This is a genomic window from Streptomyces sp. NBC_00414 (assembly GCF_036038375.1).
GTDB lineage: Bacteria > Actinomycetota > Actinomycetes > Streptomycetales > Streptomycetaceae > Streptomyces.
Map to the genome: position 1 here is coordinate 5,500,749 of NZ_CP107935.1, position 458,549 is coordinate 5,959,297.

404 protein-coding genes, 3 tRNA genes, 3 rRNA genes and 1 pseudogene (1 of these 411 only partly in view) are annotated in these 458,549 nt (G+C 70.6%); 233 read left to right on the forward strand and 178 right to left on the reverse strand.

Translation table 11 applies throughout. The annotated features are described in order from the left end of the window. Positions 1–229, forward strand: the final stretch of a protein-coding gene (locus tag OHS59_RS23865; RefSeq protein WP_328495442.1) for a hypothetical protein. Its footprint begins 2,102 nt before the window's first position; only the last 229 of its 2,331 coding nucleotides appear in the window; its start codon lies off the left edge, out of view; the stop codon is at positions 227–229. 153 nt (positions 230–382) lie between these two features. Here the strand turns inward: OHS59_RS23865 and OHS59_RS23870 are convergent. Then, positions 383–456, reverse strand: a tRNA-Gly gene (locus tag OHS59_RS23870). A gap of 618 nt (positions 457–1,074) precedes the next feature. On the opposite strand from OHS59_RS23870, the gene dcd reads away from it, so the two are divergent. Continuing rightward, entirely contained in the window at positions 1,075–1,650 is a 576-nt protein-coding gene (gene dcd, locus OHS59_RS23875) for a dCTP deaminase (protein ID WP_328495443.1), read from the forward strand. An 8-nt stretch (positions 1,651–1,658) separates the two neighbouring features. Beyond that, a complete protein-coding gene (locus OHS59_RS23880) occupies positions 1,659–2,156 on the forward strand; it encodes a phosphoribosyltransferase (protein ID WP_328499327.1) in 498 nt (165 codons plus the stop codon). Between the two features lie 18 nt (positions 2,157–2,174). On the opposite strand, the gene OHS59_RS23885 is transcribed toward OHS59_RS23880, so the two are convergent. Beyond that, entirely contained in the window at positions 2,175–3,047 is an 873-nt protein-coding gene (locus tag OHS59_RS23885) for an AraC family transcriptional regulator (RefSeq protein ID WP_328495444.1), read from the reverse strand. A 217-nt stretch (positions 3,048–3,264) separates the two neighbouring features. Here OHS59_RS23885 and OHS59_RS23890 point away from each other — a divergent pair, with 217 nt between their 5' ends. Both OHS59_RS23890 and OHS59_RS23895 read left to right on the forward strand, forming a co-directional pair. Next, positions 3,265–4,239: a hypothetical protein gene (locus OHS59_RS23890; protein ID WP_328495445.1), complete on the forward strand. Its 975-nt coding sequence runs from the start codon at positions 3,265–3,267 to the stop codon at positions 4,237–4,239. 16 nt (positions 4,240–4,255) lie between these two features. Further along, positions 4,256–5,017 carry a hypothetical protein gene (locus OHS59_RS23895; protein ID WP_328495446.1) on the forward strand — a complete coding sequence of 254 codons (762 nt, stop codon included), beginning with the start codon at positions 4,256–4,258 and terminating at the stop codon, positions 5,015–5,017. A gap of 38 nt (positions 5,018–5,055) precedes the next feature. Here the strand turns inward: OHS59_RS23895 and OHS59_RS23900 are convergent, their stop codons facing one another. From OHS59_RS23900 to OHS59_RS23970, 15 genes are all read right to left on the reverse strand, one after another. Continuing rightward, complete coding sequence (locus tag OHS59_RS23900; protein ID WP_328495447.1) at positions 5,056–6,192, reverse strand: sulfite oxidase; 1,137 nt, start codon at positions 6,190–6,192, stop codon at positions 5,056–5,058. Positions 6,193–6,331: 139 nt separating this feature from the next. Next, entirely contained in the window at positions 6,332–7,270 is a 939-nt protein-coding gene (locus OHS59_RS23905) for a YIP1 family protein (RefSeq protein WP_328495448.1), read from the reverse strand. Positions 7,271–7,410: 140 nt separating this feature from the next. Continuing rightward, complete coding sequence (locus tag OHS59_RS23910) at positions 7,411–8,868, reverse strand: FG-GAP and VCBS repeat-containing protein (RefSeq protein ID WP_328495449.1); 1,458 nt, start codon at positions 8,866–8,868, stop codon at positions 7,411–7,413. A 307-nt stretch (positions 8,869–9,175) separates the two neighbouring features. Beyond that, on the reverse strand, positions 9,176–10,627 hold the full coding sequence (locus tag OHS59_RS23915; RefSeq protein ID WP_328495450.1) for an FG-GAP and VCBS repeat-containing protein: 1,452 nt from the start codon (positions 10,625–10,627) through the stop codon (positions 9,176–9,178). A gap of 186 nt (positions 10,628–10,813) precedes the next feature. After that, positions 10,814–12,217 (reverse strand): FG-GAP-like repeat-containing protein, encoded by a 1,404-nt coding sequence (locus tag OHS59_RS23920; RefSeq protein WP_328495451.1) that lies wholly within the window; start codon positions 12,215–12,217, stop codon positions 10,814–10,816. Between the two features lie 151 nt (positions 12,218–12,368). Beyond that, positions 12,369–13,847: an FG-GAP and VCBS repeat-containing protein gene (locus OHS59_RS23925; RefSeq protein WP_328495452.1), complete on the reverse strand. Its 1,479-nt coding sequence runs from the start codon at positions 13,845–13,847 to the stop codon at positions 12,369–12,371. Continuing rightward, positions 13,847–15,154, reverse strand: a complete 1,308-nt coding sequence (locus OHS59_RS23930; protein ID WP_328499328.1) for an FG-GAP repeat domain-containing protein — start codon at positions 15,152–15,154, stop codon at positions 13,847–13,849. Before OHS59_RS23930 ends, OHS59_RS23925 begins: the two co-directional genes overlap by 1 nt. A gap of 116 nt (positions 15,155–15,270) precedes the next feature. Further along, positions 15,271–16,929 carry an NADase-type glycan-binding domain-containing protein gene (locus tag OHS59_RS23935; RefSeq protein WP_328495453.1) on the reverse strand — a complete coding sequence of 553 codons (1,659 nt, stop codon included), beginning with the start codon at positions 16,927–16,929 and terminating at the stop codon, positions 15,271–15,273. Further along, positions 16,926–17,483: a phage tail protein gene (locus tag OHS59_RS23940; RefSeq protein ID WP_328495454.1), complete on the reverse strand. Its 558-nt coding sequence runs from the start codon at positions 17,481–17,483 to the stop codon at positions 16,926–16,928. Before OHS59_RS23940 ends, OHS59_RS23935 begins: the two co-directional genes overlap by 4 nt. Beyond that, the gene (locus OHS59_RS23945; protein WP_328495455.1) at positions 17,480–19,438 is read right to left on the reverse strand and encodes a putative baseplate assembly protein; all 1,959 of its coding nucleotides are present in this window, start codon (positions 19,436–19,438) and stop codon (positions 17,480–17,482) included. The genes OHS59_RS23940 and OHS59_RS23945 overlap by 4 nt, the downstream gene beginning before the upstream one ends. Then, positions 19,438–19,884, reverse strand: a complete 447-nt coding sequence (locus tag OHS59_RS23950; RefSeq protein WP_248778471.1) for a GPW/gp25 family protein — start codon at positions 19,882–19,884, stop codon at positions 19,438–19,440. Before OHS59_RS23950 ends, OHS59_RS23945 begins: the two co-directional genes overlap by 1 nt. A 91-nt stretch (positions 19,885–19,975) precedes the next feature. Then, a complete protein-coding gene (locus tag OHS59_RS23955; protein ID WP_328495456.1) occupies positions 19,976–21,877 on the reverse strand; it encodes a VgrG-related protein in 1,902 nt (633 codons plus the stop codon). Then, entirely contained in the window at positions 21,877–22,599 is a 723-nt protein-coding gene (locus OHS59_RS23960; RefSeq protein WP_328495457.1) for a CIS tube protein, read from the reverse strand. Before OHS59_RS23960 ends, OHS59_RS23955 begins: the two co-directional genes overlap by 1 nt. Before the next feature lie 15 nt (positions 22,600–22,614). Continuing rightward, the gene (locus OHS59_RS23965; RefSeq protein WP_328495458.1) at positions 22,615–23,040 is read right to left on the reverse strand and encodes a phage tail protein; all 426 of its coding nucleotides are present in this window, start codon (positions 23,038–23,040) and stop codon (positions 22,615–22,617) included. A gap of 78 nt (positions 23,041–23,118) precedes the next feature. Next, positions 23,119–23,859, reverse strand: coding sequence for an extensin (locus tag OHS59_RS23970; protein WP_328495459.1), 741 nt, complete (start codon positions 23,857–23,859; stop codon positions 23,119–23,121). Positions 23,860–23,881: 22 nt separating this feature from the next. On the opposite strand from OHS59_RS23970, the gene OHS59_RS23975 reads away from it, so the two are divergent. Together OHS59_RS23975 and OHS59_RS23980 are read left to right on the forward strand one after the other, a co-directional pair. Further along, positions 23,882–24,145: a hypothetical protein gene (locus OHS59_RS23975; protein WP_328495460.1), complete on the forward strand. Its 264-nt coding sequence runs from the start codon at positions 23,882–23,884 to the stop codon at positions 24,143–24,145. 333 nt (positions 24,146–24,478) lie between these two features. Next, positions 24,479–26,950 carry a hypothetical protein gene (locus OHS59_RS23980; RefSeq protein ID WP_328495461.1) on the forward strand — a complete coding sequence of 824 codons (2,472 nt, stop codon included), beginning with the start codon at positions 24,479–24,481 and terminating at the stop codon, positions 26,948–26,950. On the opposite strand, the gene OHS59_RS23985 is transcribed toward OHS59_RS23980, so the two are convergent. From OHS59_RS23985 to OHS59_RS24000, 4 genes are all read right to left on the reverse strand, one after another. After that, positions 26,899–27,057 (reverse strand): DUF6760 family protein, encoded by a 159-nt coding sequence (locus OHS59_RS23985; protein ID WP_188114298.1) that lies wholly within the window; start codon positions 27,055–27,057, stop codon positions 26,899–26,901. The two genes, OHS59_RS23980 and OHS59_RS23985, sit on opposite strands and share 52 nt — an antisense overlap. Next, positions 27,054–27,563, reverse strand: a complete 510-nt coding sequence (locus OHS59_RS23990) for a hypothetical protein (protein ID WP_328495462.1) — start codon at positions 27,561–27,563, stop codon at positions 27,054–27,056. The genes OHS59_RS23985 and OHS59_RS23990 overlap by 4 nt, the downstream gene beginning before the upstream one ends. Further along, entirely contained in the window at positions 27,563–28,006 is a 444-nt protein-coding gene (locus OHS59_RS23995) for a phage tail protein (RefSeq protein ID WP_143640089.1), read from the reverse strand. The genes OHS59_RS23990 and OHS59_RS23995 overlap by 1 nt, the downstream gene beginning before the upstream one ends. A 77-nt stretch (positions 28,007–28,083) precedes the next feature. Then, entirely contained in the window at positions 28,084–29,673 is a 1,590-nt protein-coding gene (locus OHS59_RS24000; protein WP_328495463.1) for a phage tail sheath subtilisin-like domain-containing protein, read from the reverse strand. Positions 29,674–29,907: 234 nt separating this feature from the next. On the opposite strand from OHS59_RS24000, the gene OHS59_RS24005 reads away from it, so the two are divergent. From OHS59_RS24005 to OHS59_RS24015, 3 genes are all read left to right on the forward strand, one after another. After that, on the forward strand, positions 29,908–30,522 hold the full coding sequence (locus OHS59_RS24005; protein ID WP_328495464.1) for an eCIS core domain-containing protein: 615 nt from the start codon (positions 29,908–29,910) through the stop codon (positions 30,520–30,522). A 108-nt stretch (positions 30,523–30,630) separates the two neighbouring features. Beyond that, positions 30,631–32,055 (forward strand): RICIN domain-containing protein, encoded by a 1,425-nt coding sequence (locus OHS59_RS24010; RefSeq protein WP_328495465.1) that lies wholly within the window; start codon positions 30,631–30,633, stop codon positions 32,053–32,055. 89 nt (positions 32,056–32,144) lie between these two features. Beyond that, positions 32,145–33,581, forward strand: a complete 1,437-nt coding sequence (locus OHS59_RS24015) for a hydrolase (RefSeq protein ID WP_328495466.1) — start codon at positions 32,145–32,147, stop codon at positions 33,579–33,581. 270 nt (positions 33,582–33,851) lie between these two features. On the opposite strand, the gene OHS59_RS24020 is transcribed toward OHS59_RS24015, so the two are convergent. The 4 genes from OHS59_RS24020 to OHS59_RS24035 form a co-directional block, all read right to left on the reverse strand. Beyond that, positions 33,852–39,278, reverse strand: a complete 5,427-nt coding sequence (locus OHS59_RS24020; protein WP_328495467.1) for a hypothetical protein — start codon at positions 39,276–39,278, stop codon at positions 33,852–33,854. Between the two features lie 186 nt (positions 39,279–39,464). Continuing rightward, positions 39,465–41,525 (reverse strand): ATP-binding protein, encoded by a 2,061-nt coding sequence (locus OHS59_RS24025; protein ID WP_328499329.1) that lies wholly within the window; start codon positions 41,523–41,525, stop codon positions 39,465–39,467. Between the two features lie 26 nt (positions 41,526–41,551). Continuing rightward, the gene (locus tag OHS59_RS24030; protein ID WP_328495468.1) at positions 41,552–42,283 is read right to left on the reverse strand and encodes a DUF4255 domain-containing protein; all 732 of its coding nucleotides are present in this window, start codon (positions 42,281–42,283) and stop codon (positions 41,552–41,554) included. A 193-nt stretch (positions 42,284–42,476) separates the two neighbouring features. Continuing rightward, entirely contained in the window at positions 42,477–43,145 is a 669-nt protein-coding gene (locus OHS59_RS24035; RefSeq protein WP_328495469.1) for a helix-turn-helix transcriptional regulator, read from the reverse strand. Positions 43,146–43,387: 242 nt separating this feature from the next. Between OHS59_RS24035 and OHS59_RS24040 the strand changes: the two genes are divergently transcribed. After that, complete coding sequence (locus tag OHS59_RS24040) at positions 43,388–46,267, forward strand: AAA family ATPase (RefSeq protein ID WP_328495470.1); 2,880 nt, start codon at positions 43,388–43,390, stop codon at positions 46,265–46,267. Positions 46,268–46,337: 70 nt separating this feature from the next. On the opposite strand, the gene OHS59_RS24045 is transcribed toward OHS59_RS24040, so the two are convergent. Then, on the reverse strand, positions 46,338–48,626 hold the full coding sequence (locus OHS59_RS24045) for a (Fe-S)-binding protein (RefSeq protein WP_328495471.1): 2,289 nt from the start codon (positions 48,624–48,626) through the stop codon (positions 46,338–46,340). 668 nt (positions 48,627–49,294) lie between these two features. On the opposite strand from OHS59_RS24045, the gene dnaK reads away from it, so the two are divergent. From dnaK to OHS59_RS24065, 4 genes are all read left to right on the forward strand, one after another. Then, positions 49,295–51,160, forward strand: a complete 1,866-nt coding sequence (gene dnaK, locus OHS59_RS24050; protein ID WP_328495472.1) for a molecular chaperone DnaK — start codon at positions 49,295–49,297, stop codon at positions 51,158–51,160. After that, on the forward strand, positions 51,157–51,843 hold the full coding sequence (gene grpE / locus OHS59_RS24055) for a nucleotide exchange factor GrpE (RefSeq protein ID WP_328495473.1): 687 nt from the start codon (positions 51,157–51,159) through the stop codon (positions 51,841–51,843). Before dnaK ends, grpE begins: the two co-directional genes overlap by 4 nt. An 87-nt stretch (positions 51,844–51,930) precedes the next feature. Next, on the forward strand, positions 51,931–53,130 hold the full coding sequence (dnaJ, locus tag OHS59_RS24060) for a molecular chaperone DnaJ (protein ID WP_328495474.1): 1,200 nt from the start codon (positions 51,931–51,933) through the stop codon (positions 53,128–53,130). A gap of 7 nt (positions 53,131–53,137) precedes the next feature. Next, the gene (locus OHS59_RS24065) at positions 53,138–53,611 is read left to right on the forward strand and encodes a heat shock protein transcriptional repressor HspR (RefSeq protein ID WP_328495475.1); all 474 of its coding nucleotides are present in this window, start codon (positions 53,138–53,140) and stop codon (positions 53,609–53,611) included. An 83-nt stretch (positions 53,612–53,694) separates the two neighbouring features. Here the strand turns inward: OHS59_RS24065 and OHS59_RS24070 are convergent, their stop codons facing one another. The 4 genes from OHS59_RS24070 to OHS59_RS24085 are packed head-to-tail and all read right to left on the reverse strand — an operon-like array spanning position 53,695 to position 55,708. Then, positions 53,695–54,423, reverse strand: a complete 729-nt coding sequence (locus OHS59_RS24070) for a class I SAM-dependent methyltransferase (protein WP_328495476.1) — start codon at positions 54,421–54,423, stop codon at positions 53,695–53,697. Further along, complete coding sequence (locus OHS59_RS24075) at positions 54,416–54,631, reverse strand: DUF397 domain-containing protein (protein ID WP_328495477.1); 216 nt, start codon at positions 54,629–54,631, stop codon at positions 54,416–54,418. Before OHS59_RS24075 ends, OHS59_RS24070 begins: the two co-directional genes overlap by 8 nt. Then, entirely contained in the window at positions 54,624–54,818 is a 195-nt protein-coding gene (locus tag OHS59_RS24080) for a DUF397 domain-containing protein (protein WP_328495478.1), read from the reverse strand. The genes OHS59_RS24075 and OHS59_RS24080 overlap by 8 nt, the downstream gene beginning before the upstream one ends. A gap of 8 nt (positions 54,819–54,826) precedes the next feature. After that, positions 54,827–55,708 carry a helix-turn-helix domain-containing protein gene (locus OHS59_RS24085; protein ID WP_328495479.1) on the reverse strand — a complete coding sequence of 294 codons (882 nt, stop codon included), beginning with the start codon at positions 55,706–55,708 and terminating at the stop codon, positions 54,827–54,829. Between the two features lie 247 nt (positions 55,709–55,955). Here OHS59_RS24085 and OHS59_RS24090 point away from each other — a divergent pair, with 247 nt between their 5' ends. Together OHS59_RS24090 and OHS59_RS24095 are read left to right on the forward strand one after the other, a co-directional pair. Beyond that, entirely contained in the window at positions 55,956–56,387 is a 432-nt protein-coding gene (locus tag OHS59_RS24090) for an ATP-binding protein (protein WP_328495480.1), read from the forward strand. A gap of 78 nt (positions 56,388–56,465) precedes the next feature. Further along, a complete protein-coding gene (locus OHS59_RS24095; protein WP_328495481.1) occupies positions 56,466–57,098 on the forward strand; it encodes a Uma2 family endonuclease in 633 nt (210 codons plus the stop codon). Here OHS59_RS24095 and OHS59_RS24100 read toward each other — a convergent pair. Both OHS59_RS24100 and OHS59_RS24105 read right to left on the reverse strand, forming a co-directional pair. After that, positions 57,091–57,852 (reverse strand): bestrophin-like domain, encoded by a 762-nt coding sequence (locus OHS59_RS24100; RefSeq protein WP_443061486.1) that lies wholly within the window; start codon positions 57,850–57,852, stop codon positions 57,091–57,093. The two genes, OHS59_RS24095 and OHS59_RS24100, sit on opposite strands and share 8 nt — an antisense overlap. A gap of 98 nt (positions 57,853–57,950) precedes the next feature. Next, entirely contained in the window at positions 57,951–58,637 is a 687-nt protein-coding gene (locus OHS59_RS24105; protein WP_328495483.1) for a DUF2848 domain-containing protein, read from the reverse strand. A gap of 143 nt (positions 58,638–58,780) precedes the next feature. Between OHS59_RS24105 and OHS59_RS24110 the strand changes: the two genes are divergently transcribed. Genes OHS59_RS24110 through OHS59_RS24120 form a run of 3 tightly spaced genes read left to right on the forward strand, consistent with a single transcriptional unit; the run spans position 58,781 to position 61,342 of the window. Next, positions 58,781–60,139: an MFS transporter gene (locus tag OHS59_RS24110; protein WP_328495484.1), complete on the forward strand. Its 1,359-nt coding sequence runs from the start codon at positions 58,781–58,783 to the stop codon at positions 60,137–60,139. Between the two features lie 43 nt (positions 60,140–60,182). Further along, positions 60,183–60,986, forward strand: a complete 804-nt coding sequence (locus tag OHS59_RS24115) for a carbon-nitrogen hydrolase family protein (protein ID WP_328495485.1) — start codon at positions 60,183–60,185, stop codon at positions 60,984–60,986. Continuing rightward, positions 60,983–61,342: a cupin domain-containing protein gene (locus OHS59_RS24120; protein ID WP_328495486.1), complete on the forward strand. Its 360-nt coding sequence runs from the start codon at positions 60,983–60,985 to the stop codon at positions 61,340–61,342. Before OHS59_RS24115 ends, OHS59_RS24120 begins: the two co-directional genes overlap by 4 nt. Positions 61,343–61,366: 24 nt before the next feature. Here the strand turns inward: OHS59_RS24120 and OHS59_RS24125 are convergent, their stop codons facing one another. Genes OHS59_RS24125 through OHS59_RS24135 form a run of 3 tightly spaced genes read right to left on the reverse strand, consistent with a single transcriptional unit; the run spans position 61,367 to position 62,616 of the window. Beyond that, positions 61,367–62,014, reverse strand: coding sequence for a GntR family transcriptional regulator (locus tag OHS59_RS24125; RefSeq protein WP_443061487.1), 648 nt, complete (start codon positions 62,012–62,014; stop codon positions 61,367–61,369). A 37-nt stretch (positions 62,015–62,051) separates the two neighbouring features. Next, on the reverse strand, positions 62,052–62,306 hold the full coding sequence (locus OHS59_RS24130) for a hypothetical protein (protein ID WP_328495487.1): 255 nt from the start codon (positions 62,304–62,306) through the stop codon (positions 62,052–62,054). A gap of 34 nt (positions 62,307–62,340) precedes the next feature. Continuing rightward, positions 62,341–62,616, reverse strand: coding sequence for a hypothetical protein (locus OHS59_RS24135; RefSeq protein WP_328495488.1), 276 nt, complete (start codon positions 62,614–62,616; stop codon positions 62,341–62,343). Positions 62,617–63,007: 391 nt separating this feature from the next. On the opposite strand from OHS59_RS24135, the gene OHS59_RS24140 reads away from it, so the two are divergent. Beyond that, complete coding sequence (locus OHS59_RS24140) at positions 63,008–63,457, forward strand: helix-turn-helix domain-containing protein (RefSeq protein WP_328495489.1); 450 nt, start codon at positions 63,008–63,010, stop codon at positions 63,455–63,457. A 23-nt stretch (positions 63,458–63,480) separates the two neighbouring features. Beyond that, positions 63,481–63,825, forward strand: coding sequence for a hypothetical protein (locus OHS59_RS24145; RefSeq protein WP_328495490.1), 345 nt, complete (start codon positions 63,481–63,483; stop codon positions 63,823–63,825). 64 nt (positions 63,826–63,889) lie between these two features. Here the strand turns inward: OHS59_RS24145 and OHS59_RS24150 are convergent, their stop codons facing one another. Together OHS59_RS24150 and OHS59_RS24155 are read right to left on the reverse strand one after the other, a co-directional pair. After that, entirely contained in the window at positions 63,890–64,480 is a 591-nt protein-coding gene (locus tag OHS59_RS24150; RefSeq protein ID WP_328495491.1) for a dihydrofolate reductase family protein, read from the reverse strand. Between the two features lie 238 nt (positions 64,481–64,718). Then, entirely contained in the window at positions 64,719–65,150 is a 432-nt protein-coding gene (locus OHS59_RS24155) for a hypothetical protein (protein ID WP_328495492.1), read from the reverse strand. A 435-nt stretch (positions 65,151–65,585) separates the two neighbouring features. Here OHS59_RS24155 and OHS59_RS24160 point away from each other — a divergent pair, with 435 nt between their 5' ends. Both OHS59_RS24160 and OHS59_RS24165 read left to right on the forward strand, forming a co-directional pair. Beyond that, positions 65,586–66,641, forward strand: a complete 1,056-nt coding sequence (locus OHS59_RS24160; protein ID WP_328499331.1) for a substrate-binding domain-containing protein — start codon at positions 65,586–65,588, stop codon at positions 66,639–66,641. Positions 66,642–67,233: 592 nt separating this feature from the next. Then, the gene (locus tag OHS59_RS24165) at positions 67,234–68,271 is read left to right on the forward strand and encodes a helix-turn-helix transcriptional regulator (protein ID WP_328495493.1); all 1,038 of its coding nucleotides are present in this window, start codon (positions 67,234–67,236) and stop codon (positions 68,269–68,271) included. Here the strand turns inward: OHS59_RS24165 and OHS59_RS24170 are convergent. Together OHS59_RS24170 and OHS59_RS24175 are read right to left on the reverse strand one after the other, a co-directional pair. Beyond that, positions 68,231–69,220 carry a helix-turn-helix transcriptional regulator gene (locus tag OHS59_RS24170; protein WP_328495494.1) on the reverse strand — a complete coding sequence of 330 codons (990 nt, stop codon included), beginning with the start codon at positions 69,218–69,220 and terminating at the stop codon, positions 68,231–68,233. The genes OHS59_RS24165 and OHS59_RS24170 overlap by 41 nt on opposite strands. After that, positions 69,217–70,209, reverse strand: coding sequence for a helix-turn-helix transcriptional regulator (locus OHS59_RS24175; protein WP_328495495.1), 993 nt, complete (start codon positions 70,207–70,209; stop codon positions 69,217–69,219). The genes OHS59_RS24170 and OHS59_RS24175 overlap by 4 nt, the downstream gene beginning before the upstream one ends. A 197-nt stretch (positions 70,210–70,406) precedes the next feature. Between OHS59_RS24175 and OHS59_RS24180 the strand changes: the two genes are divergently transcribed. Together OHS59_RS24180 and OHS59_RS24185 are read left to right on the forward strand one after the other, a co-directional pair. Beyond that, positions 70,407–70,544, forward strand: coding sequence for a hypothetical protein (locus OHS59_RS24180; RefSeq protein WP_328495496.1), 138 nt, complete (start codon positions 70,407–70,409; stop codon positions 70,542–70,544). Between the two features lies 1 nt (position 70,545). Continuing rightward, the gene (locus tag OHS59_RS24185; RefSeq protein WP_328495497.1) at positions 70,546–70,881 is read left to right on the forward strand and encodes a hypothetical protein; all 336 of its coding nucleotides are present in this window, start codon (positions 70,546–70,548) and stop codon (positions 70,879–70,881) included. 157 nt (positions 70,882–71,038) lie between these two features. Here OHS59_RS24185 and OHS59_RS24190 read toward each other — a convergent pair whose 3' ends face one another. Beyond that, on the reverse strand, positions 71,039–71,452 hold the full coding sequence (locus OHS59_RS24190) for a pyridoxamine 5'-phosphate oxidase family protein (RefSeq protein ID WP_328495498.1): 414 nt from the start codon (positions 71,450–71,452) through the stop codon (positions 71,039–71,041). A gap of 240 nt (positions 71,453–71,692) precedes the next feature. Here OHS59_RS24190 and clpB point away from each other — a divergent pair, with 240 nt between their 5' ends. Both clpB and OHS59_RS24200 read left to right on the forward strand, forming a co-directional pair. Then, complete coding sequence (clpB, locus tag OHS59_RS24195) at positions 71,693–74,338, forward strand: ATP-dependent chaperone ClpB (protein WP_328495499.1); 2,646 nt, start codon at positions 71,693–71,695, stop codon at positions 74,336–74,338. A 90-nt stretch (positions 74,339–74,428) separates the two neighbouring features. Beyond that, positions 74,429–74,956, forward strand: a complete 528-nt coding sequence (locus OHS59_RS24200; protein ID WP_328495500.1) for a YbjN domain-containing protein — start codon at positions 74,429–74,431, stop codon at positions 74,954–74,956. Positions 74,957–74,974: 18 nt separating this feature from the next. On the opposite strand, the gene OHS59_RS24205 is transcribed toward OHS59_RS24200, so the two are convergent. From OHS59_RS24205 to OHS59_RS24225, 5 genes are all read right to left on the reverse strand, one after another. After that, on the reverse strand, positions 74,975–76,168 hold the full coding sequence (locus OHS59_RS24205; RefSeq protein WP_443061488.1) for a hypothetical protein: 1,194 nt from the start codon (positions 76,166–76,168) through the stop codon (positions 74,975–74,977). Between the two features lie 158 nt (positions 76,169–76,326). Then, on the reverse strand, positions 76,327–77,547 hold the full coding sequence (locus tag OHS59_RS24210) for a pyridoxal phosphate-dependent aminotransferase (protein ID WP_328495501.1): 1,221 nt from the start codon (positions 77,545–77,547) through the stop codon (positions 76,327–76,329). A gap of 75 nt (positions 77,548–77,622) precedes the next feature. Beyond that, positions 77,623–78,291, reverse strand: a complete 669-nt coding sequence (locus tag OHS59_RS24215) for an NADPH-dependent F420 reductase (RefSeq protein ID WP_443061489.1) — start codon at positions 78,289–78,291, stop codon at positions 77,623–77,625. Positions 78,292–78,364: 73 nt separating this feature from the next. Then, the gene (locus OHS59_RS24220) at positions 78,365–79,300 is read right to left on the reverse strand and encodes an SDR family oxidoreductase (protein WP_328495502.1); all 936 of its coding nucleotides are present in this window, start codon (positions 79,298–79,300) and stop codon (positions 78,365–78,367) included. Positions 79,301–79,353: 53 nt separating this feature from the next. Then, positions 79,354–79,986, reverse strand: a complete 633-nt coding sequence (locus OHS59_RS24225) for an NADPH-dependent F420 reductase (RefSeq protein ID WP_328495503.1) — start codon at positions 79,984–79,986, stop codon at positions 79,354–79,356. 233 nt (positions 79,987–80,219) lie between these two features. Between OHS59_RS24225 and OHS59_RS24230 the strand changes: the two genes are divergently transcribed. The 12 genes from OHS59_RS24230 (at position 80,220) to kynU (ending at position 92,476) form a co-directional block, all read left to right on the forward strand. Beyond that, on the forward strand, positions 80,220–81,119 hold the full coding sequence (locus OHS59_RS24230; RefSeq protein ID WP_328495504.1) for a LysR family transcriptional regulator: 900 nt from the start codon (positions 80,220–80,222) through the stop codon (positions 81,117–81,119). Between the two features lie 288 nt (positions 81,120–81,407). Continuing rightward, entirely contained in the window at positions 81,408–81,677 is a 270-nt protein-coding gene (locus OHS59_RS24235) for a hypothetical protein (RefSeq protein WP_328495505.1), read from the forward strand. Positions 81,678–82,054: 377 nt separating this feature from the next. Further along, a complete protein-coding gene (locus OHS59_RS24240) occupies positions 82,055–82,573 on the forward strand; it encodes a DUF2617 family protein (RefSeq protein ID WP_328495506.1) in 519 nt (172 codons plus the stop codon). A gap of 133 nt (positions 82,574–82,706) precedes the next feature. Beyond that, entirely contained in the window at positions 82,707–84,320 is a 1,614-nt protein-coding gene (locus tag OHS59_RS24245) for a polyamine aminopropyltransferase (protein WP_328495507.1), read from the forward strand. 101 nt (positions 84,321–84,421) lie between these two features. Next, the gene (locus OHS59_RS24250; protein ID WP_328495508.1) at positions 84,422–85,231 is read left to right on the forward strand and encodes an SRPBCC family protein; all 810 of its coding nucleotides are present in this window, start codon (positions 84,422–84,424) and stop codon (positions 85,229–85,231) included. Between the two features lie 249 nt (positions 85,232–85,480). Beyond that, positions 85,481–86,272, forward strand: coding sequence for an aldose epimerase family protein (locus tag OHS59_RS24255; RefSeq protein ID WP_328495509.1), 792 nt, complete (start codon positions 85,481–85,483; stop codon positions 86,270–86,272). Positions 86,273–86,282: 10 nt separating this feature from the next. Next, entirely contained in the window at positions 86,283–86,834 is a 552-nt protein-coding gene (gene pyrE, locus OHS59_RS24260; protein ID WP_328495510.1) for an orotate phosphoribosyltransferase, read from the forward strand. Between the two features lie 149 nt (positions 86,835–86,983). Continuing rightward, positions 86,984–88,006 carry a class II fructose-bisphosphate aldolase gene (gene fbaA / locus OHS59_RS24265; protein ID WP_328495511.1) on the forward strand — a complete coding sequence of 341 codons (1,023 nt, stop codon included), beginning with the start codon at positions 86,984–86,986 and terminating at the stop codon, positions 88,004–88,006. Positions 88,007–88,206: 200 nt separating this feature from the next. Beyond that, the gene (locus tag OHS59_RS24270; protein ID WP_328499334.1) at positions 88,207–89,664 is read left to right on the forward strand and encodes an MFS transporter; all 1,458 of its coding nucleotides are present in this window, start codon (positions 88,207–88,209) and stop codon (positions 89,662–89,664) included. A gap of 126 nt (positions 89,665–89,790) precedes the next feature. Next, on the forward strand, positions 89,791–90,204 hold the full coding sequence (locus tag OHS59_RS24275) for a DUF3151 domain-containing protein (RefSeq protein WP_328495512.1): 414 nt from the start codon (positions 89,791–89,793) through the stop codon (positions 90,202–90,204). A 180-nt stretch (positions 90,205–90,384) separates the two neighbouring features. Further along, positions 90,385–91,242 carry a tryptophan 2,3-dioxygenase family protein gene (locus OHS59_RS24280; protein ID WP_328495513.1) on the forward strand — a complete coding sequence of 286 codons (858 nt, stop codon included), beginning with the start codon at positions 90,385–90,387 and terminating at the stop codon, positions 91,240–91,242. Continuing rightward, positions 91,235–92,476 carry a kynureninase gene (kynU, locus tag OHS59_RS24285; RefSeq protein ID WP_328495514.1) on the forward strand — a complete coding sequence of 414 codons (1,242 nt, stop codon included), beginning with the start codon at positions 91,235–91,237 and terminating at the stop codon, positions 92,474–92,476. The genes OHS59_RS24280 and kynU overlap by 8 nt, the downstream gene beginning before the upstream one ends. 217 nt (positions 92,477–92,693) lie before the next feature. On the opposite strand, the gene OHS59_RS24290 is transcribed toward kynU, so the two are convergent. Then, positions 92,694–93,344, reverse strand: a complete 651-nt coding sequence (locus OHS59_RS24290) for a TetR/AcrR family transcriptional regulator (RefSeq protein WP_328495515.1) — start codon at positions 93,342–93,344, stop codon at positions 92,694–92,696. 305 nt (positions 93,345–93,649) lie between these two features. Here OHS59_RS24290 and OHS59_RS24295 point away from each other — a divergent pair, with 305 nt between their 5' ends. The 8 genes from OHS59_RS24295 to OHS59_RS24330 all read left to right on the forward strand — a co-directional run bounded on the left by OHS59_RS24295 (position 93,650) and on the right by OHS59_RS24330 (position 102,982). Beyond that, positions 93,650–94,516 carry an alpha/beta hydrolase gene (locus OHS59_RS24295; RefSeq protein WP_328495516.1) on the forward strand — a complete coding sequence of 289 codons (867 nt, stop codon included), beginning with the start codon at positions 93,650–93,652 and terminating at the stop codon, positions 94,514–94,516. A gap of 286 nt (positions 94,517–94,802) precedes the next feature. After that, on the forward strand, positions 94,803–95,825 hold the full coding sequence (locus OHS59_RS24300; protein ID WP_328495517.1) for an alpha/beta hydrolase: 1,023 nt from the start codon (positions 94,803–94,805) through the stop codon (positions 95,823–95,825). After that, a complete protein-coding gene (locus tag OHS59_RS24305) occupies positions 95,818–97,128 on the forward strand; it encodes an acyltransferase family protein (RefSeq protein WP_328495518.1) in 1,311 nt (436 codons plus the stop codon). Before OHS59_RS24300 ends, OHS59_RS24305 begins: the two co-directional genes overlap by 8 nt. Next, positions 97,121–98,650, forward strand: coding sequence for a sensor histidine kinase (locus OHS59_RS24310; protein WP_443061490.1), 1,530 nt, complete (start codon positions 97,121–97,123; stop codon positions 98,648–98,650). The genes OHS59_RS24305 and OHS59_RS24310 overlap by 8 nt, the downstream gene beginning before the upstream one ends. Beyond that, entirely contained in the window at positions 98,647–99,321 is a 675-nt protein-coding gene (locus OHS59_RS24315) for a response regulator transcription factor (protein WP_328495519.1), read from the forward strand. The genes OHS59_RS24310 and OHS59_RS24315 overlap by 4 nt, the downstream gene beginning before the upstream one ends. A gap of 139 nt (positions 99,322–99,460) precedes the next feature. Further along, the gene (locus OHS59_RS24320; protein WP_328495520.1) at positions 99,461–100,807 is read left to right on the forward strand and encodes a sensor histidine kinase; all 1,347 of its coding nucleotides are present in this window, start codon (positions 99,461–99,463) and stop codon (positions 100,805–100,807) included. Continuing rightward, positions 100,804–101,469, forward strand: a complete 666-nt coding sequence (locus tag OHS59_RS24325) for a response regulator transcription factor (RefSeq protein WP_328495521.1) — start codon at positions 100,804–100,806, stop codon at positions 101,467–101,469. Before OHS59_RS24320 ends, OHS59_RS24325 begins: the two co-directional genes overlap by 4 nt. 295 nt (positions 101,470–101,764) lie before the next feature. Beyond that, the gene (locus tag OHS59_RS24330) at positions 101,765–102,982 is read left to right on the forward strand and encodes a cytochrome P450 (protein WP_328495522.1); all 1,218 of its coding nucleotides are present in this window, start codon (positions 101,765–101,767) and stop codon (positions 102,980–102,982) included. Between the two features lie 122 nt (positions 102,983–103,104). On the opposite strand, the gene OHS59_RS24335 is transcribed toward OHS59_RS24330, so the two are convergent. Further along, positions 103,105–104,739, reverse strand: coding sequence for an ABC transporter permease (locus OHS59_RS24335; RefSeq protein ID WP_328495523.1), 1,635 nt, complete (start codon positions 104,737–104,739; stop codon positions 103,105–103,107). Beyond that, positions 104,736–105,656 carry an ABC transporter ATP-binding protein gene (locus OHS59_RS24340; protein ID WP_328495524.1) on the reverse strand — a complete coding sequence of 307 codons (921 nt, stop codon included), beginning with the start codon at positions 105,654–105,656 and terminating at the stop codon, positions 104,736–104,738. Before OHS59_RS24340 ends, OHS59_RS24335 begins: the two co-directional genes overlap by 4 nt. A 143-nt stretch (positions 105,657–105,799) precedes the next feature. Here OHS59_RS24340 and OHS59_RS24345 point away from each other — a divergent pair, with 143 nt between their 5' ends. Beyond that, entirely contained in the window at positions 105,800–106,324 is a 525-nt protein-coding gene (locus OHS59_RS24345) for a GbsR/MarR family transcriptional regulator (RefSeq protein WP_328495525.1), read from the forward strand. Between the two features lie 259 nt (positions 106,325–106,583). On the opposite strand, the gene OHS59_RS24350 is transcribed toward OHS59_RS24345, so the two are convergent. Further along, complete coding sequence (locus OHS59_RS24350; RefSeq protein WP_328495526.1) at positions 106,584–107,486, reverse strand: diacylglycerol kinase; 903 nt, start codon at positions 107,484–107,486, stop codon at positions 106,584–106,586. 190 nt (positions 107,487–107,676) lie between these two features. Here OHS59_RS24350 and OHS59_RS24355 point away from each other — a divergent pair, with 190 nt between their 5' ends. Beyond that, entirely contained in the window at positions 107,677–108,963 is a 1,287-nt protein-coding gene (locus OHS59_RS24355; protein ID WP_328495527.1) for an adenylosuccinate synthase, read from the forward strand. Positions 108,964–109,127: 164 nt separating this feature from the next. Here the strand turns inward: OHS59_RS24355 and OHS59_RS24360 are convergent, their stop codons facing one another. Next, entirely contained in the window at positions 109,128–109,652 is a 525-nt protein-coding gene (locus tag OHS59_RS24360) for a MarR family winged helix-turn-helix transcriptional regulator (protein WP_328495528.1), read from the reverse strand. 340 nt (positions 109,653–109,992) lie between these two features. On the opposite strand from OHS59_RS24360, the gene ribB reads away from it, so the two are divergent. From ribB to OHS59_RS24425, 13 genes are all read left to right on the forward strand, one after another. After that, positions 109,993–110,664: a 3,4-dihydroxy-2-butanone-4-phosphate synthase gene (gene ribB, locus OHS59_RS24365; RefSeq protein WP_443061491.1), complete on the forward strand. Its 672-nt coding sequence runs from the start codon at positions 109,993–109,995 to the stop codon at positions 110,662–110,664. Next, a complete protein-coding gene (locus OHS59_RS24370; RefSeq protein WP_328495529.1) occupies positions 110,661–111,929 on the forward strand; it encodes a 1-acyl-sn-glycerol-3-phosphate acyltransferase in 1,269 nt (422 codons plus the stop codon). The genes ribB and OHS59_RS24370 overlap by 4 nt, the downstream gene beginning before the upstream one ends. An 8-nt stretch (positions 111,930–111,937) precedes the next feature. Beyond that, positions 111,938–112,663 (forward strand): hypothetical protein, encoded by a 726-nt coding sequence (locus OHS59_RS24375; RefSeq protein ID WP_328495530.1) that lies wholly within the window; start codon positions 111,938–111,940, stop codon positions 112,661–112,663. Continuing rightward, positions 112,660–113,424, forward strand: a complete 765-nt coding sequence (locus OHS59_RS24380) for an SDR family oxidoreductase (RefSeq protein ID WP_328495531.1) — start codon at positions 112,660–112,662, stop codon at positions 113,422–113,424. Before OHS59_RS24375 ends, OHS59_RS24380 begins: the two co-directional genes overlap by 4 nt. Beyond that, on the forward strand, positions 113,424–113,867 hold the full coding sequence (locus OHS59_RS24385) for an SRPBCC family protein (protein ID WP_328495532.1): 444 nt from the start codon (positions 113,424–113,426) through the stop codon (positions 113,865–113,867). Before OHS59_RS24380 ends, OHS59_RS24385 begins: the two co-directional genes overlap by 1 nt. Before the next feature lies 1 nt (position 113,868). Next, complete coding sequence (locus tag OHS59_RS24390; protein ID WP_328495533.1) at positions 113,869–114,042, forward strand: hypothetical protein; 174 nt, start codon at positions 113,869–113,871, stop codon at positions 114,040–114,042. 210 nt (positions 114,043–114,252) lie between these two features. Then, positions 114,253–115,263, forward strand: coding sequence for a beta-ketoacyl-ACP synthase III (locus tag OHS59_RS24395; protein ID WP_328495534.1), 1,011 nt, complete (start codon positions 114,253–114,255; stop codon positions 115,261–115,263). 209 nt (positions 115,264–115,472) lie between these two features. Then, positions 115,473–115,697, forward strand: coding sequence for a hypothetical protein (locus OHS59_RS24400; protein ID WP_328495535.1), 225 nt, complete (start codon positions 115,473–115,475; stop codon positions 115,695–115,697). Positions 115,698–115,762: 65 nt separating this feature from the next. Next, positions 115,763–117,046 carry a beta-ketoacyl-[acyl-carrier-protein] synthase family protein gene (locus tag OHS59_RS24405; protein WP_328495536.1) on the forward strand — a complete coding sequence of 428 codons (1,284 nt, stop codon included), beginning with the start codon at positions 115,763–115,765 and terminating at the stop codon, positions 117,044–117,046. A gap of 812 nt (positions 117,047–117,858) precedes the next feature. Continuing rightward, positions 117,859–118,623: a hypothetical protein gene (locus OHS59_RS24410; RefSeq protein WP_328495537.1), complete on the forward strand. Its 765-nt coding sequence runs from the start codon at positions 117,859–117,861 to the stop codon at positions 118,621–118,623. 535 nt (positions 118,624–119,158) lie between these two features. Continuing rightward, positions 119,159–121,492 (forward strand): MMPL family transporter, encoded by a 2,334-nt coding sequence (locus OHS59_RS24415; RefSeq protein ID WP_328495538.1) that lies wholly within the window; start codon positions 119,159–119,161, stop codon positions 121,490–121,492. 139 nt (positions 121,493–121,631) lie between these two features. Continuing rightward, entirely contained in the window at positions 121,632–122,126 is a 495-nt protein-coding gene (locus tag OHS59_RS24420) for a DUF6197 family protein (RefSeq protein ID WP_328495539.1), read from the forward strand. A 62-nt stretch (positions 122,127–122,188) separates the two neighbouring features. Continuing rightward, entirely contained in the window at positions 122,189–122,479 is a 291-nt protein-coding gene (locus tag OHS59_RS24425; RefSeq protein ID WP_328495540.1) for a hypothetical protein, read from the forward strand. A gap of 19 nt (positions 122,480–122,498) precedes the next feature. Here the strand turns inward: OHS59_RS24425 and OHS59_RS24430 are convergent, their stop codons facing one another. From OHS59_RS24430 to OHS59_RS24440, 3 genes are all read right to left on the reverse strand, one after another. Further along, positions 122,499–123,149, reverse strand: a complete 651-nt coding sequence (locus OHS59_RS24430; RefSeq protein ID WP_328495541.1) for a hypothetical protein — start codon at positions 123,147–123,149, stop codon at positions 122,499–122,501. A gap of 173 nt (positions 123,150–123,322) precedes the next feature. Then, complete coding sequence (locus tag OHS59_RS24435) at positions 123,323–124,054, reverse strand: GntR family transcriptional regulator (RefSeq protein WP_328495542.1); 732 nt, start codon at positions 124,052–124,054, stop codon at positions 123,323–123,325. A 190-nt stretch (positions 124,055–124,244) separates the two neighbouring features. After that, the gene (locus OHS59_RS24440; protein ID WP_328495543.1) at positions 124,245–125,603 is read right to left on the reverse strand and encodes an aspartate aminotransferase family protein; all 1,359 of its coding nucleotides are present in this window, start codon (positions 125,601–125,603) and stop codon (positions 124,245–124,247) included. Between the two features lie 200 nt (positions 125,604–125,803). Between OHS59_RS24440 and OHS59_RS24445 the strand changes: the two genes are divergently transcribed. The 4 genes from OHS59_RS24445 (at position 125,804) to OHS59_RS24460 (ending at position 130,615) form a co-directional block, all read left to right on the forward strand. Then, positions 125,804–126,430: a type 1 glutamine amidotransferase family protein gene (locus OHS59_RS24445; protein ID WP_328495544.1), complete on the forward strand. Its 627-nt coding sequence runs from the start codon at positions 125,804–125,806 to the stop codon at positions 126,428–126,430. Continuing rightward, positions 126,427–126,996 (forward strand): MarR family winged helix-turn-helix transcriptional regulator, encoded by a 570-nt coding sequence (locus OHS59_RS24450; protein ID WP_328495545.1) that lies wholly within the window; start codon positions 126,427–126,429, stop codon positions 126,994–126,996. Before OHS59_RS24445 ends, OHS59_RS24450 begins: the two co-directional genes overlap by 4 nt. A gap of 78 nt (positions 126,997–127,074) precedes the next feature. Further along, a complete protein-coding gene (locus OHS59_RS24455) occupies positions 127,075–129,126 on the forward strand; it encodes a serine/threonine-protein kinase (RefSeq protein WP_328495546.1) in 2,052 nt (683 codons plus the stop codon). 64 nt (positions 129,127–129,190) lie between these two features. Beyond that, positions 129,191–130,615, forward strand: coding sequence for a M20/M25/M40 family metallo-hydrolase (locus tag OHS59_RS24460; protein ID WP_328495547.1), 1,425 nt, complete (start codon positions 129,191–129,193; stop codon positions 130,613–130,615). A 164-nt stretch (positions 130,616–130,779) separates the two neighbouring features. Here the strand turns inward: OHS59_RS24460 and OHS59_RS24465 are convergent, their stop codons facing one another. Beyond that, complete coding sequence (locus OHS59_RS24465; RefSeq protein WP_328495548.1) at positions 130,780–131,526, reverse strand: SLATT domain-containing protein; 747 nt, start codon at positions 131,524–131,526, stop codon at positions 130,780–130,782. Positions 131,527–131,837: 311 nt separating this feature from the next. Between OHS59_RS24465 and OHS59_RS24470 the strand changes: the two genes are divergently transcribed. The 7 genes from OHS59_RS24470 (at position 131,838) to OHS59_RS24500 (ending at position 139,095) form a co-directional block, all read left to right on the forward strand. After that, on the forward strand, positions 131,838–132,182 hold the full coding sequence (locus OHS59_RS24470; protein WP_189773117.1) for a YbaB/EbfC family nucleoid-associated protein: 345 nt from the start codon (positions 131,838–131,840) through the stop codon (positions 132,180–132,182). A 110-nt stretch (positions 132,183–132,292) separates the two neighbouring features. Continuing rightward, positions 132,293–132,892, forward strand: coding sequence for a recombination mediator RecR (gene recR, locus OHS59_RS24475; protein ID WP_189773119.1), 600 nt, complete (start codon positions 132,293–132,295; stop codon positions 132,890–132,892). A 74-nt stretch (positions 132,893–132,966) separates the two neighbouring features. After that, positions 132,967–133,632 carry a DUF5063 domain-containing protein gene (locus OHS59_RS24480; RefSeq protein WP_328495549.1) on the forward strand — a complete coding sequence of 222 codons (666 nt, stop codon included), beginning with the start codon at positions 132,967–132,969 and terminating at the stop codon, positions 133,630–133,632. 524 nt (positions 133,633–134,156) lie between these two features. After that, positions 134,157–135,431 carry an aspartate kinase gene (locus OHS59_RS24485; protein ID WP_328495550.1) on the forward strand — a complete coding sequence of 425 codons (1,275 nt, stop codon included), beginning with the start codon at positions 134,157–134,159 and terminating at the stop codon, positions 135,429–135,431. 28 nt (positions 135,432–135,459) lie between these two features. Beyond that, positions 135,460–136,509 (forward strand): aspartate-semialdehyde dehydrogenase, encoded by a 1,050-nt coding sequence (locus tag OHS59_RS24490; RefSeq protein ID WP_328495551.1) that lies wholly within the window; start codon positions 135,460–135,462, stop codon positions 136,507–136,509. A 394-nt stretch (positions 136,510–136,903) separates the two neighbouring features. Beyond that, positions 136,904–137,572 carry a SigE family RNA polymerase sigma factor gene (locus OHS59_RS24495; protein WP_328495552.1) on the forward strand — a complete coding sequence of 223 codons (669 nt, stop codon included), beginning with the start codon at positions 136,904–136,906 and terminating at the stop codon, positions 137,570–137,572. Then, positions 137,569–139,095, forward strand: coding sequence for a hypothetical protein (locus tag OHS59_RS24500; protein ID WP_328495553.1), 1,527 nt, complete (start codon positions 137,569–137,571; stop codon positions 139,093–139,095). The genes OHS59_RS24495 and OHS59_RS24500 overlap by 4 nt, the downstream gene beginning before the upstream one ends. A 46-nt stretch (positions 139,096–139,141) precedes the next feature. On the opposite strand, the gene OHS59_RS24505 is transcribed toward OHS59_RS24500, so the two are convergent. The 3 genes from OHS59_RS24505 to OHS59_RS24515 form a co-directional block, all read right to left on the reverse strand. After that, the gene (locus tag OHS59_RS24505) at positions 139,142–140,020 is read right to left on the reverse strand and encodes an SURF1 family protein (protein ID WP_328495554.1); all 879 of its coding nucleotides are present in this window, start codon (positions 140,018–140,020) and stop codon (positions 139,142–139,144) included. Between the two features lie 161 nt (positions 140,021–140,181). Further along, positions 140,182–142,026, reverse strand: a complete 1,845-nt coding sequence (locus tag OHS59_RS24510; RefSeq protein WP_328495555.1) for a S9 family peptidase — start codon at positions 142,024–142,026, stop codon at positions 140,182–140,184. 135 nt (positions 142,027–142,161) lie between these two features. Next, positions 142,162–144,240, reverse strand: coding sequence for a potassium channel family protein (locus OHS59_RS24515; RefSeq protein ID WP_328499336.1), 2,079 nt, complete (start codon positions 144,238–144,240; stop codon positions 142,162–142,164). A gap of 264 nt (positions 144,241–144,504) precedes the next feature. Here OHS59_RS24515 and OHS59_RS24520 point away from each other — a divergent pair, with 264 nt between their 5' ends. The 4 genes from OHS59_RS24520 to OHS59_RS24535 all read left to right on the forward strand — a co-directional run bounded on the left by OHS59_RS24520 (position 144,505) and on the right by OHS59_RS24535 (position 149,085). Next, on the forward strand, positions 144,505–145,551 hold the full coding sequence (locus OHS59_RS24520) for a permease (RefSeq protein WP_443061492.1): 1,047 nt from the start codon (positions 144,505–144,507) through the stop codon (positions 145,549–145,551). Next, entirely contained in the window at positions 145,548–146,351 is an 804-nt protein-coding gene (locus tag OHS59_RS24525; protein ID WP_328495556.1) for a TIGR03943 family putative permease subunit, read from the forward strand. Before OHS59_RS24520 ends, OHS59_RS24525 begins: the two co-directional genes overlap by 4 nt. 164 nt (positions 146,352–146,515) lie before the next feature. Then, positions 146,516–147,478, forward strand: coding sequence for an SMP-30/gluconolactonase/LRE family protein (locus OHS59_RS24530; RefSeq protein WP_328495557.1), 963 nt, complete (start codon positions 146,516–146,518; stop codon positions 147,476–147,478). Between the two features lie 392 nt (positions 147,479–147,870). After that, the gene (locus OHS59_RS24535) at positions 147,871–149,085 is read left to right on the forward strand and encodes a serine hydrolase domain-containing protein (protein WP_328495558.1); all 1,215 of its coding nucleotides are present in this window, start codon (positions 147,871–147,873) and stop codon (positions 149,083–149,085) included. Between the two features lie 201 nt (positions 149,086–149,286). Here OHS59_RS24535 and OHS59_RS24540 read toward each other — a convergent pair whose 3' ends face one another. The 5 genes from OHS59_RS24540 to OHS59_RS24560 all read right to left on the reverse strand — a co-directional run bounded on the left by OHS59_RS24540 (position 149,287) and on the right by OHS59_RS24560 (position 153,319). Continuing rightward, positions 149,287–149,781 (reverse strand): hypothetical protein, encoded by a 495-nt coding sequence (locus OHS59_RS24540; protein ID WP_328495559.1) that lies wholly within the window; start codon positions 149,779–149,781, stop codon positions 149,287–149,289. Positions 149,782–149,994: 213 nt separating this feature from the next. Then, the gene (locus OHS59_RS24545) at positions 149,995–150,492 is read right to left on the reverse strand and encodes a lactococcin 972 family bacteriocin (RefSeq protein WP_328495560.1); all 498 of its coding nucleotides are present in this window, start codon (positions 150,490–150,492) and stop codon (positions 149,995–149,997) included. A 789-nt stretch (positions 150,493–151,281) separates the two neighbouring features. After that, a tRNA-Pro gene (locus OHS59_RS24550) sits at positions 151,282–151,355 on the reverse strand. 52 nt (positions 151,356–151,407) lie between these two features. Further along, complete coding sequence (locus OHS59_RS24555; protein WP_328495561.1) at positions 151,408–152,214, reverse strand: Pr6Pr family membrane protein; 807 nt, start codon at positions 152,212–152,214, stop codon at positions 151,408–151,410. A gap of 166 nt (positions 152,215–152,380) precedes the next feature. Then, on the reverse strand, positions 152,381–153,319 hold the full coding sequence (locus OHS59_RS24560; protein WP_328495562.1) for a metallophosphoesterase: 939 nt from the start codon (positions 153,317–153,319) through the stop codon (positions 152,381–152,383). Positions 153,320–153,427: 108 nt separating this feature from the next. On the opposite strand from OHS59_RS24560, the gene OHS59_RS24565 reads away from it, so the two are divergent. After that, positions 153,428–153,892: a GatB/YqeY domain-containing protein gene (locus OHS59_RS24565; protein ID WP_328495563.1), complete on the forward strand. Its 465-nt coding sequence runs from the start codon at positions 153,428–153,430 to the stop codon at positions 153,890–153,892. Between the two features lie 215 nt (positions 153,893–154,107). On the opposite strand, the gene OHS59_RS24570 is transcribed toward OHS59_RS24565, so the two are convergent. Continuing rightward, positions 154,108–156,414 carry a transglycosylase domain-containing protein gene (locus tag OHS59_RS24570; RefSeq protein WP_328495564.1) on the reverse strand — a complete coding sequence of 769 codons (2,307 nt, stop codon included), beginning with the start codon at positions 156,412–156,414 and terminating at the stop codon, positions 154,108–154,110. 408 nt (positions 156,415–156,822) lie between these two features. Between OHS59_RS24570 and wblA the strand changes: the two genes are divergently transcribed. Beyond that, positions 156,823–157,161, forward strand: coding sequence for a transcriptional regulator WblA (gene wblA / locus OHS59_RS24575; protein ID WP_055515737.1), 339 nt, complete (start codon positions 156,823–156,825; stop codon positions 157,159–157,161). 234 nt (positions 157,162–157,395) lie between these two features. Here wblA and OHS59_RS24580 read toward each other — a convergent pair whose 3' ends face one another. Beyond that, positions 157,396–158,913 (reverse strand): ArsA family ATPase, encoded by a 1,518-nt coding sequence (locus OHS59_RS24580; protein WP_328495565.1) that lies wholly within the window; start codon positions 158,911–158,913, stop codon positions 157,396–157,398. Then, positions 158,910–159,887, reverse strand: coding sequence for an ArsA-related P-loop ATPase (locus OHS59_RS24585; RefSeq protein WP_328495566.1), 978 nt, complete (start codon positions 159,885–159,887; stop codon positions 158,910–158,912). Before OHS59_RS24585 ends, OHS59_RS24580 begins: the two co-directional genes overlap by 4 nt. Before the next feature lie 175 nt (positions 159,888–160,062). Between OHS59_RS24585 and OHS59_RS24590 the strand changes: the two genes are divergently transcribed. The 4 genes from OHS59_RS24590 (at position 160,063) to OHS59_RS24605 (ending at position 162,550) form a co-directional block, all read left to right on the forward strand. Beyond that, entirely contained in the window at positions 160,063–160,224 is a 162-nt protein-coding gene (locus OHS59_RS24590; RefSeq protein ID WP_107018142.1) for a DUF4177 domain-containing protein, read from the forward strand. Continuing rightward, positions 160,221–160,688, forward strand: a complete 468-nt coding sequence (locus OHS59_RS24595) for a RidA family protein (protein ID WP_328495567.1) — start codon at positions 160,221–160,223, stop codon at positions 160,686–160,688. The genes OHS59_RS24590 and OHS59_RS24595 overlap by 4 nt, the downstream gene beginning before the upstream one ends. A gap of 75 nt (positions 160,689–160,763) precedes the next feature. Continuing rightward, on the forward strand, positions 160,764–161,714 hold the full coding sequence (locus OHS59_RS24600) for an NUDIX hydrolase (RefSeq protein ID WP_328495568.1): 951 nt from the start codon (positions 160,764–160,766) through the stop codon (positions 161,712–161,714). Next, positions 161,711–162,550, forward strand: a complete 840-nt coding sequence (locus OHS59_RS24605) for an MBL fold metallo-hydrolase (protein ID WP_328495569.1) — start codon at positions 161,711–161,713, stop codon at positions 162,548–162,550. Before OHS59_RS24600 ends, OHS59_RS24605 begins: the two co-directional genes overlap by 4 nt. A 14-nt stretch (positions 162,551–162,564) precedes the next feature. On the opposite strand, the pseudogene OHS59_RS44605 reads toward OHS59_RS24605, so the two are convergent. The 3 genes and pseudogenes from OHS59_RS44605 to OHS59_RS24615 form a co-directional block, all read right to left on the reverse strand. Further along, positions 162,565–162,648, reverse strand: a pseudogene (locus tag OHS59_RS44605) (nucleotidyltransferase); the annotation flags it as partial. 171 nt (positions 162,649–162,819) lie between these two features. Beyond that, positions 162,820–163,872: a hypothetical protein gene (locus OHS59_RS24610; RefSeq protein WP_328495570.1), complete on the reverse strand. Its 1,053-nt coding sequence runs from the start codon at positions 163,870–163,872 to the stop codon at positions 162,820–162,822. Positions 163,873–164,035: 163 nt separating this feature from the next. Beyond that, entirely contained in the window at positions 164,036–164,710 is a 675-nt protein-coding gene (locus tag OHS59_RS24615) for a Crp/Fnr family transcriptional regulator (protein ID WP_016642758.1), read from the reverse strand. Positions 164,711–165,098: 388 nt separating this feature from the next. On the opposite strand from OHS59_RS24615, the gene nth reads away from it, so the two are divergent. The 3 genes from nth to OHS59_RS24630 all read left to right on the forward strand — a co-directional run bounded on the left by nth (position 165,099) and on the right by OHS59_RS24630 (position 168,522). Beyond that, the gene (gene nth / locus OHS59_RS24620) at positions 165,099–166,418 is read left to right on the forward strand and encodes an endonuclease III (RefSeq protein WP_328499338.1); all 1,320 of its coding nucleotides are present in this window, start codon (positions 165,099–165,101) and stop codon (positions 166,416–166,418) included. Between the two features lie 52 nt (positions 166,419–166,470). Further along, a complete protein-coding gene (locus OHS59_RS24625; RefSeq protein ID WP_328495571.1) occupies positions 166,471–167,196 on the forward strand; it encodes an NUDIX hydrolase in 726 nt (241 codons plus the stop codon). 126 nt (positions 167,197–167,322) lie between these two features. Further along, entirely contained in the window at positions 167,323–168,522 is a 1,200-nt protein-coding gene (locus OHS59_RS24630) for a MarP family serine protease (RefSeq protein ID WP_328499339.1), read from the forward strand. 87 nt (positions 168,523–168,609) lie between these two features. On the opposite strand, the gene OHS59_RS24635 is transcribed toward OHS59_RS24630, so the two are convergent. The 6 genes from OHS59_RS24635 to OHS59_RS24660 form a co-directional block, all read right to left on the reverse strand. Next, entirely contained in the window at positions 168,610–168,789 is a 180-nt protein-coding gene (locus OHS59_RS24635) for a hypothetical protein (RefSeq protein ID WP_328495572.1), read from the reverse strand. 143 nt (positions 168,790–168,932) lie between these two features. Beyond that, on the reverse strand, positions 168,933–169,898 hold the full coding sequence (locus tag OHS59_RS24640; protein ID WP_328495573.1) for an alpha/beta fold hydrolase: 966 nt from the start codon (positions 169,896–169,898) through the stop codon (positions 168,933–168,935). Beyond that, on the reverse strand, positions 169,895–170,395 hold the full coding sequence (locus tag OHS59_RS24645; RefSeq protein WP_328495574.1) for a phage holin family protein: 501 nt from the start codon (positions 170,393–170,395) through the stop codon (positions 169,895–169,897). The genes OHS59_RS24640 and OHS59_RS24645 overlap by 4 nt, the downstream gene beginning before the upstream one ends. Before the next feature lie 119 nt (positions 170,396–170,514). Next, on the reverse strand, positions 170,515–171,966 hold the full coding sequence (gene nhaA, locus OHS59_RS24650) for a Na+/H+ antiporter NhaA (RefSeq protein ID WP_443061493.1): 1,452 nt from the start codon (positions 171,964–171,966) through the stop codon (positions 170,515–170,517). Between the two features lie 219 nt (positions 171,967–172,185). Next, complete coding sequence (acs, locus tag OHS59_RS24655; RefSeq protein ID WP_328495575.1) at positions 172,186–174,141, reverse strand: acetate--CoA ligase; 1,956 nt, start codon at positions 174,139–174,141, stop codon at positions 172,186–172,188. 204 nt (positions 174,142–174,345) lie between these two features. Next, positions 174,346–176,733 (reverse strand): bifunctional SulP family inorganic anion transporter/carbonic anhydrase, encoded by a 2,388-nt coding sequence (locus tag OHS59_RS24660; RefSeq protein WP_328495576.1) that lies wholly within the window; start codon positions 176,731–176,733, stop codon positions 174,346–174,348. A gap of 271 nt (positions 176,734–177,004) precedes the next feature. Between OHS59_RS24660 and OHS59_RS24665 the strand changes: the two genes are divergently transcribed. Further along, positions 177,005–178,297 (forward strand): hypothetical protein, encoded by a 1,293-nt coding sequence (locus tag OHS59_RS24665; RefSeq protein ID WP_328495577.1) that lies wholly within the window; start codon positions 177,005–177,007, stop codon positions 178,295–178,297. A gap of 82 nt (positions 178,298–178,379) precedes the next feature. Here OHS59_RS24665 and OHS59_RS24670 read toward each other — a convergent pair whose 3' ends face one another. Further along, positions 178,380–179,366, reverse strand: a complete 987-nt coding sequence (locus tag OHS59_RS24670) for an ATP-binding protein (RefSeq protein WP_328495578.1) — start codon at positions 179,364–179,366, stop codon at positions 178,380–178,382. 95 nt (positions 179,367–179,461) lie between these two features. Here OHS59_RS24670 and OHS59_RS24675 point away from each other — a divergent pair, with 95 nt between their 5' ends. Next, positions 179,462–180,343, forward strand: a complete 882-nt coding sequence (locus OHS59_RS24675; protein ID WP_328495579.1) for an oxidoreductase — start codon at positions 179,462–179,464, stop codon at positions 180,341–180,343. Between the two features lie 410 nt (positions 180,344–180,753). Here OHS59_RS24675 and OHS59_RS24680 read toward each other — a convergent pair whose 3' ends face one another. Further along, positions 180,754–181,590 (reverse strand): HAD family hydrolase, encoded by an 837-nt coding sequence (locus OHS59_RS24680; protein ID WP_328495580.1) that lies wholly within the window; start codon positions 181,588–181,590, stop codon positions 180,754–180,756. Between the two features lie 559 nt (positions 181,591–182,149). On the opposite strand from OHS59_RS24680, the gene ssd reads away from it, so the two are divergent. The 7 genes from ssd (at position 182,150) to OHS59_RS24715 (ending at position 187,679) form a co-directional block, all read left to right on the forward strand. Next, positions 182,150–183,253, forward strand: coding sequence for a septum site-determining protein Ssd (ssd, locus tag OHS59_RS24685; RefSeq protein ID WP_328495581.1), 1,104 nt, complete (start codon positions 182,150–182,152; stop codon positions 183,251–183,253). A gap of 188 nt (positions 183,254–183,441) precedes the next feature. After that, complete coding sequence (locus OHS59_RS24690) at positions 183,442–184,713, forward strand: TadA family conjugal transfer-associated ATPase (protein WP_328499341.1); 1,272 nt, start codon at positions 183,442–183,444, stop codon at positions 184,711–184,713. Further along, positions 184,710–185,594 (forward strand): type II secretion system F family protein, encoded by an 885-nt coding sequence (locus OHS59_RS24695; RefSeq protein ID WP_328495582.1) that lies wholly within the window; start codon positions 184,710–184,712, stop codon positions 185,592–185,594. The genes OHS59_RS24690 and OHS59_RS24695 overlap by 4 nt, the downstream gene beginning before the upstream one ends. Then, the gene (locus OHS59_RS24700; RefSeq protein WP_328495583.1) at positions 185,591–186,442 is read left to right on the forward strand and encodes a type II secretion system F family protein; all 852 of its coding nucleotides are present in this window, start codon (positions 185,591–185,593) and stop codon (positions 186,440–186,442) included. Before OHS59_RS24695 ends, OHS59_RS24700 begins: the two co-directional genes overlap by 4 nt. A gap of 76 nt (positions 186,443–186,518) precedes the next feature. After that, positions 186,519–186,761: a DUF4244 domain-containing protein gene (locus OHS59_RS24705; RefSeq protein ID WP_328495584.1), complete on the forward strand. Its 243-nt coding sequence runs from the start codon at positions 186,519–186,521 to the stop codon at positions 186,759–186,761. After that, the gene (locus OHS59_RS24710; protein WP_328495585.1) at positions 186,748–187,152 is read left to right on the forward strand and encodes a TadE family type IV pilus minor pilin; all 405 of its coding nucleotides are present in this window, start codon (positions 186,748–186,750) and stop codon (positions 187,150–187,152) included. The genes OHS59_RS24705 and OHS59_RS24710 overlap by 14 nt, the downstream gene beginning before the upstream one ends. Positions 187,153–187,199: 47 nt before the next feature. After that, entirely contained in the window at positions 187,200–187,679 is a 480-nt protein-coding gene (locus tag OHS59_RS24715) for an Rv3654c family TadE-like protein (RefSeq protein ID WP_443061494.1), read from the forward strand. On the opposite strand, the gene OHS59_RS24720 is transcribed toward OHS59_RS24715, so the two are convergent. Next, the gene (locus OHS59_RS24720) at positions 187,676–190,198 is read right to left on the reverse strand and encodes a DEAD/DEAH box helicase (RefSeq protein ID WP_328495587.1); all 2,523 of its coding nucleotides are present in this window, start codon (positions 190,196–190,198) and stop codon (positions 187,676–187,678) included. The genes OHS59_RS24715 and OHS59_RS24720 overlap by 4 nt on opposite strands. A gap of 80 nt (positions 190,199–190,278) precedes the next feature. Between OHS59_RS24720 and bldG the strand changes: the two genes are divergently transcribed. The 12 genes from bldG to OHS59_RS24780 all read left to right on the forward strand — a co-directional run bounded on the left by bldG (position 190,279) and on the right by OHS59_RS24780 (position 210,272). After that, on the forward strand, positions 190,279–190,620 hold the full coding sequence (gene bldG / locus OHS59_RS24725; protein WP_003975386.1) for an anti-sigma factor antagonist BldG: 342 nt from the start codon (positions 190,279–190,281) through the stop codon (positions 190,618–190,620). Between the two features lie 152 nt (positions 190,621–190,772). After that, positions 190,773–191,216, forward strand: coding sequence for an ATP-binding protein (locus tag OHS59_RS24730; protein WP_328495588.1), 444 nt, complete (start codon positions 190,773–190,775; stop codon positions 191,214–191,216). 787 nt (positions 191,217–192,003) lie between these two features. Then, positions 192,004–194,409 carry a sodium-translocating pyrophosphatase gene (locus tag OHS59_RS24735; protein WP_328495589.1) on the forward strand — a complete coding sequence of 802 codons (2,406 nt, stop codon included), beginning with the start codon at positions 192,004–192,006 and terminating at the stop codon, positions 194,407–194,409. Between the two features lie 214 nt (positions 194,410–194,623). Then, on the forward strand, positions 194,624–195,217 hold the full coding sequence (locus OHS59_RS24740) for a small secreted protein (protein WP_328495590.1): 594 nt from the start codon (positions 194,624–194,626) through the stop codon (positions 195,215–195,217). Between the two features lie 264 nt (positions 195,218–195,481). Beyond that, positions 195,482–197,002 carry a DUF7059 domain-containing protein gene (locus OHS59_RS24745; protein ID WP_328495591.1) on the forward strand — a complete coding sequence of 507 codons (1,521 nt, stop codon included), beginning with the start codon at positions 195,482–195,484 and terminating at the stop codon, positions 197,000–197,002. A 322-nt stretch (positions 197,003–197,324) separates the two neighbouring features. Continuing rightward, positions 197,325–199,655 (forward strand): serine/threonine-protein kinase, encoded by a 2,331-nt coding sequence (locus tag OHS59_RS24750; RefSeq protein ID WP_328495592.1) that lies wholly within the window; start codon positions 197,325–197,327, stop codon positions 199,653–199,655. A gap of 222 nt (positions 199,656–199,877) precedes the next feature. Further along, on the forward strand, positions 199,878–200,075 hold the full coding sequence (locus OHS59_RS24755) for a hypothetical protein (protein ID WP_328495593.1): 198 nt from the start codon (positions 199,878–199,880) through the stop codon (positions 200,073–200,075). A 371-nt stretch (positions 200,076–200,446) separates the two neighbouring features. Further along, entirely contained in the window at positions 200,447–203,275 is a 2,829-nt protein-coding gene (gene topA / locus OHS59_RS24760) for a type I DNA topoisomerase (RefSeq protein WP_328495594.1), read from the forward strand. A gap of 221 nt (positions 203,276–203,496) precedes the next feature. Continuing rightward, complete coding sequence (gene tmk, locus OHS59_RS24765; RefSeq protein WP_328495595.1) at positions 203,497–206,949, forward strand: dTMP kinase; 3,453 nt, start codon at positions 203,497–203,499, stop codon at positions 206,947–206,949. A 117-nt stretch (positions 206,950–207,066) separates the two neighbouring features. Continuing rightward, the gene (locus OHS59_RS24770; protein WP_328495596.1) at positions 207,067–208,272 is read left to right on the forward strand and encodes a DNA polymerase III subunit delta'; all 1,206 of its coding nucleotides are present in this window, start codon (positions 207,067–207,069) and stop codon (positions 208,270–208,272) included. A gap of 179 nt (positions 208,273–208,451) precedes the next feature. Continuing rightward, positions 208,452–210,053 carry an alpha/beta hydrolase gene (locus OHS59_RS24775; protein WP_328495597.1) on the forward strand — a complete coding sequence of 534 codons (1,602 nt, stop codon included), beginning with the start codon at positions 208,452–208,454 and terminating at the stop codon, positions 210,051–210,053. 145 nt (positions 210,054–210,198) lie between these two features. Then, positions 210,199–210,272 (forward strand) — tRNA-Thr (locus OHS59_RS24780). 48 nt (positions 210,273–210,320) lie between these two features. Here the strand turns inward: OHS59_RS24780 and OHS59_RS24785 are convergent. From OHS59_RS24785 to OHS59_RS24850, 14 genes are all read right to left on the reverse strand, one after another. Then, a complete protein-coding gene (locus OHS59_RS24785; RefSeq protein WP_328495598.1) occupies positions 210,321–211,718 on the reverse strand; it encodes a tyrosine-type recombinase/integrase in 1,398 nt (465 codons plus the stop codon). A 60-nt stretch (positions 211,719–211,778) separates the two neighbouring features. Further along, positions 211,779–211,979, reverse strand: coding sequence for a helix-turn-helix domain-containing protein (locus OHS59_RS24790; protein WP_210881163.1), 201 nt, complete (start codon positions 211,977–211,979; stop codon positions 211,779–211,781). A 180-nt stretch (positions 211,980–212,159) separates the two neighbouring features. Further along, positions 212,160–213,311, reverse strand: coding sequence for a DUF3631 domain-containing protein (locus tag OHS59_RS24795; protein ID WP_328495599.1), 1,152 nt, complete (start codon positions 213,309–213,311; stop codon positions 212,160–212,162). A 346-nt stretch (positions 213,312–213,657) separates the two neighbouring features. Continuing rightward, positions 213,658–214,560, reverse strand: a complete 903-nt coding sequence (locus tag OHS59_RS24800) for a bifunctional DNA primase/polymerase (RefSeq protein ID WP_328495600.1) — start codon at positions 214,558–214,560, stop codon at positions 213,658–213,660. After that, the gene (locus OHS59_RS24805) at positions 214,557–215,297 is read right to left on the reverse strand and encodes a DNA methylase (protein ID WP_328495601.1); all 741 of its coding nucleotides are present in this window, start codon (positions 215,295–215,297) and stop codon (positions 214,557–214,559) included. The genes OHS59_RS24800 and OHS59_RS24805 overlap by 4 nt, the downstream gene beginning before the upstream one ends. A gap of 90 nt (positions 215,298–215,387) precedes the next feature. Beyond that, positions 215,388–215,699: a hypothetical protein gene (locus OHS59_RS24810; protein ID WP_265649407.1), complete on the reverse strand. Its 312-nt coding sequence runs from the start codon at positions 215,697–215,699 to the stop codon at positions 215,388–215,390. 170 nt (positions 215,700–215,869) lie between these two features. Beyond that, positions 215,870–217,954 (reverse strand): plasmid transfer protein TraB, encoded by a 2,085-nt coding sequence (gene traB / locus OHS59_RS24815; protein ID WP_328495602.1) that lies wholly within the window; start codon positions 217,952–217,954, stop codon positions 215,870–215,872. Positions 217,955–217,966: 12 nt separating this feature from the next. Further along, on the reverse strand, positions 217,967–218,581 hold the full coding sequence (gene traA, locus OHS59_RS24820) for a plasmid transfer protein TraA (protein ID WP_328495603.1): 615 nt from the start codon (positions 218,579–218,581) through the stop codon (positions 217,967–217,969). A 17-nt stretch (positions 218,582–218,598) separates the two neighbouring features. After that, entirely contained in the window at positions 218,599–219,063 is a 465-nt protein-coding gene (locus OHS59_RS24825; RefSeq protein ID WP_328495604.1) for a hypothetical protein, read from the reverse strand. A gap of 33 nt (positions 219,064–219,096) precedes the next feature. Next, positions 219,097–219,480, reverse strand: coding sequence for an RRQRL motif-containing zinc-binding protein (locus tag OHS59_RS24830; RefSeq protein WP_328495605.1), 384 nt, complete (start codon positions 219,478–219,480; stop codon positions 219,097–219,099). Between the two features lie 17 nt (positions 219,481–219,497). After that, complete coding sequence (locus OHS59_RS24835) at positions 219,498–220,388, reverse strand: DUF2637 domain-containing protein (RefSeq protein WP_328495606.1); 891 nt, start codon at positions 220,386–220,388, stop codon at positions 219,498–219,500. Continuing rightward, positions 220,385–220,714: a hypothetical protein gene (locus tag OHS59_RS24840; RefSeq protein ID WP_328495607.1), complete on the reverse strand. Its 330-nt coding sequence runs from the start codon at positions 220,712–220,714 to the stop codon at positions 220,385–220,387. Before OHS59_RS24840 ends, OHS59_RS24835 begins: the two co-directional genes overlap by 4 nt. Then, the gene (locus tag OHS59_RS24845; RefSeq protein WP_328495608.1) at positions 220,711–220,878 is read right to left on the reverse strand and encodes a hypothetical protein; all 168 of its coding nucleotides are present in this window, start codon (positions 220,876–220,878) and stop codon (positions 220,711–220,713) included. Before OHS59_RS24845 ends, OHS59_RS24840 begins: the two co-directional genes overlap by 4 nt. Then, entirely contained in the window at positions 220,875–221,138 is a 264-nt protein-coding gene (locus OHS59_RS24850) for a DUF6284 family protein (RefSeq protein WP_328495609.1), read from the reverse strand. Before OHS59_RS24850 ends, OHS59_RS24845 begins: the two co-directional genes overlap by 4 nt. 564 nt (positions 221,139–221,702) lie before the next feature. Between OHS59_RS24850 and OHS59_RS24855 the strand changes: the two genes are divergently transcribed. The 4 genes from OHS59_RS24855 to OHS59_RS24870 all read left to right on the forward strand — a co-directional run bounded on the left by OHS59_RS24855 (position 221,703) and on the right by OHS59_RS24870 (position 224,841). Continuing rightward, the gene (locus OHS59_RS24855) at positions 221,703–222,473 is read left to right on the forward strand and encodes a helix-turn-helix domain-containing protein (protein ID WP_328495610.1); all 771 of its coding nucleotides are present in this window, start codon (positions 221,703–221,705) and stop codon (positions 222,471–222,473) included. Continuing rightward, complete coding sequence (locus OHS59_RS24860; protein ID WP_328495611.1) at positions 222,470–222,943, forward strand: NUDIX hydrolase; 474 nt, start codon at positions 222,470–222,472, stop codon at positions 222,941–222,943. The genes OHS59_RS24855 and OHS59_RS24860 overlap by 4 nt, the downstream gene beginning before the upstream one ends. 44 nt (positions 222,944–222,987) lie before the next feature. After that, positions 222,988–223,743: a hypothetical protein gene (locus OHS59_RS24865; RefSeq protein ID WP_328495612.1), complete on the forward strand. Its 756-nt coding sequence runs from the start codon at positions 222,988–222,990 to the stop codon at positions 223,741–223,743. A gap of 228 nt (positions 223,744–223,971) precedes the next feature. Next, positions 223,972–224,841: a reverse transcriptase family protein gene (locus tag OHS59_RS24870; protein WP_328499342.1), complete on the forward strand. Its 870-nt coding sequence runs from the start codon at positions 223,972–223,974 to the stop codon at positions 224,839–224,841. Positions 224,842–224,915: 74 nt separating this feature from the next. Here OHS59_RS24870 and OHS59_RS24875 read toward each other — a convergent pair whose 3' ends face one another. Both OHS59_RS24875 and OHS59_RS24880 read right to left on the reverse strand, forming a co-directional pair. Further along, positions 224,916–225,470 carry an HD domain-containing protein gene (locus OHS59_RS24875; RefSeq protein WP_328495613.1) on the reverse strand — a complete coding sequence of 185 codons (555 nt, stop codon included), beginning with the start codon at positions 225,468–225,470 and terminating at the stop codon, positions 224,916–224,918. Positions 225,471–225,480: 10 nt separating this feature from the next. Continuing rightward, on the reverse strand, positions 225,481–225,927 hold the full coding sequence (locus OHS59_RS24880) for a GntR family transcriptional regulator (RefSeq protein ID WP_328495614.1): 447 nt from the start codon (positions 225,925–225,927) through the stop codon (positions 225,481–225,483). Positions 225,928–226,282: 355 nt separating this feature from the next. On the opposite strand from OHS59_RS24880, the gene OHS59_RS24885 reads away from it, so the two are divergent. Beyond that, on the forward strand, positions 226,283–226,894 hold the full coding sequence (locus OHS59_RS24885) for an AAA family ATPase (RefSeq protein ID WP_328495615.1): 612 nt from the start codon (positions 226,283–226,285) through the stop codon (positions 226,892–226,894). A 91-nt stretch (positions 226,895–226,985) separates the two neighbouring features. On the opposite strand, the gene OHS59_RS24890 is transcribed toward OHS59_RS24885, so the two are convergent. Together OHS59_RS24890 and OHS59_RS24895 are read right to left on the reverse strand one after the other, a co-directional pair. Continuing rightward, positions 226,986–228,188 (reverse strand): helix-turn-helix domain-containing protein, encoded by a 1,203-nt coding sequence (locus OHS59_RS24890; protein ID WP_328499343.1) that lies wholly within the window; start codon positions 228,186–228,188, stop codon positions 226,986–226,988. After that, complete coding sequence (locus OHS59_RS24895; protein WP_328495616.1) at positions 228,100–228,795, reverse strand: hypothetical protein; 696 nt, start codon at positions 228,793–228,795, stop codon at positions 228,100–228,102. Before OHS59_RS24895 ends, OHS59_RS24890 begins: the two co-directional genes overlap by 89 nt. 490 nt (positions 228,796–229,285) lie before the next feature. Between OHS59_RS24895 and OHS59_RS24900 the strand changes: the two genes are divergently transcribed. The 4 genes from OHS59_RS24900 to OHS59_RS24915 all read left to right on the forward strand — a co-directional run bounded on the left by OHS59_RS24900 (position 229,286) and on the right by OHS59_RS24915 (position 234,097). After that, positions 229,286–230,494 (forward strand): MrcB family domain-containing protein, encoded by a 1,209-nt coding sequence (locus tag OHS59_RS24900; RefSeq protein WP_328495617.1) that lies wholly within the window; start codon positions 229,286–229,288, stop codon positions 230,492–230,494. 113 nt (positions 230,495–230,607) lie between these two features. Beyond that, entirely contained in the window at positions 230,608–231,696 is a 1,089-nt protein-coding gene (locus OHS59_RS24905) for a DNA cytosine methyltransferase (protein WP_328495618.1), read from the forward strand. A 78-nt stretch (positions 231,697–231,774) separates the two neighbouring features. Beyond that, positions 231,775–233,025 carry a NaeI family type II restriction endonuclease gene (locus OHS59_RS24910; RefSeq protein WP_328495619.1) on the forward strand — a complete coding sequence of 417 codons (1,251 nt, stop codon included), beginning with the start codon at positions 231,775–231,777 and terminating at the stop codon, positions 233,023–233,025. A gap of 619 nt (positions 233,026–233,644) precedes the next feature. Then, positions 233,645–234,097, forward strand: a complete 453-nt coding sequence (locus tag OHS59_RS24915) for a histone deacetylase (protein WP_328495620.1) — start codon at positions 233,645–233,647, stop codon at positions 234,095–234,097. Between the two features lie 90 nt (positions 234,098–234,187). On the opposite strand, the gene OHS59_RS24920 is transcribed toward OHS59_RS24915, so the two are convergent. Next, a complete protein-coding gene (locus tag OHS59_RS24920; protein WP_328495621.1) occupies positions 234,188–235,135 on the reverse strand; it encodes a M56 family metallopeptidase in 948 nt (315 codons plus the stop codon). A gap of 390 nt (positions 235,136–235,525) precedes the next feature. Here OHS59_RS24920 and OHS59_RS24925 point away from each other — a divergent pair, with 390 nt between their 5' ends. Together OHS59_RS24925 and OHS59_RS24930 are read left to right on the forward strand one after the other, a co-directional pair. Beyond that, positions 235,526–236,422, forward strand: coding sequence for a glycosyltransferase family 2 protein (locus OHS59_RS24925; RefSeq protein WP_328495622.1), 897 nt, complete (start codon positions 235,526–235,528; stop codon positions 236,420–236,422). A gap of 426 nt (positions 236,423–236,848) precedes the next feature. Next, positions 236,849–240,250, forward strand: coding sequence for a BTAD domain-containing putative transcriptional regulator (locus OHS59_RS24930; protein ID WP_443061646.1), 3,402 nt, complete (start codon positions 236,849–236,851; stop codon positions 240,248–240,250). 105 nt (positions 240,251–240,355) lie between these two features. Here OHS59_RS24930 and OHS59_RS24935 read toward each other — a convergent pair whose 3' ends face one another. Together OHS59_RS24935 and OHS59_RS24940 are read right to left on the reverse strand one after the other, a co-directional pair. Beyond that, a complete protein-coding gene (locus tag OHS59_RS24935) occupies positions 240,356–242,089 on the reverse strand; it encodes a bifunctional 3'-5' exonuclease/DNA polymerase (RefSeq protein WP_328495623.1) in 1,734 nt (577 codons plus the stop codon). Positions 242,090–242,168: 79 nt separating this feature from the next. Then, positions 242,169–242,912 carry a Clp protease N-terminal domain-containing protein gene (locus tag OHS59_RS24940; RefSeq protein WP_328495624.1) on the reverse strand — a complete coding sequence of 248 codons (744 nt, stop codon included), beginning with the start codon at positions 242,910–242,912 and terminating at the stop codon, positions 242,169–242,171. 181 nt (positions 242,913–243,093) lie between these two features. Here OHS59_RS24940 and OHS59_RS24945 point away from each other — a divergent pair, with 181 nt between their 5' ends. After that, positions 243,094–244,266 carry a DUF2786 domain-containing protein gene (locus OHS59_RS24945; protein WP_328495625.1) on the forward strand — a complete coding sequence of 391 codons (1,173 nt, stop codon included), beginning with the start codon at positions 243,094–243,096 and terminating at the stop codon, positions 244,264–244,266. An 83-nt stretch (positions 244,267–244,349) separates the two neighbouring features. On the opposite strand, the gene OHS59_RS24950 is transcribed toward OHS59_RS24945, so the two are convergent. After that, the gene (locus OHS59_RS24950) at positions 244,350–244,904 is read right to left on the reverse strand and encodes a DUF4232 domain-containing protein (protein ID WP_328495626.1); all 555 of its coding nucleotides are present in this window, start codon (positions 244,902–244,904) and stop codon (positions 244,350–244,352) included. A gap of 204 nt (positions 244,905–245,108) precedes the next feature. On the opposite strand from OHS59_RS24950, the gene OHS59_RS24955 reads away from it, so the two are divergent. Next, on the forward strand, positions 245,109–247,367 hold the full coding sequence (locus OHS59_RS24955) for an FUSC family protein (RefSeq protein WP_328495627.1): 2,259 nt from the start codon (positions 245,109–245,111) through the stop codon (positions 247,365–247,367). On the opposite strand, the gene OHS59_RS24960 is transcribed toward OHS59_RS24955, so the two are convergent. The 3 genes from OHS59_RS24960 to rpmB all read right to left on the reverse strand — a co-directional run bounded on the left by OHS59_RS24960 (position 247,345) and on the right by rpmB (position 248,688). After that, on the reverse strand, positions 247,345–247,854 hold the full coding sequence (locus tag OHS59_RS24960) for a hypothetical protein (RefSeq protein WP_328495628.1): 510 nt from the start codon (positions 247,852–247,854) through the stop codon (positions 247,345–247,347). The genes OHS59_RS24955 and OHS59_RS24960 overlap by 23 nt on opposite strands. Before the next feature lie 292 nt (positions 247,855–248,146). Beyond that, positions 248,147–248,452: a 30S ribosomal protein S14 gene (rpsN, locus tag OHS59_RS24965; protein ID WP_328495629.1), complete on the reverse strand. Its 306-nt coding sequence runs from the start codon at positions 248,450–248,452 to the stop codon at positions 248,147–248,149. Then, the gene (rpmB, locus tag OHS59_RS24970) at positions 248,452–248,688 is read right to left on the reverse strand and encodes a 50S ribosomal protein L28 (RefSeq protein WP_328495630.1); all 237 of its coding nucleotides are present in this window, start codon (positions 248,686–248,688) and stop codon (positions 248,452–248,454) included. The genes rpsN and rpmB overlap by 1 nt, the downstream gene beginning before the upstream one ends. A gap of 76 nt (positions 248,689–248,764) precedes the next feature. On the opposite strand from rpmB, the gene rpmG reads away from it, so the two are divergent. The 5 genes from rpmG (at position 248,765) to OHS59_RS24995 (ending at position 251,335) form a co-directional block, all read left to right on the forward strand. Further along, a complete protein-coding gene (gene rpmG, locus OHS59_RS24975; RefSeq protein WP_328495631.1) occupies positions 248,765–248,929 on the forward strand; it encodes a 50S ribosomal protein L33 in 165 nt (54 codons plus the stop codon). 5 nt (positions 248,930–248,934) lie between these two features. Next, the gene (locus OHS59_RS24980) at positions 248,935–249,249 is read left to right on the forward strand and encodes a type B 50S ribosomal protein L31 (RefSeq protein WP_328495632.1); all 315 of its coding nucleotides are present in this window, start codon (positions 248,935–248,937) and stop codon (positions 249,247–249,249) included. Then, entirely contained in the window at positions 249,249–250,457 is a 1,209-nt protein-coding gene (locus OHS59_RS24985) for a GTP-binding protein (protein ID WP_328495633.1), read from the forward strand. Before OHS59_RS24980 ends, OHS59_RS24985 begins: the two co-directional genes overlap by 1 nt. A gap of 3 nt (positions 250,458–250,460) precedes the next feature. Continuing rightward, positions 250,461–250,727: a 30S ribosomal protein S18 gene (gene rpsR / locus OHS59_RS24990; protein ID WP_328495634.1), complete on the forward strand. Its 267-nt coding sequence runs from the start codon at positions 250,461–250,463 to the stop codon at positions 250,725–250,727. Between the two features lie 365 nt (positions 250,728–251,092). After that, positions 251,093–251,335 carry a DUF397 domain-containing protein gene (locus tag OHS59_RS24995; protein WP_328495635.1) on the forward strand — a complete coding sequence of 81 codons (243 nt, stop codon included), beginning with the start codon at positions 251,093–251,095 and terminating at the stop codon, positions 251,333–251,335. Positions 251,336–251,458: 123 nt separating this feature from the next. Here the strand turns inward: OHS59_RS24995 and OHS59_RS25000 are convergent, their stop codons facing one another. Further along, on the reverse strand, positions 251,459–251,956 hold the full coding sequence (locus tag OHS59_RS25000; RefSeq protein WP_328495636.1) for an ATP-binding protein: 498 nt from the start codon (positions 251,954–251,956) through the stop codon (positions 251,459–251,461). Between the two features lie 344 nt (positions 251,957–252,300). On the opposite strand from OHS59_RS25000, the gene OHS59_RS25005 reads away from it, so the two are divergent. The 5 genes from OHS59_RS25005 to OHS59_RS25025 all read left to right on the forward strand — a co-directional run bounded on the left by OHS59_RS25005 (position 252,301) and on the right by OHS59_RS25025 (position 257,352). Continuing rightward, on the forward strand, positions 252,301–253,125 hold the full coding sequence (locus OHS59_RS25005) for a helix-turn-helix domain-containing protein (RefSeq protein ID WP_328499345.1): 825 nt from the start codon (positions 252,301–252,303) through the stop codon (positions 253,123–253,125). Positions 253,126–253,207: 82 nt separating this feature from the next. Beyond that, positions 253,208–254,671, forward strand: coding sequence for an aldehyde dehydrogenase family protein (locus OHS59_RS25010; RefSeq protein WP_328495637.1), 1,464 nt, complete (start codon positions 253,208–253,210; stop codon positions 254,669–254,671). 216 nt (positions 254,672–254,887) lie between these two features. After that, complete coding sequence (locus tag OHS59_RS25015; RefSeq protein WP_328495638.1) at positions 254,888–255,529, forward strand: PadR family transcriptional regulator; 642 nt, start codon at positions 254,888–254,890, stop codon at positions 255,527–255,529. An 87-nt stretch (positions 255,530–255,616) separates the two neighbouring features. After that, entirely contained in the window at positions 255,617–256,594 is a 978-nt protein-coding gene (locus OHS59_RS25020) for an ATP-binding cassette domain-containing protein (RefSeq protein WP_328495639.1), read from the forward strand. Then, a complete protein-coding gene (locus tag OHS59_RS25025; protein ID WP_328495640.1) occupies positions 256,591–257,352 on the forward strand; it encodes an ABC transporter permease in 762 nt (253 codons plus the stop codon). Before OHS59_RS25020 ends, OHS59_RS25025 begins: the two co-directional genes overlap by 4 nt. A gap of 52 nt (positions 257,353–257,404) precedes the next feature. Here the strand turns inward: OHS59_RS25025 and OHS59_RS25030 are convergent, their stop codons facing one another. Then, positions 257,405–258,817 (reverse strand): glutamate decarboxylase, encoded by a 1,413-nt coding sequence (locus OHS59_RS25030; protein WP_328495641.1) that lies wholly within the window; start codon positions 258,815–258,817, stop codon positions 257,405–257,407. Between the two features lie 259 nt (positions 258,818–259,076). On the opposite strand from OHS59_RS25030, the gene OHS59_RS25035 reads away from it, so the two are divergent. Then, positions 259,077–259,835 carry a MerR family transcriptional regulator gene (locus tag OHS59_RS25035; protein ID WP_328495642.1) on the forward strand — a complete coding sequence of 253 codons (759 nt, stop codon included), beginning with the start codon at positions 259,077–259,079 and terminating at the stop codon, positions 259,833–259,835. A gap of 97 nt (positions 259,836–259,932) precedes the next feature. Here OHS59_RS25035 and OHS59_RS25040 read toward each other — a convergent pair whose 3' ends face one another. Continuing rightward, the gene (locus OHS59_RS25040; protein ID WP_189773216.1) at positions 259,933–260,298 is read right to left on the reverse strand and encodes a YbjQ family protein; all 366 of its coding nucleotides are present in this window, start codon (positions 260,296–260,298) and stop codon (positions 259,933–259,935) included. A gap of 141 nt (positions 260,299–260,439) precedes the next feature. On the opposite strand from OHS59_RS25040, the gene OHS59_RS25045 reads away from it, so the two are divergent. Further along, positions 260,440–261,462, forward strand: coding sequence for a DedA family protein (locus tag OHS59_RS25045; protein ID WP_328495643.1), 1,023 nt, complete (start codon positions 260,440–260,442; stop codon positions 261,460–261,462). Between the two features lie 112 nt (positions 261,463–261,574). Here OHS59_RS25045 and OHS59_RS25050 read toward each other — a convergent pair whose 3' ends face one another. Next, a complete protein-coding gene (locus tag OHS59_RS25050) occupies positions 261,575–263,230 on the reverse strand; it encodes a threonine/serine ThrE exporter family protein (protein ID WP_328495644.1) in 1,656 nt (551 codons plus the stop codon). Positions 263,231–263,336: 106 nt separating this feature from the next. Next, positions 263,337–263,828 (reverse strand): inorganic diphosphatase, encoded by a 492-nt coding sequence (locus OHS59_RS25055; protein ID WP_107018199.1) that lies wholly within the window; start codon positions 263,826–263,828, stop codon positions 263,337–263,339. Positions 263,829–263,907: 79 nt separating this feature from the next. Here OHS59_RS25055 and dacB point away from each other — a divergent pair, with 79 nt between their 5' ends. From dacB to folE, 6 genes are all read left to right on the forward strand, one after another. After that, positions 263,908–265,527, forward strand: coding sequence for a D-alanyl-D-alanine carboxypeptidase/D-alanyl-D-alanine endopeptidase (gene dacB, locus OHS59_RS25060; RefSeq protein WP_328495645.1), 1,620 nt, complete (start codon positions 263,908–263,910; stop codon positions 265,525–265,527). A gap of 178 nt (positions 265,528–265,705) precedes the next feature. Continuing rightward, entirely contained in the window at positions 265,706–266,830 is a 1,125-nt protein-coding gene (locus OHS59_RS25065; RefSeq protein WP_328495646.1) for a zinc-dependent metalloprotease, read from the forward strand. 172 nt (positions 266,831–267,002) lie between these two features. Continuing rightward, positions 267,003–268,043, forward strand: coding sequence for a tRNA lysidine(34) synthetase TilS (tilS, locus tag OHS59_RS25070; protein WP_328495647.1), 1,041 nt, complete (start codon positions 267,003–267,005; stop codon positions 268,041–268,043). A 106-nt stretch (positions 268,044–268,149) separates the two neighbouring features. Continuing rightward, positions 268,150–268,710 carry a hypoxanthine phosphoribosyltransferase gene (gene hpt, locus OHS59_RS25075; protein ID WP_189773346.1) on the forward strand — a complete coding sequence of 187 codons (561 nt, stop codon included), beginning with the start codon at positions 268,150–268,152 and terminating at the stop codon, positions 268,708–268,710. 212 nt (positions 268,711–268,922) lie between these two features. Next, positions 268,923–270,962 carry an ATP-dependent zinc metalloprotease FtsH gene (gene ftsH / locus OHS59_RS25080; protein ID WP_328495648.1) on the forward strand — a complete coding sequence of 680 codons (2,040 nt, stop codon included), beginning with the start codon at positions 268,923–268,925 and terminating at the stop codon, positions 270,960–270,962. Between the two features lie 143 nt (positions 270,963–271,105). After that, positions 271,106–271,711 carry a GTP cyclohydrolase I FolE gene (gene folE / locus OHS59_RS25085; protein ID WP_328495649.1) on the forward strand — a complete coding sequence of 202 codons (606 nt, stop codon included), beginning with the start codon at positions 271,106–271,108 and terminating at the stop codon, positions 271,709–271,711. A gap of 263 nt (positions 271,712–271,974) precedes the next feature. Here folE and OHS59_RS25090 read toward each other — a convergent pair whose 3' ends face one another. From OHS59_RS25090 to OHS59_RS25115, 6 genes are all read right to left on the reverse strand, one after another. After that, positions 271,975–272,457, reverse strand: a complete 483-nt coding sequence (locus OHS59_RS25090) for a DUF3180 domain-containing protein (protein WP_328495650.1) — start codon at positions 272,455–272,457, stop codon at positions 271,975–271,977. 37 nt (positions 272,458–272,494) lie between these two features. Beyond that, positions 272,495–273,103, reverse strand: coding sequence for a 2-amino-4-hydroxy-6-hydroxymethyldihydropteridine diphosphokinase (gene folK, locus OHS59_RS25095; RefSeq protein ID WP_328495651.1), 609 nt, complete (start codon positions 273,101–273,103; stop codon positions 272,495–272,497). Continuing rightward, positions 273,100–273,459 carry a dihydroneopterin aldolase gene (folB, locus tag OHS59_RS25100; protein WP_328495652.1) on the reverse strand — a complete coding sequence of 120 codons (360 nt, stop codon included), beginning with the start codon at positions 273,457–273,459 and terminating at the stop codon, positions 273,100–273,102. Before folB ends, folK begins: the two co-directional genes overlap by 4 nt. A gap of 172 nt (positions 273,460–273,631) precedes the next feature. Beyond that, positions 273,632–274,135 (reverse strand): nuclear transport factor 2 family protein, encoded by a 504-nt coding sequence (locus OHS59_RS25105; RefSeq protein WP_328495653.1) that lies wholly within the window; start codon positions 274,133–274,135, stop codon positions 273,632–273,634. Then, a complete protein-coding gene (folP, locus tag OHS59_RS25110) occupies positions 274,132–275,028 on the reverse strand; it encodes a dihydropteroate synthase (protein ID WP_328495654.1) in 897 nt (298 codons plus the stop codon). Before folP ends, OHS59_RS25105 begins: the two co-directional genes overlap by 4 nt. A 136-nt stretch (positions 275,029–275,164) precedes the next feature. After that, entirely contained in the window at positions 275,165–277,096 is a 1,932-nt protein-coding gene (locus tag OHS59_RS25115; RefSeq protein ID WP_328495655.1) for a phosphatidylglycerol lysyltransferase domain-containing protein, read from the reverse strand. Between the two features lie 203 nt (positions 277,097–277,299). Between OHS59_RS25115 and OHS59_RS25120 the strand changes: the two genes are divergently transcribed. Both OHS59_RS25120 and OHS59_RS25125 read left to right on the forward strand, forming a co-directional pair. Next, complete coding sequence (locus OHS59_RS25120) at positions 277,300–278,424, forward strand: alpha/beta hydrolase (RefSeq protein WP_328495656.1); 1,125 nt, start codon at positions 277,300–277,302, stop codon at positions 278,422–278,424. 561 nt (positions 278,425–278,985) lie between these two features. Beyond that, positions 278,986–280,815 carry a hypothetical protein gene (locus OHS59_RS25125; RefSeq protein ID WP_328495657.1) on the forward strand — a complete coding sequence of 610 codons (1,830 nt, stop codon included), beginning with the start codon at positions 278,986–278,988 and terminating at the stop codon, positions 280,813–280,815. A 94-nt stretch (positions 280,816–280,909) separates the two neighbouring features. Here the strand turns inward: OHS59_RS25125 and OHS59_RS25130 are convergent, their stop codons facing one another. Together OHS59_RS25130 and OHS59_RS25135 are read right to left on the reverse strand one after the other, a co-directional pair. Next, complete coding sequence (locus OHS59_RS25130; protein WP_328499346.1) at positions 280,910–282,235, reverse strand: PH domain-containing protein; 1,326 nt, start codon at positions 282,233–282,235, stop codon at positions 280,910–280,912. A 44-nt stretch (positions 282,236–282,279) separates the two neighbouring features. Beyond that, positions 282,280–282,831: a PH domain-containing protein gene (locus tag OHS59_RS25135; RefSeq protein ID WP_328495658.1), complete on the reverse strand. Its 552-nt coding sequence runs from the start codon at positions 282,829–282,831 to the stop codon at positions 282,280–282,282. Positions 282,832–282,862: 31 nt separating this feature from the next. Here OHS59_RS25135 and OHS59_RS25140 point away from each other — a divergent pair, with 31 nt between their 5' ends. After that, complete coding sequence (locus OHS59_RS25140; protein ID WP_328495659.1) at positions 282,863–284,014, forward strand: NADH-quinone oxidoreductase subunit D; 1,152 nt, start codon at positions 282,863–282,865, stop codon at positions 284,012–284,014. Positions 284,015–284,075: 61 nt separating this feature from the next. Here OHS59_RS25140 and OHS59_RS25145 read toward each other — a convergent pair whose 3' ends face one another. Next, positions 284,076–285,170 (reverse strand): SAM-dependent methyltransferase, encoded by a 1,095-nt coding sequence (locus tag OHS59_RS25145; protein WP_443061495.1) that lies wholly within the window; start codon positions 285,168–285,170, stop codon positions 284,076–284,078. A gap of 140 nt (positions 285,171–285,310) precedes the next feature. Here OHS59_RS25145 and OHS59_RS25150 point away from each other — a divergent pair, with 140 nt between their 5' ends. Both OHS59_RS25150 and OHS59_RS25155 read left to right on the forward strand, forming a co-directional pair. Continuing rightward, positions 285,311–286,519, forward strand: coding sequence for a sensor histidine kinase (locus tag OHS59_RS25150; RefSeq protein WP_328495660.1), 1,209 nt, complete (start codon positions 285,311–285,313; stop codon positions 286,517–286,519). A gap of 57 nt (positions 286,520–286,576) precedes the next feature. Further along, positions 286,577–287,248, forward strand: a complete 672-nt coding sequence (locus tag OHS59_RS25155; RefSeq protein ID WP_328495661.1) for a response regulator transcription factor — start codon at positions 286,577–286,579, stop codon at positions 287,246–287,248. A gap of 164 nt (positions 287,249–287,412) precedes the next feature. Here OHS59_RS25155 and OHS59_RS25160 read toward each other — a convergent pair whose 3' ends face one another. After that, on the reverse strand, positions 287,413–288,516 hold the full coding sequence (locus tag OHS59_RS25160; RefSeq protein ID WP_328495662.1) for a DUF5937 family protein: 1,104 nt from the start codon (positions 288,514–288,516) through the stop codon (positions 287,413–287,415). 259 nt (positions 288,517–288,775) lie between these two features. On the opposite strand from OHS59_RS25160, the gene OHS59_RS25165 reads away from it, so the two are divergent. Next, entirely contained in the window at positions 288,776–289,057 is a 282-nt protein-coding gene (locus tag OHS59_RS25165) for a hypothetical protein (protein WP_328495663.1), read from the forward strand. On the opposite strand, the gene OHS59_RS25170 is transcribed toward OHS59_RS25165, so the two are convergent. Then, complete coding sequence (locus OHS59_RS25170; protein ID WP_328495664.1) at positions 289,026–290,195, reverse strand: threonine aldolase family protein; 1,170 nt, start codon at positions 290,193–290,195, stop codon at positions 289,026–289,028. The two genes, OHS59_RS25165 and OHS59_RS25170, sit on opposite strands and share 32 nt — an antisense overlap. 195 nt (positions 290,196–290,390) lie before the next feature. Between OHS59_RS25170 and OHS59_RS25175 the strand changes: the two genes are divergently transcribed. The 10 genes from OHS59_RS25175 (at position 290,391) to OHS59_RS25220 (ending at position 299,009) form a co-directional block, all read left to right on the forward strand. Next, a complete protein-coding gene (locus tag OHS59_RS25175; RefSeq protein WP_328495665.1) occupies positions 290,391–291,401 on the forward strand; it encodes a Rossmann-like and DUF2520 domain-containing protein in 1,011 nt (336 codons plus the stop codon). 49 nt (positions 291,402–291,450) lie between these two features. Beyond that, a complete protein-coding gene (panC, locus tag OHS59_RS25180) occupies positions 291,451–292,443 on the forward strand; it encodes a pantoate--beta-alanine ligase (protein WP_328495666.1) in 993 nt (330 codons plus the stop codon). Beyond that, positions 292,440–294,254, forward strand: a complete 1,815-nt coding sequence (locus OHS59_RS25185; protein ID WP_328495667.1) for an L-aspartate oxidase — start codon at positions 292,440–292,442, stop codon at positions 294,252–294,254. Before panC ends, OHS59_RS25185 begins: the two co-directional genes overlap by 4 nt. Positions 294,255–294,259: 5 nt before the next feature. Continuing rightward, a complete protein-coding gene (gene nadC, locus OHS59_RS25190) occupies positions 294,260–295,267 on the forward strand; it encodes a carboxylating nicotinate-nucleotide diphosphorylase (RefSeq protein WP_328495668.1) in 1,008 nt (335 codons plus the stop codon). 2 nt (positions 295,268–295,269) lie between these two features. Then, on the forward strand, positions 295,270–296,067 hold the full coding sequence (locus OHS59_RS25195; protein ID WP_328495669.1) for a type III pantothenate kinase: 798 nt from the start codon (positions 295,270–295,272) through the stop codon (positions 296,065–296,067). A 405-nt stretch (positions 296,068–296,472) separates the two neighbouring features. Next, the gene (locus tag OHS59_RS25200; protein WP_328499348.1) at positions 296,473–297,069 is read left to right on the forward strand and encodes a hypothetical protein; all 597 of its coding nucleotides are present in this window, start codon (positions 296,473–296,475) and stop codon (positions 297,067–297,069) included. Positions 297,070–297,129: 60 nt separating this feature from the next. Beyond that, positions 297,130–297,309 (forward strand): hypothetical protein, encoded by a 180-nt coding sequence (locus tag OHS59_RS25205; RefSeq protein WP_328495670.1) that lies wholly within the window; start codon positions 297,130–297,132, stop codon positions 297,307–297,309. A 136-nt stretch (positions 297,310–297,445) separates the two neighbouring features. Beyond that, positions 297,446–297,874, forward strand: a complete 429-nt coding sequence (locus OHS59_RS25210; protein ID WP_328499349.1) for a BlaI/MecI/CopY family transcriptional regulator — start codon at positions 297,446–297,448, stop codon at positions 297,872–297,874. 9 nt (positions 297,875–297,883) lie between these two features. Then, a complete protein-coding gene (locus OHS59_RS25215) occupies positions 297,884–298,423 on the forward strand; it encodes an amino-acid N-acetyltransferase (RefSeq protein ID WP_328495671.1) in 540 nt (179 codons plus the stop codon). A 250-nt stretch (positions 298,424–298,673) separates the two neighbouring features. Further along, complete coding sequence (locus tag OHS59_RS25220; protein ID WP_030573823.1) at positions 298,674–299,009, forward strand: histone-like nucleoid-structuring protein Lsr2; 336 nt, start codon at positions 298,674–298,676, stop codon at positions 299,007–299,009. Here OHS59_RS25220 and OHS59_RS25225 read toward each other — a convergent pair. Beyond that, positions 298,988–299,641: an SCO3374 family protein gene (locus OHS59_RS25225; protein ID WP_328495672.1), complete on the reverse strand. Its 654-nt coding sequence runs from the start codon at positions 299,639–299,641 to the stop codon at positions 298,988–298,990. The two genes, OHS59_RS25220 and OHS59_RS25225, sit on opposite strands and share 22 nt — an antisense overlap. A 429-nt stretch (positions 299,642–300,070) precedes the next feature. On the opposite strand from OHS59_RS25225, the gene OHS59_RS25230 reads away from it, so the two are divergent. Further along, positions 300,071–302,599, forward strand: coding sequence for an ATP-dependent Clp protease ATP-binding subunit (locus tag OHS59_RS25230; RefSeq protein ID WP_267028510.1), 2,529 nt, complete (start codon positions 300,071–300,073; stop codon positions 302,597–302,599). A 129-nt stretch (positions 302,600–302,728) separates the two neighbouring features. Here OHS59_RS25230 and OHS59_RS25235 read toward each other — a convergent pair whose 3' ends face one another. Both OHS59_RS25235 and OHS59_RS25240 read right to left on the reverse strand, forming a co-directional pair. Beyond that, positions 302,729–303,352: an HAD family acid phosphatase gene (locus OHS59_RS25235; protein ID WP_328495673.1), complete on the reverse strand. Its 624-nt coding sequence runs from the start codon at positions 303,350–303,352 to the stop codon at positions 302,729–302,731. Between the two features lie 151 nt (positions 303,353–303,503). Beyond that, the gene (locus OHS59_RS25240) at positions 303,504–306,617 is read right to left on the reverse strand and encodes an NACHT domain-containing protein (protein WP_328495674.1); all 3,114 of its coding nucleotides are present in this window, start codon (positions 306,615–306,617) and stop codon (positions 303,504–303,506) included. Between the two features lie 161 nt (positions 306,618–306,778). Between OHS59_RS25240 and OHS59_RS25245 the strand changes: the two genes are divergently transcribed. Together OHS59_RS25245 and OHS59_RS25250 are read left to right on the forward strand one after the other, a co-directional pair. Beyond that, positions 306,779–308,320, forward strand: a complete 1,542-nt coding sequence (locus OHS59_RS25245) for a carboxylesterase/lipase family protein (protein WP_328495675.1) — start codon at positions 306,779–306,781, stop codon at positions 308,318–308,320. 445 nt (positions 308,321–308,765) lie between these two features. Further along, positions 308,766–309,452, forward strand: coding sequence for a M23 family metallopeptidase (locus OHS59_RS25250; protein ID WP_328495676.1), 687 nt, complete (start codon positions 308,766–308,768; stop codon positions 309,450–309,452). A gap of 55 nt (positions 309,453–309,507) precedes the next feature. On the opposite strand, the gene OHS59_RS25255 is transcribed toward OHS59_RS25250, so the two are convergent. Next, positions 309,508–310,092 (reverse strand): TetR/AcrR family transcriptional regulator, encoded by a 585-nt coding sequence (locus OHS59_RS25255; RefSeq protein ID WP_328495677.1) that lies wholly within the window; start codon positions 310,090–310,092, stop codon positions 309,508–309,510. 276 nt (positions 310,093–310,368) lie between these two features. On the opposite strand from OHS59_RS25255, the gene OHS59_RS25260 reads away from it, so the two are divergent. Continuing rightward, the gene (locus OHS59_RS25260) at positions 310,369–312,009 is read left to right on the forward strand and encodes an MDR family MFS transporter (RefSeq protein ID WP_328495678.1); all 1,641 of its coding nucleotides are present in this window, start codon (positions 310,369–310,371) and stop codon (positions 312,007–312,009) included. Between the two features lie 364 nt (positions 312,010–312,373). Here the strand turns inward: OHS59_RS25260 and cseC are convergent, their stop codons facing one another. The 5 genes from cseC to OHS59_RS25285 form a co-directional block, all read right to left on the reverse strand. After that, on the reverse strand, positions 312,374–313,672 hold the full coding sequence (gene cseC / locus OHS59_RS25265; protein WP_328499350.1) for a two-component system sensor histidine kinase CseC: 1,299 nt from the start codon (positions 313,670–313,672) through the stop codon (positions 312,374–312,376). A 192-nt stretch (positions 313,673–313,864) separates the two neighbouring features. After that, positions 313,865–314,596 carry a two-component system response regulator CseB gene (gene cseB / locus OHS59_RS25270; RefSeq protein ID WP_328495679.1) on the reverse strand — a complete coding sequence of 244 codons (732 nt, stop codon included), beginning with the start codon at positions 314,594–314,596 and terminating at the stop codon, positions 313,865–313,867. A 68-nt stretch (positions 314,597–314,664) separates the two neighbouring features. Next, entirely contained in the window at positions 314,665–315,321 is a 657-nt protein-coding gene (locus OHS59_RS25275; RefSeq protein ID WP_443061496.1) for a hypothetical protein, read from the reverse strand. Continuing rightward, positions 315,309–315,866: a SigE family RNA polymerase sigma factor gene (locus tag OHS59_RS25280; protein WP_328495681.1), complete on the reverse strand. Its 558-nt coding sequence runs from the start codon at positions 315,864–315,866 to the stop codon at positions 315,309–315,311. Before OHS59_RS25280 ends, OHS59_RS25275 begins: the two co-directional genes overlap by 13 nt. Before the next feature lie 257 nt (positions 315,867–316,123). Further along, positions 316,124–317,053, reverse strand: a complete 930-nt coding sequence (locus OHS59_RS25285; protein ID WP_328495682.1) for an A/G-specific adenine glycosylase — start codon at positions 317,051–317,053, stop codon at positions 316,124–316,126. 248 nt (positions 317,054–317,301) lie between these two features. On the opposite strand from OHS59_RS25285, the gene OHS59_RS25290 reads away from it, so the two are divergent. Further along, positions 317,302–318,138 carry a hypothetical protein gene (locus tag OHS59_RS25290; protein ID WP_328495683.1) on the forward strand — a complete coding sequence of 279 codons (837 nt, stop codon included), beginning with the start codon at positions 317,302–317,304 and terminating at the stop codon, positions 318,136–318,138. Positions 318,139–318,480: 342 nt separating this feature from the next. On the opposite strand, the gene disA is transcribed toward OHS59_RS25290, so the two are convergent. Continuing rightward, positions 318,481–319,605 (reverse strand): DNA integrity scanning diadenylate cyclase DisA, encoded by a 1,125-nt coding sequence (disA, locus tag OHS59_RS25295; RefSeq protein ID WP_107022362.1) that lies wholly within the window; start codon positions 319,603–319,605, stop codon positions 318,481–318,483. Positions 319,606–319,675: 70 nt separating this feature from the next. Further along, positions 319,676–321,085: a DNA repair protein RadA gene (gene radA / locus OHS59_RS25300; RefSeq protein ID WP_107022363.1), complete on the reverse strand. Its 1,410-nt coding sequence runs from the start codon at positions 321,083–321,085 to the stop codon at positions 319,676–319,678. A 230-nt stretch (positions 321,086–321,315) separates the two neighbouring features. Here radA and OHS59_RS25305 point away from each other — a divergent pair, with 230 nt between their 5' ends. Continuing rightward, positions 321,316–323,238, forward strand: a complete 1,923-nt coding sequence (locus OHS59_RS25305; RefSeq protein ID WP_443061497.1) for a BACON domain-containing protein — start codon at positions 321,316–321,318, stop codon at positions 323,236–323,238. A 103-nt stretch (positions 323,239–323,341) separates the two neighbouring features. Here OHS59_RS25305 and OHS59_RS25310 read toward each other — a convergent pair whose 3' ends face one another. Continuing rightward, entirely contained in the window at positions 323,342–324,256 is a 915-nt protein-coding gene (locus OHS59_RS25310; protein WP_328495685.1) for a hypothetical protein, read from the reverse strand. A gap of 71 nt (positions 324,257–324,327) precedes the next feature. Here OHS59_RS25310 and OHS59_RS25315 point away from each other — a divergent pair, with 71 nt between their 5' ends. From OHS59_RS25315 to ilvD, 4 genes are all read left to right on the forward strand, one after another. After that, on the forward strand, positions 324,328–325,260 hold the full coding sequence (locus OHS59_RS25315) for a Ppx/GppA phosphatase family protein (RefSeq protein ID WP_328495686.1): 933 nt from the start codon (positions 324,328–324,330) through the stop codon (positions 325,258–325,260). Positions 325,261–325,497: 237 nt separating this feature from the next. Continuing rightward, on the forward strand, positions 325,498–326,322 hold the full coding sequence (locus tag OHS59_RS25320) for a sugar phosphate isomerase/epimerase family protein (RefSeq protein ID WP_328495687.1): 825 nt from the start codon (positions 325,498–325,500) through the stop codon (positions 326,320–326,322). Next, on the forward strand, positions 326,319–326,933 hold the full coding sequence (locus tag OHS59_RS25325; RefSeq protein ID WP_328495688.1) for a TetR/AcrR family transcriptional regulator: 615 nt from the start codon (positions 326,319–326,321) through the stop codon (positions 326,931–326,933). Before OHS59_RS25320 ends, OHS59_RS25325 begins: the two co-directional genes overlap by 4 nt. Before the next feature lie 146 nt (positions 326,934–327,079). Continuing rightward, positions 327,080–328,933, forward strand: a complete 1,854-nt coding sequence (gene ilvD / locus OHS59_RS25330; protein WP_328495689.1) for a dihydroxy-acid dehydratase — start codon at positions 327,080–327,082, stop codon at positions 328,931–328,933. A 175-nt stretch (positions 328,934–329,108) separates the two neighbouring features. Here the strand turns inward: ilvD and OHS59_RS25335 are convergent, their stop codons facing one another. After that, entirely contained in the window at positions 329,109–331,448 is a 2,340-nt protein-coding gene (locus OHS59_RS25335; RefSeq protein ID WP_328495690.1) for a serine/threonine-protein kinase, read from the reverse strand. A 131-nt stretch (positions 331,449–331,579) separates the two neighbouring features. Between OHS59_RS25335 and OHS59_RS25340 the strand changes: the two genes are divergently transcribed. From OHS59_RS25340 to proC, 6 genes are all read left to right on the forward strand, one after another. Continuing rightward, complete coding sequence (locus OHS59_RS25340) at positions 331,580–331,948, forward strand: SH3 domain-containing protein (RefSeq protein ID WP_328495691.1); 369 nt, start codon at positions 331,580–331,582, stop codon at positions 331,946–331,948. Between the two features lie 66 nt (positions 331,949–332,014). Continuing rightward, the gene (locus OHS59_RS25345; RefSeq protein ID WP_328495692.1) at positions 332,015–332,479 is read left to right on the forward strand and encodes an EamA/RhaT family transporter; all 465 of its coding nucleotides are present in this window, start codon (positions 332,015–332,017) and stop codon (positions 332,477–332,479) included. 398 nt (positions 332,480–332,877) lie between these two features. After that, the gene (locus tag OHS59_RS25350) at positions 332,878–333,660 is read left to right on the forward strand and encodes a class I SAM-dependent methyltransferase (RefSeq protein WP_328495693.1); all 783 of its coding nucleotides are present in this window, start codon (positions 332,878–332,880) and stop codon (positions 333,658–333,660) included. 32 nt (positions 333,661–333,692) lie between these two features. Further along, entirely contained in the window at positions 333,693–334,511 is an 819-nt protein-coding gene (locus OHS59_RS25355; RefSeq protein ID WP_328495694.1) for an ABC transporter ATP-binding protein, read from the forward strand. Next, complete coding sequence (locus OHS59_RS25360; RefSeq protein ID WP_328495695.1) at positions 334,508–335,302, forward strand: ABC transporter permease; 795 nt, start codon at positions 334,508–334,510, stop codon at positions 335,300–335,302. Before OHS59_RS25355 ends, OHS59_RS25360 begins: the two co-directional genes overlap by 4 nt. Positions 335,303–335,394: 92 nt before the next feature. Further along, on the forward strand, positions 335,395–336,204 hold the full coding sequence (gene proC, locus OHS59_RS25365) for a pyrroline-5-carboxylate reductase (protein WP_328495696.1): 810 nt from the start codon (positions 335,395–335,397) through the stop codon (positions 336,202–336,204). 58 nt (positions 336,205–336,262) lie between these two features. Here proC and trpS read toward each other — a convergent pair whose 3' ends face one another. Continuing rightward, positions 336,263–337,261 (reverse strand): tryptophan--tRNA ligase, encoded by a 999-nt coding sequence (gene trpS, locus OHS59_RS25370; protein ID WP_328495697.1) that lies wholly within the window; start codon positions 337,259–337,261, stop codon positions 336,263–336,265. Positions 337,262–338,139: 878 nt separating this feature from the next. On the opposite strand from trpS, the gene OHS59_RS25375 reads away from it, so the two are divergent. From OHS59_RS25375 to OHS59_RS25425, 11 genes are all read left to right on the forward strand, one after another. Further along, a 16S ribosomal RNA gene (locus OHS59_RS25375) occupies positions 338,140–339,667 on the forward strand. 315 nt (positions 339,668–339,982) lie between these two features. Beyond that, positions 339,983–343,104, forward strand: a 23S ribosomal RNA gene (locus OHS59_RS25380). Positions 343,105–343,213: 109 nt separating this feature from the next. Beyond that, positions 343,214–343,330 (forward strand): 5S ribosomal RNA (rrf, locus tag OHS59_RS25385). The 16S, 23S and 5S rRNA genes sit together here, the layout of an rRNA operon. A gap of 84 nt (positions 343,331–343,414) precedes the next feature. Then, the gene (locus tag OHS59_RS25390; RefSeq protein WP_328495698.1) at positions 343,415–344,062 is read left to right on the forward strand and encodes an HAD family hydrolase; all 648 of its coding nucleotides are present in this window, start codon (positions 343,415–343,417) and stop codon (positions 344,060–344,062) included. Between the two features lie 67 nt (positions 344,063–344,129). Further along, positions 344,130–345,353: an MFS transporter gene (locus OHS59_RS25395; RefSeq protein ID WP_328495699.1), complete on the forward strand. Its 1,224-nt coding sequence runs from the start codon at positions 344,130–344,132 to the stop codon at positions 345,351–345,353. Then, positions 345,304–346,476, forward strand: a complete 1,173-nt coding sequence (locus OHS59_RS25400) for an acetoin utilization protein AcuC (RefSeq protein ID WP_328495700.1) — start codon at positions 345,304–345,306, stop codon at positions 346,474–346,476. The genes OHS59_RS25395 and OHS59_RS25400 overlap by 50 nt, the downstream gene beginning before the upstream one ends. 279 nt (positions 346,477–346,755) lie before the next feature. Next, entirely contained in the window at positions 346,756–347,571 is an 816-nt protein-coding gene (locus tag OHS59_RS25405; RefSeq protein ID WP_328499351.1) for a phosphatase, read from the forward strand. Between the two features lie 129 nt (positions 347,572–347,700). After that, complete coding sequence (locus OHS59_RS25410; protein WP_093781815.1) at positions 347,701–347,910, forward strand: helix-turn-helix domain-containing protein; 210 nt, start codon at positions 347,701–347,703, stop codon at positions 347,908–347,910. A 166-nt stretch (positions 347,911–348,076) separates the two neighbouring features. Continuing rightward, positions 348,077–348,175, forward strand: a complete 99-nt coding sequence (locus OHS59_RS25415) for a 30S ribosomal protein bS22 (RefSeq protein WP_003948845.1) — start codon at positions 348,077–348,079, stop codon at positions 348,173–348,175. A gap of 384 nt (positions 348,176–348,559) precedes the next feature. Then, entirely contained in the window at positions 348,560–349,621 is a 1,062-nt protein-coding gene (locus OHS59_RS25420) for an NAD-dependent epimerase/dehydratase family protein (RefSeq protein ID WP_328495701.1), read from the forward strand. A 25-nt stretch (positions 349,622–349,646) separates the two neighbouring features. Continuing rightward, positions 349,647–350,708, forward strand: coding sequence for a lysophospholipid acyltransferase family protein (locus OHS59_RS25425; RefSeq protein ID WP_328495702.1), 1,062 nt, complete (start codon positions 349,647–349,649; stop codon positions 350,706–350,708). Positions 350,709–350,799: 91 nt separating this feature from the next. Here the strand turns inward: OHS59_RS25425 and OHS59_RS25430 are convergent, their stop codons facing one another. From OHS59_RS25430 to OHS59_RS25440, 3 genes are all read right to left on the reverse strand, one after another. Continuing rightward, the gene (locus OHS59_RS25430) at positions 350,800–352,029 is read right to left on the reverse strand and encodes a DUF5667 domain-containing protein (RefSeq protein ID WP_328495703.1); all 1,230 of its coding nucleotides are present in this window, start codon (positions 352,027–352,029) and stop codon (positions 350,800–350,802) included. Positions 352,030–352,347: 318 nt separating this feature from the next. Then, on the reverse strand, positions 352,348–353,124 hold the full coding sequence (locus OHS59_RS25435) for an ECF subfamily RNA polymerase sigma factor, BldN family (RefSeq protein WP_189778786.1): 777 nt from the start codon (positions 353,122–353,124) through the stop codon (positions 352,348–352,350). A gap of 346 nt (positions 353,125–353,470) precedes the next feature. Further along, the gene (locus OHS59_RS25440; protein ID WP_328495704.1) at positions 353,471–354,403 is read right to left on the reverse strand and encodes an HAD family hydrolase; all 933 of its coding nucleotides are present in this window, start codon (positions 354,401–354,403) and stop codon (positions 353,471–353,473) included. Between the two features lie 297 nt (positions 354,404–354,700). On the opposite strand from OHS59_RS25440, the gene OHS59_RS25445 reads away from it, so the two are divergent. From OHS59_RS25445 to hemB, 6 genes are all read left to right on the forward strand, one after another. Continuing rightward, positions 354,701–354,973, forward strand: a complete 273-nt coding sequence (locus tag OHS59_RS25445; protein WP_328495705.1) for a glutaredoxin family protein — start codon at positions 354,701–354,703, stop codon at positions 354,971–354,973. A 328-nt stretch (positions 354,974–355,301) separates the two neighbouring features. Next, on the forward strand, positions 355,302–356,075 hold the full coding sequence (locus OHS59_RS25450) for a redox-sensing transcriptional repressor Rex (protein WP_107020825.1): 774 nt from the start codon (positions 355,302–355,304) through the stop codon (positions 356,073–356,075). Then, positions 356,072–357,982 (forward strand): glutamyl-tRNA reductase, encoded by a 1,911-nt coding sequence (locus OHS59_RS25455; protein WP_328495706.1) that lies wholly within the window; start codon positions 356,072–356,074, stop codon positions 357,980–357,982. The genes OHS59_RS25450 and OHS59_RS25455 overlap by 4 nt, the downstream gene beginning before the upstream one ends. Beyond that, entirely contained in the window at positions 357,979–358,938 is a 960-nt protein-coding gene (gene hemC, locus OHS59_RS25460; protein WP_328495707.1) for a hydroxymethylbilane synthase, read from the forward strand. The genes OHS59_RS25455 and hemC overlap by 4 nt, the downstream gene beginning before the upstream one ends. Continuing rightward, positions 358,935–360,623, forward strand: coding sequence for a bifunctional uroporphyrinogen-III C-methyltransferase/uroporphyrinogen-III synthase (locus OHS59_RS25465; RefSeq protein WP_328495708.1), 1,689 nt, complete (start codon positions 358,935–358,937; stop codon positions 360,621–360,623). The genes hemC and OHS59_RS25465 overlap by 4 nt, the downstream gene beginning before the upstream one ends. Positions 360,624–360,870: 247 nt before the next feature. Further along, positions 360,871–361,863: a porphobilinogen synthase gene (gene hemB / locus OHS59_RS25470; RefSeq protein ID WP_328495709.1), complete on the forward strand. Its 993-nt coding sequence runs from the start codon at positions 360,871–360,873 to the stop codon at positions 361,861–361,863. A 507-nt stretch (positions 361,864–362,370) separates the two neighbouring features. Here hemB and OHS59_RS25475 read toward each other — a convergent pair. After that, positions 362,371–363,057, reverse strand: coding sequence for a DUF4232 domain-containing protein (locus tag OHS59_RS25475; RefSeq protein WP_328495710.1), 687 nt, complete (start codon positions 363,055–363,057; stop codon positions 362,371–362,373). A gap of 216 nt (positions 363,058–363,273) precedes the next feature. Between OHS59_RS25475 and OHS59_RS25480 the strand changes: the two genes are divergently transcribed. Together OHS59_RS25480 and OHS59_RS25485 are read left to right on the forward strand one after the other, a co-directional pair. Further along, positions 363,274–364,638, forward strand: coding sequence for a helix-turn-helix domain-containing protein (locus OHS59_RS25480; protein ID WP_328495711.1), 1,365 nt, complete (start codon positions 363,274–363,276; stop codon positions 364,636–364,638). A 145-nt stretch (positions 364,639–364,783) separates the two neighbouring features. After that, a complete protein-coding gene (locus OHS59_RS25485) occupies positions 364,784–365,686 on the forward strand; it encodes an SAM-dependent methyltransferase (RefSeq protein ID WP_328495712.1) in 903 nt (300 codons plus the stop codon). Between the two features lie 43 nt (positions 365,687–365,729). On the opposite strand, the gene OHS59_RS25490 is transcribed toward OHS59_RS25485, so the two are convergent. The 3 genes from OHS59_RS25490 to argS form a co-directional block, all read right to left on the reverse strand. Further along, a complete protein-coding gene (locus OHS59_RS25490; protein ID WP_328495713.1) occupies positions 365,730–366,527 on the reverse strand; it encodes a DUF4253 domain-containing protein in 798 nt (265 codons plus the stop codon). A gap of 41 nt (positions 366,528–366,568) precedes the next feature. Beyond that, a complete protein-coding gene (locus tag OHS59_RS25495; protein ID WP_328495714.1) occupies positions 366,569–367,495 on the reverse strand; it encodes a phosphotransferase family protein in 927 nt (308 codons plus the stop codon). Positions 367,496–367,772: 277 nt separating this feature from the next. After that, on the reverse strand, positions 367,773–369,566 hold the full coding sequence (gene argS / locus OHS59_RS25500; protein ID WP_328495715.1) for an arginine--tRNA ligase: 1,794 nt from the start codon (positions 369,564–369,566) through the stop codon (positions 367,773–367,775). Positions 369,567–369,929: 363 nt separating this feature from the next. On the opposite strand from argS, the gene lysS reads away from it, so the two are divergent. Continuing rightward, complete coding sequence (gene lysS / locus OHS59_RS25505; protein WP_328495716.1) at positions 369,930–371,672, forward strand: lysine--tRNA ligase; 1,743 nt, start codon at positions 369,930–369,932, stop codon at positions 371,670–371,672. Positions 371,673–371,787: 115 nt separating this feature from the next. Here lysS and OHS59_RS25510 read toward each other — a convergent pair whose 3' ends face one another. From OHS59_RS25510 to OHS59_RS25520, 3 genes are all read right to left on the reverse strand, one after another. Beyond that, the gene (locus OHS59_RS25510; RefSeq protein ID WP_328495717.1) at positions 371,788–373,200 is read right to left on the reverse strand and encodes a DUF2637 domain-containing protein; all 1,413 of its coding nucleotides are present in this window, start codon (positions 373,198–373,200) and stop codon (positions 371,788–371,790) included. Between the two features lie 184 nt (positions 373,201–373,384). Next, complete coding sequence (locus OHS59_RS25515; protein ID WP_328495718.1) at positions 373,385–374,293, reverse strand: DUF3558 domain-containing protein; 909 nt, start codon at positions 374,291–374,293, stop codon at positions 373,385–373,387. Positions 374,294–374,441: 148 nt separating this feature from the next. Further along, complete coding sequence (locus OHS59_RS25520; RefSeq protein ID WP_328495719.1) at positions 374,442–375,341, reverse strand: DUF3558 domain-containing protein; 900 nt, start codon at positions 375,339–375,341, stop codon at positions 374,442–374,444. A gap of 206 nt (positions 375,342–375,547) precedes the next feature. Here OHS59_RS25520 and OHS59_RS25525 point away from each other — a divergent pair, with 206 nt between their 5' ends. Further along, a complete protein-coding gene (locus OHS59_RS25525) occupies positions 375,548–376,741 on the forward strand; it encodes an RtcB family protein (protein ID WP_328495720.1) in 1,194 nt (397 codons plus the stop codon). A 114-nt stretch (positions 376,742–376,855) separates the two neighbouring features. Here OHS59_RS25525 and OHS59_RS25530 read toward each other — a convergent pair whose 3' ends face one another. Beyond that, the gene (locus OHS59_RS25530) at positions 376,856–377,641 is read right to left on the reverse strand and encodes an SDR family oxidoreductase (protein ID WP_328495721.1); all 786 of its coding nucleotides are present in this window, start codon (positions 377,639–377,641) and stop codon (positions 376,856–376,858) included. Positions 377,642–377,869: 228 nt separating this feature from the next. On the opposite strand from OHS59_RS25530, the gene OHS59_RS25535 reads away from it, so the two are divergent. Next, on the forward strand, positions 377,870–378,364 hold the full coding sequence (locus tag OHS59_RS25535) for a hypothetical protein (protein ID WP_328495722.1): 495 nt from the start codon (positions 377,870–377,872) through the stop codon (positions 378,362–378,364). Positions 378,365–378,412: 48 nt separating this feature from the next. Here the strand turns inward: OHS59_RS25535 and OHS59_RS25540 are convergent, their stop codons facing one another. Further along, positions 378,413–378,808 (reverse strand): winged helix-turn-helix transcriptional regulator, encoded by a 396-nt coding sequence (locus tag OHS59_RS25540; protein ID WP_328495723.1) that lies wholly within the window; start codon positions 378,806–378,808, stop codon positions 378,413–378,415. A gap of 138 nt (positions 378,809–378,946) precedes the next feature. Between OHS59_RS25540 and OHS59_RS25545 the strand changes: the two genes are divergently transcribed. The 3 genes from OHS59_RS25545 to OHS59_RS25555 all read left to right on the forward strand — a co-directional run bounded on the left by OHS59_RS25545 (position 378,947) and on the right by OHS59_RS25555 (position 381,849). Continuing rightward, the gene (locus OHS59_RS25545) at positions 378,947–379,843 is read left to right on the forward strand and encodes an NADP-dependent oxidoreductase (RefSeq protein WP_328495724.1); all 897 of its coding nucleotides are present in this window, start codon (positions 378,947–378,949) and stop codon (positions 379,841–379,843) included. A 180-nt stretch (positions 379,844–380,023) separates the two neighbouring features. Next, complete coding sequence (locus OHS59_RS25550) at positions 380,024–381,130, forward strand: LLM class flavin-dependent oxidoreductase (protein WP_328495725.1); 1,107 nt, start codon at positions 380,024–380,026, stop codon at positions 381,128–381,130. After that, positions 381,127–381,849 (forward strand): CE1759 family FMN reductase, encoded by a 723-nt coding sequence (locus OHS59_RS25555; RefSeq protein WP_328495726.1) that lies wholly within the window; start codon positions 381,127–381,129, stop codon positions 381,847–381,849. Before OHS59_RS25550 ends, OHS59_RS25555 begins: the two co-directional genes overlap by 4 nt. A 467-nt stretch (positions 381,850–382,316) precedes the next feature. On the opposite strand, the gene OHS59_RS25560 is transcribed toward OHS59_RS25555, so the two are convergent. Beyond that, a complete protein-coding gene (locus OHS59_RS25560) occupies positions 382,317–383,633 on the reverse strand; it encodes a glycosyltransferase family 4 protein (protein ID WP_328495727.1) in 1,317 nt (438 codons plus the stop codon). A 274-nt stretch (positions 383,634–383,907) separates the two neighbouring features. On the opposite strand from OHS59_RS25560, the gene OHS59_RS25565 reads away from it, so the two are divergent. Together OHS59_RS25565 and OHS59_RS25570 are read left to right on the forward strand one after the other, a co-directional pair. Further along, a complete protein-coding gene (locus OHS59_RS25565; protein ID WP_328495728.1) occupies positions 383,908–384,633 on the forward strand; it encodes a response regulator transcription factor in 726 nt (241 codons plus the stop codon). Continuing rightward, on the forward strand, positions 384,634–386,103 hold the full coding sequence (locus OHS59_RS25570; RefSeq protein WP_443061498.1) for a HAMP domain-containing sensor histidine kinase: 1,470 nt from the start codon (positions 384,634–384,636) through the stop codon (positions 386,101–386,103). A gap of 45 nt (positions 386,104–386,148) precedes the next feature. Here the strand turns inward: OHS59_RS25570 and ppk2 are convergent, their stop codons facing one another. Continuing rightward, on the reverse strand, positions 386,149–387,042 hold the full coding sequence (ppk2, locus tag OHS59_RS25575; protein WP_328495729.1) for a polyphosphate kinase 2: 894 nt from the start codon (positions 387,040–387,042) through the stop codon (positions 386,149–386,151). Between the two features lie 353 nt (positions 387,043–387,395). Between ppk2 and OHS59_RS25580 the strand changes: the two genes are divergently transcribed. The 3 genes from OHS59_RS25580 to OHS59_RS25590 all read left to right on the forward strand — a co-directional run bounded on the left by OHS59_RS25580 (position 387,396) and on the right by OHS59_RS25590 (position 390,987). Continuing rightward, the gene (locus OHS59_RS25580; RefSeq protein WP_443061499.1) at positions 387,396–388,208 is read left to right on the forward strand and encodes an ABC transporter ATP-binding protein; all 813 of its coding nucleotides are present in this window, start codon (positions 387,396–387,398) and stop codon (positions 388,206–388,208) included. Between the two features lie 14 nt (positions 388,209–388,222). Next, positions 388,223–389,536 (forward strand): FtsX-like permease family protein, encoded by a 1,314-nt coding sequence (locus OHS59_RS25585; RefSeq protein WP_328499354.1) that lies wholly within the window; start codon positions 388,223–388,225, stop codon positions 389,534–389,536. 599 nt (positions 389,537–390,135) lie between these two features. Beyond that, a complete protein-coding gene (locus OHS59_RS25590) occupies positions 390,136–390,987 on the forward strand; it encodes a hypothetical protein (protein ID WP_328495730.1) in 852 nt (283 codons plus the stop codon). A gap of 186 nt (positions 390,988–391,173) precedes the next feature. On the opposite strand, the gene OHS59_RS25595 is transcribed toward OHS59_RS25590, so the two are convergent. Further along, on the reverse strand, positions 391,174–391,836 hold the full coding sequence (locus OHS59_RS25595; protein ID WP_199854965.1) for a hypothetical protein: 663 nt from the start codon (positions 391,834–391,836) through the stop codon (positions 391,174–391,176). A 139-nt stretch (positions 391,837–391,975) separates the two neighbouring features. Between OHS59_RS25595 and hemL the strand changes: the two genes are divergently transcribed. The 7 genes from hemL (at position 391,976) to ccsB (ending at position 400,101) form a co-directional block, all read left to right on the forward strand. Beyond that, the gene (gene hemL, locus OHS59_RS25600) at positions 391,976–393,295 is read left to right on the forward strand and encodes a glutamate-1-semialdehyde 2,1-aminomutase (protein ID WP_328495731.1); all 1,320 of its coding nucleotides are present in this window, start codon (positions 391,976–391,978) and stop codon (positions 393,293–393,295) included. Continuing rightward, positions 393,292–393,966: a histidine phosphatase family protein gene (locus OHS59_RS25605; RefSeq protein ID WP_328495732.1), complete on the forward strand. Its 675-nt coding sequence runs from the start codon at positions 393,292–393,294 to the stop codon at positions 393,964–393,966. The genes hemL and OHS59_RS25605 overlap by 4 nt, the downstream gene beginning before the upstream one ends. Before the next feature lie 323 nt (positions 393,967–394,289). Next, positions 394,290–395,603 (forward strand): hypothetical protein, encoded by a 1,314-nt coding sequence (locus tag OHS59_RS25610; RefSeq protein WP_328495733.1) that lies wholly within the window; start codon positions 394,290–394,292, stop codon positions 395,601–395,603. Positions 395,604–395,734: 131 nt separating this feature from the next. Beyond that, positions 395,735–396,358, forward strand: coding sequence for a TlpA family protein disulfide reductase (locus OHS59_RS25615; RefSeq protein WP_328495734.1), 624 nt, complete (start codon positions 395,735–395,737; stop codon positions 396,356–396,358). A 6-nt stretch (positions 396,359–396,364) separates the two neighbouring features. Further along, positions 396,365–397,132 (forward strand): cytochrome c biogenesis CcdA family protein, encoded by a 768-nt coding sequence (locus tag OHS59_RS25620; protein WP_328495735.1) that lies wholly within the window; start codon positions 396,365–396,367, stop codon positions 397,130–397,132. A 3-nt stretch (positions 397,133–397,135) separates the two neighbouring features. Then, a complete protein-coding gene (gene resB, locus OHS59_RS25625) occupies positions 397,136–398,983 on the forward strand; it encodes a cytochrome c biogenesis protein ResB (RefSeq protein WP_328495736.1) in 1,848 nt (615 codons plus the stop codon). Further along, positions 398,980–400,101, forward strand: a complete 1,122-nt coding sequence (gene ccsB, locus OHS59_RS25630; RefSeq protein ID WP_328495737.1) for a c-type cytochrome biogenesis protein CcsB — start codon at positions 398,980–398,982, stop codon at positions 400,099–400,101. The genes resB and ccsB overlap by 4 nt, the downstream gene beginning before the upstream one ends. Here ccsB and OHS59_RS25635 read toward each other — a convergent pair. From OHS59_RS25635 to OHS59_RS25650, 4 genes are all read right to left on the reverse strand, one after another. After that, entirely contained in the window at positions 400,098–402,296 is a 2,199-nt protein-coding gene (locus tag OHS59_RS25635; RefSeq protein WP_328495738.1) for a hypothetical protein, read from the reverse strand. The two genes, ccsB and OHS59_RS25635, sit on opposite strands and share 4 nt — an antisense overlap. Before the next feature lie 157 nt (positions 402,297–402,453). Then, positions 402,454–403,458, reverse strand: a complete 1,005-nt coding sequence (locus OHS59_RS25640; RefSeq protein ID WP_328495739.1) for an isopenicillin N synthase family dioxygenase — start codon at positions 403,456–403,458, stop codon at positions 402,454–402,456. Then, a complete protein-coding gene (locus OHS59_RS25645) occupies positions 403,442–403,918 on the reverse strand; it encodes a nucleoside deaminase (protein ID WP_328495740.1) in 477 nt (158 codons plus the stop codon). The genes OHS59_RS25640 and OHS59_RS25645 overlap by 17 nt, the downstream gene beginning before the upstream one ends. Positions 403,919–403,948: 30 nt before the next feature. After that, positions 403,949–404,446, reverse strand: coding sequence for a GNAT family N-acetyltransferase (locus OHS59_RS25650; RefSeq protein ID WP_328495741.1), 498 nt, complete (start codon positions 404,444–404,446; stop codon positions 403,949–403,951). 83 nt (positions 404,447–404,529) lie between these two features. Between OHS59_RS25650 and OHS59_RS25655 the strand changes: the two genes are divergently transcribed. Beyond that, positions 404,530–405,381: an alpha/beta fold hydrolase gene (locus OHS59_RS25655; protein ID WP_328495742.1), complete on the forward strand. Its 852-nt coding sequence runs from the start codon at positions 404,530–404,532 to the stop codon at positions 405,379–405,381. Positions 405,382–405,404: 23 nt separating this feature from the next. On the opposite strand, the gene OHS59_RS25660 is transcribed toward OHS59_RS25655, so the two are convergent. Both OHS59_RS25660 and OHS59_RS25665 read right to left on the reverse strand, forming a co-directional pair. Beyond that, a complete protein-coding gene (locus tag OHS59_RS25660) occupies positions 405,405–406,394 on the reverse strand; it encodes an aldo/keto reductase (protein WP_328495743.1) in 990 nt (329 codons plus the stop codon). 87 nt (positions 406,395–406,481) lie between these two features. After that, positions 406,482–407,570, reverse strand: coding sequence for a sensor histidine kinase (locus OHS59_RS25665; RefSeq protein WP_328499355.1), 1,089 nt, complete (start codon positions 407,568–407,570; stop codon positions 406,482–406,484). Between the two features lie 256 nt (positions 407,571–407,826). Between OHS59_RS25665 and OHS59_RS25670 the strand changes: the two genes are divergently transcribed. The 6 genes from OHS59_RS25670 to OHS59_RS25695 all read left to right on the forward strand — a co-directional run bounded on the left by OHS59_RS25670 (position 407,827) and on the right by OHS59_RS25695 (position 411,601). Next, complete coding sequence (locus OHS59_RS25670; protein WP_328495744.1) at positions 407,827–408,210, forward strand: sortase-dependent protein; 384 nt, start codon at positions 407,827–407,829, stop codon at positions 408,208–408,210. Continuing rightward, on the forward strand, positions 408,207–408,836 hold the full coding sequence (locus OHS59_RS25675; protein WP_328495745.1) for a class F sortase: 630 nt from the start codon (positions 408,207–408,209) through the stop codon (positions 408,834–408,836). Before OHS59_RS25670 ends, OHS59_RS25675 begins: the two co-directional genes overlap by 4 nt. Positions 408,837–409,110: 274 nt before the next feature. Further along, the gene (locus tag OHS59_RS25680) at positions 409,111–409,602 is read left to right on the forward strand and encodes an RNA polymerase sigma factor (protein WP_328495746.1); all 492 of its coding nucleotides are present in this window, start codon (positions 409,111–409,113) and stop codon (positions 409,600–409,602) included. Further along, entirely contained in the window at positions 409,586–410,092 is a 507-nt protein-coding gene (locus tag OHS59_RS25685; protein WP_328495747.1) for a hypothetical protein, read from the forward strand. Before OHS59_RS25680 ends, OHS59_RS25685 begins: the two co-directional genes overlap by 17 nt. A gap of 189 nt (positions 410,093–410,281) precedes the next feature. Continuing rightward, positions 410,282–410,539 carry a hypothetical protein gene (locus tag OHS59_RS25690; protein ID WP_328495748.1) on the forward strand — a complete coding sequence of 86 codons (258 nt, stop codon included), beginning with the start codon at positions 410,282–410,284 and terminating at the stop codon, positions 410,537–410,539. Between the two features lie 102 nt (positions 410,540–410,641). Further along, positions 410,642–411,601, forward strand: coding sequence for a DMT family transporter (locus OHS59_RS25695; protein WP_328495749.1), 960 nt, complete (start codon positions 410,642–410,644; stop codon positions 411,599–411,601). On the opposite strand, the gene OHS59_RS25700 is transcribed toward OHS59_RS25695, so the two are convergent. Together OHS59_RS25700 and OHS59_RS25705 are read right to left on the reverse strand one after the other, a co-directional pair. Then, entirely contained in the window at positions 411,552–412,454 is a 903-nt protein-coding gene (locus OHS59_RS25700) for a LysR family transcriptional regulator (protein WP_328495750.1), read from the reverse strand. The two genes, OHS59_RS25695 and OHS59_RS25700, sit on opposite strands and share 50 nt — an antisense overlap. 54 nt (positions 412,455–412,508) lie before the next feature. Continuing rightward, a complete protein-coding gene (locus OHS59_RS25705; protein WP_328495751.1) occupies positions 412,509–412,877 on the reverse strand; it encodes a PLD nuclease N-terminal domain-containing protein in 369 nt (122 codons plus the stop codon). Positions 412,878–412,976: 99 nt separating this feature from the next. Between OHS59_RS25705 and OHS59_RS25710 the strand changes: the two genes are divergently transcribed. Continuing rightward, positions 412,977–414,437 (forward strand): menaquinone biosynthesis decarboxylase, encoded by a 1,461-nt coding sequence (locus tag OHS59_RS25710; RefSeq protein WP_328495752.1) that lies wholly within the window; start codon positions 412,977–412,979, stop codon positions 414,435–414,437. Then, on the forward strand, positions 414,434–415,342 hold the full coding sequence (gene mqnP, locus OHS59_RS25715) for a menaquinone biosynthesis prenyltransferase MqnP (protein WP_328495753.1): 909 nt from the start codon (positions 414,434–414,436) through the stop codon (positions 415,340–415,342). Before OHS59_RS25710 ends, mqnP begins: the two co-directional genes overlap by 4 nt. Before the next feature lie 108 nt (positions 415,343–415,450). On the opposite strand, the gene OHS59_RS25720 is transcribed toward mqnP, so the two are convergent. Both OHS59_RS25720 and OHS59_RS25725 read right to left on the reverse strand, forming a co-directional pair. Next, a complete protein-coding gene (locus OHS59_RS25720; protein WP_328495754.1) occupies positions 415,451–415,930 on the reverse strand; it encodes a MarR family winged helix-turn-helix transcriptional regulator in 480 nt (159 codons plus the stop codon). 275 nt (positions 415,931–416,205) lie between these two features. Further along, complete coding sequence (locus tag OHS59_RS25725) at positions 416,206–417,120, reverse strand: NADP-dependent oxidoreductase (protein ID WP_328495755.1); 915 nt, start codon at positions 417,118–417,120, stop codon at positions 416,206–416,208. Between the two features lie 269 nt (positions 417,121–417,389). Here OHS59_RS25725 and OHS59_RS25730 point away from each other — a divergent pair, with 269 nt between their 5' ends. From OHS59_RS25730 to OHS59_RS25755, 6 genes are all read left to right on the forward strand, one after another. Continuing rightward, positions 417,390–418,064: a UbiX family flavin prenyltransferase gene (locus OHS59_RS25730; protein ID WP_328495756.1), complete on the forward strand. Its 675-nt coding sequence runs from the start codon at positions 417,390–417,392 to the stop codon at positions 418,062–418,064. A gap of 115 nt (positions 418,065–418,179) precedes the next feature. Then, on the forward strand, positions 418,180–418,635 hold the full coding sequence (locus OHS59_RS25735) for an Lrp/AsnC family transcriptional regulator (RefSeq protein WP_107020870.1): 456 nt from the start codon (positions 418,180–418,182) through the stop codon (positions 418,633–418,635). A gap of 85 nt (positions 418,636–418,720) precedes the next feature. Continuing rightward, positions 418,721–419,884, forward strand: a complete 1,164-nt coding sequence (gene mqnE, locus OHS59_RS25740; protein WP_328495757.1) for an aminofutalosine synthase MqnE — start codon at positions 418,721–418,723, stop codon at positions 419,882–419,884. A 169-nt stretch (positions 419,885–420,053) separates the two neighbouring features. Continuing rightward, complete coding sequence (locus tag OHS59_RS25745) at positions 420,054–420,587, forward strand: GNAT family N-acetyltransferase (protein WP_328495758.1); 534 nt, start codon at positions 420,054–420,056, stop codon at positions 420,585–420,587. 140 nt (positions 420,588–420,727) lie between these two features. Then, a complete protein-coding gene (locus OHS59_RS25750; protein WP_328495759.1) occupies positions 420,728–421,048 on the forward strand; it encodes a DUF4229 domain-containing protein in 321 nt (106 codons plus the stop codon). Between the two features lie 61 nt (positions 421,049–421,109). Next, positions 421,110–421,787: a TetR/AcrR family transcriptional regulator gene (locus tag OHS59_RS25755; RefSeq protein ID WP_328495760.1), complete on the forward strand. Its 678-nt coding sequence runs from the start codon at positions 421,110–421,112 to the stop codon at positions 421,785–421,787. Positions 421,788–421,824: 37 nt separating this feature from the next. Here OHS59_RS25755 and OHS59_RS25760 read toward each other — a convergent pair whose 3' ends face one another. Continuing rightward, positions 421,825–422,760, reverse strand: coding sequence for a MaoC/PaaZ C-terminal domain-containing protein (locus tag OHS59_RS25760; RefSeq protein ID WP_328495761.1), 936 nt, complete (start codon positions 422,758–422,760; stop codon positions 421,825–421,827). 290 nt (positions 422,761–423,050) lie between these two features. Continuing rightward, positions 423,051–424,385, reverse strand: coding sequence for a 3-oxoacyl-ACP reductase (locus tag OHS59_RS25765; protein ID WP_328495762.1), 1,335 nt, complete (start codon positions 424,383–424,385; stop codon positions 423,051–423,053). A 144-nt stretch (positions 424,386–424,529) separates the two neighbouring features. Here OHS59_RS25765 and OHS59_RS25770 point away from each other — a divergent pair, with 144 nt between their 5' ends. Both OHS59_RS25770 and OHS59_RS25775 read left to right on the forward strand, forming a co-directional pair. Then, complete coding sequence (locus OHS59_RS25770) at positions 424,530–425,897, forward strand: acetyl-CoA C-acetyltransferase (protein WP_328495763.1); 1,368 nt, start codon at positions 424,530–424,532, stop codon at positions 425,895–425,897. Positions 425,898–426,090: 193 nt separating this feature from the next. Continuing rightward, positions 426,091–428,007, forward strand: a complete 1,917-nt coding sequence (locus OHS59_RS25775) for an AMP-dependent synthetase/ligase (RefSeq protein ID WP_328495764.1) — start codon at positions 426,091–426,093, stop codon at positions 428,005–428,007. Positions 428,008–428,145: 138 nt separating this feature from the next. Here OHS59_RS25775 and OHS59_RS25780 read toward each other — a convergent pair whose 3' ends face one another. After that, positions 428,146–428,349: a cold-shock protein gene (locus OHS59_RS25780; protein WP_016645643.1), complete on the reverse strand. Its 204-nt coding sequence runs from the start codon at positions 428,347–428,349 to the stop codon at positions 428,146–428,148. A gap of 371 nt (positions 428,350–428,720) precedes the next feature. On the opposite strand from OHS59_RS25780, the gene OHS59_RS25785 reads away from it, so the two are divergent. Then, on the forward strand, positions 428,721–429,602 hold the full coding sequence (locus OHS59_RS25785) for a menaquinone biosynthetic enzyme MqnA/MqnD family protein (RefSeq protein ID WP_328495765.1): 882 nt from the start codon (positions 428,721–428,723) through the stop codon (positions 429,600–429,602). 143 nt (positions 429,603–429,745) lie between these two features. After that, positions 429,746–431,617 carry a serine/threonine-protein kinase gene (locus OHS59_RS25790; RefSeq protein ID WP_328495766.1) on the forward strand — a complete coding sequence of 624 codons (1,872 nt, stop codon included), beginning with the start codon at positions 429,746–429,748 and terminating at the stop codon, positions 431,615–431,617. 77 nt (positions 431,618–431,694) lie between these two features. On the opposite strand, the gene OHS59_RS25795 is transcribed toward OHS59_RS25790, so the two are convergent. Continuing rightward, a complete protein-coding gene (locus OHS59_RS25795) occupies positions 431,695–436,350 on the reverse strand; it encodes an FtsK/SpoIIIE domain-containing protein (RefSeq protein WP_328495767.1) in 4,656 nt (1,551 codons plus the stop codon). 272 nt (positions 436,351–436,622) lie between these two features. On the opposite strand from OHS59_RS25795, the gene OHS59_RS25800 reads away from it, so the two are divergent. After that, complete coding sequence (locus OHS59_RS25800; RefSeq protein WP_328495768.1) at positions 436,623–436,928, forward strand: WXG100 family type VII secretion target; 306 nt, start codon at positions 436,623–436,625, stop codon at positions 436,926–436,928. 98 nt (positions 436,929–437,026) lie between these two features. On the opposite strand, the gene OHS59_RS25805 is transcribed toward OHS59_RS25800, so the two are convergent. From OHS59_RS25805 to OHS59_RS25880, 16 genes are all read right to left on the reverse strand, one after another. Next, a complete protein-coding gene (locus OHS59_RS25805; RefSeq protein WP_328495769.1) occupies positions 437,027–437,626 on the reverse strand; it encodes a hypothetical protein in 600 nt (199 codons plus the stop codon). Then, entirely contained in the window at positions 437,623–438,264 is a 642-nt protein-coding gene (locus OHS59_RS25810) for a hypothetical protein (protein ID WP_328495770.1), read from the reverse strand. The genes OHS59_RS25805 and OHS59_RS25810 overlap by 4 nt, the downstream gene beginning before the upstream one ends. Next, complete coding sequence (locus OHS59_RS25815) at positions 438,257–438,649, reverse strand: hypothetical protein (RefSeq protein WP_328495771.1); 393 nt, start codon at positions 438,647–438,649, stop codon at positions 438,257–438,259. Before OHS59_RS25815 ends, OHS59_RS25810 begins: the two co-directional genes overlap by 8 nt. Positions 438,650–438,701: 52 nt before the next feature. After that, positions 438,702–440,057, reverse strand: coding sequence for a putative T7SS-secreted protein (locus OHS59_RS25820; RefSeq protein WP_328495772.1), 1,356 nt, complete (start codon positions 440,055–440,057; stop codon positions 438,702–438,704). 87 nt (positions 440,058–440,144) lie between these two features. After that, positions 440,145–440,453, reverse strand: a complete 309-nt coding sequence (locus OHS59_RS25825) for a hypothetical protein (protein ID WP_328495773.1) — start codon at positions 440,451–440,453, stop codon at positions 440,145–440,147. A 758-nt stretch (positions 440,454–441,211) separates the two neighbouring features. After that, positions 441,212–441,871 carry a hypothetical protein gene (locus OHS59_RS25830; RefSeq protein ID WP_328495774.1) on the reverse strand — a complete coding sequence of 220 codons (660 nt, stop codon included), beginning with the start codon at positions 441,869–441,871 and terminating at the stop codon, positions 441,212–441,214. Between the two features lie 37 nt (positions 441,872–441,908). Next, on the reverse strand, positions 441,909–442,517 hold the full coding sequence (locus OHS59_RS25835; protein ID WP_328495775.1) for a hypothetical protein: 609 nt from the start codon (positions 442,515–442,517) through the stop codon (positions 441,909–441,911). 112 nt (positions 442,518–442,629) lie between these two features. Further along, positions 442,630–443,292: a hypothetical protein gene (locus tag OHS59_RS25840; protein WP_328495776.1), complete on the reverse strand. Its 663-nt coding sequence runs from the start codon at positions 443,290–443,292 to the stop codon at positions 442,630–442,632. A gap of 78 nt (positions 443,293–443,370) precedes the next feature. Beyond that, complete coding sequence (locus tag OHS59_RS25845) at positions 443,371–444,183, reverse strand: hypothetical protein (protein WP_328495777.1); 813 nt, start codon at positions 444,181–444,183, stop codon at positions 443,371–443,373. Between the two features lie 77 nt (positions 444,184–444,260). Then, positions 444,261–444,923 carry a hypothetical protein gene (locus tag OHS59_RS25850; RefSeq protein ID WP_328495778.1) on the reverse strand — a complete coding sequence of 221 codons (663 nt, stop codon included), beginning with the start codon at positions 444,921–444,923 and terminating at the stop codon, positions 444,261–444,263. Positions 444,924–444,979: 56 nt separating this feature from the next. Further along, a complete protein-coding gene (locus OHS59_RS25855) occupies positions 444,980–446,194 on the reverse strand; it encodes an enoyl-CoA hydratase/isomerase family protein (protein WP_328495779.1) in 1,215 nt (404 codons plus the stop codon). Between the two features lie 2 nt (positions 446,195–446,196). Beyond that, complete coding sequence (locus OHS59_RS25860; RefSeq protein ID WP_328495780.1) at positions 446,197–446,496, reverse strand: hypothetical protein; 300 nt, start codon at positions 446,494–446,496, stop codon at positions 446,197–446,199. A 53-nt stretch (positions 446,497–446,549) separates the two neighbouring features. Next, a complete protein-coding gene (locus OHS59_RS25865) occupies positions 446,550–447,635 on the reverse strand; it encodes a hypothetical protein (protein ID WP_443061647.1) in 1,086 nt (361 codons plus the stop codon). Beyond that, a complete protein-coding gene (locus OHS59_RS25870; RefSeq protein WP_328495782.1) occupies positions 447,632–448,300 on the reverse strand; it encodes a hypothetical protein in 669 nt (222 codons plus the stop codon). The genes OHS59_RS25865 and OHS59_RS25870 overlap by 4 nt, the downstream gene beginning before the upstream one ends. Before the next feature lie 250 nt (positions 448,301–448,550). Beyond that, positions 448,551–448,925, reverse strand: coding sequence for a hypothetical protein (locus tag OHS59_RS25875; protein WP_328495783.1), 375 nt, complete (start codon positions 448,923–448,925; stop codon positions 448,551–448,553). After that, entirely contained in the window at positions 448,922–449,179 is a 258-nt protein-coding gene (locus OHS59_RS25880; RefSeq protein WP_328495784.1) for a hypothetical protein, read from the reverse strand. Before OHS59_RS25880 ends, OHS59_RS25875 begins: the two co-directional genes overlap by 4 nt. A 162-nt stretch (positions 449,180–449,341) precedes the next feature. Here OHS59_RS25880 and OHS59_RS25885 point away from each other — a divergent pair, with 162 nt between their 5' ends. Together OHS59_RS25885 and OHS59_RS25890 are read left to right on the forward strand one after the other, a co-directional pair. Continuing rightward, positions 449,342–449,623: a winged helix-turn-helix domain-containing protein gene (locus OHS59_RS25885; protein ID WP_328495785.1), complete on the forward strand. Its 282-nt coding sequence runs from the start codon at positions 449,342–449,344 to the stop codon at positions 449,621–449,623. A gap of 242 nt (positions 449,624–449,865) precedes the next feature. Continuing rightward, positions 449,866–451,212 (forward strand): metallophosphoesterase family protein, encoded by a 1,347-nt coding sequence (locus OHS59_RS25890; RefSeq protein ID WP_328495786.1) that lies wholly within the window; start codon positions 449,866–449,868, stop codon positions 451,210–451,212. A gap of 30 nt (positions 451,213–451,242) precedes the next feature. Here the strand turns inward: OHS59_RS25890 and OHS59_RS25895 are convergent, their stop codons facing one another. Next, entirely contained in the window at positions 451,243–452,229 is a 987-nt protein-coding gene (locus OHS59_RS25895; protein WP_328495787.1) for a hypothetical protein, read from the reverse strand. A gap of 203 nt (positions 452,230–452,432) precedes the next feature. On the opposite strand from OHS59_RS25895, the gene OHS59_RS25900 reads away from it, so the two are divergent. From OHS59_RS25900 to OHS59_RS25910, 3 genes are all read left to right on the forward strand, one after another. Next, positions 452,433–453,080: a hypothetical protein gene (locus OHS59_RS25900; protein WP_328499356.1), complete on the forward strand. Its 648-nt coding sequence runs from the start codon at positions 452,433–452,435 to the stop codon at positions 453,078–453,080. A 136-nt stretch (positions 453,081–453,216) separates the two neighbouring features. Then, positions 453,217–457,929 carry an RHS repeat-associated core domain-containing protein gene (locus OHS59_RS25905; RefSeq protein WP_328495788.1) on the forward strand — a complete coding sequence of 1,571 codons (4,713 nt, stop codon included), beginning with the start codon at positions 453,217–453,219 and terminating at the stop codon, positions 457,927–457,929. After that, on the forward strand, positions 457,917–458,441 hold the full coding sequence (locus tag OHS59_RS25910) for a hypothetical protein (RefSeq protein WP_328495789.1): 525 nt from the start codon (positions 457,917–457,919) through the stop codon (positions 458,439–458,441). Before OHS59_RS25905 ends, OHS59_RS25910 begins: the two co-directional genes overlap by 13 nt. Positions 458,442–458,549: the final 108 nt, after the last annotated feature.

Consider the following 458,549-nt stretch of genomic DNA (forward strand, 5'->3'; position numbering starts at 1 on the left):
CCTCAACGGGCACGCGGCCACTCTCGCCCAGCAAGCGAGTGCCCATCACCGAAGTGTCTTCACGTCAGTGCTGAAGCGGCTGCGGACCAAGGACGAACAGAAGGTGTTCTCCCGCCGATTCTGGATGGCAGAGCACACCACCGGTCTCCAGAGTGGCCGGACGAGCGGTGCGGCCCCGGTGGTACCACCCGCTCGACGAGGGCAGCACAGACGCGATGATGGACGATGACGATGCACTCCCGCCCCGGCGACAGGGGCTGAAGCCGGTACTTCTGGCAATCAGCTAGAGGTGCGACTACGCCTGGTGCGGTTGTGCTGCGGCATCTGCTGACCGGTCTGGACAACAAGCAAACCCCCTAGTCGATGACCTGGGGGTTTCACATGGAGCGGGTGACGAGAATCGAACTCGCACTCTCAGCTTGGGAAGCTGATGTTCTACCACTAAACTACACCCGCGTAAGACGCCGGATACGGGCTGTTCGTGCCGGTGTCGGAAACGCGAATTCACCATACCTCATGCCAGGCCCCCGGTGCTGAAGCCGTGGGGCCCGGGGGCGTTTCGGGGGTTGGACGGGGCTGCGGGCCGCGGGAGTTGGGGCGTACGGTGGAGGAGCTGGAGAGGGGTCGGGCGGGATCGGAGTGCCGCCTGCAGGCCCGTCCCTTTCATCCCGTAATGTGGCTTCCTCTTCAGTCAGACGCGGCTCTTGGGGAAGGGACTCTGAGGACTTGATGGAACGCAGCACCGTCGTCCGTTGTGCCGAGGGGCACATTTTCAGCACCGCATCGCTTCCGATGCAGCAGGCCGCTCGGCTCGGTCCCGGCCGGCTGATCCGTTGCCCCCGTTGCGCGCGGCTCCGCAGCGTCGTACCGGTGGAGTTGGAGAAGCGCTGACCGTCATCTGATCGGGATGCGCCGCACCACCGTCACCACTGTCACCACCTGTACCGAACGGCACCGATTACGCAGCAGACGGCCGGCCGGCCGGACAGTCGGCAGCCAGTAGTCCAGAGGCCCGCGGGCCCGCCACGATGACCGGATTGTGGCGGGCCCGCGGGCTCTGCGTATCCTCGGGGCGTGCTTCTCTCTGACAAGGACATCCGGGCCGAGATCGACGCCGGGCGTGTGCGGATCGACCCCTACGACGAATCCATGGTGCAGCCCTCAAGCATCGATGTGCGGCTCGACCGCTACTTCCGGGTGTTCGAGAACCACCGCTACCCCCACATCGACCCCTCCGTCGAGCAGGCGGATCTGACGCGGCTCGTCGAGCCCGAGGGTGACGAGCCGTTCATCCTGCACCCGGGGGAGTTCGTCCTCGCCAGTACGTACGAGGTCATCAGCCTGCCCGACGACCTCGCGTCCCGGCTTGAGGGCAAGAGTTCGCTCGGGCGGCTCGGGCTGGTCACCCACTCCACCGCCGGGTTCATCGACCCCGGGTTCTCCGGGCACGTGACCCTTGAGCTGTCCAACCTCGCGACCCTCCCCATCAAGCTCTGGCCGGGGATGAAGATCGGGCAGCTGTGCATGTTCCAGCTCAGCTCGCCGGCCGAGTTCCCGTACGGCAGCGACCGGTACGGGTCCCGCTACCAGGGGCAGCGCGGCCCGACCGCCTCCCGTTCCTTCCTCAACTTCCACCGGACCCAGGTGTGAGCGAGAGAGTGAGTGACGTGCGGGAGAACCTCAGTTACGAAGGCTTCGGGGTCGCGGTTCGTGAGCTTGCCCAGACCATCGCCGACGACGGGTACGAGCCCGACATCGTGCTCAGCATCGCCCGCGGTGGCGTCTTCGTGGCCGGCGGGCTCGCGTACGCCCTCGACTGCAAGAACATCCACCTCGTGAACGTCGAGTTCTACACGGGCGTCGGGACCACCCTCGACATGCCGGTCATGCTCGCGCCCGTCCCCGACACCATCGACTTCTCCGACAAGAAGGTGCTGATCACGGACGACGTGGCCGACACCGGCAAGACGCTGAAGCTCGTGCACGACTTCTGCGTCGACGCCGTCGCCGAGGTCCGCTCCGCCGTCATCTACGAGAAGTCCCAGTCCCTGGTGAAGTGCGAGTACGTGTGGAAGCGCACCGATGAGTGGATCAACTTCCCGTGGAGCGTCGAGAAGCCCGTCGTGAAGCGGGCCGGGCAAGTGCTGGACGCCTAGAAGCCCGACGCCGGTCGGTCAGGACGCCGTTCGTTCCACCGGTATCCACAGTTCCGCGTCCGCCTGTGCGGCGTCCGGGGTCAGGTGGGTGCGGAGGATCTCCGGGCCCGGCCTGCTCCGGTACGGGTTGGACGGGAACCACTGGGTGAACACGTCCCGCCACATGTGCTGGAGTGCCAGGGGGAACGGGCCCGAGCTTTCGAAGACCGCCCAGGTGCCTGGTGGGACCGGGAGGATGTCGAGGTCCTCCGGGGGTGTGGTCCCGGCTCCGGTCACCACCCCGTGGTAGTAGTCGAGTTGGGTTCCCTCCGCTCGGCTCGGGTCCAGGTTGTCGCTCACCCCCACGATTCCCGCCGGGTCCTGGTCGGACAGGGCGGTGATGCGCCGCAGCGTCTCCGGGGCGAGGCCCCGGATGAACCGCGCGATCTCCGGGTTCATGCCCTCGTGGACGAGCGGGACCCTGATCCGCTTGCCCACCACCTGGAATTTCTCCTTGTTCACGATGCGGTATCGCATGCTGCTGCTCCCTTCGACGGTCAGGCGGAAGGACAGCCGGGGCTGGGAGGTCAGGGCGGCTCCGGTCTGCCTGGCCTCGCCCGGGCCCACGCCGTGCATCGCACGGAACGCCCGCGCGAAGGCCTCCCCCGAGCCGTAGCCGTGACCCACCGCGATCTCCAGCAGCGTCCGCTCTCCGGCGAGTACCTCGGCGCCCGCGACCGTGAGTCGCCTGCGCCGGATGTACTCGGACAGCGGGAACCCCGCCAGCGCGGAGAACAGCCGGCGGAAGTGGTACTCCGACGTCACCGCGATCCGCGCCAGTTCGGCCACCTCGATCGGCTGATCGAGACGTGACTCGATGTGCTCCAGGGCCTCGTTCAGTCGCTCCAGCAACTCGGCCTCCTTCCTTTGCGTCCTTCACGTTAGGAACGTCGTGCCCTGCCCGACCCGACATTCCGTGCACGGTTCGGTCGGGTGGGCGTCGACCGCCGGGACCTTTATAGAAACGCTTGCGTTTCGCTTCGGGCTTCCGTAGTTTGGGTGTACGAAACCGTTTCGTATCGATCGGTCGCGGTCGCAGGTCGAAGGCTGAGAATTGGGAGGGGCTGTGATGACGGACTTCCTCGCCTCCCCGGTGTTCCTCGCCGTCGGCCTCTCCCTTGTCTCCGCTGTCTGTTACGCCACCGCCGCCGTCGTCCAGGAGCGGACCGCCGCCGGCACCACGAGTCTGCGTTCCACGCTCGCCCGCGGGGCCTGGTGGGGATCCGTCGCCCTCAACGGCGGCGGTGCGCTGCTGCACGTGGTGGCTCTGCGGTACGGGCCGCTGACCCTCGTGCAGCCGCTCGGCGCGCTGAGTCTGGTGGTGGCGGTGCCGCTCGGGTCGCTGGTCACCCGCCGCCGGACCTCCGGAACCCAGTGGCGCGGGACCGCCTTCACCCTCGTCGGGTTGACCGCGCTGCTCACCGCCACCGCGGCGGGCGGCGCGCCCGTCCACACCCTGGGGACGGGCGAGGTCGTTCTTGTCGCGCTCGCAGCCGCCGTCGTCGTCGCGGCGCTCGTCGGCTTCGGCTCGGGCCGTCGCTCCGTCACCCCGGGCGGCGGTCTGGCCTTCGCGGCGGCCTCGGGCATCGCCTCCGGGGCCGGTTCCACGCTGGCGCAGAAGCTCGCCGTCGGGCCCGCGCCGACCTGGAGCGTCGCGGCGGTGGCGGTGCTGACCGTGGGCTTCGCCACAGCGGGGGTGCTGCTCTCCCAGAAGGCGTACCGCAGCGGCCTCGGCGGGCCCCTCGCCATGCTCACCCTGGTCAATCCCGTCGCCGCGTCCGCCATCGGCGTCACCCTGCTCGGCGAGGGCGTCCGGTACGGCGGGTTCGGCGGGCTCGGCGGCCTCCTGGCCCTCGCCGGTGCCGCCGCCTCCGTACAGGGCGTGATCCTGCTCAGCCGGCCTGCCGTGGCCGTCGAACGGCACCGCGCACCCCGCACCATCTCGACCGACCGCAGCACTCTCGCTGACATCGGCAATCTGACCGATCTCAACAAGCTCACCAGTATCAACGACCTCACCGGCATGAGCCGGGCCACCCTCTGAAATGGAGAACACGACCATGACCACGACCATGACCTCCACCATGACCTCCACCATGACCATGTCCAGGCCCTTGCCCGCGGCCGTCACCGCTCTTCAGATTCCTGTACGGGCCACCGTGCGCGCCGCCGGACTCGTCGACGTGCCTGCCGTGGTGCGGCTGATCACGCAGGGTTCCGCCGGGCACTCGGAGCAGGCCCAGCGCGCCATGCGGCTGGTGCTGGCCCATCACGCCCTGGAGCAGGGCCAGGTGTGGGTGGCCGAGCGGGACGACGACGGCACCCTGCTGGCGGCCGCCATCTGGCTGCCGCCCGGAACCGGTACCGATCCCACCGGCCCGCACCTCAAGAGCGTGCTCTCCCGCGAACTCGACACCGGTCGATCCTTCACCGGTCGATTCGAAACCGGTCCATTCGGCACCGGTCGGTCCTTCACCGACCGTTCCGCCGGACTCACCGACTGCCTGCCGCAGCACCCGGTCCTGTCGACGGTGCTGGACGCGGCCGGGCCCGGTCGGCCGAGCCCGTCCTGGACGCTGGTCGCCGTCGGCGCTCCGGACGACACGGAGGCCTGGGACCGTGCGGTGGTCGCCGACCTGCTGGCCCCGGGGCTGCGTGCCGTCGACGACGACGGCGCCACCGCCGTCGCGCTCACGCTGTCCGCCCGGCACGGGGACCAGTTGCGGCCCTTCGGGTTCCGCGGGCCGCGCGAGGTGCGCGTCGCACCGGGCGCGAGCGTGTGGCTCACGACCCGGCACGCGCTGGGCGAGGCCGCCGCCTGACTACGCCTGCCTGTAGGCCTACAGGCCCGACCACAGGCCTACAGGCAGGCCACCGGGATCCGCTGGACCTCGTTGTTGGCGAACCCGCCGCGGTTCCACGGCTGGGTGAGGGGCTGGGCCGTGCCCTCGGCGTCCGTGGCGCGGGCCGTCAGGACGTGCCGTCCCGGCGTCGCCGTCCAGGGCGTGTGCCAGTGGCGCCAGGACCACGGACCGCCGTCCGGCGGGGCGAGTTCGGCGCTCTGCCACGTCGCGCCGTCGTCCGTGCTGACCTCGACCTTCGTGACCGGGGCGCGCCCCGACCAGGCCCGCCCCTCCAACCGCACGGGACCGGGGCGTACGACCCGGGTGCGGGACATGAAGTCCGGGAAGCCGGGCGGGATCATCAGCGCGCGCGGGGCGATACGGGTGACCGGGTCCCCGGGCTCGTCGGCGGACCGGCGGAAGCGGTACGCCACCGCCTGCTGGAAGCCGATGAAGGGGGTGTCGGTGAGTTCGATGTCGGTCAGCCACTTCACATGGGCCATGCCGTACCAGCCGGGGACGACCAGCCGGACCGGATACCCGTGCTGCGGCGGGAGCGGGGCGCCGTTCATCTCGTACGCCACCAGGACCTCGGGGTCGGCGGCGGTCGCGTCCGCGAGGGACAGGCTGCGTTGGTAGTCCTGCTCCACGCCGCGTTCCACACCGTGGTCGGCTCCCGTGAAGACCGCCTCGACGGCGTCCGGCTCCACTCCCGCCTCGGCGAGCAGCGTCCGCAGGGGTACGCCCGTCCAGTCCGCCGTGCCGACCGCCTCGACCAGCCAGGGCTGGCTCACGGGGCGTGGGGTGAGCCGGGCCCGGCCGTTGCCCGCGCACTCCATGGTCACGCGGTGGGTGACCGACGGGAGGGCGCGCAGGGCGGCCAGGTCCAGGGTCAGGGGCGTACGGACGCGGCCGTGGAGCCTGAGGGTCCAGGTGTCGGCGTCGGCGGCCGGGATGTCGTAGTGGACGAGGATGTAGTGCAGTCCGGGCGGGGTCACGTCGTAGCGCAGGGCTTCCAGCGGGAGGCCGTGGTTGCGGGCCGCGAGGACGAGTTCCTCGTGGCTGATCCCCTCGTCGGGGGCGGCCACGCGGCCGGGTGCGCTGACCGGAGCGGCGGCGGCATCGGTGGCGGCGGTGGCATCGGTGACATCCATGGCCCCCATGGTGCTCCCGTCGGCCGGTCCCGGCACCTGTCTGTTTCCGTGGGGCCGGAGCCGGAGCCGGGGCCCTGAACGGCTTGGAGGCCGGACCGCGAGCGGCCGGCCTCCAGTACGCGGGATGTGTGCGGGGCTTCTAGAACGTGCCCAGCTTGATGATCGACAGCAGTGCGATCAGCTGGATCGCGGACGCTCCCAGGGCCTTGGGCCACGGCAGGTCGTGCGACTTGCCGACCATCAGCGTGAACAGCGCGCCGGCCGCCACCCAGGTCGCCCAGCCGAGGATCCGCACGAACGGCGCGTCGCCGCTCGCGAACATCGCGACCACCAGGCGCGGCGCGTCGGTGAGCGACATGATCAGCATGGAGAGGCCGACCGTGGGCTGCCAGGCGCCGTCGCCGCCGAGCTGGCGGGCGAGGGTGTGGGTGACCACGCCCAGGATGAACGCGCTGAGCACGATCGCGACCGCCGTCACCAGGACGATGGGGACCGCGTTGGCGAGGGTGGCGTTTATGGCGTCCGCGCGGGCGCCGTCGAAGCCGAAGACGGCCAGCAGGCCGTAGAGGAACGTCACGATGAGGGCGGGGCCCCACATCGTGTAGTCGCGCATCTGCAGGAAGGTCTGGTTCGGGCGCATGACGACGCCGCTCAGCAGTTCCTTCCAGTGCAGGCGGGGGCCGACGGGCGGCGCGGCGGTGCTGCCCGCACGGTAGGTGTCGCCCTGGCTGTACGGGTCCTCGCCGACGGAGAACGCCGTCGTGTGGCCCGGCTGGTTGGCCGCGTACGGGTCATGGCCCTGCGGCTGGTGGCCCTGCGGGTGGCGACCCTGCGGGTGGTGGCCCGGGTCGCCGAAGTACTCCGGCTCACCGTGTCCGTTCCCCTGGGGCCACTGCTGCGGGCCGTTTCCGCCGCCGCCGTACTGGGGCTGCTGAGAGTTGGTCCCGGGCGCGGGGGGATAGCCGTACGACGGGCCGCCCTGTGGGGCCTGCTGTCCGTACGGCTGCTGCCGCTGTTGTTGCGGAGGCGCCTGCTGCGTGCGGTTGTCCCGGCCGCGTCCGATCCTGAATCCAGCCACGAATCGAACGTACCTGGTCCCGCAGAGTCACGTGCCGGGCCCGAGGGCTCGGGCCCGGCTTTGCGGCCGACCTGTGACATCCCCTAGGGGCTCTCCATGGGTTCGCCAAGGGTTCGTCACGGGGTCCGCCACCAATTTCGTCAGAGGCTGCTCAGGGTTTTGCCGTAGGTGAGGGCGCTCGTCGGGGCGGGCAGGGCCAGCCGGGCCGGGGTGAGGGCGTAGGAGCCGTCGACGCTCGCGTGCGGGAACACCCACAGGCCACCGGAGTTGACGTTCTCACCGGGGGAGCCGACCGTCAGGTCCGGTGTGCCGTCGTGATCGTGGTCGCCGGTCGCGACGGCGGCGCCGAAGGCGTCACCGGCCTCCGCGGCGCCCGGCACACGCGGGGTGTTCTGGTTGTACGCGACCGCGACGCTCTCGCCGAACTCGTCGACCAGGCCGTTCTTCGTGCCGAACAGTACGGTGGCCGCGCCCGCGCCGGCCTTGGTGCCGATCGCCTCGCCGGGGGCGCCCGCGACCAGGTCGTCGCGGCCGTCGCCGTTGAAGTCGGCGACGGCGAGGGCCGCCCCGAAGCGGTCCTCGGCCTCGGCGACACCCGGCACGCCGACCGTGTCCTGGTTGAGGGTCTGCTTGCGGTGGCCGAAGGAGCCGTCGGAGCCGGTGCCGTAGTGGATGTGCAGGCCGCCGCCCTTCGCGTACTCCTCCGGGCCGCACGGGTCGTCGATGTTCTCGTCGGCGATCTCGCGGCACTCGCCGAGGACCAGGTCGTCGTGGCCGTCGCCGTCGAAGTCGCCCGAGGCGAGCGCGGAGACACCGGAGTTGTCGGTGTTCCACACGTTGGCCAGGGCCTCCTCGGCCTTCTCCCACGCCCAGATCCGTACGTGGGACTGGGTGAACGGGTCGTTCGTCCAGTACCCCACCGCCAGGTCCGCCGCGCCGTCGCCGGTGAAGTCACCGGTGGTCAGGATCGGGGCCCGGCCGCCCATGGGGGCGCTCACGACAGTGGCGGCGAGACCGTCGGCGGTGCGCAGGACCACCTTGTCCTTGCCGCCGACCACGATGTCCCTGCTGCCGTCGCCGGTCAGGTCGGCCGCGGCGACCGACAGCCCGTACGCGGCCGAGGCGGCGGGGCCGGTGGTGACGTTGGAGCCGTGGCTCGGACCGCCCTTCGCGCCGCCCACCACGACGACCACGCCGGCGTCCGTGCCACGCCCGGTGATGTCCTCGCCGGGGGCGCCGGCGAGCAGTTCCGCGATGCCGTCGCCGTTGAGGTCCTCCAGGGCCACGGAGGCGCCGAAGCGGTCGCCCGCCTCCGGGGTGCCGGGCACCTCGGTGGTGGCCTGGGTGACGCGGATGCTGCCGTGGGCGCCCACGCCCTTCTTGCCGCCCCACACGACGTTGACGTACCCGGCTCTCGCCTTGCCGTTGACGGCGCCGTCCGGCACGCCGACGGCCAGGTCCGGGTAGCCGTCGCCGTTGAAGTCGCTGGTCGAGGGCGAGGGCCGGGGTACGGCTGCGGCCGTGGGGGCGAGGGTCATGGCCGAGGTCGCCGCCGCGGCGACGGTGGCGGCGAGGGCGGCGTACGTCCGTATGCGCACGGGGGCTCCAGGGGCTGAGGGTGGCTGGCCTCAAACGGGTGGCCGGATCAGGTGGTTCTGGTCGGTTCACCTGTGTGACACCTGGAGTAGGGGTGGGGTTGTGCGGGGGGCGGTGGTGATCTGCGGGCCGGTGGGGGCCGGTCACGCCCACGCGGCGGAGCCGCACATGTCACGGCCCCGCGCCCCTTGCGGGGCCGGTGCGCGCCGAGTTCGCACCGGAGCGTCCTGCTCCTCCGTGCGCGCGACGACCCCGGCGCCGTGGTGGAGGCCACGGTGCCGGGGTCGTCGCGCTCGTCCGCCGAGCGGGTCAGTCGGCGAAGTTGGCGCCCAGGACCGGGGTGCCGGTGGCGGAGATGCCGACCGTGGACGTGTAGATGCCGGCCGCGGCGGACAGGGAGCCGTCCGTGCCCGAACGCAGGGCGTACACCGCGCCGTTGTTGCCGTTCTCGCCCGAGGTCCCGATGATCACGTCGCCCCGGCCGTCACCGTCCAGGTCGTCCACGTGCACGTCGGACCCGAACCGGTCCGCCGCCTCGTTGGAGTTCGGCACGCCCGCGGTGTCCTGGTCGAGGAACTTCGCACCCGCGCCGGTGATGCCGGAACCGTCCGCGGCGCCGTACAGGACGGTCGCCGCGCCGGTGTCCACGACGCCCGCGAGGTCCTCGCCGGGCGAACTGACGACCAGGTCGAGGTGGCCGTCGCCGTTGACGTCCCCGAGGTCCAGCTCGGAGCCGAACTGGTCGCCGGTCTCGCCGCCGCCCGGGACGCCCGAGGTGTCCTGGTCGATGCTCTGCACATCGCCGCCGGCCGGACCGGAGGCGGAGCCGTGGCCGATCAGCGCGGCGCCGCCGAGCTGCGCGCCGGCGATGCCGTCGTCCCAGGCGAGCCCGAACACGATGTCGTCGTAGCCGTCCGCGTCCGTGTCGCCGACGTCCGTGATGATGCCCGCGGGCAGCTTCTGGTAGTCGGCGGACCTGACGCCGTCCGCCGAGCCCGGGTACCAGAAGTTGGCGTTGTAGCCGTCCTCGGTGTCGATCTCGTAGCCGTTGACGATCAGGTCCTCGACCCCGTCGCCGTTGGCGTCACCCGACTGCAGGAAACGGATGCCCCAGCCGTCACCGCTCTGCACGGCGGCCGAGAGGGTGTAGTGGCCGCCGGTCGCGCCGGCCCGGGTGAAGCCGCCCCGGAGGACGTCGACGGTCGCGGCCGTGTACGTGCCGAGGGCCAGGTCGTCCTTGCCGTCGCCGTCGAAGTCGGCGGCCTCCAGCACGCTGCCGAACCAGTCGTGCGAGGAGGCGCGGGGGTCCGCGACCGTCGTGCCGCCCTGGAGGCCCGCCGCGGAGCCCCACAGGATGGCGACGGTGCCGCCGTCGACGTCGCTGCCGACGTCCTCGCCCTGGGCGCCGACCGCCACGTCGTCGTAGCCGTCGCCGTCGAAGTCGCCGTACGCCGTGTCGGTGCCGAACCAGTCGTCCTTCTCCGCCGTACCGGGGACGCCCGGGCTCTCCTGGGTGATGGTGGCGTGCTCGCCACCGCCGTACAGGATCGTGAGGGCTCCGGCGGCGGCCTGGCCGTTCACGTACGCGCCGGTGGCGGAGACGGCGGCGTCCGCGAGCCCGTCGCCGTTGAAGTCGGCGTCCGCGGCGGTCACGGCGGCGGTGTCCGCGGCCGTGGCGGCGGTCGCCGCGAAGGTGAGGAGCCCACCCGTCAGGGCGGCGGCGGTCGCCGTCGCGAGGGTGAGTCGCAGGTGCTTGTGCATGCGGGATTCTCCTGCGGCAGGCAGGGGCGCCGGTGGGCGCCCGCAGTCAATGGGGTGCGTTCCGCCCGTGTCGGCCAGGAATTCACCTGGACTCCACGGGCAGTTGGCGATCACAAGACCCACAGCAACTGCGCATAGTTGTACGTGAGTTCGAGTTTCTTTCGGGGGCGGCCCTCAGGGGCGCGGCTACCGGAGAACGTCCCCGAACCGCAGCCCCGCTCCCCCCAGACCGAAGTCCGCTCCGTTGAACGACGTGACCGAAGACGTCGTGAGGCCGCCGGAGGCGCCCCGCAGCACCCACACGGCCCCGGCGTCCGCCGAGGACCCGATGTCCTCCCCGGACGCCCCGACGCCCAGGTCGGCCCGTCCGTCGCGATTGAAGTCCTTCAGGGAGACGGAGGACCCGAACCGGTCCGACGTCTCGGCGGCCCCCGGCACCCCCGCCGTGGCCTGGTGCCAGGACGCCCCGCCGTCGTCGAGTTCCCCCGACGCGCCCTTCAGGACGACCACGTTCCCGGTCCCGGCGACCGTGCCGACGGTCTCGCCCGGCACGCCGACCGCGACCTCCAGGTACCCGTCACCGGTCACGTCCCCGACGGCGACCGACGCGCCGAAGCGGTCACCCTCCTCGGGGGTGCCCGGCACGCCCGCGCTGCCCTGGTCGTACGTACGCCGCGGGTAGTCGTCCACGTCCGGACCGCGCACGCTGCCGGGCCACAAGTAGACCTCGCCGGCGTTGATCGAGTCGGGGGCGCCGACGACCAGGTCCTCGTAACCGTTCTTGTTGATGTCCGCGACGGCGACCGCGGCCTCGTCCACGGAGCCTGCCACCGAGCTCTGCAGCAGGTGCTGGTAGGAGCGGCCGATGTCGCCGGGGCCGCCCTTGACGTAACCGGCGTAGCCCTTGCCCGTGGCGCCCTTGCCGAACACCACGTAGTCGCTGCCCGAGGTGCCGGAGAAGTGGCCGCCCCGGACGCCGTCCAGGGTCACTCCGGCGGGCAGGAAGTCGACCTCCGGGGCGAAGGCCGTACCGGAGGGCACCCCGTCCGCGTACCACCAGAAGCGGTTGGCGGAGACGACCACGAGGTTTCCGGTGCCGTCGCCGTCGAGGTCCCGGAACGAGGCGCCCTCGCCGAAGCGCACGTCCTGCGCGGAGGGCGCGTTGAGCACCATGGCGCCGGTCGTGAAGCCGCCCGGGCCGCCCCACACGATGGACACCGAGCCGTCGGCCCTGTCGGTCACCTTCTCGCCGGGCGAGCCGACGAGAAGGTCCGCGAAGCCGTCCCCGTTCACGTCCCCGCTGGTCACGTTCTCGCCGAACTCGTCCTCGGGCTCCGTCACGCCGGGCACGCCCGCGGTGTTCTGGGTGACGGTCACGGAGCGGGACGGGGAGACACCCGAGGCGGATCCGAAGGCCACCGTCACGGCGTTCGCCCTCGGCGTCCCGACGGCCAGGTCGCGGTAGCCGTCGCCGTTGAAGTCGTCCGACAGCGTGGAGGCCGCCGCCGCGGGGCCTGCCAGGGGCAGCGTCAGCCCCGACACCGCGAGTGCGGCCACGGAGGCCGCGAGGGCCAGTTTCTTTGCGTGCACGGAGCACTCCCGAGTACGTGGATACGGAGATCGGACAGGGAGATCCTGTCTGTGACTCAGGGCTGTGGGCCGTGCGTCATGTCTGTGACTCGTGGGGCGTACGAAGGGTTGTGTGCCGGTGACCTCCGGGTGAACCGCCCTACGGCCCGGCTCACTTCAGGCGCAGCGGTACGCCCAGGTCGTCCGGTGTGAAGAGCTGGACCTGCTTCGCGTCGAAGCCGCCGTCCGTGCCCCACAGGACCAGGAAGGCGCCCTTGCGCTTCTCGTAGAGCGGGCCGAAGACGACGGCGTCGGCATGGCCGTCGCCGTTCACGTCGAGCAGCGGCGGCTGGTGGCCGAAGGCGTTCCAGTAGTGCGGGTTCGGGGTGCCGGGCAGGCCGTCGGTCGCGGCGTCGACGGTCTGCTCGCCGGCCGCGGACGGTACGCCCCCGGGGCCGCCGGGCAGCAGCGTGACCTTGCCGTCGTGGCGCCGGAAGTCCGGGGTGTTGACGACGACGTCCGGCTTCCCGTCGCCGTTCACGTCGCCGACGGCGGGCGAACTGCCGTAGTCGATACGCCGCTCGGCGCCGCCCTCGCCCTCGATCACGGACTTCTCGCGCCCGCCGCCCAGGCCCGACCGGTCGCCGTACAGGATGGTGAGCGCGCCGCCCTCGGCGGGCATGTCCGCCGGGGCGACCTCCAGTTGGGTGGGCAGGAGCAGGTCGTCGATACCGTCGCCGTCCGCGTCGCCGGTGGCCGGGGTGCGGGGGCCGTCGAAGGTGCCCACGGCCTCGCCGATGGCGGGCTCGCGCGCGGGGTCGCGGACGAGTCCGTCCCGGCCGCCCTCGTAGTAGCCGACCATGTGCAGGCCTTCGGGCGCGCTCTCGTCCTCCTCCGCGTCGAAGTCGTACGTGAACACCACCTCCGCCCTCCCGTCGGCGTCGAAGTCGCCGGTGGTGGCCGAGGAGGGCGCGGCGTACCCCTGCTGGTCCAGGTCCAGCGGGGTTTGACGCCTCGAGGTGCCCTTGCGGTCGAAGGGGCCGTGGAGGAGCAGCCCGTCGGGGCCCGGACCGGCCTCGTGGGCGTACCCCTTGCCGCCTTGGCCGCCGTCGAGCAGGTCGGTCGAGCCGTCGCCGTCGAAGTCGGCGGCGGCGAGCGGCCGGAAGCCCTGGGGCAGGGCGAGTTCGGTGGCGGGGCCCAGGCCGCGGGCGCCGCCGAAGAAGGCGAGGGTGCCCAGCCGGGTGTCGCCCCTGCCGCGGCCGACGACCAGGTCGGTGAAGCCGTCGCCGTCGAGGTCGGTGCGCAGCGCGGAGGTGAAGTACGCGGACTTCGTGCCGGGCGAGGTCTGTTCCGCGGTGGCCGGGACGAGGCCGTCGCGGGAGCCGTAGACCACGGTCAGGCTCTCCTCGGCCCGGGACCCGTCCTTGGACCGCGAGGTGACGACGGTCGCGAAGTCGTCGTAGCCGTCGCCGTTGAAGTCACCGGGGCGGGGGTGGTCGGAGGCCTTGCCGGCGCCGGGCCTCGTGTGGGTGGCGGCGGCGGGCCGGTCGGGGGAGCCACCGCATCCCGCGAGCAGGCAGCTGCCGCCGATGACGAGCAGTGCGACGGCTGCCACCGGGAGGGGCGGGCGGCCCCCGCGAGGGCGGCGCATCAGCTCTCCGCGCCGAGGAACTCCGAGGTGGAGAAGGTGAGTCCGGGCTTCCGCGCGATCAGGTCCTTCTTCGTGCCCGGGTACACGGCGATCGTGTCCTCGGTGTCGCCGCGGTAGGTGCGTACCACCAGGTCCGCGCGCTCGTCGCCGTCGAGGTCGGCCACCGTCAGGACCCTGGTGGTTCCCCCGGCGGGCGGCTGCACGGTCACCATGCCGGTCGTGGACAGTCCGCCCGCGCGGCCCTTGAGGATCCTCAACTGCGAACCGCTGGAGACGAGTTCGCTCACCCCGTCGCCGTCGAAGTCCCCGGAGTCCAGGACCGTGCCGGCGACGGCGAGTTCACCGCGCTGGGTGCCCGGGACCTCGTACCGCAGGGCCGTGCCGCGCAGGGTGCCGATCGCCGCGTCCAGTCCCTTGCCCTTGCCGAAGCGGCCGAAGGCGACGTCGATGCCCTTCGGGAGGGCGATCGCGGTACCGGCGGGTCCGGTCGGTCCGCCCGGGACGAGGGAGGAGGCGGAGGTGCCGGACCCCTCGGCCGTCCGCACGAGCAGGTCGTCGTAGCCGTCGCCGTCGACGTCCACGGCGGGCGCGACCGGGGCGTTGCCGGGCGAGGCGAGCGGCGCGCCGGCCGCCTTCGGGGCTCCCTTGCGGGTGAAGGGGCCGCGCAGATAGCTGAGGCGCCCGTCGGAGGCGTGCACGACGAGGTCGTCGGCCTTGTCGCCGTTGAAGTCGCCGCACACCGGCTGGTCGGGCCAGTCGTTGCCGAAACGTGCCTGCGCGGGGATCGCCAGCTTCACCGCCTTGCCGGACAGGCCCCGGGCCGAACCGAAGAGGATCTGCAGCGGGACCGGCGGCTGCCCCTGTCCGTCGTACGGCGGGTCGGTCGAGACGACGAGGTCGGTGAAACCGTCCTTGTCCAGGTCGCAGCTCGCCTCGGCGTCGAAGACGGCGGGCAGTCGGCCCTTGGTGGTGGCCGCGTGCTGCGCGGGGCTCAGCAGCTGCCGCGCGCCGGGGACGAGTCCGCGGGCGGACCCGTACACGATCCCGATGCCGGCGTCGTCCCCGTGCGTGTCCCGCTTCACGAGATCGTTGAGTACGAGGTCGCGGTGCCCGTCGCCGTTGAAGTCGCTGTCGGTCCTGCCGCCCTTGCCCAGCGGTACGGGGATCCGGGCGGGCGCCTTGGCGACCGTGAGGGGCTCGCGGCCGGCGGCGTCGGTCCCGCCCCCGCCGTCCGGCCCGCCGCAGCCCGCGAGCAGCAGGGCGCAGCCCGCCACGGCTCCCGCTGCACGTATCCCGCTCTTCCCCATGGTCACGTCAACCCCGACCGCATCGTGAGACAACAACCTGCACATGATGCGGTCGGGAGTGGTCGAAAGTCATCAGGGATGGCTGTTTTCAGCTCTTGCCGGTGCCGTGGCGCTCATCACGACCTGCTGGTGTTCGAGCGGCCGAAGAACTCGATCTCGGCGATGGACACCTGCTTCTTGGCGTCGGCGGCGTAGGCCGAGCGCAGGATGAACCGCACCGCGACCACCTCACCCACCCGGAACTTGCGGGCCTGGCCGCCGGCGCTCCGGTCGAGGGTGAGGAACCGGGTGCTCTTCTTTCCGTCGGCGGTGGTGATCTGCGCCTCGATGCGCTTCGGGAGGGCCGACTCCTGGAGGTGCTCCTGCTTGGCCGAGACGCCGGAGGTGAACACCACGTCCAGCAGCCGGGTCGGGGTGTCGAAGCGGGCCTCCACCCACTCGCCCTCACCGGCCTGCGAGACCCCCGGGCCCCACCAGGTGTTGCTGAGGCCGTCGAAGGCGAGCTGCGCGCTGTGCCCGGGGTACGAGCGGGACGCCCTGACACTGTCCGGGCCGACCGGGGCGCGTTTGGCGAAGTGGTCGCGGGTCGCGTCGATCCCGTCACCGATGTTGACGATGAGGGCGATGAGCAGGCCCAGTACGGCGGCGCCGACGACCCAGTTCATGATGCGCCCGAAGCCGCGGCGCAGGCGGGGGCGCTCGCCCGCCCACGGGGTGGGCGGGTTGCCGAAGTTCAGCAGGCGGCGCCACCAGGGCTGCCGGTCCGGCGGGCGCGGGCCGCCCTCCATCGGCATGGCGCACCGACCGCAGAAGTGCCGGTCGGGGCGGTTGGGGGTGGAGCACCAGGGGCACGGCGGACCGTCCTCCGGGCCGGACTCGGGGCCCGGGGCGCGGACCTGGGGGCGGCCTGCCACCGGGAGGCCCGGGAGCACGGGGGCGACGGCGGGGGTGACGGGTGCCCGGGGTTCGGGGTCGTTCACGGGGATGAGGAGGGACCTGGCCCGGTCGCCCGCGGTGTCGGCGGTGGAGGGGGGCGGGGCTCCGTGGCCGAGGGCCACCCTCGGCTCGGTGTCGGCGTCGTTGGAGTAGGAGCCGTCCGGTGTCGCCGTTCGGGGAGTGAGGGCGGCGAAGACGTCGGGGGCGGGGGCGGCGGCGGGGGCCGCGCTCGCGGGGGCCGCCGCCTGGTTCCGCTGCTCGGGTATGGAGGCGCCCGCACCGGGGCCCGAACCGTTGCCCGTGCCGGAGGTGTCGGCCGACGCGGAGGGGCCGGCCGGGGTGCTGCCGGAGCCCGCGGAGGCGCTGTCCGGCTGCCGGGTCCCGGAGCCCTGACCGGCGCCGGAGGCGGAGTCCGAGCCCTGCCCGGAGCCGGTGTCGCCGCCGTCGCGCCGGTGGGTCTCGTCCCCGCCGGTGGGGACGGCCGCCGAACCGACCGCCGTGGCCGGGGTGTCGTGGGCCGTGCGGGCCGTACCCGTACCGGCACCGGACACCGCGAACGCGTCCCAGCCCGGGTCGTTCCGCGGGTCGTTGCCCGGACTGCCGGCCGGACTGTTGCCCGAGCTGTTGCCCGGGTTGTCGTCGGTCCCGCGGCCGGTCGCGGAGTCCCGCGCCGGGGCGGCGGCTCCCGCGGCCACCGGGGCCGCGGCGTTACGGCCGGTGCCCCAGCCGAGTACCGCACCGCAGGAATCGCAGAAGGACTGGCCGGGCTCCGCGCGGGTGCCGCATTCGGCACAGCTCCGCGCCGGCTCCTGTCCCGTGCCGGAGTTCTGGCTGGTCATCTCTCGGGAGTCCTTTCGGCGGCGGTCACCTGGACCGTGTAGGGCATGTGGGCGGGACGGGCGGCTGCCACCAGGCTGTCGAGGCGGTGTTCGTCCGCCCGGGTCGGGTCGGGCAGCCGTAGAGCGACGTGCAGGCGGGGGCGGCGGTCGCCGGGGACCGGGCCGAGCGGCCGGGCGTCCCAGGAGGCGCCGCCGCTCTCGGTGATCTCCGGGGCCACGCCGAACACCAGGCGCACCGCCTCGGACAGGCCGCGGCTGGTGCCCCGTACCCGGTGGAGGAACGCGGCGGCGGCGACGGCGGCGCGCAGCCGGTCCTCCGGCTCGCTCCCGTCGGTCTCGGCGCCGACCCAGCCGGCCAGCCACCGGGTGAAGTCCACCGGTGCCAGGCTCGGCGTGAAGTAGGAGTCCAGGTTGTCGAGGACGGCGAGGATCGGCGCGAGCACGTCGTCGAGCCCGCCGACGAACCGCTGGGCCAGATCGTCGTCGGCGAACACGGCGGGCAGCGTCATGCCGATGGGCGCGGAGGATCCCAGCCCGTCGATGGACCCCCTCATGCGCGGTCCCCGATCACGCGGACCCGGTGGTCGAAGGAGAAGACCAGGGACGGGGCGGCGAGGTCGATGCGGTCGGTCGGGTCGCCGCGCTTGCCGGTCAGCGGGTCGGCCGGGTGGAGCTGGACCTCGTCGACCAGTTCGACACCGGGGACGCGCTGGAGGACGGCGAAGACCTCGCCGGACTGCACGGGCCGGCCGAAGGGCCAGCCCCGGCCGTCGGCGCCGCCGGTCAGCGGGTCGAGGTGCCGGTACAGGGCGTCGTGCGCCTGACGGCGCACCCGGTCCGTGTCCGTGCCGCGGAACGCGTGCACCGTGGCGACCACCGTGATGCCCTGGTAGAACGGCGGCCCCACGGCCAACCGGGTCCCGATCAGACGCCGTTCGTCGAGGTGGCGGGTGATGCGGCGCAACAGGCCGTCACCGGGGACGAGTTGCTCGAAACGCAGCCGGCCACCGGGGTCGGGCACGGCCTGCGGGACCACCAGCACCCGTACCGCGTACGCCCCGTGCTCGCCCTCGTCGCCCTCCAGACAGGTGATCCGGGCCGTGTCGGGCGCGGCCCGGCGGGCCAGCTCCTCGTAGTCGCGCAGGGTCACCGCCCGCTCCTGGGCGCGCAGCGTGATGGGCGCGCGGGTCTTCGCCTCCTCCACCGTCTCGCCGTCGACGCCGCCGCGCGCCGCCTCCCGGTTGACGACCTCGGAGACGTACGGGACGGAGGTGCGCAGCACCTGGACGGCGCCGCGGGCCACGTTCCCGGCCCGGCCGCCACCGGTGCGGTAGCGGCGGGCGCGGATGACGGCGCCCTTGGGGGCCACCGCCCCGTACTGGCGCAGGGTGCCGTCGGGTTCCCGTACCGCCGGGCCGAAGGCGATGTCGCCGGTCGCGGCGTCCAGGGTGATGTGCCGGTCGTGCGGGGTGGACGCGGCGAACGAGGGGACGACCTCCCAGTCGGTCCAGCCCTCGTGCTCGGCGGTCTGCAGCAGTACCGGAGGGGTGTCGCCCACCACGGGGAAGTGGGCCAGCCGCAGCCGCTGCCCGGGCAGTCCGCTGGACTCGCCGAGTGCCTCGTCGGTGATGGTCTCGGCGTGCACGGCCGTGGTGGTGCCGCCGAGGGTGAACGCGTCCACGGAGCGCACGGTCGGCGAGGTCGTGTAGAAGGGCTGGTCGGGCAGCGGCTCGGTGACCCGGCAGCGCAGCCAGCCGGCCTCCTGGCCGCCGGTGCGTGACAGGGTGTGCGCGCCGGGAACGTGCAGGACGACCTCGCCCGGCCGGTTCAGACCGCCGGTGCCGTCCCGGTCGATCTCGCAGACGACCCAGCCGTCCTCGGTCCACGCCTCCCACAGCAGCGGAGGCTGCCGCGGGTCCACGCCGACGCCGTCGACCCGGCTGTCCAGTTCCATCGCGACCGCGCAGTGCGGCACGGCGGCGCTGAGCCCGAGCAGCATGCAGTCACCGGGCCGGGGGGCCTCGGTGAAGCACATGACGTCCTTGCCCTCGGCGAGGTCGGCGGTCCTGTCGGCGAACGGCTCACCGGTGCGCTGCACCACCAGGTACCGCAACCCGCACGGTACGACGGTCAGTTCGTGCTCGGTGGCGAAGACCGCGGCCTCCTCGCTCTCGGTGCGCGTGGTGGCGACCTCGGTGCCCACCGGCAGCAGCACCGGCTCGTCCTGCGGCGCGGACAGCCAGAACGTGACGTCCGTCCGCGCGGCGGAGGGCGGGAAGAGGGTGATGCCCACCAGGTCCAGGAACGCCAGGTGGTTCTTGTCCGGCACCCGGTTGAGCCGGTAGACGATCTGGTCGGCCATGTGGGCGACCGTTTCCACGAGGGTGACGCCCGGGTCGGAGACGTTGTGGTCGGTCCACTCCGGGGCGCGCTGCTGGATGTAGCGCTTGGCGTCGTCGACGAACTGCTGGAAGCGGCGGTCGTCGAGGTTCGGGGAGGGCAGTGCCATCAGCGGTCGCTTTCAGGGGAGTCGCCCGCGCCGGGGGCGTCGGGCTCCTCGTGGGAGGGGATGACGTAGAACGGGAAGACGAGGCTGCGCGGGTTGTTGGTGCCGCGGATCGAGTAGCGGACGTCGATGAACAGGACGCCCTGCTCGGTGTCGGAGCCGGCGGTCACATCGACGTCGCTCACCTCGATGCGCGGCTCCCAGCGGTCGAGGCTCGTGTACACCTCGTGCTGGATACGGCCGGCGGTGGCCTCGTTGACCGGGGCGAACACCAGGTCGTGGATGGCGCAGCCGAACTCGGGGCGCATCGGCCGCTCGCCCGGCGCGGTGGCCAGCACGAGCCGGATGGCCTCCTCGATCTCGCGCTCCCCGCTGACCAGGGCGATGCCCCCGGTGGGGCCGATGCGCAGCGGGAACGCCCAGCCGGATCCGACGAACTGCTCGGCCATCAGGGGGCCACCCGCCTTCTCGTCCTCGTCGTCATGGTCGTCATGGTGGTCACGCTGGTCAGGGGCGTCGGGGTCGTCATGGTCCCGGCCGTCACCCGAACGGGTACTTGATCTTGTTGACCGTCAGCAGGCCCATGAGGTCGATGTTGATGGCCCGCATGCCGATCTGGCCGATGGTGGTGAACTGCATGGTGCCGCCCGCGGTCGCCGAGAGGGCACCGATCGCCTTGAGGTTGAGGGCACCCATCGCGTCCACGGTCACCGCGCCGCCGAGCGACTTGAGGCTGACGATCCCGCGGCCCTGGAGGGTGAGCGGCCCGCCGCTCTTGATGCTGATGCTGGTCCGGGCGCTCAGCGAGAGACTGGTACCCGCGTCGACGGACACCGAGGTACCGCCCGTGATGGCGACGGCGCCCTTGCTGTCCACGGTGATCTCGGTCTTGGTGCGGTCGAGGTTGATGATCAGCTTGTCGTTGCCGCTGGCCACCCGGACACCCTGTTTGCGGCCGCCGGTCTGCTGGCTGAGCAGGTCCACCCGGTTGCCGTCCCGGTCGGACAGGGTGTGCCGGATCGCCTTCTTCTTGACCGGGTCGTGCAGTTGCACGTCCTTCACGACGGTCGGCTTGTCGATGCCGTTGTAGAGGCCGCCGATGACGAAGGGGTGGTCGAGCGCCCCCCGGTCGAAGGCGACCAGCACCTCGTCGCCGACGTCCATCGGGAAGATTCCGCCGCCCGCCTTGCCGCCCAGCTGCACGGTCCGCGTCCAGTCGCTGACGTACGCGTCGTCCAGCCACGGGAACTGCAGCTTCACCCGGCCCTGCTTCAGCGGGTCCTGTACGTCCGTGACGAGCGCGTTGGCCACACTCGGCAGCCGGGGCGCCGACGCGCCGCCGCCGGACGTCAGCCCGAACAGGGAGCGCCACTGCCGGCCGCTCACGGTCACCAGCGTCTCGTAGTGACTGCCCGCGCCGAAGGTGTGCCGTACCGAGGTGACCGTGTACTTGCCCTCGAAGGGCACGCCGACGTCGCTGAGCGCGATGGCCACCCCTGGGCGCAGCACGGGATTGCCGTGCACCGTGACCTCCAGCTCGGCGAACGACGAGGTGATGTCGTCCGCGAGGGAGGCGGCGGCGAACTTCACCTCGGGCCGGCGGTCGTACGGGGTGTCGGTCTCGACGAGCTTGGCGGCCTTGAAGGCGTTGGCGGCCTTCTGCGGGGTGGTGCCGATGGAGAAGCCGGAGTAGGTGCCCGCCTTCGTCAGCTCGACGATCTTCTTCTTGGTCGGGATGTCCCAGCCGCGCGCCTCGACCTTGTCGACCTGGTCGGCGGCGGTGACGGCGGCCCGGCAGCGCAGTACGTCGACCCGGCCGCGCAGCACACGGGGGTTCGGGTCGTCGGGGGAGCTGACCGGGGGTGCCTTGGACGCCGGGTCCGGCTCGGCGAACTCGAACTTCCCCTTGGCGTCCAGCGACATCACCATCTCGTTCTCGTCGGCGAGCCGCGCGAGAAAGTCCCAGTCCGTCACATTGGACTGGCTGATGAACTCGTAGACCGTCTTGGTGGTCTGGATCTTCCCGATCGCGACGCCGTTCATCGCGGCCAGCTTGCGCGCGATGTCGGAGGCGGTCTGGTTGCGGTACGCGGCCACCCTGCGCACCCGCATCAGCCGGTGCCCCGGGTCGTAGCCGCGTACGACGCTGAACGTACCGGTGCCGTCGTAGTCGGTCTCCATGCCGGTGACCTCGCCGGTGATCAGCGGGTTTCCCGCGCCCTGGCCGTCGGCGACGGGGGCGATGACCACCTTGGAGCCGAACCGGATGTTCAGCTTGCCGAGCACTTCACGGTCCGGGTCCCGGAAGGTGAGCCGGAACTCGCCGGGCACCCCCGCGCCGAGGTCGGCCCAGCCGGCGACGAGCAGGTTGATGTAGTCGGGCGGGATCTTCTTGCCGTCGATGGTGACGTGGATGATGTTGGAGAAGGACGTCTTCGCCATCAGAAGCGCACCTCCTCGGCGGAGGGCAGGACCAGCTCGATGCCCGTGGGCAGGTGCGCGGGATTGTCGATCCCGTTGGACTCGGCGATCGCGCGCCAGGCGGACGCGTTGCCGTACTCGCGCCAGGCCAGCGACTGCAGGGAGTCGCCCGCGACGACCCGGTGCACCCGCTGCGCGGTGAGCGCGCCCGAGGTCGGGTTCTGGCCCTTGGTCTTGCTGGGGATCTCGTGCAGCGCCACCTGGCAGGTCGCCCGGATCGGCACACCCGTCGTGCCGAACAGCGAGTAGGTGACGTTCACGGACTCCACGTACGAGGTGAAGCGCGCCGTCGAGAACGAGCCCCACTGGAAGACCACCCAGGGCGGCGACGGCTGCTTCGCGGCGATGCTCTTGGCCGTCACCTCGCAGCAGTCGAGAAGGGACTCCACGTTCTTCAGCACGGCGTTGCTGGTCGGCTTCATGGACGAGTCCAGGAAGATCTCGACCGTCATCTGCCGCGGTTCGGGCCCCATGAACTCCGGGACCGTGCCGTCGCGTACGGCCGCGGCGGGCGTGGACTTCCACTGGGAGCGCCGGTTCAGCTGCAGCTGGGACGGGTTGAAGTCGAAGTTGAACGTCTTGATCAGACCGCCCGGGGTGGTGCTCGACCCGACGGGCGGCTCGTGGATGGCGATCGTGGCGCGTACGAGGCTCTTGCCCGCGCCCTTGCTTCCCTTGGCCATGGTGGTGTCCCGCCCTCAGTCCGTGAATCCGTGGTGAGTGATCTCCAGGACCTCGGTGGCCACGCTCGGGTTGGCCGGGTCCAGGGAGGGGCCCTGCCAGCTCACCGGCAGCACGTCGATCAGCCCCCAGTGCGCCACCTCGGAGCCGTCCGCGCGCAGCGCGGCGATCTGCGCGGTGGGCCGCTTGATGCCCGTGGCCACGGACGAGATCCAGGCCGCGACCTTGGAGGTGTCGGGGGTCAGCGGCCGGGTCAGCCGGATGTTGGAGAAGGTGACACGGGACGGAAGCTGCCAGACGAACCCGTTGTTGCCGCCCTCCTGGCGGTGCTCGATCTCCACCGCGGACGACAGTCCCTCACACCCGTTGAAGTAACCGAGGCTCTCGCCGTCGATGGTCAGGGTGAAGAAGATGGTGGAGCCCGGGTCGAGATCGCGGGGCATCGGGGGCGGCCTTTCTGCGGACGTCGGTCGTGCGGGGTGGTGCCGGATGGAGCCGGGGTGCGGGTGGTCGGCGGCCGCTTATCGACGTGGGTCGCGGAGCTTGCCGATCCGCTCCCGGTCGAGCCGCAGCTCGGTACGGATCAGCCGGGTGATCCGGCTGATCAACCGGTGCGTGAGCTCGTCGAGCTGGAAGTCGGTCAGGGAGCGGGGGTCGAACTGGCCCTTGGCGACCGCGGTGTACGCGGGCGGGGGCCCGCCCTGCTCGTACGGCGGCGGGTCGTCGGCCGAGCCCCCGGACGAACCGCGCGACGAACTGCCGCGGGCCGTGACGGCGGAGACGGCCGTCGTGGTCCTGGCGGACGTCGGCAGCAGACCACCGGGAGCCCGTTGTACGGGGACGGGAGCGGGGGGCGCCGACGCGGGGGCCGGTGCCGGGGCGGGAGCCGCGGCGGTGACGGCCCCGGGTGCCTGGGCCGTCCGGGGCGCGGCGACCGCCCGCTGCACAACTGGCGGAGCGGGGTAGGCACTCGGCTGCCTCAGCGGCTGCGCGGCCGGGGTCGTCCTGGCCGTCCCGGCGGCCGTGGCGGCACCGGGAGCGGACTGGGCGACCGCGAGGAGCGGCACGGCACGGCCGGCCGGAGCACCGGGAGCGACGGCCCGCTGTACGACCGGTCCGGCACCGGGCGATCCGGGCCGGCTGCTCCTGGCTGCCGGGCGGCGCAGCGGTACGGGGGCCGGGGGCGCCGGACGCCCACTCGCCGGGGGTGCCGTGGGCGTCAGGGCCGGCGCGAGGGCGCGGGCGGGTGTCAGGCCGCGCATCGGAGCGGTGACCGTAGGCGGAGTGGCCGACGCGGACGTGCTGATGGCCGAGCGCTGCACGGCGGGCGCGGGTCCGGACACCGGCTTCGGCGCCGGTGCCTGGGCTCGTGCCGGAGCCTGCGCCGACGCGGACGCCGGTGCCTGGAGGCTGCTCACGGCTCGGGTGCCCGCACCGGAGGGGGGCGCACTGGTCGGGACCACCGCGGAGGGGGCCGCCGTGGCGCGCTGTACGGAAAGGCCGTTGGAGGCGGGGGCCGACAGGGGTACGGCCGGCGGAAGACGGTGAGCGCGGGTCGCCGGTGCCGGTGCCGGTGCCGGTGTCGGGGTGGGCGCGGGGCTCGGGGACTGTGCCTGGTGGGCTGCCGCCGCGCGCTGCACGGAGGGCGGTACGGCAGAGCCCGAACTGCCCTGAGAGGTACGCCCGGAGAGGGGCTGCGCGTCCGCGGGAGGGGCGGAGAGGGGAGCACCGAGCAGGGGGCGCTGTCGAGGGGCGGGCGCGGCGGCCCGCTGGACCGGGACGCCCTGCGAGGGGGCGGCCGGGCTGCTGGTCGGCGGGGTCGGGGCCGAGGGCGGGGGCGTCGGGGAGGCGGCTGACACGTGCGGACGGTTCGCGGGGGCCGTGGCGCCCGCGGGGTTCGTGGGGGCCGTGGGCGCGGTCGGGCCGGTCGCCGGAGCCGAGGGGGCCGACGGGGTCGACGGCGGGGTGGCGGAGGAGGTGGGCAGTTGGGCCGCCGGGCCCGGGTGTGCGGATGTCGAGCGGGTGGCGGACGGGTTCCCCGAGGTCGGCGCACCGAGACCCATCCGCCTCACCCCACCGGAAGCACTCCGCTGCACGGGGTACGAACTCGGGGCGGACCGGGCGCGCGCGGGAGTCGGAGCGGGGGCGGCGGGAGGAGTCGCGGCGGGAGCTGTGGCAGGGGTGCCGGGGCTGCTCGGACTCGGCGTGGGAGCGGGCGAGTTCGCGGCCGCTGCCCTCTGGACTGCGGGCGCCGTGCCCGAAGGGGCGTTGCCCGCCGCGCCGGTTGCCGTGCCGGTGGAGCGAGTCACGGGGCCGCTGATGCCGTTGCCGCTGCCGCTGCCGGGGCCGGTCGTCGGGCGGACAGGTCCGGACGCCGGGCTCGACGGGCCGGTCGGGCTTGCCACAGGGGAGGCCGCCGAACTGCCCGAATCGGCCTGCGCACGCTGGACGTCGACCGCCGAGCCGCTGGAACGGGCAGCCGTGGCGCTGGAACCGGCGGAACCAGTCGAGCCTGCGGAAGCAGTCGAACCAGCGGAACCGGTGGAGCCGGTCGAACCGGCGGAAGCCCGCTGGACGCTCGGTGCCGAGTCGCCCGGTCCGGTCGCCGTGCCGCGCGGGCCGTTCGCCGTCCTGCCGGGACCGACCTCGGTCCCGGCAGGGGTGCTTGTGGGGCGGCTCGGTTCAGTGGGTGTCCCGGCGGAGGCCGTGGGCGTACGGCTGGAGTCGGTCGCCGCCCGTTGGACGTGGACCGCTGAGCTGCCGGGGGCGGCGCTCGGGCCGGCCTGCGTGCTGCCGGGGGTGGCCGCCGCCTTCTGTACGCGGACCGGCGCGTTGCCGGTGGCAGGCGGGGCCGGGGGAGCGGCGGCTGTGGCGGCAGGACCGGGTGCGCTCGTCCCGGCGCGTGCGGCGGTCGTGTCGCGGGGGCCGGCCGTCGACCGCTGGACGTCGGCCGCAGGCTCGGCGGGCCGCGTCGGCGTGGCGGCGGGAGCGGCAGGCGTGTCGGCCGTCGGGGCGGGTCCGGCCGTCGCCCTCTGGACCGAGGTGGGGCCGGTGGCCGTTCCGCTGGGGCGAGTCGCCGGGCTGCCGCTGCCGGACGGCGTCGGCCGGACGGGGCCGGGGGCCGCGGCGGTGGATCCGGTGGTGGCCGAACCGGAGGCCGAGTTCCCAGCCGGGGCAGGCGCGGACGTAGGGGCGGGCGCAGGTGTGGCCGCTGTATTGCCGTTGCCCGAACCGGCCCTCGACCGCTGCACGTTGAGCGCCGGACCGGTGGAACGGGTCACCGCGCTGCCGGGGCCGACCCCCGTACCGCCGGCCCCGGCAGCACGGCTGCTGGAGCCGGTCGCCGTACCGTCGCCGGACGCGGCCCTGACGGGACCGGCCGGAGCCGCGTCGCCCAGGCCGGTCGGGCCGGGGCTGCCCGCGCGGGCCGGTGTGCCGACCGGGCCGGGCGCCGGGGCCCGCTGGACATTGACCCCTGCCCCCGCGGAGGGCGCCCTCGTGGGCTCACCCCTCCCGGGAGCGGCGGAGCCCGACGGTGTCGGACCGGACACCGCAGGACTCGGCGCCGCGGGACCCGGCATCGGGGCGTCTGTCGGCGCGTCCGACAGGGCAGGGACCGTCGGTGCGGGGCCGGACAGCGCGGGGCCCGAAGAAGCCGGACCCTGCACCGCCGTGGCGGCCGGAGCCGTCCGGCGGGCCACCGGCAGAGCCCGCCGCTGTACTGCGGGCGTGGCGGGCGCCCTGGTCAGCGGAGTCTGCCGGTGGGGTCTGGGAGGTACCGGCGTCACCCGGGGGCCCGTCGGGCGGGACGCCGTGACGGGAAGGGCCGCGCGCTGTACCGGGATCGCGTCGCCGGGCGCCTGGGCCGGGGCGGTGGTCTCCGGAGCGTCGGCCGTCGCCACCGGCAGGACGCGCGAGGGCGGTTCGAGTCCGGGGACGGGCCCGGCCGACGTGGTGAGCGCGTTCCTGATCAGCCCGCCCGGCGCTCCGTCGAGGACGGCGTGGGACAGGGTTCCGGTGAGGGAGGGGTTCTGCCAGGTGCTCAGCCGCCCGCCGAAACCGGAGTCCGCGACACCGGTACGCCCGAGGGCGGCCCGCTGGATCGGCGGCAGCCCCGTCCAGCCGACCACCGCGGCCGGTCCGGTAGCCACAGCCGTCGCCGGGGCCGTACGCGCTCCCGCGGTCGTGGAACCGCCGTTCCCTGCGGCCGGGTTCGCCTCGGGAGCCGGGGTGGCCCCCGGCGCGGAACGTGCGGCGGACGACGCCGCACCACCCTTGAGTCGGTCGAAGAACCCCACCGATCAGCCCTCCGCCCCGCCCCTGGTCACCAGGGACGCGATCTGTTCCGTGTAGCGGCGGCGGTCCTGGTGTTCGAGATCCAGGATCGTCTCCAGGCTCCAGTGGAAGTGGTAGGCGACGTACGCGATCTCCTCGTGCAGCCGGTCGGTCGCGTACGTCACGATTCCCCCAGGCGGCTCCCGCCGAGTTCGACCTCGAAGGGCTCCGAGCAGTGCGGGCACTCCACGGCGGCGCGGGTGTGGCCCTCGGCGTTGACCTGCCGGTAGAAGTCCTGCAGGAACGCGAGGTCGGAGGCGAACATGTTCTCCACCACCCCGTCGTGCACCATCGCCACCGTGCCCAGGCGGGTGATGACCCGGCCCAGCAGGACCACCGACAGATAGGCGGGGTTCTCCTGGACACGGACGTCCCGCAGCGGGATCAACTCGTCCCGGGCGGTGGCGAGACGCATCACGCCGTCCCGGTGCACCGTGCCCGAGTCGTCGACGTAGCCGCGCGGGAGTTCGAAGGGGAATTCCGTGCGCAGCGGCTGGGCCACCGGCGCGGGCGCCGGGGCCGGAGCGGCGGCGGGCGCCGGAGCAGGGATCTGCTCCGGCGCCGCCACCGGCTCCGGCACCGGTGCGTCCACGACCGGGCCCGCGCCCGCCCTGGCAGCAGTACGGCGCATTACTCGATGACCAGTTCTTCGAAGACGATGGTCACGGTCTCGGTCAGCGCGGAGGCCTCGCCGGCCTTGAGCGCACTGGCGTCGATCTTGGAACACCAGGCGTTGCGCATGTTGTACCGCTTCACCGGGTTGTTCTGGTAATCCATCATGATGATGGAGGCGTTCTTGCGGGCCGTGCTCATCTGACCGGCGATCGAGTCGTTGATCCACGTCGTGAACGCCGGGGACTGGGTCATGCCGCGCACGACGGTGCACTGCCCGTCCTTCTGCACGCCGGGCATGAGACTGACCTCGGGCCTGCCCTGCGCCGAGTTCGACAGGTGCTTGATGACGTCCTGTTCGATGCTGAGGCCGTTGACCTCGGCGAGGTACTCGACCATCACGCCGTCGATCTGGAGACCGAAATTATGTGAAGTGAGAGCGTCACCCGGGCTGAGACTCATCTGTTCTCTGTCCTTCTGAGGGTTCTTGTCGGTGCCGTACGAGGAGGCGCGCGCTGGCTATGAGGGGCAGGCGGTGCCTACTCCTCCAGCTCGCCGCTGCCGCTGGAGAACTGCGCCAGGCGGAAGATCACGAACTCGGCGGGCTTGACGGGCGCGATGCCGATCTCGCAGATCACCCGTCCGAGGTCGACCGACTCCGGGGTGTTGGTCTCCTCGTCGCACTTGACGTAGAACGCCTCTTCCGGCCGCTGGCCGAAGAGCGCGCCGCTGCGCCACTCGTTGACGAGGAACGCCGAGACGTTGCGCCGGATCCGGGCCCACAGGTTGTGGTCGTTCGGCTCGAACACCACCCACTGGGTGCCGAGCAGGATCGACTCCTCCAGGTAGTTGAAGTACCGGCGCACGTTCAGGTAGCGCCAGGCCGGGTCCGAGGACATGGTGCGGGCGCCCCAGACGCGGATGCCGCGGCCCGGGAAGGCGCGGATGCAGTTGACGCCGATGGGGTTGAGCAGGTCCTGCTCGCCGCGGGTGATCTGCAGCTCCAGGTCCACCGCGCCGCGTACGACCTCGTTGGCGGGCGCCTTGTGCACACCGCGCTCGAAGTCGTTGCGGGCCCAGATGCCGGCGACGTGGCCGCTCGGCGGGGTCAGCCGGGACTGGCCGCTCGCCGGGTCGAAGACCTTGACCCAGGGGTAGTACAGGGCCGCGTACTTGGAGTCGTAACCCGCGGTCTCCTGACGCCAGACACGGATCTCACGGGCGTTCAGGCTGGGCGGCGGGTCGATGACGGCGACCCGGTCGCCCATCAGCTCGCAGTGCGCGATCAGACCGAGCTGGACCGCCTTCACGGCCTCCAGGTCGATCGCGCCGCGCTGGTAGGCGGCCATCAGGTCGGGGACCGCGACCATGGAGATCTCGTCGACGGCCTCCAGGCCGCCGAAGCCGGTGCGGTCGGCGGAGTCGCCGAGGTACTGGGCCGGGCCCGGGTGCGAGTCGTCCGACCCGGCGGGAACGGCGGGGGAGGTGGACGAGGCGGCCGAAGGGGCCACCAGGGCCACCGTCTGGTTCTCGGGGCGCGCCAGCTGCGCGGTGGGCGCCGCCTCCTGCACGGTGATGAGCTTGGAGCGCTCCTTCACCTGCGTGACGACGTAGTTGCGGCCGCCCTTCTTGGCGGTCACGTCGAAGGTCTCGACCGGCTTCTCGCCGTCCTTGACGATCAGCTTGAAGCGCTCGGCGGGGCCCTCGCCCTCGGGGTCGGCGACCTCGACGGTGAGCGAGCCGCCCGCGACGGCGGTCACGCTGAACGTGCCGAGCTGCTTCGGCTCGCCCGCGGTGAGCGCGGCCGGGGCCGAACCGCCCGCGACGGCGGCCGGGGCCGAGCCGTTCGCCGACGAGCCCTCTGCGCTGCCGCCGACACGTACGACGTACGCGGCGCTGCCACCGTTGTTGAAGAACCCGTACACGGAGTGCGCGAGGTAGAAACCGTCGGTGAAGGCACCGAAGGCCGCGACGTACTGGGACCAGTTGGTCACCAGCGTCGGCTCGTTCAGCGGGCCGTGCGGGGCGAGCCCGACGAAGGCCGCCACCGACGTGCCCACTCCCTCGATGGGACGCGAGCCGCTGGCCACCTCCTCGACGTATACGCCGGGTGACAGGTAGGACGGCATGCTCTGCGCTCCTCGGGGTACGAGACAGGTCTCCTCCGACCTTCACGCGCGCGGGCGTTCGTTGAAACGTCCTGCGGTACCTGATCGGGGGCAAATTCCCTGCCCACAAGGGCAGTCCGGTACGACCGGGTGCCCCTGGACCCACCGGGACTGCCCGTACGGCTGCCCTCGCCGCTCTCCCCGTGTCCGGCCCCGACCGGTACAGCTGAGAAATCAGCCGTGGAGGGGAAAGTCATGCGCGCGCAGGAGTCCCAGGCCGACAAGGCCGGTGGTGATCAGACACGGGCCCGCCCGACGACGAAGCGGAACACCACCGTGGACCGGATCCTGGCACTGCAGAGGGCCGCGGGCAATGCGGCGGTGACCCAGGAACTGCAGAGGCGGCAGCACCAGCACGGCGAGGGCTGCGGGCACAGCCCGGAGGTCCAGCGCTCGATGGTGGACCAGGTGATCAAGTCCCCGGGCACCCGGATGAACGGCGCGCTGCTCAAGGAGACGGCCGGCTGGTTCGGCGGCGAGGACTTCAGCCGCGTGAAGCTGCACACGGACACGGTCGCCCTGCAGTCCGCCAAGGCGATCGGCGCCCGGGCGTACACCGCAGGCGAGAACGTGGTCTGGGACGGCAAGGACAAGCCGACGCTCATCCACGAGCTGCAGCACGTCAAGGACCAGCGCAGGGGCGCCGTCCCCGGCACCGACAACGGCTCGGGCCTGAAGGTCTCCAGCAAGAACGACTGGGGCGAGAAGCGGGCGGACGCGATCGAGGCGCGGGCGAGGAGCGGGGCGCCCCCGGTGCAGCGCGCGGCCGGTACCGAGGGCGCGGCCGAGGGTGCGGCCGACACCGAGTAGGCACGCGCCGGCCCCGGGAGCCGACGGCCTCGGCTGTGGGCCTTTCGGGCAGCGCACCCTGCACTCGGGCCTCCTGCCCGGGGCCCGTCGGATCGCTAGCGTCCATATGTGAGCCTTTGGACTTCTCTGGAACCCGCCTCCGCGACCGTGGACCCGGGTGGCAGTACGACTGTGCGGCTGCGTCTGCGCAACACCGGTGACGTGGTGGACGAGTACCGCTTCGAGGCGGTCGGTCCACTGGCACCCTGGACCAGAGTGGAGCCGCAGGCACTGCGGCTGTACCCGGGGACGACAGGCTCGGTGGACCTGACCTTCGCCCCACCGAGGACGCCGGACGCGACGGCAGGGCCCAACCCGTACGCGGTGCGGATCACGCCGACCGAGCATCCGGAGGCGACCACCGTCCCGGAGGGCAATCTCACGATCACTCCGTTCACGGAGGTGCGGGCGGAGCTGGTGCCGCCGACGGTGAAGGGGCGTTTCCGGGGCCGTCCGAAGCTGGCCGTGGACAATCTGGGCAATACGAAGCTGACGGCATCGGTCAGCGGCAGCGACAACGGTGATCAGCTGTCGTACGACATCTACCCGTCCAACGTGCAGATCGAGCCCGGGCGGGCGGCGTTCGTGAAGACGACGCTGAAGCCGCGGCAGATCATCTGGTTCGGTTCGAAGGAGGACCGGCCCTACAACCTGGCGGTGCAGCGGTCGGGTGTGGAGCCATTGGACGTGCCGGGCACGTATGTCCAGAAGGGGTTCCTGCCGCGGTGGCTGGCGACCTTCCTCGGTGTGTTCATGGCTCTCGCGATCACCTTCGTGATGCTGTGGATCGCCTACAAGCCGCAAGTGCGCAGTGCCGCGACGGAGAAGCTCCAGGAAGCCGGCATCAGCACCCTGGCACCGTCGCCTTCACCGACCCCCGAGGCGCCGAAGGCACCGTCCGTCGAACCGGAGCCCAGCCAGTCCGTTCCGGGGGCGTCCGACGGTGATGGAGGAGGCGGCGGGGCCGCCCCGTCACCGACGAAGACCAAGCAGGCGCCCAAGAGCGTGGTCCCCGCGACCAACATCCTGCTGCGGAACCCGACCACCAAGATGTGCGCCGACCTCCCGGGCCGCGACAAGGGCAAGGCGACCGGCCGCGTACAGCAGGCCACCTGCACCCAGAAGACGGCGGAGGACAACCAGCTCTGGAACCTGGAGGTGCGCTATCCGAAGAGCGGCCCCGGCGGCAACGCCCTCTTCCTGATCCGCAACGTCAAGGACCAGCTCTGCATGGACCTGCCGAATGCCGGCGCTCAGCCCGTCCAGGTGGGGATATACGAGTCCCCGTGCGACGGCACGACGGCCGACAACGACCTGTGGTGGATCGACAAGCAGGAGAGCGGCGCCTACTGGATCCGCAACTTCGCCAGCAACAACAAGTGCCTGGACGTCGCCGGGTTCAGCACCGGCGGAGTCGACACGAACCTGACGCTCTACCACTGCTCCAACTCCGACGACCAGGAGTGGCTGGTCATCCACCCGTCTGAGGGCTGAGGGCCGGGGCAGGGGCGCCGCCTCTTCGGGCACGCATCCTGCCCCACGGCTTCCTGACTCGGTACCGGCGTTGCGTTTAACGTCCCAGAGTGAGCCTTTGGACTTCCTTGGAGCCCGCCTCCGCGACCGTGGACCCGGGTGGCAGTACGACTGTGCGGCTGCGTCTGCGCAACACCGGTGACGTGGTGGACGAGTACCGCTTCGAGGCGGTCGGTCCGCTGGCACCCTGGACGAGGGTCGAGCCGCAGACGCTGCGGCTGTATCCGGGTACGACGGGTTCGGTGGACCTGGCGTTCGCGCCTCCCCGGACGCCGGACGCGACGGCGGGTCCGAATCCGTACGCGGTGCGGATCACGCCGACCGAGCATCCGGAGGCGACCACTGTCCCGGAGGGCAATCTCACGATCACTCCGTTCACGGAGGTGCGGGCGGAGCTGGTGCCGCCGACGGTGAAGGGGCGTTTCCGGGGTCGTCCGAGGCTGGCCGTGGACAACCTGGGCAATACGAAGTTGACGGCGTCGGTCAGCGGCAGCGACAACGGGGATCAGCTGTCGTACGACATCTATCCGTCGAATGTGCAGATCGAGCCGGGGCGTGCGGCGTTCGTGAAGACGACGCTGAAGCCGCGGCAGATCATCTGGTTCGGTTCGAAGGAGGACCGGCCCTACAACCTGGCGGTGCAGCGGTCCGGTGTGGAGCCGCTGGACGTGGCGGGCACGTATGTCCAGAAGGGGTTCCTGCCGCGCTGGCTGGCGACCTTCCTCGGCGTGTTCATGGCTCTCGCGATCACCTTCGTGATGCTGTGGATCGCCTACAAGCCCCAGGTCCGCAGCGCGGCGACGGAGAAGCTCCAGGAAGCCGGCATCAGCACCCTGCCGCCCAGCCCCACGGCGTCGCCGCCCATGCCGAGCGCTCCCACCGCCGCCGCGACCACACCCCCGCCCGCCGCGGAGACGCAGGCCGCGGGCGGAGCGGCGGCCGGTGCGGGAGGCGGCGGCGGTTCCGAGGACAAGGAGACCAAGGCTCCGGAGCGGACCGCGGCGACCGCCGTCCAGGAACTGGCCGCGGAGGAGCCGGACAAGAAGCACATCTGCTACCGGGCCTTCGTGAAGGACAAGGGCTGGACGGAAGCCGTGTGCGACGGCGAGACGGCCGGCACCGTGGGGCAGGAGACGCCGCTCAAGAGCCTCAACATCGCCGTGTCGGGCACCAAGGGCACGGCGAGTGCGGCCTTCGTGTACGACCCCGACTCGACCAATGGCCGGGGGCACTACAACGCGCCGTGGTCGGGGGCCGCCGACGGCATCGACAACTACATCGGCAGCACCAAGAAGGACGCGCCGAATCTGCTGGGCTTCACGATCAATGTCGGCAACGGTGCGGGGGCCGTCTGCCAGAACGCGCACATTCGTAACGGGGCGTGGCTCGGGCTGGGGTGCGACAAGCCGGGTGAGGGTGAGGGGTTCATCTTCGGGGGGACGCTCGACAACGCGTTGTGGCTCGAAGCGGTCAAGTTCACCGTGTGAATCCACGCCCTTCAAGCGGGGCTGCGCCCCGGCCCCCGGCCTGTTTGTCGGGTGCGGGCCGGCGGGGGCTGATTGCGCAGTTCCCCGCGCCCCTGAAGGACAAAAGCAGGGGCGCAGCCCCGCTTCTGAGGGGCGCGGGGAACTGCGCGCTCAGCCCTCACTCGGCTGCGCCTGATGAACTGGGGCGCGGCTCCGTTCTTTTGAGGGGCGCGGGGAACTGCGCGAACGGCCCCACCGGCCCGCAGCCGGTGAACCGGGGCGCAGCCCAGTTCAGGGCGTGGCTGCCGCGTTGGACTTCTTCTCCGACAGGTGCCCCTGGGGGTCCCGCAGCTCGGACGCGTTCGCCGGATTCCGGAGAAGACGGCGAACCGCAGGCGCGGGCATCCGGATCACGACCGGACGGGGAAGCGTGAACTCCCTCACCCCAACGGACCGTTGCCCCCCGGGCCCACGCCCCACGACCCGCGCGACCACTCGCACATCCAACGTGAACTGCACAAGCACCGACTCCGACTTGGGCTTGTGCAAAGGCATCGACCCGGCGGCGTTCGCCGCCGTATCGGTCGCACTGCCGGAGCCGTCCGCGTTACCGAGAAGCTGATTCATCCGGAACTCGGTGGCGTTGAGCACGCCCGCCCCACCGATCCCCCGCGCGGACTTGCCGTGCTCGACCGACTGCTGGCCGTCCACCCCGGTCGGCCGGGGCGCGTCCAGCCCGCTCTGCGCCACCGTCTCGAAGGTCATCTTGTCGCCGACCCCCAGCACCCGGCCGCCCCGCAGCCGCGCGTGCAGTGAGGTGCGCAGGTCCTGGCCCCGGACCCCACTCGCGTGCACCGGCGGCAGATCCACTCCGGCGGAGGTCAGCAACGGCAGCGCCGAGATGAGCCACTCCGTGGAGACCGCCTCCCGCTGGACGTGGGCCGCGGCATCACCCTGCTTGCCGTAACGCTTGCTGCCGCCCGCCTCCCGTACGGTGTCGTCGATCAACTTCCGGATGGCCGGCGCCCCTTGGAAGCCGTTGACCTGGGCCTCCATCGGCAGGGCCACCCCGCCCTCGTGCCAGGGGCCCATCCGGTCGGCGCGGGCGTCCTCGCGGCCGGGCGCGGCCGTCCGCCCCTGCCGCGGCTGCTCCTGCGCCACGGGCCGCAACTCGTTCAGGGCCGTGAGGTCGTGCTGCAGGATGCGATGGGTGAGCTGCCGCCCGCTCAGCTGCGCCACGTCCAACCGGCCCTTGGCCGAATGCAGTTCGAGCGACGCCGTGATCGGTACGTTCATCCGCACCGAGCGCGCCGAGGCCTCGGCGACGGTCTTGACGCCGAGCTGGGCACGCCCGGTGGAGCCGGTCTTCTGCGCGCTGCTGTGCCCGAGCCCGAGCCCCGCGGCGCCGCCGACGTTCTTCAGCTGGCCGCCGCCGTTCTCGGGCTTCGCGGCCCCGGCGAAGACGGCCTCGACCCCGCGCGCGTCGCTCTTCTCCCGGCTGCCCGCCCGCTGCGCCACGGCCGAGGTGATGTACTCCAAGTCCCCGAGGCCGTCCGGCGCCGTCCCGGCATAGGTGCCCGGCCCGTCGCGGCTGACCTTGAACACCGCCCGGTACGGCGTACCGCGGCCGTCCAGCAGCTCCACGGTGACGCCGCCGTCCATCGCCCCGGACAGCAGCCCGGCGGCCCCGTCCCGGTCGAGCACCCGCAGCAGGCGCTGCACGTTGTCGTTGCGGTCCTTGAGCTGCTGCCGCGGCAGCAGGCGCTCGGCCAGGCTCTTGTCCCGGCGGCCGAGGCTTGCGCGGAGCTGTTCCAGGAGGGGCACGAAGTCGGGCAGGTCCTCGATCGCACCGAAGCCGAGGGGGAGTCCCTGGGCCAGCCGGGGCTGCGGGGCGGGGGCGCCGGTCTCCCGGCCGCCCTGCTCGTCGCGCCCGGTGTCGCCGCCCGCGACCGTGCCGGCCGCCTTGCTGCTTCCCGCCTTGCTGCTCTCCGCCGTGGTCGCCGCCTTCTTCGTCGTCTCCTTCGTCGTCTCCTTCGCGGTCTTCTCCGGCGCCTTCTCCGCCGTCTTCTCGCCCGGTACGCGCAGCTTCGACGCCCTCAGCTGGTCCGCGGTGAGCCACACGGCCGCCGCCCCCGGCAGCGTCCGCTCGGACTTCGCCACGTACGGGCCGCCGCCGGTGACCCCGACCTCGGCGACCATCCGGACCACCAGGTCGCAGTGGACCAGGTACAGGGACCGGGAGCGCGCGGTGTGCGCGTTGCGCTCGACCGTGCCGGCCAGCGTCGACGCCGTGGAGGAACCCTCGCTCAGGGTGCGGCCCGCCGAGACGCCCTCGCCGGCCCGCCAGTCGGCGCCGTGCTGCATGCCCACGACACCGGCCTGCACCGACGTGCTCGTGGTGTCGGACTCCTGCCCGGTGGCCTGGTGGCCGCCCAGGACGAAGCTCTCCGTACCGGGCCCCGTGGCCCGGTGCACGACCTTCGGGTTGGCCAGCGCGAACCGCGTACCCACCGCGCCGGTCAGCCCGGCCGTCCGGCGCGGGTACCGCAGGTTCTTCACGACCCAGCCCGAGGAGACGGCCTGCCGCAGGGCGGCCGTGACGGCCTGTGGACTGAACCGCTCCTCGATCGCGAGCCGCGGCGCGAGGCCCTCGGTGGCCAGGGCCTTGTCCTCGCGGAGCGTCCTGTTGCGGGCGGCGGCCCCGGCCAGCAGCTCGAACGCGAGGTCCCGGATCGGCTGCCCGTCGCCGAGGGTCTCCACCAGCGTCCAGTCCCGTACCCGCCGCGAGGCCATCGCCCGCGGTTCCATGCCCGCGAGGTCGCCGATGCCCTCGGCTGCGAACGTCCGCTGCGGCGGCCCGTGTCCGGCCGTCCGGGCCGCGACGGAGGCGTCCAGCCGCTGCTTCTCGTCGGTGTCCATCGTGAACCCGGCCGGGGTCAGCAGGCGTACGTCCTGGTCCTCCACGTCGACCGTGCCGATGTGCCTCGCCTCGGGCACGCCCCGGCCCGGCAGGCCCGGCGTCAGGGTGCGCTTGGCCTTGCGCTCGCGCGAGGTCATGGTGACGTCCACGTCGAGGTGCAGGGAACCGCTGAAGGCGGCGGCGTCCTCGGAGCCGTTGGTCAGGATGTCCGAGCGGGTCGTCGGGCCGCCCTGGCCGCGCCGCGCGCCGGTCTTCGTCCGGTCGGCCCGCACCGAGGCGTTCAGCGCGGAGGGGATGATCCGGAACTGGCCGAGCACCATGCCGCCGACCGACCGCGAACTGGAGCGCCCGCTCTGGGCGTTGCTGGTGACTCCGGCGTGGCTGCGCACGAGCCAGTCCTTGACGTCACCGGCGTACGTGGTGCTGTCGAGGCGGCCGGTGACCTTGATCTGCACATCGTGCGCGTGCATCCGGGACTTGCGCCGCATCCGTACGCGGATGCCGCTGGAGAGCAACTGGTCCTTGTTGACGGCCAGGTTGGTGTCCGACAGGACGGTCAGCAGCTCGCGGTAGTTGGTCCGCTGCGCCTCCGCCTCCTCGGGGCTGGTCCTCCCGGGCTCCCGTCCGGCGCCGAAGGCCGGCAGATAGCCGGCCAGCTGCGGGTCGGTGGCGAAGAGCCGCTGGACGCCGGAGAGCAGGGGGCCGGTGTCCAGCTGGCTGATCGCGACGCTCGACCCCATGGCCCCGAAGGGCAGATGGCGCTCGACGTCAGGCGCGGCCTCCTCGGACGTGACACCGGAGGCCGCCTCCTTCCCCTTGGCCTTTCCGGAGTCGGAGCCCTTCGCGGGAGCGGCCTTCGGCTTCTTGACCATCTCGTCCGCGGTCACGCCCGACGGCAGCGGCAGCCCGAGTGCCTGCGCCTCGTCGGACCGCAGGCTCAGCCACACGTCCATCGAGTGGGTGGCCGTCCGGTTGCCCATCCGCGCCTTCATCGCGGGCGAGAGCGGCCCGGTGCCCTCGACGGTGAGCATCACCGTGCCCCGGTAGAGCACCTTGTCGCCGCGGACCTCGGCGCCCTGGCGGCTGGACACCGTCTGCTCCGACACGGTGAAGCGCGCGCTCTTCGCCCCGAAGGTCGGCATGGCCGTGGCACGTACCGCCGCGGCGTTCGCCAGCACCCCGAACCCGATGGCGGGGCCCACCCCGAAGGTGCCGCCGCGGCCCTTGCCCGCGGTGTCCGTCACCGAGTGCTGCGCCTGCTGATGCGTACGCAGCTGGGTCCTGCCGATCTTCCACGCGGGCGTCATCGAGCCGATGGCGGCACGCATCCGGTACGTACCCACCGCGCTGCCGTCCTTGGCGGTCAGGTCCTCGCCGACGACCTCCTGGCGCAGCAGCCGGGGCATGTCCTCAAGGACGGTGGTGGTGGAGGTGGCCTCGTACAGGCGGGCGCGGCCCGGGGCGCCCGGCGAGGTCAGCGAGGGGTGCAGCACCGAACGGACCTTGTCGAACAGGCCGTTGCCGCCCTGGTGCGGGGCGGCGGTGTCGGTGACCGCGACCGGGGCCAGGCTGTCGGCCCGCGCGACCTTCCTCGCGGTGCGCGCGGTCAGCCGCGTCGACGGCTGGGGCGTACCGCCGGAAGCGGAGGCGGAGGCGGGGACCAGGTGCTCGGTCGGGACGCGCATGGTGAGCGTGCCCGTACCGCTGAACGACTTCACCTCGGGGGCGTCCTGCTTCTTGATCCGTACGCCGTACCGGACCTGGCGGAGCAGTTCCACGGAGCCCTTGTCGCTGCGCAGGACGCGCGGTTCGGCCACGCTCTTCTGGGTGCGGGACTCCCGCGCGGACTGGAACGGCTGGGCGTTCGCCATGACCGCGCCGCCGAGCCAGACACCGGGCACGACCGGCGCGAGCCCGAAGGCCATCAGACCGGCACCGTGGCTCGCGGAGTTGCCGGCCGTGTGGCCCGCGGTGGCCTGGGTGTTGTGCTGCATGTCCACCTTGGTGGCGGCGCCCTCGGCCTCCCGGGCCATCGCGGCGCGGGCCGCCGCCCGGTCTCCGGCGCGTTTCGCGTTTTCGGCGCGTGCCTTCAGCACGTCCGCGGGGACGAAGGTCTCGGGCCGCTCGCCGGGGGCGGCGGAGACGGTGACGGTGACGTCGTACCAGTCCTTGCCGTCCGCGCCCGCCACGGAGAAGGCGCGGCCCTGCCCGTAGAAGGTCTCCGGCCGTCCGGCCAGCTCCTCCTTGATCTCGGCGACGGTCCCGTCGGAGCGTCCGATCGCGGCGGCCAGCGCGGTGCCCACGATCTCGTGGCCGGTCGGCTGCCGCGCCGTGGACAGCCCGGCCGCCGTCAGGTCCCGCAGATACGGCGGCAGGCCCAGCGGCTCCGGTTCGGGGGCGCTCTCCTCGCCCTCCGCGATGCTGGGCAGCACGGACCGCAGACGGGTGGCGGGGGCGTGCTCGGGCAGTTCCCCGATGGACGAAAGACCGGCGGATCCGGGCCGCTGCGCGGTGCGCGAGGGGCCCGCGACCGTGCGGCTCGCCTCTCCCGGCGGGGCGCCGAGGAGGCCGGCCCGGTGCGGATTCCTGCCGTGCGGGGCCCCGGAACCGCGCAGTGCCTTGGACGCCGCCGTGTTCCCCGCGCTCTGCTGCAGCGCGAGCATCGCGCGCGGCGCCGGGGCGCCCGGTGCGGAGGACCGGGCCGGCGAACCGGGTAAGGAGGGCTGGACCACCGGGCCGCGGGCAGCCGTCTCAGGAGCCTTGCCCTTGTCGTTCGACGCCTGCCGCTGTCTGCGCACAGTGAGCCGTCCCCACCACGGGGCAACCCCGCACGTCAGTTCCGTTCCGGATCCGTCCGTGAGGCAGCGTAACCACTGTGAAGGGTGGGAAAGGGCAGGTCACATGGGGTGTCAGCCGATCGAGGCCCGCAGCTCACCGGGGGGTCGGCCGCAGTTCATCCACGCGTCACACGGGCGCCGGAACGGCTACCAGTTGCCCTCGCCGGGGACCAGCCGGCCCGCCTTGCGGTACTCCCGCTCGGCGCCCTCGCGCAGGTCCGCCGTCGTGACGGGGGCGCCGCGTCCGGCGGCCGCGTAGGCGGCGGTGACGACCGCGCTGCGGATCGAGCCGCCCGCCAGTTCGAAGTCGCGGGCGACCGCCGAGGGGTCGGTGTCCTCCGCGCACGGCACCGCGGACAGGCTGTGCCGCCACAGGGCCAGGCGCTGGCCGGAGTCGGGGAACGGGAAGTCGACCACCATGTCCAGGCGCCGGGTGAACGCCTCGTCGATGTTGGCGCGCAGGTTGGTGGTGAGCAGCGCGATGCCGTCGAAGGACTCCAGCCGCTGGAGCAGGTAGGCGCTCTCCATGTTGGCGTACTTGTCGTGGGAGTCCTTGACCTCGGAGCGCTTGCCGAAGACCGCGTCCGCCTCGTCGAAGAGCAGCACCGCGTCCGTGCGGTCGGCCTCGGTGAAGATCCGCTCCAGGTTCTTCTCGGTCTCGCCCACGAACTTGTCGACGATCGAGGAGAGCTGCACCACGTAGAGGTCCAGGCCCAGTTCGGCGGCGACGACCTCGGCCGACAGGGTCTTGCCGGTGCCGGAGTCCCCCGCGAAGAGCCCGAGGACCCCGCGGCCCCGGCCGCCGCCGGCGCTGAGCCGCCAGTCGCCGAGGACCTGGTCGCGGTGGCGGGCCCGCAGGGCCAGTTCGTGCAACTGCACGAGGGGCTTGTCGGGCAGGACGAGGTCCTCCCAGCCCACGTCGGGCCGGATCCTGCGGGCATGCCGCTCCAGGCCCGAGGCGGACTGCTGCCGCGCCGCGAGCCGCAGATGGGCGGCGGTCAGCGGGGTGCCGTCGAAGACGGCGAGGCTCTCGGCGGCGTACGCGGCCCGCAGGATGCGGTCGCCGCCCAGCCGGTAGGGGGCCACGGTGGCCGCGAGGTCGAAGCCGGGCTCCTGGCGCAGGGCGGCCGACCAGACGTCCACCGCGCCGGCCCGTTGCCGGGGCGCGTCGAGGACCAGCGGGTCGTGCTCGCACCACTGCGGGTCGTACGGCCGCGACCCGGTGAGCAGCACCGGCACGCCGGAGTGCGCCAGGGCCCGTACGAGCGGGCCGGGCTGCTCCGGCAGGGCGGACGCGACGACGGCGGCGTCCCGCAGCCGGGCCTCACGCAGGAGTTCGGGTACGCGGTCCTCGGGGCCCGTGAAGTGCATGGCCTCGTACCCGGCGGCGCGCAGGGCGGCGGCGGCACCGGCGAGCCCGTCGCCATCGCGGTGTTCGCGCAGATAGACGGTGAGGGGCGCGGTGCTCAGCCGGTCGGCCAGCTTGGCGGTGAACTCGTCGTCGTGCGAGGGCGCGGCGGTCACGAGCGGGTGGACGTGGCCGACGAGGGCGGGGTCCAGGGTGTCGTCGCCGAGCAGATGCGCGATCAGCCGGTCGGGTACGCGCAACGACCGGCTGAGGAAGGGACGTTCGGGATCCTCGACGCTCAGCAGGCCGAGCGCGGTCAGCGGCGCCGAGGGGTGGAAGCGGGCCCGCGCCCCGGCGAAGTGCACGGGCAGCCCGCACAGGTCGAGGGCGAGCCCGGTGGTGGCCCGGCGCCTGCTGACGTCGTCGTTGAGGTACCCGTACAGCGACTCGAAGGAGCGCTCCAGGTCGGGTGCGAGGGCGATGAGCAGGATCCGGAAGTCCAGCTCGGTGAGCCCGAGACGCACCGCCAGCAGCTCCAGCCGGTCGGCACCCGGCGGCCGGCCGTCTTCCTCCCTGTCTCCGTCCCCGTCCCCGTCTCCCTCTCCTTCTTCGCCGTGCACGTCCCCAGCCTCATGCCCGTCCCCGTCCCCGTGCCTGTCCCCGTCCTCGTGCCCGTCTTCCGGGCCGTCCTCGAAGGCGGAGGTGTACGAGACCGTCACGGGCCCGAGAAGGTGCCGTACGGCCTCGTCGGAGAGGTACAGGCCGCGCAGCGGATCGCCCGCCGTGGGGTCGCCCGAGGCGCGCTCGTCGACCAACTCGGCCACACGGTCGCGCAGTCGGGCCAGGCGGAGCAGGAGCATGTCGGACGTGAGGGGGACGTGAGCGGTCACTTCTGCCGTTCTCCGGTGTTCTGCCGGTCCGCGGTGTTCTCCCGCTCACCGGTGTTCTCGCGTCGGCCGCTGTCCCCGCGGTCGTCGGGGGCCAGCGGTGAGGACCTGAGGTGCCGTGGCTGGTGCCTGCGTTCCTGCGAGCCCTCCAGCGTGCCGTCCATGCCGCGCACGCGCACACCCGCGCCCTCCGTGACCGGGGGACCGGCGTCGTACTCGGGGAAGGCCGGGAAGGGCGCCGTGACGACGAGGTCCAGGGACGGTTTGAGTTCGCCGCCCATCGCGGACCAGATCTCGGCGAGCGACCGGGACTCGGTGTGCAGCCCCGCCACCGTGAGCGGGATGGACAGGCCCAGCGCGCCCAGCGGGCCCGGCAGTTCACTGGCGGGCATCAGTTCGTGGGGCAGCAGGGTCGCCAACGCCGCGGACAGCAGCCGGTGTTCGTCCTGGGGCTGCTTGGTCCACGCGGTGACCAGGTAGGACAGCCGGAACCAGCGGGGCGGCTGACGACGGCGTACGACGATGTCGCGCTCGTCGCGGACGGCGGTGTGGCCGCGCTGGCGCCGGGAGACGTCCTCGCGGATGTCGTACAAGTAGGTGTTGATGGTCGGCGCGTTGCGCCGGGCCGCCCAGTCGCGGGTCGGCGCCTCGAAGGAGATGTCGATGCCGGACCCGGCCAGCGCACCGCCCCCGAGCAGCCGCTTGAGGACCTCGTCCACCTCGTGGATCACCGTCGCGCTCCCGCCCTGCCGTGCCTCGCCGTGCCGTACCGCCGCCGGATGACGGCGCGGCTGTCCCGCGGCGACACCGGAACCGCTGTCGTAACCGATCGTGCCTGTGGAGGCTCCGTCTCCGCAGGCACGCCGGGGACGACCGGCGGGCAGAGAGTGCTGCCCCCGCGTCCGTCGCCGGCTGCCCGTTCGATCAGATGTAGCCTTCGCGCAGGGCATGTGCCACCGCATGCGCCCGGTTGCGCAGATGCAGTCGGGTGGTGAGCCCGTGCATCACGTTCTTGACGGTCCGTTCGGAGTAGGACAGCTTGCTGGCGATCTCTCCGGTGTCGAGCCCCTCGGCGACGAGTCTGAGCACATCCACCTCACGCGGTGCGAGCCCCGAGGACGGGGCACCGGGATGGCTGCTCGCTGTGCGGTGCAGCGAACCGACCTGGCTGATCAGCCGGCCGAGCAGATCGGCGGGCAGGTCCCCGTCACCCCGTGAGGCCGCGACGACGGCCTGCACCAGCCGGTGCGCGGTGGCCTCGTGGCGCCACACGATGGCGCCGACCCCGCACTCGATGACGTCGAGCAGTTCGGTCTCGCGGATCATGCTCACCACGAGGACGGCGCGGGCGCCCTCGCTGCGCACCAGTCTGCGCAGCCGGGAGAGCGCGTTCTCGTCCAGCGTCTCGCTGATCAGCAGTGCGACCGTGTCCGGTCCGGTCTCGGTCTCCTCGCGGAGGTCGATCACCGGGTGCTGCCGCAGCTGGCTGAGTGCCCCCTCCTTGGTGATCGGGTCCGAGGCGTGTACCGCCACCGGTATTCGGGACTCGGGCTCTGCCGTGCCCGGAGCCGCGGTCCCAAATGAGCTGCGCAACGGACTCCCCTATGTTCACGAGCCCGTCACCTCTGTGGCGTCCGTGACAGGCGTGCAGTCATCACACTTCTGGGGGCCGCGCGTTCGGCGCAATCGTGGAGCACCACGAGACACACCACGAGATCGGAAACCTGATCGGAAACGACGTTGCATAAATGACAGTGGGTCATCTCACGCAACGGGAGCGACCTGTTCCGCCGTCCCACACAGTGGGCCGCACCACGGCCGCGAGGGAGGCAGGGATGTACGTACCACTGCTTGAGCGTCGGCAAACCCTGGAACTGGTGGCCGCCGAGGCCGCGCGCGCCCGTGCCGGAACGGGCGGGCTGGTGCTGCTGCGGGGTGCCACCGGCACGGGCCGTTCCGCGCTCCTCGAAGCCGCCGCCGAGCAGGCGGAGGAAGCCGGGATGCGGGTGCTGCGGGCCCGCTGCTCGCCCGACGACACCACCCTCCCCTTCGCCGCCGTACGTCAACTGCTGGGCCCGCAGTCGGAGTTCTCGGAGAACCGGGAGGTGCCGGACGAACGGGCGCGGGGCGCCTGGCTGTGGCGGCTGCTGCGTTCGTTCACGGCCGGGCCGCCGCTCCTGGTGACCGTGGACGACGTGCACCTCGCGGACGACTCCTCGCGGCGCTGGCTCGTCGACGCCGCCCGACGGGTGGACCGATTACCAGTACTGCTGGTGGTGACCGAGCGCAGTCAGTACGACATCGACGCGCCCGCGGCCGGTCTCGCCCACACGCTGTCACCCGCGCTCGTGCGCACCCTCACCCTCGCTCCGCTGAGCGCCGACTCCGCCACGCAGCTGGTCCGTTCGGACTTCGGCACGGTTCCGGCGACGTGGGTGCAGGACTGCGTACGGGCGAGTGCGGGCAGTCCGCTGCTGCTGCGTGCCCTGCTGGACGATCTGCGGGGGACCCTGGCGGCCACGGTGCCGAAGGCGTCCGCCGCGCTGTATCCGGGGGCGTACCAGGCGGCGGTGTCGTGGTGGCTGGACAGTGCGGGGGCCGCGACTGCGGAGGTGGCACGGGCGCTGGCCGCACTGGACGACGACTTGTCGGAACCTCGCGTTCGGACTTCGTCCGACCAGTCGAACGGCGAGGTCCGGTCGTCGGAGGCCGCCCGGCCCTTCGGCGACGGCTCCTGCCGGAGCGGGCCCTCGGCGGACGGCACGGCACCGGCCTCGGACGAGCTCGCCGAACTGCTCGGCGAGGTCACCGGCGCCGATCCGGCGCGGGTGGCGGGGTGGCTCACCGCCATGACCCGGCTGGGAATCCTGCGGCCCGGCGCCGACGGGCGGCCCCGCTATGCCCATCCCCTGCTGCGGGACGCGGTGCTGAGCGGCTGGCCAGTCACCAGGCGGCGGGCCGCGCACCGGACGGCCGCCGAGGTCATGCTGCGGCGCGGCGAACGCGCCGAGGTCGTGGCCGGGCAGCTGCTGCGGGCCGACGCGGTCGGCGAGCCGTGGGTCACCGGCGTCCTGCTGGACGCCTCGGCCGTCGCCGTCCACGACGGCCGCGCCGACGACGCCCTGCCGTATCTGCGCCGGGCCCTTGAGGAGCCGCTGCCCGACGACCACCGGCAGCGGCTCCTCACCGAACTGGGCTCCCTGGAGTACGCCACCGTGCGCTCCTCGGCCGGAATTCCGCGCCTGGCCGAGGCGGTACGGCTGCCGGGTGTCCCGCAGGACCGGGTGCGCGCGGCGGTGGCCCTGGGCACGGCACTGGCCGGGCGGGGCGAGGCCCGCGCCGCGGTCGACGTGCTGCGTTCGCTGGACTCCCAGCTGACGGGCCACCCCGACCTGGCCCGTACGGTGCAGATCGCCTCGGCGCTGCTCTCCGACCAGGACCACGAGATCAGGCAGGAGCTCTACCGCTGGCTGCGGGAGAGCGCCGGCCGCTCACCGGGCCTGGTCGGCACCGCGGGCCAAGCCCTGCTCGTCCGGTACGAGGCAACGGCGGGCCTGCTCTCGGCGGACGCCGCCATGGACCGCGTACGGGCCCTTCTCGCGGAGCCCGTCGAACCGCTCGCGGAGCCCTTCCTGCTGGGCACGGCCGCCGCCGTCGCCCAGTGGGCCGACGAACTCGAAGAGGCCGAACGGCTCGTCGAGCGCGGTCTCGCCAGACAGCGCCCGTCGCTGCTGCACCCGATGCACCGGGCGCTGCTGAACGTACGGGCCGACATCGCCGCGGCGCGCGGCGACTACGCGCGGCTGCTCACCGGCCCCGACGCCCGCCGGCCGGCCGGCGCGGGCCTGGGCCCTGCCAACGGGCAGGCGCACGCGCTGGTCGCGCTGGTCGAGACCGGCCGGGTGGTGGAGGCCCGCCGGCTCGCGGGCGGCTTCGACCTGCGGGAGGCGAAGGACTCCTGGGAGCTGAACCGGTTCCTGTACGCGCGAGGGGTGCTGCGGGCCGCCGGCGGGGATCCGGCGGGCGCGCTCGACGACTTCCTCGAATGCGGGCGCCGTCAGTCGGCGCGCGATGTGGTGAGCCCGGTCGTCACTCCGTGGCGGACGGCCGCGGCGGAGTGCCGGCTGGCGCTCGGCCGGCCCCGGGAGGCGCTGGAGCTGGCCGAGGAGGAACTGCGGCTGGCCCAGGTGTGGAACACCCCGCGTCCGGTGGGCCGCGCCCTGCGGGTGCTCGGCATGGCGACCGGCGGGCGGCGCGGCCTGGAACTCGCCGACCGGGCCGTACGGCTGCTGCGGGACGCCTCCGTCGACGTCCCGCTGGACCCGGAACTGATCCCCGCGCTGGTCGCGCAGGGACGCCAGCTCACGGCCGTGGGGGAGCGGGCCCGCGCCCGCGACTGCCTGCGGGAGGCGGCCGAACGTGCCGAACGGCTGGGCGCGGTACGGCTGCGGGCCACCGCCGAGGAGGCCCTGCGGGAGGGCGGCGCCCGCCGCACCACGACGACGCTCACCGGGTCGGGCGCGCTCACCGGCAGCGAGCGGCGGATAGCCGAGCTGGCCGCCGACGGCCGCACGAACACGGAGATCGCGGAACTGCTGCACCTGGCTCGCCGCACCGTGGAGACCCATCTGACCAGCACCTACCGAAAGCTGGGCATCCGCCGCCGAGGCGAACTGACGACCGCGCTCGGCGGGCAGCGGGGCGGGAGCCAGTAGGGCGGGGCACTGCGCGAACGGCCCCCGCCGGTGGGCGGGGGCCGTTCGACTCACATGACTGCTTGACCGGCTACTTGACGGGTTCGGGCTGAGGCTCGCTCTCGGCTTCCGCCGCACCCGCCGGGGGCTCCTCGGACGGGGTCTTCACCGAGTCGAGGAGCAGCTGGGCCACGTCCACGACCTGGATGGACTCCTTGGCCTTGCCGTCGTTCTTCTTGCCGTTGACCGAGTCGGTCAGCATGACGAGGCAGAACGGGCAGGCGGTGGAGACGATGTCGGGGTTCAAGGACAGCGCCTCGTCGACACGCTCGTTGTTGATGCGCTTGCCGATCCGCTCCTCCATCCACATCCGCGCGCCACCCGCGCCGCAGCAGAAGCCGCGCTCCTTGTGGCGGTGCATCTCCTGCTGGCGCAGGCCCGGGACGGCGGACATGATCTCGCGCGGGGGCGTGTAGATCTTGTTGTGCCGGCCCAGGTAGCAGGGGTCGTGGTAGGTGATGAGGCCCTCGACCGGGGTCACCGGGACCAGCTTGCCCTCGTCGATCAGGTGCTGGAGCAGCTGGGTGTGGTGGATGACCTCGTAGTCGCCGCCGAGCTGCGGGTACTCGTTGCCGAGGGTGTTGAGGCAGTGCGGGCAGGTCGCGACGATCTTCTTCGCGGCCTTGGGCTTCCTCGACTCCGCGGTGACCTTGCCGTCGTCGTCCATCTCCTCGCCGAAGGCGGCGTTGAGGGACATGACGTTCTCCATGCCGAGCTCCTGGAACAGGGGCTCGTTGCCGAGGCGCCGGGCGGAGTCACCGGTGCACTTCTCGTCGCCGCCCATGATCGCGAACTTGACGCCCGCCATGTGCAGCAGCTCGGCGAAGGCCTTGGTGGTCTTCTTCGCCCGGTCCTCCAGAGCACCGGCGCAGCCGACCCAGTACAGGTACTCGACCTCGGAGAGGTCCTCCAGGTCGCGTCCGACGACCGGGATCTCGAAGTCGACCTCCTTGGTCCACTCAAGACGCTGCTTCTTGGCCAGCCCCCAGGGGTTGCCCTTCTTCTCCAGGTTCTTGAGCATCGTCCCGGCCTCGGACGGGAAGGCGCTCTCGATCATCACCTGGTAGCGGCGCATGTCGACGATGTGGTCGACGTGCTCGATGTCGACGGGGCACTGCTCGACGCAGGCGCCGCAGCTGGTGCAGGACCACAGGACGTCGGGGTCGATGACCCCGTTCTCCTCAAGGGTGCCGATGAGCGGCCGCTCGGCTTCCGCCAGCGCGGCGGCGGGAACATCCTTGAGCTGCTCCGCGGTCGCCTTCTCGTTCCCCTCCATGTCCTTGCCGCCACCGGCCAGCAGATACGGGGCCTTGGCGTGCGCGTGGTCGCGCAGCGACATGATGAGCAGCTTCGGGGAGAGCGGCTTGCCGGTGTTCCAGGCGGGGCACTGCGACTGGCAGCGCCCGCACTCGGTGCACGTGGAGAAGTCGAGGATGCCCTTCCAGGAGAACTGCTCGACCTGGCTGACACCGAAGACGTCGTCGTCACCGGGGTCGGTGAAGTCGATCGGCCTGCCGCCGGAGGTCATCGGCTGGAGGGCGCCGAGGGCGGTCCCGCCGTTCGCCTCGCGCTTGAACCAGATGTTCGGGAAGGCCAGGAAGCGGTGCCAGGCGACACCCATGTTGGTGTTGAGCGAGACGACGATCATCCACACGAAGGACGTGCCGATCTTGATCGTCGCGACGAGGTAGACCAGGTTCTGCAGCGTGCTCAGGCTCAGGCCCTTGAAGGCCAGGACCAGCGGGTACGAGGCGAAGTACCCGGCCTCGTAGCCCTCGACGTGGTGGATCGCGCCTTCAAGGCCGCGCAGCACGTAGATGGCGAGGCCGATGGTGAGGATGACGTACTCGACGAAGTAGGCCTGACCGGCCTTGGAGCCCGCGAAGCGGGACTTGCGTCCGGCCCGCGAGGGCAGGCTCAGCAGCCGGATCGCGATGAGCACGGCGATGCCCAGGATCGTCATCACGCCGATGAACTCGATGTAGAGCTCGAACGGCAGGAACTCACCGATGTACGGCAGGACCCAGTCGGCCTGGAAGAGCTGGCCGAAGGCCTGGACGAGGGTGGGGGGCAGCGTCAGGAAGCCGACGGCCACGAACCAGTGGGCGAAGCCGACGATGCCCCACCGGTTCATCCGCGTGTGACCGAGGAACTCCTTCACCAGCGTCACGCTGCGCTGGTAGGGGTTGTCGGTGCGGGTTCCGGCGGGGACCGGCTGGCCGAGCTTGAAGTACCGGACGAACTGGCCGATGGCGCGTGCGAGCAGCGCGACGCCGACCACGGTCAGGACCAGCGACACGATGATCGCGGCGAGTTGCATTTCGGGGCTCCTCGGGCCTGCGAGGTTACATTACTGAGCGGTAGCTTACGCAGTCCTTCGACACTACCCATTCCTGTGTCCGCACTGTAGTCAGAGGCACGGTGATCTGCGTCGCTGAGGCATACCTGGGTACGCGTGGCGGGGTGTCGCCCTTTCTGCGGCAGGGCCCGGCGGAGCTGCGCTCCAGGCTGCTCGCCGGGCGCGGGCCGGCGGGGGTGGGCCGCGCAGTTCCCCGCGCCCCTGCGGGCGGGGCTATGCCTCAGCCTGTTTGCCGGGTGCGGGTCGCCTGGAGTGGGCCGCGCAGTTCCCCGCGCCCCTCGGGGCGGGGCTGCGCCCCAGCCCGTTCGTCGGGTGTGCTTCAGGGTGAAAGGCGGGGCGCAGCCCCGCTTTCGAGGGGCGCGGGGAACTGCGCGCTCAGCCCCGGGCGGCCCGCACCCCGCAACGGCCTGAGGCGGCACTCCCCAGGGGCGCGGGGAACTGCGCGAACGGCGCCCGCCGGTCCGTGGGTCATGTGTGACCCGTAGGACGACCCGCAGGTCAAAGCCCAAAGTGCGCGTAAGTAAGAGATAAGAGTTGAGCCCCCACGACTCAGCTCTGTTGACCGAGCGGCAAGCGTCATGCACACTTGAGTCCGTTCCACTCAAGTCATTGTTGTTGGAGGAATTGAAATGGCACGTGCGGTCGGCATCGACCTGGGCACGACTAACTCCGTCGTCAGCGTTCTGGAGGGCGGTGAGCCCACCGTCATCACCAACGCCGAGGGCGCCAGGACCACGCCGTCCGTCGTCGCCTTCGCCAAGAACGGTGAGGTGCTCGTCGGAGAGGTCGCGAAGCGCCAGGCGGTCACGAACGTGGACCGGACCATCAGGTCCGTGAAGCGTCACATGGGCACGGACTGGAAGATCGAGCTCGACGGCAAGCACTTCAACCCGCAGCAGATGAGCGCCTTCATCCTGCAGAAGCTGAAGCGCGACGCCGAGGCGTACCTGGGCGAGAAGGTGGCCGACGCGGTCATCACCGTCCCGGCGTACTTCAACGACTCCGAGCGTCAGGCGACGAAGGAGGCCGGCGAGATCGCGGGCCTGAACGTCCTGCGCATCGTGAACGAGCCGACCGCCGCCGCCCTGGCGTACGGCCTCGACAAGGACGACCAGACGATCCTCGTCTTCGACCTCGGTGGCGGCACGTTCGACGTGTCGCTCCTGGAGATCGGCGACGGCGTCGTCGAGGTGAAGGCCACCAACGGTGACAACCACCTCGGTGGTGACGACTGGGACCAGCGCGTCATGGACTACCTGGTCAAGCAGTTCGCCAGCGGCCACGGCGTGGACCTCGGCAAGGACAAGATGGCCCTCCAGCGCCTGCGCGAGGCGGCGGAGAAGGCCAAGATCGAGCTGTCGTCCTCCACGGAGACGTCGATCAACCTGCCCTACATCACCGCGTCCGCCGAGGGCCCGCTGCACCTGGACGAGAAGCTCACGCGCGCCCAGTTCCAGCAGCTCACCGCCGACCTTCTGGAGCGCTGCAAGACGCCGTTCCACAACGTCATCAAGGACGCCGGCATCCAGCTGAGCGAGATCGACCACGTCGTTCTCGTCGGTGGCTCCACCCGTATGCCCGCCGTGGCCGAGCTCGTCAAGGAGCTCACCGGCGGCCAGGACGCCAACAAGGGCGTCAACCCGGACGAGGTCGTCGCCATCGGCGCCGCCCTGCAGGCCGGTGTCCTCAAGGGTGAGGTCAAGGACGTCCTGCTCCTCGACGTGACCCCGCTGTCCCTCGGTATCGAGACCAAGGGAGGGATCATGACCAAGCTCATCGAGCGCAACACCACGATCCCGACCAAGCGGTCCGAGATCTTCACGACGGCCGAGGACAACCAGCCGTCCGTCCAGATCCAGGTCTACCAGGGCGAGCGCGAGATCGCGGCGTACAACAAGAAGCTCGGGATGTTCGAGCTGACCGGTCTGCCGCCCGCCCCGCGCGGAGTCCCGCAGATCGAGGTCGCCTTCGACATCGACGCCAACGGCATCATGCACGTGACCGCGAAGGACCTCGGCACGGGCAAGGAGCAGAAGATGACCGTCACCGGCGGCTCCTCGCTGCCGAAGGACGAGGTCGACCGCATGCGCCAGGAGGCCGAGCAGTACGCGGACGAGGACCACCGTCGCCGCGAGGCCGCCGAGGCCCGCAACCAGGGCGAGCAGCTCGTCTACCAGACGGAGAAGTTCCTCAAGGACAACGAGGACAAGGTCCCGGGCGACGTCAAGACCGAGGTCGAGACGAGCGTCGAGGAGCTGAAGGCCGCGCTCAAGGGCGAGGACACCGCGGAGATCCGTACGGCCACCGAGAAGGTCGCCGCCGTCTCCCAGAAGCTGGGCCAGGCGATGTACGCCGACGCCCAGGCCTCCCAGGGTGCCGCGGGCGCCGAGGCCCCGGGCGCCGGTCCGGACGCCGATGCCAAGGCCGCCGACGACGACGTGGTCGACGCGGAGATCGTCGACGAGGACCGTGACCGCAAGGACGGTGCCGCGTGACCGAGGAGACCCCGGGCTTCGACGAGCAGCCCGACGTCCCCTCCGGCGCCACCCCTGAAGACGCCGAGCCGAAGCCTGCCCCCTCCTCCTCGGAGGACGGGGCGGCCCAGGCCGGGGACGCGGCGGCAGCAGCCCAGTCCGCAGCCCAGATCGCAGGCCTGACGGCCCAGCTGGACCAGGTTCGTACGGCGCTCAACGAACGTACGGCGGACGTCCAGCGGCTCCAGGCCGAGTACCAGAACTACCGCCGCAGGGTCGAGCGGGACCGGATCGCGGTCAAGGAGGTCGCCATCGCGAGCCTCCTGACCGAGCTCCTGCCCGTGCTCGACGACATCGGCCGCGCCCGGGAACACGGCGAACTGCTCGGCGGCTTCAAGTCGGTGGCCGAGTCGCTGGAGACCGTCGCGGCGAAGATGGGCCTGCAGCAGTTCGGCAAGGAGGGCGAGCCCTTCGACCCGATGATCCACGAGGCCCTGATGCACTCGTACGCGCCGGACGTCACGGAGACGACGTGCGTGGCGATTCTGCAGCCGGGGTATCGCTTCGGCGAGCGCACCATCCGCCCCGCGCGGGTGGCGGTCGCCGAGCCGCAGCCGGGAGCGCAGCCCGCCAAGGGCGACGAGACGGACGCGGGGACCGCGGCGGCCGACGACAAGGAGAGCGGTGGCCCGGACGAGGGCTGACGTGAAACAGGGCGTACGCGCGCCCCTTTGCACAGAGAACGTCGAGCGCGTACGTGACGGTGACGTACGGAAGGAGGGGCGTCGAGGATGAGCACCAAGGACTTCATCGAGAAGGACTACTACAAGGTCCTCGGCGTCCCCAAGGACGCCACCGAGGCCGAGATCAAGAAGGCGTACCGGAAGCTCGCCCGCGAGTTCCACCCGGACGCCAACAAGGGGAACGCGCGGGCCGAGGAGCGCTTCAAGGAGATCTCCGAGGCGAACGACGTCCTCGGGGACCCCAAGAAGCGCAGGGAGTACGACGAGGCCCGCACCCTCTTCGGCAACGGCGGCTACCGGCCCGGCCCGGCGGGTTCGGGCGGTTCCTTCAACTTCGACCTGGGGGACCTCTTCGGAGGCGGCCCCCAGGGCGGAGCGGGCGGCGGTCCGCAGGGCGGAGCCGGTGGCTTCGGCGGCGGCATAGGGGACGTCTTCGGAGGTCTCTTCAACCGCGGCGGTCCGGGTCCCGGTACCCGGACGCAGCCGCGGCGCGGCCAGGACATCGACACCGAGGTCACGCTCAGCTTCACGGAGGCGGTGGACGGCGCGACCGTCCCGCTCCGGATGACCTCGCAGTCACCCTGCAAGGCCTGTTCGGGCACCGGCGACAAGAACGGCACACCGCGCGTGTGCCCGACGTGTGTCGGCACCGGCCAGGTGGCGCGCGGTTCGGGCGGCGGGTTCTCGCTGACCGACCCGTGCCCCGACTGCAAGGGCCGCGGCCTGATCGCCGAGCACGCGTGCGCGGTCTGCAGCGGCTCGGGGCGCGCCAAGTCGTCCCGGACCATGCAGGTCCGTATCCCCGCGGGGGTGTCGGACAGCCAGCGCATCCGCCTGCGCGGCAAGGGCGCGCCGGGCGAACGGGGCGGGCCGTCGGGCGACCTGTACGTCACCGTGCACGTCGACTCCCACCCGGTCTTCGGCCGCAAGGGCGACAACCTCACCGTCACCGTGCCCGTCACCTTCGCGGAGGCGGCGCTCGGCGGCGAGGTCCGCGTGCCCACGCTCGGGGGGCCTCCGGTCACCCTGAAACTGCCGCCGGGCACGCCCAACGGCCGGACGATGCGCGCCCGCGGCAAGGGCGCGGTCCGCAAGGACGGCACCCGTGGGGATCTCCTGGTCACCGTCGAGGTGAGTGTTCCGGCGGACCTGACGGGGAAGGCTCGTGACGCGCTTGAGGCGTATCGCGAGGCGACCGCGGAGGAGGATCCGCGGGCTGAGCTGTTCCAGGCCGCGAAGGGAGCATGAGGACACCATGGACGCAACCGGACGTCGTCGGCAGAACTCCTTCACCGGCAGGGCTTATGAGCTGACGGAAGAAACCCCGGTGTACGTCATCTCGGTGGCCGCCCAGCTCTCCGGTCTGCACCCGCAGACGCTGCGTCAGTACGACCGCCTCGGCCTGGTCTCCCCGGACCGCACGGCCGGGCGGGGCCGGCGCTACTCGGCCCGCGACATCGAACTGCTGCGCACCGTCCAGCAGTTGTCGCAGGACGAGGGCATCAACCTCGCCGGCATCAAGCGCATCATCGAGCTGGAGAACCAGGTCGCCGCGCTCCAGTCCCGTGTCGCGGAACTGCAGTCGGCACTGGAGGGCGCGGCGGCGACCATGCAGCAGCGCGAGGCCGCGGTCCACGCCTCGTACCGCCGCGACCTGGTCCCGTACCAGGAGGTCCAGCAGACCAGCGCGCTGGTGGTCTGGCGCCCGAAGCGCCCACCGACGGACTGAGTCCGAGCGGGCGAGCAGCCATGTTGAGGGGCCCGGAGGTTCATCGCGAACCGCCGGGCCCCTCAGGCAACGGCGGCTGACCGTCAGCCCGGTCGGTGCGCGACGAAGACGAACTCCCGGCCGGGGCGGTCGGGTGCGTCGCGGACGTCCTTCACGGTGTAGCCCTGCCCGGTCAGATCCGCCTCGATCTCGTCGCGCTCGCGGAAACGTAGGGTGGATTCCGAGGTCAGTACCTGTCCGTCCACGTCGAACACATAGGTACTGCGGAACGCCACCAACTGCCCGTCGACCCCGGTCAGTTCGGTCCAGCTCTCGACCGCGCCGACCCCCGGAATCTCCGTGATCCCGTACGAGGCCTCGCGGTTCCACTCCTCCCAGGCGCGCCGGGCCGGATCCCGGGTCTCGAAGACCAGATGCCCACCGGGCCGCAGAGCTTCGTAGGCGCCCCGCAGGGTGTCCCGCCAGGCCCGGTCGTCGACGATCTGCTGGGCGGCGTTGGCCGTCATGGTCGCCAGGTCGACGCGGAGGGGAGGCAGCGCGGTGGCGTCCCCGTGGATCCACCGCACGTGTTCGCCGCCGGGTTTGCCCCGGGCCACGTCGAGGGACGCTTCCGCCGGATCGACCCCGACGACGTCGATCCCCCGGCCGGCGAGCAGCAGCGCGAACACGCCGGTTCCGCAGCCGATGTCGAGCACGCGCCGCGCCCCGAACTCCTCCGCGATACGGACGTACGCGTCGAGGTCGCCGCGATCGGGGTCGAGCGGGTCGTAGATCGCGGCGAGCCGGGGGTGGCCGAAGTTCTCGTCAGCCATTGCGCTGCGCGCGGGCGTGCTGGAGAAGTCCGGCGAGGCCCTGCGGGGCGGTGGCGAGGATGGTGTCGGGGGTGTCGCTCTCGCGGAGGCGGAGGGTGCCGTCGGGGGCGGCGGCTATGTAGAGACAGTTGCCTTCAGGGCCGCCGCTGAAGGATGACTTCTGCCAGTTCAGCTCAGCACGGGGGCTTGGTTCGGTCTCGTCAGTCATGGGTCCGCTTGGTGGTGCGGGCGTGGTGGAGGAGTCCGGCGAGACCTTGCGGGGCGGTGGCGAGGATGACGTCGGGGGTGTCGCTCTCGCGGAGGCGGAGGGTGCCGTCGGGGGCGGCGGCTATGTAGAGACAGTTGCCCTGCGGGCCGCCGCTGAAGGATGACTTCTGCCAGCTCAGCTCGGACATGCGGCTCCCTAAAGGGTGTAGAGAAGATGCTGGATGAGGGCCAGCGAGTCCTTCACCGAGTGTGCATCGGGGGCCAACGATACGTCGATGGGGGCGAGGGCACTTTCGGTCAGGCGATCGAACAGCGCGGCGTACTCCAGTAGATGACTCTGCTCTGTCAAGTAGCGCGACCCCAGGGGTGCTTCGAGCACGACGGTGCCCAACTTCGTCTCGTGGGGCACGAAATGAGCGAAGTTCCCGCTGAGTGCCGCGTACGCCTGGGCGCTGAACGGGTAGATCTGGATCGTCACATTGGGCAACCGAGCCAGCTCGATCAGGCGCAGCAATTGCTCTCGTACGACATCCGCGCCCCCGAACCGCATGTGCAGTGCGGCTTCGTGGATGACGGCGTGCACGGATGGCGGGTCGTCGAGCGTGAGAATGCGCTGCCGTTCCATACGGAACTTCAGGCACTCCTCAATGTTGTCGAACCCCAGCCTCGGGCTGGTGAAGATGGCGCGCGCGTAATCGGCGGTCTGGAACAGCCCTGGGATGAAAAGGGGTTCGTGCGTCCGGATCTTCAGGGCCTCCGATTCCAGCTCGGCCAGATCGAGTGCGCCAGGTTCCATGTGCTTCCTGTGCGCGGTCCACCAGCCCTTTCCTGTCGCCTCGGACATGGCAACCAGGGCTTCGACGTACGTCGCATCAGTGCATCCATAGAGGCGGCACAGTTCATGGAGCCGCTCCGTCAGGATGGTCGTCTTCGCCGTCTCGATCTGGCTCAACTGGGCCCTGCCCATGCCGATCCGCTCGGCGGCCTCTCCCGCACTGAAGCCCGCCTGTTCGCGCAGGTGTTTGAGCTCGTAGCCGAGTCGTCGCTGGCGTTCGCTGATGGTGGTGCGCAGTCCCACGGTCCACTCCTTGTCGGTCGCCCAAAGTCTCCACGGAGCGGGGGAGTTCGTCCACCGAGAGAGTGAATAGCTTGAACATTGTAAACCTCACCCGCTACGTTGAGTCCGGTTTCGGTTACTGAATGGAGCCACCCGCCACCCCTGCCCACAAGCCGACAGAGCACCCGCCCCTCCACCCGGGAGCGCGCGGGCACAGCCATCGCCGGGCGCGGGCCCACCCCCCTCGACCCCGACTGGAGTCACCCCCATGGACCCCGCCCGCCGCGCAGCACACCGCCCCGCCCAACTCGTCCACGAATACAGCCTGTTCGCCCCCGCCGACGCCACCGCGCCCCGCGTCTGCCGGGACTTCGTGCGGGCCGTGCTGTTCACGCACGGGCGGGAAGCCCTGGTCATGCCCGCCGCCCTGTGCACCTCGGAACTGGTCACCAACGTCCACCTGCACACCAAGGGCGCCGCCATACTCCGAGTCCGGCTCAACCCGGCCCGCCTGCACGTGAGTGTCTTCGACGAGAGTCCCGATCCACCCGTCGTGGCACACCCCGTCGCGGGGGTGGCCGCCTGCTGGGGGCGAGGGCTCGCCCTCGTCGACGAGGTGGCGGACGCGTGGGGCCTCGCCGACGGGCGGGCGGGGCGCTACGCGAAGGGCGTGTGGTTCGAGCTGCGCCCCGCGAGGTGAGTCGTTTCTGCTTCGCCGGTTCGGGTGAATCAAGGGCGTTTTCGCAGGTGAGCCCGTATGTACGAGAGACTTGTGATCATGACCGAGAGTAGGACCGAGCCTCCGTACCCGCCCGAGAACGCGCCCGGCCCCGACGAGGTCCTGTGGCAGGCCTGGGAGGCCATGGAACTCCCTGAGGGCTATCGAGCCGAGATCATCGAAGGAGCCGTCGAGGTGTCATCCACGGGCCGTTACGCGCACAGCCAGACCGTCTTCCTGTTCAAGGAGGCGCTGGGCGACTTTCTGAAGGGCGGGGACTTCGCCGCCCGGAACGCCACGAACGTCGTCCACGCGGGCTGTGTGTGGGTACCCGACCTGTTCGTCGTCCCCAGGGACACGGAACGGTACGTCACCGCCGACGGCGCGGGGATCACCGCGGCCGCCGTCCGACTGGTGGTGGGGGTCGTCTCCCCCGACCGGCGCCGCCAGGAGCGCGAACGCGTCATGAAGCGCCGCGAATACGCCCGCGCCGGCATCCCCGTGTACGTGGCCATCGACGACCACGACGACCAGGGCACCGTGACCGTCCTCACCGAACCCCGCCCCGACAGGGCCGACTGGGTGGGCGTGCACCGCGTGCCCTACGGCACCGAGGTCACCATCCCCGAAGGCCCCGCCAAGGGCCTGGTCATCACGGAGGCGATCACGGGACCCGCGCGGGCCGCTAAATAACGGCATACCGCTGCAACGCGAGCCTCAGCGGTTCCGGCTCCACGTGGATGCCCCCGCCGAAGGGGTGGTTCATGGCCGACAGCACGGCCAGCACGGCGGACACCAGCAGGGCGAGCAGACCGATGCTGATCATGCTCGTCCAGGTCAGGGCGCGGATCTGGATCGCGGCGGCGGCCACCAGCAGCAGGGCGGACACGAGCAGGCCGATCCAGAGGTAGGGCGGGATCCCGTGGGAGACGGCGAGAATCCGTGCGCGCCGCGCGTCCCCCACCTCCCTGAGCGCGACGAGCGAGTCACGTGCGAAGACCTGCTCCTGCTTGGTCCCGCCCACGGTGTCCTGCAGTGCCCGGCGCAGCTCGTCGTACTGGCGCTGGGCCCGTGCGCTGGACGTCCCCCTCTCCATGGCCGGCCACTCCTCGTCGATCACCGTGACCGTGTACTCGCGGGTGAGATCACGGATCCGTTCGCGTGACGCGTCGGGCAGCGGCCGGGTGGCCCACTGGAGGTTGATGAGGCTCGCCCCCTCGTTGCTGACGTCCTCGGCGGCCTTGGTCAAGGTCGTCTGGGCGGAGACGATGGAGAGGGCCAGGATGAAACTGAACAGTGTCCTGTTGACGTTGGAGAAGTGATCCAGGGTGTCCTTCAGGGCGTACCGCTCGTGCCAGTGCTCCGGCACGTAACGCACCATCAGGGCAAGGAGAAGGAGCGAAGCGGGGACGCTGCAGGCGACGAAGGCAATTGCTGACAAGTCCATCCAGCCAACCAAGCTGAACAGGGCATTCGCGCTGCGGCATCAGGCGAAGTTCACCGGATCGAGTGGGCGGGCGCGGGTCGGCGCCGGGGCGGGCCGGTTCAGCCGATCGGTGCCGGCAGCGGGAGGACCTCGTACGCCAGACGGATCGTGTCGCCGGTCGCCGGATCGCCCAGTTCCACGCGCCAGGCCTCGGCGAACTGGTCCACGTCCTCGGTCATCGGGATCGTCCCGGAGATGAGGACGGTGCCGGGCACCAGGTCGCCGCGCGAGCGCAGGACCCCGGCCCAGTAGCCGGGAGTGAGCAGCTCCGCGAGCGTGCCGTGCTGGATCTCCGTCTCCTGGCCGCGGTGGGTGACCCAGGCCCGCAGCGTGAGGTCGTCGATGCGTGTCTGGACGTCGTCCAGACGCCAGGCGCGGCGGGCGAGCACGTCCGGGCCCGCGTTCTTGCTCCAGGCGACCCCGTGCACCTCAAGGTCACGGTCGGTGTGGTCGCAGGCCGCCGTGAGCAGCAGTTCGCCGTCCGCCGCGACGACCAGCGCCCACTCGGCCTCGCCGGAGGTGCGCGCGTGCTGCACGGAGACCCGGTCCGTCTGCTGGGCCAGATACGGCGAGACGGGGTAGAGCGCCGGGGTCACGGACGGCGCGGGAACACCGAGCCGGGCCAGCTCCGCGACGTGCGCGGCCACCTCGTCCTGGCCGCGTCCGGCGTACCCCGCGTTGAGCACCTGCCGCACGTCGACGTCACGGGTGGAACCGTCGGGCAGCTCGAAGGTCAGCACAGCCACAGGAACTCCTGAATGGGTCGGTTTCGAAGCGGTTGACTTCCGGCGCAGGGGTTGCGCATACGACCTGTATACAAGAAGTATGCCGAAAGGTCGATGTCCCCACGACGCCCCACCGACGCCCCACGACGCAAGGAACAGGCAGCATGCAATCCACCCAGCAGGCCGCAGGGGCCCCGAACCCCGGCCGCTCAGGTATCCGCCGCGCCTTCTTCGCCAGCCTCACCGGGACCGCCCTGGAGTGGTACGACTTCGCGGTCTACTCGGCCGCCGCGGCCCTGGTCTTCGGTGATCTCTTCTTCCCCTCGGAGGACCCCCTCACCGGCACGATCCTGGCGTTCTCCACCTACGCCGTCGGCTACATCTCCCGCCCGCTCGGCGGCTTCGTCTTCGGCCGGCTCGGCGATGTCATCGGCCGCAAGAAGGTCCTCATCGCCACGCTGGTCCTGATCGGCGTGGCCACCTTCCTGATCGGACTGCTGCCCGCCTACGGCACGGTCGGCGTGGCCGCGCCGATCGCCCTTGTCGTGCTGCGCTTCGCGCAGGGCGTCGGCGTGGGCGGCGAGTGGGGCGGCGCCGTCCTGCTGTCCAGCGAGTTCGGCGACCCGCGCCGCCGCGGTTTCTACGCGTCGGCCGCCCAGATCGGACCGCCCGCGGGCAACCTCCTGGCCAACGGCGTGCTGGCCGCGCTCGGGGTCCTGCTGACGGAGGACCAGTTCCTGTCCTGGGGCTGGCGCGTGGCGTTCCTGCTCTCCGGTGTGCTGGTCGGCTTCGGCCTGTGGATCCGGGCGAAGCTGGAGGAGACCCCGGTGTTCAAGGCGATGGAGGCCGAGGGCACCCGGCCCGAGGCGCCGATCCGCGAGGTGTTCACCACTCAGCCCCGCGCGCTGTGCGCGGCCGTCCTGAGCCGGGTGGCCCCCGACGTGCTGTACGCGATGTTCACCGTCTTCGTCCTGACCTACGCGACCGACGAGCTGGACATGTCGCGCGGCTCCGCGCTGACCGCCGTACTCATCGGCTCATCCCTTCAGGTCTTCCTCATCCCCCTGGCCGGCGCCGTGTCCGACCGGGTCAACCGGCGTCTGCTGTACGGCTGTTCCGCCCTGGCCGCGGGCGTGTGGCCGTTCGTGTTCTTCCTGATGGTCGACGGCGGCAGCTGGATCCTGCTGGTGTGCGGTGTCGTCGGAGGCCTGGTCATCCACTCCTTCATGTACGGACCGCAGGCGGCCTTCGTCGCGGAACAGTTCTCGCCGCGCCTGCGCTACACGGGCTCCTCGCTGGCCTACACCCTCGCCGGTCTCATCGGCGGCGCGATCGCTCCGCTGCTGTTCACCGTCCTGCTCAGCTCCTACGACAGCTGGGTCCCGCTCGCCCTGTACCTCGCGGTCGCCGCGGCCGTCACCGTCGTGGGACTGGTCCTGGGCCGGGACGCCGACCAGGCGGGTGAGGAAGAGGAGCTGCTCGTCACCCGCGCCAAGACCGAGCCGGCCGTCAAGCTCACCTGATCCTCGCCCTCAAGAATCCTCGCCCTCAAGAAAGGACAGCCCTGTGCGTCTCGCCCTGAGCCAGTTCACCAGCGGACCCGAGCCGGAGAAGAATCTCGGACTCATCGAGGACGGCGTCCGGCGCGCCGCCGACGCAGGGGCACGCGTCGTCGTGTTCCCCGAAGCGTCGATGGCCTGCTTCGGCACCCCCTTGCCGCCGATCGCACAGCCGCTCGACGGCCCCTGGGCCGACGCGGTACGCGCCATCGCGGCCGCGGCGGACATCGTCGTGGTGGCGGGCATGTTCACCCCGGCCCCGCGAGGCCGGGTGGCCAACACCCTGCTGGTCACCGGGCCGGGCGTCGAGGCCTCGTACGACAAGATCCATCTGTACGACGCCTTCGGCTACGCCGAGTCCGACACCGTCGCCGCGGGCTCGCGGATCGTCACCGTCGACATCGACGGCGTACGCGTCGGACTGGCCACGTGCTACGACGTCCGCTTCCCCGAGCTCTTCCGGGCGCACGCCGACGCGGGGGCCGTGGCGACGCTCCTGCCCGCCTCCTGGGGCGCCGGTCCGGGCAAGCGCGAGCAGTGGGAGCTGCTCGTACGTGCCCGTGCCCTGGACGCCACCGTGTGGGTCGCGGCCGTGGACCAGGCCGATCCGGCGGCCGGAGGAGTGGTTCCGCACGCTTCGGCGCCCACGGGCATCGGACACAGCATGATCGTCGGGCCGGACGGAACCGTACGCCGTAGCCTGGGCGCGGAGCCGGGTCTGCTGACGGCCGACCTGGACGTCGACGAGGTGGCGGCGGTCCGCGAGAAGACGTCGGTGCTGGCCAACCGCCGCCTGGGGCGTACCGCATGAGCAAACCGGAGCTTGAGTTCCATCTGCCCACCGGGCCCTGGACGGCGCCCGCGGGCGCCGTCCAGGGGGTCGTGGAGCGTGAGCTGGCCGCGGACGGGTCCGGCACCCGCCGCACCGCGCTCGTCCGCTGGGAGCCGGGTACCGACACGTCCGCACAGGGGGTGACCCGGCACGACTTCTGGGAGGAGGTCTACCTCCTCGAAGGGGACATGCACGACCTGACCCTCGGCGAGACCTTCACGCGGGGCTCGTACGCCTGCCGCCCGCCGGGGATGCCGCACGGCCCGTGGACGACGTCCGCCGGCGTCACGATGCTCGTCGTCATATATCCGGTGGATACATACCCGGAGACCTGACTCCGGCCCCGCGCAGGAGGCGGGCTAACCGGCGAGCAGCACCTTCAGGGTCGACTCCAGGTGGCGGTCGATCGCGGCACAGGCGCTCTGTGAGTCGTTCGCCGCGAGCGCGTCGAGGATCTCCCGGTGCTCGTCCAGCACCGCCTCCTGGCGGCCGTGCTGATTGAAGAGGGCCACCACCCCGGCCCGGATCTGGCGGCTGCGCAGCCCGTCGTAGTGCCGGTCGAGCAGCGCGTTGCCCACCGCCGAGACGAGGGTGGCGTGGAAGAGGTGGTCCACGGCGATGAACTGCTTGGCCTGGTCGGGTCCGCTCAACGCGCTCTGCCGGTCCAGCAGTTCACCGAGTTCCTGCACCGGGGCCCGGCCCGCTTCGACGACGTGACCGGCCGCGTACCGTTCGACGATCCCGCGCAGCTGCATCAGCTCGGAGATCTCCCGGCCCGACAGCGGCGCCACACGCGCACCGCGCTTGGGCACCAGCTGGACGAGATCCTCGGCGGCGAGCAACAGCAGCGCCTCGCGGATCGGTGTGCGGGACACCCCGATCCGGTCGGCGATCTCCTGCTCGGAGAGGAACTCCCCCTGCATCGCCGGGTCGGTCAGCACCGTGTCCTTGAGGTACGCATAGGCCTTCTCCCGACCTGACGCCACCACTACCCCCAGAGATCGCATACACCTCGTATACAGAAGCTACCACCTGCGGACGCCGCTAGCGCCCCATGGTCTGCCACACCGTGAGGGCCAGGGCGAGGCACGAGGTGGCCGCCGCCAGTGACGGCAGGGGCCAGCGTGTGCGCTCCAGGGCCTCGATACGGGCCTCGTGCTCGTCGAGGGTCTTGTCGGTCTGGTCGGCGCGCTGGAGGAGGAGCGCGAGGTCGCCCCGGGTGGTGGCGAAGCCGACGTCGACCGAACGGCGCAGGCGCTCCAGTTCCAGGAGGACCTCCTCGGTCTCGGTCGCTGTCATCGGGTACCTCCCGCGATCGTCGGCTCGGTATCGGTCATCGTGACGCTCCTCGTGCTCCTCGTGCTCCTCGTGACTCCTGTGCTTCTCGTGCTCCTCCTGGTTCTCGCCAGGCGCGCGGCACCCGCAGCCTGTCCCGGCTCACCCGGCCCGGCATGCCGTCCGCCGCCGGGCCCACATAACCGAGGCCGCGCTGCCAGGCCGCGTACGAGAGGACGTCGGCCGGTGTCCGGACGGGGCCGGGGCCCGACGCGTACCGGCCGTTGCCGAGGTTCTCGATCTCGAAGCCGTGGAAGCGGGCGTCGCCGTCCACGGCGTCCGGCCCGGGGGCGGGAAGCGGGGACTTCTCGGCCCGTACGGCGTCCAGGACCGCCGTCGAACCCGCGCCGGCGTGGTTCGTCCGGCCGTGGCCCAGCAGATGTCGCGGCGGCTACCGGCGGGTGGTCGGGCACGGTGCAACCCCTCCCCAGGTATGGGAACATATGTTCGAGAGTTTCGAACGAGCGGTCAGGGTCGCATGTTGCGAGCGCGTACGCAAGTGATTACGTTCCGTGAAGGGTGGTGCGGTGAGGGCCTTCTCATCCCGTTTTGGCTGCGCAGAGTTACCGAAGTCGCAGAATCTCCACAGTTACGTGCGAGCGCGCACACAGGCTGGTGGGTGTGCGATCGGTACGCTGCCCCGGCGACGAGGGGAGAGCGGACACATGGCTTCGAGCTCACGGGCCGGGGCCCGTACGGATCAGACGTACCGGGCGGCGGGGCTCCAGGAGTTCGCCGGCTGGATCGAGGATCTGCTGCGTGCCCGGAGCTACGACATCGACAGCCCGCGCGGCGGCGGCCGTTCGAAGCTGGCCGACGACGCCGGGGTGCACCGGGCCGCCGTGAGCCGGCTGCTCCAGCGGCAGTCCATGCCCGACCTGGAGACCATGCGGCGCATCGCGGCCGTACTCGGGGTGCCCCTGCGGGAGATGCTCATCCGCTCGGGCCGGCTGACCGAGGACGATCTGCCGCTCACCGGCACCGGCCGCTCCGCGGAGGGTGAGGAGCATCTGCGGCTCAGCCCGGAGGAGGCCGCCTGCCGGATGGGTGTCCCGCCCGAACTGCGGGAGCTCTTCGCCAAGGTGGCACGGCAGTTCCTGCCGGAGGGCGGTTGACGGCGAAGGGAACGGAGCGCGGGATGGGTGACCCAGGAGGCGGCCGTGGGGCCGATGCGGAGCGCGTCGCCGAAGGTGTCGCCGAAGGGGTGGGCGAACTCCTCGGCGTACTGGCCGAGAAGGTCCGTGTCGCGGGCCCGGACGCCGTCCGCGTGCTCACCGAGGAAGAACTGCAGCAGCATCAGCTGAGCTGGTTCCGGGCGGGCTGGGAGGAACACGCCCGGGCGTCCGGCCAGGAACACGCGGTGGGCCCCGACCGGCCGCCGGAGCCGCCGTCCGAGCGACCGTCGGACCGGCCGTCCGCCCGCCTCCTGCCGTTCCCCGAACGCCCGCGGGGCCACGAACACCCGTCGGACGACGGCGGCTGAGGGGCGGCTGGGGGGCTACTGGGGACGCCTCGGCCGCCAGGCCTCGGCCGCTGCACCTGGGCCGTTACGCCTCCGTCCGGGCCCGCGCCCCTGCCCCCGTGCGTGTGTAGTGCAGCAGGACCACGCCGTTGCCGAACACGCGGGACTCGACGAGGCGCAGGTGGGCGAGCGCGTCGGTGTCGCGGAAGAGGGGGCGGCCGTGCCCGATGAGCACCGGGTGGACGTAGATCAGGTACTCGTCGATCAGGTCGTGGCGCCGGAACTCCGCCGCCAGCTCCGCCCCGCCGACCGCGAGGTCCCCGCCCGGCTGTTCCTTGAGCGCCCTGATGACATCGGGAGCGACCTCCCGTACGACGGTCGCGTTCCAGTCGGCCTTGTCCAGGGTCCGTGAGTAGACGACCTTCGGCATGTCCCGCCAGATGGCGGCGAACTCGCGGACGGGTTCCGGGGCGTCGGGGTCCCGGTCGGCGGTCGGCCAGTACGCCGCCATCAGTTCGTGGGAGACGCGGCCGCTCAGGAAGCCGCCCAGCGCGCCGATGCGTTCGTTGAAGTGCCGGTGCAGTTCGTCGTCGACCAGGTGCCAGTCGATCTCGCGGTTCGGTCCCTCGAAGAAACCGTCGAGGGAGACGGACATGCTCAGGACGATCTTTCGCATCGCGGACCTCGCCGGGTGGGGAGCGGGAGCGGGCTGGGACAGACGGTAGCCCAAGCCCCCTCCGGCGCCTGCCTGTCCGCCCGCCCGCCCTGCCTGCCTCGGAGTTCGACGAACGGGCCGGAGGGTGAGACCTCGCGGTTCTTGCGTTCCACCGCGAGTGCTCGTGTTCCGGCCCGTTCAGCTTCCGGCCCGTTCTGCTTCCGGCCAGTTCTGCCGAACGCGAGAAGCGCGGAGTGGATCACGGGGTCCGGCGGCACCCCGTGGGCTCCTCGAAGAGCTCGGCCAGGTCGCAGGACAGGTCGACCGCCCAGTCCCCGGCGCCGGCTCCCGTCCAGTCCTCGTCCTGCTCCGCCTGCTCGTTCCCCGGCGGTTTCTCCAGCTGCTCCCCGGCTTGCTCCCCGAGCTGTTCCCGCTGCTCGTCGGGGAGTTTCGGCGGGGTCTGGAGCCGGCTTTCGAGGTCGCGTTCCGTATAGGCGTGGACGCAGGCGACGATCGCCTCCTGCAGGGTGCCGGTACCCGTGATCCCGGCCAGGCCGGTCCAGTCGACGTCACAGGCGGCGGGGACCGGATCGGGTGCGGAGCGGGGGGCGGCCGCCGCGGACGTGCCTGCCGTCAGGGCAAGGCAGGCCGCGGCCAGGGCAGTTATGAGGGATCGGGAGAACGTGCGCATGGGGAACTCCGTGGAGAAGGAGGACACGGTCGGAACGAGCTGTCTGGTCCCAGCAAGATCCGGAAGCCGCCCCACCGCAATCGGTGCGCCGCCGATCAGGTGCTCGCGCTGACCCGGACGTGGTGTTCGTCACCTTTGAGCACCTCTCGCGACGTTCTGCCGCATCTGTCGTGCGAGGGGGCGAACGAGGCACGAAGTGGGGGAGTGGGGGAAGTGCGTGGGTGGTGTGGATTCTCACTCCTCGCATCCGCCCGACTTCGTCCCCGTCTCTTCACAGACTTCTGTTGCGATGTCGTTAGCAGTTACTCCTTGACGCCCCGTGAACCCCCGCGTTGTCTTTTTGTCACCTGGGCCCGCACCGTCGCCCTCGTCCGGAAGGCACCTGAAGTGAACCGCGCCATACGTCGTACCGCCCTGGCCGTAGCCGCCTCCTCCATGACCCTGACCCTCGCCGCGTGCGGGAGCGGAGACGACGGCGCCGAAGCGAGCCCCACCAAGGGTGACGACATCACGGTGGGCCTGCTGCTGCCGGAGAAGGCGAACTCCCGCTACGAGAAGTTCGACTACCCCATCATCAAGAAGAAGGTCGACGCGCTCACGGACGGCAAGGGGAAGGTCGTCTACGCCAACGCCGAGCAGGACGCCGCCGCGCAGAACCGGCAGCTCCAGAAGATGGTGGACGAGAAGGTCGACGTACTGCTGCTGGACGCCGTGGACTCCAGCGCCATCGCCGCCGGTGTGAAGAAGGCCAAGAAGGCGGGAATTCCCGTCATCGCGTACGACCGGCTGGCCGAGGGCCCGATCGACGCGTACATCTCGTTCGACAACGAGGAGGTCGGGCAGGTGCAGGGCCGGGCCCTCGCCGACCGGCTGGACGGCGGCAAGGGGCAGAAGATCGTCATGATGAACGGCGCGGTGACGGACCCGAACGCCGCCCAGTTCAAGGCGGCCGCCCTCACCGAGCTGAAGGCCAAGGTCACCATCGCCAAGTCGTACGACACCAAGGACTGGAAGCCGGCGAACGCCCGGGCCAACATGATGGCGGCCATCTCCGCCATCGGCGCCGGCAACATCGCCGGGGTGTACTCCGCCAACGACGGCATGGCGGGCGGCGTCATCTCCGCGCTCAAGGCCGCCGGTGTCACCAAGCTGCCGCCGATCACCGGCCAGGACGCGGAGCTGGACGCGGTGCAGCGCATCCTCGCGGGCGACCAGTTCATGAGCGTCTACAAGCCGTACCCCGAGGAGGCGGAGACCGCCGCCGAGGTGGCCGTGGCCCGCGTCCGCGGCTACGGCATCGAGTTCGACTCGCTCACCCCCGACAAGGTCTCCAGCCCCACGGACAAAAACGTTCCTGCCAACCTTGTCCAGGTGGCACCCCTGACCCGGACCACCATCGAGTCGACGGTCATCCAGGACGGCATCTACACGGTCGAGGAGATCTGCACCGCCAAGTACCGCTCGGCGTGCTCGGAACTCGGCATCAAGTGACCCCTCCGGGGAGCTAGCGGGGCGGCGCACCCGACCGTGATCGGCCGGGTGCGCCTGTCGGTCCCCGAGGTCACCTCACGGTCCCCGAGATCACCTCACGGTCCCCGAGGTCACCTCACGGTCCCCCGCGGCCGATCCCATTCGGCCCGCTCCCAGCCATCTCAAGAGATGGCTGGTACTCGCGGCTCCGGAGAGTCGCGGCGGCCGGCGCGGACGCGCGCCCAGGAGATCCCAGGTCTCGTGGACCGGCCGCATTCCCCGGTCAAGTGACGCCCGACGGGCGGCAGTCCCCACGGAAGTGCGAGATGAGTCGGGATGCGGACCGGGGCGGTGCGCCACCGTCCCGCGGGCGCCCCGGCGGGTGGCTATCCGGCCAAGATTGCTCGGGGCGTCCTGGTGGCCGGGGTCAACATGCGCCGGGCTGCGTGCTGTTCCCGCCACCAGGTTGTTGCAACGCGTCATGCGGGGGTAGGGGCAAAAGCGGAGCAAGTATGCCGATAGGGCGCGGTGGCGTGGCGGAGCCGTGTTGCGGAGCGGGGGGACGCCGCGCATAGTTGCGCTGCAAAAGAGGCTGGAACCGGGGGTTGGGGAGATGGCCGGGCACGGGACGGAAGCGCATCCGCACGGTGCTGACCGTCTGTGCGATGCCGGGGACCGGGTGTACTCCCGGGCGGTACGGCGCGGCCGGGTGTCCCGCGAGGACGCCGAGTCGGTGCCCTGCCTGGTCGAGCTGGCGCTGCTGCACCCCGACCCCGACGACATGGGCTGGCTGGTGCCGACCTCGCCGCAGGAGGTCATGACGCGGCTGCTGCGGGAGATGCACGAGCACGTCGTCGCGACGCAGTCCCGCATGGGCGAGGCGGTGTCCGCCTTCGAGTGGTACTCGGCCCTCGGCGGCGACGCCCACTCGCCCTCCGAGGGCGTGGCGATCCGGGTGCTCGACGGACTGCCCCGGATCCGTGCCGCGATGGACGAGGCGACCGAGGCGTGCACCTCCGAGGTGCTGGCCGTCCAGCCGGGCGGCATCCGCCGCGAGGACGAGCTCTCCGAGGGCCTGCACCGGGCGCTCGCGCTGCGCCGCCGCGGTGTGCGCATGCGCGACCTCTACACGCACGTGGCCCGGCACGGCCAGGGCCTGCTGAACTACATGGAGCTGATGGAGGAGGCGGCGGAGGCCCGCACCCTCGACGAGGTCACCGAGCGGCTCATCGTCTTCGACCGCACGGTCGCGTTCATACCCGCGAGCCCCGACCGCACGATCGCGCTGGAGCTGCGCCACCCGGCGCTGGTGGGCTATCTGGTCACCGTCTTCGAGCGGCTCTGGCGCCTGGCGATCCCCCTCACCGCGCCCCTTCCGGACACGGGCATCGAGGGCATCACCCATCGCGAACGCTCCATCGCGGCGCTGCTCGCCGAGGGGCACCAGGACGCGGTGGTCGCGGAGCGGCTGGGCATCAGCGTGCGCACCTGCCGCGCCCATATCGCCCGTCTGTCGGAGACGCTGGGCGCCGCCAGCCGTACGCAGCTGGGGGTGCGGATAGCCCAGGCCGGCCTGGACGGGCCGCCGCGCGCCCCGGAACTCCAGCCGCTCACTGTTCCCGATCGTCAAGGATCCCCGACCGACCGATGAGATAGCCGAGCTGGGCCCGGCTCTCGCTGCCGAGGAGCGTGGCGAGCCTGGCGATGTGGACGCGGGCGGTGCGCACGTTCAGCCCGAGCCGTTCGGCGATGACCGCGTCGGTGTGGCCTTCGACGAGGAGCCCCGCGATGGCCTGCTGCCGCGGGGTGACGCCGTTGAGGGAGGGGGGTTGTACGGCGACCGGGTACATGGGCGTGGCGAGCCGCCAGAACCGCTCGAAGGTCGTGACGAAGTACCCGACCAGCGCGGGATGGCGGACCCGCAGGGCGAGGGTGCCGTCCTTGTTCGCGGGGAGGAAGGCGACGGCGCCGTCGATGGCGAAGAGGCGGTCGGTGAGTTCGTCGAGCGAGCGGGCCTCGACGTCGCCCCGCAGCTGTTCGTAGCGCGCCAGGACGCTGGGCGAGTGGCGCAGCGTGTGCTGGTAGAGGACGCGGATGCGACCGCCGCGGTCCAGGAAGGCCTGGTCGCGGGGGAGAGCGACGACCTCCGACGCCTCCTGGCGACCGCCCGCGCGTCCGGCGCTGGTCTGGATGGAGAGGATCTCGCGCGTCGCTTCGCTCATGGCCTCGGTGATGGCCTGGTTGATCTGTCCGGTGCCGCTGAGAACGGTGATCGCGGGTGTCTCCGTCGGCGCCGTCCACCGGCCGGTGATCCGCATCAGGGGTTCGAACACCGTGGTCAGCCGGTCCTCGCGCCGCCGTTCGTCGGCGATGCGCTTCCCGGAGATCCGCAGCAGCCGGTGGAGGGCCACGGCCGGGGCGACCGGTTCCAGCACGCTCAGGTCCTCGACGGCCGGGTGCAGCAGTCCGAAGTCCATGAGGCAGGGAGCCTCCCCGGCCTGGTCCGCGTGGACGTGCCCCTCACGCAGGGCCCGTTCGTACAGGGCGGCTCCGGCCGCGCACAGCTCCTCCACCTCGTGCGCCGTGTGTAAGACGGTCACTCCGAGGCCCCGTCCTGCTTCAGGATTCCGGACATCGCGATCAGATAGCCGAGCTGCGCACGGCTGCCGCTGCCCAGGGCGGTGGCGAGTTTCGCTATGTGCGCGCGGCAGGTCCGTACGTTCATACCGAGGCGGCGGGCTATCGCCTCGTCGACATGGCCCTCCACCAGGAGTTTCGCGATGGAGTGCTGGATGTTCGTGATGCCGTCCGGGGAGGTCTCGTAGGGGGCGCCGGCGGTCAGCGGGACGGCCCGGCCCCAGACGAACTCGAAGACCTTGATCAGGTAACGGACGAGGCCGGGGTGCCGCAGTTCCAGAGCGACCTGCTGGTCGTCGCGGGTGGGAATGAAAGCGACCGTCTCGTCGCAGACGATGAGGCGTTCCACCAGTTCGTCGATGGTGCGGTACTCGACCTTGCCCTCCGCGAGCTGGGCCACGTACCCCAACCGCTCGGGGCTGTAGCGGGCCGTGTGCTGGTAGAGCGTCCGTATGCGCACACCACGTTCGATCATCGGCTTGTCGCGCTCCAGCCCCTGCAGCAGGCTGCGCTCCGAACCGCGGTCGCTCGGCTGGATGGTGAGCATCTCGGTCTGGCACTGTGCGGTGGCCAGGTTGAGGGCCGCGTTGATGCGGTCGCTGCCCTCCAGGACCGTGATCGAGTTGGTGGTCGTCGTCTCCTGGACCCGCAGGGCCATGAATGGCTCGAATGCATCGGCCAGCTGCATCGAGAGCCGTCTGCGGTCGGTGATCTCCCGCTCGATGGGGTTGAGTCGTTGCGCCAGCGCGACCGACGGCGGTACGGGGCGCAGCCACTCCGCATCGTCGGGATCGGGGTGAAGCAGCGCGAACTCCATCAAACAGGGAGCAGCCTCCACGTCCGTGCGGGCGATGCGACCTACCCGTAGAGCGTCTGCGTATAGACGTCCACCTTCCTCACACAGTTCGGCCACCGAATGGGGATGTGTCGCTTTTGTTCTACTTATAGTCAAATCTCCACCCCCCAGGGTCCTGAACGTGCAGGAACATGATGCATCGATTATGTGGTCACGACGTGCCCGAATGAGCCATCGTCGTACCCGACGGGGGAAGACGGAACTTTCAAGTGAGGACGAAGCCGACTATGCGTAAGAAAATGCTTCGCTCGGTGCTTGTCGCCGCCTTCTCCGCCGTCGTGGCATTCGGAGCATTGAGCGACGCTTCTATCGCGAAGGGTGACGACCGGGCCGACAGTCACTGGCCGGCGGCGGCGATCGACCCGCAGGCCGCGGGCATGCCGGACTCCCACTGGCCGGCCCCGCCGGTGGACGACGGTTCCGGGGGCTGACATGACGACTCCTCCCGACGACCGATCCTTCCGCCGAGAGATGGCCACGGCCTACCGCTCGGGCTGGCACTTCATCGACCTGGCCACCGCCATCCCCCACAGCGGTGACTCGTTGATGGTGACCGTCTTCGGAGAGCCGGTCGTGGTGACCCGGGACGACGATGACGACGTGCGGGCATACCGCTGTCTGCGACGGCCTCGGGGGGCGCCGCAGCCGGTACGGTGCGCCATTCGGTACGGAATGATCTTTGTGAACCTCGATCAGCGCGACCATCGGCTGGACGAGCCGGCAGCCCCGGACGTACGAACCATCGCAGCCACCCCCCGCAGTGCCTGACGCGATTCCCCCGTCGTTGTAAATCGCTCAGGCGCTTCCCCCAGCAGCGGCGTCACCGTGACCTGAACACGGTGACGCCGCTGCAGTTTTCAGGCATGTTCCAGCAGGCATGTTTCAGGCTGCGCCCGCCGTTCCGCAAGGGTTGAAACCGGCCGAGTCAGTAGTTGCCCATGCCCGACGTCAGGGCGATCTCGATGACCACCCGGGCCGGATTGGGCGACGGCGTCCTGCTGTAGCGCTCGGCGTAGCGGCGCACCGCCTCCGCGACCCGTTCGGGATCCCCGGACACCGTCGCGCGCCCTTCCAGCGTCGCCCACCGGCGCCCGTCCACCTGGCAGACGGCGACCGGCATCCCGTCGGGTCCGGCGGCCACCACGTTGCGCACCTTCCTGCTGGCCTTGTTGGCGATGACCCGCGCCAGACCGGCCTCGGGATCGTATGTAACGCCGACCGGCACCACATGAGGGGTGCCGTCGGGACGGAGGGTGCTCAGGGTGCACACGTGACGTTCCCGCCAGAAGGTGAGGTAGGAGTCGTCGGGATCAAGGGGGTTCACGGGGTGCGAGGCCATGGTCCGGAACCTAACCCCCGTACCGGTGGCATACGTGCCCGCCCCTCCGGTACCCGGAACCCGGCCGGACGTCTCCCCCAACCCCCTTGAGTGGAATAGACTCAACTTTGTGTACGTTGGTCGGGTCAGCCAGTACCGCCGGCCGACACCGGTGCGGCACGCCGGAGTACGGGCGCGAGCACAGGCACGAGTACGGGTACGAGTGAGTACGAGCGTGAGTACGAGGAGGAGAACGCGAACGTGGACGCCGAGCTGACCAACAGGAGCCGGGACGCGATCAACGCGGCCAGCAGTCGGGCCGTGTCCGAGGGCCACCCGGACCTGACCCCCGCGCACCTGCTGCTCGCGCTGCTGGCCGGGCAGGAGAACGAGAACATCACCGATCTGCTGGCCGCGGTCGAGGCCGACCAGGCCGCCGTACGGGCCGGTGCCGAGCGCGTCCTGAGCGCGCTGCCCAGCGTGACCGGTTCCACCGTCGCCCCGCCGCAGCCCAACCGCGAGCTGCTCGCCGTCATCGCCGACGCGTCGGAGCGGGCCAAGGAGCTCGGGGACGAGTACCTCTCCACCGAGCACATGCTCATCGCGATCGCGGCCAAGGGCGGCCAGGTCGGCGACATACTCTCCCAGCAGGGGGCCAGCGCCAAGAAGCTGCTGGACGCGTTCGAGAAGAGCAGGGGAGGGCGCCGGGTGACCACCCCGGATCCCGAGGGCCAGTACAAGGCACTCGAAAAGTTCGGTACCGACTTCACCGCCGCGGCGCGTGAGGGCAAGCTCGACCCGGTCATCGGCCGCGACCAGGAGATCCGTCGCGTCGTCCAGGTCCTGTCCCGGCGCACCAAGAACAACCCCGTCCTCATCGGGGAGCCCGGCGTCGGCAAGACCGCCGTGGTGGAAGGCCTCGCCCAGCGGATCGTCAAGGGCGACGTGCCCGAGTCCCTCAAGAACAAGCGGCTCGTCTCGCTCGACCTGGGCGCGATGGTGGCCGGGGCCAAGTACCGCGGTGAGTTCGAGGAACGCCTGAAGACCGTGCTCGCGGAGATCAAGGACTCCGACGGGCAGATCATCACCTTCATCGACGAACTGCACACCGTCGTGGGCGCGGGCGCGGGCGGTGATTCGGCCATGGACGCCGGAAACATGCTGAAGCCCATGCTCGCCCGCGGCGAGCTGCGCATGGTCGGCGCCACCACCCTCGACGAGTACCGCGAGCGCATCGAGAAGGACCCGGCGCTGGAGCGGCGCTTCCAGCAGGTGCTGGTCGCCGAGCCGTCCGTCGAGGACACCATCGCCATCCTGCGCGGACTCAAGGGACGGTACGAGGCACACCACAAGGTCGTGATCGCGGACAGCGCGCTCGTCGCCGCCGCGACCCTCTCCGACCGGTACATCACCTCCCGCTTCCTGCCCGACAAGGCCATCGACCTCGTCGACGAGTCCGCGTCCCGGCTGCGCATGGAGATCGACTCCTCACCCGTCGAGATCGACGAGCTCCAGCGCGTCGTCGACCGGCTGCGCATGGAGGAGCTGGCGCTCGACAAGGAGACCGACGCGGCCTCCAAGCAGCGTCTTGAGAAGCTGCGCCGCGACCTCGCCGACAAGGAGGAGGAGCTGCGCGGTCTCACCGCCCGCTGGGAGAAGGAGAAGCAGTCCCTCAACCGGGTCGGTGAGCTGAAGGAGAAGCTCGACGAACTGCGCGGCCAGGCCGAGCGGGCCCAGCGCGACGGCGACTTCGACACCGCCTCCAAGCTGCTCTACGGCGAGATCCCCACCCTGGAGAGGGACCTGGAGGAGGCCTCCGAGGCCGAGGTGGAGGCCGCCAAGGGCACGATGGTGAAGGAGGAGGTCGGCCCGGACGACATCGCGGACGTGGTCGGCGCCTGGACCGGCATCCCCGCGGGCCGCCTCCTGGAGGGCGAGACGCAGAAGCTCCTGCGCATGGAGGAGGAGCTGGGCCGCCGTCTGATCGGCCAGAACGAGGCCGTGCAGGCCGTGTCGGACGCCGTGCGCCGGACCCGCGCGGGCATCTCCGACCCGGACCGCCCGACCGGCTCGTTCCTCTTCCTCGGCCCGACCGGCGTCGGCAAGACCGAGCTGGCCAAGGCTCTCGCGGACTTCCTCTTCGACGACGAGCGGGCCATGATCCGCATCGACATGTCGGAGTACGGCGAGAAGCACAGCGTGGCCCGTCTGCTGGGCGCGCCTCCCGGCTACATCGGCTACGAGGAGGGCGGCCAGCTCACCGAGGCGGTCCGTCGGCGCCCGTACAGCGTCGTGCTCCTGGACGAGGTGGAGAAGGCCCACCCGGAGGTCTTCGACGTCCTGCTCCAGGTCCTGGACGACGGCCGTCTCACCGACGGCCAGGGCCGGACCGTCGACTTCCGCAACACCATCCTGGTCCTCACCTCGAACCTGGGCAGCCAGTACCTGGTCGAACCGCTGACGAGCGAGCAGGAGAAGAAGGAACAGGTTTTGGAGGTGGTGAGGGCCTCGTTCAAGCCGGAGTTCCTCAACCGGCTCGACGACCTGGTGGTCTTCTCGGCGCTGAACAAGACGGAACTGGAGCGCATCGCCAGGCTCCAGGTCGGCCGCCTCTCGAAGCGGCTCGCCGAGCGCCGGCTCACCCTGGAGATCACCGACGAGGCCCTGGCCTGGCTCGCGGACGAGGGCAACGACCCGGCGTACGGGGCCCGCCCCCTGCGCCGACTCGTCCAGACCTCCATCGGCGACCGGCTCGCCAAGGAGATCCTCTCCGGCGAGGTCAAGGACGGCGACACGGTCCGTGTGGACGTCTTCGGCGACGGCCTGATCGTCGGGCCCGCGACGGGACCCGTGACGGTCGCGGCGGAGGGCCCGGCGAGCGGTCCGGCGCCGGGCAAAACGCTCTGAGCGGAATTCCGTCACCGGCGGGGGCGGGGGTTGCGGGCCCCCGCCCCGGATGGGAGAGGATGGCGGAATCCGTACGAAGGGAAAATCACGGTGAGCATCGACCCGTCCTCGATTCCGAACTTCGGGGGCCAGCCAGAGCCGAACCCCGGCGGACCGGCGGGCCCCGTCGTCCCGGATCAGGACCTTGTGAAGCAGCTCCTGGACCAGATGGAGCTGAAGTATGTCGTCGACGACGAGGGTGACCTCGCGGCGCCGTGGGAGCAGTTCCGTACGTACTTCATGTTCCGTGGTGAGGACGACCAGCAGGTCTTCTCGGTGCGGACGTTCTACGACCGGCCGCACCAGATCGACGAGAAGCACCAGCTGCTCGAATCGATCGACGACTGGAACCGGCGCACGCTGTGGCCCAAGGTCTACAGCCACACGCACGACGACGGCACCGTCCGCCTGATCGGCGAGGCGCAGATGCTCATCGGCACGGGCGTCAGCCTGGAGCACTTCGTGTCGTCGACGGTCAGCTGGGTGCGGGCCGCCATCGAGTTCGACAAGTGGCTCGTCGAGCAGCTCGGCCTGGAGCAGGAGATCGACGAGGCCGAGAAGCCCGAAGAGGACGAGTAGTCCGCACAGCGGCTGTCGTCACAGCGGCTTGTGGGCGAGTACGACCAGATACGCCCCGTATGCGAACGAGAGCCCGGCCAGGGCGCCGACCACCAGGGTCGCGTGCCAGGGCCGGGCTTTTGCCGTCCGCACCAGCGCGCACGCCAGCGGCAGCAGCAGCGGGAACGCCGGCAGCAGGAACCGCGGCTTGCACTCGAAGAATCCGGCGCCGCCGGCCGCCACGAACAGCAGCACGCCCGTGTAGGCCAGCAGCGGCACGGGAGCGCGGTCCGCGAGCAGCAGCCCGTACAGCAGCAGCGCCGCCGCCACGATCACCATCGACATCGGGAAGACGAGCAGGTCGCCCTCCAGCAGCAGATGCCGGACGAAGCGCAGCGAGCCGAGGCCGAAGTCGAAGCGCGAGCCCCACAGCCGCTGCACCTCGAAGTACCCGCCGAGCGGATCACCCTGCCGCCGCCCCACCCACAGCACGTACGCGACCCAGCCGAGCGGGGCGAGCGCCGCGCCCGTCCACAGCCTGTGGGTAACTTTTCCGCGCCGCCTCCAGAACTCGTACGCCGCCGCCGCGAGGACCGCCGCGGCCACCGCGAACCCGTTCGGCCGGGCCAGCCCCGCGCCCACCGCGAGGGCGCCCGCCCACACCCACCGGTCGGTGAGGACGGCGTACAGCGACCAGGCGGCGAAGGCGGTGAGGACCGGCTCCGTGTACGCCATCGACAGCACGACGGAGTGCGGCAGCAGGCCCCACAGGAGGACGAGGGCGGTGGCGACCGCCCGGTCGTGCAGCCGAGCCCCGATCGCGTAGATCCCGCAGGCGGCGACCCCGGCGGCCGTCCACGACACCAGCAGGCCCGCCGCCGGGCCGCTGAGCGGGGTCAGCTCGGTGACGGCCCGCAGCAGCCCCGGATAGAGCGGGAAGAACGCCAGATCGCTGTGGACGACATCGGGATGGAAGCGCAGGCTCCGCCCGTAGCCGTTCCCGGCGATCCGCAGATACCAGATGGAGTCCCAGGACCGCCCGAGCAGCAGGACCGGATGGTCGCCGACCGCCCGGGCGGTCATGGCCACGGCCGCGGCGCCCAGCAGCCGGGCGGCCATGAACAGCCCGAGGGCCGTGCCCATCGTGGCGGCCGGGACCTGGCGACGCCGTGCCGGGCGCTCGGCGGCGGGCGGCGTGACGGTGGGGGGCGCGAGGGTACGTGCGAGGGTCACATCAGAACATTGAAGGCAATCCATGCCATTTGCGAGCAACGCGCGGCCGAGCGGGTCCGGTTCACCCCGTTTTTCCACAGGTACGGCGCGCCGCCGTGACAGCCCGGCACCTCACCCGCCCCACCCGCCTCACCCACCCCACCGGGGCCGGACCCGCCTCACGCGGCGAGCGTCTTGAGCCGGCTCACCGCTTCCTCCAGGACCGATGTCCGCTTGCAGAACGCGAAGCGGACGAAGGGCGCCCCGGCGTCCCGGTGGTCGTAGAAGACCGCGTTCGGGATCGCGACGACACCGGCCCGCTCGGGCAGGGCCCGGCAGAACGCGAAACCGTCGCTCTCGCCCAGCGGCCGGATGTCGGTGGTGACGAAGTACGTCCCGGCCGGCCGGAACACCGCGAAACCCGCCTCCGCGAGCCCCGCGCTCAGCAGGTCCCGCTTGGCCAGCATGTCCGCGCGGAACGCGTCGAAGTACGTGTCGGGCAGCGCCAGCGCCTCGGCGACCGCGTACTGGAAGGGCCCGGAGGACACGTACGTGAGGAACTGCTTCGCGGAACGCACCGCCGTCACCAGATCGGGTGAGGCGGTCACCCAGCCGACCTTCCAGCCGGTGAACGAGAAGGTCTTGCCCGCGCTCCCGATGGTGATCGTGCGCCCGCGCATCCCGGGCAGCGTCGCGAGCGGGATGTGCTCGGCCGCGCCGAAGACCAGGTGCTCGTACACCTCGTCCGTGACCACCAGCAGATCCCGCTCGACGGCCAGCTCGGCGATCGCGGTGAGCTCCGCGCGGGTGAGGACCGTGCCGGTCGGGTTGTGCGGGGTGTTGATCAGCAGCAGCCGGGTGTTGTCCGTGACCGCGTCCCGCAGCTCGTCCAGGTCCAGCCGGAACCGCCGCCGCACGGCGCCGTCGCCCCCGGTCTCCTCGTGAGGCCGCAGGGTGACCGGCACGCGCGTACCGCCCGCCATCGCGATGCAGGCCGCGTACGAGTCGTAGTACGGCTCCAGGGCGATCACCTCGTCGCCGGGCTCCAGCAGGGCGAGCAGGGTGGCCGCGATGGCCTCCGTGGCGCCCGCCGTGACCAGCACCTCGGTCGCGGGGTCGTACGTCAGCCCGTACCGGCGCTCCTGGTGCGCGGCGATCGCCGTACGCAGCTCCGGGACGCCCGGCCCCGGCGGGTACTGGTTGCCGCGGCCGTCGCGCAGCGCCCGCACGGCCGCCTCCCTGACCTCCTCGGGGCCGTCGGTGTCGGGGAAGCCCTGGCCGAGGTTGATCGAGCCGGTACTCAGGGCCAGGGCCGACATCTCGGCGAAGATCGTGGTGCCGAACTCGGCGAGCCGGCGGTTGAGGAGGGGGCGGCGTGCACTGGAGGTCATGACGGCCATCCTGCGCTCAACCGCGGGAGTAGCTCAACTCACGCTCACGGCCGGGCCCGCCGGCTCGCGGTCACCGGCTCGCGGTCACCGCGTCGCGGCGGCCAGTGCCGCGCGGATGGCTTCCTCGTCGGCCGGCCGGCCCTTCTCGTCCGAGTACGGCCCGTACGGCGTCCCCCACACCGGCGTGCCCGTCGCCTGCCGCCGGCCGTCGGCCAGCGGGCCCGCGTCCACGACGCCGTACCCGAGGGATCCGATGAACTCGGTCACCGCCGCCTTCGCCTGCGCGGAGTCCCCGGCGATCGGCAGGTACGAGCGGCCGGGCGCCCCCGCCGGGCGGGCGAGCGACAGCAGGTGCTTGAAGAAGATGTTGTTGAACGCCTTCACGACCGTGGCGCCCGGGAGGTACCGCAGCAGCAGTTCGCTCGATGTGAGCGACTCGCTGTCGAGCTCGGGGATGTGCCCGTCACGCTCGGGGCCGTAGTTGCACGTGTCGATGACCGTCTTCCCGGCCAGTGGCCCGGCCGGCAGGTCGGGGAACGCCTTGACCGGCACCGTGACCACGACGATGTCACCGGCCGCCGCGGCCCCCTCGCTCGTCGCCGCGGACGCCCGCGGCCCCAGTTCCGCGACCGTGTCCGCGAGCGTTCCGGGACCGCGCGAGTTGCTGAGCACGACCTGGTGCCCGGCCTCGACGGCGAGCCGCGCGACGGTACTGCCGATGTTTCCGCTTCCGATGAATCCCACAGTCGCCATGTTCCGCGGCGTCCTTTCAGAAGAGCCGGACCCTTGTGGTTCGCCGGACCCGTCGAGATTCGGGTCCCTGCCGTCAGCCGGCGGGGAAGTAATGGCCGTTGTCCAGATCGGCGAGCAGGCCGGGCCGAGTGGGTTCCCAGCCGAGGGTCCGGCGGGTGATGAGATTGGACGCCGGGTAATTCTGCGTGACCATGTTCGCGAGGAATCCGAAATATCCCGGCACCATGAGCACGTCCGCGGGAACACTCACGACGGGCAGGCCCAGACGGCTGCCGATGGCCTCGGCGATCTCACGGAGCGGAACGGCCCCGTCGCCGACCGCGTGCCAATAGGTGCCGGCGGGTCCTTTCTCCAGCGCCAGGCGGAACAAGGAGGCGGCGTCGCGGGCGTGCACGGCGTTCCACAGGTTCGCGCCGTCTCCGGGGTAGCCGACGAAGCCCTTCTCCTTCGCGAGCGCTATCAGCTGCACCAGGAAGCCGGCCCGATCGGTCGTGCTGTGCGCGATGTTGGCGATCCGCACGACCGAGGACCGCACCCCCCGCTCGGCGAGGCCGATCACGGCGCTCTCCACGACGTTGCGAACCCGCAGGGTGCCCTTGTGCTCGTCGCCGCCGGGAAGGGCCGGGTCCTCCTCGGTGACCGGCCGGCCCAGGTTGCCCGGCGAGCCGATGCTCCCCGCCGCGACCAGCGGCTTTCTGGTCCCCTCCAGCGCCTCGCCGTACGCGAGCATGATCGGCAGCTCCGCGGCGGCCACGGCGTCGATCCCGCCGGACGGAAGCAGGTCCTGCCGGTGCGCCACGTGGACGACGCCGTCGGAATCCGCGGCCGCCTCCTTGAGCCCGTCGAGATCCTCCAGGTCACCGCGACGCACCTTCGCGCCGAGCGCGGACACCGCCGCCGCGGCCGCGTCCGACCGGGCCAGACCGGTGACCTCGTGCCCGGCGGCGACGAGCTCGGGAATGATGTACGAACCGGAATGGCCGGTCCCGCCAGTGACGAAAACGCGCACGCTGCTGCTCCTTGTGAACGATGTGACGCGAGAAGTGGTGGGGGCGGGTGCGCTCAGCCGGGAACGCTGACGCCGAGGGAGAAGTCGGTGTGCTTGATGGAATGGGCGACGAGGCCCAGCATCAACAGGCCGGCGCTCTCCAGCGTCCGCGCCATCGGCAGCGGCCCGGTGTCCAGCGGGCGCAGTCCCAGGCTCTCGGCGAACGCCGACACGCGTGCCTTCGCCTGCGGGTCGTCACCGGCGATGAACACGTCCAACGGGCGGCCCTCGACCGGGCCGGCGGCCAGCACATTGGAGAACAGCGTGTTGAACGCCTTCACGACATGCGTGCCGACGGGGGCGGCCTCGGCGATCTCCTGTGCGCCGGAACTGCCGTCGGGGGTCACAAGGCCCGTGAGATCGGGGGACACGGGGTTGGTGACGTCGATGATGATCTTGCCGCGCAGTGCGTCCCCGTACTCGCCGACCACCGCCAACGCGCCGGAGTACGGCACGGCGAGGACGACGATGTCCCCGGCCGGGGCGGCGCCGGCCGTCCCGGCGGTGGCGCCGCCGAGCGCGGCGGCCACTTCCTTCGTTCCGGCCGGGTCGCGGCCGATGATCTCGACGGCGTTGCCGCCGGCGAGTGCCCGGCCGGCCAGAGTGCGGGCCATGTTGCCCACGCCGATGATGCTGATGCTGCTCATTGGTTGCCTGCCTCGATGCATGAAACGTAAATTCTGATTCAGGGCCCCGCCGTCAAGTCCGGCTTCCGATTCCCGAGGTGGAATCTTGTTCTGAATTCCGCCCCGAATTCTTGTGCCGAATTCGCTCCGGCCCCATCGGGTACCTATTGAGCCTGTCATTTACCTGAGTGGGCGTCCAAGACCTCTTTTGGTCCCGGTGATACCCTGAAGGCATCACCGGGCCGGGAGGTTCCATGGATCTGGACCTGCGCAAACTGCGCTACTTCCTCGCCGTCGCCGAAAAGCTGCACTTCGGCCGCGCCGCCGAAGAGCTGCATATCGCGCAGCCGGTGCTCAGCCGGCAGATCCGCGCGCTGGAACAGGATCTCGGCGCCCCGCTGTTCACCAGGGACCGCCACGGCGTGGTGCTGACCGACGCGGGCCGGCAGTTGCTGGCCGACGCCGGTCCGCTGCTCGCCTCCGCGGGCGCGGTCCGCCGCCGGGTGACCGTGGCCGCCCGCGGCAGCCGGCGGCTGGCGGTCGGCTTCCGGACCGGTATCCCGGTAATCCCGGCGGCCCAGGCGTTCGAGGCCAGGCATCCGGACGTGGTCGTGGACGTACAGCGGATCGAATGGGACGACCAGGCCCCGATGCTGCTCGACGGCCGCATCGACGTCGGCTATGTGCGGCTGCCCATCGACGAGGCCGGCCTGCGCGTGACCCCGCTCTACACCGAGCCGCTCATGGTGGTGCTGCCCGCGGGCCACCGGCTGGCCGGCAAGGAGGAGGTCACCGAGGCCGACCTGGCCGGTGAACCGCTGGTCTGGCATGCCGGCCCGAGCACCCACCCCACCAGGCGCCCGCACCCCGACTCCGGGCTCCGGGTGCGCGGCGTGGAGGAGAAGCTCGAGCACGTCGCGGCCGGCCGGGGCATCTCGTTCGTGGGGCGTTCGTCGACGGTGTTCCACTCACGTCCGGACATCAGCTACGTACCCGTCCCGGAACTCGCGCCCGACCAGGTGTGCCTCGCGACGGCGGCATCGCGCACCTCGCCGCTGGTCGACGACTTCGTCACCGCGGCCCGGGCGACGGCCGAGATCACGGCGGAGTGCGGGAACCACGAGGCTCATGCGGCGGGCCGCGCAGAGATGTAGGCAGCTGACGGTCGAGCCGGTCCGACCCGCGCTTCTGTGCGGGCCGGGGGCCGTTGCCCGCGGAGAAGGCTCTGAAGTTGCTCAACTCTGCTTTGGCCCGCGAGGCCAGAGGGCATCCCCCTCCCACGCAAGGAGCACACGCCGGAAGTCACCCGGGTGTGCGGCGCGAAGCACAGCAATAACCACAGCAGGGATCACGGCAGGAAACAGGCAGCAGCCGACAGCAGACAAGACGAGAAGCAGAGCCCACGGGGGGCCGCTTCGGGGGAACGGAAGGAGGGTGGCGCCATGGTCATCGGCATCATCCTGGCGTTGTTCGTCGTGGGGTTCGTGGTGGTCGTGGTCGCGCGGATCGCATCCGCCGGCCGGGGGCGCGGTCGGGGCAGGGCGCGTCCGCGCCGCAACAGCGACAGCTGGTGGGCGAGCGGCGGAGCGGTCGGCGGAGGTGACAGCGGCTCGTCGGGTCACCACTCCTCGTGTGGCGGGGGTTCGTCCTGCGGCGGCGGTTCGTCCTGCGGGGGCGGTGGCGGAGGGGGCGGCTGCGGCGGAGGCAGCTGACACGGGGCAGCTGAGCTCCGGGCGACAGCCGAGTTCCGGGCGGGGTGACCGCGTCCGGACCGTCCGGTTCCGAGGAGCGCCCGCCGGGAGTCATCTCCCGGCGGGCGCTTCGTCGTTGAGGGGGCGTGAGGGCGTACGTGTGAGCTAAGGGCGCAATTTCTGATTGAACAGTTGAGCTGTGGAGCCCTCGGGGGGATGGAAACCCCACGAAGTTGGGTAAAAACGCTATGACGGACGCGCTGTTCATGATTCCCTCGTATCGCCGACGCAGACCCCGGAACATTCTTCTGACCTGGCCGACCGGGCCCGGATCACCGCCCGGCGCCGACCGGGGTGCGACGGACCGACCCCACCCTTGCGTGCAGCGGAGCCGACCCATGCTCACGACCCTCAACACCGCCTACACCGACACGCGCGCGGCCGACCTCGCCTGGGCCCTCGGACGCGAACCGCTGCCCGCGCTCGCCACACTCGACATCGAACTCTCCGGGGCGAAGCTCCAGTTGAGACTGCTCGGCGCGTCCCACCAGGTGCTCCTGGAGGAGGAGCGGGGCAGCTGTTCGGAGACCGTCGCCTGTATCGCCGGCAGCAGCACACCGTTGCCGCTCGGCGTCGCCAAGCGGGTGGGCGACTGGGAGTACGAGTTCGCCGCGCGCGTGGAGACGCTGTCGCGCGGATCATTCGCGGGCCGCGCCCAGGAGTTGCTCGCCCTCGTCGCCGACCATCCGAACGGACTGGCGGGGGTCTTCCCCGGCAGCCCCCACGCCTTCACCGCGATGCTCGCGCAGCGGCACGAGGGTCAAGTCCACTGGCGCACCTGGCACGCCTACCCCCAGGAGGGCCAACTCGTCGCCACCCGCACGAAGGTGGGGGTACGGGTACCGGCTCCCCTCTAGACCCGGTCGCCTCCGGGGTCGCCGTCCGCCCGGCGGTGGGCGTCCCCGAAACGGCCGAAGTATGCACAGGTGACGGGATTTACACACGTGTGGGTGACAGGACGCAGTGAACCGGTGACGTAGCGTTCCCTGGGTGATCGAGCCGCACGCGCCCGCCCCGCCCGGTACGGCCCCGCCGCCCCGCCGCGGCGCGGGCCAGGCGCGTCTGCCGGTCAGGCCGGCCACCGGGCGGTTCCTCGTCCTCACCGGCGTGTTCGTCTGCGCGGCCTGCGGACTCGTGTACGAACTGGAACTGGTGGCCCTCGCCTCGTACTTGATCGGCGACTCCATCACCCAGGCCTCCGTCGTCCTGTCCGTGATGGTCTTCGCGATGGGCATCGGCTCGCTCCTCGCCAAACGGCTGCGCTGTCGCGCCGCGGCCGGCTTCGGCGCCGTGGAGGCCCTGCTCGCCCTGGTCGGCGGCTGCAGCGCGATGGCCCTGTACGCCGTCTTCGCCTGGACCGGTGACTGGGGCGGCGCCTGGGCCGACGGCTCCAGTTATCTGCTTGTCGCCTTCTCCCTCGCCATCGGCCTGCTCATCGGCGCCGAGGTGCCGCTGCTGATGGAGCTGATCCAGCGCGTGCGCCGGCAGGACGCGGGCGGCGCGGTCGCCGACCTGTTCGCCGCGGACTACGTGGGCGCCCTGGCCGGCGGACTCGCCTTCCCCTTCCTGCTCCTGCCCCTGCTCGGCCAGCTGACCGCGACCCTGATCACCGGGACGGTCAACGCGATCGCGGGCGGCGCGCTCGTCCTGGGCCTGTTCCGGCAGGACCTGACCCGGCGCGGCTGCTGGCTGCTGGTCGTCGCCAACCTCCTCGTCCTCGCACTGCTCGCCTCGGCCGCCGTCCTCGTCGACGACTTCGAGCGGTCCGCGCGGCACGCCATGTACGGCAGGGACGTACGGGTGGCGATGCACACCGACGTCCAGGACGTCGTCCTCACCGGCGGCACGGACGGCCGCCGTCTCGACCTCTACCTCGACGGGCGGCTGAGGGTCAGCGGCAGCGACGAGCGCCGCTACCACGAAGCCCTCGTCCACCCCGCGATGAACGGCCCCCACGCGCGCGTGCTCGTCCTCGGCGGCGGCGACGGGCTCGCCGTGCGCGAGGTGCTGCGGCACCGGGGCGTACGGCATGTCGACGTCGTCGAACTCGACACCGAGTTCGTGGAGTTGGCGCGCACGGATCCTGCGCTGTCCACGCTGAACGGCCACGCGTACGGGGATCCGCGGGTGCGGGTCGTCGCCGCGGACGCGTTCGGGTGGCTGCGGCAGGCCCCGCGGGACGCGTACGACGTGGTGGTCTCCGATCTGCCCGACCCCGAGAACACGTCCAGTACGAAGCTGTACTCGCTGGAGTTCTACGGGCTGGCCCGTGCGGTGCTCAGCGACGGAGGGCGGCTCGTCGTGCACGCCGGGCCCGTGGGGGCACGGCCGCGGGCCTTCTGGACCGTCGACGCGACGGTACGGGCGGCCGGGCTGCGGACCGTGCCGTACTCCGTCGGCGGCCGGGACTCCGAGGTGACGGACGGGTCGCGGGTCCCGCACGACTGGGGGTACGTGCTCGCTTCGCGCACGCGACCGCGCCTCGGGACGGCGGCGGGGGCGCCGGGCGTGCCGTCCCTCCAGGCGGGCGTCCGCGCCGCGGAGCGCACCCGGCTCGGCGGCCTCCCGCCCTCCACACTGGTGCACCCGAGATACGCCGACTGAGTCCGTCCGGGCGTCCATCTGCGCGTCCGTCCGCGGTGGATCCGGGGGAATCCCCGCATGTACGGGTGCGGTACGGGTGGTGCTGGGTAGGCTCGGCCGACATGGAGCATGAGGTGTTCGTTCCGGTTCCCGTCGAGCGTCTGCGCGAGGCGCTCGCCGATCCCGCGCGGGTGGCCCGGGCGCTGCCCGGTCTCCAGCAGGACGCGGGGACGGCGCCCGTCTCCGGCCGCCTGAAAGTACGTTTCGGCGGGCACTCCATCACGTACCGCGGCACGCTCGGTGTCTCTCCGCGGGACGACGGCTCGTACTCCGTCGAGGCGGACGCCACGGAGGCCAGGGGTACGGGCTCGGTGAAGCTCGCGCTCACGCTGGCCCTCCGCCCGGCCGAGGGGGGCTCGACCCTCACCTTCACCGGTACGGCTTCTGCCGACGGCCGGGTCACCGATCTGCCGGCGGACGAGGTGGCGTCGGCGACGACCCGCCTGCTGAACCGCTTCGCGGAGCACTTGGCGACGGAGCCGTCGTCGCCGGATCCGGCTCCGGCTCCGGATACGGGACCGTCGTCGCCGGAAGAGACGCTCGCCGAGTCCGCGCCCGACCCCGACTCCGAGCCGGTGGAGGAGTCTCCCTCCTCGCACGTGCCGTTCGCGGAGGGCGACTTCGCCGGCGGTTTCGAGGACGACGGGACTTCGCCGCCGGGGGCACCGGCCGAGGCGGCGCACGCGCGGCGCACGATGATCGGCCGCAGCGCGGAGGAGGTCGACCATGCGCCGCCTCGGGGCCGGTACGCGCCCGTGCCGGCGCCCGAGTCCGCGGGCGGCAGCGCGGCCCTTCGCTGGGCCGCGCCCGCGGCGGCCTTCGCCCTGGCCTCGGCGATCGTGGTGGGCCGGGCCCTCCGCAAACGCCGCTGACCGCCGGCGCGGGGCCGGGGCGCCTTGGTCCGCGGGCGCGCTGTGGGTGAGTGCGCCGTTCCCCGCGCCCCTTAAGGGGGGCAGCCCCCGGCGGCCCGCAGGAGACGGACGCGTGGACGCCGTCTTTTGGGGGCGCGGGGAACTGCGCGGCCGGCAGGGACGGTCTGGGGGCGTGCTGCGTGGGGGCCTCGCGGCTCTGAAGGCGGGGTGCGGCCCGGTGCGCGGGCCGCACCCCGTAGGGTCTCCCGCGTGAGTAACGAAGACATCACGCTGACCGCCGGCGACGCGCAAGCGACCGTGCAGCCGGGCAACGGCGGACGAATCGGCGGACTGACAGTCGGCGGCGTCGAACTGCTGCGCCAGGGCCCCAAGTTCGGCTGCTTCCCCATGGTCCCGTGGTGCGGTCGCACCAGGGACGGCCGCTTCCTGAACGGCGCCACCCCCCACCAGCTCCCCCTCAACTCCCCACCGCACGCCATCCACGGCACCGCCCGCGACGGAGCCTGGCGCACGGCCCGTACGAGCGCCGACGAGGCCGTCATCACGTACGACCTCGTCGACCCCTGGCCGTACGCGGGCCGCGTCACCCAGGTCGTCAAGCTGACCGAGGACTCCCTGACGCTCACCATGTCGGTGGAGACGTACGGCGATTCGTTCCCGGCGCAGATCGGGTGGCATCCCTGGTTCAACCGCGACCTCGGTGGGGAGGAAGGCGTGCGCGTCGACTTCAGCGCCGCCTGGCAGGAGGAGCGCGGCGACGACCACCTGCCGACCGGCCGCCGGATCGACCCGCGGCCGAGCCCCTGGGACGACTGCTTCGGGATGCCCGACGGCGTCGACGTCACCCTCACCTGGCCCGGCCGGCTGGAGCTGAACGTGGCCAGCCGCGAGCAGTGGGTCGTCGTGTACGACGAGCAGGAGGCCGCGGTGTGCGTGGAGCCGCAGACCGGGCCGCCCAACGGCCTCAACACCCTGCCCCGCCTGGTCACCCCCATCGAGCCCCTCGAAGCCGCGACCACCTGGACCTGGCGCCGCCTCTAAGCTGACCCGCATGAGCGACGACGCACGCGGCGAGCTGCTGCAGCAGATCAAGGACAAGGCCGTGGTCCACGGCAAGGTGACCCTCTCCTCCGGGATCGAGGCCGACTACTACGTCGACCTGCGACGGATCACCCTGGACGGCGAGGCCGCCCCGCTGGTCGGCCAGGTGCTGCTCGACCTGACGGCGGACCTGGACTTCGACGCGGTCGGCGGCCTCACCATGGGCGCCGACCCGGTGGCCGGGGCCCTGCTGCACGCCGCCGCCGCGCGCGGCCGGCGCCTGGACGCCTTCGTCGTCCGCAAGGAGGCCAAGGCGCACGGCCTGCAGCGCAGGGTCGAGGGCCCGGAGATCGCGGGCCGCCGCGTACTCGTCGTCGAGGACACCTCGACCACCGGCGGCTCCCCGCTCGCCGCCGTCGAGGCCGTGCGCGAGGCCGGCGCCGAGGTCGTGGGCGTGGCGACGATCGTCGACCGCGCCACCGGCGCCGCGGAGAAGATCCAGGAAGCCGCCGGGGTCCCGTACCTCTTCGCGTACTCCAAGGACGAGCTGGGTCTCGTCTGACCCCGGTCCCGGGTGATCAGTTGTCCACAGGGTCGAACACCGAGGCCGGAGCATCCGGTCATGTCTGGAAAGATGGGGCCGACGATGACGTCGCCCCCTAGGTCAGGGTTCTCAGCAGAACGCCACCCGCACATACAAGGAGCGGACAGATGCCCATCGCAACCCCCGAGGTCTACAACGAGATGCTCGACCGGGCGAAGGCAGGCAAGTTCGCCTACCCGGCCATCAATGTGACCTCGACGCAGACCCTGCACGCTGCGCTCCGCGGCTTCGCGGAGGCCGAGAGCGACGGCATCATCCAGATCTCCACCGGCGGTGCGGAGTTCCTGGGCGGCCAGCACAAGAAGGACATGGTCACCGGCGCGGTCGCCCTCGCCGAGTTCGCGCACATCGTCGCCAAGAAGTACGACGTCACCGTCGCCCTGCACACGGACCACTGCCCGAAGGACAAGCTCGACGGGTACGTGCGTCCGCTGCTCGCGGTCTCCGAGGAGCGCGTCAAGGCCGGTCAGAACCCGCTGTTCCAGTCCCACATGTGGGACGGCTCCGCGGAGACCCTCGACGACAACCTGGCCATCGCCCAGGAGCTGCTGGCCCGCGCCGCCGCCGCGAAGATCATCCTTGAGGTCGAGATCACCCCGACCGGTGGCGAGGAGGACGGCGTCACGCACGAGATCAACGACTCCCTCTACACCACGGTCGACGACGCGTTCCGTACGGTCGAGGCCCTGGGCCTGGGCGAGAAGGGCCGCTACCTGCTGGCCGCGTCCTTCGGCAACGTGCACGGCGTCTACAAGCCGGGCAACGTCGTCCTGCGTCCCGAGCTCCTCAAGGAGCTGAACGAAGGCGTGGCGGCGAAGTACAACAAGCCGTCCCCGTTCGACTTCGTCTTCCACGGCGGCTCCGGCTCCACCGAGGAGGAGATCCGCACGGCCCTGGAGAACGGCGTCGTGAAGATGAACATCGACACGGACACGCAGTACGCGTTCACGCGCCCGGTCGCGGACCACATGTTCCGCAACTACGACGGCGTCCTGAAGGTCGACGGCGAGGTCGGCAACAAGAAGACGTACGACCCCCGCACCTGGGGCAAGCTCGCCGAGGGCTCGATGGCCGCGCGCGTCACCCAGGCCTGCGGCAACCTGCGTTCCACGGGCACGAAGATCAAGTAACCGCCCGTAACCCGTAGGCGTCTCGTAGCGTCTCGTAGGCGTTCTGTACGCGGGGCCCGGTTGTCCACAGGGACGACCGGGCCCCGCCGTATGTCCGTATGATCCGGAACATGGCTGCCCCAACGCCCCCACCGGACCCGCCGAAGGAGTCTCCGGCCCCGTCCCCGGACCCGTCCGCGTCCCCGTCCCCGGCCGTCCGGATGTCCTCCGCCTCGGGCAAGTGGATCCTGCTGACCACGGTCCTCGGATCGAGCATGGCGATGCTGGACTCGACCGTGGTGAACGTCGCGCTGCCGACCATCGGCCGCGACCTCGACGCCGACCTGGCCGGCCTCCAGTGGACCGTCAACGCCTACATGCTGACCCTCGCCGGCCTGATCCTGCTGGGCGGCGCCCTGGGCGACCGCTTCGGACGGCGGAAGGTGTTCGTCGTCGGCGTGGTCTGGTTCGCGGCGGCCTCCCTGCTGTGCGGTCTCGCGCCGAACGCGGGCGTGCTCGTCGCGGCCCGTGCGCTCCAGGGGGTCGGCGGCGCGCTGCTCACCCCCGGCTCGCTGGCCCTCATCCAGGCGTCCTTCCACCCGGACGACCGGGCGCGGGCCGTCGGCCTGTGGTCCGGTTTCGGCGGTATCGGCGCGGCCGTCGGCCCGTTCCTGGGCGGCTGGCTGGTGGACGGCCCCGGCTGGCGCTGGGTGTTCCTCCTGAACGTCCCGCTCGCCCTGCTGTGCGCCCCGATCGCCCTCAGACACGTACCGGAGTCGAAGGACGGCCGGGTGCACGGGCGCGGCTTCGACGTGCTCGGCGCCGCCCTCGGCGCACTGGCGCTGGCCCTGGTGACGTACGCCCTCATCGAGGCGCCGGGCGGCTCGGTGCCCGTGGTGGCGGTGACGGCGGCGGCCGGTGTCGCGGCGGGGGTCGCCTTCGTGGCAGTGGAGAAGCGGCGGGCCGACCCGATGATGCCGCTCGACATCTTCGCGTCCCGCCAGTTCACGGCGGTCAACCTCGTCACCCTGTGCGTGTACGCGGCCTTCGGCGGGTTCTTCTTCCTCTCCGCGGTCCAGCTCCAGGTGGTGGCCGGATACTCGGCCCTGGGCGCCGGTACGGCGCTGCTGCCGACCACCGTCCTGATGCTGCTGCTGTCGGCCCGCTCGGGCGAGCTGGCCCAGCGCATCGGCCCGCGCATCCCGCTCACCGTCGGCCCGCTGCTGTGCGCGACCGCGATGCTGCTGATGCTGAGAGTGGGCGAGGACGCCTCGTACGTGTCCGACGTGCTGCCCGCCGTCCTGGTGCTCGGCACCGGCATGGTGACGCTCGTCGCGCCCCTCACCGCGACCGTGCTGGCCTCCGTGGACACCGGCCGGGCGGGGCTCGCCAGCGGCATCAACAACGCGGCGGCCCGCGCCGCCGGTCTCGTCGCGGTGGCCGCGCTGCCGCTGCTGGCCGGGATGGGTGAGGAGGCGTACCGGTCGGCGGACGCCTTCGACGACGCGTTCCGGCGGGCCATGCCCCTGTGCGCGGGCATCCTGGTGGTGGGCGCGGTGATCGCCTTCGCGACCGTGCGCAAGCCCCCGCCGGGCTGTCTGCGCCCGGAATGCCTCACGCACGGCAGTGTGACGGCTCCGCCGCTGGAGCCGAACCGGTCGCGGGGGCGGCTGGAGTAGCCCGTCCGTGCCCCGTCCGTGCCCCCGCCCCCGGGAGCAGTCCATCTCCGTCCCGGGGGCAGCCCATCCCCGGGAGTAGCCCCCCGCGGAGCCCGCGACGGCGGCGGATAGCGCAAACTGGAACCCATGGCCATTCACGAGAACCTTCTCGGGGGACCGCCCCCGACCCACCTGCCCGACGACCCGGAGCCGCGCGAGCTCCTCGCGAACGGCACGGCGCCCGCCGATGTCGCCGCGAAGTACCCGACGTCCTCCCTCGCCTGGGCCCAGCTGGCCGACGAGGCGTACGAGCGCGGCAGCGTCGTCGAGTCGTACGCGTACGCCCGTACCGGCTACCACCGGGGCCTCGACTCCCTGCGCCGCGGCGGCTGGAAGGGCCACGGCCCGGTGCCGTGGGAGCACGAGCCGAACCGCGGCTTCCTGCGCGCCCTGCACGGTCTCGCCCGCGCCGCCCAGGCGATCGGCGAGCAGGCGGAGTACGAGCGCTGCGCGCAGTTCCTGAAGGACTCCTCCCCGGCCGCAGCCCAGACCCTGGGCTAGAGCCCCGGGCCGGTCCCACGAGCCCGCCGAGGGCCGCGTACGTGCAGGTCCGCCTGGTGTGACCAGGCGGACCTTGCGGTTTCGGGGCACGATTGTGGAGGATGCCGGTTGGGGACCGGGGCCCCCGTGTCGGAATTCGGCAGGGGCGGACCGCTACCCGGAGTACAGCAGGAGACAGCGATGTCCCAACAGGCTCAGCACGGCGAGGCCCACAAAACGGCTTCGGAGCCCGAGACCCCGCATCTCGACTTCCAGGGAACGACTCCCTACGAGGACTACGTCCAGGCGGACGTCCTGACCCACCTCCAGCACACCCTCTCCGACGACCCCGGAGAGATGGTCTTCCTGGTGACCACCCAGGTCATGGAGCTGTGGTTCACCGTCATCGTGCACGAGTGGGAGACCGCGGCGAAGGCGCTGCGCGAGGACCGGATACCGGTCGCGGTGGCGGCCCTGAAACGGTCGGTACGGGAGCTGGAGGCGCTGAACGCCTCCTGGAAGCCCCTCGGCCAGCTCACTCCGGCCCAGTTCAACTCGTACCGCAGCGCCCTCGGTGAGGGCTCCGGCTTCCAGTCGGCCATGTACCGGCGGATGGAGTTCCTGCTCGGCGACAAGTCCGCGTCCATGCTCGTGCCGCACCGGGGCGCGCCCCGCGTCCACGCCGAGCTGGAGAAGGCCCTGCACGAGCCGAGCCTGTACGACGAGGTGCTGCGGCTCCTCTCGCGGCGCGGCCACGCGATACCGCCCTCGGTCGTCCAGCGGGACGTCTCCGGTCGCTACGATCCCTCTCCCGAGGTCGAGGCCGTCTGGACGGACCTCTACGCGGGCGACGAGAGCTCCGAACTGGCCCGCCTCGGCGAGGCGTTGACCGATGTCGCCGAGCTGGTCTGGCGCTGGCGCAACGACCACCTGGTCGCCACCCGCCGCGCGATGGGCTCCAAGACGGGCACCGGCGGCTCGGCGGGCGTGGCCTGGCTGGAGAAGCGGGCCCGCAAGAACGTGTTCCCCGAGCTGTGGACGGCCAGGTCCCATGTCTGAGCCGGCCGGGGAAGCAAAGGGATCAAGAGAATCGCTTGAGGGCCGGGCGGCGGCGCTGGACGCCACCGACGAACTGGGCAAGCTGCGCGCGCAGTTCGTCCTCGACGACACGGTGTACCTGGACGGGAACTCGCTCGGCGCCCTGCCGCGCTCGGTGCCCGGCCGGGTCGAGGACGTCGTGCGCCGGCAGTGGGGTTCGCTGCGGATCCGGTCCTGGGACGAGAGCGGCTGGTGGACGGCGCCGGAACGGATCGGCGACCGGATCGCGCCGCTGGTGGGCGCGGCGCCCGGCCAGATCGTCGTCGGCGACTCGACCAGTGTGAACGTGTTCAAGGCGGTCGTGGGCGCGGTGCGCCTCGCCGGCGGGGGTGGAGAGGGCCGGGAGGGGGCGGGCGTCCGGGACGAGATCCTGGTCGACGCGACGACGTTCCCCACGGACGGCTACATCGCCGCGTCGGCGGCCCGGATGACGGGCCGCACCCTGCGCCCCGTGGCGCCGGAGGAGGTCCCGGACGCCCTGAGCGGACGCACGGCCGCGGTGCTCCTGAACCACGTCGACTACCGCACGGGCCGCCTGCACGACCTGCCGTCGCTGACGGCCGCGATCCGCGCGGCGGGCGCCGTGTCCGTCTGGGACCTGTGCCACAGCGCGGGCGCCCTGCCGGTCGGCCTCGACGAACACGGCGTGGACCTGGCGGTCGGCTGCACCTACAAGTACCTGAACGGCGGCCCGGGTTCACCGGCGTACCTCTATGTCCGCCGCGACCACCAGTCCCGCTTCGACTCCCCGCTGCCGGGCTGGAACTCCCACGCCGACCCCTTCGGCATGACCCCGGACCACGTACCGGCCTCCGGCGCCCTCCGCGGCCGCGTCGGCACCCCCGACATCCTCTCCATGCTCGCCCTGGAGGCAGCCCTGGAGGTCTGGGACGACGTCTCGATCGATGCGGTCCGCACCAAGTCCCTCGCCCTGACGGACTTCTTCCTCGAATGCGTCGAGGCGTACGTGCTCGATGGCGCCGTTGAGCCGGTGACACCGTCCGCCCACGCGGAACGGGGCAGCCAGGTCGCCCTGCGGTGCGCCGACGCGGGCCGGGTGATGCGACGCCTGATCGAGCAGGGCGTGATCGGCGACTTCCGCGAACCGAACATCCTGCGCTTCGGCTTCACACCGCTGTATGTCGGCTTCGGAGACGCGGAGAGGGCGGCGAGGATCCTGAGCCGGACGCTCTGACCCGTCCCGTACTCGGGGGCTCCGCCCCCGAACCCCCGGTCCTCAAACGCCGGACGGGCTGAGACGCAGCCGGACCGGCGGCCATCTCTTCAGCCCGTCCGGCGTTTGAGGACGAGCGCGCAGCGCGATACGGGGGCGAGGGGCGCAGCCCCATGCAGTGACGGGAAGGGTAGGGGCGGCGGGGGCGAAAAAAGCGCCTGCCCGCCCCCCGCCAGGGTCACCCCGTGACGACGAACACCCCGCCCCGCGCAGCGACGACCGCCGCCAAAGCAGCCCGCTCCGCCACCCCCACCGAGGGCGCAACCCCCGACGTGAGCAACGCGTAGTACAGCGGAGCGGAAACAGCCCGCACAACCTCCCCCGCGTCGGTCCCCACAGGCAACTCCCCCCGGGCGACCCCCTGTTCGACACACGGCGCCCACTCGGCGACCCGCACGTCGTAGAACGTCCGCAACGCCTCCGCCGTACGCGCATCGCACGCCGCGGCGGCAATCACCGCCCGGAACAACGCCCCCTGCCGAGGATCGGCGAGCGTACGGCACACCAGCGCGGCATTGGCCCGCAGATCCCCGAGCACGGAGCCCGTGTCGCTGCGGGGGAGCGACTCCTCGGCCATCTCACCGAGCAGGTCGGCGACGAGCCCGGTGACCGAGCCCCAGCGCCGGTACACGGTCGTCTTTCCCACCCCCGCGCGCCGGGCCACGTCCGCCAGGTCGAGATGGGCGAACCCCTGCTCGGCCAGCACGTCCCCGGCGACCCGCAACACGGCCGCACGGACCCGGGCGGTACGCCCACCGGGACGGACGGTGCCGGGCTCGGGCTCGGCCTCGGTTCCGGGCTCACCCTCGGCAGCGGGCGCGGCGGTCATGGCGTACTCCTTGCGACGAGGCAGGACGACGGGGGACAGGCTCAGGAAGGGCAGGTTCAGGGAGGGCAGGTTCAGGAAGGGCAGGTTCAGGAAGGGCAGGTTTTCGTGGAGGGACGTGGTGCTCCACCAGCGTAACGAAACACCAGGACCGTTTACCCCTCACCGAGCGTCACGGCCGCGTGTAGGCGCACGTCACCGGCCTGATACCGTCCCGCCAACGACCCGCGCCCCGGAGCATGTTGACGGGGAACTCGAAGAGTTCACGGGCCGGAGAACGAACACCGCACCGCTGAGAGGCTTGGAGCATGCCGGACGACGCCCGCGACGCCGCGGAGGAGGAGTCGGCCTTCTCCCATCCGCCCGTCGCCCCCGACGCCACCGCCGCGTACGGCGACCACCCCGACCAGGTCGTCGACTTCTACTCGCCGCGCGGCGGCGAGGAGTCGGCCCCGCTCGTCGTCGTCCTGCACGGCGGCGCCTGGCGGGCCCCGTACGACCGGCGGCACATCACCCCGTTCGCGGACTTCCTGGCCCGGCGGGGCTTCGCCGTGGCCAACGTCGAGTACCGGCGCGGCGGCACCATCCCGGCGCAGGGCGGAACGGGCCCGGTGGCGGGTCGCTGGCCCGACACCTTCGAAGACGTGGCGGCCGCGCTCGACGCGATGCCCGGTCTCGCACGGGAGGCACTGCCGGGAGCCGACGTGCGCCGGACCGTGGTCACCGGTCACTCGGCGGGCGGCCAGCTGGCCCTCTGGGCCGCCGCGCGCCATCTGCTGCCGGCCGACGCGCCCTGGTTCCTGGAGAGGCCCGCTCCGCTGCGCGGTGTCGTGGCGCTGGCCCCGATCGCCGACTTCACGGTCGCGGAAAAGCTGGACGTCTGCTCCGGAGCGTCCCTCCAACTGCTCGGCGGACAAGCGAAGTTCGAGGAACGGCAGCCGTACGCCGACCCGGCCCTGCTGCTCCCGACGGGGATCGCCACGACGCTGGTGCAGGGCACGACGGACGTGGTCGTGCCGCAGGCGGTCGCCGAGGCGTACGCGGAAGCCGCCGCGAAGGCCGGTGAGGTGGTGGGACTGACGCTTCTGGAGGACGTGGGCCACTTCCCGCTGATCGACCCGGCGGCGGACGCGTGCGCGGTGGTGGCGGAGGAGATCGCGCAGTTGGCCTGGTAGGACCGGCCCGGTTGGGCGCAGCCCACCAAGGGGCGCGGGGAACTGCGCGCCCGGCCCGGCCCCGGCGAAGCCGCAGACGTATACGCAGCGGTCCGCCCATCGGCGGGTGCGGCTGGTCGCGAGTCGCTCGCGCCCCCGGCGCTCGGCCCCGGTGATACCCGTAGTACCTGAGAGCTACGCAGCAGGTGGGTTCTCAGGCGGGACGCCGACTACGTGCCCTGATTCGTAACTTCCTGACCAGCGAGGCCCGATGAGCGGGCGCACTGGGCGGGGACGGGGACGGGTCATGACGTGGTGGGGGAACGCGGGGGAGGCATCGACGCCGAGCCGGGCATCGAGCCTTGCGCCGAGTAGGGAACGGCGGCCACCTCGACGGGGTCGCCTGCGCCGCGGACTGCTGGCCGCGCTGGTCACGGCCGCCGTGGTCGTCCCCGTCTCCGCCGCGGCCGCGCATCCGGAGATACCGGCTCCCGCCCCGGCCCGCATCGGCACGGTCACCGCGACCACCCTGGACAGGGCGTACGCGGCGAACCGGGCGAACGCCGCCGAGGCGTCCCGTATGGCCGCCGCCCACGGCGACCACGGCCGGGCGTCCGCCGTCCGTGCCATGGCGGACCCGTCCCGTCACCACCTCTCCTTCGATGCCCGCGGCTCCGGCCGTGCCGTGGAGGTCCTCGGTGACCTGGCGGAGGCCGACCGGGTGGCGGTCCTTGTACCGGGCTCCGACACGACCCTGGACACCTACGAACGCTTCCGGGAGGGCGCCCTCGCTCTGCACCACCGGCTCGGCGCGCGGGCCGCGGTGGTCGCCTGGCTCGGCTACGAGACACCCGGCACGATCAGCCCCGAAGTCCTCACCATGGGCAGGGCGGAGGAAGCGGGCCCCGAACTGCGCTCTTTCATAGGCCAGTTGAGAGGGCTGAACGACCGAGCCAGGATCTCCCTGCTCTGCCACTCGTACGGGACTGCCGTGGGCGCCCGCGTGGCGAGCGGCCCCGACATCTCCGACCTGGTGTTCTTCGGCAGCCCCGGCACCGGCGCGGGGTCCGTCGCCGAACTCCGCACGACGGCCCGGGTGTGGGCCGGCCGTGGCGCGGACGACTGGATCGCGGACGTCCCGCACGGCGAGGCCGACCTCTTCGGCACGACGGTCGGATTCGGCACCGACCCCGTGTCCCCGGCTTTCGGCGCCCGTGTGTTCGCGGCGGGCGACGGCGGCCACAGCGACTACTTCAGGCCGGGCTCGGAGTCCTTGGAGAACCTCGCCCGGATCGTCCTCGGCCGGACCTCGGAGGTGACCCGTGCCTGAGGCGATACGCCGTACCCGTACCCGTACCCGTACCCGTACCCGTACCCGTACCCGTACCCACAGCCGCACCCGCACCCGTACCGGCGCTGCTGCCGTCACGGGCGTCGGATCCCGTGCGCGGGCAGCCGCTGTCGCCGCCGCCGAGCGGGCCGACGCGGCGACACCCGCGGACCGGGACCGCAGCGTCGACGCCCTGCGGGCCTTCGCGATACTCGGCGTCGTGCTGGGCCACTGGCTCGTCACCGCCCTGGTCGCCGACGGCGGCACCCTCCACACGTTGAGCCCGCTGGCACACATGCCCTGGCTGGCGCCCGTCTCATGGGCATTCCAGACGCTGGCCGTGTTCTTCCTGGTGGGCGGGCACGTGGCGACCAGGAGCCACGCGTCGGCACGGGCGCGCGGCACGACCTACGGACGGTGGCTGCGTACGCGGCTCTCCCGACTCTTCAAACCGGTGGCCGCCGTGCTCGGACTCTGGACCGTGGCCGCGGCCGGGCTGCTTCTGACGGGCGCCGACATGGGCACCGTCCACGCACTGCTGAAGCTGGTCCTGTCACCGTTGTGGTTCCTGCTGGTCTTCGCCGGGCTGACGGCACTGACCCCGCTGGTGACCCGGATCAGCCCGCTGTGGCCGCTGGCCGTCGTTCTCCACGTGGACCTCGTCCGGTTCGGACTCGGCGGCCCGCCTTGGCTGGGCTGGGTGAACGTGGCGGCGGGCTGGCTGGTGCCCTTCACCCTGGGCGCGGCCTGGACCCGCGGCGAGCTGACCCGGCGTTCCGGCTGGGTGCTGCTCACGGGAGGCGGGGTGATGACCGCGGTGCTGGTCGCGTGGGGCGGATATCCCGCGTCGATGGTCGGGGTCCCCGGTGCCACGATCTCGAACCTCGACCCGCCGACCCTGGCCGCCGTCGTCTTCGGCACGGCCCAGTGCGGTCTCGCCCTGCTCCTGCGGGAGCCGTTGCGGCGGGCGATGCGACGGCCCGTGCTCTGGGCGGGCGTGGCGTTCGTCAATCTCTCCGCGATGACGATCTTCCTGTGGCACCAGACGGCACTGATGTCGGTCACCGCGACCGGCCTCCTCACGGGCCGGCTCCCCGGCCTGCACACCCTCCCCGACGACATCACCTGGGTGGCGTTCCGCCTGATCTGGCTCCCGCTCTTCGCCCTGGCGCTCACGGTCTGCTGGGCCGCCTTCCACGGCTACGAACAGGACCACGGCCGTGCCCGGCGGGCCCGCCGGCCGTCACGCGTCGTCCGCGTCCACCGCCGCACAGCGGGAGGGAAGGAGGCCCGCCGTGCCTAGAGTTGACGGCGTGGACGATGCCCAGGCAGCGAACGGCACCCCCTCCGCCGTGCCCCCGGACACCCGCGCCGCCACGCGTGGGACCGGTCGCCGGGAGGGCTCCGAGGACGCCGGGGACGCCGCTCGACAGGCGCGCCCACCCCGCCCGTCCCGCGCCGCTCGCGCACGGGCAGTCGTCCGGAGTTTTTTCGGCACCGTCCGTACGGGGCTCTGGGACGGCGCCCCCGCCCCGCTGCTGCCGCTGTCCCGCCCCCGCCGGCTCCGCTGGCTGCCGCACGTGATCGTCTCCCTCATCGCCCTCGGCGTCGCACTCGCCAACACCGACGCCATGAGCAACGGCTACCGGCTGGGTGTGGAAGTGGGGGTGCTGACCGGGTTCGCACAGGGCGTGGCGCTCGTACTCGCCCTGTGGCGGCCCGTCCCGGCCTGGTGGCTGTCGCTGGGCGGCACCGTCGTGGCCGGCGTGGCAGCGCCGGCGAACCTGGTGGGCACGCAGGCGCCGGGCCCCAACTGGCCCTGGAGCGTGCCCGCGATCACCGCCCACGCCCTCGTCCTGCTCTTCCTCGCGCTGCGGATGTCCTCCCACGTGGCCATAGGGGCGCTGGCCCTGACCGGCCTGGTGACGTTCGTCGTCGAGGGCATCATCGGGGGCGGTCCCTACACCGCGACGGGCGTCACCGCGGTCACCGTCTTCGTGGTCGCCGTCCTCCTCGGCACCGCGCTGCGCGGCAGCCGCGAGGCCCGCACCCAGCTCGTCGAACAGGAGTCCCTGACAGCCGAGGAGCGCTCCCGGCGCACCCTCCTGGAGGAGCGCAGCCGCATAGCCCGCGAGCTGCACGACGTGGTCGCCCACCACATGTCGGTCATCTCCATCCAGGCGCAGGTCGCCCCGCACCTGGTGGACAACCCCTCCGACGAACTGATGGAGAACCTCGACGGCATCCGGGAGAACGCCCTGGAGGCGCTCACCGAACTGCGCAGGGTCCTCGGAGTGCTGCGTTCGGAGAACCCGGAGGACCCGTACGGTCTCGGCGCGCCCGGCACCGGCGCCGCCCCGCACGCTCCGCAGCCCACCCTCGACCGCCTCGACGCCCTGGTCGAGAACACCCGCGCCGCCGGGCTGACGGTGATCACCGAGACAGAGGGCGACCCGCTCCCGCTGGCGCCCGGCGTGGAGCTGTCCGCGTACCGGATCGTCCAGGAGGCGCTGAGCAACGCGTTGCGGCACGCGCCGGGTTCCGTGGTGCGGGTGGAGCTCACGCACTTCCCGCGCGGTCTGCAGATCCGGGTCGTCAACTCCGCGCCGAGGAGGGCCGCCCCGCCCTCGCCGGGCGCGGGCCACGGTCTGCTGGGGATGCGTGAGCGGGCGATGATGCTCGGTGGCACGCTCATGGCCATGGAGACCTCCTGCGGCGGGTTCACGGTGGCGGCGTTCCTTCCCCGAGCCGGCACCGCCGCTGCCGACGGCCTCTTTCCCGGCAACTCCCCAGGTCCCACGAACCCCACTGGAGACACCTCATGACGAGCGGCAGCATCCGCGTTGTCATCGCCGACGATCAGCAGATGGTCCGGCAGGGTTTCACGGTGCTGCTCAACACCCAGCCGGACATCGAGGTGGTCGGTCAGGCGGTGGACGGCCTGGACGCGATCGCCAAGGTCGCCGAACTCGCCCCGGACGTCGTCCTGATGGACATCCGCATGCCCGAACTCGGCGGCATCGAGGCCACCCGCCGCATCACCTGTGAGACCCCGCAGATCAGAGTCCTGGTGCTGACCACCTTCGACCTCGACGAGTACGTGTACGACGCGCTGCGGGCGGGTGCCTCCGGGTTCCTGCTGAAGGACGCGTCGGCCGACCAGCTCGCGGAGGCGGTCAGGATCGTGGCCGCCGGTGACGCGCTTCTCGCGCCGGGGATCACCCGTCGTCTCATCGCGGAGTTCTCCCGGCTGGGCTCCGCGCCCCGGCCCCCGCTCAAGCAGCGCGTCGGCGAGCTGACCGAGCGCGAGACGGAGGTCCTCGCCCTCATCGCGCAGGGCCTGTCGAACGCGGAGATCGCCGAGCGGCTCTTCGTCGCCGAGCAGACCGTGAAGACCCACGTGGGCCGCATCCTGGTGAAACTGGGTCTGCGGGACCGCACCCAGGCGGCGGTGTTCGCGTACGAGTGCGGGCTGGTGCGCCCCACCGGCTACTGAGTCACCGGGCCATCGGGCCACCGGCCACCGGGGCACCGGGCCACCGGGCACCGGGATACCCGTAGTACCTGAGAGGGAGGCCGAAGGACCCTTCTCACTGGTGACGACCACCACCCCCGCCTCGGCCTACGGTTTGAAGGTGACCGAGACGACCCAGACACAGACGACACTGCCCGGCGGCGGCCGGCCGCGGAGCCCCGAGTTCCAGTTGGCGGTGGACGTATCGCGAGGGCTGCGGCAGGACCTGTTCCACGACGCCTTCGCCCTCCACCCGCTGCCGAGGATGCGCGTGGACGGGCCCATCACCCGAAGGCTGCCGCCGCGCCTCCAGGAGCGGGCCACCCGGCTCCCGCACGCCCTGGTGGTGCTGGCCGGCGTGCTGGCGCTGCTCATATCCCTCGCGGGCAACGGTGGCGGCGATCTGGCGCAGTTCCTGACCGGCCTCCTGGCGCTGGGCACGATCTCGCTGACCCTGCTCAGGCCCGTCGGCGCCTTCTGGGTCTCCTCCGTGGTGACATTCGTGATGGCCCTCTTCGACGCCGGCGGCGGCGGTGACTGGCCCTGGCGCCCCGGCGCCTTCGCGACCCACCTGATCGTGCTCACGGTCGCGGCGATGCGGACCAGGCCCCGCACGGCGGCGTGGATGTGGGCGTTGACCGCCGCCTACGGTCTCTTCGCGGAAGTCCTCTTCGGCAGCGGGCACTACTACACGAACACCATGCCCTTCCTGTTCGTGAGCGCGCTGGCCCTGCTGGTCGTCACGGTGTGGCACGTGCGCCGCGAGGCCGCGCAGAAGGTGACCGCCCAGCAGACGGTGACCGCGCACGAGCGTTCCAAGCGGACCCTTCTCGAAGAGCGCACGACGATCGCCCGCGAGCTGCACGACGTGGTCGCCCACCACATGTCGGTGGTCGCCATCCAGGCGGAGGCCGCGCCCTACCGCGTGGAGAACCCCCCGCCGGAGCTGGAGTACGCCTTCAAGGTGATCAGGGAGAACGCGGTCATAGCGCTCTCCGAGCTGCGCCGGGTGCTCGGGGTCGTACGGGCCGAGGACTACGAGGCCCCGGACGCCCCGCAGCCCAAACTCGCGGACCTGGACCGCCTCCTGGAGAACGTGCGTGACGCGGGCCTCCAGGTGGACAAGACGGTCACGGGAGCGGTGCGGGAGCTGCCGCAGGGCGTCGAGCTGTCCGCCTACCGAATAGTCCAGGAGGCGCTGAGCAACAGCCTGCGCCACGCGCCGGGCGCCGGGGCCAAGGTGGAGGTCGGCTATGTGCTCGGCGGACTCGGGCTGCGGATCGTGAACGGTCCGGCGACCGGGCTGGTCAAGCCGTCACCGGGCGCCGGGCACGGCATCACCGGCATGCGGGAGAGGGTGTCGATGCTGGACGGGGAGATGACGGCGGAAGCGACGGACGACGGGGGCTACGAGGTGGAGGTCTTCCTGCCGGTGACGGCGGCGGCGTCGACGGAGGACACGGCATGACCATCCGGGTGGTGATCGCCGACGACCAGATGATGGTCCGTGAGGGATTCTCGGTACTGCTCGGCGCGATGCGGGACATCGAGGTCGTGGGCGAGGCGGTCAACGGCAGGGAGGCGGTCGACCGGGTCAGGGAGCTCGCGCCGGACGTCGTTCTGATGGACATCCGGATGCCCGAGATGAACGGCATCGAGGCGACGCGCGAGATCGTGGCGGCGGACGGCACGGCGAAGGTGCTCGTGCTGACGACGTTCGACCTCGACGAGTACGTGTACCAGGCGCTGCGCGCCGGGGCGTCGGGCTTCCTCCTGAAGGACGCCTCGGCCCAGCAGCTCGCGGACGGGGTGCGGGTGGTGGCGGCCGGTGAGGCACTGCTGGCGCCCTCGGTGACGAAGCGGCTGATCACGGAGTTCTCGAAGATCTCCGAGGAACCCCGCCTGTCGGCGACCGCGCACGCGGCGTACGGGGACCTGACCGACCGGGAGACGGAGGTGCTGGTCCTCATCGCCCAGGGCCTGTCCAACGCGGAGATAGCCGGCCGCCTGGTCGTGGCCGAGTCCACCATCAAGACCCACGTGAGCCGCATCCTGGTGAAACTCGGCCTACGAGACCGCACCCAGGCAGCGGTCTTCGCCTACGAGGCCCGCCTGGTAACCCCAGCCTGACCCCAATGCTCCCAGACTCGGGACAACCCTTAAGGGGCGCGGGGAACGGCGCAATCTTTTCGTCTTTCAGGGGCGCGGGGAACGGCGCAATCGTTTCGTCTTCAAGGGGCGCGGGGAACGGCGCAGTCCTTTCGTCTTCAAGAGGCGCGGGGAACGGCGCGACCGGCCCCCACGGCCCCGCAGACGAAAACGAGCCCCCCAGGCGGAGCCGGAGCCGCGGAGCCGGAGCCGCGGAGCCGGAGCCAAGGACAGACGGCCCTGTCCAGACAGGGACACCACCGGCTAGCGTCCGCTCATGGCAGCCATCACCCCCAAGTCCTTCAACCCCTGGGACCAGACCTTCGTGGCGGACCCGTACCCCGCGTACGCGGAACTCCGCGCCCACGGCAGGGCCCACTACTACGAGCCCACGAACCAGTGGCTGATCCCGCACCACACGGACGTGTCGACGCTGCTGAGGGACCGCAGGCTGGGCCGGACCTACCAGCACCGGTTCACGCACGAGGACTTCGGACGGACAGCGCCCCCGCCCGAGCACGAGCCGTTCCACGTGCTCAACGACCACGGCATGCTCGACCTGGAACCGCCGGACCACACCCGGATCAGGCGGCTGGTGTCGAAGGCGTTCACCCCGCGTACGGTCGAGCGACTGCGACCGTACGTGGACCGGCTGGCGTCCGAGCTGGTGGGCGAGCTGGTCGCGGAAGGCGGCGGCGACCTGCTGACGGTCGTCGCCGAACCCCTCCCGGTGGCGGTGATCGCGGAGATGCTGGGGATCCCGGAGTCCGAGCGGGCGCAGTTGCGGCCCTGGTCGGCGGACATCTGCGGGATGTACGAGCTGAGCCCGTCCAAGGAGACGGCCCGGAAGGCGGTGCGGGCGTCGGTCGAGTTCACCGAGTTCCTGCAGGAGCTGATCGCCGTGCGGCGCAAGGAGCCCGGGGACGACCTGATCTCGGGGCTGATCGCGGCGTACGACGAGGGGGACCGGCTCACCGAGCAGGAGATGATCTCGACCTGCGTGCTCCTGCTGAACGCGGGCCACGAGGCGACGGTGAACGCCACGGTGAACGGCTGGTGGGCGCTGTTCCGGCACCCGGAGCAGCTGGCGGCACTGCGCGCGGACCGGGGGTTGGTGGGTACGGCGGTGGAGGAGCTGATGCGGTACGACACCCCGTTGCAGCTGTTCGAGCGGTGGGTGCTGGACGAGATCGAGGTGGACGGGACGGTGATTCCGCGGGGGAGCGAGGTGGCGCTGCTCTTCGGGGCGGCCAACCACGACCCGGCGGTGTTCGCCGAGCCGGAGGTGTTGGACCTGTCGCGTGCGGAGAACCCGCACATCTCCTTCAGCGCGGGTATCCACTACTGCATCGGGGCGCCGCTCGCCCGGATCGAACTCGCGGCGTCCATGGGGGCGTTGCTGGATCAGGCTCCTTCGCTTCGGCTCGCGGCCGAGCCTTCGCGGAAGCCGAACTTTGTGATCCGGGGGTTGGAGGGGCTGCTTGTCGAGGTCTGACGGGTGAGGTCCGACAGGTGAGGCCGGACCGGTGGGGTGGGGGGCGGTGCGGAGTGTGTCTGCGGGTGCGTCGTGGCTGGTCGCGCGGTTCCCCGCGCCCCTGAAAGATCGGGGCGGGACCCTCACCCCGTCGTCAGGTCCCGGCGCCGGAGTGCTGCCGAGCCCGCCGCCACCAGGGCAGCCGCGATCGCCAGCAGCACCAGTACCGGTGGCCATGTCATCTCGCCGCCCGGGAGCTTCGGGAGGTGGCCGAAGGGGGAGAGGTCCAGCACCGCGGCGGGGAGGTCCAGGGCCGGGCCGATCCAGCCCAGGAGCAGCGCGGTGCCGGCCACCGCCCACGCGGCCGGAGCGACCCGCGGAGACACTCCGTACAGGAGTACCGTCAGGGCGCCGATGGTCCAGATCGCGGGGAGTTGGACCAGGCAGGCGCCCATAACGGGGCCGAGGGACCGGCCGTAGCCGGCCGCCAGGCCGAGGCCGCCGAGGAGCATGATCAGTACCGCTCCGCCGAAGGCGATCGTCAGGTGGCCGCCGGCCCAGCGCAGGCGGCTCACCGCGCCCGCGAGGACCGGTTCCGCGCGCTGGGAGGTCTCCTCGCCGTGCAGTCGCAGCACGGACTGGACGACGTACAGCGCGGCGACCATGCCGAGCATGCCGACCATCGTGGCCAGGAACGCGTCGGTGATGCCGGACTGGCCGCCCATGCGCTCGATGATCTCCCGGGTGCGTTCGTTGTCGCCGACCAGATCCGTCGCACCCTTCGTCACGCCGCCGAAGGCCGCTCCGGCGGCGAGGAAGCCGAGACTCCAGCCGAGCACGCTGCCGCGCTGCAGCCGCCAGGCCAGCGCGCCCGCCGTCCCGAGGCGGCCAGCGGCGGGGCCGGGCCGGGTCGGCAGGAAGCTCATGCCGACGTCGCGGCGCCCGGCCAGTTCGTAGGCGGTCGCGCCCTGGAACAGGATGGCGGCGGCGAACAGCAGGAGGACCCACCAGCGTTCGTCCGCGAAGGCCCGCAGGTTCTCCAGCCAGCCGACGGGGGACAGCCAGGTCAGTACGGCCGAGCCGTCGCTCACCGAGGAGTCGCCGGCCGCCCGCAGGACGAACGCGGCGCCCAGCAGGCCGCCCGTCAGTCCCTTCGCGAGCCGTGCGCTCTCCGTGAGCTGGGCGACGATCGCGGCCATCGTGGCGAAGACCATGCCGACCCCGGCCGTGCCGAGTCCCAGTGCCAGGGCGCCCGACGAGCCCTGCCCGGCGAGACCGGCGGTGATGAGCAGCGCGAGGGCCGTGTTCGCGACGAGGGCGGCGAGGAGTGCCGCGGTCAGCGGCGCGCGGCGGCCCACCATGCCCGCCGAGACCATCTCCTGACGGCCGCTCTCCTCCTCGTCGCGGGTGTGCCGCACCACGACGATCAGGCTCATGATCCCGGCGAACACACCCGCGTACGCGCCGATGCGCCACGCCGTGAGAGCGCCGAGCGAGTCGCCGAACACCGGCCCGTACATGGCGCGCAGGGAGCCGTTGGTCAGCATCTGGTGGACGATGTCGGCGCGTTCGGCGGCCGTGGAGTACACGCTCTTCAGCGAGCCCGGCAGGGAGACCACCATCAGGGCGACGACCCCGACCCAGAGCGGGATCACCACCCGGTCGCGGCGCAGCGCGAGCCGCAGCAGGGTTCCGGTGCCCGCAAGGTGGCGCGAGCCCCTGCCTCGTACCGTGGCGGGCCGGGCGCCGGCAGTCTTCGAGGTCACGGTGGTGGTCATCGGGACACCGCCTCGGCCGGTACGTCCTCCTGGTAGTGGCGCAGGAACAGTTCCTCCAGGGTCGGCGGCGTCGAGGTCAGGGACCGTACGCCGGACTCGGTGAGGGACCGCAGTACGGCGTTCAACTTGTCGCTGTCCACCTGGAGCTCGACCCGGGTGCCCTGGATGTCCAGGTGGTGGACGCCCGGCAGGGCGGCCAATCCGCCGGGCGGGCCTGCGAGTTCGGCGGTGACGCTGGTGCGGGTGAGGTGGCGCAGATCGGCCAGCGAGCCGGTCTCGACCGTGACGCCCTTGCGGATGATGCTGACGCGGTCGCACAGCTCCTCGACCTCGCTGAGGATGTGGGAGGAGAGGAGGATCGTGCGGCCCCGGTCGCGTTCCTCCTCGACGCAGGACTGGAAGACCTCCTCCATCAGGGGGTCCAGGCCCGATGTGGGCTCGTCCAGGATCAGCAGGTCCACGTCCGAGGCGAAGGCGGCGACGAGGGCGACCTTCTGCCGGTTGCCCTTGGAGTAGGTGCGCCCCTTCTTCGTCGGGTCCAGCTCGAACCGTTCGATCAGGTCGGCCCGGCGCGCCGGGTCCAGGCCTCCCCGGCGGCCCCCGCGAAGACGTCCGTACAGGTCGATGACCTCGCCGCCGGACAGGTTGCGCCACAGCGTCACGTCACCGGGGACGTACGCGACGCGGCGGTGCAGTTCCACCGCGTCGGCCCACGGGTCCCGGCCCAGGAGCTGCGCGACGCCCGAGTCGGCGCGCAGCAGGCCCAGCAGGACGCGGATGGTGGTGGACTTGCCCGCGCCGTTCGGGCCGAGGAAGCCGTGGACCTCGCCGGTCTCGACCTCGAGGTCGAGACCGTCCAGAGCATGCGTGCCCCCGAACGACTTGTGCAGTCCGGAGACGCTGATTGCCTTCGTCATGATTCGGAACGTACGCTAATTTCACAAACTTGTGAAGTTAGGGAAGCGTATGAACGGCGCATAGACTCGACCGGAGCCGGGAGCAGCAGGCGGGGCGCAAGTGGCAGTGGCCAGTGGCAAGAGGCAAGGGAGAGGGTCGCGGGATGGCGGAACCGGGCGAGGCGGTACGGGGTGCGCGGGGCGAGGGTGCGGAGCGTGACGCCGAGGCGGTCTCGAAGTTCGTCGAGAGCTTCGCCGCGCAGCTAGTCGAGGCCGGGATGCAGCGGATGCCGGCCCGGGTGTTCGCCGCGCTGCTCTCCTCCGACTCCGGGACGATGACCTCGGTCGAGCTCGGTGAGCAGCTGCGGATCAGTCCGGCCGCCGTGTCCGGGGCGGTGCGTTATCTCGCGCAGCAGCACATGGTGTCCCGTGAGCGTGAGCCCGGGTCCCGGCGGGAGCGGTATCGGGTGCACAGCAACCAGTGGTACGAGGCGCTGACCAATCGCGAGACGATCATCAAGCGGTGGGAGCGTGCTCTGCGCGAGGGGGTCGACAGTCTTGGGGGTGAGACGCCTGCGGGGCGGCGGCTTGCCGAGACGCTCGCGTTCTTCGAGTTCGTCGATGGGGAGATCGCGTTGATGATGGATCGGTGGCGGGTGCATCGGGAGGAGCGGTTCGGTGACGGCTGAGGGGTTTTCTCGCCCCCGCCGCCCCTACCCTTCCCGTCACTGCATGGGGGCTGCGCCCCCTCGCCCCCGTATCGCGCTGCGCGCTCGTCCTCAAACGCCGGACGGGCTGAAGAATCCGCGGCCGAGCCGCGATCTCTCAGACCGTCCAACGACGCTTTCAGCCCGTCCGGCGTTTGAGGACCGGGAGTTCGGGGGCGGAGCCCCTGAGTCAGTGACGGGAAGGGTAGGGGCGGCGGGGGCGAAGATCCCCCCCCGGGAGTCATCCCGGCAGGGTGAGGCCCCAAGCCGCCTCCCGGACCGTCCACGTCCGGGTCCGCACAGGCCCCGCCACCACCGCGTCCGCCCGATACCGGAAATCCGCCCCGGACACGGTGATCGTCCGGGCGACAGCCTCCAGCAGCGCGGCCTCCGCGCCGACGGAGGCGGGCCGGATCTCGATCCGGGCACCGCTCCCGGCCCCTCCCGGAGTGATCGACACGGTTTCCACGGGCTGGTCCAGATCGATGAGGGTCCGCCCGTCGACCTCGACCCGCAGCCGGGTGGGCCCGGGCGAGGCGGACGAGGGCGTCCGGGCGGGCCGCGCGGCGAGCGTGCGGACGAGGGACTGGCAGGTCCGCAGCCAGTGATGGTGGTGGTGATCGTGACGGTGAGGGGAACCGTGCTTCTCCGCCGAGGACGCGGCCCCACCGGCACCCGAGCCGCCCCCGGCGTCTCCGCCCAACGGCGGGATCCGTAGCGCTCCCAGCACCACCCCGTCACTGTCGTCCACCAGCAGATCGAGCCGCCGCTCGGACCCGTCGAGCACGGCCCGGGCCGCCTCGACCGCCCCCATGGGCACCCCGAGGGCCCGCGCGAGCGACAGCGTCCCGTCGCCCACCCCCACGGGCACCAGGGACAGTGCACATCCGGCCAGCTCGCGCCGCCGGTGCAAAAGGGACACCGCGCGCAACAGCGCCCGGTCGTCCCCGATCACGACGGGTCGCCGCGACCCTCTCCGGGCCAGTGCCCGATCGAATTCCTCGGGCCCGTCGGGGAGGCACACTTTTGTCGTCGCACCCGCGCTGAGCACGTCTTTTGCGATCCGTACCGCCTCACCGTCACCGTGACGGGCGACCGGGTCGATGACCACCAGGAGCTGGTCGGAAGTCGCCACCTCGGTCATGCCTCGCTTCCTCGGGTAGCATCTTTGTGCAAGAGCCCCTTGCGCTATTGCGCCAGGGGCTTGGTCTATTCCGGGGCATCCGGTCCGACGGTCGCGGCCAAAGGTGGTCGCCGGCGTACGCAGCCGTATCAGAATCAGCCGCGTACGTCCCCGACCTTGGACATGCCCCGCCCGGAAGGGGTGTACGCGCGTGCCCGCACTTGTGCTGCTCGGTGCTCAGTGGGGTGACGAAGGCAAGGGAAAGGCCACCGACCTGCTCGGTGGTTCCGTGGACTATGTGGTGCGCTACCAAGGCGGCAACAACGCCGGCCATACGGTAGTCGTGGGCGATCAGAAGTACGCCCTCCACCTCCTCCCTTCCGGAATCCTCTCGCCGGGGTGCACCCCGGTCATCGGTAACGGAGTCGTCGTCGACCCATCGGTCCTGTTCTCCGAGCTGAACGGACTGAACGAGCGAGGCGTCGACACCTCCAAACTCCTCATCAGCGGAAACGCGCACATCATCACGCCGTACAACGTGACGGTGGACAAGGTGACGGAACGCTTCCTCGGCAAGCGGAAGATCGGCACGACCGGCCGGGGCATCGGTCCCACCTACGCCGACAAGATCAACCGTGTCGGTATCCGTGTCCAGGACCTGTACGACGAGTCGATCCTGACGCAGAAGGTCGAGGCGGCCCTCGACGGCAAGAACCAGCTCCTCACCAAGGTCTTCAACCGCCGCGCGATCGAGACCGAGCAGATCGTCGAGGAGCTGCTGACCTACGCGGAAAGGCTGCGTCCGTACGTCGCCGACACCGTCCTGCTGCTCAACAAGGCGCTCGACGACGACAAGGTGGTCCTCTTCGAGGGCGGCCAGGGCACGCTGCTGGACATCGACCACGGCACGTATCCCTTCGTGACGTCGTCGAACCCCACCGCGGGCGGTGCCTGCACGGGTTCGGGCGTCGGACCGACGAAGATCAGCCGGGTCATCGGCATCCTGAAGGCGTACACGACGCGTGTCGGTGCGGGCCCGTTCCCCACGGAGCTGCTCGACGAGGACGGCGAGGCGCTGCGCCGCATCGGCCACGAGCGCGGTGTCACCACCGGCCGTGACCGGCGCTGCGGCTGGTTCGACGCGCCCATCGCCCGTTACGCGACGCGCGTCAACGGCCTGACGGACTTTTTCCTCACCAAGCTCGACGTCCTCACCGGCTGGGACGAGATCCCGGTCTGTGTCGCGTACGAGATCGACGGCAAGCGCGTCGAGGAGCTTCCGTACTCGCAGACCGACTTCCACCACGCGAAGCCGATCTACGAGAACCTGCCCGGCTGGTCGGAGGACATCACGAAGGCCAAGACCTTCGCCGACCTCCCGAAGAACGCCCAGGCGTACGTGAAGGCGCTGGAGGACATGTCCGGCGCCCCGATCTCCGCCATCGGCGTGGGCCCGGGCCGCGACGAGACGATCGAGATCAACTCGTTCCTCCGGTAGGACCTGCCCGGTAGGACCTGCACGCCAGGACCTGCGGGAACGGCATACGAGAAGACCGCCGCCGCGTACGAAGTATTCGTACGCGGCGGCGGTCTTCTCGTATGTGCTCACCACCGTGCCGCGGCAGCCCTGACGCTGCCGCGGTGGACCCTGGCGCCGGCCGGTTACTGCTTCTCGTGCTCGAAGCGTGCCGCCAGAGCCGTCCCGCTGGGTGTGCCGTCGAGGATCCGGCGCAGTCCGCGGGTCATGACCGCCTGCTCCTCCAGGCTCAGACAGTCGGTGATCATCGCGTCGGTCTGGGTGTCGATGCCGCGCAGTACGGGGATGAGTTCCTGCCCGCGCGGGGTGAGCCGCAGGTAGACGACCCGGCGGTCCACCTGTCCCGGCTCGCGGTCGATCAGGCTGCGCTTGGTGAGGGTGTCGACGATGCGGCTGGGACTGCCGCTCTCGCAGACGATCAGGCGGCCCACCTCGGCGAGCGTGAGCGGGGCGCGCTCGGCCAGCACCAGCAGGATCTCCGCCTGGGCCGGCGTCAGGTTGAAGGGCCTGAGCTGTCCGGTCATCTGCCGCGCACCCTCACGCTGCGCGGCCAGCAGGAGGTAGCGCAGTTCCGAGTCGTGCGGAGGTGGCTCGGCCGTCGCGGGCGCCCGGCTCAACGTGGTGTCCGTGGCGGTCTGGGGGCGGGACATGGCGGCTCCAAGGGTGCTGTGGGCGTGCTGTCGGTGGACGGCTTCCAACGATCCGGTGATCACGTCATTTCTCGATGATGCAGCATCCATGCCACATCATTCAATGCTACGTCATCGATATAAGCCTTATCCGGCCCGCCTGGCCTGTCTTCGCCTATCCGGAACTGCGGCTACCACTTTTACCGGACACCCAGAATGGTGTTGCGACAACGATGCTGGGACATGCATGATGAAGCATCGGTGTTGAGACATCGATGACAAACCATCGATGTCGCGCCATCGACTTCTTGGCCGGTGCACGACCTCACAGCTCAAGCCCACGTCAAGCAAAGGAAACGAAATGACCGCGCAGATCCTTGAAGACGCTCCCGTCGCACTCGACGCCCCGATCGTTCTCGACGACGCCGCGGCGGCCGTGGCCGCCATCGCACGCGGGGAGCTCATCGTCGTGGTGGACGACGAGGACAGGGAGAACGAGGGAGACCTCATAGTGGCGGCGGAGTACGCCGACGCCGCGGCCATCAACTACATGATCACCCACGGCCGGGGCCTGGTCTGCGTCTCGGTGACCGAGGAACGTGCCGCGAAGCTGAACCTGCCCCCGATGGTCGAGCGCAACGAGGACCACCACGGCACCGCGTTCACCGTCAGCGTCGACGGCGGCCCGGAGCACGGCGTCACCACCGGCATATCGGCCCCCGACCGGGCCAAGACGATCGACCTCATGCTGAACGGCACCGGCGAGGACCTGCGCCGGCCGGGCCACATCTTCCCCCTCGTGGCCCGCCCGGGCGGCGTCCTGGAGCGCCCCGGCCACACCGAGGCGGCCGTCGACCTCGCCCGTTTCGCGGGGCTCACGCCCGCCGGCGTCATCGTGGAGATCATCCTTGAGGACGGCACGATGGCCCGCCTCCCTCAGCTCGCGCAGTTCGCCCGCCGCGAGGGCCTGGTCCTGACCAGCATCGAAAAGCTCCGGGAGTACGCCGCCGCCCGGACCGAGCAGGTGAAGTGAGCCGTCTCCCCCGGTGGATGGCCGGTGCGTCGAATGCGGTCACCCGACCCGCGGTCACGCACCGGTTCCTCGCCGGAGTAGAAGGGGTCCGGCACCTGCCGGCCGACCAGCCGTTCGTCCTCGTCGCCAACCACAGCAGCTTCGCCGACCACCTCGTCCTCGACGCCGTACTCGACGCGCTGCGGGACACCCGTACCTCCTACCTCACGAAGGCCGAGGCCTTCGTCCACCCGATACGCAGCCGGTGGACGCACGGCATGGGAGGCATCCCGGTGGACCGGGACCGCCCCGGCAAGGAACTGCTGGCCGCGGTGGACAGTGTCTTCGCCGGCTCCGGTGCCCTCGTGGTCTACCCCGAGGGCACCCGCGGGACGGGCTGGCCCCTGCTGCCCTTCAAGGACGGTGCCTTCCGCTTCGCGGTCCGGGCCGGTGTGCCCGTCATACCCGTGGCGATGTGGGGAGCGCAGCACGTCCTGCCCAAGGGGGCCTCGCTGCCCCGCCGCGCCAAGGTCCGCGTCGTCTTCGGCCCCGCACTGCCCGACGACACCGCGCTGTCCAGGCCCCAGCGGGTCAAAGCCCTGGTGGAGGCGGCGCGTGAAGCGCTGGAGCCGCTGGTGGACACGGCCCGTACCGAACCCGACCCGCGACGAAAGCGGCAGGCGTCCCTGGAACTGGTCCGCCGCGCCGAGTCCGTCGCGGAGACCATGCTCAGCCGCACCGACACCCTGCCCGCCGAACGCCGGATGAGGCAGGCGCGCCTCCTGCTCACCCTGGCCCGCCGTACCGATCCGGACAGATTCGACAGGCCCGACGACGCGGTCGGCGCCGACGCCCGCGTCCTGGCGGCCCGGCTCACCGGACTGCGCGCCCTGGACGCCCCAGCGGTACTGCGCCCCGCAGTGCTGCGGGGTGTCCGGCGCGGCGCCGAGGAGGTGCTGCGGAACCACCCCGACCACCTGATGGCCCGTTACCTGCTAGGCCGTTGGCACCTGTTGATGCCCCGCGCCCTGGGCGGGCGCCGCGAGGAGGCGCTGGAGCACCTGCGGCACGCGGCCCGACTGGGCGCCCACGACACCCGGTACCCCATGGCGTACGCCGAGGCGCTGATCGCGGTCGGCCGCGACGACGAGGCGGCGGGACAGCTGCGCGGCGTTCTCGCCGCCCCCGCCCCCGACGTGCGGACGGCGGACCGGCGGCGCCGGGCCGAGGCCCAGTACCAGCAACTCGCCGGCGCCGGTGCCGGCCCTACGACCCCAAGGGGGTGAGCCCAGCCATGAGCACAACAGCGTCCAGCGCAACAGCGTTCGGCACAGCAGCATCCAGTACGTCGGCGTCCCGTACATCGGCGTCCCTGCAGTGCGGCAACACTCTCGTGGTCTTCGACGGACCTCGCCGACTCGCCTGGCGTACGTCCCTGTCCGGCGACTACACCCCCACGGCCCTGTGGCCCAGCCCGGCGCAGGCGGCCCAGGTGCTGGAACACCTGTACAGCGGCGGATGCCTGCTCGTCCTGCTCGAACAGGAACGCATCTCCGTACCGATGTACGCCGAGGAGGCCGACCGGCTGCCGCCCGACGTGGCGGCCCGGGCCGATCTGACCAGTGACGGTGTGGTGAGCGAACTGCACCTGCCGGTCCTGGACTGGATGCCGCCCGCGCTGCGCGAACGCGGCCTGCGCTTCCTGGAGAACAGCACGGGCCTGCTGCGCGAGAGCCCCGACCTGCTGTTGCCCCACCTGATCGTGGAGACACCGCCGTACCAGCCGGAGAACCTGCGGTTCGCCCGGCTGCGCACACCCCGCCCCTTCTCCGAGGACCGCCTCGCGCCGGTCACCGACCATCTGTTCACGCCCGACATCGAAGCCACCCCCGGCATCGCAGCCCCCGACGGCACCGCGATCGCCTCCGACACCGCGATCACCCCCGCTGTCGCAGCCGCCGCCATGTGCCCGGCCGGTACCGCGCCGGCCGCGGCCCACACCTGGGAGACCACGCCATGAGCAGTCCGGCTCCGACGGCCCCGCCCCCGGGCAGCCCGCTGAAGGGCAGAGTGGTGCTCCTGACCGGGGCAGGACGGGGCCTCGGCCTGCTGACCGCGCAGACGCTCCTCGACCAGGGGGCGGCGGTCGTGGCCAATCACCGCTCACCCTCGGACGGTCTGGACCGCCTCGCCGACAAGCACAAGGACCGGATCCGGCTCGTTCCCGGTGACGTGGCCACCGACGAGACGGCGGCGCTGCTGGCGGCCGAGGCCCGCCGGTTCGGCCGGCTCGACGTCCTCATCCACAACGCCGCGATCACCCGCGACCAGCCCCTGGTGCGGATGTCGATCGAGGACTGGGACGAGGTGCAGCGGGTCAACCTGCGCGGCGCCTTCCTGAGCACCAAGTACGCGGTGAAGACGATGATGCGGGCGCGCTACGGCCGCATCATCTACATCTCCTCCATCACCGCGCTGACCGGGAACGCGGGCCAGGCGGCCTACTCCTCCTCCAAGGCAGGGCTGCACGGCCTGGCCATGACGGTCTCCCAGGAGTACGCCTCCTACAACATCCGCACCACCACCGTGGCGCCGGGCATCCTCGACACCGGTCTGGGGGCGGCCGTCGCCGGCCCGCAGCGGCGGCGCATGACCGACCGCTCCCTGCTCGGGACCGGCCAGGCGGAACAGACCGCCGAGACGATCGCCTTCCTGGCCTCTCCGGCCGCCGACTACATCAATGCCACGGTCATCCGCACCGACGGAGGAATGAGGTACTGATGAACGCCAACGCCAACACCAGCGGCAATGTCCATGCCTCGCACATCCTGATCCCGGCGCCTGTCGGGATCGTGCGGCAGATCCTTCTGGAACCCACCGGCCTGGCCGAGTGGAACCCCGCCTTCCTCTCGGTCAGGGGCCCGTCGGAGGCGCTCACCGGCCGGCGCTACCCTCTCGTCGCCCGTGGCGCTCTCCGCGGCCACTGGGAGTACGTGAGCATCGGCGAGACCCTCATCGAGGGCCGGTGGGAGGTTCCCGGCCTGGCCGAGACCAACAGCTGGAGCCTGCTGCCCCACGGCGAGGGCACCCACGTCACGCACTCCTTCACGCACCGGGGCAGCCTCGCCGCCCTGCTGCGGCCGGCGTTCGCGGGCGTCGCCGACCTCCGCCTGGACCGGCTGTCCGGGCGAGCCCGGCAACGCGCGCTGGCCCAGGTGTCCTGACATGGCGCCCGGCACAGCAACACCCGCTGCCGCGCTGCCGGTCGAGAACACAACGTCGGCCGTCCCGCCCGTGCCCCCCGCCCGAGCCGACTGCTGGGCGCGTCCCACGCCGCTGCACCTGGCCCGTCCGGACGGCGAGTACGCCGAGGACCACATCCTGCGTGGCCTCGACTGAACCGGCCGCCGCCTCCCCCGAGTCGGCCTCCGAGCCGGCCGTCGTCCCGACCGAGTCGGCCGACCCCCCCATACGTGACGGGCCCGGCGAAAATCCCCCGCACCGGGCCCGTCACCTCCCACCTCCGCCCTTGCTTCCCTCCCCTTCTTTCTTCCTTCTTCCTCTTGCTCATCCCCTTTCCCCTGACCGTCTGTTCCAGGGAGACCCAACGTGTCCACACCCCCCGTACTGAGGCCTCCGGAGGGCTCCGCGTACGCCCGTGTCGTCGGCGTGGGCGGCTACCGGCCCTCCCGTGTGGTGCCCAACGAGGAGATCGCCCGCCGCATCGACTCCAGCGACGAGTGGATCCGCGAACGCTCGGGCATCGCCGAACGGCGCTGGGCGGCCGAGCAGGAGAGCGTGGCCCTCATGGGGGCCGCCGCCGCGGAGAAGGCCCTCGCGCACGCCGGAGTCACCGCCGACCGGATCGGCTGCGTCCTGGTGGCCACTTCCACCCACTTCCGCCAACTGCCCGCCCTCGCCGCCGACATCGCCCACCGGATCGGGACCACGCGGGCCGCCGCCTTCGATCTCTCCGCCGCCTGTGCGGGCTTCACCCACGCCCTGGCGGTCGCCCACGACCTGGTACGCGGCGGCAGCGCCGGCCATGTTCTGGTGGTGGCGACCGAGCGGATGTCCGACCTGATCGACCACGACGACCGTGCCACCGCCTTCCTCTTCGGTGACGGCGCCGGAGCCGTCGTCGTCGGACCCTGTGACACCCCGGCCATGGGCCCGGTGGTCTGGGGCGCCGACGGGTCGCAGGGCGGGGCCATCGACCAGAGCGCCTCCTGGCTGGAACTCCGCGACGGCACGCCGTCCCGTTTCCCGGCCCTGACCATGCAGGGCCAGACCGTGTTCCGCTGGGCGGTCTACGAGATGGCCCGGGTCGCCCGACGGGCCCTGGAGGAGACCGGGGTGGAAGCCGCCGACCTGGAGGCCTTCATTCCGCACCAGGCGAACCTGCGGATCGTGGAGGCTCTCGCCCACACACTGCGGCTGCCCGCGCAGGTGGCCGTCGCCCGCGACATCGTGCACACCGGGAACACCTCGGCGGCCTCCATCCCGCTGGCGATGGAGACCATGCTGGCCTCCGGCGCCGTCCGCAGCGGCGGGCTCGCCCTCACCATCGGCTTCGGCGCCGGCCTCTCGTACGCAGCCCAAGTGATCACGCTGCCCTGACGAGCCGAGCCCGAGCCCGAGCCCGAGCCCGAGCCCGAGCCCGAGCCCGAGGCCGAGCCCGCGCCCGAGGCCGAGCCCGAGGCCGAGCCCGCGCCCGAACCGAGGCCGAGCCCGAACCGCGCCGCTCCTTACCGAGCCGCTCGTGTCGGCGCACCCCGTACCCGTACCTCGTTCGTCCCCGTATCCCGTATCCCGTACCTGGAGTTGACATGACCATGATTGATGCATTCGTCGCGCCGCACACGGTGAGCACCACGGGGCTGCGAGCGGCGGCCGCACACCGCGACGGCGTTCCCGGGGGCGGAGACCTGCCCGCCGCTGCCACCCCCGCCCCCGTAATCGCCACCCCCGTGATCCCCGCCCGTCCGGAGCCGGAAGGGGCGGACTTCACCACCGTCTTCGACATCATGGGCCGCATTTTCAGTGCCGTCTGATCCGGCGGGGACCGGCAGACAGCACCACCCCTCGGACCGCGCGAGACCACACCATGGAGACCGAAATGGCGCACGCCGCCGGGAAAGTTCTCGTCACCGGGCTCGGAGCCACCACCCCGCTGGGCGGTGACGTCCCGTCCACCTGGGAGTCCCTGCTCGCCGGCCGCTCCGGGGCCCGGCAGCTGACCGCGCCCTGGGCGCAGGACCTGGCCGTACGCATCGCGTGCCCGGCGGCGAGCGAGCCCGCGCCGCTCGTCGGGCCGGCGCTGGCCCGGCGTACGGACCGCTCGACGCAGTTCGCCCTCGTGGCGGCCCGCGAGGCATGGCGGGACGCCGGCAGTCCGGACGTGGACCCCGGGCGGCTCGGCGTCGTCGTCGCCTCGGGCCTGGGCGGGCTGACCTCACTGCTGAACTCCCATGACGTACTGCGGGAGAAGGGGCCGCGCCGGGTCTCCCCGCACACGGTGCCGATGTTCATGCCGAACGGTCCGGCCGCCCAGGTCGGCCTCGAACTCGGCGCGCGGGCCGGCGTCCACACCACCGCCTCCGCCTGCGCCTCGGGCGCCGAAGCGGTGGGGTACGCCCTGGCGATGATCCGCTCCGGACGTGCGGACGTGGTGGTGGCGGGCGGTACCGAGGCGCCGATCCACCCCCTGATCATGACCGCCTTCGCCAACATGATGGCCATGTCGCGGCGCAACGAGGACCCCGAGGCCGCCTCCCGTCCCTACGACCGTGACCGGGACGGCTTCGTGATGGGGGAGGGCGCCGGAATCCTGGTCCTGGAGTCCGAGGAGCACGCCCGCGCCCGTGGCGTACGCGTCTACGGCGAGGCGGCCGGCGTCGGCCTGACCTCCGACGCCCACCACATCGCGCAGCCCGAACCCGACGGCCGTGACGTGACCCGCGCGGTGCGGACGGCCCTGGCGGACGCCGGCGCAGACCGGGAGGACGTCGTCCACGTCAACGCCCACGCCACGTCGACGCCCTTGCGCGACCTCGCCGAACTCGCCGCGCTGAGCCGTGTACTGGGCGACCGCGCCGCCCGGGTCCCCCTGTCCGCGACCAAGTCGATGACCGGCCATCTGCTGGGAGCGACCGGGGCGGTGGAGTCGGTGGCCGCGGTGCTGGCCCTGCACCACCGGCTGGCCCCGCCCACGATCAACGTCGACGTCCTGGACGAGCGGGCCGACACCGCCGCCGACGTCGTACGCGACAAGCCGCGCGAGCTGCCTGACGGTCCGGCGGTCGTCCTGAACAACTCGTTCGGCTTCGGCGGACACAACGTGTGCCTGGCCTTCCGCGGCAGCGGACCCGGCCCCCGCAGCGGCCCCGGTACCCGGCTCTGACACCGGCGGTGGCGGTGACAACAGGCCACGACGGTGACAACGCTGTCACCGACATCGACGCCGACGCACTGGCCTGTTTCGGTCAACTTGTGAGACGTCTTTGTGAACCAACGGCATGCTCCTGGGGTCGCCAATCCGTCGAAATCCCAGTTCGCGGACGCCTCGGGGCTCCAGGGACCGGACCGAAACCCCTTTCCCCGACCGTGGGGGCACGGCAGGGGCCGACACCGCGGTTGTCGTGATCCAGTCCCTGCCGACAGGCCATTCGGAGCCAGGGGTGTGAACCGTGGGCTCAGCGCGCAGAGGCACCTCTAGCGTCGCGGCGCATCCGTTCGCCCTATCGGTCGTGTGCTCAGTGAGACCCAGTGACGATGGAGGACACCTCCCCGTGAAACCGGCCGTCGCCCGCCCCGGCGATCCGTACTCCTTCTCCTTGTTGCACGTCGCCGTCCGTCCCTCGCGTCGGCGGGCCCAGGTCCGCGACACCCGCCGCCTGTTCTCCGGCCGGCCGGGACGTCCGCGTCCCGTCCCGCGGCCACGGACCCCGCACCGGACTCCGCATCGAACTCCGTTACGGGCCCGGAGCAAGGAAGGCAGCCGCGTGAGACCCCGCCCCACCGGCCAGGAGCCCGCCGCACCGGAGCTCGCCAGACCGGAGGCCGCCGCACCCGAGGCCGCTGCACCGGGGGCCGCCGGACAGGGGCTCACCGGGCGGACATCCTCGCGGTTACGGGGAGCGCTCCCGCGGCACGCCACGGCTGCCTGCCGCCCCGCCGCCGATGGGTGAGCGACCCGGTCCGCCCGCGGCGGACATGACGTCGCGACCCGCCGGGAGCGTCGCCCGGCACGTGGTCGAGTTCGGCGGGGGTCCCGTCCTCCACGAGTCAGCAGACGGCATCGGTACCGGCGCCGGTACCGGAGAGCCCGGGGCACAGCGCCCGCCCACGCCTCCCGAGCCCGGACCGGGGCCCGTGCCCGGCCCCGAGCCCGTGCGCACCATCCCGTCCCAGCGTTACTACGCCCTGATCGTCGAACGCATCAGCGTCCTCGCCGCGTTGGGCTTCAACGCTCCGACGATCGCCCAGGCGCTGGGGCACGAGGGCTACACCATGGCGCCCGGCCGCAGCGACCCCATCAGCCTGACCACGGTGCGCCGTCTGCTGCGCGAGAACATGTCCGCGGCCCGTCGCCGGCCCGCCGTGGTCCGGGAGGGTCTGGCGGCGCACGAGTGGTGGCTGCAGGACCTGGCCGCGGAGCTGTCCATGCCGTCCATCACCCTGTACGGCTGGGCCCGGCGCGGCTGGGTGACCGTGGTGCGCAAGGAGAGCCGTCCCCCTTACCGCCTCGTCCTGCAGGCCGATCCCGCCGAGGCCGAACGGCTGCGGGCCCGGCGCCTGCGCGCCGACCAGGAAGGGCTGCACGTCGGCACGGTGCCGCTCCCGCCCCGGCGCGGGGGAGCACCGCAGTGTTCCGACCCCTCGGTCTCTTCGGTCTCTTCGGTCTCGTCGGTCTCTTCGGTCTCTTCGGTGTCTACGGACTCCTCGGCCTCGCCGGCCCCTTCCGCGGTGGCGCACTGATCGGGTGTTCGCCACTCGCCCGTAGAACTCCCGTCGAGTTCCTTAGAACGCCCGTAGAGCTCCTGTAGAGCCGAGCCGGCGGAAACAGGGCCCGGGTCGCGCCGGGGTGGGGTACCGCCGGTAGGTCCGGCGGTACCCCACCCCGGCGCCGTTCGTTGACGCCCCTTTCCCGCCATTCGCTCCGGGCGGCGCGGCGCCCCTGTCGCCGCCGGGACGTCGGCAGACGTCCGCAGCGAGGCGGTCACCACCCCTGCGCCGACTGGTTCACCGGCCCGCCCCCGCGCCCGGTCGTCGTGGCGGGCCGCCCTGCGCCGGCCCGGTCCGACGTGGCCGGATCTCCTCGATGGAGGACCGTCCGGGGCGCTGTCGAAGACCAACCCGCTCAAAGATGTTGCGTCATCGATGTCACAGCATGCATGATGAGTCATCGATAACGCGTCATTGATGTTCCATCATCGACTGCATGGTCCCTGATCCGGTCGTCGTCGGACGGCCCGCCCGCCCCCGCCGGCGGACCCCGATCCCAGGAGTAGAAGTGAAGAAGATCGCCCAACTCGCCGTCGCACGGCCCAAAGCCGTGATCGCCGTCTGGCTGCTGTTGCTCGCCCTGGCCGTCCCCTTCGCGCTCCAGCTGGAGGGCGCGCTGAAGACGGGCGGCTTCTCCGACCCCCGGGGCGAGTCCGTCAAGGCGCAGCACACGCTGGAGCGCGCGTTCGACGAAGCTCCCAACTCACTGCTGGTGGTCCTGCACAGCAAGGACGGATCCGTCGAGGACGCGGTCGCGCCGGCCCGTGAGGCGGTCCGGCGTGACGGGGTGTCCGCCGTCACCGACCGCACCACGCACCCGGAGTGGCTGTCCGAGGACGGCCGCACGACCTTCATCCAGGTGGGCTTCACCAGCGACAACACCACGGTCCAGAACCTGGTGCCCGACCTGCAGGACGACGTCCGCGACGCCGTCGGCGAGAACGTCGACGCCGACGTCACCGGCGCTCCGGCCCTGGACTACGCGCTGAACGTGCACTCCAAGGAGGACGTCACCCGCGCCGAGATGATCGCCTTCCCGGTGCTCTTCGTCGTGCTGCTGCTTGTCTTCCGGTCCGTGGCCGCGATGGTCGTCCCGCTGCTCATGGCGGGCGTCACCCTGATGCTCACCCAGTCCATCGGCTACGGGATGACGCAGTTCACCGACGTCAACAGCCTGTTCACCAACATCGTGTCCATGGTCGGCCTGGCCGTCGCCGTCGACTACTCGCTCTTCATCGTCAAGCGCTTCCGCGAGGAACTGGCCGACGGACGCCCGGTGGACGACGCCCTGGACCGCACCATGCGCACGGTCGGCCACTCCGTGCTCTTCAGCGGCCTGGCCGTCGTGGTCGCGCTCTCGGCACTCTTCATCCCCCGCGCCATGTCCTTCACCAGCATCGCCCTGGGCGGCGTGGCCGTCTCCCTGGTGGCCGTGGCCATCGCCGTGACCCTGCTGCCCGCCGTACTGAGCCTGCTCGGCGACCGCATCAACTGGGGCACCCTGCGCCGCCGCAAGAACGCCAAGAACGCCACCAAGAACACCACCGACGAGAGCGCCGTCACGGCGAGCACCAAGGCAGGCACCAAGGCAGGCGCCGAGGGAGCCGCCTCCGGTGGCCGTTTCTCGGGCCGCCCCGGACTGGTCCTGGCCGGCCTCGTGGTCGTGTTCGCCGCGCTCGCCGCCCCCGCCGCCCAGCTGACCCTGCGCGTCCCCGTCGCCAGCGCGGACATCCTGCCCTCCGACGACAGCGCCCGGATCGGCATGGAGCGCATCAAGCAGGACATCGGCGTACGCGAGATGTTCCCCGTCCAGGTCGTGCTCAGCGCCGACCGCGACCAGGCCGACGCCCTGCTCAAGAGCACCACGGACGTCGCCTCCTACGCGAAGACCGCACCCGGCGCCGACAAGGTCCAGGCCGTCACATCCCTCGGCCTGCCCGCCGATTCGCTCTCCAAGGCCCTGGAGGATCCCTCCGGTCTGGACGAGGGGCAGCGCGCCGCACTCGGCGGGCTGTGGACGCTCGACGGAGACCGCCTGGTCACCCGTGTCGTCGTCACCCCGGGCGCCGACCCCGACAGCTCCGCGGCCCACCACCTGGTCGACGACCTGCGCGACCACCTCAAGGACGGCGCCGACTCCGAGGTCACCGTCCGTCTGGCCGGAGCCACCGCCACCGGTTCCGACTTCGACGACCTGGTCCTGCGCTCGGTGCCGCTGGTGGTCGCCTCCGTCGCCCTGCTCAGCTTCCTGATCCTGCTGTTCGCCTTCCGCTCCGTCCTGCTGCCGCTGCTCGCCCTCGCCTTCAACATCGCGGTCGTCGGCGCCAGCCTCGGCTTCCTCGCCCTGGTCAGCGGGAACGACGACCACTCGATCAACAGCGTCACCCCGCTGATGCTGTTCGCGGTGATGTTCGGGCTGAGCATGGACTACATGGTGATCATGATTTCCCGGATGAGGGAGTCCTACCTGGGCGGCCTCTCGCACCGCGAGTCCGTCCTGGGCGGCCTGGCCCGTACCGCCGGTCTCGTCAACGGCGCGGCGGCGATCATGGTCGCGGTCTTCGCCTCCTTCACCAGCGCCCAGATCAGCATCGTGCGGGAGCTGGGCATCAGCCTCGCAGTCGCCGTCGTCCTGGACGCGCTCGTCATCCGCCGCCTGGTCATGCCCGCCACGCTCCTGCTGGTCGGCGACCGGATCTGGGGCCGCGCCCGCCGCACCGCCCCGCGGTCCACCACCTCGCCGCAGACCCCGGTCCCGGCCCCGCAGCCGGTGTCCGTCACGGCCGACGAGGAGGCCGGCGTGAGCGAACACCTCCCGCTGGCCAGGCCCACCCTGCGCTGACCACGGACGGAACGGTCCCGCTCTGCCCTCCTCGCACCACCCGCTGCGCCGATCGCCTCGCCTCCCCGGGCCGACGGCGCAGCGTTCACGTGCGCCACCCAGGCACGTCATCCCTGTTCAAGAGAGGCAGCCCCACCTGATGAGCACAGCCCTGCACCACCCCGACGTCACGGCCCTCGGCAAGCTGCCGGACGACACGTACACGTACAGCCCGCTCGACGTGTACGACGCACGCGACGCGGGCGACGCGCACGACGACGAGGTCTTCCGGCGCAGTGCCCTGCTGATCGCCCGGCACGGGTGGTGCCAGGGGCAGGGCCTGCTGTACGTCGGACACCCCCACGCGCCGCAGGCGGCCAGCCTGGTCGGGGCACTGGCCTGGGCGGTCACCGGGGACGCGGAGTCCTGCAGCCCGCGGGTGAGGGCGGCCCTGGCCACCGTGCGCAGGCGGCTGGACCCCGCGGGCAGTGCCCTGTTCAGCGACTGGGAGCTGCTGTGCGCCTGGAACGACGCCCCGGCCCGCACTCGTGACGAGACCGTCGCGCTGCTGCTGTCGTGCCGCACGAGGCCCGCACCGGACCTGCCGGCAGACCTGCCGACGGACCCGCCAATAAGCCTGTCAATACCGGCATAACGGGCATATCCTGAACAGGTGCGCGTACGCGTGGATCCGTGCGACCGGAGAAGGTGAGTGCGATGCGCGTCCTGCTCAAGGCGACCCTGGACACGGAAAGAGCGAACGAGGCGATCCGCAGCGGCAAGATGCCGGAGCTGATGAAGGAGACCCTGGACCAACTCAAGCCGGAGGCCGCGTACTTCGGCGCGCTGGGCGGCCGGCGTACCGCCCTGCTGTTCCTCGACATGCAGGACAGTTCCGAGCTGCCCTCGGTGGGTGAGCCGTTCTTCACCCAGTTCGACGCGGAGGTCGAGGTCTCCCCGATCATGAACGGCGACGACCTCCAGGAGGGACTGTCCCAACTCCGCTGAGAGGCGCCGCCGTTCCCGGCTAACTGAAGATGATCATCGAGCCCTGGGCCAGGCTGCGGGTGGCCGCGGCGTGCAGGCCGAGCCACACATGGCGTTCGCGGGCGAACGGGCTCGCGTCGAAGGGGGCCGGGGCGGCCGGCTCCTCCAACTCCGTCGGCGTCATCGGAGGTTGCGGCGGCACCGGCGGGTTGGCGGGGTCGATGCCGATCGACGGGGCGACCAGTTCCAGCTCGCGCAGCAGCACCTGGGAGGAGCCCAACGGGCCGCCCCCCGCGAGGAGTTCGTCGCTCGACAGCGGGTGCGGGAAGTCCACCGGGACGTACGCGCCCGCGTGGTCGTAGTGCCAGACCAGGTGGGACTGCTGGGCCGTCGTGTCGAACATCTCCAGCAGCTGCTCGTAGTCGCCGCCCAGTTCGCCGACCGGCGTCACCGGCAGCTGGCACACCTGAAGGAGGTACGCCCGGCGCAGGAAGTGCAGCGCGTCGTAGTCGAAGCCCGCGATCGGCGCCACGTCGCCGGAGAGCCCCGGCATGTACGCGTACACCGGCACCGGCGGGAGTCCGGCCTCGCCCAGAACCTTGTCGTAGAGCGCGAGTTCCTCGGCGAAGGGGTTGTCGGGGGTGTGGCACAACACGTCGACGAGCGGGACCAGCCACAGGTCACAGGCCAACTGAGAGCTCCTCGTTCAGCACGGTGGTCAAGGCAGCGTAATGGGTGAAAGCGCGGTCGGTCCCCCTCGTGCGGGTCGGATACCCCACACTCGCCGGCCCGTGACCGGCCTGCGGCGAACCCACGGTCGGCCTGCGGTGCACCCCCGGCCGATCCACGGCCGTCCCGTGGCGCTCAGCCCTGCGCCAGCAGTTCGATCAGCGCCAGCGAGTGCGTGTTGTACGCCGCGACGATCTCGTGCGCCGCCGGGGCGTCCCGGCGCGTGAGGGCGTCCACGAGTTCCGTGTGCTCGGCCCACAGATGGCCCCGCAGGTCCTCGATCCGGCGCAGGTGCTGGACCGCGCACACCCAGGACTGGACGCGCAGCCGGTGCAGGAAGTCGGCGAGATAGGGATTGCCGAACAGACCGCTCAGCTCGCGCCAGAAACGCAGGTCGTAGCCGATGAGGATGTTCAGGTCGCCCGCGGCGGCGGCCCGCTGCGCCTCCTCGCCGCGGCGGCGCACCCCGGCGAGCGCGGCGGCGGTGCGCGGGTCGTCGGCGTGGGTCGCGAGCGCCGCGCGGGCGCCCCGGGTGGTGGCGGCCGCCGCGTCCAGCAGACCGTGGAAGATGCTCTCCGTGACCAGGCTGCGCGCCTCGATCATGCCCCGGTAGTCGCTCAGCGAGTACTCGTGGACGCGGAACCCGCGGTGCTGGTCCGCGTCCAGGAGGCCCTGGGCCGACAGATCGACCAGGGCCTCGCGGACGGGGGTCGCGGAGACGCCGTACTGCTCGGCGATCTCCTTGACCGTGAACTCCTTGCCCGGCTGGAGCCGCCCGGCCAGCACCTCGTCACGCAGCGCGTCCGCGATCTGCTGCCGCAGGGTGCTGCGGGTGACGGCGCCGTTGCCGCTGCCGATGCCGGGCATGGCCAGGGTCCCTTCCCCGATCGAATAAGTACTCGCTCATGTCTACGAGCCAGTCACCTTACGCGTTCGACGCGAGGCCACCCGGTTTGCGCGAGTCCCCTGCCGTACCCCCTGCCGTACTCCCTGTGAATCCTCCGCCGTACCCCCTGCCGTACTTCCTGTGAATCCTCCGCCGTACTCCCTGCGGGCCCTACCGGACCGTGTGCTCGTCCGCCGCGGAGAGGGCTTCGTCGAGTGCGGCCAGGCCCTCCTTGGCCTCCGCCTCCGTGATGTTGCACGGCGGTACGACATGGGTGCGGTTCATGTTGATGAAGGGCCACAGACCGTGCGCCTTCGCCGCGGCGCCGAAGGCCGCCATGGGCGCGTTGGCCTCGCCCGCCGGGTTGTACGGCACGAGGGGCTCGCGGGTCTCCCTGTCCCGGACGAGTTCCAGGGCCCAGAAGACACCGGTTCCCCGGACCTCGCCGACGCTCGGGTGGCGCTGTGCCAGCTCGCGCAGCCCGGGGCCGAGGACGCTCTCGCCGATCCGGGCGGCCTGCCCGACGACGCCCTCCTCCTCCATCACGTTCAGGGTGGCGACGGCGGCGGCGCAGGCGAGCGGGTGCCCGGAGTAGGTGAGCCCGCCGGGGTACGGACGCCGGGCGAAGGTGTCCGCGATCGCGCCGGAGATGGCGACACCACCGAGCGGCACGTATCCGGAGTTCACGCCCTTGGCGAAGGTCAGCAGGTCCGGTACGACGCCGGTGTGGTCGGCGGCGAACCACTTGCCCGTCCGTCCGAAGCCGGCCATGACCTCGTCCAGGACGAAGACGATGCCGTGCTCGTCGCAGAGCGCGCGGACGCCCTCCAGGTAGCCCGGCGGCGGGATCATGATCCCGGCCGTGCCCGGGATCGTCTCCAGGATGATCGCGGCGATGGTGGCCGGGCCCTCGAACGCGATGGTGTCGGCGAGGTGCTGGAGCGCGCGCTCGCACTCCTGCCGCTCGGTCTCGGCGTGGAAGGGCGAGCGGTAGAGGAAGGGCGCCCAGAAGCGCACGACCCCGGCCGTCCCGCTGTCGTTCGGCCAGCGGCGCGGGTCACCGGTGAGGTTGATCGCGGCGGCGGTGGCCCCGTGGTACGAGCGGTACGCGCTCAGCACCTTCGGGCGGCCGGTGTGCAGCTTGGCCATCCGGGTGGCGTTCTCGACGGCCTCGGCGCCGCCGTTGGTGAAGAAGATCTTGTCCAGGTCGCCCGGTGTCCGTCGGGCGATCAGCCGCGCCGCCTCCGACCGCGCCTCGACGGCGAACGCGGGCGCGAAGGTGGTCATCCTCCCGGCCTGCTCCTGGATCGCGGCGACGACCTTCGGGTGCTGGTAGCCGATGTTCGTGAAGACGAGTCCGCTGGTGAAGTCCAGATACCGCTTGCCGTCGTAGTCCCAGAAGTAGGACCCCTCGGCACCGGCGACGGCGAGCGGGTCGATGAGCTCCTGCGCCGACCAGGAGTGGAACACGTGTGCGCGGTCCGCGGCCTTCACGGCGGCGCCGGCCTGGGGATTGGGCTGAGGGGTCATGCGCCCGAGCGTAGGTGTCGGGGACGGGGACGCGACATCGGCGTCCTGTCTGCGGAGCGGCCCCGAAAGCGACAGGTTGTCGTGTGTGGGGAGCCTCGACGGGCCCCGGGACCCGTCGAGAGATATTGACAGCATGCTGTCGAAATGACAGCATGCTGACATATCAACTGGGTGCGTGACCGAGTGACCGAGGAGAAGCCATGACCCTTGAGCCCGCGCACAAGGCCGACCGCAAGCCCGTGTACCTCGCCGTCTACGACACGCTCGCCGACTGGGAGACCGGCCACACGACCGCGTATCTCGCCCGCGCCGGCCACGAGATCCGGACGGTCGGCCTGTCCGGCGACCCGGTGCGGTCCGTCGGCGGGCTGCGGATCCAGCCCGACGTGACGCTCGACGACGTACGCCCCGAGGACGCCGCGCTGCTGATCCTGCCGGGAGCCGACCTGTGGGACACGGGCGACGAGCTCGCGCCCTTCGCCCGCAAGGCGCGGGAGTTCCTGGAGTCCGACGTGCCCGTCGCCGCGATCTGCGGGGCCACCGCAGGACTCGCCCGCGAGGGGCTGCTCGACGACCGCGCCCACACCGGCGCCGTGTCCTTCTATCTGGCCGCCACCGGCTACAAGGGCGGCGACCGGTACGTGGAGACCGACGCCGTGACGGACGGGCGGCTCGTCACCGCCGGACCCACCGAGCCCGTCGCGTTCGCGCGGGAGGTGTTCGCACTGCTCGGGGTGTACGAGGGAGAGGTGCTCGACGCCTGGTACCGGCTGTTCCACGACTCGGACGCGCAGGCGTACGAAATCCTTGAGGCGGCCGGACAGTGAGCGGAACGGGCGGCGGGGGGACCGGGGCGGGCGGGGAACGGCAGGACCTGTTCAGCCGGAGCGCGCTCGCGGTCTTCCGGCTGAACGGCCAGTACCTGGGCGTCGCCGAGGAGTTGGCCGGACCTGCCGGGCTCACCGCCGCGCGATGGCAGGTGCTGGGTGCCGTCCTTCGGGAACCCCTCCCTGTCTCCGGGATCGCCAGGGCCATGGGCATCACCCGGCAGAGCGTGCAGCGCGTCGCCGACCTGCTGGTGGAGCGGGGGCTCGCCGAGTACGTACCCAACCCCGCCCACCGCCGTGCCAAGCTGCTCCGGCCGACCGAGGAGGGTTTCACGGCCGTCCGGAAGATCGGCCCGGGACACGCGGCCTTCGCGGACCGCCTCGCCGCGACCCTCGGGGAGGCGGAACTGGCCGAGACGGTGAGGGCGTTGGAACGGCTGACCGGAGCGATGGAGTCCGTCACGGCGGCGCCCACGGAATCAGCCACGGGAGCGAGCGCCGGCACAGCCGCGGAACCGGCCATCGGAACAGCGATGGAAACGGCACCCTCTGTTACGGAACCGTAGACGCCGCCCCTGCCGTCTCCCCGTTCTGCCGCACTATCCTCGGGCTGTCGCACATGTACGGGGGAGGGCGGCGTTTCGATGGAGAAGCTCGGACCTGCGGATCCGCACCGGATCGGCGCGTATCGACTGCTGGCGAGGCTGGGCGCGGGCGGTATGGGCCAGGTGTATCTGGCGCGTTCCGACCGCGGCAGGACCGTCGCGGTCAAACTCGTCCGGCAGGAACTCGCCGAACAGGAGGAGTTCCGCGCGCGTTTCCGTCAGGAGGTGCGGGCGGCCCGGCGCGTGGGCGGCTACTGGACGGCGCCGGTGCTCGACGCGGACACGGAGGCGGCGATCCCGTGGGTCGCCACCGGCTATGTGGCGGGCCCCTCGCTGGAGGAGGTCGTCGGCCACGACCACGGCGCGCTCCCGGAGCGTTCCGTGCGGATCCTCGCGGCCGGCCTCGCGCACGCGCTCAAGGACATCCACGCGGCCGGACTGATCCACCGCGACCTCAAGCCGTCGAACGTCCTCGTCACGATCGACGGTCCGCGCGTCATCGACTTCGGTATCGCCCGCGCCCTGGAGACGGTCACCGACGGCGGCCTCACCCGCACCGGCGCACTCGTCGGCTCGCCCGGCTTCATGGCCCCCGAGCAGGTCCGCGGCGACCGGATCACGCCCGCGTGCGACGTCTTCTGCCTGGGCTCGGTCCTGTCGTACGCGGCCACGGGCGACCTTCCGTTCGGTGCGGCCAACAGCGGGGTGCACGCCCTGATGTTCCGTATCGCCCAGGAGGAACCGGACCTGGAAGGGGTTCCGGAGGGCATCGCCGATCTCGTCCGGCAGTGCCTGCGCAAGGACCCCGCCTCCCGCCCGACGCTCGACGACATCCTGGAGCGCACGGGAGCGGAGGACACCGTCACGGACGGGCGCAGCCGCGATCCCTGGCTGCCCGGGATGCTGGTGGCCCAACTGGGGCGTCACGCGGTGCGGTTGCTGGACTCGGAGGACCCGGACGTCTCGACGGCCCGACCGGCGCACGAGGCCGGGGAACCCTCCACGCCCCCTCCGGCCTCCGCTCCCCCTCCCACCCCCGCCTCCGCCCCTGCTCCCGCCTCCGCCGCCGCGCCGACAGCCACCCCCGCCGCCGTCCCGGAGGCCTCCCCCGAGCACGCACCCACCCCCGACGCCTCCTCCCCGCCCCTCCCGGAACCGCCGGCAGGCGCCCCCGCCGATCAACTCCCCACGATGACCGGGGGCCAGTCCCCGACCACGCCTCCGGCCGCCCCGCCCGCGCACACCCCGACCCCGCCCCCGGGCCCCGTCCATCCGGCCTACGGCTACCCCCAGCAGCACCCCCAGCCCGCCGCCGGCTACGGCTACCCGCACCAGCAGCAGCCCGGCGCCTGGTCGGCACCCCCCGGCGGCTACGCGACCCCCAACGCCTATGCGAATCCCAACGGTTACGCGAATCCCAACGGCTATGCGCCGCCCCCGGGTTCGACCCCTCCCTACGGCCCGACACCCCCGTACGGACCGGGCTTCACGCCGCAGCCGGAACCGGAGCCGCCGCGCAGGAGCGGCCGGTCCACCGCCGTGCTGATCGTCGTGGCGCTGGTCGTCGCGCTCGGCGCGGGCGCGTCCGTGTACGCGCTCATGAAGGGCGACGGGGACGGCCAGGCGGGCGGCGACCCCACCAAGTCCCCCACGAAGGGCGCGCCCACCACTCCGGGCCCATCCACCCCGGGCCCCTCGACGCAGCCGCCCACCACGGGCGAGGAGACTCCGGCGGACGGCGCGATCCCCGCCGAGTACCTCGGTACCTGGAGCGCGTCCATCGACAACGACACCGGCCGCAACACCCGCCGGCTCACCATCCAGCAGGGCGAGGTGGGCGCCACGGTGCTCTCGCTCACGGCGGACGGACCCGCGGACGGCGGCACGTACCACTGTGTGTTCCGGGCGGAGCTGGCGGAGGCCCCGAGCGATGGCGGTCCGCTGCGGATCGGCCCGTCCGAGGTCACCGTCGGCGAACCGGCCACGTCCTGCTCGCCGGGCGGAGCGACGGAGCTGACCCTCCTGCCGGACGGCCGTCTGCGGCGGGTGAACACGAGCAACGGCGACGCGCTGACGTACACGAAGCAGTAGGGGCGGCAGCAGGGGCGAGCGCGGGCCCCTTGCCTGCGATTGACGCGTACACAACCATCAGTCCATGCGACCCATGCGACCTGTGAGCCCCAGCAGAAGAACCGTTCTGGCCGCGACGGCAGCCGCCGGAGCCGCCTCGGTGGGTACGGCGACGACGGCGACCGCGGCACCCGGGGCGTCCCCGGCGGACGCGCGCCCGCCGGCCACCGCCCAGCCCCCCTCCCGCGAACTCCGGGCCCTCTTACGGGAGATAGACCCCGACCGCATCGAGGCGACCGTCCGCCGGCTCGTCTCCTTCGGCACCCGGCACACCCTCTCCACCCAGGACGACCCGGACCGCGGGATCGGCGCGGCCCGCGACTGGATCCTCGCGGAGATGCGCTCGTACGCCGCCCGGTCCGGCGGCCGGATGACGGCCGAACTCCAGTCGTACGTCCAGGAACCCGCGCCCCGCGTTCCCACCGCCACCCGCATCACGAACGTGCTGGCGACCCTGCGCGGCTCGGTCACCCCGGAGCGGGTGTACGTCGTCTCGGGGCACTACGACTCCCGCGTCACCGATGTCATGGACGCCACCTCGGACGCCCCGGGCGCGGACGACGACGCGTCGGGCGTGGCCGTCGCGATGGAACTGGCCCGGGTCATGGCCACCCGCCGCCCCGCCGCCACGATCGTCTTCGCGGCGGTGGCGGGGGAGGAGCAGGGCCTGTACGGAGCCGCTCACATGGCGTCCCGGTTCAAGGCGGCCGGTGCGGACGTGCAGGCCATGTTCACGAACGACATCGTGGGCGCGTCGAGGGCGGACGACGGCACGCGGGACCCCTACACGATCCGCCTCTTCGCGGAGGGCGTGCCGACGTCGGAGACCCCGGAGCAGGCGGCGACGCGCCGTTCGGTGGGCGGCGAGAACGACTCACCGTCGCGCCAGCTGGCCCGTTTCGTGCGGGACACGGCGGACAACCCGGCGACGGGTATGCGGGTACGGGTCGTCTACCGGCGTGACCGCTACCGCCGGGGCGGCGACCACATCCCCTTCCTGGAGCAGGGGTATCCGGCGGCCCGTTTCACCGAGCCCGCCGAGGACTTCGCCCATCAGCACCAGGATGTGCGGGTCGAGGACGGCAAGCAGTACGGGGACCTGCCGGAGTTCTGCGACTTCCCCTTCACGGCCCGGGTCGCCCGGGTCAACGCGGCCGCGCTCTGGACCCTGGCGCAGGCCCCGGCCGCGCCGCGCGACGCGAGGATCCTCACCGCCGCGCTCACGAACTCCACGCAGCTGGTGTGGAGCCGGGGCTCCGAACCGGACCTCGCCGGTTACGAGGTCGTCTGGCGCGAGACCACGGCGCCCGAGTGGACCCACGTGATCCCGGTGGGCGACGTGACGTCCCACGAGGTGGATCTGTCCAAGGACAACGTCTTCTTCGGCGTGAGAGCGCTGAACAGAGCGGGCCTGAGGGGCCCGGTGTCGTTCCCGTCCCCCCAGACCTGACAGTCCCGTCACCGACTCGGGGGTGCTGCCCCCGAACCCCCGGTCCGGCTGATCTCAGCCCGTCCGGCGTTTGAGGACGAGCGCGAAGCGCGATACCGGGGGCGAGGGGGCGAAGCCCCCACGCAGTGACGGGAAGGGTAGGGGCGGCGGGGGCGAAAAAGGCCCTACCGAGGCTCGGGCGGCCGCTGCCGAGGCATGTTGGGCCGGGCCCCAGGAGGCAGCGGCGGCCGCCCAACCGGCGCGACATCCCCCCGCACACCCTCACCCACCCCCGCCTGAACGGCCGACGGAACTCCCCCGGCCCGAAACTCCACCATCCAGTCCGAGGTCTCCACCCGCACCAGCTCCGTCACATCCTCGGAGAACCTCCGCAACACCCCGAGACACCGTTCGGCCGCCTCCCCGGCGGTCCCCTCGGCCGGCCCGAGAACCTCCCGCACGCACTCGGACGCCCAGTCGAACTGAAGAACCTGCAGCCGCCGCTGCACGGCCTGCGCGGTCGCCACGTCCCTTATCCACCCGGAGGTCACCCCGAAGTAGCGGTCCCCCGCCACACAGGCGACGGCCGCCAGCAACGCCAGATACCCCCAGGCGGCGCCCCCGCCGAGCACCCCGGCGAGGTCCAGCAGGGGGAGCGCGGCCCCGGCGAGGGCTCCCGCGGCGGCCCCGGCCCGCAGGGCCCGTGCCCCCCGCCGTTTCCACACCCGGTCGGTGAGGTACCAGGACGCGGTGGTGAGCGCGCCGGTCTCCACCCACCGGTAGAGCTCGTCGAGCCGCTCGGCCGGTTCCCCCCAGTCGCCGAGCGGAAAGGCCCGTCCCATCAGGTCGCCGGCCTCCACCGGACTCCCGCCCCGCCCGTCGCCCCGGCCGTCCCGGGCCGACCCCTCGGGCTGCATGTCCGGCTGGCTCACCCGAGGCTCCCTCATCGTGATGTGCGTGACGTTCCATAACAGTGTGTGACGGAAATGTGGCGCGAGGTGCTGATGCGCAGCACCCTTACTACCTCCCAATGGGTGGCGATGGCCCCGTTTTCAGCGCTTTTCCGCTCGGATGTGGGCCCTGGTCAGGTATAGGCCAAGCCGCCCTCTCACTCGAAAGAGTGTCGAAGCGACGGCCCGGTAGACCACGTAGGCTCGTGCCAAGGCGGAATTCGCGCCGGTAAGCCGTATCCGAAGGCAGTACTCACCGCAGTACTCACAGCCGTACGAACCAGGAGCTGATCGTGATTCCCGGTGGTGGCCAGCCCAATATGCAGCAGCTGCTCCAGCAGGCCCAGAAGATGCAACAGGACCTCGCGAACGCCCAGGAGGAGCTGGCGCGGACCGAGGTCGACGGTCAGGCGGGCGGCGGCCTGGTGAAGGCGACGGTGACGGGCTCCGGCGAACTGCGCGGCCTGGTCATCGACCCGAAGGCCGTGGACCCCGAGGACACCGAGACCCTCGCCGACCTGATCGTCGCGGCGGTCCAGGCGGCCAACGAGAACGCCCAGGCGCTCCAGCAGCAGAAGCTCGGCCCGCTCACCCAGGGGCTGGGCGGCGGCAGCGGCATCCCCGGCCTGCCGTTCTAAGTCAACCCGGCGGTCCCTTCTAAGAAGGCCGACCGCCAACTACCGTACGTACGAAGAGAGCAAGCGCGACTACGGTACGTACAGAGTCCGTGGGAACAGGAAGGCAATCCGTGTACGAAGGCGTGGTCCAGGACCTCATCGACGAGCTGGGGCGACTGCCCGGCGTCGGTCCCAAGAGCGCGCAGCGGATCGCCTTCCACATCCTCCAGGCGGAGCCGACGGACGTACGCCGGCTCGCGCAGTGCCTCATGGAGGTCAAGGCGAAGGTCCGCTTCTGCGCCACCTGCGGGAACGTGGCGCAGGAGGAGCTGTGCAACATCTGCCGCGACCCGCGCCGCGACCTCTCGGTCATCTGTGTGGTCGAGGAGCCGAAGGACGTGGTCGCGGTCGAGCGGACCCGCGAGTTCCGGGGCAAGTACCACGTGCTCGGCGGTGCGATCAGCCCGATCGAGGGCGTGGGACCGGACGACCTGCGCATAAGGGAACTGCTGGCGCGGCTCGCCGACGGCGCGGTCACGGAGCTGATCCTGGCAACGGACCCGAACCTGGAGGGCGAGGCCACGGCCACCTACCTCGCCCGCATGATCAAGCCCATGGGTCTGCGGGTCACCCGCCTCGCCAGCGGGCTGCCGGTGGGCGGTGACCTTGAGTACGCCGACGAGGTCACCCTGGGCCGCGCCTTCGAGGGAAGGCGGCTGCTGGATGTCTGAACGACTGGTTGATGTACGGAACGAAGTTCTTGACGAACTTCTCCACGGAGTTCTTGAGGAAGGCCGGCTTCTAGATGTCTGACGCCACGCTGCACGCGACCGCTCCGGACCCCGACGACTTCTCGGTCCAGATCGCGGATCAGATCGAGAGCTTCCTCGTCGCCGTGACAGAGGTCGCGAGAGGCGACGAGCCCGACTCGGCCGTCCCCTTCCTGCTCCTGGAGGTCTCCCAGCTCCTGCTGGCCGGCGGCCGTCTGGGCGCGCACGAGGACATCCTTCCCGACGAGCGCTACGAGCCGGACCTGGGCCCCGAGCCGGACGTCGACGAGCTGCGCGAACGTCTCGCCGAGATGCTCGACCCGGTCGACGTCTACTCCGAGGTCTTCGACCCGTACGAGCCCCGCAAGCCCCCGGTCCCGGCCCGGATCTCGGACGACCTGGCCGATGTCATGGCGGATCTGCGCCACGGCATGGCCCACTACCGGGCCGGCCGCACCACGGAGGCCATGTGGTGGTGGCAGTTCTCGTACTTCTCGAACTGGGGCTCCACCGCCTCGGCCACCCTCCGCGCCCTCCAGTCCCTGGTGGCGCACGTCCGCCTGAACCAGCCCCTGCAGGAGCTGGACGGCCTGGACACCGACCAGGAGCTGAGCGAGGCCGCCCTCGAAGAGGAGGCGGGCCGCGTGATGGCGGAGGAGATCGCGGCTCCGCTGGGCCTGGGACTGCGCAAGGTCAAGTAGCGCGGAGACGACGCGGCGTACGAGGGTGGGACCGGATACCTACGGCCCCACCCTCTCCAGTACCTGGACTTCAGGGAGCGCGAGCGAGAAGCGATCAGCCTCCGGTGGTACGAGGTCGCCACGACCCCCACCGTCGTCCCCGTACGTGACACCGAACCCGCCGCCGGTGATCCCCGCCCCCGCCCGGGCCGCGTCCATCGCCGCAGCTCAGCCCGGCGTCCGGGGCCCGGCTCAGGGGGCACGTCGGACGGGGCACCCGAAATCCACCCTCACGCGTGTGACCCGGCGCACTTTGCGAGTGAGCCGAGTCCCGGCCGGGCAGATGCGGTCCTGGAGCGGCCGGAGGGCCGGACGACGGACGCCGACCGATCGGACGTCCGTACGGCCGGGTCCGACCGGCCCGGGTGATCAGCAAGTGAGCGGGACGTCTCACGATGCGATATCGCCCGGGTGGAATTCGGCCGCTCGTTAGACTGAGCCGACCGCAGTCGTGCGGTACGAGACGGACTGAGCGAGGAGCGCACGTGGGCCTTGTCGTGCAGAAGTACGGAGGTTCCTCCGTAGCCGATGCCGAGGGCATCAAGCGTGTCGCCAAGCGAATCGTCGACGCCAAGAAGAACGGCCATCAGGTCGTTGTCGTGGTGTCGGCGATGGGTGACACGACGGATGAGCTGATCGATCTCGCCGAGCAGGTATCCCCGATCCCTGCCGGGCGTGAGTTCGACATGCTGCTGACCGCCGGAGAGCGGATCTCCATGGCCCTGCTGGCCATGGCGATCAAAAACCTGGGCCACGAGGCCCAGAGCTTCACCGGCAGCCAGGCAGGCGTGATCACCGACTCCGTCCACAACAAAGCGCGCATCATCGATGTCACGCCGGGCCGCATCAGGACGGCGCTCGACGAGGGCAACATCGCGATCGTCGCCGGGTTCCAGGGCGTCAGCCAGGACAAGAAGGACATCACCACACTGGGCCGCGGCGGGTCCGACACGACCGCCGTCGCCCTCGCTGCCGCCCTCGACGCCGAGGTCTGCGAGATCTACACGGACGTCGACGGTGTGTTCACCGCCGACCCGCGGGTGGTGAAGAAGGCCCGGAAGATCGACTGGATCTCCTCCGAGGACATGCTGGAGCTCGCCGCCTCCGGCTCCAAGGTGCTGCTGCACCGCTGCGTCGAGTACGCACGCCGTTACAACATCCCGATCCACGTCCGCTCGTCCTTCTCGGGACTGCCGGGCACCTGGGTCAGCAACGAGAATCCGCAAGGGGACGCGCAGGTGGAGCACGCCATCATCTCCGGAGTCGCGCACGACATCTCCGAAGCCAAGATCACGGTCGTCGGAGTCCCGGACAAGCCGGGCGAGGCCGCGGTGATCTTCCGGGCCATCGCGGACGCCGAGGTCAACATCGACATGATCGTGCAGAACGTGTCCGCGGCCTCCACGGGCCTCACGGACATCTCCTTCACCCTTCCCAAGTCGGAGGGCCGCAAGGCCATCGACGCGCTGAAGAAGGCCAAGGACGCGATCGGCTTCGACTCGCTGCGCTACGACGACCAGATCGGCAAGATCTCCCTGGTCGGCGCGGGTATGAAGACCAACCCGGGCGTCACCGCCTCGTTCTTCCAGGCGCTGTCCGACGCGGGCGTGAACATCGAGCTGATCTCGACCTCCGAGATCCGCATCTCGGTCGTGACCCGCCAGGACGACGTCAACGAGGCCGTGCGCGCCGTGCACACCGCCTTCGGACTCGACTCCGACAGCGACGAGGCCGTCGTCTACGGAGGCACCGGACGATGACCGTCCTCTCGTACGGAGGCGTACGACGATGACCGGGCGGCCGACGCTCGCGGTCGTGGGCGCGACCGGAGCCGTCGGCACGGTCATGCTCCAGATCCTGTCCCAGCACGCGGACATCTGGGGCGAGATCCGCCTGGTCGCCTCACCGCGCTCGGCCGGCCGCAAGCTGGCCGTGCGCGGCGAGCAGGTCGAGGTGGTGGCCCTCACCGAGGAGGCCTTCGACGGGGTCGACGTCGCCATGTTCGACGTACCCGACGAGGTGGCCGAGCGCTGGGCGCTGGTGGCGGCCGCCAAGGGTGCCGTCGTGGTCGACAACTCCGGCGCGTTCCGGATGGACCCCGAGGTGCCGCTCGTGGTGCCCGAGGTCAATCCGCACGCCGCCCGCGTCCGGCCGCGCGGCATCATCGCCAACCCCAACTGCACGACCCTTTCGATGATCGTGGCCCTGGGCGCGCTGCACGCCGAGTTCGGGCTGCGCGAGCTGGTGGTGTCCTCGTACCAGGCGGTGAGCGGGGCCGGGCAGCGTGGCGTCGACACCCTGCGGCAGCAGCTGAAACTCGTTGCCGGTACGGAACTGGGGACGACCCCCGGCGACGTACGACGGGCCGTGGGGGACAACACCGGGCCGTTCCCGGAACCGGTGGCGCTCAATGTGGTGCCGTGGGCCGGGACCGTGCGTGAGGACGGCTGGTCCTCGGAGGAGATGAAGGTGCGGGACGAGTCCCGCAAGATCCTCGGACTGCCGAAACTGCCCGTCGCCGTCACGTGTGTCCGTGTGCCGGTCGTCACTGTGCACTCCCTGACCGTCCACGCCCGTTTCCAGGGCGAGGTGACGGTGGGCAGGGCGCGGGAGATCCTCGCCACGGCGCCCGGGGTGGTGCTCTTCGACAACCCGGAGGCGGGGGAGTTCCCGACACCGGCCGACGTCGTCGGTACGGACCCCACCTGGGTCGGGCGGGTGCGCCGGGCCCTCGACGACCCGACGGCGCTGGAGCTCTTCGTCTGCGGGGACAACCTGCGCAAGGGTGCCGCGCTGAACACCGCGCAGATCGCCGAACTGGTGGCGGCCGAGCTCTGACCTGGCCCGGGAGCCGTCGGCTCCCGGGCGGATCGGCGATCCGGTGTCCTGTGCGGGCGGCTCCGGACAGGAAATCCGCTGGTCGTAAGTTGAATGTTTTGTAGGATCTGTGCGACTTCTGTGGTTCGATCGTGGCCGAAGCTGTGGTCCGGACCACTTGAATCCAAGCCTCTGGCGTTCGACGATTTTCCTCCCCGTTCTCCGCAACCGCGCGGAGGGCGGGGAGCGTCTTTGCGGTCGCCCTTCAGGGGTGACCGGACGCCACGTTCATATGGGGCATAGGGGATGAGCTTTTACGTATGAGGACACTTAGCGCACCGTCTGTTCCGCAGTCCGACGTAAAAGTGATGCCTGCCGCGTACAACCCCGACGGGGGGACGCGTGTCCAACTGGCGTGGCTGAGGTACTCGAATTCACTGTGGCGACGCGGGGCACGACCCTTCGTCCGCCCCGCCGACCCCGCACGTCCGGCGCGTCCGGCGGCGGCATGCCGGTGATCGCCCCCATGCCCGCAGCGCGGCCGACCCGCATCCCGAATCAGCGTGAAGGCGCTGACGAGGCCCTGGCGGCCGGCACCACCGTCGACCATCTGACCGAGACCTACCGCGCCCACTACAGGTCGCTCCTCGGCCTCGCGGCGCTGCTCCTCGACGACACCGCGTCCTGCGAGGACGTCGTCCAGGAGGCCTTCATCCGGGTGCACTCGGCGCGCAAGCGCGTGCGTGACCCGGAGAAGACGCTCGCCTACCTGCGCCAGACCGTCGTCAACCTCTCGCGCTCCGCACTGCGTCGGCGCATCCTCGGCCTGAAGCTCCTCTCCAAGCCGATGCCCGACATGGCGAGCGCGGAGGAGGGCGCGTACGACCTGCTGGAGCGCGACGCCCTGATCAAGGCGATGAAGGGACTCCAGAGACGCCAGCGCGAGGTCCTCGTCCTGCGGTACTTCGCGGACATGACCGAGGCGCAGGTCGCCGAGACCCTCGGCGTCTCGCTGGGCTCGGTGAAGGCGTACGGGTCGCGAGGCATCGCCGCGCTGCGCGTCGCCATGGAGGCACCGGCATGAGCGGGTACGACGAACGAGCACGCCACGACGAGCACGGTCGCCACGGCGACGACGACGAGCAAGAGCAGCACGCTGGGAACGGAACTGTGAATCACGGCCCCTCGGAGAACTCGGGCCCGGAAGAGTCGGGCCCCTCGGACACGCAAGGCCGCCCGGCGGAACGCTCGCCGGACGGTCCCTCGGACGAATCACCGGGCACGCCCCTGGAGAACGCCTCCGGCGACGCGTCGGAGAAGACCTCCGACGACGCACCGACCAAGGCTTCGGGCAAGGGCTCGGGCGACGGCTCGGCCAAGGGTTCTGGCAGCCTGCCGGGCGACGTGCCGGACGTCTCCTCCTCGGGTGACTCCTCGGACGGTTCCTCGGACGACTCCGGTACGGAGTCCGCGAGCCCGGAGCCGGGACGCGCGGGCGGGTCCGGCGCCGACGGGCCCGGCCTCCCCGGTCCGGGGTTCGGTGCCGGTCTCGGTGCCGACGACTCCGGTGCGGACGGCTCCGGGGACGACGGCTCCGGGGACGACGGGTCCGCAACGGACGTGTTCGGCTCCGACGAGTTGGCCCTGCGGCGGCTGCTGCACCAGGCCGTGGAGGAGATCGAGCCGACCGACGGCACGCTGGACCATCTGCGGCGGGCGGTACCGGCCAGGCGGGCGCGCAAGCGCCAGGCCCTCGTCGGTATGGCCGCCGCCGCGCTCTTCATCGGCACGGCCGTCCCGGCCCTCGTGCACGTCTCGAACTCGACGGGCCCCAACGCCGACCCGTCCGTGGTCGGCAAGTCCTCGGCCACCCAGGGTGGCGCGAACGAGGGCAAGGAAGCCTCCTCGGGGAACGGCTCCGGCGGTTCCGGGGGCTCCTCCAAGGGCTCGGGCAAGGGTGACAAGAAGGGCGACACCGGCAAGGGCAAGGGAGGCGACGGCGGGACCTCCGGGGCCCAGCCCACCAACTCCACCGCGGTCTCGTCCACCTGCACGACGACGCAGCTCATCGCCGGCAGCGGCGGCGCGGGCGCACCCGACGCCGCCGGCGTGGTCTACGGCACCTTCACCGTCACCAACGTCTCCACCACCGGCTGTACGGTCGTCGGCGACGGCTCGGTCTCCCCGATCGCGGTGGGCGCCGCGGACCAGTCGAAGCTCAGCGCGGTTCCCCATGTGGCGGGCGACGCGGCCTCCGGGCTCCCCGACCCGTCCACCTACGCCTCCTCCCTGGTGCTGCAGCCGGGCCAGGCGTACTACGTGAAGTTCGCCTGGGTGCCGTCGGAGACCTGCCCGACCAGTGGAGGCAGCGGCGGCGGGGACCCCTCGCCCGACCCGACCCCCACGGAGAACCCCAGCGGTGGCAGCGGCGGTACCTCCGAGGGCGCCACCGGCGAGGAAACCCAGCTCATGAGGGCCGACGGGACCGTCGACGGAAGCGTCAGCGTGTCCTACGCGGCCGAGGGCGGCGCACCCGCGGCCTCGACGACCGTGCCCAACGCGTGTGCCGGGACGGTCATCAGGACCGGCGTGCTGGCCGGCTCCTGACCACGGCGGGCCCGGGCTGCGGCCCGGGCCTGTGCCGGCCGCCGTATCAGGCGCTGGGCGAGGAAGCGCTGGGCGAGGAAGCGGTGGGGGCCGAAGCGAGGCGCTCGCCCTCCGCCGGAGTCTCCTCCGTGCGATCCGCGGGGGCCCTGGGATCCGTGGGGTCCTCGGAATCCGTGAGGCCCAGCTCCGCGTCCTGCGCGAACTCCACCTCGCGCCGCATCAGCCGGAACCACATGAAGACCACGAAGCCCGCGAAGACGAACCACTCACCGGTGTAGCCCAGGTTCTGAAAGGCCTTCAGGTCCAGGCCCGTGTCCGAAGCCGCCGCGGCGGGCACGGCCTTCATCCCCGGGTCGGCTTCGGCGAGCGTGATCCACGCGTCGTACATCTTGTACGGCACGAGGTTCACCAGCGACGCCGAGCTGATCGCGCCGGTCTGTCCGGCGGGGAGCCCGCCGGCCGCGGGCACGCCGTTCGACCCGGGTGTCTCCGATGCCTGGAGCGCGCCGGTCACGGTGACCTCGCCGGCCGGAGCCGCCGGGGCCTTCGCGGTGTCGGCGTCACCGGCGAGCCAGCCCCGGACCACCGGCAGGGCCCTGCCGTCGTCGGTGCGCAGCATCGTCAGGACGTAGAAGCCGCGCTTGTCGTCCAGCTCCCGGCCGGGCACGAGCAACTGCTTCCCGTACCGGCCCGTCGCCGTGGCCTGCTTGCCCGACGTCTTCTTGTCCACCGGCAGCAGCCGGGCGAGCGGCCGCGGAGCCTGGGTCTTGGCCGCCGAGGCCTGTGCGCCGGCGTCTCGGTGGTCCTGGACCCGGTCCTCGAACCGGCTCAACTGCCATGACCCCATGAACACACAGAAGGGGATGGCCAACAGCACGAAGACGTTGATCCCCCACCAGCGGGGCGTCAGCAGGAACCGGTACACAACCCCAAAGGTACGGGGCCCTTGCGGGGAGCGCGGTCGAGGGGGGTGCCTCAGCCCCGGCCCCGCCTGCAAGGGCCCCGGTGCCACGGACGGACTCCGGCGGCCTGCGGCGGTTCCCGGCGGTCTGCGGCGGCGACGGCTACCGGTGGCCGCCGCCGCGGTCAGCCGCCCAGGTGCCGCTCCGCGAAGTCCAGCTCCAGCCGGACCTGCTTGATCCGCTCGTCCACGACCAGCGAACCGTGCCCCGCGTCGTAGCGGTACACCTCGTGGTCCGCGTGCCGCGCCGCCAGCCGGGTCACGTAGTTCTCGACCTGACGGATGGGGCAGCGCGGGTCGTTGACCCCGGCGGAGATGTAGACCGGTGCCTTCACCGCGTCGACGTACGTCAGCGGGGACGACGCCTCGAAGCGCTCCGGAACCTCCTCCGGAGTGCCACCGAGCAGCGTGCGGTCCATCGCCTTCAGTGCCTCCATCTCGTCGTGGTAGGCCGTCACGTAGTCCGCGACCGGTACCGCGGCGATGCCGAGCGCCCACGCGTCGGGCTGCGTACCCAGACCGAGCAGGGTGAGGTAGCCGCCCCACGAGCCGCCGGTCAGGATCAGCCGGTCGGGGTCGGCGGACCCGGACGAGACCGCCCACTCCCGTACGGCCTCGATGTCCTCGAGCTCGATCAGACCGACCCGGTGCTTCAGAGCGTCCGTCCACTCGCGCCCGTACCCCGTGGAACCCCGGTAGTTGACCCGGATCACCATGTATCCGTGGTCCACCCAGGCCGCCGGGCCCGCCGCGAACGAGTCGCTGTCGTGCCAGGTCGGGCCGCCGTGGATGTCGAAGACGGTCGGGAGGGGACCGCCGGCTCCGGCCGGCCGCTGCACGAGGGCGTGGATGCGGCCGCCGGGACCCGTCACCCACACGTCCTCGACGGGCACGGACTTCGGGGCCTTCATGCCGGGCGGGTCCAGGACGACCTCGCCGGACGTCGAGCGGACCACCGGCGCCTCGGCGGAGGACGACCACAGGTACTCCACGCTGCCGTCCGGGCGGGCCGTCGCCCCCGACACCGAGCCCTTCGGCGTCCGCACCCGCTCCAGGCCGCGGGTCGCCAGGTCGAACCGCCACAGCTCGCTGCGCGCCTCGAAGCTGTTGACGACGAGCAGGGCGGAGCCGTCCGGATACCACTCGGCGCTCAGGTCGCCGTCCAGCTGCGAGGTCAGCGCCAGGTCCGTCTCCTCGCCGGACAGCACGTCCCACACCATGGGCTCCCAGCGTCCGCGCCGCTGGTGTCCGACGAGCAGCCGGGTGTCCCCGCCGACCGGGGCGAAGCCCAGCACCTCCAGGCCCAGCTCGGCCGTGCCGCCCTTGGTGTCGTCCAGCTCGGACACCGCGGAACCGTCGATCCGCAGCACCCGCAGCGCGGAGTGCATCGCGTCGCCGTGCTCGGTGTGCTCGATCGCGATCAGCGAACCGTCGTGCGAGAGGTCGCCGACGCCCGCCGACTCCCGGTGCCGGTAGACCTCGACGGGGTCCTCACCGGTCCGGCTGACGTAGATCGTCGAACCGTCCTCGTCGGTCGACCTGCCGACGATCGCCGTCCGCCCGTCCCGCCCGAGCGCGAGTCCTGCGGGGTAGGAGGGGTCGAGCCCGGGAGCCGCGGGTGCGTCGGGCCCGCCCGTGCCGCCCGCACCGTCGTCCGGCCCGGAGAAGGGCTGTCGTCGCCAGATTCCGAACTCGTCGCCGTCCTTGTCGTCGAACCACCAGATCCACTCGCCGTCGGGCGACAGCACACCGTCCGTCGTCCCGTTCGGCCGGTCCGTGACCTGGCGCTGGGCGCCCGTGTCACGGTCCCACGCGTACAACTCGTACGTCCCTGTCGCGTTCGAGACGAACAGGGACCGGTGCGGGGCGTCCTCCGCCCAGTCCGGCAAGGACACCCGCGGCGCCCGGAAGCGCTTCTCCCATTCGGGCATGGTTCCCTCGTGCGGGATGGCCTCGTTGCTCTCAGTCATGGCCCCATATTGCACGCACCGGACGACATCGTGCTGACGAGGCCCTCAGCCTGTGGAAAACTCCCCGGCCGGAGCGGGCCGAACCCCGGCCGAACCACGGCTGACCTTCGAATTCCCGCAGTTCAGGGTTGATTGTCAGTGGCCGGGTGCATTGTTTCGGGTACGTCGTCCCAGCAGTTCGGCGAGACCTCGGCGGGTGGCGGCGATGACGACGCGGTCGCCGGAGCCGAGCACGTAGTTCGGGGGCAGGTCCCAGACCAGACCCGAGGGGCGGTCGGGGGCCGAGGTGTCGCGGTCGCGGTCCGGAGCCGCCGGGGGCGCGGGGCGGTTCGGCGCGGGCTGGGCGGCGTCGGACGGCGGACGGGCGCGGCGACCGTCCGGGACGACTGCGCCCTGGCCCGTCGCGCTCTGGGCCGCCGTGTCCAGGGCGAGGACCCGCCAGGCTCCCGCGCGGAACGCCTCGGCGACGGTACGGCCCTCGAGATGCGGATGCCCCGCGACGTCCAGGGCCGCGAAGAGCAGCACCCGGCGTTCCACGGGAATCGCCCCCAGGATCTGGCGGCCCATCATCGCTCCGGCGAAGGCGGGCGCGGCCAGGTGGGAGACGCTGCGGCTGCGGGTGAGCGCGTGCGGGTGGGTGGCGCGCAGGGTGCGGTAGACGGCCGTGGCGAAGTCGTCGTCGTACAGGCGCAGGACGACGCGCAGATCGGGGCGCACCGACCGTGCGTACAGGGCGGCTTCGAGGTTGGTGGTGTCGGCGCTGGTCAGGGCGAGCAGAGCGTGCGCCCGGTGGATCTTCGCGGCTTCCAGGACGCCTTCCTGGGTGACGTCGCCGAGGACGACGGGCACGCGCAGCCGACGTGCCAGGTTGAGCCCGCGTGCCTCGGGGTCGGCCTCGACGCACACCACGGGGATCTGGAGTTCGCGGAGGCGCGCGAGGACTCGCGTACCGATCTTGCCGACGCCGAGGAGGACGACGTGCCCGGAGAGTCCGCGGGGCGGCTTCCGCAGCGCCGACCCGCTGCGGAACGTACCGAGGCCTTCGAGGACGGCGGCCAGGAGCACGGGAAGCAGCAGCAACCCGACCAGTCCGGAGAGGAGTTGGAGGATCTGACGGCCCAGGGGATCGTCGAGCGCGGGATCGTTGATCGCGAAGAGGTCGAGGAGGGTCAGATAGGTGGCGTGCAGCGGATGGGCGCCAGTGACGAGCATGGACGCGACCGCGAGTGCGACCACACAGGCCACCAGACCGGCGAAGGACCAGCGCAGCCGCCGGGAGAACAGTCTGCCGAGGGGCAGCCCGATGGACATTCCGCCGGGCAGGACACCGCGGCCCGCGGAAAGCGGGGGACCGGAGTACGACACGGTCTCCAGGACGATGGTGCCGCGCCCGGTGGCGGCGGCCACGGACGCCTCGTCGGGCAGCAGCCGCGGCCCGTGCTCGCCGCTGCTCTCCGAACCGTCCGCGCCGGCCGGGTCGTTGGTCGTGGCCGAGAGAAGGGCCAGTGTGCACAGCCCGGGGTCGGCGACCTCCCCGGGTCCGGGCGGCTGCCGTTCCACGGCCCGCAGCATCAGCCCGTCGGTCTGTACGACCTTGCTGGTCCCGGCCACCGCGGTCGCCGCCAGCGCGGGCGCGGCGGTGTCCGCGTCGGAGAGTACGGTCGTGGAGGCGTCGATGTGACCGGGCGCGGGCGAGCCCGTGGACTCGGCGACTCCCGCCATGGCCAGGGCGGACGCCTGGTCGAGCAGGGCCTCGATGTGCTGGCCGAGACGCCGGTTGTAGAGCCGTATGACCAGGCGCAGCCGGGGGTTGAGCCGGCGGGCCATGAGGGCCGCGCGGATGTTGGTCTCGTCGTCGTCATGGACGAGGGCCAGCGCGTCGGCGTGCTCGACCCCGGCCTCGGCGAGCACGGCCTCGGTCAGGACGGCGGCCTCCAACACCTGCCCCGCGCGCGCCCCTTCGGGTCCCCCGGCGCCACCGCTGCCCTCGCCGCTTCCGCTTCCGCCTCCTCCGGTGACGCCGTTGCCCGCGCCGGCCCGGGTCATGGCGGCCGACACCCGGTCGAGCAGCGTCGAGGCGCGGGCCCGTCCCACGACCGGCGGGCGCACGGTCCGTTCGGCGGACGGTACGACCAGCGTCACCCGCTCCCCGTAGACACCGCGCAACTCGGCCGCCAGCCGGTGCGCGAGGGCGTCGTCCCCGCACACCACCATGTGCGCGGCCCGGTTGTTCCGTCCGCTGTCCGGTCCGCTCTGATTCGGAAGGCTCCCCACAACAGCACAGAGTGCCTCACGGGTACGGGTGGTTGCACGGTGGCCTGCCGGAAGGGGGGCGGCGAGCCGGTCCCGGCGCGGGATATCGGGACGGCGCCCCGGGCCCGGCCGGAAACCGGGATGAGAAGCTGTGCCGGAACGGGCGTACTGAAGGTGGAGGGCGATCCACCGACGAAGCCCCTCCCTACCGGAGGTACCTCTCCCGTGACCACAACCAACGCGACGCGGCGCACGGTTGAGAACAGCGAGCCGGACGCCACGTACGACACGGAGGCCAAGGACGCCCCGAACGGACCCGGGGGCTGGCAGTTCAACTCGCCCCTCGTCCTGACCATGCTGCTGCTCGCGGGTGTGGTGCTCCAGGGCCCGATCCGCGGGGCGTTGTCCGCGCCCGTGATGCAGAGCTGGATGACCGTGTTCGTCGCGGTGATCGTGCAGGCGCTGCCCTTCCTCGTGCTCGGCGTGATGCTGTCGGCGGTGATCGCGGTGTTCGTACCGCCGTCGTTCTTCGCCCGCGCGCTGCCGAAGCGGCCGGCCCTCGCGGTGCCGGTCGCGGGGATGGCAGGGGCGGTGCTGCCGGGGTGTGAGTGCGCGTCCGTGCCGGTGGCCGGGGCGTTGGTGCGCCGGGGTGTCACGCCCGCGGCGGCGCTGGCGTTCCTGCTGTCGGCGCCGGCGATCAACCCGATCGTGCTGACGGCGACGGCGGTCGCGTTCCCGGGCGACCCGGAGATGGTCCTGGCGCGTTTCGTGGCGAGCCTGCTGGTGGCCTGCGTGATGGGCTGGCTCTGGCAACGGCTGGGCCGTACCGAGTGGTTGCGCCCGCCGGACCGCCCTTCCTGGGAGGGACTCGGCAAAGGGGCGGCGTTCTGGGGATCGGTACGGCACGACGTGATGCACGCGGGAGGGTTCCTGGTCGTCGGCGCGATGGCCGCGGCCACGCTCAAGGCGGTGGTCCCGGCGGACTGGCTCGGTCTCGCCGCCGACAACATGGTGGTGTCGATCCTCGCCCTGGCGGTCCTGGCCGTACTCCTGTCCATCTGTTCCGAGGCGGACGCCTTCGTGGCCGCGTCCCTCACCCAGTTCTCGCTCACGGCCCGGCTGACGTTCCTCGTCGTCGGCCCGATGATCGACCTGAAACTCTTCGCGATGCAGACGGCCACGTTCGGCCGGGGTTTCGCCCTGCGCTTCGCGCCCGCCACGTTCACGCTGGCCGTCCTGGTGTCGTCCCTGGTCGGGGCGGTGCTGCTGTGAACCGCCAGGCACAGGCAGCCGTGCTCCTCCTCACCGGCGGAGCGATCCTGCACGCGGGCCTCACCGACCTCTATCTGCGGTACGTCAAGGCGGGGTTGAGGCCTTTGCTGCTCGCGGCGGGGGTGGTCCTGATAGCCACGGCGATCGCGACGGTCTGGTACGAACGCCGGTCGCCACGCACGGGGCCGCCCGAGCGGGCTGACACCGATGCCCACGCTCACACCGATGGCGATGGCGATGGCGATGGCGGTGGCGGTGGCGGTGATGGCCATGGCGGTGGCCACGCCCACCGGGAACCCCGTATCGCCTGGCTCATGGTCCTCCCCCTCCTCGCCCTCGTCCTGGTGTCCCCGCCGGCGCTCGGCTCGTACAGCGCGATGCGTACGGGGACGGCGCTGCAGAAACAACCGTGGGGCTTCGCGGAGCTGCCCGCGGGGGACACGGTCCGCCTCAGCCTCGTGGACTACGCGGGCCGCGCCGCGTACGACCGCGGCCGTTCGCTCGACGACCGCCGTATCAGGACGGCGGGCTTCCTGGCGGTGGGCAGCGACGGCACGCCCTACTTGATGCGCATGGCGCTCAGTTGCTGTGCCGCGGACGCCCAACCGGTGAAGATCGGCCTGACCGGCCGCACGCCGACGGTCCTGCGCCCGGACACCTGGCTGGAGGTGACGGGCACGTACACCGGCAAGCAGACGAAGGACCCGGTGAACGACGGCATCATCCCGTTCCTGAACGTCACGGAGACGAAGCCGATCAAGGCTCCCAAGGACCCGTACGACGAGAGCTGGAACGGCTGAGACGGTTGACGTGCCCGCCCGTGAAGTGCCCGCGCGGGCCAAGCTGTCGATCCTCTGTCGATGCGAGGCACGGGCGGGATGGGTGTGGCGGGGTTGAGCCAGGATGAAGGTTCACGGCACGTACGGAGCTGAAGTTCTCAGACCCTCCAAGGAGGCAAGGAACGATGACCCACTCGATCCGCACGACCCGCGAACACCCTTCTCGTCGCACGCTGCTGGGCGGCGCGGCGCTCGCCGCGTTCACGGTGGCGTCGGGGACAGGAACGGTGAACGCGGCCGCGTCGAACTCTCCCGCCACCTGGCCGACGGAGTTCCCCCTGCCCGACGGCTTCCTCCCCGAGGGCATAGCCATCGGCAGAAAGCCGTACGCGTACATGGGCTCGCGCGCGAACGGCGCGATCTACCGCACCGACCTGCGGACGGGCGAGGGCGGGATCCTCTTCGCGGGCGCCACCGGCCTGGTGGCCGTGGGTCTGAAACTGGACCATGACGGCCTGCTGTACGTGGCGGGCAACACGGGAGTGGCCCGTACACACGACTCCCGCACAGGCGATGTCGTGGCAACACATCAACTGAGCGAGGCAACGGGCCACTTCATCAACGACGTGACGTTGCTGGGCGACAGGGCGTGGTTCACGGACTCACGGGCGGCGGCGCTGTACGGAGTCCCGCGAGGCAGGTCCGGAGCGGTACGAACCCTGCCCCTCACCGGCGACTGGGTCCAGCTCCCCGACGTCAACAACGCCAACGGCGTCGTGGGCACCCCGGACGACCGCGCCCTGATCGTGGTCAAGAGCACCCCGGGCGAGCTGTACAAGGTGAACACCCGGACGGGCCACGCCACACGAATCACCCTGATAGGCGCGCCGAACGTCGTGAACGGCGACGGCCTCTACCGCACAGGCCGCACCCTGTACGTGGTCCAGAACCGCCTGAACGTGATCAGCGTGTTCCACCTGAACTCGTCGTCCACGACGGCGACCCTGACGGGCACGATCACGGACCCCCGTTTCGACGTCCCCACCACAGCGGCCCGCTACGCCAACCGCCTGTACCTGGTCAACGCCCGCTTCACGAGCCCCCAGACCCCGGAGACGACATTCACGGGGGTGGCGGTCCCGATCTGACCCGAGAACGGTACTCAGAGGCGGGGCTCCGTAACCGGAGCCCCGCCTTTTTCTGCCCCCGTCCACGTCTCGCCAGGACTCAGGCTGTCTGTTCGATCAATTTGAGCTGTTGTGCAACTTGACAGGCCATCTTGGCGCCGGATGCCTTGTCAGCGAGCTGCGCGTCGTCACCCTTCACCTCGCTGGGCATCCTGACGGGCACGCCGACGTGAGCGTACGCTTCACCGGTTTGCCGAACACCAGACACCCAGCACGGCGCGCTGTGCGGTGGCTCCGAACGAGTGGACTTCTTGACACTTCTTGACACGGGGACGGTTGGTCGGGCCTGGGCCGCGGGCCGAGGTGGTGATGTTCGTGACGTCCGCCCCCCCCGTCTGGAAGAGGCGCCCCGAATGAGACGTCCCACCGCCCGCCGTACCCTCTGTGCAGCGCTGCTCGCCGCGTCCCTGTGGGCGCCGACGGCGGCCCATCCCGCCGCGGCCGAGCAGCGGCCGGTCGCCTCCCACCCCGACAAGGGCGACTGCCCGAAGAGCCTGGGACACAAGCTCACGTCCCGCCTCGACAAGGCCATGGACGACGTCGGCAAGAAGGCGGACATCCCCGGGGCGGTCGTCGGTCTGTGGATGCCGGGCAAGGGCTGCTACGTCCGGTCCATGGGCGTCGCCGACACCAGGACCGGCGAGCCGATGGCCGCGGACTCCTTCGTACGGATCGGCAGCGAGACCAAGACGTTCACCGTCACCGCGCTGCTCGAACTCGTGGATGAGGGCCGGATCGGGCTGGACGATCCGATCTCCGCCTACGTGAAGGGCGTGCCCAAGGGCGACCGCATCACGCTGCGCCAGCTCGCGGAGATGCGCAGCGGTCTCTTCCCCTACACAGAGGACGCCGACTTCGTCCAGGACCTGCTGAGCGACCCGCAGCGCGTCTTCACCCCGCGCCAGTCCCTCGCGTACGGCTTCAAGCATCGCAACACCTTCGCCCCGGGCAAGAAGTTCCAGTACTCCAACTCCAACCTCGTCCTGCTGGGGCTGGTGATCGAAAAGGTGAGCGGCCGTCCGCTCGCCGACTTCATCCACCACCGGGTGCTGCACCCGGCGCACCTGCGCAACACACTGTTCCCGCAGGGCAACGAGTTCCCCCAGCCGCATCCGCGCGGCTACACCGACCAGACACTGAGCGGTGAGGTGGCGGACGCGACGGACTGGAACCCCAGCTGGGCCTGGGCGGCGGGAGCGATGATCTCGAATCTGCAGGATCTGCGGCTCTGGGCCAAGTCCGTCGCCACCGGGCAACTGCTCAGCCCCGAGACCCAGAAGCAGCGGCTCAGGACGCTGCCCACCGGCATCCCCGGCACCACCTACGGCCTCGGCATCCTCAAGACCAACGGCTGGATCGGGCACAACGGCTCCATCCCGGGCTACGAGACCGTGACGGTCTACCTGCCCTCGGAGAAGGCCACGCTGGTCATCATGATGAACACGGACATCCTGAGCCAGGGCCAGGAGCCGTCCACCCTGCTGGCCCGCGCGATCACAGCGGTCGCCACCCCGAAGAACGTCTACGACGGCTCGGCCACGGCGCCCCAGTCCGCACCTCGCAGCTAGACACGCACACGAAAGAGGTGAGGCACCTACGGAATCCGTAGGTGCCTCACCTGGCGTTTCAGCCCTGTCATCGTCCGGGGGCGTCCTCGCGCGGTCGCACCGCCCGGTGCCCTTGTTCGGCTGCCGGGGCCCTGCCATGGCTGCGTAGCGGCAAGCCGTCATCGAGTCCACTCGAACTGACATGAACAGGATCTTAAGCCGCTAGCCGACGCCCACCCCGGCGGAACGAATACGGCGAGACCTCCACCACCCCCGGACCGTGTGGCCCACCAGAGCGACCGCGACGGCAACAGCCGTGAACCGAACGGTGGTCCAGGTACCCAGAACCACCTGACTCGGCCCGTGCGACTCCGTCTCCAGACGCATGGAAGTCTCGTAGTAAGCCACCAGGGGAACAAGCAGCCGGAAGAACAGGCCACCGATGCCCGGCACCTGTGCGAGGTTCCCCAGGAGCCCAAGGGGTGCTCCGAAGAAGAATGCCAGCGCCCCCCAGAGCGCAATTCCGGATGATCCCGCCCCTGAGGAATCCAGTCCGCCCTGGGAGGCCAGGATTCCCTTGGTCAGGTAGTAGGCCACGACACCGATGGCCAGACCCAGAGACGCGAGAACAACCGATTCGATTTTGGACCGGTGGAAATAACCCACCAGAAACGCGTAGCAGGCCCAAGGCCACCCGCCGGTGAAAACGGCGCCCACGGCCGCACCTGGAGGGCCGCCCCAATGCTGAGCGGTAGGTCCTATCAGACCGAGCAACAAGCCAAGCCCGAGTGGTGCCACATATGACGCGGCCTGAGCACCCCGAAAGTTCACTTTCCCCATCCGGTCCCCATGGGGCATCACTCAGGGCCGGAGTGCGCCCGGAGTGACGCCCCATCCGAGGGAGATCAACCCTCATCATGGTGCATACATTTATGCGTTACTGTAATAGGAGTAGCAGGTATAAGCCGCACCATTCGTCGAGTTGGCGTAGGAGGTGTCCCCCTTCGCCACCCAGCCACTTGAATGGTCGATGTTACGGACCCTGACCGTACTCTTGTGCTTCACATCGGCGATGTAGTTCGAGTAGCACTTCTTTCCGGCCGACACCAGATCGTACCCATAGCACCACTTGCCATGAGTCACGTTCTCGCAGGTGTTCCCTCTCGTCTTGACGGCTGATTCGTTGATCTCCAGCTTTACCACGCCCCACTCGGAGGGGTCACCCAGCTCCGCCGGCGGGATGGCGCCGTCACCCCTCTTGTGGATTACGGGCTGCCCAGTTACGAGGTCGTCGCCGACCTCGGCCACGTTATTACCGGTACGGGCTCCACCCTGAGGTTCATAGGCCACCGCCGGAGTGGCAAAGCTGGAAACCGCAAGCGCGGCGCCCGAAATGCCAAAAAGTATTGACTTCCCAAACTTGTTCACGTTACCCCGTCTCCGCCCCCGCTATCGGGGGCTCCGAAAGGATCTTCTATGAGGGCGCTGTGACGGTCAAGGCCTGGCCGATTTACGACGCCGTCATGGGCCTGAAACAGGTGTCCGGGCGGTGGCATTCACGGGCGGGTCATTAACGCGCGGCCATCGTTACTGTCAACTGGAATATCGCCCGCCAGCCCTTCTCGCGAGTCACCTCTTCCAGGCTTGCGGCGGAAAGCCCGGACATGCTGACTGTGACATGCATTACAGATGGGTCCGTATGGCAGAGGCGGGAGGCTGCGAGATCAGCGCGCCCGGGCCGCGAGTTGGTCGGACCCATCTCCGTAAGCGAAGGGATTCTTCTCCGTGCCGATGACAGACCCCGAAATCAATTACATGTAATCGGTAGACGCGCGCCGAAGCGACTCACGTAGTTCTCCGTCCGGAGTGGAACTGGTCGAGTTGCGAGAGCGCCGCGATCGACACCGCGATGGCCTCACACGGCTCCAGGCTCCACGGCTGCGGCTTCGGAAGCATTGCCGACCGCCAACGGCGGCGGAACGAGGGTTTCCGCGACCTCCGAAGCACCGGCCGGCGGACGTGTGGAGCCGCTGCTCAAGCCATTCGTGTCCCTGCTCTCGGACTACGACATCCCGCTTAAGCGGATCGCTCTCTTGGCCGATCGTGGCAGCCAGACGACGACGGAGGTGGGTCTGCCGGAAGCGGCTCCGGCGCCCGAACAGCAGTCAGGGCCCTGATCCTCTGAGAGGATCAGGGCCCTGACCTTGTGCTTAGCTGTCGGGGTGGCGGGATTTGAACCCACGACCTCTTCGTCCCGAACGAAGCGCGCTGCCAAGCTGCGCTACACCCCGATGTCGCTGCGGCGGCGAGCCACTTTCGTGGTGTGTGCCGTGGCGACGTCGTTTACTTTAGCCCACCGGTGGCCGGAGACGAAATCCGGTTTTCCGGGGCGCGGTGGCGCCGTGGGCCGGGCCTGATGTGGTCCATGACGACGAGGAGAACGGCCAGGGCGTAGCAGGCGAGGCCGACGATCGTGACGTTGCCCAGGACCTCGACGAAGCCGTGCCGGGACACGTCGAGGAAGGGGTACCGGAAGCGGGCCGGCGTGCCCGGGGGCAGGAGCAGACCCCGGGTCACCGTGTACGCCAGGTACGCGATCGGGAGGATCATCCAGGTGGCCGCGCTGTGCAGGCGCAGCGCCCCCGGGCGGGTCAGCAGGAGCCAGTCCAGCGCGACCGCCACCGGCACCACCGTGTGCAGCAGCTGGTTCGTGACCGCGTGCCAGCCGGTGAGCGCCACCGCGTCGCCCGTCATGGAGAAGGGGCTCGCGTCGTCGGCCAGGATCAGGTGGTAGACCAGGCCCGTGCCGACCGCGTACAGCAGGGTGCAGGCGGTGACGGACGGCCGCAGTGGGTGGCGGGCCTTCCACGCCCGCCAGGCCGAGACGGTGAACACCGCGGTCACCAGGACGCCGCTCAGGATCGTGGAGTAGCTCAGGACGCGTATCGGGTCGCCCAGGAGCAGGTCGAGTGCCACGCCCGCGGCTGCCGTCAGCGCGACCAGGAGGCGGAAGGCGGCGACCACGGGGCGGCGTACGCGCGGGACCACCGCGTACGCGGGCACGACGGGGACGGCGGAAGCGGCGGCGCTGGCGGCTATGCCGGGGATCCTGGGTATGTCCGGGATGTCCGCAGGTATGGGGGTGGTCATGCCCTCACGCTAGGCGGGGCGGACAAAAGGCGCGAGATGGATTAAACCGGATGGGTGGGTGGGGAGGTCGTGCCCCACCCATTCAGGAGGAGCCCATTCAGGTGGGGCCCATTCAGGAGGAGCCCCACCCCGTCAGGCGGGGCCCCTCGCCTCCCGCTCCCCCCCGCTACGCGGAACCCCGCCCCGTGAGCGTCAGCAGCGTCGCCTCCGGCGGGCACGCGAACCGTACCGGTGTGTACCTGCTCGTCCCGCAGCCCGCCGACACGTGCATGTAGGACGTCAGGCCCGACTCCGCCTCCGTGTGCGTGGACAGGCCCTTCACCCGGTCGGTGTTCAGGTCGCAGTTGGTGACCAGGGCCCCGTAGAAGGGGATGCACAGCTGCCCGCCGTGCGTGTGGCCCGCCAGGATCAACGGGTAGCCGTCCGCGGCGAAGGCGTCCAGCGCGCGCAGGTACGGCGCGTGCACGATGCCCAGCGAGAGGTCGGCCGAGGCGGACGGACCGCCGGCCACGCGCGCGTACCGGTCGCGCTTGACGTGCGGGTCGTCGAGCCCGGTCAGCTCGATCTCGAAGCCGTCGATCTTCAGCGTGCCCCGGACGTTCGTCAGGTTCAGCCAGCCCGCCGCGTCGAAGCCGTCGCGCAGCTCCTCCCACGGGTTGTGGACGACGTTGACGGCGGGCGCGTTGCCGTTCAGCCCGTGCCGGCCCTGGGTCTTCTCGAACAGGTAGCGGGCGGGGTTGCGGAGCGTGGGCCCGAAGTAGTCGTTCGAGCCGAAGACGTACGCGCCGGGGAACTCCATCAGGGGGCCGAGGGCGTCCATGACCTCCGGTACGCCCTCGGGGTCGGAGAGGTTGTCCCCGGTGTTGATGACGAAGTCGGGGCGCAGCCCGGCCAGCGAGCGCAGCCAGCGCTGCTTCTTGCGCTGGCCGCTCACCATGTGGATGTCGGAGACCTGGAGCACGCGCAGCGGCCGCATCCCGGGTGGCAGCACCGGGACCGTCACCCGCCGAAGTCTGAACGAGCGGGCTTCGAACCCCGCCGAGTAGAGCAGACCGGCGGCGCCAGCCGCCGCGATTCCCAGTGGTACTCCGTATCGCGCGCGCATACGCCCATCGTGTCAGACCCCGGCCGCCCCGAACCCCACGGGCGGCCTACGGGGGCCCCGGCCGAAATCCCCGGGCGGCCGTGGCACCACACCTGCGACAATCACCCCATGACCACGCTCAAGTCGAAGCTGCAGGCAGACCTCAACGCCGCGATCAAGGGGCGCGACGAGCTCCGTTCCTCGACGCTCCGGCTGACCCTCGCCGCCGTCCAGAAGGAGGAGGTCGCGGGCGAGCAGAAGCGCGAACTCTCCGACGACGAGGTGCAGACGGTGATCGCCAAGGAGGCGAAGAAGCGCCGTGAGGCGGCCGACGCGTTCGCGAAGGGCGGCCGTGCCGAGTCGGCCGAGCGCGAGAAGGCGGAGGGCGAGGTCCTCGCCGAGTACCTGCCCAAGCAGCTCTCCGACGACGAGCTCCAGCAGATCGTCGCGCAGGCGGTCGAGGAGGCGAAGGCGGCCGGCGCGGAGGGCCCCCGCGCCATGGGCCAGGTCATGAAGATCGTGAACCCGAAGGTGGCCGGCCTGGCCGAGGGAGGCCGCGTCGCCGCCGCGGTCAAGAAGCTCCTCGCGGGCTGACCCCGGGCAACTCCGCAAGCTCCTCGCGGGCCGACCCGCGGGCAACCGCGCAAGCTCCTCGCAGGCTGACCCCCGGGCGACTCCGCGAACCGCCCGAGTCCACAACCGGCCGCGGCCGCGGCAGAACCCACACCCGCGGCCACCCCTGTACGCCGATGGGGCGCCCCTCAGGACAAGGGGCGCCCCATCGGCGTACAGGCGGAAGTCAGGCCGGTCTACGGCCAGTTGCCGCCGCCGTTCCCGTTTCCGTTCCCGCCGCCGTCGTTGCCGCCGATCGTCCAGTCGTCGGGGATGGAGAAGGTCGGCGTGGGGATCTGGGGCTGGCCACCGTCGGTGCCACCCCCGTTGTCATTTCCCCGGTTCTCCCCGTTGCCGTTCCCGTTGTCGTTGTTGTCGCCGTTCCCGTTGTCGTCCCGGTCCCGGTCCCGGTCCTTGTCCCGGTTCTTCTCGGGTTCGGGGATGTCGACGAGGTTGAAGCCGGGGGACTCCTTGCCGGACAGGGCGCCGGTCATGGCGTCCTTCCAGATCGGCCCCGGCACCGCGCCGCCGAAGACCTTCTCGTGCCACTGCCCGCCGATCGTGATGTTGACCATCTTGACCTTCTGGGTGGCGCTGCCGACCCAGACCGCGCCGGACATGTTCGGCGTGTAGCCGACGAACCAGGCGTTCTTGCGGTAGTCCGTCGTACCGGTCTTGCCGGCGTTGGCGCGGTCGGTGAGACCGGCCTCCTGACCCGTACCGGAGTCGACCACACCGCTGAGCAGCGTGTTGATCGTGTCCGCGGTGGTCTCCGACATCGCGCGCGAGCACGACGACTTCGGAACCGGCAGGGACTTCTTCTCACCGCCGAGCTTCTGGCTGATCGACGCGATCGCGATCGGCGTGCAGTACGTGCCCCGGTTGGCGAAGGCGGCGTACGCGCTCGCCATGGTCAGCGGGGAGATACCGGTGGAGCCGAGGGTCATCGACGAGGGCTGCTCGGGCAGCTTGGTGCCGTTGCCCTGCACGACGCCCAGCTTGTCGGTCATGTTCACCACCGGGCACATCCCGATGTCTTCGAGCATCTGCACGAAGTAGGTGTTGACCGACAGCGCCATGGCCTTCTTCAGCGGGTACGGGCCGACCTCCGCCTCGTCCTCGTTCTCGACCTTCGCGCCGCCGGTGTTGCGCCAGGTCTTTCCGTCGCACGCCTGGACGCTGTCGGGGTACGGCATCTCGTACGGCGCGGGATAGGACTGCGTGGCCGGCTTGCCGCCCTCCAGGGCCGCCGCGGCCAGGAACGGCTTGAACGTCGAACCGGTCGGGAAGCCGAAGTTCGAGCCGCCCATCTTCTGGTCGACCGAGTAGTTGATCTCGGTCTCGTTCTTGCCGTAGCCGTACGGCTTCGACTGGCCCATCGCCAGGATCTTGCCGGAGCCGGGCTCGACCAGCGTCGACGCCGCAGCGACCTTGTCCGACTTGTTGACGTGGTTCTTGAGCGAGCTCTGGACCGACTTCTGCGCCTGCGGGTCGAGCGTCGTACGGATCGTCAGACCGCCCTGGTTCCAGACCTTGGCCCGCGCCTTCTGGGTCTTGCCGAAGGTCGGGTCGGTCAGGAACACCTCACGCACGTAGTCGCAGAAGAAGCTGGAGTCCTTGACGGCCGTGATGCAGCCGTTGTTCGGCTTGCTGACCTTCAGGCCGAGCGGCTTCTTCTTCGCCGCGGTGGCCTCCGCCTGCGAGATGTCGTGCACCTCGGCCATGCGCTGCAGCACCACGTTGCGCCGCTTCGTGGCCTCGGCCTCGTCGTTGACCGGGTCGTAGCGGGTCGGCGACTGGACGATGCCGGCCAGCAGCGCGGCCTCCTGCACCTCCAGGTCCTTCGCGGACTTGGAGAAGTAGCGCTGGGCCGCCGCCTCCACGCCGTAGGCCTGCTGCCCGAAGAACGTGATGTTCAGGTAGTTCTCAAGGATCTTCTTCTTGCCCAGTTCCTCCTCGACCTGGATCGCGAACTTCAGCTCGCGGACCTTGCGGCCGAGGGTCTGCTGGGTGGCCTGGGCGACCTTCGTCGGGTCGTTGCCGGCCTCCTCCACGAAGACGTTCTTCACGTACTGCTGGGTGAGCGTCGAGGCGCCCTCCGAGACGTTGCCGCTCTGCGCGTTCTTGTTGAGGGCCCGCAGGACGCCCTTGAGGTCGACCGCGCCGTGCTCGTAGAACCGCGCGTCCTCGATCGCGACGATCGCCTTCTGCATGTACGGCGAGATGTCCTTGAGGTCGACCACCGTGCGGTCACGCGAGTAGACCGTGGCGATCTGGCCGCCCTGGTTGTCCAGGATCGTGGTGCGCTGGCTCAGCGGCGGACGCTTCAGGTTGGCCGGGATCTCGTCGAACCCCTCCACCGAACCCTTGGCCGCGAGTCCGAGCGCACCGAACGCCGGCACGGCGATCCCGGCCATGACGGCCCCCGCGAGCACACTGACACCGAGGAACTTGGCGGCCTGCTGCGTGGGAGACAGACCACCGCCCGAGCGCTTCTTTGGCATGAGGGCAGCCTACGTTCTCATTCGCCGGACACGCGTATAGGCATTGGCCTAAGCTGCTCTCAACTGTCACAGCAGTAGGACCACGTATCAATACGTCCGGCGACCCCGAATCGTCTCGGTCTTCACTCGACTTTTTTGTTGAGGGCGTGTCCGAATCCGCCTCATGTGTCATTCGGCGTCCGTTGTGACGCAAGTCAACTGCCCCGGTCTGCCGGGAAAGTCACGTATGTCGTCGGGTCACTCCGTTGGGTGATCTGTCGCGTACCCATAGTCCATTCGGGCCATTCAAGATTGGGCCCGAAGGGGCTGGTTGACTGTGCCCACCTTCCGTAACGTCCTGAACTGGTGGCGGTGAATATGCCGCTGCCGCCGTGGGGGAGCCTCGATTCGGGAGAGGACGGCGCCGGTATGGGCTGGGTAACCGACTGGAGTGCGCAGGCGGCCTGCCGCACTACCGATCCGGATGAACTGTTCGTTCAAGGAGCAGCGCAGAACAGGGCCAAGGCGGTGTGCACCGGCTGCCCGGTGCGGACGGAGTGCCTGGCCGACGCGTTGGACAACCGCGTCGAGTTCGGCGTGTGGGGAGGAATGACGGAGCGGGAGCGCCGCGCACTGCTGCGCAGGCGGCCAACCGTCACCTCTTGGCGCAGGCTGCTCGAAACCGCGCGTACCGAGTACGAGCGAGGGGCCGGAATCCTGCCTCTCGACGAGGAAGAGGTGTACGAGAACTACGCGGCGGTGGGCTGACCGGGCCTCCGCGCAGGCGGCGGACTCACAGCGGCTCCGTATGCGCCAGGGGTACGAGTGGCGTCCTCAGAGGTACGAGTGACGTCCACGTGGCCCCGTACGACGGCGTACGTGATGTACGGCGAACAGGCAACACACGACTACGTACGCACCATGCGACCCCGTGCGCACCGTGCGACGGCGCACGTGGCTACGGCGGCGTGCTCCCCGAGGGGCCTCGTGGCCCCGAGAGGTTCAAGAGGCTTCGGTCGGCGAGGTGTCGGCCGCGAGCCGGTCCCCGATGTTCCGCAGCCCCGCGAGGTCGTGCACATCGCCGGGCAGCGCGGCCACTTCGGCCACCGCCACCTCCGGGTGGAGCGCGGCGAAGCGGTCACGTGTGCGCTGCTCGCGGGAGAGCAGCTGCATACGCTCGGCGTGCAGCCTCAGCAGACCTGCCGTGAGCTGCTCGACGGTGCGGTCTTCCGTGGCATGGGCGTCGGCGTGGTCGTCCGTGGTGCGGTCATCATCCGTTCCGGCTCCTTCGGCACTGGTCCGGTCCGCGGCGGGGGAGCCTGCGTCGGATGCGGGAGCCTCGGGAACGGTGGTCTCGGAAGTGGTCTTCGGAACACTGGTCTCGGTAGCGGGTGATTCTGAACTGCCGTACGTGTCGGGAGAGTTACGAAGTCCAGCTTTCCCGCCCACCTGATCCACAATGCGGGCCTCGTCAAGATTTTCCGCGGCGGCCAGCGCGCGCTCGGCGGACAGCTGGGTGGCACCACTGCCGTGGACCCGGTTCAGCACGAGGCCGGCGAGCGGCATCTCCTCGGCGGCCAGCCGCTCCACGAAGTACGCGGCCTCACGCAGCGCGTCCCGCTCCGGGGCCGCGACCACCAGGAACGCCGTACCGGGCGCCTGGAGCAGCTTGTACGTGGCGTCCGCGCGGGTACGGAAGCCGCCGAAGGTGGTGTCCATGGCGGCCACGAAGGTCTGCACGTCCTTGAGGAGCTGACCGCCCAGCAGCTTGCCGAGGGTGCCGGTCATCATCGACATCCCGACGTTCAGGAACTTCATCCCGGCCCGGCCGCCCAGCTTCGCCGGCGCGGTCAGCAGCCTGATCAGCTTGCCGTCCAGGAACGAGCCGAGCCGCTTCGGGGCGTCCAGGAAGTCCAGCGCCGAGCGCGAGGGCGGCGTGTCGACGACGATGAGGTCCCACTCCTCGCGCGCCCTCAACTGACCCAGCTTCTCCATCGCCATGTACTCCTGCGTGCCCGCGAAGCCGGCGGAGAGCGACTGGTAGAAGGGGTTGTTCAGGATCGTGGCCGCCCGTTCGCGGTCCGCGTGCGCCTCGACGATCTCGTCGAAGGTGCGCTTCATGTCGAGCATCATCGCGTGCAGTTCGCCGCTCGCGGAGTCGTCGATGCCCTTCACGCGGCGCGGGGTGTTGTCGAGCGCGTCGATGCCCATCGACTGGGCGAGCCTGCGCGCCGGGTCGATGGTGAGGACGACCACCTTGCGGCCGCGCTCGGCGGCCCGCAGCCCCAGCGCCGCCGCGGTGGTGGTCTTGCCGACGCCGCCCGAGCCGCAGCAGACCACGATGCGGGTCCCGGGGTCGTCGATCAGCGCGTCGACCCCCAGGACGGCCGCGGACGCGGTGTCGATGGCACGGGCGGTGTCGGCCGGGCCTGCGGCGCCGGTCGTGCGGGCGGCCCCTGACGTGCGGGAAGGTCGGCGTTCGCGGGCAGAATCGTTTGCGCGGGCCGGGTCCTGACTCATGAGATCCCTTGCTGACGCAGTTCCTTGGCGAGTTCGTACAGGCCCGCGAGGTCCATTCCCTCGGCGAGCAACGGGAGTTCGTGCATCGGCAGCTCCAGGCCCTGGAGCACCGCCCGCTGCTCACGCTCCAGCGCGTACCGCTCGGCGTACTCGTCCGCCTGGGTCAGCAGCGGCTCCACCAGGCGCTCGGCGACCCCGCCGCGGCGCGCGCCGCCGAGCCCGGCGGCCGACAGCGACTTGGCGATGGCCGTACGCGGCGCCTCGCGCGTGAGCTCCAGGTCGGCCTCGTCCAGGATCGCGGGCCGCACCATGTTCACGATGGTCCGTCCCACCGGCAGCCGCGCGGCACGCAGCTCGGCGATGCCGTCGGCGGTCTCCTGGACGGGCATCTCCTCAAGCAGCGTCACCAGGTGCACGGCGGTCTCGGGCGACTTGAGCACGCGCATGACGGCCTGTGCCTGATTGTGTATCGGGCCGATCTTGGCGAGCCCGGCCACCTCGTCGTTCACGTTCAGGAAGCGGGTGATCCGCCCGGTCGGCGGGGCGTCCATCACGACGTAGTCGTACGCGAACCGCCCGCGCTTGTCCTTACGGCGTACGGCCTCGCAGGCCTTCCCCGTGAGGAGCACGTCCCGCAGGCCGGGCGCGATGGTGGTCGCGAAGTCGATGGCGCCCAGCTTCTTCAGGGCGCGGCCCGCGCCGCCGAGCTTGTAGAACATCTGGAGGTAGTCCAGAAGGGCCAGCTCGGGGTCGATGGCGAGTGCGTACACCTCCCCGCCACCTGGAGCGACGGCGATCTTCCGCTCCTCGTAGGGCAGCGCCTGTGTCTCGAAGAGCTGCGCGATGCCCTGTCTGCCCTCGACCTCGACCAGAAGGGCGCGCTTGCCCTCGGTCGCGAGGGCGAGCGCGAGTGCTGCGGCGACCGTGGTCTTTCCGGTACCGCCCTTGCCACTGACGACCTGAAGCCTGCTCACGTCTTCGAGCCTAATTCCTCACTGGGTGGTGCGGTGGCCGTGGGGCCCTGCTTCGCATACGGGTGCCCCGGGAGCGGCCTGCCCAGTCATCGGCCGGTCATCGGCCGGTCATCGGCCGGGGTGACGACGGGCGGTCCATGAAAGGCGTGCCGTGCCAGCGGATACAGTCGCCCTCATGACCAAGTGGGAATACGCAACCGTGCCTCTGCTCGTCCACGCCACGAAGCAGATTCTGGACACCTGGGGCGAGGACGGCTGGGAGCTCGTCCAGGTCGTGCCCGGGCCGAACAACCCCGAGCAGCTCGTCGCCTACCTGAAGCGGGAGAGGGCCGCGTGAGCGCTGTCGAGGCGAAGCTCGCCGAACTGGGGCTGACCCTGCCGGGCGTCGTGCCGCCGCTGGCCGCGTACCAGCCCGCGGTGCGGTCGGGCGTGTACGTGTACACGGCCGGCCAGCTCCCGATGGTGGACGGCAAGCTTCCGCTCACCGGCAAGGTGGGCGCGGAGGTCACCCCGGAGGAGGCCAAGGAACTGGCCCGCACCTGCGCGCTGAACGCCCTCGCGGCGGTCAAGTCCGTCGCGGGCGACCTCGACCGCATCGCGCGGGTGGTGAAGGTCGTCGGCTTCGTCGCCTCGGCCTCCGACTTCACCGGCCAGCCCGGCGTCCTGAACGGCGCGAGCGAGCTGCTGGGCGAGGTTCTCGGCGACAAGGGCGTGCACGCGCGCAGCGCGGTCGGCGTGGCGGTGCTGCCGCTCGACGCGCCTGTGGAGATCGAGATCCAGGTGGAGCTGACGGAGGCGTAGGCCTTCGGGGGACCGCCTTCGGGGGACCGATTGTTGCCTCTCGAACATCAGCTCACTCCGGGATAGCCTCCGCCCATGGCGAATGGGCAGTGGTACCCCCCGGAGTGGCCCGAGAGGATCCGCGCACTCGCGGAGGGCACGCTCACACCGGTCGTCCCCAGGCGGGCGGCCACCGTCATGCTGCTCAAGGACACCGGCTCCGGTTCCGGCTCCGAGGCCACCGGTTCCCGTCCCGCGGGCGACGCCACCGGCTCCCGTCCCGCGGGCGACGCCACCGGCTCCCGTCCCGCCGTGCACATGCTGCGCAGACGTGCCTCCATGGCCTTCGCCGGAGGCGCGTACGCGTATCCGGGCGGCGGTGTGGACACCAGGGACGACGACCACCACGTCCGCTGGGCGGGCCCCACGCGCGCGTGGTGGGCCTCCCGGCTCGGCGTCGACGAGACCTCCGCCCAGGCGATCGTCTGCGCGGCGGTCCGCGAGACGTACGAGGAGGCGGGCGTCCTGCTCGCGGGCCCGGCCGCGGACACCGTGGTCGGCGACACCACCGGGGACGACTGGGAGGCCGACCGGGAGGCCCTGGTCGCCCGCGACCTCTCCTTCGCCGAGTTCCTCGACCGCAGGGGGCTCGTCCTGCGGTCCGACCTCCTCGGCGCCTGGACGCGCTGGATCACCCCGGAGTTCGAGCCCCGCCGCTACGACACCTGGTTCTTCGTGGCGGTCCTCCCGGAGGGCCAGCGCACCCGCAACGCCTCCACGGAGGCCGACCGCACCGTCTGGATCCGCCCCTCGGACGCCCTGGACGGCTATGACAAGGGCGATCTCCTGATGATGCCGCCCACCATCGCGACCCTGCGCCAGATCGGCGCGTACGCGACCGCCGCCGAGGCACTCGCGGCAGCGCCCGGCCAGGACATGACACCCGTCCTGGCGCGGGCCGGGCTGGAGGGCGGCGAGCTGGTCCTCAGCTGGCCGGGACATGATGAGTTCACCAAGCACATCCCGACCGGTGGAGCCCCCGCATGACCGACGCCGCAGCACTCCCCGGCCAGCCGCGCGGCGGGGTGCTCTCCGGCCCCGCCACCGCGCGTGCCGTCAACGTCCTCGCCCCGAACGCGTCCGCGATGACCCTGGACGGCACGAACACCTGGATCGTGGCCGAGCCCGACTCCGAACTCGCGGTGGTGATCGACCCGGGGCCGCTGGACGACGTACACCTGCGGAACGTCGTCGACATCGCCGAGAAGGCCGGCAGGCGGGTCGCCCTGACCCTGCTGACGCACGGGCACCCGGACCACGCCGAGGGCGCCGCACGGTTCGCGGAGCTGACGGGCACGAAGGTGCGGGCGCTCGACCCCGCGCTGCGGCTCGGCGACGAGGGCCTGGCCGCCGGGAACGTGATCACGACGGGCGGCCTGGAACTGGTCGTCGTCCCCACGCCCGGCCACACCGCCGACTCGCTCTGCTTCCATCTGCCCGCCGACCGGGCCGTACTGACCGGCGACACGATCCTGGGCCGGGGCACCACCGTGGTGGCGCACCCCGACGGGCGGCTGGGCGACTACCTGGACTCCCTGCGGCGGCTGAGGTCCCTGACGGTCGACGACGGCGTGCACACGGTCCTGCCGGGCCACGGGCCGGTCCTGGAGGACGCCCAGGGAGTCGTCGAGTTCTACCTGGCCCACCGCGCCCACCGCCTCGCCCAGGTGGAGACGGCCGTCGAGGACGGCTACACGGACCCCTCCCAGGTCGTCGAGCACGTCTACGCGGACGTCGACCGCTCCCTGTGGCCGGCGGCCGAGCTGTCGGTACGGGCGCAGCTGGACTACCTCCGGGAGCACGGGCTCATCGGGCGGGAGTGACGGCCCCGCAGGCCCTAGGGGCGCGGGTTCTTGATGCCTTTCACGCGCGCGTACTCCTCGGCGAGCCACGGCCCGAGGTCGTCGACGTACGACCGCAGCTCCGAAGACCTCCGGCACCCGGGCGCGGGCCACGGCCACGATCGGCCGGAACGCACGCTGGATCAGCCCCGAGGAACCCTCGCGTTCGATGTACCCCAGGGCGTCGAGTCCTCTGTTCGGCATGCGGCCGTTGTGCCCGGACGGGGCCCGCGCGGGCATGCCGTTTTGCTTCATCGCCAGCGGAACACACGCAGGCGGTGGGTGTCCGCGCGTGCTGTGCAGACCACGGCGATGTGGTCTCCGGCGGCGACCAGGCGGGCGTCGAAGCCGTAGCCGCGCAGCCTGCGGTGGGCCACGACACGGCCGTCCACAGGGTCGAAGACGGTCACGCGGTCCCCGTAGCCGTGCAGGACGATCAGACGGCCCCGATGGGCCAGGAGGAAGGCGCTGGCGCCACGTTTGTGGCGCCACTCCCACAGCAATTCACCCGTCGTGACGGAGAAGACGCCGAAGCCGGTGCCGACGCCGGTGGTGGAGCTCTGGTCCCGCGCCACGAGCGCGACGGCGAGGACGCCGCCCACCACGGCGACCTGCGAGCCGAACCTCTCGTACGGCTCGGGCAGGTCGACGGTCACCCGTTCGTGCTCGTCGATGAGGAGCAACCGGTGTCCGCCCCGCTGCCCGCGGTCCTTGACGGACACGACGAAGGGCTCCGCCGACAGCACGGACACCTCGCTGACACGGTCGCCGACCTCCCGTTTCCACTGCGCGTCCCCGGTCCGTGGATCGAGGGACACGAACCGGGGCGTGGCTCCCCAGCGACCGGCGATCGTGGCGGTGCGGCCGACGCCCAGTGCCACCTCGGGCGGGTACGCGCCGATCGACCCCAGCGGCTCCCTGGCGTACGCACGCGTGCTGACGACTTCGCCGGAGCCGAGGTCGAGCGTGGTGATCCGGATTTCTTGCGAGAGCGGGTCACCGTCGTCGTGGTGCAGGACGACTCCGATGCCGTCCCCGGCGGCCTGTACGGCACAGGCGATCACCTCGGTGCCCGGCGGCTGCCAGGTCCAGCGCGGTTCGCCGCTCGCGGTGCCGTACGCCTCCACGCGGTCGAAGCCCACCAGGGCGACGGTCTCGGCGGTCAGCCATTCCGCCAGCGGCACCCCCGGGTCGTCCTTCCGGCGAGGGGACTTCCACAGGAGCCGGGCCGAACGGCGCGGCCAGGGGCGCCAAGGGCGCGAGGGCGGAGCCCAGAGCGGCTCCGGTGCTTTGTCCTCGAACATCCCCACCCCTTGGGTCCCCACTCGGCGAACGAAAAGAACTGGAACTGCAACAAGAAGGGCCCCGCCGTGCAGGCAGGGCCCTTCAGTAAGAACTTCAGTAAGAAGTCGTGATGTACCGCTGACGAGAGTCCCGAAAGTCCCGAAAGTCCCGTGAGTCCCGCGACTAGCGCGAACGCTTCGCGAGGCGCTCCACGTCCAGCAGGATCACCGCGCGGGCCTCCAGGCGGAGCCAGCCGCGGCCCGCGAAGTCGGCGAGCGCCTTGTTGACCGTCTCGCGTGAGGCGCCGACCAGCTGGGCCAGCTCCTCCTGCGTCAGGTCGTGCACGACGTGGATGCCCTCCTCGGACTGCACGCCGAACCGGCGCGAGAGGTCCAGGAGCGCGCGGGCCACCCGGCCCGGCACGTCGGAGAAGACCAGGTCGGACATCTGGTCGTTGGTCTTGCGCAGCCGCCGGGCGACGGCGCGCAGCAGGGCGGCGGCCACCTCGGGCCGCGCGTTCAGCCAGGGCTGGAGGTCGCCGTGGCCGAGGCCCAGCAGCTTCACCTCGGTCAGCGCGGAGGCGGTCGCCGTCCGCGGGCCGGGGTCGAACAGCGAGAGCTCTCCGATGAGCTCGCCGGGGCCGAGGACCGCCAGCATGTTCTCGCGGCCGTCGGGTGAGGTGCGGTGGAGCTTCACCTTGCCCTCGGTCACCACGTACAGGCGGTCTCCGGGGTCGCCTTCATGAAAAAGCGCGTCACCGCGTGCGAGGGTCACCTCACTCATGGAGGCGCGGAGCTCCGCGGCCTGCTCGTCATCGAGCGCCGCGAAGAGCGGGGCGCGCCGCAGAACGTCGTCCACGAGTTCTCTCCTTGTCGACCTGCTCAGGGGATCTTGTTCCCGGTGTACCAGGGGTCCGTGTTCCCCGTTTTGCTGGACGGTCCAAACAGTGTGATCAGTCACAAGTCTGCCGCACCGGCGTGTCCGGCAGTGCGGCAGGGGGCCAATTGGGGGCTGATGGATGGTGGCCGGGGCAGATGTCGGTGGTGGGCTTTACGCTGACCGGGTGTCCAAATCGCCGGTGAGAGCACAGGCCAAGGGGGCTGGGCGCGTGGGTGTACGTCGCAATTCCGCTGTGGGCGAACAGGGCTCCGGTGGAGCGAAGAAAACGACAAAAGCGGCAGAGGTGAGGCCGGCGACGACCGCGGCGGGGGTCGCCGGGAAGGCCGCGGGGGTCGCTGCCTCGGAGATGGCCGCGGCCGCGAAGAAGGCTGCGGTGGCCAAGAAGGCCGCCGCCGCGAAGAGGACCGCCAAGGAGACCGCCAGGAAGAGCGCTCCCGCGAAGGCGGCCACCAAGAAGGCGCTCGCCAAGAAGGCCCCGGCCAAGAAGGCGCCTGTATCCGGGGCGGCCGCGACGAAGAGCGCGTCCACGAAGGCGGCTGCCAAGAAGGCGGTGCCCGCCAAGAAAGCCGTGCCTGCCAAGAAGCCCGCGTCAGTGAAGAAGGCCGTGCCCGTCAAGAAGTCCGTACCCGTCAAGAAGTCCGCGTCGGCCGGGAAGCCCGCGTCAGTGAAGAAGGCCGTGCCCGTCAAGAAGTCCGTACCCGTCAAGAAGTCCGCGTCGGCCGGGAAGCCCGCGTCGGCGAAGAAAGCCGCGCCCGCCGAGGTGGCGCCCGCCAGGGTCGCCCCCGCCAAGCCGCCCCGGAACGAGTCGCACACGGCTCTCGTCCGAAGGGCGCGGCGTATCAACCGCGAGCTCGCCGAGGTGTACCCGTACGCGCACCCGGAGCTGGACTTCGAGAACCCCTTCCAGCTGGTCGTCGCCACCGTCCTGTCGGCGCAGACGACCGACCTGCGGGTGAACCAGACGACACCGGCGCTCTTCGCGAAGTACCCCACGCCCGAGGACCTGGCGGCGGCGAACCCGGAGGAGGTCGAGGAGATCCTGCGGCCCACCGGGTTCTTCCGGGCCAAGACCAAGTCGGTGATGGGCCTCTCCAAGGCGCTGCGGGACGACTTCGGCGGCGAGGTCCCCGGCCGTCTCGAAGACCTGGTCAAACTGCCCGGCGTCGGCCGCAAGACCGCCTTCGTCGTCCTCGGGAACGCTTTCGGGCGCCCCGGCATCACCGTGGACACCCACTTCCAGCGGCTCGTGCGCCGCTGGGAGTGGACCGCCGAGAAGGAGCCCGAGAAGATCGAGGCGGCCATCGGCGAGCTCTTCCCGAAGACCGAGTGGACGATGCTGTCGCACCACGTGATCTTCCACGGCCGCCGTATCTGTCACGCTCGCAAACCCGCCTGCGGCGCCTGCCCCATCGCCCCGCTCTGCCCGGCGTACGGGGAGGGCGAGACGGACCCGGAGAAGGCGAAGAAGCTCCTGAAGTACGAGAAGGGCGGCTTCCCGGGCCAGCGCCTCAACCCTCCGCAGTCCTACCTGGACGCGGGCGGCATCCCCGCCCCGCCGCTCGGAGCGACCGGCTCCGCTTCACCCGCGTCCGGTGCACCCGGTTCACCCGCGTCCGGTGCACCCGCATCACCCGCGTCCGGTTCACCCGCGCGGGGCACCGGATGACGGAACGATCTGCGGCCCCGCGGGCGTTGAGAGCAGCAGAACGGGGGTGGCGATGACGCGCGCGAGCCACACGCACGACGTACAGGACGGCACACGCGACCTGCGGTACGGCGATCTGACCGTGACCAAGGCCGGGCTGCCCGGCTGGCTCGACCCGGTGGTGCGCGCCGTCGAGACGGTCCAGCCGAGCCAGTTGAGCCGCTTCCTGCCGCCGGAGGACGGCGCGGGACGCCAGTCGGCCGTGCTGGTCCTGTTCGGCGAGGGCGAGCGCGGACCCGAGCTGCTGCTCATGGAGCGCGCCACCTCGCTCCGATCGCACGCCGGACAGCCGTCCTTCCCCGGTGGCGCCCTCGACCCGGAGGACGGCGACCCTAAGGCCGACGGGCCGCTGCGGGCCGCCCTGCGCGAGGCCGAGGAGGAGACCGGGCTCGACCCCCGGGGCGTCCAGCTCTTCGGTGTGCTCCCGAAGCTCTACATCCCGGTGAGCGGCTTCGTGGTCACCCCGGTCCTCGGCTGGTGGCGCGAGCCGACCCCGGTCGACGCGGTCGACCTGAACGAGACCGCGAGGGTCTTCACCGTGCCCGTGGCGGATCTCACGGATCCGGCCAACCGCGTGACCGCGGTCCACCCCAGGGGCCACGCAGGCCCGGCATTCCTGGTCGAATCGGCCCTGGTCTGGGGCTTCACGGCCGGAATCATCGACCGCCTGCTGCACTACGCCGACTGGGAGCGTCCCTGGGACCGCGACAAGCAGGTCCCGCTCGACTGGCGCGCATGACAGGGTGGCCCCTGTGCTGTGTCTTCCCGGGAGGCTCCGTGTCCCCCTGCCGCTGCGCGGCGGACCGGTCCCCCGGCCAGGACATGGCTACCGCAAAGTGATGAGGCGAGGCTTGAAGCAGTGGCAGTGAACGTGCTGGACATCCTGTTGCTGGTCGCCGCCGTGTGGTTCGCGATCGTGGGCTATCGCCAGGGGTTCGTCGTCGGCATCCTGTCGGTGATCGGTTTCCTGGGCGGTGGCCTCGTCGCCGTCTACCTCCTGCCCGTCGTCTGGGGCGCCCTGACGGACGACGCGGAGGTCGGTACGACCGCCGCCGTCGTCGCCGTGATCGTGGTGATCGTCTGCGCCTCCGTCGGCCAGGCCCTCACCACCCATCTCGGCAACAAGCTCCGCCGGTACATCACCTGGTCCCCGGCCCGCGCCCTGGACGCCACGGGCGGCGCCCTCGTCAACGTCGTGGCGATGCTCCTCGTCGCCTGGCTGATCGGCTCGGCCCTGGCCGGTACGACGCTGCCGACGCTCGGCAAGGAGGTCCGCGGCTCCAAGGTGCTGCTCGGCGTGGCACGGGCCCTGCCCGCCCAGGCCGACACCTGGTTCGACGGCTTCTCCTCGGTCCTCGCACGCAACGGCTTCCCGCAGGTCTTCAGCCCCTTCTCGGACGAGCAGATCGACCCGGTGCAGGACCCCGACCCGGCGCTTGCGACGAGCCCGGTCGCCACCCGTGCCCAGCGCTCCATCGTCAAGGTCACCGGCACCGCCCAGAGCTGCGGCAAGGTCCTCGAAGGCACCGGCTTCGTCTTCGGACAGCGCCGCGTGATGACCAACGCCCATGTGGTGGGCGGCGTGGACGAGCCGTACGTCCAGATAGGCGGCGAGGGCAAGCGCCTCGCCGCGAAGGTCGTGCTCTACGACTGGGAGCGCGACATCGCCGTACTGGACGTGCCCGAACTGCAGGCGCCCGTCCTGCAGTTCGCCGGCCGCCCGGCGGTCAGGTCGGACGGCGCGATCGTCGCGGGCTTCCCGGAGAACGGCTCGTACACGATCAACGCGGCGCGGGTGCGCGGCCCCATCACCGCCAACGGCCCGGACATCTACCACCGGGGCACGGTGAAGCGAAAGGTGTACTCGCTCTTCGCGACCGTGCGCCAGGGCAACTCCGGCGGCCCGCTGCTCACCCCGGACGGCAAGGTGTACGGCGTGGTGTTCGCGAAGTCCCTCGACGACCCCGAGACGGGTTACGCGCTGACCGTGGAGGAGATCCAGGAGGACATCACCAAGGGCCGCACCGCCAACCAGCAGGTGGACAGCGACAGCTGCGCGCTCTGACAGCCGAGCGCGCCAGGGCCTGTCCGACGGGCTCGGTGGAGAGTCCGCCACGGGGGATACGCCGGTGAAGGTCCCTGCGCGGCCGGCTCAGGCGCGGGGATGACGCAAACGCGCCGAGACCCATCGGGCCCGGCGCCTCAGAATGTGCGGGATTCCCAGCCGGGGGTCCGTGCCCTGCAGTTGCGGGGCGCCCCTTCGGTGGGAGCTCAGCCCGCCGATCGAGCGGCGGTTGCGTGCTGCGTCACTGTAGTCGTGCGTCCAGCCCATACACCGACGTCTGCCCCCGCCCCAAGGTCGATAACCGCCCCCACGCCCCCCAATTGGCCTATGCGAGAGGCAATTGGCGTTCGTAGAACAGGCGTTCCCGGGACCGGTACGGGACGACCCCGGCGGTCCGGTGCCGGACGGCCTCAACGGTCCGGTTCGGGGTCCTTCAGCCAGTTCACCAGCTCGGTGGAGAACGCCACCGGGTCCTCCTCGTGCGGAAAGTGCCCGAGCCCGTCGAACAGCCGCCAGCGGTACGGCGCTTCGACGTACTCCCCGGACCCCGCGGCGCTCCGCGTGCGCATCACCGGATCGAGCGATCCGTGCAGATGGAGTGTGGGCACCCGCACCGGCCGCTTCATGCGCCGGTTGAACTGGATGCCGTCGGGACGGGCCATCGAGCGGACCATCCACCGGTACGGCTCGACCGAGCAGTGCGCCGTAGAGGGGATGAGCATCGCCCGCCGGTACGCCTCCACGGCGTCGTCGTCCGGCAGCCGCGGTCCCGACCAGTCCCGGATGAGCCGGCCGACCAGGGCGCCCTCGTCGGCGATCAGTTGGCGCTCGGGGATCCAGGGCCGCTGAAAGCCCCAGACGTACGAACCGGCAGCGGTCTGCTTCATGTCCGAGAGCATCGCCGAGCGCCAGCGCCGGGGATGCGGCATCGAGGACACCACCAGCCGGCGCACCAGCTTGGGGCGCATCACGGCCGCCGTCCACGCCAGATAGCCGCCGAGGTCATGGCCGACCAGCGCGGCGTCGGGCTCACCGAGGGACCGTACGACCCCGGTGATGTCGAGCGCGAGGTTCGCCGGGTCGTAGCCGCGTGGGGTGCGGTCGCTGCCGCCGACGCCCCGCAGGTCCATGGCGACCGCGCGGAAGCCCGCGTCGGAGAGCGCCACCAGCTGATGCCGCCAGGCCCACCAGAACTGCGGGAAGCCGTGCAGCAGCAGGACCAGCGGCCCGTCACCCATCTCGGCGATGTGGAAACGCGCCCCGTTCGCGGCGACATCCCGGTGGATCACCTCTTTGGCGCCGGGCACGTCGAGCCGTACGACGGAGGTGGGTTGCGCCGAGGACGGTTGCCCCGCAGGGATGGAGGAGCCGGTCATGAGGACGAGCGTGTCACAGCCTCGACCCCGTCACCGACCTCGTCACCGACCCGGTACACGGTGGTCACCTGACGGGGGTGCGGCTTCACGTTCTGCAGTACGGCCGCCGATTCCTTGACCGAGGCGGCCGTCTTCTGCGGGCCCTTCCCCTTCTTGGCCTTCTTCGCGAAGACCACGCCGATCAGCGCGAGGACCCCGGCGACCAGCACGTTCGCGGCGAACGACAGCAGGAAGCAGACCGCCATGTTCCAGTCGCTCCAGGTACGGATCCCGTACGCCAGCGCGAAGCTCAGCATCGGCAGGGAGAAGATCAGTACCGCGCCGGCCGCGCTGAACGCGCCACCGCCGACCGCTCCGCGCTTGACGTCCCGCTTGAGCTGCGCCTTCGCCAGTGCGATCTCGTCGTGCACCAGCGCGGACATCTCGGTCGTCGCCGAGGCGAACAGCTGGCCGATGCTGCGTTCGGCGCCGACCGGGCTGCCGTCGGGTGCGCTCATCGCGTACTCCCTGTTGTCTTGTCGCCGTTGTCTTGTCTGTGTCTTGGCTGTCCGTGTGGTTCGGCCGGTGGTTCGGACCGTAAGGTCCGGGCCGTACGTTTCGGACCGTGTGTGTCAGATCATGCCGGACCGTCGTGCTCCACGCCTGCCCCGCCCGTCACTTCGGCAAGCCTTCGGTGTTCGGCGGCCTTGCGCTCGTAGATCTCGGCCATGCGCAGGTGGTAGGCCGGGTCGTCCTGTTCGTACACGTCGGGGACGCCCGAGAGGTCCTCGTCGCGCTCCTCGTCCGCCCACAGCCTGCGGTACTTGGCGTTGCGCAGCTTCAGCAGCACGCCCGACAGGACGGTCGCGATCAGGGAACCCGTCAGGACGGCGGCCTTGACCTCGTCGGTGAGCGCCGGGTCGCCCGCGAAGGCGAGTTCGCCGATGAGCAGCGACACGGTGAAGCCGATGCCCGCGAGGGAGGCCACCGCGAAGACGTCCGGCCAGGCGAGGTCGTCGGAGAGCGAGGCACTGGTGAAGCGGGCCGTCAGCCACGTACCGCCGAAGATGCCGACCGCCTTGCCGACGACGAGACCGAGCACGACCCCGAGGGTCTCCGGCTGGGTGAACACCTCGCCGAGCGCGCCGCCCGACACCCCGACCCCTGCGCTGAACAGCGCGAACAGCGGTACGGCGAGGCCCGCCGACAGGGGACGTACGAGATGTTCGACGTGTTCGCCGGGTGAGTGCTCCTCGCCCTCGCGGGTGGTGCAGCGCAGCATCAGGCCCATCGCGACGCCGGCGACGGTGGCGTGGATGCCGCTGTTGTACATCAGGCCCCAGACGACCAGGGCGAGCGGCACGTACACGTACCAGCCGCGTACGCCCTTCCTGAGCAGCAGCCAGAAGACGGCGAGGCCGACGACGGCGCCGCCGAGCGCGGCGAAGTCCAGGTCGTCGGTGAAGAAGATCGCGATGATCAGGATCGCGAAGAGGTCGTCGACGACGGCGAGCGTGAGCAGGAAGGCGCGCAGGGCGCTCGGCAGCGAGGTGCCGAGGACGGCGAGGACGGCGAGCGCGAAGGCGATGTCGGTCGCGGTGGGTACGGCCCAGCCGGCGAGCGAGCCGCCACCGGTGACGCCGACCAGGGTGTAGACGAGCGCGGGCACGGCCATGCCGCAGAGCGCGGCGACGACGGGGAGCGCGGCGGCCCGTGGGTCCTTGAGGTCGCCCGCGACCAGTTCGCGCTTGAGCTCGATGCCGGCGACGAAGAAGAAGACCGCGAGGAGTCCGTCGGCGGCCCAGTGCTGGACGGAGAGGTTCAGACCGAGTGCGGCGGGCCCGACGTGGAAGTCGCGGACGGACTCGTAACTCTCCCGGACCGGGGTGTTCGCCCAGATCAGCGCGGCGACGGCGGCGACGAGCAGGAGGACGCCGCCGACCGTCTCGGTGCGCAGCGCGTCCGCGACGAAGGTCCGCTCGGGCAGTGAGAGGCGTCCGAGGACCTTGCGGTCCTTTTCGAGGGCCTTGCGGTCCTCGGCGGTCCGGCGGTTGTCGCCTGGAGTGGGGGAGGGGGTGGGCGCGGGCACGGGGTCGACCTCCGGTCGGTGGGCAGGACGGAACACATGCCGACCAGACTTCCCGGCGCACCTATGGACACTCCGGGCTCGTTCAGCGCTCGGAAGTTTTGTTGTCGCGTGTTGACGCGTTGACGTCCTTCGCAGCCTACCCGCGATGGCGAAGGGGCACCCGACGGCGTGTCCGCCACCGGGTGCCCCTTCGAATTCCCCGTCCGTACGGGACCGGTCTCAGTCCTCGCTGGACGCCGCCGGGAGCTTCGTCTGGATGAGGTCCATGACGGTGGAGTCGGTCAGCGTGGTGACGTCACCCAGCTGGCGGTTCTCCGCGACGTCGCGCAGCAGCCGGCGCATGATCTTGCCGGAGCGGGTCTTGGGCAGCTCGGCCACCGGCAGGATCCGCTTCGGCTTGGCGATCGGGCCGAGGGCCTTGCCGACGTGAGCCCGCAGTTCGCCGACGAGGGTCTCGGTCTCCGACGCGGAACCGCGCAGGATCACGAAGGCCACGATCGCCTGGCCGGTCGTCTCGTCCGCCGCCCCCACGACCGCCGCCTCGGCGACCGACGGGTGCGAGACGAGCGCCGACTCGACCTCGGTGGTCGAGATGTTGTGCCCCGACACGAGCATCACGTCGTCCACCCGGCCGAGCAGCCAGATGTCGCCGTCGTCGTCCTTCTTGGCGCCGTCGCCCGCGAAGTACTTGCCCTCGAAGCGCGACCAGTAGGTGTCGATGTACCGCTGGTCGTCGCCCCAGATGGTGCGCAGCATCGACGGCCACGGCTCGGTCAGGACGAGATAGCCGCCACCGCCGTCGGGGACCTCCCGCGCCTCGTCGTCGACGACCGTCGCCGAGATGCCCGGCAGCGCCCGCTGCGCGGATCCGGGCTTGGTGTCGGTGACGCCCGGCAGCGGCGAGATCATCATCGCGCCGGTCTCGGTCTGCCACCAGGTGTCCACGATCGGAGTGCGGTCGCCGCCGATGTGCTTGCGGTACCAGACCCACGCCTCGGGGTTGATCGGCTCACCGACCGAGCCCAGGACGCGCAGGCTCGACAGGTCGAACTTCGCGGGGATGTCGTCGCCCCACTTCATGAACGTACGGATGGCCGTCGGGGCCGTGTAGAGGATCGTCACGCCGTACTTCTGGATGATCTCCCAGAAGCGCCCCTGGTGCGGGGTGTCGGGCGTGCCCTCGTACATGACCTGGGTCGCGCCGTTCGCCAGCGGCCCGTACGTGATGTAGGAGTGCCCGGTGACCCAGCCGATGTCGGCGGTGCACCAGTAGACGTCGGTCTCCGGCTTGAGGTCGAAGACGGAGTGGTGCGTGTACGCGGCCTGGGTGAGGTAGCCGCCGGAGGTGTGCAGGATGCCCTTGGGCTTACCCGTCGTCCCCGAGGTGTAGAGGATGAACAGCGGGTGCTCGGCGTCGAACGCCTCGGGCGTGTGCTCGGCGGACTGCTTCTGCGTGATCTCGTGCCACCACACGTCGCGGCCCTCGGTCCACGCGACGTCCTGGCCCGTACGGCGCACGACGAGCACCTTGTCCACGCCGTCGACCCGGGAGACCGCCTCGTCGACGGCCGGCTTGAGCGCGGCCGGCTTGCCGCGCCGGTAGCCGCCGTCCGAGGTGATGACCAGCTTGGCGTCGGCGTCCTGGATGCGGGTGGCGATGGCGTCGGCGGAGAAGCCGCCGAAGACCACCGAGTGCGCGGCGCCGATGCGGGCGCAGGCCAGCATCGAGATGACGGCCTCGGGGATCATCGGCAGATAGACGGCGACCCGGTCGCCCTTCTCGACCCCCAGCTCGGTGAGGGCGTTGGCCGCCCGAGAGACCTCGTCCTTGAGCTCGGCGTAGGTGATGGCGCGGCTGTCCCCGGGCTCGCCCTCGAAGTGGATGGCGACCCGGTCGCCGTGGCCGGCCTCGACATGCCGGTCCACGCAGTTGTACGCGACGTTGAGCTTGCCGTCCTTGAACCACTTCGCGAACGGAGGGTTCGACCAGTCCAGGGTCTCGGTCGGCTCGGTGGCCCAGGTCAGCCGACGGGCCTGCTCGGCCCAGAAGCCGAGCCTGTCAGCCTTGGCCTGCTCGTACGCCTCCGCTGTGACGTTGGCGTTCGCGGCCAGGTCGGCGGGCGGCGCGAACCTGCGTTCTTCCCTGAGCAGGTTGGCCAGGCTTTCGTTGCTCACGACATCTCCCTTGCGGTGCTGTGCCAGGGGCGCCCGTTGTGTCCCGGGCCACAGCTCATCAGACGCGGACCCCTGGTGACAAGGGCCGTCCGCGAATTGGTTTAGACCTGTGTGCGGGATCATGCGCGGGGGATCCGGTGTTCGGGTGGCCTGCCCGCGGACACGGGCGGACACACGTGTCCACGGACGGGGAAGGGCGGAGGTTCAGGCCGGGGCGTTGTCCAGGGCCGTCGCCGCGACCCGGTCGAAGAGCTCGCCCTCTTCCGCTCCCTCGTGGGACGGGTCCTCCGTGAGGAGATACGCCTGGGCCTCGCCCACGTGGAAGTACATCCCGTGCAGTTCGAGCCTGCCCTCCTCCAGGGCGCGCGTCACGGCCTCGTGGGCCCGCAGGTGCTCCAACTGCTGCACGACGTTGGTGAGACAGAGCTGCTCGGTGGCGTCGGCGGGCGCGCGTCCCGCGATCCGGGTCCAGGGCCGGTCCGTCGCGGCCATCCGCTCCACGCTCGGCAGGCCGTGCCGCAGCCACCGCTTCAACGGCGTCTGGGTGCCTCCCGGTTCCGTGTTCATCAGTGCCTGCATCGCCCCGCATCCGGAGTGCCCGCACACGGTGATGGACCGCACCCGCAGCACCTCCACCGCGTACTCGATCGCGGCGGCCACCGAGTCGTCGCCGCTCTCCACGCCGGGCGGCGGCACGAGATTGCCGACATTGCGTACGACGAAGAGGTCACCGGGGCCGCTGGAGGTGATCATCGACGTGACCAGCCGGGAGTCGGCGCAGGTCAGGAAGAGCTGCGAGGGCTGCTGCCCCTCCCGCGCGAGCCGGGCCAGCTCGCCGCGCACCAAGGGCGCGGTGTTGCGCTGGAACGAGCTGATGCCGCTGGCCAGCTGGTGCCCGCTGGGATGCCCGCCGGGCGGCGGTGTGTCGGGGCTCTCGCAGTGGTGGTTGCGCCAGGGTGTCCAGGGCCGGCAGTGGCAGTGCGACGACTGACCGTCGTCGTCCTTGACGTGCGGCTCCGCGAGCCGCGCTCCGGTGCGCCCGGTCAACTCGACGGAGCCGCCCCGGTTGGTGTGGGCGCTCTGCCAGTCGTGCAACGACTCGTACGCCGCGTGGTCCATGAAGGAGCCGTCCAGCTCGATCACCGCCTCGGCCCCCGACGGCACCAGATGCAGTGCCCGGGTGAGGCGGGGCACGGCGAGGAAGGTCAACTGGCCGCGCACACGCACGTGGTGCACGCCGTCCGGACCCACCGAGCGGGTGATCCGCGTACGGGTGAGGCGGTGCAGGGCGACGCCGACGGCCATGGCGACCCCGAGCGTGACGCCTTCGAGGACGCCGAGGACGACGACGCCGAGGGTGGTGACGGCGTACACCAGCACCTCCCGGTGCCGGGTGACCGTGCGGATGTGGTGCAGGGACACCATCTGGACGCCGACGGCCATCACCAGGGCGGCCAGTGCCGCGAGGGGGATCAGCTCCAGGAGCGGGACCATCAGCAGCGCGGCCACCGTGATCCAGACGCCGTGCAGCATCGTGGACTTCCGGCTGACGGCGCCGGCCTGGACGTTCGCCGAGCTCCGTACGGCCACGCCCGCGACGGGGAGCCCGCCGAGCGTGCCGGAGACGATGTTGGCGGCGCCCTGTCCGAGCAGCTCGCGGTCGAGGTCGGAACGCCCCTGCTGGGTGGGCCGTCTGGCCGTGAGCTTGTCCACGGCGACGGCGCCCAGGAGCGACTGGACGCTGCACACCAGCGTGGTGGTGAGCACGGCGGCGACGATGCCGAGCACCGGGCCCTCGGGAAGCCCCGCGAGGGCGTGGCTCCGCCAGGACGGCAGGTCGACCTTGGGCAGGGTGAGCCCCGCGAGGGCGGCCGTCGTGGTGGCCGCGGCGACCGCGACGAGCGCGGCCGGGACGGTGCGCAGGATCCGCCCCGCGCGCCCGGGGATCCGGGCCCAGGCGAGCAGGAGGGCCAGCGTCAGGGCGCTCATCGACAGGGCGGCCACCTGGGGGTGGGCCAACTGGGCGGGCAGTTCCCGGATGTTGTCGACGACGGAGCTGCTCGGGGAGCCGCCCAGCACGATGTGCAGTTGGGCGACGGCGATGGTGATGCCGATGCCGGCCAGCATGCCGTGCACGATCGCGGGGCTGACGGCCAGCGCGGAACGGGCCACCCGCAGGAAGCCCAGGCCGACTTGGACCAGTCCGGCGAGGACGGTGATGGCGCAGGTCGTACGCCATCCGTACTTCTGGATGAGATCGGCGGTGACCACGGTGAGCCCTGCGGCGGGTCCGCTCACCTGAAGGGGGGCGCCACCGAGCCGGCCTGCCACGAGCCCGCCCGCGGCGGCGGCGACGAGCCCCGCCTGCAGCGGCGCTCCGGTGGCGAGGGCGATGCCCAGGGACAGGGGCAGGGCGATCAGGAAGACGGCGATCGAGGCCGACAGGTCGGCGGCCGCGATCCGGGGGAGCCGAGGGGGCCGGGGCAGCCGGGAGATCCGGGGAGCGCGGCGGCCGGGCGGCGGACTGTGCGGCCGCCCCTCGTCCGGTGTGTGCGGGGAGTCGTCGGTGCGGGTGGGGACGAAGGCAGTCATGGTTTCCCGTCTCCTCCGGGGCTACGCGGTCGCTTGGGGGCGCGGCCGTGGGTCACGGCGTACAGCGGCGGGATTTATCAACGCTCAGTAAATGAATCGTAATGGAGAGTAAAGGACGTGTCAGGAAAAATAGCGCAAATAGTCCATTGCTTCACTCCGGAGAGTGATTAGTCATTTTGATCGGCTTGTCGTACCGCCTCCTTTCGGGGCCCCTGCGATCTTGGCCTCGCCGTCTGTTTTGTCCCGATTGAAGGAAGAAGGTGGGCGGAACATGGCCGCCACTCAGAGGACCACCACGGGCGTCGCCCTCGCCCTCGCCGCTGTCTGTGCCGCGACGCTCGCCGGGTGCGGCTCCGGTGACACCGGGGCCGAGAAGGGAAAGAAGGGCGAGGGTGCGCACGGCGCCAAGAAGGCCGTCGGTGCTCCGGCACCCCGGAATCCGGTCCGGCTGATCGGGGACGGCTCCACCGCGTACACCGGCGCGCAGCCGAGGCTGCCGCGCGCCGTGCGGCTGAAGCCCGGGCAGAGACCCCCGCAGTTCGTGGTCTTCTCCTGGGACGGGGCCGGCGAGGACAGCCAGCGGCTGTTCTCGCACTTCCGCAAGGTGGCCAAGGACAACCGGGCGTCCATGACGTACTTCCTCAGCGGCGTGTACATGCTCCCGGAGGGCAAGCGCGACCTGTACCGGCCGCCGCAGCACTCACCCGGGCGCTCCGACATCGGCTTCAACGACGAGCAGGGCATCCGGGACACCGTGAAGCAGTTGCGCGGCGCCTGGCTTGAGGGCAGCGAGATCGGCACGCACTTCAACGGCCACTTCTGCGGCAGCGGCGGCGGAGTGGGCGAGTGGTCGGTCGGGGAATGGAAGGACGAGATCGCCCAGGCCAAGTCCTTCGTGAAGTCCTGGCGGACCAACACGGACACGGCGAAGGGCTCCCCGCTGCCCTTCGACTACGACAAGGAGCTCATCGGCGCCCGCACGCCCTGCCTCGAGGGGCAGAAGAACTTCATGAGGGCGGCCCGCGAGCTCGGCTTCCGCTACGACACCAGTGGGGTCAACGACCAGGTCTGGCCCAAGAAAAAGGCGGGCCTGTGGGACCTGTCGATGCAGCTCGTCCCGGTCCCCGGCCGCGGGTTCGAGACGCTGACCATGGACTACAACTTCATGGTCAACCAGTCGGGCACCACGTCCCACGGCGATCCCGCCAAGCACGAGTACTGGGGCGACCAGATGCGTGACGGCCTGCTCAAGGGCTTCTCCCGCGCCTACGAGGGCAACCGCGCGCCCTTGATCATCGGCAACCACTTCGAGTCCTGGAACGGCGGCACGTACATGCGGGCCATCGAGGAGACCATCGAGCGCGTCTGCACCAGGAGCGAGGTGCGCTGTGTCTCCTTCCGGCAGCTCGCCGACTGGCTCGACGCCCAGGACCCCAAGACCCTCGACAAGCTCCGCACGCTCAAGGTGGGCCAGGCCCCGAAGCAGGACTGGGCGTCGTTCCTGTCCGACCGGCCCGCCCCCGCCCCCAAGGGAGTGCCGGGCGCGCCGGCGGTCAAGCCGTAGCGTCCGGGCGGCGTCGGGGCGGTACTCGCGCAGTGCGTGAGCGGGGCCGGGCGCGGCCGGTCGGGTCGGGTGGCGTGCTGGCTCACGCCGGGGCGGTCTCGGCCTCCCGCAGGACGAAGGAGGGGTCGACCTGGGCAGCCAGGTCGGCCCCTGTGCGCTCGTTGCCCCACGACTGCGCGTTCTTCAGGTGGAAGTGGACCGTCTGCCGTGTGTAGCGCTCCCAGTCGCGCTGCCCGTAGGTCGCGTCTGCAGCCGCCTGGAGGGCGCCCAGCGCACGGCGGTTGCCGTCCTCCAACTGCTCGAACCGGGGCGGACGGCCCTTCTCCATGGCGCGCACCCAGTCCGAGTGGCCGACGGTGAGCAGCAGGTCGTCGCCGACCTCGCCCTTGAGGAAGTCGATGTCGTCCTGGCCCTGCACCTTGTTGCCCACGACCTTCAGCGTGACACCGAAGTCGCGCGCGTACTCCTTGTACTGGCGGTAGACGGAGATCCCCTTACGGGTCGGCTCCGCGACGAGGAACGTGATGTCGAAGCGGGTGAACATGCCGGACGCGAAGGAGTCCGAGCCTGCCGTCATGTCGACCACGACGTACTCACCGCGGCCGTCGACGAGGTGGTTCAGGCAGAGCTCCACCGCGCCGGTCTTGGAGTGGTAGCAGGCCACTCCCAGATCGGCCTCGGTGAACGGGCCGGTGACCATCAGACGGACGGCGCCGCCGTCGAGTTCCACCGGCCGCGCGCACGCCTCGTACACCGGGTTGTCCTCGGACACCCGCAGGAGCCGGGAGCCCTCGCCGGGCGGGGTGGTCTTGATCATGGTCTCGGCGGAGGTGATACGCGGGTTGGAGCCGCGCAGGTAGTCCTTGATGAGGGTCAGGCGGTCGCCCATGGCGGGCAGGTTCCGCGCCTCGGTGTCGGTGAGGCCGAGTGCCGGGCCGAGGTGCTGGTTGATGTCGGCGTCCACCGCGACGACGGGCGATCCGGTGGTCGCGAGGTGACGGACGAAGAGCGAGGACAGGGTGGTCTTGCCACTGCCGCCCTTCCCAACGAAAGCAATTTTCATGTTCATGTAGCGTAGTGGGATCACCCTGTCCGAGGGCCGTCAAAGGTGAAGAAGACCACTCGTTCGTGGAGCACGGGCCGGGGGTGCGTAGGGTCGTACTCATGAGTACGACAGGTGCGGGTACGTCAGGTGCGAGTGCGACAGGTGCGAACCACGACCCCCTCGCGGCGCTCGGCTCGCTGCCGGGTGTGGCGGAATCCGTGGAGTCCGTGCGCAAGGCCGTGGACCGGGTCTACGGGCACCGCATCATGCGGCGCCGCAGCAACGAGATCACCGGGGAGGCCGCGCTGCGGGGCTCCCGCGGATCCGCGGCGCTGTCCGGCGCGGACTGGGCCCTCGAAGAAGTGCGCCGAAGGACCGACTTCAGCGGCGACGACCAGGCCAGGGTGGTGGGTGCGGCCCTCAGGCTGACCGCCGAGTCGGGCGAACTCCTGTCCATCTGGCGGCAGTCACCCCTCCGGGTGCTGGCGAGGCTGCATCTGGTGGCCGCCGCCGACAACGGCGACGCGGTCGGCCGTCCGCGACGCGACGGCGAGCCCGCCACGGAGACCCCGGCGGCAGGCGCCGCGGGACCGCCGCTGATCGGGCTTGCGCTGCCGGACGCCGCCGAGGTCGAGGGCCGGCTCGACGGTCTGGCGCGGCTGGTCGTCGCGGGGAGTTCGGCGCCCGCCCTGGTGACCGCCGCCGTGGTGCACGGCGAACTGCTCGCGCTGCGCCCGTTCGGCTCCCACAACGGTCTGGTCGCGCGCGCGGCCGAACGGATCGTCCTCATCGGCAGCGGCCTCGACCCCAAGTCGGTCTGCCCGCCGGAGGTCGGTCACGCGGAACTCGGCCGTGCGGCCTACGCCGCCGCTCTCGACGGCTACGCCTCCGGGACCCCGGAGGGGATGGCGGCCTGGATCGCCCACTGCGGCAGGGCGGTCGAACTCGGCGCCAGGGAGTCGACGGCCGTGTGCGAGGCGCTGCAGCGGGGCGCGGCATAAGTCCCCGAACAGGGTTGCGGCGGTACGGATTTCCGTACCGCCGCTGGCATGTTCACCGGGTTACCAAGCGTCCTCGGAGTGTTGCCCATCAGGTCGGGAACTATTGCCCGTCGCCTGGTGCGGCTGGCCCGTAATCGACGGGTCGACGTCGCGTGGGTGCCCGGTGTTCATGCGCGGTCCGTGGGGCCTCGGTTGCGTTTGAAGGTGATCCTTTCGGATGTCCTTGGTCTCGCGGGCCGTTAATCCCTTTGTACTCCTGGTCCGGGGCAAGCGGAACCCCTCGCTGTACTTCTTTACTTTTGATCCCAAAGGGGAGCGAATCGGGCGCCTGGTCCGAAGGGGTGAGAAGGAGTGCACAAGGAGAGGTCGATGAGGGGGAGGGGGCGGGAGCGGCGCCCCTCCCGACGGGCTCAGCTCACCGTCGCGCGGCGCCGGCTGGCGTACCAGACGAGCCCCGCCGTGGCGGCCGCCGCCCCTATCGCCGCGGCCGCGACGATGGCCGGCCTGGGCGGTACGGACAGCCGCTGCTTCAGCCGCACCGGATGGTGGAAGTCGAGGACGGGCCACGCGCGCGTGGTGGCCTCGCGGCGCAGCGCGCGATCCGGGTTCACCGCGTGGGGGTGACCGACCGCCGCGAGCATCGGGATGTCGGTCGCCGAGTCGCTGTACGCGTAGCAGCCCGACAGGTCGTAGCCCTCGGACGCGGCCAGTTCCTTGACGGCCTCGGCCTTCGTGGGGCCGTACGCGTAGTACTCCACCTCGCCCGTGAAGCAGCCGTCGTCGCCCACGACCATGCGGGTCGCCACCACCCGGTCCGCGCCCAGGAGTTCACCGATCGGCTCGACGACCTCCGCCCCGGACGTGGAGACGATCACGACATCGCGCCCGGCGATGTGGTGCTCCTCGATGAGGGAGGCGGCCTCGTCGTAGATGATCGGGTCGATCAGGTCGTGCAGGGTCTCGGCGACGATCTCCTTCACCTGCTGGACGTTCCAGCCGCGGCACAGTGCGGACAGGTACTCGCGCATCCGCTCCATCTGGTCGTGGTCGGCGCCGCCCGCGAGGAACACGAACTGGGCATATGCGGTACGCAACACCGCCCGACGGTTGATCAGGCCGCCTTGGTAGAACGACTTGCTGAAGGTGAGCGTGCTCGACTTCGCAATGACCGTCTTGTCCAGGTCAAAGAAGGCCGCTGTACGAGGCAAGGAGTGGTTTTCCACGGGTTGAGCATATGCGCCCGCCATTCGGGCTAGTGTGGGACGTGTGGGTTTGCCTGAGAGGGCTCTCGGGTACACCATGGAAGTCACGGATCGTTCGCGACCGTGCTAACCCGGTTTGGCTCCTCCCCCCCCGAGTCAAACCGTGGGGACGACCCCCGCTCTCCCCCCCGGCGGGGGTCGTCGCATGTCCGGATGGGTTTTCCCCTCCGTTGTTGAGAGCGCCGGGCCCCGCATAGCGGGGCCCGGCGTTTCTCTGCGCCCGTACAGGATTCGTCACTGTGTGTAGCTGCTTTGCTGCGCTAAGGAAGTCGTACAACGGTCACCGGTTTGGGTGAAGGCGATATTCACAGCCGCCGAGTTGTCCACAGTTATCGACCAAGATCCACACGATTTCCGACATCGCTGCACCGTGATTCCAGCGCGTACCGCTCGCGGAAGTTCATGGCCGGTTCCGTTTGTTCGGCGGCTATGGCCGGTTCGTATCGGCGGTTCATATGGAGGGCCGGTTGCCGGCTCTTGCGCCGGGCGGGAATCGCGGGGCCGCAAGGGCTTCGCGGGGAAGCAGCGAAGGGGGCTGGAGAGCGTGGCGGGAGCCATCACACACGATCGGCCGTCGACCGCCGAAGGGCGGCAGGGCGGACCGTTGATCGTCACGGAGGACGCGAATCTGCTGGACGACCTGCTACGGCTGTGCGCCGCGGCCGGCGCCCGGCCCGAAGTCCACCACGGGGTGCCCGAGCGCGGCGGCGGCTGGGACACGGCGCCTCTGGTGCTCGTCGGCGACGACGCGGCGCGACGCGTGCGCGGTGCCGCACGCAGACGCGGAGTCGTCCTGGTGGGGCGGGATCAGGACGATCCAGGGGTCTGGCGAAGGGCTGTGGAGATCGGCGCCGACCATGTGCTGGTGCTCCCGGATGGCGAACAATGGTTGGTCGACCGCATCGCCGACGTGGCCGAGGGAGTCGGACCGCCCGCCCTCACCGTCGGCGTGATCGGCGGTCGCGGAGGCGCCGGATCGTCCACGCTCGCCTGCGCGCTCGCCGTCACCTCGGCTCGCCGGGGCAGCCGCACCCTCCTCGTGGACGCGGACCCGCTGGGCGGCGGACTCGACGTACTCCTCGGCGGAGAGGCCGTCGAGGGACTGCGCTGGCCCGCCTTCGCCGCCTCGCACGGGCGGGTCGGCGGCGGAGCCCTGGAGGAGTCGCTGCCCGCACTGCACGCCCTGCGGGTCCTCAGCTGGGACCGCGGCGACTGCGTCACCGTCGCGCCCGAGGCCGTCCGCGCGGTGCTGGCCGCCGCCAGGCGGCGCGGCGGGGTGGTGGTCGTGGACCTGCCGCGCCGGATCGACGAAGGGGTCGCGGAGGCCCTCGCCCAGATCGACCTCGGGGTGCTCGTGGTCCCGGCCGAACTGCGCGCCGTCGCGGCGGCCGGGCGGGTGGCGTCCGCGGTCGGCATGGTCCTGAGGGACCTGCGCGTCGCGGTCCGCGGGCCGTACGCGCCGGGTCTGGACGACCGGGAGGTCGCCAGGCTCCTCGGACTGCCCCTGATGGGCGAAGTGCCCGTGGAGGCGGGACTGCTGACGGCCCAGGACCGGGGCGCTCCGCCCGGCGGAGACGGCCGCGGACCGCTCGCCCGCTTCTGCGCGGCGTTCTGGGAGCGGGCCGCGGTCGCCGGAGGGGGCGTATGAGCGGGGAGAGGGGGGTGGGGCCGGACGGCGGGGGGCTGCGTGCTGCGGGGCCGCGTGGCGCGGGCTCGCATGGCGTCGGGTCTGTGCGTCCCGTGTACATGGAGTCGCGAGGCCTGCATCCCCCGCACACGGAGTCGCGAGGCGCGCATCCCGTTCGCATGGAGCCGCGGCCTGTGGGTCCCGTGTACATGGAGCCGTGGGCTGGGCGGCCGGGAGTGGGCTCGCTCGCCGGTCGGTCGTCGCGCGGAGGTGCGAGCGGCGACACGGGGCTGCTGGACGGGGTCCGGCAATGGCTGGCCGAGAGCGGGGGTGAACCGACACCCGCACGCGTGGCGCAGGCCCTGCGGGAGCAGGGCCGGGTGCTCGGGGACGCCGAAGTCCTCGGCGCGGCCGAGCGGTTGCGGTCGGAGCTGGTCGGCAGCGGCCCGCTGGAACCGCTGCTGGGTGATCCCTCCGTGACCGATGTGCTGGTCTCCGCGCCCGACCGGGTGTGGGTGGACCGCGGCGGCGGGCTGGAACTGACAGCCGTGGTCTTCCCGGACGCGGCGGCCGTACGACGCCTCGCACAGCGGCTCGCGGCCGTGGCAGGGCGACGACTTGACGACGCCCACCCGTGGGTGGACGCCCGGCTTCCCGACGGCACCCGGCTGCACGCGGTGCTGCCACCGGTCGCCGTCGGCTCGACCTGCCTGTCCCTGCGGGTCGTACGGCCGCGGGCGTTCACCCTCGACGAACTGGTGGCCGCGGGGACGGTACCGCCGGGTGGGGACCGGCTGCTGCGGGCGCTGCTCGACGCGAGGCTCTCGTTCCTGATCAGCGGCGGTACGGGCAGCGGCAAGACGACACTGCTGAGCGCTCTGCTCGGGCTCGTCGGACCGGGCGAGCGGATCGTGCTGGCCGAGGACTCGGCGGAGCTGCGCCCCGACCACCCCCATGTCGTCCGGCTGGAGTCCAGACCGCCCAACCAGGAGGGCGCCGGACTCGTCACGCTCCAGGACCTGGTGCGCCAGGCACTGCGCATGCGGCCGGACCGGCTGGTCGTCGGCGAGGTGCGGGGCCCTGAAGTGGTCGCGCTGCTGGCCGCGTTGAACACGGGGCACGAGGGCGGCTGCGGGACCGTGCACGCCAACGCCGCCTCGGGAGTGCCGGCCCGCCTGGAGGCACTGGGCACGGCCGCCGGACTCGACAGGGCCGCGCTGCACAGCCAAGTGGCCGCCGCGCTGTCGGTGGTGCTCCATCTCGTACGGGACCGGGCCGGGCGTCGGCGGATCGCCGAGGTGCATGTACTGGAGCGGGACCCGGCGGGGCTGGTCGTGACGGTGCCCGCGCTGCGATGGGGCGCGGCGGCCTTCACGTACGGGCGTGGGTGGGAGCGGCTGCAGGAGCTGCTCGGCGGCAGGGGCGACGCGGGTGGTGCGGGTGGCGTGAGTGACGTGAGCGAACGGAGGGCGGGGTTGTGACGGGGATCGCCGAGGTGTCGGTGGGAGCGGCGGTGGTGTGTGCCGCGGCGGCGGTCTGGCTGACGGGCGGGCCGGGGCCCGGGGCGCGGCGGGCGCAGTTGGTGTGTGCGGGTGGTGGGGCGGCCGGGACCGGGCAGCCCCCGCCGCCGACGTGGAAGCGGGTGTCACAGACCTGGGAGCGGCTTCGGCGGTTGCACGGGACGCGGGGCGAGTGGTGGGCGCTGGTCGCCGGGGCGGTGGTCGGACTAGTGGGGGCGTCCGTGGTGCCGGCCGTCCTGGGGGCGCTCGGGGTGCCCCTGGTGCGGGGAGCCCGGCGGGTCGGAGCCGAGCGGCGCACGCGGGAGCGGCGGGCCGACGCGGTGATCGCGCTGTGCGGGGCGCTCGCCGGAGAGGTCCGGGCCGGGCGGCAGCCGGGCGAGGCGCTGCGGGGCGCCGCCCGGGACTCGGGAGGGCTCGGGGACGCACAGGCGTCGGTGCTGGCGGCAGCCCGGTTCGGCGGGGACGTGCCGGGTGCGCTCACCGACGCGGCCCGGCGGCCCGGGGCCGAAGGACTGCTGGGACTCGCCGCGTGCTGGCGGGTCGCCGTGGACCGGGGCGCAGGACTCGCGGCCGGGCTCGACCGGCTGGAGGGGGCGCTGCGCGCGGAGCGCGACCAACGTGCCGACCTGAGGGCCCAGTTGGCGGGCGCGCGGTCCACGGCGGTGCTGCTCGCGGCGTTGCCGGCGCTCGGGCTGCTCCTGGGCACCGCGCTCGGCGCCGACCCGCTGCACATCGTGCTGCACACCGGGGCGGGCCTCGGCTGCCTGCTGGTCGGCGCTGTTCTGGAGGGCGTCGGCCTGTGGTGGGCGCTGCGGATCGTACGGGGAGCGGAGGACGGATGAGTGCGGAGGTTGTCCACAGGCTGGGGGTGGTGGTGTGCGTGGCGGCGGGACTGTGGGTGCTCGCCCGGTCCCTGGGAGCGGCGCGGCGGAGACGGCGGGTGCGAGGGCGCTCGGAGGCACTGCTGACGATCCTGGCCGACGAGCGCGGGCCGACTGTGGAGCCGGCCGCCCTGGGGCGCCGCTCGCAGACGGGCGGCGCGGTTCGCGGCACGGTGCGTGCTGAGTTGCGCGCCGAGTTGCGTGCCGCGGTGCGGCGCTGGCTGCCGGTGATGGGTGCCATGAGTGCCTGCTGGGTGTTCGTCGGTGGCACGGCCGGGGTCCCGGTGGGACTCGTGGCCGCGTTCGGGATGTGGCGGTGGCAGCGCGGGCCGGCGCCGGCGGAGGAGTTCGACGCGGTGCGGGCCGCGCGGCAACTGCCCCTTGCCGCCGATCTGCTGGCCGCCTGCATCACGGCGGGTGCGAGCCCTGTCGCGGCCGCCCGGGCGGTGGGCGAGGCCCTGGAGGGGCCCGTGGGGGCGCGACTGGCGCGGGGAGCGGCCGAGGTGCGACTCGGTGGTGAACCGGCGGAGGCGTGGCGGGCACTGGCCGCGTTGCCCGGGGCCCGGGGACTGGCCCGGCTGCTGGAGCGGGCCGGCGAGACGGGTGTACCGGCGGCGGTACCGGTCGCACGCCTCGCCGCCGAGGCCCGCGCGGAACGGGGGCGCGCCGCGACGGCTCGCGCGCGGCGGGCGGGCGTTCTGATCACCGCTCCCGTCGGGCTGTGTTTTCTGCCCGCGTTCATCGCGATCGGCGTACTGCCGGTGGTGCTCGGTCTGGCGAGCGGGGTGCTGGGAGGGGGTGACGGATGACCGGCTGAACGGCGGGTGGACGGCGACGGGTGAACAAGGCCAGAGGTCAACGGTGCAGGACTGTACGGGGGTTCGGATGAGCAAGGCAGTGCGGGTGCGGGTGCGGGAGCGAGTGCTGGGGTGGGCTCTGGCGAGCTGGGCCCGGGTGGGACGGGCAGGGGTGGTGCGCAGGGACGCCGGGATGGTCACCTCCGAGTACGCGATGGGGCTGATCGCGGCGGTGGGGTTCGCCGCGCTGCTCTACGAGGTGCTGACCAGCGGGCAGGTGCGCGGGGCGCTGCAGGACATCGTGGGGCGGGCGCTCGATGGGCAGTTCTGAGGCGGGTGCGGGTGCGGATGAGGGTTTCAGGGCGGGGGTGGTGGCCGGGGACCGCGGCTTCGTGACGGCGGAGGCGGCCGTGGTGCTGCCGGTGCTGGTTGCGTTCACGATGGCGCTGGTCTGGGCGCTGCTGGCCGCGGCCGCGCTGATCCAGTGCGTGGACGCGGCCCGGGCGGGCGCACGAGCGGCGGCCCGGCAGGAACCGCCGGGCACGGTGATCGAGACGGCCCGCCAGGCGGCGCCGAGCGGCGCAAGGATCTCCGTCCGGCGCGAGGGCGACCTGGTACGCGTCCGGGTCGAGGCGGGAACCCCCGGCCCGGACGCGCTGGCCCTCGATCTCGCACAGGAGGCGACCGCCCTGGCCGAGGAGACGGTCGGGGCAGTCCGGTGAGGACGCAGGGGACGCCTGGAGGGAGGCCGGGGAAGGGTGGTCTCGGGGTGTGGGTGAGGTCATGTGTGCCGGTGCCCGCGTCGGACCGGGGGTCGGCGACCGTCTGGACCGTGGGTGCGATCGCGGTGCTGTGCGTGGTCTTCGGTGCCGTGCTCGTGATGGGGCAGGCGGTGGTGGTCCGTCATCGCGCGGGCGGCGCGGCCGACTTGGCGGCCCTCGCGGCGGCCGATCACTGGAGGGAGGGCGGGGTGGGCGCGTGCGCCCGGGCCGATCGCGTGGCACGGGCCCAGGGCACCCGGATCGTGCGGTGCGCCGTCCGGGGCGAGATCTCGGACGTCACGGTCGAGGCGGGCCGGGGGCCGCTGTCGACCGAGGTGCGGTCACGGGCGGGCCCGGCGGGACCCGTGCCCCCGGACGGTCCTGGCGGGTCGGACGGCCACCTGGGGCCGAACGGCTTCGTGGGGCCGACGACCGTACCCGGGTACGCGGGGGCGAGACCCGGGCCCACGTCCGCCGCCGGGCCCTAGCCCGCTGCGGCCTCGGGATCGGCCTCAGGGTCGGGCTCGGGGTGGCCTCCCCCGGGCTGTTCCGCCGGTGCCGACGGCGCTCCCTGCAGGAGCACCGTCAGCAGCCGCACGGCTCCCCGCTTGTGCAACGGCTCGTTGCCGTTGCCGCACTTGGGGGACTGGATGCAGGACGGACAGCCGGCGTCGCACTCGCAGGAGGCGATGGCCTGACGGGTCGCGGTGAGCCATTCGCGGGCGGTGTGGAAGGCGCGCTCCGCGAAGCCCGCGCCGCCCGGATGGCCGTCGTACACGAACACGGTGGGCAGGAGGGTGTCCGGGTGCAGCGGGACGGAGACGCCTCCGATGTCCCAGCGGTCGCAGGTGGCGAAGAGCGGCAGCATGCCGATCGAGGCGTGCTCGGCGGCGTGCAGGGCACCGCCCAGGATCTCGGGGTTCACCCGGGCGGCGTCGAGCTGGTCCTCGGTGACCGTCCACCACACGGCACGCGTACGGAGCGTGCGGGGCGGCAGATCGAGTTTCGTCTCACCGAGCACCTCGCCGGTGATGACACGACGACGCAGGAAGGAGACGACCTGATTGGTGACCTCGACGGAGCCGTAGCACAACCGACCGTCGCCCCAGGGGATTTCGACGTCCGTCTCCAGGACGGAGATGGCCGTGGTGTCCCGGGCGACCGTCGAATACGGCGGGTTGGCCTCGGTGACCAGGGCGACCGAATCGTCCAGGTGCAGCTCGTCCACCAGGTACGTGCGGCCCTGGTGGAGGTGGACCGCGCCCTCGTGGACGCTGGTGTGCGCGGCCCCGGCGTCGACCGTGCCCAGCAGCCGTCCGGAGTCGGTCTCCACGATCTGCACCGGGTTCCCGCCTCCGCCGCGGATGTCGGTCAGGTCGGCGGCCCGTTCCCGGCGTGTCCAGTGCCATGCCTTCGTGCGACGGCGGAGCAGCTTCGCGGCCTCCAGCTGCGGCATCAGCTCGGCGGTGGCAGGACCGAAGAGATCGAAGTCCTCCTCGGTGAGGGGAAGTTCGGAGGCGGCGGCGCACAGGTGGGGCGCGAGGACGTACGGGTTGTCCGGATCGAGGACGGTGGACTCCACCGGCTGGTCGAACAGGGCTTCGGGGTGATGGACGAGAAAGGTGTCCAGCGGGTCGTCGCGGGCGACCAGCACCGCGAGCGCCCCCTGTCCGGAGCGGCCCGCGCGGCCCGCCTGCTGCCACAGGGAGGCACGGGTGCCCGGGTAGCCGGCGATGACGACGGCGTCCAGTCCGGAGACGTCGATGCCGAGTTCCAGGGCGGTGGTGGCGGCGAGCCCGAGGAGTTCGCCGGAGTGGAGGGCCTGTTCGAGGGCACGGCGTTCCTCGGGGAGGTATCCGCCGCGGTAGGCGGCCACGCGCCGGGCCAGGGAGCGGTCGACCTCGGCGAGCCGTTCCTGGGCGATCACAGAGATCAACTCGGCCCCGCGGCGGGACCGTACGAAGGCGACCGAGCGGACGCCCTGCACGGTCAGGTCGGTGAGGAGGTCCGCGGTCTCGGCGGTGGCGGACCGGCGGACCGGGGCGCCCTTCTCGCCGTGCAGGTCGGTGAGGGGCGGTTCCCAGAGGGCGAACACCAGTTCACCGCGGGGTGAGGCGTCGTCGGCGACCTCCACCACGGGCAGGCCGGTGAGGCGGGAGGCGGCGACGGAGGGCTCGGCGGCGGTCGCCGAGGCCATGAGGAAGACGGGGGAGGAGCCGTAACGGGCGCACAGGCGGCGCAGCCGGCGGAGCACCTGGGAGACATGCGACCCGAAGACGCCCCGGTAGGTGTGGCACTCGTCGATGACGACATAGCGCAGGGCGCGCAGGAAGGAGGCCCACCTGGGGTGGGAGGGAAGTATCCCGCGGTGCAGCATGTCGGGGTTGGTGAGGACGTAGTTGGCGTACTGGCGGACCCACTCGCGCTCCTCGACGGGGGTGTCCCCGTCGTAGACCGCGGAGCGCACGGCATGACCCAGGGGATGTGAAAGTTTCTTCACGGATCGGCGCTGGTCCGCGGCGAGGGCCTTGGTCGGCGCGAGGTAGAGGGCGGTCGCGCCGCGGCCGTTCGGTGCCTCGGAGCCGTCGAGGAGTGTCGACAGAACCGGGACGAGGTACGCCAGGGACTTGCCGGAGGCCGTTCCGGTGGAGACGATCACCGACTCGCCGTCCAGGGCGTGCTCGGCCGCGAGTGCCTGGTGGGCCCAGGGGTGTTCGATACCGGCCGCCTGCACCGCCGCGATGACCTCCGAGCGGATCCGGTCGGGCCACACTGCATGGCGACCCTCACGCGGGGGCAAGTGCTCCGTATGAGTGATGCGCGAAGCCCGGCTCGGCCCAGAGGCCAGCCGGTCCAGGATCTCGCCCGGCGAGGGGCGGGACGCGGTGTCCGTCGAGGTGCGATCGGGTCGGAGATTATTGGCCATCGGCATCGAGTGTGTCACTGGCATGACGGACAATGGACCCAAGGCGTCGTGCACGCCTGCCGGTAAGTGATTGAATGCCATCGCGGCTGGCGAACCGTCCCGGGGGCTCCGCCGAGGTGTCCCTTGGGATGACCGCTCGATAGCAAGGTGCTGGAGGATCCGTGGACCTGTCCCTGTCGACCCGTACCGTCGGCGATCGTACGGTCGTCGAGGTCGGTGGCGAAATCGATGTATATACCGCGCCCAAGTTGCGCGAACAGCTGGTCGAGCTGGTGAACGACGGCAGTTTCCACCTTGTCGTCGACATGGAGGGCGTGGACTTCCTCGACTCGACCGGTCTCGGCGTGCTGGTGGGTGGCCTGAAGCGGGTGCGTGCCCATGAGGGTTCGCTCCGGCTGGTCTGCAACCAGGAGCGCATTCTGAAGATCTTCCGCATCACCGGTCTCACCAAGGTGTTCCCGATCCACACCTCGGTCGAAGAAGCGGTGGCGGCCACCGACTGAGCGGCCACGGTCCGGCCCGTCCCTGCTGACTGGCCGGTCAGCCGCCACAGCCGAATCCCGGGCGCGGCCCGGGAGGCAGAAGTCAATGGAGGGGGGTCAGGTCTCGGCGACCCGACCCCCCGACCGCACGCCCGTAGTTCCGAGGGGGATGCATGGCCACCGTTGAACTCCGCTTCAGCGCGCTGCCCGAGCACGTCAGGACCGCCCGACTGGTGGCGGCAGCGGTGGCGCGCAGGGCCGGAGTGGACGAGGCCGTCCTCGACGAGGTCAGGCTCGCCGTCGGCGAAGCCTGCACCCGGGCCGTCGGCCTGCATCAGAGTGCCGGAATCTCGGCTCCTGTGCGGGTCTCGCTGATCGAGGAGGAGAAGCAGTTCTCCATCGAGGTCGGTGATGAGGCGCCGCACACGGTTCCCGGTGACAAGTCATCGGGTGCCCATGGCGGAGCCGACGGCGCGGACGTCGAGACCGAAGAGGACGAGATGGGCCTCGCGGTCATCAGCGGCCTCGTCGACGACGTGGAAGTGACCGCCGGTGAGAACGGCGGATTGATCAGGATGAGCTGGCCCACCACGCCGCCGGCCACGCTCGTTTCCTGATCCACCCCCTAGGTACTGCCTCAACCTGTGCGAAAGGGCCCTGCTCACCAGGGCCCTTTCGCATGTCCGGCCGCGCCCGGGCCTGCCGCCCCGGCCATCTGCGGATCCCGCAGGTGTCGACAACCCCCTCCGGTCCGGACGTTTCCCGGCCGTCTCCCGGCCGGAGCCGCGGCGCCCGCCGCTACCCGGCCGTCCCGCAGGCCGTCCCGTCGGTCAGCCCTCCGATCACAGCAGCCGGCCGCCCCTCCGGTCCGCCGACGGTCCTTCAGGACGCCGTCCGGCGGCCATCCCGGCCGCCGCCCCGACAGCCGCCTCAACACCCCAGCGGTCGCCGTCCCGACGGCTCTCCCGGCGGCCCTCCCAGCGGCCAGGAGCCCCGGCTGCCGACCCACCGGCCACTCGCCCGTTGCCCTCGGGCTGCCCGTCGGCCGCCTCCGGCCCGTCGGCCGACCGGTCACCGGCCGTCGGTCGGCCGGTCACCGACTGCCGGACGACCGCTCGTTCGGCTTTCCGGCGGCTCCGGATCAAGCCATGCGTATTTCGTGAATGAATTCACGATCTGGATTACGATCAACAATACGATCAGCTTTACGCCGTGCCGCACGCCAATGGACCTGGCGTCAATGCGTTTGAGGCATTACCTCTTTCGGACCCCCTGCGGATCCCCGGATCATTTGCTGAAGAGCATGCGAAGGCCAATTCCGCTTACCGCGCACTGTTTTGATCAGGTTCCGGTACCTACAATCCGTCCACATCTTGAGCTCGGTCCAAGCGTCAAGGAGGACGAATGGCGGGGCTTTCTACCCCTCATCAGTTTGACCAGCCCACTACCCTCGCAGCCGCAGTACTGACAGACGACAACCGCCTCATCGTGGTGGTGATCGCGGTCGTCGCCCTTGCGGCGCTTGCCGTCGCCGGGGTCCTGGTCCGCCAGGTGCTCGCGGCGGGCGAGGGCACCGACAGCATGAAGGAGATCGCGGTCGCGATCCAGGAGGGTGCGAATGCCTACCTGGGGCGGCAGATGCGTACCCTCGGGGTATTCGCCGTCGTGGTGTTCTTCCTGCTCATGCTGCTGCCCGCGGACGACTGGAATCAGCGTGCCGGCCGATCGGTCTTCTTCTTGATCGGTGCGGCGTTCTCGGCGACCACCGGATATATCGGCATGTGGCTCGCCGTACGCAGCAATGTTCGCGTGGCCGCCGCGGCACGGGAAGCGACCCCGGCGGAGGGTGAGCCCGAAAAGGATCTCACCGCCGTCTCGCACAAAGCCATGAAGATCGCTTTCCGCACGGGCGGCGTCGTCGGCATGTTCACGGTGGGGCTCGGTCTGCTCGGCGCCTCCTGTGTGGTGCTGGTGTACGCGGCCGACGCGCCGAAGGTCCTGGAGGGCTTCGGTCTCGGAGCCGCGCTGATCGCCATGTTCATGCGTGTCGGCGGCGGCATCTTCACCAAGGCGGCCGACGTCGGCGCCGACCTGGTCGGCAAGGTCGAGCAGGGCATCCCGGAGGACGATCCGCGCAACGCCGCGACCATCGCGGACAACGTGGGCGACAACGTCGGCGACTGCGCCGGTATGGCCGCCGACCTCTTCGAGTCGTACGCCGTCACGCTCGTCGCCGCGCTGATCCTCGGCAAGGCGGCGTTCGGCGACTCCGGGCTCGCCTTCCCGCTGATCGTGCCCGCGATCGGTGTGGTCACGGCGATGATCGGCATCTTCGCGGTCGCTCCGCGCCGTGCGGACCGCAGCGGGATGAGCGCCATCAACCGTGGCTTCTTCATCTCCGCGGTGATCTCGCTGGTGCTGGTGGCCGTGGCCGTCTTCGTCTACCTGCCCTCCTCGTACGCGGACCTGGACGGCGTCACGGACGAGGCCATCCTCGGCAAGTCGGGCGACCCGCGGATCCTCGCGCTCCTCGCGGTCGCCATCGGCATCGTGCTGGCCGCGCTGATCCAGCAACTGACCGGCTACTTCACCGAGACGACCCGTCGCCCGGTGAAGGACATCGGCAAGACCTCGCTCACCGGCCCGGCCACCGTCGTCCTCGCCGGTATCTCGCTCGGTCTCGAATCGGCCGTCTACACCGCTCTGTTGATCGGCCTCGGCGTCTACGGGGCCTTCCTGCTCGGCGGTACGTCGATCATGCTGGCCCTGTTCGCGGTGGCCCTCGCCGGAACGGGTCTGCTCACCACGGTCGGCGTCATCGTCGCCATGGACACCTTCGGGCCGGTCTCCGACAACGCGCAGGGCATCGCCGAGATGTCGGGCGACGTCGAGGGCGCGGGTGCGCAGGTGCTCACCGACCTGGACGCCGTCGGCAACACGACCAAGGCCATCACGAAGGGGATCGCCATCGCCACCGCGGTACTGGCGGCGGCGGCGCTCTTCGGCTCGTACCGGGATGCCATCCTCACGGCCGCGAACGACGTGGGGCAGAAGGTCTCGGGTCCGGGCGCTCCGATGAACCTGATGATGGACATCTCGCAGCCCAACAACCTCGTCGGGCTCATCGCGGGCGCCGCGGTCGTCTTCCTCTTCTCGGGGCTGGCGATCAACGCGGTGTCCCGGTCGGCCGGGGCCGTGGTCTACGAGGTGCGGCGGCAGTTCCGCGAGCGCCCCGGGATCATGGACTACAGCGAGAAGCCCGAGTACGGGCGCGTCGTCGACATCTGTACGAAGGACGCGCTGCGCGAGCTGACCACGCCCGGTCTGCTCGCCGTACTGACGCCGATCGCGATCGGGTTCACACTCGGGGTCGGCGCGCTCGGCGCGTTCCTCGCGGGCGCCATCGGCACCGGCACGCTGATGGCGGTCTTCCTCGCCAACTCCGGTGGCGCGTGGGACAACGCCAAGAAACTCGTCGAGGACGGCCACCACGGCGGCAAGGGCAGCGAGGCCCATGCCGCGACGGTGATCGGCGACACGATCGGCGACCCCTTCAAGGACACCGCAGGACCCGCGATCAACCCTCTCCTGAAGGTGATGAACCTGGTGGCGCTGCTCATCGCGCCGGCGGTCGTCAAATTCAGCTACGGCGAGGACAAGAGCGTGGGCATGCGGGTCCTCATCGCGGCGCTCTCGTTCCTCGTGATCGTGGGCGCGGTGTACGTGTCCAAGCGGCGCGGCATCGCCGTGGGCGACGAAGGCAACTCCGAGCGGGTGGCCAAGTCGGCGGATCCGGCGGTGGTTTCGTAGCCTCCGGGCCATCGGCTGAGCGGTTCCGCCCAACGGGCGGGCGGACGGCGCGTACTGACGTGCCGTCCGCCCGCCCGCGTGTGTGTACGCCCTGTTTCGTGAGCCTTATCTCGCCCGGCCCTTACCTGGTGCAAATGGCTCTAATAGTGGTCCAAACGGATGTTCGTCACGGTGGTGCGGCCCGCTTGGCGTGTATGTTCCGGGGCCGAGAGCCATGGAAGGGACCAATCCGGTGAACAAGAAGCTCGCGGCCGCGCTGTCCGGCGGTGCGGTACTGGTACTGGCGCTGTCGGGATGCAGCAGTAGTGACGACAACGGCGACAAGCTGAACGACTGGGCCAAGCAGGTCTGTGACGCGGTGAAGCCGCAGGCCAAGAAGATCTCGGCCGCCAACACCTCCATCCAGCAGCAGACCTCGGACAACAGCACCCCGGCGGACGTCCAGAAGACCGACGCCCAGGCCTTCCAGGACATGTCCGACGCCTACAAGGCGATCGGTGCTGCCGTGAACAAGGCGGGTGCGCCGGACGTGGAGGGCGGCGAGAAGAAGAAGACGGACGCCGTCAAGGAGCTCAACACCATCTCCGCGTCGTACGGCGACCTCAAGAAGCAGGTCGACGACCTCGACACGAAGGACCAGGCGAAGTTCGCCGACGGTCTGAAGGGGATCGCCACCCAGCTGGACAAGCTGAGTCAGAGCGGCAACGACGCCCTCGCGAAGCTGGAGGAGGGCGACGTGGGCAAGGCGATGGCCAAGCAGGAGAGCTGCAAGAGCGCGTCCCCGTCGGCTGCGGCGACGAAGAGCTGACCTTCGGCACGACGGCCCGGTACGGACCGGTGCGGCCGGCACGGACCGGTACCGCGCGGCCCGGCGCGGGGAGTGTTCAGGCACTCCGGCGCCGGGCCCGGCCATGTCCGGCCGCGGTTCCGGTGACCCGGCCTTGTCTGCCGCGGCTCGGGTGACCCGGGGCTGTCCGGCCGCGACTCCGGAGAACCCGGTCGGCCGCCGAAAATGTGCCCGCGATGGCAGCGGGCCGCCCGCCCTGCGCCGTTCGCGCGTCACAATGGGCGGGTGAGTAACACCAGCCTGGCACCGCTGCCCTCGTCCGACCGTACCGACGTCACCGCACGGCTGCGGGACGCCCTCCTGGGCGCCTCCTTCAGCGCCGACGGGCTGCTCGACCTGCTCGGAGCCCCCGCGTACGCGGCGCTGGCACGCAGCGAGACCGTGCCCGCGCTCCGGGCCACCCGGGGCGACTCCCCGCTGGAAGCACTCGTACGACTGTTCCTGCTGCAGCAGCCCGTGCCGCACGCGCGCGTGGCGGACGTCCTGCCGGTGGAGGACTGCCTGGAGGGCGGCTGGCTGACCCGCGTCGGCGGGGACGAGGTCGCGGCGGTCGTCGACGTACGGCCGTACGGCGGACCGGGCGGCGAGGACTGGTTCATCGTCTCGGACCTGGGCTGCGCGGTCGGCGGGGCCGGCGGCATCGGCAGCCAGGACGAAGGTGTCGTACTCGGCGTGGGCGGCGCGTCCACCACCCTCGCGGGCATCACCGTGCGCACCCCCGTCGCCGCCGCGCTCGACCTCGGCACCGGCTCGGGGATCCAGGCGCTGCACGCCGCACAGCACGCCACGCGCGTGAGCGCGACCGACCTCAACCCCCGCGCGCTGCACATCACCGCGCTCACCCTCGCCCTGTCCGGGGCTCCGGCGGCCGACCTGCGCGAGGGCTCCCTGTTCGAACCGGTGGGCGACGAGACGTTCGACCTCATCGTCTCGAACCCGCCCTTCGTGATCTCCCCCGGCGCCCGGCTCACCTACCGCGACGGCGGGATGGGCGGCGACGATCTGTGCCGCACGCTCGTCCAGCAGGCGGGCGACCACCTGAACGACGGGGGATACGCGCAGTTCCTGGCCAACTGGCAGCACGTCGAGGGCGAGGACTGGCAGGACCGGCTGCGCTCCTGGGTGCCGCGCGGCTGCGACGCGTGGATCGTGCAGCGCGAGGTGCAGGACGTCACGCAGTACGCCGAGCTGTGGCTGCGTGACGCGGGCGACCACCACGGCGACCCCGTGGAGTACCAGGCGCGGTACGACGCCTGGCTGGACGAGTTCGAGGCGCGGAAGGTGAAGGCCGTCGGCTTCGGCTGGATCACGCTGCGCAGGACGACGGCGGAGCTGCCCTCGGTCGTCCTGGAGGAGTGGCCGCACTCCGTCGAGCAGCCGCTCGGCGACACCGTGCGCGCGCATTTCGAGCGGGTCGACTATCTGCGGGCGCACGACGACGCGGCCCTGCTGGAGGCGCACTTCAGGCTGGTCGGCGAGATCGTGCAGGAGCAGGTGGGACTGCCCGGCGCCGAGGACCCGGAGCACGTCGTGCTGCGCCAGCACCGCGGAATGCGGCGGGCCACGAAGGTGGACACCGTCGGCGCGGGTTTCGCGGGCGTCTGCGACGGCACGCTGAGCGCGGGGCGCATCCTGGACGCCATCGCCCAACTGGTCGGAGAGGACCCGGTGCTGCTGCGCGACCGGACGCCCGCCCAGATCCGGCTGCTGGTCGAGCAGGGCTTCATCGAGCCCGCGCCCCACTGACGCCCCGGCTTCCGTGATCCCGCCCGGTGACGCCCTCCGCCTACTCGATTCCGGGGAGGTCACGTACGCGGCGCGGTGACGTCCGGGCGGACCGGGAGGTGGCCCGACGGGCTTCCAGGGCCCGCCGGGTGACGTGAAATCGTCGTCGGCGGGCGGGCGGGAGCGCCACGGCTGATGCGTGTCCGCACCCATGAGCCTGATGCGCCGGTTCTGGCACGATTGGTCCGCAAAAGGGCTCCTGTCAGTGGTGCGTGCGAAGCTACCTTCGAGAGACAGAACGCACGCGTCCTCGGGGGAGGCGCGCTGTCTCGGGGGAGGCTGTATGTCGGGGGACACGCCGGGTCGGGGTGAAGGCAGGCTGATCAGCGGGCGGTACCGGCTGCTGCGCACGCTGGGTGCGGGCGGCATGGGCCGGGTCTGGCTCGCGTACGACGAGGAGTTGGCCTGCGAGGTCTCCGTGAAGGAGATCAACCTGGATGTGCCGATGGACTCGGGCGAGTCCGCGGGCGAGGCTGCCGAAAGGGTGGAGCCGCAGGCCCAGGAGCGTATCGCCCGGGCCCGCAGCGAGGCACGGAACGCGGCACGGCTGCGCGGCCACCCGCATGTGGCCACCGTGCACGACGTGTTGATGCACGAGGGGCTGCCCTGGATCGTCATGGAGTTCGTGCCGGACGCGGTCGACCTCCAGACGGTGATCCGGCGGTCGGGGCCGCTGACGCCCGGGCAGACCGCCCGGATCGGGCTCGGCGTGCTCGACGCGCTCACCGCCGGGCACCGGATCGGGATCCTCCACCGGGACGTGAAACCCGCCAACATCCTTCTGGCCCCGGACGCTTCGGGCGACCCCTTCGCGCGCGTGCTGCTCACCGACTACGGCATCGCGCTCCAGCCCGAGTCCCGTGAGCCCCGGCTCACCGCCACCGCCGGCATCCTCGGCACGCCCGGCTATCTCTCGCCGGAGCGCGCCCGGGGCGAGCCGCCCACTCCCGCCGCCGACATGTTCTCGCTCGGCGCCACGCTGTACGCGACGGTCGAGGGGCGCGGCCCGTTCGACCGGCACGGGGAGTACGCGACCCTGACGGCCCTGCTGAGCGAGGAGCCCACCCCACCGGAGCGAGCGGGTGAGCTGGCGCCGGTGCTGCACGGACTGCTGGTGAAGGACCCGGTGCGCAGGTTCTCGCCGGAGGCGGTGTCGCGCGGGCTGGAGCGGGTGCTGCGGAGCCCGGCGGGCGGGGTGTTCGGGCCGCCGCCCGGGGTGGTTCCGGGCGGCGGGGCCGCGGCAGCCGGTGGCGGGCCCGAGTGGTCGACACCGACTCCCGGGTCCGCGCCCGCCGCGGGGCAGGGGGCTCCATGGGGAGGCAGCGGGGGCCGGGCTCCCGCCTCCACGCCGGGCTCCGGGCCGCCCGGCCCACTCGCCGAGACTCCCGGCGGTTCGTCCCCGCCCGGGAACCCGCCGCAGTTGCCGCCCGCGCACACCCCGCGGAGCCGCAACACTCCGCAGACACCGCACACCCCGGGCGGTCCCTCTCCGCAGGGTCCGCCGGGCGGCGGCCAGGACCCCTGGCAGGGGCCCGGCGCGCAGGCTCCGTACCGGGCTTGGAATCCGTACGCGGGCGAGTCCTCCTCGCCGTACGGGAACAGCGGATATCCCCAGCCGCCGCAGCCCTACGGGGGCGTCGGTCCGGTCTCGCCCCACGCCGGCGGCGGATCCCCGCCCTACGGGAGCGGTCCGACGGCGGTCACCGATGCCGACGGCGGCCGGGGCGACAGGCGACGCGTCCTGTCCACCGCCGCGGTCCTCACGGTCGTCGCGGCGTTGGTGCTGGTGGTCGGCGGCGCAGCGCTGGCGGTCGTCACGTTCGGCGGTGACGACAAGAAGGGGGCGAAGACCGGCGGCACGACACCGCCCTCGTCGGACGACACGGGGCCGGCCCTCCCGTACGGCAAGAAGGTGGGACTCACCAAGCCGTTGAAGACCGGGGACTGTGTGCGGACCGTCTGGTCCGCGACGCCGTTCAAGTCGGTGCCGAACCTCGGCGTCGTGGACTGCGCGAAGGACTGGCCGGACGGCCAGGTGGTGGCGGTGGACACGGCGGCCGACTACGCCGACGCCCGCGCCGCGGGGGCGAGGCGCTGCGAGCGGCAGGGCGAGGAGATCGCCGAGGCGCTGCCCGACGCGGAGCTCTACACCGTGACGCCGACGGAGCGCGGCTTCGAGGCGGCCGAGGCCCGTACGGCATGTCTCGTACTCGGACGGCATGCCGCCATCGGTGGCGCGGTGGGCCGTTTCCGGGAGGACGGGGCGCAGCTGTCGGCCGGTCAGATGGGCATCGGTGACTGCTGGATCGTCGAGTTGGAGAAGGACACCTACAAGGCTTCGCTGGCCGATTGCGCCGAGCTGCACAGCGACCAGGTGATAGGCGTCGTCCCGGCCCCGGCGAACATGAACTACCAGAAGGGCATCGACAACGCGAACAAGCTCTGCAGCAACAGGTTCGAGTCGACCTGGGCGCCCGACACCGAGCGTGTCGTCTACGGCTGGATAGCCGACAAGTACTCCTGGAACCAGGGATTCACCAAGGCGGTGTGCACGGTGAGCCGCGCCGACGGCACGCAGACGAGCGGAAAGATATCGGAGCCCGGCGCGGTGTGACGGACTCCACCCGAAGGCGTGGTCGGCTCCGTACACACGCGGTGGCCGATCCCGCGCGGTCACGGTGCGGCCGCGGTGTGAGCCGTCCCGCATCGGGGCGCACGGAGCCGGCCGCCTTGTGTTCACCCCTGGTTGGGCTTCCGGTCTCCCGGAGGTGCCAGCGTCCCGACCGGGGGCACGCAAGGGCGGGACCCAGGACACGCGAGGGCGAAGGGACGAGCCATGGAGAGCGGACCGGCGATCTTCACGGGGTCGGTGTTCGCCCTGTTCGGAGGCGGACTGCTGCTGTGGACCGCGGTCCGGCTGCGGCAGCGCGCCCCCGTCGCCCACGGAGTGGGCCCCGTCACCTCTGCGGCGGTCGCGGGCTTCGCCGGGACGGCTGCCGTGCTTCTCGCCGTGTGGTGTTTCACTCGCCTCTGAGCGCGCGCCGCGGCCGACGCTCCGGCCCGCCACCGCTCGCCGGACACCGTCGCGAGCCGTCCGCGCACTGCGGCCCCGCTGTCCGGGAATCGCCGTGACGCGGCGGGCACGGACAAGATCGACGCCGGTCGAACTCCCTCCGCTCCGGCAATTGAGAGGTCACGCTCCGGATGACCCCGAAACGGCAGGTCGGCACTCCGGGCGGCAGGAATGGCGGGAGTCGGGTTACCGTTCGAGTGGCCGTTGCGGGCTTTTCCCGTTTGACACGGGGGCGGGATGTACCGTCACACTCCGCAGCGTCAGCATGACCCGACCCCCGGGTTCAAGGCCTGGGGCGAGACACCCTGCGTCGACCGGAGAGAAGAGCGAAGTTGTCCCCGACCAGCGAGACCGCACACGGCGGCCGCCGACTCGTCATCGTCGAGTCGCCTGCCAAGGCGAAGACGATCAAGGGCTATCTCGGCCCTGGATACGTCGTCGAAGCGAGTGTCGGGCACATCCGCGACCTCCCCAACGGTGCCGCGGAGGTGCCCGAGAAGTACACCGGCGAGGTACGTCGGCTCGGCGTGGACGTCGACAACGACTTCCAGCCGATCTACGTGGTCAACGCTGACAAGAAGGCCCAGGTCAAGAAGCTCAAGGACCTGCTGAAGGATTCCGACGAGCTCTTCCTCGCAACCGATGAGGACCGCGAGGGCGAGGCCATCGCGTGGCACCTCCTTGAGGTCCTGAAGCCCAAGGTCCCCGTCCACCGGATGGTCTTCCACGAGATCACCAAGGACGCGATCCGCAGCGCCGTCGCCAACCCGCGCGAGCTCAACCAGCGCATGGTCGACGCCCAGGAGACCCGCCGCATCCTCGACCGCCTCTACGGCTACGAGGTCTCGCCGGTCCTGTGGAAGAAGGTCATGCCGCGGCTGTCGGCGGGCCGCGTCCAGTCCGTGGCGACCCGCCTCGTCGTCGAGCGGGAGCGCGAGCGCATCGCCTTCCGCTCCGCCGAGTACTGGGACCTCACGGGCACCTTCGGCACCGGCCGCGCCGGCGACCGCAGCGACCCGTCGAACCTGGTGGCCCGGCTGACCGCGGTCGACGGCAAGCGCGTCGCCCAGGGCCGTGACTTCGACTCGCTCGGCCAGATCAAGGGCGCGAACACGCTCCACCTGGACGAGGCCAACGCCCGCGCGCTGGCCACCGCCCTGGAGAACACGGACTTCTCCGTCCGGTCCGTCGAGTCGAAGCCGTACCGACGCTCGCCGTACGCGCCGTTCCGTACGACCACGCTCCAGCAGGAGGCGAGCCGCAAGCTCGGCTTCGGCGCGAAGTCCACGATGCAGGTGGCGCAGAAGCTGTACGAGAACGGCTTCATCACCTACATGCGTACGGACTCCACGACGCTCTCGGACACCGCGATCACCGCGGCCCGGGCCCAGGTCACGCAGCTGTACGGGGCGAGCTACCTGCCGGACAAGCCGCGTGTGTACGCCGGGAAGGTCAAGAACGCGCAGGAGGCGCACGAGGCGATCCGCCCCTCGGGCGACCGCTTCCGCACCCCCGCCGAGACGGGTCTGACCGGCGACCAGTTCCGGCTGTACGAGCTGATCTGGAAGCGGACCGTCGCCTCCCAGATGAAGGACGCGGTCGGGAACTCCGTCACCGTGAAGATCGCGGGCAGGGCCTCCGACGGCCGGGACGCCGAGTTCAGCGCGTCCGGCAAGACGATCACCTTCCACGGCTTCCTGAAGGCGTACGTCGAGGGCGCGGACGACCCGAACGCCGAGCTGGACGACCGCGAGCGCCGCCTCCCGCAGGTGGAGGAGGGCGACCCGCTGTCCGTCGAGGAGATCTCGGTCGACGGTCACGCGACCAAGCCCCCGGCCCGTTACACCGAGGCCAGCCTGGTCAAGGAGCTCGAAGAGCGGGAGATCGGCCGCCCGTCGACGTACGCGTCGATCATCGGCACGATCCTCGACCGCGGCTACGTGTTCAAGAAGGGGACGGCCCTCGTGCCCTCCTTCCTGTCCTTCGCCGTGGTCAACCTCCTGGAGAAGCACTTCGGGCGGCTCGTCGACTACGACTTCACGGCCAAGATGGAGGACGACCTCGACCGCATCGCGCGGGGCGAGGCCCGGTCCGTGCCGTGGCTCAGGCGCTTCTACTTCGGCGAGGGCGAGGCGACCGGCGCCGCGGAGGCAGGCAACGGCGACGGGGACCACCTCGGCGGCCTGAAGGAACTCGTCACCGACCTCGGTGCCATCGACGCCCGCGAGGTGTCGTCGTTCGCCGTGCACGACAGCGACATCATGCTGCGCGTCGGCCGCTACGGCCCGTACGTCGAGCGCGGCGAGAAGGACTCCGAGAACCATCAGCGCGCCGACGTGCCCGAGGACCTGGCGCCCGACGAGCTGACCGTCGACCTCGCCGAGGAACTGCTCGCCAAGCCGAGCGGCGACTTCGAGCTGGGCGCCGACCCGGAGTCGGGCCACCAGATCATCGCCCGTGACGGCCGCTACGGCCCGTACGTGACCGAGGTGCTCCCCGAGGGCACCCCGAAGACCGGCAAGAACGCCGTGAAGCCGCGTACGGCCTCGCTCTTCAAGTCGATGTCCCTGGACACGGTGACGCTCGCGGACGCCCTCAAGCTGATGTCGCTGCCGCGCGTCGTCGGCAAGGACGCCGAGGGCGTGGAGATCACCGCGCAGAACGGCCGCTACGGCCCGTATCTGAAGAAGGGCACCGACTCGCGCTCCCTGACAGCTGAGGACCAGCTCTTCACGATCACCCTCGACGAGGCCCTCGCGATCTACGCGCAGCCCAAGCAGCGCGGGCGCGCGGCCGCCAAGCCGCCGCTGAAGGAACTCGGCGCCGACCCCGTCAGCGGCCAGCCGGTCGTCGTCAAGGACGGACGCTTCGGCGCGTACGTCACCGACGGCGAGACCAACGCGACCCTGCGGTCCGACGACAGCGTCGAGGAGATCACTCCGGAGCGCGGTTTCGAACTGCTCGCGGAGAAGCGGGCGAAGGGGCCGGCGAAGAAGACGGCCAAGAAGGCCGCGAAGAAGGCACCCGCCAAGAAGGCGCCGGCGAAGAAAACGGCGGCAAAGAAGACAGCCGCTACGAAAACGGCGGCAAAGAAGACCACCACCGCGAAGAAGACGACCGCGAAGAAGGCGACCGCGGCCAAGGCGGCCTCCGAGGACTGAGCCGTCCGTCCGAGGACTGAGCCGTTCTCCACAGAGGCTGCACAGGAGACCGCGCGAAGGGCTGAGCCGCCTTTCGGCTTCGGTCGAGACCGGTCCGGAGGCCAACCGGATCGTTCACCTTCGGTTCGTAGAGCGAACGCCCCGGCACCACTTGGTGTCGAGGGCGTTCGTATGTTCGGGGCCCTATTCGGGGACCGGGCCCGTCCGGATAGGCTGGCGGGATGACGCGAGCCGAGCAGCCAACGGCCCACACTTCGGCCCCCGACGACGCCCTGGTCGCGGACTCACGGGAGCGAGCCGTCCGGGCGCTGCTGCGCGTACCGCAACTGAGGCGGTTGTGGAGCGCCCAGCTGGTGAGTGGCGTCGGCGACGCCCTCGCCCTGCTGGTCCTGGTCCTGCTCGCCCTCCAGGCGGCAGTGTCCGACGGCTCCTTCGGCGGCGGCTACCGCGGAGTGGCCCTCGCCGTGGCGGCGGTCTTCGGAGCGCGCATCCTCGCGACGCTGCTCTTCGGGGCGGTGCTGCTCGGTCCGCTCTCCACGCTCACCGCCCAGGACGGTCCGCTGGACCGCCGCTGGACCATGGTCGGCGCGGACGGCGTACGGGCCGTACTGCTGATCATCGCGCCCCTGTGGATCGACTGGACCCCCGAGAACGCGCTGGCCGTGCTGCTCGTGACGGCGTTCGTGATCGGGGTCGCCGAGCGCTTCTGGACGGTGTGCCGCGAGAGCGCGGCGCCCGCGCTGCTGCCCGCCCCGCCCCTGGAGGGCGCGACGGTACGGCCGCTGCCGGACCACATGGACGCCCTGCGGCGCCTCTCCCTGCGTACGGGATTCGTCGCGGCGCCCCTCGCGGCGGCGGCCCTCGTCGTCGCCGGGCTCCTCAACAACCTGCTGGGCGCCGGACTCGCGTGGTTCGACCAGCACCAGGCGGCGCTCGCCTCGTACGTCTCCGCGGGCCTGTTCGCCGCGTCCCTGTCGGTGCTCACCTTCCTCGAACTGCCCGACGTGCGGACCCCCCGCGCGAGGTCGCCGCTCGAAGGACTGCGCCGCCCCAGGACGGGTTCGGGCATCGACAAGGGCCGCACGGGGGCCATCGCGCTCCTGGTGCTCGCCTGCGCGGCCGTCGCCGGGGCCGTCGCGGCCGCCGTCGCGGTGGCCGTGCTGCACGCCAAGGACCTGGGCGGCGGCCCGGTGACGTACGGGCTGCTGGTGCTCGCGGTGACCGGCGGTGTCGTGGTCGGCATCCGCAGCGCCGCCAAGCTGCTGCCGTCGTTGTCGCGCCGGCGGCTGCTCGCCCTGGCGATCGCCTTCACGGGCATCGCGCTGCTCGCCGCCGGACTCGTCCCCGACGTCACCACCGTGCTCCTGATCGTCGGCCTCGCGGGCATCGGCGCGGGTGTCGCCGCGAACACCGGCCACGCCCTGCTCGACCAGGAGGCAGAGGACTACCGCCGCGCGCGTACGACGGAACACCTGCACGCGGTCGTACGGGTCTTCGTGGCCGTGGGCGTCCTGGTGGCGCCGCTGGTGGCCGCCGCCATCGGTCCGCACCGCCTGGAGAACGGCAAGTTCGTGTTCGCGCACGGCGGCGCCGCCTTCACTCTGATGCTGGTCGGCGCGCTGTTGCTGCCCGTCGCCGCGCTGGTCCTCGCCAAGGCCGACGACCGCTCCGGAGTGCCCCTGCGGCACGACCTGCGGGACGCGCTGCGCGGCGGGGACGACCCGGTGCAGGCGCCCACCGACGCCGGGTTCTTCATCGCCCTGGAGGGCGGTGACGGGGCCGGCAAGTCGACCCAGGCCGAGGCCCTCGCGGAGTGGATCCGTGCCAAGGGACACGAGGTCGTGGTGACCCGCGAACCGGGCGCCACCCCCGTGGGCAAGCGGCTGCGGTCGATCCTGCTCGACGTGTCGTCGGCCGGCCTCTCGCATCGCGCGGAGGCCCTGTTGTACGCCGCCGACCGCGCGGAGCACGTGGACACCGTGGTGCGGCCCGCTCTGGAACGGGGCGCGGTCGTGGTCTCGGACCGGTACATCGACTCCTCGGTGGCCTACCAGGGAGCGGGACGCGATCTGTCCCCCACCGAGGTCTCCCGCATCAACCGCTGGGCCACGGACGGGCTCGTACCGCATCTGACGGTGCTGCTGGACGTGGCGCCGGAGACCGCGCGCGAGCGGTTCACCGAGGCGCCGGACCGGCTGGAGTCGGAGCCCGCCGAGTTCCACGCGCGCGTGCGGTCCGGTTTCCTGACGCTGGCCGCCGCCGCTCCCGCCCGGTACCTGGTCGTCGACGCCGGGCAGGAGCCCGAAGCCGTCACGACCGTGATCCGGCACCGGCTGGACGTGGTGCTGCCGCTCTCCGAGGCCGAGATCGAGGCCAAGGAGGAGGCCCGTAAGGCGGCCGAGGAAGAGGCCCGCCGCAAGGCCGAGGAAGAGGCCGCCCGCAAGGCCGAGGAGGAGCGGCTGGAGCGCGAGCGCCAGGAACAGCTCGCCCGGCTGCGCGCGGAGGAGGAAGAGCGCAAGCGGCTCGAACTGGAAGAGGCGCAGCGGCGCGAGGCCGAGCGGCAGGCCGAGGAGGCCCGTCAGCGGGCCGAGGCCGCGCGCGTGCGTGCCGAGCAGGAACAGGCACGGCAGCTCGCGGAGGAGAAGGCCCGCGCGGCCGAGGAGGAGCGCCGGCGCAAGCAGGCCGAGGAGGAGGCGCGGCTGCGGGCCGAGGCCGAGGAGCGGCGCCTGGAGAAGCAGCGGAAGGCCGAGGAGGCGCTGGTCCGGGCCGAGGAGGCGCGCAGGGCGGCGGAGGCCGCGAGTGCCGCCGCCGCTACCGCTGCCGCCGCTGCTTCGGCGGCGTCCGCGGCTCCCGGCCCGGGTACGGGTGCGGGGTCCGGGGTTGGCGGCGGGGCCGCTGGTTCCGCGGGGGCCTCCGGGGCCGGTGGGGCTTCCGGGCGGGCCGCCGAGCGAGCCGCTGGACGGGCCGCCGGGCGTGCTGCCGGGCGGACTTCAGGAGGGTCCGGTTCCGGTTCGGCGGTGGACGGCCCCGACAACGAGAGCACGGTGCAGACGCCTCTGGTGACGCCCACGAACGCGTCCGGGGGTCCGGTCGACGAGACGGCCGTCCTGCCTCCGGTGCCGCCGCGGGACGCCGGTCCTGCGGGCGACGAGACGGCTGTGCTGCCCCAGGTTCCACAGCCTCCGCAGACCCCGCAGCCGTCGCAGACCCCGCAGTATCGGCGGGCCCCGCAGGGAGCCGCCGACGAGACCGCGGTGCTGCCTCCGGTCCGTCCGGAGCCCGCCGCGGACGAGACCGCTGTCCTGCCTCCCGTACGGGACGACCGTGGCCCCAGTGGCGGCGCGGGCCGTGGTGGCGGTGGCCGTGATGCCGGTGAGCGGGGGAGCGGGCCCGAGGACCGGGTGCCCCCCGGGTACTTCCGTGAGGATCGGCAGGGGGAGCAGCAGAGGGAGCGGCCGGGAACCGGAGCCTCCGACGGCGGCACCCACGAGCTGCCCCAGGTCGACGAGGAGGGCAGGCCCCGGCGGCGCCCCCGTTCGGACTGGGCGGAGGAGACCCCGCTGGACGATCTGCCGACGCTGGCCGACGAGCTGCTGGGCCCGCGCGACGACGACGAGCGGGACGGGCCGCGGGACGACGAGCGGGGCGAAGGGCGCGGGCGCCGGCGACGCTGACGACGGGGCGCCCGGGCACCACCGGGCGCCGCGGACCGCGTTGTCAGTCCCCTCCCGCACAATGGGACGCGGCAGGGCACAGGTGCGCCTGCAGGTGCGACGAAAGGGCGGCACCCCATGACCGTATGGGACGACCTGGTGGGCCAGGAGAAGGTGAGCGATCAGCTCGCGGCCGCCGCGCGGGACGCCGACGCCCTGGTCACCGCGGTCTCGACCGGCGCCCCGCAGCCCGAGGCCTCGAAGATGACGCACGCGTGGCTCTTCACGGGACCGCCTGGTTCGGGCCGTTCCACCACGGCGCGCGCCTTCGCGGCGGCCCTGCAGTGCACGAGCCCCGACCGCGCCCTCGGCGGGATCCCGGGCTGCGGATTCTGCGACGGCTGCCACACGAGCCTGATCGGTACGCACGCGGACGTGCAGATCATCCGCACCGACCTCCTCTCCATCGGTGTGAAGGAGACCCGTGACCTGGTCCGCCGCGCCCAGCTGTCCCCCGCGGTCGGCCGTTGGCAGGTCATCGTCATGGAGGACGCCGACCGTCTGACCGAGGGCGCCGGCAACGTGCTCCTGAAGGCCGTGGAGGAGCCCGCCCCCCGTACGGTCTGGCTCCTGTGCGCGCCCTCTTTGGAGGACGTGCTGCCCACGATCCGCTCCCGGTGCCGCCACCTCACGCTCCGGACGCCCTCGGTGGCCGCGGTCGCCGACGTGCTCGTACGCCGCGACGGCATCGAGCCGGACGTGGCGGCGGCCGTGGCCCGCGCCACCCAGGGCCACATCGGGCGCGCCCGGCGCCTCGCCACGGACGAGCGGGCCCGCGCGCGCCGCGCCGCCGTCCTCAAGCTGCCGCTGCGTGTCGACGACGTGGGCGCCTGTCTCAAGGCCGCCCAGGAGCTGATCGACGCGGCCTCAGAGGACGCCAAGCAGGTCGCCGAGGAGACCGACGTCAAGGAGACCGAGGACATGAAGGCGGCCCTCGGCGCGGGGCAGGGCGGCCGTATGCCGCGCGGCACCGCGGGCGTGATGAAGGAGCTGGAGGACAAGCAGAAGCGCCGCAAGACGCGTACGCAGCGCGACAGCCTGGACCTGGCCCTGATCGACCTCACGGCTTTCTACCGCGACGTGCTGGCCCTGCAGTTCGGCACGAATCTCGCCCTCGCCAACACGGAGATGCAGGACACGCTGGACCGGCTGGCCCGGGGCTCGTCACCCGAGACCACCCTGCGCCGGATAGACGCGATCGCCGCCTGCCGCGTGGCCCTGGACCGGAACGTGGCGCCACTGCTGGCGGTGGAGGCCATGACGATGGCGTTGCGGGCGGGCTGACGCGCCGGCGGGGTGACTCGGGGTGACGTGAGGGGCTGACGCGGCGGGCTTGCGACGCGGCGGGTGCTGGCTGCCGGGGGTGGGGTCACGGGTGGAACGGGGAGTCGACGGCGTCACTCGTACGAGGCGCGCTGGCAACTCTGAGCAATCAATCCATCGCGCAGGGTTACGCTCGGTTGATGGACATCAGGCGCCGGCCCAGGACATCCCGGGCCCACCGATCCCTCCGCGCGTACGGCACCCTGTTCGCCGTCGCCGGACTCCTCGTCTCCGCCTGCTCCGCGGGGAGTTCGACGAGCTCCGCGAGCCCGGCCGGATCGGTGGCGCTGCGCGCGCTGCCCGAGGCCACCCCGTCCGCGCTGGCCCCGTACTACGGGCAGCGGCCGAACTGGCGGGCCTGTGGTGTCGCCGGCTTCGAGTGCAGCACCCTGAAGGCCCCACTCGACTACGCCGAGCCGGCCAAGGGCGACATCAAGCTGGCCGTGGCCCGCAAGAAGGCCACGGGGCCGGGCAAGCGGCTCGGCTCGCTGCTGGTCAACCCGGGAGGGCCGGGCGGATCGGCGGTCGACTACCTCCAGGCGTACGCCGGGATCGGCTACCCGGCGACGGTGCGCGCCCACTACGACATGGTGGCGGTGGACCCGCGGGGCGTCGCCCGCAGCGAGCCCGTCGAATGCCTCACCGGGCGGCGGATGGACGCGTACACGCAGACGGACACGACCCCCGACGACGCGCGCGAGACCAATGAACTGGTCGACGCCTACAAGGAGTTCGCGGCGGCCTGCGGACAGCGCTCGGCGAACGTGCTGGGCCATGTGTCCACGGTCGAGGCGGCCCGTGACATGGACCTCGTACGGGCCGCGCTGGGCGACGGGAAGCTGACGTACGTGGGTGCCTCGTACGGCACGTTCCTCGGGGCGACCTACGCGGGCCTGTACCCGGAGCGGGTCGGCCGGCTGGTCCTGGACGGCGCGATGGACCCGTCCCTGCCCGCGCGGAAGCTCAACCAGGACCAGACGGCCGGTTTCGAGACGGCCTTCCGGTCCTTCGCGAAGGACTGCGTGGGCGAGTCCGACTGCCCGCTGGGCGGGAAGGGCACGTCGCCGGAGCAGGTCGGCAAGAACCTGAAGGCCTTCTTCCGGCAGCTGGACTCCGCTCCCATCGACGCGGGCGACGCGGACGGCCGCAAGCTGGGCGAGTCGCTGGCCACGACCGGCGTCATCGCCGCGATGTACGACGAGGGGGCCTGGCCGCAACTGCGCGAGGCCCTCACCACGGCCATGAAGGACAAGGACGGCGCGGGCCTGCTCGTCCTGTCGGACAGCTACTACGAGCGGGAGGCGGACGGCACGTACGCCAACCTGATGTCCGCCAACGCGGCGGTCAACTGCCTGGACCTGCCCGCCGCCTTCTCCTCCCCCGAGGAGGTCGAGAAGGGCGTCCCCGACTTCGAGAAGGCCTCCCCGGTCTTCGGCGAGGGCCTCGCCTGGGCCTCGCTGAACTGCGCCTACTGGCCGGTGAAGCCGACCGGTGAACCCCACCGCATCGAGGCGAAGGGCGCCGCGCCCATCGTCGTCGTGGGCACCGTCCGGGACCCCGCGACCCCCTACGCCTGGGCGGAGTCCCTCGCCACCCAGCTCGCCTCCGGGACGCTCCTCACCTACGACGGTGACGGCCACACGGCGTACGGGCGCGGGAGCGCCTGCATCGACTCCGCGATCAACCGCTACCTCGTCGAAGGCACCCCTCCGAAGGACGGAAAGCGCTGCTCGGCGACCTGATCACCGGCCCGCCGCCGAGCTGTCACCGGGCCGTCGCCCGGCCGCCGGCGGGCCCGCCAGGGGTGCCTCCGGGGCGGGTACGGAGCACCCCCGGAAACTGTGTAGACTTGCCGACGTTGCAGATCGCACCATAGTTCTGTAGCGCGCCGCCTTAGCTCAGCTGGCCAGAGCAACGCACTCGTAATGCGTAGGTCTCGGGTTCGAATCCCGAAGGCGGCTCTGTAGAAGCCTCAGGACTCACTCGCCGTGACCTGGGGCTTTTGCTATTTAGCGGATACGGCGACGCCGGAGAGCACGGGCAGCCCGGCGGTCCCCAGTCTCAGTTCTAGTCTCAGTCACGGGCTTCGACGCCTGTTCGGGGGCAGGCAGGAAGGCGTCTCCCATGCGGCGCATGGCGTCCTTCGAGAGGTGCGAGCGGCCCTTGACGTAGCGGCGGGTCTGGCTGATCTGGGTGTGCCGCAGGATCTCCATGATGGTTGGCATGTCCACCCCCAGCTCATTCAGGATCGTGCCCGCCGTGTGACGGCTTCCGTCGTAGAGGCGGCGGTCAGCGATGCCCGCTTCTGCCAGTAGCTCCTTGAACTCCTCCCAGTCGTCCCGGGGGTCGATCGGGCGACCGTCGGGGCGGGTGAACACGGCGTGGTGTTCCTGCCAGAGTTCGCCGGCCGTCTCTCGGAGTGCATCCTGCTGTGCCTTATGCGCGAGCAGGTAGGGGATGAACGCGGGCGGGATCGGCACCGGGTTCGTACTCTTCTTGGTCTTGGGGCGAGTGAAGGCCAGACCTCCGCCCTTGCGCTCGGGGCAGATACTCGCGTGCTTGACGCACGTCTTGGTGCACGGCTTCGGACAACCACGCTTGTAGCCGCTGTGGGTGGCGCAGTTCGGCGGGCAGGGCTCGAAGCGGTGCAGGCGCGCCCCGCAGGCGTGCGCGTCACCGCAGCCATGCCGCCACGTGAGCCGCTGGAGCTGCCACCGGGGATGGAACAACTCGGCCTGTAGGTCGACGTAGGGCCACCGCAGTCCCAGGGTCTCGCCCTGCCGGAACCCCATGCCGACCCCGACGATCCACCGCATGAACGTGGGCCGCTTGGCCGCCGCCTCCAGGAAGGCTTTCGCCTCTTCCTGGGTGAACGGGTTCGTCTCCGTCTCGTCGATGCTGGGTGGGTCGACCAGGGTGGCGACGTTCTCGCCGATCATCCGGCGTCGGTGGGCAATCTTCAGGGCGCGCGACAGGATGCGGTGCACCTTGACGACGTGAGAGGGAGCGCGCCCGGCATCGAGCATGGCCCGGTACATCTGCTCAAGGTGCTCGGGGGCGAGCTTGTCGATGCGGTGCTTCCCGACGCCGGGGACGATGTCGTTGCGGGTCTTGGACCAGTAGTCGTCCAGCGAGCGGGGCTTGAGTTTCAGGCTCGCGATGTCGGTGAGGTAGGTCTCCATCCACTGTCCGACCGTGGGCTTGCGGCCTGCCTTGGTCGCGCGCCCCTCGTCGCGGAGCTTTTCCAGTTCGCGGACCTTGCGGCGCACGGCGGGTTCGGTGCGGGCCATGCGGTGGCGGCGGTCGGGGCTTCCGTCGGGGAGCACGCCCATGGTGACGCGGCCGTGCCACCAGCCGTCATCGCCGAAGTAGATGGTGGATTCCAGGTTCGACTTACGAGGGCTCACGTATGCCTCCATGCGAGAGGCGGCCCCGGCACATGCCGGGGCCGCCTCGGGTGGGTCAGGTCAGACGGGCTGCGGTTCGAGGCTGTCCACGAATGCTTCGAGGGCGCTTCGCTTGATCCGGCGGGAACGGCCGCGCTTGACGAACCGCAGCTCGCCGGCGGCCATCAGTTCGTAGACGGTGGAACGGCCCAAGCGGAGGACCGTTGCGGCTTCCTCCGCGGTGTAGAGCAGTTGCTCGGTAGGCGCGAGGGCGGTGCTCATGCGGTGGCTCCTCTGCGGACGGTCCGGCGGGGGTCCCTCTGAGGTCCGCTACTTCCGCTACCGCCGCTACCTCGCAGGTCAGAGGCCTGTTCGAGGTAGCGGGAAGGGGTAGCGGTAGCGGATAGGTAGCGCGGGGGTAGCGGCAACCGATGCCGATTGCCGCTACCTCGTTGTTGCTGGTCAGACGGTGTTTTCGGTGCCGGGTAGCGGAGGTAGCGGATTTGACGGGGGTGGGGGGCAGTAGCGCTGCCAGGCGTCGTGTAGATCGGTGGCGTAGTAGCCCTTGAGGACCCCGCCTCCGCCGGTTTTGATGTTGCGGGAGCCGACCGGGTCTCCGTCCGCGGTGACGTACTCGCTGAGCATTTTGGAGAGCTTGCGGGAGTCGAGCGGCTTGCCGTTGAAGTCGGCCCACGGGGCATCGTCGAGGGCGTTGAGGCGGTCGAGGATGGCGACGGTGGGCAGTCGGTCGATCCCGGTCAGGACCTGGTCCCGGAGATCGGTCAGGAGCCGTATGCCGATGCTGCCCTTGTCGTTGGCGCGGGAGGCTTTGACCATGGTCAGGCAGGCTTCCCGGGCCCGTTCCGGCCACGGTCCGCCGACTGCGTCGGCGATGGCGAGCAGGGGTTCCCACACGTCCGCGGGCCGGTCGGCCACTCCGTCGGGCATCTCGGGGAAGGCGTCGGTGACCTGGTCCTGGATGGTTTCGGCCCACTTGGCGAGCCGGTCCCGGAGTTGGTTGCCTTCCCGCACGTGGATGCGGGTGCGGAACTGTTCGACTTTCTCGTTGCGGGCCCGGCGGCGCATGCGGACGATGACGGACCGGGTCATGATCGTGTCGGGCAGGGAGCCGAGTCCGGCGACGGCGACGGCGCAGTACGAGGGGAAGCCCTGTACTTGCTGGTTGGAGCCGTCTCCGACGCACCGGTACATGACGCGTCCGCGGGTGTGGCCGGCGTTGATGAACCCGCGGAGCTGTTCGTTCTCTCCGGCTTTCGGGCCGAAGATCGTGTCGATTTCGTCGAAGAGGATCGTGGGCCGGCCGCCGTCGATGCCGGAGACGGAGCGGAACAGCGCGGACGCGGACGCGTCGACTGCGGCCATTGACCGGGGTACGAGGGTTTCCACCACTTCCAGTGCCCGGGACTTCCCCGATCCCGGTTCGGGTGAGAGGAAGGCGAGGCGGGGGGTGGAGTCGAACGCGTCGAGAAGGTGGGCGTGCGCGTCCCACAACGTGACGGCGACGTAGGCGGCTTCGGTGGGGAAGACGTTGAAGCGCCGGTGGAAGGCTTCTACCTCGTTGAGCAGTGCGGCGCCGTCGATAGGGTCGGTCATGCTGCGGCCTTCCCTTCCTGTGTGGTGCGGAGCGGGCAGGTGTCGCGGTGGGCTGTGTGGTCGGTGATCAGGGCGAGCACGTGGGTCTTGCCGACTGCGCTGCGATCGCGTCCGCACGCGCATTTCGAGGTGGCGGTGGGCATCGCGCCGCGCGGGGCGACGATGTGCAGCCACGCGACGGGGTACCGGTCGTCTCCGGTCTGTGAGTCAGGACGAAGTGCAGTGCGGACGCCCTGACGGGCGGCGCCTTTCGGCTCGCCCACGACCGGTTCGGGTGCGGCGGGTTGGGCGGGGTGCGGGCCGCTCCGCTCTGGTTGGCCTTCCAAGCGGGAGCAGCGGGGGGTGGTCATGCCGTCTCCCGGGGCCGGACCTTGCGCAGGGAGCTGTCCAGGGCGCTGCGGATGGTGGAGCGGCACTCCGCAGCGGTGAGTCCGCGGGCCTCTCCCGCCGCTTGGAAGGCGTTCTCTGCCACGTGTCGGGGGAGGTCGCCCCACGCGACGAACCGCCCCACCTTGAACGCGCACCGGTTCAGCGTGATGTTGCCCTGCTTCTCCGGCGCCGCGGCCACCGTCGCGCACTCGGCTTCCAGCGCGGCCAGAGCCGCTCGGCTCCCGTCGACCACGGGCAACCGCAACGGCACCACCGGTTGCGCGGGGGCGGGTTGCAACATCGCCAGCAGCCACCCCGGCAGCGGTGCCGGGGCGGTGTCGTTGACGGTCTCGTACGAGCCGCCCGGGGTGATGCTGCCCGCGGCGACGACGTATCCGCCCCATGCCCTCGTGTCGACCAGGGGTGCGAGGGTGCCCGCGGTGTTGCCCAGCCGAATACCCGCCGGGGCGGTGAAGTACAGGTGTTGTCCGCCGCTCGCGGTCCGGACGCGGTAGGTGGTGGGGACGGCGTGGCCGGTGCGCTCGCAGAGCGCCTCAAAGGTCGTCGCGCCGTCAGGCGCGTCCGCACTGCTGTTGCCATTGTCCTGGCTCTTGGGCACGTCCAGGTCGACGACGACCAGACCGGACGGGCCGGTGGCCAGACCGATGTTGGCAGGGCTGTTCTCCCAGCACAGAGCGATGCGGTGCGGGTCGACGGTCGCCCGCTCCTGCCACTTCAGATGCCCGTTGGCGCAGTCGCCGGTGGTGGGGCACCGGTCGGCCCCGTGCAGTGCGGGCCGCTTCGTGCCCGGACGCAGCGGGAAGACGTGCCACCCGCGCGCAGCCGCAGCCAGTGCTGCGTTCAGCAGAGGCGCGCTCATGCCGCGACCCCCACTTCGAGCACGGGCGCCACCGCGAGGAACGCCCGACCGATCCACTGCGTGTAGGCGGGCGGAAGGGCCTCCCGCAGACGGAAGTGGTCGGTGGACCAGTCGATGCCCTTGGCCTCCCGGATCTCCGCCACGGTGGCCTTGCCACCTCCCTCGCCGTAGGCGGCGACGTAGGGGCCCTCCCGGTACTCGCCGTGACGCCAACCCCGCACATAGCCGCGGTGCTTGGGGTGGGCCGGCTGCGTAGTGGTCCAGCCTCCGAGTTCGAAGTAGCGGTGCATGAGCACGGCGAGCCCGAACTGTTCCCCGCACAACCGGATGTCCTTGCGGACTTCGGAGCCGGGCACGTTCTCCATCACGTACGGTCGGCCCGTGGCTTCCAGCGCGGCCCGCGTCGGGGCGATGAGCCGGGGGTAGGTGCGGCCGATCGCAGCGTTGCGCGCCTTGTTGGTGCCCTTGGTCGGAGCCCCTTCGCCCTGACAGGGGGGCGAGGCGTGGATGAAGTCGTACTCGTGGCCGTGCGCGCGGATGTACTCGATCGCATCCGCCTGGTGGAAGGCGTCACCGCAGTAGTCCGGTTGTGCCACGTGGTCGATGCCGGTGATGTGGCAGTTGCCGAACGCGCGCCGGTAGCCCTCGGCGGCGCCGCCGATGCACGAGTAGGCATCGAGCACACGCACGGGTTCGAGCAGGGCGAGCAGTCGCCCGATATCGGGTCGATGGGTCATCCTGGAGGTCTCCAGTTCCTTTGATGGATGCTGGTTGGGCAAGGGCGGCCCCGCGTCATTGGCGTGAGGTGGGGGCCGCCCTTGGCGTAGCTAGAGGTGCTTGCCGCGCGCGAGCCGGAGGGTGATTCCTCCGAATCCGATCGGTCCGGCGGCGCCTGCGATGACGGTCACGGTGTGGGCTGCGGCGTCGAGCAGCGCGCACAGCGCGACGACCAGACCCCAGCCCCCGAGCGCGGCGGCGCCGGCGATGGCGAGCGGAATCAGGATTCGGCGCCACGGGAGGCCGGTCGGGTCGGTGGTGTGAACGACAAGGACGACCGGTGCCCCGGTGGCTTCGGCACGGCGGTAGGCGTCGGCGGGGACGTGCGGGGCGATGATTCCCGGCGGGTCGTGGTAGGTCATTCGGGCCTTCCTCGGGTGGGGCGCGCGCCGTGTCCGCAGGGGCTGCGGGGGCGCGTGCGGGTGAGGTGTCAGGCGGGTGTCACAGGGGTGTCAGGGGCGGGTGTCAGGGCGCGTGACACCTGCGCCTGCCTAGGGGTTTGGGTGTCACGGGGCCGTGACGGTGTCAGGTGTCACGCGGCTGTCAGGGACGGCACGATGCGCCACCGGCCGGTGGTGTTCGTCGGCGCGAGTCGACCCTCCGCGGCTGCCTCCGCGAGCTTCTTGGACACCCACGGGCGGGAGAGGTTGTGGCGGTCGCACCAGTCGGACAGATCCTTGGGACCGATGATCATCTGTCCGTCGCGTTCGAACTCCGCGAGCGCCTCCGCGAGCAGCCGGCGGGCCTCTTCCCCCTTCGGCTTGCGGCCGGTGCCCTCTCCGAAGACCGGGGCATCGTCTCCGTCCTGCACCGCAGGGAGTTCCTCCTCCGGGTCGATCTGCTCGTCCTCGGGGTCGTGTCGCGGGGCGTCGTCCGTGTCGTCGTCCTCCGGATCGACGTGCGGTGCGCCATGCCCGTCCCCGGGGACCGGCCGACCGCTGTACGCCTTGCCCGCGATGGATGCGGCGGCCCCTGCGGTGATCGGGTCGGCGGTGGCGCCGTTGCGCTGTGCCCACGCGGCGACGACTTCCATGAGGGACACCGAGCGGTGGGTGAAGGCGCGGGTGCGCCCCGGCGAGGCGTAGCGGTCCTCGGGCACGCCCGTGCTCACGAGGTAGCAGTAACCGGGCTTGCGGTTGCCCCACGCCCCCGGGTGCGCGCCCGCGTCCAAGACCCGGTCGGGCAGGGAGAATCCCTCGTCGCGCGGGTCGCAGCCGAGCGCGATCACGGATGGCAGCGCCGCGCGGGTGCTCGTGCTCACCTGGTCGTAGGAGGGACGCTGCAACGAGACGATCAGGGAGACACCCGCGGAGCGGGCCTCTTGCGAGATCCCGGTGAACGCGTCGTCCCCCAGCGCCCGCAGGGTACTTGCGGCCTCTTCCATCCAGGCCACGAGGAACGGCATCCCGGGGCATCCGCACACTGTGCCGTCCGGCCGGCAGGAGTGCTTGGGGTCGCTCTGCTGCTGCGCTGCCTGCGGGAGCCACTGCCGGTAGGCGTGCTGCCCAAGCCACCGCGTGCGGGCGGGGATGACCTCTTGCAGGGCTTCCACCATGACTTCGGTGGGGGTGCCGCCCTCGGCTGCCCAGTCGATGCCGGGAAGCAGGGGGCGGAAGTCCTGGAACATCTTCGGGTCGGACAGCCACAGCAGCACGTCCGAGCGGGAAAGGATCTCGGTTTGCAGGTTCAGGGCGGTGTCGCCCTTGCCGGAGCCGGAGCCGCCGGCGATGAGCACGTGGGTGCCGTTGCGGCCCGCCTGCGGGTCGCCGGGCAGCCACAGGTGCATCGGGGCGCCGTCGTCGTAGCGGCCGATCACGAGCGGCTCCGCGATCGAACCCCCGAGGTTCGAGGGCCCGTCCCATTCGACGACCTCGGCAAGCATGTCCTCGGGGACGATGACCAGGTCCCCGCGGCGGTTGGAGTCCGGGTCGGGCTGGTAGCGCACCGCGGAGACAGGCAGGTCCAACGCGGACGCGAGCAGCCCGAGCGCCTTCGTCACGTCCTCGTTGGTCTGCTCCCCCGCAGCCACCGCGAGCGGCGCGGTCACCCGGTTCGGTTCCACCTTCGCGGCGCCGATCTGCGCACGGGCCAGCCCGATCTTCTCCATCAGGCCCTTGTCACCGCCCTGCCCACTCGCCTCCCCATCCGAGGTGCGCAGGATCAGGCGCACGTTCCACGACAGAGCGACGACCGGCCCGCCCATCAGATACAGGTCATCCAAAGGTCCGGCGAGCGGCCCCGCGAGGCACGCCCCGGTCACCCACGCGGAGCCCGCGGCAACAGTGATCGCGGAGTGCAGCCGGCGCTGAGCGGAGGTGTTGCGGCCGACCCACCAGGTGACGCCCGTGAGGGCGACGGAGGCGAGGGTGAGGCCGACTCCGGCCGGAGCGCTCTCCCCCCACCGCCAGTTCCCCAGAGCGCCCGCGACTCCGGCCGCGCCGACTCCCAGCCACGGCGGAAGATGCGGCTTGGCCCGGTTGAGGAGGTACGCGCCGATCCCGCCGCCGGAGCCGGCTCCCTGCCCGGGGAGGAGACCCTCGCCCCGGTACTCGGCGACGATGCCGTCGCCGAGGTAGTCGGTGTGCCGCGCGCGGCCACCGCTGCTGTTCCTTGCCATGGTCAACCCTCTTTACTGCTGTGACCAGTCGATGACGGGCGCCTGCGGTTTGCGGGCCCGGTGGCGGACGCGGTTGATCTCTTCCTCGTACTCCTGCTGGAACGTCGCGTAGGCCGCAGCCGCGCTCTTGGCCGCGTGGCGCAGGTCGTCGGAGGCGCGGCGCATCTTGCGCGACACCTTGGCCGCACGCAGGCGGGAGCCGAACGCGCGTCCCTCCGGGTCCGGCACCGCCGCGAGCACGCCGTTCAAAATCTCCGCGCCCATGGCCACCTCGATGGACAGCGTTACGGCAGCCGCGCGCAGGGTGTTGCAGTAGTTGCGGATCAGCGCGGGGGAGCTGAAGTCCGGAGCGGGGAGCAGGGTTTCGTGCCCGCGCCGGCCGCTGTTGCCGCGGGCACGGTTGTTGTTCACGGTGATGTTGACGGGCGGGACGAACGAGCCGCCCATCGCGCCGACGAACCCTCCGACCGCTGCTCCCGCGTTGGTGAACTTGTTGCCCTTGCCGTGGTTGCTGTTGCTGTTGTTGGGCCTCTGGTACGGCTGCTGCGCCTGGTGTCGGGCGAAGTTGCGGGCCTGCGCGGAAGCGCTCGGGCCGCCGTTGCGCTGGCCTGCGTTGTTTGAAGCCACAGTTCCTCCTGGTCAGGTCAGTGGGTGCGGCGGACGATGAACCACGCGGTCTGTGTGCCGAGCAGGAGCAGCAGCCACCAGATCTCCAGCGGACCGGCGAGCGGGCCGGCCGCGACCGCGAGAGCCACCCATCCCCCGGCGAGAGCGGAGACGGCCGCGAGCGTGATCCGCCACGCGAGCGCGGATCCGTCGGCGGGGTGGGCGCGCTGGACGATGGCGAGCCAGACGAGGGGCGCGAGCGCGGCCGGGGCGAGCACGAGAGCCGCCCACCACGCGAGCGTGTGCAGGATGGCGGTGAGAGCGAACGCCAGTAACGCCAGCCCGGTGGGGGCGAGCGCACGGCGGTGGTCCCACGCGAACAGCGCGAGCGCAGAGGCCGCTCGCCCGGTCAGGGAGTGCCGGTGTTCCGGCACGACGACGATGTACGGCTGCCGTCCGCGGCCACGTTGGCGCGGGATACGGACGGTCTTCGGGCTGGCCATGAAAGGCCCCTTCCAGACTGGACGATGGGGTGTTCAGGCGACGCGCTGTTCGTCCTCGGGGTACGCGCAGGGCACACACACCCCGAGCGAGGTGGGGATGACGTAGCCGGCATCCGCGCGGCACTGCGGGCAGGTGCGGCGCGCGGTGTTGGCCTTGGCCAGCGCGGCCCGTTTCGCCGGTGTCATGGGCCGGACGGGCTTGGCGCAGTCGAGGCGGTAGAGGTAGGCGACCAGCGGGCCGCGCCGGTAGCGCGGGCGCAGCACCTGCCCGGCGACCGGCTGCCCACCAGGGCGCAGACCGCGGGCTCGGAGCTGCCGGCGGGTGGCGTATCCGTCGGGGGCGCAGCGCCACGGGAAGGTGGGGATCCCGTGGCGGGCGCCGGACGGGTCGAAGCACTTGGCGTAGGAGTACGACATGGGAGCCGTCCTCCCGTTCAGCCGGTGAGCGCGGTCGGGAGGTCTGCGAGGTGCGGCTCACGGGTCTTGACCCGTCCGCGGGCGGTGCGGGCCGTCGACTCCGACGTCCCCAGCCCCGCCGCGGCCATGGCCTGTGTCATGCGGGCCGTGCTCGGCTGCGTGAAGTCGGTCCCGTACAGGGCGCGCACCAACTGATCGACCCGGTTCGGGTAGATCACCGGGGCGCACAGGTCGACGGGCGTCGACGCCCTGGTGACGGGGACCGGATCCGTGGTGACGGGCGTCGACGCAGCCTCCACAGCCACCGGCACGGCCACAGCCGCGGACACCGGATCCAGCACCGGAACCACGGAGGCAGCCGACGGGGCGGTCGGACGGTCGACGCTCACCATGACGGGCGTCGAGGGCGCTTCGACGCTCGGCGGCGGGACGTTGACGCCCGTCGACGCCCGTCGGGCGAGGTAGGCGTGGACCTGCCGCATGAGCGCACCGAACGCCAGCAGCGCGGCCACCGGAGGAACCGCGGCCACCACATAGTTCAAGGCCCCGGCATCCTGCCCGACGCCCGCCACGTTCAGCGCGATGGAAGCGCCGTCGCCTGCGGTGACCAGGCCGATTGCCCACCAGTCGACCCGGTGGGCGAGCGAGGCACGCAGGATCAGCAGTTCACCGATCACGATGAACAGGTCCACCGTGGCCGGCCACGCCCACGACCGGGCGACCGCATCGGCCATGCCGTGACGGGCGGCGACTTCCTGCAAGTGCTCGTAGGAGAGCCAGAACGCCACCGCCGTCAGGAGCACCGTGAGCACGGCCGCGAGAGCGGTGATCGCGTGGTCCACCGCGGCGGGCGTCGACGCGGTTTCGACGGGCGTCAACGACGCGTCGACGCGGGCCGGAGCATTCATGCCGCACCCCCGACCAACACCGGGGTGACAACGTCGGCGTAAGCGATCAGGAGCACCGTGGCACCCGCGTGGTCGACGCTCGCCCGCAGGACGCGCGTGCGGCCGTCGCTCTGCTCGCGGTAGGTCACCGCGTCCGGGACGATTCCCAGCGCCTCCCGCCACCTCTCAAAGCCGGGCAGGTCGTCGTGGAACGCCAACTCCAGCCGCTCCGGGTAGGTGGTCGACACGTGCACGTCCGGCGCCGGCAGGCGCCCGAAGTCCACGGACAGCAGCCGCAACGCCCGCAGGGGCACGGCCAACTCGTCAAGCGTCAGGTTGTGGCTCATGCGGCACCTGCTTCGGCAACGATCAGAAAGCGGTCGGTGTCCAGGTCCATGACGACCGTGGCGCTCTCGCCCTGCTCCCGCAGTGCCGCGGCCCGCTCCTCCGCCGGCCAACCGCCGCGCGGATGACCGGCCGGAAAGCTATCGAGGATCGTGTGTTCGCTCATGCCCCGACCTCCGCGAGCGTGATCGAGCGGTTGGCCAACTCCCGGCGGGCGGCAAGGACGCGGCGGCGGGCCCGGCGGATACGCCGGGTGTCCAGCTCGTTCGGGGTGCGGTCGAGGGCGTTGATCTGCGCGTCCAGCAGTTCGACACCGGCCAGAATGACCGGCATCTCCTGCTCGATCGCGTCCAGCTCCGCGGCCGTCGGCTCGCGGTCGGAGAAGTCGGCGGTAACAACCGCCTGAACAGCACCGATGTGCTTCATGGGTCGTAGTTCCCTTCACAGGTGGAACGGCCCGTACAGCGGTCCCGGAGTTGCACCTCCGGGGCCGCGCGCCGTTGAAGACGGAAAGATCCGGCTCCCCTCAGCGCTGCTCGTACGAGACGAGCAGCGGAGGCAACCGGCCGCAGCCGAGAGTGCTGCGGTGAGGTCGAAGTGCTTGCTTGCGCCCGGGATAGGACCCGGGCGCACCCGCCTCTCGATGAGGTGGGGCGGGTTTTCTTCAACGCACTGTTGAGTTCTCAAGGAGCTGTCGCTTCCTTCGAGGCTGTCCGCCTGATACGGACCTCTCCGGGCGTTCTTGCAGGTCAGGCCGCAACTCGCGATGCGGTACCTGTATTACTTGTACATCATCATGGGGTTGAGGATTCGTGGCGTCAACCCCATCCGTGGATTTCGACTGCGAGTCGCTCCGTTGTGCTGCTCTCTTAGGTTCGCGTGACCGGTCGTGACATCAGACGCCCAACTCGGACGAGTCCTGTACGACTTGAGCTGTCCTTAGGTAGCGTGAAGTCGTCCCAGCGCGTCCCTGTAGGGAAGGTTGACGACGTGGCGAACGAACGCCTTCGCGGTGCCATCACGGCGGCGAACATGACCATCGAGCAGGTGGCCGCGCGCATTGGCGTGGACCCCAAGACGGTCGAGCGTTGGATCAACGTGCCTCGCCGCAAGCCGTATCGACGATTCCAGTACGCCATTTCCTCGCTCTTGCAGCAGGACGTGTCCTACCTCTGGGCGGACGAAGCCACGTCAGCTCAGGTGGTGGAGACAGGGAATGCAGAGCTGATCAAGCTCTACCCGCATCGGTCGGTGGTGCCGAACGAGACCTGGCCCAAGCTCTACGCGAAGGCAACTCACCACTTCGACGTGCTGGTGTACTCGGGCTTCTGGCTCTCCGAGGATGCGGCGTTTCACCGACTGGTCAAGGAGAAATCAGCTGCTGACGTGCCAATCCGGTTCTTGCTGGGAGATCCGGACTGCGCTGCAGTTGGGCAGCGCGGAGAGGACGAGGGTATCGGGCCAGGGATGGGCCTCAAGATTCGGAATGCCCTGCTCAACTACGCAGGTCTCTTCGACCTGCCCAACGTAGAGTTCAGGCTTCACGGCACGGTGCTCTACAACTCGCTCTACCGGGCGGATGACGAGTTGCTAGCCAACGGTCATCTCTACGGGGTGGGGGCCTACATGGCGCCCGTTCTGCATCTTCAGCGCATCCCTGGAGGCGAGCTGTTCGACTCGTACAGCGAGAGTTACGAGCGTGTCTGGGAGTCGGCCCGACGCATCACGTCCCCGACTGAACTTGGAGGCCCGACCACATGAGCCGTGTTGACTACTACAACAACCCCGACGCGCCGCAAGCGAACTCTGTGGTGCCGTCGGTGACTGCCGTCGTCGTCAACGACGCCGGCGACCTGCTCATGATTCACCGGACAGACAACGACCTGTGGGCGATCCCTGGCGGTGGCCACGATGTAGGCGAGAGCATCGCGGATACGGTCGTGCGCGAGGTCGAAGAGGAGACTGGGGTCAAGGTTGTTGTTGAGGACATCGTGGGTGTCTACACCAACCCCCAGCACGTTATGGCCTACGAAGATGGTGAAGTGCGGCAGCAGTTCTCGATTTGCTTCCACGCTCGCCCTGTGGGCGGAGAACTCCGGACCAGCTCGGAATCTAAGGAAGTCCGATGGGTGCGGCTGGCCGACATCGACACCTTGAACGTCCACCCTTCCATCCGGCTGCGCATCCAGCATGGGCTTGATTCAAGCCGAACGGCGCCTCATATCGGTTAGAGATCTTCCTGTATGGGTGATCCCTATCCGAACAGAGATAGATTGTGGAGCCGGTAAACCCCACGGTGTTGCGGGATGTTTTTGAAAGGCAATTTGAAGTGAAGTTATTCATGGACGAGTCGGGAAACGGAAACCCTTCTCAGCCATTGATTGTAGGCGCGGTTGAACTAGGTGACGATGCAGAAGATGTTGAGGAAGGAATCCAGGATCTGTACAAGCGCCTGGTCGCGCGGCACAGCTTAACGGGATTTGGCAGCTTCGAAGAGTTTCGCAAGGATGGTTTTCACAGCGCGAACGATCCGACGGAGATCTCGGCCCCATTTCGAGAGTTCATGCGGAACACCTTCTATAGGGCATTTGTGGTCGTTAGTGATCGAACGAGATTCCCCGGCAAGGTCGAATCCGAGCTGATCGAGTTCATGTATGTAAGGTTGCTGGGTGATCTATTGATTCGACATCGCCATGAATCCGAGTTTCTTTGTTACATAGAGCAAAGCCAAGAGATGTCGTCCATCATTCGTCGACTTCCTGATGCCGTCGCCAGGCGGGCCCGCCAAAAGGCCGGTAGAGATGTTCCTTTGCCGCAGTTGAACATCTCAATGGTTACTAAGCGTCAATTCATGTCTACGGCCATCATCGACTATGTTATGGCAGACGTAAGCAGGTGGCTTCAAAAGGACCGCACAATAAACCCGAAAGACTTCGCGTATAGAGCATTTCGCGAGATTGAACCGTCCATTTCCATGCTCTATTCGTTCGAGCTTGGTCGCATTTCTAGTCGAAAGGATCCTCTTCATTGATGTGTGATAGACTCTCGCCCGAGGTAGGGCCACGGTCAACTTGGTGCGCGATTTCGCGTGCGTTGCCTGATAGTCCTTGCACGGGAGTGTGGCCCTACCTCCTAACGCTCCACCACGGGGGTTCCAGTGCCCTACTCGGTTGATCAACTGGCTGAGCAAGCTGGCTTATCGCTTGAAAATCTTGAGTGGCTAGCCGCCCACATCCCTGCGGGCGATGGGCTTTTGTATGTGCAGCGAAGGCACCGTAAGAGGCACGGCGGAATCCGAGAAGTAGTCGAGCTGAAGCCGCCCTTCAATGCCGTTAGCAAGAATTTGCATCGGAGCTTTACGGATCGGTTCTCGTACGAAGTTCCCGACCATGTTCACGGATTTATTCGTGGGCGCTCCACGATCAGTAATGCTAGCCAGCACCTTGCGAAGAGGTGCGTGTTGCGCATGGACCTTGAGGATTTTTTTCCGTCCATTGGCGCCGCAACAGTAAGGGCTTCATTGCGAGAGCAAGGCTATGAAGAGAAAGCCGTGGAGCTTGCTGTAAGTCTCGTTACTATCGGTGGCAAGCTGCCAATTGGGCTTAGTACGTCGCCCCTCTTCTCTAATTTGTCTTTCCGAAGTACGGACCACTCCCTTGCCGAGTATGCGCGGTCGGAGGGGCTATCTTTTACGCGCTATGTAGACGATCTCACCTTTTCTGGAGACGTCACTGACCGTCACTCAGTAGATATCGCTCGCATTCTTGATGAGGCTGGCTGGTCGGTAAATACGCGCAAGACCGCTTTCATGCGCCGTGGGGGTCCGCAGTATGTTACCGGTTTGTATGTCGGAGAACCGGGTGGGCCGAGGATTCCACGCAGCCTAAAGCGTAGGATGCGGTGGATTTCATACATCATCTCGAAATTCGGCTACGACGTCTACATGGCCGATTTTGGCGGAGAGGCTGACGGGATGTACCCGCGTCGGCTGTTGGGCTGGGCGCGCTATATCGCCGCAGTCGAGCCTGACGTGGGCTACCCGCTACTGCGAGCTTTCACTGGACTGGCTCTAGAGGAAGACGCAGAAGATCTAGATGGGTACGAAGAGGATCTAAACGACATGTCCTAGAAGTAGGCCATTCTCGGCATGGCCGACTCAGCAACCCTGCTTTCAACGATTAACTTACGCCGTACGACACAGCTCTAAGAACGGGCCGCTTGGAGCTGAGCGCGAACACGGGATGTCGCCGCGTGGATTTCTGGCGCCGCACGTTGAATGAAGCGACCAACGAGCGTGTCAGGGCCGTATCGGTTCACGATCTCCCCGACACGTGCCTCGGAGTCGGTGGGTGTGCCGTCCGGGGTGGTGGTCATATCGCAGTACACCAGGGCGTCAACCAGCTCCGAGCATTCCAATTGGAACTCAGCCTCAAGGTCGTGCCGAAGACCGCGTTCCTCGGCTTCCAGCAGTGCGCAGGAGTGGTGCGCTACCAGATTCACCACACGCTCGTCGGCGTGCTCCTTGCGAAGGAATCGCGCGCCGTCTAGTGGGTGGAAGCCTGTGTCGACGAGCTTCGGGGCGTAGCCGATGTCGTGGAGGAACGCTGCTGCCTCCAACAGGTCAGCATCGGCCTCGGGCAGGATCGGGCGCAACTCGCGGGCGCGTCGCGCCACACCCTGGACATGGGCCCAGCGTCGTGGCAGCGGTTCAGCCAGAACGGACTCGGAGAGGTCGTGCGCCCACTTCGTGAGAGACATGTGGTTCACCTTACGAATCAGGCCGTGGCTCGGGGAGAGCGCGTACAAGCCGAGGCTTGCCCGGCTGGGACTCCAGGAGGCCGCGCCCCTGCAACTGCCCGAGGGCGGCACGCAGGGCTACGCGGGAGACATTGAAGCGCTGGCACAGCTTGGCTTCGGAGAGGAATGGCCCCCCAACTGCCGTCTCGGCGCGCATCAAGTCTTCGATCCGCTCCACAAGCGTCCGCCGATCCGCGCCAGGCACAGCACGGCGCCACCCTGCGCCGTGCTGTGCCTCGATGAGGCCCTCTTCTTTGAGCGTGCGAAGGGCGCGGCGCACCGTGCCGCGGGACACGTTAAATTCGGCGATCAACTCGGTCTCGGAGGGAAGACGCTCCGGAGCGCCGTCCTCAGACAGTTGTGTGCGCAAGGCGTCCGCGATCACCAGGTAGGTTCCGCGCCGGCTCGGCTCAGCCACTCTCTCCCCCTCGTCCTTTGAGGTCACCCCGTCAGGGTGACACACAGGGCTTCGCGATCTGAGTCCTACGTTCTGGCTACTCGTGGGCCATATCTGCGGCCGGTAAGGGCTCGGGGAACCCTGACGGACATCAACCAGGCCGGACGGCTGCAACCAGTCTCAGTTCTAGTCTCGATTGCTGCTCAATCCAGTGCAGTCCACGGGCGTCCGTGAACGTTCGTCACATCGTCTGACCTGCGATGCGAACCGACCGTTGGATGTCCCTGGACCGCAGTGGAACAAGCCCAGACAGCTCGTAAGTGTGCTGGAAGACCGCCTAGGAGAACTGCTCGTAGCGCGCAGAGCTAGCACAATCATGCTCGAAGCCGAAGCAGAGATAGAAGCCATCACCCAGACCTTCATGAGACCGCCGATGCCTCCACGCCCACCCTTCTGCGTCCTGATGGCCGGACTTCCCGGCTCAGGCAAAACCACGCTCTCCCGCACCCTCACAGCGCGTGGGTTCGTGCGACTCTGCCCAGATGAGGAGATGTACCGTCGGCACGGCGTGTACGGCGTGGACTTTCCTCGGGGCACCTTTCCCACCCTGGAGAAGCCGGTACTCGAAGACGTGGCGGATCAACTGAGTAGCCAGCTCAAGGCGGGACACGATGTGGTCGTTGACCACGGCTTTTGGACCCCGGAAGATCGGGCTAAATGGCGGGCCGTCGCTACCGACGCACGGGCTACCCCCGTACTCGTCTACCTCGCAGCCAGCCATGATGAGCTTTGGGCAAGGATCAGCAAGCGTAACGAGCTTCACAAGGACGATCCGAACTCGATTTTCTTTGCGGAGAGCGACCTTCAGCGGTACCGCGCTCGGTTTTTCGCTCCCGGGGCGGACGAACCGCACGTCTCATACGACGGTGATCCCGCCACAGTTATCGAGGCCCTGGATGGCCCCTCTCCTGGCGCCTACGAATATTAAGGAGCAGTCAACGCGGATCTACTCCGACTCAGCTCCCGCATCACAATAGGGGAGAGCGGCAGAGGAAATGCAGCGCGGGCTCGGGCTCTTACTAAACTAGCCTCAGTTGGGTCGGCCGGTTTGAAGCGTGAATTTCCTGTTCGGGTGTCGGTGATGCCATAAGGCCGAAGACCCAACTATTCAACTCCGTGATGGAGGTGTTGAGTTGATCGGCGATCTGCTGCGGCCTGATGCCGTCTACCCAAAGTGCACTGAACACCTTTTGCATAAGCATTGACGTCTCGCGTGGTGCGTCACCAGGTTCTCCCATTCTGAATCCCAGGCGACCCAATTCGATCACAGATTGGCGATACTGCCATTCTGTGATTCTGCCTAGAGACTGTAGGCGATACGTCAACGCCAAGGCCGAGACATTCCAGTGCCTCCTCGACCTGATGATTTGATCAGTCGTGGGACTGTCTGGAATTCGTGCCGCAATGCTACGTCGAGGCATTAGGAAGGTGGAGGCAAATTCGTCCGCTTCCTTTTCAGCTGCTCGCGTCCTCACTCCGGCCTCGTCGTCGCAGTGCATCATGAGGTGCCCGAGTTCATGGGCAACGTCAAACCGGCTACGAGCTGCGGACTTCAGTGTGTTGAGAAAGATGTACGGCCGACCGTCACGCCAGAATGAAAACGCATCGACTTCTTTATATTCCGGCGCCAGTGAAAATACGCGAACTCCGTGAGCTTCGACCAGGTGAATCATGTTCCTAATGGAATCACTTTCACCCATATCCCAAGCGGAACGCAGATAATCGACGTTAAGCTCCGGAGACATTTTTCTTCCTGGGGTCGGAATGTGCGGAGCTGGGAGGTTAAATAGATCGTCCATCCAGTGACTAAATTCCACTGCTAGACGTGATTCCGACAGTGCCGCATCTCGAATATAGGCTGACAGCTTGCTTCGGGCCCGAAAGCTTACCGATGCTGGATCGATCTCATCGATCTCAGAGGCAGAAAAGAATGACAGCGGAAAGCTTAGAACCTCTGCGATTTTCTCTAGGGTGTGTGGCGACGGTTGCTGGCGATCGTGTTCGTAATTCGAGATGCTTTGGCTGCTCACGCCAACCTGATTTCCAAGCTCGACAAGTGTCATGCCGCGACGCTTGCGAGCTAGTGTCAACCGGGATGGCGTGAACATTGGGGGTTCCTTTCCTTCCAGATCGTTAGGGCTTTCGCTTCTCGACTGGAAATTCAGCGGGCGGGCCGAACCCGTCGTTCGGATCGCTGCCGATGGTGTCGAACTCGTCGCCATCGACTGAATACGGAGTTGGTGGGAGGATGCGGTCATACCAGTCCTTCACGTACCCCTTGGCGTTCAGGCGCTCGGGCAGTGAGACTTCATGCCGGATCTCCTTCTTCTTTTGATCAAAGTAGACCAACATGAGCCAGAGGTTGTAGCCGGCCAGCTCGTCTGTCGCTTCCTCTACCTGGAAGGCGGATCGGTCAAGAAGGGCAACCTGCCCAAGTGGCACATTGCGCTCCACCAGCTTCTTGGTGAGCTCGCCCTTGGGGTAGCGGGAGCTGGGCTGTAGCCTCCCAGACCTCTGGCCAGTCAGCGGACTACCACTCGCCACGCCAAGGGCTACCCGGGTGCGAGAGTTGAGCATGATCGGCAGGACGCCGGCCAGGTTCACACGTCGCCAATCCCCCTCGCCGTCCAGTTGGCGGCTCAGGCTCGTAACGAGCCCGTTGTACGCGTAGATGCCGGGAGCGATCTTGGCTGCGTGATCCTTCGAGCACAGTCCGCGTTCCGTGTTGCTCGCTCCAAGCGCTTGACGCAGCACGTCACCCCGCAGACCGAGAGTGGTGACCCGAGCCTCGTATCCGGCATGGGCCTCTGCTGCTACCGATTCGATCATCCCGCCTCCAGACTTAGGGAATCCGGCCCTCGGATGAGGGCTCGAATCAATAAGCCAGCCTACAGGGGTGCACTGACAGTCGTGCCGGGAAGCGACGAGGGGGCGTTAGCGCGGTTCGAGGGCGCGGCAGGGTGGCGGAAGTGGCGCTCGCCTACGGATCAACGGGTCACTGCGGAGCACCATCACGGACTACGATTCGCGCCCTCGGGCCCCTTGCTCATTCTCAACCGCAGTCTCATCCGTGGAAGTTCATGCTTGTTCAGAGTGGTGCCAACGGAGGGTGCCATGCAGGAACCGAACGGTCCTGAACCACCAGGAACGGCAACCAGCAGACTTGAAAACCGGCGTGATGAGTTTGCGGCGGTCGACAGCGCGAGGCGTTCGATCCGCAGTGGCGCGAGCTGCGACCAGTGCCCGCCGGCGGCCGACCCCAGAGCCGCCCCGTGCAGGTGGAGCTGTGTTGTCAGAGGCCAGGTCTACGCTGCGGCGCGTGAATGATCTTCTGAGCAAGGTTCTTGAGCTTCAGCCATCGTGGACGGCCGCGAACACAGAGGAAATGAAGGCGCGGGGCGTCGTCATCAGGCAAGAGCTCCCAGAGTTTCTTCGGACGCATGGGCCTGCCCTGGCAGACGCCCTGGGCACACCACACGACAACCTGGGTGTTGAGGGACGGGACGCGACGGGGCTCAAGACTGAGATCCCGTGGGTCCGCGTCTTCGGTCGTGAACAGTCGCCGAGGGCCACGACCGGTTGGTATGTGGTCTACCTGTTCAGCGCGGGGGGTGACCGCGTCTACCTGTCCCTGAACCAAGGGACGACCGTGTGGAACGGGGGCGACTTCAAGGCGCGCAAGGCCGAGGACCTCAGGGCTCGGGTTGGGTGGGCCCGTCCGATCCTCGCCGACCAGGTAGCTGGCCGGCCGGAACTCCATGATGAGATCCAACTCGATGCAACCCGTCCGCTTGGCCGCGGCTATGGACCGGGGAACGTACTCGCCTTCGAGTACTCCCGCGATGCGCTGCCTTCGCAGGCCGTTCTGATCGACGATCTGCGGTACATGCTCGGCTTGCTTCGCACAATCTATGAAGCTGAGCGCTTGGCCCCGCACATCCCGGGCGACCCGGCTCCCGAGGTGCTGGAAGCCGAGCGCACTGCTGCCATCGCGGCGGGGCGACGCACCCGCAGGGCCGCGCGTCCCATGCGGTCCGGCCAGGGCTTCCGACTCACCGCAGGGGAGCGGAGCGCGATCGAGAGCCACAGCGTGGCTGCGGCGACGGCGTACTTCGAGGCGCAGGGCTGGAACGTTAAGGACGTCGGCAATCGGGAGTCCTTCGACCTTGAGTTGAAGCGGGGCGAGGAGGTTCTACGCGTGGAGGTCAAGGGAACGACCTCGGCTGGCCACGATGTCATCCTGACCAGGGCCGAGGTGGAGAAACAGAGGCGGTACTACCCGGCAAATGCGTTGGTCGTCGTCCACTCCATCGTCCTCGATCGCACCGCGGCAGAACCGGTCGCCTCAGGTGGAGTGCTTCACTGCACGTCGCCTTGGGAGATCGCGGACGAGGACTTGACGGTGATCTCTTACGCGTATCGCACCGCAGTGGGTGACGGGGAAGTGAGCCAGAGCGTCCAGAGCGCCATGAACGTTCTCGCGAGCGGGTCTCGAAGCGCCGAGCCGAACGAGTCCGTGATCCCGTAAGAGCGCGGGAGAGTCGCGCAGCACTTGGTTGTCAGTGGTCACAGGTACGCTCGCACAGCGCTGCACCGCAAAGTGCGGCCGTTCGACCGCCACCCTGAGGCTCTGGAGATCGCGTGCAGCCAGTCAAGATCGTCGACTTGTTCGCCGGACCTGGTGGTGTGGACGTGGCTGCGGAGAAATTGGGAGTGCCCACTGTCGGCGTTGAATGGGATGCCGACGCCTGCGAGACCCGTCGCGCTGCTGGCCTGGGCACAGTCCAGGGCGACGTGCGGCAGTACGGTCCGGCCGATTTTCCTGAGGCAGACGTGCTGGCCGGCGGGCCGCCGTGCCAGACCTTTACGGTCGCAGGCAGCGGGGCGGGCCGTAAGGCCCTGGATGACGTACTCAAATTCGTCGACCGCATGACTGCTCGGGTCGACCGCGAGCAGATCGTTAGCGATCTCGCGAACCTGGATGACGAGCGGACTGGCCTCGTACTGGAACCCCTCCGATGGATCTTGGAAGCCATCGACGTACAGAAGAAGCCCTACGAGGCAATCGTCTTGGAGCAGGTGCCGGCGGTGCTCCCGGTGTGGGAGGCGTACGCCCGAGCCCTCCAGAACGAGGGTTACTCGGTTGACTTCGGACTCCTACTCACGGAGGCCTACGGCGTTCCGCAGACGCGGAAGCGGGCCGTACTGGTCGCGCGCAGGGGGGAGCACGACGTGAAGCTGCCCGCCTCTACCCATAGGACCTACCGCAAGGGGGTTCCACGAGATGCTGGCGATGCGTCGAAGGAGCCGTGGCGCACCATGGGCGACGTGATCGAGCGAGGAACGCCCTTTGAGGTCATCTCGAACTACGGAACGGGTGGCGACCCGAAGCTGCGTGGGCGCAGGACCTCATCCCAGCCCTCTGCCACCGTGACTGGCAAGATCCGCCGAAACCGTGTCGTCTCCCTCGACGGGGCTGAACTAGATCGGTTCAATCATTCCGAAGCGGGACGTCTGCAGACCTTTCCTGCCGACTACCCATGGTCCGGTCGCGACATCGGGCAGCAGATCGGGAACGCCGTTCCGCCACGCCTGGCGATGCATGTACTGAGTGCCGCCTTCGGCTGGTCTGCTCCGAGTGAGGACCTGCTGGCGAAGCTTGATTTGTGGCACCGACTGCCAGTGCAGGTCCCGTCTGCGGCTTACGACGAGGTGCTCGTCCGGGCCTGACGCTTGGGCGTCCTCCTCGAAGCCCGTCGAGGAGGGTTCGTCGAACCCGGCTGAGTGTCTGCTGTCAGACTTCAGCACGTGACGATACAAGAGGGTCTGTGGTTGCCTGAGGACGCTGCTCAGGTTGGCATGCAGGATTCGCGTGCGTTGGCGGCGAGGCACTCGCGCCGCAATTCCTACCGCACTTGGGATCTCCCGACCGAGCCCATGAGCAGGGTGCCGCGTGAGTGGCGGATCGGGTCCGGTATTAGGCAACCAGTCCCCGATGACCTCGCGCCGTTCGTGGAGTGGTTCTACAGTCAGCCGGAGGCCCGTGAGCGCTTTCGATGGGCGCTCCGCGACTCCCTCGACGAGTTGCTTGATGGCCAGCGGACTGGGCGCTGGGCGTACCAGCACCTGACGAAAACCGAGAAGACGTATCTCGGCACGGCCGTCGAGGTGAACCTCACCAAGGAGTTCGCTATTGACAATGGCGCAGACCTCGACTGGTCCGTCGCCGGAGTCGACATCGACTGCAAGTTCTCCAAGGATCTTGGCGGTTGGGAGATCCCGATGGAGATGTATCTGTGCGCGGACCACGGCGAGCGGAGTGGCCGTGCCGACCATGCTGCAGTCGTGATCTGGATTGACGACGACACGAGCCGGTGGGCCGCTGGCATAGTGCGGATCACCGACGCGCGCCTGCGTTGGAAGAGAGCGCCGGGTGCAAACGGCGAACTCGTCCGCGCCTACAACCGAGACAACAAGCGCAAGCTCTCCGACAGCGCCAAGTCCGCGGTCTACTGGCTCTGGGGTGGGCTCCAGAGGGATCTGCCGACTAACCTGCTCCGTCACCTGGATTCCGCAACACGCGAGCGGATTCTCACTGCCCGACTGCCGGGCCGCCGATCCTCGTCGGGGCAGCAGCGTGTGAACCAGTTGTTCCGCGATGTGCAAGACCGGCTCATTGGACGTCAGGCCGTGTTGACCGTCGGCCAGCAGGACGACGCGCCGAAGCGTGCCCGCGACGCCCGGATAAAGCTGCGCCCGGAGGGCATTGTCGTTCTTGGCCACCAAGGATCACACCCACACGCCGCCCGTGTGCTCGGGTTGCCGGGACCGACCAAGGGTGAGTGGATCTCCACCAGCCTCGTTCCTGTTTCATCTGACGATGACCGACCGAAGTTCTCTCTGGACGGCCAGTTCTGGGCCCGTGCTTACGGGGAAAAGCAGGTGCCTCCCGTTCCAGCACCCGACCTACCTGATGGCCGCGAGAGCCTTTGGGTGCACCGCTTCGGGCCCGGTTTCACGTTGCTCGGCTCTGGTCCCCCAGGTATCCCCCAGCAGTGACTGACATACGGAAAGCCGCAGGTCGCCGACGGCGGAAGTGGCCCGCTGTAAATCTGCCGTCGGTTCTTCTCGGCAGCCAGGGCCAGTCTCAGTTTCAGTCTCGATTGCTGCCCAATCCGGCATGGTACGCACCCGTCCACGGACGTCCGGCACGTTGCCTGACCTGCATGGCGAACTCATTGCCGGACGTCCCCGGACCACTACGGAACAAGGCCGGACAGCTCGTAATGCGTAGGTCTCGGGTTCGAATCCCGAAGGCGGCTCTGTGGAAGCCCCAGGATTCTCACTCGCCGTGACCTGGGGCTTTTGCTATTGGTGTGGGCGCGGGCCGCGCGAGGGGCTTGACGCGGGTGCGCGGCTTGCGGTCGGCCCCCGTTGCGTGAGCGGGTTCTGCGGGAGCATGTAGCGCGTGAAGGCCTTGCGAGCTGTCGACCCGGTCCTGCCGGATGATCTTCGGCCCGAGTGTGTCTGGTACGCGTCCTACGGGTCCAACATGCACTTGGAGCGTCTTCGGTTCTACATCCAGGGGGGCCGGCCGCCCGGTACGGCGATGACTTGTCCCGGTTGCCGAGATCCGAGGATGCCCCGCAGGTCGATCCCGGTCGAGCTCGCGGGCGCCGTGTACTTCGCGACCGAATCGCTGGTCTGGGGAGGCGGGAGGGCGTTCTACGACCCGGGAGCCGAAGGCCGGGTGTTGGCGAGAGCGCATCTGGTGACGGCGGGCCAGTTCTCGGACATCGCGGCTCAGGAGATGTACAGGGAGCCGGGGACGGAGATTGATTTCGCCGAAGCGCTGACCTGCGGATCGGCGGCTTTGGGGTCGGGGCGGTACGAGACCCTGGTCTGTGCCGGTCAGGTGGACGGGCTGCCGGTGTTGACCTTCACCGCCCCTTGGAGCATGCGGGACGTTCCGTGGAACCCTCCCTCGTCGGCTTACGTGCGCCATTTGGCCGCGGGGTTGCTCTCGGCCGGTGCGTGGGACATCGAAGCGGTTGCTTCGTACGTCGCGGCTTGCCCGGGGGCGGCGGAGCACTGGTCGGAGCGGGCGCTCACTGAGCTGTTGCAGGGGTGAGCCCCCCGCACGGCGCTCGAACCGTACGGGCTCGACACCCGCGGTCCTCGGAGAACTCCGGCAGCGGGCGGGCGGTAGGTGTCGCCGGCTTTAGGAGGTCAGGGTCGTCAGGGCCGGGCCGAAGGCGATCAGCAGCGGGAGCAGTGGGGCCAGCGCGGCGGCCGTCGTGGTGCTTCGGCGGTGGGTCCGGGTGAGGCGGGGCGGCGGGTCCAGGAGGCGTTCCACGCGCTGGTGGAGCAGGGGCCTGGGGGTGGCGCAGGACAGGACGCCACGGTGCTGGTTGAGCTCGATCAGGGCCAGCGCCGTGGTCAGGTGACCGCAGCGGCGCGAGGCCGTGTCGTCGGCGGAGAGTTCGACGAGGCGGTGCGTCTGGTCGCGGAAGTGGCTGAATACCGGGACACCCGGGAAGCCGTCGGCCAGCGCCTGCGAGAAGTGCAGGAGCCAGTCGTGGCGGGCGCGCGCGTGACCGAGTTCGTGGGCCTGGATGGCGTCCAGCTGATGGTCGGTGAGGCGCTGCAGGGCGCCCGTGGTGACGACGAGCTGGGACGGGTTGCCCGGCATCCACCACGCGTCCGGATACTCGTCCTCCAGCACGAGGAGCGGGCCGCGGGCGGCGGGGAGGCCGGCCGGCAGCTCGGGGGCGCGTTCGCGCAGGTGCTCACGGCGCAGGCGGCTGCGCCTGCGCGCCTCCGTCACCTCACGGGCGAGCATGGCCGTGGTCCAGGCGGCGCCGCCGGCCAGCAGCAGCGTCAGGGCGGTGGTCCAGGGCGGGGCGGCGGCCAGGTCGTACGCCGCGGTGACGGCGGGCGGCGCGGGCGCGAAGACATGCGCGCGGACCGTGTGGAAGACGGCGGAGGCGCTGAGCACGAGTGACGTCAGACAGCACAGCAGGACCGTGGCGACCAGGCACTGCCAGACCCACAGCGCGAGTACGGGCTCCCGCTCGGGCCAGGAGGCGCCGGTCAGGACGCGGGGGACCACGACCGCGGCGGTCAGGGCGACGGCCGCCATCAGCATCAGGGAGACGGAAACGGTCATGTCGTGGGCCCCTTCCCTTCCCCTCGGTCCCGCCGGTCACGCCGGTGCTGTCCGGTGACCTCGGCGTCCTGGCGTCTCGGCGACCTGCGGTCCGTGCGGTCGCCGGAAGCGGGTCATGGACACGCTACCCGTCGGCGGGCCCCCTGGGGCACCTCGTGCGGCGTGACGCCCCCGACGCGACGCCCCGACGCCCCGGCATGACGCCCCGGCGTCACACCCGACGCGACGCCCCCGGTGTGACGCCCCGACCCGCGGCCGCGCAGGCCGGCGTCGCGACACCCTTAAGGCGCTGCGTACTTGAGGAGTCCATACCGTGAACGGCTAGCATCGCTCTCTGATTGTCCGACGAGGTCGAGATCGGGCGACGAGGCCGGGATCGGGGTGGGCGTCATGTCGGTGGGACCGCGGATCGCGGTGGCCGTGGTGACGATGGGCACGCGGCCCCAGGAGGTCGACGCGCTGCTCGCGTCGGTGGCCAAGCAGGACGTCGCACCCGCGCGGATCGTGATCGTCGGGAACGGCTCTCCGCTGCCGGAGTTCGCCGAGCGGCTGGGCCTGCCCGGTGAGGTCACCGCCATCGAGGTCGACGAGAACCTCGGCTGCCCGGGCGGCCGCAACGTCGCACTGCGGCGGCTGCGGGAGTTCGGGGACGTGGACGTCGTCGTCGAACTGGACGACGACGGGCTGCTCGTCGACCCCGATGTCCTGCGCACGGTTCGGGACTTGTACGCCGCCGAGCCGCGCCTGGGCATCGTCGGATTCCGTATCGCCGACGAGAACGGCGAGACCCAGCGGCGGCACGTACCCAGGCTCGGCGCCAAGGACCCCATGCGGGGCGGCGAGGTGACCTGCTTCCTCGGCGGCGGCCACGCCCTCTCCATGGAGATGCTCGCGCAGACCGGTGACTGGCCCGCCGAGTTCTTCTTCGCGCACGAGGAGACCGACCTGGCGTGGCGGGCCGCCGACGCCGGCTGGACCATCCGGTACGAGCCCGAGCTGCTGCTCCAGCATCCGAAGACGTCACCCGCCCGGCACGCCATCTACCACCGCGTCACCGCCCGCAATCGCGTCTGGCTGGTCAGGCGCCGGCTGCCGCTTCCGCTCATCCCCGTCCACCTGGCGGTCTGGATCGCGCTGACCCTCGTACGGACCCGGTCCGTCGGTGGGCTGCGGGCGTGGTTCGGCGGTTTCGTGGAGGGGCTGAGGGTGTCGGCAGGGGAGCGCCGGCCGATGCGCTGGAAGACCGTGTGGCGGCTCACGCGGCTGGGGCGACCGCCGGTCATCTGAGGCGGCCTGAGCCCGGGGGACCGCCGGAGCCCGGGGGCCGCCGCAGCCCGGGGATGGTCCGCTTCCCGCCCGGGACGCGGATGCCTCACGTGGATTCCTCACACGTGTGCCTCACGTGGATTCCTCAAGTGTGTGCCGCGGGACTTTCGGACCCGGTCGCGACGGCGACACTCCCCCGAGTCGCGGCGACCTACGACGCCTACCGCGTACCGGAACGACCGGATCCGAAGTGGTGATCAAATCAGGCCACGCCAACCGATCGCTAACATGGGACGAACGGTGCGGCGGGGCACGGAGTTCCGCCCGAGGGCATGCGGAACGTCGGATTCCGGCCGCCCGGCGCCGCCGACGGGAAGAGGCGAACAGGTGGGCGGCGGGAAGCGGTCGGAACGGGAGACCGGTCTGCCCGGCACGCCCACGTCCGAGGTGGCACCCCTTTCGGTCGAGGCCCTGCCCGCGGGCTCGTGTCGGCTGCGCTTCGGGCTGCTCGGGCCGACGGTCGTGTACGACGCCGACGGCGTCCCCCGGCCGGTCAGCAGCGCCAAGGGGCGCGTCCTGCTCACCGCGCTGCTCCTGGAACCGGGCCGGGTCGTCTCCGTGCACCTGCTCAAGGACGCGCTGTGGGGCAGCTTCCCGCCCGCGTCCGCGCACGCCTCGCTACAGAACCACGTGACCCGTCTGCGGCGCCTCCTGGACGACCCGGACCGTCTGAGGGCTGTCGCGCCCGGCTACCAACTGCGCGTGGCGGAAGACGAGTTGGACGTCCAGGTCTTCGAGGCCCGGGTCGTGGCAGCCCGCGCCGCACACGCACGGCGCGACTGGGGGAGGGCCTCGGCCGAGGCAGCGTCGGCGCTCGCACTGTGGCGCGGCACCCCGCTGGGCGGCTGGTCCCCGGAAGCCGGCGGGACCCACCTCGTCCAACGGCTGCGGGAGGCGCGGCTGTTCGCGCTGGAGTGCCGTTACGACGCCGAACTCGCGCTCGGCCACGGGGCGGCCGACCGGGGTGTACGGCTCTCCGGGCTCGCTCCCGAACTGGCCGCGCTGGTAGCCGAGTTCCCTCTGCGTGAGGCCTTTCACCGCCAGCTGATGCTGGTCCTGTACCGGACGGGACGCCAGGCGGAAGCCCTCGCCGTCCACCGTGACCTGCGCGGCAGGCTCGTCCGCGAACTCGGTGTGGAGCCGGGGGCCGCGGTACGGGACGCCCACCTGGAGATCCTGCGGGAGCCGGGAGGTCCGGGCGGGCCCCGGGGCGCGACCGCGGTGACCGCCACCCTCCTCCGGACGCCGTCCGTCGAGCCCGTCGAGTCCGTAGAGCGGGCCGCCGTCGGCCGAGGCGCCCGGGGGACTGCGCCGCCGCTCAGGCCTGCCACCACCACGATCCTTGCGGAAACCTTCGCCACGGCTCCGGCTCCGGTTCCGGCCCCGGTTCTGGCCCCGGCCCCGGTTCCCGCCGTGCCCCCGACCGCCCCCGCCATTCCCACGCAGGTCTCCCGGGCGGCCACGCCCGGCGCCCCTCCCGCGCCGCGGACGGAAGCCTCCCCCACCCCTTCCACCGCCGCCGTCCCGCGACCCGCCCAACTCCCCCCTGTCCCGCTCCACTTCACCGGCCGCGACGCGACCGTCCAGGCCCTGCGCGCCGCGCTCGCCCCGGCCACGCGCGCCGCAGCCGGGGACGGCCGCCCCCGGGTGGCCGTCGTCAGCGGCATGGCGGGGGTCGGGAAGAGCGCGCTGGGCCTGCGGGTGGCACACGGACTGCGGGCGGATTTCCCCGACGGCCAGCTGTACGTACGCCTGCACGGGGCGACGCCGGGCGTGCCGCCGCTCACCGCCGGGCAGGCCCTCGCCGCACTGCTCCGCGACCTCGGTGTGGAACCGCGAGGCGTGCCCGAACACCCGGACGCCGCAAGCGCGTTGCTCCGCTCCCTGCTGGCACCGACCCGCACCCTGCTGGTACTGGACGACGTCGCGAACGCCGCCCAGGTCCGCCCCCTGCTGCCCGCGGGCCCCGGCTGCGCGGTGATCGTCACCAGCCGCTCGCCCCTCACCGCGCTCGACGGCGCGACGCGCTTCCCGCTCGCGCCGCTCTCCGACGAGGAGAGCGCCGAACTCCTGCGCGCCGTCTCCGGGCGGGACGGCCTCGACGGTACGCACCCGCTCGTCGGCCTCACCGGACGGCTGCCCCTCGCGCTGCGCATCGTCGCCGCGCGCCTCGCCGCCCGCCGGGTGCTCACACCGGACGCGCTCGCCGGTCAACTGGCCGCCAGCGACGAACGGTTGCACCACCTGGAGTACGACGACCTCAGCGTGCGCCGCTCGCTCGCGGTCGCCCTCGACGCGCTGCGCGCCTCCGACCGCGAGGCCGACCGGGACGCCGCGCTGGCCCTGCGCCGGATCGGCGCGCTCGACCTGCCGACGTACGGGGTCCCGCTCCTCGCACGGCTGCTGGGCACCGGCGAACGGCGTGCGGAGGCCGCCCTCGACCGCCTCGTCGACGTCGCCCTCCTCGACGAGAGCACGTACGGCCGCTACGCCCCCCACGACCTCGTACGGGATTTCGCCCGCGAGGTCGCCCAGGTCGCCCGCGAGGTCGCCCGTGACACCTCAAGCCCGGATCCCGGTTCCACGGCGGACGTGGCGCTGCGCTGGTACATCGCCTCCGCCCGCCGGTGTGTCCCGGCTCTGACCTCTGCCGGTGTCGACCGGGACAACCGGCTCGGCGTGACCTCCGCCGAGCGGGAGCACGCGACCACCGGAGGAGACGGAGCCACCCCCTCCGGCCGACTCGCGCAGTCCGCCCCGCTCGCGCCGTCCACCCCGCTCCCGCCCTGCGTCCCGCTCCCGCCCTGTGTCCCGCTCCCGCCCTTCGGCTCGGCGGCCGAGGCCGTCGCCTGGGGCGACCGGGAGGTGGCGAACGTCGTCGCGCTCGTCGAGGGCCCGGCCACCGCCTCCCCGCTCGTCCCCGTCCTGGTCCGCGCCCTCTTCCCGTATCTGCAGCGGCGCGGCCGGCTCCGTGAACTGGCGACGCTCGGGCGGCGGGCGCTGGACGTGGCGCGGCGCCTCGGTGACGACGCCGCCGAGGCCATCGCGCTCTCCGACCTGGCCGCCCTGCACTTCATGCAGGGCCGGGCCGGCGAGGCGCTCGTCCTGACCGACCAGGCGCTCGGGCTCTGGCGCGGCCTCGGCGTCCGGTCGCGCGTCCAGCGCTGTCTGAACAACCGGGGGCTGCTGCTCGAAAGCCTGGGCCGGTACGCGGAGTGCGAGACCGCCCTGCGGGAGAGCCTCGAACTGGCGCGGGAGTCGGGCGATCCGGACGGCGAGGCCGTCGCCTACAGCAACCTCGGCAATCTGTACGAGCACAGCGACCCGCGCGCCGCCATCGAGTGGCACGAGCGGAGCCTCGCGCTCGGGGAGGCCATGGGCGACTCACGGGTCCGCGAGTCCGGGCACTGCAACATCGGGTACGCCCACCTCACGCTCGGCGAACCGGCCGGTGCGCTGGAGCACTTCGACCGTGCCCTGAGCGTCTCGGACGGGGTCGACTGGCAGAGCGGCTCGCAGACCCGGCTCGGTCTGGTGCGCGCGCTGCGCGACCTCGACCGCTCGGAGCGGGCCGCCCGGGAGTGCGCCCTGCTGCTGGAGCGGGCCGAGCGGCGCGCCGACCGCTACACCGCGGGGCTCGCCCGGCACCAGCAGGGCCTGCTGCTGCGGTCGGCGGGCCGCACCGAGGAGGCGTACGAGCAGTGGGTACTGGCCCTCGACGAACTCGACGGCACCGACAGCCCGGTGGTCGAGGAGCTGAGGGACCTGCTGCTGAGCCGGATCGGCTGACCCCCGCTCACCAGGCCAACGGGCTCACCGGGCTCACCGAGATCACCGGGCCGGCCGAAATCAGCGCTCTCACCGGACTCGGCACCCTCATCACGCTCATCACGCTCACTTCGCGTCCGCGTAGCACTTCACGACCGCCGTGGTGAACGGGAACCGCACCGGTGTCTGTCCGAACGTCAGCCGTCCCGCCTCCTCCGCCGCCTCCCGGATCGCCAGGACCACCGCGTCGGCCTCCTCCGCCGGGCAGTGCACCATCACCTCGTCGTGCTGGAAGAAGACCAGCTCGGCCGCCATGTCCCGGCAGGCGCGCCGGAGCCCGGCCAGCACCAGGAGCGTCCAGTCGGCGGCACTGCCCTGCACCACGAAGTTACGGGCGAAGCGGCCCCGGGCACGGGAGTTGCTGGACGCGTACCCGGGCACCCAGTCCTGGGCGCCCTCCTGCTCGGCGCCCTCGCCCGCACCACCCGGACCCCCTCCGCCGGTCTGCTCGCTGTCCGGGATCCCCGCCTCCTCGCCCGAGGAGTCCGACCCCGCCGCCGGTGGGCAGGTGCGGCCCAGCCAGGTCCGTACGAGGCGGCCCTCCTCGCCCGCGCGCGCCGCGTCGTCCACGTACGCCACCGCCTTGGGGAAGCGGCGGCGCAGTTGTGCGAGGTTCTTGAGGCCGTCGCCGGACGTCTGGCCGTAGACCGCGCCGAGGACGGCGAGCTTCGCCTGCGCGCGGTCGCCGGAGAAGGCCCGGTCGGAGACGGACTGGTAGAGGTCGCTCTCACGCCCCGCCACCTCCATCAGACCGGGGTCGCGGGAGATCGCGGCCAGGACGCGCGGCTCCATCTGGTCGGCGTCCGCCACGACGAGCCGCCAGCCGGGGTCGGCGACCGCGGCCCTGCGTATGACCTTGGGGATCTGCAGGGCGCCGCCGCCGTTGGTCACCCAGCGGCCGGTGACGGTGCCGCCCGCCTGGTACTCCGGTCTGAACCGCCCGTCCCGCACCCAGTCCTGGAGCCACGACCAGCCGTGGGCGACCCAGATCCGGTACAGCTTCTTGTACTCGACCAGGGGCTTCACCGCAGGGTGGTCGATGGTCTCGATCTCCCAGCGCCGTGTGGACTTCACCTTGATCCCCGCCTGCGCGAAAGCCTTGACGACATCCGCGGGCAGGTCGGGCCGGACCCGGCGGCCGAACGCCGCCGACACCTCCTCCGTCAGCTCGGCCAGCCGCCGTGGCTCGCCGCCGCCCGCGTACCGCTCGCCGAGCAGTTCGTGCAGGACCTCGCGGTGCACGTCCGTGCTCCACGGCAGCCCGGTCTCGTTCATCTCGGTCGCCACGAGCATGCCCGCCGACTCCGACGCCGTGAGCAGCCGCATCCGCTCGGGCCGCGCGGTCGCGTCATGTCTTCGCTGCTGGTCCCCGTACACCTCGATGAGCTGGGCCAGCGATACGTGGCTGCCGGGGCCGGGGCGCGGCTCGAAGAGAGAGGACTGCGAGCCGGGCTCGGCCGAACGCTGCGGAGGGTCGGGCGGTACGGGCCCGCCGCGCAGTCTCGCCAGCGCGGCGGCGGCCGAACGGGGCTCGCCGAGCCGTCCCTCGTGGCCCAGCAGGAGGGTCTCGGCGGCCTCCAGGTCGTAACACCGCTCCACCCGGACACCCTCGGCGCGCAGCCGTGGGTAGACCTCCGCCGTCGCCCGCCACACCCAGCGGGTGACGTCCGGCCGGGAGCGTACGGACTCGGCGAGGTCCGGCTCCCGCAGGAGCGGTCCGGCGGGCAGCCCGTCGGGGCCGAGGGGGGCGAGCTCGACGCCGCCGTCCTCGGCCGGCGCGAGAGCCCACCGTCCGGTCATGACGCGAGTCTCGCAGGAGGGTCTGACAACGGCCCTGAACTGCCGGTTCAGGGCCGTGATCGCGCCGGGTCATGCCCGGTCAGCGGGCCGGTCGGTCCTCCTGGAGGGACTTGCGCACCTTCTCCAGCGCCTTTGCGATGTTCGCCTCGACCGCCGTCTTGTCGACGCCGAGCCCGCTGAGGAGGCCCGCGCCGTCCTCGTGCTCCAGCAGCGCGAGCAGGATGTGCTCCGTGCCGATGTAGTTGTGGCCGAGCCGGAGGGCCTCGCGGAAGGTGAGTTCGAGGGATTTCTTGGCGTTGCTGTCGAAGGGGATGAGCGCGGGCAGGCTCTCCGCGCGCGGGGGGAGCGCGGCGGTGGCGGCCTCGCGCACGGCGTCCAGGGTGATGCCCTGCGCGGTGATCGCCTGCGCCCCGAGGCCCTCCGACTCGGCGATCAGGCCGAGGATCAGATGCTCGGTGCGGATCTGGTCGTTGCCCGCGTTCCTGGCCTCCTCCTGGGAGACCACCACCACGTTCCTGGCACGTGGCGTGTAGCGGCTGAAGCCCTGGCTCGGGTCGAGGTCCGACTCGGCCTTCGGTACGAAGCGCTTCTGCGCGGCCTGCCGGGTGACCCCCATGCTCCTGCCGATGTCCGTCCAGGAGGCGCCCGAACGCCGGGCCTGGTCCACGAAGTGCCCGATCAGATGGTCGGCCACGTCGCCGAGGTGGTCCGCGGCGATCACCGCGTCCTGGAGCTGGTCGAGAGCGTCTTCGTGGACCTTCTTGATGGCCTCGATGAGGTCGTCGAGGCGTACGGAAGTGGTGACGCGTGGATTCGTGGTCATGTGTCAACCGTAGGTTGACAGTCGAGAGGTGTCAACCTCGCGTTGACACTCGGGTCGGGTCGGTCGGGTCGGGTCTGGTCCGGGCAGGTCCGGTCGGCTCCAGCCGGGTCTGGTCGGGCCTGGCTGCTTGCCGGGTGGTCACCCGGCCGGCCACCCGTTCCACCCATGACACGATCGACGGATGAGTAGTACGTCCTCCACGGTGGAGCGCGCCTTCGCGGCCGCCCTCTACGCCGACTCCGACGCGGCCCTCGACACCGGCGCCTCCCTGCTCGCCGCCGACCCCGCCTCCGACGCCGAACTCGCCCGCCGTGGCGAGGAGTTCGTCGCGGCGGCCTGGCGGCGCGGCTGGCAGCCCGCCGACGTCGTACGCGTCGTGCGGCGCGAGCTGGACGACGTGCACGAACGCCTCGTGTCGGAGCTGGTCCTCGCCGAGGCCCGCCGGGACCGCGCGCCCCGGAGCCCGCGCTGGGCGGCGCAGCTGGAGGAGCTGGCCGCCGGGCCGGGCACACCCCGCGCGGACCGCGCGGACCGTTTCCAGTACGCGACCGCGGCCCTGGAGCTGTACCGCCTGCTGCTGCGGCTGCCCACCCTGGAGCCGCTGGACGCACACGTACCCCGCCCGTCCGGGGGCACCGCGGCCCCACGGGACACCCGCATGCTCACCCGTATCCGCGCGCTCCTCGCCAAGGCGGAGGCGACCGGCTTCCCGGAGGAGGCGGAGGCGCTGAGCGCCAAGGCGCAGGAGCTGATGGCGCGGCACAGCATCGACGGGGCGCTGCTCGCGGCGCGCACGCACGCCAAGGACGCGCCCGGCGCCTGCCGGATCGGCGTCGATCCGCCGTACGAGACCGCCAAGGCGGTCCTCCTCGATGCGGTGGCCGGGGCCAACCGGTGCCGCGCGGTGTGGATCGAGGCCCTCGGCTTCTCCACCGTCGTCGGCTTCGAGCCCGACCTGGAGGCGGTCGAACTCCTCTACACCTCGCTCCTCGTACAGGCCACGACCGCGATGACGAAGGCGGAGGCGGCCCAGCGCGCGGGCGGCAGGAAGCGTACGAAGTCCTTCCGGCAGTCCTTCCTCGCCGCGTACGCGCATCGCATCGGCGACCGGCTGGCCGACGCGGCCGAGGGGCAGGTGACCGCCACGGAGGGGGAGACGGCCGCCACGCGGGGGGAGTTGCTGCCGGTCCTCGCGGCTCGCGACGTCGCGGTCACGGAGGAGGCGGAACGCATGTTCCCGGACACCGTCACGACCCGGATGCGCGGGGTGAACGACGCGGCCGGCTGGGAGGAGGGAGCCGCGGCGGCGGACCGCGCCCAGGTGAGGGCGCGACCGCCGCTGCGCAGGCCGTAGTCGCGCCCAGGTGAGGGCACGACCGCCGCTGCGCAGGCCGTAGTCGCCCGTCCCCCCGACCGGACCGGACCGGTCCTGGTCTCCTAGTCGCCCGTCCGCTGCACCGGGGTCACCGACGCGTCGGGCTCGCCCTCGCTCCGCAGGGACACCTCGCCGTACTTCCAGGCGAAGGACAGCTCGGCGTCGGCCCCGGGCAGCTTGTACTCGACGGTCTTCACCGCGGCGGCCTTCTGGGCGTCACCTGCGGGCCCTCGGACGTACGTGATCGTGAAGCCGACCGTCTCGTCCTTCTGCACGGTCAGCTTCTCCGGCTCCGCGGACTTCTCCGGAGCGACGGACAGGGCGGTGCCGCCGGCGTCCAGGCCGACGGTGGGGAAGCCCTTCAGCGTGCAGTCGGCTCCGGAGCCGTTGGTGAGGGTGACGGAGACGGTCCCGGTGTCGCCCGCGGCCGGGGCCTCGCTCGCGACGACCTCCTGGCCGAGCTTGTCGGCCGCGCAGGCGGTCGAAGAAGCCGACGAACCGTTCTTCCCGCCGCCGGTCTTCTTGTCACCGCCGTCACCGTCGTCGCCTCCGCAGGCGGTCAGGGTCAGGGCGAGCGTCGCCGCGAGGGCGGTGACGGCGATCGGCAGGGTGCGCATGGATTTCCTCTGGCCTCAGGGTCGTACTGCTGGTGGCGATGTCGGTGGTGACAGTGACAGTGACAGTGACGGTCATGGTGATGGTGGCGGTGCTCGTAGATCATCATGCGGTTCCGTGTGCCGGTATTCCACCGCCGGTTGAACCTTCACACGTTGCCGGTCGCGGATACTCCGCCTCTCCCGCCCCTCCCGTACGCTGGCGCAGTGAGCTGGCGACGAGCGCTTAAGGACACCGCGCGCTCGGGGCTCGCCGTGGAGAAGACGCGGCTCGAACCTCTCGTCGCGGTGCGCGGAGCGGTGGGGCTCGCGATCGTGATCGCGGTGAGCCTGTGGGCCTTCGGACCCGCCGCCGCCGCGAGTTCGGCGTTCGGCGCGTTCCAGGCGGCGATCGCGACCTTCCAGCGCAGCTGGCGCCCCCGCCCCGAACTGGCCCTCGCCTCCGGTACGAGTCTCGCCGTCTCCACCTTCCTCGGCTACCTCACGATCTCCCAGGAGCCGCTCTTCCTCGCACTGCTGGTGGTGTGGACGTTCGCGGCGGGGATGAGCTGGGCCGCGGGCCCGACCATCGGTCTGATCGCGTCCTCGAACGTGGCGATCATGCTGGTGACGGTCACCCTGCCGACCTCTGTCGCCCAGGCCGCGGGTCACGCCGCCATGATGATCGTGGGCGGAGTCGTCCAGGCCGCGCTGATCGTGCTGTTCCCCGTACGCCGCTGGGGTGCCCACCGTGACGCGCTCGCCGACGCCCTGGCCGCCGAGGCGGACTACGCGCGCAGGCTGCGCCACGATCCCCTCGCGTCCTTCGACCCGCTGCCCCTGATGGAGGCCCGCAACGCGGCCGCCGTCACACCCCGCCAGGCCCGCCGCCGGCCCGCCGAACTGCACGGCGCCCGCGGCATCGCCGAGCGCATCCGCCCGGTCCTCGCCTCGCTCGCCGACCCGGCGATGGGAGTCCCGGCGGAGGGGCACGCCCGCGACCGCGTCCGTGAACTGCTCAATGCCGCCGGCGCCATCCTCGACGCGGCGGCCCACGCGATCCGCCGGGGCGAGCCGGTCAAGGTCCCGGCCGCGGCCCTGGCCACCTTCCGCACCCCGGACACCGGGAGCATCCTCACCGGCCGCCCCTACCGCGCGGCGTCCCGCCTCAACACCCTCCTCCAGGACGTACTGGAAACGGCGGGCGGCAGCTCTCCCAAGAGCACTCCTGAGCCCGCTCTCAAGGGCACCCGGGCGGGAACGCCGAGTGCCCGCAGCCGCCCCACCCTCCTCGCGCTGATCCCCACCGCGCTCCAGGCCATGCGCAAGGAATTCAGCAGGGGTTCCCCGATCACCCGGCACGCCACGCGGGTGTCCGCGGTCGCCGCCGTGGGTTACGTCCTCGGCACCGCGCTGCCCCTCGGACACGGCTACTGGGCCCCGCTGACCTCGGTCATGGTCATGCGCCCGGACTTCTCGCAGACGTACAGCCGGGCGGTGGCCCGGCTCGGCGGCACCGTCGTCGGGGTGGCCGTGGCCACGGCCGTGGTGCGGCTGGCGGACCCGGGCACGTACCTCTCCGGCACCCTGGCCGTGGTGAGTGCCGCGCTCATGTACCTACTGATGCGCACGGGCCAGTTCGCCGCCCAGGGCTGCATCGCCGCGTACGTGGTCTTCCTGCTGGGCATGGGCGGCGAACAGTGGACCCAGACCGTGCCCGAACGCGTCCTGCTCACCCTGCTCGGCGGACTGCTGGCGATGATCGCGTACGCCGTCTACCCGGCGTGGGAGACCCCGCGCCTGCGCACCCGCCTCGCGGACTGGCTTGCCGCGCAGGGCCGTTACGCCGCCGTGGTCTTCGACGCCTACGCCGACCCGGCGCTCAGGAAGGCCGCGGACGTCCGTGAGGCCCTGCTCACCGCGCGCACCGCCCGCGCGGCCTGGCACACGGCCGTGGCCCGCGCCACCGCCGAACCGGTCCGCCACCGGGGACTGTCCCGGACCGCGGCCGACGACGCCGAGGACGCGCTCGCCCAACTCGGCCGCGTCGCCATGCTCCTGGAGGCCCACCTGCCGGAACGCGGCGCGACCCCGGTCCCGGCAGCCGCCGGCTTCGCCGAGGCCCTGCGCGACTCCACCCAGCAGGGCGCCAAGGCCATCCGCGAGCGCCGGGTCCCGACCTGGGACGCGGTACGGGCCGCACTGGACGCCTGGGAGACGCAGAGGGCGGGGGAAGGGGGGAGGGCGGCGGAGACGGAGGCAGAAGTGGAGGCGGAGGCACCTTCCATCTCTGCCGCTGCCCCCGCTGACCCCGCTGCCCCCTCCACCCCGGACAACGACAAGTTCGTACGTGACGCGGCGCGCCTTGTCCTCGACGCCCTCATCGAGCTGTCCGAGGCTCTCGACACCGCCGTACCGCCCATGACGCTCGACGGGACGGCGGCGGTCGAGAAGACGGCCGGGGTCAGGAACCCAGACTCGCCGTAGGCAGTCCGGGCGGCAGGCCCTCGCCCTCGGACCGGGTGTACGTCTCCGAGCCGAAACCCTCCCAGGTGACCTTCAGGGTCGTGGAGTCGACGGAGTCCACCATGCCCTCGGCCCGGTCCTTGTTCCCGTCGGTGCACTTCAGCGCGATCATCCGCATGCCCGAGGTCTTGCCCGCGGTGCCGCTGCAGATGGAGCCGCTCGTCGAGAACAGGCCGGCCTCCTTGCCGGTGATCACCAGCGCCACGGCCTTGCCGCCCTTGGTGGTCAGCCAGTTGCCGTCCAGCCCGTCGGCCTCGGCCGTGCTGTCGCCCGAGCCGCCGCCGGTGTCCGCGGAGGCGGTGGGTGCCGTGCTCGTGCCGGACGGGGAGTCCTTGTCGCCGTCCCCGCCGTCACCACTGCAGCCTGTCGTCAGGACGAGCGTGGCCGCCAGTCCTGCCGCCGCGGCCGTGATCCGCGCGTGCCTGCGTGAGAAGGTCGGCGAAGTCACTGAAGCCTCCAGGGTGTGGCCGGACTGGTCGAATCGCAGCAAGTTACCAGCAGTACGTGGGTTCGCCGGCTGCGGGCCGGTGGGGGCGGACCGCGCCGTTCCCCGCGCCCCCACTCACCCCGGGGGCGCGGGGAACGGCGCGCTCGGCCCGGACGGGCCCGCCCCCAGAACCCAGCCGCAACCCCCACCCACCCAGGGGCGCGGGGAACTGCGCGGCCAGCCCCCACCGGCCCGCAGCCGAGGTCGACCCCCGCCAGAGCCCCGCCGAAGACCTCGCCAGAGCCCCCACCCCCTACCAGGAAGACTTCCGAACCCCCGGCAGGAAGCCTCGATGCGCCTGCTCCCGCAGATTCACCCGGGAAAGCCCGAACGCCCGCAAATACCCCCGTGGACGCCCGTCCACACTGTCCCGATTGCGCACCCGCACACCACTCGCGTCCCGCGGCTGCCGCCTCAACTCCCGCCCGGCGGCCAGCCGTTCCTCCTCCGTCGAGGACGGCCGGCGCACGATCTCCTTGAGCTCGGCCCGCCGCAGGGCGTACCGCGCCACGATCTCCCGCCGCGCCTCGTTCTTCGCGATCTTGCTCTTCTTCGCCATCAGACCCTCACCCCACGGGCCCGGATCCGGGACACGGCCGCTTCGACGCCGATGACGTCGACCGTCTTGATGCCCTTGGTGCTCAGCCTCAGCCGTACGTACCGGCCCTCACCCGGCAGCCAGTAGCGCTTGCTCTGGATGTTGGGGTCGAAGCGGCGCGAGGTGCGCCGGTGCGAGTGGGAGATGGAGTTGCCGAAACCCGGCCGGGTCCCGGTCAGCATGCAGTGTGCGGACATGGTGAGTGACGTACCTCTCTCGATCTCTTCCCGTTCCAGTTATTGGTAATGGGATTCGTTTTCATATACTAGCCACATGGCACGCAACGAACTCCGCCCGGTCGTCAAACTCCGGTCCACGGCCGGGACCGGCTACACCTACGTCACCCGCAAGAACCGCCGCAACGACCCCGACCGGCTGACCCTGCGCAAGTACGACCCGGTCGCAGGCCGCCACATCGACTTCCGAGAGGAGCGCTGAGCGTCATGCGCGAGGGAATCCATCCGGCGTACGGGCCCGTCGTCTTCCGGGACCGGGCCGCGAACCACGCCTTCCTGACCGGCTCGACCATGACGAGCGGGAAGACGATCGAGTGGGAGGACGGCAACACCTACCCGGTCGTCGACGTCGAGATCTCGAACGTGAGCCACCCCTTCTACACGGGGACGGCCCGCGTGATGGACACGGCCGGCCGAGTGGAGCGCTTCGAGCGCCGCTTCGGCAGCCGTGACGCCAGCCGTGACGCCAGGCGGGACACCGGGCGTGACGAGGCCGGGGCCGACAAGAGCGGGGAGCGCTGATGCTGTCCGTCGCCGTCGTCGGCGGACTGCACGCCGATGCGCGCAGGCAGGCGGTGGAGCGGCTGCTCGCCGACGTACCGGGCGCGGTGGCGCTGCACCACGACCTCGCCACGGCCGCCAAGGGCACCGTGGTCCGCACCGTCCGCGACCGCACCGGCATCGTCTCGGCCGGTGAGGCACCGCTGGTCAACGACTGCGCCTGCTGCGCCCTGCGCGAGGACCTGGTCCCGGAGCTGGAGCGGCTCGCGGCGGACGGCCTGACCCACCTCGCGATCGTCGAGCTCTGGGACTCGGTCGAGCCGAAGGCGATGGCCGAGGTGGTCGCGAGCGCGGGACTGCGGCTCACGGGCGTCATCACCGCGGTCGACCCCGCGCTGGTGCTCCCGTACCTCGCCAACGGCGACGACCTCGCCGACGCGGGCCTCGCCGCGGCCGTGACCGACCAGCGCACCGTCGCCGACACCTTCGCCCGCCAGCTGGAGTACGCCCCGGTGCTGGCCCTCGCCGCCTCGGAGGACGCGGACGACGAGGACCGGGCCCTGCTGGCCCAACTCCACCCGACCGCCCACAAGGTGCTGATCCTGCCTACCGTGGGCCCACAAGCCACTGACCCACAAGCCGCAGTCGCGGAACCGGCGGGTGCGGAACCGGTGGCCGCGGAGCCCGCGCGCTCCGCGCTGGCCGCCGCCGCGCTCGCCGGGTTCGACGTGGAGGCCGCCGCCGCTGCCCAGCATCCGGCCTGCGCGCTGCTGCCGGCCGAGGCGGACGAGTGCGGGGTCGCCACGCTCGTATGGCACCGGTGCCGGCCGTTCCACCCGGAGCGGCTCTACGCGGCGCTGGAGGATCTGGCCTGCGCGGCGGCGCGCAGTCGCGGCCGGTTCTGGCTCGCGGACCGGCCGGACACCCTGCTGCACTGGGACGCGGCCGGCGGCGCCCTGTGTGTGGAGGGCGCCGGACCCTGGATGGCGTCCCTGCCCGACGCGGCCTGGGACCTGGTGCCCCCGGTGCGCCGGGCCGCCGCCGCTCTGGACTGGCACCCGGAGCACGGCGACCGCTGCCAGCACCTCGTCTTCACCTCGCCCGGCCGGGACCGCGACGGGCTCGAACTGCTCCTGGAGTCCTGCCTGCTGACCGACGCGGAGTTCGCCGCGGGGCGCACCGCGTGGAAGCGGCTCCCGCCCGCCTTCGACATCCTCCTGGAGGTCTGACCCATGGCACGTACGGCACCTGCGGCGCGTACCGCACGTACGGCACGTGACTCCGGCCGCAAGCCGGTGCCCCGTCCCAACCCACTGGATGCGGCGAAGATCACGTACATCGACTACAAGGACACGGACCTGTTGAGGCGGTTCATCTCCGACCGCGGAAAGATTCGCAGTCGCAGGGTCACCCGGGTGTCCGCGCGGCAGCAGCGCCGGCTGGCCCGTGCGATCAAGAACGCCCGTGAGATGGCCCTGCTGCCCTACGCGTCGCGGTAGTCCCGGCCGCCACAGCGGCTTCGACAGGCCCCGGCAACCCCCGGTTTCCCAGGTCTCCCAAGGTCTCTGCGGCCTCCAGGGCCCCGTCGGCCCCTGCCTACCCGACGGCCCCGCCCCGCCCGTTCATTCATCGGGCGGGGCGGGGCCGTTTCGGAACAGGAAGGGCCCGGTGTGCGTCTCTTCCATGAACAGGGCTCGGAGTTGGAACGATTCGGGCTTCGCGACCGTCAAACCTGTAACCAGGAGAACACCCCCCGTGCACGTGCATCTGCCCATGCATCTGCATGTGAAGACAGCTATGATCCGGGGCAGTTGACCACTGCATCAATGGCAACAGACGCCAATGCACCACCGGGGAGCGACCTGTGGACCACGACGTGTACAACGGCATGGCTGCCACGGAGCTGCACGAGGCGGCCTGGCAGAAGAGCAGGCACAGCAACTCGCAGGGGTCCTGCGTGGAGTTCGCCCGGCTGCCGGGCGGCGAAGTGGCCGTGCGCAACTCGCGCTTCCCCGACGGCCCGGCTCTCGTATACACACGCGCGGAGATCGAGGCCATGCTTCTGGGCGTCAAGGACGGCGAGTTCGACCATCTGATCGCGGGCTGACGGCCGGAAACGTCCGGGCGGCCCGGGGTGCGAGCGGGCGATCGGCGCGTCCCGCGGGCCCCGTGGGACCCTCGGACGCGTAACGCGCGTAGAACCGCGGCGCGAAAAAAGCGCCGCGGTCCGTCACGCGGAGGGGCCCAGCCGGAACAGGGCCCACACGACCTTGCCGTTGAGCGTGCCGGCCAGCGGGTGCCATCCCCAGCTGTCGGCGAAGGACTCGACCAGGAACAGGCCGCGCCCCGACTCCGCCGAGAAGTCGTCGGAGTCGCCCGCGACCGGGCTGTCGTGACTGGGGTCGCGCACCGCGCACACGACTCTCTCGGTCCACCGCATCAGGTGCAGCCGCACGGGCGGGTCCTGGTCGGCCGAGCGAGGGGTGTCCGCGGGCAGCGCGTGCCGCAGTGCGTTGGTGACGAGTTCCGAGACCACCAGACAGACGTCGTCGAAGCGGTTGCCCACGTCCCACTGGTCCAGCGTGCGGCGGGTGAACTGCCGTGCGTCGCGCACCGCTTCGTAACGGGGCGGGAGGGCGCAGGAGGCGGCGTTGGACACGGCGGCCGGGTCCAGTGGCGGAAGCCCCTGTCGTAACGGCTCCAGCATGGTCGATCCATTCGTCCCCATGCGAGGCACTCCCGGGGTTCGCGGTCGTTGCGATGCAGCGGTGGCGCGAGACCATCGTTCCGCCTGCGTTCGGCAGATGCAAGGGCAGATGCACGTGCACGCGCCCGAATTGGACCTTCCCATACCGCTTCTTGGTGCTTTTTTCCGCCACCGGACCCCCACATTTCTCGGTCTGGCTTGTCTTCTCCTTGTCGTTTCCTGTGTAACTCCCTTGAAAGCTTGCCGTTTCTGTAACCGAACGAGTACTGCTTGAAGTGTTTTAGTGGCAGACTGCGGCCCTTGAAGACGGGTTGGGGAGGCTGGCGAACGTGAGCGCGCAGGAGTCGGGATCGGTGGTACGGCGCATGCTGCTCGGCTCACATCTGAGGCGGCTGCGCGAATCGCGTGGGATCACCCGGGAGAAGGCCGGCTACTCGATCCGAGCCTCCGAATCGAAGATCAGCCGTATGGAGTTGGGCCGGGTGAGCTTCAAGACGAGGGATGTCGAGGATCTGCTGACGCTCTACGGGATCGCCGACGAGGCGGAGCGCAAGTCACTGCTCTCGCTCGCCAAGGAGGCCAATGTCGCGGGCTGGTGGCACAGTTACTCGGACGTCCTGCCCAGCTGGTTCCCGACCTATGTCGGCCTGGAGGGCGCCGCGGCCCTGATCCGGTCGTACGAAGTGCAGTTCGTGCACGGCCTGTTGCAGACCGAGGCGTACGCGCACGCGGTCGTCACCCGTGGCATGAGAGGCGCGAGCGGAGCCGACATCGAACGGCGCGTCGCGCTGCGCCTGGAGCGTCAGAAGTACCTCGTGTCGGAGAGCGCGCCCGAGTTCCACGTGGTGCTGGACGAGGCGGCGCTGCGGCGGCCGTACGGCGACCGGAGCGTGATGCGCGGTCAGCTCCAGCACCTCATCGACATCTCCCAGCGCCCCAACGTGCGGCTCCAGATCATGCCGTTCAGCTTCGGCGGGCACGCGGGGGAGAGCGGCGCCTTCACGGTGCTCAGCTTCCCCGAGTCCGATCTGTCCGACGTGGTCTACCTGGAACAGCTCACCAGTGCGCTGTATCTGGACAAGCGTGAGGACGTCGCCCAGTACGAGAAGGCGATGAAGGAGCTCCAGCAGGACAGTCCGGGCCCCGACGAGAGCCGCGATTTGCTCAGAGGACTGCTCCAACTCAGTTGAAACACCCGTACGATGACATGTGATCAGACCGTGAAGATGCATGGGCTGTTGCCTCGGGCAGCAAGGGATTGAGGGATCACACATGTCGTCGTCCTACTTCACCGACCTGGCTCAGCAGTACATCGACGGCCGATGGCGTCCGGGCACCGGGTCCTGGGACATCATCGACTTCAATCCGTACGACGGTGAGAAGCTGGCCTCGATCACGATAGCCACGGTCGACGAGGTGGACGAGGCCTACCGGGCCGCCGCCCGCACCCAGAAGGAATGGGCGGCGACGAACCCGTACGCGCGCCGTGCCGTTTTCGAGAAGGCGCTGCGGATCGTCGAGGAGCGCGAGCAGGAGATCGCCGAGGTGATCGTCGCGGAACTGGGCGGCACCCGTCTGAAGGCGGGCTTCGAGCTGCACCTCGCCAAGGAGTTCCTGCGCGAGTCGGTCAACCTGGCGCTGCGGCCCGAGGGAAAGATCATCCCCTCGCCCGGCGACACCAAGGAGAACCGCCTCTACCTCGTCCCGGTCGGCGTCGTCGGTGTGATCAGCCCCTTCAACTTCCCGTTCCTGCTGTCGCTGAAGTCCGTGGCGCCCGCCCTGGCGCTCGGTAACGGAGTGGTCCTCAAGCCGCACCAGAACACCCCGATCGTGGGCGGTTCCCTGGTCGCGAAGATCTTGGAGGACGCGGGCCTGCCGGCCGGCCTGCTCAACGTCGTGATCACCGACATCGCGGAGATCGGTGACGCCTTCCTGGAGCACCCGGTCCCGAAGGTCATCTCCTTCACCGGTTCAGACAAGGTCGGCCGCCATGTCGCGACCGTCTGCGCCGCGCAGTTCAAGCGCTCGATTCTCGAACTGGGCGGCAACAGCGCGCTGGTGGTCCTGGACGACGCGGACGTCGACTACGCCGTGGACGCGGCCGTCTTCAGCCGGTTCGTGCACCAGGGCCAGGTCTGCATGGCCGCGAACCGCATCCTCGTGGACCGTTCGGTCGAGACGGAGTTCACCGAGAAGTTCGTGGCCAAGGTGAGATCCCTCAAGGTCGGCGACCCGGGCGACCCGGAGACCGTCATCGGCCCGGTCATCAACTCCTCGCAGGCGGACGCCCTTTCGTCGGTCGTGACCCAGGCGCTCGCCGAGGGCGCGACCGCCCTCGTGCAGGGCACCACCACCGACAACCTCGTCGAGCCGACCGTCCTGACCGGTCTGCCCGCCGACTCCGGCGTCCTCCGGCAGGAGATCTTCGGCCCCGTCGCGCTCCTCGTCCCGTTCGACGGCGAGGAGGAGGCGGTGCGGATCGTCAACGACACGCCGTACGGGCTGAGCGGCGCCGTGCACACCGCCGACGTCGAGCGCGGTGTCTCCTTCGCCAAGCGGATCGACACGGGCATGTTCCACGTGAACGACGGCACCGTGCACGACGAGCCGCTGGTCCCCTTCGGCGGCGAGAAGTCCTCGGGCGTGGGCCGGCTGAACGGCGAGGCCACGGTCGAGGCCTTCACCACCCAGAAGTGGATCTCGATCCAGCACGGCCGCAGCTTCTTCCCGTTCTGACGGCTCGGATCCGGCTCCCGACCGACCGAGCAGACATGCACCCAGGTGTTCACCGGGTGCATGTCTGCCGCGTATCCGATCACTGAAGCGAGGGGCAGGCCCGGCGATCTCGCCCGTCGAGCTGCCCAGCATGAGCACATCATCCTGACCGACCGGGGCCGAGCCACGGCGGGGCCCGGCGCCCGGAGCGGAGCGGGGCGTCCTACGCTTGACAGCATGTCAGCGATCCGCCTTCTCGTCCTGGGTGCCGTACGTCAGCACGGCCGGGCCCACGGCTACCAAGTGCGCAACGACCTGGAGTACTGGGGCGCGCACGAGTGGTCCAACGCCAAGCCGGGCTCGATCTACCACGCGCTCAAGCAGATGGCGAAGCAGGAGATGCTGATCGCCCACGAGATCGCGCCCTCCACGGCCGGCGGACCGCCGCGCACGGAGTACGAGATCACGGAGAAGGGCACCCAGGAGTACTTCACACTCCTGCGCGAGTCCCTGACCTCGTACGACCAGAAGCCGGACGTCCTCTCCGCGGCGCTCGGCTTCGTGGTGGACCTCGGCCGTGAGGAGGCGCTCGAACTCCTTGAGGAGCGGGTGCGGGTCATCGAGCAATGGCGCACGGCCGTCACCGAGCACTACGTGCCGGAGGACGGTCCCGAACAGCTCGGTCACATCGGCGAGATCATGAACTTCTGGGTCCACTCCGCCGACAGCGGCGCCGAGTGGACCCGCGGCCTGATCCAGCGGATCAAGGACGGCGCGTACACCTTCGCGGGCGAGGGCGAGCCGTTCGTGGGGGTGCTGGCGGAGGGCGAGGAGAACCCGTACGGCACGGGGGAGACGCATCCGGAAGACGCCGGTTAATCAAGTTTGACTAAAACCCACAGCGGGCATACCCCCCGTCGATGCATGGGTAGTCAAGTTTGATTACCTGGATAGGGAGGGAGCCCAATGAACGACGTGATCGTCGTCGAGGGCGTTCGGAAGCGGTACGGAAGCGGGCGCGAGGGCAAGTACGCGCTGGACGGGCTCGACCTGCGGGTCGGGCGCGGCACGGTGCACGCGCTGCTCGGCCCGAACGGCGCGGGCAAGACGACCCTGGTCCGGGTCCTGTCCACGCTGCTGCGCCCCGGCGGGGGCCGCGCGGAGGTGGCCGGGCACGACGTGGTGACCGGGGCCCGGGAGGTGCGCCGCCGCATCGGCCTGCTCGGCCAGCACGCGGCACTCGACGAAGAGCTCGGCGGCCACCAGAACCTGGAGATGTTCGGGCGCCTGCACCACCTGGGCGCCCGCCACGCGCGCGTACGGGCCGACGAGCTCCTGGCCCGCTTCGGCCTCGCGGACACCGGTCGCAAGGCGGTGAAGCGGTACAGCGGCGGCATGCGGCGGCGCCTGGACCTGGCCGCCTCGCTCATCACCGAACCGGAGGTGCTCTTCCTCGACGAGCCGACCACGGGCCTCGACCCGCGCGGCCGCGCCGAGGTGTGGGCGGCGGTGCGTTCCCTGGTCGGCGGCGGCACGACGGTGCTGCTCACCACGCAGTACCTGGAGGAGGCGGACCAGCTCGCCCACCGGATCTCGCTCGTCGACCGGGGGCAGGTCGTCGCGGGCGGCACGGCGAACGAGCTGAAGGCACTGGCGGGCGGTGACCGTATCGACGTGGTGCTGCGGGACGGCGGTCAGCTGGGAGCCGCGGTGGCCCTGCTGCCGCTGCCCAGGGCGGAGATCACGGTGGACGTGGACCGGCGGCTGCTGAGCGCCCCGGTCACCGACCGTATGAGGGCGCTCGCCGGAGTCGTACGCACCCTGGAGGAGGCCGGGATGGAGGCGGAGGACGTGGCCCTGCGGCGGCCGACGCTGGACGAGGTGTTCCTGCGTCTGACCGCGGACGGCGACCTCGGCTCCGACCCCGCGAAGGAGGCGGTGTGACCACGTACGCGCTGAGTGATTCCTGGACCATGACCCGCCGCGAACTCGCCCACTGGGTGCGGCAGCCGGCGCAGGTCCTGGTCGGGCTGGTCTTCCCCGTGATGCTCCTGCTGATGTTCAGCTACCTGATCGGCGGCGGCCGGGGCGTCGAGGGTGACTACGTCGACTTCCTGGTGCCCGGCATGTTCGCGCTGACCATGGCCTTCGGCCTGGAGGGCACGATGCTGGCCGTCACCCAGGACCTCAACAAGGGAGTCATCGACCGCTTCCGGTCGATGCCGATGACCGACGGGGCCGTCCTGGTCGGCCGCTCGGCCGCCGACATGCTCCAGTCGGCGCTCGGCCTGTTCGTGCTGATGGGGGTCGGGTACGCGCTCGGCTGGCGCGCGCACGGCACCCTCGGCGCGTTCCTGGGCGCCGTGGGCCTGCTTCTGCTGCTGCGGTTCGCGATGCTGTGGATCGGCATCCTGCTGGCGATGGTGGCCGGGAAGCCGGAGATGGTGCAGGCCGTGCAGATCCTGGTCTGGCCCGTCGGCTTCCTGTCCAACGCCATCGCGACCCCCGAGTCCATGCCGGACTGGCTGGCGACGGTCGTCGAATGGAACCCGCTGTCCCAGACGGCCACGGCGGTACGGGACCTCTTCGGCTCCCCGGGCGCCGAGGCGGGGCACGTCTGGGCGGCGGTCGCCTGGCCGCTGGCCCTGCTGGCGGTGTTCTTCCCGCTGGCGGTGTGGAGGTTCGGGGCGCTGAGCAAGTAGCCGGGCGCGTGGTGGTGAAGGGGTGGCCGGGGACCCGGCCACCCCTTGCTCCTCAGTGGTGGAAGCCGGTAGCCGCGTCCTTGTCGCCCGTCACCGGCTCCGACTGGCGGCGCAGTTCGGGCAGGAGGCGGCACAGGTCCTCAAGGAACAGCTGGGCGAGGTCGGACGAGAAGCCGTTGCGGCACACCACCCTCAGCACGGAGAGGTCCTCACGGTTGGCGGGGAAGGTGTACGCGGGCAGCAGCCAGCCGCGTTCGCGCATGCGCCGGGACACGTCGAAGACGTCGAACGCCGTGACGTCCGGGGCGGTGGTGAAGGCGAACACCGGCAACTGGTCACCCCGGGTGAGCAGCCGGAACTCGGCGAGCGCCCCGATCCGCTCGGCGAGCCCCATGGCGACGTCCCGGGTCGTCCGCTGGACGGCCCGGTAGCCCTCGCGGCCCAGCCGCAGGAACGTGTAGTACTGCGCCACCACCTGGGCCCCGGGGCGGGAGAAGTTGAGCGCGAAGGTCGGCATGTCGCCGCCCAGGTAGTTCACCCGGAAGACCAGTTCGTCCGGCAGTTCGGCGGCCGAGCGCCACAGCGCCCAGCCGACACCCGGGTAGACCAGCCCGTACTTGTGCCCCGAGGTGTTGATGGAGGAGACGCGCGGCAGCCGGAAGTCCCAGACCAGGTCCTCGTCGACGAAGGGGGCGACCATCGCGCCGGACGCGCCGTCCACGTGGACGGGGATGTCCAGGCCCGTGCGCTCCTGCAACTCGTCCAGCGCGGCGCAGAGTTCGGCGACGGGCTCGTACGAGCCGTCGAAGGTGGAGCCGAGGATGCCGACGACCCCGATGGTGTTCTCGTCGCAGAGTTCGGCGGCGGCCCGCGGGTCGAGGTGGAAGCGGTCGCCCTCCATGGGCACCTGGCGGGCCTCGACCTCCCAGAAGTTGCAGAACTTGTCCCAGCAGACCTGCACGTTGACGCCCATGACGAGGTTCGGGCGGGCTCCCGCTCCCGGATAGCGGTCCGCGTTGCGCTTGGCCCAGCGGCGCTTGAGCGCCATGCCCGCGAGCATGCACGCCTCACTCGACCCGGTCGTCGAACACCCGACGGCGGCGGCCGGATCCGGCGCGTTCCACAGGTCGGCGAGCATCGCCACACACCTGCGCTCCAGCTCGGCCGTGCGCGGGTACTCGTCCTTGTCGATCATGTTCTTGTCCCGGCACTCGCCCAGCAGCACGTCGGCCTGCGGCTCCATCCAGGTGGTGACGAAGGTCGCGAGGTTGAGCCGGGAGTTGCCGTCCAGCATCAGCTCGTCGTGCACCAGCTGATAGGCGGTCGAGGGCGCCAGCGGCCCGTCGGGCAGCCGGTGCTGGGGCGGGGCCTCGGTCATGCCGCCGACCGGATTCGCCTCCCCGTAGAAGGGGTTGACGGTCGAGGTGCGCTCGTCGGACTTCGCGGGGCCTTTGTGGAGCGGCATGATGCCTCCGGTCGTCTGGGTGGGGGGGCCAGGTCTCCTTGGGTCTCCATGGTGGGCCACCCCCTCGCCAAAAGCGGGTAAAGCCGACATGACGGCCGGTGGGTTTCCGGCTTGCACCTCACGTGACGTGATGCCTCAGCCTGGGCTGCGTACCGAAAAGGCCCAAGCGAAAGGCCCAAGCGAAAGGCCCAAGCGAGAGGCCACAGCAAGAGCCGATGAAGAGGCCGAAGACGAGGCCTGGCAGGAGGAGGCGGAGGCCATGAGCTTCCCTGTGGGACAGGTCGCCGGTTTCGCCGGAGTGACGGTGCGGACGCTGCACCACTACGACGAGATCGGACTGCTCGTACCGAGCGGGCGCAGCCACGCGGGCCACCGGCGCTACAGCGACGCCGACCTCGACCGGCTGCAGCAGATCCTGTTCTACCGGGAGCTGGGGTTTCCGCTCGACGAGGTCGCGGCCCTGCTCGACGATCCGCAGGCGGACCCGCGCGCGCAGCTGCGCCGCCAGCACGACCTGCTGACCGCCCGGATCGAGAAGCTGCAGAAGATGGCCGCGGCCGTGGAGCACGCCATGGAGGCACGCACGATGGGCATCGATCTGACACCCGAGGAGAGGTTCGAGGTCTTCGGGAACAAGGACCCCGAGGAGCACGCCGAGGAGGCGGAGCGCCGCTGGGGCGGCACGGAGGCGTACGCCGAGTCGCAGCGCCGGGCCGCCCTCTACGGCAAGGACGACTGGAAACGCATGCAGGCCGAGGTCGCCTCCTGGGGCGAGCGCTACGACACCCTCATGGAGTCCGGCGAGCCCGCCACGGGGGAGCGCGCCATGGACATGGCCGAGGAACACCGGCAGCACATCACCCGCTGGTTCTACGAGTGCTCGTACGACATCCATCGGGGGCTCGGCGAGATGTACGTGTCCGACGAGCGGTTCAAGGAGTTCTACGACTCCGTGCGCCCGGGGCTCGCCGAGCACCTGCGGGGCGCGATCACGGCGAACGCGGCGCGGCACGCGTGACAACGGGTAAGGGGCGCCCGCAATGGCGGACGCCCCTTACCGAAGGTCTGCGCCGTTCCTCGACCGTCTGTTCCCCGACCGTCCGCTGCCCGGCTGCCTACTCCTTGACCATCACCACGGCCGTGCCGTACGCGCACACTTCCGTGCCCACGTCCTGCGCGTCGGTCACGTCGAAGCGGAACATCAGCACGCCGTTGGCGCCCCGTGCCCGAGCCTGCTCGACGAGCCGTTCCATGGCCTGGTTGCGGGTCTCCACCAGGGTCTTGGTGAGGCCCTTCAACTCGCCGCCGATCATCGACTTCAGCCCCGCGCCGATCTGGCTGCCCAGATGCCTGGAGCGGACGGTCAGTCCGAAGACCTCACCGATGACCTGTTCGACCCGGTAGCCGGGTACGTCGTTCGTCGTCACGACCAGTACGTCGGGCTGAGGGCCCTGACCGCCGCCGTATTCTTCGATACCCATGGCTCACAGCTTTGTCCCAGTCGGGGCACAGTGCATCCTGTAGGAGCCGGTGGAACCTGGTCACATCGTGGCGCGTTGATAACTTTGGTCGGCCACACCTTCGCCCGCCGCCGCATCCACCACCCTCAGGAGCCCGGAAACGTGACGACGCTTGCCCTTGGCCCAAGCTGGTTGGATCCGGACTACCTGCTGGACTCGTTCGGTATCTGGGGTCTGCTCCTGATCGTCTTCGCGGAGTCCGGCCTGCTCATCGGCTTCTTCCTGCCGGGTGACTCGCTGCTGTTCACGGCGGGCATGCTGATCACCGCGAAGACCCTGGACTTCCCGCTGTGGGGCGCGATCGCCCTGATCTGTGTCGCCGCGATCCTCGGTGACCAGGCGGGCTACATGTTCGGCAAGAAGGTCGGACCGTCGCTCTTCACCAGGCCGGACTCCCGCCTCTTCAAGCAGGAGAACGTCACCAAGGCGCACGAGTTCTTCGAGAAGTACGGCCCCAAATCGCTGGTGCTGGCCCGTTTCGTGCCCATCGTGCGCACGTTCACGCCGATCATCGCCGGTGTCAGCGGCATGAAGTACCGCTCGTTCCTGATCTTCAACGTGATCGGCGGAATCCTCTGGGGCGCCGGGGTCACGCTGCTCGGTTCCTGGCTCGGCAGCATCGAGTTCGTCCACAAGAACATCGAGCCGATCCTGCTCCTGATCGTCTTCATCTCGGTGGTCCCGATCATCATCGAGTTCCTGCGCGCCCGCGGAAAGTCCAAGAAGAACGCGGCGGACCAGGCGCAGTCCGAGCCCCGGGCTGCCCACGTCCCGCCGGCGGGCCCCGCCATGGACGACCGCACGGCCCAGCTCCGCCAGATCCCGCAGGCCCACCAGAACGACCACGGACAGCAGCAGGGCTACGGCGACCAGGGCCGGCAGTACGGCCAGGACCAGGGCTACGGCGACCAGGGCCACCAGCAGCAGTACGACCAGTACGGCAACCAGATCCAGCAGCAGGACCACTACCAGCAGCAGCCGTACGGCCAGGACCAGAACTACGGCGGGCAGCAGTACCCGCAGGGCTACGGGCAGCACGCCCAGCAGTACCCCGAGGACCAGCAGCAGTACCAGCAGGGCCGGCAGCAGCCCTACCCGTACGGCCAGGACTACGGCCGCAACTGATCAGCGCCCCGCGCCCCCAGGGGCGCGGGGCCGTTTCGATGTGCGGCTCCGCCGCGTGGGCGCGCTCGGGCCCACCGGCCGTCAGCCACAGAACGACGGCCGGTACCCCGCCTCAGAACCCCCGGGTGCGCTTGGCCGCCCGCCGGGCACCCGCCGTCGCCCCCGGCAACCGCAGGAACAGCCGCGAGATCTCGGACCCCAGGTTCATCCCGATGGCGATGGCCATCGCGAGCGCCGCGGCCTTGGTGAGCTGCACAAGGCCCTCGTCGACGTCGTTCTGGGCGATGGCGAGCAGCCCGAAGTACGTGGCGGAACCGGGCAGCAGCGGCCCGATCGCGGCGGTCGTGTACGGCAGCGCGGAGGCGAACCGGTAACGGGACATGAGCTGCCCGAAGAGCCCCACGAGACCGGCCGCCACGGCCGTCGAGGCGACCGGTGAGATCCCGCCCGCGTAGTGCATCGCGCCGTACACGCTCCAGGCGACCCCGCCGTTGAGGGTCACGACCAGCACGGTCGAACGCTCCTGCTGGAGCAGCACCGCGAAGGCGAGCGTCAGAAGCATCGACGCGCCGATCTGCCACAGCGGCCGGTTGGTCGACAGCAGGGCCGCGTCCGGGTTGAGCTGGGCGCCCAGCGTCACACCGAAGTACAGGATCACCAGGACGCCGATGACGATGCCGACGTAGAAGTACATGACTTCCAGGAGCCGGGCCGACGCGGTGATGTAGTAACCGGTCAGGCCGTCCTGCACGCCCGCCACGAGCGCCCGCCCGGGCAGCAGCGCGAACAGCCCACCGGTGATCACCGCGGACGCCCGCACGTCGACGTGCGCGATCGTGAGCGCCGCGCCGATCGCGGCGGCCGGCATCGCGGCCACCGTGAACTGGTAGAACTCCGGCAGCCCGCGCCCGGCGCACAGCCACGCCAGCCGGTCGCCCAGCATGGCGCCGACGACCGCCGCGACGAACACGATGATGTCACCACCGACGAGCACGGAGGCCGCGCCCGCCAGCAGCCCGGTGGCGAGGGTCAGCACCCAGCCGCTGTACGGGTGCCGGTTGCGGCGGATCTCCGCGAGCCGCCGGTAGGCCTCCTCAAGGGAGACCTCGATCTCGTCGTCGCTGATGTCGTCGACGAGCTGGTACACAGCCGCCAGACGCGTGTAGTCGGTGCCCCGGCGCCGCACGGTCCGCGACGCGGTCACCGGGTCGTCGACCAGCGACGGCTGGTACGAGATGGACAGCAGGGTGAAGGTGACGTTCGGCTCGCAGCGGTCGAGGCCGTAGGAGCGGCAGACGGCGAACATCGCCGCGTCCACGTCCTCGGCGCCCTCGCCGCCCGCGAGCAGCAGCTCGCCGACTCGCAGGGTCAGGTCGAGGACGCGCGGTACGGCGGGGCCCTCGTCCTCCGTCTTCTGCACGGTCTCGGGCACGGGCCGGTCGGCGACCGGCATGCGCAGCATCGTGCGCATCCGGTCCTGCCAGGGCGCGTCCTTGATGAGGTCGACCCGCGGTATGCCCGCGGGCGGGGTGAAGGCGGGCGGCGCGTCCCGGGAGCTGTAGGTCCGCGGCGTGTTGAACGCCGACCCCTCGGAGTCGGCGAGGGGCGTGTGCGGAGCGCCGTAGCCCTTGGGCAGCGCGAACTCGGACGTCGTGGAGGACTCCTCCTCGACCGGTGGGGCCTGCGTGACCACACCGCTCGGCGGGACGAAGGCGCTGCGTGCCTCGTCCGACTGCGGCTTGCGGTCCTCGGCGTCCGACTCCGTCACGCACTACTCCCGGTTCGCACGTCCAGTACGCCCCAGTATGCGCACTGATACACAAACGGGCCGCGCGACCCGGTCGGGGTCACGCGGCCCGCAGGACACAGGGGGATCAGTGACCGCCCGCGTCCTTGGCGCGCTTGTACGAACGCTCGATCTCGGCCTCGGCGTCCGTGCGGCCCACCCAGTTGGCGCCCTCGACGGACTTGCCCGGCTCCAGGTCCTTGTAGACCTCGAAGAAGTGCTGGATCTCCAGACGGTCGAACTCCGACACGTGGTGGATGTCCCGCAGGTGCTCCACACGCGGGTCGTGCGCGGGGACGCACAGCAGCTTGTCGTCGCCGCCGGCCTCGTCCGTCATACGGAACATGCCGATCGTGCGGCACTGGATGAGGCAACCGGGGAAGGTCGGCTCGTCCAGGATGACCAGAGCGTCCAGCGGGTCGCCGTCCTCGCCGAGAGTGTTCTCGACGAAGCCGTAGTCGGCCGGGTAGCTGGTCGAGGTGAAGAGGCGACGGTCCAGACGGATCCGACCGGTCTCGTGGTCCACCTCGTACTTGTTCCGTGAACCCTTCGGAATCTCGATCGTGACGTCGAACTCCACCGGTGGCTCCTCCATGATCAGCACATAGTTCTGGTGGTTAAGTGTCCCTCACGCAGGTGTGTGATCGCGAAAGGGGCTGGTGGTCGTGCCAGAGCTGAAGGCTTGGCGGGCCGCGAGACCGCATGTGGTGCGGGTCGCGCGATCCGTCAAACCGCGACTCGTACGGGCGGCGGAAGCCGTGAAGCCACCGCTCGTACGGGCGGCGGAAGCTGTGAAACCACCGCTCGCCCGGGCGACTGGAGTGGTGAAACCGCTGGTCAAGCGGCCGTCCACCGTGCAGTTCACGACGGGAGCCGCCACCCTCGGACTCGTCGTGGCGGCCACCGTGGTCACCGCGGCCGGGCCCTGGGACTCCACCGGCCAGCGTACGGCGGAGCGCGACTGGGCCGCATCGCGGGAGCGCGCAGGTGGCGCAGATCACGGCTCCGCGCCCGGTACGTCCGGGAAGGAACCGGCGCCCGCGCCGAGCGCCGCGTCCGTGCTCGCCGGTCTGGGCGGCCTCAAGGGCTCCGTACCGTCCCCGACGGAGAAGGCCCTGGGGAGCGTCCTGGGGCCGCTGCTCGACGATCCCGCGCTCGGCTCCGACCGTGCGGGCGCCGTCGTCGACATGGCCACCGGCAAACTCCTGTACGGCAAGGGCGCGGACGATCCGCTGACCCCGGCCTCCACCACGAAGATCGCCACGGCCGTGGCGGCGCTCACCGCGGCCGGCGCGGACCACCGCATCGCGACCAGGGCGGTCCTCGAACCCGGCACCGAGGAGGTCGTCCTCGTCGGCGGCGGCGACCCCACCCTGACCGCCCGCAAGGACGCGAACGGCAACGCGAGCCTGCGCTCCCTCGCCGACGACACCGCCCGCGCCCTCAAGTCCCGCAAGAAGACCGAGGTGACGCTCTCGTACGACACCTCGCTCTACAAGGGCTCCGCCGCGCACCCCATCGGCGCAGACAACACCAACCTCGCCCGGGTCACCGCCCTGATGGCCGACGAGGGCCGCCTCGACGACTCCTCCAGCGGCCCCGCGGACCGCAGCAAGGACCCGGCGGGCGACGCGGCCCGGAAGTTCGCCGACCTCCTCCACGAGCGGGGCATCAAGACCACGGTTCCCGGCACCTCCAGGGCGTCCGGCAGCGCCAAGGCCCTCGCCACCGTCAAGTCGCCGCCCCTGTCCGCGCTCGTCGAACGCATGCTGACCAGCAGCGACAACGACATCGCCGAGGCCCTCGCCCGCCAGAGCGCCCTCGCCCTCGACGAACCGGCGAGCTTCAAGGGCGGCGGCGCGGCGACCCACGCGCAGCTGAAGAAGCTCGGGCTGCCCCTCAAGGGCGCGAAGTTCGCCGACGGCAGCGGCCTGGACCGCGCCGACAAACTCACCGCGGACCTGCTCACGGCGCTGCTGGCCGAGGCCGCCGACCCGGACAGCCCCGAACTGCGCCCGGTCCTCACCGGTCTGCCCGTCGCCGGCTTCACCGGCACGCTCAGCAAGCGCTACAACGGCCAGCCGGGCACCGGCCTCGTACGCGCCAAGACCGGCACCCTGACCGGCGTGCACACCCTCGCGGGCACGGTCGTCGACAACGACGGCCGCCTCCTGGCCTTCGCCTTCCTCACCTCGTCCAACCCGCCCACGGACGCCACGACCACCCAACAGCGCCTGGACGCCCTGGCCTCGGCCCTGGCCACCTGCGGCTGCGACTGACCCCGCCCCGGCCCGATCCCTCTTTCGGCGGCCCTGACGGCGAGCCCCGCCAGGGGCCGCCTTCCAGGGGCGCGGGGAACGGCGCACCCGGCCACAGCGGATCCGCAGGTGATCAACGAGAAGCACCCGGACCGCCCACCCCTGCCCCAAGCGGCAGCGCTCCCGTACGGTTGGCAGCATGACGAGCATCGGTGGTGCGGAGATGGTCGACTGGAATCTCGCGGTGGCGACCGCGACCCGGCTCGTAAGGCCGGGCCCAGAGGTGAGCCGCGACGAGGCCAGGGCCGTCGTCGCGGAGCTGCGCCGGCATGCCAAGGCCTCGGAGGAACACGTCCGCGGGTTCACACGGATGGGCGGGGACGACCTCCACGACACCCCCGTCCTCGTCGTCGACCGCCCGGGCTGGGTCCGGGCGAACGTCGCCGGGTTCCGGGAGATCCTCAAACCGCTGCTCGACAAGATGCAGGAACGTCGCGGCAGCAGCGCGGGCGGAGCCGTTCTCGGCGCCGTCGGCGGCAAGGTCACCGGCGTCGAGCTGGGCATGCTGCTGTCCTTCCTGTCCTCCAGGGTCCTCGGCCAGTACGAGACGTTCGCCCCGGCCACCCGGGAACTGCCCGCCGGCCAGAACGGCGGCGGCAGGCTCCTCCTGGTGGCGCCGAACATCGTGCACGTGGAGCGCGAACTCGACGTCCAGCCCCACGACTTCCGGCTCTGGGTCTGCCTCCACGAGGAGACCCACCGCACGCAGTTCACGGCCGTGCCCTGGCTGCGCGACCACCTTGAGGGTGAAATCCAGTCTTTCTTGGGGGAGACCGAGGTCGACCCCATGACCGTCCTGGAACGTGTCCGCGAGGCCGCCCAGTCCCTCGCCGGCAGCCGCCCCGAGGGCGAGGAGGGTGACGAGGCGCGCTCCATCGTCGAGATCGTCCAGACCCCCGCCCAGCGCGAGATCCTCGGCCGGCTGACCGCCGTGATGTCCCTCCTGGAGGGCCACGCCGACTTCGTGATGGACGGCGTCGGCCCGGCGGTCGTCCCCTCCGTCGCCGAGATCCGCGAGAAGTTCCAGCAGCGGCGCGCCCGCGGCGCCTCCCGCCTCGACCTCGCCCTGCGCAAGCTGCTGGGCCTCGACGCGAAGCTGCGCCAGTACCGGGACGGCGAGCGGTTCGTCCGCGCCGTGGTGGACGAGGTGGGCATGGACGGCTTCAACCGCGTGTGGACCTCGCCGAACACACTTCCCACCAAGTCGGAGATCGCCAAACCCGCGGACTGGGTCGCGCGGGTGCACCGTAAGGCAGAGTCGTGAACTGAATCCGGCCGACGGCAGGTGAACGCCCCTCTAATCACCCGTCCGAGGGACCGTGAGGCATGGGTAGGCGTGCAATGCTCGGGGAACGGCCCGGTTCTGTCACCATCGACACACTCTGAGTGACCGAACCCGGGCTCACCCCCCGACAATTTCATGAAGGGAACCGGACATGGGTCCCCATCCTGCGGTCGCGGCGATACGCCTGGCGGTCCGCCGCGTACTCCACGACGTCCTGACCGATCACGCCCCCTCGCTCGACCCCGATCGCGTCCCCGACACGCCCTCGCGTGCGCCGCTCGTGCTTGTCGCGTGCTCCGGCGGCGCCGACTCCATGGCGCTCGCCTCCGCCCTCGCGTTCGAGGCGCCCAAGCTCGGCATCCGCGCCGGCGGCGTCACCGTGGACCACGGTCTGCAGTCCGGGTCCGATCTGCGCGCCGACGAGGTGGTCCTGCGGCTCACCGAGCTCGGACTGGCCCCCGCGGAGTCGATCGCGGTCACCGTCGGCCGGGAGGGCGGCCCCGAGGCCGCCGCCCGCGACGCGCGGTACGCCGCTCTGGACGACGCGGCCGATCGTCACGAGGCCGCCGCGGTCCTGCTCGGCCACACGCGCGACGACCAGGCCGAAACCGTCCTGCTCGGCCTCGCGCGCGGCTCCGGGACCCGCTCCCTGTCCGGCATGGCCGCCGTCTCCGGAGGACCGGGCGCCGACCGCCGCTACCGCCGTCCCTTCCTGCACCTGGACCGGCAGACGGCCCGCAAGGCCTGCATGGTCCAGTCGCTGCCCGTCTGGGACGACCCCCACAACGCCGATCCGGCGTACACCCGCTCCCGGCTGCGCCACGAGGGTCTGCCCGCGCTGGAGAAGGCGCTCGGCAAGGGCGTCGTCGAAGCGCTCGCCCGGACGGCCCAGCTGTCCCGTGACGACGCCGACGCACTCGACGCGTGGGCCGGCAGCGCAGAGGCCTCCGTGCGCGACGCGGCGGGCCTCCTGGAGTGCGCCAAGCTGTACGCCCTGCCGCCCGCCGTGCGCCGCCGCATCCTGCGCCGCGCCGCCATCGAGGCCGGGGCACCCGCCGGTTCGCTGTTCGCCCGGCACATCGAGGAGATCGACCGGCTGATCACCGGCTGGCGCGGCCAGGGAGCCATCAACCTCCCGGGCAAGGTCGTCGCCCAGCGGCAGGGTGGCAGACTGGTGATTCGGCAAGGCTGAAAAAGAGTCGCCCTTCGGGCGGCGACTCCCCCGGAGGGCAACCCCTCCGGGGAACGGCTCCTCCTCGCGGAGGGCCGGGAAGCAGCCGGTGGGACGACCGAAAGTGATGCGGGTGGACGCGAAAGACCTGGGCACCGACCTCCAGTCGGTGCTCATCACCAAGGAAGAGATCGACGCGAAGCTGGTCGAGCTGGCCGCGAAGATCGACGCGGAGTACGCGGGCAAGGACCTGCTGATCGTCGGTGTCCTCAAGGGCGCCGTCATGGTCATGGCGGACCTGGCCCGGGCCCTGTCCACCCCCGTCACCATGGACTGGATGGCCGTCTCCTCGTACGGCGCGGGCACCCAGTCCTCCGGAGTGGTGCGGATCCTCAAGGACCTCGACACCGACATCAAGGGCAAGCACGTCCTGATCGTCGAGGACATCATCGACTCAGGCCTGACGCTGTCCTGGCTGATCTCCAACCTCGGCTCCCGCGAGCCCGCGTCCCTCAAGGTGTGCACGCTGCTGCGCAAGCCCGAGGCCGCGAAGGTCGCGATCGACGTGGAGTGGGTCGGCTTCGACATCCCGAACGAATTCGTCATCGGGTACGGCCTCGACTACGCCGAGAAGTACCGGAACCTCCCGTTCGTCGGTACGCTCGCGCCCCATGTCTACGGTGGCTGAGGCACCCTGGACGGGTGACTCCCCCTGACAAGGGCCCAGCCCCTGTAGGACGGCCGGGAACCCCAGCGGGTTTCGCGCCGTTGGAGCATACGTAGACGGGGCTTGTCAGCCGGACCGAGCAGCTTCCGGTGGCAATGCTGGGGTACCGTCCGAAGAACAGTCTTATCAAACTCACTATGGCAGGAGGGACGGGGCGGCATCGCTCCGTATGGATGGACGTGAAGCGATACTTCCGTGGGCCGGTCATGTGGATCGTGCTGGCCGTCCTTGCCGTGGTCGTGTTGATGCAGGTCGTCGGCTCGTCCGGCGGCTACAAGACGGTGGACACCGGCCAGGTCGTCCAGGCGATCAGTGACAACAAGGTCAAACAAGCCAAGATCACTACCGGCGACGAGCAGGTCATCAAGGCCGAGCTCAAGGACGGCGAAAAGATCGAGGGCAGCTCGAAGATCCAGGCGAGCTACATCGGCGACCAGGGTGTGAACCTGGCCACGACCCTCCAGGACAAGTACCAGAACAAGCAGATTCCGGACGGCTACACGGTCTCGCCGACCAAGCAGAACGCTTTCGTCGGCATCCTGCTGTCCCTGCTTCCCTTCGTCCTCATCGTCGTCGTCTTCCTGTTCCTGATGAATCAGATGCAGGGCGGCGGCTCCCGGGTCATGCAGTTCGGGAAGTCCAAGGCGAAGCTCATCACCAAGGACACCCCGAAGACGACGTTCGCCGATGTGGCGGGCTCGGACGAGGCGGTCGAGGAACTCCACGAGATCAAGGAGTTCCTCCAGGAGCCGGCGAAGTTCCAGGCCGTCGGCGCCAAGATCCCCAAGGGTGTCCTGCTGTACGGGCCTCCCGGTACGGGCAAGACGCTGCTCGCACGTGCTGTCGCGGGCGAGGCCGGCGTTCCCTTCTACTCGATCTCCGGGTCCGACTTCGTCGAGATGTTCGTCGGTGTCGGTGCCTCGCGAGTCCGTGACCTGTTCGAGCAGGCCAAGGCGAACGCCCCGGCGATCGTCTTCGTGGACGAGATCGACGCGGTCGGCCGCCATCGCGGCGCCGGCCTCGGCGGCGGTCACGACGAGCGCGAGCAGACGCTGAACCAACTGCTCGTCGAGATGGACGGCTTCGACGTGAAGGGCGGCGTGATCCTCATCGCCGCCACGAACCGCCCGGACATCCTCGACCCGGCCCTCCTGCGCCCCGGCCGCTTCGACCGCCAGATCGCGGTCGACCGCCCGGACATGCTGGGCCGTCTGGAGATCCTCAAGGTCCACCAGAAGGGCAAGCCGGTCGCGCCGGACGTCGACCTGTCGGCCGTCGCGCGTCGCACGCCGGGATTCACGGGTGCGGACCTGTCGAACGTGCTGAACGAGGCCGCGCTGCTCACCGCGCGCAGCAATCTGAAGCTGATCGACAACCACATGCTGGACGAGGCGATCGACCGTGTGGTCGCGGGCCCGCAGAAGCGGACCCGGATCATGTCGGACAAGGAGAAGAAGATCACCGCGTACCACGAGGGCGGACACGCCCTGGTCGCGGCGGCCTCACCGAACTCCGACCCGGTGCACAAGATCACGATCCTCTCCAGGGGCCGTGCTCTCGGCTACACGATGGTCCTGCCGGACGAGGACAAGTACTCCACGACCCGCAACGAGATGCTCGACCAGCTGGCATACATGCTGGGCGGGCGCGCGGCCGAGGAGCTCGTCTTCCACGACCCGACCACGGGCGCCGCGAACGACATCGAGAAGGCCACGGCGACGGCCCGCGCGATGGTCACGCAGTACGGCATGACCGAGCGCCTCGGCGCCATCAAGTTCGGCGGCGACAACACCGAGCCCTTCCTGGGCCGGGAGATGTCGCACCCGCGCGACTACTCGGAAGAGGTCGCCGCGCTCGTCGACGAAGAGGTCAAGAAGCTCATCGAGAACGCGCACAACGAGGCCTGGGAGATCCTGGTCGAGAACCGCGACGTCCTCGATGCGCTGGTGCTGCAGCTGCTGGAGAAGGAGACGCTGAGCAAGGAGCAGATCGCCGAGGTCTTCACTCCCCTCATCAAGCGTCCGGCCCGCCCCGCGTGGACCGGCTCCTCCCGCCGCACGCCGTCCACCCGCCCGCCGGTGCTCTCCCCCAGGGAGCTGTCACTGACGAACGGGACGAACGGTTCCAGCCCCGCGATCACCTCGAAGGCCAACGCATCCGCTGAGGCCCTCCCGGTGACCGAGACGGCCCCCGAGGACCGCACCGAGAGCTGACACCCCGGCTCCCGGCGGTCCCACCAGGCCCGGAATGCATGCCGCGCCCCCCAGGTTCTAGCCTGGGGGGCGCGGCATCTTCGTATGCCCGTATGGGATACGCGTGGTCCGCGCGTGTGAGAGGCACAGAAACGAGGCACGAGATGACCGACCCCGTGAGGCTGGACGGCGAGGGCGTGATCGGCGATTTCGACGAGAAGCGCGCCGAGAACGCCGTACGAGAACTGCTGATCGCGGTCGGCGAGGATCCGGACCGGGAAGGGCTGCGGGAGACGCCGGGGCGGGTGGCCCGGGCGTACCAGGAGATCTTCGCGGGGCTGCGGCAGCGGGCGGAGGACGTCCTGACGACGACGTTCGACCTGGGTCACGACGAGATGGTCCTGGTGAAGGACATCGAGGTGTTCTCGACCTGTGAGCACCATCTGGTGCCGTTCCGGGGTGTGGCGCACGTGGGCTACATCCCGAGCACGACCGGGAAGATCACGGGGCTGTCGAAGCTGGCCCGGCTCGTGGACGTCTACGCACGCCGGCCGCAGGTGCAGGAACGGCTCACCACGCAGATCGCCGAGTCGCTGATGGAGATCCTGGAGCCGCGTGGGGTGATAGTGGTGGTGGAGTGCGAGCACATGTGCATGTCCATGCGGGGGATTCGTAAGCCGGGGGCCAAGACCATAACCTCGGCCGTTCGGGGGCAGTTGCGGGATGCGGCCACTCGGGCCGAGGCGATGAGTCTCATCATGGCGAGGTAGCCTGCGGCAGCTGGGTGCCAGGGGGTGGGGCTGGGCGTTGTGGGTGTGTGCGGGTCCGTTGTGGCTGGTCGCGCCGTTCCCCGCCTAGCCCTTGCCGGGGGGTGCGCGGGTTCATCGCCGGGTGCGGCCCGGTGGGGGCCGTTCGCGCACTTCTCCGCGCCCCTTAAGGGCGACAAGATTGCGCCGTTCCCCGCGCCCCTGAAAGACGAAAGACTGCGCCGTTCCCCGCGCCCCTTGGGAGGGGCTGCGCCCCATTGCGAGGGTCAGGCCGGGGCTGTGGTGCCGTTTGTGTCGTCGTCTTCCGGGAGTTTGCAGACTCGTTCCAGGAAGAAGGCGGCCGCTATGACGGCGAGGCCTGCCAGGACCGAGAAGCCGGCGTAGATGGCCTGGTCCCGGCGGGCGGGGATGTCCAGGGACTCCAGGAGGAACGCGCCCGTGCCGCCGTACATCCCGGCGACCAGGGCCGCCACCAGCGCGCTGGCCTGGCCGAAGACGACCGCGCGGGCGGCCATCATGGGGTCGACCCGCTTGGCGTCGGGCCGGCGCTCGCGCTGGGCCTTCAGCCGGGACCGCAGGGAGAGCGCCGTGGCCAGCAGGACCACGGCGATCAGCGCCAGGACGACGGGGGCGGCCAGGGGGACCCGGGGCAGCGTGCCCACCGAGTTCCACAGGCGGGCTCCTGCCCAGGACAGCACCCCGGCGACGAGGAACACCGCGGCCAGCGTCCTGATGCGCAGCTCTTTCACTCAGTTCCTCTCACGATGGCGTCTTGCACCTTAACGACTACTCGGGCAGCTGGAGTTCCAGGTCGGCGCGGGGCGCGACCCCGTCACGGGGAACCGCGGCGAGCAGCTGTGCCACGGGGCCGTGACCGGGCAACTGCGCCTCGGGCTCCACGTCGTTCCAGGGGGCGAGGACGAAGGCCCGCTCGTGGGCGCGCGGGTGGGGGAGGGTCAGCGTCGGATCGTCGGACACCATGTCCGCGTACGCCACGATGTCGACGTCGATCGTGCGGGGGCCCCAGCGCTCGTCCCGGACCCGGTGGAAGGCCTCCTCCACAGCGTGGGCCCGCTCCAGGAGCGAGGACGGCGGGAGCGTCGTCTTCAGGACGATCACCGCGTTGAAGTACGACGGCTGACTGTCCGGCGCCACACCCCACGGCTCCGTCTCGTACACCGGGGAGACCGCTTTGACCCGGACGCCGGGGGTGTCCTCCAGCGCGTCGATGGCGCCCTGGAGGGTCTCCAGGCGGTTGCCGAGGTTCGAACCGAGCGAGACCACGGCGCGCCTCGGGTTCTGCAGGGTCGTGTCGGCGGCGTCCACCCGCTCCACCACGGAGGCGGGCACCGGCTGTACGGTCGGGTCGCTCTGACCCTCGGTGAACGCTGTCATGCACGGCTCCGGATGATGGTGACGGTCACGTCGTCGAAGGGGACCGTGATCGGGGCGTCCGGCTTGTGGACGCACACCTCGACCTCCTGGACCCCGTCGTGCTTGAGGCAGGTCTCGGCGATCTGCTCGGCGAGGGTCTCGATGAGGTTCACCGGTTCGCCCTGGACGACGGCCACGACCTCCTCCGCCACGATGCCGTAGTGCACGGTCTTCGTGAGGTCGTCGTCGGCCGCGGCGGGCCGGGTGTCCAGGCCCAGCGTGAGGTCCACGATGAAGGTCTGGCCCTCTTCGCGTTCCTTGGGGAAGACACCGTGGTGTCCACGGGCCCTGAGGCCGCGCAGCGCGACACGATCCACGCGAATCACTCCTGCAATCGTCGTCGGTGAGGGCCGGTCCCACCGCGTACGGGCGGTGCACCGGCCTCGAACGAATCTACCCGCGGGCACTGACACGGCCGGGCCACGGGGCCGGGGCCGCGATCACCAACGTACTACGAGGATGATCGGCCGCCCGGCCTGCCTCGGGGCCTCAGCCGGACGGGTCGTCCGGCTCGTCGTCGTCGGTCTCGGCCAGGACGGGCGAGGCGTGGTGCGACCAGAGTTTCCAGCCGTCCGAGGTGCGGCGGAACACGTTCGTGGCGACGACCAGCTGGCCCACGAGCGGCCCGAGTTCGTCGCTGTCCTCGGGCGGGGGGCCGCCGCTGAGGATGTTCTCCGTGCAGGTCACCAGCGCGGTGTCGCCGGTGACCGAGACGTGCACGTCGGTCAGGAAGAACTGGATGTACTCGGTGTTCGCCATGATCAGCGCGTACGAGCGCAGGACCTCGCCGCGGCCGTTGAGGACCGGCCAGCCGGGGTGGACGCAGGAGATCTCGCCGGCCTGCGCCGGGTCGTGGTACTCCTCGTCCTGGCCCAGGTCGGAGGGCGTGAGCCAGAGCGAGGACAGTTCTTCGAAGTCGCCCTGTTCCAGCGTCTCGTAGAAGGCCGTGTTGGCGAGTTCGACCTGTTCGACGTCCGTGTGCGGGGCGCTCACCGGGCTCCCTCGGCGTTCGCGGCTCCCTCTGGTGCGCGGGCGCCCTCCACGGCGCGGGCGACCCGGACGGCGTCGGCGGTGGCCCGTACCTCGTGGACGCGGACGGCCCACGCGCCCTGGTGGGCGGCGAGCGCGGAGACCGCGGCGGTGGCGGCGTCCCGCTCCCGGGCGGGCGGCGGGGCACCCTCCGGGCCCGCCAGTACGCGGCCGAGGAACCGCTTGCGGGACGCCGCCACCAGCAAGGGGTGGCCGATCTCGCGCAGGCGGTCGAGGTGGGCGAGCAGGACGAGGTCGTGCTCGGCCTCCTTGGAGAAGCCGAGGCCCGGGTCGACGACGATGCGGTCCGGGGCGATACCGCCCGCCAGAACGGCCTCCACGCGTGCGTGCAGCTCGTCGACGACTTCGGAGACGACGTCCTCGTACGAGCCCCGTACGGTGCTGCCCTGGAGGAAGCCGCGCCAGTGCATGACCACGAAGGGGGCGCCCGCGGCGGCGACGGCGGGGATCATCGCCGGGTCGGCGAGGCCGCCGCTGACGTCGTTGACGAGGAGGGCGCCCGCGGCGAGCGAGTGCTCGGCGACGGAGGCGCGCATCGTGTCGACGGAGACCGTGACGCCCTCGGAGGCGAGGCCGCGCACGACGGGTATGACGCGTTTGAGTTCCTCCGCCTCGTCGACGCGGGCGGCGCCCGGGCGGGTGGACTCACCGCCCACGTCGACCAGGTCGGCGCCCTCGGAGACCAGGTCGAGCCCGTGCTTGACGGCGGCGGTCGTGTCGAACCAGTGGCCCCCGTCCGAGAACGAATCGGGGGTCACGTTCACGACACCCATGACCGCGCAGCGGTCCCATGCCGGGAGCCCTGACACTTGGCCTCGCCCGCTCATCTTGCTCATACCGTCCAGCCTAGGGCCTGTCTGATGATTCCCTTCGTCGTCCGCAGACCTGCCCGGACCGGCCACCGCGCGGCGCGGGGGTGGGCGTCGCGAGGCGGCCGGGGCCCGTCGTGGGGGAGCGGCGGGGCGGGGGCGGTCAGGCCGCTCGCACGTCGCGTTCCGCCAGTGCGTGGGCGCAGGGGCGGGGCGCCTTCGGGTGGCGGCGCAGGACGTGCGGGAGGGCGAGGCTCAGGAAGCCCTCGGCCTGCAGGGCGGCGAGGCCGATGCGGGGGAGGTCGCGGGAGGTGCGGTAGACGACGAAGCGGGGCTCCCAGCGGGGGCGGAACTTCGCGTTGAACTTGTAGAGCGACTCGATCTGGAACCAGCGGGAGAGGAACACCAGCAGACCGCGCCAGACCCGCAGGACCGGTCCCGCGCCGATCTTCTCGCCGCGGGCCAGGGCCGCGCGGAACATCGCGAAGTTCAGCGAGACGCGGGTGACGCCCAGCCGGGGGGCCGCCTGGAGGGCCGCCACGATGAGGAGTTCGTTCATGCCGGGGTCCGCCGAGCGGTCGCGGCGCATGAGGTCCAGGGAGACTCCGTCCACGCCCCAGGGCACGAAGTGGAGCACGGCCTTCAGGTCGCCGTAGGGGCCGGGCCCGGCGCTGGTCCACCCGTCCCCGGTCGTCCGTCCGGCCCCGGCCGTCGTTCCGTCCGCGGCTCCGCCGGGGCCGGATGTCCGGGCGGAGCCCCGTCGCGCCGGACCCTCCACCCGGTGCGCCGTCGCGATGAGACAGTCGCCGTCCGCCGGGTCGCCGACGCGGCCGAGCGCCATGGAGAAACCGCGCTCGGTGTCCGTGCCGCGCCAGTCCTCCGCGGCCCTGCGGATCCGGTCCAGCTCGCCCTCGCCGAGGTCACGGATGCGCCGGACCCGGGTCTCGTAACCAGCCCGCTCGATGCGCTTCACCATCTGGCGCACGTTCCGCATCGCGCGCCCGGCCAGGGAGAAATCCGCGACGTCCACCACCGCCTCGTCGCCCAGTTCGAGGGCGTCGAGGCCGGTCTCGCGGGTCCAGACCTCGCCGCCCGTCTCGGAGCAGCCCATGACGGCGGGCGTCCAGGAGTGGGCCCTCGCCTCGTCCATGAAGCGCTCGATGGCGCCCGGCCAGGCCTCGACGTCGCCGATCGGGTCGCCGCTGGCGAGCATCACGCCGGAGACGACGCGGTAGGTCACGGCCGCCTTTCCGCTGGGGGAGAAGACGACCGCCTTGTCGCGGCGGAGCGCGAAGTGGCCGAGCGAGTCACGACCGCCGTGCTTGTCCAGCAGGGCGCGCAGACGCGTCTCGTCGTCCTCGGTGAGGCGCGCGGCCGGGTGTTCGGGGCGGAAGGCCAGGTAGATCGTGGTCACAGCGGTCAGCAGGCCGAGCGCGCCGAGGGAGAAGGCCACCGTCCAGGACGTGGTGCCCGTGTAGTCGAGGGGCCCTTCCAGACCGAACAGGCCGTACAGCACATGCTCGATACGGTCCGCGAGGCTCGGGTCGCCGACCATGCGGTGGGGGTGGACGCTGACGATGACCAGGCCGAGGGCGAGTGAACCGGCGCCCATGAGGACGAAGTTGGCGAGCGCCCGCCAGCGGCTGCGCGGGTCGGGCAGCGCCGTGAACTCGCCGCGGTGCCGCAGCAGCGGGGCGAGCAGCGCGAGCGAGACGAGGACGCCGATGAGCGAGTGCCGGTACGTGAACTGAGCGAGGGCACCCGCCGGGAGCAGTACCACCGCGGCCCGCCACGCCCGCCGCTTGCGCCGGCGCAGACCGTGGGCCAGGAGCAGCAGCAGGACGCCCGCGCTGAGCGACAGGGCGGCGGCGAACGGGCCGAGCGCGCCCGGCAGTACCTCCGCGAGCGTGTGCATACGGCTGTGGCGGAAGCGCGGGAAGACACCCGCGGCGATGTCCAGGACTCCTACGAGCGTGCAGGCTCTGGCGACCAGTGCGGGGACGGCCTCGCCGCGCGGACCGCGGAGCACGCCCCGCAGGCGCCCCGTCCGTTCCGGAACCTCGCCCGACTTTTCGCCATCTATCCTGACAGACATCGCATCCCGTGGTTCTGCGAGAGACCTTGAATCCGGTGCCAATCCGGCATCCGGCGACATTGCGCCCTCTAGGACGGTGTCTTGAGGAGCCAGGTTCACTCCCGTGCGGAAAACCGCTCCAAAGGGCAAGGAAAGACCGGGGCAAGTCGCCGTGAAGGAAGCGGTGTCGGCCACCGGTCGGAAAGCGCAGGCAGGAACAGCCCATGGGTCTCACGAGCAACAAGGTGCTGGCACTGGTGGTCCTCGTCGCCGTGCTGCTGTTCGTCGGCACGGTGTGGTTCTGGCCGCTGCTCGCGCGTCGCGGCTGGCGTGCCGTGTCGGGGCGGATCGCCCTGCTGACGGCCACTCAGGTCGCGGTCTTCGTGTCGGTCGGCCTCGGCGCCAACCAGGCCTTCGGCTTCTACGCGAGCTGGGCCGACCTCTTCGGCCGGGAGTCAGGGCAGGGCGTGGTGGTCGACCACGACCCCGGGGACGCGGCCGGGCCGCTCGAAGTGGTCGGCACGCGGCAGGTCAACGTGTCCGGCGGGGCGCGGCCGCAGATCGGCGGTCAGCTCCAGAAGGTCGACCTGGTGGGCCGGCGGACGCACATCGCCAGTCCCGCGTACGTCTATCTGCCGCCGGAGTACTTCCAGCCGCAGTACCGCACCCGGACCTTCCCGGCCGCTGTCGTGCTCACCGGCTATCCGGGCACCGCGGAGGCGCTCATCAAGGGCCTGCACTATCCGCAGACCGCCCACGCGCTGGCCAAGGACGGCCGGATGCAGCCGATGATCCTGGTCATGATGCGGCCGACCGTCGCGCCGCCGCGCGACACCGAGTGCGTGGACGTGCCCGGCGGGCCGCGGACCGAGTCGTTCTTCGCCGAGGACGTCCCCGACGCCGTGTCACATCACTACAGGGTGGGCGCAAAACCCGGCAGCTGGGGCATCGTCGGTGACTCGACGGGCGGCTACTGCGCGCTCAAGCTCGCGATCCACCACCCGAGAACGTACGCCGCCGGGGCGGGCCTCTCCCCGTACTACCGGCCGCCGACCGACCCCACGACGGGCGATCTCTTCCACGGGGACGAGGAGTTGCGCGACAGCGCCGACCTGATGTGGTTCCTCAAGCACCGGCCCGCGCCCAACACCTCGCTGCTCGTCAGCAGCAGCAGGCAGGGCGAGAGCAACTACCAGGAGACGCTGAGGTTCATCGACCTGGTCGGGGCGAAGAAGCCGACCCGGATCTCGTCGATCATCCTCGACAGCGGCGGGCACAACTTCAACACCTGGCGGCGCGAGATCCCGGCGACCCTCCAGTGGCTCAGCGGGCGGCTGAGCGACCGCTGAGCGGCCTTTCCGCCCAGGACATTGCGCGGTCCTTCCGCCGAGGACACCGCGCGGCCTTCCGCCGAGGACCCTGAGCGGCCGGCGGCCGAGGGCGCCGACGGTTCCGTACTCGAATACGCGGTGGAGTTCGCGGAATTCACCGGGCCGAAGATTCTTTCGGATCTCGGGAAGTGCGGTGGCAAGACCGGGATCGCGGCCGGTGGTGAATGCGCGGAGCTTGATCGAGAAGTGGCAAGCCGGCCACGTGGGAGCCGGCCTCGAATAGGCGGACGGCGGGCGGACCGTGTGTGGCCCGTGCGAGCGCTGGTGACAGGCCCAAGTGGCGGTCCGGGAGCGGCCGGTGCGGGGATTGTCCGGTGAAGGGGCGGTGAGAAGGTTTCGGTGTGGCTGCGTTTTTGCCATGCGGGGCACCATCATTCGCCTACGCGCGGTAAGTTTCTGGCCATGCCACGAGGACGTCACCGCCATTCCCCACCTCTGCACCGGCTGTTGCCCCCCTCGGCGATCGCAGGCGTATCAGCCGTCTGCGCCGTTGGGCCATGGCTGTTCTCCGAACCGTGGGTGCTCCGAGGTCTGGCCGCGGGCGCCGCGGTGACGGCTGTCGTGGGCGCGATCGTCATGCGCCGCTGGGACGCGTCGGCGGGCATGCGCGTCGCGGACCTCGCGCGCGGGCGTGCGAGCGACGAGTGGCGTCACGAGGAGCGGGTCGCCGAACTTGAGAGCGATCTGGACGAGTCGCGCGAGCTGCGTACCAAGCTGGAGCAACGGCTGCGTGCCAAGCGGGCCGAGCTGGCCGGGCTGCGCAACGAACACGCCGCGCTGCTGCGGCGGTACGCCACGGCGGAGACCGAGCGGGCCACCGCGCTGGAGGGCCGCCGGCTCCTCGAGATAGAGGCCGCTCCGGCCCCGGAGTCGCCCGACACGGCCTCGACGGCCGAGGAGACGACTCCTGAGGGATCCGGAGCCACGGCTTCCGAGGAGACGGTGCCCGAGGCGACGGCGGCGACGGTCCAGGCGGCCCTCGCGGCGTCCTCCGCGGCCTCGGTCCTCTATGTGAAGGCCAACGCGGCGCTGGACCGGCTCACGGGAGCCGTCAAGGCCCGCGCGGCCGAGGACGCGGCTCCGGCCGGCGACCCGTCCGAGGACGGGCCCACGGCCGAGTCCGAGGACGCCACCCCCGCCGAGGCGGCAGCTTCGGAGGAAGCGGCTCCGGAGGAAGCGGCTTCGGAGAAGTCCGGCCCGGCGTCGGCCGACTCTCCGACGGACGGATCCATAGCCGCCGAAGCCGAAACCGAAGTCCAAGCCGAAGCCGAAGTCCAAGCCGAGGCTGACGAGGGCACCGGTGCCGGCGCCGCTGAGGACGACGCCGCGGCAGCCGCCCCCGGGACGGCCGACTCCCGGTCCGCCCAGGCCGGTTCGGCGCAGGCAGACGCAGCTTCGACGCGGGCGGGCACGGCGACGAACGGCACGGCGTCCGACGGTCCGGCCCCGGACGACCCGGACACCGGCGGCCCCGCGCCGACCACGCCCCCCAAGGGCGGCCCCGTCAAGCGGACCCCCGCGAAGGGCGGTGCCCGGAAGGGTTCGCCGTCGCCGGGCGGCCCCGGCAAGGGCGCGCCCCGGCCGGGCGGTACCCCGAAGGCCGCCGCCGCTTCCGCCGCCACGGCGGGCGGAGCCACGACGGGTGCCCCGGCGAAGGCCGACACCCGCCAGGAGGGCGAGGCGCTGGGGAAGCCCGAGGCGGTCGGCGGGCACGAGCGCACGGCCGCCGCGACCGCCCCGAGACCCACGCAGGCCGCCGAATCCGTACGGCCCCACGCGGAGTCCGCCGCGCAGCCCGCCGGGACCGCGCGGCCCCGCGCACGGTCCGGTGCCGTCGGCGTGACGTCCCTGCAGTCCACCGCGACCCGCACCGCGTCCCGGCCCGCGCCGGACACCGCCCCAGCGCCGGAGGCGTCGTCGGGCAGCGCCCTCGCGCGTCCCACCCCGGCGGAAGTGGCCCGCGTACAGCAGCCGCCCTCGGCGGGTCCGTCCCGGACGAGTGCCGCCGCGCTGACGCCCGCCGCGCGGCCCACGCGCCCCGCCGGGCACTTCACCGTGCCCACCGCCGTGGCGGTCGCACCGGCCACGCCCGTGCGGCGCCCCTCCGTCGAGGGCGGTTTCGACTTCTTCGGTACGCAGAAGGGCGCGGAAGCGCTGGAGGCCGTGCAGAACGAGGACCTCGCCGACGTGGTCGGCCAGGAGGCCCTCGCGCTCCACAAGGCCGAGGCCGAGTCCGGTTTCAAGCCCGTGGGCGAGGAGTCGCGCGGTGTCGGCCAGGTCATCGACCTGACCGCGCACGACGAGACGGAGCAGATCGACCTGACGGAACTGCGGAGCGCGGTCTCCTAGGCCGGAACCGAGCACACCGGTGAGGGCAGTGGCGATCGGCCACTGCCCTCACGCATGTCCGCGCTCTCCATGTCCGGCTCTCGGCGTCCCGCCCTCAGGCCATCCAGCGGTCGGGCCGGGCCTCGCGGCGGCCGGTGAGCGAACGGTCCGCCTGCGCGTACAGCAGCTCCGCCGCCTCCGAGGCGTCCCGCAGCCGGGCCGTCACCGTCTTGTTGGCCCCGGTGTCCACCCGGACGTCGGCGAGCCCCTGGTGGCGCTGCCACGGCCCCTGCTCCAGGCGCACGCTCTGCACCTTGGCGTGCGGTACGAGCGCGATGCTGCGGCGCAGCAGCCCGTGCCGGGCCACGAAGACGGTGTCGGTCACCGCGATCCCGTAACCCCGCCACCAGAACGGCACGCACCGGCCCGCCCGGCGCGGTGGCCGTTCGAGGGTGCCCGGCACGGTCACGCCGGGCAGCACGCGCGCGATGACCGACTCGGCGACCTCGCGCGGGGCGACCGGTACGAGCACGGAGTTGGACGAGCCCGCCACGTCCAGCTCGATCCGGACCCAGCCGCGGCGCCGCCACAGGAGCGGCTCGACGATGTGGATGGTCTGGACGCGCCCGGGCGGCACGGTCTCGTGCGTACGGTCGAGCAGCCCGTGGTCGATGCGGAGCCCGTCCGGGGACTCGCCCACGGTCCAGTCGTACTCGCCGACGAACCGTCCCACGCTGCTCGCGCCCGCCGCGCCGAGCAGCGGCAGCGCCGTCGCGAGCACCGTCCACACGCTGTGGGTGGCGAACCACAGCAGCGGCGGTACGACGAGCGCGGCGGCCAGCGTCCCCCAGGTGGCGCCGGTCAGGACGAGGGACACGGCGAGGACCCGGGCCGGTACGTGCAGCAGCTGCCGTACCGGTGCCTCGCCCACCTCGTGCGCCGTCTCGGGCGCGAAACCGGCGGCCCGGGCGAGCAGTTCGGCCCGCAGTATCCGGGCCTCCTCCTGGCCCAGATAGGCCAGCTCGTCCTTCTTGTCGGTCCCGACGACGTCGAGTTTGAGCTTGGCGACGCCGGCCACGCGGGCCAGCAGCGGCTGGGTGACGTCGACGGCCTGGATCCGTTCGAGCCGGATGTGCGCGGTACGCCGGAACACCAGGCCCGTACGGATGCGCAGTTCGGTGTCGGTCACCGAGAAGTGCGTGAACCACCAGCTCAGGAACCCGTAGAGGGCGGCTCCCAGGACGGCCGCGGCGAGCGTGGCCAGCAGCACGGTCGTCGTGAGCCGCATCAGCTGCCGCTGGGCCTGGTCGGGATCGTGCACGGCCCACCCGGCGAGCACGGCGACCGGCGCCCACGCGCGCCGCAGCGGAGTCACGGGATGCAGCCGCCGCTCACGCGGCAGGGATTCCGCTACCGGTACCGGCCCGGTCCTGGCCTGTATGTCATTTGCATCCTGTACGTCCCTGGGGGTGTCCGGTGGCGTCGTCACAGCCCCGCCGATCGGGCCTCGCCCAGCTCGGTGAGCCGGTCGCGCAATCGTTCCGCCTCCGCCGGTACGAGCCCCGGGATACGGGCGTCCGTAGCCGCGGCGGCCGTGTGCAGCTGCACGCTCGCCAGCCCGAAGTGCCGCTCCACAGGACCGGAGGTGACCTCGACCAGCTGCATGCGCCCGTACGGCACGACGGTCTCCTCGCGCCACAGGACACCCCGGCTGATCAGCAGGTCGTCCGAGCGCTCGGCATAGCGCCAGGAACGCCAGTTGCGGCCCAGCATCGGCCAGCCCCACAGCAGCACCGCCAGGGGCAGCAGGGCGAACGCCGCCCAGCCGGGCCCGGCGAACAGACCGAGCAGCAGGCCCGTGGCGACGGTCAGCAGCCCCAGCCACACCACCAGCAACAGCCTTCGCATTCTGAGCAGCCCGGGCGGCAGCGCGATCCACACGGGCTCGTCCGTCGTGCGCCCCGCTGCGTGCCCGGACGCGTGCCCGGCCGCCTGCCCCGCTGTCTGCCCCGCGTTTTCCGAGGTCCCCGTCTCCATATCGCAAGCGTACGTACGACACACTGTCCGCATGACTCCTACGACGGAGACCATGGTCGGTATCGGCGGCGCCGCGGAGAGCACCGACATGGTGCTCAACATCGGGCCCCAGCATCCGTCCACCCATGGCGTACTGCGTCTGAAGCTCGTCCTCGACGGTGAACGGATCCAGCACGCGGAGCCGGTGATCGGCTACATGCACCGCGGTGCCGAGAAGCTCTTCGAGGCGCGCGACTACCGGCAGATCATCATGCTGGCCAACCGCCACGACTGGCTCTCCGCGTTCTCGAACGAGCTGGGCGTGGTCCTCGGTGTGGAGCGGATGCTCGGCATGGAGGTGCCCCCGCGCGCGGTGTGGACACGCACGCTGCTCGCCGAGCTGAACCGGGTCCTGAACCACCTGATGTTCCTCGGTTCGTACCCCCTGGAACTGGGCGGGATCACCCCGATCTTCTACGCGTTCACCGAGCGCGAGGAGCTCCAGCACGTCATGGAGGAGGTCTCCGGCGGGCGCATGCACTACATGTTCAACCGGGTGGGAGGCCTCAAGGAGGACCTGCCGGCCGGATGGGCAGGCCGCGCGCGTGAGGCGATTTCCGGGGTGCGCTCCCGGATGGACCGGTTCGACGGCCTGGTGCTCGGCAACGAGATCTTCCGGGGGCGTACGCGCGGTGTCGGAGTGCTCTCCCCCGAGGCCGTGCACGCCTACGGAGTGAGCGGGCCGATCGCGCGCGCCTCCGGCGTCGACTTCGACCTGCGCCGCGACGAGCCCTACCTCGCGTACGGCGAACTCCAGGACACCCTGAAGGTCGTCACGCGCCAGGAGGGCGACTGCCTGGCCCGCTTCGAATGCCTCCTGGAGCAGACCCACAACGCCCTCGACCTCGCGGACGCCTGTCTCGACCGGCTCGCGGAGCTGCCTCCCGGCCCGATCAACCAGCGGCTCCCCAAGGTCCTGAAGGCCCCCGAGGGACACACGTACGCCTGGACCGAGAACCCCCTCGGCATCAACGGGTACTACCTCGTCAGCAAGGGCGAGAAGACCCCGTACCGGCTGAAGCTGCGCTCGGCCTCGTACAACAACATCCAGGCGCTCGCCGAACTGCTGCCGGGCACGCTGGTCGCGGACATGGTGGCGATCCTGGGGTCGCTGTTCTTCGTGGTGGGGGACATCGACAAGTAGGGCTCGTCGAGTGCGAGTGGGGCTCGTCGACGGCACGTAGGGCCCGTCGGCGAGTGGGGCGCTACGTAGAGGGCTGTTTCGTTTCGGGCGGTGGGTTCGGCAGCGGGTTCGGTGGCGGGTCGCTCAGTGGGTCCGGGATCCCGACCGGCTGCAGCAGCCAGGTGAAGTCGCCCAGGCCGCCCCGGGCGGTCAGTTCGGCGGCCTCGCCCGCGCCCGCCAGGGCCCGTACGTAGGCCGCGGGGTCCGTGGAGGCCAGGGCGAGGGACGGCCGCTCCCCGTTCACGCCCAGCGTCTTCAGAGCGTCCCGCTGGCTCAGCAGCCGGCCGCCGGGCAGGGCGCACGCGTCCAGCGCGACATGGGCGGTGATGTCGCAGGAGCCGTCCGGCACGGGTGCCGTCTCCCGGCCCTCCCTGAAGCCCGTCAGCGTGCCGACCGGCGGCCGTGCTCCCGCGCTGTGCCCGTAGTCGACGGCGACGGCGAGACCCCGGCCGAGAGCGGCCACGGCGGACGCCCAGGCGGCGTCCCTGGGGTGACCGATCTCGGCGCGCAGACCTTCGGCCGGGGGCGGGCCGTCGGCGGGGAGCCGGCCGTCGGGCGTTGCCGTGAGCGGCCACCACCTCTCCAGCCACCGCGCGTCCGCCCCGGCCACCGGCTCCCCGAGGGACTCCGTCCCGTCCGCGTCCACGAGAACGAGGCGGGGCACGCCGCGCGGGTCCACCTCGGCCACGTCCACCGGCACGTTGTCGAGCCACTCGTTGGCGAACAGGAGGCCCGAGACTCCCGGCGGAGGCTCCGGGAGCCACTCGATACGGTGATCGAGTCCGGCGGGGCGGGCGGCGCGTTCGACCGCGTACCCGCGCGCGCGGGAGGCCACTTCGGCGGGGAGCGCCTTCAGGACGGCGCTCACCAGTTCGCCGCGGCCCGCGCCCATGTCGACGAAGGCGAGTTCGGCGGGGTGGGCGAGCGCCTCGTCGACGAGCCGGAGCAGCCGGGCCACGGCCGCCGCGAACAGCGGTGACGCATGCACCGAGGTGCGGAAATGGCCCGCGGGACCCACGGCCCCGCGATAGAAACCGGAGGGCCCGTACAGCGCTTCCTCGGTCGCGGGGCGCCACCCGCGTGCCCTGCCCGCCGTCTCATGCTCCACTGCGCCCACCACTGTTCTCCGTCGCTGCCACAGCGCCAGGCTAAACGCCACATTCACGGCGGCCTCCACCTTGGGGAGTACAAGCGGCGGTTACGGATCGACCCTCCGGTTGACCCCTGCACACTGCACGCTTCCCTACGCTGGGTTACGTGCAGCGCCTCTATGACTTTCTCCGCAGGCACCCGACATGGGTCGACGGCTTCTGGGCCGTCGTCGTGTTCGGGATCTCGGTCGCGAGCGGAACGGCCGGTCAGGAGAATTCCGATTCCGGGACCGACCATCTGGCCGTCACCGTCCCGATCACCCTGCTGCTCTGCCTGGTGATCGCGTTGCGCAGGCGACTGCCCGAGTCGATGCTGATCCTCGCCGTCTCCATGGGCGCGGCGCAGCTGGTGCTGGACATGCCGTTGGTGCCCGCCGACTTCGCGCTGCTGGTGATCACGTACACGGTCGCCTCGAACGGCACCCGCTGGGCGTCCCGGCTCGCTCTCACGGCGGGGCTGCTCGCGGCCCCGCTGGCGCAGCTGCGCTGGCCGGAGGAGCACCAGAGCGCCGCCGGCCAGGCGGCGATAGTGGTCTTCCAGACGGTGCCCTTCGCCCTGGCCTGGGTCCTCGGCGACTCCCTGCGGACCCGCCGCGCCTACTTCGCGCAGCTGGAGGAGCGGGCCGCCCGGCTGGAGAGGGAGCGCGAGGCGCAGGCCAAGGTCGCGGTCGCCGCCGAGCGCGCCCGGATCGCCCGCGAGCTGCACGACGTCGTCGCGCACAACGTCTCGGTGATGGTGGTCCAGGCCGACGGCGCCGCGTACGTTCTCGACTCCGCGCCCGACCAGGCCAAGAAGGCCCTGGAGATCATCTCCGGGACGGGGCGGCAGGCCCTCGCCGAGATGCGCCGGCTCCTCGGCGTGCTGCGCACCGGCGAGCACCAGGAGTCCGGCGAGTACGTGCCGCAGCCCGACGTGGAGCAGCTCGACGAACTGATCGAGCAGTGCCGGACCTCCGGCCTGCCCGTCGACTTCAAGATCGAGGGCACCCCGCGTCCACTGCCCAGCGGCGTCGAGCTGACCGCGTACCGCATCGTGCAGGAGGCGCTCACCAACACGCGGAAGCACGGGGGGCCGAACACCGGAGCGAGCGTGCGCCTGGTCTACTTCGACGACGGCCTCGGCCTGCTGGTCGAGGACGACGGCAAGGGCGCCCCGCACGAGCTGTACGAGGAAGGCGGGGTGGACGGCCAGGGCCACGGCCTGATCGGTATGCGCGAGCGCATCGGCATGGTCGGCGGAACCCTGGACGCCGGACCGCGTCCGGGCGGAGGCTTCCGCATCAGCGCCCTGCTTCCGCTCAAGCCCGCTCACTGACACGTGCACGCATTCGACAACGCGTGCACGTATTCGAACCGACCGGAGGACCTCCCCATGCCGATCCGCGTGATGCTCGTCGACGACCAGGCGCTGCTGCGCACCGGGTTCCGGATGGTGCTGGACGCCCAGCCGGACATGGAGGTCGTGGCGGAGGCGGGCGACGGTGTGGAGGCCCTGCAGGCGCTGCGCGGGAGGGATGTCGACGTGGTCCTGATGGACGTGCGCATGCCGAAGCTGGACGGCGTGGAGACGACCCGCCGCATCTGCTCGGACCCGAACCCGCCGAAGGTGCTGATCCTGACCACCTTCGACCTCGACGAGTACGCCTTCTCGGGGCTCAAGGCGGGCGCGTCCGGCTTCATGCTCAAGGACGTGCCGCCCGGTGAACTCCTCACCGCGATCCGCTCCGTGCACAGCGGCGACGCGGTGGTCGCGCCCTCGACGACCCGGCGTCTGCTGGACCGCTTCGCGCCGCTGCTGCCGAGCGCCGGCAAGGAGCCCCAGCACAAGGAGCTGGAGCGGCTCACCGGCCGGGAGCGCGAGGTCATGATCCTGGTCGCGCAGGGGCTGTCGAACGGCGAGATCGCGGCCCGGCTCGTCCTCTCCGAGGCGACGGTCAAGACCCACGTGGGCCGCATCCTCACCAAGCTGGGCCTGCGCGACCGGGTGCAGGTCGTCGTCCTCGCGTACGAGACGGGTCTTGTACGGGCCGGTGGGCAGGGCTGACGGCCTGACGTCGTGTCTGGCTCGTTGCGCAGTTCCCCGCGCCCCCTGGGTGGGTGGGCGGGGGCCGGGAAGGGTGTGTGCGACCGGCCCTCGCCGGCCCGCAGCCGACGACTGGGCCCAGGTGTACCTGCCCGGATGTCGGGCCGCGCAGACGCGCGGAGCGCTCAGCGGAGGATCCCCTCCAGGAAGTCGCTGCCCAGCCGGGCCACCATCGTGACGTCCAGCTGATGCAGCACGTACCGGCCGCGGCGCCGCGTGGTGAGCAGCCCCGCTTTCTTCAGCACGCTCAGATGCCGGGATATCTCGGGAGCCGTCATCCCGTGCGTCTGCGCCAGCTCGCTCGTGGTGAACGCGCTGCGGGCCAGGCTCCGGCACAGCCGCATCCGCATCGGATGGGACAGCGCGGTCATCCGCAGGGTCAGTTGCTCGACCGAGGTCGGGACCGTCAGCTCCGGGGAGCCCACCGGGTAGTGGATCACCGGCTGCCACCCGTACCGGTGCAGCACCATGAGATGCGGCCAGCCCAGGCTCGTCGGCACCAGCAGGAGACTGCCGGCCCGGATCGACGTGTGGCCGTGGCCCAGTTTGTCGACGACGATCCGGCCGGCCGCCTCGTCGAGCGCCACCGCGGGCGACACCGACGCCAGCGCCTCGGCCAGGCCGTGACGACCGAGCAGGTCCGTCTTGCGGCGGGCGTCCGCCGCGAGCTGGTGGCGCAGCCGGGACCAGGTGTCGGCGAAGAAGGCCTCGTCGCAGTCCTCCAGGAACTGCCGGAGCCAGGCCCGGATCCGTGGCGGGTCGGCCAGCAGCCGCTCGGTGAACTCCGCGGGGCGGGGTCCGCGCGCGGCGGCCAGCTCAAGGGCCCGTCGGCGGGACGCGGCGTCGGCCAGGGCGCCGGCGCCCCGCACGTCGTACGGAAGCGCGCAGGTGAACTCCAGCGCCGCGTCGACGAACTGCTCGTCCGTCAGCTTGTCGACCAGGTCCAGCTCCTCGGCGAGCGTGGCGCCCGGGAGCGTGGTGCAGCCCGCTCCCGCGTACGGCAGGAACAGGTCCGAGAACGTCGTCCGCCACAGGAAGTCGGCCTCGCACATCCGGTCGGCCAGATGCGGGTCGAGCCGGGCGGTCACCCCGGTCGCCCAGCCCTGGAGACCGGGGTGGTGGCCCGGCTCGGCCAGCGCGTGCAGTGCCATGCACAACTCGGCCAGGGGCGAGGGCACGACGGCCACCCGCTCCCTGCGCAGCCCGGAGATGTCGATGGTCACGCTCATGACCTCATGGTGCACCCCGCCACTGACAACGCGGTCGCCGATTGACGAGCGCCGTCAATCGACGGGACGGCGACGACGGGCCCGGCGCAAGCTGTGTCCACCGGGGCACCGCGGGGCCCACGGAGAACGCCCGGAACCGGACCGAACCCGGCTCCGACGCCGGAGCCGATGGCGTGACCGACGCCGGTTCCGATGTCGGAGCCGACGTCGGAACCGGTCCGGGCGGACGTCCGTACCCGTCCCGAGAAGGCGATCCGCCATGAGCATCACCCAGCAGTACCTACTGGACACCTACCGCGCCCAGCAGCACGGGGACCCGACCCCGCCCGCCCCCGGCGCCCACGACTGGCAGGTCATGCGCGAACTGCCCGACCACCGGAGGTTCCGCGCGGCCCTGACCGGCCGCCCGGTCCGAGGGCGGGTACGCGCGGCCCTGACCCGACTGCTCGGCCGCACCCGCCCGCGCAGTCCGAGCGGCCGAAGCGGCCGAAGCGGCGCGCGCAGCATGGTCAGCGGGGAACGCGTGCCGCGAACTCCGTGACGGCGGCCCGTACGTCGTCCGCGGTCCACTCCAGGCCCGGCGCGCCCACCGTGACCTCGGTGAACGCAAGGCCTGGCCCGCGCGGGTCCCAGCGCTGCGGGAAGAGGGACACCCCCGTCTCCTCCGCCTGCAGCGTCCCCGCCTCGGTCAGGGCCTCGGCCTCGTACGGCAGCCACACCTGGAACTGGTGCGTGTGCGGCTCCTCGGGGTGGACCCGCGCCCAGGGGAACCCCGCCCCGGCGAACCCCTCCCGCAGCGCGGCGGCGACCACGCGCGCGTGGGCCACGTACTCCGGGAGCCTGGGCAGTTCCCTGTCCAGGCCGATCAGCGCGGACAGGGCGGTGGGGAACTGCTGGAGGATCTGCCCGCCGTACCGGTGGCGCCAGGCCTTCGCCTCGTCGACGAGCGTCCTCGGGCCCGCGAGGACGGCGCCGCCGAACCCGCCCAGCGACTTGTAGAAGGACACGTAGACGCTGTCCGCGAGATCCGCGATCTCGTCCAGGGAGCGGCCGAAGTGGGTGGTGCACTCCCACAGACGGGCCCCGTCGAAGTGCACCACGGCGTCGCGTTCGCGGGCCGCGTCCGTGACGGCGACCAGTTCCTCCCAGGAGGGCAGTACGAAACCGGCTTCCCGGAGGGGGAGTTCCAGGAACAGCGCCCCGAAGGGCTCGTCCAGGTCGCGCACCTCGCCGGCGGACGGCATCCGCGGCTCGCGCGTGGGGTGGACCGTCCGCAGGCCGCCGAGGGTGCTGAAGGAGTGCCTCTCGTGGACCTCCGGATGCGAGAGGGGGTGCATCGCCACCGTCGCGTTGCCCGTACGGCCCGCCCAGCAGCGCAGCGCCACCTGCTGGGCCATGGTGCCCGACGGGAAGAAGGCGGCGGCCTCCTTGCCGAGCAGGCCCGCGACCCGCTCCTCCAGGGTCTCGACGATCCCGTTGCCGTACATGTCCACCGGCAGGTCCAGGTCGTACACGTCCGGCGCGGCGTCCGTGAGCCCCGTCAGCAGCTCACCGACCGTGGAGCGGAAACCGGGGCGCCACAGCGCCCGCCGGGCCCCTCGCCAGGCGGCCCTGTGCCGCTCCCGCCGCTGTTCGGGCGTCTGCTCCGCCACTTCCGACCCGTCCGCCGTATCGCTCATGCTCCGGATCATGCAGGACGCCATGGCGGGCGGTCACACGAATTCCCGGCGGCAGGGGCCCGCGTTCGTCCACAGCCCGGGGCCCCGTGTCCCCCACAGCCTGTGGACAGAGAAACGGGCCTCGGACCAATCGCGTTAGCATGACGAGAAAGCGTCCGGTACCCCGAGCGGACTGGAACGGAAGGCCGCCGTCGAGTGAGTACATTCCCCCAGCCAGACCCCAAGGACCGCCCCGCGCGGCTCACCGTCGGTGTCGTCGGCGCCGGCCGCGTGGGCCCAGCCCTGGCGGCGTCGCTCCAGCTCGCCGGGCACCGCCCGGTGGCCGTGTCCGGGGTCTCCGACGCCTCCCGGCGCCGCGCCGCGCAGCTGCTGCCCGACGTGCCGCTGGTGACACCCGAGCAGGTCCTGGAGCGGGCCGACCTGGTGCTGCTGACGGTCCCCGACGACGCCCTGCCGGGCCTGGTCGAGGGGCTCGTCGACACCGGCTCCGTCCGGCCGGGCCAGCTCATCGCGCACACCTCGGGGCGGTACGGGGCGAGGATCCTCGACCCCGCTCTGCGCGCCGGGGCACTGCCTCTCGCCCTGCACCCCGCTATGACGTTCAGCGGCACCCCCGTGGACGTACAGCGGCTCGCCGGATGCTCCTTCGGGATCACCGCCCCCGAGGAGCTGCGGCTGGCCGCCGAGGCCCTGGTCATCGAGATGGGCGGCGAGCCCGAGTGGATCGCCGAGGAGGCCCGGCCGCTCTACCACGCGGCCCTCGCGCTCGGCGCCAACCACCTGGTGACCCTGGTCGCCGAGTCCATGGACCTGCTGCGCGCGGCCGGCGTCGACGCCCCGGACCGGATGCTGGGCCCGCTGCTCGGCGCCGCACTGGACAACGCCCTCAGGTCGGGCGACGCGGCCCTCACCGGACCGGTGGCGCGCGGCGACGCGGGCACGGTCGCCGTGCACATCACCGAGTTGCGCAAGCACGCCCCGCAGACCGTCGCCGGCTATCTCGCGATGGCCCGCGCGACCGCAGACCGCGCGCTCGCCCACGGCCTGCTCAAGCCGGAACTCGCCGAGGACCTCCTGGGCGTGCTCGCCGACGGGCCCGACGGACCGGACGTCTCCTTCGGCCCCGGCGGCCCCGGCGGCCCCGGCGGCCCCGGCGGCCCCGACGGGACCGGCGGGACCGACGGCCCCGAAGGAGACGCCCGATGACGTGCGCGGATCCAGGTCCAGGTCCAGGTGCCGAGATCGGAGCAGCCCGATGACCACCGCCCTGCTGAGCACCGCCGACGAACTGCACGCGCGCGTACGCACCGGGCGCCGCGCCGTCGTCATGACGATGGGCGCCCTGCACGAGGGCCACGCGACCCTGATCCGTACCGCCCGGGAGATCGCGGGCGGCGCCGGCGAGGTCGTCGTCACCGTCTTCGTGAACCCTCTCCAGTTCGGCGCGGGCGAGGACCTCGACCGTTACCCGCGCACCCTGGACGCCGACATCAAGATCGCCGAACAGGCGGGCGCGGACGTCGTGTTCGCCCCTTCCGTGGACGAGGTCTACCCGGGCGGCGAACCCCAGGTGCGCATCAGCGCGGGACCCATGGGGGAGCGGCTCGAAGGCGCGACGCGGCCCGGGCACTTCGACGGCATGCTCACCGTCGTCGCCAAGATGCTGCACCTCACCGGGCCCGACGTGGCGCTGTTCGGGCAGAAGGACGCCCAGCAGCTCGCCCTGATCCGCCGCATGGTGCGCGACCTGAACTTCGGCATGGAGATCGTCGGAGTCCCGACGGTGCGCGAGGCCGACGGGCTCGCCCTGTCCAGCCGCAACCGCTTCCTCTCGGCCGTGGAGCGCCGCACCGCGCTCGCCCTCTCCCAGGCCCTGTTCGCGGGCAGCGACCGGCACGCCGCCCAGGAGGCCCTGTGCGCGCGGGCCCGCGAAGTGCCCGCCACGCACGCGCGCGCCGACGCCCTCAGCGCCATCGGCGAGTCCCGCGCCGCCGCCGACACGCACGCCGTCGCCAAGGCGGCCCCCGGGGGCCCCGCCGCGGTCCGTGCCGCCGCCCGGCTGGTCCTCGACGACGCGGCCCGCCTCAGCCCCCCGCTCGCCCTGGACTACCTGGCACTGGTCGATCCGTCCGACTTCACCGAGATCCCGGACGGCCACACCGGCGAGGCGGTCCTCGCCGTCGCCGCCCGGGTCGGGACGACCCGGCTGATCGACAACATTCCTCTGACCTTCGGAGCCGCCTCGTGACCAGCACAGGCATACGTCTGCACGCGCCCGCACCCGGCTGGTCCCTCGACGCCGACGTCGTGGTCGTCGGCTCCGGAGTCGCCGGACTCACCACCGCCCTGCGCTGCGACGCCGCCGGACTGAGGACGGTCGTCGTCACGAAGGCCCGCCTCGACGACGGCTCCACCCGCTGGGCCCAGGGCGGGATAGCCGCGGCCCTGGGAGAGGGCGACACCCCGGAGCAGCACCTCGACGACACCCTGGTGGCGGGCGCCGGCCTGTGCGACGAGGAAGCAGTCCGCATCCTCGTCACCGAGGGCCCCGACGCCGTACGCCGCCTCATCGAGACCGGCGCCCACTTCGACGAGTCCGAAGCGGGCGACCTGGAGCTGACCCGCGAGGGCGGCCACCACCGCCGCCGCATCGCCCACGCGGGCGGCGACGCCACCGGCGCCGAGATCTCCCGCGCCCTCGTCGAGGCGGTCCGCGCGCGCGGCCTGCGCACGGTCGAGAACGCGCTCGTCCTGGACCTCCTCACGGACGCCAGCGGACACACGGCCGGTGTGACCCTGCACGTCATGGGAGAGGGCCAGCACGACGGCGTGGGAGCCGTCCACGCGCCCGCCGTGGTCCTCGCGACCGGCGGCATGGGCCAGGTCTTCTCCGCGACCACCAACCCGTCGGTGTCCACCGGCGACGGCGTGGCGCTGGCCCTGCGGGCGGGCGCCGAGGTGTCCGACCTCGAATTCGTGCAGTTCCACCCCACCGTGCTGTTCCTCGGCCCGGACGCGGAGGGCCAGCAGCCGCTGGTGTCCGAGGCGGTACGCGGTGAGGGCGCCCACCTCGTCGACGAGCACGGCGAGCGCTTCATGCTGGGGCAGCACGAGCTGGCCGAACTGGCGCCCCGGGACATCGTCGCCAAGGGCATCACGCGGCGCATGCAGGAGCAGGGCGCCGAGCACATGTACCTGGACGCCCGGCACTTCGGGGCGCACATGTGGGAGCACCGCTTCCCGACGATCCTGGCCGCCTGCCGCGCCCACGGCATCGACCCGGTGACCGAGCCGATCCCGGTCGCCCCGGCCGCGCACTACGCCTCCGGAGGCGTCCGCACCGACTCCCGGGGCCGCACGACCGTCCCCGGCCTGTACGCGTGCGGCGAGGTCGCCTGCACCGGCGTCCACGGCGCCAACCGGCTCGCCTCCAACTCCCTCCTGGAGGGACTCGTCTACGCCGAGCGCATCGCGGCGGACATCGCGGACCGCCACGACGACGACCGTCGCGACGAGAACGGCCGCGACGAGAACCCTCACGGGGAGGACCGTCACGACGGGAACCGCCCCCACGCGCGTGTGGAGGCGCCCCTCGCCCGGCCGGAGAAGCCCGACCACCCGCTGCTCGCCGCCGAGGCCCGGTTCGCGATCCAGCGGATCATGACGGACGGCGCCGGCGTGCTGCGCTCGGCGATCTCCCTGGAGACCGCCGCCGACCGCCTCCAGCGGCTGCACACCGACGCCCGCGACGCCCTCGACGAGAACGGCAAGACGGCCGAGCCGGGCGTGGACACCTGGGAGGCGACCAACCTCCTGTGCGTGGCCCGCGTCCTCGTGGCCGCCGCCCGCCTCCGGGAGGAGACCCGAGGCTGCCACTGGCGCGAGGACCGGGCCGAACGGGACGACGACTGGCGGCGCCACATCGTCGTACGGCTCAATCCCGACCGGACGCTCGCGGTACACACCACCGACACCCCAGACTTCCCCCCGACACTCCCTCGGGACCGCGACTCCGTTCGCACCGGGGGGACCCCCACGCCCAGCCCCCAGGAGCAGTGACAGAAGTGAGCACCCCGGACCTTCCCCTCCTCGACGGCGGTGGCTGCGGCGACGGCTGCGGCTGCGGCGAGTACAGCGCCGAAGACGCCGAGTACGCCGAGTGCGGGCTCGACCCCGCCCTCGCACAGCTTCTCGCCGACGCCGGGCTCGACCCCGTCGAGGTCGAGGACATCGCGCACCTGGCCATCGAGGAGGACCTCGACCACGGCGTGGACGTGACGACGGTCGCGACCATCCCCGAGGAGGCCGTCTCCACCGCCGACTTCACCGCCCGCGAGGCCGGCGTCGTCGCGGGCCTGCGGATCGCCGAGGCGGTCGTCTCCGTGGTCTGCACCGACGAGTTCGAGGTCGAGCGGCACGTCGAGGACGGCGACCGCGTCGAGGCCGGTCAGCGGCTCCTGAGCGTCACGACCCGCACCCGGGACCTGCTGACGGCCGAGCGCAGCGCGCTGAACCTCCTGTGCCGCCTCTCCGGCATCGCGACGGCCACGCGCGCGTGGGCGGACGCCCTGGAGGGCACCGGCGCGCGCGTACGGGACACCCGCAAGACGACACCCGGGCTGCGCTCCCTGGAGAAGTTCGCGGTCCGCACCGGCGGCGGTGTCAACCACCGCATGTCCCTCTCGGACGCGGCTCTCGTCAAGGACAACCACGTGATCGCCGCGGGCGGTGTCGCCCAGGCCTTCAAGGCCGTCCGGGAGACCTTCCCCGACGTGCCGATCGAGGTCGAGGTCGACACCCTGGACCAGCTGCGCGAGGTCCTGGAGGCGGGCGCCGACCTGATCCTCCTGGACAACTTCACGCCCGCCGAGTGCGAGAAGGCGGCGGCCCTGGTGGGCGGCCGCGCACTCCTGGAGGCCTCGGGCCGGCTCACCCTGGACACCGCGGCGACGTACGCGAGGACGGGCGTCGACTTCCTCGCGGTGGGCGCCCTCACGCACTCCGCGCCCATCCTGGACATCGGCCTCGACCTGCGCGACGCCGCCGAAGCGTCCACGAGCGAGGCTGAGTAGGCATGCTGCTCACGATCGACGTCGGCAACACGCACACCGTCCTCGGGCTCTTCGACGGCGAGGACATCGTCGAGCACTGGCGCATCTCCACCGACGCGCGCCGCACCGCGGACGAACTGGCCGTGCTCCTGCAGGGCCTGATGGGCATGCACCCGCTCCTCGGTGACGAGCTGGGCGACGGCATCGACGGCATCGCGATCTGCTCGACCGTCCCCTCGGTCCTGCACGAGCTGCGCGAGGTGACCCGCCGCTACTACGGCGACGTACCCGCCGTCCTCGTCGAACCGGGTATCAAGACGGGCGTCCCGATCCTGATGGACAACCCCAAGGAGGTCGGCGCCGACCGCATCATCAACGCGGTCGCGGCCGTCGAGCTCTACGGCGGACCGGCCATCGTCGTCGACTTCGGCACGGCGACGACCTTCGACGCGGTCTCCGCGCGCGGGGAGTACGCCGGCGGTGTCATCGCGCCCGGCATCGAGATCTCCGTCGAGGCGCTCGGCGTCAAGGGCGCCCAGCTCCGCAAGATCGAGATCGCCCGGCCCCGCACGGTCATCGGCAAGAACACCGTCGAGGCCATGCAGTCCGGCATCATCTACGGCTTCGCCGGCCAGGTCGACGGGGTCGTCAACCGCATGGCCCGCGAACTCGCCGAGGACCCGGACGACGTCACGGTCATCGCGACGGGTGGGCTGGCGCCGATGGTGCTCGGCGAGGCGTCGGTGATCGACGAGCACGAGCCGTGGCTGACGCTCATCGGGCTGCGGCTGGTCTATGAACGCAACGTCTCCCGCACGTAGGCGCTCCGCTCTGGGTGGCTGTTCGTAGGTGACCGTGAGCGGGCGGGTGCGGGTCCGCTGCGGCTGGTCGCGCAGTTCCTCGCGCCCCTGGGTGGGTGGAGTGCGGGGCTGTGTGTTGTCTGCGGGTCCGTTGGGGCCGGTCGCGCCGTTCCCCGCGCCCCTGGGGGGGGTGAGGGCCGGGGCCGATGCGTCGTCCGCGGCCGACCACGATGAACCCGCACCCGCCTGCTCACCCGCCGCCCCACCCCCCAGGGGCGCGGGGAACGGCGCAGTCGGTCACGGGGCCCCGGCGGCGCTCCGACGCGTTGGGGCGGAGCCACGCCACGGCGTGGTCGGTCGGTGGGTTTTGTCTGATTAGCGCGTATCGTCGCGATCATGCCCACGCCCTATGGATCCCGCGGCGGCATGGCGTTCGGTACGGAGGAGCTGCGTGTGCTCCGACGTGCGCTCGCTCTCGCCCTTCACCCCGGCCCCGCCCCGGCCCGGGACGTCCAGGACTGCCTCCGCCTGGCGGAGAGCGTCGACGAGGCGACCCGCGAGGGCGCCCGGCTGCGCGCCTTCCTGCTGGCCGACCTCGCCCGCTACCGCGCCGCACTGCCGGGGACGGCGGCCGGCTATCTGACGCTCCTGGAGGAGGCCCTCGGCGCCGGCCACCACCCGGTCCCGGACGACATGACCGCCCTGCGCGCCCTGCGCGGCAACCCCGTCGCGGCCGCCCTCCTCGACCGCTGCCTCACGCTCGCGGAGCAGGACGTGCGCGAGCGCCTCGCCCGCCACTCGGTCCCGGCCTCGCGCACCGGTGTCCGTACGCGCCTGACGGCCCTCCCCGGCGGCAAGCCCGCCGAGCGGCCCGCCGGCGATCCGGCCACCCGGCCCGCCCCGCAGAACCCGCGCCGCGACCGCCCCGTCCCGACCCCGGGCGAGGTCTTCCCCCCGAGGCGCAAACCGGCCGCCCCGCCCGCCAACCCCGAGAGCCCCCCTCGGCAGCTCGCCGCCGTGTAGGACCGGCGGTTCGTGACCCCGATCCCCGCGCGGCCCCGGGCCCTGGCTACTCTGGACGGCATGGAATACGTCTCCGCGCTCGTGCCCCCGGTAGTGATGGCCGTGTTCTTCATCGGTCTGATCGTGACGATCGTGAAGACCCAGGGCGGTGCCAACAAGGCCAAGGAGGACGCCGTCGTCGACGCGGTCCTCGCCCGTGCCGAGCACACCCGCCAGACCCCCCGCGACACCGAGGCCTGAGCACCGCTCGGGCAGCGCTTCGCGGCACGGCGTACGACTCATCAGCTTTTCGAGTCGTACGCCCTTTTTGTTGCTGTTTGTCGGCCAAAGCCACGTCCACCACGTGATCGGCGACATCTCCCCCTATTGTTCTGCTGTGCCTCGCCCATTGGGAGAACTCGAAGACTCGGTCATGACGCGGGTGTGGAAGTGGAACCGCCCGGTGACCGTACGAGAAGTCCTGGAAGACCTTCAGCAGGAGCGGTCCATCGCCTACACCACGGTGATGACCGTTTTGGACAATCTCCATCAGAAGGGCTGGGTGCGTCGTGAGGCGGAAGGCCGGGCCTATCGATATGAGGCGGTCTCCACCCGCGCCGCCTACTCGGCGGCACTCATGAACGACGCCTGGACCCAGAGCGACAACCCGACCGCCGCTCTCGTCGCCTTCTTCGGCATGATGTCCCCGGAACAGCGCGAAGCGCTGCGCGATGCCGTGCGTATCGTCCAAGGGCCGGAAACGCCCCCCGTACAGAACACGGCAGGCGAGAACCCCGCCGCCGCAGAGGGCGCGACCGGGGGATAGCGTCCGCTCATGCCAGCAGAGCTACCCGAAGTCAGTACTAATGCCCTCACTGTCCGCCGGGCCAGGACCGGTGATGTACCGGCGGTTCGCGCCCTCCTCGACTCGTACGTCCGCGGCCGCATCCTGCTCGACAAAGCGACGGTCACGCTTTACGAGGACATCCAGGAGTTCTGGGTGGCGGAACGCGGCACCGGTTCGAGTTCGGAGGTCGTCGGCTGCGGCGCTCTCCACGTCATGTGGGAAGACCTCGCGGAAGTACGCACTCTCGCCGTGAACCCCGTGATGAAGGGTGCCGGTGTGGGCCATCAGTTGCTGGGGAAGTTGCTGGAGACCGCCCGCTGGCTCGGTGTTCGCCGCGTATTCTGCCTGACCTTCGAAGTCGACTTCTTCGCGAAGCACGGCTTCGTGGAGATCGGTGAGACGCCTGTTGACACCGATGTCTACGCCGAGCTGTTGCGTTCCTATGACGAGGGCGTGGCCGAGTTCCTGGGGCTCGAACGAGTGAAACCGAACACCTTGGGCAACAGCCGGATGCTTCTGCATCTGTGATCGCCTCCGCGTAATACTCCGGACATACCTCCGCCCCCGACCCGTCGGTCCATGCCCAGGGGCCCTATGTCCGAAACGCGCACGTTTCCGGTCTTCCCGGGTCTCGTCGGTCTCTCCCAGGGGTTTGTGTTTTCTCAGCAAAAGCGGTTTGCTTTCCGACGTACTGCAGTAGTGCATATAACAGGGGACACGAAACTGCGGCAGCTGCCGTGGATCCTCGGCCCTGAAGATATCGATGAAAGGAAATCCGGTGGCACAGAAGGTTCAGGTCCTTCTTGTCGATGACCTCGACGGCGGCGAGGCGGACGAGACCGTGACGTTCGCGTTGGACGGCAAGACGTACGAGATCGATCTCACGACTGCCAATGCGGACAAGCTCCGTGGACTTCTTGAGCCGTACGTCAAGGGCGGTCGTCGTACCGGAGGCCGTGCCTCGGGTGGCCGTGGAAAGGCGCGCGCCGCTTCGGGTGGCAGCCAGGACACCGCGCAGATCCGTGCCTGGGCGAAGGAGAACGGTTACGAGGTCAATGACCGTGGCCGCGTTCCGGCGTCCATTCGCGAGGCCTACGAGAAGGCCAACGGCTGAGCACAGCGACCGCGCAGCCGGATGCGATGGCACTCCGAAGCCATCGTCTCCACGAGACGTACGAGATCGGGGGCGCCCCCACCGCCCCCGCCAAGAGCCGACAGGGTCGGCAGCGACGACTCGACCTCGCAGCCAGGCTCAGGGGGCCGCAGCCAGACGGCGGCCCCCTGCGAGCCGGCGGCACGCAGGTGACCCGCCTGACCCGCCCCACCCGGACCCTCCTCACCCGGTTCCGCCTCGCCGGGGCCGCCCCGCGTACCGCGGGCCAGGCCCGGCGGCAGTGGCGCCTCGACGCGCCCGCCCGAGCCGGTCGCCCCGATGTCCAGCGTGAGAGAGCCCCACTCCAGCCAGTCGAGGAGTCCCGGCAGCTCCTCCGCGCTCCCCGCGGCGACGAACAGCAGCATCCGGTCCGCCCGCACGGCCACCGGAGAGCCCGGCCGCAGATGCCGCAGCGCCGCGTACCCCGCCTCCGCGGGCGCCTCCAGGACGTCGAAGCGCAATCCCGTCAGCAGGTCGACCGGGGTGCCGGGCACGGTCGCCCATCCCAGTTCGTTCTCGTACCAGTGCCGGACCGTGCCGTCCGGACGGACCGCATCGGGCGGACGACGGGGAAAGGGGACCGTGGGGACCATGCAAGGCCAACCGTCACAGGAGCACCCGGGTTACGCTGGGTGGTCCGTCATGTGCGAAGGGTGCCGGAGAAATCGGCGCCCGGAGGCGGTCGGCGGCGCAAGGGTGTTCGCCCGTAGCGGAGGGAACCGGGGCACTCGGCATGGAGTGTCGGTGCGTGCGGGTAAGACATCCCTAGTGGGAGGGGCGACACGCATGGCTCGGGCATCTCACGTTCGCCACCGGCGTACTGATGGTGTGGGTATCTACTTGGCCTGCGGGAACATCGTCTCGCACCATCAGGTTGGAGCAGATGTCGGCGTTCGGGGTCAGGAGGCCAAGGACGGTGTCGGCAGTTGGAATGAGCGGTCCCCGCTTGCGGGACTAAGCTGCGGAAGGACAGGGAGGGGAGCGTCCCCTTACTGCCTGACCGCTCTGAGGAGCGATTAACGATGTTCGAGAGGTTCACCGACCGCGCGCGGCGGGTTGTCGTCCTGGCTCAGGAAGAAGCCCGGATGCTCAACCACAACTACATCGGCACCGAGCACATCCTCCTGGGCCTGATCCACGAGGGTGAGGGTGTCGCCGCTAAGGCCCTGGAGAGCCTCGGGATTTCACTTGAGGCGGTCCGTCAGCAGGTGGAGGAGATCATCGGGCAGGGCCAGCAGGCTCCGTCCGGTCACATCCCCTTCACCCCTCGTGCCAAGAAGGTCCTGGAGCTCTCGCTCCGCGAGGCCCTTCAGCTGGGTCACAACTACATCGGCACGGAGCACATCCTGCTCGGCCTGATCCGTGAGGGCGAGGGCGTCGCCGCCCAGGTCCTGGTCAAGCTGGGTGCCGATCTCAACCGGGTGCGGCAGCAGGTCATCCAGCTGCTGTCCGGTTACCAGGGCAAGGAGACCGCCGGCGCCAGTGGCGGTCCTGCCGAGGGCACGCCCTCGACGTCCCTGGTCCTCGACCAGTTCGGCCGGAACCTCACCCAGGCCGCTCGTGAATCCAAGCTCGACCCGGTCATCGGGCGCGAGAAGGAGATCGAGCGGGTCATGCAGGTGCTGTCCCGCCGTACGAAGAACAACCCGGTGCTCATCGGTGAGCCCGGCGTCGGCAAGACCGCCGTCGTCGAAGGTCTCGCCCAGGCCATCGTCAAGGGCGAGGTGCCCGAGACCCTCAAGGACAAGCACCTCTACACGCTGGACCTCGGCGCGCTGGTCGCCGGCTCCCGCTACCGCGGTGACTTCGAGGAGCGCCTGAAGAAGGTCCTCAAGGAGATCCGCACCCGCGGCGACATCATCCTGTTCATCGACGAGCTGCACACGCTGGTCGGTGCGGGTGCCGCCGAGGGCGCGATCGACGCCGCGAGCATCCTGAAGCCGATGCTGGCCCGTGGTGAGCTGCAGACCATCGGTGCCACGACGCTCGACGAGTACCGCAAGCACCTGGAGAAGGACGCCGCGCTTGAGCGCCGCTTCCAGCCCATCCAGGTCGCGGAGCCGTCGCTGCCGCACACCATCGAGATCCTCAAGGGCCTGCGGGACCGCTACGAGGCGCACCACCGCGTGTCCATCACGGACGAGGCCCTGGTGCAGGCGGCGACGCTCGCCGACCGGTACATCTCGGACCGCTTCCTGCCGGACAAGGCGATCGACCTGATCGACGAGGCCGGTTCCCGGATGCGCATCCGCCGGATGACCGCGCCGCCGGACCTCCGCGAGTTCGACGAGAAGATCGCCGGAGTCCGTCGCGACAAGGAGTCCGCGATCGACTCGCAGGACTTCGAGAAGGCCGCCTCCCTGCGCGACAAGGAGAAGCAGCTCCTGGCCGCCAAGGCCAAGCGCGAGAAGGAGTGGAAGGCCGGCGACATGGACGTCGTGGCCGAGGTCGACGGCGAGCTGATCGCCGAGGTCCTCGCGACCGCCACCGGCATCCCGGTCTTCAAGCTGACCGAGGAGGAGTCCTCGCGTCTGCTGCGCATGGAGGACGAGCTCCACAAGCGGGTCATCGGCCAGGTCGACGCCGTCAAGGCGCTGTCGAAGGCGATCCGTCGTACGCGCGCCGGTCTGAAGGACCCGAAGCGTCCCGGTGGCTCGTTCATCTTCGCCGGCCCGTCCGGTGTCGGTAAGACCGAGCTGTCCAAGGCGCTCGCCGAGTTCCTCTTCGGTGACGAGGACGCGCTGATCTCCCTCGACATGTCGGAGTTCAGCGAGAAGCACACGGTCTCGCGTCTCTTCGGTTCGCCCCCCGGTTACGTGGGCTACGAGGAGGGCGGGCAGCTGACCGAGAAGGTCCGCCGCAAGCCGTTCTCGGTCGTCCTCTTCGACGAGGTCGAGAAGGCCCACCCGGACATCTTCAACTCGCTGCTGCAGATCCTGGAGGACGGTCGTCTGACCGACTCCCAGGGCCGGGTCGTGGACTTCAAGAACACGGTCATCATCATGACGACCAACCTCGGCACCCGGGACATCTCCAAGGGCTTCAACCTGGGCTTCGCGGCCTCGGGCGACAAGAAGACCAACTACGAGCGCATGAAGAACAAGGTCTCGGACGAGCTCAAGCAGCACTTCCGGCCCGAGTTCCTCAACCGCGTCGACGACGTGGTCGTCTTCCCGCAGCTCACCCAGGACGACATCCTCACGATCGTCGACCTGATGATCGGCAAGGTCGACGAGCGCCTGAAGGACCGGGACATGGGCATCGAGCTCTCCCAGTCCGCCAAGGAACTGCTGTCCAAGAAGGGTTACGACCCGGTGCTGGGCGCGCGTCCGCTGCGTCGCACGATCCAGCGCGAGGTCGAGGACACCCTGTCGGAGAAGATCCTCTTCGGTGAGCTGCGCCCCGGCCACATCGTGGTCGTGGACACCGAGGGCGAGGGTGAGGCCAAGACCTTCACCTTCCGTGGCGAGGAGAAGTCCGCACTGCCGGACGTCCCGCCGATCGAGCAGGCCGCCGGTGGGGCCGGTCCCAACCTGAGCAAGGAGGCGTGACCTCCGGGTCCGCCTGAGAGCGACCGCTCGTTGAACGACTGGTCGTCGAACGACTGATGGGGCCGGTGCTTTCGAGCACCGGCCCCATCGGCATGCCGGGGTGCCGTGCGGTGTCGCGGGGGCGACGCGTCAGGAGAGCTGACCGTCGTAGTCCGGCAGCTTGTACGTCTTCTCGGCGTGGCCGCCCGACAGGTCGGTGGCGCTGTTGCCGATGTTCGCGATGATCGTGTAGCCCTTGGCCTCGACGGCCTTGCGCTGTGCGGTCTTGTAGTCGGCCACATCGGTGAAGAGGTCGATGAAGCTGCGCACGTACAGGCCGGAGACCTTGTAGCCGACGTGTCTGAGGTTGTAGTCCGTCACGGACTTGATGATGTCGGGGCGGGCGGTGACGAAGAACAGGGCGACACCGTGGTCCTGCGCGTACCTGGCCACGTCGAGGACGGGCGCGTTGGCCGGCGAGGGGTAGCTGAAGCCGAAGTCGGTCTCCAGCGTGGTGTTGTCGATGTCGAGGACGATGGCCTGCTTCTCGCCCGGGGCCGCGTCGGCGATGCGGTCCTTCAGATGGGGCAGTGCCTCGGCCATGACGGCCCGGCAGTCCTGCTGCCAGGTGGCGTGGTCGACGTCCGCGGCGGCGGACGCCACGGTGGTGGCCGCGGCCGGGGTCGCGGCGGCGGCCGGGCTCATCAGGGCCGCGGTGGCGGCCGTGGCGGCGACGGCCACGCCTATCAGGCGCTGCAGGCTGCTTCCGGTCATGGGTGGGGGGTTCCTCTCGCAAGGGGGCGCAGGGGAGCACGGTCGAGCGCTGCGGGACATGGCTCGTGGTGCATGCTCACGGGCGTGTGGGGCCACAGGGAGGCGACGAGATTACTGGGCGGTAACTGTAGGGCGCCCAGGTGGGGTTGGGCTAGAGCACGGAGTGCGTCTTCACCACGGTGTGCATGCCCGGGAAGAGTTCGAGGGTCCGCTCCGGCACTGCCGTCGTCTCCGGGGCGAGTACGAATATGACTGACCGCAACCCGGGAAACAGAGCCGATACCGTCGAGAGGTCTTCGTTTCCGGTGAATTTGTTGAGACGGAGTCGCTGAATGCCCGGTAGAACGGGTCCTTCCGTCCATGGGGCCGCCGCCCAGTTGAGATGCACTGCCTTGAGTCGGGGCAGGAGCGCGACCTCTTCGCGGTCCGCGGGAGTGAGCGGTGTGTCGAGGTTTGCCAGGCTCAGCGTTTTCAGCGAGCGAATATGGCTCAAGCCGCGCAGCCCGGTGTACATAAGGGCATCCCTGGTGAATCGGAGATACGTCAGCGGCAGGTCACGTGGAAGCGTGGTGTCGAGGGATTCGCCCATGAGCGGTACACCCGTGTCGAGTTCGCGCAGGGTTGCCGAGGCCGAAAGAGGAGCCAGCGCGTCAGGCTGTTCCAGATGTGACATCAAGTTCAACGACAGCCATCTGAGAGGCAGTCCGGCCAATGGGGAGAGGTCGTCCACGTACGGACTGCGGCTGATGTCCAGATGTACGAGTCGGCGCAATGGCGATAGCCAGTTCAGGTCGCGCAGGGTCTGGTTGTCCCGCAGGACGAGATGGAGTGTCGTGTCCGGCGGGAGGTGCGTCCCGAGTTCCGGAGCCTCGATGTTTCCTTCGAGCTGAAGCCGGCGCCGTCCGCCCAGCGAGCGCAGGGCCCGCAGATGCTCCGTCGAGTGCGCCGTGAAGTACAGGTCGTCCTCCGGCAGGTGGGCGACGACCTCGGCCGCGTACCGCTGGAGGTCGAAGCGGTGCCAGGCCCAGGTGAGCTGGGAGCGGACCGGCAGGGAGGGGTGGGTGCGGAAGCGGGCCAGGACCGGGATCGCCGCGTCGGTGGTGATGAGGGACGCGGTGACGACGACCGCCCTGGCCTCCGCTTCGGACAGCCCCTCGGGGCCGGGCAGGAGTTCCAGTACGAGGGGGCCCACCGCGGCCAGCTCGCGGGCCTCCTCCGCCGTACGGGGCGGGATGAGGGTGGCCGCCTGCTCCTCCACGGCGGCCCGCACCTTCGGGTCGAGTTCCGTGGCGTGTTCCAGACCGGCCAGGGCGAGGAGCCGGATCCGGGTGCCCCCGGCGGGCCCGGCCCGGTCGGCGGCGGCCAGCAACTGGGTCAGGAGGTCCGCCCGTTCGCGGGGCCGGGCGTGGGCGACCGCCATCCGGATCACGTCCGACCACTGGTAGTCGGCGGCGTTGCGGACGAGGAGCCCGAAGTCACCGTCCTCCACCGCGGCCTTCGCGCCGAGGTAGTCCTGGAAGGTGCGGTGGACGAACTCCACGGTTCCCAGGGAGGGTTCGCGGAGCAGTCCGCTGCGTACCAGGAGGTGGCGGTAGATCGTGGGCGCGTCTCCCTGGCTCGCGACGGCGGGCAGGGCCGGCAGGGCGTCCGCGACCAGACGCTCGGCGCGCTCGCGGTCCATCTCCAGGCGGCCGTTGCGGATCAGCCAGTACGCCAGCCGCTGCAGGAGCTGGATCTGCGGCAGCTCGGTGAGCCGGACGTCGTCGTGCGGGAGCATGTCCCGCTCCTGGTCGCGGCGCGCGAGCAGCATGGAGAGGGCGGCGTCGTACAACTCCTGGCGGCCGTGCGGCAGATAGCCGCGCCGGTCCCGGTGCAGGGCGCAGATCAGCGCGCACATCAGGGGGTTGGTGGCGAGGCGGCCGAGGTCCGGTTTGGTGTGGACGGCGTCGAGGAGCGAGGTCTCGTACGCGGCGAGGCGTTCGGTGTCCGGGGCGTCGACGCGGGCAGCCGTGTGCCAGCGCTCGACGAACGCCGTGATGTCGTCGCCGCTCATCGGGGAGAGCACGAGTTCCGTGAAGCCGTCCGGGGCGAGCCAGTTCTCGCGGACGGCCGAGGGGCGCGAGGTGACCAGCCACTGGTTGCCCGGGTAGGCGTCGAGCAGATCGCGCAGCCAGCGGCGGGTGCGCTCGCGGTCGGCTTCCGGGATCTCGTCGATGCCGTCGACGAGCAGCAGTCCGCGGCCCGCCGCAAGGACCCGGTCGGGCCAGCCGTCCGGCGCCGCGCCGTGGAAGGGCACGCGGGCGGCGGCGAGGAAGTCGGCGGGCGCGGGCAGCCCGTCGGGGCGGCGGACGAGCGTGCGCAGCGGCAGGACGAAAGGCACCCGGTCGCCGCGCTCGCCCCGCGCGGCCGTCACCGCGAGCCACTGCACCAGCGTCGTCTTGCCCGAGCCCGCCACCCCTCTCAGCAGCACCAGATCCTGCTCGGCCAGCGCCTCCTCGGCGGACAGCGGGAGACCGGGCGAGCCGAGCACCCCGCCGTCCTCGTCGCCCGTGGCGGGGCGCAGGGCCTGGAGGGTGAGGTAGGCGGCGTCCAGGGGCCAGCGGTCGGGCGAGTTCACCAGGTCGAGCCCGTAGATGGTGAGCTGGCTGTGCTTCGTCGCCGTGTACGCGAGAAAGCGCCGCTCGAACGCCGTGTCGCCCCCGCCGGGCAGCGGGGTCCTCGCTATCAACTCGTCGACCTTCGCGATCAGTTCGGCCTGCCTGCGGGTCTGCTCGACGAGAGTCCTCGCCACGAACGTCGAGCGCTGGGTGAAGAAGTGCAGGATGTGCAGGCAGGCCGTGTCGAGCAGCCGCTCGTAGAACAGCGTCGCGTCGAAGCCGAGGTCCCGGTCGGGGTTCCCGGCGGCGCGCCGCAGATGCAGGGCGAGACCCACGTGGCCCAGTGCCACGGCCTCCACGTCCGTCATGGTGAGGTCACCGAGGGCGCGCAGCGTGTCGGCGAGGGCGTGGACGAGGGGCTGTTCCTCGTCGGCGACGACGGGCCGTTCGGCAGCGTCCTTGAGCGCTCGCCGGACCAGCTCGGTGGCGAGCCTGGTCACGTCCTTCGCGCCGAGCGTGCGCTGCTCGCCCTTGAAGGAGACGCGGGACGAGATGCGTACGGGCTTGTCGACCAGGCCCGCGCCCGGCCCCTCCGTCACGAAGAGTTTCCTGATGAGCGGTGTGGCCACGCTGGACGCCAGCCGCACGCCTACGGTCGCCGGTTCCATGACGCTCCCCCGAGGGCATGGTGGGTGGCTGGCCAGCGTAACCGCCGGGACGGGCCCCTGTCCGTGGATCTTGGCGCCACAAATGCGGTGGCCGTACGACCCGGTGCGGCGGGAGGATGCGGGGCGTCCCGAACTGTCCCAGGTTCCAGGAAGGAGCCGCAATGGATGCCGACCGACCCGAAGTCCGCACGCAGGCAGGGGTGTTGAGGGGTACGACCGGGAGGGCCGGCACGGCGGTGTTCCGGGGCGTCCCGTTCGCCGAACCGCCCGTCGGCGCACTGCGGTTCGGGGCGCCGCGGCCCGCGCGGGGCTGGGACGGCGTACGGGAGGCGACCGCGTTCGGGACACCGCCCCCGCAGTCCGCGGCGTTCGGGATGAACGCGCTGGCGCCCCCGGACGCCGACGACGGGGACTGGCTGACACTCAACGTCTGGACGCCCGATCCCGGCCCCGGAGCCGGACTGCCGGTGATGGTGTGGCTGCTCGGGGGCGCGTACGTCATCGGGATGTCGGGTCTGCCCGAGTACGACGGCGGCCGGCTGGCGGGGGAGGGCGGCGTCGTCCTGGTGACGCTCAACTACCGGGTCGGCATCGAGGGGTTCGCGCACATCGAGGGCGCGCCGGCCAATCGCGGACTGCTCGACCAGGTCGCCGCGCTCGAATGGGTGCGGGACAACATCCGCGGCTTCGGCGGCGACCCGGACCGTGTCACGGTCTTCGGCGAGTCGGCGGGCGCGGGTTCGCTCGCCGCGCTGCTCTCGATGCCGCGCGCGGCCGGGCTCTTCCGGCGGGCCGTCACCCAGAGCGTGCCGGGCCCGTTCCTCTCGTCCGCGCTCGCCTCGGACGTCGCCGGAGAGTTCGCGGCGGAGCTGGGGCTGCGGCCGACCGTGGACGACCTGGGGACGGTCGCGCCGGGGCTGCTGCCCGCGGCGGGGGACGCGGTCGGGGCGCGGATGGAGCGGTATGCGCAGCGCTGGGGAGTGCTGGCGCACACGGCGATCCCGCTGGCGCCCGTGGTGGACGGGGACGTGCTGCCCCGCGCGCCCTGGGAGGCGCTCGCCGCCGGGGCGGCACGGGACATCGAGCTGGTGGCCGGCCATACGCGGGACGAGTTCCGGCTCTTCATGGCCCTCGACGGAACGCTCGGCGAGGAGATGCCGGAGGCCCGGGCGACGGCGGCCCTGCGGACGTTCTCACCGGGCGGGAGCGGTGGAGACGGCGGGGGCGGCGAGGAGGCGTACCGGAAGGCGGTCCCGGGGCTCGACGCGGCGGGGCTGTACGAGCTGGTCCGCTCCGACTGGCTCTTCCGGATGCCGTCCCTGCACCTGGCCGAGGCCCAGATCGCGGGCGGCGGACGCGCACACGTCTACGAGCTGGTGTGGGAGGCGCCCGGCATGGGCGGACTGCTCGGGGCCTGCCACGGGCTCGACGTGCCGCTGGTCTTCGGGAACCTGAGCGGTGGGCTGCCCGCGCTGCTGTTCGGAGAGGCGCCGCCCCCGGAGGCGGAGGAACTGTCGGCGCTGTTCCGGGCCGCGTGGACGGGGTTCGCGGCCGGGGAGGGGCCCGGCTGGCCGGCGTACGACGTCGACCGGCGGCCGGTGCGGCTCTTCGACACGCGGCCGACGGTGACGGCGTACCCGGAGGAGGCGTCACGGGCGCTGTGGCAGGGGCACGTCTTCGGCGCGCTGCCGCTGCTCGGATAGGGGCTCGGACAAGCGAAGGGCTGTAGCCGCCGTCACATCCGGTGGCCCCCGGATCTCGCCGCCCGGTGACATGACGCACAGGCGATCTGTCCCCTACTAGAGGCGGTAGTGGCTGACACGGGGTGGACAAAAGGGACCTTTGACCCTAGGGGTGGGTCCGAGGTCCCCCGGGGCGGCCGACGCGGTGGGCGAGGTGGGGTCGGGGCCGGAGGAGGCATCTCTGAAGTGGGCGTAAACCAGACTTCACAGAGAAAACCGGGAGGATTTCGTATTCGGCAGACGATCTGTCAAGGAGTCGGAAGTTTCAGGGTCAAGTACGACTTGGGATCGTAGAAGGGGGTTTTGGGGGTTCGTGGGGGTCCGGGTTACCAAGGGATGACCCCGCCCGGCGCATCGTCAGCGTGCCGGGCGTGCCTGTTGCCCGTCCCCCCGGAGGTAAGTCCGCATGTCGCAGCGCACCAAGTCCCTCGTCCCCGGCACGTCCCAGCTCCGTGCCCGGGCGGCCGTCCTGGCCCTCGGCCTGGGAGTCTCGGCCGCCGTCGGAACCGGGGCCGCGGTCGCCGCCGACGCCAAGCCGAGCGCCGTCTCCCTGTCGAGTGCGGCCGCCAAGTCCGTACAGGAGCAGGCCGCCGCCCAGGCCAAGGCCGCCCAGTCGAAGAGCAAGGCTGCCGCCAAGAAGGCCGCGGCCAAGCCGGCCGCCGCGAAGACGGCCTCCTCCTGGGTCGACCCGGTCAAGAAGTACAAGCTCTCCGCGAGCTTCGCCCAGGCCGGCAACCTGTGGTCGTCCACCCACTCCGGCCAGGACTTCGCCGTCTCCTCCGGCACCCAGGTCGTCGCCGCCCACGGCGGCACCGTCGTGAAGACCGGCGGCAACGGCGCCGGTGACGGTCCCGCGTACGGCAACGCGATCGTGATCAAGCACGGCAACGGCACGTACTCGCAGTACGCGCACCTGTCCCGCGTGGACGTGAAGCCCGGCCAGGTCGTGAAGACCGGCCAGCGGATCGCGCTCTCCGGCAACACCGGCAACTCCAGCGGGCCGCACCTGCACTTCGAGATCCGTACGTCCGCCAACTACGGCAGCGCGGTCGACCCGGTCGCGTTCCTGCGCTCCAAGGGCCTGAGCCTCTGAGCTTCTGAGTCCCAGAGCTTCTGAGGGCCTGAGGGCCTGAGGGTCTGCAAGGGCCTCAGGACTCGTGCGGGCCCGAGTGCGCCCGTGTGACCAGATCGATGGCGACCTCCAGGACGGCTTTCCGCTTGTCCTCGGGGTCGCCTTCCATGTCCTTGAGGGCGAACATCCCGGCGTGCATGGTGAACAGGGCGCTCACGCAGCGGACCTGGTCCGTCAGCGGGGCGTCGGGCTCCCTGATGATGTCCAGCATCTTGACCATGCGGTCCTTGAAGGACTCGCCGATGCTCAGCTCGCGGATCGTCGCCTGGTTCTCCTGCATGAAGCGGAAGAGGGGGGCCGCGTCGTTGAGCGCCTTGCTGTACCGGCTCAGGAGTTCCCGCTTCGTGTCGAGGGAGTGCGGCTGCGCCTTGCCCCACTCGATCAGCTCGTCCATCGGCCTCGTCAGATCCTCGAAGAGGCTGATGAGGATGTCTTCCTTGGTCTTGAAGTGGTAGTAGAGCGCCGCCTTCGTGACGTCCAGCCGCTCGGCGATCTCGCGCAGGGACGTCTTCTCGTAGCCCTGCTCGGCGAAGAGTTCGATGGCCACGTCCTGGATGCGCTGGCGGGTGTCTCCGCGCCGCCGCTGCCTGCTGCCGTCCATCGTGGCCGCTCCTCGTCCTGGTCGCACGCCCCTCGGCGTGGGTAAAGAAAAACTTACTTGACGCCCGGCTAGTTACGGGTCTACTTTCCCCAGTGTAGTCAACTTGCCGGTCGGCAAGTAAGTAGCAATGCGGTACCCAGGGGAGTGGGCAGAGTGGCGGACACCAGGACGGCCGGGGCGGCCGGAGCAGCGGATGGAACGGAGGCGCCGGAGACGGGGCCGGGGCCGACGGACGCGTCAAGGAGCCCGCGACGGCCGAGGCGGCCGATCAAGCCGATGAAGCCGGCGAAATCGGCGAAGCCGGGGAACTCGGGGGAGCCGGTGGACGCGCTGACCAAGTCCGAAGAGGCACCGCAGGCACCGGCGGACGCCGCGGAGGCGGGCAAGCAGCCCAGGAGCGTACGCGTCGTCCTGATGGCACTGATGATCGCGATGATGCTCGCGATGCTCGACAACATGATCATCGGCACCGCGATGCCGACCATCGTGGGCGAGCTGGGCGGCCTGGAGCACCTGTCGTGGGTCGTCACCGCCTACACGCTCGCGACCGCCGCCTCCACCCCGATCTGGGGCAAGCTCGGCGACATGTACGGGCGCAAGGGCATCTTCATGACGTCCATCGTGCTCTTCCTGATCGGGTCGGCGCTGAGCGGAATGGCCCAGGACATGGGCCAGCTCATCGGGTTCCGGGCGATCCAGGGACTCGGCGCGGGCGGTCTGATGGTCGGCGTCATGGCGATCATCGGTGACCTGATCCCGCCGCGTGAGCGGGGCAAGTACCAGGGCATGATGGCCGGCGTGATGGCCCTCGCCATGATCGGCGGACCGCTGATCGGCGGCACCATCACCGACAACTGGGGCTGGCGCTGGTCCTTCTACATCAACCTGCCGCTCGGTGTCATAGCGCTGATCGCCGTCAGTGCCGTACTGCATCTGCCCAAGAAGCGGGTGGACGCGCGAATCGACTATCTGGGCGCCGCGCTGCTCACCGTGGGCATCACCTCGATCGTGCTCGTCACCACCTGGGGCGGCACCGAGTACGCCTGGGGCTCCGCCCGGATCATGGAACTGATCGCCATCGGGGTCGCCGCGCTCATCGGCTTCCTGTTCGTGCAGACCAAGGCCGCCGCGCCGGTCATGCCGCTGCACATCTTCCGCAGCCGCAACTTCACGCTGATGTCCGTCGTCGGCTTCGTCACCGGGTTCGTGATGTTCGGCGCGGTGCTGTTCCTGCCGCTCTACCAGCAGTCGGTACAGGGTGCGTCCGCGACCAACTCCGGACTGCTGCTGCTCCCGATGCTCGGCTCGATGCTCGTGACCTCGATGGTCTCCGGACGAGTGACCACCAACACCGGTCGCTACCGGGTCTTCCCGATCGTGGGCAGCGCGCTGATGGTCGTCGGGCTGTACCTGCTGTCGCTCATGGACACCGACACGTCCCGGCTGACGTCCGGTCTGTACATGGCCGTGGTGGGTGCGGGCATGGGCTGTCTGATGCAGATCACCATGCTCGTCTCGCAGAACAGCGTCGAGATGAAGGACATGGGCGTCGCGTCGTCCAGCTCCACGCTGTTCCGTACGCTCGGCTCGTCCTTCGGCGTCGCCATCATGGGGGCGCTGTTCAACCACCGGGTCCAGGACGTGATGTCCGAGCGGGCCGGTGCGCTGGGGTCCAAGGTGACCGAGCAGTCCGCGCAGCTGGACGCGGCGAGTCTGGCGAAGCTGCCGGTGGCCGCGCGGGAGGCGTACCAGCACGCGGTGGCGTCCGGGACGCACTCGGCGTTCATGCTGGGGGCGGTTGTCGCCGTGGTCGCGCTGGTGGCGGCCGTGTTCGTGAAGGAGGTTCCGCTTCGGGGGGCGGGGGCCTCCGCCCCCGGCGGTTCCGGTGAGGACAAGGCTGTGGAGGCTGCTGTCTAGCCTCCCGGCTCGTGGGCCTTGGGCCCTGGCCGCTGGCCCCTGGTTTCGGACGGTGTCCGGGGCCGGGGGCCTTTTCTCGCCCCCGCCGCCCCTACCCGTTCCCGTCACCACCTCAGGGGCTCCGCCCCCGAACCCCCGCTCCTCAAACGCCGGAGGGGCTGATTGGGCGGGCGCCGGAGGGGCTGAAAAGTCAGACGCCGGCCGGGATGAGGGGCCGGGGCGCGGGGAACTGCGCGGCCGGCCCCCACCGGCCCGCAGTCGAAACCCGGGAGCCCCGGAGCCCCGCTCTCAGCCCGTCCGGCGTCTGAGGACAAGCGCGGGAGCGCGATCGCGGGGGCCCGGGGGCGGCAGCCCCGGGGGCAGGTCACTCCGGCAGCATCGGATAACTGCCCGTGTTCGTCGGCGCGTGCTCCGGAAGCCACAGCACCGCCACCGCCCCCTCCGAGGGAACCCCCTCCGGCGCCCCCACGGCCCGCACGTTGCGAAACGTGAGCCGCGCCCCCAGCACCCGTGCCTGCCCCGCCGCGATGGTGAGCCCCAGCCCGTGCCCGTGCCCGGCCCGGTCACTGCTGCCGGTGCGGAAACGGCGCGGCCCGTCGGCGAGCAGGGCCTCGGGGAACCCCGGCCCGTGGTCGCGGATCCGGATGACCCGGCCCTCGACCGTGACCTCGATCGGCGGCTTGCCGTGCTTGGCGGCGTTGACCAGCAGGTTGATGAGAACCCGTTCAAGCCGGCGCGGATCGGTGGTGACCGCCGACTCGTGGACCACCCGGACGATGATCCCCGGGTCCCGCGCGATCATCCGCCGGGTCACGAACTCGCCCAGCACGATGTCCTGCAACTCGGCCCGCTCCGACGCGCTGTCCAGCCGGGCCACCTCCAGCACGTCCTCGACCAGCTGACGCATCGCCTGTGCCCGGTCCCGTACGAGTTCCGTCGGGCGTCCGGGCGGCAGCAGTTCGGCCGCGGTGAGCAGCCCGGTCACCGGGGTGCGCAGCTCGTGCGCGATGTCCGCGGTCACCCGCCGCTCGGCCTCGATGCGCTGCTGCAGGGCGTCCGCCATCGCGTCCACGGCCCGCGCTAGGTCGTCCGTCTCGTCGCGCACGACCCCGCCGATGGAGTCCCGCACCCGTACGTCCGGTTCGCCCTGGGCGACCCGCCGGGCCGCCGTGGCCGCCTTGCGCAGCCGTCGTGAGAGCTGCCCGCCGATGAGTACGCCGAGCGCGCAGCCGCCGAAGACCACCGCGATCGAACCGATGAGCAGCGCCTCGTCGAGGTCCTTCAGCACGGTCGTGCTGCGGTCGGTGAAGTTCGTGTGCAGCGACAGGATGCGGCCGTCCTTGAGCGGTACGGCCGCCCAGATGTCGGGCACGCCGTCCGAGCGCTCCGTCACGAAGGTCGCCCGGCGTCCGGCCTTGGCCTTCGCCAGCAGGTCCTTCGGGATGGCGGGGTCGTCGATCTTGATGCCGGGGAAGTTGGGCCGCCCGGACGCCTCGTAGTTCCGCTGCGCGATCTGGACGCGTTCGTCCGCCAGGTCGCGCGCGTTGTCGAGCATCGAGACCCGGGCCGCGTTGTGCACGACCAGGCTCAGCGCGACGGCCACCAGCGCTCCGACCGCCGCGATCGCGGCACTCAGCTTCCATCTGATCCCCGTACGCGGCATCAGGCGCCCGAGTCGCTCGCGCGGATCGGCTCGACCGGTGGCCCGGCCCGCCAGGCCGGCCCGACCGCGTCCTTCTCCGACCATGCCCCGCCCACCGCGCCCGTCTCCGTCAAGCTCGTCGCGCCCGCCCTGGCCGCCACGCCCGGCGGCCGGGTTCTCGTTCGTCCCCCGCATCGTCCTCGTCCGCTCCGCTCAGGCCTTCAACTTGTAGCCGAAGCCGCGGACCGTCTCGATCCGGTCCTGGCCGATCTTCGTACGCAGCCGCTGCACATGGACGTCGACGACCCGGGTGTCACCGCCCCAGCCGTAGTCCCACACCCGCTCCAGAAGCTTGTCGCGCGACAGGACCGTACCGGGCGAGGACGAGAACTCCAGGAGCAGCCGCATCTCCGTGGGCGTCAGCGCCACCGGGGCGCCGCCCCTGCGCACCTCCATGCCCTCCGTGTCGATCTCCAGTTCGCCGGCGCCGGAACCGGAACCGAAGGTCAGCACGCCACCGCCGGGGTCGGACGACGTGCCGTCGGCCGCGTCGGCGGAGCGCGGGCCGCTCGCGTGCCCGAAGCGCCGCAGCACGGCCCGGATGCGCGCGACCAGCACCGCCCCGTCGAAGGGCTTCGTCACATAGTCGTCGGCGCCCGCCTCAAGACCCAGGACGACGTCGATGGAGTCGGCGCGGGCCGACAGCATGATCACGGGAACGGTCGACTCGTCGCGGATCCGGCGGCACAGCGACACCCCGTCCAGGCCCGGCACCATCACGTCGAGGAGCGCGATGTCCGGCTGGTCCGCACGGAACGCGGCCAGCCCCGACAGCCCGTCGGGCATGGCGGTGACCACGAAGCCGTCGCGCTCCAGCGCGAGTTGGGTGGCCTCGCGGATGACGTCGTCGTCCTCGACGAACAGGACATGGGTCTGTTCTGCCATCCGGTGCTCTCAGTTTCTCGGTCGGTGGATCGTGGCGATGTGAGGAAAGGGGGGCGCGGCCGCACGGCCTACTGCTCGGTCGGGGCCTGCGACTCGCCGCCCACCACTTTGCTGTAGTCGTTGTGCGTCCTGGCCTGCTCCGTGAAGCGGGTCGCCCGCCAGCGGTACGTGATCACTTCCTCGCCGGACGGATACGTCACCGAGTCGTCCTTCTCGTACACCTGCTGGGTGATCACCAGGTCGCCCCGGTCGATCTCCGCGTACACGGGCGGCTCCTCGGCGCGGAAGACGTTCTTGTAGACATCGCCCTCCTCGCGGTACACGTACGAGCCGACGCCGACCGCGTCCCCGCAGGTCATCACGTTGATCACGACATCGGCGGCGGAACCGCCGGTGAGGTTCCCGTACGACACGTCGACCGGGTACTCGTCGCCGACGCACGGCTTCAGGTCGCGCTTGACCGCCGGACTGACGCCGGGGTCGGCCTTCACGAGCCGCACCGCGTTCACCCGGCGGTCGGGGGTCGAGGAGGGCGAGGCGGAGGCGGGGGCCGGGGCGCTCCCGGCGACCGAGCGGGAGAGGGCCGGGCCCTCGTCCCGGGCGCCGGTGCCGCCCGTACCGCAGGCGGACACGGAAAGGCCGAGGGCGGCGAGCACGGCCGCTGCCGTGATCACCGCCTTTCGGGCCCCACGGGCCCGGGGAGCCTCTGTGTCTAGGCCGCGCAACGCTCCCGCTCCTCACGCCCCGGCAGACGTACGCCGAGCTCGTCGTTCTCGTCGGACGCCCGGCGCTCCAGCTCCTCGCGGAGCCGGGCCAGCGCCCGGTGCAGAGTGCTCTTGACCGTGCCGGCCGACATGCCGAGGGCGGCGGCCGTCTCCTCCGTGGACATCTGCTCCCAGTGTCGCAGCACGACGACGCTGCGCTGCTTGGGAGCCAGCACCTTCATGATGTCCATCAGGAGCGCGCGGTCCGCGTGCTGCTCGGTGGAGTCGTCGACGCTCGCGTCCGGCAGCTGCTCGGTGGGGACTTCCTCCAGCTTGCGGGCCCGCCACCACTCCGTACGTGTGTTGATCATGACGCGGCGCAGATAGGCGTCGGCGAGGCGCTTGTCCGCTATGCCGTCCCAGCGTCCGTACGTCCGTACCAGCGCGGTCTGGAGGAGGTCCTGGGCGTCGACGGGGTCGGGGACCAGGCGGCGTGCGCTGCGCAGCAGCGCGTCCTGCCGGGTGCGTACGTACTCTTCGAATTCGAGCACCTCGCCGTGCGCCATTTCAACCGCCTCCGTCCCCGTTCCGACCTGGTTGCTGCCGGGTGTCCGTTGCCTGCCGTACCGCTGTTCCGCGGTACGGCACTGAAGTTACGGAGCTGTTGTCACGGGGGTGTCCGAGCGAGCATGCGAGGAGCGCTCGGCTGTCCATAGGTTGTGTAACGGAAGTAAGGGCTGGTTAAGACGGGGCGACGACTGATGCGGGTACGGGGCGATTTGCCCGCCGCGGGCCTGTCACCGGGCTCGGTGACACCTGTGGGTCAGCTCTGCGGGAGCCGGTACAGACCGTCGGCGAGCGGTTCGACCAGTCCGTCGGAGACCAGTCCGTCCAGGGCGCGGGCCCGTTGCACGGGCTCTTCCCAGACCCGGTCGAGGGCCGACTGGGGTACCGGGGTGACCGCCTCGCGCAGTACGGCGAGCAGCCGGCCGCGCACCTGCCGGTCCGTGCCCGCGTAGGTCTGGCCGCGCCGTGGCGGTCCGTCGTGCGCGGGCTTCCCGGCCAGCCGCCAGGTGCACAGGGCGGCGATCGGGCAGCGTACGCACGTCTCGTTCTTCGCCGTGCAGACGAGCGCGCCCAGTTCCATGGACGCGGCGGCCCAGAGCGCGGCCGTGTGCTCGTCGTCGGGCAGGAGGGTGCGGGCGAGCCTGCGTTCGGCGGCGGTCGTGGCGTTCGGCGGGTACTGCACCCCGGTGACGGCCCGTGCGAACACGCGCCGCACGTTCGTGTCGAGGACGGCGTGCCGCTGCCCGTACGCGAAGGAGGCCACCGCCGCCGCCGTGTACTCGCCGATACCGGGCAGCGCGAGCAACTGCGCGTGCTCCGTGGGTACGTCGCCGCCGTGGCGCTCCGTTATGGCGACCGCGGCGCCGTGCAGACGCAGGGCGCGCCTGGGGTAGCCGAGCCGGCCCCAGGCGCGGACGGCCTCGCCCGGCGCGTCCTCGGCGAGATCGGCGGGGCGCGGCCAGCGGGCGATCCACTGCTCGTACACGGGGAGCACCCGGCTCACCGGTGTCTGCTGGAGCATGAACTCGCTGACCATCACCCCCCAGGGGCCCGCGTCGGGGCGCCGCCACGGGAGATCGCGCGCGTTCTCCTCGAACCAGTCGATGACGGGGGCGTGCAGGTCGTCGCCGACGGTCTCGGGTGTGTCGGCCTGGGCGTGGGACGGGGGTTTCGTGGGAGCAGTCATGGCACGGCCGATTGTTCCATGCGGGGGTGCTTCCGCGGGCTCGGGCGCGGTGCGTCGTGTGTTGGCCGCGGGCCGGTGAGGGCTTGTCGCGCCGCGCGGCGGACCCGCACATGTCATCGTCCCGCGCCCCTCGGTGGCAGGGCCGCTGTCCGCTTTGAACAGCACCCGTGCAGATGATCGGAAAAAGTTGGGGGGTTGAGCGGCGGGTGAGGCCGGTGAAGCCCCCGATCTCTCGTAGAGTTTGCGCCGTGGGATCACTGCGCAATCCGGTCGGGCCGCTTCCCTCCTCCATCTACTGGCGACGGAGGGCCATTCTGGCGTCCATGTTCGCCGTGATGGCGCTGTTGGTCACGTGGGTGGTGACCTCCGACGGCGGTGGCGGCAACCACAACGACGCCGACGGCTCCAACGGCAAGAACCCCACCGCGTCGATCACCCCGGGCCCCTCGGGGTCGGACCCCGCGATCAGTCAAGCCCCGGGCGGGCGCGACGAATCGAGCGGTGGAGGTGACGGCGGCTCCGAGGGTTCGGGCGGCTCCGGCGGGTCGGCGGGTTCCGGTGGCTCGGGCGATTCCGCGTCGGGCGGGGCCGGTTCCGGTTCCGGCGGTTCCGGCGGGGGTGGCGGGGACGACGGTGAGGGCGGCGGCGGTTCGGGCGACACGGTTCCGGCCGGGTCCAGCCTCCCCGACTGCACCACCGGCTCGGTGAAGTTGTCGGTGCGCAGCGTGCACAACTCGTACACGCCCGACGAGAAGATCACCTTCGAACTCATCGCGAGGAACTCCTCGGGCAGCGACTGCAAACTCGATCTCGGCCCCAAGAGCGCGGTCCTGACGATCACTCAGGCGGAGAGCGACGACGAGATCTGGTCGTCGGCCGACTGCCCGACGGGTGCCGCGAGCGTGCTCTTCCGGATCCCCGCGAACGACCGGGTCGTCCGCACGGTCGAGTGGAACCGCAAGGCGAGCGCTCCGCAGTGTGCGACTCCGCCGGCGCTTTCGGCCACGCCCGGCACGTACTTGGTCGAAGCGAAGCCGCCGGGCCTTCCCAAGACCCGGACCTCCTTCGTCCTGAAGAAGGACTAGCACCGGGCCGCCTGCGACGGCGGGGACCGACTGGCTGGGCCCGACTCTCGGACGCGGGCCCGGTGGGTGCTTGTCGCGCAGTTCCCCGCGCCCCCAAAAAAGCCGGCCCCTGCTCTCGGCACGCAGGCCCCTGCTTTCGGGGGTGCGGGGAACTGCGCGAACGGCTCCCGCCGGGGCGCACCCGAAAGCCGGGCCCGCCCACTCCCAGGGGGGGGCAACGTCAAACCGCCGGGCGGTTGCTGCTTTCAGGGGCGCGGGGAACTGCGCGAACGGCCCCCACCGGGGCGCACCCGAACCCCACGAGCGAGCCCCCCCGGAGGGCCACGCCAAACCGCCGGACGGCTACACGTAGCGTTCGAGAATCGACGACTCCGCCAGCCGGGAAAGCCCCTCCCGCACGCTTCGGGCCCGAGCCTCCCCCACCCCGTCCACGGTCTGCAGATCATCCACGCTCGCGGCGAGCAGCTTCTGCAGCCCGCCGAAGTGCTCGACCAGCCGGTCGATGATCGCGCCGGGCAGCCGCGGCACCTTGGCCAGCAACCGGAACCCGCGGGGCGACACCGCGGAGTCGAGCGCCTCGGGCGACCCCGTGTACCCCAACGCCCGCGCCACGGTGGGCATTTCGAGCAGCTCCGCATGACTGAGCGCGTTCAGCTCGAACAGCGCCTCGTCCACCGTGCGGGACCGCTTGGCCGTCGGCTCGGGCACATAGTCCCGTACGACGAGCTCCCGCTCGGGCTCGACCCCGGCGATCAGCTCGTCCAGCTGCAGCGAGAGCAGCCGCCCGTCCGTGCCCAGCTCCACCACGTACTCGGCGATCTCCGTGGCGATCCGGCGCACCATCTCCAGCCGCTGGGCCACCGCCGACACGTCCCGGACGGTGACCAGGTCCTCGATCTCCAGCGCGGACAACGTGCCCGCGACCTCGTCGAGCCGCAGCTTGTACCGCTCCAGCGTGGCCAGCGCCTGGTTGGCACGGGAGAGGATCGCGGCCGAGTCCTCCAGGACCCGCCGCTGCCCGTCCACGTACAGCGCGATCAGGCGCATGGACTGGGAGACGGAGACGACGGGGAAGCCGACCTGCTTGCTCACCCGGTCCGCCGTGCGGTGCCGCGTGCCCGTCTCCTCGGTGGGGATGGTCGGGTCGGGGACCAGCTGCACGCCGGCCCGCAGGATCTTGGTGATGTCCTTGTCCAGCACGATGCCGCCGTCGAGCTTGCACAGCTCGCGCAGCCGGGTCGCGGTGAACTCCACGTCCAGCACGAAACCGCCGCTGCACATCGCCTCGACGGTCTTGTCCCAGCCGAGCACGATGAGCCCGCCGGTGTTGCCGCGGAGGATTCGCTCCAGGCCGTCACGCAGCCCGGTGCCGGGTGCCACAGCGCTGAGAGCCGTGCGCATCAGGCCATCGGTGCCGGAACTCCCGCCGGACTTGCCGGGAACTGCTGCCCGGTCGTTGGCTGCCACTGCACTCCTCCGGTCGCAGGCTGTTGAGGGCGCCCTCGGTTCGTACGGACGGGCGAGACCTGGGCAAAGTCTACCGGCGCTCTTCCTCGTCCCGTGGGGCGTCTCGCCGACGCGACCTCGGGAGGACCCGAAGCGCGTCCCCCATGTCGGCGACTTCCAGGACCTTCATACCCGGAGGGATCTTGCCCGGGTCGCTCGGGACGAGGGCGTGGGTGAAGCCCAGCCGGTGGGCTTCGGCGAGTCTGCGCTGGACGCCCGTGACCCGTCTGACCTCGCCCGCGAGGCCCACTTCACCGATCGCGACGAGGTTCTGCGGGAGCGGGGTGTCGCTCGCCGCACTGGCCAGCGCGAGCGCGATCGCGAGGTCCGCGGCGGGCTCGGACAGCTTCACGCCACCGACCGTCGCGGTGTAGATGTCCCGCTTCCCGAGGGCGCTGATCCGGCCGCGCTGCTCCAGGACGGCGAGCATCATCTGGACCCGGGAGGTCTCCAGACCGGAGGTCGTACGCCGCGGGGTGGGGATCTGGGTGTCCACGGTGAGCGCCTGCACCTCGGCCACCAGGGGGCGGCGGCCTTCGAGGGTGACGGTCAGACAGGTGCCGGGGACGGGCTCGGCCCGCCGGGTGAGGAACAGGCCGGAGGGGTCGGTGAGCCCGGTGATCCCCTCGTCGTGCAGCTCGAAGCAGCCGACCTCGTCCGTGGTGCCGTACCGGTTCTTGACGCCCCGTACGAGACGCAGGCGCGCGTGCCGGTCGCCCTCGAAGCTCAGGACGACGTCCACGAGGTGCTCCAGGAGACGCGGTCCGGCGATGGCGCCGTCCTTGGTGACATGGCCGACCAGGAGGGTCGCCATGCCGCGCTCCTTGGAGGCGCGGATCAGGGCCCCGGCCACCTCACGGACCTGGGACATGCCTCCCGGGGCGCCGTCGATCTCCGGAGAGGCCACCGTCTGCACGGAGTCGACGATGAGCAGGGACGGCTTCACCGCGTCCAGGTGACCGAGGACCGCGGACAGATCGGTCTCCGCCGCCAGGAACAGATTGTCGTCGATCGCCTTGATGCGGTCGGCGCGCAGCCGGACCTGGCTGGCCGACTCCTCACCCGTGATGTAGAGCGTGCGGTGCTCGTCGCTCGCCGCCTTGGCCGCCACGTCCAGCAGCAGCGTGGACTTGCCGACGCCCGGCTCGCCCGCCACGAGCACCACCGCGCCCGGTACGAGGCCGCCGCCGAGGACGCGGTCCAGCTCGGGCACACCGGTCGAGCGGGCGGTCGCCTGCCGTCCGTCGACCTGGCCGATGGGCAGCGCGTTCGTGGTGACGCGGCCGGGGGCCGTCGTACGCACGGCGGGCGCGCCGTACTCCTCGACCGTCCCCCAGGCCTGGCACTCGGAGCAGCGGCCGAGCCATTTGGCCGTCTGCCAGCCGCACTCGGTGCAGCGGTAGGACGGCCGGTCCTTCGCGGTCTTCGTACGGGCAGCCATGACACGAACCGTAACCGGCGCCACTGACAGAGCGGTGACGGCCCGTTCGGTGCTCCCTCGGCACTCCGGGCCGATAACAGGGCACCCTTCGCAAACCGGCCACAGCTCATCAGGGACACGACATGGAATTCCGGGCTCCTGCCCTCATTTGAGGGATCGTTTCACCCGTACGGATTAAATGTGCGCAAGCAGGGAGAAGGGGCCACCGCCAGGCACCTACGGTCGCACGGGTGATGAGCAGCAGTCCCGAGACCTCGACCCGCACCACCGGCGCACACCGGGCGCACCGTGAGGCGCGCGACCGGGCAGCGGCGCGCACGCCGGCGCAGGGCCCGCCGACCCGCTACGAGCAGTACCTGGACGGCCTGTTCACCTACTGCCTGTCCGTGCTGTGCGACCACGACACGGCGACCGCCGCCCTCGGGGACGTCCTCGCCCTCGCCGAGCGGCGCGGTCAGCGCGGCCCGGGGGCCCCCGACGACCGCAGGGCCTGGCTGTACGCGCTGGCCCGCTGGTCCTGCCTGCGCAAGCTCGCCGAGGCCAAGCAGAAACGTCATGGCGCCCATGCGTCGGGCCGCTCCGAGGGCGGCACGCCCGGCCCGGAGGGCCGCTCCCCGGGCCTGCCCGCGGAGGGCCGGACCAACCCGTCCCCGGAGGGCCGGACCGACTCGTCCCCGGAGGGCCGGGCCGACCTGCGCGCGGGGGGCCAGGTCGATGCCGCCGCCCTCCGCGAATGCGCCGGGGACCGGGCCGGTGAACGGGCCGGCGACCTTCTCACCGCCGCCGAGAAGGACCGCCGTCGTCGCGAACTCGCCCTGCTGGCCTGGCCCGAGGCCGCCGGGACGACGCCCGAGCAGCGCGAGGCGCTCGAACTCGCCGTGCGCCACCAGCTCGCCGCGCAGGAGGTCGCCGCCGTCCTCGGCACGGACCCGGTGGCCGCCCGGGAACTCCTCGCGGCGGGGGCCTGCGAGGTCGAGCGCACACGCGCGGCCCTGGCCGTCGTCGAGACCGGCACCTGTCCGGGCGTGACCCGGCTCACCGGCGACAACCACCTCGTCCTCAGCACGGCCCTGCGCCGCGAGCTGGTCCGGCACGTCGACGACTGCCCGCGCTGCCGCCGGACCGCCGAGCGCGCGGTCCCCGGCTCCTGGCCCGGCACCAGCGTCACACCCGCCGCGCTGCCCGTGCTCGAAGCCCCGCGCGCGGCCCTCTGCACGGCGATGGCGCGCCTGCCGCGCGCGCGGGGCGGCGGTCCGCGCTTCGACCGGCGCGGCTTCCCGATGGACCCCAAGGACCACGCGGCCCGTCGTGACCGGCTGCGCGCGCGTGCCGTCACGACCACGGTCGTCGCCACCGTCGTGGCGGCCCCCGTGCTCGCCCTGTGGGCGGCCTACCGCGGAGCGCCCCTCATCGGCGAGGGCGCCGACGGCCGGCCGGTCACCGCGAGCGAGGCGCAGGGATCCGAGGGGCTCGACGGCGAGGCCTCCGGCTACGAGAACGCGGGCAACGCCAGCACGCGGCCCGACTCCCGCTTCACACCGCGCAGCGGCTCGTCCGACGTCTCCGTGGAGGTCGTCAGCGTGGCCCCCGGGCAGCAGAGCGGCCTCTCCGTGGCGGCCGACTCAAGCGGTGACACGACACTGATCACCCTCACGGCGACCGGCGACGCACCTGTCCGCTGGTCGGCGCGGACCGGAGCGTCCTGGCTCTACCTGAGCCAGTCGTCGGGAACGCTGGAACCGGGGGAGTCGCTGACGGTCAAGGTGTACGTCGATCATCTGCGTGAGCCGAACGGGGCCTGGAGCGCGCGGGTGTCGGTCGCGCCCGCCGGAGCGGTGGTCACGATCGGCGGGTACGGGACCGCGGGGCCGACGCGGCCGGATCCGCCCGCGCCGAGTGAGCCGGGACCGTCGGATCCCGGGCCGTCGGATCCCGGGCCCGGGCCGGGGCCGTCGGATCCCGGACCCGATCCCGAGCCGACGCCGTCCGATCCTGGACCGTCGGATCCCGGGCCGGGGCCGACGCCCAGTGGGCCGGGGCCGTCGGATCCGGAGCCGGAGCCTCCGCCGGGCTCCTCCGAAGGGGGGTCGCCTTCGCCCGAGGACAGTGGCACCGCTGACAGCAGTGGTGAGCCGAGTCCTTCGGGGAGCTGAAGTTCCCGCTACCGCGGGTGGGGTTTCGGGTGCGGGTCCGCTGTGGCTGGTCGCGCCGTTCCCAGCGCCCCCGGAAGAGCGGGGCCGGGCCTTGCCATCGCCCTCAAACGGCGGTGCGGGGTGGGTCTGCCGGGTGGGGGGCCAGGAGGGGGAGTTGGGCCGACAGGCGCTCCTCGCAGAGCTCCACCAAGCGGTCGTAGCCCGATTTGCCCATCAGTTCGATCAGTTCCGGGCGGTACGAGACATAGACCGGGTCCCCCGCGCCGTGGGCCGACGTCGCCGACGTGCACCACCAGTGCAGGTCGTGCCCGCCGGGACCCCACCCGCGGCGGTCGTACTCGCCGATCGAGACCTGCAGCACCCGGGTGTCGTCGGGCCGGTCGATCCACTCGTACGTACGCCGGACCGGCAGCTGCCAGCAGACGTCCGGCTTGGTCTCCAGGGGCTCGCGGCCCTCCTTGACGGCCAGGATGTGCAGCGAGCAGCCCATGCCGCCGGCGAAACCGGGGCGGTTCTGGAAGATGCAGGACCCCTGGTACGGACGCGTCTGCCGGTCGCCGTCCTCGTCCTTCGAGACCCAGCCGGTCGCGGTCCCCACGTCGTGGTGCTGCCAGATGTCCGGCGTGAGCCTCGCCACGTGACCGGCCACGCGCTTCTCGTCGTCCTCGTCCGAGAAGTGGGCGCCCAGCGTGCAGCACCCGTCGTCCGCGCGGCCCGCCTGGATGCCCTGGCAGCCGCTTCCGAAGATGCAGTTCCAGCGAGAGGTCAGCCATGTCAGATCGCAGCGGAAGATCTGCTCGTCGTCGGCCGGATCCGGGAACTCCACCCACGCGCGCGCGAAGTCGAGCCCCTTCTCGTCGCCCTTGGGAGGCTTCGGAAGCTTTCCCGCCTTCGACGTCCTCTCCGCCTTCACCGTCTTCTTGGACCCTGACGCGTTCACCCGAAGCGAGTCCTCCGCGGACCCTGTGGCGGAACCCTTGGCCGATTTGTCGCTCTTCGCCTTTTTCGTCTTTGGCACCAGACCAGAGTAAGTCGCTCGCGACCACTCTGGGGACGGCCGGGCTGCCCGGGCGCAGTAGCGTGCCGTACATGAGACTCGGTGTCCTGGACGTGGGTTCGAACACGGTGCACCTGCTGGTGGTGGATGCACACCCCGGCGCGCGCCCGCTTCCCGCGCATTCGCACAAGGCGGAGCTGCGGCTCGCCCAACTCCTCGACGACAGTGGCGCGATCGATTCCCACGGGGTCGACAAACTGATCGCCGTCATCCAGGAGGCGCTGGAGGCCGCCGAGGACAAGGGCGTCGAGGATCTGCTGCCGTTCGCGACCTCCGCCGTGCGTGAGGCCAGCAACGCCGACGAGGTACTGGCCCGGGTGCGCGCCGAGACCGGTGTGGAGCTCCAGGTCCTCACCGGCGCCGAGGAGGCCCGGCTCACCTTCCTCGCCGTCCGCCGCTGGTTCGGCTGGTCGGCGGGAAAGCTTCTCGTCCTCGACATCGGCGGCGGTTCGCTGGAGATCGCGTACGGGATAGACGAGGAGCCCGACGCGACGGTCTCGCTGCCGCTCGGCGCGGGCCGGCTGACCGCGGGCTGGCTGCCGACCGACCCGGCGGACCCGGCGGACATAAAGGCCCTGCGCCGCCATGTGCGGGCCCAGATCGCCCGTACCGTCGGGGAGTTCAGCCGGTTCGGTGCCCCCGACCACGTGGTCGCCACCTCCAAGACCTTCAAGCAGCTCGCCCGGCTCGCAGGCGCCGCCCGCTCGGTCGACGGCCTGTACGTCCAGCGTGAGCTCAAGCGCCGGTCCCTGGAGGACTGGGTCCCGCGCCTGGCCTCCATGACCACCGCCGAACGCGCGGAGCTTCCCGGGGTGTCCGAGGGCCGCGCGGGCCAGCTCCTCGCCGGTGCCGTCGTCGCCGAGGGCGCGATGGACCTCTTCGGAGTGGAAACCGCGGAAATCTGCCCCTGGGCCCTCCGCGAGGGCGTGATCCTCCGAAGCCTGGACCAGATGACCCCTCAGTGACTCCTCCGCGCCGCAGGTTCGCGTCCCGCAAGGTTCGCGTCCCGCAAGGTTCGCGTCCCGCAAGGGGCGCGCCCCTTGCAGGCGCGGGGAACTGCGCGAGCAACCCCCACCGACCCGCACCCACCCACCGGCCCCGGGCCCGCCCACCCAGCCCCCGCCCACCCCGGCAAGGGCCCACCTCAGGCCAAACACCCCCACCCCGCCCCAACCGGCGAAGCCACCCCGTAACCTGTCCCCGTGGCAGAACCAGTCGTGCGCATCCCGGATGCGAAGGTCGCGCTGTCCACGGCCTCCGTCTATCCGGAGTCGACGGCGACGGCCTTCGAGATCGCCGCACGCCTCGGCTACGACGGCGTCGAGGTCATGGTGTGGACCGATCCGGTCAGCCAGGACATCGAAGCCCTGCGCCGCCTCAGCGACTACCACCGCATCCCGATCCTCGCCGTACACGCTCCCTGCCTGCTCATCACCCAGCGCGTCTGGTCCACCGACCCGTGGACCAAACTCCAGCGCGCCCGGGCGGCCGCCGAGAAGCTCGGGGCGAGCACGGTCGTCGTACACCCCCCGTTCCGCTGGCAGCGCCAGTACTCCCGTGACTTCGTCACGGGGATCTGGCAGATGGCCAACGAGACGGACGTACGATTCGCCGTCGAAAACATGTACCCCTGGCGGTACCGCGATCGGGAGATGCTCGCGTACGCCCCCGACTGGGACGTGACGAAGGACGACTACCGGCACTTCACGATCGATCTGAGCCACACCGCGACGGCCCGCACGGACGCGCTCCAGATGATCGACCGCATGAGCGACCGCCTCGGCCACGTCCACCTCGCCGACGGCAGCGGCTCCATCAAGGACGAGCACCTGGTCCCGGGCCGCGGCACCCAGCCCTGCGCCGAACTCCTCGAACGGCTCGCCCTGTCCGGCTACGACGGCCATGTCGTCATCGAGGTCAACACCCGCCGGGCCATGTCGGGCGCCGAGCGCGAGGCCGACCTGGCGGAGGCCCTCGCCTTCACCCGCCTCCACCTGGCCTCGGCGGCCCGGGTCCCGCGTACATGACCGCCGCCACCCCGCGCCGACGGGGGCGCCCCTCCCGTACGGACTCCGCGGACACCCCCGCGGCCCGCGACCGCATCCTGCTGGCGGCCCGCGAGGAGTTCTCGGAGCGGGGCTTCGAGAAGACCTCCATGCGCGGCATCGCCAAGGCGGCGGACGTGGACTCGGCGCTCGTGCACCACTACTTCGGTACGAAGGAGCAGGTTTTCGAGGCGTCCATCGAGGTCGCCATCGGACCTCTGCTGAGCGCTCCCGGCTCGATCGGCGAGGGCCCCCTCGACGGTGTGGGCGAGCGGCTGGCCCGCTTCTTCTTCGGCGTCTGGGAGAACCCGGCCACCCGCAAGGCCCTGCTCGCGATCGTCCGCTCGGCGGTGAACAACGAGACCGCGGCCGGTGTCTTCCGCCGCCTGATCTCCGCCCAGCTGCTGCGCCGCGTCGCCCTCCAGCTGGACCTCCCGGACGCCGAGCTGCGCGCCGAGCTGGCCGCCGCCCAGCTCGTGGGCATCGCGATGCTGCGTTACGTGATCAAGGTCGAACCCCTGGCCTCCGCGGACCCGGAACTGATCATCGGCCGGGTGTCCCCGGTGATCCAGTCGCATCTGACAGCCCCCTGACCTGACAGCCCCCTGAGCAGGGGCGCGGGGCAGCCTCGGCCTCAGCACCCGAGACAGTAATCCCGCATACCGGACACCATGTCCGAACCCTGGATGCCGGGCGTACGCTCGACAGCAGTCAACACTCTCCGAAGGAGCGAGCGGCCATGCCCGAGCTGAGGTCCCGCACAGTCACCCACGGACGCAACATGGCGGGCGCCCGCGCCCTTATGCGCGCCTCCGGTGTACCGGGCGCGGACATCGGCCGAAAGCCGATCATCGCGGTCGCCAACTCCTTCACGGAGTTCGTGCCCGGCCACACCCACCTCCAGCCGGTCGGCCGGATCGTGAGCGAGGCCATCACGGCCGCGGGCGGCATCCCGCGCGAGTTCAACACGATCGCCGTCGACGACGGCATCGCGATGGGCCACGGCGGAATGCTCTACTCCCTGCCGTCCCGCGACCTGATCGCGGACAGCGTGGAGTACATGGTGGAGGCCCACTGCGCCGACGCCCTGATCTGCATCTCGAACTGCGACAAGATCACGCCCGGCATGCTGATGGCGGCCCTTCGTCTGAACATCCCGACGGTCTTCGTCTCCGGCGGCCCCATGGAGTCCGGCCGCGCGACCCTGGTCGACGGCTCGGTCCGCACGCTCGACCTGGTCGACGCGATCTCCGACGCCGTGAACGACAAGATCTCGGACGAGGACATCCTCCGTATCGAGGAGAACGCCTGTCCGACCTGCGGCTCGTGTTCCGGCATGTTCACGGCCAACAGCATGAACTGCCTGACCGAGGCCATCGGCCTGTCCCTCCCCGGCAACGGCTCGGTCCTCGCCACGCACACCGCCCGCAAGGGCCTGTACGAGGACGCGGCGCGCACGGTCATGGACATCACCCTGCGCTACTACGAGCAGGACGACGAGTCGGTCCTGCCGCGCAACGTCGCCACGATCGCGGCCTTCGAGAACGCCATGGCCCTCGACATCGCCATGGGCGGCTCGACCAACACGATCCTGCACCTGCTGGCCGCAGCCGAGGAGGCGGGCGTCGCGTTCGGCCTGGACGAGATCAACGCGGTCTCGCGCCGCGTGCCGTGCCTCGCCAAGGTCGCCCCGAACGTGGCGAAGGACCGGACGTACTACATGGAGGACGTGCACCGGGCCGGCGGCATCCCCGCCCTGCTCGGCGAGCTGCACCGGGCCGGCCTCCTGAACGAGGACGTGCACTCGGTGCACAGCCCGTCCCTCGCGGACTGGCTCAAGACCTGGGACGTCCGCGCGGGCTCCCCCTCCCCGGAGGCCCTGGAGCTGTGGTACGCGGCGCCCGGCGGCGTCCGCTCGTCCACGGCCTTCTCCCAGTCCGAGCGCTGGGCGGCCCTCGACGAGGACGCGGAGGGCGGCTGCATCCGCTCCGCCGAGCACGCGTACTCCAAGGACGGCGGCCTCGCGGTCCTCAAGGGCAACCTCGCCGTCGACGGCTGTGTCGTGAAGACGGCCGGCGTGGACGAGTCGATCTGGACCTTCGAGGGCCCGGCGGTCGTCTGCGAGTCGCAGGAGGAGGCCGTCGACAAGATCCTCAAGAAGGAGATCACGCACGGCGACGTCGTGGTCATCCGCTACGAGGGTCCCAAGGGCGGCCCGGGTATGCAGGAGATGCTGTACCCGACCTCGTTCCTGAAGGGCCGCGGCCTGGGCAAGACCTGCGCCCTGATCACCGACGGCCGCTTCTCCGGAGGCACCTCGGGCCTGTCCATCGGCCACGCGTCGCCCGAGGCGGCGTCCGGCGGCACGATCGCCCTCGTCAAGGACGGCGACCGCATCCGCATCGACATCCCGAACCGCAGCATCGAGCTCCTGGTCTCCGACGAGGAGCTGGCCGAGCGCCGCGAGGCCCTCAAGGGCGTGTACGCCCCGGTCGCCCGCGAGCGCAAGGTCTCGGCCGCCCTGCGCGCGTACGCGGCGATGGCGACCAGCGCCGACAGGGGCGCGGTCCGCGACGTCTCGCTGCTCGGCTAGCCGACGCCCTCTCCGGCTCGCCGGCTTTCCGGACGGTCGGGGGCTCGCCGGGTGCGCAGGCGCACCCGAACCCGGTCCTCACCGAACCCGGTCCTCACCGAACCCGCCCGGTTTTCATCACCGGGCGGGTTCGCCGTTCACAGGACGGCCCCAACGCCCTTGTGACTCACGGGGCTCACCAGTCGGCGGGCTCGCGGGCGTCCACGGCGAAGACGCTGCCGTCGGGCGCGCTCGCGTAGACCCGGTCGCCCACGACCATGGGCGACGGCACCTCGGCCACGACCCGCTCGCCGTCGTCACCGAGCCGCGTGGAGGTCTGGCCGACGAGCTTGCCGGTACGGACATCGGTCGCGAGCAGCCGCCCGTCGGGCGCGCTGACGTACACGTTCCGGCTGTCGGCGCTCGGGGCGGAACCCCTGCTGACCGAGGTCTCACGGTGCCACCGCTGCTTGCCGGCCTCGATGTCCATGGCCACCAGCGCACCTCCCGCGGCCAGGAGATAGACCGCGTCGCCGTGCAGGGCGGCGGAGGCCGACGGGAGCGGGAGGTCGAGCGGAATCCGCTGTTCCTTGTCGCCGCCGGGTGTGTAGCCGACGATGCTCCGGGTCTCCTGGTACGCGTTCTCCGCGGTGAGCCAGAGGGTGCCCTTCCGGGTGCCGACCGGAGTGAGCAGCCCGTCGAGGCGGTGCCGCCAGCGCACGTCCCCGGTCCGTGGATCCACCGCGACCACCTGCGTGCCCGTACCGTCGGACGTCAGAGTCGTCGCGTACGCCAGCTCGCCGCCGAAGTACGCGAAGGCGGGCTGAGCCCCGCCGGCCACGCGCGCACGCCAGAGCCGGTCCCCGGTCCTCCCGTCGATGCCGGTGACCGTGCCGTCGCCCGAGGTCAGCAGCACGGTGTCGCCCGCGTACCGCACCCCGCCCCCGTACACCGAGACGTCCAGCTTCCAGCGGGTCCTGCCCGTGGCGGGGTCGAGCGCGGCCAACTGCCCGGAGTCCGGGGCGACCGTGTGCACGAGACCTCCCGACAGGACGGGCGCGGACGCCGTGGTGTCCGCCCCCGCCTTCGCCGAGCGCGTCCACCGCGCCTTTCCGCCACGCGGGTCGAGGGCGCCGGCGAGCACACCGGGACCGGCGCAGAGCAGGGCTTCGTCGCCGTACGTGCACTTGGCCATGGACTCCCGGCCCGTGCCCACCTTCGTGACCCACGGGCGGAACGCCCCGGCGGCGGACGTCCGTTCACCGCCGGGTGCGGAGCCCGGCCGCCGTCCGGCGCCGTCGTCGTCGCCGGGCAGACCGGCCAGGAGCGCACCGCCGACCGCGAGCACGGCCACGGCACCGATCGCGGCGGCGAGGAGTCGCCGGCGCCGGGAACGCGACGAGGACCGGCCCGAACCGGAGCCGTCGGACCCGGCGTCGCCGCCGCCCGGGCTCCCGGCCTCGCGGGCCCGACTCCCGGTCCCGTCGCCCCGGCGGCCGTCACCGTCGCCGGACCCCGTCGGCGTACGCCGCTTGCCGCCGCGCACGTGAGTCGTACGCTCCCTGGAATCGGCCCCGGCCCCCGCCCCGGCCGCCGCGGCTGATCCCGCCCAGGCTTCCTCCGGTGCCTCCTCCGGTGCCTCCGCCGGTGCCTCCGCCGGTGGCTCCGGCGCGCGCTGCGCCGGGATGAACGCCTGTGTGTCGTAGAGGGACGAGACATGCCGCAGTTCGGCCATCAGCTCGTCGGGGGTCGGCCGTTCGCCGGGTTCCTTGGCGAGGCAGCGGGCGATCAGCGGAGCCAGGTCGTCCGGGACGTCCGTCAGATCCGGTTCGTCGTGCACGACCTGGTAGGCGACGACATAGGGACTGTCGGAGTCGAAGGGGCCGCGCCCGGTCGCCGCGTGCACGAGCACCGACCCGAGCGCGAAGATGTCGGCGGCCGGTCCCACCTCGCGGGGGCGGCGGAACTGCTCGGGGGCCATGAAGGGCGGAGTTCCGATCAACTTGCCCGTCTCCGTGCGCAGTTCACTGTCCGACGGCCGCGAGATACCGAAGTCGATGACCTTCGGACCGTCCTCGGCGAGGAGGACGTTGCTCGGCTTGAGGTCGCGGTGCACCACACCGGCACGGTGGATGTCCCGCAAGGCCTCGGCGAGGCCGGCCATCACCTGACGCAACTGCGCGGACGACAGCGAGCCGTTCCGCTTCACATGCTCCGCGAGGGTCGGCCCCGGTATGAACAGGGTGGCCATCCAGGGCCGGTCCGCCTCGGGGTCGGCGTCCACGACCGGCGCGGTGAACGCACCGCTGACCCGCCGTGCCGCCGCCACCTCCTGCTTGAAGCGCCCTCTGAACTCGGCGTCCCTGGCGAACTCGATGTTGATGACCTTCACCGCGAGCCGCAGACCCGACGCCGAGCGGGCCAGATGGACCACGCCCATGCCGCCCGAACCGAGGCGCGACTCAAGGCGGTACTGCCCTGCGTACTCGGGAAGTTCCGCTTCGGCACCTGATCCGGCGATGCGTCGTGGCGGCATCGTCCACCCCCGTGAATTCCGTACGCACGCGCGACGCACGGAGCCTAGTCGATGGTTCGTACGAGACCCACGCGGCTTGCTAGCCTCCGCGTGCACAAAACAAAGACAGCACATCCAACGGGGAGACACACATGGCTGTTGAAGAGGTCAGAGAGGCCGAATCGGTCCCGGAGGCCGCGGAGGCCGAAGCGGTTGTGGAGACGCAGAGCGTGGAGGCGGCGAGCGCGGAGGCCGCCGCGGCCGTCGCCGCGGTGAAGTACTACTCGATCGCGCCCGGCTACACCGTGAACGTCCGCAGCGGTCCCGGCACCCAGTACCGCCTGGTCCGCACGCTGGCGCCCGGCTCCAGGGTCCCGATCTTCTGCCAGCGCCCGGGGGAGACGATCAGCGGCCCCTACGGGACGACGAAGATCTGGGACAACATCGAGGTCGGGGAGTACGTGTCCGACGCGTACGTCCACACGGGCAGCGACGGGTACGTGGCCTCGCGCTGCGCCTGACGCCCTGCCGGCCCAGCCCTCGGCCCGCGGGCCGCTCAGTCCGCGGGCCGAGGCGATAATCAAACGGTGAGCCACGAACCAGGCAGCCCCGCGGGGCCCCGCCCCGAACCGATCCGTTTCTTCGCAGCGACCTGGGTGGACCACGACGGCGGCTACGCGGCCCGCCGCGTGGCCGTGGCCGTCGGCTCGCTCGCCGCGATCGTGGCCAGTTGCCTGGTCCTGCGCTTCGCCTACGAGGGACTGGAGATCGCGGCCGTGGGCGGGTTCGTCACCCTCGTGGTCGTAGCGATGTTCGCCGTCTGCAGCGCGCTCGCGTTCCGCCACACCTGGGCGGGACACTCGAAGCGCCCGGCCCCGGACACCGAGTCCGCCCTGCGGGGTCTGCTGACCATCGGCTTCGTCGGCGCCCTCGCCGCGTACTTCTTCCGCTCGCTGACGGAGGCCCCGGGCGAGGGCCTCCACCGCACGGAGTACGAGACGGCCCGCGCCGCGTACGCCCGCCGAGCGGCCCGCCGCAAGGGCCGCGCCTGACGGGCCACCCTTGAGACCGTGACCGAGCGCGCCTTCGCCACACCCGGCCCCGCACCCGCAAAGCAGCTTGGGCAGCAGCCCCGCTGCTTTTAGGGGCGCGAGGAACTGCGCGCTCAGCCCTCACTGGGCCGCACTCGAAGATCCGGCCGGGGCGTAGCCCCGCTGTATTAGGGGCGCGGGGAACTGCGCGCTCAGCCCTCACTGGGCCGCACTCGAAGATCCGGCCGGGGCGTAGCCGCGCTGTATTAGGGGCGCGGGGAACTGCGCGACAAGCCACGCCGCGCCGCGCCCGACGCTCAACCCAAAGCGGCTAGGCCCCCCACCGGCGGTAGCCGCCCCGCACCCGCCGCTCAACCAAAAGCGCCTCCACCCCCACCGGCGGTAGCCACGATGGACCCATGACCGCAACCCCCTCACCCACCCCCCACGCCCACTCCTTCAACCGCGCCGCAGCCCAGTACGCCGCCAACCGCCCGTCCTATCCCCCCACCCTCCTCGACACGATCGAGCAGGCGGCGGGCCAACCACTAAAGGGCGCCCGAGTCGCGGACGTGGGCGCCGGCACGGGCATGGCCACCACCCTCCTCCGAGCCCGCGGCGCGAACGTGGTCGCGATCGAACCCGGCGAGGGAATGACGGCCCAGTTCCGCCGCTCCCTCCCCGGCGCCCCGATCGTCCGGGGCGACGGAGACGCGCTGCCCCTGGCCACCGCCTCCGTCGACTTCCTCACCTACGCCCAGTCCTGGCACTGGACGAACCCGGCCCGCTCCCTCCCGGAGGCCATGCGTGTCCTGCGCCCGGACGGCGCCCTGACCCTCTGGTGGAACAACCCCGCCCTCGACATCCCCTGGCAGGCGCGACAGAACCGGCGCGTGGAGGAGTTCATCGGCGGAGACGTCGCCGAGAAGCGCGGTTCCGGCCGCCGGGCCCGTACGGAGGACGTCTTCGCCCGCGCCCCGTACATCCCCGCCTGCACCCGCCACGTGCTCCGCTGGAGCCGAACGGTCTCCCTCGACGCCCACCTGGCCAACATCAGCAGCCACTCGGTCTTCCTGGTCCTGGGCGAGGAGACGACGGCCGCCTTCTTCGCCGAGGAGCGCGAACACGTCCTGAAGGCGTTCCCGAACGGCCAGGTGGAGGAGAGCTACGAGGTCGTCCTGATCGTCGCCGCCCAGGGTTGACGAGGCCCCCACCCAGGCGCATTATTCATCACATGATGAATAATGCGTCCGGCTCTCCTGCCCCCACGCCACCACCCCCCGACCACCCGGCGGTCCACGCCGCCGGCCTCACCGTCGTCCGGGGCCCCCGCCAAGTCCTCCGCGGCCTCGACTTCGACGTCCCTCGCGGCCGGATCACCGGCCTCCTCGGCCCTTCCGGATGCGGCAAATCCACCCTGATGAGGTCGATCGTCGGCACCCAGGCCAAGGCCACCGGCACCCTCGACGTCCTAGGCCTCCCCGCAGGCCACGCCGCCCTCCGCTCCCGCATCGGCTACGTCACCCAGGCCCCCTCCGTCTACGACGACCTGTCGGTCCGCCAGAACCTGGACTACTTCGCCGCGATCCTCGACCCCGGCCGCGCCGCCGCCGACCGCCGCCACGAGAACGTCGAGCACGCCATCTCCGACGTCGACCTCGCCTCCCACGCCGACGCCCTCGCGGGCAACCTCTCCGGCGGCCAGCGCAGCCGCGTCTCCCTCGCCGTGGCCCTCCTCGGCACCCCGGAACTCCTCGTCCTCGACGAACCCACGGTCGGCCTCGACCCCGTACTCCGCCGCGACCTGTGGCAGCTCTTCCACACCATCGCCGCCGACCGGGGCGCCACCCTCCTCGTCTCCTCCCACGTCATGGACGAGGCCGAACGCTGCCACCGCCTGCTCCTGATGCGCGAGGGCGAGATCCTCGCCGCCGACACCCCGGACGCCCTGCGCACCCGGACCGGCGCGGACACCGTCGAGGCCGCCTTCCTCCACCTGGTCGACGAAGCGATCGCCGCCGGTGCCCAGTCCCGCAAGGAGTCCGTCCGATGACCACGACCGCCGCCCCACGCACGAGCCCGGCCGCGCCCCCCGAGCCGCGCGCGATCAACCTCGCCCGCACCACCGCCACCGCGACCCGGGTCCTGCGCCAGCTCCGCCACGACCCGCGCACGATCGCGCTGATGATCCTCATCCCGTGCCTGATGCTCCTGCTGCTCCGCTACGTCTTCGACGGCAGCCCGCGCACCTTCGACTCCATCGGCGCCTCACTGCTAGGCATCTTCCCCCTCATCACGATGTTCCTGGTGACCTCCATCGCGACCCTCCGCGAACGCACCTCCGGCACCCTGGAACGCCTCCTCGCCATGCCCCTCGGCAAGGGCGACCTCATCGCCGGCTACGCCCTCGCCTTCGGGGCGATCGCCATCGTCCAGTCCGTCCTCGCCACCGGACTCGCCGTCTGGGCCCTCGGCCTCGACGTCACCGGCTCGGCCTGGCTGCTCCTCCTGGTCGCCCTGCTCGACGCGCTGCTCGGCACCGCCCTCGGCCTCTTCGTCTCGGCGTTCGCGTCCTCCGAGTTCCAGGCCGTCCAGTTCATGCCGGCCGTGATCTTCCCGCAGCTCCTCCTCTGCGGACTGTTCACCCCGCGCCCCGACATGCACCCCGTACTGGAGGGCATCTCCGACGTGCTCCCCATGTCGTACGCCGTCGACGGCATGAACGAAGTCCTCAAGCACACCGACGTCACCGCCGCCTTCGTCCGCGACGCCCTGATCGTCGCGGCCTGCGCCCTCCTCGTACTGACCCTCGGCGCGGCAACTCTTCGCCGCCGCACCCCCTGACCGCGTCCCGCCCAGCGGACGGCGCGGCCCGCCCCCGGGCCCCCGGTGCGAGGATGGGCCCCGGACGACGCACCCCCGGAGGGCAACCGAACATGACCCAGAAAGTCGCAGTGCTCGGCACCGGCAAGATCGGCGAGGCCCTGCTCAGCGGAATGATCCGAGCCGGCTGGGCCCCCGCCGACCTCCTGGTCACGGCCCGCCGCCCGGAGCGCGCCAGGGAACTCCAGGAGCGCCACGGCGTCACCCCGGTCACCAATCAGGAGGCCGCAAAGACGGCGGACACCCTGATCCTCACGGTCAAGCCGCAGGACATGGGCACCCTCCTCGACGAACTCGCCCCGTACGTCCCCGCCGACCGCCTGGTCATCAGCGGCGCGGCGGGCATCCCCACCTCCTTCTTCGAGGAGCGCCTCACCCAGGGCACCCCCGTCGTCCGTGTCATGACGAACACCCCCGCCCTCGTCGACGAGGCCATGTCCGTCATCTCCGCCGGCAGCCACGCCACCGCCGATCACCTCGCGCACGCCGAGGAGATCTTCGGCGCCGTCGGCAAGACGCTCCGCGTCCCCGAGTCCCAGCAGGACGCCTGCACCGCCCTCTCCGGCTCGGGACCGGCGTACTTCTTCTACCTGGTCGAGGCCATGACGGACGCCGGCATCCTGCTCGGCCTGCCCCGCGACAAGGCCCACGACCTCATCGTCCAGTCCGCGATCGGCGCCGCCGTGATGCTCCGCGACAGCGGCGAGCACCCCGTGAAGCTCCGCGAGAACGTCACGTCCCCCGCGGGCACCACGATCAACGCCATCCGCGAACTGGAGAACCACGGCGTACGGGCCGCCCTGATCGCCGCCCTCGAAGCGGCCCGCGACCGCAGCCGCGAACTGGCCTCCGGCAACAGCTAGAACCCGACGGTGCGGGAGCGGCGAACCTCCGCTCCCCACCGTTCACGTTCACCGTGCTTCAACCCGCGGGCAGCAGCCCGATCGCCCGGTACGCCGCGTCCACCCTCGGCCGCGCCATCTCCCTGGCCTTCTCGGCACCCTCGCGCAACACCCCTTCCACATACGCAGGATCGGCGCACAACTCCTTGTGCCTCTGCTGTACGGGCCTGAGGAGCTCGACGACGGCCTCGGCGGTGTCCTTCTTCAAGGAGCCGTACGTTCCATACGCACCGGCCAGCTCCTCCGGGTTCCCACCTTCACAGGCCGCGAGGATCTCCAGCAGGTTCGAGACCCCGGGCCGGGCCTCCCGGTCGTGGACGACCTCGCTCCCGCTGTCCGTCACGGCCCGCATGATCTTCTTCCGCACGGCCTCGGGCTCGTCGAGCAGATAGACGACCCCGGGCCCCACGTCGTCGGACTTCCCCATCTTCGACGTCGGGTCCTGCAGGTTCATGACCCGGGCCGCCACTTCCGGATGCGTGGTCCGCGGCACCACGAACGTCCGCCCGTACCGCTGGTTGAACCGCACGGCGACATCCCGAGTCAGCTCCACATGCTGCGTCTGGTCGTCCCCCACCGGCACCTCGTCGGTCCCGTACGCCAGGATGTCCGCCGCCATCAGCACGGGATAGGTGAGCAGCGACAGCCGCACACTCCCGCCCCGCGCCCGCTCGGCCGCGGCCTTCTCCTTGTACTGGATCATCCGGCGCATCTCACCGTCCGTGGCCACGCACTCCAGCAGATACGACAGCCGCGCGTGCTCATCCACATGACTCTGTACGAAGAGGGTGCACAGCTTCGGATCGAGTCCTACGGCCAGCAACAGGGTGGCCGCCTGCCGACTCAGCCTCCTTACCCGCCCGGGATCGTGGTCCACGGTCAGCGCGTGCAGGTCGACGACGCAGAACAACGCGTCGGCCTGGTGCTGGTCGACCGCGCTCCAGCGCCGCATCGCCCCCAGGTAGTTGCCCAGCGTCAGATGCCCGGTCGGCTTGACCCCGCTGAAGACCCGCTTCATTCCTCTACCTCCTGGTCGAGGCCGCCACCACCGCCGGCCGGCGCTCCAGGAAGGAGATGCAAAAACGGCCGCCGAGGCGGCGGCCGTTGAGTACACGCGTATGTACGGCCGCCGTCAGGCGGCCCACCACAGCTGGGTGCACGCGTGCGTAGTCATGCCCCGAGGGTACGCCTCCGGGATGGTCCCCGGACCCAAGTTGACACGCCTCTGGCCCCTACGTAGTGTTCTCCGAGTTGTCCGACGTGAGCGCCGACTTCGGTTGGTCCCCGGACAGCCATTCCGCAACAAGCACACAGCGATCGACGATCCGTCGTCGGTCCGCTTTCATGCGTGTTTGCGAAATGAGGAATCCGCGTTCGAAAGAGCGTGACCCCGATTAGCTCGGGGGCCAGGATTCCGCTAAAGTCTCACTCGTCGGAACGGCCCAACAGCCGGGAAGGCAACCCCACTTCGACTGGGAATCGGGCCTGAAAGGGTCTGGTAGAGTCGGGATCGCCGGAAAGGGAAACGCGAAAGCGAAAACCTGGAAAGCACCGAGGAAATCGGAACCGGAAACGGTCTGATAGAGTCGGAAACGCAAGACAGCGAGACAAGCACAACAGTAAAACAGCAAGACCGAAGGGAAGCGCCCGGAGGAAAGCCCGAGAGGGTGAGTACAAAGGAAGCGTCCGTTCCTTGAGAACTCAACAGCGTGCCAAAAATCAACGCCAGATATGTTGATACCCCGTCTCCGGCCGTTCGGTCGGGACGAGGTTCCTTTGAAAAAGTCCTGCCGGGCGCAAGCACGGTAGGCGCATCAGCGAGGACGCTGTGAACGGCCTTCCTTATTCCGGTTGGTCGTTCCGCTCTCATGATGTGATCCCGATTACGGGAAAACATTCACGGAGAGTTTGATCCTGGCTCAGGACGAACGCTGGCGGCGTGCTTAACACATGCAAGTCGAACGATGAAGCCCTTCGGGGTGGATTAGTGGCGAACGGGTGAGTAACACGTGGGCAATCTGCCCTTCACTCTGGGACAAGCCCTGGAAACGGGGTCTAATACCGGATGATACTTCCACTCGCATGGGTGGGGGTTGAAAGCTCCGGCGGTGAAGGATGAGCCCGCGGCCTATCAGCTTGTTGGTGAGGTAGAAGCTCACCAAGGCGACGACGGGTAGCCGGCCTGAGAGGGCGACCGGCCACACTGGGACTGAGACACGGCCCAGACTCCTACGGGAGGCAGCAGTGGGGAATATTGCACAATGGGCGAAAGCCTGATGCAGCGACGCCGCGTGAGGGATGACGGCCTTCGGGTTGTAAACCTCTTTCAGCAGGGAAGAAGCGAAAGTGACGGTACCTGCAGAAGAAGCGCCGGCTAACTACGTGCCAGCAGCCGCGGTAATACGTAGGGCGCAAGCGTTGTCCGGAATTATTGGGCGTAAAGAGCTCGTAGGCGGTCTGTCGCGTCGGATGTGAAAGCCCGGGGCTTAACCCCGGGTCTGCATTCGATACGGGCAGACTAGAGTGTGGTAGGGGAGATCGGAATTCCTGGTGTAGCGGTGAAATGCGCAGATATCAGGAGGAACACCGGTGGCGAAGGCGGATCTCTGGGCCATTACTGACGCTGAGGAGCGAAAGCGTGGGGAGCGAACAGGATTAGATACCCTGGTAGTCCACGCCGTAAACGGTGGGAACTAGGTGTTGGCGACATTCCACGTCGTCGGTGCCGCAGCTAACGCATTAAGTTCCCCGCCTGGGGAGTACGGCCGCAAGGCTAAAACTCAAAGGAATTGACGGGGGCCCGCACAAGCAGCGGAGCATGTGGCTTAATTCGACGCAACGCGAAGAACCTTACCAAGGCTTGACATCGCCCGGAAAGCCGTAGAGATACGGCCCCCCTTGTGGTCGGGTGACAGGTGGTGCATGGCTGTCGTCAGCTCGTGTCGTGAGATGTTGGGTTAAGTCCCGCAACGAGCGCAACCCTTGTTCTGTGTTGCCAGCATGCCCTTCGGGGTGATGGGGACTCACAGGAGACTGCCGGGGTCAACTCGGAGGAAGGTGGGGACGACGTCAAGTCATCATGCCCCTTATGTCTTGGGCTGCACACGTGCTACAATGGCAGGTACAATGAGCTGCGATACCGCAAGGTGGAGCGAATCTCAAAAAGCCTGTCTCAGTTCGGATTGGGGTCTGCAACTCGACCCCATGAAGTCGGAGTTGCTAGTAATCGCAGATCAGCATTGCTGCGGTGAATACGTTCCCGGGCCTTGTACACACCGCCCGTCACGTCACGAAAGTCGGTAACACCCGAAGCCGGTGGCCCAACCCCCTTGTGGGGAGGGAGCTGTCGAAGGTGGGACTGGCGATTGGGACGAAGTCGTAACAAGGTAGCCGTACCGGAAGGTGCGGCTGGATCACCTCCTTTCTAAGGAGCATCTAGGCCGCCAGGCATTGCTTGGTGGTCCAGGGCCATTACGTCGGCATACGTTCGACGGTGGTTGCTCAAGGGTGGAACGTTGATTATTCGGCACTCGTGATGGTCTTCTCCTTCCAGTACTGCTCTTCGGAGCGTGGAGGGTTGAGGGAAGGGATCAGGAGTGTCGGGCACGCTGTTGGGTGTCTGAAGGTGCGGCCGTCATGGTCGTCCTTCGGTGCCGGCCCCGGTAAAGCATCGCGTGAGTGGTGTGTGACGGGTGGTTGGTCGTTGTTTGAGAACTGCACAGTGGACGCGAGCATCTGTGGCCAAGTTTTTAAGGGCGCACGGTGGATGCCTTGGTACCAGGAACCGATGAAGGACGTGGGAGGCCACGATAGTCCCCGGGGAGCCGTCAACCAGGCTTTGATCCGGGGGTTTCCGAATGGGGAAACCCGGCAGTCGTCATGGGCTGTCACCCACATCTGAACACATAGGGTGTGTGGAGGGAACGCGGGGAAGTGAAACATCTCAGTACCCGCAGGAAGAGAAAACAACCGTGATTCCGGGAGTAGTGGCGAGCGAAACCGGATGAGGCCAAACCGTATGTGTGTGAGACCCGGCAGGGGTTGCGCATGCGGGGTTGTGGGATCTCTCTTTCACAGTCTGCCGGCTGTGAGACGAGTCAGAAACCGTTGGTGTAGGCGAAGGACATGCGAAAGGTCCGGCGTAGAGGGTAAGACCCCCGTAGTCGAAACATCAACGGCTCGTTTGAGAGACACCCAAGTAGCACGGGGCCCGAGAAATCCCGTGTGAATCTGGCGGGACCACCCGCTAAGCCTAAATATTCCCTGGTGACCGATAGCGGATAGTACCGTGAGGGAATGGTGAAAAGTACCGCGGGAGCGGAGTGAAATAGTACCTGAAACCGTGTGCCTACAAGCCGTGGGAGCGTCGCTGTATGTGCTTGCACATGCAGTCGTGACTGCGTGCCTTTTGAAGAATGAGCCTGCGAGTTTGCGGTGTGTTGCGAGGTTAACCCGTGTGGGGAAGCCGTAGCGAAAGCGAGTCCGAATAGGGCGATATAGTAGCGCGCTCAAGACCCGAAGCGGAGTGATCTAGCCATGGGCAGGTTGAAGCGGCTGTAAGAGGTCGTGGAGGACCGAACCCACCAGGGTTGAAAACCTGGGGGATGACCTGTGGTTAGGGGTGAAAGGCCAATCAAACTCCGTGATAGCTGGTTCTCCCCGAAATGCATTTAGGTGCAGCGTCGTGTGTTTCTTACCGGAGGTAGAGCACTGGATAGGCGATGGGCCCTACCGGGTTACTGACCTTAGCCAAACTCCGAATGCCGGTAAGTGAGAGCGCGGCAGTGAGACTGTGGGGGATAAGCTCCATGGTCGAGAGGGAAACAGCCCAGAGCATCGACTAAGGCCCCTAAGCGTACGCTAAGTGGGAAAGGATGTGGAGTCGCACAGACAACCAGGAGGTTGGCTTAGAAGCAGCCACCCTTGAAAGAGTGCGTAATAGCTCACTGGTCTAGTGATTCCGCGCCGACAATGTAGCGGGGCTCAAGCGTACCGCCGAAGTCGTGTCATTCATGCAATAGGGCCAACGCCTGTATGGATGGGTAGGGGAGCGTCGTGTGCCGGGTGAAGCCGCGCCGGAAGGCAGTGGTGGACGGTTCACGAGTGAGAATGCAGGCATGAGTAGCGATACACACGTGAGAAACGTGTGCGCCGATTGACTAAGGGTTCCTGGGTCAAGCTGATCTGCCCAGGGTAAGTCGGGACCTAAGGCGAGGCCGACAGGCGTAGTCGATGGATAACCGGTTGATATTCCGGTACCCGCTGTGAAGCGTCAAACATCGAACCAGGCGATGCTAAGTCCGTGAAGCCGTTCCGGACCCTTCGGGGAATGGAAAGTGGTGGAGCCGACGGACCAGACCTGTAGTAGGTGAGTGATGGGGTGACGCAGGAAGGTAGTCCAGCCCGGGCGGTGGTAGTCCCGGGGTAAGGGTGTAGCCCGTTATCTAGGTAAATCCGGATGACGTTAAGGGTGAGACCTGATGCCGAGCCGATTGTGGTGAAGTGGATGATCCTATGCTGTCGAGAAAAGCCTCTAGCGAGTTTCATGGCGGCCCGTACCCTAAACCGACTCAGGTGGTCAGGTAGAGAATACCGAGGCGTTCGGGTGAACTATGGTTAAGGAACTCGGCAAAATGCCCCCGTAACTTCGGGAGAAGGGGGCCATTCTTGGTGATCCGATTTACTCGGTGAGCTGGGGGTGGCCGCAGAGACCAGCGAGAAGCGACTGTTTACTAAAAACACAGGTCCGTGCGAAGCCGTAAGGCGATGTATACGGACTGACGCCTGCCCGGTGCTGGAACGTTAAGGGGACCGGTTAGTCAAACTTCGGTTTGGCGAAGCTGAGAACTTAAGCGCCAGTAAACGGCGGTGGTAACTATAACCATCCTAAGGTAGCGAAATTCCTTGTCGGGTAAGTTCCGACCTGCACGAATGGCGTAACGACTTCTCGACTGTCTCAACCATAGGCCCGGTGAAATTGCACTACGAGTAAAGATGCTCGTTTCGCGCAGCAGGACGGAAAGACCCCGGGACCTTTACTATAGTTTGATATTGGTGTTCGGTTCGGCTTGTGTAGGATAGCTGGGAGACTGTGAAGCATTGGCGCCAGCCAGTGTGGAGTCGTCGTTGAAATACCAGTCTGGTCGTGCTGGATGTCTAACCTGGGTCCGTGATCCGGATCAGGGACAGTGTCTGATGGGTAGTTTAACTGGGGCGGTTGCCTCCTAAAGAGTAACGGAGGCGCCCAAAGGTTCCCTCAGCCTGGTTGGCAATCAGGTGTTGAGTGTAAGTGCACAAGGGAGCTTGACTGTGAGACCGACGGGTCGAGCAGGGACGAAAGTCGGGACTAGTGATCCGGCGGTGGCTTGTGGAAGCGCCGTCGCTCAACGGATAAAAGGTACCCCGGGGATAACAGGCTGATCTTCCCCAAGAGTCCATATCGACGGGATGGTTTGGCACCTCGATGTCGGCTCGTCGCATCCTGGGGCTGGAGTCGGTCCCAAGGGTTGGGCTGTTCGCCCATTAAAGCGGTACGCGAGCTGGGTTTAGAACGTCGTGAGACAGTTCGGTCCCTATCCGCTGTGCGCGTAGGAATATTGAGAAGGGCTGTCCCTAGTACGAGAGGACCGGGACGGACGAACCTCTGGTGTGCCAGTTGTCCTGCCAAGGGCATGGCTGGTTGGCTACGTTCGGGAGGGATAACCGCTGAAAGCATCTAAGCGGGAAGCCTGCTTCGAGATGAGTATTCCCACCAACTAGATTGGTTAAGGCTCCCAGTAGACGACTGGGTTGATAGGCCGGATGTGGAAGCCCTGTAAGGGGTGGAGCTGACCGGTACTAATAGGCCGAGGGCTTGTCCTCAGTTGCTCGCGTCCACTGTGTTGGTTCTGAAACCACGAACAACCCCGCACTCCCTTGTTTGGTCACGGGGGGTGTGGTGCGGTTGATTTGAATCAGAGTTTCAAAGTGTTTCGGTGGTCATAGCGTGAGGGAAACGCCCGGTTACATTCCGAACCCGGAAGCTAAGCCTTACAGCGCCGATGGTACTGCAGGGGGGACCCTGTGGGAGAGTAGGACGCCGCCGAACAAGTTTTAATGGGAAAGCCCCCGCACTTCGGTGCGGGGGCTTTTCTGCGTTCAGAATCATTCTCCGACGCTTAGGGTCTTCGTCATGCGCTACGACCTGGTGATCTTCGACAACGACGGCGTCCTCGTGGACAGTGAGCCGATCTCCAACACGCTTCTCGCCGCCTATCTCACCGAACTCGGGCATCCCACCTCGTACGAGGACTCCCTGCGCGACTACATGGGGGCCGCCATGCATCGCGTACACGACATGGTCGAGGAGCGGACCGGGCAGCGGTTGCCGGGCGATTTCGACGATGTCTTTCATGGGCGGGTGTTCGCCGCCTTCGAGAAGGAGCTGGAGCCGGTGCCGGGGGCCGTGCAGGTCCTGGAGAAGCTGACCGCGGACGGGGTCCCGTACTGTGTGGCGTCGTCCGGGAGCCATGAGCGGATCCGCGTGGGGCACCGGAAGACCGGCCTCGACCGGTGGTTCGACGACGGGCGCATCTTCAGCTCGCAGGACGTCGGGCGGGGCAAGCCGGCGCCGGATCTGTTCCTGCACGCGGCCGAGCGGATGGGAGTGCCCCCGGAGAAGTGCCTCGTCGTCGAGGACAGCCCGCTCGGCGTGCGGGCGGCCGTCGCGGCGGGGATGGACGTGTACGGCTTCACGGCGATGACGCCGGCCGGGCGACTGGCGGACGCCGACCGGCTCTTCGGGCAGATGAGCGAGCTGATCGGACTGCTCCAGAGCTGAAGCTGAGCGAAATTCATCTTCTGAACCGTCTACCCACGAGTAAGGCGGAGCCCTACGCTGAGCCGCCATGAACGATGTGCTGCGGCGTGGCCGGGTTTCGTTGGCGTTCAGCTTCTTCGCCCAGGGCGTCGCCTTCGCGCTGCTCGTGACCCGTATCCCGGCGATCCAGGACCGGTACGAGGTGTCCGACGGGCTGCTGCCCGCCTTCCTGGCCGCCGTACCGATCCTCGCCGGAGTCGGGAGCGTCTGCACCGAGCACCTGGTGAAGCGGGTGCCGCCCAGTCACGTACTGCGCTGGGCCCAGCCGGTCGTGCTGCTCGCGCTGCTGGGCGTCGGGGCCGGCGACGGGCTGTGGGAGCTGGGGCTGGCACTCGCCGCCTTCGGGCTGGCCGTGGGAGCCCTCGACGCGTCCATGAACATGCTCGGGGTCAGCCTCCAGCACACGTACGGGCGCAGCATCATGCTCGGGTTCCACGCCGCGTTCAGTCTGGGCGGGATCGTCGGGGCCTCGCTCGCCTGGGTGGGGGCGCACTGGGATCTGGCGTTGTTCGTGTCGTATCTGCCCGTCGTGCTGGTGCTGCTGCCGGCCGCGCTCGTCGGGAGCCGGTGGTACGTCGACGGGAGCGGGCACAAGGAGCCCCAGGCGTCGGCGTCGGGCGGGGCCGGTGGGGCGGGTGTGAGTTTCAGGCTGCTGCTGCCGCTGTGTCTGGTGATGTCCTTCGCATACATCGGCGACTCGACGGTCTCCAACTGGAGCGCCAAGTATCTGCAGGACGTGCTCGGCAGCTCGGAGCAGCTGGCGACCGTTCCGTACAACGTCTATATGGTCACCACGCTGCTCGGGCGGGCCGTGGGGGACTTCGGGGTGCGGCGGTTCGGGGCTGTCGCCGTCGTGCGGCTGGGGGCGGTGGTCGCGGCCGCGGGCTTCGCGGTCGTGGCGGTGGCGCCCGGAGCCTGGGTGGGGATGCTCGGCTTCACACTCGTCGGGTTCGGGCTGTGTGTGATCGTGCCGCAGACCTTCGCGGCGGCGGGCCGGCTCTTCCCCGGAGCGGCGGACGCGGCCGTCGCCCGGCTGAACATCTTCAACTACGTGGGTTTCCTGGTGGGCTCTCCCCTGGTGGGAGCACTGGGCGACGCGTGGAGCTACCGGGGGGCGATGCTCGTACCGATGGCGCTGGTGCTCGCGACACTGTTCTACGCCCGTTCGTTCGCTTCCGGACCTTCCCGATACGGTGACGGGCATGAGCGGCCGCGCACAGCTGATGTGGGACGAGGCAGTAACGGGCTATGACTTCGGCCCGGATCATCCGATGGATCCGGTCCGGCTGGCGCTGACCCGGCGGCTGGTCGACGCCTTCGGGCTCGACCGGGAGATGGACGTCGTCTCGGCCAAGCCCGCCGGCGACTCGACCCTGCGCCTGGTGCACAGAGAGGACTACGTCGAGGCGGTCAAGGCCGCTTCCGTGGATCCCCGGGCGGCCGACGGGGCGTACGGGCTCGGGACCATGGACGATCCCGCCTTCGCCGGTATGCATGAGGTGTCCGCCCTGATCGCCGGGCAGTCGGTGGGCGCGGCCGAGGCCGTGTGGCGGGGCGACGCGGTGCACGCGGTGAACTTCGCGGGCGGGCTGCATCATGCGATGCCTGGGGGCGCGTCCGGGTTCTGTATCTACAACGACGCCTCGCTGGCCATCGCCCGGCTGCTGGAGCTCGGGGCCGAGCGGGTCGCGTACGTGGATGTGGACGTGCACCACGGGGACGGCGTGCAGGCCGCGTTCTGGGAGGACCCGCGGGTGCTGACGGTGTCGCTGCACGAGCATCCGCGCACGCTGTTCCCGCAGACGGGGTGGCCCGAGGAGACCGGGGCCGCCGGGGCGGAGGGCTCCGCCGTGAACGTGGCGCTGCCGGCCGGGACCGGGGACGCGGGGTGGCTGCGGGCCTTCCACTCCGTGGTGCCGGAACTGGTCGCCGACTTCCGGCCGCAGGTGCTGGTCACCCAGCACGGGGCCGATACGCATTTCGAGGATCCGCTCGCTCATCTCGCGGTGTCGCTGGACGCGCAGCGGGCCGTGCAGGTGGCCTGTCATGAGCTGGCGCACGAGTACGCCGAGGGGCGGTGGGTCGCTCTCGGTGGGGGCGGGTATGCCGTGGTGGATGTCGTGCCGCGGTCCTGGACGCATCTGGTGGCGATCGCCGCGGGGCGGGAGGTGGCGCCCTCGTCCGTCATTCCCGAGAGTTGGCGGCAGGAAGTGTTCGCTCGTACGCGGCAGTTGGGGCCCGTGCGGATGACCGACGGGCGGTGGCCCGTGTCGTTCGTCGGGTGGGAGGCTGGGTACGACCCTGCGGATCGGCTGGACCAGGCGGTGTTGGCCGCTCGGCGGGCCGTGTTTCCCCTGCGGGGGTTGTTGGCCTAGGGCTGTTTTCGCCCCCGCCGCCCCTACCCTTCCCGTCACTGCATGGGGGCTTCGCCCCCTCGCCCCCGCAATCGCGCTGCGCGCTCGTCCTCAATCGCCGGACGGGCTGGATGGTCCGCGGCCGCGCCTCGATCTCTCAGCCCGCCCGGGGACATTTCAGCCCGTCCGGCGGTTGAGGACCGGGGGTTCGGAGGCGGAGCCCCCGTGAGGTTACGCCAACTGTGGGGTGTTCGGGGTGTTTTAGGGGCGGGGGCGCGGGGTGTGCGGCAGCATCGGGGGGTGTTGAGTACCGGAACGTTGCGGGCGCACCTGCTGGCGGCGAGGCTGGCCGGGACCGTGGCCACCTCGCGTGAGGTGAGCCTCAGGAGTTATCGGCTGTTCGCCGCGCGGGATCCGCGGCTGACGATCGGACTCGATCCCGAATGGACCTGGAAGCAGTCCGACCTGATCGCCTTGATGGCGGAGAAGTGTGGCGTATCGGGTGATCCGCGGCATACCTCCGGACTCGATGTGATCGATCCCGACCGGACTCTGGCGGCGCTCGACGCCTTCGCGGAGCGGCTTGCGGAAGCCGCGCGGAACCGTTCCCCGGTGCTGCTCGGCACCGGACATCCGCACCGACTGCTCGGCTTCTACGCCGCTCTCGCGGACGCTCTGTCGGCGGCTGGATGTACCGTCCTCACCCCCGCGCATGGTCACTGTGTCGACATAACGACCCGGTTCGGTCTACGCACGTACAACCTTGACTACGTACGGGGAGTCGCGCTGGTGCGGGAACCCGGGGCGCAGGGTGCCGGTCGCTCGACCGGCGCGCACACGCACTCCCCCCTCCCGGTTCGGGCCGTCCTGGCCGCCGCGGCGGAGGCCGGGGGGCCGCTTCCGAAACTCGTGGTGGGAGACCATGGATGGGTCTGCGGGGCAGGTCAGCTGGGGTTCGAGGCCATCGGCCTGGGTGACACCGATGATCCCGCGCTGTTCGTCGGCGAGGCAGAGGGGCGGGTGTCCGTCGTCGTTCCACTTGATGACGCTGTGCGGTCTGATTACTACCGACCGCTTACTCGCTATGTACTCAATCGAGCGTGTCTGTCACAGTAGGCCGCCGATGGGCCCTCCTCTTCCCCACTCGCATCACCCGCCCCTACTCTGGGGAGTGAGCACGCAGCGACGAAGTGTCACCGGAAGGGGAAGCCGGCGACCGTCGAGTGCGGAAGGTTCAGGTGTGTCATGGCTGCAGGCGAGAGGCCTCTGAACGAGGTTCAGTTCCTTACCGTGGCGGAAGTCGCCTCGGTGATGCGAGTGTCGAAGATGACCGTGTACCGCTTGGTGCACAGCGGTCATCTGCCCGCGATCCGGGTGGGGAGGTCGTTCCGCGTCCCGGAGCAAGCGGTTCACGAGTACCTTCGCGAGTCCTACGTGGGGGTGGAGACAGCCTGACGGCGCTCCGGAGGAAGTCCCGGGGAGGCTAGATCGCGTCCCCGGGATTTCACCCGGAACCCCTCGATTACAACCTCTGGCGCTCAGGCGGGTAGGCTGGCCCCTCATAAGTCGTGTGGGCCCATGCAGCCCAGCAACGAGTAAAGAGAAGTGAGCGAGGGTAGTCGTGGGCTCTGTTATCAAGAAGCGGCGTAAGCGGATGGCCAAGAAGAAGCACCGCAAGCTGCTCAAGCGCACTCGCGTTCAGCGACGCAACAAGAAGTAGTCGCGACCTGCGGCGGTGGCCCACCACGCGAAAGCGGGGAGTGGGCGACGCTGCGACAGTGCGCTCTGTGGCCCCTCACCGACTGGTGAGGGGCCACAGTCGTGTGCGCACGGGGTCCGGGAGCTCGGAGTCCGAGGCCCCGTATTCGGCGTATTCGGCGTCCTGTTCGGCGTCCCCCGTCCGGCGGTGCGAACGCTGTGCGTAGGTCTGAGCGTATGTTCCGTCCGGCGAATGGCTGGGTCTGATCGTATGTTCGGAGGTGCCGTCACTTCGTGCATCGGGCAGTCATCACAGCGCAACACCGACCCGCTAACGTGACCGTCACGGGGAACACGGCAGAGTACGAGCAGGATGTCGTCGACGGCTGGAAGGAAGGCGCTGATCTTGGGGAAGGTCGTGCTCGTGACCGGAGTGGCCCGTCAGCTGGGGGGCCGGTTCGTACGACGGATCCAGCGTGACCCCGAAGTGGACCGGGTGGTCGCCGTGGACGCGGTCGCGCCCGAGCACCACCTGGGCGGAGCGGATTTCGTACGGGCCGACATAAGGCAGCCCACCATCGCCAGGCTGCTGGCCGAGCACTCCGTGGACACGGTCGTGCACATGGACGTGACGGGCACCCCGCTGGGCAGCGGAAGCCGGGCCACGGTCAAGGAGACCAACGTCATCGGCACCATGCAGTTGCTCGGTGCCTGCCAGAAGTCGCCGACGGTCAAGCGGCTGGTCGTGAAGTCCAGTACGAACGTCTATGGATCGGCGCCCCGTGACCCGGCCGTCTTCACCGAGACGACCCCGCCCAAGTCGCTGCCCAGCGGCGGCTTCGCGAAGGACACGGTCGAGGTCGAGGGGTACGTGCGAGGGTTCGCGCGGCGGCGGCCCGACGTCGCCGTGTGCGTGCTGCGGTTCGCGAACATCCTCGGACCGAGCGCGGACACCCCGCTCGCCGCGTACTTCTCGCTGCCCGTGCTGCCGACCGTCCTCGGCTACGACCCGCGGCTGCAGTTCGTGCACGAGGACGACGTGATCGACGTACTGCGGATCGCCTCGCACGAACCGGACCGGGGCACGCTCAACAGCGGCACGTTCAACATCACCGGCGACGGCGTCCTGCTGCTCTCGCAGTGCGCGCGCAGGCTGGGCCGGCCCACGGTCCCGGTGCTGATGCCCGCGATCAGCTGGGTGGGCTCGGCACTGCGTACGGTGGGCATGACGGACTTCTCGCCCGAGCAGCTGAGGCTGCTCACCCATGGCCGGGTCGTGGCGACGAACCAGATGCGCGAGACGCTCGGATACCAGCCGAAATTCACGACGGCGGAGACGTTCGCGGACTTCGCCCGCAGCCGGGGCCCCGGACTGCTGCCGCCCGAGGCCCTTGCGGGGGCCGTCGACCGGATCGCCGCACTGCCCGCACTGGGCGGTGGCCACCCCCCGACGCAGAGCGCCAACTGAGCGCCAACCGAGGAGCGCATCAACGATGGCGGACGCCAAGGTCATTCCGTTCGACGACGACCGGTCCCGCGGGAGTGCCGTACAACGGCCCGCGCGGCGCCGGGGGGCGGGGAGCAGGCGCAAGGGCGAGCCCACGGCGGTTCACGAGGTCCAGCCACTGCCCGCACGAACGATTCAGCAGGATGATGTTCCTGTGACGCATGAGGAACCGGCTGCTGATTCGGCCGCTGTGGACACGCCGCAGGGCGATGGCTGGGAGCGGCGCGTCGCCGGCGGCCTGTCGTTCCTGCGCCGGCGCCTGACGGGTGAGTACGAGGTCGACGACTTCGGTTACGACCAGGAGCTCACCGAGCAGGTCCTGATGTCTCTGGTGCGCCCCCTCTACGAGAAGTACTTCCGCGTCGAGGTGAAGGGCATCGAGAACATCCCGTCGGAGGGCGGGGCGCTGATCGTGGCCAACCACTCGGGGACGCTGCCGCTTGACGGCCTGATGATGCAGGTCGCGGTCCACGACAACCATCCCGAGAACCGGCACCTGCGGCTGCTCGCGGCCGACCTGGTCTTCATGCTGCCCGTGGTCAACGAGCTGGCCCGCAAGGCCGGCCACACCCTCGCGTGCGCGGAGGACGCCGAAAGGCTTCTGCAGCGCGGCGAGCTGGTCGGGGTGATGCCGGAGGGCTTCAAGGGCATCGGCAAGCCGTTCAGCGAGCGCTACAAGCTGCAGCGCTTCGGCCGCGGCGGCTTCGTGTCGACCGCGCTGCGCCAGGGCACACCGATCATTCCGTGCTCGATCGTGGGCGCGGAGGAGATCTATCCGATGATCGGCAACGCGAAGACCCTCGCGCGGCTGCTCGGGTTCCCGTACTTCCCGATCACGCCGACCTTCCCGTGGCTCGGTCCGCTGGGCGCGGTCCCGCTGCCGACGAAGTGGACGATCCAGTTCGGCGAGCCGATCCGCACGGACGGCTATCCGCCGGAGGCGGCCGAGGACCCGATGCTGATGTTCAACCTGACGGACCAGGTGCGGGAACAGATCCAGCACACGCTGTACAAGCTGTTGGTCCAGCGCCGCTCGGTGTTCTTCTAGGTCCGGCTGAGTTCTTCCGGCCGACGGCGATTACGAACGCGAGTGGGGGCGCCCTTTCAAAAGGGCGCCCCCACTCGCGTACCGGTGGAAGCTAGTCCGCGTCCTCGCTGTCGATGCCCAGGCCCGGGAGCAGGCCCGGGAGCAGGGGCGGCAGGGTCACGTCCGGCTCGGGTGTCGGCGTGTCCTTGCCTGACGGGGAGGCGCTGGCGTCGTCCTCGGGCGGGTCGAGGAGGCCGCCCGTGTTGCCGCCGAGCAGGCCGTCGTCCTCCGTCTTGGACGTGGACGGCTTGGGCTTTCCGCTGCCCGTCCCGGTGCCGTCGGACGAGTCGCCGCCGGTGGCCCTGGGCGAGGCCGGCCGGTCCGAACCGGAGGAGCCGGTGGAGTCAGAACTCGCGCCGCGGTGACGGCCCGTGCCCTCCGGGGAGGGCGGCTGCGGGAGCAGCGCGCGCAGCGGGTCGACCTCTTCGTCTATGGCGTCGAAGACCGAGCTGACCTGGCGGCTGACGTCGCCGAGCTGGACGGGCAGCCGGTCGCGCAGGGCACCCCAGGCGTCGCGGTGCGACTGCGAGAAGGCGGAGAGCGCCTGGATGGGGCCCAGGGAGTCCGGGTCCCGCTCATAGGCTTCGTGCAGCAGGCGGTGGCCCTCGGAGACGTCGTGCTGCATGCCGAACAGCGCACGCCGGATCTCGCCCAGGGACTCGTGGTCCAGGGGGCCCGAGCGGCCGCGCTCCATCAGACGGCGCGCCTCGCTCAGCCGGGTGGAGGCCTGGTCGAGATAGAGCTCGCCGCGGTCGCTGCTGCCGTCGGCCATGCCCAGCCTGAGGTCCTCCATTCCGCGCTTGAGCCCGTAGAGCGAGTCACCGGGCAGGGCGTCGGAGCTGGCAGCGGCGACCCCGCTGAAGGCTCCGGCGGCCACACCGACGGTGAGTCCGCCCGCGGCGAGCCCTTTCGACAGCCGGGAACGGGGCCGCAGTTTCCCCAGCCCGGTCGCCCTGTGCGCGCCCTTGCCCCGATGGGACCGCTGCTCGGGGACCGAAGAGCCGGCCGCCTCGCCGCCCGCGGCCGTGCCCTCCATCAGCATGGCCTCCATCGCGGCCACCAGCTGGGCCCTCTGGACGACCTTGACCTCGGGGTCCATCTTCGGTTTGGGCAGCTCGCCGAGGCCGGTCGCCAGGGACAGCATCCGGCTCTGCTCGGACCGGTCCGCGACAGCCGGAGCAGGTCCTTCGGACTGCTCGGCCGCCGTATCCCTGTCGGAGTGCTCCTCCAGGGCCTGGGCGAAGGCGTTCGTCCGCCGGTGCGCCGATACGTTCGCGATCACTGGCGGCACCTCCTCTCGTCATGACGGGTCGGCTCCCCAGGGGGTCCTGAGGGTTGCACCCCCTGACCACGACAACTCGATCGAGTGATCGAAGACGGCCAGGGTGTGACCACAGGGAGCCTGTATCCCGCACAACGAGCGGCTCGGCACTTGGGTTACGGACGACGGATGATCGGACCGTGAAGTCAACAGACTTTCACGGAGGGTGAGTTGGACGTCGCTGAGCGTATGGATTCATGAGGGGATCCATACGGAGTCGTACCGGGGGCCGGTCCGGCGGGCCGGCTGTGTGGCGTCGAGCGTGCGGGATGCGGGGTCTCAGCGGGCGTCTTCCGGGAGGAGCCGGGCCAGGGTGCGCACGGCCCGGTACTGGAGGGTCTTGATCGCGCCTTCGTTCTTGCCCATGACGCGGGCGGTCTCGGCGACCGAGAGGCCCTGGAGGAATCGCAGGGTCACGCACTCCTGCTGCTGGGGATTGAGGCGGCGAACGGCGTCCAGCAGTGCCGCGTTCGAGAGGGACTCCAGGACGGAGTCCTCGGGTGAGCGCTCGACCTCGTTGGCGTCGAGCATCTCGCCGGTGGTCACTTCGAGCCGGAAACGGCTCGACTTGAAGTGGTCCGCGACGAGGTTGCGGGCGATGGTGACCAGCCAGGCGCCGAAGTCACGGCCCTGCCAGGTGAATGTTCCGATGCGGCGCAGTGCGCGCAGGAACGTCTCGCTCGTGAGGTCTTCCGCGGTCGCCTTTCCGCCGACGCGGTAGTAGATGTAGCGGTACACGGTGTCGCTGTACTGGTCGTAGAGCCGGCCGAAGGCCTCGGCCTCTCCGGCCTGTGCGCGCTCCACCAGTTCCATCATCCGGGCGCTGTCACTGTCTGCGGCCGGGCGGCGTGCGGGGGTGGCTGGCGCGCTCGAACGGCCTCGTCTGCCGACCGCCGCGCTTCCCTCGGCCAGTGCGTAGCACGGGCCGACGGGCGCGACGGAGACAGCGAGGGCGGGGACGGCGTACGCGGTGGGGACGAAGCCGCGCAAGCGGTCGAGGACCGTTGCGCGCAGCGTAGCCAGGCCCGAGGCGTCAACCCCGACGTGTGGGTACACGGGACTCCCAGAGGCAGAGCTTCCATCACGTGCAGTACCGGACCGTTCACCCGTCGTAGCGAAAGGTGGGGTCCGTTATGCGTCTGAGGAGAATAACGCTTCGTACAGGCAGTGCTACACCCAGTTGCTCAAATCATCGATTACGTCGCTTCTGTAACCGAATGACGCCTGATCAAGTGCCGGATCATGACCGGTTGTTGATCGATTCGTTTCGCGTTCCGTCTGAGTCCAGGGCGTGTTGTGGCCGGGTGCCGTCAACGTGACTGAGGGGGACGGCCCCGCCCCGAAGGGGCGCGCGGCAGGGCATGGCGGGGCGAGGTGGGGCGGGCAGGGTGGAGGGGCCGCGCTAGCGGCGGCGGCGGTGCAGGGCGATCGCGGCAGCCGTGCCGCCGGCGACCGCGCCGACCCCGGCGGCCGCCGGGATGCCGACCTTCGCGGCCTTGCGGCCGGTGCGGTAGTCGCGCAGCCGCCAGTCGAGGGTGCGGGCGTGCTTGCGGAGCTTGGCGTCCGGGTTGATCGCGTACGGGTGTCCGACCAGCGAAAGCATCGGGATGTCGTTGTGGGAGTCGCTGTACGCGGCGCAGCGGCCGAGGTCCAGGCCCTCCGCGGCGGCCAGCGCGCGGACCGCCTCCGCCTTGGCGGGGCCGTGCAGCGGTTCGCCGACGAGCTTGCCGGTGTATACGCCGTCCACGGATTCCGCGACCGTGCCGAGGGCACCGGTCAGGCCGAGGCGGCGGGCGATCACGGTGGCGATCTCTACCGGGGCGGCCGTTACGAGCCACACCTTCTGGCCCGCGTCCAGGTGGGCCTGGGCCAGGGCGCGGGTACCGGGCCAGATGCGCTCGGCCATGTACTCGTCGTAGATCTCCTCGCCGATCGACATCAGTTCGGCGACGCGGTGGCCCTTGACGATGGACAGCGCGGAGTCGCGGGCGTCCTGCATGTGCTCGGGGTCCTCGACGCCGGCCAGCCGGAACCAGGCCTGCTGCCAGGCGAACCGGTACAGGTCGCGGGACTCGAAGAACCTGCGCTTGTAGAGGCCGCGGCCGAAGTGGAAGATCGCGGCGCCCTGCATCACGGTGTTGTCCAGGTCGAAGAACGCGGCGGCCTGGTCGTCGCCGTAGACCGGGAAGTCCGGTTCGGCGGCGCCGGGCGTGGTTGCGAGCTCCTCCAGTTCCTGGGAGGTCTTGCGCGCTGCCTCAGCCGAGGCCTCGCCTGCCAGCACGCTGCGCGCGGTCGCGGAGCGCCTACGGGGAGTGAGCCATCCGAGAGCGGCCATGGCGTGAGCATAGCCAGTTTGTTCGGTGCGGCTGGAGTCGGGAGGTTTGGATGCGGTGAACTCTTCGCGGCGGTGTTGTTGCGGGGCCTTGCCCTTGGGGGCGGCCCCTTGTCGGCTTCGCCGGGGGGTGTGCGTCGGGTGCGGATCCGGTGGGGGCTTGTCGCGCCGTTCCCCGCGCCCCTGGAAAGCCCCTGCGGGGCTTTGCGCCGTTCCCCGCGCCCCTAAATGGGACGGCCCCCTGCTTCAGGGGCGCGGGGAGCTGCGTGCTCGGGGCGTGGGGCGCGGGAGAATGGGGGGATGAGGTCTCTTTTTGGGCGTGGTGCGCGGCGGGAGCGGGTCGTTACTTTGATCGGGAAGCCCGACTGTCATTTGTGTGAAGACGCACAGGGAGTTGTGGAGAAGGTCTGCGGTGAGCTGGGAGTGCCCTGGGAGAAGAAGGACATCACCGAGGACGCGGAGCTGCACAAGGAGTACTGGGAGCAGATCCCGGTGGTGCTGGTGGACGGGGCGCAGCACACGTTCTGGCGGGTGGACGAGGGACGGCTGCGGCGGGCACTCACGGCGAAGTAGGGGCCGGTGGGGCGCAGGAGTAATCGGACCGTGGCCTGACTGAGTAGTCCGACGGGGCCGGAATGTCACTTAGGATCGAGGGCGATTCGTACTCGGGGGCGGGGATCGTAGAGGAGAGTGTGCGGTTTTGCCCCCAAGAAGTGAGGAACGAAGGCGCGTGTGCGCCGGTTCCGTACGGGTGCGCCGGGGGTGCGTGACCCCGGTCACGTTGGCCGGGCAAATCGGACACCATCTTTGTGCACGCGTTCACAAAGACATAGCCTGCATTCGACGGGGCGGTCCAGGAACGTGTGACCGCCTGAAGCCCCGCGCTACCCGCAGGAGCACCGTGGCAACTGGCCGAACTCACCGAACGGCGACCCGCAGCCGAGGGATTCCCGAGGCCACCGTCGCCAGGCTTCCGCTGTATCTCCGAGCCCTCACCGCTCTGTCGGAGCGCTCGGTACCCACGGTCTCCTCCGAGGAACTCGCGGCCGCGGCAGGGGTCAACTCCGCCAAGCTGCGCAAGGACTTCTCGTACCTCGGGTCGTACGGAACGCGCGGTGTGGGCTACGACGTCGAGTATCTCGTCTACCAGATCTCCCGCGAGCTGGGCCTGACCCAGGACTGGCCGGTAGTGATCGTCGGGATAGGAAATCTCGGTGCGGCCCTGGCCAACTACGGCGGGTTCGCCTCACGCGGGTTCCGGGTCGCGGCGCTGATCGACGCCGATCCCGCGATGGCCGGGAAGCCCGTCGCCGGGATCCCCGTGCAGCACACCGACGAGCTGGAAAAGATCATCGACGACAACGGTGTGTCGATCGGTGTCATCGCGACCCCCGCCGGAGCCGCACAGCAGGTCTGCGAGCGGCTCGTCGCCGCCGGTGTGACCTCCATCCTGAACTTCGCGCCGACCGTGCTGTCCGTGCCGGACGGCGTCGACGTGCGCAAGGTCGACCTCTCCATCGAGCTGCAGATCCTCGCCTTCCACGAGCAGCGCAAGGCCGGCGAGGAGGCCGAGGCGCAGGCCGACGCCGTGCTCGCCGCCGAGGCCGAGGCCGCGGCGGCCAAGGGGGCCGGGAAAGGGCCCGACGGGGACGTCCCCGCCGTGATGCCGGCATGAGTCTCCTCGTCGTCGGGCTGAGCCACCGCAGCGCTCCGGTCAGCGTCCTGGAGCGTGCCGCGCTGTCCGCGGACGCCCAGGTCAAGCTGTTGCAGGACACGGTCGCCGCCGAACCGGCCACCGAGGCCGCGGTTCTCGCCACCTGCAACCGGATCGAGCTCTACGCCGACGTGGACAAGTTCCACGCCGGTGTCGCCGAGCTCTCCACGCTGCTCGCGCAGCACAGCGGGGTCGGACTGGAGGAGCTCACCCCTTATCTCTACGTGCACTACGAGGACCGTGCAGTCCACCATCTGTTCTCGGTGGCGTGCGGGCTCGACTCGATGGTGGTCGGCGAGGGACAGATCCTCGGCCAGATCAAGGACGCGCTCGCCACCGCGCAGGAGCTGCACTCGGCCGGCCGGCTGCTGAACGACCTCTTCCAGCAGGCGCTGCGGGTCGGCAAGCGCGCTCACTCCGAGACCGGCATCGACCGGGCCGGGCAGTCCCTGGTGACCTTCGGCCTTGAGCAGTTCGCCGCCGGCACCGAGGTCGACGCCTGGGCCCGGGACAAGCGGGTCCTCGTGATCGGCGCCGGCTCCATGTCCTCACTGGCCGCGGCCACCCTCGCGCGCGCGGGCGTGGCCGAAGTGGTCGTCGCCAACCGGACGTTCGACCGGGCCGAGCGGCTCGCCACGCTCCTCGTGGAGCAGTACGGACAGCGTTCGGACGAGCGGGGCGGCACGGACGTGGTGGCCCGTGCGGTGCCGATCGACGCGGTCGCCGACGAACTGACACGTGCCGATGTCGTCGTGTCGTGCACCGGCGCGACCGGTCTCGTCCTCACGGCCGAGGTCGTCTCGACGGCGATGGAGGGGCGTACGGCCCGTCCGTCCGCCCCGGACGCCGGTACGCGCGGTGCGACCGGAGGCTCCGCTCGTCCCGGTGCGTCCGTCGCGCGGGGCGAGCTGCCGCCCACCAGCGTCGGCACCGACGAGAACTGTCCCCTCGACCTCTCCGCCGTGCAGGGCACCGCCGGGTTCTCCGTGCTCGGCGAGGCCGCCGTGGCAGGGATGGCCGCGGCCGAACTGGAACAGCACGCCGCCTGGGTCGACAAGGGGGTCTCCGCGGGTTCGACGACCGCGTCCGAGGCGCCCGCCGGCTCCGACGCCGTCCTCGATCCCGCCGCCGAGGCCGAGGCCATCGCCGCGCTCGCCGCCGTCTCGGCCACCGTCGGACGGGTGCCCGAGCGGCGCCGGCCCGAGCCCGTCGCCGACGTACCCCGGCCCACGCCCGTGCTTTCGCTGCTCGACCTCGCCATGCCCCGTGACATCGACGCGGCCGCGCACCGGCTGCCCGGGGTGCGGCTGGTGGACATCGAGTCCCTCGCCGAGGCCTCCGCCGACGCGCCCATGGCCGCCGACGTGGACCAGGTGCGACGGATCGTCTCCGACGAGGTCGCCGCCTTCGGCGCCGCACTGCGGGCCGCCCACATCACTCCGACCGTCGTGGCGCTGCGCACGATGGCGGCCGACGTCGTCGCGGGCGAGATCGCCCGGCTCGACGGACGGCTGCCCGGCCTCGACGACAAGCAGCGCAGCGAGATCACGCAGACCGTGCGACGCGTCGTGGACAAGCTGCTCCACGCGCCGACCGTACGGGTCAAGCAGCTCGCCGCCGAGCCCGGCGGTGCCGGGTACGCGGACGCGCTGCGGACCCTGTTCGACCTGGACCAGGAGACGGTCGCCGCTGTTTCGCGGGCCGAGGGGCGGGACGCCGACACCGGTACCGCCGGCGGTGTCGGCATCGCCAGTGGTGTGGGCGACGGGCGTCGTGGCGACGGTGGGTTTGGCGACAGCGGGCGCGTTGTCGGCAGCAGAGTTTCCGACAACAACTTCGAGAGCGCCGAAAACCGAGGGCGAGCATGACTGAGCAGGCACTGAGGCTCGGGACCAGGCGGAGCAGACTCGCCATGGCCCAGTCCGGGCAGGTGGCGGACGCCGTGAGCCAGGTGACCGGACGGCCCGTCGAGCTCGTGGAGATCACGACCTACGGGGACACGTCCCGTGAACACCTCGCGCAGATCGGCGGCACGGGCGTCTTCGTGACCGCCCTGCGGGACGCGCTGCTGCGCGGGGAGGTCGACTTCGCGGTGCACTCCCTCAAGGACCTGCCGACCGGGCAGCCCGACGAGCTCGCGCTGGCCGCCGTACCCGTCCGCGCGGACGCCCGTGACGTACTGATCGCACGGGACGGCCTGACGTTCGCCGAACTGCCGAACGGGGCGCGGATCGGTACCGGCTCGCCGCGTCGCATGGCCCAGCTGAACGCGTACGCGCGTGACCACGGGCTGACGATCGAGACCGTTCCGATCCGCGGGAACATCGATACGCGCATCGGGTTCGTGCGGAGTGGCGAGCTGGACGGTGTCGTGCTCGCCGCCGCCGGACTGCAGCGCGTCGGACGGACCGATGAAGTGACCGATTTTCTGCCGGTCGACACAATTTTGCCCGCCCCCGGCCAGGGGGCCCTCGCGATCGAGTGCGCCGCGGACAACGCGGACCTCGTCGCTGCGCTCGCCGAGCTCGACGACCCGTACACCCGGGCCGCCGTGACCGCCGAGCGGTCCCTGCTCGCCGCCCTGGAGGCCGGTTGCAGCGCACCTGTGGGTGCCTTCGCCGACCTTCTGGCCGACGGGCAGATTGTCAAGGAAATGCGCCTGCGCGGCGTCGTCGGCACGACCGACGGCTCGACGCTGGTGCAGTTGTCCACCACCGGTCCCGTGCCCGAGACACATGACCAAGCAATGGCGCTCGGCCGTGAACTCGCTGCCGAGATGCTTGCCAAGGGCGCGGCCGGTCTGATGGGGGAGCGAGTACATTGAGCCCCACCACCCTTCCCATCGGCCTCGAACACGGGCACGTCACCTTCCTCGGTGCCGGACCCGGTGATCCGGGACTGCTGACTCTGCGCGCCGTGGAGGCGCTGGGGAACGCTGATGTCCTGGTCGCCGAACCCGAAGTGCTCGACGTCGTCCGCACGCACGCCAGACGAAACGTCACCGTGCTCGACACCGATACGGGCGCGAGCCCGGACACGCCTCAGCTGAAGGTAGTTGACGGCACGTCAACCACCTCTGGCATCCCCGCGTCGAAGGACGCGGCCAATATTGTCATGGAGGCCGCGAGGGGCGGCAGGCGGGTCGTCCGTGCGGTTTCGGGTGACCCCGGACTCGACGCGTACGCCGCCGGCGAGATGCTCGCCTGCGCTGCCGCGGGTGTGCCTTTCGAAGTCGTGCCCGGGGTTGCCGCCGCTGTGGGTGTGCCCGCTTACGCGGGTGTGCCGCTGCGGGACGCCGAGGGCGCGGACGTGCGATTCGTCGACGCCCGTACCGCGTCCGCGCGGTGCTGGACCGAGGTCGGGGCGTCCGACGGGACCGTCGTAGTTTCCGCTGCTCTTGATTCCGTGGGGGCCGCCGCGGGTGAGCTCGTGGCTGCCGGGCGTAAGCCCGATACCCCTATGACCGTCACCGTCGCCGGTACCACCACGCGGCAGCGGACCTGGTGCGCCACGCTCGGCACCATCGCGCAGACGCTGAAGCAGGCCAAGGTGCTGCCCTCGCCCGAGGGCGGGCGGCCGGTGATAGCCGTGGTCGGTGAGCGTTCCTCCGCCGCTCAGCGCGAGCAGCTCTCGTGGTTCGAGTCCAAGCCGCTGTTCGGCTGGAAGGTGCTCGTGCCGCGTACGAAGGAGCAGGCGGCCTCGCTCTCCGACCAGCTGCGGTCGTACGGGGCCGTGCCGCACGAGGTGCCGACCATCGCTGTCGAGCCGCCGCGTACGCCCCAGCAGATGGAGCGGGCGGTCAAGGGTCTGGTGACGGGCCGGTACGAGTGGATCGCCTTCACCTCGGTCAACGCCGTCAAGGCCGTGCGGGAGAAGTTCGAGGAGTACGGGCTCGACGCGCGTGCCTTCGCCGGGATCAAGGTCGCCGCCGTGGGTGAGCAGACCGCCAAGGCGCTGATCGCTTTTGGGGTCAAGCCTGATCTGGTGCCCAGTGGTGAGCAGTCCGCTGCGGGGTTGTTGGAGGACTGGCCTCCTTACGATCCTGTTTTTGATCCGATCGATCGGGTCTTTCTGCCTCGGGCCGACATCGCCACCGAGACGTTGGTTGCCGGGCTGATCGAGTTGGGCTGGGAGGTCGACGACGTCACTGCCTATCGGACCGTGCGTGCTTCGCCGCCGCCTGCCGATACCCGTGAAGCGATCAAGGGTGGGGGGTTCGACGCTGTTCTGTTCACCTCGTCCTCCACTGTGCGGAATCTGGTGGGTATCGCCGGGAAGCCGCACAACGTGACCGTGATCGCTTGTATCGGGCCCGCCACTGCCAAGACCGCCGAGGAGCATGGGCTGCGCGTCGACGTCATGTCGCCCGAGCCTTCCGTGCATCGGCTGGCCGAGGCTCTGGCGGAGTTCGGGCTTCGGCGGCGGGCTTCCGCCCTTGAGGCCGGGGATCCTGTCACCCGGCCGAGCGAGCGGCGGCCTGGGTCCCGGCGGAGGCGTACCACCACGTAGGTGTGGGGCTCGCGGGGGTGTTGTCCTGGGGTCGGGGCCGTGCCGGTACGTCGAGTCCGTCGCCTTCCGGGTGTACTGCTGTACGCCTGGGAGTGTGGGGTTTCTTGCAGGAGCCCTATGCGACGGACTTCGACGTACCGGCACGGCCCGCTCCGGTTCGTGGGCGGCCGCGGGGCTGTTCGCCTCCGGGTGGGCTGCCGACTTGGCGTCGGCAAAGGTGGTTCCGGGGCGGGCGTAGCGTGGTCGTATGACGACGTACGGATCCTTTCCCGGCAGCCGGCCGCGACGGCTGCGGACCAGTCCTGTGATGCGGCGCATGGTCGCCGAGACCCGGCTGCATCCCGCTGATTTCATCCTCCCCGCTTTTGTGCGTGAGGGTATTTCCGAGCCCGTGCCCATTGCCGCGATGCCCGGCGTCGTGCAGCACACCCGGGACAGTCTGAAGAAGGCCGCTGCGGATGCGGTGGCTGCGGGGATTTCCGGGATCATGCTGTTCGGTGTGCCGGAGGAGGCCAAGAAGGATGCCGTGGGCTCGGCCGGGACCGATCCCGAGGGAATTCTGCAAGTTGCCCTTCGGGATGTGCGCAGTGAGGTCGGGGACGAGCTGTTGGTGATGTCCGATCTGTGTCTTGATGAGACCACCGATCATGGGCACTGCGGTGTGCTGGACGGGGAAGGGCGTGTGGACAATGACGCCACCCTGGAGCGGTATGCCGAGATGGCTCAGGTGCAGGCCGACGCCGGTGCCCACGTGGTGGGGCCCAGCGGGATGATGGACGGTCAGGTCGGGGTTGTTCGTGATGCCCTCGATCAGATCGGGCGGGAGGACGTGGCCGTGCTCGCCTACACCGTCAAGTACTCGTCCGCTTTCTTCGGGCCCTTTCGCGAGGCTGTCGGGTCGTCGTTGAAGGGTGACCGGAAGACGTACCAGCAGGACCCCGCGAACGCCCGGGAGTCGATGCGGGAGCTGGCGCTCGATCTGGAAGAGGGCGCCGACATGGTGATGGTGAAGCCCGCGGGGCCCTATCTGGACATCCTCGCGCGCGTCGCCGACTCGGTGGACGTGCCCGTCGTCGCCTACCAGATCTCCGGGGAGTACTCGATGATCGAGGCCGCCGCGGAGAAGGGGTGGATCGATCGTGACCAGGCGATCCTGGAGTCGTTGACCGGGATCCGGCGGGCCGGGGCTCGGAGCATCCTCACGTACTGGGCCACCGAGGTGGCTCAGAAGCTGCGCTGAGGGGCCTGGGAGCCGCGCTGCGCCGGGGGGCCGTGTATGGGGTGCGGTGGGGGCGGGTGGGTGTGAGCTGTGCGTTGCTTGGGGTGGCCCCGGCCCCGTAAGGGCGAGTTGCCCGGTGCAGTGCCCGACCGGGACGGGATTCCCGTGCTGGGGCTCGTCGGTGACCGACATGCTGAGCCGCCTGCGGGACCGTGAGTTCCAGCGGCTGCCGGTGCTCGGGTTTCTGCGGGCCCCGGGACCGAGGTCGCGCTGCAGGGGAAGGTGCCCTGGTAGGCGTGCGTCTTCGGGCTGTACGTGCTGCCCCTGATGTGGTTCCGGGCCTGGCGGGTGCTCGGTGGCCCTGACTTCGGCGGTGACGCGGACGGGCACACACCGATCGACAGACTCATCTCGATCCAGCGTGTGGAGCAGGGCGGCCTGCCCGTCCAGAAGGGCTTCTGCGGGCGCCTGCCGGGCGACCCCGGCGAGACGGTGCCCCTGAGGGCCGGGCCGTCACACCTTCCGCGGTCACCAGGAGAGGGCGTCGCCCATCGCCGCCTGCCAGTACGAGACCCGGACCGAGTCGTCCACGTACACGCCCTTGGCGGGGAGCGACGGCCTGGCGGGCGTCTGCGAGGCCGCGTCGAGGTAGAACGTCAGCGACTTGGCCGTGTAGCCGTCCGAGCCGCTGCCGTCCGCCGCCGAGAGGAGCACGCCCGCGTAGCCCGACTCGCCCGGGGCCAGCGTGACCACCGCCTGTGGCTTGGAGTCCTCGAAGGCCGGCGGCACCGACTGGGCCGCGCCCAGGCGCACTGCCGGGTATCCGGTCAGGTCGCAGTTCTTCGAGCCGGTGTTGGTGACGGTGAGGAGGAGGTGGTTGAGGGGGCGCGAGACCACGGTGGCGGCCGTACGGATGTCGGTGCAGGGGGTGAGGGTGGCGGTGTTCCTGTTCGTGTTCTTCGTTTTCTTCGAGGTCGAGGGGGCCTTGGTGGTCGAGGAGCCCTTGTCGCCCTCGGCGGATGAGCCCACCGGGTCGGCCTGATCCTTGTCGTCGGACGTCCGCTCGCTCTCCTTGGACGAGGGCGCCGTGGACGAGCGGTCGGCCGACATGCCCTCTTCACGGATGCCCTCGCCGTTGTCGCACGCGGTCAGGGACAGGGTGGCGACCGTGAGCGCGGCGGCGAGCAGACGAGTGCGGTGGGTACGTGCGGACATGGGTGATCCCCCTGATGCGGTACGGGTGGTGGCACGGACCGCTCGACCGGGTGCCGGGAGCGGCGTGCTTGGATGGCCCAAGCTTGTGCGGAGATCCGTCCCGGCCGTGAGACCTGCCGGGTTTTCCGGGACGCTGGAACGGCCGCAAGGGCTCTGATCAGGGGAAACGACCTACCCCTGGAATGTGGATCCGGGACGTGGTGAGAGGTGGGAACGGTGGCGGGGGACGAGTTCACGGAGCTGTTGGGGCAGCTGAAGGAGCGGTCCGGGCTCAGTTACGGGGTGCTCGGGAAGCGGCTCCACACGAGTGCGTCCACGCTCCACCGGTATGTCAACGGGGATGCCGTGCCGACGGACTACGCGCCGGTCGAGCGGTTCGCGCGGCTGTGCAGGGCGACCCCCGGGGAACTGGTGGAGTTGCACCGGCGGTGGGTTCTCGCGGATGCGCGGCGGAAGCAGAAGCCCGCCGTGACCGAGACCGCCGTCGCCGCGGCGGGGGAGCCCGCGCAGGAGGTGGAAGAGGGGGAGAGGGAGCGTGCGGAGCCGGTGGCCGGCCGGGACACTCCGGGCGTCGCCGATGTGCCGGACCTGTCCGCCGGTTCTGTCGCTTCGGCCGTTCCCGCCGCCGACGAGCCCGCCGCTCCGGGTGTCTCCGATGTTCCGGTCCTGCGGCGGCGGCGTACCGTCGTCCTCGCCGGAGCCGCCGTCGTCGCCGCGGTCGTGGCGGCGGCGCTCGTGGTGAATCTCGTGTCCGGCGGAGGCGATGACGGCGAGGGCCGCAAGCAGTCCGTGGGGGCCGCCCGGTCCGCCGACGGCAGCCCGGGGGCAGGCAGGTCCGCCGACGCGAAGGGCGGATCGGCCTCGCCTTCCGCCTCGCGGTCGGGGAGTCCCACGGCGTCCGACTCGCCCTCCGCCTCCCGCAGCGGTGGGGCCGGGCCGGGGCGCGACGCGGGAGTCGCCGACGGTGCCACCGCGCCCATCGTCGCCGTCAACCCCTACAAGTGGGACGACCCGTGCAGCCAGCACTACCTCGTCGACCGCGAGGCCGAGTCCGTGCCCCCGCCGCCGAGCGAGCCCGACGCGCGCGGGTGGGTCACCGCGCTCGGCGGGGTCGCCGCCGGACAGCAGATGCTCGCGCTGACCGTCCAGGGCACCGGGAAGGCCACCGTCGTCCTGGAGGACCTGCATGTGCGGGTGGTCGAGAAGAGCGCACCGCTCGCCTGGAACGACTTCGAGATGGGCGTCGGCTGCGGTGGCGGTGTGCAGACCACGTCGTTCGGGGTGAACCTCGACGCCGGGCGGCCCGGGACCTCGCCCAGGGCCGGGCAGCGGGACTTCCCGTACAAGGTGAGCGAGTCCGACCCCGAGGTCTTCTACATCTTCGCGGACGCCCGGACGCACAACGTGAGCTGGTATCTGGAGCTGGAGTGGTCGAGCGGGACCAAGAAGGGGACCGTTCGCGTCGACGACAACGGCAATCCCTTCCGGACGAGCGGGAACGTGGGACGGCCCGCGTACAACTACCCGCTCGGTGACTCCGCCTGGGGGCGCAACGAGTACGAGCCCGATGTCCCCGGCTGAGCGCCTGTCTCTGCCCGGATCGGTGTCGGGCAAAACCCCAAAAGGCCGATCCATCCTGTGGATCCCGGAATCGGGGCACTATCAAGTCACCCTGCGAGTTAGGTTGTTGCCCGTTGACTGACGCGACTCTCCAGGGAGAGGCTCTATGCCCGGTGATGCTCTCAGCCAGGACCCCGCCGAGCTGAGAAGGAGGATCGACACCACCAAGGCACACCCGGCCCGTGTCTATGACGTCTTCCTCGGGGGCAAGGACAACTACCCGGTGGACCGGGCCGCGGCCGCCGCCGCGCTCGCCGCCAACCCGCGCGGCTACCTCGACGTCCGGCACAACCGCGACTTCCTGCGCCGGGCCGTGAACACGCTGACGGGCGAAGAGGGCATCCGGCAGTACCTGGACATCGGCACCGGGCTGCCGACCCAGGAGAACGTGCACCAGATCGCCCAGCGCATCGCCCCCGACTCCCGTGTCGTGTACGTCGACAACGACCCGGTCGTCCTCGCCCACGCGCGCGCCCTGCTCACCAGCGGGCCCGAGGGCCGTACCGACTACATCGACGCCGATCTGCAGAACCCGGCCCAGATCCTCGAAGGCGCCGCGAAGACCCTGGACTTCGACCAGCCGATCGCCCTGGCGCTCGTGGCGATCCTGCACTTCGTCGAGGACGAGCGGGCCTACCCGATCGTCCGCGAACTGGTCGAGGCGCTGCCCTCGGGCAGCCGGCTCGTGCTCAGCCATCTCACCGAGGACCTCAACGCCGAGAACGTCCGCGCGGTCCAGCGGACGTACACCGAGCGGGGCTTCACCTTCGTGCTGCGTACGAAGGCGGAGGTCGAGCGGTTCCTCACCGAGAACGGGCTTGAGGTGGACGAGCCCGGCGTGGTCCCCGCCCACCACTGGCGGCCCGACAACGCGGCGCCCGTGCCCGAGCAGCCCGAGCAGGGCTACCTCGACGGCCTCGACGACATCGAGAAGGTCCGCTACCGCGACATCAACGACGTGACGGACGCGGACATCAACGTGTACGCGGTCACCGGCCGCAAGCCCTGAGCCGAGCTCCGACAGGCCGCTCGCGGTCGTCGGGGACGGTCGGTCAGTCCCACCAGAACGACCAGGAGCGTGCGCCGAGCACCTCGTGCTCGGCGTACGCCCGCAGCGAGTCGTTGCTGCTCTGCTCGATGTTGTCCGGGCAGAACGCGTAGTGCTCGGCGGCTATCGCCTCCGCCTCGGCCAGGGTCCGGGGCGGGGCCGCGACGGAGACGACCAGCTGGTCGAAGCCGAGCGCCACGACCCGGATGCCGAAGCGGTCCTCCCAGGAACGCAGGACTGCGCACAGCTCCGCCACGTCGTCGGTGAGGTTGACCGGACCGCACCAGCCGATGGCGGCCGGGATGTCCGCGCTGCGACGGGCCCGGACGAGCGCGAGCCGCGGCTCCGCCAGCGGGCCCGCCCCGCCCACGAGGGCGTCCGTCACCTCGGCGGCCCACACGTCCGGATCGACGTCCAATACGCCCGCCGCGGCGAGGCCGGGCCAGTCGGTGTCCTCCGCCTCGGCCGCGTACTCCTCCCAGAGCTCCGCGAGCACCTCCTCGGCGTCGTGGTCGCCCGGATAGGAAACCCGGTCCGGGTCCAACTCCCACTTGTCCGGGTGGGGTTCGCTGCCCGTGCGCCCGCAGACCAGGACCGGGTACAGACCTGCCGTGCGGCGCGCGGACGCCAGCCGCAGCCAGTCGCCCGGCGCCGCCGGAGCGTCGGCCCGCCACAGCAGCGGTTCGTCCCAGGTGCCGTCGACCGTCGTGTCGAGCAGGGCACCGGGCGGGAGGTCGAGACCGATCGAGCGACCGGTCGGGTCTGCCGCGAGCGTCGGCAGCTGGTTCGGAAGAGTCGCCATGCCCGTGACTTTAGGGCCCGCCACTGACAACGGGCGCTCACTCAGTCGGTGCCGAACCACGTGTGCGCGAGCGAGTCCAGCGTCGGCTCCGGTGGTCCGGGCAACATGCGCAGATACGAGGGCAGGTCGCTGTAGACGTGCAGCAGCGTGTACGCCATGAGCGTGTGCGGGTCGAACGGCGTTCGCCCGTAGGCCTCGTAGAACCGCTTCAGGAGCCGGGGCTGCCCGCACGTGACGAACAGGCCGACGCTCACGAAGTCGTAGGCCGGGTGGCCGACCATCGCCGGTTCGAAGTCGAACAGGCCCGTCAGACGCCAGCCGTCCGGGTCCACGGTCAGGTGCTCGCGCATGAACTCGGTGTGCAGCAGCACCCGTCGCGCCGGGGCGGCCAGCGGTACCGAGCTCAGGAACCAGGGGATCTGGTCGAGCCACTCCTTCGACAGCCCGGCCTCGCGCTGCAGTTCCACGGCGTCCGCGCGCTGCGAGTCGACGAACAGGCCCCAGTCCGACGGACCGACGAGGCCGGCCAGCGGCGCGGGGCTCAGCGCGTGCAGCGCCGCGAGCGTCTCACCGGCCTCCGTGACGATCCGGTCCTGCTCCGCCGCCGGGATCCGCGGCCACGCCTGCGCGAGACTCTCCCCGGGCAGCCGGGACATCAGGACGAAGGACCAGCCGTTCTTGTAGGCGCCGGCCGAGTGCAACTGCGGTGTGGGGACCGGCAGTTTGCCGTACACATGGCTGAGCATCCGCTCCTCGCGCCGGGCTTCGAGCTTCTCGAAGGCGGGGAACAGCTTCAGTACGTGCGCGGCGCCGATGGAGTACACGGGGAGCGAGCCCTCGATGTAGCGGACCATCTGCTTCGGGATCAGGCCGAGGCGCTCGCAGAGGTCCGCCACGGCCGGCCGCAGCAGGGCCTCGTCCCGGACGACCTCGTACAGCTCCTCGCCGGTCTCAACAAGAGGCAGCATGACTGGCGAACACCCTCCGGACGGCCGGAGTGATGGAGAAGGGCAGTGCAGTGCTCATTGCGCTCCCAGCGTGCGGTTCGGCGAGGCTCGCGAACCCCGGGGTCGGGGTCGGCGGCCCGCAGCATCGCATACTCCGGGGTGCACCCGGACGGCTCAACCTTTGGCCCTTACATGCACGGAAAGGCAGGTCGGAGAGAGGTCGGAGGCAGGTCCGAGCGGGGAGCGGCCGGAGGCGTGCACGCCTTCACCAGCCGCTCACCCGAACGGGTGAAGGAGCTCAGAGGCGTTCGGGCGTCCTGATACCGAGCAGCGCCATGCCCCGGTGCAGCGTGCGGGCCGTCAGATCGACGAGGAACAGCCTGTTCTCGACGACCTCCTTCGGGTTCGCGTCGCTCAGTACCTGGCACTGGTCGTAGAACGTCGTCAGGTGCGACGCCAGCTGGTACAGGTACGAGGCCAGCTTGTGCGGCTCGTAGCCCGCGGCCACGTCCAGGAGCAGCTCGCCGAACTGGTCCAGGTGCAGCCCCAGCGCACGCTCCGCGGGAGCCAGCGCCAGCTCCGGGTGGGCCAGCGGACGCGCGTCCCCGGCCTTGCGGAGGATCGACTGGATACGGGCGTACGCGTACTGGAGGTACACGCTCGTGTCGCCGTTCAGCGACACCATCTGGTCCAGGTCGAACTTGTAGTCCCGGACGGCCGACGTGGACAGGTCCGCGTACTTCACGGCGCCGACCCCGACGAACCGGCCGTTCTCGACGATCTCCTCCTCGGACAGGCCCATCTTCTCGGCCTTCTCGCGGACCACCGTCGTGGCACGGTCGATCGCCTCGTCGAGCAGGTCCACCAGCCGGACCGTCTCGCCCTCACGCGTCTTGAACGGCTTGCCGTCCTTGCCGAGGACCGTGCCGAAGGCCAGCTGCTGCGCCTTGGTGTCCTCGTTCAGCCAGCCCGCCCTGCGAGCCGTCTCGAAGACCATCTTGAAGTGCAGGGACTGCCGCGCGTCGACCACGTACAGGAGCGTGTCCGCCTTCAGGTCGAAGACGCGGTTCCTGATCGCGGACAGGTCGGTCGCCGCGTAGCCGTAGCCGCCGTCCGACTTCTTCACGATCAGCGGGACCGGGTTGCCGTCCGGGCCCTTGACGTCGTCGAAGAACACGCACAGGGCACCCTCGGAGCGGACCGCCACGCCTGAGTCCTCGAGGATGCGGCAGGTCTCGTCCAGCATGTCGTTGTAGCCGGACTCGCCGACGATGTCCGCGTCCCGGATCTCCATGTCCAGCTTCTCGAAGACCGAGAAGAAGTAGACCTTCGACTCGTCCACGAACCGCTGCCAGGTGGCGAGGGTGTGCGGGTCGCCGGCCTGGAGGTCGACCACCCTGCGGCGCGCCCGCGTCTTGAACTCCTCGTCGGAGTCGAAGTGCGTGCGGGCGGCCTTGTAGAGGCGGTTGAGGTTCGACATCGCCTCCTCGCCCGTCTCCGCCGTGCCGTCCGCGGCGCCTTCGGGGGTCTTGCGGTCCAGCTCGTGCGGGTGCTCGTCCAGGTACTGGATGAGCATGCCGAACTGGGTGCCCCAGTCGCCGATGTGGTGCCGCCGTACGACGGTCTCGCCGACGAACTCCAGGATCTGCACGACCGCGTCGCCGATCACCGCGGAGCGGAGGTGGCCTACGTGCATCTCCTTGGCCACGTTCGGCTGGGCGTAGTCGATGACCGTCGTGCCCGGGTGCTCGGCGAACGGCACGCCGAGGCGGTCGGTGGGGTCCGTGGCGCGGTCCGCGAGGGTCTGGGTGATCGCCCGGTCGGTGACCGTGATGTTCAGGAAGCCGGGGCCCGAGACCTCGATGTCCTTGATCAGGTCACCCGTGACCACCCGGTCGACGACCTGTGTGGCGAGGTCCCTGGGGTTGGCCTTCGCCTTCTTCGCCAGGGCGAGGATTCCGTTGGCCTGGAAGTCCGCCCTGTCGCTGCGTCGCAGCAGCGGGTCCGCGTCCGCGGTCTCCGGCAGGGCTGCCGTGAGCGCGTCCGTCAGGCGCTGGTGGACGTGGGCGGTGAGGGACGTGACCGAGGCCATGGGGTGGGAGCCGTTCTCCTCGTGGGTACGGGTGGGTGCGGCCAGTATCCCACGGTGGGTAAAGGGGTTTTTCGCCCCCGCCGCCCCTACCCTTCCCGTCACTGCATGGGGGCTGCGCCCCCTCGCCCCCCGATATCGCGCTTCGCGCTCGTCCTCAAACGCCGGACGGGCTGGGAGATTCGCGGGCGGGCTGAAGGTTGCCGCCCGGGCGGCTGCATCTCAGTCCGGCCGGCTTTCGTCTCAGCCCGTCCGGCGTTTGAGGACCGGGGGTTCGGGGGCGGAGCCCCCGAAAGGCGTTTTCGTGGTTGAGGGCCCAGCTGGGACAATGGCACGGTCAGCCGTGTCAGTCGTAGGAAAGAAGGCGTGCCGATCGTGGCTCAGAGCACCGAGACCACCGACTGGGTCTCCCGTTTCGCGGATGAGGTCATCGAGGAGTCGGAGCGCCGAGCCCCGGGCAAACGGATCGTCGTCGCGTCCGGACTCTCCCCCTCCGGCCCCATCCACCTCGGCAACCTGCGCGAGGTCATGACCCCGCACCTGGTCGCCGACGAGATCCGCCGCCGCGGCCACGAGGTCAGGCACCTGATCTCCTGGGACGACTACGACCGGTACCGGAAGGTGCCGAACGGCGTTCCGGGGGTCGACGAGTCCTGGGCCGAGCACATCGGCAGGCCCCTGACCTCCGTACCCGCCCCCAAGGGCTCCCCGTACCCGAACTGGGCCGAGCACTTCAAGGCCGCGATGGTCGACGCGCTCGCCGAGATGGGCGTCGAGTTCGACGGGATCAGCCAGACCGAGCAGTACACCTCGGGCGTCTATCGCGAGCAGGTCCTGCACGCGATGAAGCACCGCGGGGACATCGACGCGATCCTCGACCAGTACCGGACCAAGAAGGCCCCCGCGAAGAAGCAGTCGCAGAAGCCCCTCGACGAGGCCGAGCTGGAGGCCGCCGAGGGGTCCGGAGCGGCCGCCGAGGACGACGGCACCGGGTCCGCCGGGTACTTCCCGTACAAGCCGTACTGCGGTGGCTGCGGCAAGGACCTCACCACCGTCACGGCCTACGACGACGACACCACCGAGCTGACGTACAGCTGCACGGAGTGCGCCTACTCGGAGACCGTCCGGCTCAGCGAGTTCAACCGCGGCAAGCTGGTCTGGAAGGTCGACTGGCCGATGCGCTGGGCGTACGAAGGTGTCGTCTTCGAGCCGAGCGGGGTCGACCACTCGTCTCCCGGGTCGAGCTTCCAGGTCGGCGGACAGATTGTCGGGAGCATCTTCGGCGGCAAGCAGCCCATCGGGCCCATGTACGCCTTCGTGGGGATCTCCGGGATGGCGAAGATGTCGTCCAGCAAGGGCGGAGTGCCCACTCCTGGCGACGCGCTGAAGATCATGGAGCCGCAGCTGCTGCGGTGGCTCTACGCCCGCCGCAGGCCCAACCAGTCGTTCAAGATCGCCTTCGACCAGGAGATCCAGCGGCTCTACGACGAGTGGGACAAGCTCGGCGGCAAGGTCGCCGACGGTTCCGCCCTGCCGGGGGACGTCGCCGCCTACGCGCGCGCGGTGGGCACCGCGGCGGGCGAGCTGCCGCCGACGCCCCGGCCGATGGCCTACCGCACCCTCGCCTCCGTCGCCGACATCACCGCCGGCGCCGAGGACCAGACCCTGCGCATCCTCAGCGAGCTGGACCCCGCCGACCCGATCACCTCGCTCGACGAGGTCAGGCCGCGGCTCGACAAGGCCGAGGCCTGGATCAACACCCAGGTCCCCGCCGACCAGCGCACCGTCGTCCGCGACGAGGTCGACACCAAGCTCATCGAGTCCCTCGACGACCAGGGGCGCGCCTCGCTGCGGTTGCTGCTCGACGGTCTCGACACGCACTGGTCGCTGGACGGGCTCACGCATCTCGTCTACGGCGTTCCGAAGGTCCAGGCGGGCTTCTCCGCCGACGCCACGCCCAAGGAACTCCCGGCGGAGATCAAGGTCGCCCAGCGGACGTTCTTCGCGCTGCTCTACCACCTGCTGGTGGGTCGTGACACCGGCCCGCGCCTGCCCACCCTGCTTCTCGCCGTGGGCCAGGACCGGGTGAGGAAGCTGCTCGGGGAGTAAACGGCGGCAGTACTCACTGGCTCGCCGTACTGGCCTGCCTGTACGTGAGAGGGGGCGCCCGGAGATCTCCGGGCGCCCCCTCTCACGTACGCGCCGCGTGGGCGTCTGCCGACTCCTAGGCGATGTGGTCCTCCTGGAGCTCCGCCGTATGCCGGTTGGTGAAACGGTTGACCATCCGGTCGGCATCGCGCTGCGGGAGCGTGGTGCCGAACGTGTCCTCCACATTGCCCCGGAACTGGCCCGAGGTCGGGTAGCTGCCGTCTATCGACTTCTTGAAGACCAGGTAGTAGTCCTCCTCGGTCGGCTCCGTGCCGCCGCCCGAGCCCAACTCGCGGGTACGGCCCGGCCCGGACGGGATCGGGAAGGTACCGGTGTCCTCCATGGAGGGCTCGGGGGAGGGCTCCGGGGCGGCGGCCGACTGCTCCTCGTACTGCTGCTGCGGGAAGGTCTCCTGCTCGAACTGGCGCTGGTCCTGGAACTGGCGCTGGTCCCGGAATCGCCGCTGGTCCCGGAATCGCTGCTGCGCCTCGAACTCCTCGGCCCGCTGCTGGTCCGAGTACGTCTCGGTGTACGCGCTCTCCGGGTCGTACGTCGGGTCGTAGCCGCCCTGGTACGCGACGGACTGGGGGTCCCGGGACTGGAGCCACGGATTGTGCGGCTCGATGTCGTCCGGCGGCTCGGGGGGTTCGTCGCCCTCGGGAGCCGGCTGCCGGACCCGGGCGGCTGCCGCGTCGTTCCGGGCGGCGGGTGCCGTCACCTGGGTGCGACCGCCTTCGGCCGCGGCGGGCTCCAGGGCAGGTTCCAGGGCGGGCTGCGGGGCCGGGGGCAGCAGCGCGGGCTCGATGCCCGCCGCCGCCAGACCCGAAGGGGCCGTCTCCGCCAGCGGCACGCCGTAACGGGCCAGCCGCAGCGGCATCAGGGACTCCACCGGGGCCTTGCGGCGCCAGGCGCGGCCGAAGCGGGAGCGCAGCCGCGCCTGGTAGACGAGCCGCTCCTGCTCCAGCTTGATGACCTGGTCGTAGGAGCGCAGCTCCCACAGCTTCATCCGCCGCCACAGGAGGAACGTGGGGAGCGGGGAGAGCAGCCAGCGGGTGAGGCGCACGCCCTCCATGTGCTTGTCGGCCGTGATGTCCGCGATCCGGCCGATCGCGTGCCGGGCCGCCTCCACGGAGACCACGAACAGGATCGGGATGACCGCGTGCATGCCCACACCGAGCGGGTCCGGCCAGGCGGCCGCGCCGTTGAACGCGATCGTCGCGACCGTCAGCAGCCACGCCGTCTGGCGCAGCAGCGGGAACGGGATCCTGATCCAGGTGAGGAGCAGATCGAGGGAGAGCAGGACGCATATGCCCGCGTCGATGCCGATCGGGAACACGTAACTGAAGTTCCCGAAGCCCTTCTGCAGGGCGAGTTCGCGCACCGCCGCGTAGGAACCGGCGAAGCCGATAGCTGCGATGACGACCGCTCCGAAGACGACCACTCCGATGAGGATCTTGTGCGTCTTGGTGAGCTCGATAGGCGCGGCCACCCGTACTCCCCTCCCATAACGACGTGTTGCGCGCAACAGAGTGGCACATGTGTACGGGGTGCGGATGCCCGGTACGGGTCGAGCCCGGCCTCCGTGGGGGCCGGGCTCCGCCAAATGTCCTGGTCGGGCTGCGAGTGGGACGGCAGTCGAAATGGACGCCGCGACCCCGAACTCGGGCCCTGTGTCAGCTCTTCCTGGTGGCGGACCCGCCGGCGCTCGTGCTGTCGTCGGAGCCGCCGCCGAGGTCCGAACCCTTGCCGGAACTCGATCCGGCACTCTTGCTCGGGGACGGGCTCGCGTCCGCGCCCTTGCTCGCGGACGGGTCGGCGTCCGACTCGGATCCGGCCCCGTCACCGCCGCCGTTGGCGGTCACGACCGCCTGCACGGCCTCCTTCGCGGCCTTCTCCGTGGCCTTCGACAGGTCGGCGGCCTTCGGGGAGTCGTCGCCCGCCAGGCCCGCGCCGTTGTAGTCGAGCGTCACGACGACGTTCTCCACGCGCGTCACGAGCGTCTGCTGCCTGAAGGTGCCTTCCTTCTTCTTCAGGTAGTACGTCACCAGCGTCGCCTCGTTGCCCGTGCCGGACACCGGCTGCGACTTGGTGTTCTTCGCGTCCTCCACCGAACGCGCGTCCTCGGCGTGCTTCGCGTAGTACTCCGAGGCCAGCTTCTCGCCCGTGCCACGGGTCTGGTCCGACTCGAAACGCAGCAGCGACACGTTCAGCCAGCGGAACTGCGAGCCCTTCACGCCCTTGTTGTCCAGGCTGTCCCAGGAGCAGTTGCCGCGCGTGGTGAGGTCCTCCGACTTGCCTTCCTTGCCGGACTTGGCGCCCTCCGGGACAAGCTCCTTCAACGTCTTCGACGAGAGAACCTTGCACGAGTCGGGAAGCTTCTCGTACGTCGCCTCCTTCACCACCACGCCCGCCTTCGTGGCGGAGGGCGACGCCGAGGAGCCGGAGTCCTTCTTCGCGTCGTCGCCGGAGCCGTCGCCGGAGTCCGAGGAGCAGCCGGAGGCGACGAGCATCACCGGGACTGCGGCCGCCCCGACAAGGACGCGGGTGAGTCGCTGACGGTGTCGCTGTACGGATCGGTGCATGGTTCCTTCACTCAAGACGCTCGGGTGTACGTGCGGACGGCCGCGTTCTCTGCCGGGCGCACTCGGTCGGGTCCGAGGAGCCACGGTAGCCCGAACGGGACAGAAGCGGCTCAGGTTCCACCTAGGCCGAAACCCCCGCCGAACGTCCCTAGTCGTTGAACGACTCGGCGAGCTGACCCGCCAGTTTTCGCGCCCTGTCCTGCATGTCCTCGCTGCTCGGGACGTCCGTCGTGGTCGCCGGCTGCTCGTCGTACTGGATGGTCACGACCACGTTGGACGTGCGGAACACCACAGTCACCGTGCGTCGCTTGGAGTCGTTCAGCGCGTCGTCGAGGAACGCGGCGTTGCCCAGATCGTCGAGCGTGCGGGGCTGGAGGGCGGTCGGGGTGGAACCCGGGGCGCCGCTGCCGGAGGGGTCCGCGGAGGAGCTGCCGTCACCGTCACCGCTCGCGTCGTCGGGCGTCCCGGACGTGCCGGAGTCGGGGGTCGCCCCGGAATCCGACTCCTCCGAACCCGAACCTGAACCCGAGGCGGACTCTGAGGCATCGGGCGAGTCGGTCGAACCGGATGATTCGGGCGAATCGGATGAGGTGGCGACCGGTGCCGGAAGGTCCGCCGCGGTCTCCTTCTTCGCGTAGATCTCCGTGGCGCGGTCGTCGTCGCTCACCGCGTTGTCGTACGAGACCACCCGTTCGAAATCCACCAGCAGATGGTCCGTCGCGGTCCCCGACTCCGCCTTCCAGTGGCAGCCGACCTTCCGGTCCGTGTCGTACGTGACCGTCGCCGTGCCCTCGTACGCCTTCTCGCGCTGCTCCTCGTCCGCCAGCTGCTTGATGCCCGGCAGCAGCGAGTCCAGCGTGCTCTGCGACACCGCGCCGCAGGGCTCCGGGAGCGTGCGGTACTTGCCGGGCCGCGCCGCGGTGGCCGTCGTCGCCGTGTCGCCCGGCTTCGGGTCGTCGTCGCCGCCGTCCGGCGATCCGCCGGTGCAGCCGGCCAGCAGCGCCGCGAGGAGCGCGGCGACGCCGGGTACGTACGCCTTCCGCTGCACGGGGAGGCTCCTCTCGACAGGTCGCTCGGCTGTGCTCGCGACCAGGGTGTCCTGTGGTTATTCGGTTGCCGCACGGGGGTGGGCCCTGAAGACAATGTGTATCGCACGCACTGCCGTGGATGCCGGTCCGTTGTCCCAAACGTTGGCCTTGGCGCCGGTTTTGCGATTTAAGACTTCTGTTGGTTCTGCGGGGGAATGAGGGCGATATGTCGTACGTGGAGATGCCGGGCGCGAAGGTTCCGATCCGTATGTGGGCGGACCCGGCGTCGGTGGAGGACGTGGCGATGCAGCAGCTCCGGAACGTCGCCACGCTGCCGTGGATCAAGGGCCTGGCCGTCATGCCGGACGTGCACTACGGAAAGGGTGCGACGGTCGGGTCGGTCATCGCGATGCAGGGGGCGGTGTGCCCCGCGGCGGTCGGGGTGGACATCGGCTGCGGGATGTCCGCGGTCAGGACGTCCCTGACGGCCAACGACCTGCCGGGCGACCTGTCCCATCTGCGGTCGAAGGTGGAGCAGGCGATTCCGGTCGGGCGGGGGATGCATGACGGCCCGGTCGATCCGGGACGCTTCCACGGCCTCGCCACCGGCGGGTGGGACGACTTCTGGGAGCGGTTCGACGGGGTCGCCGACGCGGTGAAGTTCCGTCAGGGGCGCGCCACGAAGCAGATGGGGACGCTCGGATCGGGCAATCACTTCGTCGAGATCTGCCTGAGCGAGGACGGCACGGTCTGGCTCATGCTGCATTCCGGGTCCCGGAACATCGGCAAGGAACTGGCCGAGCACCACATCGGTATCGCTCAGCGGCTTTCGCACAACCAGGGACTGATCGACCGCGACCTCGCCGTCTTCATCGCGGACACTCCGCAGATGGCGGCGTACCGCAACGACCTTTTCTGGGCGCAGGAATACGCGAAGTACAACCGCACGCTGATGATGGCGCTTCTGAAGGACGTGATCCGCAAGGAGTTCAAGAAGGCGAAGCCCGCCTTCGCGCCGGAGATCAGTGCGCACCACAACTACGTGGCCGAGGAGCGGTACGAGGGAATGGATCTCCTCGTCACCCGCAAGGGCGCCATTCGCGCGGGCTCCGGAGAGTTCGGCATCATTCCGGGCTCGATGGGCACCGGCTCGTACATCGTGAAGGGGCTCGGGAACGAGAAGGCCTTCAACTCGGCCTCGCACGGGGCGGGGCGGCGGATGAGCCGTAACGCGGCCAAGAAGCGCTTCTCGACGAAGGACCTGGAGGAGCAGACGCGGGGCGTGGAGTGCCGCAAGGACTCCGGTGTCGTGGACGAGATCCCGGCCGCGTACAAGCCGATCGAGCAGGTCATCGACCAGCAGCGGGATCTGGTCGAGGTCGTGGCGAAGCTGAAGCAGGTCGTGTGTGTGAAGGGTTAGTCCATTCATGCTGCACGGATCCAGGTGCGGCAACTGGATTCATGCAGCATGAATGTGCCGGTGATGAATCTGCCGGTACGGGGACGAGGACGGTGGCGGGCCGGGCAGCCGGCACTACAGCTCCCTGTGGACCTTCGTGTTGGAGGCCTGGGCCCGGGGCCGTACGACCAGCAGGTCGATGTTGACGTGCGAGGGGCGAGTCACCGTCCAGGTGATCGTCTCGGCGACGTCCTCGGCGGTGAGGGGTTCGGCCACTCCGGCGTAGACCTTCGCCGCCTTCTCGGCGTCACCGCCGAAGCGGGTCAGCGCGAACTCGTCGGTCCTGACCATGCCGGGGGCGATCTCGATCACCCGGACCGGGGTGCCGACGATCTCCAGACGGAGGGTCTCGGCGATGACGTGCTCGGCGTGCTTGGCGGCCACGTAGCCGGCGCCGCCCTCGTAGGTGCCGTGGCCCGCGGTCGAGGAGACGACGACCACCGTGCCGTCGCCGGACGCGGTCAGCGCCGGGAGGAGGGCCTGGGTGACGTTGAGCGTGCCGATGACGTTCGTCTCGTACATCTGGCGCCACTCCGCGGGGTCGCTGGACGCGACCGGGTCGGCGCCGAGCGCGCCGCCCGCGTTGTTGATCAGGACGCCGATCTTCTTGAAGGCCGTCGCGAACTCGTCGACCGCCGCGCGGTCGGTGACGTCCAGCGCGTACGCCGTCGCCTGGCCGCCCGCCGTGGTGATCTCCTCCGCGAGCGCCTCGATACGGTCCTTGCGGCGGGCGGTGAGGACCACCCTGTAACCCGCGGCCGCCAGCTGCCGGGCCGTCGCGGCACCGATTCCGCTGCTCGCGCCGGTGACGACGGCGATACGGGACGCGGCGGCGGGCGCGGCGGATGCGGCGGCGGTCATGGGCTGCTCCTCGGGGGAGGGGGGCGGGCGCTGCGACCTGCGGCCGCCGCTCGCTCGTACGGTCGATTGCTTCACCGGCCAGGATAGGCGGGCGGCCGGAACGGACGGGCGGGACGTCTCACCTGATGGGCGGCGCCTGTCGGGCGGCCGGGGTGGCATACATGCGTTGACCCCGTCGACCTGCGGGGTCGGGGAACAAGCTCGTGGGCCGACGCGGAGGACGTACACATGCGGATTCTTGGTGTGCTGGGGACGGCAGCGGCTGTGGCGGCCACCGCGGCCACGGTCGGTGTCTTGGCGGTCGCCGGCCCGGCGGTCGCGGCCTCGTCGGCGGTGGCGCCCGAAGCCGATCTCGCCTTTCACGGGCGGCTGTGGATGGACGGCGGGCGGGTCGAGCTGCGGATGACCCCGCAGAACCACGGCCCCTTCGGGGTCGCCGACGCGACGGTCCGGCTGCGCTGGTCGGCCCCGCTCGCGGACGACCAGCGGCTGCCGGCCGGCTGTGCCCGGTCGGGGGCGCGGACCGTGCTGTGCCGGACGGGTGTGCTGCCGGCGGACGGCTGGGGGCGGACGCTCACCATGACGGTACGGCTGAAGGGCGAGCCGCCGGAGGTGCGGCTGGGCATCGACACGGTGTGGGGCGGCGGCGCGGTGGACCGCAACCACCGCAACGACCGGCAGGAGGTGCTGGTCCTGGACACCGGCGACAGCTACGTCTTCTGACGACGTCTTCTGACCACGTCTGCTGGATACGTCCGCTCGATACGTGTTCTAGCTCGCGTCGTACTGGTCGCGGGCCTCGTTCACCTGCTCGATGTGTGCCTCCGCCCAGTCCTTCACGGCGCCGAGCAGGTGGAACAGGCTGGTGCCGAGCGGGGTGAGCTCGTAGTCGACGCGCACCGGCACGGCCGGGGTGACCGTCCGCGTCAGGAGGCCGTCACGCTCCAGTGAACGCAGCGTCTGCGTCAGCATCTTGGGGCTGACGCCCGCGATCTTGCGCCCGAGGTCGCTGTAGCGCATCCGGCCCTCGGCGAGCGCGCAGACGACCAGGCTGACCCACTTGTCGCTGATGCGGTCGAGCAGCTGGTTGGTCGGGCAGTTCCTGACGAACGCGTCGTACTCGACCCGTGCCTGTTCGCGCCGCTGGGCCGCGGTCGTGGTCGCCATCGTTCGCGTACCTCCCGGTGACGTACGCACCTTCAGGTGCCTACTTACCAAAAGAGAGTAGCTCTTCCTAGGGTTGTTGCAACAGGTCAGATACCTGGGCAATCAACAGCGAATCATCTGTAAACGGGGAGAGTTGCCATGCGCGTAGCAGTCGTCACGGACTTCGGCGGTCCCGAGGTCGTACGGGTCGTGGAGACGGCGGTGCCCGAGCCGGGCGCCGGGCAGGTGCGGATCAAGGTCGCGGCGGCCGCGCTGAACCCGGTCGACGCGGGGGTCCGCGCGGGTGTGTTCGGGGGTTCGGACGGGCCGATCGGACTGGGGTGGGATGTGGCCGGCACGGTGGACTCGGTGGGGACCGAGGGGGCGGCTGCCTGGAAGGCGGGCGACGAGGTGGTCGCGCTCCACCACGGAGCGGTCAAGCCTCTCGGTACGCATGCCGAGTACGTGGTCGTGGACGCCGACGCGGTGGCCGCGGCGCCGGCGTCCGTCGACGCGGTGCACGCCGCCACCGTGCCGTTGAACGCCCTCACCGCCGCCCAGGCCCTGGACCTGCTGGACCTCCGGCCCGGCGGGCAGCTGCTGGTGACGGGGGCGGCGGGGGCGGTCGGCGGGTACGCGGTTCAGCTCGCGGCGCACCGGGGGATGGCCGTGACCGGGCTCGCCCGCGCGGCCGACGAGGAGTTCGTACGGTCGCTGGGGGCGGACCGGTTCGTCTCGGGTCCGGTCGGGGCGGGCAGCGTGGAGGCGGTGCTGGACGCGGCGGTTCTCGGCGGGGCGGCGCTGGAGTGGGTGCGGGACGGCGGTACGTACGTGGGGGTCATCCCGGGTGCCGCGCCCGAGGCCGTGCGGGGGGTGCGGGTCGGGGTGGTCGAGGTGGCCGCCGACGGGGGGAGGCTTGCGGAGCTGGTGGGGCTGGTGGATTCGGGGGTGCTGGGTGCGCGGGTAGCCGGCACGTATGCGCTGGGTGAGGCGGGGGTGGCGCATGCACGGCTTGCGGGGGGTGGGGTGCGGGGGCGGTTGGTGCTGGTGCCTTGAGGGGGCTTTTTGGGGGCGCGGGGAACTGCGCGCCCCCCGCCGGGCCGCGGGTGGATGCGTCGCTGTGTCCGTCGGTCGGGGGCGGGCCTCGGCGGGAGGGGGGGGAGGGAATAGTCCGGGCGCAGGGCTCGTTTGCGGGTATAGTTGAATCGTAAACAACCTGCGGAGGATGAGGTAGCCATGCAGTTCGGGATCTTCAGCGTCGGCGACGTCACGCCGGACCCCACCACGGGCCGGACCCCGTCCGAGCATGAGCGGATCAAGGCCATGGTCGCGATCGCGCAGAAGGCCGAGGAGGTCGGGCTCGACGTCTTCGCCACCGGCGAGCACCACAACCCGCCGTTCGTGCCGTCGTCGCCGACCACCATGCTCGGCTGGATCGCCGCCCGCACCGAGAACCTCATCCTCTCCACCTCCACCACCCTCATCACCACCAACGACCCGGTGAAGATCGCGGAGGACTTCGCGATGCTCCAGCACCTGGCCGACGGGCGCGTGGACCTGATGATGGGGCGCGGCAACACCGGCCCGGTCTACCCCTGGTTCGGCAAGGACATCCGCCAGGGCATCAACCTCGCCGTCGAGAACTACGCCCTGCTGTACCGGCTGTGGCGCGAGGAGACGGTGACCTGGGAGGGCAAGTTCCGTACGCCGCTGCAGTCGTTCACCTCGACGCCCCGGCCGCTGGACGGCGTACCGCCGTTCGTCTGGCACGGCTCCATCCGCTCGCCCGAGATCGCCGAGCAGGCCGCGTACTACGGCGACGGGTTCTTCCACAACAACATCTTCTGGCCGGCCGACCACACCAAGCAGATGGTCGAGCTGTACCGGTCGAGGTACGCGCACTACGGGCACGGCACGCCGGAGCAGGCGATCGTCGGGCTCGGCGGGCAGATCTTCATGCGGCGCAACTCGCAGGACGCGGTACGGGAGTTCAGGCCGTACTTCGACAACGCGCCGGTGTACGGGCACGGGCCGTCGCTGGAGGACTTCACCGAGCAGACCCCGCTGACGGTCGGCTCGCCGGAGCAGGTCATCGAGAAGACGCTGGCCTTCCGGGACTACGCCGGTGACTACCAGCGGCAGTTGTTCCTCGTCGACCACGCCGGGCTGCCGCTGAAGACCGTGCTGGAGCAGATCGACATGCTGGGCGAGGAGGTCGTGCCGGTGTTGCGCGAGGAGTTCGCCAAGGGGCGGGCGGCCGGGGTGCCGGAGGCGCCTACGCATGCGGCTCGGGTCGCCGCCGCCGCAAGCACCGCCGCAGGTCAGGAGGTGACCGCGTCATGAAGCTTGTCGTCGTCTCGGCGGGGCTGAGTGTTCCCTCGTCCACGCGGCTGCTGGGGGACCGGCTCGCCGCGGCCGTCGTGGGGCGCGCCCCCGCGGCGGCCCCGGCCGAGGTCGAGGTGGTCGAGCTGCGTGACCTCGCGGTCGAGATCGCGCACAACCTCACCACCGGGTTTCCCGGGCCGGCGCTCGGGGCCGCGCTGTCCGCGGTGGCGGGTGCGGACGGGCTGATCGTCGTGACGCCGGTCTTCTCCGCCTCGTACAGCGGGCTGTTCAAGTCGTTCTTCGACGTGCTGGAGCGGGACGCGCTGGTGGGGAAGCCGGTGCTGGTCGCCGCTACCGGGGGGTCGGCTCGGCACTCGCTGGTGCTGGAGCATGCGATGCGGCCGCTGTTCGCGTATCTGCGGGCGGTGGTCGTGCCGACCGGGGTCTACGCCGCTTCGGAGGACTGGGGGGCGGAGGGGCTGGCCGAGCGGATCGAGCGGGCTGCGGGGGAGTTGGTCGCGCTGGTGGGGATCGGTGGGGCTGTGCCCGGACCTGCACCCGGGCCCGTGCCCGGACCTTCGGCGCGGAAGGAGTCCGTCCGGGTCGGGGGCTTCGACGTGGTGCCGTTCGCGGAGCAGCTTGCGGCGGGCCGGGTTGCGCCCGGGGCCGGCCGGCCAGGGGTCGATTCTCCGGCGCGGGTCGGTGGGAGTTTGTCGCGCAGTTCCCCGCGCCCCTGAGACGGGCTGGGCCCGGGGTCGGTTCGCGGGTGCGGGGCGGTGGGGGTGGGTCGCGCCGTTCCCCACGCCCCCGAAACGGGCTGCGCCCGGGGTTGGTTCGCGAGTGCGGGCGGGCGGGGGTGGGCCGCGCAGTTCCCCGCGCCCCTGAAAGGCGCCTGCGGCGCCATCGTGGGCCGCCGCGGGCGCGCCCGTAAGGAGTGCGGGGAACGGCGCGCTCAGCCCCCGCCGGCCTGCAGCTGGATCCCACCCGTCAGCCCCGTAAGGGGCGCGGGGAACGGCGCGGCCAACCCCCACCGGCTTGCAGCCGGGTCCCGGCCGTCAGGCCTGTTCGGGGCGCGGGGAACGGCGCGACAAGCCTCCGTCCTCACCGGCCCGCAGACGGATCCCGGCCGTCAGGCCTGTGGGGGGCGCGGCCAACCCTCACAGGCCCGCGCCCAGGCCCCTCACCCCCGCCCGGAGGGCCCCGCTCAGGGCCCCGCCGTCCGCGTGCCGTTGACCTGGGGGCGGCCCGGCAGGGCCCGGCGCAGGCGGCGGGACTGGCGGCGGGTCCAGGCGGACGCCCGGGCCCGGCCTCGGGCCCAGGCGCGGCGCGAGCGGGTCGACCTGAGCTCGGTGAACAGCGCCTCGTAGCGGGCCACGATCGGCTCCGCGTCATAGCGGTGGGAGCCGGCCAGAGCCGCCGCACCCATCGCCCGGCGCAACGGCTCGTCCGTGATCAGGTCGAGCATCGCCTCGGCCAGCGACCGCGAGTCGCCCACGGGTACCAGCCGCCCGTCGACACCCTCGGTGATGATCTCCGCCGGACCCAGCGGGCAGTCCGTGCTGATCACCGGCACCCCGCAGCGCATCGCCTCGACCAGCGTCATCCCGAACGACTCGGCGTCCGAGGCCGAGACCACCATCGCCGCCTTCGCGAACTCCGCCTCTATCGGGGTGCGCGGACCCATGAGCCGTACGTGTTCCGACAGGCCCAGACCGGTCACCAGGTCCTGGAGGTGGTCGCGCTGCGCGCCGCCGCCGTAGATCCGCAGCTGCCAGTCGGGCTCCTTCGAGGCGACCGCCGAGAAGGCCTCTATCAGCAGGTCGAAGCGTTTGCCGGGGACCAGCCGGCCCGCCGCGGCCACCACCTTCGTCGTCTCGTCGCGGGTGATGCCCTCGGGCGCCGGCACGATGTTCGGCACCGCGGCGACCCGGACCCCCGGCAGGGTCATCCGCTGCCGGTACACCTCCGCGTCCGCCTCGGTCGTCGTCACCACCGCGTCCAGCCGACGGTAGTGCCTGGCCAGCACGCCCCGCAGCCGCTTGGTGTGCTGGTCGTGCCGCAGGTGTTCCTGGGCGACGCGCAGGGCGCGGCGCGGTGCGAAGAGGGAGACGTAGACGTTGATGCCGGGCCGGGTGCCGATGATCACGTCGGCGTCGCAGGACGTGAGGTAGGCGCGGGCCCGCAGGTCGGTGAGGCGCGTGTACTGCTCGTACCGCTTCTCGGCGGCCGGGAAGTCCGTGGCCGCCGCGGCGTAGCCGGGGTCCGTGAGGTCCGTGCTGCCGTCCCGCTCGTCCACCAGCGGTACGACCGTGATCCGCGGGTCGATGGTGAACCGCGGCTCGTCCCGGTGCCGTCGCATGGACACGATCTCCACGTCGTGCCGGTCGGCGAGCGCCGCCGCGAGGTTGAGCGTCGTGCGGACGGTCCCCCCTATGGCGTACGCGTTGTGCAGCAGGAAGACGACCTTCGTGCGGCTCGTACGGCCCGTGAGGCCCATGCGGCTGCGACCCGTACGGCTCATTCGTTTCGCGGTCTCCTCGACTTGCGTCGGCTCCTTGCCCTCAGGGAGCCCGGTGCCTTCCGTACGCTCCGTGCGTTCCGTACGCTCCGTGCGTCCAGTGCGCTTCATGCGGTGCGTGGCCCTCCCCGTCGCGGCGCTCGCCCCCGGCACAGGGGACACAGTGGCTGGGCGAGGTAAGCCACCGGTCCCGACAGGGTGAGAGCCGGGTAAGAGGCCCGGCCGTACCCCCTCTTCAGCAGGTAGTACGTAACGAACGGCTTGGCAGACTGGTCCCGTGCCCCAGAATCTGCTGCTCGCCGAGGACGACCGTGCGATCCGCCATGCCCTGGAGCGGGCCCTGAGCCTGGAGGGATACGAGGTCACCGCCGTCGCCGACGGTGTCCAGGCGCTCGCCCAGGCCCACCGGACCCCTCCTGACGTGCTCGTTCTCGATGTGATGATGCCCGGCATCGATGGCCTCCAGGTCTGTCGTGTGCTGCGCGCCGAGGGCAACCGCACCCCCATCCTGATGCTCACCGCGCTCGTCGAGACCGCGGACCGCATCGCGGGCCTGGACGCCGGCGCCGACGACTACGTGGTCAAGCCCTTCGACGTCGAGGAGGTCTTCGCCCGGCTCCGTGCCCTGCTCCGGCGCACGGGTACCCCCGACGACGTACCCAGCGAACCCCGGCGCGCGCCCGATGGCCAGATCGCCGCCGCGGGTCTGCTCATCGACCCGCAGGCCCGCCGGGTCTGGCGGGGCGCGCGGGAGATCGAGCTGACGCGTACCGAGTTCGACCTGCTGGAGCTGCTCGTCCGCAACGCCGGCATCGTCCTCGACCACACCACCATCTACGACCGCATCTGGGGATACGACTTCGGGCCAGGATCCAAGAATCTCGCCGTGTACGTCGGCTACCTGCGGCGCAAGCTCGACGAGCCCGGTGGGTCCGCTACGCCCGACGCGCCGTCGCTGATCCACACCGTGCGGGGCGTGGGGTATGTGCTGAGGGAGGACTGAGTGGGGCCGGTGCGGCTTCCCGGGCGGCCGGGCCGGCCGGGCCGACCCGGCCGGCTCGGCCGGTGGGTGGCTCGGGCCCGGCTGTCCTCGCTGCGGACCACCTTCACGGTGTCGTTCGCGGCCGTCGCGGCGGCCGTCACCGTCCTCGTCGGGTTCCTGTCGTACGACGCCGCCGCCCGGCTCGTGCGCGTGGACCAGCAGACCGTGTTCGAGGGCGTCGTACAGGACCTGCTCGACGAGGTGCGCCGCAACCCGCTCGGACCCGCGGACTTCACCGCCACCGGCGCCGACGGCGGCCCGCGCGGCGAACTCGTCCGGCCGAGCGGCACGGTCGTACAGGTCCTGGGGCCGGACGGGTCGGTCGTCGACCGGGGCCGGACACCGCTGCCCGTGGACGCCGACGACCGTCCGATCGCGGCCGCGCCCTCCGCCGGGCGGCTGGTGGAGCACCGGGACGTCGACGTCGGCGACGACGTCTACCGCGTCGCGACCGTCTCGCTCGGCGACGGGCGGGGCGCCGTACAGGTGGCGCAGGAGTTCAGCGGTACGGAGGACCTGCTGCGCGACCTCCAGCAGCGGACCGTGCTGCTGGTGGCCGCCGTGGTGATCGCCGCGGGACTCTTCGGCTGGTGGCTGGCCCGGCGCATCACCTCACGTCTGGTGCGGCTCGCCGGGGCCGCCGAGGACGTGGCGCGCACCGGGCGCCTCGCCATCCAGGTGCCGGTCGCCGGGTACGACGAGGTGGCCCGGCTCGGCCGCTCCTTCGACCGCATGCTGGGCCGGCTCGCCCAGTCCGAGGACGACCAGCGGCGCCTGGTCCAGGACGCGGGACATGAGCTGCGTACGCCCCTGACCTCGTTGCGCACCAACATCTCGATACTGCGCCGGATCGACGAACTCCCGCCCGCCGCCCGCGAGGAACTGGTCACCGACCTCGCCCAGGAGTCCCGTGAACTCACCGACCTGGTCAACGAGCTGGTCGCGCTGGCGGCCGGCCAGTCCGGCACCGAGCCGCCGCGGCGGGTGAGCGTCGCCGACCTCGCGGACGACGTGGCGGTCGCGGCACGCCGGCGTACCGGGCGGGCCGTGACGGTACGGGTGTCGGGCGACACGGTGGTCGACGGGCGGCCCGCGGCGCTGCAGCGGGCGCTGTCCAACCTGGTGGACAACGCGGCGAAGTTCGACCGGGGCGGGAGCGGGCCGATCGAGATCGTCGTGACGGGTGCCGGGGACGGCGTCGCCGGGGGCACCGTCCGGGTCGAGGTACTGGACCGAGGGCCCGGCATCGCCCAGGAGGATCTCGACCGGGTCTTCGACCGCTTCTACCGCGCCCCGGACGCGCGGAGCCTGCCCGGTTCCGGGCTCGGTCTCTCGATCGTCCGGGAGGTGGCGGCGGCGCACGGGGGAGAGCCGTTCGCCGGGCGCCGGGAGGGCGGGGGGTCGATGACGGGCTTCACGGTCGCGGGCTGACAGGGGCCTACGGGGCCTACGGGGCCTGTGGAGGCACGGGGCCGGTCACCAGCCCTCCCGCAGGTCGTCGTCCTCGCCCTCCTCCAGCAGGGTCGCCGCCTCGCCCACGACCCTCGGGTCCGGGTCCCCGACCACCTCGTGGTCCTTGTCCGTGTAGTCGAAGCGGGCCAGCACACTGCGCATGGCCTCGACGCGGGCCCGCTTCTTGTCGTTGCTCTTCACCACGGTCCACGGGGCCTGCTCGGTGTCCGTCTCGCGGAACATGGCGACCTTCGCGGCCGTGTAGTCGTCCCAGAGGTCCAGTGAGGCCAGATCCATCGGGCTGAGCTTCCACTGCCGTACGGGATCGACCTGGCGGATCGTGAAACGGGTGCGCTGCTCGCCCTGCGACACCGAGAACCAGAACTTCACCAGGTCCACGCCGTCGTCGACGAGCATCCGCTCGAAGCCGGGCGCCTGCCGCATGAAGCGCCGGTACTCGTCGTCCGAGCAGAAGCCCATGACCCGCTCGACGCCGGCCCGGTTGTACCAGGAGCGGTCGAAGAGCACGATCTCCCCGGCGGTCGGCAGATGCTCGACGTACCGCTGGAAGTACCACTGCCCGCGCTCGCGCTCGGTCGGCTTCTCCAGGGCCACCACCCGGGCGCCGCGCGGGTTGAGGTGCTCGGTGAAGCGCTTGATCGTGCCGCCCTTGCCGGCCGCGTCCCGGCCCTCGAAGACGACGACGAGCCGACGCCCCGTCTCCTTGATCCAGCCCTGCAGCTTCAGCAGCTCGATCTGCTGCAGCCGCTTGTGCAGGTCGTACTCCGCGCGCTCCATGCGCTGCGCGTACGGGTAGTTCTCGCGCCAGGTGTCCACCGTGCTGCCGTCCGGCCGGACCAGCACCGGGTCGTCGTGGTCGCTGTAGTCGACGCTCATGCCACTCAGCAGTTCGGTCATGTCTCTCCCCGAGGAGTGTCAGTGGAACCGCGGCACGATCGGACACGACCTGGGACGACGGCTGCTTCGAATGTGGTCCATGCGTTCGATGAAAGCAAGCGGAGGCATACGGACGGCGACGTGCAGGCAAAGGACCTGCAAGGACCCGCGAGGTTGTGGTGACGGCGGTGGGGAAGCGGGGGCCCGCCAGGGTGCGGGGGTGTCGCTGAGTACACCCCCCGATACGGGTTCTGCGCCCAATGTGCCCGCCCCGCCTTCTCCGTAGCGTCTTTCGCGGGGCACAGGCAGTGCCCGACAGCGGGGGCACCGGCAGTGCCCGACAGCGGGGCGCGGACCGTGCCCGACGGAGGCTGATGACGATGTTTCGCCGAACCGGAACCGATCGAACCGACCGACGGGCTCAGGGCTACGGCACGGGCCCCGCCGAGATGGCTCTGCGGCTGGTCAAGGTCAGCAAGACCTACGGGAGCGACGACAGCGCCGTGACCGCGCTGGACGAGGTGACGTTCAGCCTGGCGAGCGGCACCTTCACCGCGGTGATGGGCCCCTCGGGCTCCGGCAAGTCCACCCTGCTGCAGTGCGCGGCCGGGCTCGACCGGCCCGACAGCGGCATCGTGATGGTCGACGGCGCGGAGATGACCGGCGGCACCGAGGCCGAACTGACGAAGTTCCGGCGCAACCGGATCGGCTTCGTCTTCCAGCAGTACAACCTGCTCGACACGCTCACCGTGGCCCAGAACACCGTCCTGCCGCTGAAGCTCGCCCGGCGCCGCGTGCACCGGGACCGGGTGCGGGAGACCCTGACCGCCGTCGGTCTCGGCGACCGCCTCGGCCACCGGCCCGACCAGCTCTCCGGCGGCCAGCGGCAGCGCGTCGCCATCGCCCGCGCGCTGGTGACCGAGCCGCGCGTGATCTTCGCGGACGAGCCGACCGGCGCCCTGGACACCCGCAGCGCGCGGGACGTCCTGCGGCTCCTCCAGGACGCGGTACGCGTCCACGGCCGCACGGTCGTCATGGTCACCCACGACCCGGTCGCGGCCTCGTACGCCGACTCGGTGCTGTTCCTCGCGGACGGCCGGCTCGCGGGCGAGATGCGCCGGCCGACCGTGGACGCGGTGGCCGAGCGCCTCGCGCACCTCGGCGACGACGTGATGGCGGGGGCGTGAGCGCGATGTTCACCATGCTCACCCTGGCCATGCGTTCCGTACGGCAGCGCCCCGGGCGCTTCGCCGCGACCCTGCTGTCCGCCTTCCTGGGCGCGGCGATCATCATGACGTTCAACTCGATGCACGACACGGCCGGGGCGCCGGGCGTCGACTCCGTCAGCGCGAACACCCTGTCCACCGCGGCGGGCGTCGTCGGCGGCTACGGCACCCTCCTGGTGTTCTTCGCCGTCGCCTCCACCCTGACCGTGAACGTGCGCCAGCGCTCCGCGGAGATCGAGCTGCTGCGCTGCTCCGGCGCCACGCCCGCACAGATCAAGCGCATGATCGTCGGGGAGTCGGTGGCCGTCGCCCTGGTGGGCGCGCTGCTCGCCATCGGCCCCGCGGTGCTCGGCGGACGGGCCCTGCTGGACGTCTTCCGGGACAGCGGGCAGGTCGCGGAGTCCGTCGACCACTCCTTCGGGCCCATCGCCCTGTACTCGGGCCTCGGCATCACGGTGCTCGCCGCGGCCGGGGCGGCGTTCCTCGCGGTGCGCCGGGCCACCACCGGCCGGCGCCGCGCCCGGTCCCGGGGGCGCAGGCTCCTCGTCCTCGCGTCGCTGGTCCTCGGCGGCCTGTCCATCTGCGCCACCTTCGCGGTCTCCTCGACCGACGCCGCGCTGATGGCACCGCCCGTGTACGGCTCGATCCTGCTCGCGGTCGGCTTCGCGCTGCTGTCGCCGAAACTGCTCCGGGCCCTCCTCGGCCGGTTGCCGCAGGCGGGCCCGAGCGGCTATCTCGCCGTACGCGGCCTGCGTGTCCGGGCCGCCCAACTGTCCGGTGTCCTCGTGCCGTTGATCCTCTTCACCGGTATGGCCACGGCGACCCTCTACATGCAGGCCGTCGAGAACGACGCGATCGACGCCGCGGGTGTGCCCAAGTCGGTCGACGCGAAGAACCTCGAAACCCTCAACCTCACGGTCGTCGGCATCATCGTGGTCTTCTCCTGCATCATGCTGATCAACTCCCTGTACGCGGCCACGACCTACCGCCGCAAGGAGTTCGGCCAGCAGCGGCTCGCGGGGGCGACGCCGGGGCAGGTGCTCGGCATGATCGGCATCGAGTCCCTCGTCCTCACGGTGACGGGCGTCTTCTTCGGCACGGCGGCGGCCCTGGCCGGAATCGTCGCCTTCACGACGGTCCGCACGGACTCGGTCCTGCCGGACCAGGGGCTGGGGATCTGGCTCGGCATCGCGGGGGTGGCCGCGGCGGCGGTGCTGGGGACGAGCCTGGTCACTGCGCGGGGGGTTTTGCGGGATCCGGCCATCAGGGCGGTGGCGCTGGCCGCTTGAGGCTTGTGCGGGTGTGGGTTCGGTGGGCGTGGGTGATCGCTTCGGGCGGTTGCCCACGGCCCTTTTTGGGTGGCCTCGGGTGCGTTGACGGGTGCGGGCCCGTCGGGGCTGGGTGCGCCGTTCCCCGCGCCCCTCAAGACAAAAGACTGCGCCGTTCCCCGCGCCCCTGAAGGCCAAAGACTGCGCCGTTCCCCGCGCCCCTGAAGGCCAAAGACTGCGCCGTTCCCCGCGCCCCTGAAGGTCGAAGACTGCGCCGTTCCCCGCGCCCCTGAAGGTCGAAGACTGCGCCGTTCTCCGCGTCCCTGGGAGGTGGAGGACCGGCGGTCGTGATCAACTCGGAACGTGGTGAACTCGTGAAAGATTGACGGGAGTTGTGAAAGCAGACGAGAATTCGGATCACTTCGCTCCGCTGTGTCTGACGCGGGTGAAGTGGCGCAATTGACTCGGTCGCGCACGCTTTCGCTGCGTCCCCCGCGTTGGTCAGGCGCGCTCAGCCACCTCCCACACGGCTCTATCCACAGAGGTTCACCTTGTCGCGTTCGCAACAACCCAGACTGTCGGCTGTCCTCGCGGCATCCGCCTTCCTCGCAGTCGCCGCCGTGCCCGTGTTCGGGGCGGGCGTCGCAAGCGCCACGCCCGGCGGGGCGTGCCAGTCGGCCACCGTCCAGTACCGCATCGTCGGCGCCGACGGAGGTGTCGTGGGCGCGGACTGGACTTCGCAGGGCGGATTCCGGTCCTGGGACACCGTGCCCGGGTCCGTCGAGGTCCGGCTGGCCCCCGGAGAGAAGGTCGGGGACGGCTGCAAGTACCCGGTCTCCCTCGCCGAATACACCACCGAGGGGCCGAACTGGCAGACCTCCGGTCGCCAGACCATGGTGGACAAGGCCACCGTCTACCTCACCGCCGCGGACGTGGCCGGCGACGACGCGAAGCAGACCTGGCAGAAGCTGTCCGTGAAGCAGCCGGACTGCTTCGGACAGATCGACCTGTACGGCGACGACATCGCCTACGACGGCAAGACGGGGGAGGGGCACGGCCCCGCCCCCTACCAGCCCGACGGTGTCAACACTCCGTACCACCTCATAGCGGCGTGGAACGGCGGCGAGAAGGCGTGTGCCGACAGCCCGCCGGAATCGCCCACCCCGACCCCGACCGAGCCGGAGCCGACCCCGTCGACTCCCGCGGGCAGCAAGCCGCCCGCGGAGGAGACGACTCCGCCGACCACTCCCAAGCCCTCCACGACGCCTCCCACGACGCCGGACGTGCCGCCGCTGTCGTCGAAGCCGCCCGCCACTCCGAAGCCGACGCCCAGCGACAGCACGCCGCCGCTGGCGGAGACGGGGGCCGGCACGCCGGTCGGCCCGATCGCCGGTGGCGCCGCCGTGGTGATCGCCCTGGGCGCCGGGGCCGTGTACGCGGCCTCCCGCGCGCGTCGCTCGCGCCGCGCGTGACGGAGCGGTACGGGATCATTCCCGTGCGATAGCGCACACCTGAGCCTCCGCCTCCCGTACGGCACCTTCCGTGCCGTACGGGAGGCGGAGCTGTGACGTCCGGCTCCCCGGCCTTCCGGCTCGGACCCCGGGCACGGAGAAGGGCGAGGCCCGAAGACCCCGCCCGCTACCAGTAGGAGATCCGACTCAGGGCCACACCAGGCAATAAGGCTGGTGGCCTGCCTCGTGGAGGCGGTGGCTGAAGTCCTGCCACTCGTGGAGGAGTTGGTAGACGTTGTACGCGTCGCGCGGGCCGCCGCGGTCCGGGACCGTCGACCAGATGAAGGCCGCCGCGCCCACGGCTTCCTCGCCTATGCCACGGAGCGGGTCGACGACCGTCATGGGGAGCCTGACCACGGCGTAGTCCGGGTGGAGGACGACCAGTTCGAGCGGGGGCACCTTGTGCAGGGGTATGCCCTCGATGCCGGTGAGGACCATCGCCGCCATCGTCTCCGGCTTGATCTTCGTGAACATGCCGTTCATACCGAGCTCGTCGCCGCCGAGCTCCTCCGGGCGCATGGAGATGGGGACGCGGGCGGCGGTCGCGCCGTCCGGGGCCCCGAAGTATTTGTAGGTCACCCCCACCCGGCCACCATTCCCGCTGCTTCCTGGCCTGAGCTGGTCTGCCCCGCGGTCCGTGTAGTCCATACCGTCCATACGCGCGGACGGGTCGATCCGCTCAGGTTCGCCCTGCGATCCCTGAGTCTGCCGTGCCTCGGCCGCTTCCGCCTCGCGCCGGTGCTTCCCCCGCCGGGCACGCCGAGGACCGAGGTCATCGGTCCCCTCGCCCAGTCCGCCACCGCGATGCATATCTCCACCCGACTGCTTTTCTAGGGCCCGCGACCCCCGCCACGCAACCCGATCATCGTGACAGTGACCTCCCCCACGGCCGCACGCCGAAACGTGCGTTGAAACACCTGTCCGCAGGATCTTCGCAGCCTCTGACACCATGGTCCGTGTGAGCTATCCGTACGAAGCCCCAGTTTCGCAGACTCTCTTCGACCGTGCGGCGGCCGTGACGCCCGGCGGCGTGAACTCTCCCGTCCGCGCGTTCCGCGCCGTGGGCGGTACGCCCCGGTTCATGGTGTCCGGTAACGGTCCATACCTGACCGATGCCGACGGGAGGGAGTATGTGGACCTCGTTTGTTCCTGGGGGCCGATGATCCTCGGCCATTCCCACCCCGAGGTGATCGCGGCCGTCCAGGCCGCCGTCTCCCGCGGCACCTCCTTCGGTACGCCGGGGGAGGGGGAAGTGGCGCTCGCCGAGGAGATCGTCGCCCGGGTCGGGCCCGTCGAGCAGGTCCGGCTGGTGTCCAGCGGCACCGAGGCGACCATGTCCGCCATCCGTCTCGCGCGCGGGTTCACCGGGCGCGCCAAGGTCGTGAAGTTCGCCGGCTGCTACCACGGGCACGTGGACGCCCTGCTGGCCGCCGCGGGCAGTGGTCTGGCCACCTTCGCGCTTCCCGACACCCCCGGCGTCACCGGTGCCCAGGCCGGGGACACCATCGTCCTGCCGTACAACGACCTCGACGCCGTACGCGCGGCCTTCCGCGCGCATCCCGGCGAGATCGCCTGTGTGATCACCGAGGCCTCGCCCGGCAACATGGGCGTCGTGCCGCCCGGGCCCGGCTTCAACCAGGGACTCAAGGACGCCTGCGCGGCGGACGGTGCCCTCTACATCTCCGACGAGGTCATGACCGGCTTCCGGACGAGCAGGGCCGGCTGGTACGGGGTCGACGGCGTCGCACCCGACCTCATGACCTTCGGCAAGGTCATGGGCGGTGGCTTCCCGGCCGCGGCCTTCGGCGGACGTGAGGACGTGATGGGGCACCTCGCGCCCGTCGGTCCCGTCTACCAGGCCGGCACGCTGTCCGGTAACCCGGTCGCGACCGCCGCGGGCCTCGCCCAGCTGCGGCTGCTCGACGACGCCGCGTACGCCAAGGTCGACGCGGTCTCCGAGCAGATCCGTACGCTCGTCACGGACGCCCTCACCAAGGAAGGTGTGGTGCACACACTGCAGAACGCGTCCAGCATGTTCTCCGTCTTCTTCACGGGGGAGGACGTACGTAATTACGAGGACGCGAAGACGCAGGAGTCGTACCGCTTCAACGCCTTCTTCCACTCGATGCTGGCGCAGGGCGTCTACCTGCCGCCGTCCTCGTTCGAGTCCTGGTTCGTGTCGACGGCGCACGACGACCGGGCGGTACAGCGGATCGCCGACGCCCTTCCGGCGGCGGCACGGGCAGCAGCGGAGGCCACGGCAGCATGAGTGACATCACCGTCGTACACGTGATGCGGCACGGCGAGGTAGAGAACCCGGACGGACTGCTCTACGGGCGGCTGCCCGGCTATCACCTGTCCGAGCTGGGGCAGCGGATGGCCGAGCGGGTCGCCGGGCACCTCGCCCCGCGCGACATCACGTACGTCGTCTCCTCCCCGCTGGAGCGGGCCCGCGAGACGGCCGCGCCGGTCGCCGAGTCGCACGGTCTCGATCTCGCGACCGACGCCCGGCTGATCGAGGCCGAGAACGTCTTCCAGGGCAAGACCTTCGGGGTCGGGGACGGGGCGCTGCGCAACCCCGAGAACTGGAAGCACCTGGTCAACCCGTTCAAGCCGTCCTGGGGCGAGCCGTACCTGGAGCAGGTCGTACGGATGATGGGGGCGCTGGACGCCGCGAAGGACGCGGCGCGCGGGCACGAGGCCGTGGTCGTCAGCCATCAGCTGCCCATCTGGATGCTGCGGTCCTTCGTGGAGCGGCGGCGGCTGTGGCACGACCCGCGGAAGCGGCAGTGCACGCTGGCGTCCTTGACCACGTTCACGTATCGGGGCGACAAGATCGTGTCGGTCGGGTACACGGAGCCTGCTCGGGATCTTGTGCCCGCGCATCTCCTTGCCGGAGCCAAGCCGGTGAAGGGCAAGTCCAAGGCCTTCGGGGCGTAGGCGCCGGCTTGGCTCGTTTCGCAGGGCGGCCCGGTGGGGGTGGGCCGCGCAGTTCCCCGCGCCCCTGAAGAGCGGGGCTGCGCCCCCGCTTCCGTTCCCGGCTCGGGGGCGGGGGGACTACGCGAGAAGTGCCACCGGGCCGACGGCCGAACGTCCGACCTTCACGCCCCTTACCGCGGAGCGGTTCCCCTGGTTTCGTCACAGGTTCGCCATCGGATAGTCACCGAAATATCTAAGTGTGCGGGGGAACCCCCGTGTTCGTCGTGCCCTCTAACCCGGTGTCCAGATTGTTTGGGCGCCGAGCACGACGAATGGGGACGGAAATGCGCGACATCAGCCGAAGGGGAATGCTGGGACTGGGACTGGGAGCCGGAGCCGCTGCCGCCATGGGGATCGCGGGCTGCGGCACCGCTCTCGGAGGCGGCTCCCACGGCGTCGGAGATTCCGGAAAGGCTGGTGGCAGCGGAGGTGGACGTCCCGCCCGTCCCCTCGGCGACGGCTCCACCTCCTTCACCGGCAAGCAGCCCAAGCAGCCCGAGAAGCCCGTGCCACTCCAACCCGGCGAGACCCCGCCGCAGTTCGTCGTCTTTTCCTGGGACGGCGCGGGGGACGTGGGCAACGGCCTCTTCGAGCGATTTCTGAAGCTCTCCGAAGAGCATGACGCGCGAATGACGTTCTTTCTCTCCGGGCTCTATCTCCTGCCCGAGTCGAAAAAGCGCAAGTACCTTCCGCCGAACAACGCGCCGGGCGCGTCCGACATCGGTTATCTGACGGACAGCCATATCAAGTCGACGCTGAAGAACATCCGGCGGGCCTGGCTCGACGGACACGAGATCGGCACCCACTTCAACGGCCACTTCTGCGGCGGCACCGGCACGGTCGAGAACTGGACGCCGGCCCAGTGGCGCAGCGAGATCGACCAGGCGAAGGCCTTCGTCAAGGAGTGGCGTACGAACACGGGCTGGAGCGAGAAGGAGGTGCCCTCGCTGCCCTTCGACTACGAGAAGGAACTCGTCGGCGGCCGCACCCCCTGCCTCAAGGGCCAGGACAACCTGCTGCCCACCGCCCGCGAGCTCGGCTGGCGCTACGACGCCTCCTCGCCCGGCGGCACCCAGGTCTGGCCGGGCAAGAAGGAGGGCGTCTGGGACCTGCCGCTCCAGGCGATGCCCTTCCCCGGGCACACCTTCGAGGTCCTCTCCATGGACTACAACATCCTCGCCAACCAGTCGGTCAACTCGACCCAGGCCCCGCCCGCCAACTACCCGGCCTGGCGCAAGCAGGCGACCGACTCGTACATAGCGGGCTTCACGCGTACATACGAGACGAACCGGGCCCCCTTCTTCATCGGCAACCACTTCGAGGAGTGGAACGGCGGCATCTACATGGACGCCGTCGAGAACGCGCTGAAGCACATCGCGGGCAAGAAGGACGTGCGCCTGGTGTCGTTCCGCCAGTTCGTCGACTGGCTCGACGTGCAGGACACGGCCGTCCTGGAGAAGCTGCGGTCGCTGGGGGTCGGGCAGGAACCGGTCGGCGGCTGGAACACCTTCCTCGGCGAGGTCACCACGAACTCCGGCAAGGGCGACGCGAAGGGCCCGGGGAAGGGTGACGCGAAGGGCTCGGCGAAAGCCGCCTGACGCCTCCTGACGCTGTCCGAAGCCTCCTGACGGCCCTCCGCCGTAGCGCCCGAAACGCGGCCCTGCATACGGTTCCGCCCCCGTGAGGGGGGTGCGCAAGATCCCCGGAACGGACATGCGAAACTTTTCACATGAGTGCCGCCAGCTGTGCCGTCCAGCGCACCGAACGGACCCGTGGCCGCGCCGCCGCACTGGCCGGTGCGGCCGTCGCCGCCGCGCTGCTCCTCTCCGCGTGCGGATCCGGGGGCAAGTCCGGCGGGTCGGGTGACACCGGTTTCGTCACCGGTTCCGACGGCATCGCCACGGTCGACAAGGGCAGCCGCGCGCAGGCGCCCGAGCTGTCGGGCAGGACCATCGACGGCAAGCAGCTCGACGTCGCCGACTACAAGGGCAAGATCGTCGTCCTGAACGTCTGGGGCTCCTGGTGCGGCCCGTGCCGCCTGGAGGCCAAGAACTTCGTCACGGTCTCCGAGGACCTCAAGGACCAGGGCGTGCAGTTCGTCGGCATCAACACCCGGGACACGAGCACCACCCCGGCGATCGCCTTCGAGAAGGCGCACGGCGTCGAGTACCCGAGCCTGTACGACCCGACGGGCAAGCTGATGCTCCGCTTCGAGAAGGGCACGCTCAACCCGCAGACGATTCCCTCCACGCTCGTGCTCGACCGGGACGGGAAGGTCGCCTCCCGGTCGCTGTCCGCGCTCAGCGAGGACAACCTGCGCAAGATGCTCAAGCCGATCCTCGCGGAGAAGTGACCGCTCGTGTCCCTTCTCCTGGCCGCCGGCACCGACGCCAACCAGACCGTCCTCACCGGGGCGCTGGTACTCGCCATTCCGATCGCCCTGCTCGGCGGACTCGTCTCCTTCTTCTCACCCTGCGTGCTGCCGCTGGTGCCCGGCTATCTCTCGTACGTCACCGGGATCAGCGGCACCGATCTCGCCGAGGCGCGACGCGGGCGGATGGTCGCCGGGGCCTCGCTGTTCGTCCTCGGCTTCACCGCCGTGTTCGTCTCCGGCGGCGCCCTCTTCGGCTACTTCGGCTCCACTCTGCAGGAACACCAGAGCACGCTCTCCAAGGTGCTCGGCACGCTCATGATCCTCATGGGCGTCTTCTTCATGGGCATGATGCCCTGGCTCACCCAGCGTGAGTTCCGCTTCCACCGGCGGCCGGTGGCCGGTCTCGTCGGAGCCCCCGTGCTGGGCGCCCTCTTCGGGATCGGCTGGACCCCATGCATCGGACCGACGCTCGCCTCCGTGCAGGCGCTCGCGTTCGACCAGGCGAGCGCCGGGCGCGGGGCCATACTGACGGTCGCGTACTGCGTCGGTCTGGGCGTGCCCTTCGTCGCCGCCGCCGTCGCCTTCCGCAAGGCGCTCGGCGCCTTCGGGTGGATCAAGCGCCACTATGTGTGGGTGATGCGGATCGGCGGCGGAATGATGATCGCGACCGGTCTGCTCCTGCTGACCGGCGCGTGGGACGGCATCGTGCAGGAGATGCAGGGCTGGTCCGACGGCTTCACGGTAGGGATCTGATTCATGGGCACGACACGGGACACCGACGTGCGGACCGAGGGCGGGAACGGCGACCGGGGCGACGCGAACGGTACGGGTGACACCGCCGTGCGGGACGCCGGCGATCTCGGCGCGGCCGGCGCCCAGTTGTCCACCGCGCCCCGCGAGACCGCGATGCCCGGCTCCTTCGGCGGTGCGCGCACCCCGGGCGCCACGGGATGGCTCGGCTGGGCCGGCCGTGAGGTCATCGGCTGGGCGCGCTGGATCTGGCGGCAGCTGACCTCGATGCGGGTCGCGCTGCTCCTGCTCTTCATGCTGTCCCTCGGCGCGATCCCCGGCTCGCTGATCCCGCAGTCCGGGACCGACGAGACGAAGGTGGCCGACTTCCTGGCCCGGCACACCACGGTCGGGCCGATCTACGAGAAGCTCGGGCTGTTCCACGTCTACAGCTCCGCCTGGTTCTCCGCGATCTACATCCTTCTCTTCATCTCGCTCATCGGCTGCATCGTGCCCCGCACCTGGCAGTTCGTCGGCCAGCTGCGCGGCCGCCCGCCGCGCGCCCCGCGCCTGCTGACCCGGCTGCCCGCGTACACCACCTGGCGGACCGAGGCCGGGCCCGAGGAGGTCCGGGACGAGGCGCTGAAGCTCCTGCGGAAACGGCGCTTCCGTGCCCACCTCGACGGGGACGCGGTCGCCGCCGAGAAGGGCTACCTCCGCGAGGTCGGCAACCTCGCCTTCCACATCGCGCTGATCGTGATGCTGGTCGCCTTCGCCTGGGGCCAGCTCTTCAAGTCCGAGGGCAACAAGCTGATCGTCGAGGGCGACGGCTTCGCCAACACCCTCACGCAGTACGACGACTTCAAGTCCGGGAGCCTCTTCGACACGAACGACCTGGAGCCCTTCAGCTTCGTACTGAAGGACTTCGAGGGCACGTACGAGGAGACGGGGCCCAACAAGGGCACGCCGCGCACGTACCAGGCGAAGGTCGACTACAGCGTGGGCGCGGACGGCGAGGAGCAGAAGAAGACCGTCAAGGTCAACGAGCCGCTGGACATCGACGACTCGAAGGTCTACCTCACCGCCCACGGCTACGCGCCCGTCGTCACCGTCCGGGACGGCAAGGGCGACATCGTCTACCGGCAGGCCGTGCCGCTGCTGCCGCTCGACTCGAACGTCACCTCGACCGGCGCGATCAAGGTCATGGACGGCTACAAGGACGCCAAGGGGAAGCAGGAGCAGCTCGGCTTCCAGGCGTTCTTCCTTCCGGCGTACGGCGGGGACGGCACCGCGGTGGTCTCGCAGTTCCCGGCGCTGCTGAACCCGGTGCTGAACCTGGCTGCGTACCACGGCGACCTCGGTGTCGACGCGGGGCTGCCGCAGAGCGTGTACCAGCTTGAGAAGAAGAACATGAAGGAGTTCAAGAACTCCAAGGGCGAGCAGCTGCGGGAGAACCTGAAGCCCGGCGAGACCATGCGGCTCCCCAACGGCGCCGGCTCGATCACCTTCGAGAAGGGCGTCAAGGAGTGGGCGAACTTCCAGGTCACCCGTCAGCCCGGCGCGGGCTGGGCCCTCGTCGGGGCCTTCGGCGCCATCTTCGGTCTCGCCGCCTCCCTCTTCATCCAGCGCCGCCGCGTGTGGGTGCGTGCCGTGACCGGCCCCGACGGCGTCACGGTCGTCGAGATGGCGGGCCTCGGCCGCAGCGAGTCCGCCAAGGTCCCGGAGGAACTGGGCGTCCTGGCCGGAACCCTGTACGACCTGGCGCCGAGCGTGCCCGACACCCCGGACCAGCCCCGGAGCGACACCCCGGACCAGCCCGAGAACGAGACCCCCGAACCTCCCGCCGTACCTGCCGAAGGGGCTGAGACGAAGTGACTCTCGCCGCCGCAACCGACCTCGCCGCCGCGACCGATCTGGCCGCCGCGACCAACGAGCACCTCGCGAACGTCAGCAACACGCTGATCTACTCGGCGATGGCCGTCTACACGCTGGCCTTCTTCGCCTACATCGCCGAGTGGCTCCTCGGCAGCCGCAGCAAGGTCGGCCGTACGGCCGCCGCGCTGACCGCCGACCAGGCCGCCAAGAAGGCCGGGCCCCCGGCCGTCACCGTGCAGAACGCGGGCGGCACCGCCGTACTGGAGCGGCCCAAGGTCGTCACGCGGGCCGCGGCCGGTGCGCGGGACGTGCCGGACGGGCCCGGCGCGCACGGCGGGGACGAGCAGGGCGACCTCTACGGGCGGATCGCCATCTCCCTCACCGTGCTCGCGTTCCTCATCGCGTTCGGCGGTGTCCTCGCACGCGCCCTGTCGGTGCAGCGGGCGCCGTGGGGCAACATGTACGAGTTCAACATCACCTTCTCCACGGTCGCCGTCGGTGTGTATCTCGGGCTGCTGGCGATGAAGAAGAACGTCCGCTGGATGGGCCTCTTCCTGACGACGACGGTCCTGCTGGACCTCGGCCTCGCCGTCACCGTCCTGTACACGGCCAGCGACCAGCTGGTGCCCGCGCTCCACTCGTACTGGCTCTACATCCACGTCTCCACCGCGATCTTCTGCGGCGCGGTGTTCTACGTGGGCGCGGTCGGCACGATCCTGTACCTCTTCAAGGACAGCTACGAGAACAAGCTCGCGACCGGCGGCAGGCCGGGCCGTTTCGCGACCTCCGTGCTGGAGCGGCTGCCCGCCTCGGCCTCGCTCGACAAGTTCTCGTACCGGGTGAACGCCGCCGTCTTCCCGCTGTGGACGTTCACGATCATCGCCGGCGCGATCTGGGCGGGCGACGCGTGGGGCCGCTACTGGGGCTGGGACCCCAAGGAGACCTGGTCGTTCATCACCTGGGTCGCCTACGCCTGCTACCTGCACGCCCGCGCCACCGCCGGCTGGAAGGGCCGCAAGGCCGCGTACATCGCGCTCATCGCCTTCGCCTGCTGGCTGTTCAACTACTACGGCGTGAACATCTTCGTCACCGGCAAGCACTCCTACGCCGGCGTTTAGCGCGGGGTCCGACCGAGGCGAAGGGGGCGGCCCGCGAGGGCGTCCTCGGTCCAGTGCACGGAGGCCCGCAGCAGCGGCTCCGCGTCCGTCGGCCGGAGCCTCGACAGATGCTCCAGCTCGGACCGCAGCCGCTCGGCGACGACCGGGTCGGGCAGCGCCAGCGGATCGGTCACCTGCCAGACCCCGTACAGGAGTCGGCGTATCCGCAGGTGCAGGGCGGTGTCGGCGCCCTCCGGCGGTAGCGGGCCGGGGCCGACGCGGCCCAGCGCGACCCGGGTGCGGGCGTCCGACCACGCGCCGCCGGGGCCGTCCGGGGCGGGCGCGGGGTGGTACGGCGCCGACGCGAGGAGGACCAGCGCCGACAGCCAGGTCTTCATGTCGCGCCGGTGGAACGTGTCGCGCAGATACGTGACGGCCGGTTCGGCGGCGCCGAGGGCGAGTTCGTGGTGGAGCCGGTGGAGGACGCGCCGCTCCTCGTGCCCGGAGCCGTCCGCCGGGCGGCCGTGCGGCGGGCCTTCCGGCGCGGCCGGAGTGTCCGTGCAGTGCGCGACGAGTGTGCGGTGTGCCGCCCGCCAGGTGTGGTGGTCCGGCTCCCTGCGGTACAGGTCCAGCAGCAACAGTGCCCGCAGGAACGGGTCGCCGACGAACTGGCCGGGGACCGTGGGCAGTCCCTCCTCGGCGAGCCGCGCCTCCAGGGCGAGGACCCCCGCCGAGCCGAAGTCGCCGGGGAGCAGGGCCGCGGCCAGCGCGCACGCCGACGCGCGGTCGTGGGCCACGGCCAGCAGCGCCAGCTCGTCCCGGTGGCCGTCCGGCACCAGGCGGTCGAGGAGTTCGCGGTGGGCGGGGCGGCCCTCGCGCGTCTCGCGCGCCTCTTGCGCCTCGTACGTCTTGTGCGCCTCGTGCGTCGTGTGCGGGACGAGGTCGGCGGCGAGGAGTTCGCCGGGGGTACCGGCGCCCCGGGACAGGTTCTGCCGGGCGGACTCGGCGAACAGGGTCGTGCCGAGCGGGCTGCCGCCGGTCAGCCGGTGGGCGGCGCCCGGCAGCCGGGACGGTACCGCCAGGCCCCGGCAGGCCGCCTCGACGACTCGCCGGGTGTCGCCGGGGGACAGCGGTGACAGCGGCACGAGCAGGGCCCGGGACGAGGCCGTGCCGCCGGGCTCCCAGCCGCTCGTGCGGGCCAGCTCGGGCAGGGTGGCGCGGGTCGCGTTGCGCAGGGCCGGATGACCGTGACCGCGCAGCCCGGCGAAGAACACCACCCGGTCGGCGATGCCGCAGGCCCGGTCCCGCAGCACCGCTCCGATCAGTCCGATCCCCGGCGCGGCCTGCGCGTTGTCGATGAGGACCACCGGACGCCCGGCCCGGTGCCCGCGCGGCAGCGACCCGCCGTACGCGTCGTCGAGGTCGGCCAGCAGCGCCCGTACGAGATGGCCCTCGGCGTGGGTGCGGGGGTCGCCGCCCGCTCTGAAGTGCCCCGAGAGCAGCAGGAGTCCGAGCTTCGGGTTGCCTTCGGCGTTCGGGTGGTCGCGGTACCAGGTGGCGGCCTTCCGCAGCCGGCGGTGCGTGGGCGAGACCCCTTCGGAGAACGCTTCCAGGGCGGCCTCGACGACCGGCTCGACCACCGGACCCGTACCGGACAGCGAGCCGGTGAGCGGGTCGGTCAGCCGGGCCGACAGCCGGGCGACCCGGCGGCCCGCGTGCGAGCCGACCCATGAGCCGGTGTCGTTCAGCAGCAGGATCCGCTCGGTCTCCCGGCGGATGCGGGACAGGTCCCGGTCGTGCCAGCCGCCCGCCGCCACGGCCAGCAGGCCCACCGCGAGCCGCGGGAACGGGATCCGGCCCGCCTCGGCCACCGGCTCCGCGAGCTGCTCGGCGATCGTCACCAGTGCCTGCGACACGGGCGACCGGACGGGCGACCAGCCCTCGTGGGGCCGCCCGGCGGGAGGCTCCGCGAACAGGCGCGCCTCGCAGTCGATCAGCGCGACGGGCGTGTGCCCCTCGTACGCGGCCTGCAGCTCCGCCAGTACCGCGCTCTTGCCGAGCCCGCGGGCCCCGGTGAACACCACGAAGGGGATGTCCCGCGGGTGTTCGCAGGGACTGGGCCCGTGCTGGAACGGGCGCAGGCCGACGAGCCGTGAGGCGAGGCCGGGCGGTTCCGTGTCGAACAGCGCCCCTCGGCCGTGCAGCCCTCTGCGCACCGCATCTCCCCCTGGGACCCCGTGGGTCCCGGTTCTCGTAGAGGTGAGGTGTATCAACCGCGGGACGGCCAGGGGGCGTTGCTTCGGAGTGGACCGCATGATGTCCGCGGGCTTACGGAAATGTCGGCGCCGTCGGCGGAGTCCGACCGGGCCCGGTTCAGTTCACTGTGATCGAGTCCAGCTTCTCCCGCAGGTACACATGGGAGTCGACGGGTTCGTACGCCACCCGGCCGACCGGGGCCGGGACCGACTCGACGCGGGTTCCCGGGGTGCACTCGCCGAAGTAGACGAGGGACATCAGCTCCTCGGTGGGCTCGTCCGCCGGCGGGGGCAGTACGCGGTGGCGGCCCGAGCGCCAGCGGTCGCCGGTCCAACGGGCCATCAGGTCACCGATGTTGATGGTGAACGCGGCCGGGTCGAAGGGCGCGTCCTGCCAGCCGCCGTCGTCCGTGTGGATCTGCAGCCCGCCCTTGCCGGCCTGCCGGTCGAGGATGGTGACCGTGCCGAAGTCGGTGTGGGGGCCGATCCGGAACTGGCCCTCCTCGGGCTCGCCGACGACCTCCGTGCCCGGATACCAGTTGATGTTGAAGCCGTAGGTCGGATGGTCCATGTGCCGGGTGAAGAAGTCGGGTTCCAGGCCCAGTGCCTCACCGAGCAGGGCGAGCAGGTGGTTCTCCAGCTCGGCCATCCGCGCCAGGTACTCCTCGCACAGGGCCCGGAGCCCGGGAGCCTCGGCGGGCCAGACGTTCGGCGCGTACCACTGCGCGTCGGTCACCGGGTCGTCGAAGGGCTCGTGCGTCGCGAAGGTCAGGGACTCCTTCAGGTCGGGCGGGGTCGGGGTGCCCTCCGCGTAGCCGTTGGCCTCGGCGCCCGGACCGAGCCAGCCCCGGCCGCCGACCTTCGCCGCGTACGGCTGCTTGGTCTCGGTGGGCAGCACGAAGAAGGCGCGGGCCGCCTCGCGGACGCGTACCCGCAGGTCCGGGTCTACGCCGTGACCGGTCACCAGCAGGAATCCGGCGCTCTGGAGCGCGCCGTCGACCGTGCGGGCGATCCGGGCCCGGGCCTCGGGGTCGCCGGAGAGCCACGGCCCGAGATCGACGGTCGGCACACGGGGGCCGCCGTGGGCGGCGGAGTGGCCGGCGGCGTCACTCACTGATCTCACCGATGTCCTCGTTCCACAGTGCGGGGTTGTTCCTGACGAAGTCGCGCATCACGGCGACGCACTCGGGGTCGTCGAGGAGCACGATCTCCACGCCGTGCTCCGCCAGCCAGTCGTGTCCGCCGTGGAAGGTCCGGGCCTCGCCGACGACGACCCGGGAGATCCCGAACTGCCGGACCAGACCGCTGCAGTACCAGCACGGCGAGAGCGTGGTCACCATCGTCGTGCCGCGGTACGAGCGCTGCCGTCCCGCGTTCCGGAAGGCGGCCGTCTCGGCGTGCGCGGACGGATCGCCGTCCTGGACGCGGCGGTTGTGGCCCCGGCCCAGCAGGGTGCCGTCCGCCGCGTACAGCGCGGCGCCGATGGGGACACCGCCCTCCGCGAGGCCGGCTCGGGCCTCCTCGACGGCGGTCGCGAGCCATTGGCGTTCCCGCGTCCCGTCGATGCGCTCGTGGTCGCTCATGGCATCCACTCTCCCCGATCGGCCCCCGGGTCAGTCCTCCTTCGTCCGCGGGCCGCCCCCACCGGCCCGCAGATCGATCCAGAGGTCGCTCTCACCCGGCAGCGTGTACCGGTCGACCTCGACGTATCCGTGGGCCCGCGCGAACCGCAGTCCCTCGGAGTTGGCGGCCAGCACGACGGTCTCGATCGTCCGGGCCCCGAGTTCGCGCGCGAGCGCCAGGCCCCGTACATGGAGCTGCTCGCCGAACCCCCGGCGGCGGTGGGCGGGGAGCACGCGGGCGATCACGGTGGCCGTCGCCTCCGCGCCCTCCGGCGGCCGTACCGTCGTGCAGCCGACCAGCACGTCGCCGAGGTACGCCACCTCCAGGTGATACCGGCCGGCCCGTTCCCGGACCTCGCCCGGGGACAGGGCGGCGGGCGGCACGATCACGTTGTGGACGTGCCGCCAGTCCTCGACGAGGGACTCGGCAGCCGAGCCGTCGGCGCCGGCCCGCGCGACGCCGACCCGTTCGATGCGGAGAGCAGTCATCGCAGCAGGCAATCGCGTGGCCGGTGGGGCGTCAACCGCGTAAATGCCGTTGTCCCTCCCCGGGGGCGTGGTGAGGATGGGACATGCCTCACTTCTCCGCTCCCGACGGCACCCGGCTCGCCTACCGCTCGGAGGGCGGGGGCGGGGGCGTGCCGCTGCTCTGTCTGCCGGGTGGGGCGATGCGGGCGTCGGACTACCTCGGGGACCTGGGCGGGCTGTCGGCGTACCGGAGGCTGGTGCTGCTCGATCTGCGGGGCACCGGCGGCTCCCAGGTGCCCGCCGACCCGGCGACGTACCGCTGCGACCGGCAGGTCGACGACGTCGAGGCCCTGCGCGAGCACCTCGGACTGGAGGGCGTCGACCTGCTCGCGCACTCGGCGGCCGGTGACCTCGCGATCCTGTACGCGGCCCGGTATCCGGGGCGCCTGCGGACGCTCACGCTCGTCGCGGCGAGGGCCCGTGCGCTCGGGGTCGGCTTCCTGCCCGAGCACCGGCGCGAGGCGGCGGCGCTGCGGGTGGGCGAGCCGTGGTTCGAGGGCGCCCACGCGGCGTACCTGAGGATCTGGGGCGGGTCCGCCACCGACGCCGACTTCGAGGCCGGGACCCCCTTCTTCTACGGGCGCTGGGACGCAGCCGCCCGTGCGCACGCCGCGGCCGAGCCGGCGCAGATCAACGACGAGGCGGCGGACGTGTACGCGTCCGCCGGAGCGTTCGCCGATCCCGCGGGCGTGCGGGCCGCCGTCGCCGGGCTCGACGCGCGGGTGCTCGTCCTCGCGGGGGAGCTGGACGGCGGCCCGCTGCCGCGCGTGGCCGCCACGGTCGCCGGGCTGTTCCCCGGCGGTGAGGTGTTCGTCCAGCCGGGTGCCGGACACTTCCCGTGGGTGGACGATCCGGACCTCTTCGCGGGCACTGTCGGCAAGTTCCTTGCCTCGTAGGGCTGTTGGTCGGGCGTCGGTGTTCAGGGGGTCGGGGTCTCCTCGGTGAGCAGGCCCGTCGTCCTCAGGGCGGTCCAGAAGTCCGCCGGGACGGGGTGGCCGAAGAGCCGCACGTTCTGGGCGACCTCGTCGGCCGAGCGGGCACCGACGACCACACTCGTGACGGCGGGGTGCCCGAGCGGGAACTGCGCGGCGGCCGCGAGCGGCGGCACGTCGAAGTCCGCGCACACCTTCCGCAACGCCCTGATGCGCGCGGCCAGTTCGGAGGGGACCGAGGTGTATCCGTGCGGCGCCCCCGGGCGGGGGTCGGCCAGCAGGCCGGACTGGTAGACGCCCGCGGCCATGACGGAGACCCCGCGCTCGGCACACAGCGGCAGCAACTCGTCCAGCCCGGAACGGTCGAGGAGGGTGTAACGCCCGGCCAGCAGGACACAGTCCGGGCCCGGCGCCGCCGCCTCCCGCAGGTAACGGGCCGCCACCGGCGCGTGGTTGACGCCGATCGAGACGGCTCCGACGACACCCGCGGCACGCAGTTCGGCCAGCGCGCGATACGCCTCCGAGACCGCGGTGCCGAAGTCCTCGTCGGGGTCGTGCACATGGAGGACGTCGACCCGGTCGAGCCCCAGCCGCTCCAGACTCTCCTCGACCGAACGCATCACCCCGGCGTACGAGTAGTCGAGCCGCGGTCCGACGCCCGCCGGAGGGTCCGCCCAGATCGGCTGGGTGTCTGGACCTCCCGGCTCGATGATCCGCCCGACCTTGGTGCACAGCGCGTAGGCGTCCCGCGGCCGGGCGGCGAGAGCGGCTCCGGTACGGGTCTCCGAGCGCCCGTACCCGTACACGGGGGCCGTGTCGTACAGCCGTATGCCCAGGTCCCAGGCGGTGTCGAGGACGCCGGCCGCCTGCTCGTCGGACACCGGCTCGAACAGCCCGCCAAGGGAGGCCAGTCCCAGCCCGAGACGGCTGACCCGCAGTCCCGTGCGGCCCAGTGGTACGAGTTCGTCGGCTCTCATCGGCCCGTGCCGCCTTCCGTTGTCGCCAGTGATTCCGTCGCTGCTGGTGGTCGGACCGACTCCGGGGACGGAGCCGCTCCCGTCGGCTCAGTCGGTTGTCGTGGGCAGGCGCAGTCGCACCCCGTAGCCGCCGTCGGCCGTGGCGCCGGCCTCGAAGGAGCCGGCGAGGTTCTCGGCCCGTTCGGCGAGGCCGATCAACCCGACCCGGGAGCCCGGCAGTTCGAGGACGGGCCGGGTCGGCGGGGTGTTGGTGACCGTCACGCCCAGCCCGTCGCCCCCGTGCCACAGACAGACCGTGGCGGTGGCGCCGGGCGCGTGCTTGCGTACGTTCGTGAGGGCCTCCTGCACGGTCCGGTAGACCGCGCGCTGGGCCGGCGCCCCGATGCCGGAAGGCAGTTCGCCCTTCAGCGTCACCTCGATACCGCTGCCGTCGACCAGTTGCCGCAGGTCGGCCAGGGTCGGCTGGGGTGCCGGTTCGCCCGTACGGCCGCCGGAGGCGCGCAACAGCGTGACCATGTGCCGCAGTTCGTCGAGGGTGGTCACGCTGAGCCCGCGGATCGTCCGGGCGGCCTCACGCGTCTCGGTGTCCTTCGCGCCGACCTGGAGGGCCCCGGCCCGTACGGCGATGAGGCTCACCTGGTGGGAGACCACGTCGTGCATCTCCCGTGCCAGCTGGGCCCGTTCGCGGGCCAGCACGCTCTGGGCGTGCAGCCGGCGCTCGTGCTCCCGTGCCTCCTCGACCTCGGCCAGCCGCTCCGCCGCATCGCGTCTGGCCTGCACCAACTGGCCCAGGAAGAGGGGCGCGGCCGCCGTCGCCAGCAGATAGACGAAGTCGACGAAGGTCCAGAAGCGGTCGTCCGTCGCGTAGTCCGACAGCGGCCACGGCAGCGCGGAGGCCACCGCCGACGCCGTGGCGCAGGCGATGAGCAGGCGCCGGTCCCGGCTGCGTTCGGCCAGCGTGTAGAGCGCGGCCAGGGGTGCCACCACGACCGACGAGAACAGCGCGGCGGGCAGCGACAGCAGGAACACCGCCAGGGGGAAGCGCCGCCGCACGAGCAGCGCCGCACAGGCTGCGGCCGAGAGGGCCATCTCCAGCGGGGTGTCGTGGTCGAGCTGGAGACCGACGTCCACGGCCGCGAGGGCGACGAGCAGCGCGTCGGCCGGTAAGGCCCCCAACCGGCCCCGGCCCGCCGCCTCGTCGTCCGTCGTCCCGTCGTTCACGGCGGCCAAGCCTAGGCGCAGGCGGCCCGGGGCGGCACCGGCGTCCGGCGGCATCGGTGGGGCGTGCCCGACGGACGCGTACGCGCACGCGTCGAAGGACTTTGCCTGTTCTTTACAACCCGTTCCACGGCTGCCTCGTCTCTCCGCTCGATCCATGACGCAGCCGTCCGCCGTTCCATCGTGCGGGCGGACCGATGAGAGAGAGCCCCACATGCGCCGAACTGTCCTCAGCGCCCTGGCACTCGCGTGCACCGCCGTACTGGCGGGCACGGTGCCCGCGTTCGCCGACGGGACGTCTCCGACCCCCGCCCCCGCCTCGGAGGCCCCGAGCACCGCCCCGACCAAGGCACCGGCCGGGAGCAAGCCCCCGACCGCCGAACCGAGCGCCGCGCCCGCGGAGCCGACCAAGGCGCCGACCGACGCGCCGGGCACGGGCGAGGTCTCCGTCGTACCCAGCGGAGCGCCCGACACCGGTGTGGCCTCGGACGGGTCCGGTGGTGAGGGCGGCCTGATCGGCGGTGGCGCCGCCGCGGCGTTCGCGCTGGGCGGCGCGGCGGTCTATGTCGTACGCCGCCGACGGGCGACCGGGGCGTGACCCTGCCCTCCAGGCGTGCCTTCGTCACCGCCGCGATGGCCACCCTGCTCGTGGGCTGCGGCGGCGGCGGAGGGGGCGGCGAGACCGACGGCACCGGCACCTCCCGCGGAGAGAACACGTCACCGTCGTCGGGCTCCTCCGCGGCCGGGAAGACCGTGCACGCGCTCGCGCGCTCGGTGCCCGTCGGGCTGCGAATCCCGGCCGTCGACGTCGACACCAAGGTCATGCGGCTGGGGCTGGCCCCGGACGGCAGCGTGCAGGTGCCCCCGATCGAGGCCGACGACCGGGCGGGCTGGTACCGGCACTCGCCGACGCCCGGCCAGGTCGGCCCGTCGGTGATCCTCGGCCATGTCACGGTCGGCGGCTACGGGGACGGCGTCTTCCACGATCTCGCGCGGCTGCGGCGCGGCGACCGGATCGAGACCCGCCTGGAGAACGGCACGGCGGCGGAGTTCACCGTCAGCGCCGTACGGACGGTCGCGCAGGCGGAGTTCCCGACGGACGACGTGTACGGGGACACGGGGCGGCCCGAGTTGCGGCTCATCACGTGCGGCGGGCCCCGCAGCGGTGACGGCTACCGCGACAGCGTGATCGTCTTCGCCGAGCTGAGTCAGGAACGCCCCTGACGCGAACCACCGGCACCGACCGACCGATCGGAACCACCGGAACCGGCCGACCGATCGGAACCACCGACACCGACCGACCGATCGGAACCACCGGAACCAACCGAACCACCGGCACCACCCGCCCCACCTGAACCCCGGATTCCGGGTCGTTGGAACCGTACGCCGACGGCCCGGGATCCTTCCGGGTGAGCCACACAGGCCCAGCAGGCCCCACAAGCCCTACGAGACAGGCCCGCAGAGCAGCCCCACGAGTGTCGTCACGACCTGGAGAGCGTTGAAACGGTCCCGCGAGCAGGCAGCGTCCGAGCTGTTCGCTGCCCTCTATCCGCGCCTCGCCGGCTGGTGCCGCCGGCTGGTGGACGACGACGAGACGGCCCACGAGATCGCCTCGGAGGCGTTCACGCGGCTCTGGGCCCGCTGGACCTCCGTGGCGGAGCCCCGCGGCTTCCTCTACGTGACCGCGGCCAACCTCGTCCGGGACCACTGGCGCAAGCTGGAACGCGAACGCAGGGCGATGCGCCGCGCGACGGCCGAGGCCGCCGTCCGCCCGGAGACCGAACAGGCCGACCCGTCGGTGCGCCTGCTCGTGCAGTCGCTGCCGGAACGACTGCGCGTCCCGATCCTGCTGCACTACTACGCTGACATGCCGATCCGGGAGGTGTCCGTGCTGACCGGGCGCAAGGAAGGAACCATCAAGGCCGATCTCCACGCGGCCCGCGAACTGCTCCGCGCCCATCTGAGGAGAAGCGTTGATCACACACTCTGACGACGGTCCGGACTTCGAACCCGACGACCCCCTCGCCGTCATCCTGCGGCCCACCTCCGACTACCTCGGCCCGCCCGCCGGGCGGTACGAGGCGATCCGCCGGGGTGCGGCCCGCCGCCAGATCGGCCGTGCCGCGGCCGGGGCGGCCCTGCTGTGCGCCGCGACCGCTCTCATCGCGCTGCCGGTCCGGCTGGGGACACCCGACCGGCCCGCGTCCCCGACGGTCCCCCTCGCCCCGCCGCCCCCGAGCAGTCCTTCGTCCTCACCCACCCTGCCGCCGTCGCCGGAGCCCTCGGAGTCCCGGGCCACCGAGGAGCCTTCGGCGAAGTCCCCGGCCGCGAGCCCCGGTACGGGGACCGATCCGTCCGCCGCCGTCCCGAGCGAGCCGCCGACGCACTCGGCGGCGCCCACCAAGGTGCCGACCACGAAGCCCACATCGGCATCGACACTGGCACCGACTCCGAAGGCCTCGGCGGCTCCGTCCTCCTGACGGCGCCTCAGGCGGCAGCCGGTACTGGTCCGGTGGGGGTGGCCCCACCCCGGGTCCGGTAGGCCGCTTCATGGCGGCGGCAGACGGCTGGCGGCAAGGTGGAACCCAGAAAGTCCAACCGGAGGTTCAGCCCGAAGTACCACCGGAAGGACCACCCAGAAGCCGCCCCGCCGCCCGGAAGGAACCGCCATGAACATCTCCACGACCACCGCCCGCACCGATGTCCTCGTGAGCGATGTCATCGCGACCTCCGCCGCCGCGCCGACCGCCGTCACGACCGCCGCCGTCACGACGTCCGAGAACGAGCTCGCCCCGCTGCTCGCCGCCTGGGACGACGCGCACTCCGGCGCCTCCGACGATCTCGAATGGCGCCACCTGCTGGACGAGATGGCCCACCCACGCACCACGCAGGCGTTCTACCGGCTGGCCGCGACCGCCGGGAGCTGACCCCGCCCCGCCGCTCGCCATCGGCGGGACCGATGGGCCCATCGGCAGGACGCCCCACCGGCTCGTGGACCCGCGTCACGGCCCGCTCGTACCTTCCAGGGCATGACCACGACCCCGGGCAACATGAAAACGGCGGAGAACAAGGGCACGGCCCAGCTGACGATCGCGATGGTGCTCTCCGGCACGCTCGGCGTCTTCGTCGTCGAGTCGGGCGCCTCGCCCTTCGACGTCGTCTTCTTCCGTGTCCTGTTCGGCGCCCTCGCCCTCGGCGCCTACGTCGTCGCCCGCGGCTGGCTCCGCGGCCACGGCTTCACCCCGCGCACCCTCGGACTCACCGTCCTCGGCGGCCTGTTCATCGTCTTCAACTGGGTCTTCCTCTTCCAGTCCTACGAGAACACGTCGATCTCCGTGGCGACGGTGGTCTACCACACCCAGCCGTTCTACGTGGTCCTGCTCGGCGCCCTCCTCTTCCGCGAGCGCCTGACGGCCGTCACGGTCGGCTGGGTGGCCCTCGCCTTCGCGGGTCTGATCCTGGTCTCGGGCGTCACCCCCGCCGACTTCGCGAGCGGCGGCTCGTACGTCGCCGGCGTGGGCCAGGCACTGCTGGCCGCGCTCCTCTACGCCCTGTCGACCCTCGTGACCAAGCGGGTGACGGGTGTGCGCCCGCACCTGATCGCGCTCGTCCAGGTCGTCGTCGGCATCCCGCTCCTGCTGCCCTTCGCCGACTTCGGCGCGATGAGCGGCACGGGCGCCGACTGGGGCTGGCTGGTGGGCCTGGGCCTGATCCACACCGGCCTGATGTACGTCCTCATGTACGCGGCCTACGCCAAGCTCCCGACCGCGAAGATCGCGGTGCTCGCCTTCACCTACCCGGCGGTCGCGATGGTGGCGGACTGGGCGGTGTACGGCCACCACATCGGGCCCGTCCAGGCGCTGAGCGTACCGCTGATCGTCCTGGCCAGCCTGAAGGTGACCCTCGCGAGGAAGCCCGCCGCCTCCGCCACCCGTACGGTCACTCGCTCCGAGTCTGTTCCCGCAGCACCCGTACCGTCTCGTCGATGAACAGCCGCAGATGGCGCGGCAGCCGTTCGCCCTGCCGCCACGCCAACTGCGTGTACAGCTGGAACGGCGGCTTCCAGTCCAGCTCCGTCAGCTCGCCCGACGCCAGCTCGGCCCGCACGGTCATCCGCGGCAGCAGCGCGACCCCCAGGCCGCCCGCCACCCCGCGCTTGGTCGCCTCGATCGTGCCGAACTCCATGAACGGCGGCGACTGCCCGGCGGCCCCGGCAAGCTCCGCCTCGAACAGATCGCGGTACGGGCAGCCGGGCTCCGTGCCCACCAGCTGGGCCGCCGTGAGGTCCTCGGTGGTCAGCGGAGCCCGGTCCCCGGCCAGCGGATGGCGGGGCGAGGAGACCAGGACCAGCGGCTCGGCGGTCAGCACCACCGTCTCAAGCCCCGGGTGCCCGGCGACCGGCTCCATGAGAAAGCCCACGTCGTACGTGCCCTGCCGCAGCGCCTGCCGGGTCGCGTCCCCCAGGGTCGGGCGCATCGACAGTCGTACGCCGGGATAGCGGTGGTGGAAGAGTTCGAGGAGGGGCGGCAGCCGGTACGACGTCAGCGACTCCATCGTGCCGACGGTCAGCGAACCGGCCGGTTCCGCCGAGCCGGTGACCGCCGCCCGGGCCTCCTCGCTCAGCTCGATGATCTGCCGGGCGTAGGGCAGGAGCCGCTCGCCGGCCTCGGTGAGCCGGATGCGGCTGCCGAGCCGGTCGAAGAGTTCGGCGCCGAGCGAGGACTCCAGGGCGCGGATCTGGCCGGTCACGCTGGACTGCGCGTACTTCAGCTCGGCGGCGGCCCGGGTGAAGCTCAGCACGGTGGCGACCTTCTCGAAGGTGACCAGAAGCCGTATCTCCATGCCGTGTCCGCCCGCCCGTCTGCCCGTCCGCCCGTGTGCCCGTGTGCCCGTCCGTCAGGACTTCGGCGGGGCGGAGTCCTCGGGACCCTCGCCGCCGGTGTCGTCCTTGGGGCCGCTCGTGCCCTCGTCCTTGCCGCCCGCCGGGCCGTCGTCCTTGCGGTCGTCCTTGAGGGACTTCAGGAAGTCGGGGTTGTCGTCGGGCGCGACCCAGCCGCCCCGGCGGGACGAGGAGACGTCGCGCGGGGTGCGGACACGGCCGACGATCAGCCAGGAGATGGAGCCCACGAGCGGGAACAGCAGCACGAGGATCGCCCAGATCGGCTTCGGGATGTGACGGATGTCCTTCTCATCGGTGGTGATGCAGTCGATGAACGCATAGATGCTGAGTGCCAGCGGCACCAGGATCATCAGCACCCGAAGCATGCGGTGTTCCCCCTGCTGTGGAGATACGTGCGGAGATCGGGACCGGCTGAGCGGCCCCCGTTACAGAGCCAGCGTAGCGAGTAGCCGATACTGGAACGCATGGCTTACGACGATCTTCGCTCCCTGCTCCGGGCGCTGGAGCGCGAGGGCGACCTCCAGCGCATCAAGGCCGAGGTGGACCCGTACCTGGAGGTCGGGGAGATCGTCGACCGCGTCCAGAAGGCGGGCGGCCCCGCGCTGCTCTTCGAGAACGTGCGCGGATCGGCGATGCCGCTCGCGATGAACGTCTTCGGGACGGACCGCCGCCTGCTCAAGGCGCTCGGCCTGAAGTCGTACGCGGAGATCAGCGAGAAGATCGGCGGACTGCTGAAACCCGAGCTGCCGCAGGGCTTCATGGGGGTGCGCGAGGCCTTCGGGAAGCTCGGCGCCATGACGCACGTACCGCCGAAGAAGGTGAAGTCGGGCAGCGCCCCCGTCCAGGAGGTCGTGCTCACCGGCGACGACGTCGACCTGGACCAGCTGCCGGCGCTCTTCACCTGGCCGCAGGACGGCGGGTCCTTCTTCAACCTCGGGCTCACCCACACCAAGGACCCCGAGTCCGGCATCCGCAACCTCGGGCTCTACCGACTGCAGCGCCACGACAAGCGCACCATCGGCATGCACTGGCAGATCCACAAGGACAGCCGCAACCACTACGCCGTGGCCGCGCGCCGCGGCGAGCGGCTGCCGGTCGCGATCGCCTTCGGCTGCCCGCCGGCCGTGACGTACGCCTCCACCGCGCCGCTGCCCGGTGACATCGACGAGTACCTCTTCGCCGGGTTCCTCCAGGGCAAGCGGATCGAGATGGTCGACTGCAAGACGGTGCCGCTCCAGGTGCCGGCGCAGGCCGAGGTCGTCATCGAGGGCTGGCTTGAGCCGGGCGAGATGCTCCCCGAGGGCCCCTTCGGCGACCACACCGGCTTCTACACCCCGCAGGAGCCCTTCCCGGCGCTCACCATCGACTGCGTCACGATGCGCAAGCGCCCGCTGATCCAGTCGATCGTGGTCGGCCGCCCGCCGACGGAGGACGGCCCGCTGGGCCGCGCGACGGAGAGGTTCTTCCTCCCCCTGCTCAAGATCATCGTGCCGGACATCGTGGACTACCACCTCCCCGAGGCGGGCGGCTTCCACAACTGCGCGATCGTGGCGATCGACAAGAAGTACCCGAAGCACGCCCAGAAGGTGATGCACGCCGTCTGGGGCGCCCACATGATGTCCCTGACCAAGCTGATCGTGATCGTCGACTCCGACTGCGACGTCCACGACCTGCACGAGGTCGCGTGGCGGGCGCTGGGCAACACGGACTACTCGCGTGACCTCACCGTCGTCGAGGGACCGGTCGACCATCTCGACCACGCCTCGTACCAGCAGTTCTGGGGCGGCAAGGCGGGCATCGACGCCACCCGCAAGTGGCCCGAGGAGGGCTACACCCGGGACGGCGGCTGGCCCGAGATGGTCCTCTCGGACCCGGATACGGCGGCGAAGGTCGACCGCCGCTGGAAGGAGTACGGACTTTCGTGAGCAGCGCATCAGCGGCGATCCCGCAGCCGCAGCCGGGCCGGACCAAGGCGTTCCTGCGCCTCGTCATGATCGAGCACTCCGTGTTCGCGCTGCCGTTCGCGTACATCGCGGCACTGACGGCCATGTTCCTGACGGACGGCAACATCCAGTGGGGCCGGCTGTTCCTCGTCACCGTGGCGATGGTCGGGCTGCGCACCTTCGCGATGGCCGTGAACCGGATCATCGACCGGGAGATCGACGCCCGCAATCCGCGTACGGCCCACCGTGAGCTGGTTACCGGCGCGATGTCGGTGAAGCACGCCTGGACGGGCGCGCTGGTGGCCCTGGTGTTCTTCCTGGGCGCGGCGGCGCTGCTGAACCCCCTGTGCCTGGCGCTGGCGCCCATCGCGGTGATCCCGATGGTGGTCTACCCGTACGGCAAGCGGTTCACGAACTTCCCGCAGGCCATCCTGGGTCTCGCCCAGGCGATGGGCCCGATCGGCGGCTGGCTGGCGATCACCGGCGAGTGGTCGTGGGACGCCGTGATCCTGGGCCTCGCGGTCGGTGTCTGGATCGGCGGCTTCGACCTGATCTACGCCTGCCAGGACGTGCAGACGGACCGCGAGGTCGGCGTGAAGTCGGTCCCGGCGCGCTTCGGCATCCAGGCCGCGATCTGGGGCGCCCGCGGCTGCCACGCCGTGACCACGGGCCTCCTGGTCTGGTACGCGCTGGCCACCGACGCGGGAGTCTTCTTCTGGCTGGGCCTGCTGATCGTCGCGGGCGCGTTCCTGTACGAGCACAGCATCGTCCGCCCGACCGACCTGTCCCGCCTGAACCGGGCGTTCTTCCAGGTCAACGGCTTCATCGGCATCGCGCTGTTCGCGTGCGCGCTGCTGGACCTGCTCGTTCGGGGGCTCACCGTCTGACGGACGGGCCGCATACATGGCAGCCCGTCCGGCGTTCGAGGACGAGCGCGCAAGCGCGATCGCGGTGATCTGGGCCGGTGTCCACCGGGCAGGGACAGGCGCGGCGTCTCACTCGCTGCCGGGGACCCGGCCACCGTGTGCCTTGATCGACTGCTCGATCGCGTACGCGGTCGTGGTGAACGTCTCGATCTGTTCCGCCGTCAGGTCTCGGACGGAGATCTCCTCCAGCGTCCGCCACATCTCGGTGATGGGCGCGCGCAGGGCGCGGCCCGCGTCGGTCAGGCGGACGACCAGGGCGCGCCGGTCGTGCTCGGCGGGTTCCCGGGTGAGGAGCCCGGCCTCCTGCATGCGGCGCAGCGACTTGGAGACGGTCGAGTGGTCGAGGCCGACGCCCTCCAGGAGTTCGGACTGCGTCTGCCCGTCGCGGTCGAAGAGCTGCATCAGCAGCAGTTCCTGCCCCGGGTGCAGGTTCATGGCCCGGAGCATGGCGGCGGCGTGGCCGCGATGGGTGCGGGCGAGTACGAAGACGGCGTAGCTGAGGCGTCCGTCGCGCGCCGTGCTCGGGGGCGTGGATGCGGGATCGGTCATCGCTGCTCCTCAGGCGGCTCGGGCGGGGTAGTCGGTTTGTCCGGTCGCGCCGCCGCTGCAGAAGGTGGTCGGGTCGGGGCTGTTCAGCGGCGATCCGGAGCGTATCCGGTCGACCGGATCGGGGTTGGCCAGGGCCGTGGCGCCGACGGTGACGATGTCGGCCCGGCCTTCGGCGATGTCCTTGGCAGGAATGCGCGGGGCCGTGCAGGTTCGGGGCGGTCTCCCGGGCCCCCGGGTACGGTCCGGGGGCTCGCGGAGCCAACTCCTCGGGAGGGTCAGGCGACGGTGAGGACGAGCTTTCCGCGGCCGTGCCCGCTGTCGCTGGCCTGCTGTGCCTTGGCCGCGTCGGCCAGCGGGTAGGTCGCGCCGACCGTGAGCACCAGGTCGCCGTCGGCGGCCTGTCGGGCGAGTTCGGCGAGGCGGGTGGCGGAGCGCCGCTGCGGGCCCTCGGCGAAGACGATGCCGAGTTCGCGGGCCCGGAAGTCGGCGGTGGTGACGATCCGGTCGGTGGTGCCGCGCAGGGTGATGGAGTCCTCCAGCGCGCCCTTGCCCGCGGCGTCGAACACGGCGTCCACGCCGTTCGGGGCGAGTGCGCGGACCCGCTCGACCAGGCCGTCCCCGTAGACCAGCGCGGTGGCGCCGAGCGAGGTGACGTACTCCTGGTTGTTCGGGCCCGCGGTGCCGATGACGTGGGCGCCGCGGGCGACGGCGAGCTGGACGGCGACGGTGCCCAGCGCGCCGGACGCGCCGTGGATCAGCAAGGTCTCGCCGGCCTTGACGTCGAGGAGGTCCAGGACGCGGTCGGCGCCGTCGCCGGCCACGGGCAGCGCGGCCGCGTGGGTCCAGTCCAGGCCGGCCGGCTTGGGCGCGAGGACGGCCTGGTCGGCCAGCGCGTACTGGGCGTACGAGCCGGTGTCGGACCAGCCCAGTACCTCGTCGCCCACCTTGAGCTGGTCGACGCCTTCACCGAGGGCGTCGACGGTTCCGGCGATCTCGCCGCCGGGGACGGCGGGCAGGGTGGTGGGGAAGATGGCCTCCATGATCCCGGAGCGGATCTTTCCGTCGACCGGGTTGACGCCTGCCGCCCGGACACGGACGCGGACCTGGCCGGGACCGGGCCGGGGCACCTCCCTCTCCGCCTCGTGCAGGACCTCGGTGCCGCCGAACGCGTCGAAAACGATGGCCTTCATGACTGCGTCTCCTTCAGTGAGCCGGTCTGGTGGCCCGCATTTACGTGGCCAGCCACATAAAAGTAGCACCGATTATGTGGCTAGCCAAGTATTGGAGTGGAGGTGTTTCCGTCGCAGCCGCGGCGGCGTCTTTTGCGGTCCCGGTGCGCGTGCCCTGAGCGTCGGCCCGCCGCTCGGCGGGCCGGCACTCGGCGCCGCCCGGCCGCCCGTTGGCCCGAAGGCGCGCCACCAGTCCTGAGTCAGTGGCGTCGCGCCGGTAGGCTCAAGGTGTGAACGCAGGAGAAACAGAGCGTCGGCCTTGGATCGTGGGGGTCTCCGGCGCGTCCGGAACGCCGTATGCCGCCGCCGTGCTGCGTGCTCTCCTCGCGGCCGGGGAGAGTGTCGACCTCGTCGTCTCGCGGGCCTCGCGGCTCACCCTGCTCGACGAGACCGGGATCAGCTTCCGGGACGCCCACTGGCAGGACGACCTGCGGGAGTGGCTCGGCCGGGGGGCCGACGGCAAGCCCGGCACGTTCGCGGTGGACGTCGACGACGTACGGCACTGGAGCGCGGGGGACCTCGCGGCGGGGCCGTCCTCCGGCTCGTACCCTGCCAAAGGCATGCTCATCGTGCCCGCCTCCACCGCCTGTGTCGCCGGAGTCGCGCTCGGCCTCTCCAAGGATCTGCTGCAGCGCGCCGCGAGCGTCACGCTCAAGGAGAGGCGGAGGCTGGTCGTCGCCGTCAGGGAGACCCCGCTGAACGGGCAGACCCTGCGTCACCTGGTGACCCTCGACGACGCGGGCGCGACCGTGCTGCCGGCCTCCCCGGCGTTCTACGCGGGGGCCACGCACATCCAGGGCCTGGTGGACTTCGTCGCCGGACGGATGCTGGACGCGACGGGCGTCGGGCACACGCTCTACCGCCGCTGGGAGGGCGAACTCGGCGGCGGCTCCCGCACCACCTGAGCACGGCATCACCCGAGCACAGCGGTAACAGAGCACTGCGGTACCAGAGCAACGCGCAACGCGGCAGTACCCACTCATCACTTCAGGAACTTTTCAGCGGAAGGCTATCGATCGCATGGACGCGGTGGACAGGCAGCTCATCCAGGCTCTCAGGGAGAACGGCCGGGCCTCCTACGCGGAGCTGGGACGCCTCGTCGGACTGTCGGGGCCCAGCGTCACCGACCGCATCAACCGCCTGGAGGCGGCCGGTGTCATCACCGGCTACCGCGCGACGGTCGACTCGGCCTCGCTCGGACTCGGCGTCATCGCCCTCATCGGCATCTCGCTCTCCGACGCCGCCGACCACGAGGACGTGGCACGCCGGATGAAGGACCTCGGCGAGATCGAGGACTGCTGGTTCATCGCCGGTGACGACTCCTACATGCTCAAGGTCCGGGCGTCCGACGTGGACGGCCTGGAGCGGACCATCCGCCGGCTGTCCGGGACCAAGGGCGTCTCCAGGACCCGTACGACCATCGTGCTCTCCACGAAGTGGGAGAACCGGGTCGGCGAGCTGCCCGAGGAGGAGTAGGACGGGCGCGGGAGTACGGTTGGCAGAGCTTGTCGCAGGTCACGCACGTGACGTAGTCACGCAGGTCACAGGGAGAGGTACACGCATGGACGTCGGGCTCAAGCGCGAGCTGGAGGACAAGGTCCGGGCCGGTGAGCGGCTGACCCGCGAGGACGGCATCGCGCTCTACGAGTCGGACGACCTGGCCTGGCTGGGCGGGCTCGCCCACGAGGTGCGTACCCGTAAGAACGGTGACGTCGTCCACTTCAACGTCAACCGCCACCTCAACATGACGAACGTGTGCACCGCGTCGTGCGCCTACTGCTCGTTCCAGCGGAAGCCGGGCGAGAAGGACGCGTACACGATGCGCATCGAGGAGGCGGTGAAGCTCGCCAAGGCGATGGAGGGCGAGAACCTCACCGAGCTGCACATCGTCAACGGGCTCCACCCCAACCTGCCGTGGCGCTACTACCCGCGCTCGCTCAGCGAACTGAAAAAGGCCCTCCCGAACGTCTCCCTGAAGGCCTTCACGGCCACGGAGATCCACCACTTCGAGACGATCTCCGGGCTCAGCGCCTCCGAGATCCTCGACGAGCTGATCGACGCGGGTCTCGAATCCCTGACCGGCGGCGGCGCGGAGATCTTCGACTGGGAGGTCCGGCAGCACATCGTCGACCACCGCACCCACTGGGAGGACTGGTCGCGCATCCACCGCCTCGCGCACGAGAAGGGTCTGAAGACCCCGTGCACGATGCTGTACGGGCACATCGAGGAGCCCCGCCACCGGGTCGACCACGTGCTGCGGCTGCGTGAGCTGCAGGACGAGACCGGCGGTTTCCAGGTCTTCATCCCGCTGCGCTACCAGCACGACTTCGTGGACATGAAGGACGGCAAGGTCCGCAACCGCCTCCAGGCGCGTACGCAGATGGCGACCGGCGCGGAAGCGCTGAAGACCTTCGCGGTCTCCCGGCTGCTCTTCGACAACGTGCCGCACGTCAAGGTCTTCTGGGTCATGCACGGCGTCCAGACGGCCCAGCTAGCCCTTCAGCACGGTGCGGACGACATGGACGGCTCGGTCGTCGAGTACAAGATCACGCACGACGCCGACAACTACGGCACGCCGAACAAGCTGACCCGCGAGGATCTGCTCGACCTGATCCGCGACGCGGGGTTCCGGCCGGTCGAGCGGAACACCCGGTACGAGATCATCCGTGAGTACGAGCCCGCCCCCGCGGACCGGCGGGAGACTCCCCAGCCGATGCGGCTCTGACTCTCAGGGCCTCCGGCCCCTGGGTACCCAGGGGCGCGGGGAACTGCGCACCGGGGGCGAGGGGGCGGAGCCCCCATGTGGTGACGGGACGGGCAGGGGCGGCGGGGGCGAGGAAAAGCGTCTCAGGAGCCACTTGAGTCACGGCCGGGGTAATGACTAGCCTGGCCGCATGGCCCTTACGTTCGAGCTCGACCCCTCCGTCGACTTCGCCCTCCGTGACGGAATACTCGACCTCTGGGCCGACGTCTCCAACGCGGGCGGCTCCGTCGGCTTCGTACCCCCCGTCGCACGCGAAACGGTACGACCGGAACTCGTCAGACACTTCGTCGCGATGGCCGAGGGCCGCACCCGCCTCCTGATCGGCCGCGACGAGGACGGATCCGTCGCGGCGACCGCCTTCCTCACCCACAACACCCACCGCCTGATGACGCACTGGCTGTGGCTCTACACGGTGATGGTGCACCCGAGGCACCAGGGCATGGGCTACGGCCGCGACCTGCTCGAAGCCGCCGCCGACGCCGCCCGCGGCTTCGAGGGCATAGAGGCGATACGGCTCACCTGCCGCGGCGGCGAGGGCCTGGAGCGTTTCTACGGCTCGTGCGGTTACAAGGAGGTCGGCCGCGTACCGGACGCGATCAGGGTGGCGCCGGGCGACGAACGGGACGACATCACGATGCTGCTGTCGCTGGGTCGCGTCCACTAGAGAGCCGTCCGGAGGGGCCTTCAGGAGAAGTTGCCCGTCCGCCCCCGGAGGGCCCCGCACCCCCCTGCAAGATCGCGGCACGCCCGTGCTTCACTGGACGGTGCCCTTTGGGAAGTTCGGAACGGGAAGAGTGGATTGAGATGCTCCGCTACACACTGATGCGCCTAGGGATCCTCGCGGGCTGCCTCGTGGTCGTCTGGGGCCTCGTCTACTCCGGTGTCGCCCCGCGCGGCCTCGGCGACTCGAACGGCATGTGGATCATCATGCTCTCCCTGGTGATCTCGGCGCCCATCAGCTTCGTGGTCCTGCGCAAGGAGCGCGACCGCGCCTCGGTGCGGATCGTCGAGCGCGTCGACCGTATGAAGTCCAACCTGGAGGCCAACCGCAACCAGGAGGACGAGGCGGTGGACTCGGTGTCGACCGAGGTGTCGGGCGTCCAGGGCCGGACCTCCACCTCCTGAGGGCGACGGCGGGCCGCACTCACCCCCTGTGCAACCGCCGGCAGAACATACTCTTTCCTGTATGGGTGCAGTGAAGAGCAAGCGGATGCCCCGTGCCGTGCGCGAACAGCAGATGCTGGACGCCGCCGTACGGACCTTCGGACAGCGGGGCTACCGGGCCGCGTCGATGGACGAGATCGCCGATCTGGCGGGCGTGTCCAAGCCGTTGGTCTATCTGTACCTGAACTCCAAGGAAGACCTCTTCACCGCGTGCATCCGGCGTGAGGCGGCCGCCCTGACCGCGGCCGTACGTGCCGGAGTCCGGCCGGACCTGCCCGCCGACCGCCAACTCTGGGAAGGCCTGCGGGCGTTCTTCACCCACACCGCGCAGAACCCGGACGGCTGGGCGGTGCTGCACCTCCAGGCCCGTACGCACGGGGAGCCCTTCGCCGCCGAGATCACCGCGATGCGCGAGGAGATCGTGGCGTTCGTCACCCAGCTGATCGTGGTCGCGGCGCGGGAGGCCCACCGGGACCCCTCACTGCCCGAGCGCGAGGTCGCGGGTCTCGCGGAGGCCCTCGTCGGCGCCGCCGAGTCCCTCGCCGCCTGGGCCAACGCCACCCCCGGGGTCTCCGCCCGGCAGGCCGCCGCGACCATGATGAACTTCGCCTGGGCGGGCCTGGGCGACCTGATGGAGGGGCAGCGCTGGGTGGAGGCGCCCGGGATCGCGGAAACCGCGGAAACCGCGGCGACTGCCTGAGACCCCCGGCCGCCCAGACGTCCTGCCACTGCCCCGGTCAGAGCAACGGCAGGACCTCCCCGGTCAGATGCGGCCGGCCGCCACCGGCGCCGCGCAGTTCGAAACGGCCGCCCCTCGCCCCGTACGCCACCGTCCCGGGCAGCAGCACCGGCGCCTTGAACTCCGCCCGTACCTGGGCCGCTTGGGGTGCCCCGTGCTCGGCGAGGCAGCGTGCCACGGTCCACATGCCGTGGGCGACGGCCCGGGGGAAGCCGAACAGCCGGGCGGTGAGGGGGTACAGGTGGATCGGATTGCGGTCCCCGGACGCGGCCCCGTACCGCCGCCCGACGTCCTCCGCGAGACGCCACTCGGCGAGGACGGGCAGCGGTTTGCGCCCCGCCGCCGCGGCCTGCCCGCGAAGCCGCCCCGCGACGGCCTGCTCGGCGACGCTTGCCGCCCGCCCGTCGGCGTCCTCCGTCGTCGTGGTGCCGTGCCGCGCCAGATACGTGCTGCGTGACTCCCACACGAGTTCCCCGGCCGCCCGCACCTCGGTCACGACGGCGGCCTCGGTGCCGCGTCGGTGCGGGGCCAGGCCATCGACGTACACCGTGAGTTCGTACTCACCGGTGGCCGTCAGCGACCTGTGCCGAGTGATCCCGATGGACGTGTGCACCAGGCCGAGCAGCGGCAGCGGGAACGCCCGCCCGCTCATCAGCCGCATGGCCGCCGGGAAGCCGAGCACATGCGGATAGGTCAGGGGCAGCTCGTCCGCCCCCACCCCGAATCCGCAGGCCCGCTCGTACGCGGCGAGCCTGCCCAGGTCGATCCGGACGCCGGGGAGGACCAGGCGGGTACGGGGTGCGGTGACTCCCGGCCGTGGCCGCTTGAACGGTGAGAGGACCGCTCCCCGGGCGAGCATGGGCCAAAGGGACGGCGAACGACCAAGGGTGCGGGTACGGGTCCGACCGCTCACGCCATCCACCAGCTCACCCATCTCCAACTCTCCTCTTCCATCACAGGGACGCGCTTGGGGCCTGCTGCCGGGTGCGGGCCGGTCGTGGCTGATCGCGCCGTTCCCCGCGCCCCCAAGAGACGAAAGGATTGCGCCGTTCCCCGCGCCCCTAAAGGCGAAAGGATTGCGCCGTTCCCCGCGCCCCTAAAGGCGAAAGGATTGCGCCGTTCCCCGCGCCCCTGGAGGCGACGGGCCGTGTCCTTCAGGGGCGCGGCCAGCCGTCACGCGCCCGCACCGCAAGCAGCAGATCCAGCCCGCCCCGAGCGGAGCGCTCACGCGCCTAGCAGGCTCTGCCCGCACACCCGTACGACCTGCCCGTTGACCGCGCCGGACCCCGGATTCGCGAACCACGCCGTCGTCTCGGCGACATCCACCGGCAGCCCGCCCTGCGCGAGCGAGTTCATGCGCCGCCCCGCCTCGCGGATGAACAGCGGTACCGCGGCCGTCATCCGGGTCTCGATGAAACCGGGGGCCACGGCGTTCACCGTCACCCCGTACTCCGAGAGCGCCCGCGGCCCGAGGGACCGTACGAGCCCGATGATCCCCGCCTTGGAGGCGGCGTAGTTCGTCTGGCCGGCGTTGCCCGCGATCCCGGCGATGGACGCGGTCGCCACGACGCGCCCGCCCGGGCGCAGCGTGCCGCCGGTCAGGAGCGCGTCGGTCGTGCGCAGCACACTCGCGAGGTTGACGTCGAGCACCGAACTCCAGCGCTCCGCGGGCATGTTGACCAGCCGGCGGTCCCGGGTGATCCCCGCGTTGTGGACCAGGACGTCCAGTCCCTCCGGCAGCGCGTCGGCGATGCGCGCGCCCGCGTCGGCCGCCGTGATGTCCAGCGGAAGGGCGACACCGCCGAGCCGTCCGGCGACCGCGGCCAGGTCGGCCCCGGCGGCGGGCACGTCCAGGCACACCACCCGCGCCCCGTCCCGCGCCAGCGTCGTCGCGACGGACTCGCCGATCCCGCGAGCGGCCCCGGTGACCAGGGCGGTCCGCCCGGCGAGGGGCTTGCCCCAGTCCGCGGGAGCGGCCGTCTCGCCGTCGCCGACCTCGATCACCTGCCCGCTGACGTACGCCGACTGGGGCGAGAGCAGGAAACGGAACGTCGACTCGGCGGCGCGCGCGTCCGTGAGCCGTACGAGATTCACGGTCCTGCCCCGCCCGATCTCCTTGCCGAGGGACCGTACGAACCCTTCGAGGCTCTGCTGCACGGCGGCCCGGTGGTGGTCGGCGGGGTCGAGGGGCGAGCCGAGCACCACGATCCGGCCGCTCGCGGCGACCGACCGTACGACGGGGTGGAGTGCCGCGTGGACCTCGGCGAGCGTGTCGACGTCACGGACACCGGTGGCGTCGAGGACGACGGCGACCGGGTCCTCCGCGCCCAGGTCCAGTGCCGAACTGGCCAGGACGAGGTCCAGGTCCAGCCCCGCGAGGGCCAGGCGGGGCGCCAGATCGAGGTCGGACCTGCCCGCCGTGAGGTGCAGCAACCGGCCCTGCAGTGTGGGCTGTTCGGGGCTCCACCGCCGTAGCCGCGCCGGCTGGGGCAGACCGAGGCGCCGGGTCAGGAAGCGGCCGGGCGCGGTACCGGTGAGGCTCAGATAGCGGTCGGCCATGGTCCAGCTCCCAGCTCGGTCGGACGCTCGTTCGGATGTGCTCGGGCGGGCTCGGGCGCACGCTCGCGCCGGCATCCACCCCGTGCTTACTCTGGAGTAAGGTTACCGGAGGTAAGCCTACGTCACCGTGAGGAGCAGGTCGAGATGAGCCCCGTCGAACCCAGCCACGCGCCCGGCCCTCTCCATGCCTCGGGACCCCTCCGCGCCCCCGTACCCCTCCACACCCTCGTGCCCCTCAACGCGCCGGAACCGCGCCCCGTCGCCGTCATCGGCGGCACCCGCATCCCCTTCGCCCGCTCCGACGGCCCGTACGCCACCGCCTCGAACCAGGAGATGCTGACCGCGGCCCTCGACGGCCTCGTGGACCGCTTCGGGCTCGAAGAGCCGGGCGCGGTGGGGGAGTTGGTGGCCGGAGCCGTCCTCAAGCACAGCCGCGACTTCAACCTCGCGCGCGAGACGGTGCTCGGCTCGCGGCTGGACGCCCGCACCCCCGCGTACGACATCCAGCAGGCCTGCGGCACCGGCCTCCAGGCCGTCGTCGCGGCGGCCAACAAGATCACCCTCGGGCAGACCGAGTCCGCCGTCGCGGGCGGCGCGGACACGGCCAGCGACGCCCCGCTCGGCGTCAACGACCGGCTGCGGCGCATCCTGTTGGAGACCCGGCGCGCGAGATCGGCGGGCGCCCGGCTGAAGGCGCTCGCCCGGATCCGCCCCGGCCACCTCGTCCCGGAGATCCCGCGCAACGCCGAGCCGCGTACCGGCCTGTCGATGGGCGAGCACGCGGCGGTCACCGCCCGGACGTGGGCCGGCACCCGCGAGGCGCAGGACGAACTGGCCGCCGCGAGTCACCAGCGACTGGCCGCCGCCTACGAACGCGGCTTCTTCGAGGACCTGGTCGTCCCCTTCCGGGGCCTGGAACGGGACCAGAACCTCCGCCCCGGGTCGACGGTCGCCAAACTGGCTGCCCTGAAGCCCGTGTTCGGCGTGGACGGCCCCGACCCGACCATGACCGCGGGCAATTCGACGCCCCTGACCGACGGCGCGGCCACCGTGCTCCTCGCGAGCGAGGAGTGGGCGTCCGCGCGCGGCCTGACCCCGCTCGCGTATCTGACGGCGTACGAGACGGCGGCCGTCGACTTCGTGGCGGGGGACGTGGCCGGCGGGGAGGACGGGCTGCTCATGGCACCCGCCCACGCGGTCCCGCGCATGCTGGAGCGGGCCGGACTCGGCCTCGGTGACTTCGACTTCGTCGAGGTGCACGAGGCGTTCGCGTCCCAGGTGCTGGCCACGCTTGCGGCCTGGGAGAAGCAGGGCCTCGGCGAGGTGGACCGGGCCCGGCTCAACGTGGCGGGCTCCTCACTGGCGACCGGCCACCCCTTCGCGGCCACCGGGGCGCGGATCGTGGCGACCCTGGCGAAGCTGCTCGCCGAGCGGGAGAGTCCCGGCCGCGGACTGATCTCGATCTGCGTGGCGGGCGGCCAGGGCGTGACGGCGATCCTGGAACGCCCCTGAAGCATCACCCATGTTCAGCCGCGTTCGGCCATGTTCAGCGGCTCACCATGCCCATACGTTGGGCAAAAGATGAACAGCCGTCCGAACGCGCACCAACCTCTCACTCTTCCGCACACAAGCCCCCCAGTTTCCAGGGTGAACCTGCCCGTTCACGGGTCCGTAATGGGAGAAGTACGAGAGTAAGGAGCCGCCCGTGTCCCGCGATGCCTCTGCCCGCCCCCAGCCCGTCCTGCCCGAACCCGAGGTCAGGCGGCTGGACGGGGTCGTACGAGAGGTCTCGGTCCCGCCGCTGATCCTGCCCGTGACGCACGGCTCGCTCGCGGACATCCCCTTCGACAACGCGGACCAGGTGCCGGACGACGCGGTGCTCAGCCGCAAGGGCCCGGACGGCCGCTGGACGGATGTCACGGCGGCCGAGTTCGCCGACCAGGTGCTCGCGGTCGCCAAGGGGCTGATCGCGGAGGGCCTGATGCCGGGCGACCGGCTCGCGATCATGGCGCGTACGACGTACGAGTGGACGCTGCTGGACTTCGCCGCGTGGGCCGCAGGACTGGTGACCGTCCCCGTCTACCCGACCTCGTCCATCTTCCAGACGCGCTGGATCCTCCAGGACTCGGGCGCGGTGGCGATCGCCGTCGAGCACGTGTCGCAGGCCGCCGCGCTCGGCCCCGAACGCGACCGGCTGCCCGACGTCCAGCACATGTGGATCTTCGAGAAGGGGCACACGGACCGGCTGGCCGAGCTGGGTCGGGACGTCCCCGACCAGGAGGTCGCCGTACGCCGGGGAGTCCTCGGCCCCGACTCCCTCGCGACGGTCATGTACACCTCCGGCACCACGGGCCGGCCCAAGGGCTGCGCGCTGACCCACGGCAACTTCTTCGCCGAGGTCGACAACGCCGTCGAACTGCTCCACCCCGTCTTCAAGTCCACCTTCAAGGAACCGGCGTCCACGCTCCTCTACCTCCCCCTCTCGCACGTCTTCGGCCGGATGGTCGCCGTCGCCTGCATGCGCGCCCGGGTGCGCCTGGGCCACGCGCCGAGCATCCGTACGGAGGAGCTGCTGGTCGACCTCGCGGGGTTCGCCCCGACCTTCCTGCTGGCCATCCCGTACGTGCTGGAGAAGGTCTACAACACCGGCCGCGCGACCGCCGAGAAGATGGGCCGGGCGGCCTCCTTCGACCGGGCCGCCCGGGTGGCCCGCGGCTACGGGGAGGCGCTGGAGGCCCAGCAGCACGGCACGGGTTCGGGGCCGGGCGCGAAACTCAGGGCGGCCCGCGCCCTGTACGACCCCCTCGTCTACCGCCGCATCCGCGCGGCCCTCGGCGGCAAGGTCCGCCAGGTGGTCTGCGGCGGCTCCCCGCTAGGCCGCCGCCTCGCCTCCTTCTACGCCGGCGCAGGCATCCAGGTGTACGAGGGCTACGGCCTCACCGAGTCCACCGCCGCCGCGACCCTCACCTACCCGCACCGGCCCCGCCTCGGCACGGTCGGCTGGCCGCTGCCCGGCACCCGGGTGCGCGTAGCCCAGGACGGCGAGGTCCTGCTCAGCGGCAACCAGGTGTTCCGCGGCTACTGGGACCCGCAGGCGGGCGGAGTGGTCCCGGCCGCCCAGGACGGCTGGTTCGCCACCGGGGACATCGGCGAACTGGACGACGACGGCTACCTCACGATCACCGGCCGCAAGAAGGACATCCTGATCACCACCAGCGGCAAGAACGTCGCCCCGGCGCCGCTGGAGGACTGGCTGCGCGCCCATCCCCTCATCAACCAGTGCGTCGTGATCGGCGACAACCGCCCGTACGTCACCGCGCTGGTCACCCTGGACGCCGAGGGCATGGCCCACTGGTGCCGGATGACCGGCAAGGGCCAGGTCCCGGTCGCCACGCTGGCCGACGACCCCGGCCTGCTCGCCGTCCTCCAGCGGGCGGTCGACGACGCGAACCGCCTGGTCTCCCGCGCCGAATCGATCCGCCGCTTCACCGTCCTCCCCCTCAACTTCACGGAGACGGCCGGCCATCTGACCCCGACGATGAAGCTCCGCCGGGCGGTGGTGACCCGGGAGTTCGCCGGGGAGATCGAGAGCATGTACGACGGGGCGCTCGGCGAGGCGTAGCCCGGCGGGGGAGGGAGGCGCGGGGGCGCGGGGAAAAGGCAGGAGCCCCTCCACCTCGCGGTGTCGGGGCTCCTTGGGTCTTGCTTCTAGTTCCGGATCAGAGTGTCGGGCTCAGGGAGCCAGGACTCAGCCGAAGGATCAGGCGGGGGTGACGTTCTCCGCCTGCGGGCCCTTCGGACCCTGGGTCACGTCGAAGGTAACCGCCTGGTTCTCTTCGAGGGAGCGGAATCCGCTCGCGTTGATCGCGGAGTAGTGGACGAAGACGTCCGGGCCGCCGCCTTCCTGGGCGATGAAACCAAAGCCCTTTTCAGCGTTGAACCACTTCACGGTTCCGGTAGCCATAAGCCCTCCTTGGGCCCAAAGGGTTGCCCTGCTCCAGAACCTGCAAGGTGTAAACAAAAGCTTGTGAACAAAACCTTGTAAACAACTGCATTCGTCTGAAAACGACGAGAGCCCGCGGTCACATGCTCCGCAGGCTCTGTACTGCAAGGGAAACCAAACTGCAACTTGGGGATGAGCCTACCCAGGAGGGCAGCCGAAGGCAATAGAGGGCAAGATCACGTCACCCGGAAGTTTGGCGGGTCCGCCGGAGGGGCTGACGTAGCGGTATCACTCGGTGTCACAAGGGTTGACACGGGAGGCGGAGGCGGTTGCGCGATCCACTCGGGCACCCTGGATCCTGCACCGTACCGCATGGGGGCTAGCCTCACGATGTGGACAATTCTCCCGAGTCTCTTGAGGGGCGTCCCGACGCCCGCCGCTCCCGGCCGCGCGTCGGCCACATCCAGTTCCTGAACTGCCTGCCCCTCTACTGGGGGCTCGCCAGAACAGGCACGCTGCTCGACTTCGAGCTCACCAAGGACACCCCGGAGAAGCTCAGCGAGCAGCTCGTACGGGGCGATCTCGACATCGGGCCCATCACCCTCGTCGAGTTCCTCAAGCACGCCGACGAGCTGGTCGCCTTCCCCGACATCGCGGTCGGCTGCGACGGCCCGGTGATGTCCTGCGTGATCGTCTCCCAGGTCCCGCTGGACCAGCTGGACGGCGCCCGGGTCGCCCTCGGGTCGACCTCGCGCACGTCCGTACGCCTCGCGCAGCTTCTCCTGTCGGAGCGCTACGGCGTCGAGCCGTCCTACTACACCTGCCCGCCCGACCTGAGCCTGATGATGCAGGAGGCCGACGCGGCGGTGCTGATCGGTGACGCCGCACTGCGCGCCAACCTGCTGGACGGCCCGCGCTACGGCCTCCAGGTGCACGACCTCGGCGCCCTGTGGAAGGAGTGGACGGGCCTGCCCTTCGTCTTCGCGGTCTGGGCCGCCCGCCGCGACTACCTGGAGCGCGAACCGGTCCTCACCCGCAAGGTCCACGAGGCCTTCCTCGCCTCCCGCGACCTGTCCCTTGAGGAGGTCGGCAAGGTCGCCGAGCAGGCGGCCCGCTGGGAGGCCTTCGACGAGAGCGTCCTGGAGCGCTACTTCACGACGCTCGACTTCCGCTTCGGCGCACCGCAGCTGGAGGCGGTCACGGAGTTCGCGCGCCGCGTGGGACCCACGACCGGTTTCGCGGCGGACGTGAAGGTGGATCTGCTGGAGCCCTGAGGCCCGCGCCGGGAGGCGAGCGCCGAGGCCCCCGCGGAGGTCGGCACTACCCTGCTGGAGTGCGCGCGGGTCGTCCGGGGGACGACGCCGACAGGCGCACGGGATGGCGCGGGTCTGCGCGTATACGGGGGAGGTGCGGGGGTATGCGGCCGCTCGAAGTCGATGAACCCACTGTCGTGGGGCCCTACCGGCTGCTCGGCCGGCTCGGCTCCGGCGGGATGGGCCGCGTCTATCTGGGCCGCAGCGCGGGCGGCCGTACGGTCGCGGTCAAGATCGTGCACCCGCACTTCGCGCTCGACGAGGAGTTCCGTGCCCGGTTCCGCCGCGAGGTGGAGGCGGCCCGGCGGGTGGGCGGCGCGTACACCGCCCCCGTCCTCGACGCGGACCCGGACGCCCGTATCCCGTGGGTCGCGACCGGCTACGCCGCCGGCCCCACGCTGACCGCCGCGGTCACCGACTCAGGCACCCTCGCGGACCATTCCGTACGGGTCCTGGGCGCCGGTCTCGCCGAGGCGCTGACCGCGGTGCACGCGCTGGGACTGGTCCACCGCGACGTCAAGCCGTCGAACGTGCTGCTGACCCTCGACGGACCCCTGCTCATCGACTTCGGCATCGCCCGCGCGACCGACGGCACGGCGTCCCTCACCGCGACGGGCGTCTCCATCGGCTCGCCCGGCTACATGTCGCCCGAGCAGATCCTCGGCAAGGGCGTCACCGGCGCGGCCGACGTCTTCTCCCTGGGCGCGGTACTGGCGTACGCGGCAACGGGAACGTCCCCGTTCCCCGGCGACTCCTCGGCCGCCCTGCTCTACAAGGTGGTCCACGAGGAGCCCGAACTGGGCTCGCTGTCCGGCGAGTTGCGGGAGCTGGTGGCCGGGTGCCTCGCCAAGGACCCGTCGGCCCGCCCGTCCCCGGCGGCCCTCGCGACCGCGCTGGCCCCCGACGGCACGGCACGGCTGGTGGCGGCGGGATGGCTGCCGGGCCCGCTGGTGGAACAGGTCAGCCGCAGCGCGGTACGGCTGCTGAACCTGGAGGTGGCGGACGGGGCGGCGGAGGCGGCGCCGTCGGGGGTGGTGGGCTTCAGCAGTCCTTCGGTGGGGGAGGGGACATCGTCCGGGGCATCGTCGGGCGGGGCTTCCGGGACGGCCGAGGCCGGTGACGCGACCGGAGCCGGTGGCGGATTCCCGCCCGTGACGGGGGTGTTCGGCCCACCGGACCCGTCGTACGCGTCCTACTCACCCCACTCGCCGTACGCGAACCACGGGTCCGGTGGACCGCACACCCCCCGCCCCGGCACCCCCACCCACGTACCGGAACCGAGGGACGCCGACGGTCCCCTCGCTCCCGCTCCCGCTCCCGCCCCTGCTCCGGACCCGGCTCCGGCCGCCGGCAAGGTGTCCGTCAGTGTGGCCGCGACCTCCGTGCCGGGTGCCGACGGCCGTGGCCGCAAGCTGAGTTGCACGGTCGCCCTCGCCGTGGCGGGAGCGCTGGCGGCGGTGACGTTCGGCTCGGTGTTCGTGTTCGACCTGATGCCGGGAACCGGAACCGACTCGGACGACGGCAGCGACTCGGGGTCGGCTGGCCGGCCGCCCGCGACCAGCTCCGGACCCTCGGCCGGGAGCAGCGCCTCCCCCAGCCCCGGCCCCACCGGCGGTGAGGACAGCGCGGTGCCCGCGTCGTACCTCGGCACCTGGGAGGGCGACGGCTTCGCCCTCGACGGCAAGCTCCCCATGGGCACGTTCCGGGTCACGGTCCACCAGGCCGAGAAGGGCGAGCGGCTCGGCACCTTCCGCCAGACCGACCTCATCGGCGGCACCTGCGACACCGACCTCTTCCTCAAGAAGGTCACGGCCGACCGGCTGATCGCCACGAGCGTGGCCAAGCCGTCCACCACGTCCGAGTGCACGACGGGCCGCCACGAGGTCCGCCTCGTCCCGGTGGACGACGACCTCCGCTACGAGACGGACAACGCGGAGGCGGGGGATCCGGTGGCGCGGATGTCGAAGGTCGGGTAGCGGCGACCGGAAACGGCCGTGGGCCGGAGGGGTGTCACGCACGGCACCCCTCCGGCCCACGGCCGTTTCCGGTTCGACTACAGCGGCACGGTGACCGTGATCGTCTCGCCGTTCCCCAGGTGCAGCATGCCCTTGCCGGGGGTGACCGGGCCGCCGACCATGCTGCGGGTCGTACGGATGCCGATCAGCTCACCGGCACCGGAGTCCTGCGGGGAGAGCAGCAGGCCGCGGCGGCCCTTCTTGGCCTCGACCTGCCAGCCGGAGAAGCCGCTGCACACCTCCTCCTCGTCGCCGCCGATCACCAGCGCGAGCCCGCGGTCGGCGCCGCGCTGGACGAGCCGCTTCAGCTCGCGCTCGCAGTCCGCGTCCTCCAGGACCTCGCCGTCGTCGACGATGACCACGACGGGCTCCTCCGGGCTCGCCGACTCGATCGCCTCGTTGAAGTCGTCGCTCTCGATGTCGTCCTCGGTGAAGACCTTCAACACGCCGTCCTGGCCGTCGAGTTCGCGCAACGGTGACGGGCGCGGGGCGGCGATGACGAGGCGTACGCCCTGCAGGAGGTACGAGCGGGCGAGGTTCAGCAGTGCCGTGCTGCGGCCGGACTTCGCCGGGCCCGCGACGACGAACGTGGGCACGCCCTGGGAGAGGTCAGGACCGAAGGCCATGATGTCGTCGCCGCCGATACCCGCCAGCCCCCACAGCTTCGCCTGGGCGATTGCCGGGTCCCGCATCTCCCAGGCTTCCGGGAAACCGATCCGGGAGGGCAGCGAGTCCACCCTGAACGGCCGTCGCGCCCGCGGTACTTCGGCGTCGCGGGCGGCAGCCGCCTCGCCGATCGTGGCGAGCGCGGCGGCCTGTCCCTGCCCGCTCACATCGTCGGAGAGCAGCGCGAACTGCGTCTCGACGGCCGACTCGTTCTTGAAGCCGCGGCCGGGCGGGATCTCCTCCGGCACCTTGCGCGCGTTGATGCCGAGCATCGTGAAGTCCGAACGGTCGGCGAGCCGCAGACCGTACTTCTCCTCGGTGAGCGAGGCCATCCTGCCGAGCAGCACCTGCCGGTCACCGGTGACGACGAGGTGGATGCCGACGCTCGCGCCCTCGCGCATCATCGTCTGCAACTCGTCCGTCAGCTCACCGTGGTTGTACTCGCCGAGCGTCGGCAGCCAGCCCTCCCACCGGTCCAGCAGGACGACGACGTGCGGCAGCCGCTCCTCCTCGGTGACGGAGGCCCGCTGCTCACCGATGTCGGCGAACCCCTTGTCGGAGAGCAGGTCCTGACGCCGGGTCAGCTCACCCTTGAGCCGGGTGACGAGCCGTACGGCCCGTTCCGTCTGGTTACGTGCGACGACGGCCCCGCAGTGCGGCAGCCGCGTCAGGGCGTTGAGGGCGCCGTTGCCGCAGTCGATGCCGTAGAGGTGCACGTCCGCCGAGGAGTGCGTACGGGCGATCGAGCCGGCCAGGGTCCGCAGGATCTGCGAACGGCCGCTGCGAGGCGCACCGCCCACGATGAGATGCCCGAAGGAGGAGAAGTCGACGACGACCGGACGGCGGGCCTGGTCGGCGGGAATGTCCTCGACGCCGTACGGGGCCGGGGGCAGCCTGCCCGGCGCGAGCGCGGCAGCCGCCGGCACCTCGACCTCGTCGAGCAGCAGCGTCTCGGAGAGCGCGGGCAGCCAGGGACTGTGCTGGGCGGGGATCCCGATCGCGCTGTTGGCCTCCCGGACGGCGTCGACGAGCACCTTGAGGTCGGTGATCTCCTCTTCCTCCCGTGCCTCGACCTTGGGCTTGACCAGGGCGGCCCGCCCCAGGTCGGCCCACTCCAGGGGGCCGGCCCAGGGTGCGAGGAGCCGCGGATCGGCGGCGCCGGGCCGCCGGCCGCCGACGCGTCCCGACTGGAACGGTACGAGCGAGGCGTGCCCGAGCCGGACGTACGCGCGGCCGGGCGTGTTCTTGGAGATGTGCCCGGCCTCGGGGGAGTCGATGACATCGCTCGACTCGCCGCCGTCCGTCACGCGCAGAGCGATACGGAGGTTGGTGTTGGCCCGGATCTCGGGGGAGACGACGCCGGAGGGCCGCTGGGTGGCGAGCAGGAGATGGATGCCGAGCGAACGGCCCCGCTGGGCGATGTTGACGAGCCCCGTCACGAAGTCGGGCAGGTCGCGCACCATCGAGGCGAACTCGTCGATGACGATGAGGAGTCGGGGCAGCGGCCGGTTGGAGGGCTCGCGGCGTACGAGATCCTGGTAGTCCTCGATGTCCTTGGCGTCGGCGGCGGCCAGGATGTGTTCGCGCCGGTGCAGTTCGGCGCCGAGGGATTCCAGGGCCCGCTCGACGAGGTGGGCGTCGAGGTCGGTCACCATGCCGACGGTGTGCGGCAGGTTGACACAGTCCTTGAAGGCGGCGCCGCCCTTGTAGTCGACCAGCACGAACGTCATGTTCTCCGGCGTGTTGGCCACGGCGAGGGCCGCCACGATGGTCTGCAGCAGCTCCGACTTACCGGAACCGGTCGTACCGGCGATCAGACCGTGCGGCCCGTCCCGCCGGATGTCGATGCCGAAGGGCCCGTCGTACGACTCTCCGACGACGGCCATCGTCGACTGCCCGCCCATCCGCCAGCGCGCGGCCACCGCGTCGCTCGTCGGCGGCTCGAGCTGCAGCACGTCGAGCAGGCGGCTGGAGCCGGGCAGCGCCGAGTCCTCCGTCTCTCCGCTGATGTCCCGGATGGGAGAGAGCGCACGGGACAGGCGCGCGCACCAGGCCGACGACACGAAGTCGGGCCGTACGTTCTTGACCCGGGCGGTACCCGTCTGCTCGACGCGCAGCCGCAGTTCGAGCGGCTTCTCCTCGCCCTCCTGCCGGTCGTCGGCCTCGGCGGTGTGCCAGGCCTGGAAGGAGGGGAAGCCGTTGGAGCCGGCCTGGTAGCCGACGCCGGGACCGGGTGGCGTGGCCCCGGTGGCGGAGCCGGCCTGCGGCTTCTCCCGCTCCCTGGGCCTGGGCTCGGCGATGACGACGGCCTGGCACTCGCCGGGCAGGAACCGCTCCTCCGCGTCCAGGCAGATCGCGTACATGCTGACGGCGGGGCCCTCCCGCAGCAGTCGTACGACGCCGGGCATGGACCGCAGACGGCGGGAGCCGTCCCAGACGACGACGATGTCCGGGTCGGTGAAGTGCGTCTGGCGGCCGTTTTCCTTGGACGCCTTCTGGCGGGCGTCGAGGAGCTGGGTCAGCTCGCCGATGCGGGCGCCGACGGTCTCGGCGTCCGTACCGATCAAAACGTTGGTGTCCTGGGCTCCGGAGGGCCGGGAGTGCGGCAGCCACCGCACCCAGTCCCAGGTCTGCCGGGCGCCGTTCTCGGTGAGGACGTAGAACTGGACGTCGAGCGGACTGTGCAGCACCGCGGCCTGCGCCACGACCCACCGCCCGATCGCCTGCGCCGAGTCGCCGGGTCCCGCGATGCCGACGACCCCGCGTTCGCGCAGCGGTACGGCGACGGGGGCGTCCTCGATCTTCCAGGTGACCTCGCGCTTGTGGTCGTCCTGCTCGGGGTCGTCGAGCACGACCTCGGAGGGCAGCTGTCCCGTGCCGACCCTGATGACCAGGTGGTCGGCGTCGGTCCGCCGCCGCTCCCACAGGCGTGTACGGGGCCCGGTGCTCATCGAGAGCACGGCGGCCGGGTCGGGCACGGCCTGCCGCCGGTCGAGGCGCTCGTCGACGAGGGCCTCCTGCGCGTCCTTCTCGATCCGCTCCTTGTGCTCCTTGTACTCCTTGACCTGCTTGGCATGGGACTTGCGCCCGTGCTTCTTGTCCATGAAGTAGTTGCCGAACAGGATGATCGGGCTCAGCAACGCCATGATCAGGTAGTACCAGCGCCCGAAGATCATCACGGCGACGACGGCACCGACGAGCGGGGTCAGCGCCATCAGCCAGGGCAGCGGCCGGGCCTCGAAGTCCCGTGGCTTCGCGGGCAGCTTGAACCGGGTCTGCCGCTCGGGGGGCTGGAGCCGGGGCGGCCGGTTGTAGTCGAGGCCGGTGCCGTCCTCGGACCACTTCAGCGCGGCGTTCGGCGGGGAGTAGCGGTCGAGTTCGAAGAGGGTGTTGCCGACGGCGATCTGGGCGCCGAGCGGCCAGTCGGTCCTCTCCTTCCCCTCCTTCTCCTCGAGGGGCTCGCCGTCGAGGGTGACGGCTGCCTTGTCCTTGCCGTCCCCCCGGTCCCCGTGCAGGGCGACCTGACACGTTCCGTCCGTTGCAACTGACAACGTCAGCGCACGCGCGGCCAGCTCGGGGTCGTCGACGCGGATGTAGGAGGCGGGGCCGCTGCCGATGTCGTAGCGCCCGATGCCGAGCCGGTGCACGGAGCCCGTGGCGGGTCCGCTCGCCACGCGCAGCTCGACGAGCCCGGTCGGTTCGCCGGGCAGGCAGCCGGCGGGGTCGTACAGACTGACGACGGCGCCCTCGCGCAGCGCGGAGGTCCCGACGGTGGATCCCGGGTCGACGGGATGGCCGTCGACGTAGGCGACCGGGCCGCTCGCGCCGCCGGGCTGCTGCCCGTGCGGTCCGTGCGGTCCGTGCGGCCCATGGCTCCCGATGGGGATGATCTGGGCCCCGCCGCTGTGGCCGACGTGTGCGGCCAGCTCCTTCGCTATGTCCCCCATGGAGGACTCAGGATCCGCGTCGAGCACCACGTCGGCGCTGGCGCCGCCGAGCGGATCGACGACGGTCAGAGTCAGGCGCACGATCGTCCTCCCGTATACCCCTGCTGCCAGCTCAGGGCTGCCGAATACCGCCCCGTGTACTGACCCGTGTACTGACCGGAGACGATATCCGCTCCACCCTTCCCACAGGCAACGGCGTATGTGCCGGTTCCCTGAAGGCTCTTGAAGGAACCGGGGTGTGCTGCTGCAAGCGTCCTGCGTAAGCTGCATGCTCAGCGGACGATCGCATCATCCGCAACGGGAGCCACGGGGGTTGGCCCTGCGGCAAGTCGAGTTGTTTCGGAGGACGCCACATGGCCGGCGGCAAAGATGCAGATATCACATATGACGAGATGCACAAGGCGGCTACCAAGCTGACCGACGCCAAGGACAAGATCGACGAGAAGCTCGACGCCCTTGAGCGCTACATCCAGGGCCTCGTCAAGGACGGCTACACCACCCGAAAGGGTTCGCAGGCCTTCGAGGACTCCTTCACGGAGTTCAAGAAGGGCGCGAAGGACACGATCGACGGCCTGACGGGCATGTCCAAGTTCCTCACGAGCGCTGCGAAGGCGTACGAGGACCTGGACAATGAGCTGGCTAAGGGTGTCAAGGGCTGAGGCTGCTCTTTTGGGTGGTTGCGGCTGCTTCCCGGCGGCCGGTTCGCCGGTGCGGTGCGGTGCGGTGGGGGGCTTCTCGCCTCCACCGCACCGCGCGGTCAAGCAGGCGGTGACCCCTCCGGGGCTGCCGTCAGCCACAGGCTCCGCGCGAAGACGTCCACCTCATCGAGGTGGGCCGCCAGCCACCCGGGATCATCGGCCACAGTACGCACTGACAGGTCGACCCCGAACTCCTCGGAACGCCAGGCGAAGTTGAGTGACATCATCAGCGCTCCCTCGCGGGAGCCCCAGTACCTGAGGGAGCGGAGACCGTCTCCCAAGCGCTCGGTGGTGAACATGTCCACTTCTGTCGGGCGCACCGGGCTGTCCCGGTCTGCCTGCACCGCCTCGCGAAGTTGTGTCACACGATCACCCTCGGCGGGAACCGTGAGGGCGTAGAAGGCCAGTGGGACGCGGCGCGGGTCCTTTGCGTAGAGGAAGACCTGGTGTGCGGGGACCCGGCCGGGAATTCCCTCTGCCAGCATGTCCAGCCGCTTTGCCAGCGCGCGGATCTCGCGCCGTTTGGGCCTTTTCTCGCGCAACCGCCAGAGCATGTCCGCGTTCTTCTGCGCCCAGTCCTGACGTTCGTCGACGCTGTCCCATTTCAGTGGCATGAGGAGCCACTCCGTGGGGTCCGAATCGGTCTCAAGGAAGATCACGAATAGCTCCAGCGGAACGTGGTCATCACGGCATCAAAGAGTTCGACGAGGACTTCGGCGAACTCGCTGTGGGGGTCGCCGTCGGCGATGGTGCTGAAGCAGATCGTCACCCATTGCGCGACGGGGGATTTCGGGACCGGAAGCACATAGTCGATGCGCCGGGAGGCGTACTCCACCTCCCGCTCCGGGTCGGCGGCCACGGTCTTGTCTCCACGGACGCCGTCAGCCCCGTCGATCGAAACCGGCTCACTGCCCGCTCCGTCCGCGAGTAGATGCGCGACGACCTGGCCGCTGCCGGTTCTCGCGCCCGGGCCGGTGAGCGCCTCGGAGACGACGATCGAGGCGGGGATGAGAGTGCCGTGGATCCGCTCCACTGGCAGGTAGAGCGTGAGTCCGTCCGCCTTGCGGGCTTGTTGAGCAGCTTTGTTGAGCCGCTTCATCAGTTCCAGACGCGCCTTGATGACGTCGTCTCTCGGGATGTCCTCGGAGAGCTGAGCCACGCCCCGATCGACGATGCGTTTGACGGCCTCGTCCGTGCCCTCCCGTAGAGGGATCATGTCCCAGCCCGGCGGCGGGACCAGCCGGTAGCCGAGGGGCATCGTGGCCGGGGTGCTTACGTCGTCGGAGACCTCAGGCATGCCGGAACCTCTCAACGGCAGCTGAGCCGACCACTAGCAGTGGGGTGACGAGCGCACCGATGACACCCGGCCAGAACCCTGTCACCAGCGCGGGCAGCAGGAGCGTGCAGGAGACAAGGAGTGCGTGGGTGAGGCCTACTGGTCGCCGACTGTGCCAGGGGTGACGAACAAAGATCCAGAAGATTCCGAGGATGCCTGCGGACACCACCGCTCGCTCCGTCCAGGTCCAGACGGGGACGAACGAACGCGGGGTCACGATGGCCAGTAGGAAGTACACGATGATGAACACGGCTGGAACGATGACGCACAGCCGCGCCGCTGCCACGACTCCGCCGCCTAGGCGGGTCACCACCGCAGAGGTGGCCAGTGACTGGTTGGAAGACATCAACTCTCGACCTTCGCTCGGGCGTCCTGTTCGCTTATTGGTGCGTGTTGACTCACCAGTGCGTGTCGACGGGCGGCAGCCATGTGTTCGCCTTCCAGTCGTTGTACGTCTCGCTGAATGGTTTGTCCGCAGTGCCCAATGCCTCGTGCGCGGCTGCGATCGCGTCGCTCTGCCCCAGGCTCTTGTCGATGACGTCGGCGCCGGTTCCGATGTACGCCCCGGCGAGGGACAGGCCGTATCCCGCGTTCGAACCGATACGCGTGATGTTCGAGACCGCATCGGGGAAAGCCTCCCCGTTTTTGGCGATGTTGGCGTACAAGCCGGCGGCCTCGTCATCGCCCAGGTGGGCCGCTTTCGCGAGCTTGCTGAGCTGCGGGGAATCCATGGACACCCGTCCCGCGTCGTCGAGGATCTTCTTGCGGATGAAGAGCCGCATTTCCTTGGCGAAGACCTTGGTCGCGTCGTCCGAGCTCGTGGCCGCGAGTCGCCCGAGCTCGTCCATGAAGCGCGAGTTGGCTCGGATGCCGTCCTTGAGCTTACCGACACGGGACAGCGCCGCCGCTGCTTTGGTGGAGGAACTGGCCCCCTTCAGAAGGGATACGCCGAGTCGGCCCATGCCCATGGTGACCAAACCGATGGAGTCCATGGCGACGTCCATCCAGCTGGCGTCCCCGGAAGCCACGAGAAGCATTCTGGTGCCCAGGACTAGAAGGCCCGCGACCACCAGAAAGACGGCGATGTTGAGGCCTGGGACAAACATCGCGATAACGCCCACGATTGTCGCGATCCACCCCAGTACGTCGATGACGACCTTGATCCAGTCCGCGTTTTCGTGGACCCAGCCCTTGACGTTGTCCCACCAACTGTCTTCGATGGCGTCGTCGAGTTGGTCACGGATCTTCTTCGCGAAGTGGCGGGCGCGTTCATCCCGGTCGCCGCGGATACGGTCGAGCTGGTCGCGGAAATCCTGCAGTGGATCTCCGTCGGTCTCACTTCCGGAAGGCTTAGCCGCTTTGTCGTCTCCGGATGCCTTCTTGGCCTTCTCCGCATCGACCTCGTCCTGCTTCTCCTTGGCCTTGCGCAGAACCGCGTCGGCTTCGCCCTGGTAGTGCTCCAGGTCGTTGGCCCAGTTGGTGAGATGCCCGTGTACACGCTCATAGCGGGCGGCGACCTCGCGAAGATGCTTCTCCAAGACGCTGGACTCGTCTTTGAGCTTGGCGGCGTACTTGCCTTTGAGTTCGTCGTCGTCACCGATTCCGCGCAGCAGTCGGGACTGTTCACGGAGCGATTCCGCAACGCCCTTCATGTGTTTCACCTCGGCGCGGATCTCTTCGGAATCCCCGGGCACGGGGTCGGACTCCGCGAGCGGATGCCAGTCGCGAGGCCTGGCTTTAGACGATGCGACCACTGGTTGTGTCTCCCCTTTGCTAAACTTGCCGAATCCGGTTCGCGACTGATGCGCCGCCACCAGGTCCCGGGCGCACGATAGGCAAGTTTACTTCTTCTTGCCCTTGCCCTCCTGGAGGCCCTTGGCCAAGTCCCCGTCCAGCCCGCCGAATCCATCCATGGTTGATTTGGCCAACTTGCCGACGGTATCGATGTTATCGATCATCTTTGCGCGGTAGTCGTCCCAGTTGTCAACGAATTCGCCCATGGCGTCCGCGATATCGTCACTGCCCCAGTAAGGGCGCATGTCGTCCGCCCGGTTCCCGAGGTTATTGAATTCTTTCTTGAGATTCTTGAGTCGAGACTCGGATTCTGAGAGAAGTTCGACATTGACCCGGAGGTCCGCATCTTTACCCATTGGTGACGTATCCCCCGTGACTTGAGATGACCCGATCGCGACGACGGCTGCCTGGACAGAGGCTCCTGCTCGCCCTGTTAATCCTGCCGTCCAGTGCCGGTAAGAGCGGACCGAGGTCGGCCTGACGGCAACTGGCACGACGGTATCTGTGGGGTGCGGTGTCTCGCCAGTACGGGTTCGACGGTAGAGCGTGGTGACCGCACCGAATGTATGTCGTTTCATTGGTTGACGTGTGCCGGTGTCAAATCGGTTGGTGGCTGGAAGCTTCGAGGTGGTGCCGGTCCGCGCGTGCCGGAGATCCGAGGGTTGGAGGGTCTGACGGTCCGAGGTAAGGATTCCCAGGTCTGCAGCCTGAGCTGCCGTGGCGGCGCTGGCCCCGACGCGGGTGAGGGGTATGTGTGGATTCTGTGATCCAAGGCTCACGGGAAAATCGGACGGGTCGTGTTTGCAACACCTGTGAGGGTCCTCATGGCCGCCGACGTCGTCTGGTGAATGGTCGTGCGTGCGGGGTCGCTGGAGAGAGCCGAAGGGGTGCGTCAGTTGCCCCGTGAGGCAAGACGGCCCGGCAGTGGAGCCTCGGAGCGTTCGTCGGAAGGCTCGGCGACCAGGATCGGACTGTTGGTTCGATCCTGGTCGCGGCGATCCGCGCGGCCGAGAGAGCCCAGATTCCGGCCGGCGGTGTCCTCATGAAAGAGGGAACTCGGCTCTCGACCATGGGGCGGTCCGATCGTGGAACGGAACGGAACGGAACGGCTCACTCACTGGCACTTCGCCGCCTTCGTTTCGACGAACACCTTGGATGCCCGCCACAGGTCGTCGCCCGTAGGGAACTTGATCATGATGATCCTGTAGTAGCCGAAGTCCTTGGGGCTGGCTTCGGTCTTGAGGACCTTCCCCGTTTTGACCTCTTTCCCGTAGAACTTGCTCGCGTCCGAGCAGAACGCGACTTCTACTGAGTTGCCGTTCGTGGTGGAGCGTGTGGTGGCGTCGAAGTGACGACGAGTACCGGTGCCGGTCCAGCCGCCTTTGACCCACTCGTTGATCTGTACCTGCGCGTAGTGCAGTCCATCGCCGGTGAAGTACGTGGTCACAGCCGCGTCCTTCGCCGTGCGCTTGTTGACGCCCCGATAGATCGCACGGATGTAGTTAGAGGCGTCATCTATAGCCGCCGCCTCGTTCCTCGCCTTCGGCTTCTCCCAGTCGAAGACCAGGTTCATGTCCTTGGGCAGGGATACGTCCACGCCGTCGGGGTTGTCCCTGGAGGCTCTCGCCGGCTTCGCCGACTTCTCCTTGCCCTGGTCGGTGCCTGCGGTCTTGTTGTCGTCTCTGGACTTGTCGTCCCCGCCTCCGCACGCCGTGAGCAGCAGGGCTGCGGTCGCGGCGAGCGCGGCAGCAACAGGAAAAGAGCGGTGCTTCACAGTGAACCCCCGTGAGTTTTAGACGCAACAGAACGCTTCAATTCGAACTGGCCAAGCTGGAGTGACCTGTTCGCGTACGCCGCCTGCTGCGGACCATGTCCACGGTGATCCACAGCGCGGCCGTGACGACCGTCGCCGCGAACCCGACCGCCCACAGCCAGGGCTGGGTACGGAAGGTCCAGCTGGGCGGTCCGGAGGGCCCTCGACCCCACTTGCCCGTGTCCTGGGCAACGAAGATCAACGAGATGAGCTGCAGCATCACCGCTCCGCACGCGACGGCCAGCAGCGTGCGACCGATCGAGCGGGTGGTGTGAGCCTTCCAGGATCCCCTGTTCAGGGCAGAGAGGGCCTTGACGAAGAGCATGAGCACGCAGGGCACGAGCGCTCCCGCGAACACGGCGAAGCCGTATGTGCCGCCCGGCCAGGCATCTTTCGCCCATTTCCACGTGTCGTCGCCCCAGTACTCACTCATGAAGCTGAGCAAGACGATCGGGGTGGCAATGGCAAGGAATACGAGGCAACCGAACAGCTTGCCGCCCTTGCCGGAGCCCTTGTCCCCACGCACCGACCCGCTGCCGGGCCGGTGTTCGTACTGAAGCGAGGGGGCGGCAGCCCTGCGCCTGCGGGGCTTGGCGGATCCTGCCATCTGGCTGCCTCCCATGGGTTGGGCTTCGGATTTCCGGCTTACAGGTCGCCCGGCGCGGACGCGCCATCGCGCCGCGATGTGGTGAGTGAGGGTGTGTCCGGGTGAGCGGCGTTCACCGGCACTTCGCCGCCTTCGTTTCGACGAACACCTTGGACGCCTGCCGCAGGTCCTCGACCGTGCTGAACTTGACCATGACGATTTTGAAGTGGTCGAAGTCCGAGATGCTGGGCTCCGTCGTCAGGATCTTCTTGGTCTTGATCTCTTCGCCGTAGAACTTGCTCGCGTCCGCGCAGAAGGCCACTTCCACGGAGTTGCCGTTCGTGGTGGAGCGTGTGGTGGCGTCGTAGTGGCGGAGAGTGCCGGTGGCGGTCCAGCCGCCCTTGATCCATTCGCTGATCTGGACCTGCGCGTAGCGGCGTCCGCCGTCGGTGGAGTACGTGGTCACAGCCGCGTCCTTCGCCGTGCGCTTGTCGACGCCGCGGTATATGGCGCGGAGGTAGTTCGCGGCGTCGTTCATGGCCGCCGCCTCATTTTTCGCCTTCGGCTTCTCCCAGTCGAAGACCAGGTTCATGTCCTTGGGCAGGGATACGTCTACGCCGTCGGGGTTGTCCTCGGAGCCTCCCGCCGACTTCGCCGATTTCGTGGGCTTCTTCGTGCCCTGGTCGGTGCCTGCGGTCTTGTCGTTGTCGCTGGACTTGTCGTCTCCGCCGCCGCATGCCGTGAGCAGCAGGGCTGCGGCGAGCGCTGTGGCAGCGGGCAAAAAGCGGCGCTTCACAGTGAACTCCCGTGAGTTGTGAATGCGTGCGAAAGCCACGACGACCTCCGTGGGACGAGCGGCCGCACGGCCCCGTGCCTACAGGTCACCGGGTGCCGGTTCCGCTGCCTCTCCCGAGGCGTCCATCAGAATCGTAGACGTACTGAAAACACCCTTTCCGGTCTTGGAACGAGTGGGGACTTCGACGAGGACGATGCCGCTTGGCAGCTTGATGTAGACGGGCGGGTGTGCAGCACCGCGCAGGTGCGAGACGAATCGCGAGACCCGCTGTTTCTGTGCTTCCGTCAGGGCGCTTTCTGGTAGTGCTTCCAGGTTTCCACAGAGGATTCCGGCGAGTTTCTCGGCGCTTGTCGGGTTGCCCGTGAAGAGACGGATCCAGGACTGGTCGGCGAAGGTGATGCGTGCATCCGCGCTGATCTCGCTGAACGTCATCTGCCGGGCTTCGGCGACATATTCCAGAGGAAACTCGCCCAGGACCTCGGCTTGGTCAGAAGCGCCGGTGCGGGTGCCGAGGAAGAGCAGCCGTCGGTTGGTCAGAACGAGATCCGTGCTGTATCCGTCCGGGCGGCGGCCCGGGTCCAGTTGCCACGGCACCGTACGGGCGAGAGCGCCAGGGGCGGCCCACAGCACGGGGAAGTCTTGGACCTCGTTCTCCGGTTCCTCCGGTTCTCCTCGCCCGGATACGCCACCGAACGGTGAACCCACGGCGCCACCGATGTTGGCGACGATGTTGGCGATCACCGGGATGGCGGTGAGGAAGCCACGGCCAGCGCGGCGGGCGGTCTGGTCGCCCGTCTTGTGTGGGGTGAAGACGGGGCCGGCGGGCCATCCCGTCAGCTCATTCTGGATGTCGTTGCGCTCGGTGTCCCGGAACCATCTGCTGCCGGACACCGCGGGTGCCACACCGGTGGCGAACTTGACGGTGATACGGAAGAGCAGTTCCTCGTCGAGGGCGGGGTACCAGTCCATCAGTGCGTCACCTCTCCTGTGTCGTCCCCCGGGAATTCCAATGAGCCGACGATTCCGGCAATGGCATGCGTGAACTCATCCCACTGGTCGACAGAGGCTGTATCCAATGTGATCACAGCGGTATACGGGCCTGTCGCGAAAGGAATGTGTACCTGAATCTGTCCCATCGTCAGTTCCTCGTCCTTGCCGCTCTTCGTGTACTGACTGTCCACGATGAGCTTACGGAAGGAGATGACCGAGACCGCGGGGCCGCAGGGCAGGTCGAGCCATGTCACGTCGCGCAGGGGATCAGGACTCTGGACGGCGAAAATTCCTTGGGCCACGATGTCCTGGTCCGTGGTACCGGATTCGAATACGGCTACGGTGAGAGAACAGTGCGCCACGCCACCGTCTCCGATGTCGTACAGACCGATGCCGAAGAAGGAGACCCCGCCCGACAGCATCTCCTGCGCAGTCGCGCTGTACAGGGTGCTCGTGGCTTCCCACAAGCGCTCCTCGCCCCGCGGGTAGATGTCACGGACCAACCTCTTCACGGCTTCGGCCCGTTCGATCTCGTCCAGGGAGACCTCGATCGCGTGCATGCCTTGGGGGAGTCGGATGGTCATGGGTGGCAGGGCCACGCCTTCCACGCCCAGGACCTGGAGTTCGCCGGCATTGTCCATAGGGTGACTGTTTCTCTCTTGCGAACCGGGGCAGATCGGATCGATTACGGGGGTGGTCAGTTTCCGTAGTCGTTGTTCGCGATGGTGTTGGCCTTGTGGCCGGTGAGGGCAGATTTGATGGTCGCGTCCAGGGCGCGCCCTGCGTTACCGATCGGCGCGATCACTTCGGCGCTCTTGACGAACGGTAGCTTCGACCCGATCAGGTTGATTCCCTGGGTGCCGAGCCATTGTCCTTGGCGGACGTTCTGCAGACCGCTCTCGACGGCGAGAGTCATACGACTTCCCCCCTCGCCGAGTTTGATGACGGGGATCGTCTTGGAAGGACCGAAGAGAAAGAACATCTTGCTTTCCTCTGCGGCTCCCACAAAACCCGAGCCGAGCTTGGCGGCGCGCGCCCCGGCATTGGTGCCCTTGGCGAGCGCCGCGGTGCCGGTGAGTCCTTTGACGCCGGGCAGAACTCCGAGCGCGTCGAATCCGATATCGACCCAGCTGACGTCCGCACCCGCTGCCTTGGCCACCAGGTGGGTCAGCAGCGCGGCCCCGCTCGTGACCATCGCCGCAGCCGCGAAGACCGCGCCGATCGGTTCGAAGGGCGCGGTGATGATGGCGAGGACACCCAAGGCGCTGCTGATCAGGCTCAGTACGTCGCCGATCTGCTTGATGAGGTCGGCGTGCTCCTGGAGCCAGTCACCTACGGAGTTCCATGTGTCCGCAACCCCCTTGGTGAGCTTGTCCCAGAAGCCCGGCTCGTCCGGGGCTATGTCGCCCGCCTTGTCGAGTTCCTTGCTGATGGCGCCGGCGGCCCGCTTGTAGCGGTCCTCCAGGTCGTGGACCTTGCCGGTGACCTCGTCGACCGCGCCGGAAGCCTTGCCGAGTTCCTCGCTGCCCTTGCCGTCACCCTTCGCGTCGGCCTTCTGCTGGGCCGTCTCGCGGGCCTCCAGCTTCTCGCCGGCCGACTTCTCCAGGCGGTTCGCCTCGTCCTGGAAGTCCTGTAGCTCGTTCGCCCACCGGTGCAGCGCGCGCGAGGCCTTGTCGAAGGAGTCGTGGCTCTTGCTGATGAGCGGGGTGACGTCCTGGCCGACGTACTCGGTGAAGGCGACCGCCGTCCTGCCCTTCCAGGCGCCGGCCTCGATCCGCTCCAACTCCCGCAGTGTGGTGCCCAGATCGCTTGCCAGGCCCCCGAGCTTCTTCGCGAGGTCCCGGGTGTCGTCGACGTCCCCCGGCGTCGGATCCCAGCCTATGTGGGTGAAGGCGGGGCGCTTGCCGGCCACGTCTACTTGTCCTTCTTCTTCGTCTTGAGGGACTCGGCGAGATCGTGGTCGAGCTTGCCGAACTCCTCGCCGATCTTGTTGATCATCTTCACGGCACCCTGTGTGTGCTTGCCGAGCTGTTTGATGCCGTAGCCCCAGTCGTCGGCGAACTCGTGCACGTCCTCGACGAGTCCGCTCTCGCCGACCGCGGAGCCGTCCGCCCCGCGGAGCGTGCGGCGCGCGCTGTCCATCCGGTCGCTGATCGTCGAGAAGGTCTTCTTCAGATCCTCGAAGACGGTGTCCTCGAGGCGCAGGTCACTCATGAGTACTCATAGCCACTCGTGTGGGGGACGGAGGGTCGGGAGGGGAAGGGAAGTCAGCGGTTCACCGACTGGATTTCCTCCACCGTGATGTTCTGGACCGCCTCGATCGTGCCGTCCGGCATGCCGACCGCGCCCGCCTGGCCCGTACCCGTCCAGCTGATCTCCCAGGTGAGGGCGGCCTTGAGGGGGAGCGTCTCGCCGCCGGAGGAGCGGCGGTAGATGATGCCGCAGGGCGGCGTCTCCCCGGCCTTGCCCTTGGCGTAGGGCTCGCCGATCTTGCCGTCGACTATGGGGCAGCCGCCGTCGGCCGGGATCGTCGTCGCGTCCGCCGTACCCGGGCTCAGCGTCAGGGATTTCGGCTTCGCCGTCGTGGTCGCCTGGATGTTGAAGCCGGGGACGTTGATCGCGGCTGTTGCCTGGACCTCGTCGAACACCGCCTCGTCCAGCCACGCCCACGTCGGCAGGTTCACCTTGGTGATGGCCTCCGGGGCCAGCGTCACCTTGGTGCCGGGCAGTTCCATGTGCTGGTACGCGAGAGCCGCCAGCATCTCCGGAGTGATGGCCTGCTCGTACCGCGCGGGCGGGGCCTCGCCGTTGTCGACCCAGAAGGGCATGTCGGAGCATGCGGTCCGCTTGAGGTAGTCCGGCTCGTTCGGGTTCTCTACGCCGGCCCAGAACATCCCCTCGCCGTCCTTGTCGACGTTGTAGTCCTTGTAGCCGGGGGTGTCGGTCCAGCCGAACTCGTCCTCGTAGTGGCGCTGTGTCTCGCCGAGCGCCGCGCCTGCGTGACCGGCCATGCCGGGCTTGCCCATCTGGGACTTCAGGCTCTCGGACATCTTCTTCTTGAAGTCCTTGGCGCCCATGTACGGGGCGTACCAGCAGGAAGGCGGCGTCCAGTTGACGTCGGCGGACGCAACGTTTCCGGCATTGCCGTTCTTGGTGACGGCTCCGGAGTACTGGACGCTGGCGGCGGCGTAGATGCCGGTGGAGTCCTTCCCGCCTTTTCCATCAGCGCTGGCGCCGGTGCCATCGCGGGGTGTCTCTCCCGCATGGGCCGGTGCCGCGAGGACGAGAGTGCCGACGGTGAGCGTCAGGGCGACTGCGCCAACGCTGAGTGGTGTACGCCGAGCCGCCTTCACTGGCACTTCGCCGCCTCCTCCTCGACGAAGACCTTGGACGCCTGCCACAAGTCGTCGCCTGTGGGGTACTTGACCATGATGATCTTGTAGTGGCTGAAGTCCGTGGGGCTGGGGTCGGTCTTGAGGACCTTCCCTGACTTGACTTCCTTGCCGTAGAACTTGCTCGCGTCCGAGCAGAACGCGACCTCCACGGAGTTGCCGTTCGTGGTGGACCGGGTGGCGCTGTCGTAAAAGCGGCGAGTTCCGGTGGCTGTCCAGCCACCGTCGAGCCGTTCGCCGATCTGCACCTGCGCGTAGTGCAGACCGTCACCGGTGGAGTAGGCGGTCACGGCCGCGCCCTCCGCCGTGCGCTCGTGCACGCCTTTGTAGATGGCGCGGAGGTAGTTCGCGGCGTCATCCATAGCCGCCGCCTCGTTCTTGGCCTTCGGCTTGTCCCAGTCGAAGACCAGCTTCATGTCCTTGGGCAAGGACACGTCCACGCCGTCAGGCTTGTCCTTCGCCGCCCCCGCCGGCTCCGCCGACTTCGTCGGCTTCTTCGATCCCTCGTCGGCGCCCGCGATCCTGTCCTTGTCGCTGGACTTGTCATCCCCGCCGCCGCACGCCGTGAGCAGCAGAGCTGCGGTCGCGACGAGCGCGGCAGCAACGGGCAAAGAGCGGCGCTTCACAGTGAACCCCCGTGAGATTTGGACGTATTCAAGAGCTGCGACGGTATCCGTGGGGCCAAAGGTTTCGCTACCGCGAACTTCCCGCCATGGCCGGTCGGACATGGAGAAATCAGGGCAAGCCGACGGCGTAAGTGACCCGATCGTGTCTGAGCGCACAGCGGTCCCGGGTACGCCCCCGGTTGCGCCTCGGGGTGCGCCCGGACATGCCCCGGGCCCCGGACGCCGACACGCGTCCGGGGCCCGAGGCGCCTCAGTTCTGCTGGGCCGCGCCGCGCTCCGACGCCCGGCAGTGCGGACATCCGCACGGCGGATACGCCGACGTCTGCGGCAGTGGCGGCGGCAACGGGCCGATTCCTCCGCCGGTCCGGATCTCGACCCTGCTCCGCTCCCCGGTCACGGTGCCCCGCGCGTCGACCGTGTAGACCCGCAGGGTGAGGCGCGCGCTCCGAAGAGGGGGTTGTGTGAGCTCCAGTACGTCGGTCATCGGCGGGTACTGGTCCGCACACTCCGGGCGCGCGTAGACGTTGAAGCCGGGACCCGTCGCCGCGTGCACCTCGTGGACCAGCACCGGCTGGGTCGTTACGCGGTGGCAGCGGGCGCACATCCGCACCGCGGGGCGTGTCATCGGGCGGCCACGGGGGTGCCGTGGATGCGGTACGGTCCGACGTCGATGCCGACCGTTGCGAGGTAGAGGGCTCGGCGGCGTTCGCGTTGGCGGCGGTGTTCGGCCGCGCGGCCGGTGAGGATCCTGTTGTGCCGGGGCGGCGGGACCGGGATGAATCGGAGGGGTGGGAGTGCCCCCAGGCGGTGCCGCCCGCGCGGGCGTGGGGTGCACAGGTTCAGCACCCTGGCGAGGAGGCGGAGAGTAAGGTCCAGCACGTTGACGCTCCTAATAAGCGTTGGCCATGCCCCGGGACGGGTCGCACCGTCGCCGGGGTGTTTTGCGTAACAGGCGCGCTACAGGGTGCAACTGGGAGGTGTATAGCGGTTAGGTGTGCTCCAACGAGTCATGCAGTTCACTGCTGTCGTACGTTGTTCGATATGACACCGGAGTCAGGACAGTGGCCGATCGACCCGACGAAGATCGCCTACATCTATATGCATATGGCGGACCACATCGAGGCCCGCATCCGTTCCGGGGAGCTGTCACCGGGGGCGCGGCTGCCGGGTGAGCGTGACCTGGCGGAGGAGTACGGGGTCGCACACCTGACCGCCCGCCGGGCGACGCGCGAACTCCGCGAACGCGGCCTCGTCATCACCCTGCCCGCCAAGGGCACCTTCGTCGCGTACCCCGAGACGACTGGCGACGGGCAGGAGTCGTAAGACAGCCGTAGGACAGCCGTAGGACAGCAGTAGGGCAGCCGGGGGAGAGTCGTGGGACAGCCGTAGGCGTCCGTAAGGACCCTTGGAAGTTCGCGTTCACCACACGTGGGCACAAAACAGGCATGCCATGCTGCCTCTCCGCCCCGCACGCCCTCCTCCGAACCCTCCACTCCGCAGCCTGTCGCGGGGCGGCGCAGGCGCGCCGGCCGTCCGACCCCGACCGAAGCCCCGACCCCGACGCCGTGTCCGCCTTCAACCTGGAACTGGTGACCCTCACCGAGGACCTGGCCGTCATCACCTGGCACACCGGTGTCGAAACGGAGGGCGAGGTCGTCTACGGCACTCACCCCGCCCGGCTGAACCGGACCGCTTCCGAGGACCGCCACACCGCGCACCACTATGTGGAGCTGACCGGTCTCGAACCCGGTCAGACGTACTACTACCAGGCCCGTTCCCGGGGTTCGGCGGCTACACCGACGCCCCTGCACCTGGTGAGCGGCAACGCCGTCGGAACCTCCCTCCACGGATTCGGCTCCCACGGCGGCCCGTACTCCTTCACCACCCCCCAACCCCCGCCCGGCCGCCACCTGTTGTCGGTCGCGCTCTGCAACGACCTGCATCTCGGCGAGACCACCGCCGGACTGGTGACGGGCGTGCCGTTGCTGCGCGGGATCTCGCAGCGGCTCGGCCTAGGCCCGTACCCGGAGATCATGGGAAGGGCGCTGGTGGAGGAGGCGCACCGGCGCGGCGCCCGCCATCTGCTGGCCGCGGGGGACATATCCGCCGGCGGGGCGCCACGGGACCTGGCGGAGGCCAGACGCCTGCTGGACGGATTCGGCACGCACGGGCAGGACTACTTCGTCGTACGCGGCAACCACGACCGGCGCGGACACCACGGCCCTCAGGGGCGGCGCGGGGACAACTTCCTGGACGCGTTCCCCGCCGACGACGGGTCGGGCGGCGAGTCGGGGGCCGGGGCCGGGGTCGCGTACTTCGCCCGCGACCTCGGCGGGCTGCGGATCGTCGGACTGGACACGTACGAGAAGAAGGGGAGCGGCGCCGGTTCGGGTGGTCTGTCCGAGCGGCAACTCGCCTGGTTCCAGGCCGATCTGAAGGCACACAAGGACCAGCCCACCCTGGTCTTCGGGCACCACCCGCTGACCGTGCGCAACTCGCCGTTCCCCGTGACGAGCGGGCAACGCCTCAACCGTCGCCAGGCCCGCACGATCCTCGACGCGTACGCCGCCGCCCCCGGCGTCTTCCTCCACCACGCGGGCCACACCCACCGCAACAAGCGCACGGTCCTCCCGCAGGCGCGGCACGTCACGTTGCAGGAGGTGGGCGCGGTGAAGGAGTACCCCGGCGGTTTCTGCCTGCTGCGGATCCACACGGGCGGCTACGCCCTCAACTACTACAAGTCCAGCAGCGCCCCGGCGCTGGAGTGGAGCGAACGCAGTCGGCGCGTGGCGGCGGGCCTGTGGCCGCAGTACGCCCTGGGCCGCTCGGTCCAGGACCGCAACAGCGTCACCGTCCGCGACCTGTCGGGCATCACGCCTGCAGCGACGAGGGTCTCCGCAGCGCAGGGCTGACGTTCGGCCGGTGCGGTACCGGGAAGGTGGCTACCTCGGCGAGTCGCCGAGTGCGGAAGGCGGGAAGTGCCGTGCACTCCGCAGTTCCTCCTGCTCGTCGGGCGAGTAGTCCTCCCAGTGGTACTCGCCGATATCGGCTTCGGTGCCGTCGGCGTCGATGAGCATGTCCAGATCGGAAATACCGAAGAACCCGTGAGCCGTGCTTGGCGCCACCGCGGCCACTCGGTAGCAACCGCACAGGTTCTGAGTGACCACCGGAGCTCCGGCATCTGGCGCCTGCGCGGCTACGAAAGCTTCGGCCGTGTCGCGCTGGGCCGGGGTGAGCGAGTCCAGCGGTACGAGGTCGGGCTGGTCGACGATATGGCGGGTGAGGCCCTCGCGCCTGAAGCTGTTGAGCCGGCACCAGGAGCCGTCGGCGAAGACGACCTTCACGTCGTGGCTGCCCTTGAAGTTCCGTCGCTCGATCGTGCCGATGGCGGACAGCGGGATCTCCCACAGCACCTCGTCCTCGACGGTTTCCGAGTCCCGCTCCTTGAAGGGCAGGCCCACGACGACCAGACGGCGGTCGGTGACGATCGCGTGGGTGCGGTAGTGCTTCTGTTTCGCGCGACCCGGGTCCAGCTGCCAGGGGAGAGTGCGGGCGATGGTGCCAGGCGCTGCCCACATCACGGGAAAGTCGTCGATCTCGTCGACACGGTCGTCGGTACGGTTCGAGCCCGGATTCCCGTCCACGGTCAGTCCTCCGAAGGAACTGATGACGCCCACGACGAGGTTGCCCAGGGTGAGCGCAACAGTCCTGAGAATGCCAAGCCCCAGCGCGCCGCCACCCGAACGGGCCGCGTACACCCGCCCTGCGGGCCAGCCCGGCAACTCGTTCTGGATGTCATTGCGCTCGGTGTCGCGGAACCAGCGCATCCCCCGGACACGCGCTGCGGCACCCGAGGCGAAGGTGACCGGGGTACGGGTCAGCAGGATTTCTCCCGGACCGGGCTGCCAGTAGTCCATCTCTGTCTGCATCCTCGGGTTCGCGGTCGACAATTCGAAGGCGGTCTCCGCCCGCGCCTCACTCTGGCACTTCGCCCGGTACGTCGCCGGGGCCGGGTCCGGGTCCGTACCGGCACCGGACCTCGTAGGCTCTCCCCGGGTCACGAACGTCAGCTCGTGTCGTGGCCTTCGCAGCCTTCGCGACCGTCGTGCCCGACCGGGGGAGTACAGCCGACATGGCCCGCTACATGGAAACGCTCACCATCGAGCGCGGTGGTTTTCGGATCAAGGTGCCGGAGTCGTGGTGGGAGTTCGACGTGCGGCCCGAGTCGCGGGGCGACTCGATCCGGCGCATGGTCGACGAACGCGTGCGGCAGCAGCCGGAGGTGCGCAAGTACAAGGACACGTACACCGCCTTCCTGCAGAAGGCCGCGGCGGACGCATGGAAGTCGGGCGCGTTGTACTGCGGCTGCATGGCCGAGAGTTTCGGCGGTGACGTCCCGATCACCGGATCGATCACCGTCTCCCTCGTCGGCGGGCGTACGAAGGACGGCGAGCCCCTCTCCACCGACCCGCAGGTCATGGCGGGCCGGCTCGCCGTGCGCGAGGCCAAGAAGGAGGGCGACGCGTGGCGCAAGGTGACCACGGTCGACATCCCGGACGTGGGCCCGGCCGCGCGGACGTACGGCATCGAGGACATCCCCGTACCCGATGACGCCCTCAAGCGCACCATCCGCGCCGTGCTGATGCAAACGTTCATCCCCGTCCCGGGCCAGGAGGGCAAGGTCGCCCTCGTCGCCGGGAGCAGCCAGGTGCTCGACCTCGCGGACTCCTTCTTCGACATCTTCGACGCGATCACGTCGACGTTCCGCTTCGCGGAGTAGGCCGACCTCCGGCAGACCTCGTGACCTTTTCACCGAACGCCCGTACCAAGTAACTTCACTTGTGCGTACGTGTGGTTGACGGGGTTGGCGTGACGGGGGTTGCGTGGTGGCGGGGTATCGGCCGACGGACTGGCATGTGCTGGATCTGGAGAAGGATCCGACGCCTGGGGATCCGGTCCGGGTGAAGTCGTTGGCCAAGAGCCTGCACGATTTCGCCGATGACGTGCAGGATGCGCTGCGGCTGGTGAAGGGGATGGCGGATGAGGATGCCGTCCTGGCGATGGTGGGCAAGACCGCGGATGTGTTCCGGGACGAGTTTTCCGGGGTGCCGAAGAATCTCAAGAAGCTGAAGAAGTCGTACGACCTGGCGGGGGACGCGCTGGCGGCGTACTGGCCGCAGCTGGAGCGGGCCCAAGTCCTCGCCGACAAGGCGCTCGTCAAGGGGCGTGAAGCCCAGGCCGACCTCTCGTCCGCCAAGTCCAAGCTGTCGTCGGCTGATTCGTGGGTGACCCGCGCCAACAAGGAAGCCGATAAGTACAAGGATGATCCCGGGGCGGCGGGCAAGGACGTTCCGAAGCCGGATGAGGCGAAGGTGCGGGCCGCGACGAGGGACGCCCAGAGTGCGAAGGACGCGCACACCGCCGCTCAGTCGGATGTGACCTCCGCGCAGAGTGCCCTCGACGCGGCGAAGAAGATGGCCGCGGATGCCCGTCAGATGCGTGAGGACGCCGCGGGGGAGGCGAAGCGCAAGCTCGACGACGCTTCCGACGCCGGGATTCAGAACCGTAAGTGGTACGAGGAGGTCGGCGACTGGTTCGTCGACAACTGGGACACCATCGTCGCCGTCTGCAAGGTCGTCGTCGCCGTTCTCGGCATCATCGCCCTCATCATCGGGGGGCCGATCCTCGGCGCGATCGTGCTCATTGCCGCGCTGATCGTTCTCGCGGACACCCTCAATAAATATATGAAGGGGCAGGCGTCCCTGTGGGATGTGGCGTTCGCCGCCCTCGACTGCATTCCGGGGATGAAGGGGCTGACCACCCTCGGTGGGCTCGCCAAGGGACTCAAGGGGCTCGGGAAGATAGGCCTCAAGGGCATGGCCCAAGGGCTGCGGGGTCTGGCGAAATCCCTCAGGAGCGGTGCGGGTGATCTGGCCAAGCGGGCGAAGGCGCTTGCCGGGCGCTGTCCCGGGGGTGATCCCATCGACATGGTCACCGGTGAAATGCTCATGTACGACACGGACGTCGAACTTCCCGGGCTGCTGGCGATGGTTCTGCGACGCACCCACATCTCCACCTATCGCGAAGGCCGGTGGTTCGGGACATCATGGGCGTCCACATTCGATGAGCGGATCGAACTGGACGGTCAGGGCGTCATGTTCGCCGCGGAGGACGGCATGGTCCTGGCCTATCCGGCGCCTCGGCCGCATGAGACGACTATGCCGTTGGAAGGCCCTGAGTGGCCTTTGGAGTGGGACGGGCCCGACAGTGGCACGCTACGCGTAAGTGACCCGGCCGCCGGAATCACCCGCCATTTCGAGGCGATCACCGAACCTCTCCCCGGCATGCCGTACACCATGGCTCTTTCCGCGGTGACCGATCGCAACGAGAACCGGATCGACTTCGAGCGGAGCACCGACGGGACACCGGTCGAGGTTCGTCACTCGGGCGGCTATCACGTGGATGTCGAGACGACGGACGGCCTGGTCACCGCACTGCGACTACGTGACGATGTGGATACGGATTCGGATTCGGATTCGGATACGGATACGGGCGGGCGCGGCGCGACGGAACTGCTTCGCTACGGGTATTCGGCCGAGCGGAATCTCACCGAGATCCGTAACTCCTCAGGCCTGCCCTTCCGGCTCACCTACGACGATCACGCCCGCATCACCTCGTGGACCGACCGCAACGGCAGTTGGTACCGATTCGAGTACGACGACGAGGACCGCTGCGTCGCAGGCCGGGGAGCCGACGGGTTCTTGGACTGTGCGATCGCCTACGACCTGGAGCATCGGACGACGACGTACACCAACTCCCTCGGGCACGAGACCCGGCACCATTACAACGAGCTCTATCAGCTCACCGGTGTGACGGACGCCCAGGGCCGACGGGAATCACTGGAGTGGGACCGCCGCGGCCGTCTGCTCAAGCAGATCGATCCCCTGGGGCGTGAGACCGCCTACACCTACGACGAGGCGGGCAACGTCACGTCCATCGTCGGGCCCGACGGCCGGCGGGCCACCGCCGAGTACAACGACTGGCACCTTCCCGTCGTGACGGTCGGAGCGGATGGTGCGCTGCGCACGTACGAATATGACGACCACGGAAATCGCACCGCTGTGACCGAACCCCGCGGTGCGGTGACCCGGTTCGCGTACGGCCCGAAGGGCGTACTCACCGGAGTGACCGATCCACTGGGTGCGACGGTGGTCGTCGACAGCAATGCCGCCGGGCTGCCCGCACGGGTCACGACTGATTCGGGCGCGACCGTGGAGTACTCCCGGGACGCCTTCGGGCGGGTCACCGCGATCACGGATCCGTTGGGCGGCGTGACCCGCGTCTCGTGGACCACGGAGGGAATGCGGCAGCGGAGAGCCGGGCCCGACGGGAGTGTGGAGTCCTGGAGCTGGGACGCGGAGGGAAATCTCCTCTCGTACACCGATCCCGCCGGGGCGACCACCAGGTCGGAGTACACGCACTTCGACCTGCTGGTGGCCAGGAGCGATGCCCTGAACGGGACGCTCCGCTTCGACTACGACACCGAACTCCGGCTCGCCACAGTCACCGACGACCGGGGCCTCACCTGGAAGTATGCGTACGACGAGGTCGGCCGTCTGGTGGCGGAGGAGGACTTCGACGCGAGGTTCCTCACCTACACGCACGACGAGGTGGGCCGCCTCGTCAGGCAGACCAACGGAGCTGGCGAGCAGGTCGAATACCAGCGTGATGTGAACGGCAACGTCGTGCTGAAGCGCGTCGGAGACTCGGCCACGGAGTTCCACTACGACGATGCCGGACTGCTGAGGGAGGCGGTCTCTCCCGGTGCCAGGATCACGCTCCGGCACGACGACTACGGGCGTGTCACCGAGGAGACGGTCAACGGCCGTACCAGTACCTTCGCCTATGACCTGGCCGGACGGCGAACGACAAGGGTGACCCCATCCGGAGCCCGGAGCCAGTGGTCCTACGACGCCGACGGCCTGCCGAGCGAACTGGCCGCCTTCGGCCACGCCCTGAGCTTCGCGCATGATGCCGCGGGCAGGGAAGCGGAGCTTCGGCTGGACGACCGGGTCTCGGTGCGGCAGAGCTGGGACGAGGCGCATCGTCTCCGTCGGCAGCAGGTCGCAGCCGCGGACGACGGGCCGGAACGAGGCGCCTTCGCCACCGCGGTGATCGACCGCGAATACCTTCACGGCGCCGCCGGTCTGCTGGGGACGACGGAATTCCAGAGGGGCGGTACGCAGTACGAGTTGGACGGCGGGGGCCGGGTGACCTCGGTCCGGGCAGAGACCTGGACCGAGAGCTACGCCTACGACTCCTCCGGAAATTTGACGTCCTCCGGGACGACGGCGGCGGGAGTGGCCGCCGGACCGGTCGAAGGGCCGGCCGACAGCGCCGACCGGGGAGGCGACAGCGGGACCTCGCGACGCTTCACCTACGCCGGGAAGCGCCTGACCCGGGCCGACCGGACCACCTACGAGTACGACGCGCAGGGGCGTGTGGTCCGCCGTACGAGGAGAACTCTCTCCGGTGGCCGGAAGAGCTGGACCTACTCGTGGGACGCCGACGACCGGCTTACGCATCTGCTCACTCCGGACGGCGACTCCTGGCGCTATACCTACGACCCGCTCGGCCGTCGGATATCCAAAGAGCGGCTCAATCCTTCGGGCGAAGTCGACGAAGCGGTCTTCTTCGTCTGGGACGGAAATCGTCTGGCGGAGGAGATACGCGACGCAGGAGCGGACCGCAGCGCCAGCGTCACCTGGGAGTACACGCCCGACAGTCACCGGCCTGTCGTCCAGGACCGGCGCGAGTGGATGCGGGACGCGCCGCAGGAAGAAGTGGACCGCCGCTTCCGGCTCATCGTCAGTGATCTCGCCGGCAGCCCCACCGAACTCATCTCGCCCGAGGGGCGGCCGACCTGGAAGAGCAGCTCGTACCTGTGGGGAGAGCTGCGGGGACAGGACCGGCCGACAGGCGAATGTGCTCTCCGGTTTCCCGGACAGTACTTCGATGCCGAGAGTGAGCTCCATTACAACCATTTCCGTTACTACGATCCTCACTCGGCCCGCTACATCTCGCCGGACCCTCTCGGGCTCATGGCCGGGTCGGACCACTATGCGTATGTCGTCAATCCGCTCACCTGGTCGGACCCTCTGGGGCTTCAGTCCTGCCCCACCTTCAAGGGGCTGGCCTGGCTGACGGAGAAGATGCTGAAGCGTCCTTCGTTCCGGTATCAGCGCGTTGTCTCCGGGCTTGACTACGAACAGGTCTGGAAGCTCTCGGACGGTCGAGCCGTGCATGTGGACGGCGGTCCCACGAGTGGCTGGATCATGGAGGCGAAATTCACCGGTGGCCGGGAGAGCGAATGGGCCAAGTCCGCCTACAACCCAGAGAGCAAGTTCTACAACGAGCAGAAGATAACCGATCAGGCGGCCAAACTGATGGAGCTGAACAACGGCCTCGGAGGAAAGGGTGTTCGTTATGCGATATCAAATGCTGCGGGTGCCGCGCATTTCCGGGAATTGCTTGGCAGTAAATTCCCGGAGGCGATAGCCGATGGTACACTGGCCGTCTTTCATGTGCCCGGTAACGGAATGAGCGGAATGAGTAAATGGTTGACCTGAGTGTGGAATTGAGCCGGCTGTCCGACCTTCAGCAGCTCACCGGGCAGGCCGTGGAGTCGGTTCTCGTCGACTGTGGCTGGGTGGGGGAGCGCAGGAATCCGGTGAAGGACTGGGCGACCACCTGGAGCCGTGATGACGCCGCCGCGTGGATTCAGGGTGACGGGCCGTCCGTGGAAGTGGAGTTCACGCTCTGGTACCGCGAGGTCGAGGAGGAGCGGGCGGACCTCGACACGTACATGGACGAGTTGTACGACGCCGCTGTCGCCGAACTGCCGCCCGTCGTGGACCAACTGCTTTCCGGAGCGCTCGGGCCCCGTCTCGAAGCCTCCGGCGAGGACCTGACCGGTGGCGCGGACTTCATCGAGCACACGGCGTGGAGGGTCGCGGACAAGGTCGTGCTGGCCGGAGTGAAGCAGGACGACACGGATACCCCGGTGCAACTGGTCGTCGTGCTGCGCGCATACGGCACGAACGAGGGGGCCGACGACGAGGGCGAAGGTGAATGGCTCTGAGCCCTTTGCCGCACACGCCGTACTTGCCACGACTGATGCTGGCGTGACCGTCATCGGTGAGTGGATCGGTGGATGGGCCGGGCGCATGGACACGCTGTGCTCGACCTT

Excerpts from the sequence above, each read along its gene's own strand:
- OHS59_RS23890 (WP_328495445.1), top strand. The coding sequence starts at position 3,265 with ATGACGGACTTCCTCGCCTCCCCGGTGTTCCTCGCCGTCGGCCTCTCC.
- OHS59_RS23895 (WP_328495446.1), top strand. The coding sequence starts at position 4,256 with ATGACCACGACCATGACCTCCACCATGACCTCCACCATGACCATGTCC.
- OHS59_RS23900 (WP_328495447.1), bottom strand. The coding sequence starts at position 6,192 with ATGGATGTCACCGATGCCACCGCCGCCACCGATGCCGCCGCCGCTCCG.
- OHS59_RS23915 (WP_328495450.1), bottom strand. The coding sequence starts at position 10,627 with ATGCACAAGCACCTGCGACTCACCCTCGCGACGGCGACCGCCGCCGCC.
- OHS59_RS23925 (WP_328495452.1), bottom strand. The coding sequence starts at position 13,847 with ATGCGCCGCCCTCGCGGGGGCCGCCCGCCCCTCCCGGTGGCAGCCGTC.
- OHS59_RS23930 (WP_328499328.1), bottom strand. The coding sequence starts at position 15,154 with ATGGGGAAGAGCGGGATACGTGCAGCGGGAGCCGTGGCGGGCTGCGCC.
- OHS59_RS23935 (WP_328495453.1), bottom strand. The coding sequence starts at position 16,929 with ATGACCAGCCAGAACTCCGGCACGGGACAGGAGCCGGCGCGGAGCTGT.
- OHS59_RS23940 (WP_328495454.1), bottom strand. The coding sequence starts at position 17,483 with ATGAGGGGGTCCATCGACGGGCTGGGATCCTCCGCGCCCATCGGCATG.
- OHS59_RS23945 (WP_328495455.1), bottom strand. The coding sequence starts at position 19,438 with ATGGCACTGCCCTCCCCGAACCTCGACGACCGCCGCTTCCAGCAGTTC.
- OHS59_RS23950 (WP_248778471.1), bottom strand. The coding sequence starts at position 19,884 with ATGGCCGAGCAGTTCGTCGGATCCGGCTGGGCGTTCCCGCTGCGCATC.
- OHS59_RS23955 (WP_328495456.1), bottom strand. The coding sequence starts at position 21,877 with ATGGCGAAGACGTCCTTCTCCAACATCATCCACGTCACCATCGACGGC.
- OHS59_RS23960 (WP_328495457.1), bottom strand. The coding sequence starts at position 22,599 with ATGGCCAAGGGAAGCAAGGGCGCGGGCAAGAGCCTCGTACGCGCCACG.
- OHS59_RS23965 (WP_328495458.1), bottom strand. The coding sequence starts at position 23,040 with ATGCCCCGCGATCTCGACCCGGGCTCCACCATCTTCTTCACCCTGACC.
- OHS59_RS23970 (WP_328495459.1), bottom strand. The coding sequence starts at position 23,859 with ATGCGCGGCCTGACACCCGCCCGCGCCCTCGCGCCGGCCCTGACGCCC.
- OHS59_RS23990 (WP_328495462.1), bottom strand. The coding sequence starts at position 27,563 with ATGCGCCGTACTGCTGCCAGGGCGGGCGCGGGCCCGGTCGTGGACGCA.
- OHS59_RS23995 (WP_143640089.1), bottom strand. The coding sequence starts at position 28,006 with ATGAGTCTCAGCCCGGGTGACGCTCTCACTTCACATAATTTCGGTCTC.
- OHS59_RS24000 (WP_328495463.1), bottom strand. The coding sequence starts at position 29,673 with ATGCCGTCCTACCTGTCACCCGGCGTATACGTCGAGGAGGTGGCCAGC.
- OHS59_RS24005 (WP_328495464.1), top strand. The coding sequence starts at position 29,908 with ATGCGCGCGCAGGAGTCCCAGGCCGACAAGGCCGGTGGTGATCAGACA.
- OHS59_RS24025 (WP_328499329.1), bottom strand. The coding sequence starts at position 41,525 with ATGCTCCTGCTCCGCCTGGCCCGACTGCGCGACCGTGTGGCCGAGTTG.
- OHS59_RS24040 (WP_328495470.1), top strand. The coding sequence starts at position 43,388 with ATGTACGTACCACTGCTTGAGCGTCGGCAAACCCTGGAACTGGTGGCC.
- OHS59_RS24045 (WP_328495471.1), bottom strand. The coding sequence starts at position 48,626 with ATGCAACTCGCCGCGATCATCGTGTCGCTGGTCCTGACCGTGGTCGGC.
- dnaK (WP_328495472.1), top strand. The coding sequence starts at position 49,295 with ATGGCACGTGCGGTCGGCATCGACCTGGGCACGACTAACTCCGTCGTC.
- dnaJ (WP_328495474.1), top strand. The coding sequence starts at position 51,931 with ATGAGCACCAAGGACTTCATCGAGAAGGACTACTACAAGGTCCTCGGC.
- OHS59_RS24065 (WP_328495475.1), top strand. The coding sequence starts at position 53,138 with ATGGACGCAACCGGACGTCGTCGGCAGAACTCCTTCACCGGCAGGGCT.
- OHS59_RS24070 (WP_328495476.1), bottom strand. The coding sequence starts at position 54,423 with ATGGCTGACGAGAACTTCGGCCACCCCCGGCTCGCCGCGATCTACGAC.
- OHS59_RS24075 (WP_328495477.1), bottom strand. The coding sequence starts at position 54,631 with ATGACTGACGAGACCGAACCAAGCCCCCGTGCTGAGCTGAACTGGCAG.
- OHS59_RS24080 (WP_328495478.1), bottom strand. The coding sequence starts at position 54,818 with ATGTCCGAGCTGAGCTGGCAGAAGTCATCCTTCAGCGGCGGCCCGCAG.
- OHS59_RS24090 (WP_328495480.1), top strand. The coding sequence starts at position 55,956 with ATGGACCCCGCCCGCCGCGCAGCACACCGCCCCGCCCAACTCGTCCAC.
- OHS59_RS24095 (WP_328495481.1), top strand. The coding sequence starts at position 56,466 with ATGACCGAGAGTAGGACCGAGCCTCCGTACCCGCCCGAGAACGCGCCC.
- OHS59_RS24100 (WP_443061486.1), bottom strand. The coding sequence starts at position 57,852 with ATGGACTTGTCAGCAATTGCCTTCGTCGCCTGCAGCGTCCCCGCTTCG.
- OHS59_RS24110 (WP_328495484.1), top strand. The coding sequence starts at position 58,781 with ATGCAATCCACCCAGCAGGCCGCAGGGGCCCCGAACCCCGGCCGCTCA.
- OHS59_RS24120 (WP_328495486.1), top strand. The coding sequence starts at position 60,983 with ATGAGCAAACCGGAGCTTGAGTTCCATCTGCCCACCGGGCCCTGGACG.
- OHS59_RS24125 (WP_443061487.1), bottom strand. The coding sequence starts at position 62,014 with ATGCGATCTCTGGGGGTAGTGGTGGCGTCAGGTCGGGAGAAGGCCTAT.
- OHS59_RS24130 (WP_328495487.1), bottom strand. The coding sequence starts at position 62,306 with ATGACAGCGACCGAGACCGAGGAGGTCCTCCTGGAACTGGAGCGCCTG.
- OHS59_RS24140 (WP_328495489.1), top strand. The coding sequence starts at position 63,008 with ATGGCTTCGAGCTCACGGGCCGGGGCCCGTACGGATCAGACGTACCGG.
- OHS59_RS24145 (WP_328495490.1), top strand. The coding sequence starts at position 63,481 with ATGGGTGACCCAGGAGGCGGCCGTGGGGCCGATGCGGAGCGCGTCGCC.
- OHS59_RS24150 (WP_328495491.1), bottom strand. The coding sequence starts at position 64,480 with ATGCGAAAGATCGTCCTGAGCATGTCCGTCTCCCTCGACGGTTTCTTC.
- OHS59_RS24155 (WP_328495492.1), bottom strand. The coding sequence starts at position 65,150 with ATGCGCACGTTCTCCCGATCCCTCATAACTGCCCTGGCCGCGGCCTGC.
- OHS59_RS24160 (WP_328499331.1), top strand. The coding sequence starts at position 65,586 with ATGACCCTGACCCTCGCCGCGTGCGGGAGCGGAGACGACGGCGCCGAA.
- OHS59_RS24165 (WP_328495493.1), top strand. The coding sequence starts at position 67,234 with ATGGCCGGGCACGGGACGGAAGCGCATCCGCACGGTGCTGACCGTCTG.
- OHS59_RS24185 (WP_328495497.1), top strand. The coding sequence starts at position 70,546 with ATGACGACTCCTCCCGACGACCGATCCTTCCGCCGAGAGATGGCCACG.
- OHS59_RS24190 (WP_328495498.1), bottom strand. The coding sequence starts at position 71,452 with ATGGCCTCGCACCCCGTGAACCCCCTTGATCCCGACGACTCCTACCTC.
- OHS59_RS24210 (WP_328495501.1), bottom strand. The coding sequence starts at position 77,547 with ATGGCCGTCATGACCTCCAGTGCACGCCGCCCCCTCCTCAACCGCCGG.
- OHS59_RS24215 (WP_443061489.1), bottom strand. The coding sequence starts at position 78,291 with ATGGCGACTGTGGGATTCATCGGAAGCGGAAACATCGGCAGTACCGTC.
- OHS59_RS24225 (WP_328495503.1), bottom strand. The coding sequence starts at position 79,986 with ATGAGCAGCATCAGCATCATCGGCGTGGGCAACATGGCCCGCACTCTG.
- OHS59_RS24230 (WP_328495504.1), top strand. The coding sequence starts at position 80,220 with ATGGATCTGGACCTGCGCAAACTGCGCTACTTCCTCGCCGTCGCCGAA.
- OHS59_RS24235 (WP_328495505.1), top strand. The coding sequence starts at position 81,408 with ATGGTCATCGGCATCATCCTGGCGTTGTTCGTCGTGGGGTTCGTGGTG.
- OHS59_RS24240 (WP_328495506.1), top strand. The coding sequence starts at position 82,055 with ATGCTCACGACCCTCAACACCGCCTACACCGACACGCGCGCGGCCGAC.
- OHS59_RS24250 (WP_328495508.1), top strand. The coding sequence starts at position 84,422 with ATGGAGCATGAGGTGTTCGTTCCGGTTCCCGTCGAGCGTCTGCGCGAG.
- pyrE (WP_328495510.1), top strand. The coding sequence starts at position 86,283 with ATGAGCGACGACGCACGCGGCGAGCTGCTGCAGCAGATCAAGGACAAG.
- fbaA (WP_328495511.1), top strand. The coding sequence starts at position 86,984 with ATGCCCATCGCAACCCCCGAGGTCTACAACGAGATGCTCGACCGGGCG.
- OHS59_RS24270 (WP_328499334.1), top strand. The coding sequence starts at position 88,207 with ATGTCCTCCGCCTCGGGCAAGTGGATCCTGCTGACCACGGTCCTCGGA.
- OHS59_RS24275 (WP_328495512.1), top strand. The coding sequence starts at position 89,791 with ATGGCCATTCACGAGAACCTTCTCGGGGGACCGCCCCCGACCCACCTG.
- OHS59_RS24280 (WP_328495513.1), top strand. The coding sequence starts at position 90,385 with ATGTCCCAACAGGCTCAGCACGGCGAGGCCCACAAAACGGCTTCGGAG.
- kynU (WP_328495514.1), top strand. The coding sequence starts at position 91,235 with ATGTCTGAGCCGGCCGGGGAAGCAAAGGGATCAAGAGAATCGCTTGAG.
- OHS59_RS24290 (WP_328495515.1), bottom strand. The coding sequence starts at position 93,344 with ATGACCGCCGCGCCCGCTGCCGAGGGTGAGCCCGGAACCGAGGCCGAG.
- OHS59_RS24295 (WP_328495516.1), top strand. The coding sequence starts at position 93,650 with ATGCCGGACGACGCCCGCGACGCCGCGGAGGAGGAGTCGGCCTTCTCC.
- OHS59_RS24300 (WP_328495517.1), top strand. The coding sequence starts at position 94,803 with ATGACGTGGTGGGGGAACGCGGGGGAGGCATCGACGCCGAGCCGGGCA.
- OHS59_RS24315 (WP_328495519.1), top strand. The coding sequence starts at position 98,647 with ATGACGAGCGGCAGCATCCGCGTTGTCATCGCCGACGATCAGCAGATG.
- OHS59_RS24325 (WP_328495521.1), top strand. The coding sequence starts at position 100,804 with ATGACCATCCGGGTGGTGATCGCCGACGACCAGATGATGGTCCGTGAG.
- OHS59_RS24330 (WP_328495522.1), top strand. The coding sequence starts at position 101,765 with ATGGCAGCCATCACCCCCAAGTCCTTCAACCCCTGGGACCAGACCTTC.
- OHS59_RS24335 (WP_328495523.1), bottom strand. The coding sequence starts at position 104,739 with ATGACCACCACCGTGACCTCGAAGACTGCCGGCGCCCGGCCCGCCACG.
- OHS59_RS24340 (WP_328495524.1), bottom strand. The coding sequence starts at position 105,656 with ATGACGAAGGCAATCAGCGTCTCCGGACTGCACAAGTCGTTCGGGGGC.
- OHS59_RS24345 (WP_328495525.1), top strand. The coding sequence starts at position 105,800 with ATGGCGGAACCGGGCGAGGCGGTACGGGGTGCGCGGGGCGAGGGTGCG.
- OHS59_RS24350 (WP_328495526.1), bottom strand. The coding sequence starts at position 107,486 with ATGACCGAGGTGGCGACTTCCGACCAGCTCCTGGTGGTCATCGACCCG.
- OHS59_RS24360 (WP_328495528.1), bottom strand. The coding sequence starts at position 109,652 with ATGTCCCGCCCCCAGACCGCCACGGACACCACGTTGAGCCGGGCGCCC.
- ribB (WP_443061491.1), top strand. The coding sequence starts at position 109,993 with ATGACCGCGCAGATCCTTGAAGACGCTCCCGTCGCACTCGACGCCCCG.
- OHS59_RS24375 (WP_328495530.1), top strand. The coding sequence starts at position 111,938 with ATGAGCACAACAGCGTCCAGCGCAACAGCGTTCGGCACAGCAGCATCC.
- OHS59_RS24380 (WP_328495531.1), top strand. The coding sequence starts at position 112,660 with ATGAGCAGTCCGGCTCCGACGGCCCCGCCCCCGGGCAGCCCGCTGAAG.
- OHS59_RS24385 (WP_328495532.1), top strand. The coding sequence starts at position 113,424 with ATGAACGCCAACGCCAACACCAGCGGCAATGTCCATGCCTCGCACATC.
- OHS59_RS24390 (WP_328495533.1), top strand. The coding sequence starts at position 113,869 with ATGGCGCCCGGCACAGCAACACCCGCTGCCGCGCTGCCGGTCGAGAAC.
- OHS59_RS24400 (WP_328495535.1), top strand. The coding sequence starts at position 115,473 with ATGACCATGATTGATGCATTCGTCGCGCCGCACACGGTGAGCACCACG.
- OHS59_RS24405 (WP_328495536.1), top strand. The coding sequence starts at position 115,763 with ATGGCGCACGCCGCCGGGAAAGTTCTCGTCACCGGGCTCGGAGCCACC.
- OHS59_RS24410 (WP_328495537.1), top strand. The coding sequence starts at position 117,859 with ATGACGTCGCGACCCGCCGGGAGCGTCGCCCGGCACGTGGTCGAGTTC.
- OHS59_RS24420 (WP_328495539.1), top strand. The coding sequence starts at position 121,632 with ATGAGCACAGCCCTGCACCACCCCGACGTCACGGCCCTCGGCAAGCTG.
- OHS59_RS24425 (WP_328495540.1), top strand. The coding sequence starts at position 122,189 with ATGCGCGTCCTGCTCAAGGCGACCCTGGACACGGAAAGAGCGAACGAG.
- OHS59_RS24435 (WP_328495542.1), bottom strand. The coding sequence starts at position 124,054 with ATGCCCGGCATCGGCAGCGGCAACGGCGCCGTCACCCGCAGCACCCTG.
- OHS59_RS24440 (WP_328495543.1), bottom strand. The coding sequence starts at position 125,603 with ATGACCCCTCAGCCCAATCCCCAGGCCGGCGCCGCCGTGAAGGCCGCG.
- OHS59_RS24445 (WP_328495544.1), top strand. The coding sequence starts at position 125,804 with ATGACCCTTGAGCCCGCGCACAAGGCCGACCGCAAGCCCGTGTACCTC.
- OHS59_RS24455 (WP_328495546.1), top strand. The coding sequence starts at position 127,075 with ATGGAGAAGCTCGGACCTGCGGATCCGCACCGGATCGGCGCGTATCGA.
- OHS59_RS24460 (WP_328495547.1), top strand. The coding sequence starts at position 129,191 with ATGCGACCCATGCGACCTGTGAGCCCCAGCAGAAGAACCGTTCTGGCC.
- OHS59_RS24480 (WP_328495549.1), top strand. The coding sequence starts at position 132,967 with ATGTCTGACGCCACGCTGCACGCGACCGCTCCGGACCCCGACGACTTC.
- OHS59_RS24490 (WP_328495551.1), top strand. The coding sequence starts at position 135,460 with ATGACCGGGCGGCCGACGCTCGCGGTCGTGGGCGCGACCGGAGCCGTC.
- OHS59_RS24500 (WP_328495553.1), top strand. The coding sequence starts at position 137,569 with ATGAGCGGGTACGACGAACGAGCACGCCACGACGAGCACGGTCGCCAC.
- OHS59_RS24510 (WP_328495555.1), bottom strand. The coding sequence starts at position 142,026 with ATGACTGAGAGCAACGAGGCCATCCCGCACGAGGGAACCATGCCCGAA.
- OHS59_RS24515 (WP_328499336.1), bottom strand. The coding sequence starts at position 144,240 with ATGGTGGTGTGCGGGGACGACGCCCTCGCGCACCGGCTGGCGGCCGAG.
- OHS59_RS24530 (WP_328495557.1), top strand. The coding sequence starts at position 146,516 with ATGACCCACTCGATCCGCACGACCCGCGAACACCCTTCTCGTCGCACG.
- OHS59_RS24535 (WP_328495558.1), top strand. The coding sequence starts at position 147,871 with ATGAGACGTCCCACCGCCCGCCGTACCCTCTGTGCAGCGCTGCTCGCC.
- OHS59_RS24555 (WP_328495561.1), bottom strand. The coding sequence starts at position 152,214 with ATGACCACCCCCATACCTGCGGACATCCCGGACATACCCAGGATCCCC.
- OHS59_RS24560 (WP_328495562.1), bottom strand. The coding sequence starts at position 153,319 with ATGCGCGCGCGATACGGAGTACCACTGGGAATCGCGGCGGCTGGCGCC.
- OHS59_RS24565 (WP_328495563.1), top strand. The coding sequence starts at position 153,428 with ATGACCACGCTCAAGTCGAAGCTGCAGGCAGACCTCAACGCCGCGATC.
- OHS59_RS24570 (WP_328495564.1), bottom strand. The coding sequence starts at position 156,414 with ATGCCAAAGAAGCGCTCGGGCGGTGGTCTGTCTCCCACGCAGCAGGCC.
- wblA (WP_055515737.1), top strand. The coding sequence starts at position 156,823 with ATGGGCTGGGTAACCGACTGGAGTGCGCAGGCGGCCTGCCGCACTACC.
- OHS59_RS24580 (WP_328495565.1), bottom strand. The coding sequence starts at position 158,913 with ATGAGTCAGGACCCGGCCCGCGCAAACGATTCTGCCCGCGAACGCCGA.
- OHS59_RS24590 (WP_107018142.1), top strand. The coding sequence starts at position 160,063 with ATGACCAAGTGGGAATACGCAACCGTGCCTCTGCTCGTCCACGCCACG.
- OHS59_RS24600 (WP_328495568.1), top strand. The coding sequence starts at position 160,764 with ATGGCGAATGGGCAGTGGTACCCCCCGGAGTGGCCCGAGAGGATCCGC.
- OHS59_RS24605 (WP_328495569.1), top strand. The coding sequence starts at position 161,711 with ATGACCGACGCCGCAGCACTCCCCGGCCAGCCGCGCGGCGGGGTGCTC.
- OHS59_RS24610 (WP_328495570.1), bottom strand. The coding sequence starts at position 163,872 with ATGTTCGAGGACAAAGCACCGGAGCCGCTCTGGGCTCCGCCCTCGCGC.
- nth (WP_328499338.1), top strand. The coding sequence starts at position 165,099 with ATGGCCGCGGCCGCGAAGAAGGCTGCGGTGGCCAAGAAGGCCGCCGCC.
- OHS59_RS24625 (WP_328495571.1), top strand. The coding sequence starts at position 166,471 with ATGACGCGCGCGAGCCACACGCACGACGTACAGGACGGCACACGCGAC.
- OHS59_RS24635 (WP_328495572.1), bottom strand. The coding sequence starts at position 168,789 with ATGGGCTGGACGCACGACTACAGTGACGCAGCACGCAACCGCCGCTCG.
- OHS59_RS24640 (WP_328495573.1), bottom strand. The coding sequence starts at position 169,898 with ATGACCGGCTCCTCCATCCCTGCGGGGCAACCGTCCTCGGCGCAACCC.
- OHS59_RS24645 (WP_328495574.1), bottom strand. The coding sequence starts at position 170,395 with ATGAGCGCACCCGACGGCAGCCCGGTCGGCGCCGAACGCAGCATCGGC.
- OHS59_RS24660 (WP_328495576.1), bottom strand. The coding sequence starts at position 176,733 with ATGACTGCCTTCGTCCCCACCCGCACCGACGACTCCCCGCACACACCG.
- OHS59_RS24665 (WP_328495577.1), top strand. The coding sequence starts at position 177,005 with ATGGCCGCCACTCAGAGGACCACCACGGGCGTCGCCCTCGCCCTCGCC.
- OHS59_RS24670 (WP_328495578.1), bottom strand. The coding sequence starts at position 179,366 with ATGAACATGAAAATTGCTTTCGTTGGGAAGGGCGGCAGTGGCAAGACC.
- OHS59_RS24675 (WP_328495579.1), top strand. The coding sequence starts at position 179,462 with ATGAGTACGACAGGTGCGGGTACGTCAGGTGCGAGTGCGACAGGTGCG.
- OHS59_RS24680 (WP_328495580.1), bottom strand. The coding sequence starts at position 181,590 with ATGGCGGGCGCATATGCTCAACCCGTGGAAAACCACTCCTTGCCTCGT.
- OHS59_RS24690 (WP_328499341.1), top strand. The coding sequence starts at position 183,442 with ATGGAGCCGTGGGCTGGGCGGCCGGGAGTGGGCTCGCTCGCCGGTCGG.
- OHS59_RS24700 (WP_328495583.1), top strand. The coding sequence starts at position 185,591 with ATGAGTGCGGAGGTTGTCCACAGGCTGGGGGTGGTGGTGTGCGTGGCG.
- OHS59_RS24705 (WP_328495584.1), top strand. The coding sequence starts at position 186,519 with ATGAGCAAGGCAGTGCGGGTGCGGGTGCGGGAGCGAGTGCTGGGGTGG.
- OHS59_RS24710 (WP_328495585.1), top strand. The coding sequence starts at position 186,748 with ATGGGCAGTTCTGAGGCGGGTGCGGGTGCGGATGAGGGTTTCAGGGCG.
- OHS59_RS24720 (WP_328495587.1), bottom strand. The coding sequence starts at position 190,198 with ATGGCATTCAATCACTTACCGGCAGGCGTGCACGACGCCTTGGGTCCA.
- OHS59_RS24730 (WP_328495588.1), top strand. The coding sequence starts at position 190,773 with ATGGCCACCGTTGAACTCCGCTTCAGCGCGCTGCCCGAGCACGTCAGG.
- OHS59_RS24735 (WP_328495589.1), top strand. The coding sequence starts at position 192,004 with ATGGCGGGGCTTTCTACCCCTCATCAGTTTGACCAGCCCACTACCCTC.
- OHS59_RS24740 (WP_328495590.1), top strand. The coding sequence starts at position 194,624 with ATGGAAGGGACCAATCCGGTGAACAAGAAGCTCGCGGCCGCGCTGTCC.
- OHS59_RS24750 (WP_328495592.1), top strand. The coding sequence starts at position 197,325 with ATGTCGGGGGACACGCCGGGTCGGGGTGAAGGCAGGCTGATCAGCGGG.
- OHS59_RS24755 (WP_328495593.1), top strand. The coding sequence starts at position 199,878 with ATGGAGAGCGGACCGGCGATCTTCACGGGGTCGGTGTTCGCCCTGTTC.
- tmk (WP_328495595.1), top strand. The coding sequence starts at position 203,497 with ATGACGCGAGCCGAGCAGCCAACGGCCCACACTTCGGCCCCCGACGAC.
- OHS59_RS24770 (WP_328495596.1), top strand. The coding sequence starts at position 207,067 with ATGACCGTATGGGACGACCTGGTGGGCCAGGAGAAGGTGAGCGATCAG.
- OHS59_RS24775 (WP_328495597.1), top strand. The coding sequence starts at position 208,452 with ATGGACATCAGGCGCCGGCCCAGGACATCCCGGGCCCACCGATCCCTC.
- OHS59_RS24790 (WP_210881163.1), bottom strand. The coding sequence starts at position 211,979 with ATGAGCACCGCCCTCGCGCCTACCGAGCAACTGCTCTACACCGCGGAG.
- OHS59_RS24795 (WP_328495599.1), bottom strand. The coding sequence starts at position 213,311 with ATGACCGACCCTATCGACGGCGCCGCACTGCTCAACGAGGTAGAAGCC.
- OHS59_RS24800 (WP_328495600.1), bottom strand. The coding sequence starts at position 214,560 with ATGAGCGCGCCTCTGCTGAACGCAGCACTGGCTGCGGCTGCGCGCGGG.
- OHS59_RS24805 (WP_328495601.1), bottom strand. The coding sequence starts at position 215,297 with ATGACCCATCGACCCGATATCGGGCGACTGCTCGCCCTGCTCGAACCC.
- OHS59_RS24810 (WP_265649407.1), bottom strand. The coding sequence starts at position 215,699 with ATGACCTACCACGACCCGCCGGGAATCATCGCCCCGCACGTCCCCGCC.
- traB (WP_328495602.1), bottom strand. The coding sequence starts at position 217,954 with ATGGCAAGGAACAGCAGCGGTGGCCGCGCGCGGCACACCGACTACCTC.
- OHS59_RS24825 (WP_328495604.1), bottom strand. The coding sequence starts at position 219,063 with ATGGCCAGCCCGAAGACCGTCCGTATCCCGCGCCAACGTGGCCGCGGA.
- OHS59_RS24830 (WP_328495605.1), bottom strand. The coding sequence starts at position 219,480 with ATGTCGTACTCCTACGCCAAGTGCTTCGACCCGTCCGGCGCCCGCCAC.
- OHS59_RS24835 (WP_328495606.1), bottom strand. The coding sequence starts at position 220,388 with ATGAATGCTCCGGCCCGCGTCGACGCGTCGTTGACGCCCGTCGAAACC.
- OHS59_RS24840 (WP_328495607.1), bottom strand. The coding sequence starts at position 220,714 with ATGAGCCACAACCTGACGCTTGACGAGTTGGCCGTGCCCCTGCGGGCG.
- OHS59_RS24845 (WP_328495608.1), bottom strand. The coding sequence starts at position 220,878 with ATGAGCGAACACACGATCCTCGATAGCTTTCCGGCCGGTCATCCGCGC.
- OHS59_RS24850 (WP_328495609.1), bottom strand. The coding sequence starts at position 221,138 with ATGAAGCACATCGGTGCTGTTCAGGCGGTTGTTACCGCCGACTTCTCC.
- OHS59_RS24860 (WP_328495611.1), top strand. The coding sequence starts at position 222,470 with ATGAGCCGTGTTGACTACTACAACAACCCCGACGCGCCGCAAGCGAAC.
- OHS59_RS24875 (WP_328495613.1), bottom strand. The coding sequence starts at position 225,470 with ATGTCTCTCACGAAGTGGGCGCACGACCTCTCCGAGTCCGTTCTGGCT.
- OHS59_RS24885 (WP_328495615.1), top strand. The coding sequence starts at position 226,283 with ATGCTCGAAGCCGAAGCAGAGATAGAAGCCATCACCCAGACCTTCATG.
- OHS59_RS24890 (WP_328499343.1), bottom strand. The coding sequence starts at position 228,188 with ATGGCGACGAGTTCGACACCATCGGCAGCGATCCGAACGACGGGTTCG.
- OHS59_RS24895 (WP_328495616.1), bottom strand. The coding sequence starts at position 228,795 with ATGATCGAATCGGTAGCAGCAGAGGCCCATGCCGGATACGAGGCTCGG.
- OHS59_RS24920 (WP_328495621.1), bottom strand. The coding sequence starts at position 235,135 with ATGACCGTTTCCGTCTCCCTGATGCTGATGGCGGCCGTCGCCCTGACC.
- OHS59_RS24925 (WP_328495622.1), top strand. The coding sequence starts at position 235,526 with ATGTCGGTGGGACCGCGGATCGCGGTGGCCGTGGTGACGATGGGCACG.
- OHS59_RS24935 (WP_328495623.1), bottom strand. The coding sequence starts at position 242,089 with ATGACCGGACGGTGGGCTCTCGCGCCGGCCGAGGACGGCGGCGTCGAG.
- OHS59_RS24940 (WP_328495624.1), bottom strand. The coding sequence starts at position 242,912 with ATGACCACGAATCCACGCGTCACCACTTCCGTACGCCTCGACGACCTC.
- OHS59_RS24945 (WP_328495625.1), top strand. The coding sequence starts at position 243,094 with ATGAGTAGTACGTCCTCCACGGTGGAGCGCGCCTTCGCGGCCGCCCTC.
- OHS59_RS24950 (WP_328495626.1), bottom strand. The coding sequence starts at position 244,904 with ATGCGCACCCTGCCGATCGCCGTCACCGCCCTCGCGGCGACGCTCGCC.
- rpsN (WP_328495629.1), bottom strand. The coding sequence starts at position 248,452 with ATGGCGAAGAAGAGCAAGATCGCGAAGAACGAGGCGCGGCGGGAGATC.
- rpmB (WP_328495630.1), bottom strand. The coding sequence starts at position 248,688 with ATGTCCGCACACTGCATGCTGACCGGGACCCGGCCGGGTTTCGGCAAC.
- rpmG (WP_328495631.1), top strand. The coding sequence starts at position 248,765 with ATGGCACGCAACGAACTCCGCCCGGTCGTCAAACTCCGGTCCACGGCC.
- OHS59_RS24980 (WP_328495632.1), top strand. The coding sequence starts at position 248,935 with ATGCGCGAGGGAATCCATCCGGCGTACGGGCCCGTCGTCTTCCGGGAC.
- OHS59_RS24985 (WP_328495633.1), top strand. The coding sequence starts at position 249,249 with ATGCTGTCCGTCGCCGTCGTCGGCGGACTGCACGCCGATGCGCGCAGG.
- rpsR (WP_328495634.1), top strand. The coding sequence starts at position 250,461 with ATGGCACGTACGGCACCTGCGGCGCGTACCGCACGTACGGCACGTGAC.
- OHS59_RS25000 (WP_328495636.1), bottom strand. The coding sequence starts at position 251,956 with ATGGGGACGAATGGATCGACCATGCTGGAGCCGTTACGACAGGGGCTT.
- OHS59_RS25005 (WP_328499345.1), top strand. The coding sequence starts at position 252,301 with ATGCTGCTCGGCTCACATCTGAGGCGGCTGCGCGAATCGCGTGGGATC.
- OHS59_RS25010 (WP_328495637.1), top strand. The coding sequence starts at position 253,208 with ATGTCGTCGTCCTACTTCACCGACCTGGCTCAGCAGTACATCGACGGC.
- OHS59_RS25015 (WP_328495638.1), top strand. The coding sequence starts at position 254,888 with ATGTCAGCGATCCGCCTTCTCGTCCTGGGTGCCGTACGTCAGCACGGC.
- OHS59_RS25020 (WP_328495639.1), top strand. The coding sequence starts at position 255,617 with ATGAACGACGTGATCGTCGTCGAGGGCGTTCGGAAGCGGTACGGAAGC.
- OHS59_RS25030 (WP_328495641.1), bottom strand. The coding sequence starts at position 258,817 with ATGCCGCTCCACAAAGGCCCCGCGAAGTCCGACGAGCGCACCTCGACC.
- OHS59_RS25035 (WP_328495642.1), top strand. The coding sequence starts at position 259,077 with ATGAGCTTCCCTGTGGGACAGGTCGCCGGTTTCGCCGGAGTGACGGTG.
- OHS59_RS25040 (WP_189773216.1), bottom strand. The coding sequence starts at position 260,298 with ATGGGTATCGAAGAATACGGCGGCGGTCAGGGCCCTCAGCCCGACGTA.
- OHS59_RS25065 (WP_328495646.1), top strand. The coding sequence starts at position 265,706 with ATGACGAGCATCGGTGGTGCGGAGATGGTCGACTGGAATCTCGCGGTG.
- tilS (WP_328495647.1), top strand. The coding sequence starts at position 267,003 with ATGGGTCCCCATCCTGCGGTCGCGGCGATACGCCTGGCGGTCCGCCGC.
- hpt (WP_189773346.1), top strand. The coding sequence starts at position 268,150 with ATGCGGGTGGACGCGAAAGACCTGGGCACCGACCTCCAGTCGGTGCTC.
- ftsH (WP_328495648.1), top strand. The coding sequence starts at position 268,923 with ATGGACGTGAAGCGATACTTCCGTGGGCCGGTCATGTGGATCGTGCTG.
- folE (WP_328495649.1), top strand. The coding sequence starts at position 271,106 with ATGACCGACCCCGTGAGGCTGGACGGCGAGGGCGTGATCGGCGATTTC.
- folK (WP_328495651.1), bottom strand. The coding sequence starts at position 273,103 with ATGACAGCGTTCACCGAGGGTCAGAGCGACCCGACCGTACAGCCGGTG.
- folP (WP_328495654.1), bottom strand. The coding sequence starts at position 275,028 with ATGAGCAAGATGAGCGGGCGAGGCCAAGTGTCAGGGCTCCCGGCATGG.
- OHS59_RS25115 (WP_328495655.1), bottom strand. The coding sequence starts at position 277,096 with ATGTCTGTCAGGATAGATGGCGAAAAGTCGGGCGAGGTTCCGGAACGG.
- OHS59_RS25120 (WP_328495656.1), top strand. The coding sequence starts at position 277,300 with ATGGGTCTCACGAGCAACAAGGTGCTGGCACTGGTGGTCCTCGTCGCC.
- OHS59_RS25135 (WP_328495658.1), bottom strand. The coding sequence starts at position 282,831 with ATGGAGACGGGGACCTCGGAAAACGCGGGGCAGACAGCGGGGCAGGCG.
- OHS59_RS25140 (WP_328495659.1), top strand. The coding sequence starts at position 282,863 with ATGACTCCTACGACGGAGACCATGGTCGGTATCGGCGGCGCCGCGGAG.
- OHS59_RS25155 (WP_328495661.1), top strand. The coding sequence starts at position 286,577 with ATGCCGATCCGCGTGATGCTCGTCGACGACCAGGCGCTGCTGCGCACC.
- OHS59_RS25160 (WP_328495662.1), bottom strand. The coding sequence starts at position 288,516 with ATGAGCGTGACCATCGACATCTCCGGGCTGCGCAGGGAGCGGGTGGCC.
- OHS59_RS25165 (WP_328495663.1), top strand. The coding sequence starts at position 288,776 with ATGAGCATCACCCAGCAGTACCTACTGGACACCTACCGCGCCCAGCAG.
- OHS59_RS25170 (WP_328495664.1), bottom strand. The coding sequence starts at position 290,195 with ATGAGCGATACGGCGGACGGGTCGGAAGTGGCGGAGCAGACGCCCGAA.
- panC (WP_328495666.1), top strand. The coding sequence starts at position 291,451 with ATGACCACCGCCCTGCTGAGCACCGCCGACGAACTGCACGCGCGCGTA.
- OHS59_RS25195 (WP_328495669.1), top strand. The coding sequence starts at position 295,270 with ATGCTGCTCACGATCGACGTCGGCAACACGCACACCGTCCTCGGGCTC.
- OHS59_RS25200 (WP_328499348.1), top strand. The coding sequence starts at position 296,473 with ATGGCGTTCGGTACGGAGGAGCTGCGTGTGCTCCGACGTGCGCTCGCT.
- OHS59_RS25205 (WP_328495670.1), top strand. The coding sequence starts at position 297,130 with ATGGAATACGTCTCCGCGCTCGTGCCCCCGGTAGTGATGGCCGTGTTC.
- OHS59_RS25215 (WP_328495671.1), top strand. The coding sequence starts at position 297,884 with ATGCCAGCAGAGCTACCCGAAGTCAGTACTAATGCCCTCACTGTCCGC.
- OHS59_RS25225 (WP_328495672.1), bottom strand. The coding sequence starts at position 299,641 with ATGGTCCCCACGGTCCCCTTTCCCCGTCGTCCGCCCGATGCGGTCCGT.
- OHS59_RS25230 (WP_267028510.1), top strand. The coding sequence starts at position 300,071 with ATGTTCGAGAGGTTCACCGACCGCGCGCGGCGGGTTGTCGTCCTGGCT.
- OHS59_RS25235 (WP_328495673.1), bottom strand. The coding sequence starts at position 303,352 with ATGACCGGAAGCAGCCTGCAGCGCCTGATAGGCGTGGCCGTCGCCGCC.
- OHS59_RS25240 (WP_328495674.1), bottom strand. The coding sequence starts at position 306,617 with ATGGAACCGGCGACCGTAGGCGTGCGGCTGGCGTCCAGCGTGGCCACA.
- OHS59_RS25245 (WP_328495675.1), top strand. The coding sequence starts at position 306,779 with ATGGATGCCGACCGACCCGAAGTCCGCACGCAGGCAGGGGTGTTGAGG.
- OHS59_RS25250 (WP_328495676.1), top strand. The coding sequence starts at position 308,766 with ATGTCGCAGCGCACCAAGTCCCTCGTCCCCGGCACGTCCCAGCTCCGT.
- OHS59_RS25255 (WP_328495677.1), bottom strand. The coding sequence starts at position 310,092 with ATGGACGGCAGCAGGCAGCGGCGGCGCGGAGACACCCGCCAGCGCATC.
- OHS59_RS25260 (WP_328495678.1), top strand. The coding sequence starts at position 310,369 with ATGAAGCCGGCGAAATCGGCGAAGCCGGGGAACTCGGGGGAGCCGGTG.
- cseC (WP_328499350.1), bottom strand. The coding sequence starts at position 313,672 with ATGCCGCGTACGGGGATCAGATGGAAGCTGAGTGCCGCGATCGCGGCG.
- cseB (WP_328495679.1), bottom strand. The coding sequence starts at position 314,596 with ATGGCAGAACAGACCCATGTCCTGTTCGTCGAGGACGACGACGTCATC.
- OHS59_RS25280 (WP_328495681.1), bottom strand. The coding sequence starts at position 315,866 with ATGGCGCACGGCGAGGTGCTCGAATTCGAAGAGTACGTACGCACCCGG.
- OHS59_RS25285 (WP_328495682.1), bottom strand. The coding sequence starts at position 317,053 with ATGACTGCTCCCACGAAACCCCCGTCCCACGCCCAGGCCGACACACCC.
- radA (WP_107022363.1), bottom strand. The coding sequence starts at position 321,085 with ATGGCTGCCCGTACGAAGACCGCGAAGGACCGGCCGTCCTACCGCTGC.
- OHS59_RS25315 (WP_328495686.1), top strand. The coding sequence starts at position 324,328 with ATGAGACTCGGTGTCCTGGACGTGGGTTCGAACACGGTGCACCTGCTG.
- OHS59_RS25325 (WP_328495688.1), top strand. The coding sequence starts at position 326,319 with ATGACCGCCGCCACCCCGCGCCGACGGGGGCGCCCCTCCCGTACGGAC.
- ilvD (WP_328495689.1), top strand. The coding sequence starts at position 327,080 with ATGCCCGAGCTGAGGTCCCGCACAGTCACCCACGGACGCAACATGGCG.
- OHS59_RS25335 (WP_328495690.1), bottom strand. The coding sequence starts at position 331,448 with ATGCCGCCACGACGCATCGCCGGATCAGGTGCCGAAGCGGAACTTCCC.
- OHS59_RS25340 (WP_328495691.1), top strand. The coding sequence starts at position 331,580 with ATGGCTGTTGAAGAGGTCAGAGAGGCCGAATCGGTCCCGGAGGCCGCG.
- OHS59_RS25350 (WP_328495693.1), top strand. The coding sequence starts at position 332,878 with ATGACCGCAACCCCCTCACCCACCCCCCACGCCCACTCCTTCAACCGC.
- OHS59_RS25355 (WP_328495694.1), top strand. The coding sequence starts at position 333,693 with ATGATGAATAATGCGTCCGGCTCTCCTGCCCCCACGCCACCACCCCCC.
- OHS59_RS25360 (WP_328495695.1), top strand. The coding sequence starts at position 334,508 with ATGACCACGACCGCCGCCCCACGCACGAGCCCGGCCGCGCCCCCCGAG.
- proC (WP_328495696.1), top strand. The coding sequence starts at position 335,395 with ATGACCCAGAAAGTCGCAGTGCTCGGCACCGGCAAGATCGGCGAGGCC.
- trpS (WP_328495697.1), bottom strand. The coding sequence starts at position 337,261 with ATGAAGCGGGTCTTCAGCGGGGTCAAGCCGACCGGGCATCTGACGCTG.
- OHS59_RS25390 (WP_328495698.1), top strand. The coding sequence starts at position 343,415 with ATGCGCTACGACCTGGTGATCTTCGACAACGACGGCGTCCTCGTGGAC.
- OHS59_RS25395 (WP_328495699.1), top strand. The coding sequence starts at position 344,130 with ATGAACGATGTGCTGCGGCGTGGCCGGGTTTCGTTGGCGTTCAGCTTC.
- OHS59_RS25400 (WP_328495700.1), top strand. The coding sequence starts at position 345,304 with ATGAGCGGCCGCGCACAGCTGATGTGGGACGAGGCAGTAACGGGCTAT.
- OHS59_RS25410 (WP_093781815.1), top strand. The coding sequence starts at position 347,701 with ATGGCTGCAGGCGAGAGGCCTCTGAACGAGGTTCAGTTCCTTACCGTG.
- OHS59_RS25425 (WP_328495702.1), top strand. The coding sequence starts at position 349,647 with ATGGCGGACGCCAAGGTCATTCCGTTCGACGACGACCGGTCCCGCGGG.
- OHS59_RS25440 (WP_328495704.1), bottom strand. The coding sequence starts at position 354,403 with ATGGCCGCTCTCGGATGGCTCACTCCCCGTAGGCGCTCCGCGACCGCG.
- OHS59_RS25445 (WP_328495705.1), top strand. The coding sequence starts at position 354,701 with ATGAGGTCTCTTTTTGGGCGTGGTGCGCGGCGGGAGCGGGTCGTTACT.
- OHS59_RS25455 (WP_328495706.1), top strand. The coding sequence starts at position 356,072 with ATGAGTCTCCTCGTCGTCGGGCTGAGCCACCGCAGCGCTCCGGTCAGC.
- hemC (WP_328495707.1), top strand. The coding sequence starts at position 357,979 with ATGACTGAGCAGGCACTGAGGCTCGGGACCAGGCGGAGCAGACTCGCC.
- hemB (WP_328495709.1), top strand. The coding sequence starts at position 360,871 with ATGACGACGTACGGATCCTTTCCCGGCAGCCGGCCGCGACGGCTGCGG.
- OHS59_RS25475 (WP_328495710.1), bottom strand. The coding sequence starts at position 363,057 with ATGTCCGCACGTACCCACCGCACTCGTCTGCTCGCCGCCGCGCTCACG.
- OHS59_RS25485 (WP_328495712.1), top strand. The coding sequence starts at position 364,784 with ATGCCCGGTGATGCTCTCAGCCAGGACCCCGCCGAGCTGAGAAGGAGG.
- OHS59_RS25490 (WP_328495713.1), bottom strand. The coding sequence starts at position 366,527 with ATGGCGACTCTTCCGAACCAGCTGCCGACGCTCGCGGCAGACCCGACC.
- OHS59_RS25495 (WP_328495714.1), bottom strand. The coding sequence starts at position 367,495 with ATGCTGCCTCTTGTTGAGACCGGCGAGGAGCTGTACGAGGTCGTCCGG.
- argS (WP_328495715.1), bottom strand. The coding sequence starts at position 369,566 with ATGGCCTCGGTCACGTCCCTCACCGCCCACGTCCACCAGCGCCTGACG.
- OHS59_RS25515 (WP_328495718.1), bottom strand. The coding sequence starts at position 374,293 with ATGCACCGATCCGTACAGCGACACCGTCAGCGACTCACCCGCGTCCTT.
- OHS59_RS25525 (WP_328495720.1), top strand. The coding sequence starts at position 375,548 with ATGTCGTACGTGGAGATGCCGGGCGCGAAGGTTCCGATCCGTATGTGG.
- OHS59_RS25530 (WP_328495721.1), bottom strand. The coding sequence starts at position 377,641 with ATGACCGCCGCCGCATCCGCCGCGCCCGCCGCCGCGTCCCGTATCGCC.
- OHS59_RS25535 (WP_328495722.1), top strand. The coding sequence starts at position 377,870 with ATGCGGATTCTTGGTGTGCTGGGGACGGCAGCGGCTGTGGCGGCCACC.
- OHS59_RS25540 (WP_328495723.1), bottom strand. The coding sequence starts at position 378,808 with ATGGCGACCACGACCGCGGCCCAGCGGCGCGAACAGGCACGGGTCGAG.
- OHS59_RS25545 (WP_328495724.1), top strand. The coding sequence starts at position 378,947 with ATGCGCGTAGCAGTCGTCACGGACTTCGGCGGTCCCGAGGTCGTACGG.
- OHS59_RS25550 (WP_328495725.1), top strand. The coding sequence starts at position 380,024 with ATGCAGTTCGGGATCTTCAGCGTCGGCGACGTCACGCCGGACCCCACC.
- OHS59_RS25555 (WP_328495726.1), top strand. The coding sequence starts at position 381,127 with ATGAAGCTTGTCGTCGTCTCGGCGGGGCTGAGTGTTCCCTCGTCCACG.
- OHS59_RS25560 (WP_328495727.1), bottom strand. The coding sequence starts at position 383,633 with ATGAGCCGTACGGGTCGCAGCCGCATGGGCCTCACGGGCCGTACGAGC.
- ppk2 (WP_328495729.1), bottom strand. The coding sequence starts at position 387,042 with ATGACCGAACTGCTGAGTGGCATGAGCGTCGACTACAGCGACCACGAC.
- OHS59_RS25580 (WP_443061499.1), top strand. The coding sequence starts at position 387,396 with ATGACGATGTTTCGCCGAACCGGAACCGATCGAACCGACCGACGGGCT.
- OHS59_RS25585 (WP_328499354.1), top strand. The coding sequence starts at position 388,223 with ATGCTCACCCTGGCCATGCGTTCCGTACGGCAGCGCCCCGGGCGCTTC.
- OHS59_RS25595 (WP_199854965.1), bottom strand. The coding sequence starts at position 391,836 with ATGCATCGCGGTGGCGGACTGGGCGAGGGGACCGATGACCTCGGTCCT.
- hemL (WP_328495731.1), top strand. The coding sequence starts at position 391,976 with ATGGTCCGTGTGAGCTATCCGTACGAAGCCCCAGTTTCGCAGACTCTC.
- OHS59_RS25605 (WP_328495732.1), top strand. The coding sequence starts at position 393,292 with ATGAGTGACATCACCGTCGTACACGTGATGCGGCACGGCGAGGTAGAG.
- OHS59_RS25610 (WP_328495733.1), top strand. The coding sequence starts at position 394,290 with ATGCGCGACATCAGCCGAAGGGGAATGCTGGGACTGGGACTGGGAGCC.
- OHS59_RS25615 (WP_328495734.1), top strand. The coding sequence starts at position 395,735 with ATGAGTGCCGCCAGCTGTGCCGTCCAGCGCACCGAACGGACCCGTGGC.
- resB (WP_328495736.1), top strand. The coding sequence starts at position 397,136 with ATGGGCACGACACGGGACACCGACGTGCGGACCGAGGGCGGGAACGGC.
- OHS59_RS25645 (WP_328495740.1), bottom strand. The coding sequence starts at position 403,918 with ATGAGCGACCACGAGCGCATCGACGGGACGCGGGAACGCCAATGGCTC.
- OHS59_RS25650 (WP_328495741.1), bottom strand. The coding sequence starts at position 404,446 with ATGACTGCTCTCCGCATCGAACGGGTCGGCGTCGCGCGGGCCGGCGCC.
- OHS59_RS25655 (WP_328495742.1), top strand. The coding sequence starts at position 404,530 with ATGCCTCACTTCTCCGCTCCCGACGGCACCCGGCTCGCCTACCGCTCG.
- OHS59_RS25660 (WP_328495743.1), bottom strand. The coding sequence starts at position 406,394 with ATGAGAGCCGACGAACTCGTACCACTGGGCCGCACGGGACTGCGGGTC.
- OHS59_RS25670 (WP_328495744.1), top strand. The coding sequence starts at position 407,827 with ATGCGCCGAACTGTCCTCAGCGCCCTGGCACTCGCGTGCACCGCCGTA.
- OHS59_RS25690 (WP_328495748.1), top strand. The coding sequence starts at position 410,282 with ATGAACATCTCCACGACCACCGCCCGCACCGATGTCCTCGTGAGCGAT.
- OHS59_RS25695 (WP_328495749.1), top strand. The coding sequence starts at position 410,642 with ATGACCACGACCCCGGGCAACATGAAAACGGCGGAGAACAAGGGCACG.
- OHS59_RS25700 (WP_328495750.1), bottom strand. The coding sequence starts at position 412,454 with ATGGAGATACGGCTTCTGGTCACCTTCGAGAAGGTCGCCACCGTGCTG.
- OHS59_RS25705 (WP_328495751.1), bottom strand. The coding sequence starts at position 412,877 with ATGCTTCGGGTGCTGATGATCCTGGTGCCGCTGGCACTCAGCATCTAT.
- OHS59_RS25710 (WP_328495752.1), top strand. The coding sequence starts at position 412,977 with ATGGCTTACGACGATCTTCGCTCCCTGCTCCGGGCGCTGGAGCGCGAG.
- OHS59_RS25720 (WP_328495754.1), bottom strand. The coding sequence starts at position 415,930 with ATGACCGATCCCGCATCCACGCCCCCGAGCACGGCGCGCGACGGACGC.
- OHS59_RS25725 (WP_328495755.1), bottom strand. The coding sequence starts at position 417,120 with ATGAAGGCCATCGTTTTCGACGCGTTCGGCGGCACCGAGGTCCTGCAC.
- OHS59_RS25735 (WP_107020870.1), top strand. The coding sequence starts at position 418,180 with ATGGACGCGGTGGACAGGCAGCTCATCCAGGCTCTCAGGGAGAACGGC.
- mqnE (WP_328495757.1), top strand. The coding sequence starts at position 418,721 with ATGGACGTCGGGCTCAAGCGCGAGCTGGAGGACAAGGTCCGGGCCGGT.
- OHS59_RS25745 (WP_328495758.1), top strand. The coding sequence starts at position 420,054 with ATGGCCCTTACGTTCGAGCTCGACCCCTCCGTCGACTTCGCCCTCCGT.
- OHS59_RS25750 (WP_328495759.1), top strand. The coding sequence starts at position 420,728 with ATGCTCCGCTACACACTGATGCGCCTAGGGATCCTCGCGGGCTGCCTC.
- OHS59_RS25755 (WP_328495760.1), top strand. The coding sequence starts at position 421,110 with ATGGGTGCAGTGAAGAGCAAGCGGATGCCCCGTGCCGTGCGCGAACAG.
- OHS59_RS25760 (WP_328495761.1), bottom strand. The coding sequence starts at position 422,760 with ATGGGTGAGCTGGTGGATGGCGTGAGCGGTCGGACCCGTACCCGCACC.
- OHS59_RS25765 (WP_328495762.1), bottom strand. The coding sequence starts at position 424,385 with ATGGCCGACCGCTATCTGAGCCTCACCGGTACCGCGCCCGGCCGCTTC.
- OHS59_RS25770 (WP_328495763.1), top strand. The coding sequence starts at position 424,530 with ATGAGCCCCGTCGAACCCAGCCACGCGCCCGGCCCTCTCCATGCCTCG.
- OHS59_RS25780 (WP_016645643.1), bottom strand. The coding sequence starts at position 428,349 with ATGGCTACCGGAACCGTGAAGTGGTTCAACGCTGAAAAGGGCTTTGGT.
- OHS59_RS25790 (WP_328495766.1), top strand. The coding sequence starts at position 429,746 with ATGCGGCCGCTCGAAGTCGATGAACCCACTGTCGTGGGGCCCTACCGG.
- OHS59_RS25800 (WP_328495768.1), top strand. The coding sequence starts at position 436,623 with ATGGCCGGCGGCAAAGATGCAGATATCACATATGACGAGATGCACAAG.
- OHS59_RS25810 (WP_328495770.1), bottom strand. The coding sequence starts at position 438,264 with ATGCCTGAGGTCTCCGACGACGTAAGCACCCCGGCCACGATGCCCCTC.
- OHS59_RS25815 (WP_328495771.1), bottom strand. The coding sequence starts at position 438,649 with ATGTCTTCCAACCAGTCACTGGCCACCTCTGCGGTGGTGACCCGCCTA.
- OHS59_RS25825 (WP_328495773.1), bottom strand. The coding sequence starts at position 440,453 with ATGGGTAAAGATGCGGACCTCCGGGTCAATGTCGAACTTCTCTCAGAA.
- OHS59_RS25835 (WP_328495775.1), bottom strand. The coding sequence starts at position 442,517 with ATGGCAGGATCCGCCAAGCCCCGCAGGCGCAGGGCTGCCGCCCCCTCG.
- OHS59_RS25850 (WP_328495778.1), bottom strand. The coding sequence starts at position 444,923 with ATGGACAATGCCGGCGAACTCCAGGTCCTGGGCGTGGAAGGCGTGGCC.
- OHS59_RS25860 (WP_328495780.1), bottom strand. The coding sequence starts at position 446,496 with ATGAGTGACCTGCGCCTCGAGGACACCGTCTTCGAGGATCTGAAGAAG.
- OHS59_RS25875 (WP_328495783.1), bottom strand. The coding sequence starts at position 448,925 with ATGACACGCCCCGCGGTGCGGATGTGCGCCCGCTGCCACCGCGTAACG.
- OHS59_RS25885 (WP_328495785.1), top strand. The coding sequence starts at position 449,342 with ATGACACCGGAGTCAGGACAGTGGCCGATCGACCCGACGAAGATCGCC.
- OHS59_RS25895 (WP_328495787.1), bottom strand. The coding sequence starts at position 452,229 with ATGCAGACAGAGATGGACTACTGGCAGCCCGGTCCGGGAGAAATCCTG.
- OHS59_RS25900 (WP_328499356.1), top strand. The coding sequence starts at position 452,433 with ATGGCCCGCTACATGGAAACGCTCACCATCGAGCGCGGTGGTTTTCGG.
- OHS59_RS25910 (WP_328495789.1), top strand. The coding sequence starts at position 457,917 with ATGGTTGACCTGAGTGTGGAATTGAGCCGGCTGTCCGACCTTCAGCAG.